456 protein-coding genes, 11 tRNA genes, 1 other RNA gene and 1 pseudogene (1 of these 469 only partly in view) are annotated in these 461,373 nt (G+C 38.5%); 165 read left to right on the top strand and 304 right to left on the bottom strand.

Translation table 11 applies throughout. The annotated features are described in order from the left end of the window. The 4 genes in view from W908_RS02320 to mrdA are tightly spaced (at most 25 nt apart) and all read left to right on the top strand, a layout consistent with a single transcriptional unit that may run on beyond the window. Window positions 1-295: the final stretch of a rod shape-determining protein gene (locus W908_RS02320; RefSeq protein ID WP_020024554.1), read on the top strand. 737 nt of this gene lie to the left of the window's left edge; only the last 295 of its 1,032 coding nucleotides appear in the window; its start codon lies beyond the left edge, outside the window; it ends in the stop codon at window positions 293-295. A 25-nt stretch (window positions 296-320) separates the two neighbouring features. Beyond that, on the top strand, window positions 321-1,124 hold the full coding sequence (gene mreC / locus W908_RS02315) for a rod shape-determining protein MreC (protein WP_053819753.1): 804 nt from the start codon (window positions 321-323) through the stop codon (window positions 1,122-1,124). After that, window positions 1,117-1,584: a rod shape-determining protein MreD gene (gene mreD / locus W908_RS02310; RefSeq protein ID WP_053819752.1), complete on the top strand. Its 468-nt coding sequence runs from the start codon at window positions 1,117-1,119 to the stop codon at window positions 1,582-1,584. Before mreC ends, mreD begins: the two co-directional genes overlap by 8 nt. 13 nt (window positions 1,585-1,597) lie before the next feature. After that, window positions 1,598-3,448, top strand: a complete 1,851-nt coding sequence (mrdA, locus tag W908_RS02305) for a penicillin-binding protein 2 (RefSeq protein WP_053819751.1) — start codon at window positions 1,598-1,600, stop codon at window positions 3,446-3,448. A gap of 8 nt (window positions 3,449-3,456) precedes the next feature. Here the strand turns inward: mrdA and tgt are convergent, their stop codons facing one another. The 3 genes from tgt to recA are packed head-to-tail and all read right to left on the bottom strand — an operon-like array spanning window position 3,457 to window position 6,007. Further along, window positions 3,457-4,569, bottom strand: coding sequence for a tRNA guanosine(34) transglycosylase Tgt (tgt, locus tag W908_RS02300; protein ID WP_200908881.1), 1,113 nt, complete (start codon window positions 4,567-4,569; stop codon window positions 3,457-3,459). Window positions 4,570-4,587: 18 nt separating this feature from the next. Further along, a complete protein-coding gene (locus W908_RS02295) occupies window positions 4,588-5,013 on the bottom strand; it encodes a regulatory protein RecX (RefSeq protein WP_053819749.1) in 426 nt (141 codons plus the stop codon). Then, window positions 4,988-6,007 (bottom strand): recombinase RecA, encoded by a 1,020-nt coding sequence (gene recA, locus W908_RS02290; RefSeq protein WP_053819748.1) that lies wholly within the window; start codon window positions 6,005-6,007, stop codon window positions 4,988-4,990. Before recA ends, W908_RS02295 begins: the two co-directional genes overlap by 26 nt. A gap of 48 nt (window positions 6,008-6,055) precedes the next feature. Between recA and ribD the strand changes: the two genes are divergently transcribed. Both ribD and coaBC read left to right on the top strand, forming a co-directional pair. After that, window positions 6,056-7,099, top strand: a complete 1,044-nt coding sequence (gene ribD, locus W908_RS02285) for a bifunctional diaminohydroxyphosphoribosylaminopyrimidine deaminase/5-amino-6-(5-phosphoribosylamino)uracil reductase RibD (RefSeq protein WP_053819747.1) — start codon at window positions 6,056-6,058, stop codon at window positions 7,097-7,099. Further along, the gene (gene coaBC / locus W908_RS02280) at window positions 7,096-8,226 is read left to right on the top strand and encodes a bifunctional phosphopantothenoylcysteine decarboxylase/phosphopantothenate--cysteine ligase CoaBC (protein WP_144417900.1); all 1,131 of its coding nucleotides are present in this window, start codon (window positions 7,096-7,098) and stop codon (window positions 8,224-8,226) included. Before ribD ends, coaBC begins: the two co-directional genes overlap by 4 nt. 518 nt (window positions 8,227-8,744) lie before the next feature. On the opposite strand, the gene dnaE is transcribed toward coaBC, so the two are convergent. The 22 genes from dnaE to W908_RS02170 form a co-directional block, all read right to left on the bottom strand. Continuing rightward, window positions 8,745-12,155, bottom strand: a complete 3,411-nt coding sequence (dnaE, locus tag W908_RS02275; RefSeq protein ID WP_053819746.1) for a DNA polymerase III subunit alpha — start codon at window positions 12,153-12,155, stop codon at window positions 8,745-8,747. A 114-nt stretch (window positions 12,156-12,269) separates the two neighbouring features. After that, window positions 12,270-13,724: an anthranilate synthase component I gene (gene trpE / locus W908_RS02270; RefSeq protein ID WP_053819745.1), complete on the bottom strand. Its 1,455-nt coding sequence runs from the start codon at window positions 13,722-13,724 to the stop codon at window positions 12,270-12,272. 131 nt (window positions 13,725-13,855) lie between these two features. After that, window positions 13,856-18,043, bottom strand: coding sequence for a DNA-directed RNA polymerase subunit beta' (gene rpoC, locus W908_RS02265; RefSeq protein ID WP_053819744.1), 4,188 nt, complete (start codon window positions 18,041-18,043; stop codon window positions 13,856-13,858). Window positions 18,044-18,057: 14 nt separating this feature from the next. Continuing rightward, window positions 18,058-22,140 (bottom strand): DNA-directed RNA polymerase subunit beta, encoded by a 4,083-nt coding sequence (gene rpoB / locus W908_RS02260; protein ID WP_053819743.1) that lies wholly within the window; start codon window positions 22,138-22,140, stop codon window positions 18,058-18,060. Between the two features lie 99 nt (window positions 22,141-22,239). Continuing rightward, the gene (gene rplL, locus W908_RS02255; RefSeq protein WP_053819742.1) at window positions 22,240-22,620 is read right to left on the bottom strand and encodes a 50S ribosomal protein L7/L12; all 381 of its coding nucleotides are present in this window, start codon (window positions 22,618-22,620) and stop codon (window positions 22,240-22,242) included. A gap of 24 nt (window positions 22,621-22,644) precedes the next feature. Then, a complete protein-coding gene (gene rplJ, locus W908_RS02250) occupies window positions 22,645-23,166 on the bottom strand; it encodes a 50S ribosomal protein L10 (protein ID WP_053819741.1) in 522 nt (173 codons plus the stop codon). Window positions 23,167-23,382: 216 nt separating this feature from the next. Then, on the bottom strand, window positions 23,383-24,078 hold the full coding sequence (rplA, locus tag W908_RS02245) for a 50S ribosomal protein L1 (protein WP_053820771.1): 696 nt from the start codon (window positions 24,076-24,078) through the stop codon (window positions 23,383-23,385). Window positions 24,079-24,080: 2 nt separating this feature from the next. Further along, a complete protein-coding gene (rplK, locus tag W908_RS02240) occupies window positions 24,081-24,509 on the bottom strand; it encodes a 50S ribosomal protein L11 (protein WP_020024538.1) in 429 nt (142 codons plus the stop codon). Window positions 24,510-24,574: 65 nt separating this feature from the next. Next, on the bottom strand, window positions 24,575-25,108 hold the full coding sequence (gene nusG, locus W908_RS02235) for a transcription termination/antitermination protein NusG (RefSeq protein WP_053819740.1): 534 nt from the start codon (window positions 25,106-25,108) through the stop codon (window positions 24,575-24,577). A gap of 13 nt (window positions 25,109-25,121) precedes the next feature. After that, window positions 25,122-25,505 carry a preprotein translocase subunit SecE gene (secE, locus tag W908_RS02230; protein WP_053819739.1) on the bottom strand — a complete coding sequence of 128 codons (384 nt, stop codon included), beginning with the start codon at window positions 25,503-25,505 and terminating at the stop codon, window positions 25,122-25,124. Window positions 25,506-25,520: 15 nt separating this feature from the next. Continuing rightward, window positions 25,521-25,596 (bottom strand) — tRNA-Trp (locus W908_RS02225). A gap of 56 nt (window positions 25,597-25,652) precedes the next feature. Continuing rightward, entirely contained in the window at window positions 25,653-26,843 is a 1,191-nt protein-coding gene (gene tuf, locus W908_RS02220; protein ID WP_020026356.1) for an elongation factor Tu, read from the bottom strand. Between the two features lie 31 nt (window positions 26,844-26,874). Continuing rightward, window positions 26,875-26,950: transfer RNA gene (locus W908_RS02215), tRNA-Thr, on the bottom strand. 15 nt (window positions 26,951-26,965) lie between these two features. Next, window positions 26,966-27,039 (bottom strand) — tRNA-Gly (locus W908_RS02210). 21 nt (window positions 27,040-27,060) lie between these two features. Beyond that, window positions 27,061-27,145: transfer RNA gene (locus W908_RS02205), tRNA-Tyr, on the bottom strand. Window positions 27,146-27,225: 80 nt separating this feature from the next. Continuing rightward, a complete protein-coding gene (locus W908_RS02200) occupies window positions 27,226-28,452 on the bottom strand; it encodes a malic enzyme-like NAD(P)-binding protein (RefSeq protein WP_053819738.1) in 1,227 nt (408 codons plus the stop codon). A 26-nt stretch (window positions 28,453-28,478) separates the two neighbouring features. Then, a complete protein-coding gene (gene mdh / locus W908_RS02195) occupies window positions 28,479-29,414 on the bottom strand; it encodes a malate dehydrogenase (protein ID WP_053819737.1) in 936 nt (311 codons plus the stop codon). Between the two features lie 23 nt (window positions 29,415-29,437). After that, window positions 29,438-30,160, bottom strand: coding sequence for a succinate dehydrogenase/fumarate reductase iron-sulfur subunit (locus tag W908_RS02190; protein ID WP_053819736.1), 723 nt, complete (start codon window positions 30,158-30,160; stop codon window positions 29,438-29,440). After that, window positions 30,157-32,085: a fumarate reductase/succinate dehydrogenase flavoprotein subunit gene (locus W908_RS02185; RefSeq protein WP_053819735.1), complete on the bottom strand. Its 1,929-nt coding sequence runs from the start codon at window positions 32,083-32,085 to the stop codon at window positions 30,157-30,159. The genes W908_RS02190 and W908_RS02185 overlap by 4 nt, the downstream gene beginning before the upstream one ends. Beyond that, window positions 32,072-32,677, bottom strand: a complete 606-nt coding sequence (locus W908_RS02180; RefSeq protein ID WP_053819734.1) for a succinate dehydrogenase/fumarate reductase transmembrane subunit — start codon at window positions 32,675-32,677, stop codon at window positions 32,072-32,074. The genes W908_RS02185 and W908_RS02180 overlap by 14 nt, the downstream gene beginning before the upstream one ends. Beyond that, window positions 32,664-33,155 (bottom strand): hypothetical protein, encoded by a 492-nt coding sequence (locus W908_RS02175; RefSeq protein ID WP_053819733.1) that lies wholly within the window; start codon window positions 33,153-33,155, stop codon window positions 32,664-32,666. Before W908_RS02175 ends, W908_RS02180 begins: the two co-directional genes overlap by 14 nt. Before the next feature lie 140 nt (window positions 33,156-33,295). Next, window positions 33,296-34,636, bottom strand: coding sequence for a trimethylamine monooxygenase (locus W908_RS02170; RefSeq protein WP_053819732.1), 1,341 nt, complete (start codon window positions 34,634-34,636; stop codon window positions 33,296-33,298). Between the two features lie 197 nt (window positions 34,637-34,833). Here W908_RS02170 and mraZ point away from each other — a divergent pair, with 197 nt between their 5' ends. The 4 genes from mraZ to W908_RS02150 all read left to right on the top strand — a co-directional run bounded on the left by mraZ (window position 34,834) and on the right by W908_RS02150 (window position 38,345). Then, window positions 34,834-35,286, top strand: coding sequence for a division/cell wall cluster transcriptional repressor MraZ (mraZ, locus tag W908_RS02165; RefSeq protein ID WP_053819731.1), 453 nt, complete (start codon window positions 34,834-34,836; stop codon window positions 35,284-35,286). Between the two features lie 4 nt (window positions 35,287-35,290). Next, window positions 35,291-36,244 (top strand): 16S rRNA (cytosine(1402)-N(4))-methyltransferase RsmH, encoded by a 954-nt coding sequence (gene rsmH / locus W908_RS02160; RefSeq protein ID WP_053819730.1) that lies wholly within the window; start codon window positions 35,291-35,293, stop codon window positions 36,242-36,244. 89 nt (window positions 36,245-36,333) lie between these two features. Then, window positions 36,334-36,519 carry a hypothetical protein gene (locus W908_RS02155; RefSeq protein ID WP_236849158.1) on the top strand — a complete coding sequence of 62 codons (186 nt, stop codon included), beginning with the start codon at window positions 36,334-36,336 and terminating at the stop codon, window positions 36,517-36,519. After that, entirely contained in the window at window positions 36,516-38,345 is a 1,830-nt protein-coding gene (locus tag W908_RS02150; protein ID WP_236849157.1) for a peptidoglycan D,D-transpeptidase FtsI family protein, read from the top strand. Before W908_RS02155 ends, W908_RS02150 begins: the two co-directional genes overlap by 4 nt. Before the next feature lie 16 nt (window positions 38,346-38,361). Here the strand turns inward: W908_RS02150 and dnaG are convergent, their stop codons facing one another. Next, window positions 38,362-40,188 carry a DNA primase gene (gene dnaG / locus W908_RS02145; RefSeq protein WP_053819729.1) on the bottom strand — a complete coding sequence of 609 codons (1,827 nt, stop codon included), beginning with the start codon at window positions 40,186-40,188 and terminating at the stop codon, window positions 38,362-38,364. Between the two features lie 41 nt (window positions 40,189-40,229). Between dnaG and W908_RS02140 the strand changes: the two genes are divergently transcribed. The 5 genes from W908_RS02140 (at window position 40,230) to W908_RS02120 (ending at window position 43,400) form a co-directional block, all read left to right on the top strand. Continuing rightward, window positions 40,230-41,135 carry an LpxL/LpxP family acyltransferase gene (locus tag W908_RS02140; RefSeq protein WP_053819728.1) on the top strand — a complete coding sequence of 302 codons (906 nt, stop codon included), beginning with the start codon at window positions 40,230-40,232 and terminating at the stop codon, window positions 41,133-41,135. An 82-nt stretch (window positions 41,136-41,217) separates the two neighbouring features. Continuing rightward, the gene (rpsO, locus tag W908_RS02135; RefSeq protein ID WP_020024043.1) at window positions 41,218-41,478 is read left to right on the top strand and encodes a 30S ribosomal protein S15; all 261 of its coding nucleotides are present in this window, start codon (window positions 41,218-41,220) and stop codon (window positions 41,476-41,478) included. Between the two features lie 72 nt (window positions 41,479-41,550). Continuing rightward, window positions 41,551-42,645, top strand: coding sequence for a peptide chain release factor 2 (gene prfB, locus W908_RS02130; protein ID WP_020024042.1), 1,095 nt, complete (start codon window positions 41,551-41,553; stop codon window positions 42,643-42,645). A 64-nt stretch (window positions 42,646-42,709) separates the two neighbouring features. Next, window positions 42,710-43,090, top strand: coding sequence for a phosphoribosyl-AMP cyclohydrolase (gene hisI / locus W908_RS02125; protein WP_053819727.1), 381 nt, complete (start codon window positions 42,710-42,712; stop codon window positions 43,088-43,090). Further along, complete coding sequence (locus tag W908_RS02120; RefSeq protein WP_020024040.1) at window positions 43,083-43,400, top strand: phosphoribosyl-ATP diphosphatase; 318 nt, start codon at window positions 43,083-43,085, stop codon at window positions 43,398-43,400. Before hisI ends, W908_RS02120 begins: the two co-directional genes overlap by 8 nt. A 10-nt stretch (window positions 43,401-43,410) precedes the next feature. Here the strand turns inward: W908_RS02120 and W908_RS02115 are convergent, their stop codons facing one another. The 10 genes from W908_RS02115 to W908_RS02070 form a co-directional block, all read right to left on the bottom strand. Further along, complete coding sequence (locus tag W908_RS02115; RefSeq protein ID WP_020024039.1) at window positions 43,411-44,013, bottom strand: ANTAR domain-containing response regulator; 603 nt, start codon at window positions 44,011-44,013, stop codon at window positions 43,411-43,413. Between the two features lie 145 nt (window positions 44,014-44,158). After that, window positions 44,159-45,373: an ammonium transporter AmtB gene (locus W908_RS02110; RefSeq protein WP_020024038.1), complete on the bottom strand. Its 1,215-nt coding sequence runs from the start codon at window positions 45,371-45,373 to the stop codon at window positions 44,159-44,161. 9 nt (window positions 45,374-45,382) lie between these two features. Continuing rightward, window positions 45,383-45,727 (bottom strand): P-II family nitrogen regulator, encoded by a 345-nt coding sequence (locus W908_RS02105; RefSeq protein WP_020024037.1) that lies wholly within the window; start codon window positions 45,725-45,727, stop codon window positions 45,383-45,385. Between the two features lie 191 nt (window positions 45,728-45,918). After that, a complete protein-coding gene (locus W908_RS02100; RefSeq protein ID WP_053819726.1) occupies window positions 45,919-47,817 on the bottom strand; it encodes a BRCT domain-containing protein in 1,899 nt (632 codons plus the stop codon). A 33-nt stretch (window positions 47,818-47,850) separates the two neighbouring features. Then, complete coding sequence (gene bamC, locus W908_RS02095) at window positions 47,851-48,912, bottom strand: NlpB/DapX family lipoprotein (protein WP_053819725.1); 1,062 nt, start codon at window positions 48,910-48,912, stop codon at window positions 47,851-47,853. After that, the gene (gene dapA, locus W908_RS02090) at window positions 48,909-49,799 is read right to left on the bottom strand and encodes a 4-hydroxy-tetrahydrodipicolinate synthase (RefSeq protein WP_053819724.1); all 891 of its coding nucleotides are present in this window, start codon (window positions 49,797-49,799) and stop codon (window positions 48,909-48,911) included. The genes bamC and dapA overlap by 4 nt, the downstream gene beginning before the upstream one ends. 84 nt (window positions 49,800-49,883) lie before the next feature. Continuing rightward, window positions 49,884-50,558 carry a tRNA (guanosine(37)-N1)-methyltransferase TrmD gene (gene trmD, locus W908_RS02085; RefSeq protein WP_053819723.1) on the bottom strand — a complete coding sequence of 225 codons (675 nt, stop codon included), beginning with the start codon at window positions 50,556-50,558 and terminating at the stop codon, window positions 49,884-49,886. A gap of 12 nt (window positions 50,559-50,570) precedes the next feature. After that, window positions 50,571-51,698: a succinyl-diaminopimelate desuccinylase gene (gene dapE, locus W908_RS02080; RefSeq protein WP_053819722.1), complete on the bottom strand. Its 1,128-nt coding sequence runs from the start codon at window positions 51,696-51,698 to the stop codon at window positions 50,571-50,573. 5 nt (window positions 51,699-51,703) lie between these two features. Continuing rightward, window positions 51,704-52,486: a c-type cytochrome biogenesis protein CcmI gene (gene ccmI / locus W908_RS02075; protein WP_053820770.1), complete on the bottom strand. Its 783-nt coding sequence runs from the start codon at window positions 52,484-52,486 to the stop codon at window positions 51,704-51,706. A 23-nt stretch (window positions 52,487-52,509) separates the two neighbouring features. Further along, a complete protein-coding gene (locus W908_RS02070) occupies window positions 52,510-54,417 on the bottom strand; it encodes a heme lyase CcmF/NrfE family subunit (RefSeq protein WP_053819721.1) in 1,908 nt (635 codons plus the stop codon). A gap of 173 nt (window positions 54,418-54,590) precedes the next feature. Between W908_RS02070 and W908_RS02065 the strand changes: the two genes are divergently transcribed. Genes W908_RS02065 through W908_RS02055 form a run of 3 tightly spaced genes read left to right on the top strand, consistent with a single transcriptional unit; the run spans window position 54,591 to window position 57,225 of the window. Further along, window positions 54,591-55,736, top strand: a complete 1,146-nt coding sequence (locus W908_RS02065) for an MBL fold metallo-hydrolase (protein ID WP_053819720.1) — start codon at window positions 54,591-54,593, stop codon at window positions 55,734-55,736. 23 nt (window positions 55,737-55,759) lie between these two features. Next, window positions 55,760-56,662 carry an oxidoreductase gene (locus W908_RS02060; protein ID WP_053819719.1) on the top strand — a complete coding sequence of 301 codons (903 nt, stop codon included), beginning with the start codon at window positions 55,760-55,762 and terminating at the stop codon, window positions 56,660-56,662. Further along, the gene (locus W908_RS02055; protein ID WP_236849156.1) at window positions 56,662-57,225 is read left to right on the top strand and encodes a TetR/AcrR family transcriptional regulator; all 564 of its coding nucleotides are present in this window, start codon (window positions 56,662-56,664) and stop codon (window positions 57,223-57,225) included. Before W908_RS02060 ends, W908_RS02055 begins: the two co-directional genes overlap by 1 nt. A gap of 24 nt (window positions 57,226-57,249) precedes the next feature. Here W908_RS02055 and W908_RS02050 read toward each other — a convergent pair. From W908_RS02050 to W908_RS02035, 4 genes are all read right to left on the bottom strand, one after another. Beyond that, a tRNA-Leu gene (locus W908_RS02050) sits at window positions 57,250-57,334 on the bottom strand. A gap of 63 nt (window positions 57,335-57,397) precedes the next feature. Further along, window positions 57,398-58,780: a siroheme synthase CysG gene (gene cysG, locus W908_RS02045; RefSeq protein WP_053819718.1), complete on the bottom strand. Its 1,383-nt coding sequence runs from the start codon at window positions 58,778-58,780 to the stop codon at window positions 57,398-57,400. Between the two features lie 141 nt (window positions 58,781-58,921). After that, window positions 58,922-59,599 (bottom strand): HdaA/DnaA family protein, encoded by a 678-nt coding sequence (locus W908_RS02040; protein WP_053819717.1) that lies wholly within the window; start codon window positions 59,597-59,599, stop codon window positions 58,922-58,924. Beyond that, entirely contained in the window at window positions 59,596-60,144 is a 549-nt protein-coding gene (locus W908_RS02035) for a CDP-alcohol phosphatidyltransferase family protein (RefSeq protein WP_082344998.1), read from the bottom strand. The genes W908_RS02040 and W908_RS02035 overlap by 4 nt, the downstream gene beginning before the upstream one ends. A 66-nt stretch (window positions 60,145-60,210) precedes the next feature. On the opposite strand from W908_RS02035, the gene purM reads away from it, so the two are divergent. The 3 genes from purM to W908_RS02020 are packed head-to-tail and all read left to right on the top strand — an operon-like array spanning window position 60,211 to window position 62,512. Continuing rightward, window positions 60,211-61,212, top strand: coding sequence for a phosphoribosylformylglycinamidine cyclo-ligase (purM, locus tag W908_RS02030; protein ID WP_053819715.1), 1,002 nt, complete (start codon window positions 60,211-60,213; stop codon window positions 61,210-61,212). A 5-nt stretch (window positions 61,213-61,217) separates the two neighbouring features. Next, entirely contained in the window at window positions 61,218-61,826 is a 609-nt protein-coding gene (purN, locus tag W908_RS02025) for a phosphoribosylglycinamide formyltransferase (RefSeq protein ID WP_053819714.1), read from the top strand. Then, complete coding sequence (locus W908_RS02020) at window positions 61,823-62,512, top strand: DUF3108 domain-containing protein (protein ID WP_053819713.1); 690 nt, start codon at window positions 61,823-61,825, stop codon at window positions 62,510-62,512. The genes purN and W908_RS02020 overlap by 4 nt, the downstream gene beginning before the upstream one ends. Before the next feature lie 3 nt (window positions 62,513-62,515). Here the strand turns inward: W908_RS02020 and uvrA are convergent, their stop codons facing one another. Further along, the gene (gene uvrA / locus W908_RS02015; RefSeq protein WP_053819712.1) at window positions 62,516-65,332 is read right to left on the bottom strand and encodes an excinuclease ABC subunit UvrA; all 2,817 of its coding nucleotides are present in this window, start codon (window positions 65,330-65,332) and stop codon (window positions 62,516-62,518) included. Window positions 65,333-65,417: 85 nt separating this feature from the next. On the opposite strand from uvrA, the gene pyrH reads away from it, so the two are divergent. Together pyrH and frr are read left to right on the top strand one after the other, a co-directional pair. Then, window positions 65,418-66,140, top strand: a complete 723-nt coding sequence (gene pyrH, locus W908_RS02010; protein WP_053819711.1) for a UMP kinase — start codon at window positions 65,418-65,420, stop codon at window positions 66,138-66,140. A 2-nt stretch (window positions 66,141-66,142) separates the two neighbouring features. Next, window positions 66,143-66,700: a ribosome recycling factor gene (frr, locus tag W908_RS02005; protein ID WP_053819710.1), complete on the top strand. Its 558-nt coding sequence runs from the start codon at window positions 66,143-66,145 to the stop codon at window positions 66,698-66,700. Between the two features lie 21 nt (window positions 66,701-66,721). On the opposite strand, the gene W908_RS02000 is transcribed toward frr, so the two are convergent. Further along, complete coding sequence (locus W908_RS02000) at window positions 66,722-67,885, bottom strand: hypothetical protein (protein WP_053819709.1); 1,164 nt, start codon at window positions 67,883-67,885, stop codon at window positions 66,722-66,724. A 99-nt stretch (window positions 67,886-67,984) separates the two neighbouring features. Beyond that, a complete protein-coding gene (locus W908_RS01995; RefSeq protein WP_053819708.1) occupies window positions 67,985-69,013 on the bottom strand; it encodes a coiled-coil domain-containing protein in 1,029 nt (342 codons plus the stop codon). An 88-nt stretch (window positions 69,014-69,101) separates the two neighbouring features. Between W908_RS01995 and cmoB the strand changes: the two genes are divergently transcribed. From cmoB to bioC, 3 genes are all read left to right on the top strand, one after another. Next, on the top strand, window positions 69,102-70,067 hold the full coding sequence (cmoB, locus tag W908_RS01990; RefSeq protein ID WP_053819707.1) for a tRNA 5-methoxyuridine(34)/uridine 5-oxyacetic acid(34) synthase CmoB: 966 nt from the start codon (window positions 69,102-69,104) through the stop codon (window positions 70,065-70,067). A gap of 65 nt (window positions 70,068-70,132) precedes the next feature. After that, window positions 70,133-71,035, top strand: a complete 903-nt coding sequence (locus W908_RS01985) for a zinc ABC transporter substrate-binding protein (RefSeq protein WP_053819706.1) — start codon at window positions 70,133-70,135, stop codon at window positions 71,033-71,035. Next, window positions 71,023-71,808, top strand: a complete 786-nt coding sequence (gene bioC, locus W908_RS01980) for a malonyl-ACP O-methyltransferase BioC (protein WP_020024013.1) — start codon at window positions 71,023-71,025, stop codon at window positions 71,806-71,808. The genes W908_RS01985 and bioC overlap by 13 nt, the downstream gene beginning before the upstream one ends. 20 nt (window positions 71,809-71,828) lie before the next feature. Here bioC and W908_RS01975 read toward each other — a convergent pair whose 3' ends face one another. From W908_RS01975 to W908_RS01905, 15 genes are all read right to left on the bottom strand, one after another. Further along, complete coding sequence (locus tag W908_RS01975; protein ID WP_053819705.1) at window positions 71,829-72,668, bottom strand: MOSC domain-containing protein; 840 nt, start codon at window positions 72,666-72,668, stop codon at window positions 71,829-71,831. Between the two features lie 14 nt (window positions 72,669-72,682). After that, a complete protein-coding gene (locus W908_RS01970) occupies window positions 72,683-73,444 on the bottom strand; it encodes an ABC transporter permease (RefSeq protein ID WP_053819704.1) in 762 nt (253 codons plus the stop codon). Next, entirely contained in the window at window positions 73,441-74,367 is a 927-nt protein-coding gene (locus tag W908_RS01965; protein WP_053819703.1) for an ABC transporter ATP-binding protein, read from the bottom strand. Before W908_RS01965 ends, W908_RS01970 begins: the two co-directional genes overlap by 4 nt. A gap of 125 nt (window positions 74,368-74,492) precedes the next feature. Then, entirely contained in the window at window positions 74,493-75,413 is a 921-nt protein-coding gene (locus W908_RS01960) for a carbohydrate kinase family protein (RefSeq protein WP_020026194.1), read from the bottom strand. 100 nt (window positions 75,414-75,513) lie between these two features. Continuing rightward, on the bottom strand, window positions 75,514-75,861 hold the full coding sequence (locus W908_RS01955; protein WP_020026195.1) for a tRNA-binding protein: 348 nt from the start codon (window positions 75,859-75,861) through the stop codon (window positions 75,514-75,516). Further along, window positions 75,861-76,874 (bottom strand): alpha/beta fold hydrolase, encoded by a 1,014-nt coding sequence (locus W908_RS01950; protein WP_020026196.1) that lies wholly within the window; start codon window positions 76,872-76,874, stop codon window positions 75,861-75,863. The genes W908_RS01955 and W908_RS01950 overlap by 1 nt, the downstream gene beginning before the upstream one ends. 36 nt (window positions 76,875-76,910) lie before the next feature. Continuing rightward, window positions 76,911-78,224 (bottom strand): type III glutamate--ammonia ligase, encoded by a 1,314-nt coding sequence (gene glnT / locus W908_RS01945; RefSeq protein ID WP_020023993.1) that lies wholly within the window; start codon window positions 78,222-78,224, stop codon window positions 76,911-76,913. A gap of 42 nt (window positions 78,225-78,266) precedes the next feature. Beyond that, entirely contained in the window at window positions 78,267-79,589 is a 1,323-nt protein-coding gene (locus tag W908_RS01940; protein WP_020023992.1) for an FMN-binding glutamate synthase family protein, read from the bottom strand. 12 nt (window positions 79,590-79,601) lie between these two features. Further along, window positions 79,602-80,276, bottom strand: coding sequence for a GltB/FmdC/FwdC-like GXGXG domain-containing protein (locus W908_RS01935; protein WP_053819702.1), 675 nt, complete (start codon window positions 80,274-80,276; stop codon window positions 79,602-79,604). 2 nt (window positions 80,277-80,278) lie between these two features. Continuing rightward, entirely contained in the window at window positions 80,279-81,172 is an 894-nt protein-coding gene (locus tag W908_RS01930) for a class II glutamine amidotransferase (protein WP_020026199.1), read from the bottom strand. A 100-nt stretch (window positions 81,173-81,272) separates the two neighbouring features. After that, window positions 81,273-82,691: a glutamine synthetase family protein gene (locus tag W908_RS01925; protein ID WP_020028353.1), complete on the bottom strand. Its 1,419-nt coding sequence runs from the start codon at window positions 82,689-82,691 to the stop codon at window positions 81,273-81,275. 31 nt (window positions 82,692-82,722) lie between these two features. After that, window positions 82,723-83,271, bottom strand: coding sequence for an Lrp/AsnC family transcriptional regulator (locus W908_RS01920; protein ID WP_020023988.1), 549 nt, complete (start codon window positions 83,269-83,271; stop codon window positions 82,723-82,725). Window positions 83,272-83,280: 9 nt separating this feature from the next. Then, complete coding sequence (locus W908_RS01915; protein ID WP_020023987.1) at window positions 83,281-83,682, bottom strand: cupin domain-containing protein; 402 nt, start codon at window positions 83,680-83,682, stop codon at window positions 83,281-83,283. Between the two features lie 9 nt (window positions 83,683-83,691). After that, window positions 83,692-84,117, bottom strand: coding sequence for a lactoylglutathione lyase (gene gloA, locus W908_RS01910; RefSeq protein ID WP_020026201.1), 426 nt, complete (start codon window positions 84,115-84,117; stop codon window positions 83,692-83,694). A 22-nt stretch (window positions 84,118-84,139) separates the two neighbouring features. After that, entirely contained in the window at window positions 84,140-85,240 is a 1,101-nt protein-coding gene (locus W908_RS01905; RefSeq protein ID WP_020026202.1) for an aromatic ring-hydroxylating oxygenase subunit alpha, read from the bottom strand. A gap of 143 nt (window positions 85,241-85,383) precedes the next feature. Between W908_RS01905 and W908_RS01900 the strand changes: the two genes are divergently transcribed. Both W908_RS01900 and W908_RS01895 read left to right on the top strand, forming a co-directional pair. Further along, entirely contained in the window at window positions 85,384-86,775 is a 1,392-nt protein-coding gene (locus tag W908_RS01900; RefSeq protein ID WP_020026203.1) for an aromatic ring-hydroxylating dioxygenase subunit alpha, read from the top strand. 18 nt (window positions 86,776-86,793) lie between these two features. Beyond that, the gene (locus W908_RS01895) at window positions 86,794-87,822 is read left to right on the top strand and encodes a D-2-hydroxyacid dehydrogenase (protein WP_053819701.1); all 1,029 of its coding nucleotides are present in this window, start codon (window positions 86,794-86,796) and stop codon (window positions 87,820-87,822) included. Here the strand turns inward: W908_RS01895 and W908_RS01890 are convergent. The 20 genes and pseudogenes from W908_RS01890 to W908_RS01795 form a co-directional block, all read right to left on the bottom strand. Then, window positions 87,811-88,947 carry a glycerate kinase gene (locus tag W908_RS01890; protein WP_053819700.1) on the bottom strand — a complete coding sequence of 379 codons (1,137 nt, stop codon included), beginning with the start codon at window positions 88,945-88,947 and terminating at the stop codon, window positions 87,811-87,813. The genes W908_RS01895 and W908_RS01890 overlap by 12 nt on opposite strands. A gap of 23 nt (window positions 88,948-88,970) precedes the next feature. After that, on the bottom strand, window positions 88,971-90,932 hold the full coding sequence (locus tag W908_RS01885) for an acetoacetate--CoA ligase (protein ID WP_053819699.1): 1,962 nt from the start codon (window positions 90,930-90,932) through the stop codon (window positions 88,971-88,973). Window positions 90,933-90,946: 14 nt separating this feature from the next. Next, complete coding sequence (locus W908_RS01880) at window positions 90,947-91,813, bottom strand: DMT family transporter (protein WP_082344996.1); 867 nt, start codon at window positions 91,811-91,813, stop codon at window positions 90,947-90,949. 78 nt (window positions 91,814-91,891) lie between these two features. After that, complete coding sequence (locus tag W908_RS01875) at window positions 91,892-92,602, bottom strand: glycerophosphodiester phosphodiesterase (RefSeq protein WP_020028358.1); 711 nt, start codon at window positions 92,600-92,602, stop codon at window positions 91,892-91,894. Window positions 92,603-92,642: 40 nt separating this feature from the next. Continuing rightward, window positions 92,643-94,088: an NADH-quinone oxidoreductase subunit NuoN gene (gene nuoN, locus W908_RS01870; protein ID WP_053819698.1), complete on the bottom strand. Its 1,446-nt coding sequence runs from the start codon at window positions 94,086-94,088 to the stop codon at window positions 92,643-92,645. Next, window positions 94,088-95,635: an NADH-quinone oxidoreductase subunit M gene (locus tag W908_RS01865; RefSeq protein WP_053819697.1), complete on the bottom strand. Its 1,548-nt coding sequence runs from the start codon at window positions 95,633-95,635 to the stop codon at window positions 94,088-94,090. The genes nuoN and W908_RS01865 overlap by 1 nt, the downstream gene beginning before the upstream one ends. Before the next feature lie 9 nt (window positions 95,636-95,644). After that, a complete protein-coding gene (nuoL, locus tag W908_RS01860; RefSeq protein WP_020026210.1) occupies window positions 95,645-97,606 on the bottom strand; it encodes an NADH-quinone oxidoreductase subunit L in 1,962 nt (653 codons plus the stop codon). A gap of 2 nt (window positions 97,607-97,608) precedes the next feature. Then, window positions 97,609-97,914: an NADH-quinone oxidoreductase subunit NuoK gene (nuoK, locus tag W908_RS01855; protein WP_020023975.1), complete on the bottom strand. Its 306-nt coding sequence runs from the start codon at window positions 97,912-97,914 to the stop codon at window positions 97,609-97,611. Continuing rightward, window positions 97,911-98,525, bottom strand: coding sequence for an NADH-quinone oxidoreductase subunit J (locus tag W908_RS01850; protein ID WP_020028361.1), 615 nt, complete (start codon window positions 98,523-98,525; stop codon window positions 97,911-97,913). The genes nuoK and W908_RS01850 overlap by 4 nt, the downstream gene beginning before the upstream one ends. Before the next feature lie 8 nt (window positions 98,526-98,533). Further along, window positions 98,534-99,025, bottom strand: coding sequence for an NADH-quinone oxidoreductase subunit NuoI (gene nuoI, locus W908_RS01845; protein WP_020023973.1), 492 nt, complete (start codon window positions 99,023-99,025; stop codon window positions 98,534-98,536). Window positions 99,026-99,037: 12 nt separating this feature from the next. After that, entirely contained in the window at window positions 99,038-100,105 is a 1,068-nt protein-coding gene (gene nuoH / locus W908_RS01840) for an NADH-quinone oxidoreductase subunit NuoH (protein WP_020028362.1), read from the bottom strand. A 12-nt stretch (window positions 100,106-100,117) separates the two neighbouring features. Continuing rightward, window positions 100,118-102,358 (bottom strand): NADH-quinone oxidoreductase subunit NuoG, encoded by a 2,241-nt coding sequence (nuoG, locus tag W908_RS01835; protein WP_053819696.1) that lies wholly within the window; start codon window positions 102,356-102,358, stop codon window positions 100,118-100,120. Next, window positions 102,351-103,652, bottom strand: a complete 1,302-nt coding sequence (gene nuoF / locus W908_RS01830) for an NADH-quinone oxidoreductase subunit NuoF (protein ID WP_053819695.1) — start codon at window positions 103,650-103,652, stop codon at window positions 102,351-102,353. The genes nuoG and nuoF overlap by 8 nt, the downstream gene beginning before the upstream one ends. Further along, on the bottom strand, window positions 103,649-104,122 hold the full coding sequence (gene nuoE, locus W908_RS01825; protein WP_020023969.1) for an NADH-quinone oxidoreductase subunit NuoE: 474 nt from the start codon (window positions 104,120-104,122) through the stop codon (window positions 103,649-103,651). The genes nuoF and nuoE overlap by 4 nt, the downstream gene beginning before the upstream one ends. Then, window positions 104,119-105,373 (bottom strand): annotated as a pseudogene (locus W908_RS01820) (NADH-quinone oxidoreductase subunit D). The gene nuoE and the pseudogene W908_RS01820 overlap by 4 nt, the downstream one beginning before the upstream one ends. Before the next feature lie 2 nt (window positions 105,374-105,375). Continuing rightward, entirely contained in the window at window positions 105,376-105,990 is a 615-nt protein-coding gene (locus W908_RS01815; protein ID WP_020026216.1) for an NADH-quinone oxidoreductase subunit C, read from the bottom strand. 3 nt (window positions 105,991-105,993) lie between these two features. Next, window positions 105,994-106,473, bottom strand: a complete 480-nt coding sequence (locus tag W908_RS01810) for a NuoB/complex I 20 kDa subunit family protein (protein WP_020023966.1) — start codon at window positions 106,471-106,473, stop codon at window positions 105,994-105,996. A 12-nt stretch (window positions 106,474-106,485) separates the two neighbouring features. Next, entirely contained in the window at window positions 106,486-106,842 is a 357-nt protein-coding gene (locus tag W908_RS01805; protein WP_020023965.1) for an NADH-quinone oxidoreductase subunit A, read from the bottom strand. 93 nt (window positions 106,843-106,935) lie between these two features. Next, window positions 106,936-108,354, bottom strand: a complete 1,419-nt coding sequence (gene tldD, locus W908_RS01800) for a metalloprotease TldD (RefSeq protein WP_053819694.1) — start codon at window positions 108,352-108,354, stop codon at window positions 106,936-106,938. Next, entirely contained in the window at window positions 108,351-110,870 is a 2,520-nt protein-coding gene (locus W908_RS01795) for a YhdP family protein (protein WP_053819693.1), read from the bottom strand. Before W908_RS01795 ends, tldD begins: the two co-directional genes overlap by 4 nt. A gap of 81 nt (window positions 110,871-110,951) precedes the next feature. On the opposite strand from W908_RS01795, the gene W908_RS01790 reads away from it, so the two are divergent. After that, entirely contained in the window at window positions 110,952-111,413 is a 462-nt protein-coding gene (locus W908_RS01790) for a c-type cytochrome (protein ID WP_053819692.1), read from the top strand. 9 nt (window positions 111,414-111,422) lie between these two features. Here the strand turns inward: W908_RS01790 and W908_RS01785 are convergent, their stop codons facing one another. From W908_RS01785 to rdgB, 6 genes are all read right to left on the bottom strand, one after another. Next, window positions 111,423-111,911, bottom strand: a complete 489-nt coding sequence (locus W908_RS01785; protein WP_020023961.1) for an asparaginase domain-containing protein — start codon at window positions 111,909-111,911, stop codon at window positions 111,423-111,425. A 34-nt stretch (window positions 111,912-111,945) separates the two neighbouring features. Further along, window positions 111,946-112,608, bottom strand: a complete 663-nt coding sequence (locus tag W908_RS01780; protein ID WP_020026220.1) for a YggS family pyridoxal phosphate-dependent enzyme — start codon at window positions 112,606-112,608, stop codon at window positions 111,946-111,948. Beyond that, window positions 112,577-113,449: a dihydroorotate dehydrogenase electron transfer subunit gene (locus W908_RS01775; RefSeq protein ID WP_020023959.1), complete on the bottom strand. Its 873-nt coding sequence runs from the start codon at window positions 113,447-113,449 to the stop codon at window positions 112,577-112,579. Before W908_RS01775 ends, W908_RS01780 begins: the two co-directional genes overlap by 32 nt. After that, on the bottom strand, window positions 113,442-114,314 hold the full coding sequence (gene argB, locus W908_RS01770) for an acetylglutamate kinase (RefSeq protein WP_053819691.1): 873 nt from the start codon (window positions 114,312-114,314) through the stop codon (window positions 113,442-113,444). The genes W908_RS01775 and argB overlap by 8 nt, the downstream gene beginning before the upstream one ends. 66 nt (window positions 114,315-114,380) lie before the next feature. Then, window positions 114,381-115,505 (bottom strand): radical SAM family heme chaperone HemW, encoded by a 1,125-nt coding sequence (hemW, locus tag W908_RS01765; RefSeq protein WP_020023957.1) that lies wholly within the window; start codon window positions 115,503-115,505, stop codon window positions 114,381-114,383. A gap of 1 nt (window position 115,506) precedes the next feature. Beyond that, window positions 115,507-116,094: an RdgB/HAM1 family non-canonical purine NTP pyrophosphatase gene (gene rdgB, locus W908_RS01760; protein WP_026371151.1), complete on the bottom strand. Its 588-nt coding sequence runs from the start codon at window positions 116,092-116,094 to the stop codon at window positions 115,507-115,509. Window positions 116,095-116,131: 37 nt separating this feature from the next. Between rdgB and rpiA the strand changes: the two genes are divergently transcribed. The 6 genes from rpiA (at window position 116,132) to W908_RS01730 (ending at window position 119,039) form a co-directional block, all read left to right on the top strand. Then, window positions 116,132-116,794 carry a ribose-5-phosphate isomerase RpiA gene (gene rpiA / locus W908_RS01755; protein WP_053819690.1) on the top strand — a complete coding sequence of 221 codons (663 nt, stop codon included), beginning with the start codon at window positions 116,132-116,134 and terminating at the stop codon, window positions 116,792-116,794. A gap of 118 nt (window positions 116,795-116,912) precedes the next feature. Then, window positions 116,913-117,329 (top strand): hypothetical protein, encoded by a 417-nt coding sequence (locus tag W908_RS01750; protein WP_053819689.1) that lies wholly within the window; start codon window positions 116,913-116,915, stop codon window positions 117,327-117,329. Window positions 117,330-117,402: 73 nt separating this feature from the next. Continuing rightward, window positions 117,403-117,834 carry a YeeE/YedE family protein gene (locus tag W908_RS01745; protein ID WP_020023953.1) on the top strand — a complete coding sequence of 144 codons (432 nt, stop codon included), beginning with the start codon at window positions 117,403-117,405 and terminating at the stop codon, window positions 117,832-117,834. Then, window positions 117,831-118,241, top strand: a complete 411-nt coding sequence (locus W908_RS01740; RefSeq protein ID WP_020023952.1) for a DUF6691 family protein — start codon at window positions 117,831-117,833, stop codon at window positions 118,239-118,241. Before W908_RS01745 ends, W908_RS01740 begins: the two co-directional genes overlap by 4 nt. 49 nt (window positions 118,242-118,290) lie before the next feature. Beyond that, the gene (locus tag W908_RS01735) at window positions 118,291-118,515 is read left to right on the top strand and encodes a sulfurtransferase TusA family protein (RefSeq protein ID WP_020023951.1); all 225 of its coding nucleotides are present in this window, start codon (window positions 118,291-118,293) and stop codon (window positions 118,513-118,515) included. 5 nt (window positions 118,516-118,520) lie between these two features. Continuing rightward, complete coding sequence (locus tag W908_RS01730) at window positions 118,521-119,039, top strand: DsrE/DsrF/DrsH-like family protein (protein WP_053819688.1); 519 nt, start codon at window positions 118,521-118,523, stop codon at window positions 119,037-119,039. A gap of 1 nt (window position 119,040) precedes the next feature. Here W908_RS01730 and W908_RS01725 read toward each other — a convergent pair whose 3' ends face one another. The 9 genes from W908_RS01725 to W908_RS01685 are packed head-to-tail and all read right to left on the bottom strand — an operon-like array spanning window position 119,041 to window position 126,849. After that, entirely contained in the window at window positions 119,041-119,697 is a 657-nt protein-coding gene (locus tag W908_RS01725) for a histidinol-phosphatase (protein ID WP_053819687.1), read from the bottom strand. Beyond that, window positions 119,688-120,290, bottom strand: a complete 603-nt coding sequence (locus W908_RS01720; protein WP_053819686.1) for an LOG family protein — start codon at window positions 120,288-120,290, stop codon at window positions 119,688-119,690. The genes W908_RS01725 and W908_RS01720 overlap by 10 nt, the downstream gene beginning before the upstream one ends. Continuing rightward, entirely contained in the window at window positions 120,287-121,570 is a 1,284-nt protein-coding gene (gene hemL, locus W908_RS01715; RefSeq protein WP_053819685.1) for a glutamate-1-semialdehyde 2,1-aminomutase, read from the bottom strand. The genes W908_RS01720 and hemL overlap by 4 nt, the downstream gene beginning before the upstream one ends. Further along, window positions 121,570-122,610: a DNA polymerase III delta subunit-related protein gene (locus tag W908_RS01710; RefSeq protein WP_053819684.1), complete on the bottom strand. Its 1,041-nt coding sequence runs from the start codon at window positions 122,608-122,610 to the stop codon at window positions 121,570-121,572. The genes hemL and W908_RS01710 overlap by 1 nt, the downstream gene beginning before the upstream one ends. Continuing rightward, the gene (gene tmk, locus W908_RS01705) at window positions 122,607-123,224 is read right to left on the bottom strand and encodes a dTMP kinase (RefSeq protein WP_053819683.1); all 618 of its coding nucleotides are present in this window, start codon (window positions 123,222-123,224) and stop codon (window positions 122,607-122,609) included. Before tmk ends, W908_RS01710 begins: the two co-directional genes overlap by 4 nt. 16 nt (window positions 123,225-123,240) lie before the next feature. Beyond that, entirely contained in the window at window positions 123,241-124,224 is a 984-nt protein-coding gene (gene mltG, locus W908_RS01700) for an endolytic transglycosylase MltG (RefSeq protein WP_053819682.1), read from the bottom strand. Further along, entirely contained in the window at window positions 124,215-125,048 is an 834-nt protein-coding gene (gene pabC / locus W908_RS01695) for an aminodeoxychorismate lyase (RefSeq protein ID WP_053819681.1), read from the bottom strand. Before pabC ends, mltG begins: the two co-directional genes overlap by 10 nt. A gap of 52 nt (window positions 125,049-125,100) precedes the next feature. After that, complete coding sequence (gene ppnP / locus W908_RS01690) at window positions 125,101-125,412, bottom strand: pyrimidine/purine nucleoside phosphorylase (RefSeq protein ID WP_053819680.1); 312 nt, start codon at window positions 125,410-125,412, stop codon at window positions 125,101-125,103. A gap of 9 nt (window positions 125,413-125,421) precedes the next feature. After that, complete coding sequence (locus W908_RS01685) at window positions 125,422-126,849, bottom strand: leucyl aminopeptidase (RefSeq protein ID WP_020023941.1); 1,428 nt, start codon at window positions 126,847-126,849, stop codon at window positions 125,422-125,424. 80 nt (window positions 126,850-126,929) lie between these two features. Between W908_RS01685 and W908_RS01680 the strand changes: the two genes are divergently transcribed. Both W908_RS01680 and rsmB read left to right on the top strand, forming a co-directional pair. Continuing rightward, window positions 126,930-127,649: a thioredoxin fold domain-containing protein gene (locus W908_RS01680; RefSeq protein ID WP_053819679.1), complete on the top strand. Its 720-nt coding sequence runs from the start codon at window positions 126,930-126,932 to the stop codon at window positions 127,647-127,649. Next, window positions 127,639-128,916 carry a 16S rRNA (cytosine(967)-C(5))-methyltransferase RsmB gene (gene rsmB / locus W908_RS01675; protein WP_053819678.1) on the top strand — a complete coding sequence of 426 codons (1,278 nt, stop codon included), beginning with the start codon at window positions 127,639-127,641 and terminating at the stop codon, window positions 128,914-128,916. Before W908_RS01680 ends, rsmB begins: the two co-directional genes overlap by 11 nt. A gap of 2 nt (window positions 128,917-128,918) precedes the next feature. Here rsmB and lon read toward each other — a convergent pair whose 3' ends face one another. The 7 genes from lon to W908_RS01640 form a co-directional block, all read right to left on the bottom strand. After that, window positions 128,919-131,255, bottom strand: coding sequence for an endopeptidase La (gene lon, locus W908_RS01670; protein ID WP_020028389.1), 2,337 nt, complete (start codon window positions 131,253-131,255; stop codon window positions 128,919-128,921). Beyond that, entirely contained in the window at window positions 131,219-132,550 is a 1,332-nt protein-coding gene (gene hflX, locus W908_RS01665) for a ribosome rescue GTPase HflX (protein ID WP_053819677.1), read from the bottom strand. Before hflX ends, lon begins: the two co-directional genes overlap by 37 nt. A gap of 33 nt (window positions 132,551-132,583) precedes the next feature. After that, the gene (gene clpX, locus W908_RS01660; protein ID WP_020028391.1) at window positions 132,584-133,849 is read right to left on the bottom strand and encodes an ATP-dependent Clp protease ATP-binding subunit ClpX; all 1,266 of its coding nucleotides are present in this window, start codon (window positions 133,847-133,849) and stop codon (window positions 132,584-132,586) included. Window positions 133,850-133,863: 14 nt separating this feature from the next. After that, entirely contained in the window at window positions 133,864-134,460 is a 597-nt protein-coding gene (gene clpP / locus W908_RS01655) for an ATP-dependent Clp endopeptidase proteolytic subunit ClpP (RefSeq protein WP_020023935.1), read from the bottom strand. Window position 134,461: 1 nt separating this feature from the next. Next, window positions 134,462-135,760: a trigger factor gene (gene tig, locus W908_RS01650; RefSeq protein ID WP_053819676.1), complete on the bottom strand. Its 1,299-nt coding sequence runs from the start codon at window positions 135,758-135,760 to the stop codon at window positions 134,462-134,464. Between the two features lie 92 nt (window positions 135,761-135,852). Next, a complete protein-coding gene (locus W908_RS01645) occupies window positions 135,853-136,962 on the bottom strand; it encodes a mandelate racemase/muconate lactonizing enzyme family protein (RefSeq protein WP_053819675.1) in 1,110 nt (369 codons plus the stop codon). Window positions 136,963-136,974: 12 nt separating this feature from the next. Continuing rightward, window positions 136,975-138,594: a GMC family oxidoreductase gene (locus W908_RS01640; protein ID WP_053819674.1), complete on the bottom strand. Its 1,620-nt coding sequence runs from the start codon at window positions 138,592-138,594 to the stop codon at window positions 136,975-136,977. Window positions 138,595-138,694: 100 nt separating this feature from the next. On the opposite strand from W908_RS01640, the gene W908_RS01635 reads away from it, so the two are divergent. From W908_RS01635 to W908_RS01615, 5 genes are all read left to right on the top strand, one after another. Then, window positions 138,695-139,432, top strand: coding sequence for a sulfite exporter TauE/SafE family protein (locus W908_RS01635; RefSeq protein WP_053819673.1), 738 nt, complete (start codon window positions 138,695-138,697; stop codon window positions 139,430-139,432). Between the two features lie 147 nt (window positions 139,433-139,579). After that, window positions 139,580-140,596, top strand: coding sequence for a glycine betaine ABC transporter substrate-binding protein (locus W908_RS01630; protein ID WP_053819672.1), 1,017 nt, complete (start codon window positions 139,580-139,582; stop codon window positions 140,594-140,596). Window positions 140,597-140,756: 160 nt separating this feature from the next. Then, a complete protein-coding gene (locus W908_RS01625; protein WP_020023912.1) occupies window positions 140,757-141,659 on the top strand; it encodes an ABC transporter permease in 903 nt (300 codons plus the stop codon). Between the two features lie 9 nt (window positions 141,660-141,668). After that, window positions 141,669-142,703 (top strand): quaternary amine ABC transporter ATP-binding protein, encoded by a 1,035-nt coding sequence (locus tag W908_RS01620; protein ID WP_053819671.1) that lies wholly within the window; start codon window positions 141,669-141,671, stop codon window positions 142,701-142,703. Window positions 142,704-142,714: 11 nt separating this feature from the next. Continuing rightward, window positions 142,715-143,482, top strand: a complete 768-nt coding sequence (locus W908_RS01615; protein WP_053819670.1) for an SDR family oxidoreductase — start codon at window positions 142,715-142,717, stop codon at window positions 143,480-143,482. 29 nt (window positions 143,483-143,511) lie between these two features. Here the strand turns inward: W908_RS01615 and W908_RS01610 are convergent, their stop codons facing one another. The 6 genes from W908_RS01610 to W908_RS01585 form a co-directional block, all read right to left on the bottom strand. Further along, entirely contained in the window at window positions 143,512-144,150 is a 639-nt protein-coding gene (locus W908_RS01610; RefSeq protein WP_020023909.1) for a c-type cytochrome, read from the bottom strand. Between the two features lie 88 nt (window positions 144,151-144,238). Next, complete coding sequence (locus W908_RS01605; protein ID WP_053819669.1) at window positions 144,239-144,550, bottom strand: c-type cytochrome; 312 nt, start codon at window positions 144,548-144,550, stop codon at window positions 144,239-144,241. 54 nt (window positions 144,551-144,604) lie between these two features. Next, window positions 144,605-145,390: a carnitinyl-CoA dehydratase gene (locus tag W908_RS01600; protein WP_020023907.1), complete on the bottom strand. Its 786-nt coding sequence runs from the start codon at window positions 145,388-145,390 to the stop codon at window positions 144,605-144,607. Between the two features lie 21 nt (window positions 145,391-145,411). Then, a complete protein-coding gene (locus W908_RS01595; protein ID WP_053819668.1) occupies window positions 145,412-147,469 on the bottom strand; it encodes an acetate--CoA ligase family protein in 2,058 nt (685 codons plus the stop codon). A gap of 6 nt (window positions 147,470-147,475) precedes the next feature. Beyond that, complete coding sequence (locus tag W908_RS01590) at window positions 147,476-148,633, bottom strand: acyl-CoA dehydrogenase family protein (RefSeq protein ID WP_053819667.1); 1,158 nt, start codon at window positions 148,631-148,633, stop codon at window positions 147,476-147,478. Between the two features lie 28 nt (window positions 148,634-148,661). Beyond that, window positions 148,662-149,189, bottom strand: coding sequence for a thioesterase family protein (locus W908_RS01585; protein ID WP_053819666.1), 528 nt, complete (start codon window positions 149,187-149,189; stop codon window positions 148,662-148,664). 93 nt (window positions 149,190-149,282) lie between these two features. Between W908_RS01585 and yihA the strand changes: the two genes are divergently transcribed. Next, complete coding sequence (gene yihA, locus W908_RS01580; RefSeq protein WP_053819665.1) at window positions 149,283-149,888, top strand: ribosome biogenesis GTP-binding protein YihA/YsxC; 606 nt, start codon at window positions 149,283-149,285, stop codon at window positions 149,886-149,888. Continuing rightward, window positions 149,878-152,382, top strand: a complete 2,505-nt coding sequence (locus tag W908_RS01575) for a PD-(D/E)XK nuclease family protein (protein ID WP_053819664.1) — start codon at window positions 149,878-149,880, stop codon at window positions 152,380-152,382. The genes yihA and W908_RS01575 overlap by 11 nt, the downstream gene beginning before the upstream one ends. Here W908_RS01575 and W908_RS01570 read toward each other — a convergent pair. Further along, window positions 152,347-153,426 carry a tRNA nucleotidyltransferase/poly(A) polymerase-related protein gene (locus tag W908_RS01570; protein WP_053819663.1) on the bottom strand — a complete coding sequence of 360 codons (1,080 nt, stop codon included), beginning with the start codon at window positions 153,424-153,426 and terminating at the stop codon, window positions 152,347-152,349. The genes W908_RS01575 and W908_RS01570 overlap by 36 nt on opposite strands. Window positions 153,427-153,480: 54 nt before the next feature. Between W908_RS01570 and msrB the strand changes: the two genes are divergently transcribed. Further along, window positions 153,481-153,855, top strand: coding sequence for a peptide-methionine (R)-S-oxide reductase MsrB (gene msrB / locus W908_RS01565; RefSeq protein WP_020023900.1), 375 nt, complete (start codon window positions 153,481-153,483; stop codon window positions 153,853-153,855). A gap of 24 nt (window positions 153,856-153,879) precedes the next feature. Here the strand turns inward: msrB and W908_RS01560 are convergent, their stop codons facing one another. The 9 genes from W908_RS01560 to W908_RS01520 form a co-directional block, all read right to left on the bottom strand. Next, window positions 153,880-154,665: a sulfite exporter TauE/SafE family protein gene (locus tag W908_RS01560; RefSeq protein ID WP_020026308.1), complete on the bottom strand. Its 786-nt coding sequence runs from the start codon at window positions 154,663-154,665 to the stop codon at window positions 153,880-153,882. A gap of 24 nt (window positions 154,666-154,689) precedes the next feature. After that, window positions 154,690-155,271 carry a thymidine kinase gene (locus W908_RS01555; protein WP_053819662.1) on the bottom strand — a complete coding sequence of 194 codons (582 nt, stop codon included), beginning with the start codon at window positions 155,269-155,271 and terminating at the stop codon, window positions 154,690-154,692. Window positions 155,272-155,370: 99 nt separating this feature from the next. Beyond that, window positions 155,371-156,768, bottom strand: coding sequence for an aspartate ammonia-lyase (locus W908_RS01550; RefSeq protein WP_053819661.1), 1,398 nt, complete (start codon window positions 156,766-156,768; stop codon window positions 155,371-155,373). A 33-nt stretch (window positions 156,769-156,801) separates the two neighbouring features. Further along, window positions 156,802-158,448, bottom strand: coding sequence for a long-chain-fatty-acid--CoA ligase (locus W908_RS01545; RefSeq protein WP_053819660.1), 1,647 nt, complete (start codon window positions 158,446-158,448; stop codon window positions 156,802-156,804). Window positions 158,449-158,467: 19 nt separating this feature from the next. Further along, complete coding sequence (locus tag W908_RS01540) at window positions 158,468-159,037, bottom strand: DUF2889 domain-containing protein (RefSeq protein WP_053819659.1); 570 nt, start codon at window positions 159,035-159,037, stop codon at window positions 158,468-158,470. Window positions 159,038-159,047: 10 nt separating this feature from the next. Continuing rightward, window positions 159,048-160,028, bottom strand: a complete 981-nt coding sequence (locus tag W908_RS01535) for an NAD(P)H-dependent flavin oxidoreductase (protein WP_053819658.1) — start codon at window positions 160,026-160,028, stop codon at window positions 159,048-159,050. A 7-nt stretch (window positions 160,029-160,035) separates the two neighbouring features. Beyond that, a complete protein-coding gene (locus tag W908_RS01530) occupies window positions 160,036-161,223 on the bottom strand; it encodes an acetyl-CoA C-acyltransferase (RefSeq protein WP_053819657.1) in 1,188 nt (395 codons plus the stop codon). Window positions 161,224-161,235: 12 nt separating this feature from the next. Further along, window positions 161,236-163,674 (bottom strand): 3-hydroxyacyl-CoA dehydrogenase/enoyl-CoA hydratase family protein, encoded by a 2,439-nt coding sequence (locus W908_RS01525; RefSeq protein ID WP_053819656.1) that lies wholly within the window; start codon window positions 163,672-163,674, stop codon window positions 161,236-161,238. 15 nt (window positions 163,675-163,689) lie between these two features. Further along, entirely contained in the window at window positions 163,690-166,146 is a 2,457-nt protein-coding gene (locus tag W908_RS01520; protein ID WP_053819655.1) for an acyl-CoA dehydrogenase, read from the bottom strand. Between the two features lie 165 nt (window positions 166,147-166,311). On the opposite strand from W908_RS01520, the gene W908_RS01515 reads away from it, so the two are divergent. Further along, window positions 166,312-167,343: a helix-turn-helix domain-containing protein gene (locus W908_RS01515; RefSeq protein ID WP_053819654.1), complete on the top strand. Its 1,032-nt coding sequence runs from the start codon at window positions 166,312-166,314 to the stop codon at window positions 167,341-167,343. Here W908_RS01515 and putA read toward each other — a convergent pair. Further along, window positions 167,303-170,935, bottom strand: a complete 3,633-nt coding sequence (putA, locus tag W908_RS01510) for a bifunctional proline dehydrogenase/L-glutamate gamma-semialdehyde dehydrogenase PutA (RefSeq protein ID WP_053819653.1) — start codon at window positions 170,933-170,935, stop codon at window positions 167,303-167,305. The genes W908_RS01515 and putA overlap by 41 nt on opposite strands. Window positions 170,936-171,082: 147 nt before the next feature. Between putA and W908_RS01505 the strand changes: the two genes are divergently transcribed. Beyond that, window positions 171,083-171,529 carry an Lrp/AsnC family transcriptional regulator gene (locus tag W908_RS01505; RefSeq protein ID WP_053819652.1) on the top strand — a complete coding sequence of 149 codons (447 nt, stop codon included), beginning with the start codon at window positions 171,083-171,085 and terminating at the stop codon, window positions 171,527-171,529. Window positions 171,530-171,538: 9 nt separating this feature from the next. Here W908_RS01505 and W908_RS01500 read toward each other — a convergent pair whose 3' ends face one another. The 35 genes from W908_RS01500 to W908_RS01335 all read right to left on the bottom strand — a co-directional run bounded on the left by W908_RS01500 (window position 171,539) and on the right by W908_RS01335 (window position 190,824). Then, window positions 171,539-171,985 carry a GatB/YqeY domain-containing protein gene (locus W908_RS01500; protein ID WP_053819651.1) on the bottom strand — a complete coding sequence of 149 codons (447 nt, stop codon included), beginning with the start codon at window positions 171,983-171,985 and terminating at the stop codon, window positions 171,539-171,541. Between the two features lie 34 nt (window positions 171,986-172,019). Beyond that, on the bottom strand, window positions 172,020-172,235 hold the full coding sequence (gene rpsU, locus W908_RS01495) for a 30S ribosomal protein S21 (RefSeq protein ID WP_020025165.1): 216 nt from the start codon (window positions 172,233-172,235) through the stop codon (window positions 172,020-172,022). A 12-nt stretch (window positions 172,236-172,247) separates the two neighbouring features. Then, window positions 172,248-172,697 carry a 50S ribosomal protein L17 gene (gene rplQ / locus W908_RS01490; protein WP_053819650.1) on the bottom strand — a complete coding sequence of 150 codons (450 nt, stop codon included), beginning with the start codon at window positions 172,695-172,697 and terminating at the stop codon, window positions 172,248-172,250. 9 nt (window positions 172,698-172,706) lie between these two features. Beyond that, window positions 172,707-173,687 carry a DNA-directed RNA polymerase subunit alpha gene (locus W908_RS01485; RefSeq protein WP_020025163.1) on the bottom strand — a complete coding sequence of 327 codons (981 nt, stop codon included), beginning with the start codon at window positions 173,685-173,687 and terminating at the stop codon, window positions 172,707-172,709. Window positions 173,688-173,696: 9 nt separating this feature from the next. After that, the gene (gene rpsD / locus W908_RS01480) at window positions 173,697-174,323 is read right to left on the bottom strand and encodes a 30S ribosomal protein S4 (RefSeq protein WP_020025162.1); all 627 of its coding nucleotides are present in this window, start codon (window positions 174,321-174,323) and stop codon (window positions 173,697-173,699) included. A 9-nt stretch (window positions 174,324-174,332) separates the two neighbouring features. Then, complete coding sequence (gene rpsK / locus W908_RS01475; protein WP_020025161.1) at window positions 174,333-174,719, bottom strand: 30S ribosomal protein S11; 387 nt, start codon at window positions 174,717-174,719, stop codon at window positions 174,333-174,335. A gap of 17 nt (window positions 174,720-174,736) precedes the next feature. After that, window positions 174,737-175,090 carry a 30S ribosomal protein S13 gene (gene rpsM / locus W908_RS01470; RefSeq protein ID WP_020025160.1) on the bottom strand — a complete coding sequence of 118 codons (354 nt, stop codon included), beginning with the start codon at window positions 175,088-175,090 and terminating at the stop codon, window positions 174,737-174,739. Between the two features lie 113 nt (window positions 175,091-175,203). Further along, a complete protein-coding gene (gene rpmJ / locus W908_RS08685; protein WP_020026342.1) occupies window positions 175,204-175,317 on the bottom strand; it encodes a 50S ribosomal protein L36 in 114 nt (37 codons plus the stop codon). Window positions 175,318-175,326: 9 nt separating this feature from the next. Beyond that, a complete protein-coding gene (gene secY / locus W908_RS01465; protein ID WP_020025159.1) occupies window positions 175,327-176,607 on the bottom strand; it encodes a preprotein translocase subunit SecY in 1,281 nt (426 codons plus the stop codon). Window positions 176,608-176,610: 3 nt separating this feature from the next. Beyond that, window positions 176,611-177,045, bottom strand: a complete 435-nt coding sequence (gene rplO, locus W908_RS01460) for a 50S ribosomal protein L15 (RefSeq protein WP_020025158.1) — start codon at window positions 177,043-177,045, stop codon at window positions 176,611-176,613. Between the two features lie 3 nt (window positions 177,046-177,048). Beyond that, on the bottom strand, window positions 177,049-177,363 hold the full coding sequence (rpmD, locus tag W908_RS08845; protein WP_082344995.1) for a 50S ribosomal protein L30: 315 nt from the start codon (window positions 177,361-177,363) through the stop codon (window positions 177,049-177,051). Further along, window positions 177,363-177,881, bottom strand: coding sequence for a 30S ribosomal protein S5 (gene rpsE / locus W908_RS01450; protein WP_020025156.1), 519 nt, complete (start codon window positions 177,879-177,881; stop codon window positions 177,363-177,365). Before rpsE ends, rpmD begins: the two co-directional genes overlap by 1 nt. 24 nt (window positions 177,882-177,905) lie before the next feature. After that, window positions 177,906-178,253: a 50S ribosomal protein L18 gene (gene rplR / locus W908_RS01445; protein ID WP_020025155.1), complete on the bottom strand. Its 348-nt coding sequence runs from the start codon at window positions 178,251-178,253 to the stop codon at window positions 177,906-177,908. An 18-nt stretch (window positions 178,254-178,271) separates the two neighbouring features. Continuing rightward, the gene (gene rplF / locus W908_RS01440) at window positions 178,272-178,817 is read right to left on the bottom strand and encodes a 50S ribosomal protein L6 (protein ID WP_020025154.1); all 546 of its coding nucleotides are present in this window, start codon (window positions 178,815-178,817) and stop codon (window positions 178,272-178,274) included. Between the two features lie 15 nt (window positions 178,818-178,832). Then, on the bottom strand, window positions 178,833-179,231 hold the full coding sequence (gene rpsH, locus W908_RS01435) for a 30S ribosomal protein S8 (RefSeq protein ID WP_020025153.1): 399 nt from the start codon (window positions 179,229-179,231) through the stop codon (window positions 178,833-178,835). A gap of 9 nt (window positions 179,232-179,240) precedes the next feature. Continuing rightward, a complete protein-coding gene (rpsN, locus tag W908_RS01430) occupies window positions 179,241-179,546 on the bottom strand; it encodes a 30S ribosomal protein S14 (RefSeq protein ID WP_020025152.1) in 306 nt (101 codons plus the stop codon). Next, on the bottom strand, window positions 179,539-180,090 hold the full coding sequence (rplE, locus tag W908_RS01425) for a 50S ribosomal protein L5 (protein WP_020025151.1): 552 nt from the start codon (window positions 180,088-180,090) through the stop codon (window positions 179,539-179,541). Before rplE ends, rpsN begins: the two co-directional genes overlap by 8 nt. Before the next feature lie 23 nt (window positions 180,091-180,113). Further along, window positions 180,114-180,425 carry a 50S ribosomal protein L24 gene (gene rplX / locus W908_RS01420; RefSeq protein WP_053819649.1) on the bottom strand — a complete coding sequence of 104 codons (312 nt, stop codon included), beginning with the start codon at window positions 180,423-180,425 and terminating at the stop codon, window positions 180,114-180,116. After that, window positions 180,425-180,793: a 50S ribosomal protein L14 gene (rplN, locus tag W908_RS01415; protein WP_020025149.1), complete on the bottom strand. Its 369-nt coding sequence runs from the start codon at window positions 180,791-180,793 to the stop codon at window positions 180,425-180,427. The genes rplX and rplN overlap by 1 nt, the downstream gene beginning before the upstream one ends. A 26-nt stretch (window positions 180,794-180,819) precedes the next feature. Then, window positions 180,820-181,089: a 30S ribosomal protein S17 gene (gene rpsQ / locus W908_RS01410; RefSeq protein WP_020025148.1), complete on the bottom strand. Its 270-nt coding sequence runs from the start codon at window positions 181,087-181,089 to the stop codon at window positions 180,820-180,822. Further along, a complete protein-coding gene (gene rpmC / locus W908_RS01405; RefSeq protein ID WP_020026349.1) occupies window positions 181,086-181,274 on the bottom strand; it encodes a 50S ribosomal protein L29 in 189 nt (62 codons plus the stop codon). The genes rpsQ and rpmC overlap by 4 nt, the downstream gene beginning before the upstream one ends. Beyond that, a complete protein-coding gene (rplP, locus tag W908_RS01400) occupies window positions 181,274-181,684 on the bottom strand; it encodes a 50S ribosomal protein L16 (RefSeq protein ID WP_053819648.1) in 411 nt (136 codons plus the stop codon). Before rplP ends, rpmC begins: the two co-directional genes overlap by 1 nt. A gap of 12 nt (window positions 181,685-181,696) precedes the next feature. Then, window positions 181,697-182,389: a 30S ribosomal protein S3 gene (gene rpsC / locus W908_RS01395; protein WP_020025145.1), complete on the bottom strand. Its 693-nt coding sequence runs from the start codon at window positions 182,387-182,389 to the stop codon at window positions 181,697-181,699. Between the two features lie 6 nt (window positions 182,390-182,395). Further along, window positions 182,396-182,728 carry a 50S ribosomal protein L22 gene (rplV, locus tag W908_RS01390; RefSeq protein ID WP_020025144.1) on the bottom strand — a complete coding sequence of 111 codons (333 nt, stop codon included), beginning with the start codon at window positions 182,726-182,728 and terminating at the stop codon, window positions 182,396-182,398. A 21-nt stretch (window positions 182,729-182,749) separates the two neighbouring features. Beyond that, window positions 182,750-183,016 carry a 30S ribosomal protein S19 gene (rpsS, locus tag W908_RS01385; RefSeq protein ID WP_020025143.1) on the bottom strand — a complete coding sequence of 89 codons (267 nt, stop codon included), beginning with the start codon at window positions 183,014-183,016 and terminating at the stop codon, window positions 182,750-182,752. A gap of 9 nt (window positions 183,017-183,025) precedes the next feature. Beyond that, complete coding sequence (rplB, locus tag W908_RS01380) at window positions 183,026-183,850, bottom strand: 50S ribosomal protein L2 (protein WP_053819647.1); 825 nt, start codon at window positions 183,848-183,850, stop codon at window positions 183,026-183,028. 10 nt (window positions 183,851-183,860) lie between these two features. Further along, complete coding sequence (gene rplW / locus W908_RS01375) at window positions 183,861-184,151, bottom strand: 50S ribosomal protein L23 (protein WP_020025141.1); 291 nt, start codon at window positions 184,149-184,151, stop codon at window positions 183,861-183,863. Beyond that, complete coding sequence (gene rplD, locus W908_RS01370; RefSeq protein ID WP_020025140.1) at window positions 184,148-184,762, bottom strand: 50S ribosomal protein L4; 615 nt, start codon at window positions 184,760-184,762, stop codon at window positions 184,148-184,150. The genes rplW and rplD overlap by 4 nt, the downstream gene beginning before the upstream one ends. Window positions 184,763-184,789: 27 nt before the next feature. After that, window positions 184,790-185,659, bottom strand: coding sequence for a 50S ribosomal protein L3 (rplC, locus tag W908_RS01365; RefSeq protein WP_053819646.1), 870 nt, complete (start codon window positions 185,657-185,659; stop codon window positions 184,790-184,792). Between the two features lie 23 nt (window positions 185,660-185,682). Next, window positions 185,683-185,994: a 30S ribosomal protein S10 gene (gene rpsJ, locus W908_RS01360; RefSeq protein WP_020026353.1), complete on the bottom strand. Its 312-nt coding sequence runs from the start codon at window positions 185,992-185,994 to the stop codon at window positions 185,683-185,685. Window positions 185,995-186,069: 75 nt separating this feature from the next. Then, window positions 186,070-187,260, bottom strand: coding sequence for an elongation factor Tu (gene tuf, locus W908_RS01355; RefSeq protein WP_020026356.1), 1,191 nt, complete (start codon window positions 187,258-187,260; stop codon window positions 186,070-186,072). A 13-nt stretch (window positions 187,261-187,273) separates the two neighbouring features. Continuing rightward, window positions 187,274-189,376 (bottom strand): elongation factor G, encoded by a 2,103-nt coding sequence (gene fusA, locus W908_RS01350; protein ID WP_053819645.1) that lies wholly within the window; start codon window positions 189,374-189,376, stop codon window positions 187,274-187,276. Between the two features lie 15 nt (window positions 189,377-189,391). Continuing rightward, window positions 189,392-189,859 carry a 30S ribosomal protein S7 gene (gene rpsG, locus W908_RS01345; protein ID WP_020025196.1) on the bottom strand — a complete coding sequence of 156 codons (468 nt, stop codon included), beginning with the start codon at window positions 189,857-189,859 and terminating at the stop codon, window positions 189,392-189,394. A gap of 19 nt (window positions 189,860-189,878) precedes the next feature. Then, a complete protein-coding gene (rpsL, locus tag W908_RS01340) occupies window positions 189,879-190,253 on the bottom strand; it encodes a 30S ribosomal protein S12 (protein WP_020025197.1) in 375 nt (124 codons plus the stop codon). Window positions 190,254-190,341: 88 nt separating this feature from the next. After that, window positions 190,342-190,824, bottom strand: a complete 483-nt coding sequence (locus W908_RS01335) for a low molecular weight protein-tyrosine-phosphatase (protein WP_053819644.1) — start codon at window positions 190,822-190,824, stop codon at window positions 190,342-190,344. A 242-nt stretch (window positions 190,825-191,066) separates the two neighbouring features. Here W908_RS01335 and W908_RS01330 point away from each other — a divergent pair, with 242 nt between their 5' ends. The 7 genes from W908_RS01330 (at window position 191,067) to W908_RS01300 (ending at window position 195,664) form a co-directional block, all read left to right on the top strand. Next, entirely contained in the window at window positions 191,067-191,909 is an 843-nt protein-coding gene (locus W908_RS01330) for a KpsF/GutQ family sugar-phosphate isomerase (RefSeq protein WP_417903551.1), read from the top strand. Between the two features lie 34 nt (window positions 191,910-191,943). Further along, window positions 191,944-193,332 (top strand): UDP-N-acetylmuramoyl-L-alanyl-D-glutamate--2,6-diaminopimelate ligase, encoded by a 1,389-nt coding sequence (locus W908_RS01325; RefSeq protein WP_053819642.1) that lies wholly within the window; start codon window positions 191,944-191,946, stop codon window positions 193,330-193,332. Next, the gene (locus W908_RS01320) at window positions 193,319-194,647 is read left to right on the top strand and encodes a UDP-N-acetylmuramoyl-tripeptide--D-alanyl-D-alanine ligase (RefSeq protein ID WP_053819641.1); all 1,329 of its coding nucleotides are present in this window, start codon (window positions 193,319-193,321) and stop codon (window positions 194,645-194,647) included. The genes W908_RS01325 and W908_RS01320 overlap by 14 nt, the downstream gene beginning before the upstream one ends. A gap of 34 nt (window positions 194,648-194,681) precedes the next feature. Beyond that, window positions 194,682-194,758: transfer RNA gene (locus W908_RS01315), tRNA-Arg, on the top strand. A 54-nt stretch (window positions 194,759-194,812) separates the two neighbouring features. Next, on the top strand, window positions 194,813-195,427 hold the full coding sequence (gene pgsA / locus W908_RS01310; protein WP_236849172.1) for a CDP-diacylglycerol--glycerol-3-phosphate 3-phosphatidyltransferase: 615 nt from the start codon (window positions 194,813-194,815) through the stop codon (window positions 195,425-195,427). A 29-nt stretch (window positions 195,428-195,456) separates the two neighbouring features. After that, window positions 195,457-195,532: transfer RNA gene (locus W908_RS01305), tRNA-Gly, on the top strand. Window positions 195,533-195,590: 58 nt separating this feature from the next. Further along, window positions 195,591-195,664: transfer RNA gene (locus W908_RS01300), tRNA-Cys, on the top strand. Between the two features lie 14 nt (window positions 195,665-195,678). Here W908_RS01300 and W908_RS01295 read toward each other — a convergent pair. From W908_RS01295 to W908_RS01285, 3 genes are all read right to left on the bottom strand, one after another. Beyond that, a complete protein-coding gene (locus W908_RS01295; RefSeq protein ID WP_020023499.1) occupies window positions 195,679-197,412 on the bottom strand; it encodes a SulP family inorganic anion transporter in 1,734 nt (577 codons plus the stop codon). Window positions 197,413-197,517: 105 nt separating this feature from the next. Continuing rightward, window positions 197,518-197,835, bottom strand: coding sequence for a branched-chain amino acid transporter permease (locus W908_RS01290; RefSeq protein ID WP_053819639.1), 318 nt, complete (start codon window positions 197,833-197,835; stop codon window positions 197,518-197,520). After that, complete coding sequence (locus tag W908_RS01285; RefSeq protein ID WP_053819638.1) at window positions 197,828-198,502, bottom strand: AzlC family ABC transporter permease; 675 nt, start codon at window positions 198,500-198,502, stop codon at window positions 197,828-197,830. Before W908_RS01285 ends, W908_RS01290 begins: the two co-directional genes overlap by 8 nt. Window positions 198,503-198,748: 246 nt before the next feature. Here W908_RS01285 and sat point away from each other — a divergent pair, with 246 nt between their 5' ends. From sat to W908_RS01255, 6 genes are all read left to right on the top strand, one after another. Beyond that, a complete protein-coding gene (gene sat / locus W908_RS01280) occupies window positions 198,749-199,954 on the top strand; it encodes a sulfate adenylyltransferase (RefSeq protein ID WP_053819637.1) in 1,206 nt (401 codons plus the stop codon). A 170-nt stretch (window positions 199,955-200,124) separates the two neighbouring features. After that, on the top strand, window positions 200,125-200,919 hold the full coding sequence (locus W908_RS01275) for a hypothetical protein (RefSeq protein ID WP_053819636.1): 795 nt from the start codon (window positions 200,125-200,127) through the stop codon (window positions 200,917-200,919). 25 nt (window positions 200,920-200,944) lie between these two features. Next, complete coding sequence (gene aprB, locus W908_RS01270; protein ID WP_020023504.1) at window positions 200,945-201,415, top strand: adenylyl-sulfate reductase subunit beta; 471 nt, start codon at window positions 200,945-200,947, stop codon at window positions 201,413-201,415. Continuing rightward, window positions 201,415-203,250, top strand: coding sequence for an adenylyl-sulfate reductase subunit alpha (gene aprA / locus W908_RS01265; RefSeq protein WP_053819635.1), 1,836 nt, complete (start codon window positions 201,415-201,417; stop codon window positions 203,248-203,250). The genes aprB and aprA overlap by 1 nt, the downstream gene beginning before the upstream one ends. A 72-nt stretch (window positions 203,251-203,322) precedes the next feature. Next, complete coding sequence (locus W908_RS01260) at window positions 203,323-203,673, top strand: hypothetical protein (protein ID WP_053819634.1); 351 nt, start codon at window positions 203,323-203,325, stop codon at window positions 203,671-203,673. A gap of 17 nt (window positions 203,674-203,690) precedes the next feature. After that, complete coding sequence (locus W908_RS01255) at window positions 203,691-204,161, top strand: FKBP-type peptidyl-prolyl cis-trans isomerase (protein WP_053819633.1); 471 nt, start codon at window positions 203,691-203,693, stop codon at window positions 204,159-204,161. A 14-nt stretch (window positions 204,162-204,175) separates the two neighbouring features. On the opposite strand, the gene W908_RS01250 is transcribed toward W908_RS01255, so the two are convergent. Genes W908_RS01250 through efp form a run of 6 tightly spaced genes read right to left on the bottom strand, consistent with a single transcriptional unit; the run spans window position 204,176 to window position 208,200 of the window. Then, on the bottom strand, window positions 204,176-204,661 hold the full coding sequence (locus W908_RS01250; protein ID WP_053819632.1) for a metallophosphoesterase family protein: 486 nt from the start codon (window positions 204,659-204,661) through the stop codon (window positions 204,176-204,178). Continuing rightward, window positions 204,661-205,857 (bottom strand): argininosuccinate synthase, encoded by a 1,197-nt coding sequence (locus W908_RS01245; protein WP_020023509.1) that lies wholly within the window; start codon window positions 205,855-205,857, stop codon window positions 204,661-204,663. The genes W908_RS01250 and W908_RS01245 overlap by 1 nt, the downstream gene beginning before the upstream one ends. After that, entirely contained in the window at window positions 205,857-206,249 is a 393-nt protein-coding gene (locus tag W908_RS01240) for a DUF2914 domain-containing protein (protein ID WP_053819631.1), read from the bottom strand. The genes W908_RS01245 and W908_RS01240 overlap by 1 nt, the downstream gene beginning before the upstream one ends. Then, window positions 206,250-206,699 (bottom strand): YcgN family cysteine cluster protein, encoded by a 450-nt coding sequence (locus tag W908_RS01235; RefSeq protein ID WP_053819630.1) that lies wholly within the window; start codon window positions 206,697-206,699, stop codon window positions 206,250-206,252. It abuts the gene before it with no gap. 41 nt (window positions 206,700-206,740) lie between these two features. Next, complete coding sequence (gene epmA / locus W908_RS01230) at window positions 206,741-207,628, bottom strand: EF-P lysine aminoacylase EpmA (protein ID WP_053819629.1); 888 nt, start codon at window positions 207,626-207,628, stop codon at window positions 206,741-206,743. Between the two features lie 11 nt (window positions 207,629-207,639). Continuing rightward, window positions 207,640-208,200: an elongation factor P gene (efp, locus tag W908_RS01225; RefSeq protein WP_020023513.1), complete on the bottom strand. Its 561-nt coding sequence runs from the start codon at window positions 208,198-208,200 to the stop codon at window positions 207,640-207,642. Between the two features lie 178 nt (window positions 208,201-208,378). Here efp and sucC point away from each other — a divergent pair, with 178 nt between their 5' ends. The 3 genes from sucC to W908_RS01210 are packed head-to-tail and all read left to right on the top strand — an operon-like array spanning window position 208,379 to window position 211,580. Beyond that, a complete protein-coding gene (gene sucC, locus W908_RS01220) occupies window positions 208,379-209,539 on the top strand; it encodes an ADP-forming succinate--CoA ligase subunit beta (protein WP_053819628.1) in 1,161 nt (386 codons plus the stop codon). Next, window positions 209,536-210,402: a succinate--CoA ligase subunit alpha gene (sucD, locus tag W908_RS01215; RefSeq protein ID WP_053819627.1), complete on the top strand. Its 867-nt coding sequence runs from the start codon at window positions 209,536-209,538 to the stop codon at window positions 210,400-210,402. Before sucC ends, sucD begins: the two co-directional genes overlap by 4 nt. 29 nt (window positions 210,403-210,431) lie before the next feature. Further along, window positions 210,432-211,580 carry an MFS transporter gene (locus tag W908_RS01210; protein WP_053819626.1) on the top strand — a complete coding sequence of 383 codons (1,149 nt, stop codon included), beginning with the start codon at window positions 210,432-210,434 and terminating at the stop codon, window positions 211,578-211,580. Here W908_RS01210 and queA read toward each other — a convergent pair. From queA to W908_RS01185, 5 genes are all read right to left on the bottom strand, one after another. Beyond that, the gene (gene queA / locus W908_RS01205) at window positions 211,577-212,590 is read right to left on the bottom strand and encodes a tRNA preQ1(34) S-adenosylmethionine ribosyltransferase-isomerase QueA (protein ID WP_053819625.1); all 1,014 of its coding nucleotides are present in this window, start codon (window positions 212,588-212,590) and stop codon (window positions 211,577-211,579) included. The genes W908_RS01210 and queA overlap by 4 nt on opposite strands. Continuing rightward, on the bottom strand, window positions 212,577-213,302 hold the full coding sequence (locus W908_RS01200; RefSeq protein ID WP_053819624.1) for an RnfABCDGE type electron transport complex subunit B: 726 nt from the start codon (window positions 213,300-213,302) through the stop codon (window positions 212,577-212,579). The genes queA and W908_RS01200 overlap by 14 nt, the downstream gene beginning before the upstream one ends. A gap of 129 nt (window positions 213,303-213,431) precedes the next feature. After that, entirely contained in the window at window positions 213,432-214,202 is a 771-nt protein-coding gene (locus W908_RS01195; protein WP_053819623.1) for a ferredoxin--NADP reductase, read from the bottom strand. A 62-nt stretch (window positions 214,203-214,264) separates the two neighbouring features. After that, window positions 214,265-214,705 (bottom strand): DUF934 domain-containing protein, encoded by a 441-nt coding sequence (locus W908_RS01190; RefSeq protein WP_053819622.1) that lies wholly within the window; start codon window positions 214,703-214,705, stop codon window positions 214,265-214,267. Continuing rightward, window positions 214,698-216,335 (bottom strand): nitrite/sulfite reductase, encoded by a 1,638-nt coding sequence (locus tag W908_RS01185; RefSeq protein WP_053819621.1) that lies wholly within the window; start codon window positions 216,333-216,335, stop codon window positions 214,698-214,700. Before W908_RS01185 ends, W908_RS01190 begins: the two co-directional genes overlap by 8 nt. A gap of 144 nt (window positions 216,336-216,479) precedes the next feature. On the opposite strand from W908_RS01185, the gene W908_RS01180 reads away from it, so the two are divergent. After that, window positions 216,480-216,941 (top strand): Lrp/AsnC family transcriptional regulator, encoded by a 462-nt coding sequence (locus W908_RS01180; RefSeq protein WP_053819620.1) that lies wholly within the window; start codon window positions 216,480-216,482, stop codon window positions 216,939-216,941. 19 nt (window positions 216,942-216,960) lie between these two features. Here the strand turns inward: W908_RS01180 and W908_RS01175 are convergent, their stop codons facing one another. Genes W908_RS01175 through ftsH form a run of 4 tightly spaced genes read right to left on the bottom strand, consistent with a single transcriptional unit; the run spans window position 216,961 to window position 221,817 of the window. Then, entirely contained in the window at window positions 216,961-217,695 is a 735-nt protein-coding gene (locus W908_RS01175; protein ID WP_053819619.1) for a sulfite exporter TauE/SafE family protein, read from the bottom strand. A 43-nt stretch (window positions 217,696-217,738) separates the two neighbouring features. Next, entirely contained in the window at window positions 217,739-219,067 is a 1,329-nt protein-coding gene (gene glmM, locus W908_RS01170; RefSeq protein ID WP_053819618.1) for a phosphoglucosamine mutase, read from the bottom strand. A gap of 2 nt (window positions 219,068-219,069) precedes the next feature. Then, window positions 219,070-219,879: a dihydropteroate synthase gene (folP, locus tag W908_RS01165; RefSeq protein WP_053819617.1), complete on the bottom strand. Its 810-nt coding sequence runs from the start codon at window positions 219,877-219,879 to the stop codon at window positions 219,070-219,072. A gap of 12 nt (window positions 219,880-219,891) precedes the next feature. Next, window positions 219,892-221,817, bottom strand: a complete 1,926-nt coding sequence (gene ftsH / locus W908_RS01160) for an ATP-dependent zinc metalloprotease FtsH (protein WP_053819616.1) — start codon at window positions 221,815-221,817, stop codon at window positions 219,892-219,894. A gap of 173 nt (window positions 221,818-221,990) precedes the next feature. Between ftsH and holA the strand changes: the two genes are divergently transcribed. The 8 genes from holA (at window position 221,991) to W908_RS01125 (ending at window position 229,171) form a co-directional block, all read left to right on the top strand. After that, window positions 221,991-223,013, top strand: coding sequence for a DNA polymerase III subunit delta (holA, locus tag W908_RS01155; RefSeq protein ID WP_053819615.1), 1,023 nt, complete (start codon window positions 221,991-221,993; stop codon window positions 223,011-223,013). Then, window positions 222,997-224,256, top strand: a complete 1,260-nt coding sequence (locus W908_RS01150) for a glutamate-5-semialdehyde dehydrogenase (RefSeq protein WP_053819614.1) — start codon at window positions 222,997-222,999, stop codon at window positions 224,254-224,256. The genes holA and W908_RS01150 overlap by 17 nt, the downstream gene beginning before the upstream one ends. 12 nt (window positions 224,257-224,268) lie before the next feature. Next, complete coding sequence (gene tyrS, locus W908_RS01145; RefSeq protein ID WP_053819613.1) at window positions 224,269-225,453, top strand: tyrosine--tRNA ligase; 1,185 nt, start codon at window positions 224,269-224,271, stop codon at window positions 225,451-225,453. A 33-nt stretch (window positions 225,454-225,486) separates the two neighbouring features. Continuing rightward, window positions 225,487-225,836, top strand: a transfer-messenger RNA (tmRNA) gene (gene ssrA, locus W908_RS08675). A 116-nt stretch (window positions 225,837-225,952) separates the two neighbouring features. Beyond that, window positions 225,953-226,609 carry an HAD family hydrolase gene (locus W908_RS01140; protein ID WP_053819612.1) on the top strand — a complete coding sequence of 219 codons (657 nt, stop codon included), beginning with the start codon at window positions 225,953-225,955 and terminating at the stop codon, window positions 226,607-226,609. A gap of 11 nt (window positions 226,610-226,620) precedes the next feature. After that, complete coding sequence (locus W908_RS01135; protein WP_053819611.1) at window positions 226,621-227,628, top strand: YeiH family protein; 1,008 nt, start codon at window positions 226,621-226,623, stop codon at window positions 227,626-227,628. Between the two features lie 11 nt (window positions 227,629-227,639). Beyond that, window positions 227,640-227,861 carry a hypothetical protein gene (locus W908_RS01130; RefSeq protein ID WP_020023546.1) on the top strand — a complete coding sequence of 74 codons (222 nt, stop codon included), beginning with the start codon at window positions 227,640-227,642 and terminating at the stop codon, window positions 227,859-227,861. 41 nt (window positions 227,862-227,902) lie between these two features. Further along, on the top strand, window positions 227,903-229,171 hold the full coding sequence (locus W908_RS01125; RefSeq protein WP_053819610.1) for a BaiN/RdsA family NAD(P)/FAD-dependent oxidoreductase: 1,269 nt from the start codon (window positions 227,903-227,905) through the stop codon (window positions 229,169-229,171). Here W908_RS01125 and W908_RS01120 read toward each other — a convergent pair. From W908_RS01120 to W908_RS01100, 4 genes are all read right to left on the bottom strand, one after another. Further along, a complete protein-coding gene (locus W908_RS01120; protein ID WP_053819609.1) occupies window positions 229,165-230,364 on the bottom strand; it encodes a DegT/DnrJ/EryC1/StrS family aminotransferase in 1,200 nt (399 codons plus the stop codon). The genes W908_RS01125 and W908_RS01120 overlap by 7 nt on opposite strands. 179 nt (window positions 230,365-230,543) lie before the next feature. Then, window positions 230,544-232,085 (bottom strand): phosphoenolpyruvate carboxykinase, encoded by a 1,542-nt coding sequence (locus tag W908_RS01115; protein ID WP_053819608.1) that lies wholly within the window; start codon window positions 232,083-232,085, stop codon window positions 230,544-230,546. A 281-nt stretch (window positions 232,086-232,366) separates the two neighbouring features. After that, on the bottom strand, window positions 232,367-232,840 hold the full coding sequence (locus W908_RS01105; protein WP_053819606.1) for a PaaI family thioesterase: 474 nt from the start codon (window positions 232,838-232,840) through the stop codon (window positions 232,367-232,369). Window positions 232,841-232,873: 33 nt separating this feature from the next. Continuing rightward, entirely contained in the window at window positions 232,874-233,263 is a 390-nt protein-coding gene (locus W908_RS01100) for a hypothetical protein (RefSeq protein WP_053819605.1), read from the bottom strand. A 226-nt stretch (window positions 233,264-233,489) separates the two neighbouring features. Between W908_RS01100 and W908_RS01095 the strand changes: the two genes are divergently transcribed. From W908_RS01095 to W908_RS01070, 6 genes are read left to right on the top strand one after another with little or no spacing between them, the layout of a single operon-like run. Then, a complete protein-coding gene (locus W908_RS01095; RefSeq protein ID WP_020023553.1) occupies window positions 233,490-233,771 on the top strand; it encodes a UxaA family hydrolase in 282 nt (93 codons plus the stop codon). Next, window positions 233,771-234,940 carry a UxaA family hydrolase gene (locus W908_RS01090; protein WP_020023554.1) on the top strand — a complete coding sequence of 390 codons (1,170 nt, stop codon included), beginning with the start codon at window positions 233,771-233,773 and terminating at the stop codon, window positions 234,938-234,940. The genes W908_RS01095 and W908_RS01090 overlap by 1 nt, the downstream gene beginning before the upstream one ends. Before the next feature lie 28 nt (window positions 234,941-234,968). Next, window positions 234,969-236,273 (top strand): histidinol dehydrogenase, encoded by a 1,305-nt coding sequence (gene hisD, locus W908_RS01085; protein ID WP_020023555.1) that lies wholly within the window; start codon window positions 234,969-234,971, stop codon window positions 236,271-236,273. 3 nt (window positions 236,274-236,276) lie between these two features. Next, window positions 236,277-237,038, top strand: a complete 762-nt coding sequence (locus W908_RS01080) for an SDR family NAD(P)-dependent oxidoreductase (protein WP_020026571.1) — start codon at window positions 236,277-236,279, stop codon at window positions 237,036-237,038. Continuing rightward, complete coding sequence (locus W908_RS01075; RefSeq protein ID WP_053819604.1) at window positions 237,035-238,045, top strand: alcohol dehydrogenase catalytic domain-containing protein; 1,011 nt, start codon at window positions 237,035-237,037, stop codon at window positions 238,043-238,045. The genes W908_RS01080 and W908_RS01075 overlap by 4 nt, the downstream gene beginning before the upstream one ends. Window positions 238,046-238,066: 21 nt before the next feature. Next, window positions 238,067-238,840: a GntR family transcriptional regulator gene (locus W908_RS01070; RefSeq protein ID WP_053819603.1), complete on the top strand. Its 774-nt coding sequence runs from the start codon at window positions 238,067-238,069 to the stop codon at window positions 238,838-238,840. Between the two features lie 64 nt (window positions 238,841-238,904). Here the strand turns inward: W908_RS01070 and W908_RS01065 are convergent, their stop codons facing one another. From W908_RS01065 to W908_RS01055, 3 genes are all read right to left on the bottom strand, one after another. Next, window positions 238,905-240,221, bottom strand: coding sequence for a TRAP transporter large permease (locus W908_RS01065; protein WP_053819602.1), 1,317 nt, complete (start codon window positions 240,219-240,221; stop codon window positions 238,905-238,907). Further along, window positions 240,218-240,826 (bottom strand): TRAP transporter small permease subunit, encoded by a 609-nt coding sequence (locus W908_RS01060; RefSeq protein ID WP_020026573.1) that lies wholly within the window; start codon window positions 240,824-240,826, stop codon window positions 240,218-240,220. The genes W908_RS01065 and W908_RS01060 overlap by 4 nt, the downstream gene beginning before the upstream one ends. A 206-nt stretch (window positions 240,827-241,032) precedes the next feature. Further along, complete coding sequence (locus tag W908_RS01055) at window positions 241,033-242,127, bottom strand: TRAP transporter substrate-binding protein (protein WP_020023561.1); 1,095 nt, start codon at window positions 242,125-242,127, stop codon at window positions 241,033-241,035. A gap of 251 nt (window positions 242,128-242,378) precedes the next feature. Between W908_RS01055 and W908_RS01050 the strand changes: the two genes are divergently transcribed. Together W908_RS01050 and W908_RS01045 are read left to right on the top strand one after the other, a co-directional pair. Then, window positions 242,379-243,998: a GMC family oxidoreductase gene (locus tag W908_RS01050; protein WP_053819601.1), complete on the top strand. Its 1,620-nt coding sequence runs from the start codon at window positions 242,379-242,381 to the stop codon at window positions 243,996-243,998. 40 nt (window positions 243,999-244,038) lie between these two features. Next, complete coding sequence (locus W908_RS01045) at window positions 244,039-245,133, top strand: YhgE/Pip domain-containing protein (protein WP_053819600.1); 1,095 nt, start codon at window positions 244,039-244,041, stop codon at window positions 245,131-245,133. Between the two features lie 4 nt (window positions 245,134-245,137). Here the strand turns inward: W908_RS01045 and W908_RS01040 are convergent, their stop codons facing one another. Continuing rightward, on the bottom strand, window positions 245,138-245,971 hold the full coding sequence (locus W908_RS01040) for a DUF6279 family lipoprotein (protein ID WP_053820768.1): 834 nt from the start codon (window positions 245,969-245,971) through the stop codon (window positions 245,138-245,140). A gap of 75 nt (window positions 245,972-246,046) precedes the next feature. Here W908_RS01040 and W908_RS01035 point away from each other — a divergent pair, with 75 nt between their 5' ends. Then, on the top strand, window positions 246,047-247,093 hold the full coding sequence (locus W908_RS01035; RefSeq protein ID WP_053819599.1) for a 3-deoxy-7-phosphoheptulonate synthase: 1,047 nt from the start codon (window positions 246,047-246,049) through the stop codon (window positions 247,091-247,093). A gap of 19 nt (window positions 247,094-247,112) precedes the next feature. Here the strand turns inward: W908_RS01035 and W908_RS01030 are convergent, their stop codons facing one another. The 14 genes from W908_RS01030 to W908_RS00965 all read right to left on the bottom strand — a co-directional run bounded on the left by W908_RS01030 (window position 247,113) and on the right by W908_RS00965 (window position 262,357). After that, window positions 247,113-247,943, bottom strand: coding sequence for a class II fructose-bisphosphate aldolase (locus W908_RS01030; RefSeq protein ID WP_053819598.1), 831 nt, complete (start codon window positions 247,941-247,943; stop codon window positions 247,113-247,115). Beyond that, on the bottom strand, window positions 247,943-248,782 hold the full coding sequence (locus W908_RS01025; RefSeq protein ID WP_053819597.1) for a 5-deoxy-glucuronate isomerase: 840 nt from the start codon (window positions 248,780-248,782) through the stop codon (window positions 247,943-247,945). The genes W908_RS01030 and W908_RS01025 overlap by 1 nt, the downstream gene beginning before the upstream one ends. A gap of 2 nt (window positions 248,783-248,784) precedes the next feature. Beyond that, the gene (locus W908_RS01020) at window positions 248,785-249,783 is read right to left on the bottom strand and encodes a PfkB family carbohydrate kinase (protein ID WP_053819596.1); all 999 of its coding nucleotides are present in this window, start codon (window positions 249,781-249,783) and stop codon (window positions 248,785-248,787) included. Further along, window positions 249,776-250,900, bottom strand: coding sequence for a Gfo/Idh/MocA family protein (locus tag W908_RS01015; protein ID WP_053819595.1), 1,125 nt, complete (start codon window positions 250,898-250,900; stop codon window positions 249,776-249,778). The genes W908_RS01020 and W908_RS01015 overlap by 8 nt, the downstream gene beginning before the upstream one ends. Further along, entirely contained in the window at window positions 250,897-251,802 is a 906-nt protein-coding gene (gene iolE / locus W908_RS01010; protein ID WP_053819594.1) for a myo-inosose-2 dehydratase, read from the bottom strand. Before iolE ends, W908_RS01015 begins: the two co-directional genes overlap by 4 nt. A gap of 30 nt (window positions 251,803-251,832) precedes the next feature. Next, window positions 251,833-253,011 (bottom strand): phytanoyl-CoA dioxygenase family protein, encoded by a 1,179-nt coding sequence (locus W908_RS01005; RefSeq protein WP_053819593.1) that lies wholly within the window; start codon window positions 253,009-253,011, stop codon window positions 251,833-251,835. A gap of 2 nt (window positions 253,012-253,013) precedes the next feature. Next, window positions 253,014-254,870: a 3D-(3,5/4)-trihydroxycyclohexane-1,2-dione acylhydrolase (decyclizing) gene (gene iolD, locus W908_RS01000; protein WP_053819592.1), complete on the bottom strand. Its 1,857-nt coding sequence runs from the start codon at window positions 254,868-254,870 to the stop codon at window positions 253,014-253,016. 2 nt (window positions 254,871-254,872) lie between these two features. Further along, a complete protein-coding gene (locus tag W908_RS00995) occupies window positions 254,873-256,783 on the bottom strand; it encodes a bifunctional 5-dehydro-2-deoxygluconokinase/5-dehydro-2-deoxyphosphogluconate aldolase (protein WP_053819591.1) in 1,911 nt (636 codons plus the stop codon). Beyond that, the gene (gene iolB / locus W908_RS00990; protein WP_053819590.1) at window positions 256,783-257,580 is read right to left on the bottom strand and encodes a 5-deoxy-glucuronate isomerase; all 798 of its coding nucleotides are present in this window, start codon (window positions 257,578-257,580) and stop codon (window positions 256,783-256,785) included. Before iolB ends, W908_RS00995 begins: the two co-directional genes overlap by 1 nt. Next, entirely contained in the window at window positions 257,581-258,402 is an 822-nt protein-coding gene (locus tag W908_RS00985) for a MurR/RpiR family transcriptional regulator (protein WP_053819589.1), read from the bottom strand. A 10-nt stretch (window positions 258,403-258,412) separates the two neighbouring features. Further along, on the bottom strand, window positions 258,413-259,393 hold the full coding sequence (gene iolG, locus W908_RS00980; protein WP_053819588.1) for an inositol 2-dehydrogenase: 981 nt from the start codon (window positions 259,391-259,393) through the stop codon (window positions 258,413-258,415). A gap of 9 nt (window positions 259,394-259,402) precedes the next feature. Continuing rightward, window positions 259,403-260,167 (bottom strand): ATP-binding cassette domain-containing protein, encoded by a 765-nt coding sequence (locus tag W908_RS00975; protein ID WP_053819587.1) that lies wholly within the window; start codon window positions 260,165-260,167, stop codon window positions 259,403-259,405. Further along, window positions 260,167-261,273 carry an ABC transporter permease gene (locus W908_RS00970; RefSeq protein ID WP_053819586.1) on the bottom strand — a complete coding sequence of 369 codons (1,107 nt, stop codon included), beginning with the start codon at window positions 261,271-261,273 and terminating at the stop codon, window positions 260,167-260,169. The genes W908_RS00975 and W908_RS00970 overlap by 1 nt, the downstream gene beginning before the upstream one ends. 124 nt (window positions 261,274-261,397) lie before the next feature. Continuing rightward, a complete protein-coding gene (locus tag W908_RS00965) occupies window positions 261,398-262,357 on the bottom strand; it encodes a sugar ABC transporter substrate-binding protein (protein ID WP_197503580.1) in 960 nt (319 codons plus the stop codon). Between the two features lie 260 nt (window positions 262,358-262,617). On the opposite strand from W908_RS00965, the gene W908_RS00960 reads away from it, so the two are divergent. The 4 genes from W908_RS00960 (at window position 262,618) to W908_RS00945 (ending at window position 268,473) form a co-directional block, all read left to right on the top strand. Then, window positions 262,618-264,117, top strand: coding sequence for a CoA-acylating methylmalonate-semialdehyde dehydrogenase (locus W908_RS00960; RefSeq protein WP_053819585.1), 1,500 nt, complete (start codon window positions 262,618-262,620; stop codon window positions 264,115-264,117). Between the two features lie 126 nt (window positions 264,118-264,243). Beyond that, entirely contained in the window at window positions 264,244-265,800 is a 1,557-nt protein-coding gene (locus W908_RS00955; protein ID WP_020028622.1) for a trimethylamine methyltransferase family protein, read from the top strand. Between the two features lie 14 nt (window positions 265,801-265,814). Next, complete coding sequence (locus W908_RS00950) at window positions 265,815-268,232, top strand: GcvT family protein (protein WP_053819584.1); 2,418 nt, start codon at window positions 265,815-265,817, stop codon at window positions 268,230-268,232. 40 nt (window positions 268,233-268,272) lie between these two features. Beyond that, entirely contained in the window at window positions 268,273-268,473 is a 201-nt protein-coding gene (locus W908_RS00945; protein WP_053819583.1) for a DUF1289 domain-containing protein, read from the top strand. Between the two features lie 6 nt (window positions 268,474-268,479). Here W908_RS00945 and W908_RS00940 read toward each other — a convergent pair whose 3' ends face one another. From W908_RS00940 to W908_RS00875, 14 genes are all read right to left on the bottom strand, one after another. Continuing rightward, window positions 268,480-269,397 carry a hydroxymethylglutaryl-CoA lyase gene (locus W908_RS00940; RefSeq protein ID WP_053819582.1) on the bottom strand — a complete coding sequence of 306 codons (918 nt, stop codon included), beginning with the start codon at window positions 269,395-269,397 and terminating at the stop codon, window positions 268,480-268,482. Then, window positions 269,394-270,590 (bottom strand): CaiB/BaiF CoA transferase family protein, encoded by a 1,197-nt coding sequence (locus W908_RS00935; RefSeq protein ID WP_053819581.1) that lies wholly within the window; start codon window positions 270,588-270,590, stop codon window positions 269,394-269,396. Before W908_RS00935 ends, W908_RS00940 begins: the two co-directional genes overlap by 4 nt. Beyond that, window positions 270,587-272,080, bottom strand: a complete 1,494-nt coding sequence (locus W908_RS00930) for an aldehyde dehydrogenase family protein (RefSeq protein WP_082344993.1) — start codon at window positions 272,078-272,080, stop codon at window positions 270,587-270,589. Before W908_RS00930 ends, W908_RS00935 begins: the two co-directional genes overlap by 4 nt. Next, window positions 272,077-272,787: a hypothetical protein gene (locus W908_RS00925; RefSeq protein ID WP_053819580.1), complete on the bottom strand. Its 711-nt coding sequence runs from the start codon at window positions 272,785-272,787 to the stop codon at window positions 272,077-272,079. The genes W908_RS00930 and W908_RS00925 overlap by 4 nt, the downstream gene beginning before the upstream one ends. A gap of 8 nt (window positions 272,788-272,795) precedes the next feature. After that, entirely contained in the window at window positions 272,796-273,782 is a 987-nt protein-coding gene (locus W908_RS00920; RefSeq protein ID WP_053819579.1) for an agmatinase family protein, read from the bottom strand. Between the two features lie 22 nt (window positions 273,783-273,804). Next, on the bottom strand, window positions 273,805-274,800 hold the full coding sequence (locus W908_RS00915; protein WP_053819578.1) for an arginase family protein: 996 nt from the start codon (window positions 274,798-274,800) through the stop codon (window positions 273,805-273,807). After that, complete coding sequence (locus W908_RS00910) at window positions 274,791-275,726, bottom strand: arginase family protein (RefSeq protein WP_053819577.1); 936 nt, start codon at window positions 275,724-275,726, stop codon at window positions 274,791-274,793. The genes W908_RS00915 and W908_RS00910 overlap by 10 nt, the downstream gene beginning before the upstream one ends. Window positions 275,727-275,728: 2 nt before the next feature. After that, window positions 275,729-276,688, bottom strand: a complete 960-nt coding sequence (locus W908_RS00905) for an arginase family protein (RefSeq protein ID WP_053819576.1) — start codon at window positions 276,686-276,688, stop codon at window positions 275,729-275,731. 57 nt (window positions 276,689-276,745) lie between these two features. Then, window positions 276,746-277,561, bottom strand: coding sequence for an ABC transporter permease (locus W908_RS00900; protein ID WP_053819575.1), 816 nt, complete (start codon window positions 277,559-277,561; stop codon window positions 276,746-276,748). A gap of 5 nt (window positions 277,562-277,566) precedes the next feature. Next, window positions 277,567-278,463 carry an ABC transporter permease gene (locus tag W908_RS00895; RefSeq protein ID WP_053819574.1) on the bottom strand — a complete coding sequence of 299 codons (897 nt, stop codon included), beginning with the start codon at window positions 278,461-278,463 and terminating at the stop codon, window positions 277,567-277,569. Continuing rightward, window positions 278,460-279,560: an ABC transporter ATP-binding protein gene (locus tag W908_RS00890; protein WP_053819573.1), complete on the bottom strand. Its 1,101-nt coding sequence runs from the start codon at window positions 279,558-279,560 to the stop codon at window positions 278,460-278,462. Before W908_RS00890 ends, W908_RS00895 begins: the two co-directional genes overlap by 4 nt. Window positions 279,561-279,654: 94 nt before the next feature. Continuing rightward, window positions 279,655-280,713: an ABC transporter substrate-binding protein gene (locus W908_RS00885; RefSeq protein WP_053819572.1), complete on the bottom strand. Its 1,059-nt coding sequence runs from the start codon at window positions 280,711-280,713 to the stop codon at window positions 279,655-279,657. A gap of 173 nt (window positions 280,714-280,886) precedes the next feature. Continuing rightward, window positions 280,887-281,615, bottom strand: a complete 729-nt coding sequence (locus tag W908_RS00880; protein WP_053819571.1) for an alpha/beta fold hydrolase — start codon at window positions 281,613-281,615, stop codon at window positions 280,887-280,889. Window positions 281,616-281,688: 73 nt separating this feature from the next. After that, window positions 281,689-282,747 (bottom strand): ABC transporter substrate-binding protein, encoded by a 1,059-nt coding sequence (locus W908_RS00875; protein ID WP_053819570.1) that lies wholly within the window; start codon window positions 282,745-282,747, stop codon window positions 281,689-281,691. A 265-nt stretch (window positions 282,748-283,012) separates the two neighbouring features. On the opposite strand from W908_RS00875, the gene W908_RS00870 reads away from it, so the two are divergent. Then, window positions 283,013-283,723: an IclR family transcriptional regulator gene (locus W908_RS00870; RefSeq protein ID WP_053819569.1), complete on the top strand. Its 711-nt coding sequence runs from the start codon at window positions 283,013-283,015 to the stop codon at window positions 283,721-283,723. A gap of 80 nt (window positions 283,724-283,803) precedes the next feature. On the opposite strand, the gene W908_RS00865 is transcribed toward W908_RS00870, so the two are convergent. The 3 genes from W908_RS00865 to W908_RS00855 are packed head-to-tail and all read right to left on the bottom strand — an operon-like array spanning window position 283,804 to window position 285,956. Further along, window positions 283,804-284,412 (bottom strand): LysE family translocator, encoded by a 609-nt coding sequence (locus W908_RS00865; protein WP_053819568.1) that lies wholly within the window; start codon window positions 284,410-284,412, stop codon window positions 283,804-283,806. Between the two features lie 19 nt (window positions 284,413-284,431). Then, a complete protein-coding gene (locus tag W908_RS00860) occupies window positions 284,432-285,331 on the bottom strand; it encodes a DMT family transporter (RefSeq protein WP_053819567.1) in 900 nt (299 codons plus the stop codon). Window positions 285,332-285,347: 16 nt separating this feature from the next. Next, window positions 285,348-285,956 carry a LysE family translocator gene (locus W908_RS00855; protein ID WP_053819566.1) on the bottom strand — a complete coding sequence of 203 codons (609 nt, stop codon included), beginning with the start codon at window positions 285,954-285,956 and terminating at the stop codon, window positions 285,348-285,350. A 67-nt stretch (window positions 285,957-286,023) separates the two neighbouring features. Between W908_RS00855 and W908_RS00850 the strand changes: the two genes are divergently transcribed. Beyond that, window positions 286,024-286,974 carry an acetyl-CoA carboxylase carboxyltransferase subunit alpha gene (locus tag W908_RS00850; RefSeq protein WP_053819565.1) on the top strand — a complete coding sequence of 317 codons (951 nt, stop codon included), beginning with the start codon at window positions 286,024-286,026 and terminating at the stop codon, window positions 286,972-286,974. After that, window positions 286,955-288,124, top strand: coding sequence for a tRNA lysidine(34) synthetase TilS (gene tilS, locus W908_RS00845; protein ID WP_053819564.1), 1,170 nt, complete (start codon window positions 286,955-286,957; stop codon window positions 288,122-288,124). Before W908_RS00850 ends, tilS begins: the two co-directional genes overlap by 20 nt. A 10-nt stretch (window positions 288,125-288,134) precedes the next feature. Here tilS and W908_RS00840 read toward each other — a convergent pair whose 3' ends face one another. Genes W908_RS00840 through W908_RS00830 form a run of 3 tightly spaced genes read right to left on the bottom strand, consistent with a single transcriptional unit; the run spans window position 288,135 to window position 290,517 of the window. Then, window positions 288,135-288,713, bottom strand: a complete 579-nt coding sequence (locus W908_RS00840; RefSeq protein WP_020023573.1) for a DUF3501 family protein — start codon at window positions 288,711-288,713, stop codon at window positions 288,135-288,137. A gap of 21 nt (window positions 288,714-288,734) precedes the next feature. Continuing rightward, the gene (locus W908_RS00835; RefSeq protein ID WP_053819563.1) at window positions 288,735-290,039 is read right to left on the bottom strand and encodes a (Fe-S)-binding protein; all 1,305 of its coding nucleotides are present in this window, start codon (window positions 290,037-290,039) and stop codon (window positions 288,735-288,737) included. A gap of 58 nt (window positions 290,040-290,097) precedes the next feature. Continuing rightward, a complete protein-coding gene (locus W908_RS00830) occupies window positions 290,098-290,517 on the bottom strand; it encodes a rubrerythrin family protein (protein WP_020023575.1) in 420 nt (139 codons plus the stop codon). Between the two features lie 104 nt (window positions 290,518-290,621). Here W908_RS00830 and W908_RS00825 point away from each other — a divergent pair, with 104 nt between their 5' ends. Continuing rightward, window positions 290,622-291,479, top strand: coding sequence for a LysR substrate-binding domain-containing protein (locus tag W908_RS00825; protein WP_053819562.1), 858 nt, complete (start codon window positions 290,622-290,624; stop codon window positions 291,477-291,479). A 7-nt stretch (window positions 291,480-291,486) separates the two neighbouring features. On the opposite strand, the gene ybeY is transcribed toward W908_RS00825, so the two are convergent. After that, window positions 291,487-291,927, bottom strand: a complete 441-nt coding sequence (gene ybeY / locus W908_RS00820) for an rRNA maturation RNase YbeY (RefSeq protein ID WP_053819561.1) — start codon at window positions 291,925-291,927, stop codon at window positions 291,487-291,489. A 53-nt stretch (window positions 291,928-291,980) separates the two neighbouring features. Between ybeY and priA the strand changes: the two genes are divergently transcribed. After that, window positions 291,981-293,942, top strand: a complete 1,962-nt coding sequence (gene priA, locus W908_RS00815) for a replication restart helicase PriA (protein ID WP_053819560.1) — start codon at window positions 291,981-291,983, stop codon at window positions 293,940-293,942. Window positions 293,943-293,947: 5 nt separating this feature from the next. Here priA and bioA read toward each other — a convergent pair whose 3' ends face one another. Next, window positions 293,948-295,189, bottom strand: coding sequence for an adenosylmethionine--8-amino-7-oxononanoate transaminase (gene bioA, locus W908_RS00810; protein WP_082344992.1), 1,242 nt, complete (start codon window positions 295,187-295,189; stop codon window positions 293,948-293,950). Further along, a complete protein-coding gene (locus tag W908_RS00805) occupies window positions 295,189-295,857 on the bottom strand; it encodes a phosphoglycolate phosphatase (RefSeq protein ID WP_053819558.1) in 669 nt (222 codons plus the stop codon). Before W908_RS00805 ends, bioA begins: the two co-directional genes overlap by 1 nt. A 66-nt stretch (window positions 295,858-295,923) precedes the next feature. Between W908_RS00805 and proC the strand changes: the two genes are divergently transcribed. Then, window positions 295,924-296,754, top strand: a complete 831-nt coding sequence (gene proC, locus W908_RS00800; protein ID WP_020023581.1) for a pyrroline-5-carboxylate reductase — start codon at window positions 295,924-295,926, stop codon at window positions 296,752-296,754. A gap of 18 nt (window positions 296,755-296,772) precedes the next feature. Here proC and W908_RS00795 read toward each other — a convergent pair whose 3' ends face one another. Beyond that, window positions 296,773-297,489, bottom strand: coding sequence for a 16S rRNA (uracil(1498)-N(3))-methyltransferase (locus W908_RS00795; protein ID WP_053819557.1), 717 nt, complete (start codon window positions 297,487-297,489; stop codon window positions 296,773-296,775). Window positions 297,490-297,536: 47 nt separating this feature from the next. On the opposite strand from W908_RS00795, the gene W908_RS00790 reads away from it, so the two are divergent. From W908_RS00790 to W908_RS00755, 9 genes are all read left to right on the top strand, one after another. Beyond that, a complete protein-coding gene (locus tag W908_RS00790; protein WP_053819556.1) occupies window positions 297,537-298,787 on the top strand; it encodes an aminopeptidase P N-terminal domain-containing protein in 1,251 nt (416 codons plus the stop codon). A gap of 2 nt (window positions 298,788-298,789) precedes the next feature. Further along, on the top strand, window positions 298,790-299,806 hold the full coding sequence (gene trpD, locus W908_RS00785; RefSeq protein ID WP_053819555.1) for an anthranilate phosphoribosyltransferase: 1,017 nt from the start codon (window positions 298,790-298,792) through the stop codon (window positions 299,804-299,806). A 2-nt stretch (window positions 299,807-299,808) separates the two neighbouring features. Then, entirely contained in the window at window positions 299,809-300,351 is a 543-nt protein-coding gene (gene orn, locus W908_RS00780; RefSeq protein ID WP_053819554.1) for an oligoribonuclease, read from the top strand. 1 nt (window position 300,352) lies between these two features. After that, window positions 300,353-301,204: a 4-(cytidine 5'-diphospho)-2-C-methyl-D-erythritol kinase gene (ispE, locus tag W908_RS08670; RefSeq protein WP_082344991.1), complete on the top strand. Its 852-nt coding sequence runs from the start codon at window positions 300,353-300,355 to the stop codon at window positions 301,202-301,204. After that, window positions 301,184-301,258: transfer RNA gene (locus tag W908_RS00775), tRNA-Gln, on the top strand. Before ispE ends, W908_RS00775 begins: the two co-directional genes overlap by 21 nt. Before the next feature lie 104 nt (window positions 301,259-301,362). Then, the gene (locus tag W908_RS00770; protein ID WP_053819553.1) at window positions 301,363-301,836 is read left to right on the top strand and encodes a glutathione peroxidase; all 474 of its coding nucleotides are present in this window, start codon (window positions 301,363-301,365) and stop codon (window positions 301,834-301,836) included. An 85-nt stretch (window positions 301,837-301,921) separates the two neighbouring features. Continuing rightward, on the top strand, window positions 301,922-302,884 hold the full coding sequence (locus tag W908_RS00765; RefSeq protein WP_020023587.1) for a ribose-phosphate pyrophosphokinase: 963 nt from the start codon (window positions 301,922-301,924) through the stop codon (window positions 302,882-302,884). An 88-nt stretch (window positions 302,885-302,972) separates the two neighbouring features. Next, entirely contained in the window at window positions 302,973-304,841 is a 1,869-nt protein-coding gene (gene rpoD, locus W908_RS00760; protein WP_053819552.1) for an RNA polymerase sigma factor RpoD, read from the top strand. A 10-nt stretch (window positions 304,842-304,851) separates the two neighbouring features. Then, a tRNA-Ile gene (locus W908_RS00755) sits at window positions 304,852-304,928 on the top strand. Between the two features lie 56 nt (window positions 304,929-304,984). On the opposite strand, the gene W908_RS00750 is transcribed toward W908_RS00755, so the two are convergent. Beyond that, window positions 304,985-305,680: a Type 1 glutamine amidotransferase-like domain-containing protein gene (locus W908_RS00750; protein WP_053819551.1), complete on the bottom strand. Its 696-nt coding sequence runs from the start codon at window positions 305,678-305,680 to the stop codon at window positions 304,985-304,987. Between the two features lie 95 nt (window positions 305,681-305,775). On the opposite strand from W908_RS00750, the gene cysQ (W908_RS00745) reads away from it, so the two are divergent. After that, window positions 305,776-306,531 (top strand): 3'(2'),5'-bisphosphate nucleotidase CysQ, encoded by a 756-nt coding sequence (gene cysQ, locus W908_RS00745; RefSeq protein ID WP_236849154.1) that lies wholly within the window; start codon window positions 305,776-305,778, stop codon window positions 306,529-306,531. Here the strand turns inward: cysQ (W908_RS00745) and nadC are convergent. Genes nadC through W908_RS00705 form a run of 9 tightly spaced genes read right to left on the bottom strand, consistent with a single transcriptional unit; the run spans window position 306,528 to window position 313,168 of the window. After that, complete coding sequence (gene nadC, locus W908_RS00740) at window positions 306,528-307,352, bottom strand: carboxylating nicotinate-nucleotide diphosphorylase (protein WP_053819549.1); 825 nt, start codon at window positions 307,350-307,352, stop codon at window positions 306,528-306,530. The two genes, cysQ (W908_RS00745) and nadC, sit on opposite strands and share 4 nt — an antisense overlap. Next, window positions 307,342-308,430: a lipid-A-disaccharide synthase gene (lpxB, locus tag W908_RS00735; protein ID WP_053819548.1), complete on the bottom strand. Its 1,089-nt coding sequence runs from the start codon at window positions 308,428-308,430 to the stop codon at window positions 307,342-307,344. Before lpxB ends, nadC begins: the two co-directional genes overlap by 11 nt. A 44-nt stretch (window positions 308,431-308,474) precedes the next feature. After that, on the bottom strand, window positions 308,475-308,774 hold the full coding sequence (gene yhbY, locus W908_RS00730; protein ID WP_020023593.1) for a ribosome assembly RNA-binding protein YhbY: 300 nt from the start codon (window positions 308,772-308,774) through the stop codon (window positions 308,475-308,477). After that, the gene (gene lysA / locus W908_RS00725) at window positions 308,761-310,014 is read right to left on the bottom strand and encodes a diaminopimelate decarboxylase (protein ID WP_082344990.1); all 1,254 of its coding nucleotides are present in this window, start codon (window positions 310,012-310,014) and stop codon (window positions 308,761-308,763) included. The genes yhbY and lysA overlap by 14 nt, the downstream gene beginning before the upstream one ends. A gap of 11 nt (window positions 310,015-310,025) precedes the next feature. Next, a complete protein-coding gene (gene lptM / locus W908_RS08840) occupies window positions 310,026-310,148 on the bottom strand; it encodes an LPS translocon maturation chaperone LptM (protein WP_236849153.1) in 123 nt (40 codons plus the stop codon). Window positions 310,149-310,181: 33 nt separating this feature from the next. Beyond that, window positions 310,182-310,841, bottom strand: a complete 660-nt coding sequence (gene aat, locus W908_RS00720; protein ID WP_053819546.1) for a leucyl/phenylalanyl-tRNA--protein transferase — start codon at window positions 310,839-310,841, stop codon at window positions 310,182-310,184. Then, the gene (gene nudE / locus W908_RS00715) at window positions 310,838-311,389 is read right to left on the bottom strand and encodes an ADP compounds hydrolase NudE (protein ID WP_053819545.1); all 552 of its coding nucleotides are present in this window, start codon (window positions 311,387-311,389) and stop codon (window positions 310,838-310,840) included. Before nudE ends, aat begins: the two co-directional genes overlap by 4 nt. Before the next feature lie 57 nt (window positions 311,390-311,446). Then, a complete protein-coding gene (locus W908_RS00710; RefSeq protein WP_053819544.1) occupies window positions 311,447-312,268 on the bottom strand; it encodes a phytanoyl-CoA dioxygenase family protein in 822 nt (273 codons plus the stop codon). Window positions 312,269-312,283: 15 nt separating this feature from the next. After that, on the bottom strand, window positions 312,284-313,168 hold the full coding sequence (locus W908_RS00705) for an NAD(P)-dependent oxidoreductase (protein WP_053819543.1): 885 nt from the start codon (window positions 313,166-313,168) through the stop codon (window positions 312,284-312,286). 128 nt (window positions 313,169-313,296) lie between these two features. Between W908_RS00705 and W908_RS00700 the strand changes: the two genes are divergently transcribed. Further along, window positions 313,297-313,920, top strand: coding sequence for a DNA-3-methyladenine glycosylase family protein (locus tag W908_RS00700; RefSeq protein ID WP_053819542.1), 624 nt, complete (start codon window positions 313,297-313,299; stop codon window positions 313,918-313,920). On the opposite strand, the gene leuB is transcribed toward W908_RS00700, so the two are convergent. Then, window positions 313,917-314,993, bottom strand: a complete 1,077-nt coding sequence (gene leuB / locus W908_RS00695) for a 3-isopropylmalate dehydrogenase (protein ID WP_197503609.1) — start codon at window positions 314,991-314,993, stop codon at window positions 313,917-313,919. The two genes, W908_RS00700 and leuB, sit on opposite strands and share 4 nt — an antisense overlap. Before the next feature lie 60 nt (window positions 314,994-315,053). Next, on the bottom strand, window positions 315,054-315,218 hold the full coding sequence (locus W908_RS00690; protein WP_020023601.1) for a rubredoxin: 165 nt from the start codon (window positions 315,216-315,218) through the stop codon (window positions 315,054-315,056). A gap of 176 nt (window positions 315,219-315,394) precedes the next feature. Between W908_RS00690 and cysS the strand changes: the two genes are divergently transcribed. From cysS to adk, 5 genes are all read left to right on the top strand, one after another. Next, on the top strand, window positions 315,395-316,774 hold the full coding sequence (cysS, locus tag W908_RS00685) for a cysteine--tRNA ligase (protein ID WP_053819540.1): 1,380 nt from the start codon (window positions 315,395-315,397) through the stop codon (window positions 316,772-316,774). Then, window positions 316,749-317,432 (top strand): GMP/IMP nucleotidase, encoded by a 684-nt coding sequence (yrfG, locus tag W908_RS00680; RefSeq protein ID WP_053819539.1) that lies wholly within the window; start codon window positions 316,749-316,751, stop codon window positions 317,430-317,432. The genes cysS and yrfG overlap by 26 nt, the downstream gene beginning before the upstream one ends. 163 nt (window positions 317,433-317,595) lie before the next feature. Then, window positions 317,596-318,480 (top strand): NAD(P)-dependent oxidoreductase, encoded by an 885-nt coding sequence (locus tag W908_RS00675; RefSeq protein WP_053819538.1) that lies wholly within the window; start codon window positions 317,596-317,598, stop codon window positions 318,478-318,480. 311 nt (window positions 318,481-318,791) lie between these two features. After that, window positions 318,792-320,036 (top strand): 6-phosphofructokinase, encoded by a 1,245-nt coding sequence (locus W908_RS00670; protein WP_053819537.1) that lies wholly within the window; start codon window positions 318,792-318,794, stop codon window positions 320,034-320,036. Between the two features lie 15 nt (window positions 320,037-320,051). Then, a complete protein-coding gene (gene adk / locus W908_RS00665) occupies window positions 320,052-320,705 on the top strand; it encodes an adenylate kinase (protein ID WP_053819536.1) in 654 nt (217 codons plus the stop codon). 3 nt (window positions 320,706-320,708) lie between these two features. Here adk and lptA read toward each other — a convergent pair whose 3' ends face one another. Together lptA and lptC are read right to left on the bottom strand one after the other, a co-directional pair. Then, a complete protein-coding gene (gene lptA, locus W908_RS00660; RefSeq protein WP_053819535.1) occupies window positions 320,709-321,194 on the bottom strand; it encodes a lipopolysaccharide transport periplasmic protein LptA in 486 nt (161 codons plus the stop codon). Next, window positions 321,187-322,137 carry an LPS export ABC transporter periplasmic protein LptC gene (gene lptC / locus W908_RS00655; RefSeq protein WP_053819534.1) on the bottom strand — a complete coding sequence of 317 codons (951 nt, stop codon included), beginning with the start codon at window positions 322,135-322,137 and terminating at the stop codon, window positions 321,187-321,189. Before lptC ends, lptA begins: the two co-directional genes overlap by 8 nt. A 3-nt stretch (window positions 322,138-322,140) precedes the next feature. Here lptC and thiE point away from each other — a divergent pair, with 3 nt between their 5' ends. Beyond that, a complete protein-coding gene (gene thiE / locus W908_RS00650) occupies window positions 322,141-322,713 on the top strand; it encodes a thiamine phosphate synthase (protein ID WP_053819533.1) in 573 nt (190 codons plus the stop codon). Here the strand turns inward: thiE and cfa are convergent. The 9 genes from cfa to W908_RS00605 form a co-directional block, all read right to left on the bottom strand. Next, complete coding sequence (gene cfa / locus W908_RS00645; protein ID WP_053819532.1) at window positions 322,685-323,839, bottom strand: cyclopropane fatty acyl phospholipid synthase; 1,155 nt, start codon at window positions 323,837-323,839, stop codon at window positions 322,685-322,687. The genes thiE and cfa overlap by 29 nt on opposite strands. Before the next feature lie 76 nt (window positions 323,840-323,915). Further along, window positions 323,916-324,428, bottom strand: a complete 513-nt coding sequence (locus tag W908_RS00640) for a disulfide bond formation protein B (RefSeq protein ID WP_053819531.1) — start codon at window positions 324,426-324,428, stop codon at window positions 323,916-323,918. A 15-nt stretch (window positions 324,429-324,443) separates the two neighbouring features. Next, on the bottom strand, window positions 324,444-325,028 hold the full coding sequence (locus W908_RS00635; RefSeq protein ID WP_053819530.1) for an HD domain-containing protein: 585 nt from the start codon (window positions 325,026-325,028) through the stop codon (window positions 324,444-324,446). Between the two features lie 28 nt (window positions 325,029-325,056). Next, complete coding sequence (locus W908_RS00630; RefSeq protein WP_053820765.1) at window positions 325,057-325,641, bottom strand: sarcosine oxidase subunit gamma; 585 nt, start codon at window positions 325,639-325,641, stop codon at window positions 325,057-325,059. After that, window positions 325,634-328,672, bottom strand: a complete 3,039-nt coding sequence (locus W908_RS00625; RefSeq protein ID WP_053819529.1) for a glycine cleavage T C-terminal barrel domain-containing protein — start codon at window positions 328,670-328,672, stop codon at window positions 325,634-325,636. Before W908_RS00625 ends, W908_RS00630 begins: the two co-directional genes overlap by 8 nt. Beyond that, entirely contained in the window at window positions 328,669-328,953 is a 285-nt protein-coding gene (locus W908_RS00620; RefSeq protein ID WP_053819528.1) for a sarcosine oxidase subunit delta, read from the bottom strand. Before W908_RS00620 ends, W908_RS00625 begins: the two co-directional genes overlap by 4 nt. 19 nt (window positions 328,954-328,972) lie before the next feature. After that, complete coding sequence (locus W908_RS00615) at window positions 328,973-330,223, bottom strand: sarcosine oxidase subunit beta family protein (RefSeq protein ID WP_053819527.1); 1,251 nt, start codon at window positions 330,221-330,223, stop codon at window positions 328,973-328,975. A gap of 22 nt (window positions 330,224-330,245) precedes the next feature. Further along, a complete protein-coding gene (locus W908_RS00610) occupies window positions 330,246-331,352 on the bottom strand; it encodes an FAD-binding oxidoreductase (RefSeq protein ID WP_053819526.1) in 1,107 nt (368 codons plus the stop codon). 228 nt (window positions 331,353-331,580) lie between these two features. Then, on the bottom strand, window positions 331,581-332,477 hold the full coding sequence (locus W908_RS00605; RefSeq protein ID WP_020023617.1) for a DMT family transporter: 897 nt from the start codon (window positions 332,475-332,477) through the stop codon (window positions 331,581-331,583). 166 nt (window positions 332,478-332,643) lie between these two features. Here W908_RS00605 and W908_RS00600 point away from each other — a divergent pair, with 166 nt between their 5' ends. The 5 genes from W908_RS00600 (at window position 332,644) to cysQ (W908_RS00580) (ending at window position 340,195) form a co-directional block, all read left to right on the top strand. Beyond that, a complete protein-coding gene (locus W908_RS00600; protein ID WP_053819525.1) occupies window positions 332,644-336,267 on the top strand; it encodes a hydantoinase B/oxoprolinase family protein in 3,624 nt (1,207 codons plus the stop codon). A 41-nt stretch (window positions 336,268-336,308) separates the two neighbouring features. Continuing rightward, window positions 336,309-337,172, top strand: coding sequence for an urea carboxylase-associated family protein (locus W908_RS00595; protein ID WP_053819524.1), 864 nt, complete (start codon window positions 336,309-336,311; stop codon window positions 337,170-337,172). A gap of 30 nt (window positions 337,173-337,202) precedes the next feature. Next, window positions 337,203-338,069, top strand: coding sequence for a DMT family transporter (locus W908_RS00590; RefSeq protein WP_020028683.1), 867 nt, complete (start codon window positions 337,203-337,205; stop codon window positions 338,067-338,069). Window positions 338,070-338,201: 132 nt separating this feature from the next. Beyond that, on the top strand, window positions 338,202-339,407 hold the full coding sequence (locus W908_RS00585; protein WP_020023621.1) for a M24 family metallopeptidase: 1,206 nt from the start codon (window positions 338,202-338,204) through the stop codon (window positions 339,405-339,407). Between the two features lie 17 nt (window positions 339,408-339,424). Next, a complete protein-coding gene (gene cysQ / locus W908_RS00580) occupies window positions 339,425-340,195 on the top strand; it encodes a 3'(2'),5'-bisphosphate nucleotidase CysQ (protein WP_053819523.1) in 771 nt (256 codons plus the stop codon). Window positions 340,196-340,201: 6 nt separating this feature from the next. On the opposite strand, the gene W908_RS00575 is transcribed toward cysQ (W908_RS00580), so the two are convergent. The 6 genes from W908_RS00575 to cysC form a co-directional block, all read right to left on the bottom strand. After that, a complete protein-coding gene (locus W908_RS00575) occupies window positions 340,202-340,720 on the bottom strand; it encodes a glycine cleavage system transcriptional repressor (RefSeq protein WP_020023623.1) in 519 nt (172 codons plus the stop codon). Window positions 340,721-340,726: 6 nt separating this feature from the next. Then, entirely contained in the window at window positions 340,727-343,579 is a 2,853-nt protein-coding gene (gene gcvP / locus W908_RS00570; protein WP_053819522.1) for an aminomethyl-transferring glycine dehydrogenase, read from the bottom strand. Window positions 343,580-343,593: 14 nt separating this feature from the next. Beyond that, complete coding sequence (gcvH, locus tag W908_RS00565; RefSeq protein WP_020023625.1) at window positions 343,594-343,965, bottom strand: glycine cleavage system protein GcvH; 372 nt, start codon at window positions 343,963-343,965, stop codon at window positions 343,594-343,596. Window positions 343,966-343,984: 19 nt separating this feature from the next. Then, complete coding sequence (gcvT, locus tag W908_RS00560; protein ID WP_053819521.1) at window positions 343,985-345,109, bottom strand: glycine cleavage system aminomethyltransferase GcvT; 1,125 nt, start codon at window positions 345,107-345,109, stop codon at window positions 343,985-343,987. A gap of 162 nt (window positions 345,110-345,271) precedes the next feature. Further along, entirely contained in the window at window positions 345,272-346,210 is a 939-nt protein-coding gene (locus tag W908_RS00555) for a 2-hydroxyacid dehydrogenase (protein ID WP_236849152.1), read from the bottom strand. A 46-nt stretch (window positions 346,211-346,256) separates the two neighbouring features. Continuing rightward, window positions 346,257-347,267, bottom strand: a complete 1,011-nt coding sequence (gene cysC / locus W908_RS00550) for an adenylyl-sulfate kinase (RefSeq protein ID WP_053819519.1) — start codon at window positions 347,265-347,267, stop codon at window positions 346,257-346,259. Window positions 347,268-347,403: 136 nt separating this feature from the next. Between cysC and W908_RS00545 the strand changes: the two genes are divergently transcribed. Beyond that, complete coding sequence (locus W908_RS00545; RefSeq protein ID WP_020028676.1) at window positions 347,404-348,783, top strand: L-serine ammonia-lyase; 1,380 nt, start codon at window positions 347,404-347,406, stop codon at window positions 348,781-348,783. Window position 348,784: 1 nt separating this feature from the next. Here W908_RS00545 and W908_RS00540 read toward each other — a convergent pair whose 3' ends face one another. From W908_RS00540 to W908_RS00525, 4 genes are read right to left on the bottom strand one after another with little or no spacing between them, the layout of a single operon-like run. Continuing rightward, entirely contained in the window at window positions 348,785-349,519 is a 735-nt protein-coding gene (locus W908_RS00540) for a hypothetical protein (RefSeq protein ID WP_053819518.1), read from the bottom strand. Further along, window positions 349,501-351,243, bottom strand: coding sequence for a hypothetical protein (locus W908_RS00535; protein WP_053819517.1), 1,743 nt, complete (start codon window positions 351,241-351,243; stop codon window positions 349,501-349,503). Before W908_RS00535 ends, W908_RS00540 begins: the two co-directional genes overlap by 19 nt. A gap of 8 nt (window positions 351,244-351,251) precedes the next feature. After that, a complete protein-coding gene (locus W908_RS00530) occupies window positions 351,252-352,238 on the bottom strand; it encodes a membrane dipeptidase (protein WP_053819516.1) in 987 nt (328 codons plus the stop codon). After that, on the bottom strand, window positions 352,238-353,686 hold the full coding sequence (locus W908_RS00525) for an aldehyde dehydrogenase family protein (RefSeq protein WP_053819515.1): 1,449 nt from the start codon (window positions 353,684-353,686) through the stop codon (window positions 352,238-352,240). The genes W908_RS00530 and W908_RS00525 overlap by 1 nt, the downstream gene beginning before the upstream one ends. A gap of 167 nt (window positions 353,687-353,853) precedes the next feature. Between W908_RS00525 and W908_RS00520 the strand changes: the two genes are divergently transcribed. From W908_RS00520 to W908_RS00495, 6 genes are read left to right on the top strand one after another with little or no spacing between them, the layout of a single operon-like run. After that, on the top strand, window positions 353,854-355,395 hold the full coding sequence (locus W908_RS00520; protein WP_053819514.1) for a trimethylamine methyltransferase family protein: 1,542 nt from the start codon (window positions 353,854-353,856) through the stop codon (window positions 355,393-355,395). 3 nt (window positions 355,396-355,398) lie between these two features. Further along, the gene (locus tag W908_RS00515; protein ID WP_053819513.1) at window positions 355,399-356,166 is read left to right on the top strand and encodes an SDR family NAD(P)-dependent oxidoreductase; all 768 of its coding nucleotides are present in this window, start codon (window positions 355,399-355,401) and stop codon (window positions 356,164-356,166) included. Then, complete coding sequence (locus tag W908_RS00510; RefSeq protein WP_053819512.1) at window positions 356,144-356,890, top strand: SDR family NAD(P)-dependent oxidoreductase; 747 nt, start codon at window positions 356,144-356,146, stop codon at window positions 356,888-356,890. Before W908_RS00515 ends, W908_RS00510 begins: the two co-directional genes overlap by 23 nt. An 8-nt stretch (window positions 356,891-356,898) precedes the next feature. After that, window positions 356,899-357,807: a dihydrodipicolinate synthase family protein gene (locus tag W908_RS00505; protein WP_053819511.1), complete on the top strand. Its 909-nt coding sequence runs from the start codon at window positions 356,899-356,901 to the stop codon at window positions 357,805-357,807. Then, window positions 357,808-359,310 carry an aldehyde dehydrogenase gene (locus tag W908_RS00500; protein ID WP_053819510.1) on the top strand — a complete coding sequence of 501 codons (1,503 nt, stop codon included), beginning with the start codon at window positions 357,808-357,810 and terminating at the stop codon, window positions 359,308-359,310. A 5-nt stretch (window positions 359,311-359,315) separates the two neighbouring features. Next, window positions 359,316-360,668: an NAD(P)/FAD-dependent oxidoreductase gene (locus W908_RS00495; RefSeq protein WP_053819509.1), complete on the top strand. Its 1,353-nt coding sequence runs from the start codon at window positions 359,316-359,318 to the stop codon at window positions 360,666-360,668. A 1-nt stretch (window position 360,669) separates the two neighbouring features. Here the strand turns inward: W908_RS00495 and W908_RS00490 are convergent, their stop codons facing one another. Further along, entirely contained in the window at window positions 360,670-360,876 is a 207-nt protein-coding gene (locus W908_RS00490; protein WP_053819508.1) for a hypothetical protein, read from the bottom strand. 65 nt (window positions 360,877-360,941) lie between these two features. On the opposite strand from W908_RS00490, the gene W908_RS08955 reads away from it, so the two are divergent. Then, the gene (locus tag W908_RS08955; protein WP_144417914.1) at window positions 360,942-361,043 is read left to right on the top strand and encodes a helix-turn-helix domain-containing protein; all 102 of its coding nucleotides are present in this window, start codon (window positions 360,942-360,944) and stop codon (window positions 361,041-361,043) included. 38 nt (window positions 361,044-361,081) lie between these two features. On the opposite strand, the gene W908_RS00485 is transcribed toward W908_RS08955, so the two are convergent. From W908_RS00485 to W908_RS00380, 22 genes are all read right to left on the bottom strand, one after another. After that, on the bottom strand, window positions 361,082-362,140 hold the full coding sequence (locus W908_RS00485) for an alcohol dehydrogenase family protein (protein ID WP_053819507.1): 1,059 nt from the start codon (window positions 362,138-362,140) through the stop codon (window positions 361,082-361,084). A gap of 25 nt (window positions 362,141-362,165) precedes the next feature. Continuing rightward, window positions 362,166-363,215 carry an aldose epimerase family protein gene (locus W908_RS00480; RefSeq protein WP_053819506.1) on the bottom strand — a complete coding sequence of 350 codons (1,050 nt, stop codon included), beginning with the start codon at window positions 363,213-363,215 and terminating at the stop codon, window positions 362,166-362,168. A 34-nt stretch (window positions 363,216-363,249) separates the two neighbouring features. Then, window positions 363,250-364,566: a M24 family metallopeptidase gene (locus W908_RS00475; protein WP_053819505.1), complete on the bottom strand. Its 1,317-nt coding sequence runs from the start codon at window positions 364,564-364,566 to the stop codon at window positions 363,250-363,252. A gap of 17 nt (window positions 364,567-364,583) precedes the next feature. Continuing rightward, the gene (locus W908_RS00470) at window positions 364,584-366,998 is read right to left on the bottom strand and encodes a GcvT family protein (protein WP_053819504.1); all 2,415 of its coding nucleotides are present in this window, start codon (window positions 366,996-366,998) and stop codon (window positions 364,584-364,586) included. Between the two features lie 81 nt (window positions 366,999-367,079). Further along, window positions 367,080-368,600 carry a trimethylamine methyltransferase family protein gene (locus W908_RS00465; protein ID WP_053819503.1) on the bottom strand — a complete coding sequence of 507 codons (1,521 nt, stop codon included), beginning with the start codon at window positions 368,598-368,600 and terminating at the stop codon, window positions 367,080-367,082. 115 nt (window positions 368,601-368,715) lie between these two features. Further along, on the bottom strand, window positions 368,716-369,729 hold the full coding sequence (locus tag W908_RS00460) for an ester cyclase (RefSeq protein ID WP_053819502.1): 1,014 nt from the start codon (window positions 369,727-369,729) through the stop codon (window positions 368,716-368,718). A gap of 2 nt (window positions 369,730-369,731) precedes the next feature. Further along, window positions 369,732-371,336 (bottom strand): GMC family oxidoreductase, encoded by a 1,605-nt coding sequence (locus tag W908_RS00455; protein WP_053819501.1) that lies wholly within the window; start codon window positions 371,334-371,336, stop codon window positions 369,732-369,734. 3 nt (window positions 371,337-371,339) lie between these two features. Beyond that, window positions 371,340-372,221: a carbohydrate ABC transporter permease gene (locus tag W908_RS00450; protein WP_053819500.1), complete on the bottom strand. Its 882-nt coding sequence runs from the start codon at window positions 372,219-372,221 to the stop codon at window positions 371,340-371,342. 1 nt (window position 372,222) lies between these two features. Further along, entirely contained in the window at window positions 372,223-373,248 is a 1,026-nt protein-coding gene (locus W908_RS00445) for a carbohydrate ABC transporter permease (protein ID WP_020028696.1), read from the bottom strand. A 99-nt stretch (window positions 373,249-373,347) separates the two neighbouring features. Then, the gene (locus W908_RS00440; RefSeq protein ID WP_053819499.1) at window positions 373,348-374,577 is read right to left on the bottom strand and encodes an ABC transporter substrate-binding protein; all 1,230 of its coding nucleotides are present in this window, start codon (window positions 374,575-374,577) and stop codon (window positions 373,348-373,350) included. Window positions 374,578-374,795: 218 nt separating this feature from the next. Then, complete coding sequence (locus tag W908_RS00435; RefSeq protein WP_053819498.1) at window positions 374,796-375,776, bottom strand: nuclear transport factor 2 family protein; 981 nt, start codon at window positions 375,774-375,776, stop codon at window positions 374,796-374,798. Between the two features lie 59 nt (window positions 375,777-375,835). Next, entirely contained in the window at window positions 375,836-376,540 is a 705-nt protein-coding gene (locus W908_RS00430) for an RraA family protein (protein ID WP_053819497.1), read from the bottom strand. Beyond that, window positions 376,528-377,217: an alpha/beta fold hydrolase gene (locus W908_RS00425; RefSeq protein ID WP_053819496.1), complete on the bottom strand. Its 690-nt coding sequence runs from the start codon at window positions 377,215-377,217 to the stop codon at window positions 376,528-376,530. The genes W908_RS00430 and W908_RS00425 overlap by 13 nt, the downstream gene beginning before the upstream one ends. Then, a complete protein-coding gene (locus W908_RS00420; RefSeq protein ID WP_053819495.1) occupies window positions 377,217-378,347 on the bottom strand; it encodes a cobalamin-independent methionine synthase II family protein in 1,131 nt (376 codons plus the stop codon). Before W908_RS00420 ends, W908_RS00425 begins: the two co-directional genes overlap by 1 nt. Before the next feature lie 23 nt (window positions 378,348-378,370). Beyond that, window positions 378,371-379,336, bottom strand: a complete 966-nt coding sequence (locus tag W908_RS00415; RefSeq protein ID WP_053819494.1) for a cupin domain-containing protein — start codon at window positions 379,334-379,336, stop codon at window positions 378,371-378,373. Between the two features lie 3 nt (window positions 379,337-379,339). Then, window positions 379,340-380,308 (bottom strand): nuclear transport factor 2 family protein, encoded by a 969-nt coding sequence (locus W908_RS00410; protein WP_053819493.1) that lies wholly within the window; start codon window positions 380,306-380,308, stop codon window positions 379,340-379,342. 11 nt (window positions 380,309-380,319) lie between these two features. Beyond that, entirely contained in the window at window positions 380,320-381,333 is a 1,014-nt protein-coding gene (locus W908_RS00405) for a LacI family DNA-binding transcriptional regulator (protein WP_053819492.1), read from the bottom strand. Next, complete coding sequence (locus W908_RS00400; RefSeq protein WP_053819491.1) at window positions 381,333-382,103, bottom strand: SDR family NAD(P)-dependent oxidoreductase; 771 nt, start codon at window positions 382,101-382,103, stop codon at window positions 381,333-381,335. The genes W908_RS00405 and W908_RS00400 overlap by 1 nt, the downstream gene beginning before the upstream one ends. Then, window positions 382,100-383,104, bottom strand: coding sequence for an ester cyclase (locus W908_RS00395; RefSeq protein WP_053819490.1), 1,005 nt, complete (start codon window positions 383,102-383,104; stop codon window positions 382,100-382,102). Before W908_RS00395 ends, W908_RS00400 begins: the two co-directional genes overlap by 4 nt. Window positions 383,105-383,154: 50 nt before the next feature. Beyond that, a complete protein-coding gene (gene hisD, locus W908_RS00390) occupies window positions 383,155-384,465 on the bottom strand; it encodes a histidinol dehydrogenase (RefSeq protein WP_020026423.1) in 1,311 nt (436 codons plus the stop codon). Window positions 384,466-384,476: 11 nt separating this feature from the next. Continuing rightward, on the bottom strand, window positions 384,477-384,980 hold the full coding sequence (locus W908_RS00385; RefSeq protein WP_053819489.1) for an ester cyclase: 504 nt from the start codon (window positions 384,978-384,980) through the stop codon (window positions 384,477-384,479). Continuing rightward, window positions 384,970-386,028 (bottom strand): ABC transporter ATP-binding protein, encoded by a 1,059-nt coding sequence (locus W908_RS00380; protein ID WP_020023662.1) that lies wholly within the window; start codon window positions 386,026-386,028, stop codon window positions 384,970-384,972. Before W908_RS00380 ends, W908_RS00385 begins: the two co-directional genes overlap by 11 nt. A 195-nt stretch (window positions 386,029-386,223) precedes the next feature. Between W908_RS00380 and W908_RS00375 the strand changes: the two genes are divergently transcribed. Both W908_RS00375 and W908_RS00370 read left to right on the top strand, forming a co-directional pair. Further along, window positions 386,224-387,135: a beta-keto acid cleavage family enzyme gene (locus W908_RS00375; protein ID WP_053819488.1), complete on the top strand. Its 912-nt coding sequence runs from the start codon at window positions 386,224-386,226 to the stop codon at window positions 387,133-387,135. 2 nt (window positions 387,136-387,137) lie between these two features. Continuing rightward, window positions 387,138-388,610, top strand: coding sequence for a carnitine 3-dehydrogenase (locus tag W908_RS00370; RefSeq protein ID WP_053819487.1), 1,473 nt, complete (start codon window positions 387,138-387,140; stop codon window positions 388,608-388,610). On the opposite strand, the gene W908_RS00365 is transcribed toward W908_RS00370, so the two are convergent. The 8 genes from W908_RS00365 to W908_RS00330 form a co-directional block, all read right to left on the bottom strand. Further along, entirely contained in the window at window positions 388,607-390,148 is a 1,542-nt protein-coding gene (locus W908_RS00365; RefSeq protein ID WP_020026419.1) for a trimethylamine methyltransferase family protein, read from the bottom strand. The two genes, W908_RS00370 and W908_RS00365, sit on opposite strands and share 4 nt — an antisense overlap. A gap of 132 nt (window positions 390,149-390,280) precedes the next feature. Further along, entirely contained in the window at window positions 390,281-390,892 is a 612-nt protein-coding gene (locus tag W908_RS00360; protein WP_020023666.1) for a short chain dehydrogenase, read from the bottom strand. Between the two features lie 39 nt (window positions 390,893-390,931). After that, window positions 390,932-391,513: a 1-acyl-sn-glycerol-3-phosphate acyltransferase gene (locus W908_RS00355; protein WP_053819486.1), complete on the bottom strand. Its 582-nt coding sequence runs from the start codon at window positions 391,511-391,513 to the stop codon at window positions 390,932-390,934. Window positions 391,514-391,515: 2 nt separating this feature from the next. Continuing rightward, window positions 391,516-392,814, bottom strand: a complete 1,299-nt coding sequence (locus W908_RS00350) for an MFS transporter (protein ID WP_053819485.1) — start codon at window positions 392,812-392,814, stop codon at window positions 391,516-391,518. A 76-nt stretch (window positions 392,815-392,890) separates the two neighbouring features. Further along, window positions 392,891-394,093 (bottom strand): tryptophan synthase subunit beta, encoded by a 1,203-nt coding sequence (trpB, locus tag W908_RS00345; RefSeq protein WP_020023669.1) that lies wholly within the window; start codon window positions 394,091-394,093, stop codon window positions 392,891-392,893. Beyond that, complete coding sequence (locus W908_RS00340) at window positions 394,090-394,701, bottom strand: phosphoribosylanthranilate isomerase (protein WP_053819484.1); 612 nt, start codon at window positions 394,699-394,701, stop codon at window positions 394,090-394,092. The genes trpB and W908_RS00340 overlap by 4 nt, the downstream gene beginning before the upstream one ends. Before the next feature lie 82 nt (window positions 394,702-394,783). Next, window positions 394,784-397,138 carry a type I DNA topoisomerase gene (gene topA, locus W908_RS00335; protein ID WP_053819483.1) on the bottom strand — a complete coding sequence of 785 codons (2,355 nt, stop codon included), beginning with the start codon at window positions 397,136-397,138 and terminating at the stop codon, window positions 394,784-394,786. Between the two features lie 8 nt (window positions 397,139-397,146). Beyond that, window positions 397,147-397,635: a Smg family protein gene (locus W908_RS00330; RefSeq protein WP_020023672.1), complete on the bottom strand. Its 489-nt coding sequence runs from the start codon at window positions 397,633-397,635 to the stop codon at window positions 397,147-397,149. Between the two features lie 304 nt (window positions 397,636-397,939). Between W908_RS00330 and rpmH the strand changes: the two genes are divergently transcribed. From rpmH to W908_RS00305, 6 genes are read left to right on the top strand one after another with little or no spacing between them, the layout of a single operon-like run. Next, window positions 397,940-398,074 (top strand): 50S ribosomal protein L34, encoded by a 135-nt coding sequence (gene rpmH, locus W908_RS08665; RefSeq protein WP_082344989.1) that lies wholly within the window; start codon window positions 397,940-397,942, stop codon window positions 398,072-398,074. Between the two features lie 4 nt (window positions 398,075-398,078). Next, window positions 398,079-398,432 carry a ribonuclease P protein component gene (gene rnpA / locus W908_RS00325; protein ID WP_020026413.1) on the top strand — a complete coding sequence of 118 codons (354 nt, stop codon included), beginning with the start codon at window positions 398,079-398,081 and terminating at the stop codon, window positions 398,430-398,432. Further along, window positions 398,429-398,644 (top strand): membrane protein insertion efficiency factor YidD, encoded by a 216-nt coding sequence (yidD, locus tag W908_RS00320; protein WP_020023674.1) that lies wholly within the window; start codon window positions 398,429-398,431, stop codon window positions 398,642-398,644. Before rnpA ends, yidD begins: the two co-directional genes overlap by 4 nt. Before the next feature lie 20 nt (window positions 398,645-398,664). After that, window positions 398,665-400,308, top strand: a complete 1,644-nt coding sequence (gene yidC / locus W908_RS00315; protein ID WP_053819482.1) for a membrane protein insertase YidC — start codon at window positions 398,665-398,667, stop codon at window positions 400,306-400,308. Window positions 400,309-400,318: 10 nt separating this feature from the next. Beyond that, window positions 400,319-400,852: a KdsC family phosphatase gene (locus W908_RS00310; RefSeq protein ID WP_020023676.1), complete on the top strand. Its 534-nt coding sequence runs from the start codon at window positions 400,319-400,321 to the stop codon at window positions 400,850-400,852. Beyond that, the gene (locus W908_RS00305) at window positions 400,849-401,154 is read left to right on the top strand and encodes an MGMT family protein (protein WP_053819481.1); all 306 of its coding nucleotides are present in this window, start codon (window positions 400,849-400,851) and stop codon (window positions 401,152-401,154) included. Before W908_RS00310 ends, W908_RS00305 begins: the two co-directional genes overlap by 4 nt. Here the strand turns inward: W908_RS00305 and W908_RS00300 are convergent. The 11 genes from W908_RS00300 to W908_RS00250 form a co-directional block, all read right to left on the bottom strand. After that, entirely contained in the window at window positions 401,151-401,567 is a 417-nt protein-coding gene (locus tag W908_RS00300; RefSeq protein ID WP_020023678.1) for a F0F1 ATP synthase subunit epsilon, read from the bottom strand. The two genes, W908_RS00305 and W908_RS00300, sit on opposite strands and share 4 nt — an antisense overlap. Then, window positions 401,568-402,947, bottom strand: a complete 1,380-nt coding sequence (gene atpD, locus W908_RS00295; protein WP_020023679.1) for a F0F1 ATP synthase subunit beta — start codon at window positions 402,945-402,947, stop codon at window positions 401,568-401,570. A gap of 23 nt (window positions 402,948-402,970) precedes the next feature. Continuing rightward, the gene (atpG, locus tag W908_RS00290) at window positions 402,971-403,834 is read right to left on the bottom strand and encodes a F0F1 ATP synthase subunit gamma (protein WP_020023680.1); all 864 of its coding nucleotides are present in this window, start codon (window positions 403,832-403,834) and stop codon (window positions 402,971-402,973) included. Window positions 403,835-403,840: 6 nt separating this feature from the next. Then, window positions 403,841-405,382, bottom strand: a complete 1,542-nt coding sequence (gene atpA, locus W908_RS00285; RefSeq protein WP_053819480.1) for a F0F1 ATP synthase subunit alpha — start codon at window positions 405,380-405,382, stop codon at window positions 403,841-403,843. Between the two features lie 21 nt (window positions 405,383-405,403). Next, the gene (locus W908_RS00280) at window positions 405,404-405,952 is read right to left on the bottom strand and encodes a F0F1 ATP synthase subunit delta (protein WP_053819479.1); all 549 of its coding nucleotides are present in this window, start codon (window positions 405,950-405,952) and stop codon (window positions 405,404-405,406) included. Between the two features lie 9 nt (window positions 405,953-405,961). Further along, a complete protein-coding gene (locus W908_RS00275) occupies window positions 405,962-406,432 on the bottom strand; it encodes a F0F1 ATP synthase subunit B (RefSeq protein ID WP_020023683.1) in 471 nt (156 codons plus the stop codon). Between the two features lie 35 nt (window positions 406,433-406,467). Next, complete coding sequence (gene atpE, locus W908_RS00270) at window positions 406,468-406,701, bottom strand: F0F1 ATP synthase subunit C (protein WP_020023684.1); 234 nt, start codon at window positions 406,699-406,701, stop codon at window positions 406,468-406,470. Between the two features lie 37 nt (window positions 406,702-406,738). Further along, window positions 406,739-407,563 carry a F0F1 ATP synthase subunit A gene (gene atpB, locus W908_RS00265; RefSeq protein WP_020023685.1) on the bottom strand — a complete coding sequence of 275 codons (825 nt, stop codon included), beginning with the start codon at window positions 407,561-407,563 and terminating at the stop codon, window positions 406,739-406,741. After that, window positions 407,563-407,904, bottom strand: a complete 342-nt coding sequence (locus tag W908_RS00260) for an ATP synthase subunit I (RefSeq protein WP_236849151.1) — start codon at window positions 407,902-407,904, stop codon at window positions 407,563-407,565. Before W908_RS00260 ends, atpB begins: the two co-directional genes overlap by 1 nt. Window positions 407,905-408,054: 150 nt before the next feature. Beyond that, window positions 408,055-409,716, bottom strand: coding sequence for a DNA repair protein RecN (gene recN, locus W908_RS00255; RefSeq protein WP_053819477.1), 1,662 nt, complete (start codon window positions 409,714-409,716; stop codon window positions 408,055-408,057). A 12-nt stretch (window positions 409,717-409,728) separates the two neighbouring features. Next, window positions 409,729-410,547 carry an NAD(+)/NADH kinase gene (locus tag W908_RS00250; protein ID WP_020023688.1) on the bottom strand — a complete coding sequence of 273 codons (819 nt, stop codon included), beginning with the start codon at window positions 410,545-410,547 and terminating at the stop codon, window positions 409,729-409,731. Window positions 410,548-410,612: 65 nt separating this feature from the next. Between W908_RS00250 and grpE the strand changes: the two genes are divergently transcribed. The 8 genes from grpE to W908_RS00210 all read left to right on the top strand — a co-directional run bounded on the left by grpE (window position 410,613) and on the right by W908_RS00210 (window position 417,139). Then, complete coding sequence (gene grpE / locus W908_RS00245; protein ID WP_053819476.1) at window positions 410,613-411,155, top strand: nucleotide exchange factor GrpE; 543 nt, start codon at window positions 410,613-410,615, stop codon at window positions 411,153-411,155. A 102-nt stretch (window positions 411,156-411,257) separates the two neighbouring features. After that, window positions 411,258-411,683 (top strand): plastocyanin/azurin family copper-binding protein, encoded by a 426-nt coding sequence (locus W908_RS00240; protein WP_053819475.1) that lies wholly within the window; start codon window positions 411,258-411,260, stop codon window positions 411,681-411,683. 72 nt (window positions 411,684-411,755) lie between these two features. Then, on the top strand, window positions 411,756-412,103 hold the full coding sequence (locus W908_RS00235) for a hypothetical protein (protein WP_020023691.1): 348 nt from the start codon (window positions 411,756-411,758) through the stop codon (window positions 412,101-412,103). A 312-nt stretch (window positions 412,104-412,415) separates the two neighbouring features. Continuing rightward, window positions 412,416-413,243 (top strand): alpha/beta fold hydrolase, encoded by an 828-nt coding sequence (locus W908_RS00230; protein WP_053819474.1) that lies wholly within the window; start codon window positions 412,416-412,418, stop codon window positions 413,241-413,243. Next, on the top strand, window positions 413,236-414,177 hold the full coding sequence (locus W908_RS00225) for a flavin reductase family protein (protein WP_053819473.1): 942 nt from the start codon (window positions 413,236-413,238) through the stop codon (window positions 414,175-414,177). The genes W908_RS00230 and W908_RS00225 overlap by 8 nt, the downstream gene beginning before the upstream one ends. A 20-nt stretch (window positions 414,178-414,197) precedes the next feature. Next, on the top strand, window positions 414,198-415,235 hold the full coding sequence (locus tag W908_RS00220; protein WP_053819472.1) for an LLM class flavin-dependent oxidoreductase: 1,038 nt from the start codon (window positions 414,198-414,200) through the stop codon (window positions 415,233-415,235). A gap of 12 nt (window positions 415,236-415,247) precedes the next feature. Beyond that, a complete protein-coding gene (locus tag W908_RS00215) occupies window positions 415,248-416,717 on the top strand; it encodes an aldehyde dehydrogenase (RefSeq protein ID WP_053819471.1) in 1,470 nt (489 codons plus the stop codon). 35 nt (window positions 416,718-416,752) lie between these two features. Beyond that, window positions 416,753-417,139 carry a carboxymuconolactone decarboxylase family protein gene (locus tag W908_RS00210; protein ID WP_053819470.1) on the top strand — a complete coding sequence of 129 codons (387 nt, stop codon included), beginning with the start codon at window positions 416,753-416,755 and terminating at the stop codon, window positions 417,137-417,139. Window positions 417,140-417,148: 9 nt separating this feature from the next. Here the strand turns inward: W908_RS00210 and W908_RS00205 are convergent, their stop codons facing one another. After that, entirely contained in the window at window positions 417,149-418,048 is a 900-nt protein-coding gene (locus tag W908_RS00205) for a DMT family transporter (protein ID WP_053819469.1), read from the bottom strand. A gap of 165 nt (window positions 418,049-418,213) precedes the next feature. On the opposite strand from W908_RS00205, the gene dsbD reads away from it, so the two are divergent. From dsbD to W908_RS00085, 24 genes are all read left to right on the top strand, one after another. Further along, on the top strand, window positions 418,214-420,061 hold the full coding sequence (gene dsbD, locus W908_RS00200) for a protein-disulfide reductase DsbD (protein WP_053819468.1): 1,848 nt from the start codon (window positions 418,214-418,216) through the stop codon (window positions 420,059-420,061). A 212-nt stretch (window positions 420,062-420,273) separates the two neighbouring features. Further along, window positions 420,274-420,729 carry an acetyl-CoA carboxylase biotin carboxyl carrier protein gene (accB, locus tag W908_RS00195; protein ID WP_053819467.1) on the top strand — a complete coding sequence of 152 codons (456 nt, stop codon included), beginning with the start codon at window positions 420,274-420,276 and terminating at the stop codon, window positions 420,727-420,729. Beyond that, a complete protein-coding gene (gene accC / locus W908_RS00190) occupies window positions 420,726-422,078 on the top strand; it encodes an acetyl-CoA carboxylase biotin carboxylase subunit (RefSeq protein WP_053819466.1) in 1,353 nt (450 codons plus the stop codon). Before accB ends, accC begins: the two co-directional genes overlap by 4 nt. Then, entirely contained in the window at window positions 422,075-423,109 is a 1,035-nt protein-coding gene (gene argC, locus W908_RS00185) for an N-acetyl-gamma-glutamyl-phosphate reductase (RefSeq protein ID WP_020023701.1), read from the top strand. The genes accC and argC overlap by 4 nt, the downstream gene beginning before the upstream one ends. 34 nt (window positions 423,110-423,143) lie before the next feature. Further along, complete coding sequence (gene erpA, locus W908_RS00180) at window positions 423,144-423,497, top strand: iron-sulfur cluster insertion protein ErpA (protein WP_020026599.1); 354 nt, start codon at window positions 423,144-423,146, stop codon at window positions 423,495-423,497. 11 nt (window positions 423,498-423,508) lie between these two features. Continuing rightward, window positions 423,509-424,645: a citrate synthase gene (locus W908_RS00175; protein WP_053819465.1), complete on the top strand. Its 1,137-nt coding sequence runs from the start codon at window positions 423,509-423,511 to the stop codon at window positions 424,643-424,645. A gap of 2 nt (window positions 424,646-424,647) precedes the next feature. Further along, window positions 424,648-425,388 carry a bifunctional demethylmenaquinone methyltransferase/2-methoxy-6-polyprenyl-1,4-benzoquinol methylase UbiE gene (gene ubiE, locus W908_RS00170; RefSeq protein WP_053819464.1) on the top strand — a complete coding sequence of 247 codons (741 nt, stop codon included), beginning with the start codon at window positions 424,648-424,650 and terminating at the stop codon, window positions 425,386-425,388. 5 nt (window positions 425,389-425,393) lie between these two features. Then, complete coding sequence (locus W908_RS00165; protein ID WP_053819463.1) at window positions 425,394-425,912, top strand: SCP2 sterol-binding domain-containing protein; 519 nt, start codon at window positions 425,394-425,396, stop codon at window positions 425,910-425,912. Beyond that, the gene (gene ubiB / locus W908_RS00160; protein WP_053819462.1) at window positions 425,913-427,517 is read left to right on the top strand and encodes a ubiquinone biosynthesis regulatory protein kinase UbiB; all 1,605 of its coding nucleotides are present in this window, start codon (window positions 425,913-425,915) and stop codon (window positions 427,515-427,517) included. It begins immediately after the preceding gene. Between the two features lie 122 nt (window positions 427,518-427,639). Then, a complete protein-coding gene (locus W908_RS00155) occupies window positions 427,640-428,332 on the top strand; it encodes a 50S ribosomal protein L25/general stress protein Ctc (RefSeq protein WP_053819461.1) in 693 nt (230 codons plus the stop codon). A 48-nt stretch (window positions 428,333-428,380) separates the two neighbouring features. Beyond that, window positions 428,381-428,947, top strand: a complete 567-nt coding sequence (pth, locus tag W908_RS00150) for an aminoacyl-tRNA hydrolase (protein WP_053819460.1) — start codon at window positions 428,381-428,383, stop codon at window positions 428,945-428,947. Between the two features lie 15 nt (window positions 428,948-428,962). Next, window positions 428,963-430,054, top strand: a complete 1,092-nt coding sequence (ychF, locus tag W908_RS00145) for a redox-regulated ATPase YchF (protein ID WP_053819459.1) — start codon at window positions 428,963-428,965, stop codon at window positions 430,052-430,054. A 12-nt stretch (window positions 430,055-430,066) separates the two neighbouring features. After that, window positions 430,067-431,593, top strand: coding sequence for a 2,3-bisphosphoglycerate-independent phosphoglycerate mutase (gpmI, locus tag W908_RS00140; protein ID WP_053820764.1), 1,527 nt, complete (start codon window positions 430,067-430,069; stop codon window positions 431,591-431,593). Between the two features lie 11 nt (window positions 431,594-431,604). Next, entirely contained in the window at window positions 431,605-432,279 is a 675-nt protein-coding gene (gene rpe / locus W908_RS00135) for a ribulose-phosphate 3-epimerase (protein ID WP_020023711.1), read from the top strand. Window positions 432,280-432,390: 111 nt separating this feature from the next. Then, on the top strand, window positions 432,391-433,692 hold the full coding sequence (locus tag W908_RS00130; protein ID WP_053819458.1) for an O-acetylhomoserine aminocarboxypropyltransferase/cysteine synthase family protein: 1,302 nt from the start codon (window positions 432,391-432,393) through the stop codon (window positions 433,690-433,692). Beyond that, window positions 433,692-434,483 (top strand): alpha/beta fold hydrolase, encoded by a 792-nt coding sequence (locus tag W908_RS00125; protein ID WP_053819457.1) that lies wholly within the window; start codon window positions 433,692-433,694, stop codon window positions 434,481-434,483. The genes W908_RS00130 and W908_RS00125 overlap by 1 nt, the downstream gene beginning before the upstream one ends. Beyond that, window positions 434,480-436,774 carry a 3-hydroxyacyl-CoA dehydrogenase/enoyl-CoA hydratase family protein gene (locus W908_RS00120; protein ID WP_053819456.1) on the top strand — a complete coding sequence of 765 codons (2,295 nt, stop codon included), beginning with the start codon at window positions 434,480-434,482 and terminating at the stop codon, window positions 436,772-436,774. The genes W908_RS00125 and W908_RS00120 overlap by 4 nt, the downstream gene beginning before the upstream one ends. An 11-nt stretch (window positions 436,775-436,785) precedes the next feature. Then, complete coding sequence (locus W908_RS00115; protein ID WP_053819455.1) at window positions 436,786-438,399, top strand: long-chain-fatty-acid--CoA ligase; 1,614 nt, start codon at window positions 436,786-436,788, stop codon at window positions 438,397-438,399. Further along, window positions 438,399-440,153: an acyl-CoA dehydrogenase family protein gene (locus W908_RS00110; protein WP_053819454.1), complete on the top strand. Its 1,755-nt coding sequence runs from the start codon at window positions 438,399-438,401 to the stop codon at window positions 440,151-440,153. Before W908_RS00115 ends, W908_RS00110 begins: the two co-directional genes overlap by 1 nt. 75 nt (window positions 440,154-440,228) lie before the next feature. Then, complete coding sequence (locus tag W908_RS00105) at window positions 440,229-440,780, top strand: ZrgA family zinc uptake protein (protein WP_053819453.1); 552 nt, start codon at window positions 440,229-440,231, stop codon at window positions 440,778-440,780. Window positions 440,781-440,791: 11 nt separating this feature from the next. Continuing rightward, window positions 440,792-441,451 carry an ATP-binding cassette domain-containing protein gene (locus W908_RS00100; protein ID WP_020023718.1) on the top strand — a complete coding sequence of 220 codons (660 nt, stop codon included), beginning with the start codon at window positions 440,792-440,794 and terminating at the stop codon, window positions 441,449-441,451. Beyond that, window positions 441,444-442,691: an ABC transporter permease gene (locus W908_RS00095; protein WP_020026560.1), complete on the top strand. Its 1,248-nt coding sequence runs from the start codon at window positions 441,444-441,446 to the stop codon at window positions 442,689-442,691. Before W908_RS00100 ends, W908_RS00095 begins: the two co-directional genes overlap by 8 nt. Continuing rightward, window positions 442,692-443,252 carry a DUF3299 domain-containing protein gene (locus W908_RS00090; RefSeq protein ID WP_053819452.1) on the top strand — a complete coding sequence of 187 codons (561 nt, stop codon included), beginning with the start codon at window positions 442,692-442,694 and terminating at the stop codon, window positions 443,250-443,252. It abuts the gene before it with no gap. Further along, entirely contained in the window at window positions 443,245-443,661 is a 417-nt protein-coding gene (locus W908_RS00085) for a Fur family transcriptional regulator (RefSeq protein ID WP_020023721.1), read from the top strand. The genes W908_RS00090 and W908_RS00085 overlap by 8 nt, the downstream gene beginning before the upstream one ends. Before the next feature lie 86 nt (window positions 443,662-443,747). Here W908_RS00085 and W908_RS00080 read toward each other — a convergent pair whose 3' ends face one another. From W908_RS00080 to W908_RS00055, 6 genes are read right to left on the bottom strand one after another with little or no spacing between them, the layout of a single operon-like run. Then, a complete protein-coding gene (locus tag W908_RS00080) occupies window positions 443,748-444,269 on the bottom strand; it encodes an SOUL family heme-binding protein (RefSeq protein ID WP_053819451.1) in 522 nt (173 codons plus the stop codon). 14 nt (window positions 444,270-444,283) lie between these two features. After that, entirely contained in the window at window positions 444,284-445,162 is an 879-nt protein-coding gene (locus tag W908_RS00075) for a DUF1295 domain-containing protein (protein ID WP_053819450.1), read from the bottom strand. Then, entirely contained in the window at window positions 445,159-446,196 is a 1,038-nt protein-coding gene (locus W908_RS00070; protein WP_053819449.1) for an SAM-dependent methyltransferase, read from the bottom strand. The genes W908_RS00075 and W908_RS00070 overlap by 4 nt, the downstream gene beginning before the upstream one ends. Before the next feature lie 3 nt (window positions 446,197-446,199). Next, window positions 446,200-447,489, bottom strand: coding sequence for an SAM-dependent methyltransferase (locus W908_RS00065; RefSeq protein ID WP_053819448.1), 1,290 nt, complete (start codon window positions 447,487-447,489; stop codon window positions 446,200-446,202). Then, window positions 447,486-448,274, bottom strand: coding sequence for a DUF1365 domain-containing protein (locus W908_RS00060; RefSeq protein WP_236849150.1), 789 nt, complete (start codon window positions 448,272-448,274; stop codon window positions 447,486-447,488). Before W908_RS00060 ends, W908_RS00065 begins: the two co-directional genes overlap by 4 nt. Continuing rightward, the gene (locus tag W908_RS00055) at window positions 448,247-449,494 is read right to left on the bottom strand and encodes an NAD(P)/FAD-dependent oxidoreductase (protein WP_053819446.1); all 1,248 of its coding nucleotides are present in this window, start codon (window positions 449,492-449,494) and stop codon (window positions 448,247-448,249) included. The genes W908_RS00060 and W908_RS00055 overlap by 28 nt, the downstream gene beginning before the upstream one ends. 380 nt (window positions 449,495-449,874) lie before the next feature. On the opposite strand from W908_RS00055, the gene rpsB reads away from it, so the two are divergent. Further along, on the top strand, window positions 449,875-450,912 hold the full coding sequence (gene rpsB, locus W908_RS00050) for a 30S ribosomal protein S2 (RefSeq protein ID WP_335334133.1): 1,038 nt from the start codon (window positions 449,875-449,877) through the stop codon (window positions 450,910-450,912). 32 nt (window positions 450,913-450,944) lie between these two features. Further along, window positions 450,945-451,823: a translation elongation factor Ts gene (gene tsf / locus W908_RS00045; protein ID WP_053819444.1), complete on the top strand. Its 879-nt coding sequence runs from the start codon at window positions 450,945-450,947 to the stop codon at window positions 451,821-451,823. Between the two features lie 66 nt (window positions 451,824-451,889). On the opposite strand, the gene W908_RS00040 is transcribed toward tsf, so the two are convergent. The 6 genes from W908_RS00040 to W908_RS00015 all read right to left on the bottom strand — a co-directional run bounded on the left by W908_RS00040 (window position 451,890) and on the right by W908_RS00015 (window position 458,784). Further along, on the bottom strand, window positions 451,890-454,325 hold the full coding sequence (locus W908_RS00040) for an efflux RND transporter permease subunit (RefSeq protein WP_053819443.1): 2,436 nt from the start codon (window positions 454,323-454,325) through the stop codon (window positions 451,890-451,892). 148 nt (window positions 454,326-454,473) lie between these two features. Next, the gene (locus tag W908_RS00035; RefSeq protein ID WP_053819442.1) at window positions 454,474-455,382 is read right to left on the bottom strand and encodes a DMT family transporter; all 909 of its coding nucleotides are present in this window, start codon (window positions 455,380-455,382) and stop codon (window positions 454,474-454,476) included. Between the two features lie 68 nt (window positions 455,383-455,450). Beyond that, window positions 455,451-455,535: transfer RNA gene (locus tag W908_RS00030), tRNA-Leu, on the bottom strand. Between the two features lie 8 nt (window positions 455,536-455,543). Further along, window positions 455,544-455,873 carry a preprotein translocase subunit SecG gene (gene secG, locus W908_RS00025; RefSeq protein WP_053819441.1) on the bottom strand — a complete coding sequence of 110 codons (330 nt, stop codon included), beginning with the start codon at window positions 455,871-455,873 and terminating at the stop codon, window positions 455,544-455,546. A gap of 1 nt (window position 455,874) precedes the next feature. Further along, window positions 455,875-456,636 carry a triose-phosphate isomerase gene (tpiA, locus tag W908_RS00020; protein WP_053819440.1) on the bottom strand — a complete coding sequence of 254 codons (762 nt, stop codon included), beginning with the start codon at window positions 456,634-456,636 and terminating at the stop codon, window positions 455,875-455,877. 72 nt (window positions 456,637-456,708) lie between these two features. Then, window positions 456,709-458,784, bottom strand: coding sequence for an oxidoreductase (locus W908_RS00015; protein ID WP_082344987.1), 2,076 nt, complete (start codon window positions 458,782-458,784; stop codon window positions 456,709-456,711). A 262-nt stretch (window positions 458,785-459,046) separates the two neighbouring features. Here W908_RS00015 and W908_RS00010 point away from each other — a divergent pair, with 262 nt between their 5' ends. Next, complete coding sequence (locus W908_RS00010; RefSeq protein ID WP_144417899.1) at window positions 459,047-459,952, top strand: hypothetical protein; 906 nt, start codon at window positions 459,047-459,049, stop codon at window positions 459,950-459,952. A 6-nt stretch (window positions 459,953-459,958) separates the two neighbouring features. After that, window positions 459,959-461,272, top strand: a complete 1,314-nt coding sequence (gene dnaA / locus W908_RS00005) for a chromosomal replication initiator protein DnaA (protein WP_053819438.1) — start codon at window positions 459,959-459,961, stop codon at window positions 461,270-461,272. Window positions 461,273-461,373: the final 101 nt, after the last annotated feature.

Below are 461,373 nucleotides of genomic sequence, written 5' to 3'. Positions count from 1 at the left end.
AGTCACAAACTCTGAAATCCTAGAGGCTCTTAGCGAACCTTTGGGAATGATTATTGCAGCTTTAAGGACAGCGTTAGAACAAACGCCGCCTGAATTATCATCTGATATTGCTCAAAATGGATTAGTTATTACGGGTGGAGGTGCCCTTCTTGAGGGACTTGATAAACTCATTCACAGTCAAACAAATTTACCGGTCACTATTGCAGATGATCCTCTCACTTGTGTTGCTAGAGGTGGTGGAATAGCCCTAGAAATGATTAATCAACATGATATGGGGTTCTTGGCAGCAGAGTGATTCAACATAAGTCGAGATCTTAATAATGCGACTTTTAAAACTTTTTGTTCCTGTATTGCTCTCTATAATTCTTATCTTTCTGGATGCTAGATTCTCATATCTAGATAACTTTAAGCGTTTTACACTTACACTTCTCAGTCCAATTTATGTCATTGTTGACTTACCCGGCCATGTTATTGATTGGGTCAATGACAAAGGCACAGAAAATGAATTGCTTGTCTCCCAAAATGACTATCTTGAAGGGCAACTGATTGAACTTAAAGCTAAGCTTCAGACCTACAATAATTTAGCTTTAGAAAATCAAAAAATATCTAAACTTCTTGAATCAAGCTACTTGATTCCTGATCATAACGTCATGCTAGCAAGAATTAAATCAGTCACTCAGTCAAGACTCTCAAAGCAAATCATCATTAATAAAGGTCTCAATGATGCTGTTACTCTCTCAGACCTGGTTATCGGCTCTGATGGAGTTGTCGGTCAGGTTACAGAAGTTACGGCTTTATTTGCGACCGTAAAACTCTTATCTGACCCAACCCTTCATATACCTGTAAAAAACTCAAGAACAGGTGCGCGGGGTATCACGAAAGGCTTGGCCTCAAATGAAAAGGGTATGGTCGTTGAATTTATTCCTCTAGAGTCTGATATTAAGATTGGAGATATATTTGTAACCAGTGGTATTGGAAATTCTTATCCGTCTGGCTATTCCGTTGGAAGAGTGAAATCAGTTGATGAATCTCCTAACTCATCGTTTATGAGGGTTTCTATTGACCCCACTCAAAATATGAATCAATTAGAATTAGTTCTTATCGTTAAGGATAAAAATGATTAATCAAACACAGCTCCTTCTCTTACTAAAAGTAACGATTCTGGCTTTTATTTTAGGATCTATATCTCTGCCTATTATTCTTGAGTTGATTTCACCATTTTGGTTATTAATGTTTTTTATTTACTGGCTGATTTACTCTGATAGTAATGGAATCTTCAGTGCGGCGTTGATACTTGGTTTACTCTTAGATGTTCTTCAAGGAGCTATCTTGGGACAGAATGCACTTGCGCTTATCGTTAGTTCTGCATTCATATTAAGTGTAAAGAAGTCTTTTTTTGTATCCAATTTGACAACCCAGCAGGTCTATGTGTTTATTGCTTCACTCATTTATCTCGTATTATTTTTAATGACGCATCTAGTCGTTCAAGGTCTTCAAATCCAATGGCTCATCTTATTTGTACCATTTACAGGCGCCTTGATGTGGCCAGTTGTTCGCTTTTTGTTGGCAAAACTAAAGCAATAATTGAGTTTTTGCTATGGATAAAATTGGGAATTTAAAGCGCGAAAAAAAAGTATTCAGATCTAGAGTTATTTTCTCTGTAGTCATTATGCTTTCAATGACTTTAATTTTGACACTGAGGCTCTTTAATCTTCAAATAACAAAGCATGATTTTTATGTTGAAGAAGCACTCGGAAACCAAATGCAAAATCTTCCTATTACGCCTATAAGGGGTGATATCTTAGATCGTAATGGAAAGGTTTTAGCGACGAATGAATTTGGTTATAGATTGACCATAACTCCTGAGAAAGTCACTAATTTAAATGACACTCTTGTTGAACTAGAAATCAATGATTACATTGATGCAATTGATATTGAAAAGTTTAATAAAAATTTAAATCGCTTTAAAAAATTTCATAACATTCCAATCAAGTTTAATCTTCCTGAATCTGAAGCCTCATCATTTCTGGTTAATAACCAAATGCCAGGTGTTGAAATTGAGCCCTACTTTCATCGCGTTTATCCCTATGGCGCCTCTAGCTCACACCTTATTGGTTATGTTGCTGCTATGAGTAAGGAAGATAAAAGTAAATATGACAAGAAAAATTATGCTGGTACAAGTTTTGTAGGGAAGATTGGTATTGAAAGGCAATATGAAAACTTACTTCATGGAAGATCAGGTATTAAACAGATTGAAAGAAATGTTGCAGGAAGAGTTGTAGACTCAAAAGTCATTGATCCTTCTATCCCTGGTCAAGACATCTATCTGAATATTGATATCGATTTACAAATAAAAGCAGAATCCCTTTTAGGCGACACTAGAGGTGTTATTGCGCTTATTGATGTTACAGATGGCTCAGTGATTAGCTTAGTTAGCACCCCCTCTTTTGATCCTAATTGGTTTGTCGATGGAATATCAGTTAAGCAGTATGATGAGCTTAAAAATAATGAAGATCTGCCTCTTTTTGATAGGAGTACTAAGGGGCTATATCCTCCTGGGTCAACCATTAAACCAATGGTAGCGCTTGCAGGACTTGAACAAAAAAATATAACCATAAAGCATACAACTTTTTGCCCAGGTTTTTATAAGCTCTCTAATTATTCTAGAAAATTTAATGATTGGAAGCGAACTGGTCATGGCAGTGTTGACACTATTGAGGCAATTGCTCAATCTTGTGATGTCTTTTTTTATGACTTGGCTTATAAAATGGGAATTGACCAAATTCATGAGAGCCTTTCTCTCTTTCAATTCGGCAAGAAAACAGGTATTGATATTCCAGGTGAGTTAGGTGGTATTCTACCATCAAGAGAATGGAAAAAAATCAACAAAGATGAGCCATGGTATAGGGGTGAGACCCTCATCACCGGAATAGGTCAAGGATTTATGACTGCAAGTCCAATGCAGTTAGCATTGGCAACAGGGGCAATAGCAAACAAGGGGCAGCTTTATACGCCAAGAGTTCTCATGCATACTCAATCTAAAAATGGAGAGTCTTACCTTGAATCACAGGTCCAATCAAAGCAGATACCTATCAAAGATATAAGCAACTGGGATTTAATTGAAAAGGCGATGAGACAGACCGTTTATGGCAAACTAGGAACAGCAAAGAGATTAAACAATAAACTAAGCTACACCCTGGCTGGAAAAACAGGAACAGCACAAGTCTTTGGCCTAGACCCTGAGGAAAAATATATTGCCGATAATATTGATGAAAAATTAAGAGATCATGCTCTATTTACTGGCTACGCGCCAATAGAAAACCCAAAAGTGGCGATAGCAATTATTGTTGAAAATGCTGGCAGTGGTAGCTCAAAAGCTGCACCATTAGCCAGGGCGCTTCTAGATGAATATTTTATAAGGAATCCTGTTGACTCTGAAAAGCTTTAGCAAGCTAGTTAAGTTTCTTGAGAGGCTAAGAAACTTTTCCTAAAGGTAGAGAATGTATTTGCTTGAATTGCACTCCTTATGGATTGCATTAATTCTTGATAATAAAAAAGGTTGTGAAGTGTATTTAAGCGGGAACCTAAAATTTCATTAGTTTTTTGGAGGTGATGAAGATATGACCTAGAGTAATTGCTACAAGTCGAACAAGTGCAATTTGGATCTAGTGGGCCAGTATCTTTTTTGTATTTTGCATTACGAATTTTTACGACGCCCTCAGAGGTAAATAGGTATCCGTTTCTAGCATTGCGAGATGGCATGACGCAGTCAAACATATCCACACCTGACGCTACTCCTTCTACTAAGTCTAGTGGGGTGCCAACCCCCATTAGATATCTAGGTTTATCTTTAGGCATATGATCTGGAAGATAACTCAGGACCTCCATCATTTCTTCTTTGGGCTCTCCAACTGAAAGACCACCTATGGCGTAACCATTAAAGTCCATTTCAATTAAAGACTCTGCAGAATGAATTCGAAGCTCTCTATGCATTCCACCTTGGACAATCCCAAAAAGAGCATTTTTATTATCTAATCTTTTGTGTTCGTTCAATGAGCGCTTTGCCCATCTTAAAGAGAGCTGCATAGACTGATCAACAACTTTTTTCTCTGCCGGGTAAGCAGTACAGTCATCAAATATCATGACAATATCTGAGCCAAGCTTATGCTGTATTTGCATTGACTCTTCTGGCCCCATAAAAATTGATGACCCATCCTTAGGTGAGCGAAATGCAACACCCTCTTCAGTTATTTTTCGCATTTTCCCTAAACTAAAAACCTGAAAACCGCCTGAATCAGTTAATATTGGACCTTGCCAATTCATAAAATTATGAAGATCCCCGTGAGCCTCGATGACCTCTGTTGAAGGGGTAATAGACAAATGAAAAGTATTACCTAGTATAATTTCAGCGCCTAGTCCCCTCACTTCCTCAACTGTCATCGCCTTAACTGCTCCATAAGTACCTACGGGCATGAAAGTAGGGGTATTGACTTCACCTCGATCAAAAGTAAGCCTTCCAAGGCGCGCCTTGTCATTTGTATTTATGAGTTCAAATTTCATTGATGGAATTAGTCTATTATTAGATTTTTAAAATGATTGATTTATTTGGTCGAGGTTAAAACCTCTTGATTGCAGAAATCGCTTTTGTTTTGCCTGCTCTTTAAAGTCTAAGGAGACGATATCTCCAAATTTTTTTTTCCTTATCTCTTTAGCAGATTTAAACCAATCAAAATCAGAAAGATTAAAACTACTGATGCCCCTTAATTTTAGCTCTGAGGCAATTCTGACTGGCCCCTTGCCCTGGTTAAAGCGCATCAGAATAAAGGCTTCAGCAAAACGTTCATCACTCTGGTAATTTTGTTCAACTAATTGAGTAATAGCACTATCAATGATTTCATCATCATAGCCCTTAAGTTGAAGTTTATTAAATAATTCTAATTTAGAGTGCTCACGCCTCATCAACATTTTTAATGCAGCAGAGTAGCATCTAATCTGATGATTCGGAGTCGTCATGATCGCTACTCATCAATTTTTCACGAATTTTTATTTCAAGCCCTTGACTCATATCTGTATGTTCTTTGAGGTACTCACGAGCATTGTCTTTACCCTGGCCAATTCTCTCACCATCGACGCTATACCACGCACCTGCTTTCTCAACAAATCCAAGTTCTACTCCTAAATCAATAATCTCACTTTCTCGAGATATTCCTTGATTATATAAAATTTGAAATTCTGCCTTCTTAAAAGGAGGGGCAACTTTATTTTTGAGAACCTTGACTCGGGTTTCATTACCAAGGATTTCATCACCTTTCTTTATGGCTCCAATTCTTCGAATATCCAACCTCACTGAAGCGTAAAACTTGAGCGCGTTTCCACCAGTAGTGGTCTCAGGATTGCCAAACATGACTCCAATTTTCATGCGAAGCTGATTAATAAAGATCACCATCGTGTTAGTTCTTTTAATGTTTGATGTCAGTTTTCTTAATGCCTGTGACATCAGCCTTGCTTGCAAACCCATATGAGAGGCTCCCATTTCACCCTCAATTTCAGCCTTAGGTGTCAATGCAGCAACTGAATCAACAACTACAATGTCTACACTACCTGACCTGACAAGCATATCCGTAATTTCTAGAGCCTGCTCCCCAGTATCAGGCTGAGAAATGAGAAGATCATCAGTGTTAACACCCAGTTTCCTCGCATATGAAGGATCTAAAGCATGTTCTGCATCAATAAATGCTGCTGTTCCCCCCAGTTTTTGCATTTCTGCAATAACATGTAATGTCATTGTTGTTTTTCCGGACGACTCTGGACCATAAATCTCTACAACCCGACCTCTAGGGAGGCCACCGATTCCAAGCGCTATATCAAGACTTAAACTTCCAGTTGATACAGCCTCAATATCAGTTCTAGCTTCCTCATCGCCAAGAAACATAACTGAGCCCTTACCAAACTGTTTTTCAATTTGACCAAGGGCAACTTTTAGTGCTTGTTTTTTCTGTTCATCCACTCCGCTCTCCCGCGTAAAATGTTAATAAATTTATATGTAATTATTATAATGGCTTTCAATCAACAAGATACAGAATGTATGGCTCTTGCACTCAAACTTTCCAAGCTTGGTCGAGGAAGTGTGGGAGCGAACCCTATGGTTGGTTGTGTCATTACTCGAGATGATAATATCATTGCTCAAGACTATCATCGGCACTATGGTGAGAGTCATGCGGAAGTCAATGCACTAGATCAAATCAATCATAAAGCTCATAATTGCAACGTTTATGTCACTCTTGAGCCATGCTCCCACCAAGGTAAAACGCCGCCTTGCGTTAAGGCGCTCATAAATGCCAATGTATCTAAAGTATTTGTTGCAACGCTTGATTCTAACCCAAAAGTCTCTGGAAGTGGAGTAAGACTTCTGAGAGAAAATGGCATTGAAGTAGAAGTTGGCTTACTTGAGAATGCGGCTCTAGAGGTAAATCGAGGTTTTTTCAAAAGAATGAAGACTGGACTCCCCTTTGTAACTTCAAAAATTGCTATGAGTCTGGATGGGAGGATAGCTATGAAAAATGGTCAAAGTAAATGGATCACCTCTGACGCTTCCAGGAATGATGTGCAAAAACTGAGAAGCCAAAATCAAGCTATACTGACTGGTTCAGGAACAGTCTTAAATGACAACCCTATGCTGACAGTCAGAATCCAGGAATTAAATTCAAATCCGCTTCGAGTTGTAATAGACAGCAATAATCAAATTACAGATAAGTCTCTCAACATATTTTCGAATGATTCAGAGACTCTCATACTCAATGAAAGTAATACAAAAATATTAGAAAATGGTAAACTTAATCTCGAATCTGCACTAGAGACAATTGGATCACTTGGCATTAATAATATTCTGCTAGAAGCTGGAAGCGGCTTAAATGGCGCAATGATGGACGCAGGCCTCATAGATGAATTTGTTATTTACACGGCGCCTATAATTCTTGGAAGTGATGCCAAGCCCATGATGCAAATTCCATTAAAGGAAATGTCAGAGAAAATTTCTCTTAAGATCATTGAACTTACTCAAGTTGCAGATGACATCAAAATAAGAGCAGTGCCTCTATGAATACCTTAACCAACAAACGCGTTCTGTTAGGTGTAAGTGGCTCAATTGCTGCATACAAATCGCCTGATATTGTTCGTAGACTTCAAGATTTAGGTGCTGAAGTGAGAGTCATTGTAACTGATGGTGGCAAAAAATTTGTAAGTGAGAGATCCCTTCAAACAATATCAAAGAATAAAGTTTATAGCAACCTATGGGATAAAGAAGCTGAGCTTGCTATGAGCCATATCGAGCTAGCAAAGTGGTCAGATATTGTTATTATAGCTCCAGCCTCAGCCAATACAATAGCAAAACTCTGTCATGGTAGGGCAGATGATTTATTGTCAACAGTTATCTTGGCGACTGACGCCAAAGTCATGTTAGCGCCATCCATGAATCAGCAAATGTTTGCATCAAAAGCCATCAAAGATAATTTAAAAATTCTACTAAAACGAGGCATTGTTTTGATTGAACCAGGCTTTGGAGAGCAGGCTTGCGGAGATATCGGTGAGGGAAGACTAGCTGAACCATTAGAGATTGCAAAACAAGCAGCAGATCTTTTTACCTCAAGCTCACTCAGTGGAAAAAAAGTTTTAATCACCTTAGGTGGCACAATTGAGGCAATTGATCCTGTGAGATACATCTCAAATCATAGTAGCGGAAAAATGGGAATGGCACTTGCCCATGAATGCATTCAAGCAGGTGCAAAGACAACATTAATTATTGGCTCGATATCTATAGATATTGAAACAAGGGCTGAGGTCATTCGTATTGTCAGTGCGGAGGATATGTACAAAGCTGTAATGCAAAGAATTGAGTCTCAAGATTTATTTATAAGCTGTGCTGCAGTTGCAGATTTTAGGCCAAAAAATATTAGCAATAACAAGATTAAAAAAAATAATAATTCGGTGACTATCGAACTTATCAAAAATAAAGATATTCTAGCCAGTGTATGCCAGCTCAACAAAAAACCAATTTGTATTGGTTTTGCGGCTGAAACTGAAAATTTAATAGATAATGCAAGAGCGAAACTTGCAAGCAAGCAGTGTGAAGCTATCATACTCAATGATGTGTCTCAGAGTGAAATTGGTCTTAATTCAGATGAAAATGAAGTTCACTTCATTACTAAAGAAGAGATTGTGAAAAAATAGAAAAAAATAGCAAGCACATTATTGCAGAGAAAGTAATTCAAAAAATCATACATTATTATTTCTAATCTTCACAAATGCTTATAAATCAAGGCTTAATAGACTTACCCACAAAACTGTGGATAACTCTGGTGATATCTTCATATTTAGAGGTAAATAAAGCCCTACACTGGTAATTTCTACGGTTTTGGTTAATAAATAATCATATCTAATTTTTATATATAAATCAACAAGTTATATTTTTTTTAAATATCAATCTAATTCAACTTTATTTAGAAAGTCTGTAAATTAACGAATCGCGGATAACTTTTGAAGTTTAGCCCTTTAATATAGGGGCTTAGAGGATATTTCAATCCACTCTTATTAAAAATTATAAGTAACCAATATTTTATTTTTTGACTGAATTTTGCCCTCAATATAATAGTATTGAATTGGTATTAAATAGTGTAATAATTCGATTAATATTAAGACTTTAAGGGTCATCTCAAGGGTTAAAAAACTATTATGTCTGATAGTTACTTTTAATAGTTAATCTTGTATTTCCCGTGCCCTAATTTTTTTTCAATTGAATCTAGCAATTCTCGATCCAGTGATACATCAAACTCCTCTGATAATGGTATTCTTCCTGAAGATTGTTCTGATTCGTACTCTATAATCACTGGGCAAGATCCATGATATTCTTTTAGCAAACTACATAACTCTATATAGTCATTTTTATTTTTTTGACTCAGATGAATTTTTAAATATTTTGCAAATTTTAATTGAACTTTATCTACTGAATCTACTCTGTCTACAACAACTTGCCACTGTTCTCTAAAATCTTTATTGACTTTTCCAGAAATGACCACCACCTCGTCTAAAACTAATTTTTCACTAGTTTGCGCTAACTTTTGAGAAAAAATTGCTGCATTTATCTTTCTTTCTGAATCTTCAATAGTTATGCTAGCCATCTGTCCTTTTCTTGTATTTCTGTAAACAATGTCAGATATAAGAGATAGTATTCTTACATCTCGATTATTTCTAAACACAATGTCTTTTGGTAACGTGCAAACAATTGACTTTAAGTCTGCTTTATACCAGTCAGTAGGATGTCGATCTAAATAGTAACCCATGACCTTTTTTTCATACATCATAATATTTTTAAAAGATAAAAAATCACCTTTTATGTATTTCTTTTCATACTCAATATGACTATCAACATCAGAAAAAAGACTACTTTGGCCTTTTGATAGATCACTTTGTCTTTGCTCTGCTTGTCTGACCGCACTTGGATAAGTTGATATTAAAGTAGCTCTTTTAATATCAAAGATATCAAATGCACCAGCATAAATAAGCGCTTCAATAGCCCTGCGGTTTAAATATTTTTTCTGTATTCGAAAGCAAAAATCAAAAATATCTAAATAGTCACCATTTTGTTCTCTTTCAAGGACAATTTCATTTACCAGCGCCTCACCAACCCCTTTGATTGCTCCAAGACCATAAACAATTGTTTTATTATCATTTATACTAAATTCATACTCTGATTGATTGATATCTGGAGAAATAACTTTAACTCCTTTTTTCTTTGACTCTCCAACTGTAAAAGCAACTCGATCAGTATCATCCATAACGCCGGACAAAACAGCGGCCATAAATGGCGCTGGAAAGTGAGCCTTAAGCCATGCCGTCTGATATGAAATATAGGCGTAGGCTACCGAATGGGATTTATTGAACCCATAACCAGAGAACTTATCAATAAGATCAAATATTTCATTTGCTTTTTTCTCATCAATATTTTTCTTAGAGGCGCCGTTTACAAATACTTCACGCTGCTGAGCCATCTCCTCAACCTTCTTTTTACCCATTGCACGTCTTAAGATATCTGCACCACCTAAAGAGTATCCAGCCATAATTTGAGCAGATTTCATAACCTGCTCTTGATATAAAAATACACCATTAGTTGGCTTTAGAATTTCTTCAAGCATTTGGTGTGGGTACCTCACCTTTGCACCATGCTTTACTTGAATATAATCATCAACCATACCCGCATCAAGAGGCCCAGGCCTATATAACGCTAACATGGCTACAATATCTTCAAAACAGTCCGCCTTAAGTTTTTTTAAATAACCACGCATTCCTTCAGACTCTAGCTGAAAAACACCTGTTGTATCACAATCTTGAAGAAGCTTAAATACTTTAGGATCATCCAGTTTCAGTTTATCAATATCAATTAATTCCTTACTAAGGCCTTTTTTGGCTATGATCTTTACTGCCTTATCCATGACAGTTAAATTTGATAGACCTAGAAAGTCAAACTTGACTAATCCTACAGCCTCAACATCATCTTTATCAAATTGTGAGACCACTACATCTGATTCATCAGAACCTTTATAGATTGGACAGAAGTCACTAATCTTACTTGGCGCAATAACCACGCCTCCAGCATGAGTCCCAACATTTCTAATAATTCCTTCAAGGTCTTGTGACAAGTCTATCAAGGTTGATACACTTTCTTCTGAATCATATCTAGATTTTAGTTCTACGGAATCCACGAGGGCTTTATCCAAGGTCATTTTTAACTCATTTGGAATCATTTTTGATATTTGATCGCTAAATCCATAAGGATGGCCAAGCACTCTTCCAACATCCCTAACAACTCCTTTTGCAGCCATAGTTCCATAAGTAATTATTTGAGAAACTTTTTCAGATCCATATTTTTCAGCAACGTACGCAATAACTTCATCACGCCTATCTGTACAAAAATCTATATCAAAATCTGGCATAGAAATACGCTCAGGATTTAAAAAACGTTCGAATAAAAGATCATGCTCAATTGGATCAACATTTGTAATTGAAAGGGCCCATGCAACAAGAGATCCAGCTCCAGAGCCTCGCCCCGGACCCACAGGAATGCCATTTTCTTTTGCCCATCTGATGAAATCAGAAACAATTAAAAAATAACCTGGAAAGTCCATTTCTAATATTACTGAAAGTTCAAAATTTAATCTTTCAATATAAAATTTTTTATTCACTTCAAGGTCTTTAAGTCTAACTTCAAGACCTTTTTTTGACTCTTGACTAAAAAAATCAGCAATTGACATACCCTCTGGTGTTGGAAAAAGTGGAAGATAGTTCTTCTCAAAAAGTTCAAAATGAAGATTACAACGCTTTGCAATTTCAGAGCTATTTTTAATAACTTGAGGGTAATCCTCAAACAACAACAACATTTCTTCAGAAGTTTTCAAATATTGGTGGTTACTAAAGTTTTTAGATCTTCTTGCATCATCTAATAATCCACCTTCCGCAATACAAATTCTAGCTTCGTGAGCTTCGAAGTCATTTTGATCTATAAACTGGACATCATTAGTCGCTACAATTGGAACCTCTACTTCTAATCCTAAATCAATTATTAGGTTAAGTAAGCTTTCATCCAATGGCCTTTCAGTTCTCTGAACTGACATGTAGTAGCGATCCTTAAAAACAGACTTCCACTTCAAAGCTGTTTTTTTTGCAATCTCAAAATTATTAGATAACAGATATTTTGAAATGTCTGAAGAGGCAGGAGATGCAATCATTAATAAGCCTTTCTGATGAGTTATCAGTTGCTCTTCTGTAACACTTACAATAGAAATGCCTTGTTCATTCAAATAGGCTTTTGAAATAAGCTCAGAAAGGTTCAAGTATCCTTCATGATTCTGGCAAAGCAAAAGAACATCATAATGACCCTCTTCATAAGACAATGAAATCTTTGCTCCAATGATTGGCTTTATTCCAGCATTAATAGCTTTTTGATAAAATTTAATTGCTGAAAAAAGACTCATATCATCTGTAAGTGCGACACTTTTCATACCTAAATCTTTCACACTATCAATCAGATTTGATATGCGAACTAAACTATTCTTTACAGAATATTCGCTTTGGCATTGAAGATGAACAAAATCCACAGAATTCATTTAAAAAAAATATGGTAATTAAAATCATATTTTACAAACAATTTTATATTTCGCCTTTGGCTTTTTATAAAATTATTTAAATTAGACTATATAGAGGAAAATACTTAAGTAAACCTATATATTTTGTGCAGCCTTTATTAGGGCTTGAGCCTTATCCATTGTTTCTTGCCATTCCATCTCAGGTATTGAGTCATAAACAATTCCTGCGCCAGCTTGGACATAAAGAACCTCATCCTTAATTACAGCTGTTCTAATGGCAATGGCAAGATCCATACCACCATGCCAAGAAAGATTTCCTATGGCACCAGAATAGATATTTCTTTTTAAGGTCTCTACTTCATCAATTATCTCCATCGCCCTAACCTTTGGAGCACCACTTAGAGTGCCTGCTGGAAAAGTAGCCTTTAAGACATCAATTGAACTCATATCTTCTTTTAACTCGCACTCAACATTTGAGACTATATGCATGACGTGAGAATAGCGCTCAATGAACATTTTATCCGTCAAATTCACACTCCCAGTTTTGGCAATTCGCCCTAAATCATTCCGGCCTAAATCAATCAGCATTAAGTGCTCAGCAATTTCTTTATCATCCGACAAGAGATCTTTTTCATTTTCAAGATCTTCTTTAATATTCTTACCTCTTGAGCGAGTTCCAGCTATTGGTCTTATTGTTGCAACATTATTATTATCAACTCGTGTTAGAATTTCAGGAGATGATCCAACTATAGCAAAACCATCTAGATTCAGAAAGTACATATAAGGAGAAGGATTTAGTATTCTAAGTTGACGATATAGCTCTATAGGGTCTGACTTAAATGAACAACTTAATCTTTGAGATGGAACAACCTGCATAACATCTCCTGCAGTTATATATTTCTGAACTTTTTCAACTGCATTAATAAAGCCCTCTTTACCAAAACTGGAAACAAAATCCTCAGACTCAATCTTTTCAGTGGATGTTGATTCAAAATTAAATAGCTCTCTAATATTTTTTTCAATTATATTTAGTTTTGACAGTCCATCCTCAAATGACTCTTTCTCAGGATTAATGTGAGTAATGATATGAACCTTACTGGTTAAATTATCGACAACCAACAAATCGTTTGAAACCATCAATAGAATATCTGGAACATTAAGCTCATCTTTCTTTTTTATGTTTTTGAGTTTTGGCTCAATATATTTAATAATTTCATAGCCAAAATATCCAACAAATCCCCCATTGAAATCTGGCAGTTCATCTAATTGTGGAACCTTAAATTTACTTTGATAATCTTCAATCCATGTAAGAGGGTCTTCTACTTTATATTGCTTATTCAGCTTCCCTTTTTTTTCGATTGAAACATCGTAATCATTCACCTTAATAACTGTCTCTGCAGCTAGCCCAACAAATGAGTAACGCCCCCATTTTTCACCTCCCTGTACTGATTCTAAAAAATAGCTATAGGGATTATTTGCTAATTTAAGATACAAAGCGAGAGGCGTATCAGTATCTACTAAAACCTCTCTTGAGAGAGGAATGTGATTAAAGCCTTTTTCAATAAGACTATTGAATTGAGATTTTTCCATAAATGTATTTTATCATTACCAAGTTTATGAAAACTTTAGAATACCCCCCTGAAAATAATCTTAAGAAAAGGGAATAAAAAAAAGGGGATTTCATTTAATAAATGAAATCCCCTTCATCGCTTTAAGCTTAATTATTCTTCAGCTTCTGCTTCGACTTCACTTAGCTGCTCTGACAGCTCTTGCTCCGCTTCACTAGTTTGCATAAAAGAATCAGCTACACGCTTTTTCCTCTTCTCTTGATGATGCTTAAAACCTGTACCAGCAGGAATAAGCCTACCTACAATTACATTCTCTTTAAGGCCTCTAAGGTCATCGACTCTTCCTGTAATCGAAGCCTCAGTAAGAACTCTTGTTGTTTCTTGGAATGAAGCGGCAGAGATAAACGACTCAGTAGATAATGAAGCTTTAGTAATTCCCATTAATAATCTCTGGAAAACAATTTCCTTCTTATTCTGGGCCTTTAATTGCTTATTTTTCTCAACAACATGAGCATGTTCAGCAGTTTCACCATTCACATAGTTTGAATCACCGTTATCAAGAATTTCAACTTTTCTAAGCATTTGCTTTACGACAACTTCAATATGCTTGTCAGAAATCTTAACGCCCTGAAGTCGATAAACATTTTGAACTTCTTTTACAATGTAGTTAGCCAAAGCCTCAACACCCAATAATCTAAGAATATCATGAGGATTTGAAGGGCCATCAGAAATCACATCACCCTTCTCAACGGTTTCACCATCAAATACATTGATTGCTCTCCAATGATGAATCATCATTTCAGTAACGTCACCCTCTTCATTGGTAATCAGCATACGTACTTTAGATTTAGTTGGGCTTCCGAAACTAACAACACCCGCATTCTCAGCAAGAATAGCATGATCCTTTGCTTTTCTAGCCTCAAATAAATCTGCAACGCGTGGCAAACCACCTGTAATATCACTCGTTTTTGAAACAGCTTTAGGAATCTTTGCAAGTATTTCACCTGCAGCAATAAGCTGTCCATCTTCAAGATTAATTTTGACACCTGAAGGCAAGTAGTGAGTAGATAGAATAGATTTCTTATCTTTTTTATCAACCAGCTTGATCATTGGCTTCATATCTTTAGCTGCTGAAGTCCTCTCTGTTTCTTCAATCATCTCAAAGAAAGTGAGTCCTGTAAGGGGATCAGAGCTCTTTACAACAGTTTTACCCTCAACAAAGTCAATAAAAGAAACTCTTCCAGAGTTTTCAGCAATGATTGGATGAGTATGAGGATCCCAGTCAGCAATCTTATCTTTTACCTTAACTTTACCACCATCTTTAAAATGAACTACAGCACCATAAGGAAGTTTATATCTTTCCTTTACTTGTCCTAAATCATTTCTTATAGAGGCTTCTGAAGATCTTGAAACAACAACTAAATCTCCATTTGCATTGGTAATTGATTTCATATTCTCATAGTGCACTATACCGCTGGCGCCAATATTAATACTATTGACAGCAGTTGATGAACTAGCAGCACCACCAATGTGGAAAGTACGCATTGTGAGCTGTGTCCCTGGCTCACCAATCGATTGAGCAGCAATCACTCCAACTGCTTCACCGACTCCAATCTTATGTCCTCTTGCCATATCATTACCATAACAAGACGCGCACACACCATATGATATTTCGCAAGTAATGGCAGACCTTACTTTAATAAATTCAATCCCTAACTCATTGATACGGTCAGAATCGGATAAGGTTATTAAATGGTCTTTTTCTAAAAATACTTTATTACTATTTGGCATTAAAACATCTTCAGAGACAATTCTACCAAGAACGGCAGAACCCAATGTTTGAACCACATTGCCACCATCAATAACAGCCTTCATAACGAGACCATTTTCAGTGCCACAATCTTCTTCAGTGACCACTAGGTCTTGTCCAACATCCACTAGTCGTCTAGTCAAATAACCAGAGTTAGCAGTTTTTAAAGCCGTATCTGCTAGACCCTTTCGGGCTCCGTGTGTTGAAATAAAGTACTGCATGTTATTAAGACCTTCACGGAAGTTACTTGTAATTGGAGTCTCAATAATTGAACCATCTGGCTTGGCCATCAGACCACGCATTCCAGCTAACTGCCTGATTTGTGCAGGAGAACCTCGAGCACCAGAGTCTGCCATCATATAGATTGAATTAAAAGATGGTTTCTTTTCAGTCTTTCCTTCAGAATCTGTTATGTCTTCATAGCCAACTTTGTCCATCATCGCCTTTGCAACTTCCTCAGAAGTTCTAGACCAAATATCAATGACTTTATTATAGCGCTCACCATTTGTTACAACTCCAGATGCAAATTGCTGCTGGACATCTTTGATTTGATTATTCGCTTTGTCAATCATTTCAGATTTTTCACTTGGAATAATCATATCATTCGAGCAAAATGAAATACCAGATTTAGTTGAATACTCAAAACCCATGTACATCATTTGATCTGCAAAGATAACTGTTTCTTTGAGTTCTTGAGTTCTATAACAAACATGAATTAAGTTTGATACTACCTTTTTTGTCAAAGCTTCGTTAATTAAGTCAAATGACAAACCTTTGGGTAGAATTCTAGAGAAAATCGCTCTTCCAATAGTTGTATCAACTATTCGAGTCGTGCTAGGAACAAAGCCAGAATCTGTCTTTTCATAATCCTGAACCCTAAGCTTAATCATAGAGTGAAGACTGACTAGTTTAGAATCGTAAGCTGCAAGAGCTTCATTGGTATTTGCAAAAACCATACCTTCGCCCTTTTGATTGACCATCTCTCGAGTCATATAATAAAGCCCAAGAATAACATCTTGTGAAGGAATAATAATTGGATCACCACTTGCAAGGTGAAGTATATTATTAGAGGCCAACATGAGTGTTCTTGCTTCTAACTGAGCTTCTTCTGAAAGTGGGACATGGACAGCCATTTGATCACCATCAAAGTCAGCATTAAAAGCTGTACAAACAAGTGGATGAAGCTGAATAGCCTTGCCTTCAATTAGTAAAGGTTCAAAAGCTTGAATTCCAAGTCTATGAAGTGTTGGTGCACGATTTAAAAGAACTGGATGCTGATGAACAACACGCTCAAGAATATCCCAAACCTCAGGGATTTCGCTTTCAACCATTTTTTTAGCAGCCTTAATTGTTGAAGCAAGTCCATTGGCCTGAAGGCGGTTGTAGATGAATGGTTTAAATAGCTCTAATGCCATCTTCTTCGGAAGACCGCATTGGTGGAGTTTTAGGTATGGACCACAAACAATAACTGAGCGTCCAGAATAATCAACTCTCTTTCCAAGCAAGTTTTGACGGAATCGACCTTGCTTTCCTTTAATCATATCTGCAATCGACTTGAGAGGACGCCTGTTATTACCCATAACAGCACGACCACGTCTACCGTTATCAATTAATGAATCGACAGCTTCTTGGAGCATACGCTTCTCATTTCTGACAATTATTTCAGGTGCATCTAACTCCAAAAGCCTACCAAGACGATTGTTTCTGTTAATTACTCGACGATAAAGATCATTCAAGTCAGATGTTGCAAATCGACCACCGTCCAGTGGAACAAGCGGTCTTAAATCAGGTGGTAAAATTGGGAGCACATTAAGAACCATCCACTCAGGTTTATTTCCAGATTTAATTAATGAGTCGACAAGCTTAAGTCTTTTATTAATTTTCTTAAGTTTAGTTTGAGATTTTGTATTTAGTGCATCTTCACGTAAATTAGCCGCTTCTTTTTCAAGCTGCATTTCAGAAAGAACATCTTGCATAGCTTCAGCGCCCATCTTAGCAACAAACTCATCATCACCATACTGATCAAGTGCGTCAAAATACATCTCTTCAGTAAGAAGTTGTTTCTTAATTAATGGAGTACTACCTGGATCAGTTACCAAAAAAGCTTCAAAATACAATACTCTTTCAATATCTTTAAGCGTCATATCCATAAGAAGACCTAATCTAGATGGCAATGACTTTAAGTACCAGATATGGGCTACTGGAGCTGCAAGCTCTATATGCCCCATTCTCTCTCTTCTTACTTTAGAAAGCGTAACCTCAACACCGCATTTTTCGCAAACAACATTTCTAAACTTCATACGTTTGTATTTACCGCACAAGCACTCAAAGTCTTTCATTGGACCAAAAATCTTAGCACAAAATAAACCTTCTCTTTCTGGCTTAAAGGTTCTATAGTTTATTGTTTCTGGCTTTTTAACTTCACCAAAAGACCAAGAACGAATCTTTTCAGGAGAAGCTAAACCAACTCTAATTGCATCAAAATCTTGTTCTTTATTTTGCTGTTTTAAAATTTGTAATAAATCTTTCAAAGGATTCTCCTAATTTAATTTTGTTCAAGTTCAGTATCAATACCTAGAGATCGAATTTCTTTTACTAGAACATTAAAAGACTCAGGCATGACTGACTCTGTACGATTTTCACCATCAACGATATTCTTATACATCTTAGCTCTACCACTAACATCATCAGATTTGACTGTTAACATTTCTCTTAGAGTATAAGCGGCTCCATATGCTTCAAGAGCCCATACTTCCATCTCACCAAATCTTTGGCCACCAAATTGAGCTTTTCCACTCAATGGTTGCTGAGTGACTAACGAGTATGGTCCAGTCGAACGAGCATGCATCTTATCGTCTACTAAATGATTTAACTTTAACATGTGCATGTAACCAACGGTCACATTACGATCAAATGCATCTCCTGTTCTGCCATCAAATAATTGAATTTGACCACTCTCAGGTAAATCAGCCATCTTAAGTAATGATTTAATATCTTCCTCTTTGATCCCATCAAAAACTGGAGTTGCCATTGGCACACCACTTCTCAAATTATTAGCTAATTCTAATATCTCATCGTCACTAAATGACTTCAAATCTTCGGCCTTTCCATAACTATTGTAAATAGAATCAAGCATTGAGCGGATTTGCTTAATGGTATCTTTGCGATGCTCATCCAAAAGATTTCCAATCTTATACCCAAGACCTTTAGCAGCCCATCCTAGGTGAACTTCTAAAACTTGTCCAACATTCATACGAGATGGAACACCAAGCGGATTTAATACAACATCAACAGGAGTACCGTCAGCTAAATGAGGCATATCCTCTACTGGAGAAACCCTAGAGATTACGCCTTTATTTCCATGACGGCCAGCCATCTTGTCGCCAACTTGTAGAGTTTTACGAGTTGCCACGTAAACTTTAACCATCTTCTGGACTCCAGGTGGTAATTCAGCACCCTCTTTAATTTTGGCACTTTCTTGCTCAAAAAATACATCAAACTCTTCTTGTTTGGCTTTAGATTGTTTTACCAATGCAGCTACTTCTTTATTCACTGCAGCATCTTTAACTTTTATTTTTGCAATCTCACTGTTCTCTAGAGACTTCAAGTCTTTTGCAGCAATCTTATCGCCACTCTTAATAGTGCCAACGTTACTAGTTGAAACATTGCCAGATATTTTTAAACGGATTCTTCGGAAAATATCTCCATCAATAATTCCAAACTCATCATCAATATCTTTTTTAATATTCTCTAATCGCTCTTCATCAATTACTAATGCACGGGAATCTTTGGCAACCCGATCTTTAGTGAAGATTTGAACGTCGATGACAACACCAGACTTTGAAGCACCCATTCTCAATGAAGTATCTTTTACGTTATTGGCCTTTTCTCCAAAGATAGCACGTAATAATTTTTCTTCTGGTGATAAGACAGTCTCACTTTTTGGTGTAACTTTACCTACTAGTATGTCACCACCTTTTACTCTTGCTCCGACATATACAATACCCACATCATCAAGCTTTGAAAGGGCAGATTCACTGACGTTCGGAATATCTGCAGTAACTTCCTCAGCACCAAGTTTCGTATCCCTTGCGTAAGCTGTCAGCTCTTCGATATGAATCGAAGTGTAACGATCTTCCTGAACAACCTTCTCAGAAATTAGAATAGAATCTTCAAAGTTGTAACCATTCCAAGGCATAAACGCAATCATCATGTTTTGACCTAATGCAAGCTCTCCTAAATCTGTAGAAGGGCCATCTGCCAAAACATCACCAGTAGCCACCTTATCACCAGGCTGCACAAGTGGTTTCTGGTTAATACAAGTATTCTGGTTTGAACGAGAATATTTAATTAAACTATAAATATCAACACCTAGTTCACCGGCTTTAGCTTGTTTAGAATCAACTCGAATTACGATTCTAGATGCGTCTACTGTTTCTACTACTCCATCATGATCAGCAACAACACAAACTCTAGAGTCAGTTGCAACAACGCGCTCAATTCCTGTTCCAACTAATGGCTTTTCAGCGCGAAGCACAGGAACAGCTTGACGCTGCATATTTGAACCCATTAGTGCACGGTTCGCATCATCATGCTCAAGAAAAGGAATTAACGAAGCAGCAACCGATGAAATTTGTTTAGAGTCAATATCTATAAGAGTCACTTCAGACTTATCTACTAAAACAAATTCATTTTTATGTCTTCCAGAGACTAAATCATCTTGAAGCTTTCCTTTTGCATCTACTTTAGAATTAGCCTGAGCAATCGTATGATCAATCTCATCAATTGCAGAAACGTAAACTATTTCTTTCGTAACTTGACCATTCTTAACAACTTGATAAGGAGTCTCTAAAAAACCATATGAATTTGTTTTGGCATAGACTGCTAATGTATTAATTAGTCCAATATTTGGGCCCTCGGGAGTTTCAATCGGGCACAATCTTCCATAATGAGATGGATGAACATCTCTCACTTCAAAGCCTGCACGCTCCCTTGTTAGACCTCCAGGTCCAAGAGCAGAAATACGGCGCTTATGAGTAACACCTGATAGCGGATTAACCTGATCCATAAATTGAGATAATTGTGAAGAACCAAAAAACTCTCTAACAGCAGCAGAAACTGGCTTAGAATTAATCAAGTCTTGAGGAGTTAACTCATCAGTTTCAGCAAGATTTAACCCTTCTTTGACTGCTTTTTCAACACGGATTAGACCAATTCTAAACTGGTTTTCAATCATTTCGCCAATAGCCCTTACACGTCTATTAGCTAGTGTGTCGACGTCATCTACAACATCATGTCCATTTTTAATGTCAATGAGTTTTTTGATTACATTAATAATGTCATCATGTGTTAGAACGTGCTCACCAGTTTCACTTTCGATTCCTAGGCGTCTATTTAATTTCATACGACCCACTTTTGAGAGGTCATATCGATCATTATTAAAGAATAAATTTGAAAAAAGTGCATTGACTGCATCTTCTGTCGCAGGCTCACCAGGTCTCATTACATGGTAAATGGACATGCGGGCTTCAATCTCTGTTTGAAGCTCATCAAGACGTAATGTATCTGAAATGTAAATACCATTTTCAGCATCATTAATATAGATAATGTTAATTTTCTTAATTTTAGTTGCAGTTAAAACCTCAATTGATTCCTCTGATATTAAGGTATTGGCAGCCAATAAGATTTCACCGGTATCAGTATCAACTATATCTGAAGAGATAACTTTCCCGGTCAGGTACTCTAATGGTGCATTAATTGAGTCAACTTTTGCAGTTTGCATCATCTTAACATGCTTAGCAGTAATTCTACGGCCTTGCTCAACTACAACATCCTTACCAATTTTGATATCAAATTCAGCAATAATTCCTCTTAAAAGTTCAGGCTTGATAACTAAATCACATGATTTAGTTTTCATCTTCACAGAAATATGATCAAAGAAAGTGTCAATAATTTCATTAGTTGACTGCCCCATAGCACGGAGCAGAGTCGTAACAGGTAACTTTCTTCTTCTGTCAATTCGAACAAATAAATGTTCGTGATGATCAAATTCAAAATCTAACCATGAGCCGCGATATGGAATCACACGCGAAGAAAATAATATTTTTCCTGAAGAGTGTGTCTTTCCCTTATCATGCTCAAAAATAACACCTGGTGAACGATGAAGCTGAGAGACAACAACACGTTCTGTACCATTAATAACAAAAGTACCTGTGTCAGTCATGAGTGGAAGTTGGCCAAGATAGACACTTTCCTCAATAACTTGCTTAACGCGACGCTTTTTCTTTAAATTGGATCCATTCTTATCAAATAGAACTAGATTGAGTTTTACCTGCAGTGTTGCAGCATAAGTCACGCCTCTAAGTTTACATTCTTTGACATTATATTTTGGTTCTTGAAGCTCGTAATCCAAGTACTCAATTTCTGCATATCCGTTCAGGGCTGTAATTGGAAATACAGATTGAAAAACTGAGTGAAGGCCGATGTTTTCTTTTTCGACCGCTCCCTCTTGAATGAAGCTATTAAATGAATTAATTTGAATAGACAATAGATCTGGCTCTTTAAGAATTGATTCTCTAGTTCCAAAATTATTTCTGATACGTTTTTTTTCTGTAAATGAATATGTCATGAATGCCCCGTATTAATCACCAAATTGTTTTCAAAATTACTTTTGAATAAAAACACCAAAATCCCCTTTTGGGGATTTTGGTTTTTTGCATTGAACAAATTACTTAAGTTCTACGCTAGCGCCAGCTTCTTCAAGCTGCTTTTGGATATCATCAGCTTCCGCTTTTGATACACCTTCTTTAACTGCTGCTGGAGCGCTTTCAACAAGATCCTTTGCTTCTTTAAGACCTAGTGCTGTAATTCCACGTACGGCTTTGATGACAGCAACTTTCTTGTCTCCAAAGCTTGTTAGCATTACATCAAATTCAGTCTTTTCTTCAGCTGCTGAACCAGCTTCTGCTGGGGCCGCTACTGGTGCTGCTGCAACTGCTGCTGCAGAAACGCCAAATTTTTCTTCCATTGCTGAAACCAACTCAACAACGTCCATTACAGACATATCTGCAATTGCGCCTAAAATATCTTCGTTACTTAATTTCGCCATGATATTTACTCCTCTATATAATTATTATTGTTTTTGATCACGCACTGCCGCCACAACGCGAGTTAACTTTGTTGGAACTTCATTTAAAGTTCTAACTAGTTTCTCTGTTGGTGCAAGCATTAACGCCATCAACATACTGATTGCTTGATCTTTAGTTGGAAGACTCGCGATTCGCTTGAGTTGATCTGCATCAACAAACTCTCCGGATACTCCCAAACCTTTAACGACTAAGTCTTTATTCTCTTTAATAAAGTCACGAAAAACGCGCGCAACAGCGCCCGGATCTTCTTGAGAAAAACCCAAAATAACCGGTCCACTTAAGACAGGTAAAATACATTCACACCCTGTCTCTGCTAACGCTCTCTTTGCTAGTGTATTTTTAACTACACGCAAAGAAACATCTGCTTCAATAGCAGCGCTTCGTAAGTTAGTCATTTGTTCAACATTCAATCCGCGATACTCAGCAGCACCAACAGATACAGCGCCTATAGCGACTGCATTGACCTGTTCGACAACTGCTTTTTTTGCTTCAAAATTAAGAGCCATAGTCTCTCCTGAACAATTAAAAAAAGAAAGCTATAAAATTACAACTTTCGCCACAAGGTATTTCCATACCCTCTACATAGGCAAATTGAAGGATCAATTTATTAAGTAATTAACTGCTAGCAGCTCATCACACCTATGGTCTTTGAGGCTAAACAAGTAACCTTGTCGCCCAAAGAATTCATAACTGATAAATTAATTATCAGTAGTTAAATCTATTTAAATATCTAAGCTTGCTCCATCAACACTCAAGCCTGGGCCCATTGTTGAAGAAACACTAATTTTTTTAAAGTACACGCCTTTCGCTGAACTTGGTTTTGCTTTCTTAATAGCGTCTATTAAAGCAGTTACATTCTCTTCTAGTGCTTTAACATCGAAAGAAGCTTTACCAATACCTGCATGAACAATACCGGACTTATCTGCACGATAGCGCACCTGTCCAGCTTTTGCATTTTTTACGGCTGTTGCAACATCAGGAGTAACAGTTCCTACTTTAGGGTTAGGCATCAAACCTCGAGGCCCTAGAACTTGTCCCAATCTTCCAACAACACCCATTGCATCTGGAGAGGCTATAACAACGTCATAGTTTAAATCTCCATCTTGCATAGTTTTCATTAGATCGTCCATACCCACGATGTCTGCCCCTGCATCAGTAGCCTTTTGAACATTATCACCTTGAGTAAATACTGCAACACGAACAACCTTACCAGTTCCATTCGGAAGAACAACAGCTCCCCGAACAGTTTGATCAGATTTTTTAGTGTCAATTCCCAAATTGATACTTACGTCAACCGACTCATCAAATTTTGCAGTTGCACATTCTTTCACTAGCGCTATAGCATCAGAAATTTTATACTTTTCACCTTCTTTAATTTTTGATATATTCGCTTTTTGATTTTTCGTTAGACTAGCCATCATTAACCCTCCACCACAAGGCCCATAGAACGGGCAGTTCCGGCAACGATTTGGACAGCAGCATCTAAATCATTCGCATTTAAATCTTTCATTTTAATATTTGCAACTTCCTCAAGTTGGGCACGAGTAACTGTACCAACTTTATTAATATGAGGCTCACCACTTCCTTTTGCAATGCCCGTCACTTTTCGGAGAAGGACAGCTGCAGGAGGTGTTTTCGTTACAAATGTGAAACTTCTATCATTGTAAACAGTAATAATTACTGGAACAGGCATGCCCTTATCAAGCTCTTGTGTTTGGGCATTGAATGCCTTACAAAAGTCCATGATATTTACACCATGCTGACCTAAAGCTGGCCCAACAGGTGGCGAAGGGTTAGCTTCTGCCGCTGGGACCTGTAGTTTAATATACGACTCAATTTTTTTTGCCATTTTATCTCCTATGGGTACAAACGCCTATCAAGCTCCCCGTTAACAAATTAACCCAATGGGCTATGTTATGTTTTCTCTACTTGAGAAAACTCTAGTTCAACTGCAGTAGTTCGACCAAAAATTAAAACCTCTACTGTCAGTATACTTTTTTCATAATTCACACTTTCAACAGTTCCATTAAACTCATTAAATGGACCATCAATAACAAGAACTTCTTCACCAGGTTGAAATGCAACCTTTGGTTTAGGTTTGTCTGCTCCCTCTTGAACACGAGCAAAAATTCTATCCACCTCTCTTTGTGTAATCGGAGAGGGCTTTCCTGAAGATCCACCAATAAAACCAATAACATTATTTGTATTCTTTACCAACAGCCAGCTTGGCTCAGTTAGTTCCATCTTAATAAGCATATACCCTGGGAAAAATTTTCTCTCAGTTTCTTTTTTCTTTCCACCTTTAAGTTCAACAACCTGCTCAGTAGGAATTAATATCTCACCAACCAAGTCCTCTATTCCTTCCCTAGCAACAGCTTCCTCAATGGCTAACTTTACTTTCGCTTCATAGCCGCTTCTTGCGTGGATTACAAACCAATTCTTAGACATGAAAATCCTTTACTTAAAATATGTTAATTGAAGAAATTGACTGAACACCCCATGTAAAGAATGCATCCACAATCCAAAGGAAAATTGCCACCACGATCACTGCAATCATAATGATTCCAGTTGTTTTCAATGTCTCTTCTCTTGTAGGCCAAACTACCTTTCTAAGCTCTATACGTGTCTCTTTCAAGAAATGTACAAAGGTATCACCTTGGCTAGATTTAGTAAATATTCCACCTGCAGCAATAAAAAACGCAAGAGTGACAAGCACCTTAGTCAGAGAATTGAAATTGAGAGGGTTTACATAATACAAAGCAAGTGTAGCAATAACTACAACAACTGCCAGGATAGTCTTCCATTGATCAGAACCACTCTTTAAATTGTCTATTTGTTTAGCCACATATATCCTTTAATTTGGCAGGCAAGGAGGGACTCGAACCCCCAACCAATGGTTTTGGAGACCACTACTCTACCAATTGAGCCACTTGCCTATATATCAAATCCTAAAAGTGGCCACTCAAGAGTAGCCACCTACTTTAAATACTTTTTAACTCGTAATCTTCGAGACGACTCCAGCACCTACCGTGCGTCCGCCTTCTCTAATTGCAAATCTTAAACCCTCTTCCATTGCAATTGGAGCAAGTAACTCAACTGTCATCTTCACATTGTCGCCTGGCATCACCATTTCAGTACCTGATGGTAATTCACATGCGCCAGTTACGTCTGTTGTTCTGAAGTAGAACTGTGGACGATAGTTGTTGAAGAATGGCGTATGACGGCCACCTTCTTCTTTGCTTAAGATATAGACTTCAGCTTCAAACTTAGTGTGCGGGTTGATCGTACCTTTCTTAGCGAGTACTTGACCACGCTCAACTTCTTCACGCTTGGTACCACGAAGAAGAACACCGACGTTATCACCTGCTTCACCTGAGTCAAGCAACTTTCTAAACATTTCAACACCTGTACAAGTTGTCAACTGAGTGTCTTTAATACCTACGATTTCGATTTCATCACCCACGTTTACAACGCCGCGCTCGATACGACCAGTAACAACCGTTCCACGACCTGAGATTGAGAACACGTCCTCAATTGGCATAAGGAATGTCTTATCTGTATCACGCTCTGGTGTTGGGATATAAGTGTCTAACGCTTCAACCAACTTCAGGATTGAAGGAACACCGATATCTGATGTGTCACCCTCGAGTGCTTTTAGTGCTGAACCAAAAACAACCGGCGTGTCATCACCTGGGAATTCATATTCTGTTAGAAGCTCACGGATTTCCATTTCAACAAGTTCAACGAGTTCTTCATCGTCAACCATATCCGCTTTATTCATGTAAACAACAATATATGGAACACCGACCTGACGAGACAATAGAATGTGCTCACGTGTTTGAGCCATTGGTCCATCAGTAGCAGCGATTACAATAATAGCGCCGTCCATCTGTGCAGCGCCTGTAATCATGTTCTTTACATAGTCAGCGTGTCCTGGACAGTCAACGTGTGCGTAGTGACGAGCTTCTGACTCATACTCTACGTGTGCTGTTGAGATAGTGATACCACGCTCTCTTTCTTCAGGAGCATTATCAATATCTGCGTAATCCTTGAACTCACCGCCACGGGCTTCAGCCATCACCTTAGTAAGGGCTGCAGTTAAAGTCGTTTTACCATGGTCAACGTGACCAATTGTTCCCACATTTACGTGTGGTTTGGTTCTTTCAAATTTTTCTTTTGCCATTTTTAATCCTCTGTATACATTCAAATTAAAGTGGAGCTCACCACCGGATTTGAACCGGCGACCTCTTCCTTACCAAGGAAGTGCTCTACCGACTGAGCTAGGTGAGCACAGTCCTAACCACTTGGAGCGGGTGATGGGAATCGAACCCACCTCATTAGCTTGGAAGGCTAAGGTAATACCAATATACGACACCCGCAATTTCCTTTTCTTTTTTCTCTGGTGGAGGGAGTTGGATTCGAACCAACGTACTCAGAGAGAACGGATTTACAGTCCGTCGCCTTTAACCACTCGGCCACCCCTCCAAAAAAACAATCGGACATTATCCCATAACTAATTCTGCTTAGCAAGGATTAAATAAGCTAATTATGAGGTATAAAAATGATTATTTTAAGCGTGAAACTCCACTCTTTACTGCGGCATCAAATATAGCTTTTGGAATCAGGTCAATGAGTCTAGGATCAAAAGGTTTTGGAATGAAATAATCTTTACCAAAACTGAGCTCTTCAACTTGATAAATTTCTAATAGAGATTGAGGGGCAGGTAGCTTTGCGAGATCCTTAATAGCATGCACAGCTGCAACTTTCATTTCAGTATTGATAATCTTGGAATTAGCATCTAACGCTCCTCTAAAAATATAAGGAAAACCAATCACATTATTAACCTGATTTGGAAAATCACTTCTGCCAGTTGCCATCAATGCATCATCTCTACAAGCAAAAACATCCTCAACTGAAATTTCAGGATCAGGATTAGATAAAGCAAAGATAATTGGCTTTTTGGCCATCGATTTAATCATAGCTTGAGTAACAAGATTACCTCTTGCAACGCCAATCAAGACATCGGCTCCATCAATTGCATCACCCAAAGTTTTTTTACTCGTATTCACCGCAAAAGCTGCTTTATACTTATTAACGATGCTTATTTGTTCTTTAGAAACAACGCCCCTTCGGTCAACCAGAATCATATTTTCTTTTTTAAATCCAAGATTTACTAATAAATCTAGAGTTGCTATGCCAGCAGAACCGCCACCTGCAACAACAATCTTAGCAGAAGTAACTGATTTTCCTTGAATTTCAAGAGCATTTAAAAGTCCAGCTGCAACAATAATGGCAGTACCGTGTTGATCATCATGAAATACAGGAATATCTAGCTCTTTAATTAATCGCTCTTCAATTTCAAAGCAGCGTGGGGCAGAAATATCTTCCAAATTGATTCCGCCAAAAGTAGGTGCAATATTCTTAACCGTATTAACTATTTCATCAACATTTTGAGTATCAAGCTCAATATTAAAAACATTGATGCCTGCAAAGTGTTTGAATAAAACTGCTTTTCCTTCCATAACTGGCTTTGCTGCTAAAGGACCAACATTTCCAAGACCTAAAACCGCTGAACCGTCAGTGATAACCGCTACCAAATTACCCTTAATTGTGTATTGGTATACATTACTCTGATCTTTAGCAATCTCCCTTACCGGCGCAGCAACGCCAGGGCTGTATGCCAAACTGAGATCTTGATCATTATCAAGTTTTTTATGGGAGGTTACATCAAGCTTCCCAGGTCCACCTTCTTTGTGATAAGCTAGAGCTCTATCATGCAAACTTTTTGACATTCTGACCCTTAAATTTTGTTAATTAACTAATACTTTACAAACTCTTCGCCGATTTTTATATCAGATCTGAGCGTGTCAAGGGCGTCATCTAGGGTAGTCTGTTCAAAATCTGAAAGAGTGCCATAATTGAGTATTTTTTCGACACCATTCTTACCCAATAGCACTGGCTGAGCAAAAAATCTAGCCAACTCTCCAGATCCTTCAACGTAGGTGCACTCTATGACGTCTTTTTCACCATTTAGGGCTCTTACTAGAGATAAGCCAAATTTAGCGGCTGCCTGTCCCATTGACAATGTGGCCGAGCCACCCCCTGCTTTAGCATCGACAACTTCTGTACCTGCATTTTGAATCCGTTTAGTCATTGCGGCTGCATCATCGTCACTGAATTCGAAGCCAGATTGAGAGAGAAGGGGAAGAATAGTGATTCCAGAATGTCCCCCAATAACTGGCACTTTAACATCCATTGGATCTTTATTGAAGACTTCAGCAACAAATGTACTTGAGCGAATCACATCAAGAGTGGTGACTCCAAATAACTTTGCGGGATCATAAACACCCTTATTTTTTAAAACTTCAGCCGCAATTGCAACAGTTGTGTTAACTGGATTAGTAATTATACCAATAAGGGCTTTGGGGCAATTATCAGCACAAGAAGAAACGAGATTTTTTACAATTCCAGCATTAATATTAAACAAATCTGAACGATCCATGCCAGGCTTACGAGCCACACCAGCAGAGATCAATACAATATCAGCATTTAATAAAGCAGGAGAGGGATCTTCACCCGAATAACCTTCCACTTTAACTGGAGTTGGGATGTGACTTAAATCAGCTGCAACCCCGGGCGTTACTGGAGCAATATCATACAAAGACAATTCTGTTCCGCTGGGAAGCTCTGTTTTAAGAAGCAAGGCAAGAGCCTGACCAATTCCACCTGCAGCACCTAATATTACAACTTTCATCACATCTCCTAAATTAATTATTTTTATAGTAAATTATTCATGGCAGCAATATTGCTAACCGAAATTTCTTTTGGACAAACCGTTTCGCAATGTCGATGATTTGAACAACTTCCAAACCCTTCCTCTTCCATCTGATTAATCATCCTCTCTGCCCGCTTTTTGCTTTCAATTTTTCCCTGAGGTAAGCGTTCAAAATGGTTGATTTTTGCGGCTACAAATAATGAAGCTGAAGCATTTGGACAAACTGCAACGCATGCACCACAGCCAATACAAGTTGCTGAATCAAATGCACAATCAGCATCATCTTTATTGACTAATTGTGAGTTGGCCTCTGGAGCAGAGCCAACTGACACAGAAATAAATCCACCAGATTGAATGATTCGGTCGAATGCCTCTCGCTTGACTGCAAGATCCTTGACTATTGGAAAGCTTTTTGCCCTCCAAGGCTCAATCCATAATTCCCTTTTATTTGCGTAATCCCTCATATATAGCTGACAAGTTGTAGTGGCCTTTTTTTCACCATGAGGATGCCCATTTATTACCAATGAACAAGTACCACAAATACCCTCTCGGCAATCATAATCAAAAACAACACAGTCCTCCCCTTTTTCTATAAGCTCTTCATTTAGCTGATCGAGCATCTCAAGAAAAGAAGTGTCACTGTCAATATCGCTTATCTTGTAGGTGACAAAACTTCCACCACTTTGCGTATTTTTTTGTCGCCAGATATGTAATGTAAAATTCATTTGTAGTCCCTATATGTTGGCTTGATAAACTCGAAATCAAGTTGCTCTTTATGAAGTACAGGTTTGTCATCACTGAACTCCCAAGCAGCCACATATCCAAAATTTTCATCATCCCTCATCGCGTCTCCACTTTCAGCCAAATACTCAAGGCGCGCATGCGCACCGCATGATTCATCTCGATCCAAAGCATCAACACACATTAAATATCCAAGTTCAATAAAATCTGCAACCCTTCCAGCCTTTTCAAGTGTCTGATTAAAATCTTTGTCAACACCAGTCACTTTAATTTTTTGCCAAAAATCTGACTTGAGTTTCTCAATTGAAGCGATTGCATCTTTGAGCGAATCCTTATCTCTTGCCATTCCACATGACGTCCACAAAATACTTCCTATCTTTCTATGGAAGTAATCTGGAGAATGCTGAGGATCAGGAGCATTCATTAAACTATCAATGCGACTTTTAACTGAATCAACGGCTGCCAATACCTCAGGATGGTCATCATTAACCTCCTCAAATTTTCCTCGTGCTAGATAGTTAGCTACTGTCTGTGGAGCAACAAAATATCCATCTGCAAGGCCTTGCATCAAAGCAGAAGCTCCAAGGCGATTAGCGCCATGGTCTGAAAAATTAGACTCTCCGCAAGCAAACAAACCATCTATTGTTGTCATCAAATTGTAATCAACCCATAAGCCACCCATTGTGTAATGAGGAGCTGGATAAATTTTCATTGGAACTTCATAAGGGTTTTCACCGGTAATACTCTTATACATATCGAATAAATTTCCGTATTTCTCTTTAACCTTTTCAGTCCCCATTTTTTGAATCACCGAGGAAAAATCAAGATAAACCCCAAGGCGCTGATTATTTACAACTGAACCAATTCCTCTTCCTTCATCACATATACCCTTAAGAGCTCTGGAAGCAATATCTCTTGGAACAAGATTAGCAAAGGCTGGATACATTCTCTCTAAAAAGTAATCACGATCTTCTTCTGCAATATCATTTGGACTCTTATCGCAATCTTCTTTATTTTTTGGAGCCCATATGCGGCCATCATTTCTCAGTGACTCACTCATCAATGTGAGCTTTGACTGGCTGTCGCCAGTTGGTGGGACACATGTGGGGTGGATTTGAGTAAAGCTTGGATTTGCAAAGTAAGCTCCATTCTTATGGGCTCTCCATGTTGCAGAGGTGTTACAGCCTTTTGCATTTGTTGACAGATAGTAAGCATTACTATAGCCCCCCGTGCACATTACAACACAATCAGCTGTATGAGATGAAATTTCACCAGTCGTTAGGTCTCTTACAACAATACCCCTGGCCTTTCCATCAATAAGTATGACTTCTAACATTTCACATCTTGACTTATGTTTAACTCTCCCTGAGGCGATTTCTTTACTCATAGAACTATATGCGCCTAAAAGGAGTTGCTGGCCGGTTTGACCTCTAGCATAGAAAGTTCGGGACACTTGGGTGCCACCAAAAGATCTATTTGCCAAATAACCACTGTATTCTCTGGCAAAAGGAACGCCCTGGGATACGGCTTGATCAATAATGTTACAACTCAATTGAGCTAAACGATAAATATTGGACTCTCTCGCTCTAAAATCTCCACCCTTGATAGTGTCGTAAAAAAGTCTCCAGGTACTATCTCCATCATTTTGATAATTTTTACTAGCATTGACTCCGCCTTGAGCTGCAATTGAATGGGCTCTTCTGGGACTATCATTGTAACAAAAAGACTGGACATTGTATCCTGCCTCACCTAAGGTGGCACATAATGATGCACCTGCCAGACCAGTCCCAATGACTATTACATTGTATTTTTTCCTATTTTGGGGCGCTATAAGAGCAAGCTCAAATTTATGCTTCTCCCAACGATTCTCTAGAGGCCCTGTTGGAACATTTGAATTAAACTTTTGCATACAAAATACCTAATGGAATTGAGGCATAACCTGCCATGATAAGAAGAACAATCAAGAGAGCAATACCCTTATGTTGTTTGCTTGAAACGCCCAAAGTCTGAAGTACATTTGAAAGTCCATGATGTAAGTGTGTTGAAATGGCAATCATTCCAAGCCCATATATGGCCCACATTACTGGCCTTTGAAAAATATTGGTAATTTCCGAATATAAATCAACAGTATTAATAGACAACATTTGAACGGTGTGCGTAATGATAAAAATAAGAATAATAGACGCACCTGACCATGCCACTATTCGGGGGACAGCCTTTGGATAAGGTTTTTTATATCGATCACCACTACTTATATTATTTGAAAGTTGCCTCGTAACAGCAACAACTACATGGAAAGCTAGTGTCGCTATTAATAAAGTGGCTAAAACAGGATAAAAAATTGAGCCATTAAACCAGACATAAAATGCAGTAAAGGCCTCTTCACCAGAGTGAAAGGTTAGAGCTCCCAATAGATAGAATATTAGGAAAAAAAACCAAAATAATCCAGCCATTGCCATCATTTTTTTGAGACTGACTGTTCGGTTATTAGTATAGTTCATCGAATTCTTGACGTGGTTGAAGGTTCTCTTTTTTTATTGTTCTTAGACAACTGTTGTATCGCAAAATTGGGTCAGCGCAATGTTCAGGAGCCATTTTTTCTGCGATCTCAAATTCTGCAATTGCTTCAATAAATCCATCATATGCAAAAGATCGAGACATGGAGTGCTTTAGTAAGCTTCTTGCTTGCCTCTCTAGGAAAATTCCCGAGTAATAATGACGTAAAAATTCTGAATTAAGTTTTTTGATACTATCTGTAATTTTATTACGGTGGACCTTAGATTCACTCTGAGATAGCTGATCGGTTAATGCAAGAATATATATGACTAAAGCGTCTTGATTATTGTTATCAACAGCAAAAATATCTAGGCAAATGCTAATTGCCATTTCGGGCTGAAGCAAAGAACGATATTGTCTCGCACGCTCTAGAACGTCTTCAATTGAAGAGTTTTCAATTTTATGATAGACCTTATTGTTCACCGAATAACAATTTAACCTTTAGTAAGCTGCATATTATATTTTATAAGCCGGTGAATTTTAGTCTTTAATTGTGTTTTTTATATGAAGAATTCATTTTGTTCAATGAAAAATTCATATGTTGAAACAGCGCTCCAGTTAAATTAAATATCAAGATAGCTTTCTAAAGAATCATCTAAAGCATCAAGCCATGGCGTATGGTGAGGTGGAGACTCGGTTCCAGTCATGAGTGAGGCATGTGACTTATCTCTAAAAGTCATAATTCCATCCTTCTTATTATGTTTCCAGTCCATAAAAGTTCTGTTAACTCCCTCAATATCAAAATTAGGATAATCCGTCTCATCAATCAGCATCTGAGTATAAGCCCCTTGAAAGTCAATCGCGTATGCAACATCGTCTTGTGCTGTTTCTTTTTCATGCCATTCAAGTGTATGTGCTTGCATTTCACTAAAAGATGGAAGACTGATCTTCTTTAGAATGATATCTCTTGCGTACCAAGCTTGCGCATCAAACATATTAAATGTGTACCATTGATCTTGCATTCCTAGATACATAAGTCTTGGGTTCTTCTCCCAGACGACGCCCTTATATAAGTCAAGAGGATAAAGGATATTATTAGTTTTTAATCTTAAACTATCTGGTAAGAAGGGGAAATGATGAATGTAACCTGTGCACAGAATGATCGAATCTACTTCTTTTGAAGTCCCATCGGCAAAGAAAGCCGTATTGCCATCCACCTTAACTAGCGCTGGCTTTTCTTCCCAATTTTCAGGCCAGCCAAAACCCATTGGCGCCGTTCTGTAGCTACTAGTGATTGATTTAGCGCCATACTTATAGCACTGTGAACCAATATCTTCAGCAGAATAACTACTGCCTATGACCAAAATATCTTGGTCTTTAAATTCCATAGCGTCTCTGAAATCATGGGCATGTAATATCCTGCCATTAAAATGGCTAAAGCCATCATAATTTGGAACATTGGGGGTTGAAAAGTGTCCACTCGCGACAATGACATAATCAAATTTTTCAGAGTAAGTTTCATCGTCAACAAGATTACTCACTGTGACTGAAAATAGTTCACTTTCTTCATCGTATTCAACATTTCGAACTGCAGTATTAAATCGAATCATATTCCTAACCTTAGCTTTTTCTACTCTACCTTGAATATAGTCAAACAAAACTTCCCTTGGAGGGAATGAGGCAATTGGGTGGCCAAAATGTTCCTCAAAATAATAGTCAGCAAATTCAAGGCATTCTTTTGGCCCATTAGACCAAAGGTAACGATACATACTGCTGTGCGCAATCTCACCATGCTGATCAAGCCCAGTTCTCCAGCTATAATTCCAAAGCCCTCCCCAATTGTCTTGTTTTTCAAAACAGACTATTTCTGGCAACTCTTCTCCTTTTTCTTCAGCAGACTTAAAAGCCCTTAACTGTGCCAGTCCACTTGGGCCTGCGCCTATGATTCCAACTCTTTGTCTCATCCTCTCTCCTTCAAAATATAGACTTTTTTTATTCCCATTAGTATTGTAGGGATATTTTTGATTTTATATAATCATTTACTCTTGGAATATATTAATTTATCTAAATTATGAGTTTAAAAAAAATATTAAAGGTAAGAGCCATTTTCTAAAAAATTATTTGTGGCAATAAATGGTAAATAATGGTATAAAATGGATTTATGTTTCGTGGAATTCACCTCTTAGCAATGGATGCAAAAGGTAGGATTAAAATTCCTACTCGTCATTTAGGGCAAGTCACTAAAATTTGTTCTGGACAGATGGTCATGAGCATCCATCCTGATGATCCTTGTCTCGTTCTCTATCCTTTAAAAGATTGGCAGCAACTAGAACTCAAAATTGGAGAACTTCCATCTCTTAATATTCATACCAAAAAATTATCAAGAAAACTTATTGGTCATGCCATTGATTGTGAATTAGACAAAATTGGTAGGATTCTTATTCCTAGCTCTCATAAGAATTACGCTAATTTAAATAATAAAGTTATACTGAGTGGACAAGGTAAAAGTTTTGAAATCTGGGATGAAAGGGCATGGAAAGATCAAATTGAAAAAATTGAAAGACTAAGCAATCAAACTGAAGTACCTCAGGAAATTTCAAAACTTTCTCTTTAGTTAAATGTCATTAAGTAAGAATAATGCGTCCACTAAAGAATCTAACTATCATGACTCTGTTCTCTTTAATGAGGTTTTAAAAGGTCTAAACATAAAATCAGGTGGCATCTATGTTGATGCCACTTTGGGCCGATGTGGTCATACTCAAGGAATACTAAATCATTTAGATAGCTTGGGAAGGGTTATAGGATTTGATCAAGATATTGATGCAATTAAATATGCAGAGATTAATTTCTCTGACCCACAGCTAGAGCTGATTCATAGTAATTTTTCAAACTTAAATGATGAGCTTAATAAAATTAATTTGATTGGTAAAGTTGATGGAGTCTTAATGGATTTAGGAATCTCCTCTCCTCAAATAGACAATGCCGATAGGGGATTTAGCTTTAATAAAGATGGTTTACTTGATATGAGGATGGATCAATCTCAAAGACTCACTGCTACAGAATGGCTTAAAGAGACAAGTGAAAAAGAAATCGCTGATACGCTCTATCAATATGGAGAAGAAAAAAGAAGTCGTATTATTGCTTCAACTATAAAGGAATATCAAAAAAATAGTGAAATCAAGACAACTCTTGAGTTAGCAAATCTCATTTCGACCGTCGTCAAACCAGGCAAAAATAAGCACCCTGCAACGCGCTCTTTTCAGGCCATAAGGATAGCCATTAATGATGAGCTAATAATGCTCTCTGAAGCATTAAACCAAACGATTGATGCTTTAGATAAAGGAGGAAGGCTTGCTGTTATCTCGTTTCACTCAATTGAGGATAGAATTGTTAAACAATTTATCCAAAAACACTCTCGGCCTAAGCAGATTCCAAAAGGCTTACCTATCATGATGAATGATACTCAACCTTGCCTCCTTAAGGATCTAGGGAAAGTGAAGCCTTCAAATGAAGAGATAAAAATAAACAGAAGATCAAGAAGTGCAATTTTAAGGATAGCTGAGAAGTGTTAGCGATTTTTCAAAAAAGGATTGTAATTAATTTTAGTTTAGTAATTTCAATAATACTTTTATCAATATTAAGCATCCATTGGCATCATGAAATGTATTTACTGCATAAAACAGAGAAAACACTCAAAAATGAGAATGAAAAAATTAATGCCTTGAATAGGCAGTTAATGATGGAATATTCTGAAATTCAAAGTGGAGTAACTGTCTATCAAAAATCACAAGATGAATTATTAATGATTGCTCCTCTTGAGTCTGAAATGGAAGAGGTGACCATATGAAAATAGCTCGCGTTCAAGGTTATAGAAATAGGCAGTCACTTGTCAAAATTTGCTTTATTGCAATTGTCATCATTTTTATCTATCGCGCCTTTAGTGTAACCGATATTAAAGCAAACGATATTCCTCTTAAAGCCAAAGCCTCTAAAAATTCAGAGTTTTCACTTGTAGAAAAATCAATTAGAGGAAACATCTTAGATAGAAATAATAATCTGCTTGCAATCAATCTGATACATAAAAAAATTAATCTAGATCCTATGATTATTCAAGAAGAATATATTGATCTCTTGGCAGATGCATTAGAGATGCCCAGAATGGATTTCAGGGAGCAAATTATTGAAAAAAAAATAAATAAAAGAAAATACTTTATTGTTAAAGAAAAACTCAAGGTAAATGATCCTATTTTAAAAAATATTGCTGAACTTCAAAAGAAAAGGTCTAAGGTGTGTTTTAAGACATCTAAAAATCCTACCATCACTCTTATCGATAAGGCTAAAAAGATTATTGGGATGAAGCCATCTGCCAAAGAAATGATTGAGGTAAACAAATGTGCTAGACAACGAATAGCTGGCGTAGCTATTGAATCAGGCGGCTTTCGTTATTATCCAAAAAAAGACTCTATCGCGCCTTTGATTGGAAAAACTAATTCAGAAAATATTGGGGTATTTGGAATTGAGTCTGAATATGATCAATATTTAGCTGGAATCAATGGAGTAAAAAGGCTAGCAGACAATAAAGATAATTCAAATATCTATTATGATGCTGAAATAATTAAAAAATTTAAGCAAGGAGAAGACTTAAAGCTGACGATTGATTCAGACATTCAGTTTCATGTTTTCAATGCAATAAAAGAACAGGCAGAATTCCATGAGGCAGATTCGGCTGCAGCAATCGTTCTGTCTCCAAATGGTGAAATATTAGCGCTAGCCAATTACCCATCAACAAATCCAAATAATCATCAAAGTTATAGTGCAGATGATTATAGAAATCGTGTTTTTTCTGATAAAACCGAGCCAGGATCGACAATGAAACCTTTCACGATGCTTCTTGCCTTAGACAAAGGAGTCATAACTGCCACTGATGATGAGTTAATAGATGTTAAAAATCGTGTTGGAAATATACCTCCTGATAAAAAGTATTTTGAAATGACAATTCAACAAATACTCGAAAAATCACATAATTTAGGTACGGTAATGGTAGCTGAAAATATTGAAAATGAAGAGTTCTATGACACATGGGAAAAACTGGGTTTTGGAAGATCCCTGGGGGTGATGCCTGGGACAGAAAACTCAGGAGTCTTGAGACATTTTAGTAATTGGGGCTTGGCTGATAAAAGATCTCTCTCTTTTGGCCATGGACCTATGAATACCAATCTTGCTCAGCTTGCAAGAGCCTATCTAGTCTTTGCAAATGATGGGGCTCTCCCTTCACTTAAGCTTCTAAAAGATGATAATAAAAATGAAAGTATTACACAAGTATTTACTCCAGAGTCAACACAAAGAATCTCTCAGATTTTAGATTCTGTAGCTTCAGATAATGGCTCTGGTTACCGTGCAGTTATTGATGGATATTCAGTAGCTGGCAAAACTGGAACTGCTGAAATGGTTATAGATGGTCAATACAATAAAGACGGCGCCAAGAGAACTTATTTTGTTGGTTACTCTCCTGCGGATAAACCTAAATACATTATGGCTGTCAGGCTTGATTATCCAAAAAAATGCTTTGTATCATGGGATCCAACCATGAGAAACCGATGTGAAGGATCCAATTCTGCTTCCATGGCTTTTAAAAAGCCATGGAAAGAATACTCATTAATGATCCTGAAGTAATTTCTTTACTCGAGGGTTAAGATTTTTTTTGGCGGGTTGCGCTCACCTTGCTTTTCATAATATCTTGCATCACAGCTTTTTCTTCATCATGAGTTTTAGCGGAGAGAATTGAGGCCTTTGTAGATTTTCTTTCATAGAATTTTTCAGCTGCAGTGAGGGTATACCCAAACTCCTCTTTAGCTTCATACTCACTCAAAAAGGGCTCCATTACGCTTAGTTCCTTAAGTCGGTTATAAACTCTTTCTTTAGATTTATAAGGTAATAATAATGCCTCCTTTGAAAGGTCAGACTCAACTTGAGCATGCCTTATTAGTTCAACCAAAACATCAGATTTTGGTAACTTCCTAGCCCTCTCTTCGATCACACTCGATGTCTCTGGATCATTAACAAGTGATGGATAATTAATGACGCAGGATATCATTCTAGACATAAGACTTTTTATACTTGAAGGTGAGGTTCTTTTGGGCTTTGTTTGAAACGATTGATTGACTATCTCTGCTTGCTCAAGCGCATTGGCATAATAGTGCTGGGTATTATTTGCAATGTTTTGCTCAATTGCTTTTTCTACTTGAGTTATATTTTGTCCAATGGTTTGAGCAATTCCCTCTATTAATTGTTGTTGATAGATTGGATAGCTTACTAGATTCACTAATGCTGCTGATTTTTCTAAAAATAATGTCTTGCCTTCAATCGTATTAAAAGGCACTTCAGCCTTTATATGTTCAAATAGAAAGTTAGAAAGTGTTTGCGCTTCATCTACCCTTTTATTGAATGCTTTAGCTGATTCACTATTAATCAATGTGTCAGGATCTTCCCCTTCAGGTAATAGTAAAAATTTAATAACTAAGCCTGCAGTGATAGCAGGTAATGACGTTTGTAATGCTTTCCAAGCTGCATCTCTTCCTGCCTTATCGCCATCAAAGCAAAAAACAATGGTCTCAGCTGTACGGGATAAAACCTGTAAATGTGACGAAGTAGTGGCCGTTCCTAATGTAGCAACAACATTAGTGATTCCTTGTTGATGAAGTGCGATAACATCCATATAGCCTTCAACAACTATGATTGCATCTATTTTCCTGGAATATTTTCTACAATGGTAAAGGCCATATAATTCTTTTGATTTAGAGAACAAAGGGGTTTCGGGTGAATTCAAATACTTGGGGTTATCTTTGCTCGATAAGACTCTGCCTCCAAAGCCAATAACTGATCCCTTTGTATTGTGAATAGGAAACATAAGTCGATCTCGAAAACGATCATAATAGTCGTCTTTTTTATCTTTTTTGGGGACAATCATTCCCATTTTCAATAGGTCTTGTGTGGATTCTTCACTATCTTTATATGCATCAAAAAGATTAGTCCAGCCTGGCGGCGCAAAGCCTAGTTCAAATCGTTTCGCAATCGATCCACTTACTCCACGATTTTTAGCATAATCCACTACTTTCTTTTTTGCAGCTGAAGTTTTGAGTTGTTCCTGATAAAAGCTGCTCAACTCTTCCATTAATTTGTTATATCTCTTAAAGCGCATATCCACAGGCTTAGCAGTTTGATCATAGACAACTGAAATTCCAGACTCGCCTGCCACAGTCTCTATTGCCTCCACAAAAGCCAAATGATCATATTTCATAATAAAATCAATGATGCCGCCGCTTTCACCACAACCAAAACAATGGTATATCTGCTTAGTTGGGACTACAGTGAAGGAAGGTGTTTTTTCTTCATGAAAAGGACAGCATGCCTTATAATCTTTACCAGCCTTTTTTAAAGCAACACGCTTATTGATTAAACCAACAATATCTACTCTATTGGGTAAATCATTGATAAAATCTCTGTCAACAAATGGCATAATTTACAGCTTATTTTTTAGTTTCATTTAATTTTATTTTAATGTTAAACGTCGAATTTATTCACCCTAAATTTTTACTTACTTGGATTCTAATACTCTTTATGCGTATTGGCGTCTTTATTCCATTCAAAGCTCAAGTGGTTGCTGGAAAAGCCATTGGAAGAATGATGTATCCATTTATGAATAAGTTGAGATCAACAGCTTACTCAAACATTTCACATTGTTTTCCTGAAAAAAAACAACCTCAAGTTGAGAGACTAGTCAAGAGACACTTTGAGGCAATTGGAGTCAGTTTTTTTGAGACTGCGAATGCTTATTATGGAACTGATAATAAAATTAAAAAATTGTTAAACATAAAGAATGAACATTTTTTTAAAGATGCCCTGAAAGAAGAAGGAGGGATTATTCTTCTTTGCTCACATTTTATGCCGCTCATGTTAGGCAGCCGTGCGCTATTAATTAAGCACACCATTGCAAATATTTACCGGCCTCAAAATAACACACTATTTGATAGTGCTATGGTCAAAGGATATAAAAAAAATGGCGCTGTTATGATTAAAAGTACTGACACTAGATCCATTATTAAAGCGATTAATAATAGCCTTCCGATATGGTATGCTCCTGATCAAGATTTGGGTAAAAATAATAGTGTTTTTGCTCCATTTTTTGGCATTCAAACTGCCACTGCATCAGCAACTGCAAGGCTTGCCAAAAACAACAACACTAGAGTCATTCCATATAGTTTTATTAGAACCAGTAATGGATATCTAATGTCATTTGAAAAACCAATTTCCAACTATCCATCAAATGATCCTATTCATGATGCAACGGTTATTAATCAAATTTTAGAGAAACAAATTAATCACTCACCTGAGCAGTATTTGTGGATTCATCGTCGCTTTAAAACAAGGCCAAATGATGAAAAAAACTTTTACAAATTTAATTAATAATATTTGATTAGAAATACAACATTTAAAAAAAATAGCGTATAATTCTCAACTTAAATTTTTGTTACATGAACTATAAATTATGTCAATTGATACACAAGCTATTATTAAAGAATACCAAAAAGACCCTTCAGATACTGGTTCTGTAGATGTTCAAGTTGCTCTCCTAACTGCTAGAATTAGCCACTTAACTGAGCACTTTAAAACTCACAAAAAAGACCATCATTCAAGAAGAGGGCTTTTACGTCTTGTTTCACAGCGCAAAAAATTACTTGCGTATGTTAAAAATAATGATCTTACTACTTATGCAAATTTAATCTCAAGGTTAGGCTTAAGAAAATAAGAAATTTTCACCAGACAAATAAAAGCCCCTATTTTGGGGCTTTTTTATTACTTGACGCATTAAAATAGAGTCATGGAACTATCAGCTTATTATCAAAAAATTTCAGAACTTATTGATCGACTGGATATATTATCAAAGCATCTTAAGCTTGATGAAAAACAAGATCGACTTGAGGAAGTTAAATTAGAACTAGAAAATCCAGATATTTGGTCTAATCCTGATAAAGCTCAGGCCCTGGGTAAAGAAAAAGTTCAACTTGATAATCTGTGTGAAACATTTTCAAACTCATCAAACATCTTAAATGATGCTAAAGAACTCTTAGAAATGGCAGAGACTGAAAATGATAGTGACACAGTTAATGGAATCATTTCCGATTTAAGTGAAACAGAGAACTCTATTGCCACTTATGAATTTGAGAGAATGTTCAGTGGTGAGATGGATCGAAACTCTGCCTACTTAGATATACAGTCTGGATCTGGTGGAACTGAAGCTCAAGACTGGGCTGAAATGATTTTAAGGATGTATTTGAGATGGGGTGACAAGCACAATTTTAAAGTGAAGCTTATGGAGGTTTCAGCTGGTGAAGTTGCCGGCATTAAATCAGCCACCATACACTTTGATGGTGACTATGCGTTTGGCTGGCTTAGAAGTGAGATAGGGATTCATAGACTCGTTAGAAAATCCCCATATAATGCAAATGGAAAAAGACATACTTCATTTTCTTCAGTTTTTGTATCGCCTGAGATTGATGATGATATTGAAATTGTGATTGATCCATCTGAACTTAGAATTGATACCTATCGAGCTTCAGGAGCTGGTGGTCAACATGTTAATAAAACTGAATCAGCGGTCAGGATTACTCATTTACCAACCTCAACAGTGGTTCAGTGCCAGGATGGACGTTCACAGCATGCTAATAAAGATCAAGCAATGAAACAGTTAAAATCAAAGCTTTATGAACTAGAAATGCAAAAGCGTAATGCTGATAAGCAAGATGTTGAGGATTTAAAGTCAGATATTGGTTGGGGACATCAGATTCGTTCATACGTGCTTGATCAGTCAAGAATTAAAGATTTAAGAACAGGTGTTGAAAGTAGCAATACCCAAGATGTTCTTGATGGAAATTTAGATCAATTTATTGTTGCCAGCCTTAAGGCTGGCCTCTAATAAATAAATCTTAATTGTTTTAGGATGCATTGGTACAATTATTACTAAATATTAATACTTCAACATGAAAGCTATAGATACTATACAGTTTAATGAGAAAGGCCTTGTTCCGGTTATCACTCAAGATTATTCAACAAATCAAATTTTGATGATGGCCTGGATGAATGAGGAAGCATTTGCTTTAACTTTAAAAACAAATAAAGCAGTCTATTTTTCAAGGTCGCGCAAAAAACTATGGTTCAAGGGTGAAAAATCTGGAAACTACCAAGATATAGTCGAAATATTTACTGATTGTGACCAAGATGTTGTCTTGCTCAAAGTCAATCAAAAAGGTGGCATTGCCTGTCATACTGGACGTGCTAATTGTTTTTTCAATAAACTTGAAAATGATCAATGGAAATGCGTCTCTAAGGTAATTAAAGACCCCAAAGAAATCTATGGATAACATTCTAAATACCCTAGAAAAAATTCTGGAAGAACGAAAATCTTCATCTGAAGATAAATCTTACGTCTCTTCTTTGTATAGCAAAGGAGTGAATTCGATTTTAGAAAAAGTCAGTGAAGAGTCTGAAGAAGTTATTCAAGCAGTGAAAGAAGAAGGTAGAGATGAAGTTATCCATGAAGTAGCTGATTTATGGTTCCACATCATGGTCCTTCTGCGCCATGAGGATATTAGTATTGAAGAGATTGAGTTAGAATTAGCTAGACGTTTTGGCGTTTCAGGTCATGAAGAAAAGGCATCAAGAAAAAAGTAGCTATAGCCTACTAACCTAAAAGCTCAATAGCACTGATAACGCCATCGGCAACCTCTGAAATTCTTTTATTTTTATCCATTGCCATCTTTCTGAGAGATTGATAAGCTTCATCCTCAGTTATTTTTTTGTGCTTCATTAATAAACCCTTGGCCTTTTCTATTGACTTTCGTTCAGCAAGCTGACTTCTAGTTGCATCTAACTCATCTTTTAAAGCTTGGAATTCTCTAAAACGAGCGATGGCTACATCAATAATTGGCTGCACTCTTTTCTCTTCAAGGCCGTCAACAATATAAGCATTAACGCCCGATTTAATTGCTGTTCCAGCCATATGTTCCTCAGAGCTCTCTGTAAACATTACAATCGGCTTTGGCTTAGTTTTGTTGACATCCCTAAGGTTAGCAAAAACAGCCTCATCTGGTATGTCTGCATTAACAATGACAACGTCAGCATGAGTAATTTCATTACTATTGACAAGGTTTTCACTTTCCTCTAAACGACTAATTACCTCATGACCTTTATCCTGAAGAGCACGTCTAAGGATTGCTGATCGGCCCATATTTTCATCGACTAAAATAATTTTAAGGGCAGTCTGATTCATTGTATTTTTTTTCATAATTCTAAGTTTTTATAACCATCAATAATATACCTCATTAGCACAAAGGTTATAAATGGATTAAAGTTTTATTATTAGGCCCTCCACTAAAGAATATATATTCTTTAGTGGAGGATTTTAAGTTTGAGTTTATATATTAAATTAGTTACTTAACGACAAACTCTGGATATGCCTCGAGTCCACATTCTGAGATATCCACTCCATCTTCCTCTTCTTCCTTGGATACGCGAATACCAATCAATGCTTTAAGAGTCAGCCAAAGTAAGAATGATGTCACAAAAACCCAAATAAATATTGTTGTAGCACCAATAATTTGACCTGAAAATGGAACTTCACTATTTGTTAAGGGTACTGCTAAAAGACCCCAAAGACCAACAACACCATGAACTGAAATTGCACCAACTGGATCATCGATCTTGAGTTTACGATCAAGCATTACAATTGAAATCACTACAATCACACCACCGACTGCTCCGATTAAACTTGCAACTAGAGCACTTGGCGTATCTGGTCCAGCAGTAATGGCAACTAGGCCTGCTAGAGCTCCATTAAGTGTCATCGTTAAATCTGCTTTACCAAACCATAGTTTCGCAAATATAAGTGCTGCAATAACACCTCCTGCAGCCGCTGCATTGGTATTAACAAAAACCATTGCCACTGCATCTGCACTCTCCTTACTTGCCATTGCTAACACTGATCCCCCATTAAAACCAAACCATCCTAGCCATAAGATAAAAGTACCTAAAGTCGCCAAAGGGAGATTTGCACCTAGAATTGGCTTTGAATTCCCATCCTTATCATATTTCCCTTTTCTGGGACCAAGTACTATTACCCCAGCAATTGCTGCTGCTGCTCCAGCCATATGCACAATGCCTGATCCTGCAAAGTCATAGAAGCCAAAATCACCTAAGTTATATAGACCAAAAACATCATTTCCACCCCACGTCCATGAGCCTTCCAATGGGTAAATGATAGTAGTAAAAATTATTGCAAAAGCAAAGAATGTAAATAGCTTCATTCTTTCTGCTACAGCACCAGAAACAATTGACATCGCTGTCGCTACAAAGACTACTTGAAAGTAAAAGTCAGATGCATTTGAGTATGTTTCGCCCTGTCCACTAATTCCAGAAAGAAAAGCACCACCGCCATACATTAAGTCATAGCCATAGACCATATACATAGTACATGCAATTGCAAAAAGACCAATATTTTTAGTTAATATTTCTGCGGTATTTTTACTCCTCACAAGGCCAGCTTCTAGCATTGAAAAGCCAGCTGCCATCCACATGACAAGGGCGCCCATTACTAAGAAATAAAAGGTATCAATTGCATATTGTAATTCTAATATTTGATTTTCCATTTTCCTCTCCTATAGTGCTTCTGGACCAGACTCATTCGTACGAATACGAACGACCTGTTCCAGATTTGTAACAAAAATCTTTCCATCACCAATTTTGCCGCCGTTAATCTTACAAGCAGTGCTAATGGTCTCAATGACCTCCTCAACCTGCTCATCAGTAATTGCAATCTCTAACTTTACTTTTGGAAGAAATTCAACCACATACTCAGCACCGCGATAAAGTTCTGTATGGCCTTTTTGCCTTCCAAAACCCTTAACTTCGGTTACTGAAACCCCATTTATATCTATATCTGAGAGAACTTGTCTCACACTATCCAGTCTTTTTGGCTGAATATAAGCTGTAATCATTTTCATATCATTGCTCCAATCTCAAAAACAAAAAAGCCCACTACCTTCGAGAAAGTAGTGGGCTTCTATACCATTTCAGCTCATCTTTAAACTGACGAAAAAAAACGCTTATTAAGGCAAGTGCCCAAATAAACGTCTATGTCTTTTCTTGATACCAACATTGGCTTCAAGTTGGACTAATTATATAGAAAATATTTTTATATATTTAGTTTTTTTAGATATTCAGATTCTGAAAGGATTTCAACACCATTATTTTTGGCCTTATTCATTTTTGACTGACCCACATTTTCTCCAATAATGAGAAAATCAGTTTTTGAGCTGACAGATTTTGATACTTTAATGCCTAATGACTTTGCTTGTTTCTCAAGATCAGATCGAGGCTGATTCATAGTGCCTGTAAACACAATTTTTTTGCTATAAAACGGATTTGAGCTTGTATCTTCATCAGTAATCAAAATGGTTTTTTCTAGTTCAAAACCGCCAGATACTAATACTTCATATTGGGATTTAATAGACAACAATCCATCAAAAATGACCTCTGCAGTGAGCTCTGCAAAACCATCTATCTCTGCAATGCTAGCTATTGAAAGGCTAAAGACTTCATCAATTGAATAATTTTTTAATAAATTTTCACAATTACCCATTCCAAGTCTATGAACACCAAAAGCGGCCAAGAAACGCCAATCTTCAATACTTTCTTGACGTGATCTTTGAAGTTGATTAATAAGGTTTTGAGAGGTTTTTTCACCAAAACCCATAGAAACTAATTCATCTATATTAAGAAGATAAATATCACTTACTTGGCGTATTCCTTCATCATATAATTTTTGAATCGTTGCATGTCCGAACCCATCATTGTTGCCCAAGATTCGAAAAAAATAGATCATCTTGCCAACCACCTGATCTGGGCAATCATTGTCATTGGAACACATCAAAAAATCTGAGTCCCATATTAATAGAGAATTGCAGCTCGGACAGTTCAAAGGTATATCAACTTCTGCAGTTTTAAGAACCTTATTTATTTTAGGAATGACCATCCCACTTCGAGTTAACTCAATAATACTTCCAGCGCCTAAACCTTGTTCTTTGACAAGCCCGTAGTGATGACCAGTTGCCCTATAAATAGTCGCGCCGCTTAATTGAGTTGGCTCCAACTCTGCAACAGGGGTTATCTTTCCGGTCCTTCCTACTTGAGCCGTCACTGAAATAACTTTAACTTGTGCTTTTTCCTTATTTTCTTTGTAAGCAATCTGCCAGCGATGGAACTTACGATTTGAACCCATAAATTCTTTTAATTCAGGATTGACAATTTCAAAGACTACCCCATCAATATCAAAATCAACACCCCCCTCAAGCTTAATTACTATATCTAAGAATTGATTTTTGAACTCATCAATATTCCCCTTCCAAAATGGAAGTTGCTTAAAAGGAACAAATAAAGCAGCCTTTGCATCAATTGCATCTCTAGCAAACTTATCTAATTCTTTTTCCTTAATGAGACTTGCTTGAAAATTTCTTGGGTACTCAAAATCATTACTTAAATGGTCTTCAAAGTAACTCCTCTTAACAACAATCTCTCCGGGGCCTTGGCCTCTTTCACTATCATTTAAAATACCAAGACCTCTTTGAAACACTCTGCTAATATCACTTCCCTTATTACCATCACCACGAGTGTAAAGCCTCTTTCCATCGTCATAACCGGCAAATCCGTCTAATTTTGCAGTCCCTTTAATTTGAATTTCAGATAGTTGAACATTTATTTCTTCAGAAAATTTTGATATTCTTTCAAGCCACTTCTCGATCTCTCCCCAAGTATAAGCCTTGTCCGTTGATAGCATTTTTTCTGGGAGCTTAATTTTTTCATCTGAAAATCCCTCACTTTCAGATTCAATCTTTTGAAGAAAGGGATGTTTGGGCATTCTTTTTTGAAGCTCAGGAATAAAGATGAAATCATAATTTTCATCGGTAACTATTGGGCTTCCACTTCGATAACTATCATTAGCTAGAACACAAAACTCAAGTAAATCTGAATCAGAAAGGTGATTTGCCAATGTAGTTTCATTAGCAATGTTTTGAATCTGTTTTTTTGTCAGCATGATTTATTAAAATCTAGCTTAATTTGAAAAAAGTTAAAACTTGGAAGCGATTTGATCAAATAATTCTTCACTATAACTAATTATTTTTTCATCATTTTCTTCACTAAGATCTACAAAAATAACATTTGTTTGCGAGCTGGTATCTTCTTTTAAAATTAACTGGTACGTTTTAGTTATTGAGGCTGTAGTTAATAGTTTTGAGAAAAAACCCTTATTAGGAGTTACATTGATAAAGTAGCTCCCTTCAAGTGAGTCGCTATCCTCAATATCAACTCCAGACTCATCTAGCGCCCAGCCTAATAGTTTCCATGATTCATTTTTATCGAATGGAAAAACTAAAGAAGCATAACCTGTATCTGATATGACAACTGACACAGCAGTTTTTTGCTCTTCAACGTTTGATTGAATCTTTGAAATGGAATCACCCCTATCATTGCCTAAAAAAACCATTAACTGAAGAAGCATTTCTGTCTCAAGCTCAACATCTTTCTCTCTAGGCTGCCAGACTCTTGTTGCACCACTCACAACTTCGCCAATTGAACTTAATGTCAAGTAAACTTCAGACTCCATTGAATTAGCTGTTGGCTCAATTCGAATTCTATACTTGTCAGCAATTGGAAGGCCATACTGGGTTTTTAATGCTTTTGCCAAGGCGGCGCGAATAGTCCCTAAAGATTTATCTGGAACTTTCGTTTCAATTTCCAAGAAATCAGTTTCTAAAAGGCCAATCTTTTGATTTTCTTTCTCAATTTGAAAGCCATATGAGCGAAAAAATTCTTTTGATAATGCCCAAACTTCTGCAGGTGGAAGGTCAACTAGGAGCCATCGTCGATATTTATCCCTCTTCACTTCAACATTTTGGACTCTTTTTAAAACGTCACTGCCGTCACTAACTTTAATCACTTCAGTAAATGCGCCTTGAGAGCTCGGTGCTGTTAGGTCTGGAGGAATGATAAGCGAATCAACATTCTCATCTACCTCATAATTTACCGCTCTACTTCCTAAGCCAATTTTTTTTACTGGATCAGCAACTTTAGAGCAGCTAGCAACTAACAGACTAATTAACGCTAATATTAAAAAATTCGTAATTTTCATATTAATTTTAATTCCTTTAAATCATTTTCAAGAACTGTTTTACATTCATTTGATAACTCAAGCAATGGCAATCTTATACCATTATCGCACTTACCCATTTTATGAAGAGCCCATTTCACAGGTATTGGATTGGACTCAATAAATAGATTTTTATGAAGACCTGAGAGCGCTTCATTTAACTGATTAGCAAGCTCAACATTTCCAGCAATAGCTGCTAGATATGCTTTTTGAAGCTCATTGGGAGTAACGTTAGCAGTGACTGAAATACCGCCATGTCCACCCAAAAGAAGAAAATCGATCGCTGTAGCATCATCCCCCGTAAGCAATAAAAAATCTTCAGGACAATTTGCAACAAGCTCTTTGATAACTGATAGATCTCCCGTAGCATCTTTAATTCCAATAATATTTGAAATTTCTGAAAGTCTTGAAGTGGTATCAACCGACATGTCGACTGCCGTTCTTCCAGGAACATTGTAAAGGATTTGATCAATGCTAACACTTTCAGCAATCAATTTAAAGTGTTGAAACAATCCCTCTTGAGTCGGTTTATTGTAATAAGGCGTCACAAGCAAACAGGCGTCAGCACCGAAATTTTTAGCCTCCTGCGTGAGCTCGATAGCCTCAGAAGTCGAGTTTGCCCCAGTCCCAGCAATAATTGGAATCCTTCTAGCGGCGTATTTGATCGTATGATCTAATATCTTAAGATGTTCTTTAACACCGACAGTCGCCGATTCACCAGTCGTTCCAACCGAAACTATTGAGCTTGTTCCAGCATCAATATGGAACTCGATAAGGTTATTTAGCGATTCATAATCAACACTCCCATCGTCAAGCATTGGCGTTATGAGTGCGACATTTGAGCCTACAAAGGAGTGATTCTTATTCATAAATTGATTTATTCAAAATGTAGCTAAAATTATATACGATTGGCCTTCTAATAACAATTCAAGGGCCTACTTTAATACAAGACTTTAATTCGATAAAAGATCAGGTCTTTTTTGTCTTGTCTTGTGTTTAGCCTGCTCTAATCGCCAAGCATCAATCTTAGCTTGATTTCCACTCAATAACACCTCAGGTACAATATCTCCATCAATACTTTCTGGCCTTGTATAGTGCGGGTAATCAAGTAAATTATTGACAAAAGAGTCATTCAATGAGTCTTTATTACCCAAGACATTTGGCAAGCGCCTACTAACTGAATCTATTAATACCATTGCAGCCAACTCACCGCCACTGATAACATAATCACCAATTGATACTTCTAAATCAACATCATTCTTAATGATTCTCTCATCAACACCCTCGTATCGCCCACAAAGAAGAGTTAATGACTCGAATGATGATAATTTTTCAACCAAATTTTGATTTAAAGGGTCACCCTGTGGAGATAGATAGATAACTTTAGTTTCTGGCTCTTGCTCCTTTATTTTTTTGATGCAATCCCTGATTGGCTTGACCTGCATAACCATTCCAGCTCCGCCCCCATAGGCTTTATCATCAACATTTTTGTACTTATTCTCACTAAAATCTCGAAGCTGCCATTCATTAATCGATATGATTGACTTCTTAATAGCTCTCGCAATAACCCCTTCCTCTTTGATTGCCGAGAACATTTCAGGAAAAAGAGTGATGATATCAAATCTCATACGAAATAAGAATTAAGAGAATATATTTCTGAGCACTTGGTAATAAATCTCACTTAAGTCATCAAGGTCTTGAACTAAAACTGATTCATTAATCTGATGAATCGTAGCGTTGACAGGCCCAAGCTCTACGACCTGAGTTCCCTCTTGAGCAATAAATCTTCCATCCGAAGTCCCACCTGAGGTTGACAGCTCAGTATCAATACCCTTAGTTTTTTTAATCGCCTCGACGCAAGCACTAACTAGTGCACCTTTTGGCGTTAAAAATGGGTAGCCAGAATGAGACCACTCTATGGAGTAATCAAGGTTGTGTATATCAAGAATTTCATGGACTTTTTTTTGTAAATTCTCTTTATTGGTTTCTGTAGAGTAACGAAAATTAAATTTAACCTGAGCATCACCAGGAATAACGTTTGTTACGCCATCTCCTGAATGCATATTTGAAATTTGAAAAGAGGTTGCTGGAAAATAGTCATTGCCATTATCCCATTCTTGATTACAGAGATCATCAAGCGCAGGAGAAACAAGATGTATAGGGTTTTTAGCTAAATGAGGGTATGCAACATGGCCCTGCTTTCCATTAATCTTTAAAACACCATTTAATGACCCTCTTCTTCCATTTTTAATAACATCCCCTGTAGAAGAAGTCGAAGAAGGCTCCCCTAACAAACAGTAATCAATATTTTGTTCATTTGCTTTGAGATAATCCATAACCTTTAATGTTCCATTGACTGCAACGCCCTCTTCGTCAGAAGTGATTAAAAAGGCAATTCTGCCTTTATGATTTGGATTTTCTTTTATAAATTTTTCAGTTGCGGTAACCATTGAAGCAAGCCCACCTTTCATATCTGCTGCACCTCTACCATAAAGATATCCATCTTTTATCGTCGGCTCAAATGGCTTAGTATTCCACGCATTTTCATCACCTGCAGGGACAACATCCGTATGCCCCGCAAAGGCAAATAAAGGTCCGCTATCTCCATGCACTGCCCAGAAATTATCAACATCCCCAAATTTAAGTGGATGTATTTCAAAGCCAATTTTATTAAGTCTATCAATCATTATCGCCTGACAACCATGATCATCAGGGGTGATTGAAGGTTTACTTATAAGCGATTTTGCTAATTCTAATGTATTACTCATGATGACTATTTTACTTGTAAATTTAATACTGTACCCAGAGCCTCTTCGATTATATTTCTATCCGGATGATCATTAGACATAAGGTAAAGTGCTTTCTCCCAAAACTTAATAGCACCATCAAGATCAGCTCCATGGGCCGCAACGATGCCTGAAAAATATAAAACTTGAATTGACTGTGGATCAAGGCTCAACGCTTCGTCGATCAAAACTTTAGACTTACCATCAAATTGCCCATCTTGACTTGCAGCTATAGCGCTTGCAAATTGGAGCAACAAGTCAATATCTTTCGAATTTATTAAGTATGCCCTCTCGAATGCTTCGATTGATTCATTAATATTGCCGATACCGATTTGAGCTAAGCCCAACATTTTTAATGCTTGAAAATCACCTGGATTCTTCTCTATAAAACTCTGAAGCCTCTCGATGCTATCACTCATACTCAATGGCTCTGGAAGAGAATTCCCAGATGGAATCATTTTTGGTGCTAATTGTGAATATATTCCTAGAGATAGAATGCCAAAAATTAAAATAATTGCGAGTGTCCATGGTAACGGCTTAATTGCTATGCTTTTCTTTGTATCAGGCCTTAATTCAGTCGCTAAAGTATTAACGATTTCAGATTCAGCAGCCTGGTATTGGTCATCCGCAATAAGGCCTTGGTTTATATCTGAAATAAGCTCATCCTGTCTTTGCTGATTAATAGCGATGTTGGACTCGTCACCACTAATATTCTGACTGATTGGCCTAAATAGAAACCAGGCAAAAAACGCACATGACAATGCGATCATTATTATAAATTGCCAAGCTAGAATCACGATTTAACTCTCAAAAAGTAACGTCTATCGATGGCAGCAAAAAGAGCCCCAAGTGCAATCATTAGACCGCCTAACCATATCCAACGAACAAGCGGCTTATAATATATTCTGACACTCCAGGCCCCGTCTCCCAAGCCCTCACCGAGTGCAACGTAAAGGTCTCTTGTGATTGAGGGATCAATAGATGCTTCAGTCATTGGCATCCCTGTTTGGTAATAACGTTTTTCAGGGCTAAGCTGAGCCACTTTTTTTGTATTTTTAAAGACAGTAATATCCCCAATAAAGCCAGAGTAGTTCTCTCTTGAATGAGGGCTCACGCCATTAAAAACAAAGTCATGTCCAGCTATCGTTTGAGTTTCTCCAATATTCATCTTGATATCTTTTTCAATGCCAAGTTGAGTTGTCACTGTGGCCCCGAGGACAAAAACAGCAATTCCAAGATGTGCAAGAATCATTCCAATGAATGACATAGAAAGCTTTGCTTTAGATCGCAGTCTTTTTATGAATAAAACCAAGACATGGTTAACGACCCATATGAATAGACCAACTGCAACTAGAACAAAAATATTGTCCGTGATGAAAACCCAGGATAGGAAAGTTAATAGAACAACACAGATCCATTCAAACTTTAATAAATTAAAAACCCTTGATAATGAATCTTTCTTCCAACGCATATAAGGGAATACTGCTAGTGCAATTACTCCAGGAATCATAATGGGCACAAAAACTGCATTGAAATAGGGCGCTCCAACTGAAATTTTTCCGAGGTTGAGAGTATCAAGAATGAGGGGATAAAGCGTACCCAAAAGGACACTTAACATTGCAGTTACAAGTAAAATGTTATTAATAAGAAGTCCCGTCTCCCTTGATAGCAATGAAAATGGGTTACTCTGCTGTAATAAGCTAGAGCGCCATGTATAGAGAATCAATGATCCTCCAATTACTATAAATAAAAAGATGAGGATAAACAAACCTCTTGTTGGGTCGGTTGCAAAAGCATGTACCGATGTTAGAACCCCAGAGCGAACAAGAAATGTTCCTAGCAGGCTTAAAGAAAAGCCTCCAATAGCTAAAAGCACAGTCCACTGTTTAAAAGCGCCACGCTTCTCACTCACACTTAGAGAGTGGACAAGCGCCGTTGCAACAAGCCAAGGCATAAATGATGCATTTTCCACGGGATCCCAAAACCACCATCCTCCCCAACCAAGCTCATAATAAGCCCACCAACTTCCAAGCGTTATTCCAACGGTTAAAAAAGACCAAGAAACTAAGGCCCACGGACGAGTCCATCTAATCCATGTGCTATCAAGCTGTCCTCGAATGAGTGCAGACAATACAAAAGCAAATGGAATAGCTAGCCCTACATAACCCATATAGAGCATAGGAGGATGAACCGCCAGACCAAAGTCTTGAAGAAGAGGGTTAAGCTCTCGACCCTCAAGTGGCGGCATCATTAAGCGCTCAAAAGGGTTAGATGTAAAGAGAAGAAAAAGTAAAAAACCAAAACTTATTGCGCCCAGAACCACAAGGGTTTGATTAATTAAGTCTGACGGAATTTTTTTTGAAAAAATTGATACAGCAACTGTCCATAGAGACAGAACGAATACCCATAAAAGTAAAGACCCCTCATGCGAGCCCCAAACAGCTGATGCTTTAAATAGTATTGGAAGTTGCGTATTTGAATTATCAGCAACATATTTAACTGAAAAATCATTACTCAGAAATGCACCCACCAAAACAAAGAAAGCTAATGCAATCCAAAAACCTTGAGCCCATACTAAAGGCCTTGCAAGCTGAGCAAGCGAAGTCTTATTCTGATAGAGCCCAATCGAAGGAACTACTATCAAGAGCACTGAAATAATTAGCGCAAGAACAAGTGCAAAATGTCCAACCTCAATCAACATATAGCCATACTTTTATTGTGTTTTTTAGAGCTAATATTTTACAGGATTTCTTAAGTTTAATCTCAATACCCGAGGTTAAACTTATGAGTAATATATAAGGAAAAAATTAATATGACTGACTACTCACTCATAATGAGATATAATATAATTAAAACCGCATTAGGGAGATAAAATTGGAAATTATTTTTACAATACTTAATATCATAAAATATCTGATTTATATTCTATTAGCACTAGCTATTGTTGTATTTACTTTTCTCACAGTATCGCCAGCTTTCGGTGGAACTCCAGACAAGGAAACTCAAAAAAATATTGAAGATTCTCAAAATTTTGTTGAAGGAAAATTCCGAAATATTAAAACAAACTATACTAATTTTCGAGCTTCAGAAAAAAAAGCAACTTTCAAGGATTGGTTTTCACCCCCTAAAGATAAAAACCCTCTAAAACCGCTGCCAACAATAAAATTTAATAACAAAGATTTAACAGAGGGTAAATTTTCATGGTTTGGGCACTCTACTCTCATTATGAAAACTGAAGGTTTAGTCGTTATGACTGACCCTGTTTTTAACAGAGCCTCTCCTTTACCATCATTCAACTCTAACAGTAAAAGTAGCTTCTTTAATGGAAAGCCATTTGAATTTGAAAATCCGATATTAATTGATGATCTTCCAAAGGTCGATGTTGTCATTATTTCTCATGATCACTACGACCATCTTGACTCAAAAGCCATTAAGGACTTATCAAACCTAGTAGATCATTTTATTGTGCCCTTAGGTGTTGGAGCTCATCTTGAAAGATGGGGGGTAATTAAAAATAAAATTACTGAGCTTGACTGGTATGAAAGTAAGAACTTTAAAGATGTTGACTTTACCTTTACGCCTGCGCTTCACTTTAGTGGCCGAGGAGTGTTCAATGGTAACTCGACGTTATGGGGCTCTTGGGTTGTTAGATCAAAATCATTAAGCGCTTATTTCAGCGGAGATGGTGGATACTCAGAGACGTTTAAAAAATTAGGTGAGGAGTATGGACCTTTCGACATTGCCTTTATTGAGAACGGTGCATACAACGTTGACTGGTCGAACGTTCACATGTATCCAGATGAGGCAGTTCAAGCTAGTATCGACTTAAAAGCAGAGATCCTTTTCCCAATCCATTGGTCAAAATTTGATTTATCAATTCATCCCTGGGATGAGCCAATTATTCGTATCACTAAAGAAGCTGCAAAAAAGAATGTCAATCTTGCAACGCCAATGATTGGAGAAATATTTGAGTTAAATGCTATACCCAAAAAACCTTGGTGGAAAAAACTAAGAAATTAAACTTGCATTATTAAAGGAAAAAAATGAAAAAAGAAAATTGGAATGAATCAAATATTCCTGATCAATCAGGCAAAATTTTTATTGTGACTGGACCAACGAGCGGCCTTGGTGAGGAAACAACTAGAGTTCTTTCTCGAAAAAATGCTACCGTTATTATGGCTGCTAGAAATATTAAAAAAGCTGAGTCTGTAGCAAACGAAATTCTTGCTGAAAATAAAAATGCAAAGATAGATATTGAAGAACTAGATTTAACAAGTCTTGAATCGATCAAAAATTTCTCTCATCAAATTTTTAAAAAATACAAGAATTTAGACTGTCTTATCAATAACGCTGGCATTATGGCTTGCCCTTATTCAAAAACGAAAGATGGGTTTGAGATCCAGATGGGCACTAATCATTTGGGTCACTTTGCTTTGACAGGTCAGTTGATTTCTCTTCTAAAAAAGACATCTAACTCTAGAGTTATAAATGTATCTAGTATTGCTCATCTCTCTGGAAATATTGATTTTGATGACCTTAATTGGGAAAAAAGAAAATACAGAACTTGGAGCGCCTACAGTGACAGCAAGCTTGCTAATTTATACTTTACTTATGAACTCTCACGCAAACTAAAGCAAACTAAAGGTAATCCTCAAGTAGTTGCATCACATCCTGGATACACTGATACTAAGCTTCAACGTTACTCAACAATATGGAAAATTTTAAATAAAATAGCTGCACAAAAAGCCTCAATTGGAGCCTTAGGAGGGATTCGCGCTGCTACAGACCTAACTGCAGAATCAGGTGATTATTTTGGCTCTCCATCCATGGGTGGTATGAGAGGTTACCCAGTCTTAGTTAAGTCAAACGAACTATCGTATAATATAGATAACGCAAAAAAACTTTGGAAACTATCTGAAGAATTAACTGGAGTAATCTATGACTAATGACAATGCTCTCAACCAAAGATAAAATTTTTCAGAGTGCCCTGGAGCTATTTGCTAGTCAAGGCATTCAAGCAACTTCAACTGCTCAAATCAGTAAAAAAGCGGGAGTTGCCTCTGGAACGCTTTTTGTTCACTTCAAGTCAAAGCAAGAGCTTATTGACACAATATACATAAGTATTAAAAAAAATGCTTTTTCTGACTTAAATGAAAATATTCCTAATGATTCAAGTGTTGAACTTCAAATCAAAAATGGTTCAAGAAAAATTATTGAGTACTTTTTAACTAACTACAATGAGTTTATTTTTTTAGGTTTAGTGGATATCGACCCCATGGTCTCTGAAGAGGCAAGGGCAATAGGCTTTAAAAATTTTGAAAAGTCGATGGCTGATTTGAAGCAATGGTTTATAGAGGGGCATTTTAAAGAGATAGATTTTGATCTTCTCATGCAGATAAATTGGTCCACTACAGAGACCATCATTAAGAACCTCAAGTTCAGAAATCTTATCAAGCCTAGTGAGAGTGAACTTAATATAATCTGGGATATTATGAAAAAGAGCTCCTAAGAGCTCTTTAAATTGATTGGTTTTTGGTGCGGAAGGAGAGACTCGAACTCTCACGTCTTGCGACACTGGAACCTAAATCCAGCGTGTCTACCAATTCCACCACTCCCGCGAAGAATTCTGAATTATACCCAAATATATTAAAGTTTTTTTATTAAGAAATAGATTTAATTATTTAATTGCCATACCAATTCAACTTTTCATTGAGCTTGACAACCTCACCCACAATCATCAGGGTTGGTGCATGAATATCTTCTCTTTCTAATAAAGCTGGTAATTCAATCAGCGATGAAATATAAACCTTTTGCTCAGGCATCGTTCCTTTTTCAATAATAGCAATAGGCATGTCCTTATCCATCCCATGTTCCATGAGTTTTTCACAGATATATTTAGCGCCACTCAAAGCCATATAGAAAACAATAGTTTGCTGATCAATGATGAACTCTTCCCATGGGAGGTTGGTTGTGCCATTCTTTAGATGCGCAGTTACAAATCTACAGGACTGAGAATAGTCTCTATGGGTGAGGGGAATACCTGCATAGGAAGAGCAACCGGACGCGGCAGTAATACCTGGGACCACCTGAAAAGGTATCCCATGCTCAGATAGAGATTCTATCTCTTCACCACCTCTTCCAAAAATAAAAGGGTCGCCGCCTTTTAAACGGCAAACCCTCTTACCTGTCTTTGCAAGCTCAACCAGTTGATCATTAATGTCAACCTGCTTAGTTGATTTGTCACTGCCGCCCTTTTTACCAACATAGATAAGCTCAGAGTCTCTTCGAACCAGCTCCATTACCCCTTTAGAAACTAGGCGATCATAAAGAACAACATCAGCCTGCTGAATTAATCTCAAAGCCTTAAAGGTGAGTAAATCAGGATCTCCTGGTCCAGCTCCAACCAAATAGACCTCACCTAAATCCATCTCTACTGAATCATCAAGCTGCCTTTGTATGTCTTCCTTTGCTTCATTAATTCGACCTGAAAAAACCTTTTCAGCAATAACACCGGAAAATACAGCTTCCCAAAAAGCTCTTCTGTCCTTGATTGTTGAAAAACGATCTTTAACTTTCTGTCTGTATTCACCTGCAATATCAGCCAATATGCCATAGGCACTTGGAATGATTGTCTCTAATTTTGCCCTAATAATTCTAGCTAAAACAGGAGCCTTGCCAGATGAGGACACTGCAATAATTAAGGGAGATCGATCAACAATTGAGGGCATTATGAAGCTTGATAACTCTGGTGAGTCAACAACGTTGACTGGAATTTTTTTATCTTGTGCGATTGAAGAAATCAATGAATTAACTGATTTGTCATCTGTTGCTGCGATAATGATTGAGTAATCCTTAATATCTGCTTGTTCAAAACTTTTGTTAATTAAGGTTATATGCCCATCCATAGAAAGATTTTTTATATCCTTGCAAAATAATGGTGATATACAGTCAACCTTGGCCTGCGCTTTTAATAGTAGATTAATTTTTCTGAGAGCAATATCTCCACCTCCTATTACTATGCAAGGCTTTTTTCTTATGTTGATAAAAATAGGAAGGTGATCCATAAAAATTAATACGTGTCAGGCGATACTGTTAAATTAGTTGATTTGTGGATTATAGTAAAATATTCTATAAATTAATATTTTCTATATTAAAAGATATTTATATTTCTTAAATAGAGATAATTTTAGCAAAATATTTTATATTTAGTGATTATGTAAGTTCAAGAATTTTCTAACAAAGGGTATTGAAATAGCTTTTTTAGCTTGTAGAGACGCTTTATCTAAATCATTCAATGTTGCTAGTAGTAACTTTAAATCTCGTGAATAGTTTTTAAATAAGTATTCATAAACGCCTGAGTTAATAGATAAGTTTCTCTGACTCATCTGACTATCAATTACTCTCATTATTAACTCGTCATTAAGCTCTTCAAGCTTATAAACAGCAGCTAAACTAAGTCGTGTTTTGATATCCTTCATCACTTCCAAGTCAGATGGCAGGCTCTCTGCACTAGTCAGGATTACAATTTGACTCTGTCTCGCTTGATTATATAAATCAAAAAATATCTCTTGATTCTTTCTAGAAATTAAATGGACATTATCAAAGCTAATAAAATGTACTTGATCAATAAAGTCCAAAATATGCTCAGGAAATGACTCATTGCAGTCAATATAAATAGCATTTTTATCTATCTCCAAAGCCTTCAATACTGCTCCTTGAAGGATATGAGTCTTGCCTTGACCTGACGCTCCATAAATAAAGACCTCTGAAGAATTTTCATCAAGAAATAGTTGATTTATTAACCTTAAGAGCTCTTTATTTGCAATAAAACTTTCCAGAAGCATGGATGTGTTGAGACTAATTGGCAAGCCAAGTTGATTCATTTTTTTGTCTCTTGCAAGATGAATTTCTTAACCCAGAGGAGGCCATAATCTGCCCCACTTAGGGCTGTTGATGTTGCCACTATGACAAAGACTATCTCTTGCATGCCATCTATTCCAATGTACAGCTCAATGAGCAGTAAGTATAAAACTAGAGTAATTTGTAACACAGTATTTACTTTACTAATGAGGCTTGGTTCTAACAAGTCAGTATCAGCACTCTCCTCTCCAAGAAAATAACCCAATGCGCCAGCAATGATAATAACATCACGAACAAAAATAATCATGAGTAGCCATAATGGTAAAACTTCGACCCAATAAAGAGTTATAAAGGTGCAAGTTAGCAGGATCTTATCAGCAACCGGATCTATAATCGAACCCAGTCTTGACTGCATATAAAACTGTTTTGCAATCCAGCCATCTAAAGCATCAGTAATACCTGCAACTAAAAATAACAGCATTGTCAGAAGATACTGCTCTTTTAGCAGCGCTATAACTATGGGAACTGTTAAAATAATGCGTATTATTGAAAGCGCATTGGGTAGCATCGAAAAGCTCATTATTTTGCTTGATTTAATCCATTTTTTAAGACCTTAATTATACGGAAAAACAACATGTCATCATTGACTTATAAGGACTCGGGAGTTGATATCACCAAAGGTAATCAGCTCATTGATAAGATTAAACCCATTGCAAAATCAACTTTGAGACCTGGCGTTTTATCTAGCCTAGGCGGCTTTGGCGCAATGTTTGAAATTCCTTTAGATAGATACAAAAGCCCAGTTTTAATTTCAGGTACGGATGGTGTTGGAACAAAGCTTATGGTTGCAGAGATGCTTAAAAAACATGATACGATTGGTATTGATTTAGTAGCAATGTGCGTTAATGACTTGATTGTTCAAGGTGCAGAGCCTTTGTTCTTTTTAGATTATTATGCTACAGGTTCTCTGAATACCAAGATAGCTACTTCTGTTATTGAGGGAATTGGTGAGGGATGTCGCCTCTCTGGCTGTTCGCTCATTGGCGGTGAAACTGCTGAAATGCCTGGCATGTATAATGGTGAAGAATATGATTTGGCTGGATTTTGTGTAGGAATTGTTGAAAAAGATCATATCATTGATGGCTCAAAGGTCAATTTAGGTGATCATATTGTTGCAATTGGCTCTTCTGGGCCTCACTCTAATGGATATTCATTAATCAGAAAGGTTTTGGAAAAGACGAAGCCAACTCAAGAGCAACTCAATTTATTAATTGAGCCTACCAAAATCTATGTTAAATCAATTCTTTCGCTTATTCAAAGTTTGCCAGTTCATGCAATATCTCATATAACGGGTGGTGGCCTTCTTGAAAATATACCGAGAGTGCTTCCTGATCATTTAGCAGCAAAACTCGATTCAAATTCATGGAATATGCCAGAAATCTTTAACTGGCTTAAAAATGAGGGAAATATAGATATTAACGAAATGTATCGAGTGCTTAACTGTGGTGTTGGAATGGTTGTCATTATCCCAAAAGAATCATCTGATGATGCTATTAGACTTTTAAATGCATCTGGTGAAAATGCCTGGCTTATTGGAGAGGTGATCAACTCGACAGGTCAACAGGTCTTTATCTAGCTGCAATGAGGGCTGTCATTTTAATCTCAGGTAATGGCTCTAACCTTCAATCTCTCATTGATAATGCTAGAAAGATTGACCTCAAAATATGCTCAGTCATTAGTAACAAAGAAGATGCTTTTGGTCTAAAGCGAGCAGAACGTGCTAGTATTAGGACGCATTTTGTTGATCCTAATCTATACGAATCTAGAGAAGGCTTTGATAAACAGCTTATCACAATGATTGATGAACTTGATATTAGTCTCATAATTCTAGCTGGTTATATGAGGATTCTTTCTTCTGAATTTATTAATCATTTTGCTGGAAAAATTCTTAATATACATCCCTCGCTACTACCAAAATTTCCAGGACTTAATACCCATCGAAAGGCGATTGATGCCAAAGAGAAATACCACGGTGCAACTGTTCATTTTGTAACAGAAGAGCTAGATGGTGGCCCAATAATTAGCCAAGAAATTGTTGAAATTGACTTTATAGATACAGAATACTCTCTCTCTCAAAAAGTTCTAAAAAAGGAGCATATTCTTTATCCAAGAGTGATTCATTGGTATACTCAAAATAGACTAAAACTTTTAAATACAGAATGTATAACGCTGGACGGAAAAATCTTATGAAAAAAATTGCGCTCCTATTTTTAAGCCTTATATTTACGAATTCTCTAGCACTTTCTCCCTATATTGGAAGTTACCAGCTCTATGCAGACACCAAAATGGGAAACCTGCAAATTGGATCAGCCGTTCTAAATCTAGAAATGAATGATAGTGAGTTTACATTTACAACTGAAGCTAAAACGGAGTCTCTTTGGAAGGCTCTTTATGACTACTCAAGGTCTGAAAAAAGTACTGGCAATGAGACTGATGGCCAGGTTATCAATAAGTATTTTAGTGTTGTTGAAAAACTAAAGGATGAAGTAAAAAAGGATTACGAAATAACAATTGTTACTGATAAAAATTACGCATTATCAAGCACTGGTGAGGAATTTGAAATCAAACCGGGTCTCCTCGTTGATCCTCTTAGTGTTTATCTTGCTCTTTCAAATGATATGCTCAATAATCCAAGTCAACCAGAATTTACTTACCAGGTAGTTGATCAAGATGGCGTCAAGTATCTAAAATTTATTGTTGATGGACAAGAAACTGTCACTATTAATAATCGTGACATTGAAACAGTTCGTGTCAATTGTGAGGAATTAGAGCTAACTCTAAATTTATCAGTTGAAGACAACTTTCAACCTGTTCGAATATACAAGGTCAATGGCAAAACTGAATTTACAATGCTATTAATTGAGTTCATGAGCTAATTACTATAGGTGCTCTTTTAAAAATTGGCCCGTAAATGAACTTTTATTGATTGCAAGCTCTTCAGGAGTTCCATAGGCAATTATTTCACCACCTTTATTACCTCCTTCAGGTCCCAAATCGACAATCCAGTCGGCCGTTTTAATGACATCAAGATTGTGCTCAATAATCACGATAGTATTGTTTCGTTCTCTCAGTCTAAAAATAACAGAGAGTAGCTGCTTAATATCATGAAAATGAAGCCCACTAGTTGGCTCATCAAGGATGTAGAGTGTTTGACCAGTGTCTGATTTAGATAGCTCTTTGGCTAGCTTTATACGCTGAGCTTCACCGCCAGAGAGTGTAGTCGCATTTTGGCCAAGCGTTATGTATGAAAGGCCGACATCCATTAGTGTCTGAATTTTTTGATTAATCTTGGGTATTGCCTGAAAAAATTCTAGAGCATCTTCAACTGTCATCTCTAAAACTTCAGCAATTGACTTGCCTTTGTATTTAATTTCTAAGGTTTCTCTATTGTATCTATGTCCACTGCATATATCACATGAAACATAAACGTCAGGCAGAAAGTGCATTTCAACTTTAATCAGTCCATCGCCCTTGCAGGCTTCGCATCTTCCACCCTTAACATTAAAACTAAATCGTCCGGACTTGTATCCTCTGGATCTTGACTCCAATGTAAGCGCGAATAAATCGCGTATTAAAGTAAATACGCCTGTGTAGGTCGCAGGGTTAGATCTTGGTGTTCTTCCGATAGGACTCTGATTAATGTTTACCACCTTGTCAAAAAGCTCCATTCCCTTTACCTCTTTAAATGGTGCGATATCAGTTTGAGCACCATTTAAAGTATGAGCTGCCAGTTCATATAGTGTGTTATTGATTAGTGTTGATTTTCCCGAACCCGAAACGCCAGTAATACAAGTCAGCACACCCACTGGAATCCTTAAATCTACATTTTTCAAATTATTACCACTTGCTCCAGTAATCTCAAGCCAGCCATTTGATTTTTTTCGATTCTTAGGAATGCTAATTTCTAATCGTCCACTTAAATAATCACCAGTCAGTGATTTAGTGTTTGCAATGACGTCATCAGGAGAGCCACTTGCAACAATTTCCCCACCATGAATACCGGCACCTGGTCCAATATCCACAACATAGTCAGCCTGTCTGATAGCATCTTCATCATGCTCTACAACAATAACAGTATTACCTAGATCTCTGAGATAAGTTAAAGTGTCTAATAATTTTTGGTTATCTCTTTGATGAAGACCAATCGATGGCTCATCGAGAACATATAGAACGCCTATTAAACCCGCACCTATCTGAGATGCCAGTCTAATCCTTTGGGCTTCACCCCCTGAAAGGGAGTTAGCTTTTCGCTCAAGATTTAGATAGTCTAAACCGACATTAATTAAGAAGTTTAATCGTTGAGAAATCTCGTTAAGAATTTTGCTTGCAATTTCACCACGTTGGCCATCGAGCTCTAACGTCTCAAAAAATTCAAATACCTGGTCAATTGTTAATTTGGTCAAATCAGAAATGTTTTTTTCATCAATAAACACATTCCTTGCTGATGCATTTAATCGATCACCATGGCAACTTGCACAAGGCTTGCTGATTACGTACCTTGAAAGATCCTCTCTAACTGAACGAATCTCGCTATCAGCATATCGGCGCATCATCCTTGGAATAATTCCTTCAAAGGGCTTCTTTCTACTAGACCAACCTCGCCTTCCTTTTATCTTTGAAAAGTCAATTGATTGACTTCCACTCCCATAAAGAATAATTTGCTTATGCTCGTCAGACAATTCATTGAAGGGGGTAGCCACGCTAAAATTATAAAAGTTACCAACCAATGTGAGCATTTGATAGAAGAAGGCATTACTTTTACTCCACCCATAAACCGCACCATCTTCTAGGCTTAATTCAGGATTAGCTACCACTCTCTCCTCATCAAACACATCTTTTACACCCAAACCGTCACAAGTTTCACAGGCTCCAACTGGGTTATTGAATGAGAAGAGTCTAGGCTCCAATTCATTTAAAGAGTAGCCGCAATGAACACATGAAAATTTTGCTGAAAATGTTAGCTCCTTCCAATCATTAAACGATTCCATAGGGCTCACAATTACGATGCCAGAGCTCATATTGAGAGCTGTTTCTAATGACTCTGACAACCTTGACGATATGTCCTGCCTTACTTTTAATCGATCAACTACAATCTCAATAGTGTGGTTTTTGTTTCCATCGAGCTCAGAAGTCTCTTCAAGAAACTCAACCACTCCATCGATGCGAGCCCTTAGGAAACCTTCGTGAGAAAGCTCTTGGAGGAGCTTGAGATGACTGCCTTTTCTATTTCTTACAATAGGGGCTAGAATCATAATTTTTGAATCTTCTGGGAGCTCTAAAATAGAGTCAACCATCTGAGAAATAGTTTGTGCTTGAAGCTCATCGCCATGAACTGGACATCTTGGAGAGCCCACTCTGGCAAACAAAAGTCTAAGGTAGTCATAAATTTCTGTAATGGTTCCAACAGTCGATCGAGGATTGTGTGATGTAGCCTTTTGTTCGATAGATATAGCTGGCGAGAGACCTTCAATGTGATCCACATCAGGCTTTTCCATGAGTGATAAAAACTGTCTTGCGTATGCAGATAGTGACTCAACATATCTCCTCTGACCCTCAGCATAAATAGTATCAAAGGCCAGTGAAGATTTACCAGATCCAGAGAGTCCAGTTATTACAACAAGCTTGTTTCTAGGCAGGCTAACATCTATATTTTTTAAGTTATGGACCTTGGCTCCACGGATACTAATTGAATCCATATTCTCAATAATTTTATGATGGACAAAGGGTTCATTATACTCATGCCTTGTGTAAAATCACAATTTTGTATTGAATTCTTAGCACATGGTTTCCTATCGTCGAATCTTACTAAAACTGAGTGGTGAAGCGCTTTCAGGTAATAGTCAAAATATAGACACTGAGATGCTTAAAACGGTTGTCAAAATTGTACAATCTGCCCTTGATCTTGGTGTTGAAGTTGCTATTGTTGTTGGTGGTGGAAATTTATATAGAGGTGCTACCCTAGCAGAAGAAGGAATGAATAAAATCACTGGTGATCATATTGGGATGCTTGCTACAGTTATGAATGCTCTAGCCCTTTCAGATGCCTTTGATAGAAACAAAATACCTTCAATGGTCATGTCAGGCTTTCCAATTGGTGGCGGAGTATGTGAGCCGTTTAATCATACTAAAGCCAAAGAGGAGCTTTCCAGTGGTAAGGTAATTATTTTCTCAGCTGGAACTGGAAGTCCATGTTTTACAACGGATACTGCTGCTGCGTTAAGAGCAGTTGAAATTGGTGCTGATATTGTCTTTAAGGCTACAAAAGTTGATGGGATATATACAAGCGACCCCCTCAAAGATTCATCAGCTATTAAATTTGACTCACTCAGCTTTGACTCAGCTATTGAGCAAAATATTCAAGTAATGGATACTGCTGCTTTTGCGCTCTGCAGAGATAACAATATCAGAATTTGTGTCTTTAGTATGCTAGAGGATAATTATGCTCTTGCTAATATAATTAATGGTCAGTCAATTGGGACGATGGTCAGTCAAAATGGAGAATAAAGATGGTTAATGAAATTCATAGTGATGCTAATAGTCGAATGGATAAATCTTTATCTTCTCTCGAAAATGACTTTAGTAAAATACGCGCCGGAAGGGCTCATCCATCTTTATTGGAACAAATCACAGTCGAATATTATGGTGCATTGGTTCCACTATCTCAAGTGTCGAACATAAGCGCTGAAGATTCAAGAACGCTTAAGGTTTCACCTTGGGAGAAAGATATGGTTGGCCCTATTGAGAAAGCAATTATGACCTCTGACCTAGGCCTGAACCCTAATACACAAGGACAAGTATTGAGGATTCCTCTCCCGCCTCTAACTGAAGAAAGAAGAAAAGAGCTCGTAAGAGTTGTAAGAGATGAAGCTGAAAGTGCAAGAGTAGCAGTAAGAAATATAAGAAGAGATGCAATCTCTGACTTTAGAGAGCTACTAAAAGAAAAGGAAATCTCTGAAGATGAAGCCCATAGAGCAGAAGATAATGTCCAAAAAATTACTGATCAACATATCGGATCAATTGATAAAGCTCTTAGTGATAAAGAAAGCTCATTGCTAGAGATTTAAATAGCCTATCCCAAGTTTGCTCTATCTTTTAGAGCCAACACAGTCTATATATTTTTGCCACCTGTTGGCTGTGAACTCTGTTCCATAGTTACTCTGTGGGCCAACATTACCCAAATACCCGCCCGCTAAAGCTTTTTTGAAAAGCTCAATGTTGCTTTCAGACAACCCTAAGTTTACTTTACAGAAGTCATGAATAGCCTCTGTTACTATTTCTCCTGAAATAGTTCCAACAAATGCTTCCTCCTCTAGCTTTATGGTTGCTTCCTTTATCAGTTCATCAGAAATTGTTGACTTATATTCTCCTGATAAATTAAAGTCCTCCAATTCAACTAATAGGTCGTCCATAATCTTTGTCACTCTCTTTTCATAAGCTAACTTGGCCTGGTAGGCTGCAGTAGAGGATGCGGCGGCAGCCTTTTCTTCCTTGAGTTTCAGAAGGAAGGCATCTAGTGCGGCTTGTCTTGCCATTTCTTCTTCGATTTCTGCCATCATTTCAGCAGCAGCTTCTTCAGCAGCAACTTGGGCTTCAAATGCAGCAAGTTCAGCCTCGAGAAGAGCATCTCTGTATGCTGCAGTTGCAGCGGCTGCAGCAGCTTTGTCTGCTGCGAGTTTGTCTTGGAAGGCTTTAAGGGCAGCGGCTCTTGCCATTTCAGCTTCAATCTCAGCCATCATTTCAGCGGCGGCTAATTTAGCTTTTATTGCAGCTTCAGAGTCAGCAAAGATAAAAATCATTTGTCCAGGATCTTCTTCGATTGAGACAATCAGATCTGAACATGGCACTACAAAATCTAAGACCAATTCTTCAATCGTTAAGACATTTGAACCCTTTCCGACTAACTTCTCACCAATTGAAAAAGATCTAAAACCAGTTTTGGCAGTTTGATAGTAAGTTAATTGATTCGTTTTTGGATCATAAGATTCAACAATCGCCTTTACATTGCTTGAACTCATAATTTCATCACCCTGATTGAAGGCGCCTAATCCAGAAAGCTTTATAACTGAAGTGATATTACTATCATCATTAATATCACCCTCAAGCTGATCAAAACATGGGTTCAATTCCTCCATCAAAACCATATCAAGCTCTTCTTGAAGAGCTGAAGTATCATCACCACCAGCGAAGCCAACGCTAGAGAAAAATAATAGCAAAAACAGGATAGAAAAAGAATTAAAAACTTTAGTCATAGTCATTGATTATAAATAAAAAAACCCAGAGCAAGCTCTGGGTTTTATTTTCTGTCTTGGTTAGTCTCTATTATAAGCTAGTAGAGAGGTTACTCAAAATTAGAACGGGTTCACATAGTTAGTTACGCAGTTAGCATATGCATCCCATCTTGAGGCTCCAAACTCTGTTCCATTTGCACTTTGAGGCCCCTTATTAAATAAAGTTCCATCGGCTAGTGCACTCTCGAAAAGAGCTATGTTAGCATCTGTTAGACCTAAGGCATGCTTACAAGCTTCATGAGCTGCCTCAGTTACCACTATGACCTCATCTTCAACGACTAGCTCTCCAATAACTTCGTCTTCAAGAGAAGCTCTGTAGGCAGCAGTTGCAGCGGATGCAGCGGCTTTATCAGCTGCAAGTTTGTCTTGGAAGGCTTTAAGGGCAGCGGCTCTTGCCATTTCTTCTTCGATTTCTGCCATCATTTCAGCAGCAGCTTCTTCAGCAGCAACTTGGGCTTCAAATGCAGCAAGTTCAGCCTCGAGAAGAGCATCTCTGTATGCTGCAGTTGCAGCGGCTGCAGCAGCTTTGTCTGCTGCGAGTTTGTCTTGGAAGGCTTTAAGGGCAGCGGCTCTTGCCATTTCAGCTTCAATCTCAGCCATCATTTCAGCGGCGGCCTGTTCAGCAGCGAGTTTTGCTTCAAATGTTGCCAATTCTTGTTCTATCGCAAGCTCTTCCATTCGAGCAGCCATCTCAGCATCTCTGGCAAGCTTAGATTGATAAGCGGCGGTTGATTTAGCAGCGGCAGCTTTATCTGCTGCGAGTTTGTCTTGGAATGCTTTAAGGGCAGCGGCTCTTGCCATTTCAGCTTCAATCTCAGCCATCATTTCCTGAGCAGCAAGATCAGCTTCTAATTTCGCTTCGAAGGCAGCCAATTCATCTTCAATTTGTTGCTCCGCAAGAGCAGCTTCTAACTCTGCTTTGAAGGCATCAATTTCTGCCTGAGCAAGGTCTTCAGCTAGTTGAGCTTCAAAAGCAGCTAGCTCCTCATCAAGGTTTTCATAATAAACTTGATCTCTGTCATCACCACCTGCATAGACATTGAGAGTCAAAAAAAGTAGTGCAATAAATTTAATTGATTTGTTAATCACGTTAATCTCCAAAAAGAGTAAAAAGTAACATATATATGTATCTACAACTTATTTTATACTAGATATATTTTTGGAACTGATTTAATTTATGAAATTATTCGAAGAAAGATTTAATCTGTTTTTCAATGATTTAGTCCTTCAAAAGTACATCGATGAGTGCCTTGCAAAAAGCATTAAAGCTCTCAAAGTTAAAAATGGAAATACTCCAAAATGGAATGAGGCACTCAATGAACTTAATGCCTTATCTAAAGGTCATTTAGGCCTAAATGAACCTTATTTATCCATTAATAATATGGATGCTTTATCCGAAATTATTGAATCAAAATTACGAAAATTCTTGCCATGGAGAAAAGGCCCTTTTATCCTTAATGATTTAATACTGGACAGTGAATGGCAGGGCGACATGAAGTGGCAACGTCTCAAAAATGATATCACCCCATTAAAAAATAGAAGAGTTCTTGATGTTGGAGCTGGTAACGGATATTTCACTCTTAGGATGGCTCTTGAAGGAGCTAAAAAGGCTCTAGGAATTGAGCCTTTTCTCCTTTTTAATTATCAATATGCTGCAATTAATGCTTTACACAAGCAAGATTCAAAATCAATGTTGCTTCCATTAAGACTTGAAGAAATGCCCTCTATGCCAATATTTGAGAGCGTATTTTCTATGGGAGTACTTTATCATCAGAGAGACCATATGCTTCACTTATCTAATCTTAAAGAAATGATGGCTTCTGACTCAGAGTTGATCCTTGAAACACTAATCGTTGATGGTGATAAAGGTTATTCACTTATTCCAGAGGGACGATATGCGAATATGCGAAACGTTCATTGCCTGCCTTCGATTGAGACACTTAAATCTTGGCTAATTGATTCTGGATATAGAAATATAAGAGTGATAGATATATCTCAAACAACGCCCAACGAACAAAGAAAAACACAATGGATTGGTGATAATCCTGCATCATTAGAGGATTTTCTTGATCCTTCCAACGCTTCCCTAACAGTCGAAGGCCATCCTGCTCCAACTCGCGCCATTATTATTTGTAATAACTAAGCTTTAAGTGAATTATTTGATTAGCGTATAATTTTCTAGTCACTTTTTTTATTTTTGGATGGGCTATGAACCTTCGTTTTATAATCAGTTTAATACTTTTGATAAGCTTGGGAAGTGCCTATGGGCAAACATCTCCAGTTGTTGTCACCAGTATTAAGCCAATTCATAGTATTGTCTCCTCTCTGATGAGCGGTATAGCTGAGCCAGAGTTACTTCTAAAGTCTAATAATTCTGCTCACACATTCCACTTGAAACCGTCACAGATTCGCTTAATCTCAGATGCGGATCTCGTGATTACTGTTGATGAAAGTTTTGAAATTGGCTTAAAGAAAGCCCTAACAAATATAAATTCCGACTCTTTAATGTTTGTCAGTGATACTGATAACTTAAAAATCTATAGTACTAGAGAATCTATTTTCGAAAAAGATGAAGAACACGAAGAGCAAGATCATAGCATCCTCGATTATCATTTATGGCTGAGCACAGAAAACGTTCAGTTGATTGCAAATACTATAGCGAGTCGCTTGAAAGTATTAGACCCGTCTAATGAACAGACTTACGTTACGAATTTGGAAAAATTTAATTTAAAAATAGATAAGCTTAATCTTGATTTAGTTTCTAAACTCAAGTCAATTAAGTCAAAAAGAATCGCTGTCATTGATGACACGCTCCAATATTTTGAGAAAGATCAAAATTTGAAGAGGCCCGTCATTGTGACGCCTTACCACGGAGCTCGTTTAAGTGTCAAAAGAACACTAGAGTCAAAAAGAATGATCAAAAATTTGAAGATATCTTGTTTAGTTTATGGCATTGATAATAACCCTAGCCAAGTCAAAGCTCTGTCTGAGGGTTTAGCTTTAAAGGCATCAAAAATTGATATTTTGGGAAGTGAATTTTCTCCTGGTCCAGATCTATACTTCAATATAATGAATCAAATTTCAAGCCAAATCAGATCATGTCTAGAGTAAGAAGAACATTTAATAGTGCCTCTGATAAATATAACGATAATGCCTTTCTTCAAAATGAAATAGCTAAAAGACTGTCTGAAAAGTTAAAGGTTATTTCAATTAATCCTGAAAATATTATCGATTTAGGTTCTGGTACGGGATTCCTGAGTGACAAGACAGCTGATATATTTCCGAATGCGAGTTTATTTTGTGTCGATTTCGCTCAACAGTCCTTAAAAAATAATTCGCAAAATCTAAAAGTTTGTGCGGATGCCTATGAACTCCCATTTGCCTCCAATAGTGTTGATTTTGTTGTATCAAATTTAATGATTCAGTGGTGCCCTGACCTCAAAACACTTTTTAATGAGTGCTTTAGGGTTCTTAAGCCACACGGATTGATCTTGTTTACGACCTTTGGCCCTGAGACACTTCAGGAACTGAAAAGAAGCTGGTCAGTAGTTGACAACGAGGCGCATGTTAACGATTTTATAGATATGCATGATATTGGCGATCAGATGATCCAATCTGGATTTCAGAGCCCTATCATGGAAATGGAAAAATTAACCTTAACCTATGAAAAAGTTTTAGATTTAATGCATGACCTTAAGGGAATTGGCGCCCAGACAGTTGAGAATAGATCCAAGTCGCTCACTGGCAAAACAAAGTTTAAAAAGATGCTAGAAATGTATGAAAGTTATCGTGACAATGGCAAGATTCCTGCAACCTATGAAGTCATTTATGGGCATGCTTGGAAAAATGAGATCAAGCTTGGGGCCATCTCTCTAGAAAATTGATTGCCAGTCTTTTCTAATATTTAAGAAATGAGTTTGAGTTCATCACCTACCCTGATTACACAATCTTCAGAGAGTAAAATTGCATTTTGACCAAAAAATGCTCCCTTTATAGCATCACTAAATTTTAATTTTACAAGTGTCGCTAAAGGCTCTTTAGGCTCCATAATCTCACCATTTTCTTGGTTAATAGTAACAATCTTGCAGCGCTTGCATGGCTTTCTTAGACCGAATCTGTAGTCACCCTCATCACAGGATAAATCACTATCAGTCATTTTCTCCAAATCATCCAGGCCTTGAACGACAATATTAGGCCTGAAGCGGTTCATTGACACCTCTTTAGAATGATTATCATGAAGCCCCTGATTCAGCCTTCCAAGAGACTCCCAAGAGGTAATCAAATAAGGGAACTGATCAGAGAAAGCACTTTGCGCTCTCATGCCATTTAAATACTCTTCTGGAACAGACCTCTCGCCATCAGCAGAGAACCTCACAAGTCGAAGCGAGCTCCCTTTATATTCTCCAAGCTGTTGAGTCAGCCAGTTCGACACCTCATCACCCTCATCATAAGCATCACAGGTATCATCCCAAACAGTTGCCCTAACTTTATTTAATTTTTCTGAATGAAGAGAGACGCTAAACTGATTGGCATTTGAGCAAAGTATCAGTGAAGTAGTATCAATCTCTGTCTTGAATGTAGCCATTGACTCAATTTCACGCTGAGAAATGAAGTGATACTTACTGTCCGTAATCATCCACTCTCGATCATATTGAAAGCCCCTCAAACCAGTATGGACCTCTTTAAGAGCAATCCCTTTAAGCGACTTTACAGGGTATATATACAGATCAGTAATTTGAGCCATACCCCTCCTCAATATTACTGCTTAAGCTTGTAACCTGTTCTAAACATCCAGGCAACTATAGCAATACAAATAGCTAAAAATAAAAAGACCATTAATAAGCTGATCCCTACACTCACATCAGAGACTTCAAAAAAGCTCCACCTAAAACCGCTCACAAGGTAAAGAACTGGATTGAATAGAGTTACCTTTTGCCATAGCTCAGGAAGCATACTAATTGAATAAAAGCTGCCTCCAAGAAAAACCAAAGGCGTAATAATGAGCAAAGGAATAATTTGTAGCTTCTCAAAGTTATCGGCCCAAAGTCCAATAATGAATCCAAAAAGGCTAAAGGCTACGCACGTTAGCACTAAGAAGCTGAGCATCCAAAAAGGGTGCGCGATATTCAAGTCAACAAAAAGGTTAGCGGTTACTAGAATGATTGTGGCCAAAATCAGTGACTTTGTTGCCGCAGCACCAACATAACCAATGAGGGTCTCATAAAAGGATACTGGAGCTGAAAGTAATTCATATATAGTTCCCGTAAATTTAGGAAAGAATATTCCAAATGATGCATTGGAGATACTCTGGGTAAGTACCGATAACATAGTCAACCCAGGAACAATAAATAAGCCATACGAAACACCTTCAATATTCTCCATCCTTGATCCAATTGCTGAGCCAAAGACTACAAAATATAGAGCAGTAGAAATCACTGGTGAGGCAACACTCTGAAAAAGAGTGTTCCAAAAGCGCATCATTTCATTGAAATAAATGACCTTAATGGCAGTAAAGTTCATGACTCCTCCTTAACTAAGTCAACAAAAATATCCTCTAACGAGCTCTGCTCAACCTTAAGATCTTTAAGAAGCAATCCCGAATTTGTAATCTCATGAAGGACCTCAGATACATCAACCTCCTCGTCTTTGACAACGTAGGTATATGAAATCTGCATACCATCCTCACTCAATTCAATATTGTAATTCTTGAGCGAACTTGGAATCTTTTTAACGGGCTCTTTTAAATCAATAATGAGTTGTTTTTTACCAAGACTCTCCATTAGCTCATCTTTTTTCTCAACCAGTAAAAGTTCACCATTACTAATTACACCAACCCTCTCGGCAATTTCTTCAGCTTCCTCAATATAGTGTGTTGTTAAGATAATAGTGACGCCTTGTTTACTGAGTTTATGAACAATCTTCCACATTTCCTTTCTGAGCTCAACATCAACGCCAGCAGTAGGCTCATCTAAGAATAACACCTCAGGTTGATGAGAGAGCGCTTTAGCGATGAGCACCCTTCTTTTCATGCCTCCTGATAAAGCCCTAATTTCAGAGTCTTTCTTATCAAAAAGTGACAAATCCTTAAGAAGCTGCTCAAGGTAAGCGTCATCTCTTTTAGAGCCAAACAAACCTCTACTAAATCTGACTGTACTCCAAACCGTATCAAATGAGCCTAAAGTCAATTCTTGTGGAACAAGGCCTATCATTGCTCTCGTTTTCCGAAAATCACTAATAATATCAAAACCATCAACAGTGACTGATCCTGATGAAGGAGAAATAATGCCACAAATAGTTGAAATTAAAGTTGTTTTACCTGCTCCATTCGGACCTAAAAGAGCAAGTATCTCACCTCTTTTAATTTCTAAATTGACAGCTTTAAGAGCTTCAAAACCCGAATTATAGGTTTTGGATAAGTCTTTAATTGAAATAATTGAATCCATTATCTTGCTAATTTGTATGATACGAAGAAAGGGTAGATTTTACTTACTATCTTCTTCTGTGAATGACTATATAGGGTTTAAAAGTTTTCTTTTAAAGTGCCCTCAAACAAAATAGTTTTTTGTATTTAGAGCTCTTCGAGCCATGGCGGATTTGCGCCTTTTTTTGTAACTGTAATGCTAGCTACTTTATTAGCAAAAGTAAGTGCAGTTTTAAGCTGGGTCTTACCTATAGAATTAAGGCTTTCCCTATCGAGCAAACCCTGTTTATCAAGACTCAATAAAAATCCTGCATTAAAAGTATCCCCGGCTGCAATAGTATCTAAAACATCAACCTTATTACTCTGTACAGAAACTTCATGGTCACTATATAAAACTTTTGCCCCATCTGATCCCAATGTCAGGATAACCAACTTAACCCCATTATTAAGCCAACCTTTACTGGTCTCACTGAAGTCTTGAGCTCCATAAAGATAGCGATAGTCTTCATCTGATATTTTAATAATATCAACTTTAGAAGTTAGCTCAATAAAGCGATCAAAAAAACTTTGTTTATCTTCAATAAAATCAGGACGAATATTAGCATCAAAATAAATTGGCAGATGACCCGAAACCTCGCCTATAAGCCACTGCCAACTTGACCCACAAGGCTCTGCTTGAAGACTTATCCCTCCAACCAATAATGCCTTTGCCTTTTTCAATCCAACTAGAAAAGGTTTGAGGCTCGATTGATCTAATAATCTTCCAGCTGAATGTTCGTCAACAAAGGTGTACTCTGCAATGCCTTCGATGACATCAGCATAGGCAAGTGTTGTTGGACGGTTTGTCTTAATGACAAAGTCCTCTTTAACTTTAGAATGTCGCAAAGTATTCTCAATGAGCTCTCCATAACTATCATTGGATATGGCGCCAAAATAATAGCTATCAGCCCCCAAACGTCCAAGCGCAATCGATGAGTTGAAATTACTTCCTCCAACATGAGGTGTATATTCAGCCTCCCCACGAAAAGAGACCATATCTATCAAAGATTCGCCCGCACAAATGATCATTTAAAGTTTTAAAACTTATGTTGAAATATCAAATCTTAATTTTACAATACAGGCTCTTAATCATTCAGTTATTGGATGAGCAATTACTAAAGACTAAAATCTATAGTAGACGAGAGCCATTATTTATAGGTAAATCATTAGTGGCTAACACCACTGAATTGTCTTTACGGTAAAACCCTAAAACCAAACACTCACTCATAATTGGTCCAACTTGCTTGGGAGCAAAGTTAACAACTGCCATAACTTGCTTATCTTGAAGTTGCTGAATGTTATAAAGATCTGTAATTTGCGAGCTAGATTTTTTGATTCCTATTTCAGATCCAAAATCAACATGCAGAATGTAGGCTGGCTTTCTGGCCTCAGGAAAATCTTCAACCTTAGTAATAGTCCCAACTCTGATATCTACTTTTTCAAAATCTTGCCATGTAATTGTCATATCACTACCCATTATTTCTCTCCAAGTAGTTGTCTTAACCCATCCTCTAGTGCCGAAGTAAAGCCTTTATCATTTCCCGGATTAGCAGCGCAATGGCCAAATGGAGAATCAAAGGGTCGAAATTCAACATTAGTCATATGACTTGCCTCAATAGCGTTATCCTCAGGAGGAAAGTACAAATCCTGAGTGCAGGCCATTAAGATAGATTTAGCCTTAATTGATTTCAGTGCCATCATAAAATTGCCTTGATAAGTTGGGCCAAGACTTATATCGCTAGTCTGCCAAGTTCTTAGCTTACAGAGAAGATTGTTAGCATCCCAATTTTCAGCATGATCTTCCTCCCAGTCCACCAATAAATCCTCAATTGATTCGTAGCCAATTGTTTTATAGAGTGAGTCTCGATAAAAAGTTTGTGAGAATGCCCATCCCGCATAGACCCTCGCAAATGCTTTGAGTCCATCAATAGGAGGAGAGGTGTATTCACCATTATTCCAATTTTGATCTGCACAAAGTGCAGCCCTAATTCCTTCAAGAAACACATAGTTGTGTGGTGAAGTTTTAGCTGAAGCGCAAAATGGTAAGATGGCATCAACAAAATCAGGGTACTGCGCAGCCCACTGATAGGCCTGGCAACCAGCCATTGACCATCCTGTAACGAGTGCAATCCTCTTAACTCCTAATGCCTCAGTGATAAGCCGATACTGGCATGCAACATTATCCCAGAGAGAGACATGAGGGAACCTTGGACCATCCTGAGGTGACTCTGTGTTGCTTGGTGAGGAAGAGAATCCGTTACCAAACATGTCAATTGAAACTACGAAGTGCTTATCTGGATCTATCGCTCTTCCTGGACCAAAGAATCCCTCATTTCTTTGGTGAGAGCCAGTATAAAAAGTAGGCAAAACGACAACATTACTTTTGTTGGCATCCAATGTACCATAGGTTTTATAAGCTAAGAATGCTGATCTTAATGCCTCTCCAGATAGAAGAGTAACATCGCCTAATTCAAATTTTTCGTAGTCCATTTCAGCATATTACTTGTTTAAACACTTTTTGTATAATTAACAGTCTAGAGTATTATCTCTCTCCCACTGGCTTAAGTGGGCTGAATAATCATTCCATTGACTATGCTTTAGCTTGATATAAGCATCAATCAAGTTATCGCCAAGTCTCTCTCTTAAAACATCACTGCCCTCAAGAAGTCTTAGGGCATCGAGTAAGTTTTTAGGAAGCTGTTTATATCCCTCAATATCTTTTCCAAGTTCATACATATTTATATCAAGCGGATCACCCGGATCTCTGTTAGCAGCAATACCATCTAAACCACAAGCAAGAATAGCAGCTTGCATCAGATAAGCATTGGCAGCGCCATCCATCAATCTTAATTCAAATCTCCCAGAGTCTGGTACTCTAATCATGTGAGTTCGGTTATTGCCTCCATACGTAATTGAACTTGGAGACCATGTTGCCCCAGACAAAGTCCTTGGAGCATTAATTCGCTTATAGCTATTGACAGTTGGATTGAATATTGCTGTTAAACGATCTGCGCTATGCATAATGCCACCTAAAAATTGATAGGCTAAAGAAGATAACCCCAAGCCTCTTTTATCATTGTCCCCATTAAAAAGGTTTTTAGTTCCATCAAGGCTCCAGATAGACAAGTGGGAATGACAGCCGTTTCCAGTCAGGTGAGTAAAGGGCTTAGGCATAAATGTTGCCCGCATCCCATGAATTTCAGCAATTGATTTGACCATAAACTTAAAAAATACCTGACGATCTGCTGTAGTTAATGCATCATCAAAGTCCCAGTTCATCTCAAATTGGCCATTGGCATCTTCGTGATCATTCTGATAGGGACCCCATCCAAGCTCAATCATACTGTCACAAATTTGCTTTATAGCTGGATATTGGCGCATTAGTGCTTGCTGATCATAGCAAGGCTTACTTTGGGTATCTTTCTCATCGGCAATATCAGTTCCATCATCATTAATTAAATGGTACTCACACTCAACACCCGTTTTCATTCTAAAGCCTTGCTTCTCAGCCTCGGCTAACTGTCGCTTTAAAGCAACGCGGGGAGATGCCTCTACTGGTTTTCCATCCATCCATAGATCTGAGGCAAGCCATGCCACTTCTGGCTTCCATGGTAATTGAATTAAACTATCTGGATCAGGGATAGCAAACATGTCAGGATGGGCAGGTGTCATGTCAAGCCAGGCAGCAAATCCTGCGAAACCAGCGCCATCTTTTTGCATATCATCAATAGCCCTTGCTGGAACTAATTTAGAGCGAAGACTGCCAAATAAATCCACAAAGCTAATCAAAAAGTATTCAATCCCTCTCTCTTTAGCGACCTTACTAAGTTTAATAGCCATAAATTCTCCTATCTGTCATGTTTTATAAATAATTTAAGTAGTTTACATCCCATTTTTTCCAGGAATCCAACTTGTACCTGCTAACGGGACTCCAGCCATAGCTGCAGCTTCCATTGTTAATGCTACCATATCCTCTGGCTCCAAATTATGGACATGGCTTTTGCCACAGGCGCGAGCCAAAGTTTGTAACTCGAGTGTCAAAACATTGATATAGTTTGCCAATCTTCGACCCCCTAATATTGGGTCCAATCTTTTTGCAAGTTCGGGATCTTGAGTCGTAATTCCGGCTGGATCATTTCCCGCCTGATAATCATCCCAAAAGCCAGCAGCTGAACCAATCGCCTTATACTCATCATCAAACTCTGGACTTTGGTCACCCAAAGCGATGAGCGCAGCAGTACCTATAGAGACTGCATCAGCGCCGAGTGCTAAGGCTTTTGCAACGTCAGCACCACTCCTGATGCCGCCAGAAACTATTAACTGCACCTTGCGATGCATATCCATCTCCTGCAAAGCTTCAACAGCCATTCTTACTGCTGGCAGTGTTGGGATTCCTACATGCTCAATAAAGACATCTTGAGTTGCTGCTGTTCCGCCTTGCATGCCATCAACAACGACAACATCTGCCCCAGCTTTAACTGCTAGAGTAACGTCATAAAAAACACGGGTGGCGCCAACCTTTACATAAATAGGCTTCTCCCAATTAGTGATTTCACGAAGCTCTTGAATCTTAATTTCAAGATCATCTGGTCCTGTCCAATCTGGGTGACGACACGCTGAACGTTGATCTATTCCCTCGGGAAGATTTCTCATTTCTGCAACTCGTGGTGAAATTTTTTGACCCAAAAGCATGCCACCTCCGCCTGGCTTAGCGCCCTGACCAAGAACAATTTCAATGGCATCAGCACGCCTTAAGTCATCAGGATTCATACCATATCTTGATGGCAAGTACTGGTATACGAGTGTTTTAGAGTGCCCTCTCTCTTCAGGCGTCATACCGCCATCACCTGTTGTAGTGCTTGTACCAGCAAGTGTAGCACCCCTTCCCAGGGACTCTTTTGCCTGGGCTGAAAGAGATCCAAAACTCATACCAGCAATAGTGACTGGTGTTTTCAAATGGATTGGATTTTTTGCAAATCGATTTCCCAAGACAACTTCAGTGGTACATTTTTCCCTGTAGCCCTCTAAAGGGTAGCGGGAAGTTGACGCCCCAAGAAAAACTAAGTCATCAAAAGTAGGGATATCTCTTTTTGCACCAAAGCCACGGATATCATAAATACCTGTTTTAGCTGCTCGCTGAATTTCAGCAATAACATGCCTTGGAAAAGTGGACGATTCTATTAATGTTGGATTATCTTTACTCATAATCTAGTCTCCTTAGTATTCATCAACTTGGTCAATGTCAAAATTATATAATTTTCGTGCAGAACCGTAGCGTCTAAAATCTTCGACCTTATGGTTCATATTTGATTGTTTTAGTAATTCTTTAAGCTCTTTTTTGTGCTCATCACGCATTTCTTTTTCAATACAATCTGTACCCAAACTTTTGACTTCACCGCGAACATAAATTTTGGCCTCGTAAACAGAGTCCCCTAAAGCATCTCCAGCATCACCACAAACTACAAGACAACCCGACTGTGCCATGAATGCGCTCATGTGTCCGATATTACCGCCCACTACAATATTGACTCCCTTCATTGAAATGCCGCAACGCGAACTCGCATCGCCCTCAATAATAAGTAAACCACCATGGGCAGTTGCAGCTGCATATTGGGATGCATTTCCTGTGACGCGCACCTCACCAGACATCATGTTTTCAGCAAGACCAGGTCCAGCATTACCATTGATTACAATATTTGCCTGTTGGTTCATACCCGCGCAATAATAGCCGACATGGCCATTAATCTCGACATTAATCTCTGAGATCAGTCCCACAGAAAGTGCGTGCTTACCAACCGTATTATTGACAGAGAACTGATCTCCTGAAGAGCCGCTCTGCAATTTTTCATTGAGCTCTCTGACACTGCTTTCATTTAAATTAATTGCCGTCATATTTAACTCCTTTTCCAACTGTAAATTTGTGTTGGTTCAGGCTCCCATATGCGTGCATTTTCAGCACCCGGAAGGGTTGCAATTGCCCTATATTCTGAAGACATAGCAGCCCAATCATCTGTCTCAGCCATGATGGCTGGTTTACATCCAATTGGATCTCTCATCACAGCAAATCCATCCTTAGTTCCAATGGCAAAAGTATAAAAGCCATCGAGGTCCTCAATGGCATGATTAAGCGCCTCATCAAGATCATCACCCTCACTCAAGCGCCAACTCAAATATCCTGCAGCAACCTCACTGTCATTGTCGGTTTTGAATTGAACACCTGCTCGCTTTAACGTTTCACGAAGACGGTTATGATTTGACAATGAGCCGTTGTGTACCAGGCATAAATCTTGCCCCGTAGAAAAGGGGTGAGAGTGCTCAGTCGTAATAGCACTTTCAGTCGCCATTCTTGTATGCCCAAGTGCGTGCGTTCCGGTCATATTTTTAATGTCAAACTGTTTGATAAAATCTGCAGGGTTGCCCTTGCCCTTGAAAATTTCGATATTAGTTCCTGCGCTTGTGACACTAAGGTCGGTCCAATTTGAAGCAAGCCAATGCTCGACTTCACTCAACGAATTATCCAGAGAGAGAACTGCATGATTTTGAGTCACAGTGAATTTGTTGAGAGAAAAATGAGAGTTAACTGCTTTTTCAAATGAAGCCCAGTCAAAATCTAATTTTTGAGAAAGCACAGTCACCTTACACCCTTTGTCATTTGGATCTCGATAGACAGCCATACCAGCGCTATCAGGACCTCGTTCTGTCATCTCACTTAACATAGGCGCAACTAGTGCCCCTAGTTCAGACTCAAGGGCAGGATTTTTAATAAAAAGTCCAACAATTCCACACATATTTACTCCCAATAATCAACACAATCTTTGAATTAAAATTAACTCAAAAAAAGATAGTTTAAATTAAAAACGTACTAATTTTTTAGTAATGATTTAATATCTAGTAGAGTCTTAAAAACTCCTGAACTTCCCAATCAGTTACTGCCTGATGATATCGATCCCATTCGTCTTTCTTATAAGAGAAAAATTGAAGAAGCATCGAATCTCCTAGCACTTCTCTAGCAAAGTCATCTTCATTTAAGGACTCAATAGCCTCAAGAAGATTGCGAGGCAATGATTTGATGTTAGATGCCTCCATTTCTTCAGGAGTCAAGGTATACAGATTCAGATTTAATGGCTTGCCTGGATCAATTTTATTTTTAATACCGTCTAAAGCAGAAGCTGTTGTCATGGCTAGAGAAAGGTATGGGTTCATGCACATATCCGCTGCACGATTTTCAATACAGAAACGATTCTGAGGAAGTCTAATCATACAAGAGCGATTATTGTCGCCATATGCCATTGTCGTAGGAGCCCAAGTATAAACGCCGCCCTCAAAACCGCCTACAATTGGAACTAGCCCATTGTATGAATTGACAGTAGAACAGGCTATCGCAGTAATTGAAGTACCATGCTTAATTAAGCCACCAACAGCGTGATAAGCCACATCAGAAAACTTACCATCTTTTCCTTCAAAGATATTCTTATTGTCTGTTTTGCTTGTCATGCTAAAGTTAATATGGGCGCCAGATCTCCAGTCACCAATCGTTGGCTTCGGCATAAAGGTGATAAACATTCCATACTTTTTGGCAACTTCTTTAAGAAGCACTCTCAAGAAGACTAATCGGTCTGCCATCTGTAGAATATTTGTATAAGTAAAGTCTAACTCAAATTGAGAGTAGGCACCTTCGCAGACCACGTCCTTCATCTCCCAGCCCAGATCATTAACAATATCGATTAATTCTTTCAGAAACTCCATCGAGTCAATTGAGTACTCAACATCATATCCAAAGGCCTGCCTTCTTGGTCTCAGGCCTTCACCTGGAAGTGGGTCATCATCAATCGCCTTGACTGGCTGACCATCTTCATAACGCATTGCAATAAATTCTGGCTCAATGCCACAGAAAGCTTTATAACCAGCATCATCTGCATTTTGAACAGCTCTTTTGAGTGTCTGTCGAGGGCATAAGTTATAAGGTTCATCCTCCCACCACAAGTCAGAAAAAACCCATACGCAGGTTTTATCCCATGGGCAAATAACGAGACTATCTAGATCTGGAACTGGAATTTGATCCGAATCATTAGGCCCCAATTCTGGAACAAATGAGACTGAATGTACAGCAAATTGTGGCCCTTTTCCTGCACACAATGCTTCAAATTCTGCAAAAGGTATTGGCTTAGTTTTAGGTAGCCCAAGCATATCAATCCAACATGACAAGATATACTTAATGCCGGCTTTTTCAAGTCGCGCTTTTTCTTCAGCCACTCGCTTTTTTGAGGGCAGCGCATCCGCCATCTTTGTGTGGTAAATTTTAGTCATATTTTTCTCCTTCTATTTTTTGTATTCATTATCAAAGCTTCTCTTGAGACTTTAACAAGAACTGATTTTTAAATGTTGATAATCCCTTCATAACCTCAACATCTTTTATATCGTCGTTGTTAAAGCAATGTTCTTCTAGAAATTTACTTAGCGTGTCGTCACTTTCTGATGCAATCTCCACTAGTAAGTCATATCGCCCAGTAACCCACATAATAAAAACAATTTCATTACAATTTTCAAGTCTTTTAGCTACGAGGCTTGGACTTGAGCTAGATGCAACTTTGATCCCTAACATGGAATCAGTTGAATAATTGATAGCCGAGCGGTCGACAAGAGCTTTGATTTGCAAAACGCCGGCATCCTTCATTCGGTTAACTCGATTTCTAACCGTGCCTTCAGAAATATTCAGACTATTAGCGATCTCTTTAAAAGGTAATCGCCCATCTAATTCAAGTAAATCAATAATTTGTTGATTTAATTTATCCTTAAGGGTGTCTCGTGTCGGCAGCTGTGAACTTAAATCACTTGCTTTATCATTAACTTGATTTAAATTAATTAAACGACTACTCGAGTTACTCATCTTAATAGCCTAATTTTGTGGCATATCTTCTGGATCTATTCCAGGAACAAACGTTATGCCAGCTTGCTGCTTCCAATCATGAGGATAGGCCGCATAAAAAATGACGCACTTCTCATCACACTCATAGGCAATCGAATTATCTTTTGGTACATATAGCACATCACCAGGACTGCATTCATAAGCTACGCCATCACAAGTCAACCTAAATGTACCTTCCATGCAGTAAATAATCTCATCACACGTCAGCTCCCAAGGAACAGATACTTCGTTTAAAAAATTTAGACCGCCACACATCGTGTCACTTACAGCGCTTGTAACAAATGGTTTGATATAACTTTTACCTGGCTCTAAGGTGTGCAGGCGGTGCTCAATTTCACTAAATTTGTATAATTGTGGTTTATTCTCTTTCATTATTTTTCCTTATTCAGTTAGTTCAAGTTTTTCATTTAATTCGACAACGTATCCATCTGGATCCTCAATGAATGCGAGTATTCGAGTGCCAGCATTCATCGGCTTTGCTGGACTCAGTATTTTGGCTCCACTGGCTTCTAAATCCTCAACAGCCTTATAAACGTCTGGCGTTTCAATGCAGATATGACCCCATCCATTTCCTTTGTCATAGTGAGCCTCTTGATCCCAGTTATGAGTGAGCTCCAGTGCTGGAAATTCTATCTCTGGCCCGTACCCTACAAACGCATTAGTGTATCGCCCTCCCGGGTAGTCCGTTTTTCTGAGAACATTCATTCCCAGTATGTCGCAATAAAAGTGGATTGATTTATCTAAATCCAGTACCCGCATCATCGTGTGTGCTAATCTATAGTCACTATTAAAATTTTCATCTGCCATCATTACTCCTCATTAATAATATTTATTTGGTTACAGCATCAGCAATCATTTGCTGAAAGGCTCTGACACTATCCTCCCAGAAGGGAGAAAGTAAACCGCCATTCTTTGAAGCTGGGGACAATCTTCCGAGCTGCATTTTTTCACAAATCGCATGATCTTCTTTATGAACATCCCACCACAACTTCTTAATCTCCTCTACACTTTTATCCGAAATAGCTTTCCCATCTGTTGTGTAGATAACTCTTTTTTGAAGGGTGTGTCCAGAATCAGTTGGTACATTTAAATAAACCCCAATCTGATCAGGGAAATATCGCCCAATTATAAAATTTGGAAATAGGGTGAGGTATCTTGAGCTGACAGACAAACTTCCCTCAACTTTATCATTTTCATCCAGATCAATTGCACTTCCAACACAGACACCATCGACAATTGTGTAGTGATCTTCAAGTGGCTGATTCGTTGTGGTTCTATGAACAAACTGAACATGGTAAGGCTCTATGAAATTTTCCATTAAAAATTTCCAGTTTGTCTCTATCTCACCAAAATCAAGAGTTGCAACAGGATTCATTTTTTTAAAGTCTATGTCTTGAAAGTTATTAATTAATGGCTTAGCGTATTCCTCAAAATCTTGAGATTCACTATTCAAATTAACAAATATCCAATCATGCCAGATTGCAATTTTGACAGAATGAAGTCCATGCTCTGTCATATTAAATCCTTCAGGTTGGTGCTCTCTCCCTCCAAAAAAAGGAGTGGCGCAAAGATCACCGTCTAGATTATAGGTCCATGAATGATATGGGCAAGATAGCATTGAACCAACATTGCATGCCTCATCAACAATTTTAAGGCAACGATGTGAACAGGAATTATGAAATGCATTGATACTTCCGTTAACGTTCTTAATCAGAAGCACTGGCTGACCAGCAACATTTACTGGAACTGCATCGCCAGGTTCATTAAATTCATGAGCAAAGCCAACAAATACCCAATTATTTGAGAAGACAGTTTGACATTCAGTTTTATAAAATTCTTCACTGGTATAAGCCATGCTTGGTAAACCATGCTTTAGGGCACCTTCTTTATTAAAAGAAGAAAGGTTATCTGTAATGAATGATGAATCCATATTTAGAATTTGATTATTAAGTATCAAGATTATAAACCCAATTATTGCATATTAAGTAATTACTTGATAATTAGTTGGCAATATGGTCATTATTTAATTAAAAATTGATTAATATGTAAATATGTTTGGTATTATTTGAATGAATGAAGTCAGATAAATTATTGGGGAATAGAGGTTTGAGCATCAAAAAAAATAGCACAGATATTAATCTAAAAGGTTTTTCAGGCTATGAATTAAAACATTCTAAAGAGATAGATGATGAAATCGCACGGATTGGTCCAGGAACTAAAGCAGGTGAATACTTCAGAAGATACTGGCATCCAATTTTTATTTCATCAGAACTTGGAGACCTTCCTGTAGCAATAAAAATCCTAGGTGAGGAGTTAGTTTTATTCCGAGACCAGAGTTTACAGTTAGGCTTAGTTCACAAGCATTGCCCACATCGACAAGCGTCACTTGAATTTGGAATTTGTCAAAAAACAGGTATTAGCTGCTGCTATCATGGGTGGCATTTTGATGTTGATGGTTCCATTTTAGAGGTGCCAGGACAGCCAGAGCATACTCAAGACTTTATAAAGCAAAAGGTAAGACTTGGTGCTTATCCAACTCATGAATTCAAAGGTCTTATTTTTGCCTATCTAGGGCCAATAGAAAAAAAGCCTGAGTTTCCTAACTACGACAGTCTAGATTTTGATGGCATGGAAATGGTTCCATACAAGGCTCCATTTGATTGCAATTGGCTTCAAGTACTTGATGCAATAGTTGACCCAATACATACATCATTTCTTCACTCTAATATGAGTCGTCAACAGTTCTCTGAAGGTTTTGGTGAAGTAGGCCAAATTGATTTTTTTGAACGTGATAATTGGATTCTTGGATGCAACACAAGAAGGGTGGGGGACAATGTCTGGTTTAGAGTTAATGAGGTTGTTCTGCCAAACTTTACGCAAGCCGGCGCAGCATTTGCGGCTGATGGAACCAGGCAAATACTTTATGGGCGCAGCTCATTCACAAGATGGGTTGTCCCAGTTGATGATGAAACTACCATTTGCTATGCATGGGCAAATTTTGGTGAACGGGGTGACCCTCAAGAATACAATACTCCAGAGGGTCCAGAACTTATTGAGCAAGGTGAGATATTCGATCGTCCTTATGAGCAGCGCCAAAGATTTCCAGCAGATAGAGAGGCATGCGAGGGCATGGGTCCAATCAATATTCATAAAAATGAAAACTTACTGGCTAGTGATCAGGGCGTTGCAATGATGCGCCAAAAAATTAGGGAACAAATCAGAAGTCTAGATGCAGGCAAAGAGCCATTAAAAGTAACCGAATTAAAAGACTCGCCTATACCAACCTACGGGGGAGATTCAGTAATTAATATTCCAAGCAGTGTTCAAGATGAAAATGACTTCTTCAGCAAACTTGCTCATGAATTCATTAAAATTCAGTTTGAAGTAGATGGAAAATCTGAAAAAGAGAGAGTTGAAATCGTCACAAATAAATTAAAAGAAATTCAGTCAAGAGAAAATCCTTAAACTCATGCAAAACAAGCTATGAAGAGTGATAAAAAAATAAGAGTTCATTTTAAGAGTAATCATGCCAATCCTGATTCATTCCCTCCAACTATAGAGGGAGAGAATGTTTTTGCAATGACTAAAGAGCGGTTCGATAAAGCAATTACAAATTACCCTGACCTCATCCATAAGATTGAACCTATTTTTGACTGGGATCTTGATAACTTTTATGAGTCCATGAAGACAGCTGAAGTCCTTGTTTGCTGGGATTTTCCGACTGAAAATCTATCGGAAATTGCTCCTAATTTAAAGTGGATACATATCATTGGTGCTGGGGTTGAGCATTTATGTCCGATGGATTGGGTTCCTGAAAATGTCTCTGTTGTAAATAATAGAGGTGTTCATTCTGCTAAGGCTGGAGAGTTTGGACTGATGAGCGTTCTAATGCTGCACACTCATATTCCTGAAATAGTCAGAAATCAACAGAGTAATCATTGGGAGTCTCTATACTCTTCTCCCATCGTCGGAAAAACTTTACTTGTTATTGGAGTTGGAAACATTGGTTATGCGGCTGCTCAAAAGTGTAAGCTTCTTGGAATGAATGTGATTGGTGCGAGTCGTCACGGAAAAGATCTAGATGATATTGACCAAATGGTCACTCAAGATGAGCTCGATGAAGTACTTCCCCTTGCTGACTATATATTTATGTCAACGCCAAACACAAAGGAGACTTATAACCTTTTGGATAAAAGACGTCAATCGTTAATGAAGCCTGGAGTAGGAATCATTAATGTTGGTAGAGCGGCAACAATGGACTATGACGCGCTTGTTGATAACTTAAACTCTGGCCACATTAAGGCAGCAATCATTGACGTGTTTGACCCTGAACCTCTTCCATCAGATTCTAAGCTGTGGACTACACCTAACCTTATGGTTATGCCTCACATCTCAGCCGATGATGGTGACACCTATATCCCACTGACGCTCGATTTGGTGATGATGAATATGCGCAGATATATTGCACATGAGGGCCTTAATAATCTCGTTAACCCTGAATTAGGTTACTAAAACTTTGAAATCCTCTGCAGCTTTTTGAGAGACACTTTTAAGGCACCCATAAGGGTCCTCAAAAGCCTTTTCAATTGAAAACTTTGCATTAACAATGCCGTACGAGTTAGTTACATTGAACTTTTGATTAAAAGTTTTTGGATCATCAACTGAGCCTGCAATGACAATAACTTTGCAGTTCAACTGATTTGCATATTTAATAACGCCAATTGGAGCCTTGCCTCTTTTGCTTTGACTATCAATCCGGCCCTCCCCAGTAATCACTAGATCTGCATCCAATAAATATTGATTAAAGTTGAGCGCCTCGAGGACAATGTTAATTCCGCTCTTAAGTTCTGAATTTATGAAAGCTGAAATGCCAAAACCTAGCCCGCCAGCAGCACCGAACCCAGGCCGATCATTTAACTGACTGCCTAACTGACTTGAGATGATCTCATAATAGTTAGTCATGATTGACTCTAGCTCTTCAATCATTTTATTGCTCGCGCCCTTTTGCGCTGCAAAAACTTTAGAGGCGCCTTTTTCTCCTAAAAGCGGGTTATCTACATCACAGGCTATCTCGATAGATGTGTTCTTTATTCGTGTATCTATATGATTGAAATTAATATCAGATAACAAGCTTAGAGTTTCAAAATGACCATTCAATTCATTGCCTTCAGAGTCCAAAAACTGAACACCGATTGCCCTTAAAAATCCATATCCTCCATCATTAGTAGCGCTTCCTCCAAGACCAATAATGATTTTTTTTGCTCCTTTATCTAGCGCGGCGACTACAAGCTGTCCGACTCCAAAACTGGAAGCAGTCATTGGGTTTCTTTTGTTTGCTTGAACTAAATGCAAGCCACATGCTTCTGCAATCTCAATCACAGCTGTTTTTGAGTTTCCAAGCATCCCCCACTTAGCACTTGTGATATTACCCATTGGCCCTTCGACCTCTGAGAACTCAAAACTTCCATCAGTTGCTCTTACCATTGCCTCGACTGTGCCTTCACCACCATCAGCGATTGGAATCTTAATGATTTCAGCCTCTGGAAAAACATTTTGAAAGCTTGACTCAATAGTACTGGCAACCTCAAATGCTGAGAGTGTTTCTTTAAAAGAATCAGGAGCTATGACTATTTTCATAATATGTAATTAGTTTAGATAGCTCAAATTGATAGGAGCTCTACACGGTTTTTAAAAAACTCTAAAGCCTCAGGGTTTGCAAGCGACTCCTTGTTTTTAATCTCACGCCCGTGCACTATATCACGAACCGAAATCTCTACGATTTTTCCGGATTTTGTTCTAGGAATATCACCAACTTCTAATATCTTTGCTGGAACATGTCTCGGTGTGCACTCTGTGCGGATAGTTGACTTAATCCCCTTAATGAGAACATCTGTAAGCTCCTGCCCTTCGCGCATCTTCACAAAAAGCACAACACGTACATCATTTTTCCATTCCTGCCCAATCACGATGCTCTCAAGTACCGCCTCAACTTTATCTACTTGACGGTAAATCTCTGCAGTACCAATGCGAACACCTCCAGGATTAAGGACCGCATCCGAACGCCCATAAATCACAACGCCGCCATGCTCTGTGATTTCCGCAAAATCACCATGGGCCCAAACATTTTCAAAATTTTCATAGTAGGCAGAATGATATTTCTTATCTCCCTCATCACTCCAAAAGAACACCGGGCGAGATGGGAATGATTGTGCACAAATAAGCTCACCACGCTCTTGATGAACAGATTCACCTTCATCAGTCCAAACTTGCACATCCATGCCAAGCCCAGGCGCTTGTATTTCACCCCGATAAACCGGCAGGATCGGCACGCCCAAAACAAAGCATGAGACAATATCTGTACCTCCAGAGATCGATGCGAGATGCAGATCATCTTTAATCTCAGAATACACAAAATCATAACCTTCTGCAGAAAGCGGTGATCCGGTTGAAGCCATGCCACGAAGCGCCTCAAGATTGTGTTCAGATTTCGGAGAGAAGCCCACTTTTTGTAACGCCTCAACATACTTAGCTGAAGTGCCAAATAACGTAAATTTTTCAGCCTCTGCAAAATCCCAAAGTGTTCTCGGTCCTGGATAAAATGGTGAGCCATCATATAGCATTACCGTTGCCTTACTAGCTAAAGCTGAAACCAACCAGTTCCACATCATCCAAGAACAAGTTGTGAAATAAAATACTCGATCATCTTCGCGAACATCGGCATGTAGCTGAAGCTCTTTAAGATGCTGTAAAAGTGTGCCTCCGTGGCCATGGACTATGCACTTAGGCGCGCCCGTCGTGCCTGAAGAATAGAGTATACAAAGTGGATGATCAAAAGGGACATGCGTAAACACGACTTCATTCTCTGGTTGGTTTGATAACACCTCCAAAAGAGTTGAACAGCTCTCTATATCGCCCTGATATGTTTGAATATATTCAACCATTATGATATTTTCGATTGAAGGTAAATTATCTAAAAATCCCTTAACTCTCTCAATTGTGTCATGCGCTTTTCCATTGTAATAATAGCCATCAACAACAAAAATCAACTTGGGCTCAATCTGCCCAAAACGATCCAAAACACCTTGCTTACCAAAATCAGGCGAGCAGCTAGACCAAATCGCTCCAATTGAACTTGTAGCGAGCATACCAATAATAGCCGCAGGATGATTTGGGAGAAAGGCTGCAACTCGATCTCCTGGGCCAACACCACAAGCCTTCATATGTGCTTGAACTTTGGCAACTTGCTCATAGAGATCATTAAAAGAAAGGCGTAATTCGACCTTGTTCTCACCTCGAAAAACGATCGCATCTGCTTTGTCGCGACGTGCCAGCATAGTTTCAGAAAAATTTAAGGACGCTTCAGGAAACCATTTGGTATCAATCATCGACTCGCCCACTCGCACAGGGCCTGAAAAATCACCTATAGCACCGCAATAATCCGCAACCAATCGCCAAAACTTATCAGAGTGATCAATAGAATACTGATGCAAATCCCAATAATTTGAAAAGTCTAGACCTGCTTTCTGGTTCGCATGACTTAAGAGCTTTGTGATATTCGCGTTACGAATTTGAGACTCATTTGGTTTCCAGATCGGTGAATCCACTGATTCCTCCTCAAACAATACCGATAATTGTTTTAATTATACTTTTTACCCCATCGTTCTAGAGAAATGGTTGCAATAAAAATGATAAACATACCGACCCACTGACTCATCCCAAGGGCATCTTGCAAAAGCATCACACCTAAAAGTATTGTAAATACTGGCTCTAGATACATTACGTTAGATGTCCTAACAGGCCCAATGAGAGAGATTGATTTAAAGAAAAAATAGAAGCCTCCACTCATTCCCATTGCGGAGAGAATACTCCACATGAGCATTTCAGATGAGACCGATGCAATTGGATCCGAATTCAGGATAAAGTATATGGATACAAATATTAATGAAGGCAAGACTGTTATGTATTTAACGAGTCCCCAACCAGACTCAACGCTATCGTGCCTGGATAGAATGTTGACTGTGACTTGAGCGCAGGAGGCAACCAATCCCCAAAATATGCCCCACAAATTCCAATCACTTGAGTCGCCCTGAACCAAAACCCAAATACCAAATAGCGAAACTAATAGAGCGGCAACTGATAAAAGATCAATGGATCTACTTTTGATAAGAGAATTTACAAAAAAGGTAATGATAGGGAACGTGTAAATCACGACTACAGCAAGGCTCAGCGGAATTAACTTGATTGAATACATGTAAGAAGAAATAAAGAGGGCCTGGAACAGACTTATTAAGATGAGTCTAGTATGAGCTGATCTACTTTTAGCTTTCTTAGGTGACTTATTTAGAATGCTTGCAAATATAAAGGTGCTGACATAGCGTACCGAGAGAAGAAGGAATACAGTTCCTCCGACTCCATAAAAATACGGGACTACTGTAGCAGCAAGAGAGAAAAAGAATGCCGCTAATATTGCCGTGATAACGCTTGCCGATAGATTATTGGACACAGTAAGTTAAGAATCACAAATGATAAGAGCCTGCATTTTAAGTCTCTTGAAGATAGAACGTCAAGGAATAAATTTAATTTAGCCCTTAATCCTTTTCATTATTGATTCAGGATCGTTGGTGGTAATTGAACTTGCTCCCCACTCGATTAACTTTAATGCGATATCTGCATCATCTATCGTCCAAGAGTGATACTCTAAGCCAGCATCAATCACTTTATCCACAAATAATTTTGAAGATTCATTGTCAGTTGAGATTCCATTCGCATTTATCTCTAAAGCCTCATCAATTAATCTATCAAAATCTCGGCCATCCTCACAAGAATAAAGAAAAAATCCTTTGTAAACTGGATTTAATGCCTTTAACTCTTTTATCACATCAGAATGAAATGAAATAACCACTATATCATCTGGACTCATTTCAGAATTGGAAAGCTGATTCAAAAGCGGAGAGAGAATTTCAGGGCCACACTTGATTTCAATGAAAATTTTCTTTCCTTTTGGAGCGCTCTGGATTACCTCAGACAATGTCGGAATTTTTAGATTGAGATTAGAGTCTCCTTTAGAACTTAGTTCTAATTCTTTTAAATCTTTAAGAGTTGAGTTGTGGATCACCGCCTTAGTGTTGCAGACTCTCTCAGTGTCATCATCATGGATACAAATAATTTCACCATCTTTAGTTAAATGGAAGTCGCCTTCGATTCCATCAACACCGAGCTCCCAAGATGCCTCAAAGGCTGGCAGAGAGTTTTCAGGGAATGTAAATGAGACTCCACGATGCGCAATAATCATAAAGCCATTCTACAGAAAATCTAATAAAAACTTGGGTCAGTTAGAAGAGTGAAACAGATAGATTCATCCAAAAACTCGGCATTAAGCCAATGATTAATATCAGGATACCATTTAAGGACAGAACAACCTTTAGATCAATTGGAGCGGAGACAATAATTTCTTTATCTGACTCGTCAAAGTACATGGTTTTAATGACTTGTAAATAATAATAAGCACTGATGACTGCAAAAATAACTGCTACGACTGCCAGAATGACGTAACCCTCAGATATCACCTGTTGAAGGATAAATAGCTTAGAATAAAACCCAATAAAAGGAGGAACTCCTGCCATTGACAGCATTACCACAAGCATAATTAGAGCAAACCATGGAGAGTGCTTACTAAGGCCTTTAAAGTCTGAAACTTGGTCAGCTTCAAAACCATTTCTATTCAGCGCTATGATGGACCCAAAAGCTGCTAGACTCATTAGAATATAAGCCAATACATAAAATACAGCTGAACCATAACCCTCTAAAACTCCTGTCATAAAGCCCAGGAGTACAAACCCTACATGCGATATAGTTGAATAAGCGAGCATTCTTTTAATATTCACTTGAGTCAATGCAACTAGCGATCCGATAGCAATGGAAAGGACAGCTAGGATCATAAATAAATCAGCCCAATACTGCTGAAAATTACCCAAACCATCAATAAGCAGTCGAACTAATAAGGCAACTGCCGCAATCTTTGGAACCGTTGATAGAAACATTGTGACTGAAGTAGGTGAGCCTTGATAGACATCTGGCACCCACATATGAAAAGGAACTGCACCAAGTTTGAAAGCAACACCGATTACAAGAAAAACTAGACCAAAATTAAGAATCAATGTTTCTTGAGATTCTAGTGTGGATGAACTTGCAAAATTTGATATCTGGGCAATATCTAAGCCACCAGTTATGCCATAGATCATCGACATTCCATACAGCAGCAAGCCTGAAGCAATAGCACCTAAAACAAAATACTTTAATGCTGCCTCAATCGCAAAGGCTCTATCCCTTGCAGTTGCTATAAGTGCATAAAGTGAGAGTGACATTATTTCCAATCCCAAATACAAAGTAAGGAGGCTATGTCCAGATATCATAATCATCATTCCAAGGATGGACATTAGCGCAAGAATGAAATATTCGTTCCTTAATAGCTCATGGACTATAAGGTATTGACGAGAGTAAACAAGCGCAATCACTGAAAACCCAAGAACAAATACTTTAAAGGTTGAGCCTAAATTATCCAGCACGAATGTCCCAGAGAAAATAGTTGCGCTCTCACCAATTAGATTAAACGCAAGAAAACCTGTAATTATTAGCGCCAATTGAGACAAATGATAAGAATATTTTTTGTATTTCTCACTAACAAATAAATCAAATAATAAAATAAAAGAAATTGCGCTTAGGAGAAAAAGCTCCGGCAAAATAAAGATTAGTTCTGAAACATTAAAGTTAAAATTCATCATAATATAGCTGGTATTTTAGTCGTAAGGGACTGCTCTAAAAGGTTTGCGATAGAAATATGCATTACCTCAATTACGGGCTGAGGATAAATACCCATCCACAATACCGCCACCGCAAGAATTGAAAGGACACCAAATTCTCTGGCGTTAACATCACTCAGCGTTTTTACATCTGGATTGACAATTGGTCCCCAAAATACCCGTTTAACCATCCATAGTGTATATGCCGCACCAACTATCAGAGTCATAGCAGCTAAAAATGCGTACCAAAAATTTGCTTGAAGCGCACCTAGGATGACCATAAATTCTCCAACAAAACCGGAGGTACCTGGGAGTCCAGCATTTGCCATTGCAAACAAAACAGCAAAACCTGTAAATTTTGGCATTGAATTGACAACACCACCGTAAGTAGAAATTTCCCTGGAATGAAGACGATCATATAGCACGCCAACTACCAAGAACATAGCGGCAGATATGAAGCCATGAGAAACCATTTGAATCATTGCTCCCTCTAGCCCAAGGTATGCACTTTCAATACTTGCTCCAGCAATCGATATAAGTTCACCATTTGAGTCCATTTTCATAATTGAGAATAAAGCGAAGACACCTAAAGTAACGAACCCCATATGAGAGATTGAGGAGTAAGCAATTAATTTCTTCATGTCTTTTTGAACTAAAGCAACGAAGCCAATATAGACAATGGCAATTAATGAGAGCACGATGACAACAAAAGAAAAATAGGATGATGCATCTGGCGTTATAGGTAGTGAGAATCTAAAGAATCCATAACCACCCATTTTCAACATAATAGCAGCTAGAATTACTGAGCCCCCTGTTGGTGCCTGAACGTGGGCATCAGGAAGCCATGTATGAACTGGAAACATTGGAACTTTGACCGCAAATGCAAGGAAAAATGCCCAAAAAATCCAGCTCTGCTGACTCAATGTTAATGGCAAAGAATGCATATCAGAAATAGCAAATGAACCACCAAGGTTGTACATATAAATGAGTGAAACAAGCATAAATACCGAACCTAGGAATGTGTACAAAAAGAACTTAATTGCGGCATAAACACGATTTTGACCACCCCAAACTCCTATGATTAGAAGCATTGGTATTAATGAAGCTTCCCAAAAAACATAGTAAAGCATTGAGTCCATTGCTGAGAAGACACCAATAATGATCCCCTCCATCATTAAAAATGCAGCCATGTAATCAGCCACCCTATTTTTAATAACCTCCCACCCAGCAATGATGACCAATATTGTAGAAAAAGTAGTCAAGATAATCAAAGGCATTGAAATTCCATCTATTCCCAGATGATAAAAAATATTAAACTGAGAAATCCAGCTCATTTTTTCAACAAACTGCATCGATGATGTATTTGTATCAAAGTCTAAAAACAAATTTATAGATAAAAGAAAGACGAGTATTGATATGCCAGCGCTGACCCATCTTGCAAGTTGGCTTCTATTATTTCCAATCAACAGTACTGCACCAGCTCCAAAAATAGGCAACCAAATCAAAATACTTAGCAATGAATCCATACTTCTACCTTAACTTAAAAATGAATAATCTGAAGCGATTAACACCCAACCCAAAACAAGCATCAAACTTACTATCATAAAGAATGCATAGTGGTAGACATAGCCAGTCTGAACAGGTCTTATGAAGGCGCCCAAATAACGTGTAAATTTCGCACTCCCATTGACAAGTAGCTTGTCAATTAAAGCCATATCTGAGACCTTCCAAAGGAGATTACCAATCTTAAGTGCACCCTTCACAAAGATAATTTCATTTAACTTATCAAAGCCATAAAGAGAGTTCAGCACATAGTTGGTTCTCTTGAGTTTAGACTGAATCATCTCTGCCCAATCAGTTCGATACAAACAAAACACCCACGCTGTAATACCGCCGCCAATCATCATCCAGAATGGAAGTGTAACTACAGAATGAGTTATGAGTGCGAATGCAGAGTGGAAATGACTTTTAAGTTTGTCTAAAGCATGGTGCGATGAATCGATAGTAATTGCATTTTCTAGCCATCCGCCAAATAACATGGGCTCAATAGTAAAGTAACCTATTACAACTGAGGGTATTGCAAGGAGAACTAGGGGTACCGTTATTGATGGAGCAGTCTCATGAAGGTGCTCCTCAGTATGGCTATCAACTCTAGATTCACCATGAAAAACTAAGAACAATAATCTCAAACTATAAAAGGCAGTTATAAATACGCCCAGCACAACAGCGAAGTAGGCCCATCCTGCAAAAGGCAAATCAGAATAATGTACGGCTTCAATAATCATATCTTTTGAATAGAAGCCTGCAAATCCAGGGAATCCGATTAAAGCCAACGTACCTAGAAGCGAGGTCATATAAGTGATAGGCATTTTCTTTCTGAGGCCACCCATTTTTCTGATATCTTGTTCGTGGTGCAGAGCGACAATGACAGAACCAGCTGCCAAAAAAAGTAACGCTTTAAAAAAGGCATGCGTCATGAGGTGAAATATCGCAACAGAGTAGGCGCTGACTCCAAGTGCAACAGTCATATAGCCAAGCTGAGAGAGGGTTGAATAAGCAACGACTTTTTTAATGTCATTTTGAACAATTCCAAGCAATCCCATAAATAATGCAGTGATTGCACCGATAACCATAACAACTGTCAATGCTACATCACTTAATTCAAATAGAGGTGACATACGAGACACCATGAATATACCTGCAGTAACCATCGTTGCAGCGTGAATCAACGCTGAGATTGGCGTTGGGCCTTCCATTGATCCTGGCAGCCAAACGTGGAGTGGGACCTGGGCCGACTTGCCCATTGCTCCAACAAAGAGTAGAAGACATACAACCGTTATAGCAGAAAAATCACCAAATAATGTTTGCCCTACAATGAGCTCTTTTTGACTGAATGTTTCAGCATAGTCAAGCGTTCCAAAAAACATTAGAACGAAGGCAATTCCTAAAAGGAAGCCAAAGTCTCCAACACGGTTCACAAGGAAAGCTTTAAGATTTGCTTCAATCGCTGATTCTTTGTGATGCCAAAATCCAATCAAAAGATAAGACACCAATCCAACAGCCTCCCATCCAAAGAAGAGCTGCATGAAATTGTTTGAGATTACAAGGGTAAACATTGCAAAAGTAAAAAGGGATATGTAACTAAAAAATTTAGTGTAGCCCTTATCATCATGCATGTAGCCAATGGTGTATATATGGACCATTAGAGAAACAAATGAAACAACGACCAGCATCACCGCGGTAAGATTATCGACTAGAAACCCTACACTAATATTGAGGCTTCCAATTTGCATCCATGTGTATATATTTTGGTTAAAAATATCAGCATCATTTAAAACGTGGTGATTGAATACATATAGAGATAGAACAGTAGAAATAGCAACGCCCAGAATGGTAATAGAATGAGATAACTTTCTGCCTAATTGATTGCCTGCAAGTCCTACAATCAGAGAGCCAATCAAGGGTGCTAGAACAATGGTCAAGTAAATATTAAGCATCACTACCCCTTCAAAGTATTAGTGACATCAATATCTATCGAGCCACGATTTCTGTACATCAATGTCAAAATCGCAAGGCCAATAGCAACCTCTGCTGCAGCCACTGTCAAAATAAAGAATACAAATATTTGTCCAGACAGATCTGAGCCATAAAAAGAAAAGGCAATAAAGTTTGTATTAACTGCCGCCAAAATTAACTCAACACACATCAATATCATGATGATGTTTGTTCTATTGATAAATATTCCAGCAAGACCAATACAAAAAACAATTGAGCTGAGAATCAGGTAGTCAGAAAGTGCTATCATTTTGACTCCTTAACTTTATCTTTATTGATAGTAGCAAACTTCATCCTATCTTTTGCTTGAACGTTGATTTGCTCTGAAATAATTTGTTTCTTACTATTAATCTGATTCCTGTGAACTAGGGTTATTGCTGCAATAATTGCAATCAATAGAAGTATCGCTGCGAGTTCAAATGGATAGACATAGATTGTATAAAGCTGCTCAGCAATAGCAGTAATATTGCTATAAGATGAACCATGTTTTTCTGGCATTCCTACTACCTCAAGATCGAAAGGACCAGCGTTCAAAACTAGGGCCATTTGAACAATGACTACAATGGATACAAAAATACCCAGAGGAAGATAACGCGTAAACTGAGCTCTAAGTGTTGACTGCTCTGTGTCCAGCATCTTGATTACAAACATGAAAAGAACCATAACAGCACCCACATAAATCAATATGAGTGTGATAGCCAAAAACTCTGCTTCAAGAAGTAGCCAGAGACTTGCTGCACTGAAAAAAGTCAGGATGAGCCAGAGTGCTGCTTTTGCAGTATTTCTAGAGGTAATCATCACAAATGAGCTCACGACAAAGAAAAACGAGAACACATAAAATAAGATTGATGTAAATTCCATAACAGCCCTTACCTATATTTGGAGTCTTCTAATCTAGCCTTATTAATGGCCTCTTCATTTTCATCGCCAATAGCTAATAGGCTTTTTTTATCAATAATACTTCCCTCTCTTGACTCGAATGCATAATCAAAGATATGCGTCTCAACAATTGCATCAACTGGGCATGCTTCTTCACAAAAACCACAAAAAATACACTTAAATAAATCAATATCATATTGGGTTGTTCTTCTCGTTCCATCTTCTCTCATTTCTGAGTCAATTGTGATTGCATTTGCTGGGCAGACTGCTTCACACAGTTTGCATGCTATACATCTCTCTTCACCATTTGGATAACGACGCAAGGCATGAAGGCCCCTAAATCTAGGAGAAATCGGTGTTCGCTCCTCAGGGAATTGGACAGTGATTTTTTTATTAACAAGCTCTTTACTTGTGACCTTGAGGCCAGTTCGTAGCTCACCAAGGCTAAAGTCATTCACTAATTTTTTAACTTTATTGATCATTTCTCATTCTCCTTAAAACCAAGGTCCAATATTTAATTGAGTCATCAATGCCACGACAAATATCCAAACAATTGTCAATGGCAAGAAAACCTTCCAACATAATCGCATAATTTGGTCATACCTAAATCTAGGGAATGAGGCACGTATCCAAAAATACAAGAATAAAAAGAAACTCATCTTAGCCAAAAGCCAAATTAAATCCGGAACAAATGCAAACCAACTCTCAAGATATGGAATGCCATCAAATGGGGAATGCCAACCACCAAAGAATAACAAAACCGCAAGCATAGCCATGAATATCATGTTGAAGTATTCAGCCATAAAAAATAATGCAAAAGGCATTCCAGAATACTCTACATGCGTTCCTCCAACAATTTCTGACTCACCCTCTACAACATCAAAAGGCGCTCTATTCGTCTCAACTAATGCACCAATCCAGAATACGATCATCATTGGAAATAATGGAATCCAATACCAATTCAATATACCGCCAGATTGACTTTCAACCACAGTATTCAGGTTGACTGAACTCGCAATCATGACTACCGTTACTAAAACAAAACCTATAACAAGCTCATAAGAGATAAGAAGCGCTGTACTTCTTAGCGCTCCTAAAAGAGGATATTTTGAATTAGAGGCCCAGCCTGCGAGAACAATACCGTATACACCCACTGATCCAATTGCCATCACATAAAGCAGACTTATATCTAGGTTGGCAATATAAAAATCCTCACCAAAAGGAACTACTGCCCAAACTGCGACTGCTGGCACAAATGCTAAAACAGGTGCCAATAAAAATAGGTAAATGTTTGACTTTGAGGGAAAAATAATTTCTTTAAATAGCATCTTAAAGACATCTGCAAATGGCTGCAGAAGGCCAAATGGGCCAACACGATTAGGCCCAATTCTTAGCTGCATAAAACCAATCACTTTTCTTTCTGCATAGGTCATATACGCCATCGCAATAATTAAAGGAAAGATCAATGCTAAACCTTTAATTACAATAATTATTACGTCTGCTAAGCCGCCATTAAACCAAGGTATTAAGTGGTGAATAAGCTCGACGAATGATTGCCACATAACCGATTCCCCCTAAACCCTTCTGGCCTGACTAGTGTGAACAAAAACACAATCTTCTGCGACATCATCTGAGATTGAGACTGGCACTCCTAGGTAAAGATCATCTTGGCTAAGACTTAATTTCTTTGCTGTTGACTTTGCAATATATGCACTATTAATCTTTCCTATGTTTGACTCCTGAAGAGCTTTTGCTCTTCGAGTCACATTATCAATTGCGTAAGGAGCATACTGCCATAGCGTTGTAATATCTGAGTCTTCAAAACTCTCTGTAAAGGAGCCATTAATTTGGGTCTGCACCTTTGAGGATAATAGCGCTTCTTCTGCTACCTGTGATGAATCTACAAAGCTGAAGCCTTCTAGCTCAAGCAAATCTGCCATTACTTTGATAATTTTCCATCCAGGCTTAGAGTCTCCAGGACTTTTAACAGAGGCACTAAATGACTGAGCTATTCCATCAAAGTTGATATGAGTTCCAGATGTTTCATAAAAAGAAGCCATAGGGAGAATAACATCAGCACTTAAAAGGGTTGATTGATCTTCAAAACTTGTTAGTGAAACAACAAAGACGTCATCCTTGTTAAATAAACCCATTGCTAGCTTTGGATTAAAAAAGTCATACTGACTGTCTACATCCATTAATAAGAATGCTTTGCAACTCTCAGTGAGCATAGAGGAGGCATTCATTCCCTGATTAGTTGGAATAAAGCCAACTTTTTCAGCAGAATGAGCATTACCTGAAAGCGTCAAATTAGCAATTTTTGAATTTGAAATTTGTGCAATTTGAGAGACAGTATTAATAATTACTGAGTTACTAGGATTACTCTTTAGATGTTCTCCTAAAACAATTACTCCATTTTCAGAAGCAATTAAATCATTGGCAATCTTGTCATGCTCATCACTGGAGTTAACCTTTGATAGCTGTTCAGGCAAATCAGCCTTTGTCTTTAGATAGAGAGACTTAAGAATAGACTGAAGAGCTGGTAATAATGCTTGCGGAGCGCTCAAAAGGTCTATTTTTGTCTTAAAGTTAAAATCAAATTTCTTGCTATTAATTGTGTTGACCGTTGCGCCATTAATAACTGCCTTCCTAATACGATGGTTAATCATAGGCTGCTCTAAACGTGTATATGAACTCAAGATTAATGCATGATCTACTGACTCAATTTCAGATAGAGTAATACTTGAATCCATCGAACTTCCAGGACTCAAATTAGCATGATCTAATCGAAAATCAATATTTTCTGTTCCAAAGCTGCGAGCTAATTTTTGCATCAAATAGTATTCTTCGAGCGAAGCATTTTTTGAGGCCAAGACACCTAACTGCTCTGGTCTCTCTGCATTATTTTTGATCCCTTCAATTGCAAAGGCAAGTGCTTCTTGCCAGTCAACTTCCAGCCATTCACCATTTTTTTTGACTTTAGGTTTAAGTGAGCGACTCTCATGATTTAAACCCTCATATGAGAAGCGGTCTCTATCAGAAATCCATGTTTCATTTACCGAGTCATTGTCTCTAGCAACGACTCTCTTCACTTTGCCTCTGTATGATTGCGTAAAGATATTAGAGCCAACCAAATCATGTCGAGCAACACTCTGAACTGCGTTCATTTGCCAAGTTCTTGCTTCATACCTGAAAGGCTTTGAAGTGAGAGCGCCCACTGGACAAACGTCAATCATATTACCTGAAAGCTCTGACTGAATACCTTCCGTCAAAAAAGGTTCAATTTTTACACCTTCGCCTCTGCCGGTTCCACCCATCTCCACAATACCAGCGACTTCAGCACCAAATCTTACGCAGCGGGTGCAGTGTATGCATCTTGTCATATCTGTTTGAATGAGAGCGCCAATGCCTTTATCTGGAACGATTCTTTTTCCTTCATTAAATTTCGAAACATCCGAGCCATATTCCATTGCAACATCTTGAAGTTCGCATTCTCCGCCCTGATCACAGATAGGACAATCTAAAGGGTGGTTAATCAATAAAAACTCCATGACTGCTTTTTGAGCAAACTTGGCTTTATCATTTTTTGTATGAATTTTCATACCACTCGCAGCAGGAGTTGAGCAAGCTGGTTGAGCCTTGGGCACTCCCTCAATATCGACTAGACACATCCTACAATTTGCCGCAACTGACAACTTTTTGTGATAACAAAAGCGAGGAACTTCTATTCCTTCTCTATCCGCAATAGTAATAATGGAGTCGCCTTGATTAGCGCTCAATAGCTGGCCATCAATTTCAATTTCAATTTCAGACACTTGCCACTTCCTCAATTAAATTATGTTCCACTTCAACCATGCTTCTGCCATGTTCAATATAGTACTCAAATTCTTCTCTAAAGTGTTTAATGAAGCTTTCAACAGGAGTTGCAGCTGCGTCTCCAAGAGCACAGATTGTATTTCCCATAATTTTTTCTCCAACTGACAACAGTAAATCAAGATCTTCTTTTTTGCCATTTCCGTCAAGAATTCTTTGAAGCATTCTATATAGCCAGCCTGTCCCTTCTCTGCAAGGGGTGCACTGACCACATGACTCGTCATAGTAAAAGTGTGCTAAACGTGTCAAAGTTTTAACCATGCATGTTGTGTCGTCCATAACAATGACTGAACCCGCGCCAAGCATTGATCCAGCATTTGCGATGCTATCGTAATCCATGGTCATTTGCATAGCAGTATCTGCTGTTAAAATCGGTGTTGATGAGCCCCCTGGAATAACCGCTTTAAGTTTTCTACCTTCTTTTAGTCCACCAGCCAATTCTAGTAATTTAGAAAATGGTGTACCCATTGGTACTTCAAAGTTAGCTGGCTTTTTAACATTGCCAGTCACGGAGAAACATTTCGTTCCTCCAGAATTTTCCACACCTAAGTCAGCAAACCACTGTCCACCTCTTGAAAGGATTTCAGGTACTGAAGCAAAAGTTTCAGTATTGTTAATGGTAGTTGGTTTTCCATAAAGTCCAACGTTGGCTGGAAAAGGAGGTTTAAATCTTGGCTGCCCTTTTTTGCCCTCGAGGGACTCAAGTAAAGCTGTCTCCTCTCCACAAATGTATGCACCAGCCCCAAGATGAGTATATAAATCAAAAGACACAGATCCGCCTTTAAGGTTCTTTCCAAGTAAGCCAGCCTCATAGGCATCTTTTAAGCCCTCTTCAAAGCGATAATAAGGCTCCATAAATTCACCTCGAATATAGTTGTAGCCAACTGATGCATTCATTACAAATCCAGCAATCGCCATACCCTCAATCACAGAGTGAGGATTGTATCTAAGAATATCTCGGTCATGACAAGTGCCTGGCTCACCCTCATCTGAGTTACAAACGACATATTTCTGACCCTCTTGGTTTCGAGGCATAAAACTCCACTTCAAACCGGTTGGGAAGCCAGCGCCACCTCGCCCTCTGAGTCCTGAGGTTTTTAATTCTGCAATAATTTCATCTGGTGTCATTTCACCATTAAGAATTTTGCGCCAAACTTTGTAGCCACCATGTGCTTCATAAGTTGCAAGACTTGCTGGATTCTCTTTATCTATATTCTTAAAGCAAACTTCATTCATTTTAAATCTTCCAAAATTTTATCTAGTTTATTAGTTGTTAGATGCTCATGGTATTGGTCACCAATCTGGCACATTGGGCCGCCGACACAAGCGCCCAGACATTCAACCTTCTTGACACTAACTAAACCATCTTTGCTGACCTGTCCTGTTTTAACTTCGAGCTTATCTTCTAAGTAGGAAATCAGCTCATCTGATCCATTGAGCATGCAAGAAATGTTGTGACAGAATCGAATAACATGTTTTCCAACTGGCTTATGGTTATAGTTTTCATAAAATGTTGCAACTTCTTGGACACTAATTGCTGGCATGTCTAAGTAGTCAGCAACAGCTTGCATCAAGTCACCATTTAAGCTTCCACCATTCTCTTTTTGAACAATTGTTAAAGCTTGCATGACTGCGGAACTACCGCGACCTTCTGGATATTTAGAAACCCAAAGATCAATCTCTTTTTTTGCTTGCTCAGAAATCATCGATCTACCTCACCAAAAACAATATCTTGAGAGCCAATTATAGTAACAACATCAGATAGCATATGACCTCTAGACATCTCGTCCATTGCTGCTAAATGTGCAAACCCCGGCGCTCTAATTTTAACTCTGTAAGGCTTATTTGCTCCATCTGAAACCATATAAACACCAAATTCACCTTTTGGCGCTTCTACTGCTGTATAGGCTTCTCCCTCAGGTAAGCAGTAACCTTCAGTAAATAATTTGAAGTGATGAATCAGTGACTCCATATCATCCTTCATGTCTTCTCTGTTTGGCGGCGTTACTTTGTGATCATCAGACATCACCGGTCCAGGATTAGCTTTAAGCCAAGCAACACACTGATTAATAATGTTCGTTGATTGGCGCATCTCTTCCATTCTGACTAGATATCGATCATAGCAATCACCTGTCACACCAACAGGAACTTCAAAATCTAATTTATCATAAACTGAATAAGGTTCGTTTTTACGAATGTCCCATTCAACTCCTGAGCCTCTCAACATAGCACCAGTAAAACCAAGCTGCATTGCTCTCTCTGGGGAGACTATTGCTATATTGACGAGTCTTTGTTTCCAAATCCTGTTATCAGTTAAAAGATCAGAATATTGCTGAATACTTTTTGGAAAATTCTTTGCAAAGTCCTCAATAAAGTCAAGCAGTGAGCCTTGACGGTTTTCGTTAATCTCTTTGAGTTTTTCTTCAGACCTTAATTTTGAGTCTAGATATTGAGGCATGGTATCAGGCAAGTCTCTGTAAACTCCACCTGGCCTATAATAAGTCGCATGCATCCTTGATCCACTGACAGCTTCATAGCAATCAATCAATGTTTCACGCTCACGAAAGGCATATAAAAATACGCTCATCGCGCCAACATCTAAAAGCATGAGTTCCAATCCACATCAGGTGATTCATTATTCGAGTAATTTCATCAAACATCACTCTAATGTATTCAGCACGCTCGGGGACCTTGAGTCCAAGCATTTTTTCTATACTCATCACGTATGCATGCTCATTACACATCATCGATACATAATCGAGGCGATCCATATAACCAATGGATTGGTTATATGGCTTAGATTCAGCTAATTTTTCAGTGCCGCGATGCAAAAGTCCAATGTGCGGATCTGCCCTCTCTACAACCTCACCATCCAGCTCTAGAATAAGCCTAAGGACTCCATGCGCAGCGGGGTGCTGAGGACCAAAGTTAAGCGTGTAATTTTTCATTTCTGACATACTTACTTCCTTATCACTCTTGGAACATTAACATTAGGCTCAATACTCACAGGCTCATAAACCACTCTTCCAAGCTGGTCATCGTATCTCATTTCAACTTCACCAATCATTGGGAAATCTTTTCTAAGAGGGTGGCCCACAAAACCGTAATCAGTCAGAATCCTTCTGAGGTCATTATGATTCTCAAATAAAATTCCAAACAAATCAAAAGCCTCCCTTTCGAACCAGTCTGCACAGTTCCAGATTTTAGTCACAGATTGAATCATTAAATTATCAGTAGAAAGAAGAGCCTTGACTCTAAGTCTCTGATTACTTGACACTGATAAAAGATGGTAAATAACACCAAAGCGCTGGTCTTTTTGATTGGTTGATTTTTGCGCTTGTCGAGCCCTGCCAAATCCAGATGAACTTGCATTTCCATTCCAGTCAGATTCACCATAGGTTAAGTAGTCAACTCCACAAAGATCTATCAAAATTTCAAATTTAAATTCATCTTTAAGCTTATGACATACCTCAACAACGTTGTCACTATTAATAACGAGGGTAAGTTCATCATAGGCTTCAGTCACATTTTTTTTACCAAAGGCTTTGGATAATTTTTGCTTTAATTCTTTCATAACTTAGGTTCGAGCAATCGTGTTGGTTCTTCGGATTTTGTCTTGTAACTGAAGAATTCCATATAAAAGTGCTTCTGCTGTTGGAGGGCATCCGGGAACATAGACATCAACAGGAACAATTCGATCACATCCTCTAACTACAGCATAAGAGTAATGATAGTAACCACCTCCATTTGCACATGAGCCCATTGATAAAACATATTTGGGTTCTGGCATTTGATCATAAACCTTCCTTAATGCAGGAGCCATCTTATTTGTGAGTGTTCCAGCCACGATCATTAAATCTGACTGGCGAGGGGTTGGCCTAAAAACGATTCCAAAACGATCCAAGTCGTAACGCGATGAACCTGCCTCCATCATCTCGACAGCACAACAAGCAAGGCCAAATGTCATTGGCCATAGCGATCCAGTCCTTGCCCAGTTAATAACTTTGTCAAGTGAAGTGGTAACAAAGCCTTCTTTCATTAAGCCTTCAATAGCCATATTTAATCCTCATTATTCCCACTCTAGAGCCCCTTTTTTCCACTCAAAGATAAAGCCAACTACCAGAAGCAATAAAAATATAGACATTGCAACAAAACCAAACCAGCCTAACTTAGCCTGAACCACAGCCCAGGGGATGAAAAAAGCCACCTCGAGATCAAAAAGCACAAACAAAATAGCTACCAGATAGTATCGAATATTGAAGTGCATGCGTGAGTCATCAAAAGCTGGAAATCCACACTCAAACTGTGAGTTTTTTTCTTCGCTAGGATTACTTGGACCTAAAAGATAGCCCACGACTGTGAGGCCTACTCCAAAGGCAATTCCTAGGAAAATAAATACGATAATTGGTAAATAATTTTCGAGCATTGTTTATCCTCAACTAAACAGCGAAATATTATATCAAATTAATCGTAAAACAGCCAGTTAAAAAGCGTTTAATTAACCGGATAAGATATTAAATTAAAGCTGCGTACCACCCACAGTGAGCATGTCAACTTTGAGGCTAGGCTGCCCAACTCCAACTGGAACACTTTGCCCGTCTTTCCCGCATACACCAATGCCAGGATCTAATTGAAGATCATCTCCCACCATGGAGATTTGGTGGAGCACTTCATCACCGGCACCAATTAGGGTAGCACCCTTGATGGGTGTTGTAATTTTCCCATTTTTGATTAGGTAAGCTTCGTTTGCAGAAAAAACAAATTTTCCTGAAGTAATATCAACTTGACCACCATCAAAGTTCTTAGCATAAATTCCATCTTCTACTGACATCACCATATCGTCAAACTTGTCTTCGCCATTTAGCATATAAGTATTCGTCATTCTAGGCATTGGGATGTGTGCATAGGATTCACGCCTTCCATTTCCTGTGCTTGGCTTATTCATCAAGCGGCCATTCATTTTGTCCATCATGTAGCCTTTAAGAACCCCTTTTTCAATTAGAGTAGTCTCTTGAGTTGGCGTACCCTCGTCATCAATCGTTAAGCTGCCTCTTCTATTTTGAATAGTTCCGTTATCAACAATAGTGCATTTTTCACTAGCCACTTTTTCACCAATTTTTCCACTAAACACAGAACTGCCCTTACGATTAAAGTCGCCTTCTAAGCCATGTCCAATTGCCTCATGTAACAAAACTCCAGGCCAACCAGATCCCAGGATGACAGGCATCTTTCCTGCTGGAGCATCATTAGAATCTAATGCTACAAGAGCCAAACGGATTGCCTCTTTCGTATAAACTTCGGCCAATGAGTTTTCAGCAAAATAGCTGTAATCATATCGTCCACCACCGCCACTTGAAGACTGCTCAACCCTTCCATTATGCTCTACAATAACTGAAACGCTTACTCTTACCATTGGTCTGCAGTCAATCTCGTAAACACCATCAGTGGAGGCTATTAAAACTTCAGTATAGGCTCCAGAAAGTGAAGCACTAACCTGGACCACTTTAGGTTCTTTTCTTGCTATAGTATTGATTTGTCTCAATAGGTCAACTTTTTGCTCAGAAGTCAAACTATCAAGGGGACTAATGGCAGAATATTTAGAGGGATAATTAGTGCTCTTTAGAAGTTTAGGTGATGAATGAGGCTTACTACTGGATATGCCTTTTGCAAAATCTACTGCGCCTTGAATGGCCTTCAAGTTTAGATCATCTGAATAAGAAAATCCCGTTTTATCACCTGATACACATCTTGCTCCAACACCATGACTGATATTATAGGAGCCATCCTTGACTATCCCTTCGTCAAGAACCCAGGATTCTGCAACAGAATGCTGAAAATATAAATCAGAGTAATCTGAACCAGTGCCTGACAGAGAACTCAGTAGATTGTATATTTCAACCTCATTAATTTTGTGATCATTTAATAGTTGATTAATCATAAAACTTTAACTCCATCTAATTTTTCAATAATTGGCTCAGACCATGGACCTGAAATAACAAAAGTTATCTCAACAGTGTTATCTAGAAGTCCACTCATTACTTCACCACCAAAAAGCATCTTATCTGCAGCCCAAACCCCAAAACCAGCAAGACCTCCTCCAGCTAAATAAGTGGCTAAAGGGATCGTGTTAGCAATTGCTGGCTGAACGTTTGCTGCTAAATTATAGTCTCTTTTAATTAAATCAACTGAACCAGTTAACTCAATATCACTCTCTTCACTCTCTACAAGGAAGTAGTCCACTTTTGCAACTCCGTCATTAAATAATAATTTAGCGTTGATCTGGTCATAAACATAGCCCGCCTCTCTTAATTCACTTCTAGTTAACCTAAAACGATTTGCAATGGTCTCTAAATTAATAAATGAAATCAATTTAAAAAGATTGGGATCTTGGTTCGTAAAAACCCCCTCTGCAACCTCTGCTTGCATATAGCCAGTTACATTCTTTGGAGCAACTTGCCATGGCTCACAATCACAATATAACCGTAAATCGACACTAAAACCACCACCAATAACAGGCTCATTAACCCCAAATTTATTCAAAAAACTTGACAAATTTTGACTTGAAGCTTTAGCTCTTAAAGCTGTTTTTCCGTTTAACCAGCTTCCATTAAAAACTAAATCTTCTTCACTGAGGCCAATATTTTCAAAAACCAGGTTTTTGATTTCCATCACATAATCATGATTGATGAGATCAGCCTCAAAATTGGGAACTATTTTATTATTAACCTTGGAGTCTTTAAGAGACAGATGTAAGCTTGGAAAAATTTTAGGTGATAGTTTCCAATCATTTATATTATCAAGGCTTGAAATATTGAGATCCTTAAGGTTAAGAATATATTTGCCATCATTATCTATCAATAAAGTCAGATCAGCATATAAATCTTCTGATTTCATAATACTGCTCCATTCAACAGACGAGCGCTTGCTAATAAAAGCATCAATCGAACTACTCAAATGAGTCAACTTAACTTTTAAAGCCGAATTGTCCTCATTAATCCAATCTTTAGGATTTAATGACATTTGAAAAAGCTCGCCTCCAATTAACCCTTTACCTTTTGTTCTAATGAGACCGTCTTTAAAAGAGATTTGAGAATTAAATCCATCAACATTAATTTCTCCATCAAAAAGACTGAGTGAATTCTCAGATGCAAACATATCAAAAGTTAACTCTGGCTTTTGATCAGTATTTTTTTGAAGTGGAGCAACTAGGTTAATATTTCCCCAAAGCTTTCCAATCAGCTCAAACTCATTGAGATAAGCTTTAATCTTATCTGATACTGAAGTTTCTCTAATAAACTGTTCAACTTTTTGACTGTTTGAATCAAATCGCGCATTGAGAGATAATTTTGCATCTGGCTGATTAAAATCTCTAGTAGTTATGCTTAGGTAACTTAAATCGATGCCCTCAACTCTAGCTTGATTTCCTACAATCTTTAAATAATCATTTGAAAAAGTCACTTTTGCATTTATATCTTCAATAGATGGCCAATTGGGATTTGCATTTATAGTTGCCTTCGAAAGATTGGCAGAAAATTTAGTATTTGGAGCCTCTATCTCTCCCGACATGTTAAATCGAGTTGTCAACATAATGTCTGTCAAAAATCCATCTTTTAAAACTTCGTCTATCCATCGAGCTCCCTCTGAAGAAGAGAGCGACTCTGGGATATTCTGATTAATTTTTGATACCTCTATCTGATCAATATAACTCTCAAATTCAAGATAAACTTGATCTTGTTGATTAAAAATTTTAACTTGTGCTGAAAGATTAAAATCTTCATTTTGAAGGGAAAAAGGAATCACGGCAACACGCTCTTCTCTTGCTTTTGCAACATCAATACTTGTATTAATGTTGACCATGCTGCCAAGCTTTGGAACTTGCGAAGTACTAAAAATCGACTGATCTCTCATAGAAAGGCTAATCTTTTGTTTATTTCTCTTTAATTCAATTGGTGCAAGGTCAAGTGACTGCTGACCTATGAGCTTAGTTCTATTAATAGAAAGAGATTGAAGAGCTAATAAACCAGATACGCCAATGTTAGATAACACTGACTCTGCATTCATTATTCCAACATAATCATCGATATTTGAAGTGTCAATTAACAACTCATTAACATCAATATGACCAGGTATCTCGATGCCTTTATAGAGGGCCATAAGATCAACATTCCATCGTAAAACATCAACCTTAGCAATTGGCTTCAAGCTATCTGAACTAATTTGTAGCTCTTTGACTGCTAAAAAAAGTTCATTTTCCTGAAATTCAAGAGAAATTTTTTCAATACGAACATCCAGACCACTAATTTCAGAAAGACGACTTTCAATCTGACCCTTGATGGTCTGAGGAAACATAATCAGAAAAGCAACGACTGCCAATACAGCTAGGGCCATGAATGCTGTCACCCAAGTACTAATCTTTAGAATATTAAGGCTTCTTAGGAGGGTTTTTTTTAGCATATTTTTGTTGCATTCAACTCCAAGATATTATAACCAAATGTATAATATCGCGGAATTTAATCTAATCTAAGGGAAGACGCAATGAATCAAGGTACTTCGGGTTCGACAAAACTAATGCTAATCGTTTGGGCAATTGCCATGATTTTTATTGGCTTTAAAGCACTTAACTCGACGAGTGGTGATTCATCCAATAGTGAAACTATGGTGGAAAATAGCGTTTTAGAGAGAATCAAACCAGTAGGTGAAGTTCGCATCGATACTAGCACTCAAGTTGCATCAGCAGAAATCGTTGAAACTGCAGTGCGCTCTGGAGAAGAAATTTATAACAGCAAATGTGCTGGCTGTCATACATCCGGAGTAATGGGTTCACCTAAGTTTGCCTCATTAGAAGACTGGGCACCAAGAATAGACCTTGGACTAGAAAAACTCACCTTATCAGCAATAGCTGGAAAGGGCGGAATGCCAGCTAAGGGAACTTGTATGGATTGCAGTGATAACGACATAAAGATAACAGTTCAGTATATGCTCGACAGCCTTGAATAAAGAAAATAATTACTTTAGATTCTGAAAGACTCCTAAGCTTCTATTTTTTTCAACATCGCTCCACGGTAAAACTCTTCCATTCATAGCAATATAGACACCAGAACCTAAAAGCTGAACAGATCCTAATGCACAGCCAAAATTGAATAGTGCGTCAGAATTATTAACTGCATAAGGCACCATAGAGCCAAATAGGACAATAGTCTTCTTCATGTCCCGCTCTCCCAATAGCTTTGCAGTGTCACACATCGTATCAGTGCCATGGGTAATTAATATAAATTGCTCATCGCATTTCTCACAGCTCTCTAAAATTAAATTTCGATCGGAATCAACCATATCTAAACTGTCAATCAGGGTCAGCTCCTGAGGAATGATATTGACCTCTATTCTGGACCTTTTTATCATTTCAGGGAAATGAGTCTTATCAAACTCAAGCTCACCATTTGATTGATTGTAAACTTTATCAATCGTCCCACCCGTAATCATTAATCTGACTTGCATGTATACACCTTTAAAAAAAAATGAATAAGTATGTTTAATTATAGCTTCTTTGCCCAAAAATATCTGTCCCAACTCTAACCAGATTTGCCCCATTCTTTATTGCAACCTCAAGGTCGGCAGACATACCCATTGATAGAGTATCAAGTGAAGGGTAATTGGATATTAAATCTTTCATTTTTGAAAAACTATCGCTTGAGTTTTCAGCTTTAGGTATACACATGAAGCCTCTTAAACAAATATAAGGCAATGAAATAATCTCTGAAACTATCTCATCAACTTGCTCAATAAATACTCCTGATTTTGTTTTCTCTTTATCTATATTTACTTGGACAAGAATATTCAATTTGCCTAAATTTGGATTTCTTTGATCACTCAGCCTTTTGGCAATTTTGAATCGATCAACACTATGAACCCAATCAAAGTTTTCTGATATTAATGCAGTTTTATTGGATTGAATTGGGCCTATAAAATGCCACACTAACCCAGAGTCTTTAAAGTAGTTGACTTTTTCTAAGGATTCTTGGAGGTAGTTTTCTCCAAAATGGATTTGGCCTGCATTAAAAGCCTCTTGAATCTCTAAAACTGATCTTGTTTTACTGACAGCAATAAGCTCTACATCTTGATCAGATTGAATAGACTCTATTCTAGAATTGACTAGCTTTAGGTTATCTGAAATCATTAAAAACTGTTTTTGCATCAAAAACAGGCCCATCAACACAGACCCTTTTCATAGCTGGTCCATTCTCGGTTGCAACTTCAACAACACACCCAGCACAGCCTCCAACTGCGCACGCCATGTACTCTTCTAAGGAAGCCTGACAGGGCAGGTTATATTCATTAGAGAGCTTAGAAACGGCTTCAAGCATAGGATTAGGGCCACATGTAAAGACCTCTACTTCTTTAAGGTCACTCGAAGAAAGGCTATCCAAATACTCCCTAGCAAGATCAGTAACATAACCCTTATAAACTCCCTCATAATCTTGAAGACTTGCCAAACCACAAGGCACCCGCCATTCCTCTAAAAGAGGCATAGTATAGAATTTGGATGAGTTAAATCCGTTCAAACTACTTTGACTTGCTTCAAAGGGAAAAGGCACTTCAGAGCCCAATATGACATAGGGATTATAATAGGCATTATCTTTGATTTTTTGGGCGATTGCTATCATTGGAGGCATTCCAACGCCACCTCCAATGAGGAGGGGGATTTTACGATCTGTGAGCTCAAAGCCATTTCCAATGGGTCCAATAACTGATAGTACATCACCAATTTTTCTATCTGCAAGTTGTTTAGTACCCTCACCTACAATCTTATAAAGCAAATCAAAAGTTCCATTATCAGCGTCAACAGACATGACTGAAATTGGCCTTCTCATGGCCAACATTCCAGAAACCGATAAATGAACAAATTGCCCAGGACGGGTTGAGTCAGCAATTTCTTTTGACTCTAAAGTAATAATATATTGATCAGCCTCAAATTGATAATGTGCCAATACTTGACAGTCATTAACACTAATGGTGTCTCTGTGCGTTTTAACCATTTGTTGTGATTAGTGTACCAACTCCTGAATCAGTAAAGACCTCTAGAAGAACTGCATGAGAAACTCTACCATCAATAATATGACTCGTTTTAACGCCGTTTTCAACGGCTGACAGGGCACAACTTATTTTAGGAAGCATGCCGCCATGAATAGTCCCATTATCAATTAGTTCTTTGACTGTTGATGAGCTCATTCCAGTCATAAGCTCTCCATTTGAATCCAAAAGACCGGCTGTGTTAGTGAGAAGAATTAATTTTTCAGCATTGAGGGATTCAGCAATTGCACCAGCAACCAGGTCAGCATTGATATTGTAGGAGAAGCCATCTTTTCCAACACCTATTGGAGCTATAACGGGAATAAAATCACCTTGCAGCAGCAAGTTGATTACCGACACGTCAATCTGATCAACCTGTCCAACATGTCCTAAATCAATAATTTCAGACGTTGGCTCCATCTCTGTTTTAAGTTTTTTTGCGGTGATGAGTCTTCCATCCTTACCAGTAAGGCCAATTGAATTTCCACCGTGCTGATGAATTAGATTAACTATCTCCTTATTTACCAACCCTCCAAGGACCATTTCAACAACATCCATGGTCTCACTGTCTGTTACTCGCATACCATCCACAAACTCACTATTTTTTCCTAGCCTTTCGAGAGTGCTTCCAATCTGTGGTCCGCCACCATGAACAACAATAGGGTTCATTCCTACAGACTTCATGAGGACTATGTCTCTAGCAAAACTTGATTTTAGATTTTCATCAACCATAGCATTTCCGCCATATTTGATGACTATTGTCTTTCCTTTAAACCTTTGAATATAAGGCAAAGACTCAGTAAGAACATCTGCTATTTTATGAGAGGTCATATCACTTAAACTTTTAAAAAACTAGAAAGGATTTTACCAGTCACAGGCTCTAATGACAGGCTTTACCTACAAAAATATTTCCTGAAGCTCATTCAGGAAGCTATATCCTTTCTTTGTTGGTTTGATCCAATTATCACTTATATTTAACAAATTGAGCTTTTCAGCTTCTTTAATTTGAGAGCGAACTGATTCAATTGACAATCCTGTTCTAGATTCAAACAATCCAGAATCAAAACCATCAATTAATCTTAGGCTATTCAACATAAACTCAAAAGATAAGCTATCTACTATTTTTTTCCTTGAGATCATTTTCTTTTGTTTAATAGATAACAAATATTCATTCGGTGACTTTGGTTTTAAAGTTCTTGATATTTGATGCGAACTCATATCTGTTATTTTTCCATGAGCACCAGCACCAATTCCAATGTAATCTCCAAATGTCCAGTAATTTAGGTTGTGTAGGGATGGATTAGAGCTATAAGCAGAAACTTCATACTGTCTAAAGCCTTTTTTATTCAACAGTTTTGCGCCCTTTTCACCCATTTCCCAGATAATCTCATCAGATGGAAGGCGGGGAGGGAATTTGGAAAATAACGTATTGGGCTCAAGAGTTAACTGATAAAAAGATATATGAGTAGGACTTAGCTCAATTGCTTTATTTAAGTCCTCAATACACATCTCTACACTCTGGCCATTAAGGCCATACATGAGATCAATATTTATATTTGTGAAGCCGGCTCTTTGCGCTTCTATAATAGCATTGACTGCCTCATTACTACTGTGAACTCTTCCTAGAAATTTGAGCTGGCTATCTTCGAATGATTGAACGCCAACAGATAGACGATTAATACCAATACTTCGAAATTCAGTAAACTTTTCTGCTTCAAATGTACCTGGATTTACCTCCATAGTAATCTCAACATTATCTGAAAAATTCAACCTATCTTTCAGTCCATTTAATAGATAGCTAGCATCTTCAGCACTCATTAAGCTTGGCGTTCCGCCACCAATAAAAATTGATTCTATTGCTCTGTTTTGAACATACTGTAAATCACCGTCTAAATCTTTAATCAAAGCGCTAATGTAGTCAGATTGAATTTCTCCCTCATGAGAGTTAAAGTCACAATATGGACATTTTTTTAAACACCATGGATAATGAATGTATAGGGAGAGGGGTGGAATTTGAAGCAAGTTATTCAGCTCTAAGTAGTTGACTTAATAAATCATCTAAAGCTTGTCCACGATGCGATATTTTATTTTTAATATCTGGCTCAAGTTGAGCAGAGCTGCAACTATAGTCCTTCAAATAAAAGATCGGGTCATAGCCAAAACCATTTGTTCCAATGGGCTCTCTAAGAATTTCTCCCTCCCATCGTCTCTCGATAATAATAGGTTTTGTATCTTTTTCATCATTTATATAGACCATTGCGCAACAAAAATGGGCTTTACGATTATTATGGCCCTCCATTTTCAACAAAAGCTTTTTTACATTTTCCTCATCTGTTGCGCCTTCTCTAGCATATCTAGCTGAGTAAATACCTGGCTCACCATCCAGCACTTCGACCTCAAGGCCTGAATCATCAGCCAAAGCGGGTAGTTTAGTTTGAAGCGATGCATTTCTTGCTTTTAATAATGCATTCTCAATAAAAGAACTGCCAGTCTCGGGGATTTCCTTAACCTGTAAATCTTTTTGAGAGACAACACTATAATGCCCATTTAGCATGGCGTTTAATTCTCTTACCTTTCCAGGATTTCCTGTTGCAAGGATAATTTTTTTCATCGTGTATAATAATTTTGAACTAAAAGATGGAGGCAACATGACCCAAGATGAATTGAAAAATGAGGTTGCTAAGGCTGCACTTAAGTATGTTGTTCCTGAAACTATTATAGGCGTTGGCACAGGCTCAACAGCAAATTTTTTTATTGATCAACTAGCGACAATTAAGGATTCCATAAGGGGTGCTGTTGCAAGCTCAATTGAAACAGCAAATCGACTTAAAAGTCATGGTATTCATGTTTTTGACCTAAATGAGGTCAGCGAAATTTCAGTTTATATCGATGGTACTGATGAGTCAAACCATGACCTTAACCTTATCAAGGGTGGAGGAGGTGCATTGACTCGTGAAAAAATTGTAGCCACGACCTCTAAACAATTTGTTTGTATAGCTGATGATTCAAAGCTTGTTGATATTTTGGGTAAATTTCCTTTACCAATTGAAGTGATTCCTATGGCCTCAAACTATGTAAAGCGTGAAGTTGTCAAATCAATTGGCGGCAATCCAATATTGAGAGAAGAATTTACTACGGACAATGGAAATCTAATACTTGATATTCACGATCTTAATATTGATAGCCCAAAAGCCCTTGAGAGTCAACTTAATAATATTGTGGGAGTGGTGACAAATGGACTGTTTGCATGTCGGAGTGCCGACATACTTCTACTCGCCTCTCAAGAAGGGGTTGACATTATTGAGCCTTAATAGTTACAATAGAAAAAATTATAGGTCGGTCACTAGCCCTATTCAAAAAAAGGCCATTAGAAAATAATTCCATTTAATAATATTAAATGGATTTTTTAATGAGCTTAATTGAGTGACTATGAATAAATTCTTAAAATTTTTTGCAAAAACTCTCATTGCACTTCTTGGACTATGGTGCGTGGTCGCATCTGTTCTAGCTATTTATGACGTTTCACTCTATTTTCCCTTTTATATTTCTGAGGGAGAAGAGATGCCTTATCATAGAATGGTCGCTTTAAGAGTGACCATTTTACTTACCTTTGCTTTTTACTCATTAAAATACTTGATATCTGAATCTAGGCAGTTATATCCTATTCAATTTTTAGATACAATTTTAAAGACTTATTTCTTTAGTGCTTTAGTTATTGGAATGAGATTTGATGTTGCAAAAAGTGAATACATTGTATTACTTCTTTTTTTGCTTATGGCTATCTTTTCACATATTGTCTCAAGGCCTAAATTGAGAAGATATTATTATTCTAAGTTCTCCGATTAACTATATAGACTTTACCTCTTTAAAACTTCGAATTCTGTTATTATTGAATTGAATAATTTCGATTTAATTAGAAATGCATAACTTTACGCCCATTAGCGCTTTAATTGGAGGCATCATTATTGGCCTTTCTGTCGTTTTATATTTTTATGCCACAGGGCGACTAGCAGGAATTAGTGGAATCTTTGAAAATGCTATTACGCAAACGTCTCAAAGAGTTTCAAATACTTTGTTTTTAATTGGGCTGGTAGTAGGCCCATTAATTATCTACAATATAGTCTTACCAAATAATCCAATCGCTTTTGAAATAACCCATTCATACCTTTTAATTATTCCTGGTGGATTTTTGGTTGGTTTTGGGACTAGGTTAGGAGGTGGCTGTACCTCTGGTCATGGAATATGTGGTATTGGTAGATTATCAGTCAACTCTATGGTTGCAACTGCAACATTTGTTGCAATAGGAGTCTTAACAGTATTCACCCTTCAGCAGTTTGGGATCTATCTATGAGTGACAAAATTATCTCCCTTGTCTCAGGTATTATCTTTGGAATCGGTCTAGTTATTTCAGGAATGACTAATCCTGAAAAAGTAATTGGGTTTTTGAGCATCACTCATAACTGGGATGCCTCTCTTATTTTTGTCATGGGTGGCGGTATTATTACTGCTGGACCATTCTTTTATCTTATGAGAAATAGACAAACATCTTCCCTGGGTAATCAAATTGATTTACCGAAGAAACAAAAGCTTGATAAAAAGATTATTATTGGTGCATCGCTTTTTGGAGTAGGTTGGGGGCTTGTTGGCCTTTGCCCTGGTCCAGCTATCGCTGCAATAGCAACTTTTGACCCAATAATCATAGTGTTCCTGCTTTCAATGGCTGCAGGGGTTTTAGTTAAAAAAAATATAATCAAATAACAGTCATAACCTACTAAAATATTCTTACTTAACTTTTGAGGTGATTTCTATGGCTGATCATACTCTAGACATGTGTGGATTTGCATGTCCAATGCCAATTTTAAAAACTAAGCAAGCACTAGCTTCAATGGAATCAAAAGAGATTATTGAGGTCATTTGTACTGATCAAGGATCAAAAAAGGATTTTGTTGCCTTTTGTAACCAGCTTGGCCACAAGTTAATCTCTCAAAAAGATGATGGCAATAAAATCATCTTTAATATTGAAAAGAATTAGACTCTATGACATCTGACTCTAACGAAATGACGCTCATTGCCTCAAAAGGAACACTCGACTGGGCTTATCCTCCCTTTATTTTGGCTTCAACTGGCATTGCTATGGGTAAGGAGGTAACTGTTTTTTGTACTTTCTATGGGTTAAACCTTCTACTCAAAGACTTGTCGCATCTGAGAATTTCGCCCCAGGGTAATCCTGATATGCCAATGAAAATGCCTTTTGGGCCAAAGTGGTTTCAGTCAATAGATTTTGGTCCAAAAATTCCCAATATTATTTGGAATATCCCTGGCTTTGAGCTTTTCGCCACAAAAATGATGAAAAAAACATTTCAAAACAATGGCATGGCAACTATCGAGGAGCTCAGAAGTATTTGTGTTGAAATGGGTGTTAAATTTATAGCCTGTGAGATGACTATGGGGATGTTTGGCTTCTCAAGAGATGAATTTATTGAAGGAATAGAGTTTGCTGGTGCTGCAACTTATCTGGATGTCGCTCAAAAATCTAGTCAAGATTTATTTATTTAGTTTATCGCCAGTCAAGATTTGGCCAACCATTCTTATTTGCCGTACTAGTCAATCTTGGATCGCCATTAATAGCTACAGGATTATCCACAAGCTCAAGAAGTGGGAGGTCATTGTGAGAGTCAGAGTAGAAATAAGAGCCCTTCAAATTCTTATTATGTTTTTCAATCCAAGGCATCAAATTATCAATTTTCCCTGACTGAAAACATGGAACTCCTGAAACTTTACCTGTAAAACGTCCATCTTTAAATTCAGGCTCTGTGGCAAGTAGATGATTTATTCCATACATCTCAGCTATTGGAGCAGTTATAAATGTATTGGATGCAGTAATCACAAGAACAGTATCGCCATTTTCTTTATGCTGATTAATGCAGCTTTGAGCTTTATCAAGAAAAATAGGCTCAATTTTTTGGTGAATAAAATTCTGACGAAGATCATTAAGCTCATCTATAGAATATTCAGTTAGAACTTTAAAACTAAATTCTGCCCAGGCATAAATATCTAACTTACCAACTTCATATTGCTGATAAAAATATTCATTCATCTTTTGAAAAGAGGCCGTGTCTTCAATTATTCCTTTTTCGCATAAAAACTCACCCCACAGATAATCACTGTCTCCACCAATAAGCGTATTATCAAGGTCAAACATTGCTAAAGACATACTTCTGACTCCACGATAGTCATTATTTCTTCAATAGAATCAACAACCTTAATTAATTCAAAATGCTCCCGATTGACATATGATTTATCAACAGTTTGCTCGATCCAGGATAGGAGCGAACTCCAAAATTTAGAATCATACAATATGATTGGAACTTTGTTCATTTTACGAGTCTGCATCAATGTTAAAACTTCCATTAACTCATCAGCAGTGCCGTACCCACCAGGAAAATAAATACAGGCACTTGAGTACTTAACAAGCATGACTTTTCTAGAAAAGAAATAGTTAAAAGTAATATTTTCATCTAAATAGGGATTACTAGATTGTTCATTTGGTAACTCAATATTAAGACCTATACTCTTAGATTTTCCTTCATAAGAGCCCTTATTGGAAGCACTCATAATCCCAGGACCGCCGCCTGTAAAAACATTATATCCAGCATTTGATAATTCTTTTCCTAGCCGATAGGCATCTGTATAGATCGGATCAGATTCCTGAATTCGAGCCGACCCAAAAATGGTCACATTATTTTTGAAGTTTTGAAGTCGTTCCTTTGCTGACAATAATTCAGCACCAACTGTAACTAAGCTCATAGTGAAGAAAAGACAGAAGAGGCTGTCTCTATTGTTTTAGTAATGTCTTCATCTGAGTGTGCTATTGATAGAAAACCAGCCTCATAGGCTGAAGGTGCAAGATAGATACCTTTTTTCAGCATGGCATTATAGAATTTTTTAAATAGTTCAATATCACAACTAGATGCCTGAGAGAAATTACTTACTTTTTCTTCTGAACTAAAAAATAAACCAAACATACCACCAACATAATTAGATGTCATAGGGATATTATGAGATTTAGCTGCCGATACAATACCATCAACTAAATTAGAGGCTCTTAGACCCAGGTTTTGATAAAAAGATTTATCAGATTCCAGAGCGCTAAGCATAGCGATACCTGATGCCATAGAAAGTGGATTACCTGAAAGTGTACCTGCTTGATAAACAGGGCCTAGAGGGGCTATTTGACTCATGATTTCTCTCTTCCCCCCAAAGGCAGCAACTGGAAGCCCACCTCCAATTACCTTTCCTAATGCCGTAAGGTCAGGTACAACATCATAAACTTCTTGCGCACCCCCTAAAGCTACTCTAAATCCTGTCATCACCTCATCAAAAATCAGAACAGCGCCATACTCATCACAAATCTTGCGTAAGCCCTGCAAAAAACCTTCTTTAGGAGGTATACAATTCATATTGCCTGCAATGGGTTCAACAATTATGCATCCAATCTCCTCACCCATCTTAGAAAATAAATCCTCGACAAGCTCCAGATTATTGAACTCAAGAGTCAGAGTATGTTTTGCAAGATCACCAGGAACGCCGGGGGATGTTGGAACCCCTAGCGTTAGAGCACCTGACCCTGCCTTAACTAACAAAGAATCAGAATGGCCGTGATAGCAGCCCTCAAATTTCAAAATTTTATCTCGGTTTGTATAGCCCCTTGCTAATCGAATTGCACTCATAGTTGCCTCAGTTCCAGAACTGACCATTCGAACTAGCTCAATGGATGGCATGATCTGACAAACTTTTTTTGCAAGTGAAGTTTCAATCTGAGTTGGCGCCCCAAAGCCCAAACCTTTATCTAAAACTGACTTAACTGCATCAATGATAACTGGATTAGAATGGCCTAAGATCATGGGCCCCCAAGAGCCTACATAATCAATATAAGAATTTCCATCTACGTCAAAAAGATAAGCACCCTCACCTCTATCAAAAAAAACTGGATCTCCCCCCACACCATTAAAGGCCCTAACTGGAGAGTTCACTCCTCCGGGTATATATTCTTTAGCCTCTTTAAATAAAATTGAAGATTGGTTCATTAATACTCCTGAATATTAGTAATCGCTGGGTACTTTTTTAAATTGGTTATGTGTGACCAGACAACCAACACATTATCCAATAATAATTTAATATTTATAGTTGTTTGTGCCATTGATATAGCACGATTTGTATCATCAAGCAGTTTGAATAGATTATTGAATGATGTTTTTTCAACAACTTGATTAAGCTCTAGATTTGCTCCTTCATGATCTAACACTTTAATTTTAATAGCTTCATTCAAAAGATGCTGTAAACATTTAAGAACTTCAAGTTCATGATCAACAAATATATCAGTATTTGATATTTTGGTTGGACTTAGCACAATCTCAAGCAATAAATTCTGCCAACTCTGATATTTAAGAAAATAATCACCTTTAAGATCATCGAGTGCTTTTTGAGGAACCCCGTGGGAACTCTCTAGAAGTTGCATAGAATCAAAATCATCTCTTGTGTTTTCAGTAATTTGATTTGAAAGCCAATCCGCGCTCTCCTGATCATAAGTGGGATTAATATGAATAGTTTGACATCGAGACAGTATAGTCTTTGGGAGAAGGTTTATATTATGTGCTAACAAAATAATAAGTGTATTTTTTCTAGGCTCTTCTAACGTTTTTAATAGGCTATTAGCTGCATTATTGTTCATTTGATCTGCATAAAAAATGACGCCAATCTGAAGAGAGTCAGCCGTTTTACTCAATACCTCACAAAAAGCACGAATTTGATCAACCCGAATTTCTTTTGACATTGAGCCTGAATCATTAAGCTCAGTTCTACAGTAGATTAAATTTGGGTAATGAGAGCGCCGAATTAAAACACTGTGACCCAGCTCTTCCTCTGGCTGATCTTTTTGAAGAGATTGACAAAACTCGCATGTGCCACAGGAAGAGCTAGGACAAAGAAGTTTTTGAATAAAGTTTTGAGTCAAATTGAGTTTACCAATTTTATCAACTCCAGTAATAAGCAATGCATGAGGTAAATGATTCTGCTGAACCATTTTATCGAGCTTGTCACTGGCACTCTTTTGCCAAGGAGGAATCATATTGAGTCTACGAGTAATCTAATTTTTTCATGAATATCATTAATTGTTCCACTTGCATCAATTAACTTAATTCTTTTAGGAAAGGCCTCAGACCTACTAATGAATACAGATCTTACACGTTCAAAAAAAGCTCTCTCCTCAAGCTCAATTCTGTCTTTTGCAGCACGAGCCTCAATTCTGGTCATGCCTATCTCAACGCTGATATCAAGTAATAGAGTTAGATCAGGCTGAAAGTCACCTAAGACCCATTCTTCTAATTTAGCAATTCGATCTAAATTAAGCATCCTCCCACCACCTTGATAAGCAAAAGAAGCATCAGTAAAACGATCACTGACAACCCAAGAACCGTTATTCAGAGCTGGGATAATTTTATTTTGTATGAGCTCGTTTCTAGAACTAAACATTAATAATAACTCTGTATCACTGTGCATTTCTTGGTTGTCAACGTCAAGCAATACGGAGCGAATTTTTTCTCCAACATCAGTACCACCTGGTTCACGAGTTCTCACAACTTTAATACCTTTTCGCTGCAAATAGCTACAAATAAGATCTATTTGTGTACTTTTACCAGCACCCTCAACACCATCAATTGTGATAAACCTTCCTTTATTCATAGCATACAATTTTAAACTAGTTATTATTTAAGTACTTCTTGATATTCTCTTTATGTTTTTCATAATTTGGAGCAAATGCATGGCTTCCATCCTTCTTTGAAACAAAATACAAGTCATTTTCCTTTGCAGGGTGAAGAGCTGCATACAATGAAGCTTGCCCAGCTGAAGATATAGCTCCTGGAGGCAAACCTTTATTACGGTATGTATTATATGGATGATCAATCTTTAAATCGCTTCGAGTTAATGGAGATGAGTAGGCATCTCCCAATGCGTATATCACTGTTGGGTCTGTCTGAAGTCGCATATTTAAATTCAGTCTTGCTATAAAAACACTTGAAATTAATGGTTTTTCATAATCTAAGGCAGTTTCATTTTCTATTAAAGAGGCAAGGATTATGGCCTGATATGGCGAAGTAAGCGGAATACTCCTATCTCTTTTTTCCCACATCTCTGATATCTTTATTTTCATTGCCAAATGCGATCTTTTCAAAACATTTTCAACACTCTCACCATAATTAAAGATATATGTTTCAGGATAAAACCAGCCATCATATGGCTCCTTGACTCCAATTGAGTTCATAACTTGATCAAATGAGCCTATTTTTGTGAGCGATGGATCATTTTTTAACTGATTAAAATAGTATTTAATTGTTTTTCCTTCAACTAAAGTAATTTTAGTTTTGAGTACATCTCCTCTTGAAATTTTCTCTATAAATTCAAATACAGAGGTGTTAGGCTTTAATTCATAGTAGCCAGACTTTAATTTTTTATTAGCACTAAGTAGCCTGCTTAGTGTTGTAAAAAATAATTTTGACTTAATTAGTTTTTTTTCGCTTAAATCTTGCGCAACGACTCCCATTGAAGCGCCAGATTTAACTTGAATAATTTGTGTTTGGACAGAAGTTATATCCTTAGATACAAGAATCCAAGCCATAAATAGAAGCAAAAAAATAGATGCAACAAGTCTTGAAAAGAATTTATTCTTATTATTTACAAGCATGTCCAAGATTTAATATCTTGAGTAATAGACGAATATGCAGCACTAATTTTCTCAGTTATTGGGTTATTAGTTAGGTAATAATCGCCAATTGAAGTGACTGGCTGAATACCAATCAGGCTATTTGAAACGAATACTTCATTAGCTTTCTCTAGCTGCTTAATTGAAATATCTTCCTCTATCACCTCTAAGTTGATTAATCTTGATAGTTCTAAAATTATCGATCTTCTGCTGCCAATCACACCGCACCTCTCTAGTTTAGGGGTAATCAACTTATTACCAAATATTAAATAGATGTTGCCTTGAGTTACTGAAACTACCGATTGATTCTCATCAAGCATAATAGCTTCATCAGCCAACATGTTTGTTCGAGCCAAAATTTGTTCGAGCCTATTACAATGCTTAATGCCTGCTAAATTTGGGTTTGAGTGAAACCCACTAATTGCAAATTCTAGTGAGTAAGTTTCTTTAGTTTTATACTCATTCATTTGAGATACAATTACAACTCTAACTGGCTCAATATCCTTGCTATAGCTATAGCCTCTGAGTGAATTACCACGTGACAATATTAATTTAACAATGCAATTTTTTTCTGAAGATAGACTGAGTGCTTTTTTTATATCTTCTAGCCAAACTGAATTCGCTATTTTTTTGATATTTAACCTATCACACCCATTATTTAGTCGCGCAAAGTGGTTATCCCAAAATAAAACTTTATTGTCTTTTGCAACACAGGTTTCAAATAAGCCGTCACCATACTGCATATTACGATTAAAGATACTAACATTGGACTTCACCTCGCCATTTATGATTACTAAAGGTTCCATGTCGTATTTTTTAATCTATAGCAATTTTAATTGATCAGTCAATAATAGTTAATTATGAGTATGAACAGCAATAATCAACGACAGTTTTAACTTCTAACTTGAACACACTTTGTGAAGGCACTTCAAAAGACTCTCCTGATTTGATAGTTTGCCAAGCATTATTTCCAGGGAGCAAAACATTAAGCTCTCCTGCCATAATCTCCATTAATTCATGTTTTTCAGTCGAGAATTCAAATGACCCAGGCATCATTATTCCAAGCGTTTTTGTGGTTCCATCATTGAAGTTTATAACACGACTTGTGACTTTACCATCAAAGTAAATATTTGCCTCTTTAATAATTTCAACGTCTTCAAATGTTGGCATAATCTGTTCCTATACTTGATCCATAATATACTGAGTTAATAGAGGAACGGGTCTTCCAGTTGCGCCTTTCTTAGAACCTCCCAGCCATGCAGTTCCTGCAATATCAATATGAGCCCAAGAATAATTTTTTGCATAGCGAGCTAGAAAACATGCTGCGGTTACTGTCCCTGCTTCTCTTCCTCCAATGTTTGCCATATCTGCAAAATTTGATTTCAGCAAATCATCATACTCCTCATCAAGAGGCAACTGCCAAACGGTATCAAGTGATGACAGTCCTGATGACTTAAGGGCATCTGCAAGCTTTTGATCATTAGACATGACACCAGAATGATGCTTACCCAGAGCTATAATAACTGCACCTGTAAGAGTAGCAATATCAATAACTGCCTTAGGCTTAAACTTCTCACAATAAGTCAAAGCGTCACACAAAATTAAACGACCTTCAGCATCTGTATTTAAAATTTCAATAGTTTGACCAGACATACTTTTAACAACATCGCCTGGTTTTGAGGCATTATGTGCCGGCATATTTTCTACCGTTGGTACAACAACAGTCAAATTTACTTTAAGATTCATTTCAGCAATAGCGCTCATTGCTCCAAGCACAGAAGCAGCGCCACACATATCGTATTTCATCTCATCCATGCCTTGACCAGGCTTTAAAGAAATACCGCCACTATCAAAAGTCACACCTTTACCGACCAAAACGATTGGAGCTTCATTGCCGGCATTAGAATAACTTAGACTGATAAGCTTTCCAGGCTCTATAGAGCCTTTTGAAACAGAGAGCAAAGAATTCATTCCTAGAGACTCCATATCTGACTCTTCAAGGATTTCGCATTCAAGATTATAAGTTTCCGCAAGAGACTTGGCTGTCTCAGCGATGTAAGTTGGGGTGCAGATATTTGGAGGCAAGTCACCTAGCTCTCTTGTAAGCGCCATACCATTTGCAATAGCAACGCCTTTTTGAATTTCTGATGCCCCATTGTTTTGAGAATATATATTGACTGCCTCAAGCACAATGTCACTAATCTCTTCCTTGACACCTACTTTCTTTACCTTATAACTTTCATTTTTTAGAACTCTGGCTGTTGTAATTTGAAGCCAAGCCTCATCGGCATCCTCAACTTCAATACTTGGAATGACAACATTTTTAACCTTTGATACACTCATTGCTGAAGAAAGTGATTTCAGCGCCTTTATATAATTTTTTTGACTGAGTGGCGACTCACCTAAACCAACAACTAGAACCCTTTTTGACTTATAGCCCTCGACTTTTCCAAGCATCAAGGTGCTTGCTAATTTTGGCTCAAATCGATGTAGATCTAGATAATTTTGAATAATTCTATTTTCATTTGATTTGCCCTTGAGAACAAAGGCAACTGAACAGTCTCCACTATAATGGTCAACCGCTTGGTGAGTAACAAAAAACTCCATATCAATTTCCGGGAAATTATAATCTCGGTATATTCTACCAAAAAACTGTAAAATTTACCTCTTTAATCATTAGTTTTCACATGAAAAAGTTTCTTACTATCGCGTTAATCTTTATCACTAATATTGTTTTTGCAGATGTTGGCATGATTGTAAATAAATTAAAGCCTTATTTTCCAGAAATTAAGACTGAAAATATTAGCACTTCTCAGCTTGATGGATACTATGAAGTAGTTCTTACAAATCCTAGCATTGATGTACTTTACATTTCTATGGATGGAAGATATGTGCTTCAAGGCGCAGTCACTGATCTAGAATTAATGACAAATATTTCCACTAATCGTGTTAACGCAATCAAACAAAATATGCTTGACAGCATTAGCGATAATGAAAAGATAATCTTTAAATCCGAAAATGAGAAATATGTTGTTCATGTTTTTACAGATGTTGATTGCCCCTATTGCGCTAAACTTCATGCAAATATGAATGAAATGAATGCTCTTGGAATTACTGTGAAATATTTGGCCTCACCTCTGGAGCAACTTCATCCAAATGCTCAAAGCGCTATGGAAAAAATATGGTGTGCTGAAGATAAGGCGATTGCCATTCACAATTATAAAACTAAGCGATTCTTGCCAAATAGCCCAGATTGTATTAATCCAGTTGCAGAGCAGCTAGCAATTTCCAAACAATTGGGCGTCAATGGAACGCCATCAATTTTTTTTGAAAATGGATTAAATATTCCTGGCTATTTAGAGCCCGAAGAGCTTTTAAATAGATTTTTGAATACCCTTGCTCAATAACAATAATTCAAGAGTCATTGCTCATAATGCTATTTGTCTTGTAGCACTTGAAAAATATACGCTTTCTGAATCGTTATTTCCTAGTGAAACCTCAGAATCTTCATTTGCAAAGTCACTCACTTACGGCTCACTCAGGTTCTATCATCATCTTAATGATGTTATAACTCCTCGGCTAAAAAAAACCTTAGACAAAAAAAATCTTGATATTCACATTCTTATAATTATGGGGGCATATCAACTAATTTATACTGATGTGTCAACTCATGCTGCCATCAATGAAACAGTCGAGGTGGCAGAAAAAATTAAAAAGCAATGGGCTAAAGGCCTTATCAATGCAATACTTAGAGGGATTGATAGGGACCGAGATGATATTCTTAATACTCCTCACTATTCTCATCCAAGTTGGCTTGTAAAAAAAATTATGAAGGAATATCCTGATAATTTTCATAAGATATTTACTGAAAATAATAAACAAGCCCCAATGTCTCTTCGAGTCCATCCATCAATTAATATCAAGTCATATCAAGATAAACTTTTAGAGGGGGGTATAGAATCTAAGACCTCAAAAATTGCACCTCAGTCTTTGACCCTTAATAAAGCAGTAAATGTAGAAAAATTACCAGATTTTAGAGATGGCTCTTGCTATGTTCAAGATACTTCTGCGCAACTAGCAGGTCAGCTCATTGCTCCAAAAAATGGTGAATTAATATTAGATGCCTGTTGCGCACCTGGGGGTAAAACAACTCATCTTGCTGAGCTTTGTCCTAATTCAGAGATCTTGGCATTAGACGCTGATGAGAAAAGGCTTATCAAAGTCAATGATAATATTAAAAGACTTAAGAATAAAAATGTTAAAGTCATTTTAGGAGACGCAACAAACGGCGACTGGTGGAATCAAAGACTTTTTGATAAGATTTTAGTAGATGCTCCATGCACTGGAACAGGGGTGATAAGAAGGCATCCAGATATTAAACTTATAAGAAAACCTAGGGACCTTTCCCATATCGTCGAGGTTCAAGCTTCTATTCTTAAGAACTTATGGTTAATGCTAAAACCTGGAGGCATACTTGTATATGCTACATGTTCGATTTTAAAAGATGAAAATGAAAATCAAATAAGTAAATTTATTAACCTCAATATGGATAGTAGTATTGAGGAAATCAAAGTTCCTTGGGGCAAAGGCCCTATAGGAAACCAACAATTACCTAATGATATATTCGATGGATTCTATTATGCTCAGCTAAGAAAAAAAAGTAAGTCCAAATAAGACTATTTCTCTAATGCAATATCTAAAACCTGGTCAATCCATTTAACTTTAACAATTTCTAGCTTACTTTTTATTTTTTCAGGCACCTCAGATAACTCACGCTCATTATCTTCGGGAATAATGACAGTTTTAATACCTCCTCTCATTGCGGCAAGAAGTTTTTCTTTCAAACCACCGATTGGGGTTATTTCACCCCTCAGAGTAATTTCACCAGTCATTGCAACTGCAGCCTTAACTTTTCGACCAGTTAAAACTGAAACAAGAGCTGTACACATTGCTGCTCCAGCGCTCGGCCCATCTTTCGGTGTTGAGCCATCTGGAACATGGATATGAATGTCCAGTTTTTCATGGAAATCATCTGAAATTCCTAAAGAATCGGCACGTAAACGAGTTACTGACATTGCCGCTTGTATTGATTCTTTCATAACGTCACCAAGTTGGCCCGTATAGTTTAATTTTCCCTTACCTTTGTATGAGGATGCTTCAATTGTAAGTAAGTCACCACCAACTGAAGTCCATGCTAATCCTGTTACCTCGCCGATTTGATTATGTTCTTCAGCTAAACCAAATCGATACTTCTTCATTCCTAAAAATTTTGGCAAACTTTTAGAGTTAATAATTGCTCTAGCTTTTCGTTTTTTTAGCGTTACGTCCTTAATGACTTTTCTACATATGCTGCCAATTTCACGATCAAGATTTCGAACACCTGCTTCTCTAGTGTAGTAACGAATAATATCCATAATTGCAGAATCTTTAAAGACTATTTCCGAACTATTAACACCATTATTTTTCATTTGCTTCGCTATTAAGTGTCTCTTAGCAATTTCGAGTTTTTCATCTTCTGTATAACCAGACAAATGGATGATTTCCATTCTGTCAACTAATGCTTCTGGGAGGTTTAAGGAATTTGCAGTGGCAACAAACATAACTTGAGAGAGATCATAGTCAACCTCTAGGTAGTGATCATTGAAAGTATGATTTTGCTCAGGATCCAAAACCTCGAGCATAGCAGAGCTTGGGTCGCCTCTAAAATCAGAGGCCATTTTGTCTATTTCATCTAGGAGAAATAATGGGTTTTTGACATTAACTTTTTGCATTTTCTGAACGATAGATCCAGGCATAGCCCCTATATAAGTTCTTCTATGTCCACGAATTTCTGCCTCATCTCTTACACCGCCAAGAGCCATGCGAACATATTTTCGATTCACAGATTTTGCAATTGATTCACCCAGTGAGGTCTTTCCTACTCCAGGAGGTCCAACTAAACAAAGTATATTGGCCTTATTATGCGTAACACGACTTTGCACAGCAAGGTGCTCCATAATTCTTTCTTTTACTTTATCCAGCCCATAATGATCAGAGTCAAGAATCTTTTGCGCCTTGACTAAATCTTTATTAGTTTTAGTTTTTTTACTCCAAGGCACTGAACACAAATTTTCTATATAGGTTCTAATGATGGATGCGTCAGAAGACTGGGATGACATTCTTTGAAGTTTATTAAGTTCACTTTGAGCTTTTTTCTTAGCCTCCTTAGGCATTTTGGCTTTGTTGATACTATTTTGTAAATCTTCAATTTCATTTTCATCATCAAGGGTGCCGAGCTCTTTTTGAATGGACTTCATTTGTTCATTCAAGTAATAGTCTCTTTGATTAGACTCCATTTGCTTACGGACTCTATTCTGAATTTTTTGCTCTGCACCAAGAACATCTAACTCACCTTCAAGGATGGACAAAATTGCCTCTAGTCTATCTTGTGCTTGGCCACTTTCAAGAAGACTCTGTTTTTCACTCACTTTGAGACTTAAGTTTGCAATAATTACATCACTAAATCTTTCAACATCGGTAATTTCTTTAAGAACCTTATAAACCTCTTCAGGGATTTTTTTACTAAGCTTAATATATTTTTCAAAATTTTCTAATGCAAGACGCATCATTGCTTTAATTTCTGTATCGTTATCAAAACTTAAACTACAATCACTTAATACGACTTCAGTGTGCTCACCTAAATCTACAAACTCTTCAATTTTTGCGCGTTTAACTCCTTCAACTAGAACTTTTATAGTCCCATCGGGCAATTTTAAAAGCTGAAGAATCGTTGCCAAAGTTCCAACTTTGTGAAGATCGTCATTATTTGGCTCCTCAATTGCTTCATCTTTTTGCGTAGCTAAAAAAACATTTTTATCTGCTTCCATAGCTTGGGTGATTGCTTTAACAGAGGATTTCCTTCCAATAAATAGTGGAATAACGGTATGAGGAAAAACAACTACATCTCTTAATGGTAGAAGGGGGGTTGACTGCTTCTCTAAGCTGTTTGACTCTGTTGTGATTTCTGCTTCCATAATAATGAAACACCTTGCTTATCTAGTAATCTTTCTAGATAGTGACTAGTTACATTAATTTCAAGTAGCCATTGACCAAATTCGTTCATTATTTCTTTTTTAATAAATCCAACTTTATGTATTTCACTTCTTATATATGCCGACTGAACATCTAACTTGATACGTGCAGAAGTCATCATTCCACTAAGACTTTCAGATAAGGCCTCATAAAGAAGATCAACCCCTTCTCCAGTTTCAGCAGAAAGCCAAACACGAGAAATATTTCCTTCTGAGTCTTTATCGATTCTTGGTTTGAAGTTGACTAGGCCATCAATCTTATTCATTACTAGAATTCTTGGTATTTTTTGAGCACCTATTTGCTCAATAATATCTTCGACCTGGTCAATTTTATCTCTGTTATTTGGATCAGATGCATCAACAATGTGAAGAAGTACATTTGCCTGACGAGTTTCCTCTAATGTTGATTTAAATGCCTCAACAAGTTCATGCGGCAAGTCCTGAATAAAACCAACTGTATCCGCGATGACTGCCTCACCAGATGCTGGCAACATAACTCTTCTAATAGTAGAATCAAGAGTTGCAAATAACTTATCATCTGCATACACTTCAGCATTTGTTAATAGATTGAAGAGTGTCGACTTGCCAGCATTTGTGTAACCGGCAAGAGATATCATTGGAAGCTGATTTTTTACACGAGATTTTCTGCCTAGATCATGTTGTTTATGAACTTTTGCAAGTCGCTTATTAATATTTTTAATTCGAATTGAAACAAGTCTTTTATCTGTTTCTAACTGAGTTTCACCAGGACCTCTTAAACCTATACCTCCTTTTTGCCTCTCCAGGTGAGTCCAACCTCTTACTAATCTGGTTGAAAGATGTTTTAATTGAGCAAGTTCTACTTGCAGCTTTCCTTCAAAAGAGCTCGCTCTTAATGCAAAAATATCCAATATTAAGCCTGTTCGATCCATAACTTGGCACTTCAATGCTTTTTCTAAGTTACGTTCTTGAGATGGTGATAACTGGTGCGAAAATATAACTAGTTCAATTTCATTGTCACTTACACTTAATGCAAGTTCATCAACTTTACCAGTTCCAATAAAAAACTGCGCCTTAGTAAAACTTCTTTTTACTAAAACTGTTTCAATAATATTCAGTCCAGAAGAGACAGCAAGCTGTTTAAATTCATTGACACTATCTGGTGATTGACTAATAGAAGTGAGCTCAATATGGACTAGGATAGTTCTTTCGCCTTGACCAACCGCATCCTTTTGACGATCAAACAACTCCATAGACATTATTGAGTTTTTAGCATACAGAATTTAATTTCATTAGCTTGCCTTGCGAATAGTTCTTTTCTTATTATCAGATTGATGAACTATTACTGGTTGTTTCAAACCCTCTACAACTGCTTTATCTATCACAACCTCTTTCACACTTGGGTTAGATGGAATTTCATACATTGTATCTAACAACAAGTCCTCTAAGATTGCCCTCAAACCTCTTGCTCCTGTTTTTCTCTTAAGCGCTAATTTGGCAATAGCTACAAGAGCATTCTTCCTGATTGTTAGCTTTACTCCTTCAATAGCAAAAAATTGTTGAAACTGTTTCACTACTGAATTTTTTGGCTTCGTGAGAATTTCGATTAAAGCATCCTCATCAAGCTCATCCAACGATGTATGAACTGCTAAGCGTCCTACTAACTCAGGAATTAGTCCAAATTTAATTAGATCATCTGGCTCTAAAAACTTGTATAGCTCAGTCAAGGTTTTTTTATGACTTTTTTCTTTGACATTGGCCGCAAAACCAATTCCAGCTGCTTTCTCAATTCGTCTATCTATAACCTTCCCAAGCCCATCAAAAGCGCCTCCACATATAAATAATATTTTTGAGGTATCAACATCAATCGTTTCTTGATTAGGATGTTTCCTTCCTCCTTGAGGTGGAACTGAGGCAATAGTGCCCTCAATTAGCTTCAACATTGCTTGCTGAACACCCTCCCCAGAAACATCTCTGGTGATCGAAGGAGAGTCTGAGCGGCGTGAAATTTTATCTATTTCATCTATAAATATAATTCCTTGCTCAGCTCTTTTTGGATCAAAATCACATTTTGCAAGAAGGCTCTTGATGACATTTTCTACATCGTCGCCAACATATCCAGCCTCAGTTAATGTTGTGGCATCTGCCACTGCAAATGGAACATCCAAGAAACGAGCCATTGATTGAGCCAAAAGCGTTTTTCCACTCCCAGTAGGTCCAATCAAAAGTATATTTGACTTATCAAGCTCAACATCATTGGAAATATAGTCAGCTTTGAGGCGCTTATAATGATTATAAACGGCCACAGAGAGAACTTTTTTTGCATGGGATTGACCAATGACATATTCATTTAGCGAGCTAAATAAATCTTTGGGAGTGTAATTCCAATCCTGGTATTGATCTTTTTTATCCTTGATAGTTTGTTCTTGTATCAAGTTGTAACAAGAGTCTATGCACTCGTCACATATATACACGCCCGGACCGGCGATTAGACGAGTAACCTCATCTTTATTTTTTGAACAAAATGAACAACTTAGATCTTCAGTATTTTGATCCATTGGCAAACTTCAATTTATCGTTTATTAATGACTTTATCAATAAGTCCATATTTAGCAGACTCACTTGCAGACATGAAATTATCGCGATCAGTATCTTTTTGAATATTTTTCATACTTTGACCGGTATGCTCTTTAAGGATTGAATTTAAATTATCTCTCACCTTCAGAATCTCTTGAGCATGAATATCTATATCACTTGCTTGACCAGAGAACCCTCCTAATGGCTGATGAATCATACATCTAGCATGAGGAAGAGCAAACCTTTTGCCCTTAGCTCCAGCAGTCAAAAGAAGCGCACCCATACTTGCAGCTTGTCCGATACAAAGCGTTGAAATATCAGGCTTAATAAATTGCATTGTATCGTAAATTGCTAGGCCTGCAGTGACCGAACCACCCGGTGAATTAATGTATAAATGAATATCTTTATCAGGGTTTTCAGACTCCAAAAAAAGGAGCTGCGCAACCACAACATTAGCGGTGTAATCCTCAACAGGACCAACCATAAAAACAACACGCTCTTTTAAAAGTCTTGAATAGATATCATAAGCTCTCTCTCCACGACCTGAGCTCTCTATAACCATTGGGATTTGATTTAAATTTTGAATTGTCATATTAGTTTTGGGTATTCATTATTTCTAAAAATGTTTTGTCTGTAGTAGTTACCTTTGCTTTTTCAGCAACATGTTTGGCAACCAAATCCTCAACAACAATTGACTCGATATTAGCCAGCCTTGAAGGGTCTGTGTTATACCAATCAATCATTTGCTGTGCGCTCTCACCATATTGTAGCGACATTTCATTAAGTTTAGCATCAACCAAATCTTTTTCAGCTGTTATTTCGGAATCCGTTGCAATTTTATTAATTAACAAGCCTAATTTAACTCTTCTTGCAGCCTCTTCATTGAACATCTCAGCAGGTAGCTTACCTTTTGATGGCATACCTTGCTGCTCCATGCGAGACTCCATGTCTTGTTGAAGTTTTTCTGCCTCAGAGGAAATACTCCCCTCAGGAACTTCGAAATCATTAGCTTCTAGAAGCGCTGAAAACGCAGTATCTTTGTTCTGCTGAACGAGCCTTGAATCAAGCTCAAGCTTCATTTGGTTAGTCATTCTTGACTTCATCGTTTCAAAATCTTTTTCACCATACTTCTTTGCGAATTCATCATCTCTTTTCAGCTCAATTGGTGATCCAATTTCATTAACTTTAACCTTGAATACGGCCTCTCTTCCGGCCAAGTTCTCCACATGATAATCCTCTGGGAATGTTGCGTTCACCTCGACAGTTTTTCCAGATGCAACGTCAATAAGCCCTTTCTCGAATCCCTCAATCATTGTTCCTTTTCCAAGAACAATTTCAAAGCCTTCAGCAGCGCCACCTTCAAATGACTCACCATCGAGAAGCCCCTCAAAGTCAATAATTAAGCGGTCACCATCCTTCGATTTGCGCTTGACCGTCTTATACTCAGTCGAGCGGTCTTGAAGGTCTTGCAGAGCTCTCTCTTCATCTTCCTCAGTCACCTGTGAGCTGACCTGATCAATCGTTAGTTTAGACAGAGCATTGACTTTAATTTCAGGGTAGACTTCAAACTCAAGCGTATAAATTAAGCTGTCAGCATTCTCTGTATCGATATTTGTTAGGGAAGGTTGAGTCGCTGGAGAGACATCTGCATCCGTTAATGCATCAGCCAAGGTTTCACCGACAATCTCAGTTGCAGCGTCAGATTTAGCGCTTCCACCGAATCTTTGTTTTAATACGGCAGGCGGAATCTTTCCCTTTCTAAAGCCATCAACACGTACTTTACCTGCAAGGCCTTTGATAATTTTTTCTGTTCTTTCATTGAAAATGTCTACCGGTAATTCAACCGTAAGCGACCTTTTAAGTCCCTCAAGAGTGGTGAGTGAAGTCTTCATCTAATTCTAAATCCGTAACTTATTAAAAAAAGGCAAATTATACAGTATTTTTTAACGTAAAAAAAAGGGCGCTTAGGTCATACAAAATAGATTTAAAAGCGAGACCCAGTATAGCTTACTTGATAATTGGCCAACGACAACCACTCTTGATTTATCTCAGCACCCCAACCAGGTTTATGAGGTAACTCTAGATGTCCATCCACAATTTTAAAATCAGGGCTAAAAATATTATCTTGCCAAGGGTAGTAATCAAGCCCTTCGATTGAAAACTCCAAGTATTTTCCCGGGTTTTTGATTGAGCCCATTAAGTGGGCTGAAAAAAGCGTTACTAGGGACAAATTAGCAGCATGAAGAGTAACCGGAATGCCTTTTTTTTCAGCCAATTTAGCAACCTCAAGTGTCCGAGTAATGCCTCCCATGTAACAAATATCGGGCTGAACAATATCAACGACTCTGGTATCGATCATGTGCCTCCAAACTCTCATATCGTTATCCTGCTCTCCACCACTCACATCGATATCAAGCGCCTCTGAAACCTGTCGAGTCCAATCTGGCTCCCAGTAAGGACAGGGCTCTTCGAAATGACTGACGCCATAATCCTCAAGCATATGGCCAACCTCGATCGCTTTTTTAGGACTGTAGGCGCTATTGGCATCAACGAGAAGTGACACCTCGTCACCCAAAGTCTTCCTCACTTCTTTAATGATGGATTCAGTTCGCCCAGGCCACTGATCGATGTCGTGTCCACATTCCCTTCCGATTCTAAACTTAAAGGCAAAGTAGCCATCCGCCTCCTTGAGCATTAAAAGCCTCTCTGCTTCGGCCTCAGGCGAGATCTCTCTTTGCATACTTGAGGCATAAACAGGAACTGAGCTTGGGCTCCCACCGAGCAATTGGCAGACACTTTTATTTGCTCTTTTAGCCTTAATATCCCAGAGCGCTGTATCTACCCCGCACAAAGCTCTGTAAAGATAGGTACCAGGAAACTTGTGCTCCCTCTCCAAGACTTCCCTGTTGACCTCACTGATATCTAAAGCGCTCATACCGAGGACATGAGGAGCGATCTGAAGGTGGACAACTTGTGCAGTGATTTCACTGTTATAGGTCGAGGTTTGACCCCAGCCCTCATCACCCTCATCCGTTCTCAAGCGGACCAGTCCGACATACTCATTTGTAAAAGTTTCAACGCTAATTATTTTCATAGTATGAGAGATTTAAACATGAACTTGATCCTGCAAAATAAGATCGGACGCCTTTTCACCCACCATAATAGTGGCGGCGTTAATATTACCACAGACTAGCTTAGGAAATATTGAGGCATCAGCCACCCTTAGAGACTCGATTCCATAAACCTTGAGATGACTATCAACAACATCTTTGTTGGGGTCTGGGCCCATTCGGCAGGTACTAGAGGGATGAAAAACTGTCCACACAGTTTCTTTGATATGCTGAATCATTTGTTTATCACTCTGGCATTCTGGGCCGGGCCTAAACTCTTCCCCAATCACGCCGCTAAAGCTATCTGTTTGTGCTATCTTTCTGAGCACCTTAACGCCCTCCAATAAGTCTCTAACATCGTCCCTGTGAGAGAGGTAATTAGGCTCAATGACGGGCGCCTCTGAAGGATCACTACTCTTTAATTGAACGCGCCCTCTTGAACGGGGACTGCAATTCGAAATTCCTAGGAGCATCGCTGAAAAGGGGTCTGGACTCATCATCGCTCTTTTGTTGGGTGACTCCAATGAATAACTAACGGGTGAAAAATAAAGCTGAATGTTTGGCTTCTCTAGCTCATCGCGTGTCCTTATAAATCCGCCTGACTGGTTAACACTTAAGCTGAGCGGACCTCTCCTTGTAAAAATATATCGAAGTCCCTGGTAGATTTTTCCAAGGACAGGCCTCAACTGATCATTCAAGGTGGGCACTTTGCTTTTATAAAAATAGCTCACTCCGACATGGTCCTGAAGATTTTCTCCTACACCAGGACTGTCATGCACTAAGGGGACTGAGGCCTTTCTCAAGGCGGCTTTTGGACCAATCCCTGAAAGCTGAAGAAGGTGAGGAGTGTTGATCGACCCTGCACTTAAAATAACCTCACACTTGGCGATGGCCTGATGCATCTTGCCTGACTTTTTATACTCAATGCCGAACGCCTTTTTGTCTTGAGTAAGGATCTTTGTCGCCTGAGCATTCTTAATGATAGTCAGATTAGTGCGGCCTTTTATGGGCCACAAGTAAGCCCTCGAAGAAGACATTCGCTGCCCTTTATGAGTGGTTATTTGATAGTTACCAACCCCTTCCTGTGTTGCACCATTCATATCCTTATTAAGAACAATTCCAATCTCCTGGGCTGCAGACAAAAAGTTCTGACAGAGTGGGTGAAGCTGCCTTGATACCTCTGAGACATTCAAAGGTCCATCACCGCCTCGATAATCATCAGGACCGTTCTGCCATGACTCCATTTTTTTAAAATAAGGCAAAACATCACTGTAAGACCAGCCTGGGTTTCCTGCCTCAGACCACTGATCAAAGTCTCTAGAGTTTCCTCTCACATATACCATCGCATTGATAGAGCTAGAACCGCCCATGACTTTCCCTCTTGGCCAATAACTCGGCTTATTGTCTGCATCTGGACTTGGCTCAGTCATATACATCCAGTTAACCGCTTTCTGGTGATAAGTGACTCCATATCCTATTGGCATTTGAATGAAGAAGCGGCGATCTGAACCGCCAGCCTCAATTAGCAATACCTGAGTTGAGGGGTCCTCACTGAGGCGGTTTGCAATAACGCAACCAGCAGAACCTGCACCCACAATAATATAGTCGTATTTCATTTGATGAATATTAAAGCTTTTATGTATTAATTTGTAGAATTCAAAAAAATAATACCAAAATAATCTATAAACTTGAGCTCATCCATTAAACTAATTTTCAATGCTCATTTCAGATCCAGTCATTTTTCAGTCATTATTGCTTTTTGGCGCCTTCTTTGCTGGTCTTGTCCAAGGCGCAACGGGTTTTGGAAGTGGGATTGTACTCAATGCTTTTTGGCTTCATATTCTTGAACCTTCAGCTGCAATTTCATTAAATATTGTCTCCTGTTTGTTTGTCTCCGCTCTTCCAATCTACAAGCTACGTAAAACTCTAGACTTCTCTAAACTCAAGTCATTTGTTTTTTTTGGTGTCATTGGAATACCGACCGGGCTCCTCATATTAACGATGACCGATCCGAGTATCTTTAAAACTACTGTTGGATTTATATTAGTGATTTTCTCAATCTGGAAATTCAAAAGCAAAGATATTTTAATCAACTTTAAAAGTAATCCCACTCTTGACAAGTTCATCGGTTTTATCAGTGGAATACTGGGAGGTTTTGCAGCACTGGGCGGAATACTCCCAACAATCTGGGTTAATCTTCAAAGGCTTCCAAAAAACACTCAGCGCGGCACATACGAACCATTCATATTTATAACCAGCATTGCCGCTGTTATCAGTTTTTATTTTGCTGGATTTTTGACTTTAGATATTTTTTATAACTTTCTGAAAGCATTTCCTGCGCTGATGCTTGGCTCTTGGATCGGCATCAAGATTTATGCACTCATCAATGAGGCCCTTTTCAGACACGTTATTCTTGGACTTATTTTTCTGGCAGGGTTGGTATTATTATTTTAATCAATCAAATCACTACAATTAGCTACATAAAGTATATAAAAAACACTATTTTCTTAAAAATAGTATTTCAATCACACATGAATTAAGTTAAACTTGATTTAATCCACTTTTTTTCAGTGGATTTATTTTTCAAATTAAGGAGAGAAAATGAAACTAATAAATAAATTATTAGCTGTAACAGCTTTTTCTGTTGCTCTAGTGCCAGGAGTTGTGAGCGCTGACTGCGGAAAGGCAAGACTAGCTGATTTTGACTGGAGTAGTGCCAACATTCATACGGCAATTGCTGGCTTTATCTTAGAGCACGGCTATGGTTGCGATGTTTCTGTAACAAAAGGAAGCACAACACCTATTATGGCTGCACACTATGATGGACAGCTTGATGTTGTGACTGAGCTTTGGTATGACAACATTAAAGATACTTATGATGGTCACGAAGCAGCAGGAACAGTAAGAAACCTAGGAATTAATACGCCTGACTCTCAGCAAGCATTCTATGTTGATAGAGCGACTGCTGATAAGTACAACCTTACTAATGTTTTAGATATGAATAACCCTGAAGTTGCTGCGTTATTCAGTGATCCAGAAAACCCTTCAATGGGAAGAATGACAAGTTGTATTGGTGGCTGGACTTGCTACACGATTAACCTTGTTAAACAAAAAGCTTACGGATTAGATAAATACTACACTAACTTTGATCCAGGTTCAGGTGGTGCACTTGATGCAGCAATCGCAGGTGCGTTTGCTAAAAAGCAGCCAATCTTTACTTACTATTGGGCGCCAACAGGTCTGATGGGCAAAGTTGATTTAGTAAGACTAGCCGAGCCACCATTTAACGCCGAGTGCTGGGCATCAATGCAAGTTGTTGTGGAAGATATCAAGGCTAATGGAACAGATGCATGGAAGCCAACTTGTGGAGTGGAGTACAGAGACATGTCATTAGACAAGTCAGTTCTTGCTGCATGGGCTGATTCTCATCCTGATGAGACTGCATTCATCGAAGCATATAGCATACCAACTGCACAAGTTAATAGACTGCTTGCATTCTATGAAGACGAGTCAGATGGTGATATGGAGCTAACTGCAATGGAGTACTTAGCGAACGATGACACATGGAAAGCTTGGGTACCAGCAGACGTAGCTGCTAAAGTATCTGCAGCTCTATAAGTTAGATAAAATCTAAAAAAGAGCCCACTTGTGGGCTCTTTTTTTAAATAGAATAAGCATCATGATAAGAAAATTTCTCACGTACTTTACTTTTCCCATAATCTTTGTTTGGCTTTTAGTTGTAAGCTACAACTCATCTAAAAGGAAGCCCGACAGTGTAATGGAGCTCTTAACTGATCCCAGTTGGCTTTATGATTGGCCAAAATGGCTAGATATTCCATTAATGAAATGGATTAATGATGGCTTCAAGGTCTTCAACGAAAAGTATGGAATTTACTTTGAAGTAATCAATGACTTTCTTCTTGGTGCGATTCTATCACTCAAAAAATTCTTAATTGTTTTGCCTTGGCCTGTGGTCATCGCACTCGTTGTTGCAATTGTGTTCTTTTCTAGTGGAAGAAAAGTTGGAACAACTGTTTTCGTAGGAATCTGTACATTTTTTATAGGCTTCCTTCATCCCAAGTTTTGGGATAAAGCCATAGAAACAACCTCAATCATGATTATTGGAATTCTCATATGTATTGTTATTGGTATTCCTCTAGGTATTGCAATGGCAAGAAACAACAAACTTCGTAATGCAATACTACCCGTTCTAGATTTAATGCAAACCATTCCTAGCTTTTGTTACCTCATTCCTGGCATTATGCTTTTTGGATTAGGTGCAGTTCCAGCAATTATTGCAACCGTTATTTATGCTGTACCGCCTCTAGTTCGTTTAACTGACCTAGGAATTACCTTAGTTGACACGGAAGTCATTGAGGCTGCTGAGGCCTTTGGTGCAAGCAAAAGACAGAAACTACTGGGCGTCCAGCTACCACTTGCCCTTCCAAATATTATGCAGGGCATTAATCAGTGCACGATGATGGCATTAGCCATGGTTGTAATTGCATCCATGATTGGAACGAGGGGACTTGGTGACGAAGTTCTACTTGGACTCCAACAGTTAAACGTTGGTAAAGCAACTGAAGCCGGACTTGCAATTGTTCTCCTAGCGATCGTGCTAGATAGAATTACCCAGGCTTATGGTAAAAAAATTCAAGACAGAAACCAACCACCAAAATAGACCCCTATTATGTCAAAAATCAAAATAAATAATATTTATAAAATATTTGGCCCTAACCCTCAGCAAGTAATGCCAATGGTTAAAGATGGCGCCTCTAAAGAGCAAGTGATGGAGGATACGGGTCATACTGTTGGCCTTGATAATGTCTCTCTGTCTATTGAGGAGGGTGAAATATTTGTATGCATGGGGCTTTCTGGCTCAGGAAAATCAACCCTCATTAGGCACATTAATAGGCTTATTGATCCTACCGCGGGTGAAGTTTTAGTCAATAACGTTGATGTATGCACTTTGGATGAAAAAGAAATCCTAGAGTTCAGAAAAAAAACCATGAGTATGGTTTTTCAGCGCTTTGGGCTTTTCCCTCACAAAACCATTATTGAGAATGTGGCCTATGGCCTCGAGATTCAAGAGGTGCCAGAGGACCAGAGACGCGAAATTGCTCAAGGTCAAATCAGTGCAGTTGGGCTTGATGGATTTGAACATCAATATCCTGCGCAACTCTCTGGAGGCATGCAGCAGAGGGTGGGACTTGCAAGAGCCCTTGCAACTGACCCAGAAATTCTTTTAATGGATGAGGCTTTTAGTGCATTAGACCCTCTCATCAGAAGCGAAATGCAAAACCAATTGGTTGACCTTCAAGCTAAACTCAAAAAAACAATTGTATTCATCACTCATGATCTGGACGAATCCCTGAAACTGGGTGATCACATTGGAATACTGAACGGTGGAAGGCTAGTTCAGGTGGGCAGGCCAGAGGACATTATCTTAAATCCTGCAGACGACTATGTGAAAGCATTCGTCAAAGATGTCAATCGCTCAAAAGTTCTCAGAGCTAAAACAATCATGACAAAGCTTGATAAATTTGACAAATCCTCAACAAAACCATCTTCAACTTACAAATATGATGAGGATACTTTTATTGAAGATCTAGTCCCTAAGGTATTAAAGGACAGGTCAACAATCGAGGTCGTTGATAAAAAAGGAACAACGAAAGGCTATATCACCTCAGATGAGCTCTCTGTAGCACTCACAAAAACACATTAGACTGTGGCGCTGTGAGCAAAAATGTAGTTATATCAGCAGCGGCAGATGGGATTGGCTGGTGCATTGCGAACACATTGCTAGAGAAGGGATACACCGTCTATGCCTCTGACATCAATCAAAAAAAAATTGACGAGCTCAACAAGCACCCACTCATCAATAAAAGATTATTCATAGAAAATATCAATGCGAGTGACCCTGAATCAGTTGCCCAATACTTTGAATCTCTCTCAAATAAAGTATCCAGTATTAGCGCTTTAATTAATAATGTTGGTATAGCTGGGCCAACTGGAATGATGGAAGATGTCTCAGTTGATGACTGGAAAAACACAATCGATACCAATTTAAATAGTCATTTCTATTTTACAAAAGATGCAATCCCTCTCCTAAAGAGGAGTGGCGGCTCAATTGTCAACCTGTCTTCTACAGCAGGAATTTTTGGATTCCCTTTAAGGACCCCTTATGCGGCCTCTAAGTGGGCCATTATTGGAGTGACAAAATCCTTGGCCATGGAGCTTGGCGAGTTCAATATTCGAGTCAATGCGATTTGCCCTGGATCAGTTTCAGGGGATCGAATTGACCGAGTCATAAAAGCAAAGTCAGAATCTCTCAGCGTTGATGAAAAGGAGCTCAGAGAGGATTTTGAGAGTATGGTCTCACTTAAAACATTTGTTGACAAAGAGGATATTGCCAATATGGTTGTCTTTCTTCTGTCCGAAGAAGCCAAGAGAGTTTCAGGTCAAATAATGACAGTAGATGGAAATACAGAGAGGATGGACTAAATAAAATTTAGCCCAACAACTCTCAAGTGTTAATGGAGTCCAGCGATATACTGAGACAATGCGTCAATCTCTTCGTTTGTTAAGCCCATCGCAACATTGTTCATCATCGCATTGACTCTTTCAACGCCCTCAGAACCGGTCTGTACGTTAATAGAATACTGACGGAAAGCCTTTAGTTGAGAGGCTGTATAGTCTGCATGCTGAGCCGCTACAGCCGGGAAACCAGCTGTTGGAATTCCTTTTCCTTTGGCTCCATGGCAAGCGATACATGCTGTCGTTTGAGTGTCCATCTTGCCACCCACATAAATTTTTCTACCAAGCTCAATCATTTCCTCTGAGCCCTTAGCAGAATTTTCACTAATCGTTTGAATTGAATAGTAGGCTGCAATATCTTCCATGTCCTGATCAGAAAGCATTGAAGCGACACCCGCCATCATTGCATTCTCTCTTTCACCTGACTTGAAATATTGTAGCTGCTTTAAAATGTAAGTTTCACCCTGGCCAGCTAATTTAGGAAAGTTTGGAATCGTACTGTTTCCTGCAAGACCATGACAACCCATACAAGTAGCAGTTTTTGCTTGGCCTGCTTCAGCATCTCCTGCCGCTATGATCGGATTACTCAAAGAGGTGATAAGTAAAGAAGCTAAAATAATAATGATTTTTTTCATTCTCAATCTCCAAAAAATTCAGTGAAATTATACGTTATAAATTGAGGATAAGAAACCCTCTAATGATGCAAAATTTAAAAGAAAAGATTTATTTTTGAGGGTCTTGAATTGAGAGATATTCTGCTATCGATCTCTCAAAGCCTTCAGCCATTGGAGCCATCGCATTCATGTACGCATTTTGTCTTTCGCCAGATTGAAAATACTCAAGTTGTTGAACAATCCAATCAACATCTTTGCCTGCTAGAGAAGGGATAGAGTCGTCACTAGAGCGGCCATTTGCACCATGGCAACTGGCACATCCCAATGCACTATACATTGCCTCTCCTTCACTATTAGCAAGTGAGCTCACAGAGAAAGTAGCAAAAATAAAAGTGATAAATATAGATGAAATCTTCTTCATTTAATAAACGCCCTATCAAAAACAGACCAATTGATTATACCAATTTCTAATTTGTTATTTTCCTTTCCATTTTGGGGATCGTTTTTCTGAAAAAGCGAGAGTCCCCTCTTTAGCATCTTCTGAACGAAGCATCTTCTGGTAAGCTTCAATCTCTCCAGATCGCATACACTCATATGCACTTTCTAAATCCATAGTCTCAGTTTCTCGAATAACTGACTTTATTGCAGCCAATGATAGTGGGGCAGACTGAGCAATCTGATGAGCCCAATCAAGTGCCTCATTTATTAAATGCTCCGGGTCGCAACTTCGATTAACAAGACCAAAATGTTTGGCTTCATCAACATTCATTCTTCGCCCAGTCATTAACATGTCCATAGCCACTGCCCTTGGAAGTCTGCGAGGGAGCCTTAAGACGCCGCCACTATCTGGAATGATCCCCAGGGTAGCCTCAGGAACAAAAAACTCTGCATGACTGGATGCAATAATCAGGTCTGCTGCAAGCGCCAACTCAAAGCCGCCGCCAACCGCTAGTCCATTGACAGCGGCAATGACTGGCTTATCTAAATCCCATAGTTCAGTAAGTCCTGCAAAGCCTCCAGGCCCAAAATCTGCATCAACAGCCTCTCCCTCTGATGCCGCTTTTAAGTCCCAACCTCCACAAAAAAAACGATCTTCAGCGCCAGTAATGATAGCAACTCGTAGGCTGTCATCATCCCTAAAACGAATGAAAACCTCCCCAAGCATATGGCTCGTTTTGGCGTCAATCGCATTCGCTTTTGGACGGTCCAAAGTGATGAGCATCACTTCATCATACAACTCAAAATTTACAGCATTATTCATAATTCTCTCAATATAAAGTTCCTAGTCTGAATTTAACCTGATAAGTACGTCAGCTGCAACAGCACCTTTTTTCTCTTCCAAAACAATCAGTGGATTGATGTCCAACTCTAAAACATCATTTTTTTGAATTAACGCAATGATTGAGATAACCGCATCGACAACGGATTCTATATCCCCCTTTGGACTCCCTCTGTAACCCTCAAGCAAGGCATACACTTTGAGTTTTGAGAGTGCCAATAGAACATCACTCCTTGATGCAGGTAATAGCAATACTGAGCTATCTTTTAGTATTTCAACAAAAATACCGCCGCCGCCAATAATGACGTACTTTCCAAATGTAGGATCATAGTCAACTCCAATGATTAGTTCGCACACAGAATCATTAATCATTCTTTCAATTAATAAAGAAGGGCCCATTTTGAACAAATCATGGCAAGCTTTCTCCAGCATTCCAGAGTCTTGAATATTTAGCCTGACAGCTCCAAGCTCAGTCTTATGGGACACGTCAGTATCAGAAATTTTAAGTGTAACTGGATAAGTGATTTCTTCAGCAGCCTTTAAAGCCTCAGATACATTAGTTATGATCCCTCCCTTAGGAATTGAAACGCCATAATCCTGAATCAGTTGCTTACCCTCATATTCAGTTAGTTGCTTAGTGTTTTTATTTTCTATTTGAGTTTCAAGTATGTTTATTTCTGGGACTTCATTTTTCTTAAAAGCGCAGCCAATTTTGTAAGAATGATTGAGCGCCTTAAGGCAAGTATCTAAGCCAACCATTGGTGTAATTCCAAAGTTTAGGCATTCATCTATAATTCGTTTCGGCATGCAGTCTGCCATCGATGCAAGCACGATTGCTTTTTCACTTGTTCCAGTGATTGCATCAGAAAGGGCCAAAAGCGTTGTGTCCCAATCTTTCTGTTCAGATTCTGGCGTTTTTGGCCAATCTAAAAGCAACATAGTGGCAGCAAAACTTCCATTAATCATTTGTTTAAAACACTCTGATGTTTTTTTTCGATCACCCCAAACAAATGTATGATAATCCAGTGGATTATCTACCTCAACATATTCATTCAGTGTTTGTTTGACTTTATTTTTGTGAGAATCAGTGAGGCTTGGAAATGTAATCTCCATGCCATCAATTAGATCGGCCATCATCCCCGCCTCACCCCCTGAGCAGCTCATAGAGGCAACTCCATGATGGTCAATCACTCCTAAAACACTGAGCAGCTTCAGAGTTTCAAGAAACTCAGGAACTGAATTGACTCGGGCGATACCGAGTCTTTCAAAAAAGAAACTAAACAATTCATCTGACCCTGTCAATGAGCTTGTATGACTGAGCGCAATCTTTGCAGAAGCTAAAGTTTTTCCTGATTTAATTGCAATGATTGGCACCTTCATTTTAATTGCTCTTCTGGCAGCATTATCAAATGATGCTATATCATTAATGCCCTCAATATGAAGCCCAATGGCATTAACTCTTGAGTCATCTAACATTGCATGAATAATATCTGCAATATTTGTGTTTGATTGATTACCTAGCGTAAACATGTAGGCGATTGGAAGTCCAGAAGACTGCATAGTCATATTTAGGCCAATATTACCGCTTTGAGTAATAATTGCAACACCCTCTTTGACAGGCTCACATCCATGAACATCAGGCCAAAGTGCAAATCTATCCAAGCTATTAATGAATCCGTAACAGTTTGGGCCAATGAGCGGCATTCCATCTGCCGCCTCGACTAATCTCTGATTTCGTTTAACGCCCTCATCACCAACCTCTGCAAATCCGGAGGCATATAAAACTGCTCCGCCGCCGCCCATTGACTTGAGATCAGAAACGATTTCGATAGCTGACTCTGCATTAACAGCGATAAACGTTGCATCAGGAGCCTCTGGCAAATCTTTAATGTCACGATAACATTGAATACCTTCAAGACTATCCAATGTTGGATGCACAGACCATATTTGATGATTAAAACCTAACTTCTTAGACTCTTTAATAGCAAAATCAGCACCTCGATTTCCAACTACAGCAATTGATTTTGGAGATATTAATCGATGCAAGTCACTTCTGCTCATAACAAACTACTCAAATGGCCTTAGAAGTGATCTAGAAATAATGTGTCTTTGAATTTCGCTAGTACCATCCCAGATTCTTTCAACTCGATGATCGCGCCATATCCTCTCCAAAGGTAGTTCATCCATCAAGCCCATCCCACCTAATATTTGAATGGCCTCATCTGAAATCATTGCGAGTGTTTCAGTAGCCTTCAGTTTTGCCATAGCAGCATCACTATTAGTCATTTCTCCTTGAGTATCTTTCCAAGCAGCCTTAAGCGTTAAGAGTTCAGCAGCCTGAAGTTCCATTGACATATCGGCAAGCTTAAAAGAGACACCTTGAAATTTCCCAATACGTTGACCAAATTGTTCTCGTGTCGCAGCCCACTCTGTGGCAATCTGTAAAGCTCTTTCAGCCCTACCAAGACACATAGCAGCAACAGATAACCGAGTAGCACCTAACCACTCATTAGCTACATCAAAACCATGATCAACATCTCCCAGGACTTGAGATTCGTGGACGCGGCAGTTATCAAAATTCAATATAAAATTATGATAGCCTCTATGAGAGACACTGTTATATCCAGGCTCAACAGAAAAACCAGGAGTACCCATATCAACTAAAAAACTAGTAATCTTTTTTTTCTCACCCCTTGAAGTTTGTTCAACCCCTGAAGCTGCAAATAAAATTACGAAGTCAGCCATATCAGCATGACTTATAAAATGCTTAGACCCATTAATTACAAAATCCTCACCATCTCGCTCAGCTTTACACTTCATAGAACGGACATCTGAACCAGCATTAGGCTCTGTCATTGCAAGACAGTCAACCTTTTCTCCTCGAATAGTGGGTAGAAGGTAATTATCTACTTGAGACCCTTTACAAGCCAATAAAATATTACTTGGCCTCGCGACAATGTACTGAAGTCCAAAATTAGCTTTTCCCAATTCTTTCTCTAAAAGACATAATGTTAATGTATCAAGTCCACCTCCACCATGAATTTCAGGCATATTGCATGCATAAATACCACTTTCAATAGCTTTTTGCTTTATTTTCTCTACAACTGAATCTTTGATCTTATTGCTCTTTTCAACTTCATCTTCATGGGGATAGAGCTCCTTTTCAACAAAACTTTTGACAGAATCAATAATCATTTGTTGCTCATTTGACAGTCCAAAATCCATTTTTTATCCTTAGATTAAATTAATTTATTTATTTATTAACGCTCATTACACGCCCCTTTTGCTTGGGTAACGTTAATTTTTGGTGAGATTCCCATATTTTTTCAAGAATTGCAAACACAGAAGGGCTAATCTCGCTTGCTTTTGCTTTCTTCATATCTACATGGATTAACATTTGTTCTGTGGTAGCTAATAGGCTTCCAGTGACTCCATGGAACATCTGATGAAAAATGTGAAGCCTTTTCGAATCTAGTCCTAATATTTGTGTTGCAAAGGTTAAGGGTTCTTTCTCAGAAGCCTCCAAATAGTAATTAATGTGAGTTTCAACTGTATAGAAGGATTGTCCAGCCAGCCTATAGTTATTATCAATCCCTATATATTGAAATAAAGCATCAGACGCATCACCAAATGCATAGAGGTAAAAGGATTCACTCATATGACCATTGTAATCAATCCAGTCTCGATGCACTTTAGCATTGTATATAGCTAAAGGTTCATTTAAATTATCGTCTTCAGAAAAATGCTTATATTTTCTTTTTAGATATATTTCGTTATCCATATGTCGTCAAAATTACTTATAAGATTAGAATGTAATGAGAACTCAATAAATAAAGATTATATAATGGATTAAAAGCCTCGCAATACTTGAATTATGCATAATTCCTACCGTCAAGCTAAATTTCTCTTATCGTGTCCTTCTCTTAAAGGCTGTCCTAATGATAGTGGCTATGAGGTGATTTTTGCAGGCCGCTCTAATGCAGGAAAATCCAGTGCAATCAACACACTCACTGAACAAAAGAAATTGGCTAAAGTCAGCAGGACACCGGGCAGAACTCAGCACCTTGTTTTCTTTGAGCTTGATAATGAACGAAGACTTGTTGACCTGCCAGGTTATGGCTACGCCAAAGTTCCGGATTCAGTTAAGCGGGATTGGCATCAAAATATGAGTCAATACTTTGATAATCGTAAATGTATCAAGGCCGCTATACTGGTAATGGATTGTCGCCATCCTCTTAAGCCTTTCGACCAAATGATGTTGGAATGGTGTATCAACAGTAAAGTCTCAGTAAACATCTTATTAACTAAATCTGATAAATTAAAAAAGGGTGCTGCAAGTTCCGCTAGACTCTCAGTTATGAAAGCGGTCAAAGATTTTCCTTCAGTTAATGTCCAGCTTTTCTCATCTTTAAAAAAGGAAGGTGTTCCTGAACTCTGTATGTATTTAGACAAGGTATTTGAAATGAATAATGAGAGTTAATATAGATCTCTCAGCTATTCAGTCAAAAGATACGATTATTGCTGCGAATAATCGTCAAGCCCTTGCTATTAAGCAATCAATGGCGCTTATAAGTGGCACTTCCAAAATGCCAAAAATATTCTCTTATCAATCTTGGGTTGAAAAGTTCTGGAGATCTAATCATCCAACAAAAGAATATCGCCTACTAAGCCAACTTGAGTTAAGGTTCATGTTAAAAAAATTTTGCAAAGATAGTTCTGTTAAAAATCCTGACACTTTTATTGATGAATTAATTAAATGCTACAGACTCTCTAAGAGCTATGGCATTTCAGTTGCTGAAATAAAAACTTTTCCATCCATTACATCTAAGCTTTACGTTGAATTAATCGATAGATATGAAAAATTTAAAGACAACAATCTTTGCATAGATCAAACTGATATTTTTAACTTGTCTTTGGGCAATTTTAAGAGCACACTAGACAGTGAAGGGCAATATTATCAATATGGTTTCAATGAGCCAACACCCGAGCAAAGACTGCTCTTCAAAGCTCTTAATTGCTTACCACTCTCAAGTCGTAAAATAATGAATCATTCACAGAATTATTCATTCACTGATCAAGAGTCTGAATTAAAAACAATAGCAAAATGGGCCAGAGAAATCAATCTCAATAATCCAGAAAAAAAAATTGGTATTGTCATCCCTAATTTAAATGACTTGCAACATCTAGTGAAATCATCCTTTGATCTTGAGTTCTCATCTCACCTCATTGAAACTCATCAAAAGCCCTACAACATATCTTTGGGAATTCCGCTTGGCAATTATCCTCTAATTAAAAATCTTTTTTCCATAACGAAGTTATCTTCTCAACTTATTAATGGTGTTGTCGAACATGAATTGTTAATTCAGGTAATTACATCACCATATATCAAAGGCGCACGAAGTGAGCAAAATAATCGCGCACTGCTTGTGAATAAAATTCTAAAAATTGACTCTAAAAAAAGTAAATCAAAAAAAGTTATTGAGTTGTGTACTGACTCTTCATTGCTCAAAGAGATTTTTATTTCAATCAGCACACTTGAATTTGCGAATAAATTAGCTTTAGAGGATTCATTAGAGGCAGTCAACTCAATACTACTTCTTTGCGGCTTTGTTTCAGATCGAACACTTTCAAGTAGTGAGTATCAAATTTTTGAAAAGTATCAAGTGGAAAGCTTGATCCTTAATAAGATGTCAACATTTTACAAAAAATCATCTCTTGAAGATGTGATAGAAATTTTAACTGCCCATATGAATGCAGTTATATTCCAGCCTCAAAGTGGTCCTGCTAATATTTACATATTAGGTTCATTGGAAGCTGAAGGATTATTCTTTGATTATGCTTGGATCTCCAGTATGACTAGCGACTTCCTTCCAGGAAAAATACAAATGCCCCTATTCATTCCTCCTAAAACTTCTATTGAATATTGTTTGCCAAAGACAAGCTTCACACTCATCAGTAAAGAAAGTGAGGTAACTCTTGACAACTTATTAAACCTTAGTAGCAGTCTAATAATTAGCTATTCCAAAACCTCTAATAATCGCGATGAGCTCCCATCACCTTATATAGATTTTGAGGATTATCCTAATGTTATAGTTCATGAAACGCTACCAAAAGAAATGGAATTAGTAGATGATTTTATTGCGCCAGAGATAGATAATTTTGAAATTAAAAGAGGTGTCAGCACCCTCCAAGATCAAATAAGTTGTAGCTTCAAAGGGTTTGTTAGTAGACTAAATATTCAAGAATTTAATGAACCTCAGATTGGTCTCAGTAGAATTGAGCAGGGCAGCCTTGTTCATAAAATATTAGAGAATTTTTTCAATGCAATACCATCTAGTTCCGATTTAAAAAACTTACCTGAAGACAAACTTCAGGAAGAAATTAACAAACATATTAATTCAGCCATTCATTTAATTTCTCAATCAAACTTTAAATCAATTGAAAAGGAAAGGCTTACAAAAATTATTAATGAATATATTAAGCTTGAGAAAAATCGAGAATACTTTAAAGTCATCAAGACAGAGTCAGAGTCCAAAGTTGATGTTAATGGTCTTCAATTTTCTACTCGAATAGATCGAATGGATCAAATGAAAGATGGTACAAATCTCATCATTGATTATAAAACAGGTCAGAACGTCAATTTAAGTCAGCTAACTGGCGATCCTTTAGATCAGGCTCAACTTCCAATCTACGCCATTACTAATCCAGTAGCTGGGATCGCCTTTGCAACTGTTAACTCAAAAGATTGTCAATTTAAGGCAATAACAAAAAATAAATTTGATCTACCATTAAGTCAACAAGCGATTAGAAGAATGCCAGAGTGGAATGAACAGCTTTCTGAGTGGGAGCTAGAACTCAATTCAGCAAGTCAAAAATTTCAAGAAGGGGTTGCTGAAGTTTTACCCACATCCAATGCCTGTGATTACTGTGATTATGACCTACTTTGCAGATTTGAGAAATCTAGTAATAACTGATAACCTTTCTTCTAATAGCTCTTGAGCAATATTCAGATTTTTTAAATCTGAAATCTTTATTGAATTAAGTAGAACTTGTAATTGAACAATTTGGTCTGTATTTATCCCAAGATTATCAAAAACGGTAAGAATAATTTCAAACCTCTTTTGTCGCCTTAACCCATCACTTTTAAGAAAGAAATTTAATACGTCTTGAGGACTATGATTTAGGAATTCAGATGCAAATTGATGCCATGTCGATACAAGCTCAGCAATTTGCTGAAAATCTTTTGGGCACTTAAGGTGCTCGCAGAGCAAATCAATATTAGTACTGCTTTGATTAGATAGCCAGAGAGCGAAGTTTACTTCAGGATTCTGATCTGGCACATCTAGCATCTGAAAATTTTGATTTTGAACAACTTCCAGCATTGGAAACAATCTTTGGTAGGCGCCTGACTCCATTAAAAGTTCAAAGAAAACTGAAGGTGACTTTGACTCCATCGAAAGAGATATCTCCTTAAAAACTCGCTCTGGAGTAAGCGCATCTACCTCACCTGAAGTGACCATCTTTCTCATTAAGTCAAGAGTTTTAGGATCTACTGTAAAACCAAGATAATCAAATCGTGATGCAAATCTTGCCGTCCTAAGAACCCTCACTGGATCCTCGGTAAATGCATCAGATACATGGCGAAGTTTCTTCTGCTTTAAATCCTCAATTCCATCAAAGGGATCGATATATTCTCCAGTTCCATCCTTATTTTGAGCTATGGCGTTAATGGTAAGATCTCTTCTAGAGAGATCCTGCTCTAAAGTCACAGAGTTTGCTGTATCAAAAGCAAAACCCTTATAACCCCTACCAATCTTTCGTTCTATACGAGCCAGAGCATACTCATCCTTCGTTTCAGGATGAAGGAATACTGGAAACTCTTTCCCAACCTGACGAAATCCTAATGAACTCATCTCTTCTGGAGACGACCCAACTACAACAAAGTCTTTTTCTGTTGACTCGTTAGCGATACCAAGAATTCTATCCCGTATTGCACCACCGACTAAAAATTCTTTCATAAATATTAACTTTAGATATTGATGTTGATCTTAAATTTCTCTTATAATACACGAATGGACAAAAAGAATAATTTATCACCCGAAGCCTATCATATCACTCAAGAATGTGGAACAGAGCCACCGTTCTCTGGTGAGTACTATAACCATAGTGAAACTGGTCACTATCACTGCATCTGTTGCGACGCACTTTTATTCGAATCTAGCACTAAATTTGACTCAGGAAGTGGCTGGCCAAGCTTTTATGAACTCGCCAACAGTGAATGTGTAAAGCAGCTAGAAGATGATTCACTAGGTCATATGAGAATTGAAGTAAGATGCTCCTCATGTGATGCTCATTTAGGCCATGTTTTTCCCGATGGACCTCAGCCCACTGGAAAGCGTTACTGTATAAACTCAGTTGCTTTAAATTTTGCTGGTGATGAGTCATAACTCATTTCAAAAGAAAATCTTTATTTAAAATAAAATAACCATTGCTGCAAGAAAGGCCAAGAAAATTGAGAACCCTTTTTTGAGTTTATTGCTATCTATGAGGTGCGTCACTTTTGCTCCTAATGGAGCAAAAAAAACACTTGAAGCAGCGATTGTAATTAACGCTTCAAAGTTTACAAAACCAATACCGCCAGTTTGAAGAACTTGAGATGAACCAGCTACCATAAAACCAATGCTTCCAGCAATAGCAATAGGCATTCCTACCGCTGCAGAAGTAGCAATTGCATTTTTTATTTGAATATTGTTATACACCAAGAATGGGGTAGTCATTGTTCCTCCACCAATCCCAACCATGGCTGAAATCAAACCTATAACGTACCCCGCGAATGACCAAACCCACCTTGACAACTTATCAGCATGGCCGGATGCGCTAATGCCGAACCACATAATTAAAGCAACACAAATTTCAAATAAGGCAAAGAACACCCTTAGAAAATCAAAGCTTAAATATTTAGCCAAAATAGCACCACTATAAGAGCCCACTAAAATTGTTGGAGTAAGCTTAACAAAGTTTCTCCAAAGAATAGCCCCATGACGATGGTGCGCATAAAGACTTGAGATAGATGTAAAGACAATGACCGCTAGTGCAGTACCAATTGAAGTATGCATTAAGATTGATTGATCAATTGATGGTGCTAATAAATACAGGAGTATTGGCACAATTATTAGGCCACCACCAATACCAAGCAGACCTGCTACAAAACCTGAAAAAGAGCCTAGCAATAAAAAGAGGATAGTTAGCTCACTCATAGCATATAGTCTGTTTACTAGCGATCAGCTTTTCCAAATATGTTCGGCAAAGTGCTTTCTGCACATCGACTGGTATCGATCATTACCACCAATAACCACCTGATCTCCATCCTCAATAACGTTTCCATTTTCATCAATACGAACCACCATCGTTGCCTTACTTCCACAGTGACAAATGGTCTTCAATTCAATGAGATTATCGGCCCATGCAAGGAGATGTTGACTGCCAGGAAAAAGCTCTCCACGAAAGTCTGTGCGAATTCCATAACACAAAACTGGAACATCAAAGCTATCAACAGCTTTTGCCAATTGCATGACTTGCTCTCTACTAAGGAATTGACTTTCATCAATCAAAACACAATCAATAGGCTCTTTAAGATTTTGTTCAGAAAGAATTTTGAATAAGTCATCATTTTTATGAAAGAGATGCGCCTCTGCTTCAAGACCAATTCTTGAAGTAACTTTTCCTACACTATAACGATTGTCAATTGCTGCAGAAAGAATAAGAGGAGTCATGCCCCTCTCTTTATAGTTGTATGCTGACTGAAGAAGGGAAGTTGATTTACCAGCATTCATTGCAGAATAATAAAAGTATAGCTTAGCCAAAATATTGCCTCTAATTATTGAAAATAACTCTTACTGTACTTATTCCAAACTAAGAATAAATACATTTGAAATTATAATACTCGTTATACGATAACGAAATTATTGAATATTGGGTTTTGTGAGGTTGTCAACATGCAAAACTTCATTCACCTGTTCTTCAGTCATCAAGCCTTCTTTAATGATGATTTCTCTCACAGTAACTCCATCTGCAAGTGATTTCTTAGCGATACGTGCTGACTCTTTGTAACCTAAATGCGGTGTAAAGAAAGTCGCTATACCTGGACTCTGTTCAACATATTTTGCGCAGACTTCAACATTCGCAGTAATTCCATTGACACATTTTGTTCTTAGCATGACCATTGCATTAGTCATGTAGCGCAATGAACGAAGAATATTAACAGCTAAGACAGGTTCAAATGCATTGAGCTGCATTTGGCCAGCTTCTGCTGCTAATGTAATGACCAAATCATTTCCAATAACCTGAAAAGCGGTTTGATTGACTGCCTCTGGAATTACCGGATTAACTTTTCCAGGCATAATTGAAGATCCTGCTTGAACTGCTGGAAGATTGATTTCATTAAAACCAGCAATTGGGCCGGAAGAGAGTAATCTTAAATCATTAGAGATTTTTGAAAGCTTTATGGCCACTCGCTTAAGAACAGAAGAGAATGACACAAAAGCACTGGTATCAGATGTTGCAGCAATTGGATTTGGAGCAAGAACCAAAGGGAGTCCAGATAAATCTGCCAAGGCTTCTACCGCTATTTTTGGATAATCTAGATGACTATTAATACCTGTTCCAATAGCTGTGGCACCTAAATTGACCTCCAAAAATAGTTGAGACATCTCATTAAGTCTTTTAATATCATCTAGCAATGTATTACCGAAAGCAGTAAATTCCTGTCCAAGACTCATTGGAACAGCATCTTGGAGTTGTGTTCGTCCCATTTTAATGACGTCGGCAAATTCGACGCCTTTTGCATGAAAAGACTCAGAGAGAGATTTGATTGCCTCCAATAGAGGGTCATACTCTTTCAAAAATCCAACCAATAAAGCTGTCGGATAGGTGTCATTCGTTGACTGTGACATATTGACATGATTAAGCGGTGATATTGTTTCATAGTCACCCTTTTCTTTCCCAATTAACTCGAGTGCAACATTAGCAATAACTTCATTAGCATTCATATTGGTTGAGGTTCCCGCACCACCCTGGATTATTTCAACAATAAACTGATCATGGAACTCGCCATTGATAATCCTCTCACAAGCAGCGACTATTGGATGGTAGATATCATTATCTAATAATCCTAGCTGGTTATTGGCACGAGCACAAGCCAGTTTAACCATGGCATAAGCTATTACAATATTTGGGTAAACTGAAATTGCAACGTCAGCTATTGGAAAATTATCTACTGCTCGCATGGTATGAATACCGTAATAAGCATTACTAGGTATTTTCATTTCACCCAAGAAATCTGATTCAATTCTGTATTTCATAGATTGAAATAACTATTAATTTAATTGGGCCTATTAATTTTCTTTCAGCTCTCTTCTTAGAACTTTACCAACATTTGTTTTTGGAATCTCTTTGATAAATTCTATATGCTTTGGAACTTTATAAGCAGTTAACTTTTCCCTACAAAAACTGATAATTTCATCCTCAGTTGCAGTTTGTCCATCATGAAGAACAATAAAAACTTTCACGAGTTCTTGAGAATTCTCACCTTCTACTCCAACACAGCCGCATTCAAGAACAGCAGGGTGTTCATTAACCACTGCCTCAACTTCATTTGGAAAGACGTTAAAGCCTGAGACAATAATCATGTCTTTCTTTCTATCGACAATAAAAATATTACCAGTTTCATCAATTCGAGCAATATCGCCGGTCATAAACCAGTTATTCTCGTCAAGACCTGAGACTTCGGACTTCCAATATCCGCTCATAACCTGTGGACCTCTGACGCATAGCTCTCCAACAGCATTCGTTTCTGAAAGAGCATTACCACTCTCGTCCCTAATCTCAATTTCAGTATAGGCAGCAGGCAAACCCACAGAGCCTGTAAATTCAGTCTGCTTGTAGTCATTAACACTTACTAAAGGAGATGTTTCAGTTAATCCATACGCCTGCCAGATTACAGATTTTGTGACCTCAGCCCATCTCTTTGCGGTTGTATCTAATGCAGCCATACCACCACTCAAAGACATGAGCAAATTACTAAAATCTAGCTCCTTAAAGGCATCATAATTTAATAGCGCCTCATAAAGCGTGTTCACACCTGAAATCATATGAAATTTATGTTTTTTCATTATTGAGACGAAAGTTTTTAGATCCCTAGGATTAGTAATCAGGACACTTCTTCCACCAATATGGAACAACATGAAGTTATGCACAGTTAATGCAAAAATATGATACAAAGGGAGTGGGCAAATAGCGATTCTTTGCTCATTTCTTGAATCATCATACATTTTGGGATCAATTGTAAAGAAGGCTTGAATGATATTTGCAAGAATATTTCTGTGCGTCAGAACAGCACCTTTCGAAACACCTGTTGTTCCTCCAGTATATTGAAGAAAAGCTGTACTTTCAATTGAAATATCTAATGATTCAGGACTAGAGCCTTCATTGCTATTCAAAACATCAAGAAACATTGTTGCACCATCAATGTGATATTTGGGGACTAACTTTTTTACTTTTCTAGTGACTAAATTAATAATTTTGCCCTTGAAACCAAGAAGATCTCCAACAGTTGTTACCAATACTTTTTCTACATTAGCGAGATCTGATTTTGCTGCTACGTTGGCAACGCCCTCCCATACCAACAGTAATTTTGCCTCACTATCTCTTAGTACGTGTTCAAGTTCCCTTTGGGTATAAAGAGGATTAATATTGACAACAACAATACCTGCCTTTAAGGCACCATAAACTATAAGAGGATAAACCAGCATATTAGGCATCATGACTGCAACTCTATCACCCACTTGAAAGTTAGCGCTGAGCCATGAGGCAAAAGCGTCAACTTTTTCTGACAGGTCTTCATAGGTCAATTCAACACCGAAACTCTCAAAAGCTGTTTTACCTTTGTGCTCTCTACAACAGTTATCAAAGAACTCTACTAAATTTCCATGCTCTTTAAAAAACTCTGTTTCTTCAAGTTTATTTGGTATCTTTGTTTCCATTTTTTCTCCTTAATCAGTATTAACTGTTTTCAAGTTTGCCTATTAATATTTCCTTGTATTGATTATAAACCTCTCCATCCTTTTTGAATGCAAAACATGAGTTTGCAAACTTCTTTTCAATTGATTTAGCTTCTTCTTCAGTAATAGTCTTAGCTTCACCGCCAGTTTTTTCTTTCCAAAGCGTTTGGTAAGCAATTGTTCCTGCATATGCTAAAAGATCGGTAATGTGTCTACAGCCCTTCTCTCCACCCATCGTTTTTATAACTTTTCGATTGAATCCAGCAATTAAGTGCTCCCCTTTCAATTTTTGACAGTTTTCAACCGCTTGTGGACAAATATTATAAGGAGAGGCATTAATTACTGCCTCAATATCAATAATTTTTCTTTCATCATTGAGAGTCAATCTAACCGCCATATCATGAAGAGGCTCTCCTGAACTGATATAGCCTCGATGCATATTTTCAAAAGAGTAGGTTTTACTGTCAATCAGAAAGACCTCTATATCCCACAACCCATCCTCTCTTTTATAGCCTTTGCCTTTGATTGTTCTATTATGTTTTAGATCTCTCTTGGCCGGCTTAGATAGCATCTATTTATCCCTATATGATTCGACTTTTTGATTTAGTATACTGCTGTTCTAATTCTATCACTAAATCCTCAACACTTGGTACATTGGAAATAGATCCAACGCCTTGGCCAGCAGAAAAAATGTCCTTCCATCTCTTGGCAGTGGCTTTGCTGACATCAAAGTCCACCTTTAGTTTCTGCTTTATAAGAGGCATAAGCATTTTCTTAAAATCGGCAATGGTTGATTTAATTCCACCAGCATTTGGAGAGATTCCAGCATTTTGAAGGGATTCCTCAAGCCAGTTTCCATTAACGCCTGTAATTTTATTAGACTTGATAATATCACTCGCTGAGGCATTTAAAATCATTTGCTTGTAGTCTTCTGTCGCATCACTCTCTTCGGTAGCAATAAAGCGCGTTCCCATGTAAGCTAAATCTGCACCTAACGCCTGAATCGCTAGAATTGATTCGCCAGAGCTTATACTTCCACCAACTATAATGGTTCCATCAAATATATTTCTTACCTCGGATACAAAAGCAAATGGAGACAAGTCTCCAGTATGACCGCCTGCACCGTTGCAAACCAGAATAAGGCCGTCTACTCCTGCGCTAATTGCCTTTTTTGAGTGGTACAAATTAATAACATCTGAATATACTAGGCCGCCATATTCATGAACTTTTTGGACAACATCTTTAGGGTTTCCAAGTGAGGTAATGACGATAGGCGGCTTATGCTTAAGAATTAAGTCAATGTCATCATTACTCCTGGCATACATTTTACTGACAATGATATTTACTGCCCATGGAAGTGCATCCTTGCCAGAGCCTAGAGCTTGATTTATATTAGTAAATTCTTGATCTAAAGCTTCTAAAGTTCGGCAATTTGCGGTCGGAAAAGAGCCAACAATGCCTGCCTTTGATGAGGCGATTACAAGCCTTGCGTTTGAGACAATAAACATGGGTGACTGAATAATTGGCAGTCTAAGTCGGTCAATGTAGTTTTGATTTGTCATAAACTATTTAGCATCTTTTAATAATCCCTGCTGCACCCATTCCGGTTCCAATACACATGGTCACCATACCATAATCAATCTTTTCTCTTTGCATAGCTGAGATCAGCGTCGCAACTCTAATTGCGCCCGTTGCTCCAAGAGGGTGCCCAAGTGCTATTGCTCCACCAAGCGGATTGACTTTTTCAGGGTCAAGGTTCAATTCCTTAATGACAGCCAAGGATTGGGCAGCAAAAGCCTCATTAAGCTCTATCCAACCAATGTCATCAAGACTAAGATTCAAAGAATTAAGAACCTTTGGAACTGCCTTGACTGGACCAATACCCATAATTTCTGCCGGAACACCTGCTACAGAAAAGCCCATAAATTCAGCCTTAGGGGTTAGATTATACTTTTCAACAGCTTCTTCACTGGCAACAAGAACAGCTGCGGCTGCATCTGACATTTGCGAACTGTTTCCTGCCGTAACTGAACCATCTTGTGCAAATACGGTTCTAAGTTTTGCTAGAATTTCTAGACTTGTATCTTTTCTGGGCCCTTCATCTTTAGAAACAAGATTGGTATTTTTTATATACTCATTAGATTTAACTGAATAGCTATCCTCGACAGTTGATATTGGAGCAATTTCATTCTCAAATAAGCCGTTATTATTTGCATGAATAGCTTTTTGGTGACTCTCATAAGCAAATTGGTCTTGGGCTTCTCTAGTGATACCATATTTCTGAACTACCTTCTCAGCTGTCAGCCCCATACCATAAGCAATAGAAATATTCTCATCAGACAAAATTTTAGGGTTCATTGAAGGCTTAAAGCCTGTCATCGGAACACTACTCATGCTTTCGACGCCAGCAGCAATGACCAGATCAGATGATCCAGATTTTACTAGGTCAGCAGCATTAGATACGGATTGAAGCCCGGACGAGCAAAATCTATTTAATGTATAAGCAGGAGTCGAATCTGGCAGACCAGCAAGTAGTGTAGCAATTCGAGCAATATTTAATCCTTGGGGGCCCTCTGGCATGGCACAGCCAACAATAATATCGTCAATACTTTTGTTGATTTCTTCACTTGAATCTGATGCTTTAAGCACACTTTGTATGGCATGAACCAATAAGTCATCTGCTCTAGTTTTGGATAGTAATCCTCTGGCTTTTCCTACTGGAGTTCTTTTTGCATCAATAATATAAGCTTTTCTCATCATATTCTCCAGTTAATTGCGTAGGGGTTTACTATTTCGAAGCATAAACTCAATTCTGTCTTGAGTTTTCTGCGTGCCCAAAAGCTCAACAAAGTATTTTCTTTCAAGATCTAATAGCATTTTTGAATTCACTACAGTGTTCTCCTCAACTAGCGAGCCTGTCATCACTTTGGCTAATGAAGAAATGCAATATTTATCATGTTTGGACATAAAGTTTCCCTCAAAGAGGTTGGCAACTTGAGCCATGATGTTTGCATAACCAGCCTTACCAACTACTTTGAATGTGTCATCCAATGGAGATCTGAAGCCTGACTCTAGCATTGCTAAAGCTTGATTTTTTGCAACGTAAAGTAATTCATTTGGATTAGCAATAATGACATCTTCAGTCTTCAGGTATCCCATTTCCTTTGCTTCCAGAGCACTAGCAGAGACTTTTGCCATTGCAATCTGCTCAAAATGTTTAGATAACAGAGGAAATATATCATCAGACTCTTTATTTAAATATGCCCTTAGCGCCATCTCCTTGCTACCACAACCAGCAGGAATTCCTCCAATACCAACTTCCACTAGACCGATATAAGAGTTCATTGAGGCAACTACTCTATTGCAGTGAAGTAAAAGCTCACAGCCCCCTCCGAGAGCCAACCCATCTACCGCAGCTATGGTTAATATTTTGCCATGTTTAAGACGCATCAACAAATCTTGCAACATGCGGACCGTTTTTTTAATTGAGTATAGTTTTCCAAGTTTTGGGAGCTCAGGATGCATGACCTCAAAAGCCTTCTTTTTTGCATTAGATGACAGTCCAGGGTCCTTTTCAAGCAGACCAAGCTTAATTGCCGAAATAACCTCATAGAGGTTAGCGCCAGCACAAAAATGTTCTTGTTCCTGTTTAAAAATAAGGGCGTGAAAGCCATTGTTTTCCAGATAATCAAGGCATTCAGGTAATTCAGTTAATACACTGGAACTTAAAACATTCATTTTTGTCTTAAAAGAAACGCTAGCAACACCGTCTCCTATGTCAATTAATTTAGTCGATTCACCATCTATCAAGATATCTAGATGGCCTTTCTTTTCTCCATTAAGGAGTGCCTTATTTAATTGCCTTTCATAGACCGGATGAGAAGACCTCGGAATAAACTGATTCTTGTTTGGATTAAATGCACCCTCGTCAGAATAGACAAAAGCTTGATCCATGACCCATACTGGCAAGGTTTGATTTGAAAGCGTTTTTCCATCCTGAATGTCTTGATTCAGTAACTCTCTTACCTCAGACCAACCAGTCACCTGAACTTGTTCAAAGATTCCTTTTTGCCAGGCAAATCCTGACTTCAATGCTAAATCAACACATCTTGCAGTTTCAGCAACATGCTCAAGATGATAGGCAGTGTAATGAAATACATCTCGATGAACTGACCACAAGAATTGAGCTTGTGGATCATCACATTTAGAGAGCTCCAGAAGAGCATTTTCTATGGTTCTACTATCTTTTATTATTTTCTTAACTTTGGGACTAATCGTTTTGTCAGAGAGCCTATATTCTCCGCCCTTAGGGTCAAAGACAAATATATCTTTACCAACTTTTTCATAGATTCCCTTTCGGGTTTTACTTCCTAACGAGCCTTTCTCAATTAAAGCCTCGATCCAATCTGGAAGTTGAAATAACTCAATCCAGGGATCATCTTTCGCATTTTCATATATATTTTTGACTACGTTAGCCATGACATCAAGGCCAACAACATCCAGGGTCCTAAAGGTAGCACTAGCAGGCCTTCCAATTCTCTTTCCAGTCAACGCATCTACTGTGTCAGCAGAAAGGTTAAAGTTTTCTGCGTGCCTCAGAACTGCCATAAATGAGAAAACACCAATCCTATTGGCAACAAACGCAGGACTATCTTTTGCATAAACAACCTCCTTACCAAGTGCTGAAGTAATAAAACCCTCAGCCTTTATTAAAAGACTCTCGTCGCTATATGAGGTTCTAATGAGTTCAACCAGCGGCAAATATCTAGGAGGATTAAAGAAATGCACGCCAAAAATTCGACTCCTTAAACTATCGGGTGCTGACTCAGCTATTTTTTGAATTGACAAACCAGATGTATTCGTTACTAGAATGGCATTCTCATTAACATGTGGTGAAATTTGTTTAAAAAGCTTTTTTTTGATATCTAGATTTTCTACAATAGACTCTATGATGAAGTCACAACTTGATAATGCATCTAAATTTTCATAGGTTGATGTCTTAAGTAAGCCTGGAACTGAGGGACTTGCAAATGGCGTAGGCTTTAATTTCTTCATCATTGCTATAGATTTTGATAGCGCTTCCTCACTGGTATCAAACATCAGAGTTTCAAAACCTAAATTGGCAAAGTGGGCAGCAATTTGTCCACCCATTGTTCCAGAGCCTAATACAGCAATCTTAGTAAAGGCTTTATCAAAAAATTCTTTCATAGTTACCCCAAATCTTTATTTATCCAAACTCTCATAGTCATCAACTTTTAATGCCTCGAGAACTAAATCATTTAACCTTAACCAATTCTCTCGATCTTCTATTGTTAGGGTTTTATTATCAACAAGTCCTTGAAGCCAAAACTCCAATGTAATGCTGGGCTGGTATTTGTACCCTGCTTTTTTTGCCTTATCTCTTAAAACTTTTAATTCTTTTCCAGCCTCAAAGCCCTTGAAAAGAATGTTAAAAGGGTGATCAGGCTTGTCTTTAAGGTTAGCGCAAATGCATGTTGATAGGTTTTTTTCTATCCACTCAGTATCAAGAACAGCTCTTGAAGTATTGATAATCAGCTTGTCGTCAATTTTAGAAGCGGTAACTGAAAATGGAAAAAACAAAAGCCTCAACAACCATTTAGCCACTCTGTTGATTGGCATGCTTTCAATATTTAGAAGCATTGAAGTGTCTGCCTCTTGAATGAGTCTAAGAATTGAAAGCTTAAGTATGGTCTTTGCGTGATCATCATTCAGAAACTTCTCTTCATAAAGTTTTAAGCAAGAACTAATTTCGTACATTGCTGAAATTGAATCTGCAAACCTTCCCGATATCATTTCTTTTCTTTTAAGTGAGCCACCTAAGAGCAGAGAGGCGATATCAGTTAAACAGGCAAACTTGGCTGACAATACAGAAAGATTACGATAATAGACCTTGGTAGTGTGGTCCCCATAAGGTTTAGCTAGTCGTCCACGAGACCATGAAAACAAAATTGCTCTGGCAATATTATTAACAAAACTGCCAACATGAATGACTAGTGCTTTGTCAAACCTTTTGATAGAGTCTTTGCTTTCATCATGAAGTGCTCTCAACTCATCAAGCATTGTTTTATGACATCTAATTAGGCCTTGGCCAAAAATCATCAAGCTTCTTGTTAGAATGTTGGCCCCCTCAACTGTAATGGCAACGGGTGCACCTGAATAAACATTCGATACATAATTTCTCTTGCCCTCCATGACCGCTCTTCCGCCATGGACATCCATTGCATCGATTGAAGAGCTTTGAAGTAGTTGTGTATTTCTATATTTTACAATCGCAGAAATAATGGAAGGTCTGTGGCCTGCATCAAGAGCCCAAGTAGAGAGGTTTATATTTGCGGTAGCCCTAAATGCATTTGTTGCAAGATTTGAAAGCTTCTCCTGGATTCCCTCCATTTTTGCAATCGGTATTCCAAATTGCTCGCGCGTTTGTGAATATGTGCTTGTTGTTAAAAGCATTGCTTGCGTAGCAGATGCACCTGTTACTGGAAGAGAAATTCCTCTGCCAACGCTGAGACACTCCATAAGCATTCTCCAACCATGGCCAATCATCTTGTCACCACCAATGACCCAGTCCATTGGAATAAAGACATCCTTACCGAAGATGGGGCCGTTTTGAAATGGCTCTCCTATTGGTTTATGTCGGGTTCCTATACTTAGACCGTCCGTATTTCGTGGAATCAATGCGCAAGTAATCCCTAAGTCATTTTTTTTGTAAAGAGGGTGGTCCTCTGCAAGCAAGTTATCAGGGTCATAGGCCTTAAAGGCCAAACCAATGACAGTAGCAATTGGGGCAAGAGTGATGTAGCGTTTTTCCCAATTCAGCCTTAATCCTAGTACTTTTTTTCCATCAAACTGGCCATAGCAAACGATTCCATTATCAACTAAAGATCCAGCATCAGAACCTGCCACTGTTGATGTTAATCCAAAGCATGGGATCTCTTTGCCTTTTGCAAGGCGGGGCAAGTAGTGTTGTTTTTGCTCTTCAGTACCATATTTTAAAAGCAGTTCACCCGGTCCAAGAGAATTTGGAACCATGGCTGCAATTCCTAAAAATTGTGAGGCCGAAGAGAGCTTACCAACAATAATAGCATGGGCAAAGTGAGAGAAGCCTTTTCCATTGAACTCTTGAGGAATAATTAAACCTAAAAATCCTTTGTCAAAAATGAACTTCCAGACTTCCTTAGGGAGATCGTGTGTTGATTGAATTTCATGAGAGTCGACCATCGCGCACAATGTCTCAACCTCATTATCAATAAAGCTTTGCTCCTCATCTGTCAACTGCGTAGCCTCTAGATCAGTTAATTCTTTCCAATTTGGATCACCTTGAAAGAGTTCTGCATCCCACCAAACGCTGCCAGCCTCGAGGGCAATACTTTCTGTGACACCGATTGGCGGTAAAGATTTACGCATTACTTTGAAGAGGGGCTTGGTAAATAATATCATCCTAATGTTTGGTACGATAAGTAGACCAATGACAAAAAGAATAAGGAGGATGAATTGTGCTCCAAAGTGATTTGCAATGACGGCGCCTGGGTAAGTCAATCCTAAGGCCAGAAGCCATAGCTGCCACATCTTTATATTTGTCTTAACAAGAACCAACAGCATTAAGACTATGGATAAAAGAAAAGAGAGTAGTGAGTATTCAAATATTGTTTCAAGCATAAAAATTCCTGGTCAGCATGGATTAACTAACAACGCTACTAAGCATTTAGTGAGTTTATTAGTATAGATATAAATATCAAATTATAGTTATCATATTATTATATAATATTAACACTTTATTATAATTGATGCGTATTACTGTAACTTTATGTATTATCTACAATAATGAATACTTTCAGCGGAGTCTGGAGGTGTATCCAAAGACTTCATCAAATTCACCCTTATGAGGTGGAGACAATATTTCAAAGGGTTGGAATAGCAAAGAGTTTATTAACCAATCAAAATGTCTCAATACCTGTCGAAATACTCCTAAACTTTGTCATTGATGCCCAGACCGTTTTTAAAGATGAGCTAGTGTCAATTAATTTTGGACGGATGGCGCAAGTAAGGCCTAACTATGGAGAAGCATTTGGGTTAGTATTTGTGTACTCAAAAAATCTCCAACAAGGTTTAAAGCTTTTGCAATCCTTCATTAATACAGAATTAGAGGGTCTAAACTTTCTAATCATTGAAGAGAAAAACCACATTAAAATTCAATCTGTTGTTGACCCAAAAATAAAAAATCCGTCAATTTATGAAAACCTTGGACTATCTATTCTTGCATCATTTATAAGGTCAAAACGATTTCAGATCAAACAAATTAATACTAAAACAGTCACTCAGATAGACGATATTAAAGAAAAATCTGTATTTAACTGTCCGGTTTTTACATCCTGTGAAGAAACATCACTTCTAATTAGTAAAAAAAATTATCTTAAAAAAAATAGCCTCTCAAATCCTAATCTGGTTAATTATCTGAGTACTATTCTGGAGGCAAAAGCAAATAACATGACTTCAAAGATTAGTCTAACTGAGAAGGTTGAGAGGCTCATGAATAATTATGAAAATCATTTCAACTTAATAAATATTCAGGATGTATCAATCCATCTTGGATTAAGTAAAAATTCTCTTCGCAATCAATTACTAAAGGAAAATACAACTTTTCGTAAGGTGCTTAATAACTTTAAGCTTAGTAAATCAAAAAATCTATTAAATGAAGGGCTCTCTGTAAAAGTGATTTCATATCAGCTAGGATATGCTGATCCTTCATCCTTTGTCAGATGGTTTATCGGTCAAACGGATTTAACTCCATCTGCTTATAAGTTGTTATTTAAGGTTAAAGTGCTAGCAGATTTGCATTACCGCCAGAAGCAGTAGTGTCTATTGTAATAACCTTCTCCTTGATTAACTCCCATGCCTCATAGATCGAACTTACCACTGGAATGAGTTCATTTCGAGAAGTAACAATCAGCTTATTAACTGAATTGTCATCACCAAAGTAAAGCACCGCGTTATAAGCATTACTTTCTATTAGACTTAAGCTGGGAGAATCATTCAGTTGGGATATATTTTCTGTTTTGAAGCCTATTTCGACTAAGGACTCATATTCCTGCTTACTAATTTGGCTTATGACACAGTTGCCTAGGAAAAGTGATAAAAGTGTCTGCATTAATGTGTCCTTGTGTTTAGGGCCTATACATAAAACGGTTCCTTTTGGTTTATAGATGAGTTGGTTTGATTCTCCTGTAGGTCCTGGTAGTTTAATGTCATGGCTATATCTAGAAACCACTTGATCTAAAAATTCAAGGAATTCAGCTGTTAGACTTGGGAACTTAGCTCTTAATAGTGAAAGAATATCTTTACTTAACTGAAGAGTCGGATTGATAAGATTCTGAATCTCAAAGTGTTCTCGAGTAAAAGTCATTTTATGTTTAGATTGTTCACTACGCAACATGTTACTGCTATAACCATGCAAAGAGTTTGGCCCTCCTGCTTTTGGACCGGTCCCAGATAAACCTTCGCCTCCAAAGGGTTGAGAGCCAACTACAGCTCCAATTTGATTTCGATTGATGTAGACATTACCTACATTTACTCTGGATGAAATCTCTTTGACCTTCTTATCTATTCTTGAGTGAATGCCAAAAGTTAGCCCATATCCTTTAGCATTGAGTTGGTCAATGATTGTTTCTAAGTCATCATTCTTATAAGAAATCACGTGCAGAATTGGACCAAAGAGCTCTTCATGAATATCCTCAATTGAATTAAGGTGAATCAAGGTAGGTGCAACAAAATGGCCGTTTTGAGGTTCAAAAACAAGCTCTTCAATAACCTGATTGTTTTGTCTTGCTTTTGTGATGTATTTTTTGAGTTTAATTTGAGCAGCTGAATTGATGATTGGTCCGCAGTCTACATCAAGGTTTTTAGGGTTTCCAATACTAAGCTCCTTCATCGCTCCTACGATCATATTGATAGTATTTTCATAGCAGTCATCTTGAAGCAGTAGAATTCTCAGCGCTGAGCAGCGCTGACCAGCGCTCTTGAATGCACCATCAATAACGTCTCTTGTGACCTGTTCACATAATGCAGTAGAGTCAACGACCATGGCATTCAAACCTCCCGTTTCAGCAATGACTCTTGCCTCTGAGTTTCCATTATCAATTAAGCTAATTTTGATTTCTTTCGCTACTTCGGTTGAGCCTGTGAAAGCAACTCCATCAATTAAATTGCTGCTTGATAGATAAGCGCCAGTCTGAGAACCTTTACCTAAACATAGCTGAAATCGTCCAATCGGAATGCCAGCCTCAATCAATAACTCACTTGCCCTATAGGCAATAAGGGAAGTACTCTCTGCTGGCTTAGCAATGACAGAGTTTCCTGCAGAGAGTGCTGCAGCTATTTGTCCAGTAAAAATTGCTAATGGAAAATTCCATGGGCTAATGCAAACAAAAACTCCCCTGGCTTGTCTTTGGCTAGGCATCACTATTCTTGATAAATTTGCATAGTAACGTAAAAAATCAACTGCTTCTCTCACTTCATCTGTTGCATCTTGATAAGTTTTTCCAGCTTCTCGCATTGCAAGGGTCATTAATTCGTATTGATTTTCCTCATAGAGGTTAGCCGCTCTCTCTAAGCCCTGAAGGATCATTTCATGCTCGATCATATTTGACTCGAATGCATTTCTTGCAGATTCGAGTGATTGAGTTAGTTGGCCCTCATTCGCAAAAAGAACATGTCCAACAACGTCGTCCTTATCAGCTGGATTAGTTACCTCTTGATTCAAACCATCATTAATCTTCATTCCAGCAATGATTGATTTGGCTTTCCATTGTTTGCCAAGCCAAGGGCTTTGATTTTGGTACAGCTGATTAACCTCATCCTGTTCAGTTAGAATAACGCTACGTGAATTTTGACGATTATTTTTAAAGATGTCCTTTGGGAGTTGAATCTTGGAATGAGATTTCTCGGAATCCTCTTCTACAATTGTAAAGACATCACTGGCTAAACTCTCAGGACTAATACTCTCATCAAACAAGTGATTAATGAACGAACTATTAGCTCCATTTTCCAGCAAGCGTCTCATTAAATAAGCCAGCAACTCTTTATGACTCCCTATAGGAGCATATACTCTTGAAGGAACTCCATATTTATTTGAAATGGAATGATGCAAAGACTCACCCATTCCATGAAGCCTCTGAACCTCAAAGCCTTCATTATTACCTGCCATTTCGCATACACTGACCAGTGAGTGTGCATTATGACTGGCAAATTGAGGGAAAATATTCGCTCTCATTTCTAGTAGTTTTTGAGAGCAGACCAAGAAAGAATAATCAGTATTTGTTTTTTTAGTGAATACAGGAAAGTCAACCTCGCCCAGAATTTGAGACTTCTTAATTTCACTATCCCAGTATGCCCCTTTCACAAGCCTTACCATTATTTTTAAGTTATGCTTATCACAATTATCATTAAGCCAATCAATTACGAATGAAGCCCTTTTTTGGTATGACTGAACAACAACTCCAAACCCTTCCCAAGAGGAATTTGCAATTATTTTCATGATGCTCTCAATCACATCTAATGAAATATCTAGACGATCAGCCTCTTCTGCATCAATATTGATTCCTATATTGTAATGTTTAGCAATTTCAACCAACTCAAGGACCTTGGGTAGTAATTCTGATATGACTCGCTGTTGGTGCATAAAGTCATACTTTGGGTGGAGTGCAGAGAGTTTGACTGAAATACCATTTGCATCAGTCACCGTTTTTGATGTGTTGCGCTTCCCAATTTCAATCAATGCATTTCTGTAGGCTTGAAAGTACTTATCAGCATCCTTCATTGTCCAAGCAGCTTCACCAAGCATATCAAATGAATACAAAGTATTTTTTACATTACGACTTTTAACAGCACTATGAATAGACTCTGCAAATACAAATTGCTTAGCAAAAAACTGCATGACATTATTTGCACTGAATCTAATACCAGGCCTTGAGAGAATCTCCAAAGCTTTTCTGATTCTGTTTTTTATTTCTTTATTGCTTCCATGTGCAATCATTTTGTCAGCAATATTTAATGCCAGGGTTGCAATATTAACCATAGAAGATTTACTAGTTCCAATATGCTGAGACCAACCCTTCATTGCAACTTTATCAATAAATAATTTATCTCTTGTCTTATTATCGGGAACTCTTAAAAAAGCTTCAACAAGAGTCATTAAAGAGAGGCCTTCGTCACTTGTCAAATTATACTCAGATACAAATAATGACAAGAGGTCAGGCTGGCTTGAGGAGCGCAGTTGCTGAATTAAGTGGGATGTATTTTTTTGGAATTCAATCCGTTGATCTGTATTGGTGTAATCAAACAAATGGAGATGATCTAATGAATCCTCTTCACTCATAACTCTTGCTTTGCGGAGTTTGCTCCTTATATTAGAGCTGTCTACTTCAAATTTGAAGTCTGCAAGAGATTTCATTGCCCAAAAAATTTCTTAATATTTTAAAATTTTAATTTAAAAGTAATAGTTATAATGACTATAAAATAAATTATTTAAAGTTATTTATTATATAATTTATGTAATATAATTTATATATTAACTAATATATTATAAATAATAGGACTTATGACTACTTTAGATAATTTTGATCATAGAATACTTGAGCTTTTACAGAGCGATGGACGAATGACTATTACTGATCTATCTGATCAAATTGGACTATCCAAAACGCCCTGCTTGAAACGTGTTCAAAAGTTAGAGACTGCTGGATATATTAAGGGATATCAAGCAATCATTAACCATGCCTTAATCGATAATAATCATATTGCCTTTGTTCAAATTAAACTTAATGATACGAAGACAATGGCACTCAATGCTTTCAATAAAGCCATTAAAGAAGTTCCTGAAGTTGAGCAATGTCATATGATTGCCTCAAATTTTGATTATTTATTAAAGGTGCGAACTGAAAATATGGAGAGCTATAGACAAGTGCTTGGTGAGAAAATTTCAGCACTCCCCCACGTTCAAAACAGTTCTACTTTTGTTGTGATGGAGGAGGTCGTTACCAGTTGATACGCTTAATTAAGAGAGTTTTGACTTAATGAGTTGAGAGACTTGACCCATATCAGCCTTTCCATCTAGCTGACCTTTTAGAATGCCCATGAGTTTTCCCATATCTTTCATAGAGTCAGCTCCTGTGTCAGAAATTGCCTTGACCACTGCTGCCTCAATTTCATCATCACTTAGCTGCGTAGGCATATAATTATTAATGATTAATAACTCTGCTTCTTCAACTTCTACTAGATCGGTTCTGCCTGCATCTGAGAATTGAGAGATTGAATCTTTGCGCTGCTTCACCATTTTCTGAATGACAGACATGACTTGGTTGTCATCCAAATCAATACGTTCATCTATCTCTTTTTGTTTGATAGCCCCTAGGATCATACGAATCGCTTTGAGAGCAGGTTTGTCTTGGGCCTTCATAGCCAACTTCATGTCATCAGTAATGAGTTGTTTGAGCTTAGACATATTGTTTTTCTTGCTTTAGTCGTAAAAACAAGTTTTAGTACATGCGTTTACGATGAATTCTATTCTTTGACATTTCCTTGTGAGTTCTTTTAACTGCAGCGGCTTTTTTACGCTTGTTAACCCACGTAGGCTTTTCGAAAAACTCTTTCTTTCTTACATCTGTTATAACGCCTGCTCTGTCACATAGACGTCTAAAACGACGAAGTGCAATATCAAATGGTTCGTTCTCTCTTACTTTAATTGCTGGCATAAGATAATTCCTTTAAGATTCTTTTTTTGCTGCTTTAGCTTCTTTCTTTGGCGCTGCTGCTTTAGCTTCTTTCTTTGGCGCTTCTACTACAACTTCTTCTTCACCTTCAAAGTCAACAAGCTGAACTAAAGCCATTGGCGCTTTATCACCGGTACGAAAGCCTGCCTTCAAAATGCGGACATAACCACCAGGACGGTCCTTATAAAAAGGCCCCAATTGCGTAAATAACTTAGCAACCATTGCATCATCTCTTAGCTTTGAGAAAATGTGACGGCGGTTTGCAACACTGTCTGCCTTTGCTCTTGTAATTAAAGGCTCAATTACTCTTCTAAGCTCTTTAGCTTTTGGCAAAGTTGTTTTGATTGTTTCATGCAATATCAAAGAATTAGCCATATTTTTAAACATAGCTTTCCTGTGCGATGAATTTCTATTTAGTTGTCTTCCTGACTTTCTGTGTCTCATTGTTTGTCCTTATTCACTCATTAAGTCAACTGGTGGCCAGTTTTCAATTTCAGTACCTAGCTCTAAGTTCTTTTCAGTTAAAACTTCTTTAATTTCATTAAGCGACTTACGGCCTAAGTTAGGTGTTCTCAATAAGTCTTGCTCTGATTTTTGAATTAAATCACCAATGTAATAGATTTGCTCTGCCTTTAAGCAGTTTGCAGAACGAACTGTCAACTCTAACTCATCAACTGCAGACAAATACATCGGTGGGAAATCATCTGATGTTGGTTGAGGCTCTTCTTCAATAACTGGCTCAAGCTCAACAAATGATGACAATTGATCTTGCAAAATAGTAGCAGCTCTTTTAACTGCTTCTTCTGCATCAACAGAACCATTAGTCTCGATAACAATGTTAAGTCTGTCAAGGTTAACTTTTTGCTCAACCCTGGCCGCTTCAACAGTAAAACTAACTCTTTTGATTGGAGAAAAACTAGCATCCAACTGAATACTGCCGATGGTTTCAGAGTCAACATTCCTTGCAACTGCGACGTCATAGCCAACACCAGTACCGACTCCAAGAGTCATTCTGATTTTTCCACCTTCATTAACCGTTGCAATCACTTTTTCAGGGTTAAATACTGAAACGTCAGTTCCATTTGCCTCAATGTCAGCAACAGTTAGCTCGCATGGACCTTCTTTCTCAATGATTACTGTAGCGCTCTCACTTGCATTAAGACCGATTGATGCTTCTTTTAAGTTAAGAAGGATATCTAGAACATCTTCCTGCACGCCTTCAATTGTTGAAAACTCATGCATAACACCATCAATAGCAACTTCTGTAATAGCAGAGCCAACCATTGAGGACAATAAAGTTCTTCTTATTGAGTTTCCTAATGTATGGCCAAATCCACGCTCAAAAGGTTCTAGAACAACACGATATTCATTCTTAGATAATTCAACAGAATCGACTAGTTTTGGTTTTAAAAAATCTCTTGCACTTCCTTGCATATTTAATTCCTATTTAGAATATAGTTCAACGATTAATTGCTCTGAAATATCAGAAGATAATTCATCACGTGCTGGCACGCTCTTGAAGACACCCTTTAGTGCTTTGTTATCAACATCTACCCATTCAGCTAATCCACTTTGGCCAGAAATCTCAACAGCGAGTTGGATACGGCTTTGTTTTTTTGCTTTTTCTCTTACAGCGATTTCATCATTTGCGCTGACCTGGTAAGAAGGTATATTTACAACTTTTCCATTCACTACAATAGACTTATGAGAAACCAATTGCCTCGCTTCGGCTCGCGTTGAAGCGAAACCCATTCTGTAGACAACGTTATCAAGGCGACACTCTAGAAGCGACAAAAGGTTTTCACCAGTTGGCCCTTTCTTTGAGCTTGCTTTTTTATAGTAGAGACTAAATTGCTTCTCAAGAACACCATAAATACGTCTAACTTTCTGCTTTTCTCTTAGCTGAAGACCGTATTCACTTCCCTTTTGGCGACGTGCATTTGCTCCATGAACACCAGGGAGCTGTGTTAGTTTGCATTTAGAGTCAATCGATCTAATGCCACTCTTAAGTTCTAAGTCAACACCCTCACGGCGTGCTAATTTACATGTAGGACCTGTATATCTTGCCATAATTTATCCTTATACTCTACGTTTCTTCGAAGGACGGCAACCGTTATGAGGTATTGGCGTCACATCTGTTATTGATTGAATTTTTAAACCCTGTGCATTAAGGCCACGAATCGCAGAATCACGGCCTGGACCTGGACCCTTTACTCTAACTTCAAGATTCTTCATGCCAAAAGCTTGAGCTTTTTCACCACAATTACCAGCTGCTACTTGAGCTGCAAAAGGTGTTGACTTTCTTGAACCTCTGAAACCAGCTCCGCCAGAAGTTGCCCAACAAAGGGTATTTCCGTGACGGTCAGTAATCATTACAATGGTATTATTAAAAGTCGCATGAATATGCGCAATACCGTCTGAGACGATCTTCTTTGATTTCTTCTTAGATGCTTGCTCTTTTGCCATAGTATCTTGTACCTATATTATTTAATTAAACGACGCGGACCCTTTCGAGTTCTTGCGTTTGTTTTAGTTCTTTGTCCACGTAGCGGTAATCCCTTTCTGTGACGAATTCCGCGATAACAACCTAAATCTCTAAGGCGCTTGATGCTCATGGCAACTTCACGTCTCAAGTCTCCTTCAACTTCATACTGAGCGACTGCTGTACGAATCGACTCTAACTGATCTTCAGTCAGCGCTGATACCTTCGTACTTGGGTCTAACTTTAATGCTTCACATATTTGCTTTGATCTCGTTTCACCAATACCAAAAATGGATTGTAAGCCAATCACAATATGCTTATTTGTTGGAATGTTTATTCCTGCAATACGTGCCATATACTTTACCTATACCTCAAATAAATAATATTTTTGAATGGTCATTCCACTCAAAATTTTAAAGTTGAAAAATCGTGCAATTTTACTTTGTAAATTCAGCTCTGTCAATGTAATCAGCCCTGTCTTTGCTTATGACGTGGCTCTTTACAGATAACACGAATGACTCCGTGTCTCTTAATAATTTTGCAATCTTTACAAATTTTTTTAACTGATGCTCTTACTTTCATAACTTACCCTTACTTTAAATTAGCTTTACGCATTAAGCCATCATATTGATTCGACATCATATGAGATTGCGCTTGAGCTATAAAATCCATTACAACAACAACAATAATCAGAAGACTCGTACCGCCAAAGTAGAAAGGTACATTCCAATATAAAATTAAAAACTCAGGCAGTAAACACACCGCCGTAATATAGATAGCACCGACCGCTGTCAATCTTGAAGTAACGGCATCGATATAATCAGCCGAATGCTGTCCTGGTCTAATACCTGGTATAAATCCACCCGATTTACGTAAATTATCTGCCGTATCTTTTGCGTTAAATGTAAGCGCAGTATAGAAGAACGTAAAGAAGACAATAGCAGCACCATAAAACAGAATATACAAAGGCTGTCCTGGTGAAATGCTCGATGTAATATCTGCTAACCATCCCATTCCCTCTGACTGAGAAAACCAACCACCAAGAGTTGCTGGAAAAAGAATGATGCTCGATGCAAAGATTGGCGGAATAACGCCTGCCATGTTAATTTTGAGAGGTAAGTATGAAGTTTGACCACCAACCATTTTTCTGCCTTGTTGTCTTTTAGCATAGTTGACGGCAATTCGTCTTTGACCACGCTCCATGAAGACTACGAAAGCCATGACAAGAACAACCATTGCAAGCATCAGAACGACTGTAAATACGCTTAACTCTCCTGTACCAACCATGCTCAGCGTGTTACCGAATGATGCTGGCAAACCAGCCACAATGCCTGCAAAGATGATCATTGAAATTCCATTACCAATACCTTTTTCACTGATTTGCTCACCAAGCCACATCAAAAACAAGGTTCCAGTTGTGAGCGTCACTACTGTTACAAAACTAAACGTTAGTCCAGGGTTTGTAACCAATGCAACACCGCCGCCTGACTGAGATTGTAGTGCAATCGAGACACCATATGACTGGAAAACAGCCAAAAATACAGTTCCCATGCGGGTGTACTGCGTGATTACTCTTCTGCCACGCTCTCCCTCTTTCTTGAGCTGTTCGAATCTTGGAACAACTGAAGTCATTAGGTTCATAATAATCGAAGAGGAGATGTAAGGCATAATTCCTAAGGTGAATATAGAGAGCCTCTCTAATGCTCCGCCAGAGAACATGTTCATCATTCCTAGAATACCCGTCCTATTATCTTCAACCAGAGATGCAAGCGCAGTCTGAGATATGAAAGGAATCACAATATGTGTTCCTAATCTGAAAACTATTAGGGCACCGACTAGATAGAGGATGCGTTTTAGTAGATCTTCGCTCATCAATTACTCGCTTATCGTTCCTTTCGCAGCTTCAATAGCTGCTCTAGCACCCTTCGTTGGCTTAATTCCAACCAGGTTGATTGCTCTGTTAATTTCGCCTGAAAGCATGACCTTGACTCTTAAAATATTTTTAGTAACGAGGTTATGTTTTTTGAGGACGTCAATATTGATATCAGTTTCTGTTAGCTTGTCGAGTTGTGACAAGGTAACCTGAGAAGTAATGATAGATACTCTTGAACTAAAACCAACCTTAGGTAATCTCCTTTGAAGGGGCATTTGACCACCCTCAAAACCAATCTTAGTAAATCCACCTGAACGAGATTTTTGTCCTTTGTGACCTCTACCAGAGGTTTTACCCATGCCAGAACCCATACCTCTACCGACACGCTTTCTGTTAGTTTTTTCACCCAATGCAGGCTTTAATGTATTTAAATTCATTCTTTAACCCTCAACTTTTAGTAGGTAAGAAACCTTATTAATCATGCCTCTTACTTCTGGCGTATCTTCAAGAACCACCGTATGGTTAATTCTTTTTAAACCCAGGCCAGTAACCGTTGCACGATGCTTTGGTAATCGACCATAGAAACTTTTAACCAAAGTAACACTAACTGTTGGCTTTTTAGATACAGCCTTTTTTTCAGGTGCTTTCTTTGTCTCAGCTGGCTTAGTAGCCTCAGCCTTAGGAGCTACTGCTTTCTTAGGAGCTGCTGCTTTCTTAGGAGCTGCTGCTTTCTTTTCTACCTTTTCCTCAGCCATCAGACTTCTCCAGTAATTTGTTCAACAGTTTTGCCGCGCTTTGCAGCAACGATCTGTGGTGATGACATTTTAGTAAGACCTTCAACTGTAGCTCTGACAACACTAATAGGATTTCGAGTTCCATTGCATTTTGCTAATATATTGTGAACACCGACTGCCTCTAAAACACTTCTCATTGGACCACCAGCAATTACGCCAGTACCTTCAGATGCAGGCTGTAAATAAACCTTAGCAGCACCAACCGATGAAGTAATAGGGTAGTGAAGCGTACCATTAACTAGTGGGACTGGCTTCATTGCTCTTTTTGCCTTGTCCATTGCTTTTTGAATAGCTAAAGGAACCTCTCGCGCTTTACCGGTACCATAACCAACCTTGCCGTTACCGTCACCGACAACAACTAAAGCTGAAAAGCCAAAAATTCTACCGCCCTTAACAACTTTAACGACGCGTCGAATGTTTACCAGCTTTTCGATAAATTCACTTTCTTCTTTGTAATTATTTCTTTTATTTTCAGCCATTCTCTAAACCTTAAGTTCTCTTAATTAAAAATCTAATCCGCCTTCCCTTGCTGCATCAGCAAGTGCTTTCACGCGACCGTGGTATTTGAAACCTGAACGATCAAATGCGACCTTAGAAACTTTAGCTTTTTTAGCAGCTTTTGCTATTAAATCTCCGACCTTAGATGCCGCATCCACATTACCGCCATTTTTCATCTTGGACGAAACGCTTGATGCAGAAGCTAATGTCTTCGTTCCACAACTACTGATAATTTGCGCATAAATATGCTGCGAAGATTTATAAACGCACAAACGCTCTAGATCTCTTTCAGCATGTTTAGCTCTAAATTTTGTTGCTCTTCTTATGCGAGCATCTTTTTTTGATAATTTCATTTAACTACCTTCTATCAATTATTTTTTCTTAGCAGCTTTGCGAACAACCTGCTCATCTGAATAACGAACACCCTTACCTTTGTATGGCTCTGGTGGACGAAATGCTCTTATTTCTGCAGCAGCTTGACCCACTTTCTGCTTATCAATTCCTTTCACAACGACTTCAGTTTGCGTAGGCGTCTCAACAGAGATTCCTTCTGGTAACTGATAATTAACGGGATGCGAAAAACCAAGAGTCAAGTTCAAAACTTTACCTTGCGCTTTAGCACGATAACCAACTCCAATTAAAGTGAGTTTTTTCTCCCAACCATCTGTAACACCTTTGATCAAGTTAGCTGTATTTGCTCTCACTGTTCCCGCTTGAGCCCATGCACTTTTTTCTAATTTTTTACTGACCTGGTTTGGCTCAAAAGTTAGCACATTATCATTATTAGATACTTGAACGAGAGAATTGACATGCATTGTCATTTCACCAAGCTTCCCTTTAACGGACATTACACCATCAGCATGAGTAATATTCACGCCTTCTGGGATTGTAATTGGTGCTTTTGCAATTCTAGACATTATTAATCTCCAATATTATGAAACGCTACACAAGACTTCACCACCAATATTTTGAGCTTTGGCAGCTTGGCCTGTCATAACACCTTTAGGGGTAGAAACAATGACAATACCAAGTCCATTCATAATGCTTGGCATATCATCTTTACTCGCATAGTGTCTTAAGCTTGGCTTTGAAATTCTATCAAGCGTCTCGATAACCGGCTGGTTATCAAAGTACTTCAACTTGATAACTAAAGTTTTGTTAGCCGCCTTATCACCCTCAATTGCAAAAGAAGTAATGTAACCTTCGTCCTGCATAACGCTAGCAATAGCAGACTTTAAATTTGAAGCCGGGATGCTTACTTGCTCTTTATTTACTGATTGTGCGTTTCTAATTCTAGTCAACATATCAGCTATTGGATCAGACATACTCATATTAACCTCCTACCAGCTAGCTTTAGATAAACCAGGAACTTCACCATTCATGGTGCGCTCTCTGAGTTGTGATTTGGCTAAACCAAACTTTCTATAAAAACCATGTGGACGCCCAGATAGACCGCAACGATTACGTTGACGAACTGGAGAAGCATCTCTAGGAAGGGATTGTAATTTGATCACTGCCTGAAAACGATCTTCATCAGAAGTATGAATACTCTTGATTATCTTTTTTAATTCAAGACGTTTCTCTTTATATTTTTCGACCAACTTAGCTCGCTTTACATCTCTATGTATCATAGACTTTTTAGCCATTATTTCCTCCTTTAAATGGGAAATTAAACATCGCCAATAGTTTCTTAGCATCTTCATCATTTTGCGCATTCGTAGTAATAGCTATATCCATTCCGCGCACTTTTGTTACCTTTTCAAACTCAATTTCAGGAAATACGATCTGCTCTGTAATTCCCATGTTGTAGTTACCGCGACCATCAAAAGACTTATCATTTAGACCACGGAAATCTCTAATACGAGGTATAGCAACATTAACTAAGCGATCTAGAAATTCATACATTCTCTCTTTTCTTAGTGTCACTTTACATCCAATTGCGTTGCCTTCTCTTAACTTGAAACTTGCTACTGATTTTCTAGCAAGACAAGTGACAGGCTTTTGTGAAGAAATCAAACCTAACTCTTCCAGTGCACTCTCTAATACTTTCTTATCTCCTAATGCACTTCCTAGTCCCATATTGATTGTAATTTTTTCAATCTTGGGAACTGACATTGAATTAGAAACACCTAACTCCTTCTTAAGTTTAGGAAGAATTTCTTTTTTATATTGTTCTTGTAATCTAGACACTTATCACCTATTTATTTGTTATATCAAATTACGGCTTCGCCGCTTGATTTAAAAAATCTCTCTTTAACGCCTTTATCATTAACCCTAACACCAATGCGATCTGCTTTTTTGGTTGTTGGGTTGTAGATTGCAACGTTTGAAATACTCAAAGGCATTTCTTTCTCTTCGATCCCACCCTGGATACCTTCTTGAGGGTTAGCACGAACATGTTTTTTTGCTAAATTAAAACCTTCAACAATAACTTTTGGTCCTAGGACTTTTGTCACTGTCCCAATAGATCCTTTATCTTTTCCAGCAATAACTATAACTTCATCATTTTGTTTAATTTTCATCATCACAAAACCTCTGGTGCAAGTGAAACAATTTTCATAAACTGAGCGCCTCTTAATTCTCGCGTAACAGGGCCAAATATACGAGTACCGATTGGCTCTAATTTTGGATTAAGCAGAACAACTGCGTTGCTATCAAAACGAATACGCGATCCATCTTTACGGCGAACACCCTGAGCAGTTCTAACGACTACTGCATCATAGACATCACCCTTCTTCACTTTGCCGCGAGGCGAAGCTTCTTTGATGCTGACCTTAATGACGTCACCTATATTTGCATAGCGGCGCTTTGAACCACCCAATACTTTAATACACATAGCTTTAACACCACCACTGTTATCAGCTATATTTAACCTTGTTTGCATTTGAATCATATTCTTTCTCTCTTTAGCGCGACTATTTAATCAATACTCACTGATTTTTCAACAACTTCTACCAAGGCCCAGTTCTTTGTTTTTGAGAACGGCTTTGATTCAGAAACTCTAACGACATCACCAAGACCACACTCATTCTTTTCATCATGAGCATGAACTTTAGTACTGCGTTTAATATACTTTTTATAAATTGGATGACGCACCTTACGCTCAACTAAAACAGCGATTGTTTTGTCGCGACTATTACTTACAACCTTTCCTGTAAGAATTCTTTCTACTGCATTAGTTTCACTCATGAGCTTTTCTCGTTAATAATTGTTTTAATTTGGGCAATCGCTTTTTTTGTTTTGCTAAGCTTTGATAAATCAGTTAACTGAGAAGTGCTTTTTTGCATACGAAGTTCGAAGTGCTCCTTTAACAAGGTGATAAGCTGCTCATTTAACTGAGTTACGTCTTGATCTCTTAATTCTTTAACATCCATTACATTATTGTCCGTTTAATTACCACTGTTTTGACAGGTAGTTTCGCTGCAGCAAGCTCAAAAGCTTCCCTAGCAACAACCTCATCAACACCCTGCATTTCAAATAACATTTGTCCAGGCTTAACCTGTGCGACCCAATACTCAACACTACCCTTACCTTTACCCATTCGAACTTCCAATGGCTTCTTAGTGATAGGCTTGTCAGGGAAAACACGAATCCAGATCTTTCCTTGACGCTTCACATGTCTCGTCATTGCACGACGCGCAGCTTCAATTTGTCTCGCAGTCATTCGGCATCTTCCAGTGGCCTGAAGGCCAATTTCACCGAAGCTGACGTTGTGACCAGCTGCCAAACCGCGATTGCGGCTTTTCATGGTCTTTCTATATTTTGTACGTTTAGGTTGCAACATTGCTATATTCCTTTACTTCTTTCCAATTTGTTTTGTAGCACCACGTTTTGAAACTTCTTCAATAGTGCCTTTGTTATGATCAAGAATTTCGCCCTTGAAAATCCAAACCTTAATACCAATAACGCCATATTGCGTGTTCGCTCTGAAACTACTGTAGTCGACGTCTGCTCTAAATGTATGAAGAGGGACGCGTCCTTCACGGTACCACTCTGAACGAGCAATTTCTGCACCATTTAATCGACCACTAACCATCACCTTAATTCCAAGTGCTCCAAGTCTAGTAGCGTTACCCAGTACTCTTTTGACAGCACGTCTATACATGACTCGCTTTTCAAGCTGCTGTGCAATATTTTCAGCAACTAATCGAGCATCAAGCTCAGGCTGCTTAACTTCTTCAATACTGATATGGACAGGTACGCCCATTTTTTCAGAGACTATATTTTTAAGTCTTTCAATATCAGCGCCTTTCTTTCCAATAACGATTCCAGGTCTAGCTGTATGAATTATGACCTTAGCAGTATTAGACAATCTTTCGATTGAAATTCGACTTACAGAAGCTGAAGTCAACTCCTTGAATAAAAAGTCTCTTACTGCGATATCAGATAACAAATACTCAGAATAGTTTTTACTGCTGGCATACCACTTGGAATCCCAATCCTTAACAATTCCTAATCTAATACCTATTGGATTTACTTTTTGACCCATAATTATTTACTCGCTTACGCCAACACTAATGTGGCTTGTTCGTTTAAGAATTCGATTCGCTCTTCCTTTTGCTCTTGGACGAATTCGCTTCATTGTAGAGCCCTCGTTTACGAAAACACTACTCACTTTTAACTCATCAATATCTAGACCATCATTATGCTCAGCGTTAGAAATTGCAGAACTTAAAACCTTCTTGACTAAGACTGCTGCTTTTTTATTGCTAAATGTCAAAATATTCAAAGCCTCTTCAACAGGCTTGTTTCTGATCTGATCAGCAATTAATCTCACCTTGAAGGCAGAGATTTTTGCATACTTATGAATTGCTTTAACTTCTTTCATTTTTATAACCCTTTGCTAAAACTACTTTCTATCACCTGAGTGACTTTTAAATGTTCTTGTTGTGGCAAATTCGCCTAACTTATGTCCAATCATATTCTCGTTAATCGAAACAGGAACATGAACTCGGCCATTATGAATAGCTATTGTAAGACCAATCATCTCAGGCACGATTACTGAACGGCGTGACCATGTTTTAATTGGTTTTCTATCATTACTATCTTGAGCCTTTAAAACTTTTTGAATTAAATGCTCATCTACAAATGGACCTTTTCTAAGTGATCTTGCCATAATTACCCTTTATTTTCTTCTACGGACAATAAGCTTGTCAGTACGTTTATTAGTTCTTGTTTTGTAACCTTTCGTTGGTGTACCCCATGGAGAAACTGGGTGTCTTCCACCACTTGTCTTACCTTCACCACCACCATGTGGGTGATCGACAGGGTTCATAACAACACCACGAACTGTAGGCCTAACTCCTCTCCAACGAGTGGCACCAGCTTTTCCAAGTTTTCTTAAGCTATGCTCTGATTTAGATACTTCACCAAGAGTCGCACGACACTCAGCCAAAACTTTTCTAACCTCACCAGAACGTAATCTGATTGTTACGTAATTACCTTCCTTCGCAACCAATTGAACTGAAGTACCAGCACTTCTAGCAATCTGTGCACCTTTCTTAGGCTTTAACTCGACGCAATGAATAACACTACCTAGAGGTATGTTGCTCAAAGGAAGACTGTTACCCTTTTGGATTGCAACTGAATTTCCAGAGACGATCTTGTCTCCTGACTTGACGCCTTTCGGCGCAATAATATAACGTCTCTCACCATCAGCGTATAAGACTAGAGCGATGTTTGCACTACGATTTGGATCGTACTCAATTCTTTCAACTGCTGCTTCAATATCATCCTTATTGCGCTTAAAGTCAATAATACGATATCTTTGCTTATGGCCTCCACCTCTATGCCTTACAGTAATCTTTCCGCGGTTATTACGGCCATTAATTCTATTTTTACTTTCTGTTAATGCAGCAAAAGGCTTACCTTTATGCAAGTCATTATCAACAACACTTACAACAAATCGTCTGCCTGGTGAAGTTGGTTTTCTTTTAATAACTGTTGCCATAATAAATTCTCTATGATGCAGTAGCGTCGATCATCTGACCTTCAGATACCCTAACGACTGCTTTTTTCCAATTAACACGCTGTCCAGTTTTACCTCTGTAAATTTTCTTTTTTCCTTTTACATTTGAAGTCGTAACGCCTTCAACAGTAACACCAAACAATTCCTCGACTGCTGCACTTATTTCTCTTTTATTGCTATCAGTTCTAACTTTAAAAACGTACTGATTGTTAGCCGTAGCTAGAGTAGTTTTTTCAGAAACGATTGGCCCAAGGAGGACGCTCAATACTTTTTCTTGATTCATAACATTGCCTCAACTTTCTTTAACGCAGCTTTAGTTAAAACTACATTCTCATAACCAATTAAACTGACTGGATCGATGCTTTGTGTATCACAAACGCCGACATGGTACAAATTACGTGAAGACAAGTATAAGTTCTCATCTAACTCGTCTGTCATCAAAAGAGCATCCTTTAAATCTAAGGATTTCATAAGTGATGTAATATTTTTTGTTTTAGGCTCTTTAATTTCAAGATCTGAAACAACTTTCAAACGGTCATTGCGAAGGAGCTCAGAAAAAATAACGCTGATTGCACCCTTGTACATTTTTTTATTTACTTTTTGAGAATAGTTGCGTGGCTGTGCTGCAAAAGTTACTCCACCACTTCTCCAAATCGGTCCTCTTGAAGTTCCCGCTCTTGCACGGCCAGTACCTTTTTGTTTCCAAGGTTTTTTACCACCACCACTCACTGCTGAGCGATTTTTTTGCGCCTTCGTTCCACTTCTTCCACCTGCCATATAAGCAGTCGTAATTTGATGTACTAGTGACTCATTGTAGTCACGGCCAAAAATATCTTCAGAAACTTCTTGTGAAGTAGATTTGTTTGTTTTTAGATTCAATACTTTTACTTTCATCACTAGACCTATATATATTCTATTTTTTTAAGCTTCAGCTTCTTTATCTTTGCCCTCGTCAGCTTCATCAGCTGACTCTGCTTTTGGCGACTCTACTGGAGCCGCTTCTTCTGCTGGAGCCATTTCTTCAACTGGAGCTTCTGCTGCAGCTTTTGCTGCCTCAACCTCTGCTTTTGCTGCTTCAGCTTCTGCGGCTTCATTAGCTAACTTATCTGAAAGCTCTTTGGTTACTTTAGAATTAGCAGTATTTTTCTTGTCTGACAAAAACACTCTCACAAAGCCATTTTTTGACCCTGGAATCGCGCCCTTAACTAATAACAAGTTACGATCACTATCAACTCTTAAAATCTCAAGGCACTCTTCAGTCACCTGAGCGTTACCCATTTGACCCGCCATTTTTTTACCTTTAAATACACGGCCAGGCTCTTGGCACTGACCAGTAGATCCAATAGCACGGTGAGATATAGAGTTACCGTGTGTTGCATCCTGCATACTAAAGTTATGGCGCTTTACACCACCTTGAAAACCTTTACCTTTAGATTGGCCGGTAACATTAACGAAGTGTCCTGCACCAAAAAATGAAATATCAAGATTAGGCATTGCTGAGATTTCAGTATCGCTTACTCTCATCTCCCATAGGCCATGGCCTATTTCTTGAGATGCCTTAGCGTAGTGACCCTTAAGAGAACTACTGACGCGTCCAATTTTGGCTTCACCTTTCTTGTTCATCTTCCTACCAGTAGTCACTTGCACTGCATTGTAACCATCAGTATCAACTGACTTAGTCTGCACTATGCGATTAGGTTCTATTTTTATAACACTTACAGATGCTGCTGAACCATCATCAGCCATAAGTCGCGTCATTCCTACTTTTTGTCCTACTAATGCAATTGCCATTTTCTTAATCCTATCTATATCTATTAGTTAAGTTGAATTTTTACGTCAACTCCCGCAGCCAGATCTAATTTCATCAAAGCGTCTACGGTTTTATCAGTTGGACTGATTACATCCATCAACCTAACATATGTTTTTAACTCGTACTGATCTCTAGCATCTTTGTTAACATGCGGAGAAGTCAATACAGTAAAGCGTTCTTTCTTTGTAGGCAAAGGGATTGGGCCCCTTACACTAGCACCTGTGCGCTTAGCTGTCTCTACAATCTCTACGGCTGATTTATCGATTAAACGATGATCAAATGCCTTTAATTTAATTCTAATATTTTGATTGCTCATTTGCCTATTTGCCTTATCTAACTTCCGAAACGAAAAAACCGTCGATTATACAATAATTCGACGGTCTTAATTTAACTAACTTGTTATCTTCGAGACGACTCCAGCACCTACCGTGCGTCCGCCTTCTCTAATTGCAAATCTTAAACCCTCTTCCATTGCAATTGGAGCAAGTAACTCAACTGTCATCTTCACATTGTCGCCTGGCATCACCATTTCAGTACCTGATGGTAATTCACATGCGCCAGTTACGTCTGTTGTTCTGAAGTAGAACTGTGGACGATAGTTGTTGAAGAATGGCGTATGACGGCCACCTTCTTCTTTGCTTAAGATATAGACTTCAGCTTCAAACTTAGTGTGCGGGTTGATCGTACCTTTCTTAGCGAGTACTTGACCACGCTCAACTTCTTCACGCTTGGTACCACGAAGAAGAACACCGACGTTATCACCTGCTTCACCTGAGTCAAGCAACTTTCTAAACATTTCAACACCTGTACAAGTTGTCAACTGAGTGTCTTTAATACCTACGATTTCGATTTCATCACCCACGTTTACAACGCCGCGCTCGATACGACCAGTAACAACCGTTCCACGACCTGAGATTGAGAACACGTCCTCAATTGGCATAAGGAATGTCTTATCTGTATCACGCTCTGGTGTTGGGATATAAGTGTCTAACGCTTCAACCAACTTCAGGATTGAAGGAACACCGATATCTGATGTGTCACCCTCGAGTGCTTTTAGTGCTGAACCAAAAACAACCGGCGTGTCATCACCTGGGAATTCATATTCTGTTAGAAGCTCACGGATTTCCATTTCAACAAGTTCAACGAGTTCTTCATCGTCAACCATATCCGCTTTATTCATGTAAACAACAATATATGGAACACCGACCTGACGAGACAATAGAATGTGCTCACGTGTTTGAGCCATTGGTCCATCAGTAGCAGCGATTACAATAATAGCGCCGTCCATCTGTGCAGCGCCTGTAATCATGTTCTTTACATAGTCAGCGTGTCCTGGACAGTCAACGTGTGCGTAGTGACGAGCTTCTGACTCATACTCTACGTGTGCTGTTGAGATAGTGATACCACGCTCTCTTTCTTCAGGAGCATTATCAATATCTGCGTAATCCTTGAACTCACCGCCACGGGCTTCAGCCATCACCTTAGTAAGGGCTGCAGTTAAAGTCGTTTTACCATGGTCAACGTGACCAATTGTTCCCACATTTACGTGTGGTTTGGTTCTTTCAAATTTTTCTTTTGCCATTTTTAATCCCCGATTAAGAATTTAATTTTTCAATAACATCTTCTGCAACATTTCTTGGAGCCGCAGTATATTTAGCAAACTCCATTGAATAGTTTGCACGTCCTTGTGACATAGAACGAAGGTCTGTCGCATAGCCAAACATTTCAGCTAAAGGTACTTCAGCTCTAATTTGCTTTCCAGCAGGCGTATCATCCATCGCACTTACAATACCTCTGCGACGGTTGAGATCACCCATCACATCACCCATGTAATCTTCAGGTGTTGAAACTTCAACTTTCATCATAGGCTCAAGCAGTTGAGGATTAGCAAGTTTCACACCCTCTCTGATACACATTGAAGCAGCAATTTTAAATGCCATTTCATTAGAGTCAACATCATGGTATGAGCCGTCATAGACTGTTACCTTAACGTCAACTAATGGGAAGCCAGCAATAACACCATTCTGCATCTGCTCCTGAACACCTTTGTTGACCGCTGGAACATATTCCTTAGGAATAACACCACCTTTAATTTCATCAACAAACTCATAGCCAGTTCCTGGCTCTTGAGGCTCTATTCGCAGATAGACATGTCCGTACTGACCACGACCACCAGACTGTTTAGCAAACTTATGTTCGTGCTCGACTAGAGTCGTAATTGTTTCACGGTATGCCACTTGAGGCGCACCAACATTACACTCAACATCAAACTCACGCATCATACGATCAACGATGATGTCTAAGTGAAGTTCGCCCATACCAGCAATAATAGTTTGGCCAGACTCTTCATCTGATGAAACTCTGAACGATGGATCTTCGTTAGCGAGCTTACCTAGAGCAATACCCATCTTCTCTTGGTCAACCTTAGTTTTAGGTTCAACAGCAACAGCAATAACCGGCTCAGGAAATTCCATTCTTTCAAGAACAATTTTGTCCTTCATGTCACACAATGTATCACCAGTAGTCACATCTTTAAGACCAATCGCAGCTGCGATGTCTCCGGCTCTTACTTCCTTAATCTCTTCACGGTCATTAGAGTGCATTTGTACAATACGACCGATGCGCTCTTTCTTGTCTTTCGATGAGTTGTATACAAAATCACCTGACTTCAAGACACCTGAGTAAACTCTGAAGAAAGTTAAGTTGCCCACGAACGGGTCAGTCGCAATTTTGAAAGCTAATGCAGCAAACGGCTCAGTATCTGTTGGAATTCTTGGCGCAACAGTTTCAGCTGCATCATCTAAGATTCCACTAATTGGCTCAACATCTAACGGAGAAGGCATATACATAATCATTGCGTCTAGAACAGCCTGAACGCCTTTGTTTTTAAATGCAGTACCACAAAACATAGGAATGATTTCATTCGCAATTGTTTGTAAACGGATACCTTCTTTAATTTCGTCATCAGTCAGAGTACCTTCTTCAAGATAACTTTCCATTAATTCTTCTGTTGCCTCAGCCGCAGATTCAATCATGAATTCACGCTTCTCATCGGCTAGGTCCTGAAGCTCAGCAGGTACATCCTTTACTTCATAGGTAGCTCCTTGGTCTGCTTCATTCCAATAAATTGCTTTCATTCTAATAAGGTCAACAACACCCTCGAAAGCATCCTCTGCACCAATAGCAATTTGCATTGGAACAGGGTTAGCACCTAATCTAGTTTTAACTTGTTCAACAACTCTCAAGAAATCTGCACCTGCTCGGTCCATCTTATTAACAAAGCCGATTCTTGGAACGTTATATTTGTTAGCTTGTCTCCAAACTGTTTCTGATTGAGGCTCTACTCCGCCAACCGCACAAACAACGGCGCAAGCGCCGTCTAATACTTTAAGTGACCTTTCGACTTCAATCGTAAAGTCCACGTGTCCTGGGGTATCAATAATATTGACACGATGATCATCAAATTGACCATCCATACCATTCCAGAAACATGTTGTTGCAGCTGAAGTAATTGTAATCCCTCTTTCTTGCTCCTGCTCCATCCAGTCCATTGTTGCACTTCCGTCGTGAACCTCACCAATTTTGTGAGTACGACCTGTATATAAAAGAATACGTTCAGTTGTAGTTGTCTTTCCGGCATCAATATGTGCCATGATTCCGACATTACGATAACGATTAATAGGTGTGATTCTTGCCATGATTGATTCCTTAAATTACCAGCGGAAATGAGCAAAAGCTTTGTTTGCTTCTGCCATTCTATGAGTGTCTTCTTTCTTCTTGAATGCAGTACCACGATTCTGAACTGCATCAAGAACCTCTCCAGCTAATCTAAGCTTCATACCTTTTTCACCACGTTTTCTTGAGGCTTCTATAATCCAGCGCATTGCCAAAGCGACCTTACGATCTGATCTAACTTCGACTGGAACTTGATAAGTTGAACCACCAACACGGCGAGACTTGATTTCAACTTGAGGACCAATATTGTCTAATGCCTTTTTAAATGTTTCGATTGGCTCAGCGTTACCTTTAGATTCGATTGTATCCAATGCATCATAAACAATCTTTTCTGCAACTGATTTCTTACCATCAAGCATCAGAATGTTTACAAATTTAGCTAGTACGAGATCGCCGTACTTAGGATCTGGTAATATTTGTCTTTTTGGTGCGGCTCTTCTTCTCATATTAGTATTCTCTTAAAAATTATTTTTTAGGTCTCTTAGTACCGTATTTTGAACGGCCTTGCATTCTTCCATCAACACCTGTTGTATCTAGTGCACCACGAACAGTGTGGTAACGAACACCAGGTAAATCCTTTACACGACCACCACGGATAAGAATCACAGAGTGCTCTTGAAGATTGTGACCTTCACCACCGATGTAAGTAGTAACTTCAGCAGAGTTAGTCAGTCTTACACGAGCAACCTTTCTAAGAGCAGAGTTTGGTTTTTTTGGAGTTGTAGTATAGACTCGAGTGCATACCCCACGCTTTTGCGGGCAGCTGTCTAATGCAGGAACACCAGTTTTAACTATCTTCTTACTTCTCGGCTTTCGTACCAATTGGTTAATCGTTGACATAAAGGTTTATACTCCAATGTATATTTAGTTTTTCGCCCACTTTGGGGTGAATAAAGCCGGCAATTATACTTTGGTGGTATCTACGATGTCAATGAATATTGGTCTTTTTTTCGATACTTTCATAAAAAGACAAACAGGCTGAGTGGACCATTTTGAAGACTTCATCAAATTTCCCTTCATAGTAGGGGTCAGGAACACTAGCGCCAGGGTAATCATTAGAATAATCTAACATTAATTTAATCTTTGAATAACTATCCTTAGGGCAGATTGATTTCAATCTCCCAAGGTTGTCAGAATCCATGGCAATAATAAAGTCATAGTAATAAAAGTCACTCTCATGAACTTGACGTGCTCTCTGGCTTGACAAATCAATACCATTTTTAATCGCAGCTTGTTGGGATCTTTGATCAGGTGAATTACCTATATGATATGCATGCGTCCCAGCTGAGTCTATTTCAAAATATTGTGACTTAGTATTTTTTTCAACAATTGATCTAAAAGCACCCTCTGCTGTAGGTGAGCGACAAATATTACCCATGCAAACAAATAGAACTTTATTTTTTAATTCCACTAACTTAGCTCAGACAATATAAATAATAAAAAATTTTCCATATCGAGATTATATAACCCATTCTTGTTAAATAATATTTATAATCTATATACATAACAAAGACCAATTCTACTGAGCCTGTGGGTAAATCATTAATCGATATTGCTAAAGAAGTCATTCAAACTGAGTCTGACTCTGTTTTACTTTTAAAGGACAGAATTGATCAAAATTTTATCGACGTTTGTCATACTCTCAAAAGCTGTATGGGGAAAGTTGTTCTGATTGGAATGGGTAAGTCTGGCCATATTGCTAAAAAAATCTCTTCAACCTTGGCATCTACAGGGACTCCTGCTTTCTACTTACACCCAGGAGAAGCTGGTCACGGTGATCTTGGGATGGTGAGTCATGACGATGTTGTTATTATGATTTCTTATTCTGGGGAGTCAGATGAGATTATTGCACTGCTCCCAGGCATCAAAAGAATGAATGTACCTATTATCAGTATGACAGGGAATGCTAACTCTTCAATCGCCTCATCAAGTGATTTTCATTTGGATGTCAGCGTTGATAAGGAAGCGTGCCCTCACAATTTAGCGCCAACTTCGAGCACGACAGTTGCCTTGGTGATGGGGGATGCCATTGCTGTATCGCTTATCTCTTCAAACAATTTCACATCAGAAGATTTTGCCATGTCTCATCCTTCAGGATCTCTAGGCAGAAGACTCCTTACCCTTGTTTCCAGCATTATGAAATCAGGGAAAGATATTCCAATGGTCTCTAAAGAGACGCTCCTTATTGATAGCCTTTTAGTGATGAGTGAAAAGGCGCTTGGAATGGTTCTCATTTCTGAAAATGAAAAGCTTATAGGGATCTTTACAGATGGTGACTTAAGAAGGGCGTTGGAGTCCAATGTCGATTTTCAGAAGGTAGCCATTGGAGATGTCATGACCATAGATTGCAAGTCCATTGAGCCACAAGAACCTGCATTAATCGCAATGAAGTTGATGGAGAAATACAGCTTAAACTCATTGCCAGTTGTTGACTCAAGTAACAATATAGTTGGCGCAATCAACATGCATACTTTGATTCAAGCAAAATTATTTTAATAAGTATAAATTACCTTAATAGGTTTTAATAACAATGGACATTAAAACCCTTTTATCTAGCATTCATCAAACAGCTGAAATATTCGACGTTTCTGGGATTTCGCTTAATTCGAATACACTTTCTAAAGGTGATTTATTTATTGCGCTTCAAGGTGAGAATAGTCATGGTGTAGAGTATATCGACAGCGCCATTGAGAATGGCTGCGTAGCAGTTTTAATAGAGGGAAAAGACTTTGAATGTGATGTTCCCACTATACGCATTGATAACCTCAAGACGCACCTATCTAAGCTTGCTCAAAATTTTTACACACAAGCAAAGAATGTTGATCTCATTGCAGTTACTGGAACAAATGGCAAGACCTCTGTCAGTCATTACATTTCGCAGTTACTAGATTTCTTAGAGGTTGATAATGGCGTCATCGGAACTCTGGGAATCAGCAAGGTGGATAAGAAGAGTGTTAATACAACGCCAGACATCTTCTCAATATACAGTTCACTTGAAGAATACTGGAATCAGGGAATAAAGCTAGCCATCATTGAGGCCTCTTCTCATGCGCTCATACAAGATCGACTTGAGGGGCTTTCATTTATTCAGGGCATTTTTACTAACCTGACTCAAGATCATCTTGATTACCATGAGACAATGGACAATTATCGAGAGGCCAAAGTCAAACTATTTAAGAATGGCTTCTCAAAAAAAGCTATTATTAATCGGGATGATGAAAGCCATCAATACTTTTTAGATAATGCCTCGGACAAGAATCCAATAACGTTTGGGCTTGATGATTTAGAATTCTTTAAGAATAGTGAGAATGGTTTTATTTGTCAGCTCAATAATTACGTCTTTGAGTTGCCCTTAGTTGGAGAGTTTAATCTTTCGAATGCGATGGCTGCTTATCAAAGTGTCAAATGCTTGGGATACAGTGACGATCAAATTATTCCTTTTCTGGCAGAGCTTTCACCGCCGCCCGGAAGAATGCAGCAGCTAGAAAACTCTCACATTTGGGTAGACTATGCCCATACGCCAGATGCACTCGATAATGCCCTTTCTACACTTAAGACACACTACCCAGAATTCAAAATTAGGGTCCTATTTGGCTGTGGTGGTGATAGAGATAAAGGCAAAAGACAGATTATGGGCAAGATAGCGAGTGAGACTGCTGACAGCATTATCTTAACTAATGACAATCCTAGGAGTGAGGACCCTCAGTCAATCGTGAATGATATTCTGGCAGGAACAAAAGTTGAAAATGATGTTCAGGTCATCTTAGATCGGGGTGATGCAATCAAATCAGCCGTCCAGACACTTGGTGAAGAAGAGGCACTGCTGGTAGCCGGTAAAGGTCATGAAACGACTCAAGTTATAGGGTCCAAAACTCTTCAGTTTAGTGACATTGAGGAAGTATTGAATGCTCTCAACTAATATCCAAAAAATTGCTGAGGTTGTAAATGGCAAGTTAAATAGTAACGAAGCTAGAGAGTTTAATGGGGTCTGTACTGATACCAGGGCAGATATCAATGGGAAACTTTTCATCGCACTGGAGGGTCCAAATTTTGATGCCCATACCTTTGCACAAAACGCAGAAGAGTTAGGCGCAATTGCAATCATTGCTCATAAGAAAATTCATTCAAACTTACCTGTGATCCAAGTCAAAAATACTGAGAAGGCTTACCAAGATATTGCGGCCTGGCATCGCCAATCTCACTCCCCCATTGTCATTGCAATCACGGGAAGTAATGGCAAAACTTCGACTAAGAATATGCTCAACTCTATTTTGTCGATTGCTGCGCCTACTCTATCAACAAAAGGCAATCTTAACAATCACCTTGGTGTTCCAAAAACACTCCTTGAGCTGGAAGAGAGGCACAAGTACTGCATTATTGAGATGGGTGCAAATCATCAACATGAAATCTCACTATTATGCTCCATTGCGAGTCCAAATATTTCAATCATTACCAATGCGAATAACGCTCATTTAGGTGAATTTGGAAGCGAAGAAAACCTAGTAAAAGCTAAAGGAGAAATATTAGAATCATTAACTAAAGATGGTGTAGCCCTAATAAATATTGCCTCTCCGCACAAAGAAACCTGGCATGAAATGTCTAACACCCAGAGTCTCACCTTTTTTGGTAAGGGTAGCGGGATATATCCAAGTGAAATCACTGGATCCAAATCTCGCATCAACTTCAATCTTAACCATAGTAATGCTTCTTTGAATGTAAATCTTTCTATGATTGGACTGCATCAGGTTGACAATGCATTGGCTGCTGCTGCTTGTGCCATTGCACTTGGAATTGAGCCAGATGTTATTAAAAAAGGCCTTGAAAATACCCTGCCAGAAAAAGGCCGACTAGAGTTGATTGAACTTGAGAATTTTAAGATACTTGACGATAGCTATAACGCAAACCCAGAGTCAATGAAGGCTGCAATAGATTGTATTGGTAATTTTTCTGGGGAGAAAGTTTTGGTGCTTGGATCTATGGGTGAACTCGGTATAGATTCACAAAAATTGCATCAAGAAATCGGTAACTATGTTCGTCAATCCAAGATTGATCATCTGTTAACAATTGGAGAAGACGCTAAAGAATATCAGGGCCAACAGTTTGAAGATATAAACTCTATTTTTAAGTCAATTCAAACTAATCATCAAGGCTCCACAATACTAATTAAAGGATCAAGGATGATGCGGCTAAATGAATTAGTTGATAATTTAGTAAATAGCGAAAACTCTTCTTGACCTTTAGATGAAACATGGCGATAATTACGCAGCTGCGCTCGTAGCTCAACTGGATAGAGTACTCGGCTACGAACCGAGCGGTTGCAGGTTCGACTCCTGCCGAGCGCGCCAACCTTATAAAGTTTATTCTAAACGCAATGAGTCTTTGATAGAATTAACATTATGATGACTCTCCCAAACCTAATCACCCTATCAAGAATCTGCTTAATTCCAGTTTTCATTGGTTTATTTTACTTACAACCGGACTATGTAGAAGGTAGGCCGGGTGAAATTCTAGAGTCGCTATCCGAAAATAGTCTTAGCTGGGTTCATTACTCAATTGTTTCAATATTCGTGCTTATAAGTGCAACCGATTTTATAGATGGTTTTTTAGCAAGAAGGCTTAATCAGGTCTCTAAACTTGGAGCATTTCTCGATCCGGTTGCAGACAAATTATTAGTTTGTACAGCGCTTATTCTTTTAGTCGACTATTATCACACGTGGTTTGTAACAATACCTTCAGTCATTATTATCTCTAGAGAAATTCTTGTTTCTGCCTTAAGAGAATGGATGAGCGAGATTGGCCAAAGGGCCAATGTTGCAGTATCTTGGATTGGTAAATCTAAAACCCTTGTTCAAATGGTGGCGATAATTTTTCTGCTGATTCATCAACCACTCTTCACTTTTTCAGAAGAAGAGATAAATATAATGGGTTTTGTACTGTTGTTTTTTGCTACATTTCTCACTTTATGGTCTGGTATAAAATATCTTGTTGCCGGCATAAAAACATTTGACAGTTAGAAAAAAAACACTATAATTTCTCACCTTGTGCGGGAATAGCTCAGCTGGTAGAGCATCACGTTGCCAACGTGAATGTCGCGAGTTCGAATCTCGTTTCCCGCTCCAAATTCTAACTGCGTTTTTGGCCTGTAGAAAACAGGCTTTTTTTAGTTAAAGCTAAAATGGCTGGGTAGCAAAGCGGTTATGCAGGGGCCTGCAAAGCCTTTTAGACCGGTTCGACTCCGGTCCCAGCCTCCAATTATCTTTGCATCTTAGTGACATTCATTAAAAACAAGCGCTTGACATTTTTCGCACTTGCTCTTATCAAGCCTATCATAAAGAACCTTAATTGCTTCCGATTTAGTGTCAAAGAAGTTCTCACGTCCTATCTCATTGACAAAGTTAACCTTCTCCATAAACTCGAAGGCAGTCGACTTAACGGCAACAAAATATAGACTTCCATTTTGAGCTTTAAGACGCTTGTTCTCATTCAAAAGTGCCTCAATTCCAGCAAGGTCAATAAAGTTAACTCCACTTGCTACAATCAAAATATGATAGATTCTTTGGTTGTCAACAATTCTGCTGAGCTGTTTTTGAATATGATTTATGGATCCAAAATAGATTGACATATCAATTCGAATGATTTTGAGTTGTGGACACTGTACTAAAGGCGCTTTTCGAATGCTTTGCAGTCTCCTATCACCCTCACCAGGCGGCGTAGCAAATGCAAGTGTATGAACATCTGGGGTTGAAGTTTTGGCAATAAAGAGCATTAAAGATAATAGCACTCCTAAATAGATTGCAAACTCTAACTCAAACAATAAAGTAGCAAGAAATGTAGCTGTAAAGATCACACTTTCCGACTTGCTATACTTAAAGGTTTTTCTGATATTTTTAAAGTCAACAAGATTGTAGGCAACTAGCAAAATAATTCCTGCCATTGCTGCAAGTGGCAAATAGGCAATTAAGGGAGCCACCAGAAGAACAATTACCATTAAAAAAAGTGCTGCCAGGATAGCAGATAGTGGCGTTCTTGCCCCAGCTTCAAAGTTTACACCTGACCTGGTAAAGGAGCCAGAGGATGCATAGCTGGAAAGAAAACTTCCAACAATATTAGAAGCGCCTTGACCAACAAACTCCTGATTAGCATCAATTCTTTGGTTTGATTTTGTTGCTATTGACCTTCCAATAGATGATGCCTCAATAAGCCCCAATAGTGCTATAGCAAATGCTTCAGGAGCAAGCTCCTTTAATGAATTTAATGAAAAGTCTGGTGTTGATAATGGTGGAAAATAAGCAGGCATCGCTCCAACAGTTTTTATCGTGTCGGTCAGTCCACTTAAATAAAATGCAAGAACACCACCAACAAGCATACCGATTAAAAGGTTGGGATACTTTGGCCTTAAAATTTTAACCAAAATTGCACTCATTAATGTTCCTAGCCCAACAATTAATAAATATATATTGAACTCACCAACACCCCAATATATATCAAACCAAGTGTGTATAAAATCTTCCCCTCTAGCTATGTCAATTCCGACAATATATGGAATTTGACTACTTGCAATTAGTAATGCAGCTCCTGCTGTAAATCCAATTACTACGTTATGAGAAACAAAGTTTATCAAAAGACCAAATTTAGCCAAACCGAATACAAGTTGATAGACACCTGCTAAAAAAGTAAGCGTCAAAGCCAATGAAACAAACTCTTCAGTGCCTGGCTCAGCATACTTACTGACTGCTGCAAAAACAACGATTGAGATTGCTGTTGTTGGGCCAGAGACAAGATGAAAAGACGACCCAAAAAGTGCAGCAATAATCGGGACCACCATTGCAGTATATAGACCATATTCTGGGGGCATTCCAGCAATTGTTGCAAACGCAACACTTTGGGGAAGAACAATAATCGCACCAGTCAAACCTGCGAAAAAATCAGCCTTAATTGTCTCCAAAGTGGTCAGCCTAAACCAAACTATAAATGGAAAAATTTTTGCTAATTGAATCATAAATGTTACGGCTTAAAAAGTGTTGATATTCGGTGGGTGGTAGATTATATAGTAATTCCTATGAGCTTATAGTTCTGAAGATATATTAATTCATTATGGTCCATATTACATTTGAACAAAAAACATATAAACAATAGTCCCAGAAACAATACTTAATAATGCGTTTCTCTTTAAAATTTGAAGACCTACAGTAACAGCAAGAGCAAATAAAGTATAAAAAATTTCAGTCGATAGGTAATCAACCTCTTTCAACATATAAATGACAAGAATCATCATTACCATTGGTGGAGTATTTTTTGCTACAAAATTGAGCTTAGCATTCTCTTTTCCAGGGGTAAACATCAAGAAGGGAGTAAGCCTTGTGAGATAGGTTGAGATTGCCATCACCAACATCACAGCCAAAAGATATTCTATTTCATTCATAATGAGATTTGTTTACTAGTCGAAATATAAGGATTGATCCAATTGAGATAATAATCGCCACAATAAGCATGTGATCGATAAAAAACATTAGTGCGATAAAAGAGGCTATAAAGCCAATCATAAAAGGCAATAATCTTTTAACCATGATCCATTGTTCGATAAGCAAAACTACAAATAAGGCCGTAGCTGCAAACTCCATACCTTCAGTATTGAAAGATAAAATCTCTGAAGATAATGCGCCAATAGTGCAGCCTAAAACCCAGTAAATTTGGGCAAATAAAGTAATGAAAAAGAAATACTTTTTTTTATTAAAACCTTTAGGAACATTGATAGAAGTCATGAGTGCATATGTTTCATCTGTAAGTCCAAAAATCATATATAACTTTCTTAAGTTCCAATTACCAAAGCTTTCAAGAAAAGCGATCCCATAAAACATATGTCTAGAGTTAAGTAAGAAAGTTGACATTGCCATTTCAAACAGACCAACACCAGCAGCTAAAAGCCCAATAGCCATAAACTGTGCAGCACCAGCATAAACAACAATTCCCATGAGGGATGCAAAATACCAAGGGTAGTTTAATTCTTGAAATAAAAGCCCAAACGCTATTCCCAGAGGGACAAAGCCAAACAGGATTGGTAGAGATGTTTTTAGAGCAGTTTTTATCATTTTTAGATTTCTTATAAACCTTTATTTTTTTAATATATAAGTCATAATGAGTGTTGCAATCACAATAAAAAAGATTAAAACATATATATTAATTCATGTATACTTTTTTTGGTAGAAAAATAGTACTTTTTAGATCAAGATTTAATTGACTTATTCTATCAATTAAACCTATGATAACATATCGTTAACTCATGTATATGAGTATAGAAAAATCTAAAAAATTTATTAAAACTTAAAAAAAATTATATGTCCAAACTTGTTCCACCTCATGGAAGTAATGAACTCAAAATCCTCGCCCTAGAAGGTGATGACTTAGAAATCGAACAAAAAAAATCAAGCTCATTAACTCAGGTTATTTGCTCGTCTAGAGAATTTGGTGATGTCATCATGTTTGGTATAGGAGGATTTACTCCCCTTGAAGGCTTTATGAATCAGGCGGATTGGTTAAGTGTTTGCCACAACATGGCACTAGAAAATGGCACTTTTTGGCCTATCCCTATAACCCTGTCTTCAGATGATGAGGATATTAAAGTAGGACAAGAAGTTGCGATTGTATATGAAAAAACTAATGAGATTATTGCGACCATGCTCATCTCAGAAAAATATACAATCGATAAAGAACTTGAATGTAAGAAAGTTTTCAAGACAAATGATACCGACCATCCTGGTGTGGCAATTGTCATGGCTCAGGGTAAATACAATCTAGCTGGCTCAGTAAAAGTCTTGTCTGATGGCGGTTTTCCTGAGCAATACGGTGAACTTTACATGACCCCTTCAGAAACCCGCTCTTATTTTGATGAAAAAGGTTGGTCAAGCATTGCTGCATTCCAAACTCGAAATCCTATGCATCGGTCTCATGAATACTTGGCAAAGATTGCGATAGAAATATGTGATGGTGTCATGATTCATTCTACATTGGGAGAACTTAAGCCTGGAGATATTCCTGCTGATGTTCGATCAAAGGCTATATCAACATTGATTGAAAACTACTTTGTCAAAAATACCGTTCTTCAGTCAGGCTACCCATTAGATATGAGATATGCTGGACCTAGGGAGGCACTATTACACGCCTTATTTAGACAAAATTATGGCTGCTCTCACTTAATTGTTGGCAGAGATCATGCTGGTGTTGGTGATTATTATGGTCCGTTTGATGCTCACAATATATTTGATGATATTGGTGCTGATTTAGTGACTAAACCATTAAAAATTGATTGGACCTTCTGGTGCAACAAATGTGCTGGAATGTCCAGCATGAAAACTTGCCCTCACAGTCACGAAGACAGACTCCTTCTCTCAGGATCAAAATTAAGACATCTCCTTAGCGAAAACGAAGATGTCCCGGAAAACTTTTCAAGGCCAGAGGTTCTTAAAATTCTCCAAAAATATTACTCTGAAATTAAGGATAGTGACAAAGTTAAAGTGGAACTTAAGGGGCACTCTGCGAAGTAGGCAATGATAACAATACATAATATCGACTGGTCCATTAGTTATGAGTTTTCTGGTTCTATAAAATTCACACTTCTAGAGCCTATTTCACCTACAATTGCACGCTCGGAAATATAGTGCATTTAGTTTGAAAAAGTAGTTCGTAATGCAATTAATTAAAGGAAAAATATAACATGATCTCTATAAACCCATTTTCTGAAATATCAGCCTTCATTCCATCACTTGTGATGCAAACCTATGTTGTTGTGATGTTTCTTCTTGTGATTGGTGCAACTCTTTTTGACGTTGTACATAAGAAAAGTGCTAAATACTTTTTTAATAATTCAGTTAAGGCAAAAAAATCTGCCACAAGAGAAGTTAGCTCAGGAGAGAAAGTTTCAATTGCTTTCAAAACTGCTACTAACGAAGTCTTAACCTCCTCAGAGTTTTGCAGCACTAGAAGAAGACTCGCTCATCTTCTTACAATGTATGGATTTGTGCTGTTTGTCATAGCGACTGCAGTCATGATATTCTCATACTCCACTCCAAGCTCTATAACTCCATCACTATGGCCATTATTATGGCATTTAGGTGCTGCAATGTTATGTGTTGGTGGCTACTGGTTTTGGTTCTTCATTAGAGTTGATGTCGCCGCAGAGGGAAATAAGTGGTACAGGGTAATGAGAGCAGATCTATTTGTTCTGTCGCTTATTGCGATGGCAACTTTTGCACTAATTTGGTCCTATTTTCAAGCTAATGGTGTAGCAATTTGGCAGACTCTATTCTTTGGTCTTTTTATAATTGCAAGCACTGTTCTTTTTGGTGGCGTTTTGTGGTCAAAATTTGCACACATGTTTTATAAGCCAGCTGCAGCTTTTCAAAAAAGAGTTACCAAGGCAGATGGATCAAGAGAAAACCTTCCAGAGCCCGCAGATATGCCAGAGAAATTTGGCCTTGGAATCAAACGTGAAGCACCACGTCACTATTAATAATTAATTTTTCGGAGAAAATATTATGCCAACTTTTGTATACATGACAAGATGCGATGGATGTGGACACTGTGTTGATATCTGTCCATCAGATATCATGCACATCGACAAAACTATTCGTCGCGCAGTTAACATTGAACCAAATATGTGTTGGGAGTGCTACTCTTGTGTGAAAGCATGCCCTCAAAATGCAATTGACGTAAGAGGTTATGCCGACTTTGCTCCTCTTGGTCATAGCGTGAGAGTTCTTCGTGAAGAAGAGAAAGGAACTATCTCATGGAAAATTAAGTTTAGAGATGGTCGTGAGAAAAATTTTGTATCACCTATCACTACTCAACCATGGGGAGAGAAGATCCCTAAGCTTGGTGATCTAGAAGTTCCTGATCAGGCAGCCCTTGATTCACAACTATTGTGTTTTGAGCCTGACGCACTTAATGTTGAAAAAGGTTTACCTGTCATCAGTAAGGACAAGCTTAAAGAGGGAGTATATTACTAATGGCAAAAAGAAAAACTGTTTGGGAAGACTGTGACATTCTAGTTGTTGGTGGTGGAATGGCTGGAACTGGTGCCGCCTATGAGGCGAGATACTGGGGCCGTGATATGAGAATTATTTGTGCAGAAAAAGCAAACATTGATCGAAGTGGTGCGGTTGCTCAAGGCTTATATGCTATCAACTGCTACATGGGAATGCAATGGGATGAGAACCAACCTGAGGACCATGTAAGGTATGCAAGAAATGACTTAATGGGACTAGTTCGTGAAGATCTTGCTTTTGATATGGCTCGACATGTTGACTCAGCTGTTCATAAATTTGAAGAATGGGGCCTGCCCATTATGAGAAATGAAGAGACTGGTCGCTATCAGCGTGAAGGAAAATGGCAGATTATGATCCATGGAGAGAGCTATAAGCCAATCGTTGCAGAAGCTGCACGTAAGTCAGTGGATAAAATTTATAACCGAATAATGATTACCCATCTATTGATGGATGAAGCTAAAGAAAACCGCGTAGGTGGTGCAGTTGGATTTAATTGTAGAACCGGTGATTACCATGTGTTTAAAGCTAAAGCAGTTATTGTTGGTGCTGGTGGCGCTTCTCATATTTTCAAGCCTCGCTCAGTTGGTGAAGGCATGGGTAGAACTTGGTACGCTCCATGGAGTAGTGGTTCTGCATATGCACTTCCTATTCAAGTTGGCGCTAAGATGACGCAAATGGAAAACCGTATTGTATTAACTCGATTTAAAGATGGATATGGACCGGTTGGTGCTTATTTCCTTCATCTTAAGACTTATACTCAAAATACTTATGGTGAGGAATATGAGTCAAAGTGGTATGAGCATACCAAAGCTATGGTGGGTGAGTACATTGACCATACACCAACACCAACTTGCTTAAGAAATCATGCATTTATTGAAGAGGTTAAGGCTGGAAGAGGACCAATTCATATGGTTACAATGGAAGCCTTCCAAGACCCTCACCTTGAGGTTATTGGCTGGGAGAACTTTCTAGGTATGACTGTTGGTCAAGCTGTAGTTTGGGCGTCACAGAATATTGATCCTAAATATACAAATCCTGAGCTTACCACCTCTGAGCCTTACGTTATGGGCTCTCATGCGACCTGTTCAGGTGCATGGGTAAGTGGTCCTGAAGATATTTCTCCCCCTGAATATTTCTGGGGATACAATAGAATGCTCACTGTAGATGGGCTTTTTGGAGCAGGTGATACAGTTGGTGGGACTGCTCATAAATTCTCATCAGGCTCATTTACGGAAGGAAGGATAGCAGCTAAAGCTGCTGTTAAGTACATCCAAGATATGGGTGATGATAAAATCCAAGTTAGTAACAAGCAGTGTGATGATCTTAAAGAAATAATTTTTAAACCTCTTGAGAACTATACTGTTGGTCGCAACGAAATTACTGCTGGTACAGTTTCCCCTAGCTATTTATTACCAATTCAAGGCCTTCAAAGACTTGAAAAAATTATGGATGAATATGTTGGTGGTATTAGTGTGAATTATATGACTAATGGTAATCTTCTTACTCGTGGTATTGAGTTGCTTGGTATCCTTCAAGAAGATCTTGAACATATTGGTGCAGAGGACTTGCACCAACTGATGCGTGGATGGGAATTAAAACACAGAACAATAACTTCTGAGTGCGTTGCTCAGCACACTCTGTTTCGTGAAGAAACACGCTGGCCAGGATATTATTATCGAGGCGATCATATGAAACTTGATGATGATAATTGGCACTGTCTTACTGTCTCTAGACGTGATCCAAAGACTGGTGAATGGGCAATGGAAAAAGCACCTCTTTATCATATAGTTGATTAGTCAATAAAAAATAAATAGTGAATTGAGGCCTCATACTTGGGGCCTCAATAATTTTAACTACTGGATGAATAAATGAACCTTCTTGAAAAAACTAATGATGAAATTCTAGAAATAGCAGAACCACTATGGGATGATTTAGTTGTATCATCAAATAAACGAGACTACCTCGGCTTTATTAAGCATTTTTCAAAAGAAATGCTAATGGGTGCCAATGAAATTGAGATTGGCAAACAATGGACAAAAAATAAAATGCTATCTAGTCTTGCAGTTGAGAGAGAGTTTTTAGGTTGTCTTAGGCGAGGTGATTACATAACAGTTCTATACAAGCAGACAAGTGATGAGGTTCCTGGAGAATTCTTAGGTCGACTTGTTTTGGGTATTGAAGAGGGTGAAGTTAAAATATTTGGCGCAACAATTTTCTAATTTTTTTAGTTGAAGATATGAGCAATACTATTACAACGAATAAATTTGTTGAACTAACCTATAGAATCATCGACCAAACTAATGGTGAAGTTATAGAGCAAGTTGAAGAGCCTTTGGGTTACGTTCAAGGTGATAATACGCTGCTGTTCAATCAAGTTACCAAAGAATTAGAAGGCAAATCTGTTGGCGATGAGGTAGAGATTCTTCTTAAGGCTGAAGATGCTTTTGGTGCAAAATTGGAAGAGTTGATTTTTACTGATGAAATTAATAATGTACCCTTAGAGTATCGATTTATTGGTGCAGCTGTAACCATGCAAAATGATAAAGGTGGCACTAAAGATTTTATTGTATCAAGCATTGAAGATGGCAAATTGACCATTGATGGAAATCATCCTCTTGCAGGAAAAGATATTATTTTTTATGTTGAAGTCTTGTCGGTTCGAGATGCAACCGCTGATGAAATCATTGAAGGTGGATCAATCGATTAAGGCTAATTGATTACTTAGAAAACATCATCAAAAATTTGTGGCTCAATATCCCATTCATTATTATTTTTAATAGTGAGCTGTAGGCATTTTGCTGCGCCATAGTTCCTAGTCTTTCCAGCTGAACCTGGATTGACCACCCAAGTAGGTCCTTCTTTGTCAATGACCTGTTTATGTGTGTGCCCATATACAACTATTTTGGCGTTGGGGTAAGTATCCCTTAAAGAATCATGACTTGGCTGAATATGGCCATGCATATGGCCATGCTCTACCGCTATATTGCCGCCAGGAAGGTCAAGCATCTCTACCTCTCCAAGAGAACTGATATGCAAATCATTATTGCCCTTAACAGCAATTATTTTTTGTTTTGGCCTTAACACTCTTAGAGAATCTTCATCGACTATATCGCCTGCATGAATCACAAAATCACAGTCGTTCATGAGCTTAATAATTTCAGGATGAATTACTCCATGAGTATCAGAAAGGATGCCGACTTTTATCACTATTGGAGGGATTTCAATCTAAGTCTTAGTGCATTAAGCTTGATAAAGCCCTCCGCATCTTTTTGGTTGTATGCGCCTCCGTCATCCTCAAATGTTGCAATTTTCTCGCTAAACAAACTGTTGTCAGATTTTCTTCCAACAACTGAAGTATTACCCTTGTATAGCTTAACTCTGACAACACCACTCACATTTTCCTGAGAAGCATCAATAGCTGCCTGCATCATTTCACGCTCTGGTGCAAACCAAAAACCATTGTAAATAAGTTTGGCATATTTGGGCATTAGCTCATCTTTTAGATGAGCCGCTTCACGATCCAAGGTTAATGACTCTATCGCACGATGCGCTTTAAGCATAATAGTACCAGCTGGAGTTTCGTAACAGCCTCGTGACTTCATTCCAACAAAACGATTTTCAACAATATCAAGACGTCCTATGCCATGCGCTCCAGCAAGCTGATTCAATGTCTCCATTACTTTTGCTGGTGACATAGGCGAGCCATTAATTGCTGTAATGTCACCTTTTTCATAAGTTAGCTCAATATATTCAGGCTTATCAGGAGCGTTCTCAGGTGACACTGTCCAGCGCCACATTTCATCTTCAGCTTCTTGCCATGGGTCTTCTAAAAGATCGCCCTCATAAGATATGTGGAGCAGATTTGCATCCATAGAGTATGGAGATTTTTTTGATTGTTTCTTATAATCAACCTCAATATTATGCTTTTCTGCATAGTCCATTAAGCTTTCACGAGATGATAAATCCCACTCACGCCATGGAGCTATAATCTGAATTTCAGAGTTAATAGCATAAGCATTTAATTCAAACCTTACCTGATCATTTCCTTTTCCAGTTGCTCCATGAGAAATCGCATCAGCGCCAACCTCTTTAGCAATCTCCACAAGTCTTTTAGAAATTAAAGGTCGAGCGATAGAGGTGCCTAAAAGATACTCGCCCTCATAGATTGCATTTGCTCTAAACATTGGAAAAACAAAATCACGTGCAAACTCTTCTCTCAAGTCTTCAATATAAATTTCTTTGATTCCCATTGCCTCAGCCTTCAATCGGGCTGGCTCAACTTCTTCGCCTTGACCGATATCAGCCGTGAAGGTAACGACCTCACAACTATATGTATCTTGGAGCCACTTAGCAATGATGCTAGTGTCTAAACCGCCTGAATATGCCAATACAACTTTTTTCATTATTTATTTATGTAGTTAAATTCTTTTTGATAAAGTACTTCACCATCCGCACTGAGTACTTCAACGCTCCATAGCCCAATCCAAGTTGGCCACAAATTTTTAGAAGACCAGACTCTCCATCTTGGTCCGCCAACATCAAACACAACATCTGCCATTACTTTGTTATTGTATATCCAGCGATGCGTAACTCGCTGACCTTGAAGGTTGCGGATATTTGTAAAAAAATAGATTTTACCCAAAGAATTGTCAAGCTCTTCAATAATATTGATAGGTGCCCTATCTTTAATGTCTAGAGCAAAGACTGCTTTTGAAATGTTTTGATGTGGCCAATCGTTAGCCAAAACATTGAAAGTGATGAGCAAGCTGAATATTAATGTGATTAATTTTTTCATCTATTCCACCCATTTAATAACATGTTCGAATAATTGATCTTCGTTAATTTCGTTATCCCTATAAGTTCTTCCTCTGACTGAAATTCCCGCTAAATGAACGCTATTTTTGTCTCCACTGATAAGTGGGTGCCACTCATGAAGGGCTTTTCCTTCATATAGTAACCGATATGCGCAGGTAGTTGGCAGCCAATTGAACTTTTCACCCCAACCTGGATTAATAGTTAAGCAATCTGGGACATACTTTTGACGATCTAAATAATGTGGACAAGAGCAGCTCTCTTCATCAAGATAATGGCATGCAACATCTGTAAAGTAAACCTTCCCCGAACTATCATCTTCTAGCTTATGTAGACAGCATCGCCCACATCCATCGCAGAGTGACTCCCACTCCTCAACGCTCATTTCTTGAAGCGACTTAGTCTGCCAAAAAGGTGCGTTTGAATTTTCCAAAGTTATTTAGAGGCCCTCTTTAATGTTTAGTTCACTTTCAATTATAGACTCAATAATGAATATAGTCTCTCAATCCCAATGGCTACTCCAGAGCATTTAGGGATGCCTTCTTCAAGGTCCTCCAGGAAGCCATGATCAAGGAACTCAAAAGGCTTAGATAAGGCCTTCCTTTTATTGAGTTCAGTATTAAAGCGGTCTCGGTAATCATTCGCAAACTGTATTTCTTGGTAGCCATTGGCAATCTCAGTGCCATTCATGTACATTTCAAATCGATGTGCTATAGGGCCATGAATTTCGGCAAGGGCAGCCTGCTGTTTTGGAAAATCATAGATTAAGCATATGGGGATCTCTTTGAGCTTTGGTTCAATTAAATGAACAAAAAGCAGCATTTGGATATCTTCAATCCACTCGTAATCAGAATTTAAACCCAATGAATTCGTTATCTCTTTGAGATCATGAATGTCACTATTGAGTATATCGATTTCTGAATACTCAAAAAATACTTGGGCATATGACAGCTTCTTTGTGGGTGCACTTGAACCTAGAGCAGCCAATAGCTCTATGATTTCATCCATCAGTTGATGTATGTTAAATTTAATACGGTAAAACTCAAGCATTGTGAACTCATTAGAGTTGATTCGTCCATGCTCGTTGTCTCTAAAAACCTGACAAATTTGAAAAATATCACCACTCCCTTTAGATAACAGTCGCTTCATTTCAAGTTCTGGTGAAGTGTGCAGGTAAAACTTGGATGATTTTGCGAGGGCCTGATTAACCAAGACTTCAATGCTATCAATGTAAACGTCGGTTGATGGCGCTTGCAATAGAGAAGGGGTTACTACCTCGATGACTTGACGTGAATAAAAGAAATCTCGAATTGTTCGAGTAAAGTCTTGATACTCCCTGAGATTTTTTTTAACTTTAGACATGAAGACGTCAATTAAGCACGCCCTGAGTATTCATTCGTTCTTGTATCAACTTTAACTTTATCGCCTATACTTACAAATAAAGGAACTTGAACAACAACACCTGTATTTAATGTGGCTGGCTTTCCACCAGTACCTGCTGTATCACCCTTGAGTCCAGGATCTGTATCAGTAACTTCCAAAATAACATGATTAGGTGGGTTGACTGATATTGGATTATTATTCCAAAGCGTTACAATACAAGTGTCTTGCTCTACGAGATAGTTTAAGGCGCTACCCATTGACTCCTGACCTAAATCAAATTGTTCAAATGATGCAGGATCCATAAAATGCCACTTTTCTCCATCACTATACAAATACTGCATTTCCAATTCCATGACATCTGCGGCCTCAAGTGACTCACCTGATTTAAAAGTTTTCTCTAAGGTTTTTCCAGTAATTAAGTCTTTAAATTTAACTCGATTAAAAGCTTGTCCCTTTCCAGGCTTTACAATTTCGTTATTAACAATTGAGCATGGGTTGCCTTCAAGCATTAATTTCATACCATTTTTAAACTGGCTGGTGTTGTAGTTCATAATTTATTGATCCTAAAATTTTTTGAAATAGTATGTGGTGAAATTTAAATTGATATTTTAATAAGATAGATTAGAGAGGTTTTCATAATTCGAATAAATAGCCTAATAAAATATAGTCAGCAATCGAAGAATGATAAAATACTCTCCCTGATATTTTAACCCTAATTCTTTTAATTATATGCATATACATGAACACCAGGCTAAAGACTTATTTAAGAAAAATGGTATTAAAGTGCCAAACTTTATCGTCGTTTCAAATGCGACAGATACTGAATCTGCTTGTATAAAACTAGGTGGCTCCATATGGGTTGTAAAAGCCCAAGTTCATGCTGGTGGTAGAGGCAAGGGTGGTGGCGTCATTGTGTGCAAAAATATCAAAGATGCGATTGAAGCGAGTGAGAGTCTTCTGGGAACTAATCTGATAACTCCTCAGACTGATGCAAATGGACAACCTGTTAATGAAGTCATCATTGAAGCTGGCCAAGATATTGCTAAAGAATTATATTTAGGTCTACTAGTTGATCGGGCCTCAGAAAGAATTACTGTTTTAGCCTCTACAGAAGGAGGAATGGACATTGAAAAGGTTGCCTCTGATACTCCTGATAAGATTATCAAGATGAAAACCAATCCGCTCAGCAAACTATCTTTAGACGAGTGCAGCGAAGTTTCAGTGAAGCTGGGCTTGGACGAATCACTTCATGATGAGTTCTCTCAAACTCTCATGGGGCTATATGAAATTTTTACAACGAATGATGCAAATCTAATTGAAATTAACCCACTCATTATTACCGGTGATAATCAAATTATGGCACTCGATGGCAAAATTGACTTTGATGATAATGCTCTCTATAGAAATGAATCAATTTTGGCCCTAAGAGATGTTGCTCAAGAGGATGAGAAAGAGAGAAGTGCGAGTGAATATGAGTTAAATTATATTTCACTAGATGGAACAGTAGGATGTATGGTCAATGGTGCTGGACTGGCAATGGCGACCATGGATTTAATTGAATACCATGGTGGTTCACCTGCTAATTTCTTAGATGTTGGCGGCGGCACTACATCTGAAAGAGTTGCGAAGGCTTTTGAAATAATTCAAAGTGGGGAAAACGTTAAGGCAATTTTAGTCAATATCTTTGGAGGTATTGTTCGTTGTGACCTCATTGCTAACGGCATACTTCAAGCAATAGAAAAAGTAGGTCTAGCACTTCCAATTGTGGTTCGACTTGAGGGAACAAATGCTAAAGAGGGATTAGACATTTTAAATGCTAGTAACTTTAACATTATTACTGAGGCTGACTTAACTCAAGCCGCTAAACAAGTTGTGGAGATGGCCAAATGAGCGTATTAATCAATAAACAAACAAAAGTAATTTGTCAGGGTTTTACTGGCAAGCAGGGTACTTTTCACTCTGAACAATCTATTGCCTATGGCACTGACTTTGTAGGTGGTGTTACTCCAGGAAAAGGTGGTCAAACTCACTTAGAGAAACCGGTATTTAATTCTGTCAAAGATGCAATGAGTGAGACCGGTGCTAGCGCCACTATGATTTATGTTCCACCTCGATTTGCATATGCCTCCATAGTTGAGGCAATTGAGGCTGAAATGCCTGTAATTGCCTGCATTACTGAGGGCATACCTGTTCAAGATATGATTAAGGTTAAAGCGATTATAGCTGACAGTAAATCAAGACTTATTGGTCCCAACTGCCCTGGTGTGATAACTCCAGATGAATGCAAACTTGGTATTATGCCTGGCAACATTCATAAGAGTGGTACTGTAGGTATTGTGTCTAGATCTGGAACCTTGACCTATGAAGCGGTCCACCAAACAACACTCGCCGGACTCGGTCAAAGTACATGCATCGGTATCGGTGGTGATCCAGTTCAAGGAATGAACTTTATCGATTGCCTCAAATTATTTGAAGCGGATGAAGATACCCATTCAATTGTAATGGTTGGAGAGATTGGTGGGAGCGCTGAAGAAGAGGCAGCTGAATACATTAAATCCAATATTACAAAACCTGTCATTTCTTACATTGCTGGACTCACAGCGCCAAAAGGAAAAAGAATGGGGCATGCAGGTGCAGTTATAAGTGGCGGCTCGGGAGATGCAAAAAGTAAAATTCAAGCGCTCAATAATGCGGGTGTAAGCGTTTCACCAACCCCAGCTTTAATGGGGCAAACATTGCTTGAAGCTTTATAATAGTGATTCAATCTATTAAATAAAGTTGCATGAAATTCGTTAGAAATAGCAGATTTGCAGTTTCAGTAATTTTTGCGATCAATGGAGTTGTCTTTGGTACATGGGCATCTCGCATTCCTGAAATCTCAGATCTCCATAACTTATCGCCAGGCGCACTGGGCTTATTAATCTTTCTTCTTGGCTTTTCCGCTGTTATAGCGTTTTCAGTTTTTGGAAGGGCTGCAGATCGTTATGGAGCCTCAACGGTTACCAAGAGGACCACCTGCATCTTTATTCCTCTAACTCTGATATTTATAGCTCTTGCTAATTCAATATGGGCTCTAGCTGCCGCTATCATTTTCTTTGGTGTCATTCATGGCGGCGATGACGTCGCGATGAATGCTTGGGCTGCAGAAGTTGAGCGAAAGGACGAGCGTCCACTCATGTCCTCTTTTCATGCAATGTGGAGCCTTGGAGCAGGGATTGGTGCTGGGACAGGTGTCATCACCTCTTTCTATAAAGTTACTATGCCAATGCACTTTACCATTACCTCCATTGTCATTTTTTTGGCCATGCTTCCCATTATTACTATCCCTTTCAAATCAGAGAAGAAACAAAACAGCAATAAAGAGCCATTTATTTCGTTCCCAAAAGGAGCATTGCTTCCCGTTGCTTTAATCACATTTTTTGCATCACTCGGAGAGGGCATCGTTGCAGATTGGAGCGCCATTTTTCTGAGAAGTGTTGCAGAACTCAATAATAGCAGTGCAGCCCTTGGGTTCACCGTTTTTTCTGTTTGCATGTTTACCATGAGGCTCATGGGTGACAAGATAGCACTCAAGTTTGGCGCTCATATGACGGCGCGCTACTCTGGATTAATTGCCTTGCTGGGCTCTATCATCGTATTAACATTTAATTCTCTTGTACCATTGGTTATCGGCTTTGGCTTTATAGGCATTGGCATTGCTGTCATAATTCCGCTAGCCTTTTCGCGTGCAGGTAAAGACAAAGAAATTTCCCAAGGGTCAGCTATTGCGAGCATTGCAACCCTTGGATATGGCGGCATGCTGCTTGGCCCCCTATTTATAGGCCTTATTGCTGAATTCACTTCAATTAAAACGAGCTTTTTGCTTTTACCAATATTAGCCTTCCTAATTTTTCTGCTTTCAAAGCACCTTTCAACAAACCCAAGAGTCTAGCTTTTTTCTAAAAGCATAGCATCGCCGTAACTAAAGAAACGGTACTCTTTACTGATAGCGTGCTGATACGTTTGATGCATCTCTTCAAAACCTATAAAGGCGCTAACCAGCATAAGTAATGATGATTTTGGTAAGTGGAAGTTTGTGATCATTGCGTCAACCACTTGAAACTTAAAGCCCGGATAAATAAATATCTCGGTATCACTTTTTTGGCTTCTAAGGTTGCCGCCCAAAGATGCAGACTCTAACGTTCTTACAGCAGTTGTACCTACCGCTATTACACGACCTCCCTCTACCTTGGCTCTCTCTATCTTGTCTACGGTGTCCTGATTAATTTCGTACTGCTCACTATGCATTTTGTGAGCTTTAATATTTTCAACTTTGACAGGCTGAAAAGTTCCAGCTCCAACATGAAGGGTTACGAAAGCATGATCAACGCCCTGCTCCTTCAGATTAGCTAGTAGTTCATCATCAAAGTGAAGTCCTGCCGTAGGAGCTGCAACGGCGCCATCATTTTTTGCATAGACTGTCTGATACCTTTTGGCATCCTCATTTGAGTCATCTCTAACAATATAAGGTGGCAATGGCATATGTCCAATTTCATTGAGCGTTTCAAGGATAGAGCCTGTATCAAAGTAGATGTTATATATTCCATCATTCTTTGAGGTCACCTGAAACTGGCAGTCATTTTCTAGAATGATGTAACTTCCCAACTTAGGAGACCTGCTTGATTTAATCATCGCCCTGGCCTCCCTTTCATTAATTAATCTTTCTATTAACACCTCAACTTTTCCACCTGACTCTTTGTGACCAAATAATCTTGCTGGAATAACTCTTGTATCATTAAGAATAAGTAAATCTTTTGGCTTAAGAAATAGGCCTAAGTCAGCAAAATGACTGTCAACTAAATCATGACCCCTCACCAGAAGGCGTGAGTCAGTTCTTTTGTGGCTTGGGTGTTGAGCAATTAATGATTCAGGCAACTCGAAATCAAAGTCACTTAGTTTCATTTTTTTCCTTTGCATTTTTGATTCGCAGCATTGCTGCATTAATTTTTTCTTTTTGAGCCTTATCCTTTGCCATTTTTTCTTTTAAGGCAATCATTTTTGATTTTAATAGCTCATCTCTTTCGCGCTTGTTTCTCTCTATACGAGATTGATGAAACTCAAATCTGTTTCTCCAATTGTCTCGGATTGCCCTCTCTTGATCTTGCCTAATGTTTAAAGTTTCATTCTGCAGTATATTATTTCCACGTTCAATTGGGTTAGACTCAATCATATCTATACAGTCAACTGGGCAAACGGGCAAGCATAAATCGCAGCCAGTACATTCTTCTGCAATCACCTGCGTCATAACCTTTGAAGAGCCTACAAAAGCATCTACTGGACAAGCCTGTATACAGAGAGTACATCCTATACAGACTTTTTCATCAACCACAGCTATTCGCCTCGGTTTTGTTTCTCCATGAGCTTTATTTAATGGCAGCGTTTCTCGCCCTAGAAGTTCTGCAAGAGCGTTAATTCCATCCTGACCCCCAGGTGGGCACTGATTTATTTCAGCTTCTCCCGCTGCAATTGCTTCAGCATACGGCTTACATCCATCAAAGTCGCACTGGGTACATTGCGTCTGAGGTAAGACTGCATCTATTTGCCCTACTAAGGATTTTCCTTCAGCTTTTGCGGTATTTCCTAAGCCTAAAAGAACTAAAAAATTCTCATTCATATACTTAGTAATTTTAAACTAAATATAGTTAACTTTCTTCTTTCACTATGAATGAAAAGCCACAACTGGCTTTGCCATAAGAGACATTTAGTAATTGCGAGTGAAAAAGACTGAAAGACTAATTAAAATCTAGGATTCTACAAAAGCACGCTCAATAACAAAGTGCCCTGGATTGATATTGCGCGCCTCAATAAAACCCTTGGACTCTAAAATGGCAACTAAATCTTTAAGCATACTTGGACTACCACACATCATAAAGCGATCATCTTCCAATGTAGGATGTGGCTGATCCAAATCTAAAAATAACTTGCCACACTCCATAAGCGTTGTCAGACGTCCATTATTCTTGTATGGCTCACGCGTTACAGTTGGATAATAAACGAGTTTGTCACGCACCATTTCTCCCAAGTATTCATCATTGGGAAGAACATTTTCAATATAGTCAGAATAAGCTAGCTCTGAAACCTCACGAACACCATGAGCCAAAATAATGCGTTCAAATTGATCATAAATTTCGGGGTCCTTAATGATGCTCATAAAGGGAGCCAGCCCAGTGCCAGTAGCTAACAAATAAAGGAAGCGTCCAGGCAGCATATTATCCGGAACTAAGGTTCCTGTTGAGCGCTTTCCAACCAGAACCTCGTCACCTACCTGAAGGTTTTGTAGCTTTGAGGTGAGCGCTCCATCCTGAACCTTAATACTGAAGAATTCCAGCTCTTCCTCATGATTAGAACTTGTAATGCTGTAAGCCCTCATTAAAGGGCGATCATCTGATGGAAGTCCAATCATTGTGAAATGACCGTTTTTAAATCTATAGCCTGGATCTCTAGTGGTTCGAAAACTAAATAAGTTATCATTCCAGTGGTGTACATGGGTTACTTTTTCGGTCATTACTGACATAAATTCTTTCCTTAATTTATCAACATTTTTTGTTAAAAAAACGGTTTTATTATACTCTTAAATTAATACTTTAAATTGAGGCCATTGTTGTTTGCTGCAGCCTGGTAGCAAATACTGAATCCGTTAGAGTAATCTTCCTCATTAAAACCCTTGTAAGACTCGAGTAACTGATAACTCGTAATGCCAGACCTGATCATAAACTGAAGTTGATCAAGGTGGGCATTGATACCAACAATCTCACCTTTAAACTTCCACCTTTTGCTCAAAAAGTAAGCTTGAGAGTAGCCTCTTCCATCATCAAAGTTTCTAAAATCTAAAGCAATTAATTCAATAGAGTCGAGGCTTTCTTTTATTAATCCAACATCGTTCGAGGGATCTAATATTAGGCCAACACCAAGCCTCGATAATTTGTCGCTGTCTTCGAGCCACTCTTCAAATGTAACAAGGTTTATCGTTTCATAATCTTTATTAATGAGACTGATTGGATTTTTTATTTCATCCATAGACCTTCTCCTTAAAGGGTGTTATACCAATCCGCTTAAATACATCAGTAAATTTTTCTTCCTGCTGACGGTTGTCTATGTATACATTGACGATGTCTTCAACGGCATCAACTATTGTTTCCCCGCTTACAGAGGGGCCTAACTTTTTACCAATGTTAGTCTCATGAAGTGTCTCTCCTGCCAGGGTAATTTGATAGTACTCTTCACCATTTTTTTGCATACCCAAAAGACCAATATCAGCGATATGGTGGTGGGCACATGAATTCTCACAGCCAGAAATATTAATCTTTAAATCTCCAATATCAAGTAACCTATTCATATCATTGAATCGCTCTTGAACCCTTGTAGCTATTGGGATAGAGACCGCCTTTGCTAAATCACAATAATCCCTTCCTGGGCAGGCAACAATCTGAGCCAGTGTCCCTTGGTGAGGACTTGAGAGGTCATACTGCTCTAATGATTTCCATAGGTCAAATACTTGATCTTTTCGAACAAAAGGAAACACAATCGTTTGCCTTTTGGTTGTTCTAATCTCTCCCGAACTGAACTCATCAGCGAGTTTTGCAAGAATTCTCATCTGCGCTGATGTTGCATCTCCCGGGGCAGTTCCCAGCTTGGTAAGAGAGATATTGACAATGCTGTAGCCAGAAACTTTATGGCTTCGGACATTGTTTTTCTTCCAAATACTGTAATTGAAGTCGACTTTGTCCTTAAAACCATCAAGATCAATAGGCTTAATTGGTAAAGCGAAATCTTTCTTTAGGCTCTCTAATTCGTTTAAATTTAATTTCAAATCAGGATCATCTTTAGTTTGTTGCCAATCTTCATCAACCAATTTTGAAAACTCAGTTGCACCTAATTCTCGAACAAGGAACTTAATGCGCAGTTTCTTTTGATGGTCTCTGCGACCCTTTAAATTGTATATTCTCAGTGATGATTCTAGGTAGCTTAGTATGTCAACAACTGGAACAAAGGATGCTGTTTCAGCGGCGATCATAGCTGCTGCCCCTAAACCACCTCCCACGAAAACGCTAAAGCCTAGATCTCCATTTTCATTTCGAACCAATCTTAAGCCTAGGTCATGGATTCTTAATGCAGTTTCATCAAGCTTTGCGCCATTAATAGCAATTTTAAATTTACCAGGAAGCCATGAGAATTCTGGATGCAGGTTAAACCATCGCCTAATCAGCTCACAATATGGCCTCGCATCTTCAATCTCTCCTTCAGTTAAGCCCGATAAAGGGTCTGCAGTGATATTCCTTGTGGCTTTACCGCTGGTTTGGATTGCATGGAGTCCGGAATCTGTTAAATCACGAAGTAAATTGGCAATCTCAGGGAGCTGTATCCAATTGAACTGAATATTTTGCCGCGTTGTAAAGTGTCCAAAACCACGGTCATACTTGTCAGCAACATCTGCAAGCGCTCTGAGCTGATCTGAAGCCAAGATACCATAAGGAATTGCAATTCTTAGCATGTGCGCGTGAAGCTCCATGTAGAGACCATTCCTAAGCCTTAAGCTTCTGAATTTATCTTCATCTAGTTCACCAGACAAGTGCCGCTTTAATTGCTTTTCAAATTGATCGACTCGCTCAACTAAAAACTGCTTATCCTCTACGCTGTATTGATACATCTTTTTGAATAATTAATATATTACGCAGAATTATAGTAAAATATTCTATTTTCAATTATAAAAAGAAATAAAAAAGGAATTTTTTCTTAGAAATATATCATATAAAGAATAATATTATATTTTGTACCTTTTTTAGATAACATTATGGACGCAATCGATATTAAACTATTAAAACTACTACAGCATAACGCTGAACTCACAATCCAAGATCTTTCCTCTGAGGTACATTTATCAACAACACCCTGCTGGAAGAGAATCAACCAGCTTAAAAATAATGGCTATATAAATAAAACGGTTGCTCTGGTTAATCGAAAGAGGGTTGGCTCCAATGTCACTGCGATGGTTGGTGTCACTGTAACTAATCATAACCAAGAAAGAATTAGTGTTTTTGCTGATACCGTTAAAGAGATCCCTGAAGTCATTGAATGTTATCGTATGAGCGGTGAAACAGACTACCTTCTTAAAGTGGTTGTGAGCGACATAGAGAGCTATGACAATTTTTATAAAAACTTAATTGAAAAAGTTAAATTTCTAAAGGTGACTTCTAATTTTGCTATTGAAGAAATTAAAAGCACAACCGAAATACCTATCAACACAATGGATTAGCTCGTTATAAGTAATGCCATTAAAAGATTACTTTTGATAGACCTACTATACATATAACAATTAGCGCACTACCTATCCATCTTTTGAACTGGATATCGTTATTAATGATTTGATCATGTACTTTGAGTCCAACAAAGTGTCCAAGTCCTGCGACTGGAATTAACATCAAAGAAAACTGCCAGTTAATGTATACGTCAACCATCAAAAATGCCCCCATCTTTATTGTAACTAATAAAAACCATAGAACAAACAAAGTATTTCTAAGCCTTTTGAGATCAATATTTTGCATGTAGACAGCGACTAATAATGGCGCACCATTGAGTGATGTTCCAGAAATGTAACCACCAAGCATAAGCAGCAATCGACTTCCCCAGCCCCTACGAGATGCAATTTGAAAGTTCATGATCCATGTCAATGCATAAAAAGATGTTATCAAATAAACTATGACTGTCATTAAGGTTGGTGGAAGACTGATTAGACCTATAACACCAATAATTTTTGCAGGCAGAATCCATGGCAGTGACTGCTTTAAATAACCCCAATCGACTATTTTTAGTGATCTTGCGAGCGCAATTCCTGAAAAAAATAGTAAATGTATCCCAATAATGGGGAGCCAATCAATTGGAGACCCTCCAACCAACATTAATAGTGGAAGACCTAAGACTGCGCCGCCAAAACCAAGGCCTGTTCTTACAAAACCAATCCAAATAAAGATGAGTGAAATGATGATTATGTCAACTGGAGTGAAAACCATAATCTTAAATTATGCTAAATATAATATAGTAATTACTTTGTAATTACATTGACTGAATTGCTTCTGATATTTGTTTTGCAGATTCAGTAGCCAGGGCATTATCCACACATTCAACCATAACGCGAACCAGAGGCTCAGTTCCAGATTCTCTAACTAAAAGTCGACCTTTGTCAGAGAGCTTTGACTCAACAGTACCAATTAACTCTAATAGTTTTGAGTCATTTAGGTTGACCTTACTCTCAGTTTTAATATTAATTAGAACTTGAGGGTATTTAGTCATTTCGCTTTTGAGATCGAAAAGAGATTGCCCAGCTTTTACAACAATCTCCAAAACCTGAAGGGCTGCTATGATAGCGTCTCCAGAGGTAGACTTATTTAAGCAGATAATATGTCCAGAGCCTTCCCCGCCCAAAATAGCTTTGTTTTTAATTAAGTGATTCATGACATGTCTGTCTCCGACGTCAGCCTCAATGAACTTCATTCCATTGTCTGTTAATGCGTTGCGAATTCCTAAATTTGTCATCTTAGTGCCGACAACGGTGTTGGATTTTAGTTCACCTCTTTTTTGCCAGGCATTCGCAATAATAAAGACTAACTCATCACCATCTACTTTTTCACCTTTATGATCAACCATAATCAGCCTATCTCCATCGCCATCGAAAGCGATTCCCAGATCAGCACTGTTTTCTATCACCTCGTGCTGGAGATGAAGCGTATCAGTTGCCCCGCACTCACGGTTTATATTGTAACCGTCTGGCGTATTATTAATCATTGTGACTGAGGCGCCGAGCTCAGTAAAAACGTCTTCAGCAATATGGTAAGTTGCGCCATTGGCACAATCAATAACAATCTTTAAGTTGGATAAGTCGCACGATTTATCAAATGTTGACTTACAAAACTCGATATATCTACCAACTGCTTGCCCATAGCGCTTTGCTTTTCCAATGGTAGCTGAATTAACGCTGACCATTGGCATTGAAAGCTTCTTTTCAATTGCTTTTTGAATATCGTCACTCAGCTTGACGCCTTTAGATGAAAAAAACTTTACTCCATTATCATGGTATGGGTTGTGAGATGCACTGATAACGACGCCCGCTGTTGCTCCGAATGCTTGCGTCAGGTACGCAATAGCAGGAGAGGGCATCGGCCCAAGCATGCCAACGTTGACGCCAGCAGATAGGAATCCAGCTTCGAGCGCTGACTCAAATAGATAGCCTGAAACTCGGGTATCCTTTCCAATAATGACGCTAGCACTTCCACTCTCTCTTAAAACAGAGCCTACGGCCCAACCCACTTTTAGTAAAAAGTCGGCTGTGATCGGCGCCTTACCAACTTCGCCACGAATCCCATCAGTCCCAAAAAAATTACTCAAAATTACCCCCTAAAATTCTTAATTTGTTGCCAGACTCTGAGTGCATCACTCGTCTCTGCAACATCGTGGACTCTTATAATATCAGCCCCATTTTCGACAGCAATTAATGCTGCTGTCACGCTCCCAATCATTCTTGAGTCAACGTCTTTGTCTCCCAAAAGGGTTCCAATCATTGATTTTCTAGAGAGTCCCGCAAGAATGGATACGCCAAATTCATGAAACTCTGAGAGATTCTTTAACAAAGCTATATTATGACCTAAGTTCTTTCCAAAGCCAAATCCAGGATCTAATGAGATTGAACTGAGCTCTATACCCGCTAGTTTGCAAGCATTAATTCTTTCCTTAAAGAATACTTTTATATCCCTGACTACATCTTCATAAGTAGGATTATTCTGCATCGTTCTTGGACTTCCCTGCATATGCATGAGGCATATATCAGTTTTAAGTTTTGCAGCCATATCCAAGGCACCATCAGCGCGAAGTGCATTGACATCATTGATAATACTGGCGCCGGCTCCAACAGCTCTCTCCATAACCTCTGGCTTAGAGGTATCAATCGAGATTGGGACATTAATTTTTCCTTTTAGAGCTTCGATAACGGGAATGACGCGGTTAAGCTCATCTTGGACACTGACAGCTTTAGCACCAGGTCTTGTCGACTCACCACCAATATCAATAATGCCAGCACCTTCCTGGACCATTGATGAAGCCTGATCAATAGCTGAGTTAGCATCAAAAAACTTTCCGCCATCAGAAAAGGAGTCGGGTGTTACATTGAGAACACCCATAATGATTGGCTCAGAGACAATCATAGCGAGGATAAATTATGCAAACTGCTCAGTACCACCATCTGCATCAGTCTTAGTATCTAATGAAGATTTAGAGCTTTTTGAATCTTTACCTCCTGTCCCAAGTTCCGAAGAAACCTCTTCAGAATCAACAACATCTGCAGGCTCCCTCATAGGAACTCTTGCCATTAAATCATCTATTTGACTCGTATCAATCGTTTCAAACTCAACAAGCGCTGCAGCCATTGCGTCCAATATATCTCTGTTGTCCTCAATAATCTTATAGGCTGTTGAGTAGTTCCTATCGATAATCTTTCGTATTTCACTATCTACCTTGGTAAACGTTTCATCTGAAATATGTTTATGCTTTGTAACCTGGCGTCCCAAAAAGACTTCACCCTCATCTTCACCGTAAGCCATTGGTCCCATAACACTGGACATACCCCAAAGCTTAACCATCTTGTGAGCTATTTCAGTAGCACGCTCAATATCGTTACTTGCACCTGTAGTGACAGCATCCTCACCATACACAACCTCTTCAGCAATTCGTCCACCAAACAAAGAGGCCACCTGTGAATTAAGTTTGCGTTTTGAAATACTGTAGCTGTCTTTTTCAGGAAGAAACATCGTAACACCAAGTGCCCTTCCTCTTGGAATGATACTTACCTTATAAACAGGATCATGCTCTGGCATTAAACGGCCCACAATAGCGTGGCCAGCCTCATGGTATGCAGTCATTTCTTTTTCAGAGGCATCCATCACCATGCCTTTTCGCTCAGCGCCCATCATAATTTTATCTTTAGCCTTTTCAAATTCTCTCATACCAACAAGCTTTTTACTAAATCGAGCAGCAATGAGTGCTGCTTCATTCGCTAGATTAGCAAGGTCTGCACCAGAAAAACCAGGAGTCCCTCTAGCAATATCCATCGACTTGACATTTTTTGCAATCGGCAGTTTTCTCATGTGAACTTTCAAGATGGCATCGCGTCCATTAATGTCAGGAAGACCAACAGTCACCGTTCTGTCAAATCTACCAGGTCTTAAAAGTGCAGGATCAAGAACGTCAGGTCGGTTAGTTGCAGCAACCACAATGATGCCTTCTGAACCCTCAAATCCATCCATTTCAACTAGCATTTGATTAAGTGTCTGCTCACGTTCATCATGACCACCGCCCATTCCAGCGCCTCGCTGACGACCTACAGCATCAATCTCATCAATAAATATAATGCAAGGAGCATTTTTCTTTGCTTGATCAAACATATCTCTTACTCGAGAAGCACCAACACCTACAAACATTTCTACAAAATCTGATCCAGAAATGAAAAAGAATGGGACATCTGCCTCACCGGCAACTGCTTTTGCCAAAAGTGTTTTACCTGTACCTGGAGGACCGACCATAAGAACGCCCTTAGGAATCTTACCACCCACTTTAGTGAACTTACTAGGGTCCGATAGAAAGTCGACGAGCTCTCCAACCTCTTCTTTAGCTTCATCTACACCAGCAACATCATCAAAAGTGACGTGAGACTCATCCTTTGTGATTAAACGCGCTTTTGATTTACCAAATGACATTGGGTTTTTACCGCCCATTGATCCTCCAGCACCTCTCATCGTATACATGATGACTCCAATAAGAAGCAGTATAGGTGCCAAGGAAATAATTAGCTGTTTTACAAAGCTTTCTTTGGCAGGAGGCGTCGCCTCAACTGAAACGCCGTTGTTTAATAAGTCACCCATCAGCCCAAGATCGCCAGGGCTATAGGTTTCAAACCTTTCACCAAGAGCGGTTACACCGCTAATATTACTACCTGCAATCTTAACGCTTGAGACACTTCCTTGCTTAACACTTTGAATGAATTGAGAGTAACTAATCTCATTCTTTTCATCAGCTACATTAAATTGCCCAAAAAGCGATGCAAGCACACTTCCAAGGACCAACCATAGTAAAATATTCTTATACATAAACTTAAATTTATCCTAAATTAGAAAGGTAAATATACCCTATTGTTTTTTATATATAGTGTTTGATGGCATTTTTCAAGGTTTAATCAATATTTTTTATAACTATGACATAATGAATGAGGGCATACTTAATTTACTTCTGTATAAGAAGCCAGAGTAACTATAGATACTAAATGAATATTAAACCTGAACAACTTCAAAATAATCTTTCAAATCAACTCGCTTCAATTTATTTCGTATTTGGAGCAGAAATACTCCTCGTGGAGCAGTCTTTATCTTTAATCAAGGATTCAGCAAAGACAAATGGATACAGTGAGCGATTTAGGTTTGACATTGATGGCAACTTTTCTTGGGATTCAATATTTAGTCTAATTTCAAGTCCATCTTTGTTTGCTGAAAAAAGGATTATTGAGTGCCGCCTAACAACTGGAAAAATTGGAGTGAAAGGGTCTAAAGCACTCACAGAGCTCGCTGAAAGTTTGCCAGATGATATTTTGCTATTAATTTCCTCTGGAAAATTAGATATGGCTCAGCAAAAAAGTAAATGGTTTAAGTCACTTAATAGTAATGGAATTGTCATACAGCATTGGGAAGTTCAAAGCAATCAACTTGTGGGCTGGATTTCAACTAACATGTCGCAACTCGGTTTAAATTCTAATCATGATGTTGCCAACGCTATAGCTTACTGCACTGAAGGAAATCTTTTAGCCACTATGCAGGAGATCCAAAAACTTAAAATTGCCTACCCTGATGGCAATATCAATCTACAGGAATACTTGAATCAGATTGATCAGCAATCTCAGTATTCAGTTTTTGGAATGATCGACTCAGCCCTTCAAGGTGACAGCGAAAAAGTAAACAAAATTTTTAAATCACTTGTCGAAGATGCGACCCCACCCATCATTCTGATCTCATCGCTCTACCGAGAAATTAAAAACCTAGTGACGATGGCTATTGAACTCAAAACCAACCAGACCATTGAAAGTGTTCTTAGTAATCACAGGGTCTGGCAAAAAAGAAAGCCTTTAATATCGAATGCGCTCAAAAAGCATAGCTACCAGTCGCTTCAAAAACTCCTCCTAACCCTGGGTCGTATTGACCGCTCTCTCAAAGGTATGGATAATCTAAACGTTTATGACGAACTACAAGGCGTAGTTACTTCTTTATCAGGAAAAAGCAATGGGCTCAATAGCTGAATTAATTAAAATAATTGGCCAGAAGGCTAGGTTAGCCTCTGAAACTTTAAGAATTGCCAGCACTGATCAAAAGAATAATGCATTAATCAATATTGCCAGTCAAATCCAACAGAACAAACAATTTATCTTAGATGCCAATGACTTAGACTTAAAAGCTGCTAGAGAAAATAGTATTGATGATGCGCTTTTAGATCGACTAATGCTTAATGATGAGAGACTCGATAGCGTTGTTGAAGGACTTCATCAAATCTCAACCTTGGTTGATCCGATAGGACAAATCTCTGACTTTAAGGAAAGACCAAGTGGCATCAAAATTGGAAAAATGATGGTTCCTTTGGGCGTCATAGGGATGATTTATGAGTCTCGTCCAAACGTCACAGTTGACGCTGCAGGACTGTGCATTAAATCTGGCAATGCCATCATACTAAGAGGTGGCTCTGAGGCTATCAACTCAAACATAGCCTTTTATTCTTGCATCGAGAGAGGTCTCGAAGAGGCAAGACTTGATCCGAACTCAGTGCAACTGATTAAGGTTACTGATCGCGAAGCAGTCACTGAACTCGTTAGTGCAAGTGATTATGTCGATGCAATCATTCCAAGAGGCGGCAAAGGTCTCATCAAAAATATTAGTATGAATGCCAGAATGCCAGTTATCAAACATCTGGATGGAGTCTGTCACACTTATTTAGACAAAGATGCAGACCCTCAAAAAGGAGTTGATATTGCCTTCAATGGTAAGACTAGAAGATACGGAGTTTGTAACGCTACTGAAACCCTTCTCGTTCATAAAGATTTTGACTCCGAAGCCCTATCAAAATTAATCGAGCTTTTCATTAAAAAAGAAGTTGAAATTAGGGGCTGTGAAAAATCTCAGATGCTATCAAATGTTATTAAAAAAGCAACTGAGGATGACTGGAGTGAAGAGTACTTAGCGCCGATTCTTTCGATGAAGATTGTTGATTCAGTCGACGAGGCCATATCTCACATTAATACATATGGGTCTGCCCATACCGATGCAATTGTGACTGAGAATAATGTCAATTCAAAAAAATTCCTATCCGAAGTTGACTCATCCTCTGTTATGGTCAACGCTTCTACAGGTTTTGCAGATGGATTTGAGTATGGTTTTGGCGCTGAAATTGGAATCAGTACAGGTAAATTCCATGTCAGAGGTCCAGTAGGGCTAGAGGGACTTACATCACAAAAATACATCGTCATGGGTGACGGACAAATAAGACCATAGAGAGCATTTAAAATGACAATAGACGAAACACTAGCAATTATTCAAAGAGGAGCAGATGAAATACTACCTCTTGAAGAGCTTAAGAAGAAACTTGAAAAAAACAAACCCTTAAGAGTCAAGCTGGGAATGGATCCAACTGCACCAGATCTTCATCTGGGGCACACTGTCGTCATCAATAAAATGAAGCAGCTTCAAGATCTGGGTCACGAAATTATTTTCTTGATTGGTGACTTTACAGGCATGATAGGAGATCCTACCGGAAAAAATGTAACCCGCAAACCGCTCACAAAAGCAGACGTCCTTGAAAATGCCAAAAGCTATGAAGATCAAGTCTTTAAGATCTTGGATAAGGATAAAACTAGGATTGCCTTTAACTCTGAGTGGATGGGCAAAATGAGCTCTGCAGAAATGATATCACTGGCATCAAGACAGACCGTTGCAAGAATGCTTGAGCGTGATGACTTTTCCAAACGCTACAAAGGCGGCCAAGCAATTTCGATTCATGAATTTTTATATCCTCTCGTTCAGGGTTATGACTCTGTTGCACTGAGAGCTGATATCGAGCTAGGAGGCTCTGATCAAAAATTTAATCTTTTGGTTGGCAGAGAGCTTCAAAAGCAGACCAATATGGAGCCTCAAGTCATCCTGACAATGCCTATTTTAGAAGGCCTTGATGGCGTTCAGAAAATGAGCAAGTCACTCGGCAACTATATTGGTATTGATGAAGATCCTGATAGCATGTTTGGCAAAATCATGTCGATTTCAGATGATCTTATGTGGCGCTATCTTGAACTGTTAAGCTTTGAATCACTTGAAACCATTGAATCCTGGAAAAAAGAAGTAGAGGATGGTGAAAACCCAAGAAACGTTAAGTTTCGATTAGCGGAAGAGATAATTACGCGATTCCATGACAAAGATCAAGCACTCAAAGCGCAGCAAAACTTTATAGATAGGTTCGCAAAAAACCAAATTCCAGATGAAATGGATGAATTCACCTTTTCTAAGGGAATTAAGGTAGCAAACCTTCTAAAAGACTCTAATCTTGTTAGTTCAACCTCAGAGGCATTTCGAATGATTAAGCAGGGCGCCGTAAAAGTTGATGGTGAAAAGCTTACTGATAAAGACTTGGCACTTGACGAAGGCACGCTCGTATTTCAAGTAGGCAAAAGAAAATTTGCTAGAGTGACAATTAGCTAAATTCAATTAATCAAGAGTATAATATACCCATCTGGGGATGACATGGCTTCGACGAGGAGTTGGATTTCAAGGATGCATGTCGAGGACAAAGATTGCTCGTAAAAACGTTCTTTAAATAATAGTTGCAAACGAAGACAACTACGCTTTAGCAGCATAATGCTAACCGTTACTTAGGAGTTGTCTGTACTTTTAGGATAACGGTCGCTAACAGACTCGCCACTATTATTATTTTAGGATAATAGGGTTAAAACCTAAACTAAAATCGCTTTCTACATCCCTGTGGGTCGGGTGGTAAAAAGTTAACTCAATAGACCTTTACTAAGCATGTAGACTTCTTGACTGAAAGTTTTCGGACGGGGGTTCAATTCCCCCCATCTCCACCATTTATGTCTTGCGATAATAAGCATTTTTAATTAAAATGCTGCACTTTTGTGTATCTAAAAAGTAGATACGTGAATACTTCACTATAGAACTATTACAACTTTTTAAGGGCAAAACAATGAATTACAAAGCAATCCTATTTGGATCAATTGGAACACTTATTGAAACTTCAGAGCTTCAACGAAATGCATTCAATCAAGCGTTTTCTGAAAATGGACTAGACTGGAATTGGAGTCCAGCGCAATATCAAGATTTACTAAAAAAATCTGGTGGTCGTCAAAGAATTGAAGACTTTGCGGCTCATCAAGGCATTGAGGTGGATGCAAGCAAACTGCATGAGGAAAAAACTAAAATCTTTGATGGCCTTATGGCTAGTGGAGATGTCTTGCTTCGACCTGGCGTTGCTAACTTTATAGATCAAGCGCTTGAAAATGGGATAAAGCTAGCATTTGTGACTAGCACCTCCAAAGACAATGTAGATGCCGTCTTTCAAGCGCTTAAGAATCAACTTCATAGAAGCAATTTCAACTTCATTGGCAACGACAAAATGGTTTCAAATACAAAACCAAGTCCTGACATCTATCTAAAAGCCCTTTCAGAGCTTAATTTAAAAGCAGAGGACTGTGTTGCTATTGAAGATACTGAAGTCAGTATGCAATCTGCATTAGCAGCCTCAATTAAGTGTATTGGCTTTCCGGGAGCGTTTGCGAAGGATAATGATTTCAGCAGTGCTATACTTGTGACAGATATCCTATCTTTTAATGATCTGCCATAGCGTCTGATAATATGAAATCAGCATTACTCAACATACAGAACCGACTTAATATTCTTTCACCAGGTCTAATTGTTGTTGGAACCATTGCGGCCGCGGCTGGATTTCTGAGTCTTCATTACAAAGCACCAGTCATGTTGTTTGCTCTTCTCATTGGAATAGCGTTTAACTTTCTCTCAAGTGATGAACGTTGTGCTCCAGGCATTGAATTTTCAAGTAAAAAGATTTTGCGTTTTGGTGTTGCATTATTAGGCTTCAGAGTCACACTTGATCAAATTTTAGGGCTTGGAACAAACGCTCTTTTGTTTGTTCCTATTCTAGTTCTCTTATCTATTGGCGTCAGCTGGCTTATTGCAAGGTTGATGGGAAGACGACATCTGTTTGCACTTTTAACTGCCAGTGCTGTTGCAATTTGTGGTGCTGCTGCTGCACTCGCTGTTGCCTCAGTCTTTCCAAACTGGAAAGACAGGCATCGTGACACCTTGTTTGTTGTTGTCTGTGTGACCTCTTTATCAACGATCGCAATGATTATCTATCCCATCCTTTTCTCAATGGCTGAGTTTAGTGAGGTTGAAATTGGAATTCTAATCGGCTCAACGATTCATGATGTTGCTCAAGTTGTTGGTGCTGGTTATGCTGTATCCAATGAGACAGGGGATATAGCCACATTTATTAAACTGCTTCGGATCTCAATGCTCCCTATCATTGTGATTGTGATAGCCATTTTATTGAAAAGAGGCGATGCAACCAGCAATATCAGCCCTAAAGCCTTCCCTTGGTTTGCACTTGCATTTGCAATGTGCTTAGTGATCAATAGTAGTGGTTTTATACCCTCAATTCTCTCTGAATTCCTTGCCGGTGTTTCACAGTGGTCCTTAGTATTCGCGATTGCAGGTCTCGGGGTAACAACTTCCCTAAAATCAATGATGGAATTGGGTGGTAAATCAATCGCACTGCTAGTTCTGCAAACACTTGCTCTTTTGGCTATTGCAGTTATAGCTGTCTCAACTGAATTAATCTAGAAGGCGTTATTATGAAAAGTAAAGTTTTTGAATGGTTTGGAGTGATTACAGCAATTTTGTATTCGATGATGGTGGCGTTGAATGTTGGCGTTGAATTTGCTGGCTTTCTTTTACTTCTTATATCAGCCATCTCCATAGGCTATTGGGCATATCTGGGTCAACATAAAGGAATTCTCTTTCTTCAATTCTTTTATGCGACAGCAGGAATTATAGGTATGGTAAGGTGGTACTGAATTAATCACATCCGGGATCATCAAATTAATATTCAATTACAATGAGCCCAACAAAAAAGAAAACCATCGCAATCATTGGAGGAGGTGCAAGTGGAATTTTTGCCTCGATTCGCTGCGCTGAAATTGCCAAAGAAAAAGATATTGATGTTAATATTTGCGTCTTTGAAGCAACCACAAGTTTTTTAAGAAAGGTTAGAATTTCAGGTGGTGGTCGCTGCAATGTAACTCATCATCTTTTTGATATCAAAGATTTCAGCCTAAAATATCCACGTGGACAGAAAGAACTCCTCTCTCCCTTACAAAAATTTCATGCATCCAATACCATTGAGTGGTTTGAAAATCGTGGAGTTGCCCTTAAGCATGAAAGTGACGGGCGCATGTTTCCAGTAACAGATAACTCAGAAACCATTATTGACTGCTTTCTCAAAGAAACTCATAAACACAAAGTTAAATTAAAAAATAAAACGAATGTTACTGCTATAAATAAACTTCAGAATGGAAAAATAGCTTTATCTATAAATAAGGATGAGTCATTCATAGCTGATTCAGTTTTAATTGCTACTGGTAGCAAGCCATTAGGATACGATCTTGCAAAATCTCTTGGCCACTCAATAACAGAAATTGCTCCATCTCTTTTCACGTTCAAAATTGCCGATCCCGTCTTAGAAAACTTATCCGGCACCTCTTTTACTAATGCAACACTAACCCTTAACATTGAAAACGCAAAGCCCTTTGCTGAAACTGGCGCTCTGCTAATCACCCACTGGGGCTTGAGTGGTCCTGCCCTCTTAAAGCTATCAGCCTGGGCTGCACGTGAAATGATGCATGCTGACTACAAAGCTAAAATTATTGTGAATTGGCTAAGCATTGAAAATTTGAGTGATGCTGAAAACCTTCTAAAAGATATTAAAAATAGCAACACTAAAACCTCAATTGGTAATGCCTATCCAAAAGCCCTAACCAAAAGATTTTGGCTGCAGCTTCTTGTTAAATGCTCAATTTCAAAAGAAAAAAATTGGTCTGAAATTAGCAAAAATGAATTAAATCAAATTATAGAAAATTTGATTCACTGTGAACTCAGTATTCTTGGAAAAAGTCGATTCAAAGAAGAGTTTGTCGAATGCGGCGGAGTCGACCTCAAAGAAATTAATCTAAAAACGATGGAAAGCAAAATTTGCTCGGGATTATTTTTTTCTGGTGAAGTTATGGATATTGATGGTATCACTGGAGGATTCAACTTTCAAAGCGCATGGACCTCTGGATGGATTGCTGGAGGCAATATGGCTCTTCAAGAAAGCGGTAACTACTGATCAAGAAGCTGACCCGCGCATTCAATAATAACCTCTGACAAATGAGAACAGTCAACAAGAGTAAACGTTAACGGCAACCTTAAGTCAAATAAACAAGACAAGATTTCATCTGATTTTTTGAGCTCTTGGGAGCTCACATATTTCCAGCTCTTATGATTACTTGTAAACCCATTTGGGTCATCATTTCCAAACCATTTCAGCTCAACACCTAGTTTCTTATTACTCTCAATAAACGTTTTGGCTTCAGAGTTTGAAATTCCTGGAATTCTAAACTGGATTGAGCTTCCAACGTATCTCTCTTCTTTAAAGCGAACTGGAACCTCAATTCCTTTGACTTGTCTTAACTTACTCTCAACTAACTGGTAGCGCTCATTCCAACGCTCAACATTATTATCTAGATTACCTAGTTGCGGCCTAAGAATGGAGGCCCTGAGATTGTCCATGCGCCCTGAATAGTTTGGGGTTTCAAGCCTAATATTTTCAAATACCTCTGCCTTTGGAGAGGCCCCATGCCTTTCATAAAGCATATAGGACCCAGAATATATTATTGCACGGGCCATAAACTCCTCATCATTTGATGTCAAGAGTCCGCCCTCACCAGAATTCAAATGCTTATAGGTTTGAGTACTAAAGCAACCAGCAAGCCCAAAATTACCGCTCTTTTGTTTACCCCATTGGGCACCCATAGTATGAGCACAATCCTCAATAAGTATTAAATTATTTTCATTGACAATTTTCATTAACTGATCCATATCAACGAGGTGACCACGCATATGAGAGATCAGTAAAAAACGTGCACCACTTGAATTGGCTTTCTTAGATAAATCATCTAGATCTAAGACAAGGTCTTTTGTAATCTCTATGAAAATTGGTTTTCCGCCCGCATTAGAAATTGAGCCAGGAACAGGCGCAAGAGTAAAGGTATTTGTGAGAACACTCTCCCCAGGCTGAAGGCCCGCAGCTCTAAGGGCAACACTCATAGCATAACCACCTGACGCACATGCTAAACAGTATTTTGATCCTTGATAATTAGCATATTCTTGCTCCAAAAGGGAAACCTCTGAAAGCTCATCTTCAACGGTATTATATCGATGAAGTCTGCCAGACTTAAGGACCTCCACTGCAGCATCAATGGCCTCTTGGCTAATTGACTCTTGCTGTGTGAAAGGACGTGAAAACGCTTTGATTGCCATTATGACTTCGAATATTAAATGATTTAAGCCATAAAATAATATAGAAAATCTTTGGCTAAAAGGTGTTATTTACATGAAAAAGTACAGAAAGAATATTTATAATTCATTTATGAAAAACACCCCACCAGTCGTCATTGCTGCCATTATCATCGCAGTTGTGGTTTTACTTATACAGAATTTTATTTACTAACTTCTATAGGTCCTGCAGCAATAATTGACTCATCAACATTAAACTGTTTAAAGTTTTCAGAAAACAACTTTGCAAGTTTTGATGACTCATTATCATAGTCCAACTTATTCTCCCAGGTATCACGCGGGTTGAGATAAGTATCATCTACTCCTGGTATTGACAACGGAATATCCAGATTTAAATCGTCAAGATGCCTGACCTTTGAATTAAGTAAATCACCGCTCTGACATGCTGAGACTATTGCCCGAGTGACCGGGATTGGGAATCTCGATCCAGATCCTCCAGGAGCACCCGAGCCCCCAGTCCAACCAGTATTCACCAGGTAAACTTGAGTATCAAACTCTGCAAGTCGTTTAATAAGCAGATTGGCATAGCTTCCTGGCGATCTTGGCATAAACGGCGCTCCAAAGCATGACGAGAAGGCTGGATTTATGCCAGCTTGAGCGCCTAGCTCTGTTGAGCCTACTCGCGCAGTGTACCCTGAAAGAAAATGATAAGCTGCCGCCTCTTTACTCAGAATTGAGACAGGTGGAAGTACTCCAGATACATCACAGGTTAAGAAAATAACAACCCTTGGTTCGCCTGCTGAGTTTTCTTTAACACGTTTTTTAACATGCTCTAATGGATACGAACACCGACCATTCTCAGAAATAGTCGTATCGTCATAATCAGCTAGACCATTGTGATCAACTTTTACATTTTCAACAATGGCGCCATGATGGATAGCATCCCAAATAATAGGTTCATTTTTTTGGGAAAGGTTAATGGTTTTTGCATAACAACCTCCCTCGATGTTAAACACTGAACCTGTGGACCAGCCATGCTCATCGTCTCCAATCAAATAACGCTCAGGGTCAGCTGATAGGGTCGTCTTTCCAGTTCCTGATAGACCAAAAAATAAAGCTGTATCACCATTTTCTCCAACATTTGCAGAGCAATGCATTGGTAAAACGTCTTTTTCAGGGAGTAAAAAGTTTTGTACTGAAAACATTGCTTTTTTCATCTCACCTGCGTATCTCATTCCAGCAAGTAAGACCTTCTTTTGAGCAAAATTAATAATAACAACGCCATCGGAATTTGTGCCGTCTGTTTGAGGATCACAGACATAGGATGCAACATTCAGAATAGACCATAGCTCTTTACCTTTTGGGTTAAAGGTATCAGGCTTTATAAACATATTTCGTCCAAACAAGCCCTGCCAAGCAGTCTCCGTATTGACCTCAACTGGAAGGTAATGTTCAGAGTGAGCACCTACATGAAGGTGTGATCTGAAGGAGTCATTTTTGGACAAATGATTCTCAACTTTAGTCCACAAAGCGTTGAAATTTTCTTCAGAAAAAGGTCTATTGACCTCACTCCATTCAATAAATTCTGATGTCGAAGGCTCATCAACAATGAAACGATCGTTTGGGCTTCTGCCAGATCGGTTTCCAGTCTCAACTAATAAAGCGCCCGTATTTGTGAGGGAACCCTCACTTCGATTCAATGACTCACTAATAAGCTCCGTGGGAGCTAAATCAATATAAACCATTAACTTTACCCTATAGTTTCAAAAGTGAATTATCACAGATAAACCCTATCAAAAATAAGGATTTTATAAATTTTTTATATTGCGAATCTAGACTACATGCACTCCCACAACATGGGCGATGAAAATAACAAAAATTTCATTAGATTTGGCTGAATAATTAGAAAAAATAATACACAAAGAATGGTGATTATGAGCGCAAGTTTAAATTGAGATAACTCAAGCAACGCTGGCTTGATATTAGCATTTTGAGGGTCATTATTGATAGGATTTTGATGCATACTTTAAGTTTTGTCTTTCAAGGAAAGTGTAAGCTCAAACCTTGCGACTACATCAGAGGAGATAGATGGTACTATAGCTTCAATACTCAATGTATAGTTATGCCTTTCAGTGGAATGCGCAACTTGATTAACCAACTCTTTTATTGCCAGTCCATCTTTACATATGAAATGAACATCACCCTCAGGTCTTTTAAGAAAGTCGGCCTTAAAGTCTTTAAAGATTAAAGCAATATTACGCCCACTCTCTTGGATTGGATTCATAGCAAGAAACCCACCAGTAATGTCTGCACCAACTGCCAGGACGCCAAAGTACATGCTTCCTAAATGATTTTTTGTTCTTCTTTTAAGAGGCATTCTAATTTCAATCTTTTCATCATTATGCTCAATGACCCTTGGGCGACAATACCAAATCATGGGGACCTTAGTCAAACCAAATAACCTAACAAGTCGATTTGTTTTTACAGCTCTTGAAATCATAATTTCAAATATAAACGGGTTAATAGTTGTTGACTATACAGAATAATCATCTACAACAGCGCATTCTGCACTTAGCATTGTTGCTGTAAGTTTGTTTATACCCGCTGATGGCCGCCTAAAAACATCAGCAAAATAAAAACTTCCATACGAATATTCAAAATTTTCTCCGTAAAACTCTTCTCCATTAGATGCAAATTCGAGCACCTTGAGCTCAAGACCACTAAAGTAATTTGCCTCTTGTCCAAACTCTATTAAATCACTTTTGATAATTCTAAATTTAAATTTTTGGGGAATATAATTAATCAGCTTACCCTCTTTTATTTCAACTGCCTGAGTCATCTCACAGTAATAGAGATCTCCCACTTCAGATAAAACTGATAAAGGAGCCAAGCTCAACAAAATAATTAAGAAAAAATTTTTCATTTTTAACCTCTATTGATTAAATTATTACTTTAGAAATCTAATTCTATTACTTTGAATTTTATGCCGAGATATTTCAGAATAAAACTAAATTTTATATCGATAATTTACAATTTTTTTCAATATCTCAGTAAAAAAAATTCATATATATGATATAATATACTTCTCATTAAATTTTATTGCAAAATTTAATCACAGATTTTTTTTAATTATTTAGAAAGGAGTAGGCATGATTCAATTTATAGTTCATGACGAAGACGATTCCGTCGGCGTTGTTACAGTTGAAGGTCTAAAAGCAAATGACACTATAACGGGGTGGATAATGGATCAAGATGTCTTAATAGACATTAAGATCAATCAAGATATTCCTATTGGTCATAAACTTGCGATCAAAGACCTTAATGAAGATGATACAGTCATCAAATATGGTGTAGATATTGGCAGAACAATTGCAAAAATTGCAGTTGGTGACCATCTACATGTTCATAACGTTAAAACAAAGAGGTGGTAATGATAAATTTAGATCAAAAAATCTACGGCTATAGACGTGACAATAATAGAGTTGGAATACGCAACTATGTAGTAATCCTCCCTGTTGACGATATTTCAAATGCTGCTTGTGAAGCTGTTAGTAATAATATTAAAGGGACGATTGCACTGCCTCATCCATATGGTAGGCTGCAATTTGGTGAGGATTTAGACCTCCATTTCAGAACCATGATTGGAACAGGTGCTAACCCAAATGTTGCTGCAGTTGTTGTCATAGGAATTGAGCCAGGCTGGACTCAAAAAATTGTTGATGGTATTGCTGCAACGGGTAAGCCAGTTCAAGGCTTCTCTATTGAAAAGAAAGGTGATATCCAAACAATTGCTGATGCTTCTAAAGCTGCGTATGACATGGTTCATTACGCTTCAGGACTTCAAAGAGAGCCTTGTGATATCAGTGAAATATGGGTATCAACAAAATGTGGTGAGTCAGATACAACCTCAGGCTTTGGAGCAAATCCAACAGTTGGAAATGCATTTGACAAGCTTTATGAAAAACAAAGCACCCTGCTTTTTGGTGAAACATCAGAGATTACAGGTGGTGAGCATTTAGTTAAAGCAAGATGTGCAAATGATGCTGTTGCCGATCAATTTATGTTTATGTTTAATCGCTATCAAGATATGATTGAGCGTTTTAAAACAGATGACTTGTCAGACTCACAGCCGACTAAAGGTAATATTGAAGGGGGCCTAACAACAATTGAAGAAAAGGCACTTGGAAATATTCAAAAAATTGGTAAAAAATGTGTCGTTGATGGTGTTTTAGATAAGGCTGAAATGCCTACCAGTAAAGGCTTGTGGTTTATGGATTCTTCTTCTGCTGCTGCAGAGATGGTAACCCTATGTGCTGCCTCTGGCTATGTCGCTCATTTATTCCCTACAGGTCAAGGAAACATTATTGGAAACCCAATCTTGCCTGTTATTAAAGTTTGCGCAAATCCAAGGACAGTAAGAACAATGTCAGAGCATGTTGATGTTGATGTAACTGCTTTATTAAAGCGTGATATCAATATGGATCAAGCTGGTGATATGCTTCTTGAATCTCTTATCCATACTTCAAATGGAAGAATGACTGCAGCAGAAATCCTGGGTCATCAAGAGTTTGTATTAACGCGCCTGTACGAAAGCGCATAAATTAAATTTAATTGGATTAAAAAATTATATGAAATACTTAAAGAAAGCTGATAAGTCTGCAGAATCAAATGTACTCGAAGCACAAAAGGTTGTCCATGATATGCTCGCTAACATTGATAAAAATGGTGAGCAAGCTGTCAGAGATTATGCTGAAAAATTAGATTCCTGGACAGGTGATATTTTACTATCTGCTGCTGAAATTGACGAAATTACAGCTGACGTTCCACAAGACGTCAAGGATGATATTGATTTTGCTTGTCAGCAGGTTTACACGTTTGCAAAAGCTCAGCGTGACTCAATAGAAGAGTTCCATACTAAAAATAACGGCGTTGAAGCTGGCCAAAGATTACTTCCAGTTAACGTAGCAGGCTGCTATGTTCCAACTGGAAGGTATGCCCATATTGCATCTGCGTATATGAGTATTGCCACTGCAAAGGCTGCCGGAGTTCCTTGCATTATTGCTTGCTCTACGCCATACAAAGGCAAGAGTATTCATCCATATGTCCTCTATGCAATGAAAACTGCTGGAGCAGATCATGTGATGACGCTTGGCGGTGTTCAGGCGATTGCAAGTATGGCTTATGGTCTATTTACTGGGAAGAAAGCAGATATTATTGTTGGGCCTGGAAACAAGTTTGTAGCAGAAGCGAAGAGAACTTTATTTGGTGAAGTTGGAATCGATGTTTTTGCTGGGCCATCAGAAGTCGCAGTCATTGCAGATGAAGATGCTGATGCAGATGTTGTTGCTATTGATCTAGTTGGTCAGATGGAGCATGGTCATGAGTCTCCTGGTTGGCTATTCACTACCTCAGAGGCTCTTGCTGAAAAAGTAATGGATCTGATACCAGAGTATATTGAAAAACTACCTCCAACAGCTCAAGATGCAGCCTTCTGTGCTTGGAGAGATTATGGAGAAGTGATTGTTTGTGACTCTGATGAAGAAGTAGTTAAAATTTCTGATGAGTATGCTGCAGAACATCTTGAAGTTCAATGCAAGGACCTTGACTGGTGGCTTGAAAACTTGACTTGCTACGGCTCATTATTCCTTGGAGAAGAGACTACAGTTACCTTTGGTGATAAAGCTTCAGGTCCAAACCACATTCTTCCAACGAAGGCAGCAGGTCGATACTCAGGTGGGCTTTCAGCACACAAATTCTTGAAGGTATTAACATGGCAGCGTATGGATCGTGAATCAACCCGTCAGGTTGCACAGGCATCTTCGAGAATTTCCAGACTGGAAGGGATGGAGGGTCATGCAAGAGCCTCTGATATCAGACTTAGTAAATACTTCCCTGAAGAGACTTTTGATCTTGGCGCTCCAGTATTAGAGTAAAGCATGAGCTTGTCAGACTTTTCTCTTGAGAATAAAGTTGCTCTGATAACTGGTGGTACTAGCGGATTAGGAAAAATGATGGCACTTGCGCTTGCAAAAGCAGGCGCATTTGTCTGGATTGCGAGTAGTCGAGATAATGCAGATGAAACGCTCAAAGAATTAAAAGATCAGGGCACTGAGGGGCGATTCATTCAACTGGATGTCACTTCCAGTGAAGCCCTTGAAAATGTTGTCTCCCTGATCCATCAAGAGTCCAACCGAATAGACATTTTAGTGAATGCAGCAGGAATTAATCTGCGAACTTCAGCTGAGGATCTTACGCTTGATGAATGGCAAAAAACAATCGATATTAACTTAACAGCACCCTTCCATTTAAGTCAACTTGTTGCAGACTCAATGAGAGAAAATAATTGGGGTAGAATTATAAATATCGCCTCACTTCAATCTCTTAGGGCTTTTGATAATAGCATTCCATATGGCGCAAGTAAAGGTGGAATTATGCAACTAACACGCGCTTTAGCGCAAGCTTACTCTAAAGATGGTGTGCTAGTGAATGCCATAGCTCCAGGGTTTTTTAGAACCAACTTAACGGAATCATTATTCCAAGACCCGGGTAAATTACAAACTTTAGCTGATAAAACGATGATGGGTCGTAACGGCGAAGAAAAGGATATATTTGGAATAAGCGTCTTTTTGTGTAGTGATGCTAACTCATATGTCACGGGTCAAACTATATTTCTTGATGGAGGATTTTCAGCAGCATGATAGATAAAATGGAAGCAGTGGTATATACCGCACCTAACGAAATGACCTTTATAAATGATTATCACTCTACCCAAATTGACCGCGATGATGATGTTCTTCTGCGCATTGAGTCGGTTGGTATTTGTGGCTCTGATATGCACGCATTCCATGGAAAGGATCCAAGAAGAAATCCTGGATTAATTTTGGGACATGAGTTCTGTGGTGAGATTGTTGAGGGTACCCATAAAGGACAAAAGGTAACAGGTAATCCACTTATTACGTGTGGAAAATGTGAATACTGCCTCCAGGGTAGAGATAACTTATGTAGCGATAGAGATATGATAGGAATGAGCAGACAAGGTGCTTTTGCTCAATACATGACGATACCCAATCAATGCCTTGTTCATGCGCCCAATACCATGAACTCAAACCATGTAGCGCTGACTGAGCCTGCAGCCACAGTAGTCCACGCTGTCAATCTTGCCATAGAGAGCTCCTTCAAACCAATCAGCGAGTGTAATGTGCTTGTTGTCGGTGCGGGTGCTATTGGTCTTCTAGCTGCACTTTTACTGAAGTCTCATGGCGTCACAATGACTGTCCTTGAAACGAATGAGGCTCGTCATTCTTGTGTTAAAGATCATGTTGGTGTTAACCCTGTTAACCCAATTACTGACTCAGTCAAGGAAGACACATATGATGTCGTGATTGATTGCGTGGGAAGTGAGAAAACAAATGCGCTATCCGTTTCCTCTGTCAGAGCTGGAGGCGTAGTGGTTAATGTTGGACTGCTTAGCTGGAGTAGCAACATTGATATTCGAAAAATAACCCTCCAAGAAATAAAGCTTGTGGGATGTTATACCTACAACATGGAGGACTTTAGATCTGCATTAAAGTCAATTGAAAATGGAGATTTTGGAGATTTATCCTGGATTGAAGAGATGCCATTATCAGAAACGAATTTAGCTTTTCAAAGTTTACACAATGGTACAATGGCGTCAGCCAAGGTGATCTTAAAGCCTTCTTTTTAAATGATTTTTATTAATTAATCTATGAGCATTACTGATCTCAAATTTGATATCGATAGAGACAGTAAAACGCCTCTTTGGCTACAAATTCGCAATGAACTATTCAATTGCCTTTACAGAGATGAACTCAGACCTGGGCAACTCATTCCAAATGAAAAGACACTCGTTGAACTTTTTCAGGTATCTATTGGCACAATCAGGAAAGCGGTAGGCGTTCTAGAAAAGGAAGGCTTTCTTATTCGCAAGCAAGGTCTCGGGACCTTTGTCTTTCAGCACGATAATAGCAGTTTCCTTTTTGAGTATTTTCACTTTGCTTTAAATGGAACTGAAAAACAAGAAAGTCCAACTGTCGAATTTATCTCTTTTGAGACTAAGAAGGCATCTAAAGCTGAAGCTGAATCTTTAAATATTCCTACTGGAAGTGCTATTTATAGAATTTATAACAAGCTAGGCCTGAATAAGAAATTCTATATCGTTGATAAAATTATTATCTCTCAGGATAAATTTCCTGGACTTAATGAAGAGATTTTTAAAAATAGAGCAAATACAATTTACAATCTATATCAGAATAAATTTAATATCTTTATCACTAACTGTTCAGAAAAACTAAAAGCGATCACTTCTAATGAGAAAATCTCTAAGCTGCTGAATATTGAGTTAGGTTCACCTATTCTTAAAATAGATCGGATTGGTCAAACCTATCACAATGAAACTATTGAGATTCGAACATCATACGTTCATACGAGTGATATCGAGTACATTCACTCTCAAAATAGTACATTCGGTGAATCATTGTAATTCAATTTTTCAGTAATTAATTCTTAATTACTTTTCAACCAAACCTTTTTGAACCGCACTCTTTTTATCCATAGAGGTAAGTTGGTAACCAAAGTACAATTTGCGGAAAGATAATGATCAGTGCAAGTCCAACAACCTGAATCGCCATAAACTGCATCATCCCTTTATAGATATCTGCCAAATCCCACTCTGGGACCACTCCCTTGAGGAAGTAGGCGGATAAGGCAACAGGAGGTGACAGCCATGCCGTCTGGAGATTAACAGCGACCAGTATTCCAAACCAAGTAAGATTAAATCCTAGTTGTTCAATAAGAGGCAAGACAATTGGAATAATGATGAGCACAATTGGAACCCATTCTAATGGCCAGGCTAACAAGAAAATAAAGGCCATTATGATTAACAGAATCGCAGTTGGCGGAAGATCAAGCAGCATCAAATATTCTGTGATCATTGTTGGCGTACCCAGTCTTGAAAATACTGATCCAAAGAAGTTAGAAGCACACACCAAAACCATAATTAAAGTAGTGATCTCTAAAGTTTTTAGAAGAGAGCTTTTAAAAGACTCAAAAGTAAGCTTACGGTAGGCTAGAGTTAGTAATATTGAACCAACAGCTCCCATCGCAGCACCTTCAGTTGGTGTTGCCCAACCAGCCAATATACTTCCTAGAGATGACCCGACTAAAAGAACGGGTGGCACCAAGCCTTTAAAGAACTCCACCCAAACCTCTTTCATAGAATCTGGAATCAAGTCCTCTGGAACGACTGGGCCTAAATTAGGGTTTAGGTGACATCTAATCAGCGTGTAACCTGTATAAAGGACAGCCAACATAAGGCCAGGCATAATTGCTGCTGCAAACAAATCTGTTACTGGAACGTTGAGTATTGGGCCCATAACAACAAGCATAATACTCGGCGGAATTAATATACCCAGCGTACCGCCAGCCGTAATCGTTCCTGCTGCTAAACGCACGTCATAACCCGATCTATTCATTGTCTTCGCAGACATAATTCCAAGAATAGTAACCGAAGCACCTACAATTCCTGTTGCCGCTCCAAAGATTGTTGCAACAAAAAGAACAGCGACAAATAATGAACCTTTGGTTCTTGCAAGAGCCATTTGAACGGATGTGAACAACCTCTCCATGAGGTTGGCCTTCTCCATGAGAATACCCATAAAGGTGAACAATGGAATTGCTGCAAGGGTTTGCTCAAGCATACTCCCAGAAAACTGGAAGGTCATTAAATAAAAAACAAGATCCCCAAAACCTATGTAGCCAAAGAAGACCCCTAAGAAAATTAATGTAAATGAGATTGGAAAGCCAATAAATATGGCAAACAACATGGTTAATATTAGGACAATGCCTAGAACTTCTGGACTCACGGCCATCTCCTATTTTTTATTGCATACACGCACTTAAGCACCTCTGAAACACCTTGAATTAATAGGAAAATAAATCCAATAAATAGGGCAAACTTAATTGGATACATGTAAGGCATCCAGGCAGTATCCATTCCTCTTTCCATGATCGACCAAGATTTATAGGCATACTTGTAGCACGCCCATGCTGCACCAATAATCCCAGGAAAATAAAATAATAAGTAGAGCGTTAAATCAATGATTGCTTGAGTCTTGACCGACCAATCTCGATACATAAAGTCTGCTCGTATATGAACGCCTTTGGATAAAGCATAACCAGCACCGAGCATAAACATTGCTCCCGCACCCATTCTGCTAATATCATATGCCCACATTGTTGGAGAGCCAAAGAAGTGTCTTCCCACAACCTCAATAAACATGGCAGTGAATACTGGAACGGTCAACCAGCATGCAATCTGACCAACCCTGAGACTAAAGAGATCAATACTGAGAATCGTTTTTGCCATTAACTTAGGCATATCATCCGGCATGACACCGGTATATGATCTGCCCTCAGCGATCATTTCATCTGTAATGTCTAATTCACCAATATCTTCTTTTTCTGACATAAATGCACCTAATTATAAAACTAAAAAACACTACAGCTATTGTAACAAATTTTAGGATTCATTAAATAAAACCCTTCTATTAATATGGCTTTTCTAACTTCAGGATAAAGGAGAACCTGAAGTTAGAAAAAACATATTTAGATAAAAAAAAGTTGCCAACAGTTTTCACTATTGGCAACTTAGTTTTTAAGTTTTACGAAAAATCTTTACTGTAAAGTTTTCGCAAAAGCTAAACCTAACTTAGCGTTAGAAGACTGAGCTCCTGACCAGAAAGGTACCGCTTTTTCAGCGAAATCTCTCTGTGATGCCCATACTTCAGCAAAGAATGCATTTTCATCAGCGTTCTTTTGAAGTGTTGCATTCGCAGCAGCCATAAACTCTACGAAGTAGTCATCAGGCGTATCCATTAGCTGAACGCCTTGCTCTAGCAAGTCTGCCATTGCAATACCGTTTGCATAGATACGATTTGACATAGAGTCAAGTCTTGCAGCTCTTGCAGCAACATGGATCGCTCTTTGGTCACGTGGAGAAATTTCATTCCATCTGTCACCGTTGATATACATATCAGCATTCACAACGTTCTGGTGAAGTCCTTGTAGGTAATAGTACTTAAGAACTTTCTGGAAACCAAAGTCTCTGTCCGGCTCTGGGCAGCACCATTCTGCTGCGTCAATTACGCCTTTCTCAAGTGCTGGAAGAATATCACCACCACCCATAGCTACAGCTGCAACACCAATATCTTTATATGTTTGACCTGGGATTCCTGGAGGTGCACGGAATCTTAGCTTACGGAAGTCATCCATACTATTGATTGGCTCTTTAAACCAACCTAGCGCTTCAGGACCAACTGGTTGAAGCATCAAACCAACAACGTTTAGGTCCATCTCGTCCCATAATTGATCGTATAACTCTTTACCACCCGCACTGTGGAACCAAGAAAGCCATGCGATATTATCAATACCAAGGCCAGCTCCAGCGATTGGTGAGCCAAACAGCATTGCTGCTGGGTGCTTACCAGACCAGTAGTGAGTCCATGCAAATCCGCCATCAATTAGACCAGCGTCTACAGCATCAATAAGGTCAGAGTTAGGTACAACAGAACCTCCAGGGAGGACTTCCATCGTTACTCTGCCATCAGTCAATGCAGCAACATCTTCTGCAAAATCTCTAACATAGCCAACTTCACTACCAGTAGAGTTTAATACAGATTGTATTTTTAAATGGATATGACCATCAGCCATAGCGCTTGAACTAAACGCAACGACAGCAGCGGCCAATAAACCAACTTTACTTTTAAACATAAAATCTCCTAATAATTTATATATAAGTAGTTAAACACACAATATAATATGCATTTAGCTAACAACCAGTATACATCAATTGATATATATGTTTCAATCTATTTATAAAAAAAACGTAAGTCAATCTATTTTTTTATTCATAACTAGATGCTTTAAAGTTTTACCTATAATTGAAGTCCAGTAAGTCTAATCTTTATTAAAAAAATAAAACTACATTTAATAGGTAGTGATAATAAATACCACATATAAAAATGCTTAAGGAATACGATTACATTGTTATTGGTGCAGGCTCAGCAGGATGCTTGCTCGCCAACCGACTCTCTCTAAACCCAGAAAACAAGGTTCTATTGATTGAGGCTGGTCGAAGAGACAATAACATCTGGCTTCATGTCCCAGTTGGGTATTTCAAAACCATGAATAATCCCAAATTTGATTGGATGTATAAGCTTGAAAAGGACAAAGGTTTAAATAACAGAAGGATTGATTGGCCAAGAGGAAAAGTACTTGGAGGCTCCAGTGCCCTTAACGGACTTCTCTATATCCGAGGCGATAGACATGACTATGATAACTGGGAGAAGCTGGGAAATAAAGGCTGGTCATATAAAGATGTTCTTCCTTATTTTAAAAAGTTTGAGTGTCAAGAAAATGGTGCAAATGAATTCCATGGTATTGATGGAGAACTTAAAGTTTCTAATCTCCGACTTCGAAGAGAAATAGCTGACCTTTTTATCCAAGCCTCTGAAGAAGTAGGGATTCCTTTCAACTCAGATTGCAATGGAGAGAAGCAAGAAGGGGTTGGCTATTTTCAACAAACAACACATAAAGGCTTCAGAAGAAGCTCATACCGTTCATTTTTAAACAGAAAAATTAGATCTAGAAAAAATTTGACCATTGTTACCAATACACAACTGGGAAAAGTAATTTTTGAAGGGTCAAAGGCGATTGGTGTTGAATGTTCTCAAAATAAAGGACAATCTAATCAGATAATTCATGCAAATAAAGAAGTTATTCTGTCTGCAGGAGCAATTAGTTCACCACAAATATTACAACTTTCTGGAATCGGGGATGATAAACACTTAAGTGAACTGGGTATCAAAACAATTCATAACAATCCTTCAGTTGGAAAAAACTTGCAGGACCATCTCCAGGTTAGGATGGTTTATAAAACTAACACAAGAACCTTGAATGATGAACTCAACACATGGTGGAAGAAAGGGCTGATTGGTCTTCAGTATATGCTTTTTAGAACGGGTCCATTAACACTGAGCGCAAGTCAAGTCTTTGCCTTTACCAATACCTCCCTGGACGGCTCAAGGCCTAATATACAATTTCATATGCAGCCATTAAGTGCTGATAAACCTGGAGATGGTGTTCATCCATTTTCTGCATTTACAATGTCTATTTGTAACTTAAGGCCGGAAAGTAGAGGAGAAGTTTCAATTAAATCTTCAAATCCAAACGATCTCCCAACAATCATTCCAAACTATCTGTCGACAGAATCTGATAGACAAATTGCAATTGACTCTATTAAAGTTGCAAGAAAAATTGCGAAGGCTAATTCGATTAAAAATAATATTCTTGATGAATATGTTCCCGGCTATTCCTTTGAATCGGATGAGGAGTTATTAGAAGTGGCTAAAAATCATAGTCAAAGTATTTATCATCCTGTCGGCACCTGTAAGATGGGACATGATGAAGAAAGTGTAGTTGATGATCGTCTCAGGGTTCATGGAGTCTCTGGATTAAGAGTTGTTGATGCCTCAATCATGCCTGAACTTGTATCTGGCAATACGAACGCACCAACCATGATGATTGCAGAGAAAGCAGCTGAAATGATTCTTGAAGACAACCATTCCAGTTTGACTAAATAGGCGAGTTTATGTATTGTTTAATTTATTTTGGTTCAGTTTAATGCCCTCCTCACTTAATGATTTTCGTCGTAGCAAATTATTTAGGGCAGCGGTTATTGTCCCAATCCTTATCTCATTAATCTTTTCTTTATTCAATCTGACAGCTCCGAACGATCCCGAAAAAATTGCATCGAACTTTAAACTCGGGATAGTAAACCTAGATACAAGTATAACGATTCCTCGAATTTCAACTCAGGCAATAAAATCATTGTCTAGATCATTACCCTTCAGAGTGGGTTTATTTAAGACTGCGGATGAGGCGAAAGAAGCACTGTCTAAAGGTAGTATTTCTTCAGTCATTATTTTTCCAGAAAATTTTTCAGAACTAGCATTAAGTGATCGCAGCATAGCTGTCAAAGTTATCAGTACAGAACACTTAACTGTCTCTGAAACTCAGATTGCGAAGCAGCTCCCATCAATGTTCCAGATGGGACTCTCTACTTTTGTTTCAAACCTTCGTTTATCAAAAATTAAAAATGAGCAGTCCAGCCTTGAGATTCCGATCATGATTGAAAATGAAACTTTGTATAAAGCTCAAAGCCTTGCCTCTATGCCGTCGCCCTTTGTCATGAATTTTGTGACCTGGCTGACTGCGATGGTTGGATCCGTTCTGCTTTTTCTTGCCACTAATCAAATGACTCTTCTGAATAGAGCCTATGTAAGAACTGTTATTCCAATAATGACAATGGGAGCTTCCAGCTTGGTTTTAGCAATCGTTGTGACAACTTCTACTCTGCAATGGGGGTCATTCATCATGCTTTGGCTAGCGCCTTGGCTGATTAGTGTCTGTTTGAGTTGGCTTTTCCTTGGAATTTTTACTATTATCGGACTTTCCGCGATGGTTTTAATTCTTCCAATTGTCTTTTATCAATCAGTGCTGAGTGGAACTATGATTCCTTTGAGCGCAGCGCCAGAGTGGTTAGAGCTCATTGGGACCTGGATTCCTTTTGATTCAATTGGAAGCGCTTATAGAGCAATAATATTCAAATCTAATGGTAGCCTTCCTTATCTATGGCTTGCAGGCGCAGCCCTCCTTGGGCTTCTTCTTAACTGGGGATCAGATATCTTTAGAGGGAGAATGAAAAGACGCTGGTAATCTATTATTGCTTAATCAAATTATTAATATCAGTTTTATATCTTGAAAGTTGCGTGCGTAGTTTCAGATCTTGTTTATCAGTGCGTGAATTTAATATTTCAATAAGAAGGTTTTGGTTTACTGAAATGTTGTGCGCATAAGTTTTACGATAATTCTGAGCTACTAAATCGTCCCTGTGAGTTATATTTTCAAGAGCCAGTTCCCAGCCATCACCTCTCTTAAGAATGACCTTAAGTTTTTCAATGAGAGCCTTTCGGTTATCAATCCATTGGCTATCTACTCTAATCATTTTTTTACTTGCGGTCGCAATCAGGTCAAGCTGATCTTTATTGAGCCCCCCCATAAAGCGCCTTAAGTTTTTTCTTAAACGCTTATAGTTATCATTCTGATAGGTTAGCAAATTACGACTTAAGTATTCATTTTCCCGCTGCTCGGTTTTAGTTTCCATAGTTTGAATAAACCCATCTATTTGTTTTTCAGACAGATCTCTCGTCATAGGTATTGCCCACAAAAGCATTCTATCTTCCAGTCTGAACCAAGATTCTTCAACATCATTAGTTATTTCAGAGATACTCTCAAACGCCAATGAAGAATCAAGAGTCAACTCTAAGTCCTCAATAATAGCTACATAACTTGGTAATTCTTCCTCCCTATGCCATTTAAAAAATGGAATTAATAACTCCTTTAAATCTTGTTTTTGCTCTCGGTTAAGGTCCACATAACTTTCAAGATACCAAGGTAATAAAAAATCAATCCGGTTATACACAAAAGTCGTTGAACTACAACCAACAAGAAAAATAAGTGAAAATAACAGCAATTTTTTAATTAATAACTTCATAGGTAGCACAAACTTTATAAAACAAACTTTAGATTTATGTTTAAATCTCTGGTCACAGTAATAAAATAGACTTACATGACTAATCAAATTCACAATAAAAATATTGAAACCGAAACGGTTATTACCTCACCGATTGAGTTGAGACAACAAATCTCTGTCAGCGAGCAAGGCAAAGAGAACATTTTATCGAGTCGAAATACTGTTGAAGACATTTTTTTAGGAAATGATGACAGATTAATTGTAATTGTTGGGCCATGTTCAATTCATGATATTAATGCTGCCAAAGAGTATGCTCTAAAATTACTGACCCTTCAAAGAGAGGTTGAAAAATCAATTTTCATCGTTATGAGAGTTTATTTTGAAAAGCCAAGAACGACTGTTGGCTGGAAGGGCTTAATTAGTGACCCAGATATGGACAACTCGCTAGATGTAGAAAAGGGTCTTCGCCAGGGGCGTGAGCTTTTAGCATGGCTTGCAGAAAAAAATATTCCCACTGGGACTGAGGCACTTAACCCGATCACACCTCAGTACTTAGCTGACTTGATTTCATGGTGTGCGATTGGGGCAAGAACAACTGAATCACAAACGCATCGAGAAATGTCAAGTGGACTCTCGATGCCAGTTGGTTTTAAAAATGGTACCGATGGAAATTTAACTATGGCTATTAATGCCATTAAAGCCTGCTCTTCAAAACAAAGTTTTCTAGGGATTAATGATCAAGGCCAGATATCAACATTTAAAGCTAAAGGAAATAAGTCTTCTCATATAATCCTTAGAGGCGGAGCCAAGCCTAATTATGATGGAGAAGCTGTCAAAAATTGTGAAAAACTTCTCAAAGAAAACGGTTTAGCTGAAAGAATCATGATTGACTGCTCTCATGATAACTCAAATCAAGACTATAGAAATCAAGGTAGAGTTATTGAAGACATTAAAAGTCAAATACTTTTAGGTAATAAATCAATTTTTGGTGTAATGCTTGAAAGCAACTTATTCTCGGGCAAACAAAAAATATTAGATAATAAAGATGACATGCAATATGGCGTATCAGTCACTGATGGATGCATTGATTGGCAAGAGACAGAAGAAGTCATTAGAAGTCTTTCAAAAGCAATGTCTAAGTAGGAGATGATTAATCCTGGTTTTATTGGCCAAGCAGATCAATAACCTTTGTTGCTGTATCTTTTAAATCGGGAATCACTTGTTGCATGATTGTGATTCTATCAAATAGCTCCGGATTAGAGTTCAGTGTAGCTCTTAATGAACTTCCAAAACTTTTTCTCAAAACTGTTCCAACATTAAATTTAGTGACGTGACGCTTTGATAATATTTTAATATCTTTATCATCTAAACCACTTGTTCCATGAATAACTAAGGGAATGCTTAGTACCTTTTCAAGTTCATTAAAACGCTTCATATCAATTTCTACAGATCCGCTCTCTAGGCGATGGACATTGCCAATTGAAATTGCCAGTGCATCAGGACTGCCCTGTTGTTCCATAGCTAAAGCATCTGAAACCTCAGTTAATGCTGACTTGATATGATCTCTTCCTGATGCATATGGAACAGAACCTACCTCAGCCTCAACCGATACACCTTTTGGATAGGCATAAGAAACCACATCACGTATATGAGCGATATTTTCAGCAATTGGTAATTGAGAGCCATCAAACATTACTGAGGTAAACCCGGCATCTATTGCTTGCTTCACCACCTCAACTTCATACGTATGATCAAGGTGAATACAAACGGGCGCTTTTGAGCTCTCAGCCATAGGTCTTAGCATTCCAATAATTTGCTCCATAGACATAAACTGACGCATATCAAGATTGATTGAAAGAATGACAGATGCATTTCTAGCTTCAGCAGCATCTACAACTGCCTTTGAGTCCTCAAAGCCAAAAACATTAAAGCATGCGACTGCGTAACCTTGGTTACTGGCTGGTAAAAGAATATCTTTAAGATTTGAAATCATTATTTAAATTTATTAAGCATGTCTTGCATGCCAGGAATGGTTTCAAGCTGATAAGCATATTCTTTTTGATAGTTCATATGTAACGGCCTTTGAGTCTCACCAGCTAGAATAGTAAAGTAATACATTTCAAAGCCAGGTGCCGCAACGCAGGGATGATAACCCTTGTCAAAGAAAAATGTAGACCCGTCTCGTACGTGATAGATAGGCCCAAAATCCTCTCCATCAGGCGTTAAAAATTGAGCACCAAAACCATTTGAAGGATTAAATCTAAAGTTATAAACTTCATTATGCCGACTCTCATCTGGCAGCATATCTGTCTCATGTTTATGAGGTGGAAAGCCAGACCAGCCTCCTTCTCCAACAGTGAATAATTCACTTACTAATAACTTTCCAACCTTTCCAGCTGGATCTTTTCCTAATATATGTTTGATTTTACGATGGGTTTTAGTGTCATCAGATCCATACTGAACTTTGTCAATATCTTTTTGCCTAATGACAAAAGCATCATGAGTTTGATCATGCTTAGCGCCTGAAATAAAAACTTCAACCTCATCACTGATGCAGACTAATTTAGCTTCACAACCGACTGGAACATAGACACCTTCAGGGTCAGCTTCCCAAATATGGTTTCGTTTTCCAACTGCTTTAAAAGTTTGACCTTGAACTTGTACATCAACACTTCCTGTTGCAGGAACAATACACGTCTCATAATCAGAGAGCTGATAAGTGAAAGATTCTCCAACACTCAGCTTTACAATATTGAAATAGCATAGAGGCACTATTTCATTATTGCAGTCTACGATTGCCTTGTTGTTGTTGTTATGATGGGGGATATGCATATTTAACTCCAAATTGTTTTTGGTTTAATGGTTGTGTTTTTTTGTAATAGTTCAATTTCTTCTATTTTTGGCATTGCACTTGAGCATCCTTGTTTTGACACTACTAAAGCTGCAGCAGCACTTCCAGCTTCTATTGCCAATTGCCAGTCCTCAGAAGACATATAATTCATTATGACATTGCCCAGAAAGGCATCACCTGAACCATAGGGTTTAAGAGCTGGTAAGCTATAAATTCCTGTATCAAGTCGATCTTCACCAAAAAAAAGACTGCAGCCATCCTTGCCTCGTTTAAGAATCATGAGTTGATTTTTTGAGCCACTCTGGCTGATTTGTAAATTAATATCTTCTTGAAGAATTTTAAATTCTTCTTCATTGCCAACCAATACATTTGCAAGCAGTGCAGCCTCTTGATAAACCAAACGCGTCGTTTCTTGATCTGGCCAATTCCATTTTCGATAATCTAAATCTAACCAAACTTTGCATTTATTTTTATACGCATGCGCCATCATTTTTAAAGTTTGTTTTCGTGAATCAGCCTCAATCAAGCTCGTACCAGTTACAACTAGATTACTGCTCTGATCAATGGCAAGTGATATATTGTCATCAAAGACGACTCTGAGGTCTGCAGGGTTATTACGATATATTACTACTTCGCAGTCCTCTTGACGCACTTCAGCAATTGCCAAACTAGTTCGCTCATCCCCAAAGGTAGTTTGCATAAACTGAAGTTCGACACCTTCCAAATCAAGCCTCTTTCTAACAAACTCTCCAACAGGATCATCAGATATCGCTGAAATAAGTCCCACTTTCCCTCCTACACGCCTCATAGCAATAGCTATATTTGCTCCAGACCCACCTACATCACTTGCAAAGTATTCTGCATCTCGAGTCTTGCTTCCTGCAGGCTGAGGATAAAGATCAAGCCCAGCTCGCCCTACCACTAGCGCATCATAGTATCGTTTTTCTGAGTAGTGCATATTGAGCGGTTTGGATTTAGACATCAAGCCACTGTCCAGTCATTGCGGAGCGGTCTATTGCATCCATCACTCTTTCAATTTTTAAACCATCTTCAAAGTTTGGCCATACTGGCTTGCCAGTTTCAATTGAGTCTAGTAAATGTTTAAGTTCACATACCTTGACATCGATAAAGCCTAGACTGTGTCCTGCATTCGGTAAAAAAGCATCATAAGGTGGCTGAGCAGGGCCACTCAAAATCGTTTTGAAGCCTTCTTGCCTCGGATCATCGCTTCTAGTGTAAAGCTTAATTTCATTCAAACGCTCTTGATCATGACAGATCATCCCCTGTGACCCATGTATTTCCCAACTTAATCCGCACTTTCTTCCCCAGGCCACTCTGCTTACTCTCAAAGTTCCTTTAATGCCACTCTCAAAGTGAGCCAATGCAGTACAAACATCATCATTATCAACAGGTAATGTTTGGCTTGGATTTTGAGGATCAGTTCGCTCTTTGTGAACAGTATCGTAATCTCCCACTAGCCTAGTTATTGAGCTACCAGTCATATAATGAGCCATACTAACCAAATGACACATAACGTCAGCATTTGCACCAGAACCAGAGGCTTCTCTATTCATGCGCCAAGAATGAGGGCGATCTGGATCAGCCTCATTATCAACATCATATATCCCATGAAATCCAATTACTCGGCCTATAGCTCCTTCTTCAATAAGCTCTCTAGCACTTTGAACTGCAGGGTTTTGAGTATAGTTGTAGCCTAGAATAGTTTGAGCCTTACTGGCTTGAGCAGCAGCCAACATAGCTTCAGAATCAGCTAAATTAGTAGACATTGGTTTTTCACACCAAACATGCTTACCAAGCTTGAGTGCAGCCACAGAAATTTCTTTATGAAGCGAATTGGGAACACAGACTGAAATCAACTGTACTTCAGGGTCATTCACAACATCCATCCAATTACTAGTGCACCGAGAGAAACCCATTTCAGTTCTCATTACTTCGGCTCTTTCAGGATTGTAATCACAAATAATCTCTAGTCTAGGTCTTAAGGCATCTCCAAAAACACTTCCTGCAGCTGCATAAGCAATAGAATGGGCTTTGCCCATAAAAGCGGTACCAATAACTCCTACACCAATAGTTTTCATTCTTTTTCCTCTATTTGAATTCCAAATTTATCACAATAACTTTTAATATTTTCATAGCCCATTGTGACATAGGTTAGTGGATGTGCTTTTGCTGGGTCTTGTTCAGCCTCTACAACCACCCATCCATTAAAATTGTTATCACTCACCATTTTAAATAGCTCAGGAAAATTAAAATCACCATCGCCAGGGACTGTATATACCCCATTCAAAACTGAATTTAAAAAACTTGAGTCAGTTTCTAGTGAACGATTTAATATCTCACTTCGAACATCTTTGCAGTGAATATGCATAACCCTTCCACTATGTTTTTTATAAACCTCTAAAGGGTCAGCGCCTGCATAAATTAAATGACCAGTATCAAATACCAATCCAAGATCATGGGTCGTCATAGCCATTAACTTGTCTACTTCTTCCTCGACTTGAACTACTGTTCCCATATGATGATGATAAGCAAGCTTCAATCCATGTGACAACGTATATTTAGCCAACTGACTCAACTTATCAGTCCACTCTTCCCATTGTTCATTATCAAGGACAGGGCGTTTTGAAAGCGGCGAACTAATATCTCCATGAACACAAGAGTCCATTTCACAATAAACAATTACCTCGGTCCCCATATCTTTAAGAAGATTCATATGTGGGGTTATTCTCTCTATTTCACCTTCTAAAGAGTCCGCTAATAAGCCTCCACAAAACCAACTAGAAACTACGTCCATGTCATATTTATCAAATAACGGTGTTAATATTGCTGAGTCCTTAGGCCATTTTCCTCCTAATTCAAATCCACTAAAACCAGCTTGCTTTCCTTCTTTAAGGCAATGCTCTACGGTAGTATCTTTACCCAGTTCAGGCATATCATCGTTAGTCCATGAAATCGGACTAACACCAAGTTTTACACTCATCTTAATTCTCCAAATTATTGTTAATATTGTTTAATTAGTAAATCTAATTTTTTGATGCTCCAAAAGCTTTAAGCTAAAGTTTTCTAGATTAACCAAATCTAGAAGTGATTGCTTAGTTAGTTCAAACATAGTCATTCCCTGCAACTTAGAATTTGAATTTTTATCATTATCAAGATTTGTAGGGAACGCATAACCGTCTGTTGCACACACAAGGACATTCTCAATTAGTTTTTCTGAAAGAGTTTTATTAATTGAATGCTCCAGCAATAAAGGATAAATTCGGTTAATGATTTTTAAATAATCTATTCTCTCCATAGTCTTTCCAAAAGGCGATGAAATTTGCAAAAGGTTACCAATTCTATGAAAGTCTTTTGTAGTGTTTGACCCTGCTCCATGTAATAAAGCAGGATTAAAAAAAATGCCGTCGCCTTTATTCATTTGATTTTGAACTGCATTGTCATTAAAAAAGTCAGTACATGCATTATCTCTCCAGGCAAGGTAGCCCAGTTCATATTGCTGTGAATATGGCAAAACCATGGTTGGTCCGGACGCTAATGGCATATCAGTATGAGCGACCCCGCCTTGAAGAGTTAAGTAATTTGAAAGGCGATGAGCTGAAATAGGAAAGAGTTCAACAATTTGGTTTTCTTGAAAGCCTAAATGATAATCACGATGTGGTTTTTGCATTTCACCACCAGGCCTTACAATGTTAACTTGAGCAGTCATTTGAGAATTTGGCCCACACCAGGATTCTGCAACTAACTTTAAGAGGTTGTTTGAATAATAACTAATAAATGCGTTAGGATCCTCTAAAGCAACTTTTTGAAAGGCATTCCAGATTCTTGTATTTGTTCCAGAGGCAAAATGATCATTACTAGTATTACCTTCGCTTTCAACGATTTTTTCAAAGATATTATTACTCTGGTCAATTGCATCATGCCTATAAAGATTTCGAATAACAAAAACCCCAGGGCCTCCTTCCAAAACCTGATGCAGCTCTGTTTTTAATCTTAATTCATTTTCTGAATCGCCAATAAATGTCTCAAGGTAATTTGCATCATAAATAACAACATTATTTGAAACTGAATCAGCAAAGGGATAATCCTCTTGAAGAGTTTTTTGAGAACAGATTTTAGCTAAATCATCATAATCGATATCAGATTGACTGAAGTAAACTTGTTGATTTGTTTTTACTACTTCTTCTTTCATTTCTAGTATGGCTGTTTTGTTTTAGATTCCTTATATGAACTAAGAATTTGTTCACTTTTTTCATTTGAAGATACCTCAGGTACAGCTACTTCCCACCAACATCCGCCCTCAGGACTAATTTTATGAGAGTCAGTAACCAAACTAATAACATAAGATTTAGTTGATGATCTAGCGCGATTAAGTGCAGCAGCTAATTCATCAATATTTTCAACATGCTCTGAGTTTGCTCCGAGAGACTGTGCATGCATTGCAAAATTAATTTCTGGATGCCCATCATCGATACTCTTACAATCCTTCAATAAATTATTAAATGAGGTATTTCCAGTTGCATTTTGCAGTCGATTGATACATGAAAAACCTCTATTATCAAGGATGACAGCAATAATTTTGTGGCCCAACATGATGCTGGTTGCTAGCTCTGAATTAAGCATTAAATATGATCCATCACCCACAAGTACAATGACTTCACGATCTGGCTCTGCCATTTTTACGCCCAGTCCTCCAGCTATCTCATACCCCATACAGGAAAATCCGTATTCAGAGTGGTACCCTCCAGTTTGTTCAGTTCTCCAAAGCTTGTGAAGCTCTCCAGGCAAACTCCCAGCCGCACAAACCACAATGTCACTTGCTTCACCATTTCGCTTAACTTCGCCAAGTACTTGTGCATCTGTTGGTAAACTGCCCTCGGCAGCGGAAGAGCTATTAATTGCTGTAATGTCATCATAATAGTTATTCCAATTTGAGGCTTCTGCTTCTGCTTCTTTAAACCAGTTGTCAGACACCTTCCATTCATTAAGACATTCATCTAAATTACTGATTCCTAACTTTGCATCCCCCCACAAAGAAAAAGCATTGTGCTTGATCGTATCAAATCTAGCAACATTAAGTTGTATAAGTGTTTTATCAGAAAATAACGCCCTTGAACCCGATATAAAATCATTGAGTCTTGTGCCTATAGCTAAGACCGTATCGGCTTCTCTTGCTAAATTATTAGCTGCACTTGATCCAGTCACACCAATTGCACCAACATAACCTGGGTGGTCCCATGTCACTGCGCCTTTCCCTGCAGATGTCTCTGCAACTGGAATTTGATATTTTTTAGAAAATGCTTTGAGCACATCACAAGCTTTAGCATAATGAACTCCACCACCAGCAATGATTAGAGGCTTTTTTGAGTTTTTTAAAATGTCAACTGCACGATTTAACTCATCATCATCAACTTTTATCTTGCGAATCTTATGTGTTCGCTTTTTGAAAAAAGCTTCAGGATAGTCAAACGCTTCTGCCTGAACATCTTGAGGCAATGAGAGTGTAACTGGGCCACAATTTTCAGGATCTAGTAATGTTTGAATTGCAACAGGTAGGCTGTTAATTATTTGCTCAGGCCTCATGATTCGGTCAAAGTATCTGCTGACTGGCCTAAAACAGTCATTCACGCTTACTGTGGGGTCAGAAAAATCTTCTAACTGCTGAAGGACAGGGTCTGGCGTTCTACTTGCAAAGTAATCTCCTGGCAAAAGTAAAACAGGCAATCGATTAACGTGAGCGAGTGCAGCTGCTGTAACCATGTTAGTTGCCCCAGGGCCGATTGAGCTTGTACACGCCATCATTCTTTGACGGTTATTAGCCTTAGCATAGGCAATTGCAGAATGGACCATACCTTGCTCACTATGTCCTCGATATGTTGGCAGCTTGTCTTGACATTCATTAAGGGCTTGCCCAATTCCTGCTACATTTCCATGCCCAAAAATAGCAAACACACCGGCAAATATTGGCTGAATACCTTCCTCTGTTTCAATAAATTGGGACGATAAGTATTTAACTATAGCCTGAGTCATTGTTAGTCTAATAGTTTTCATTTTTATATTTCCTCTTTATATTTTTTCCAAGATTGAATCAATTCATTGTAATTAGTTGAAACAAAATCAACTAACTCTTGATCACTTATTTTATGTTGCATCCAAAGCTTAGCTGGCTCATAAAAAATAGTTCGGCCCACTGTAAAGCCCTTACAAATATTATATTTTGCCGCCACACTAAATGATTCTCTAACAGTATCGATTGGCGCAGAGAGACCTAATAATAATACACCTTGGCAATGAGAATCATATGAATTTATAACATCACTTACCTGAACCCAAGATTTATCCTTAAGAGCTGGCAATTTCCACCAGTCAGGCTTAATTTCTAGGTCATAAAATTGCTTTAAAACAGTTGGAATTATTTCTTCATCCATTTCGTATTCTGAAGGAGGAATAACCTCAAGTAACAATTGATGTCCACTTTGAATACAAGCAAAATAGAGCTCTTTAACTTTTTGTTCTTGCTTAATTTTGAGCTCATCTGAGTCATCTGGGTGGTAATAAAATAAGCACTTAACAACGTGTGATAGAGGCCATGACTGCAACTTTGAGCCAATAGACTGCTGGCCTTCAAACTTTAAAGGTCGTGATCCTGGCAGCTCTACAGGTCTTCCAATCCACCATGCTTTTTCAGCAATTGAATTCAGGGCATCTTCACCATAAGTATCGTCAATTAATACACCAATATTTTTTTCTGGAATATTTAATTTTTCTATAGTGTTTTCAACTGATCTAATAAATAGTTTTTTAAGTTCTGTAATTCTGCTTAAACCCTCTCCATAAATTTCTGCAAGATCAGCAAGTTGTTTTCGATGATCAAAAGCAAATCCAAAAATTTCTTGCTCTTCTTTGCTTCTAAAACTCACTCTGTGGAGATGATTTAAGGTTATGTCTGATGTTGGGTCTGGAATATTGGCTGCATTTTCAATGTAGTAAAGTAACTCATTTTCTCCAGGAATTGCTGGAGCGCAGCCGTGACGTGACACAACTAATGCGCCAGACGCGTTAGCATAATTAGCACTCTTTTCGAGACTCTCACCTCGAAGATATCCTCGTAAAAAGCCTGACATGAATGCATCACCCGCACCCAAAACATTAAGAATATCGACAGGGTTCCCTTTGACAACATTGAAATCATTGATGCTATTTGGAATGTCACTAGTTATAACAGTACATCCCAATGGGCCAAGTTTAAGAACAATAATTGAATTACTAAGCTCACGTATCTTGCTCAATGCAGCAATGGTATCTTCACTACCTCCAGCAATGTGAATCTCTTCTTCAGTTCCAACAATCACATCACAATATGGAAGAATCGTTTGTAAATGGAGACTGACATCATTACTCGCAACAAATCGAGACTCTCCATCTCCCAATTCAGTAAGCCCCCAAAGAACAGGTCGATAATCAATATCAACAATGACCTGGGTATCAGATTCTTTTGCATACTCGATTGCTTTCATGCTTGTTTTATAAGTTTTATCAGATGAAAAGTGAGTTCCTGTAATGAGTAATGCTCTACTGCTCGCAATAAACTCTTTTGTAAAGTCATCTTCACTGATAGCCATATCAGCACAGTCTTTACGATAGAAAATTAGTGGGAAAGTTTCTTTGTCTTGAATGCCAAGGACAACTAATCCAGTTAATCGCTCTCTATCTGTAATGACATGGGACGTATCTACGCCAACACTTTCAAGTTCGTTGCGCACAAAACGACCCATATGCTCATTACCCACTCGAGTAAGCATTGCTGAACTTAAGCCCAGTTTAGAGCAGCCATAAGCAATGTTTGCAGAAGAGCCGCCCAGATATTTGGCAAAACTCCCCATATTTTCTAATGAGGATCCAATCTGTTGACCGTAAAAATCAACAGCAGCTCTCCCTAAACAAATAATGTCAATTGATTTCATTATTTATTTAGCATCCATTCATGATCAGGATGGTTTTTAAAAATCCATTGTCTTTTAGGACCTGCCATGACATTCAAATAATATGAATCATATCCATGAGGAACCCCAACTGGATGGTAGCCTTTTGGAACAAGAACAACACACTTATCTTCAACTGCCATCGTTTCATCAATTGAAAGGTCATCTGTATAAACCCTCTGGAAAGCAAACCCTTGGGGTGGGTTAATCCGATGATAGTATGTTTCTTCTAGATATGTTTCGACTGGAATGTTATCTGAATCATGTTTGTGAGGTGGATAGCTTGACCAATTTCCTGAAGGGGTTTTGACCTCAACAACAAGAAGACTGTCAGCCTTTTCTTTCTCAGGAAGTATGTTACATATAAATCTAGTGTTGCTTCCCTCACCACGAACCTCACTATCCATGTCATCAGGCTTAATATGTCGAGCTGGAAAATTACCAAATCCAGGTGCAACTGCTATTGCTAATTCCAATTTAGTTAAAGCGGTGACTTTAATTTGTTTGTTGTTAGGAACATATATAGCATGAGGGTTTAAGTCATCAAAAACGCTCATTCTCTCGCCAATGTTCAAGAACTCTTCATCATCAACAATGATGTTTGCCAGTCCAGACAGAATGACCAAGCATGATTCATTTTTCTGATCCTTCCAATCAAGAATCTCCATCTCATTTAGGTCATGAGCCTCAAAACCAACATAATCCCAATTTGCTGATTTTGGTGTAATTTTTTGATAACAACTATCTTTAATATGTTTTGGTCGACTTAATAATGACATTTAGTTTCCTTGTTGATGGTATCCAATAGAAATACATATAGCCTGAACGAGACACATCGTTGCGCCTAGTGACCTGAAAGTATGGATTTCAGCCTCATGAATACTAAATAAAAAATCTGCCAAATGAGCTATTGGATTGAGTTCTGTATCTGTAAGCAAAATTACCTTTGCATTAGCTTGCTTTGCTTCCTTAACAGCTTCAGTTGTTAGATTATTGTAGGGATTATAGGTAATAGCAATAAATACTGTTTTATCATCAAGCCAGCTTGATAAGTTCTCAACTTCATTGGTATTATTTGCAATACGGCACCTAATTCCAAGATTATTTAACATGTAGTAAAAATAATTGGCTACAGGCTGAGCTCTGTTTGTTCCGCAAAGAATCACTTCATTAGCATTACATAAAGCTTGAACCGATTCCTCAATTACTTCTCTATCAATATTTTCAGAAAGCAGCTCAGTCGCAGCAATATTTCGCCTAGTGATTTCATTAAATATATTTGAGCTGTCGGGCACAACATTGTTCTCAGTGACTTTCTTAACATCAGTAATACGTTGCCGATAATTGATGGCAGATTGTGAGATTTTGACTTTAAATAGATCCTGTAATTCAGCAAAACCGCTAAAACCAAAGTGTTTAGCAAAACGAACTAAAGTTGAAGGATAAACGCCAATCTCTGATGCAATAACTGCTAACGTATTTATGGCAAGGTTTTGGGGCTGGTCAATGATATAAAAAGCAATTAACTTCATTTTTTTGCTTAGTTCTGGATAACTTTCTTGAAGCAAGCTATTCAAATCATTAATATTTTCTGGTGGCATTTATTTAAGTTTATAAGTTAATTGAATTTCCACTTAGCAGTGACTCTTTGGCGGCTTCTGCAATTTTTAGAGCAAGAACTCCATCTGAAATGTTCACACTTGGTTGAACGCCTGACTGAAAAGAATCCATAAAATGCACAAGTTCGTTGTGGAACGCTTTTCCATACCTTTCTAAAAAAAAGTGTTGGTTTTTAGCCTGCCTAATTCCAGATGAATTACTTAAAACAACGTTATCCTCAAGGGCATTTTTTACTTGTAACATGCCTGTCTCACCAAAAGCTTCAACTCTTTGATCATATCCAAAGGAAGCCTGTCTACCATTCATAATCGTAACAATTGCACCCTTTTTCATATTCATGATTACACTTGCTGTATCCACATCACCCTGGCCTGCAATAGCATCATTTACAGCATTTGCTGCAACATAAATACTGCTGGGTGAATCATCTAAAATCCAACAAGCCATGTCAAAATCGTGAATCATCATGTCGAGAAATAAACCGCCAGAACCTGCGATATACTCCATCGAAGGTGGCTCAGGGTCATGAGAGGTTATCACTAAAGACTGAACTGAACCAATTGCATTTGCATCAACTTGGCTTTTCAAACTTGCCATATGAGGATCAAAACGTCTATTAAACCCTAGCATACATACGATGCCACTCTCTTCAACTGCCTTAGCGCATGATAGTGCCCTATCAAGGCTCAAATCTATAGGCTTTTCACAAAAAACTGGTTTACCTACCTTGGCACATTTTTCAATAAGATCGGCATGAGTAGAGGTACTACTAGCAATAATAAAGGCGTCTATTTCATTGTTTTCAAATGCCTCATCCATTGAAAGAGTGATGGCATTGTATTTATTCGCAAGCTTCTCAGCGGACTCTTGATGAAAATCGACAACAGAGTGGAGATTAGCATTTTCGTCACTGGCTATCGCGATAGCATGAACTGCTCCTATGCGACCTGCGCCGATTAGACATATTTTCATAATTAACCTCTATTTTTTTAATACTGATAATTCTTTATTACCAGACATCATGGCTTGTAATTCTTGGAAATCAATTTCACCTGCTTTCGCAGTACCTAGCGTCTCACCTCGAGATAAAACCGTAAACTTATCCCCCACTGCTAAAGCATGGGAAACATTATGAGAAATAAAGATTACTGCAACACCTTTTTCTCGAACCCTTTCAATAGTTTTTAGCACATTTGAGGTTTGATAAACTCCCAGTGCTGAAGTTGGCTCATCAAGTATCAGTATTTTGGCGCCAAACAGCACAGCACGGGCGATAGCAACCGTTTGCCTTTCGCCACCAGACAGAGTCCCAATTGATTGAGTGGGATCACGCAATTGAATTCCCATTTTGTCCATTTCAGTCATCAAAATTGAGTTGCATTTCTCAAAATCCATGACAGTGATTGGGCCCACTTTTTTTGTCAATTCTCTTCCGAGCCAAAAATTACGAGACACTGACATCAAAGGAATTAAGGCTAAGTCTTGATAAACTGTAGCAATTCCAACATCAATTGCTTCGCGAGGGTTATTTATTTCAGTATCTTGTCCATTAATACTTATCTGTCCACTTGTTGGCTGATGCACACCAGACATGATTTTAATAAATGTCGATTTACCTGCTCCGTTATCACCCAGCAAACAATGACATTCTCCAGCTTTAATAGAGATTGAAACACCTTTAAGAGCATCTACATTTCCGAAGCTCTTATGGATATCTTTAAGTTCCATTAACGGTAAGTCACTCATCATTTTGCTCCTGTAATTAATTTACGAACATGTGTATTAAGGATCACTGCTAACAATAGAAGAACGCCTAAGAACACTCTAAACAAAGAACTCTCTACTCCAATAAAGAATAAGCCTTGTTGAACCACTCCAAATATAACTGCACCTAGAGCAGCTCCAATAACTGAGCCGTAACCACCCGTTAATAAAGCGCCACCTATAACAACTGAAATGATCGCCTCAAACTCTTTAAGAATTCCTCTATCCGCTGAAGCTGAACCAAACTCAATTACCTGAGTAGTTGCAAATACAGTCGCACAAAAGGCAGTAAAAACAAACATCAATATTTTAACTCTATTAACTGGAACTCCGATGTGACGAGCAGCTTGCGCATCACCGCCTGAGGCATAGATCCAGTTACCAAAACGCGTCTTTGTTAATAAAAAATGTGCAAAAATAACGAGTCCTATAGCCCAAACCATCATCATTGGGATGCCTGATACAACTGGCTGACCAGCCTTTGTACCAGCGACAAAGGTTTGAATGATGCCTTGCTCAGCAAGCCAGTCAAATACGCCTGTAAATATCTCGCCACCAAAAATTGGCGCTAACCAGTCATTTTCAGCTACCTCTGTAACTCCACCAATAATGGTTTTTTTCGTACTTATGATTGCAATAAAGATTGTCATGCCTCGCAGGATATATAAAAATGCAAGACTCACAATAAAAGAAGGTAAATTTGTTTTGACTGTAATGTAGCCAATTAATGCGCCTATAGCCATCGAAACAACGAACGCTGTAATGATACTGAGCCATACTGGCCAACCCCAAACTACTGAGGTCACTGCTATAACAATTCCGGCAAAACCGATCATTGATCCAACTGATAGATCAAATTCTCCAGCTATCATGAGAAGGCAAGCGCCAACAGCAATAATAATAAACTGTGAAGACACGATTCCCCAATTCATAGAACCCTCTAATGAGAACATGCCAGTATCTCGTGCTACTAAAAAGAAGAATAGAAAAACTAATACAACGCCAACAATGGCTCCTAAGTCAGGACGAAGTAATGCGACACTAAATTTGGAACGCAATGATGAAATTTTTTTTTCAGTTGTAGACATGATTAGATCCTATTGATTAATCTAAAAGAATTAAATTGAATTTTAAATCTGATGAAGATAAAAAAAATGCTACCCACCATTTTGAAATTATGATGGGTAGCACGTTAATAAACTAAATTAACTATTAACGGTAAACGCCTGCATATTTTTCAACTAAGCTAATGTTACTCTTAGTGATAAATCCAGGACCAGAGTTAATTGCACCAGAAGGCCATACTCCATATCTTGACATGTTAGTCAAGAAAACAACTGGAAGGTAACCTTGGAGGTACGGCTGTTGATCAATCGCGAAAGAAATAACGCCTGATTTAACAGCAGCGGCAATTTCACCTGACAGATCAAAAGTTCCAAAGTACATATCTCCCGAACGCCCCATATCATCAAGAGCTGAAAGCGTTGGATGAGCAGAAGTTGGACCTAAAGTAAGAATTGCATCTGTATCAGGGTGTGATCTAAGATGAGCCATGACCTTGTTTTTAATTTCAGTTGGATCTTGGCCTGAATCAATCATTTGATCGCCTAGATCTACACCAAGTGCATCTGCATATCCCTGGCAACGATCAACTGATACCGGGTTTGTGAAGAAGTGATTTACACATAAAAACTTAGTTACTCCAGCAGCTTTTGCTCTCTTACCAGCACCAAAACCAGCATCATACTCAGGCTGACCAATGTGTGCTAAAGCACCTAGCATTTCAGATTGCTCACGAGTACCAGAGTTAATTGTTACAACTGGGATTCCTTTTGCTATAGCTGAAGTAATTGGTCCTTTTAGGACGTCATAATCAGCAATCGTAACAATAATGCCGTCAGGGTTACTTGCAGCAGCTTGCTCAACGATACGAGCCATATCAGCAAGATCTCCTGTAGTTGGGTTACGGTAATCAACATCGACTCCCATTTGTTCACCGGCAATTCCAATTGCATTTTTAATTGTATTCCACCATGAATCAGAGTCTGGTGCATGGCTAATTAATACAAACTTTTCTCCATCTGCCATCGCAGCCGTACTTCCTACAGTCGTTCCAAAAAGAACAAAAACTGAAAGAAATAGACTTGAGACATATTTATTAATTTTCAACATAATTTTGTATCTCCTTTCTATAAGTTTTTTTGAGATCAAAATTGATCCCAATATTGAAGGGTTTTAAAAACTTCAATAAATTTAGTATACATGAAGAGATATATATGTTTTCTATTATTTAAAAAATAGAACATATGTTATAATCTTATTTGTTTTCTAGTTTTATAAAAAGCCCTTTAAAAGACTTCCTGCAAGTGAATTAATATCAAAATAAATCAAGTTCTTGGTATAGTGTGCTCAAATAATTAATAATCAATATTATGTCTAATCATCTTTTAAAACATTTCATTAATGGAGAAAAAGTTTCAGGATCATCAGGTCGAACACTAAGTGTTTTTAATCCTGCCACTGGCAAAGTCACAAAAACCATTGAAGCTGCTAGCGCAAAAGATACTGCCAAGGCCATTCAAGTAGCCAGTGATGCCTTTGAAGAATGGAGTCAAGTTCCTCCCTCTAAACGGGCTCAAATCATGTTTACCTATCGCGAGCTTATTATTAAGCACACCGATGAGCTTGCAGAATTAGTTTCACAGGAACACGGAAAAACATTTGCAGATGCACAAGGTGAAGTGGGAAGAGGTCTTGAGATTGTGGAGTACTGCACGGCAATTAACAATCACCTAAAGTCTGACTTTAGTGCGGATGTCTCCAGAGGCATTGATAGCCATAATCTGCGTCAAGCGCTTGGGGTCTGTGCGGGTATTGTTCCGTTTAACTTCCCTGCGATGGTGCCGATGTGGATGTACCCAGTAGCGATTGCTTGCGGCAACACGTTCGTATTAAAGCTCTCAGAGAAAGTCCCGTCATGTGGGTTAAGACTGACCGAACTGATGCATGAAGCAGGACTACCTAATGGCGTATTAAATACAATCGTTGGCGATAAAGAAGCAGTCGATGAGATCCTAACCAACCCTCAAGTCAGAGCAGTGAGCTTTGTTGGCTCTACCGGTGTGGGCGAGTATATCTATCAAGAAGGATCAAAAAATAATAAACGCGTTCAGGCATTATGCGGCGCTAAAAATCACATGATAGTGATGCCCGATGCTGATTTAGATCAAAGTAGTGACGCAATCATCGGGGCAGCCTATGGCTCTGCAGGTGAGAGGTGTATGGCGATTTCTGTCGTTGTTGCTGTTGGTGATGAGACAGCAGACACCCTTATTGAGTCACTTACACCTAAAGTTAAGTCACTAAAAATTGGCTCTTACAATGAGCCTGGTGTTGAGATGGGTCCAGTGGTCTCTAAAGAAAGTCAGGAAAAAATTGTCTCCTATATTGATGCTGGAATAAATGCTGGTGCAGATCTTAAGGTTGATGGCAGGTCTGAGACTGAAAGAGATGGCTTCTTTGTTGGAGGGTGTCTTTTTGATCATGTCACCTCTGACATGTCAATCTACACTGATGAAATCTTTGGCCCAGTTCTCTCTGTTGTAAGAGTATCAACTTATGATGAAGCACTTAAGCTAGTCAATGACCATGAGTATGGTAACGGCACAGCGATATTTACAAGAGATGGTGATACGGCTCGTCACTTTACAACGAATGTCAAAGTAGGCATGGTTGGCGTTAACATACCCATCCCAGTTCCTGTTGCAATGCATAGTTTTGGCGGCTGGAAGAGATCCCTTTTTGGCGGTTCATCCATTCATGGGATGGAAGGCGTAAGGTTTTACACGCAACTTAAAACGATTACCTCGAGATGGCCATCTGGCATTAGAAAAGGTGCTCAGTTCAATTTTGAGAGCGGGAAAGACGTTTAATTTTTAATCCATATCTCTCTAAATTTTGCTAAAGTTTTTCTCTAGAAAATAACTGTTAAAAAAACAATTGACAGTAGTTAAATTTCGTATCAAAATGATGTCATATTACAAACTCATGTTTCAGTTATGTCTAGAAGAAAATCGGGTGGAAGAGAAGCCAGGATCGCATTAAGAAATGCGCCTCTAACAGAAGAAGAAAAACCGGTCAAAGCTGGAGAAATAGGCGGCAGATACAAGCCACTTAGTGAAAAGCAAGTTACAGCAATCGAAGCCAACATTTATCGCATTCTTGAGGAGATTGGGTTTGGAGATGCAACACCCCACTGCATAGAAAAGTGTGTCGAGTTTGGCGCCACTTTAGGTGATGATGGCAGATTGAGAATGTCAAGAGAGATTGTTGATAAGGCGATCAATCTATCACAAAGAAACCTAACTCTTTTTGGCCAATCACCAAAACATGACCTTGATCTGAGCGGCTCAAGAGTTCATTTTTCAACTGCTGGCGCAGCCGTACTCATTGCAGATCCTGAAAATAACGAATACAGAGAATCTGAAAGTCAAGACTTGTATGATATGGCAAGGATAGCTGACCAATGTGAGCATATTCATATGTTTCAGCGTACCTGCGTTCTTAGGGATATTGCCAGTCCTCGTGAGATGGATCAAAACTCAGTCTACTGCGTAGCAATGGGAACTGAAAAACACGCTGGCGTTAGTTTTACTGAATCTAAGCATGTGACTGATGCCCTCGAAATGCTTCATATTATTGCTGGAAGTGAAGAGAAATGGAGGGAGAGACCCTTTGTAAGCATGAGCAACTGTCACGTAGTACCGCCAATGAAATTTGCAGAAGAGTCATTAGAATGTGTCCGCGTTGGAGTTGAGGGTGGTATGCCAATATTACTTCTGTCTGCTGGCCAGGCTGGTGCTACAGCGCCGCCATTACTTCCAGGAGTAGTATCTCAAGCCTGGGCTGAATGCCTCGGAGGACTCGTTTATGTGAATGCAATTAAGCCGGGCGCTCCAGCTATTTTAGGTACTTGGCCGTTTGTCTCCGATCTAAGAACTGGCTCAATGTGTGGCGGCTCTCCAGAGCAAGGATTAATTTCTGCTGCATGCGCGCAAATGGGCAATCACTTTAATCTGCCAACGGGAACGCCAGCAGGAATGACAGACTCAAAATTTCCTGACTTTCAGGCCGGTTCTGAGAGGGCTTCAACGCATGCAGTGACTGCAATCGCTGGTGCGAATATTGTTTATGAATCTGCAGGTATGTATGCGAGCCTCCTTGGAACATGTCCAGAAAGTTTGCTTTTAGACAATGATTTACTGGGCGCCTCTATGAGAATGACCAAAGGATTTAGTGACGACAGTGAAGAGTCGCTTTGCTTTGAAACTATTAAAGATGTTTGTTTGAATGACAAAGCTCACTATCTTGGCTCAGATCAAACTATTGATGTTATGCAAAGTGAATACATCTACCCCGAGCTCAGCGATAGAGACAGCCCAAATGATTGGGCAGATATGGGAAAACCCATTATTTTAGAAAAAGCAATTCAGCAAAAAAAAGAAATATTGTCAGAATATTTTCCAGGTCATGTCAGTGATGCTGTGGATAAAAAAATACGCGACAAGTTCAATATTAAATTAACTAGAAAAGAGATTGGTCGCAAGCCTCTATAGAAAAGGTCATTAATATGAAGTCACATGCACAAGTTGTAATCATTGGTGGTGGGTCATTAGGAGTTAACCTAATGTATCACCTAGGTCTAGAGGGATGGACAGATGTTGTTTTAATTGAAAAAGGTGAACTCACAAGTGGCTCTACCTGGCACGCTGCCGGTTTATGTCCAAACTTTAACGGAAACCATACGCTCTCTAATATTCATGAGTACACCATCAAGTTGTATGATGAAATTCTGCCTGAAAAAACAGGGCTCCCTTCATCATTCCATAAAACAGGATCCCTACGAGTGGGTCATACTGAGGTTGAGGAGCAGTGGTTTAATAATATAATCAGTCGCGCAAACCATATTGGCTGTGAAATGCATTTTGTTTCAAAAGAAGAAGCATCAATCATCAATCCAATGATGGATTTTAGCAGTGCGAGAAACATCTTATACACCCCAAATGATGGTCATGTAGATCCCACAACAGTTGTCACTCAACTAGCTCAACTGGCTAAAAAGGCTGGGGCAGAGGTGAGCAACTTTAACAGGGTTACTGATATCAATATTCTTCCTTCTGGAGAATACGAAGTTATAACAGAGCAAGGAAATATCATTGCCCAGCACGTCGTCAATGCTGGTGGTTGTTTTTCACCTCAAGTTGGAGCGATGGTTGGATCATATGTGCCTTTAGTCAATCTTCAGCATCAGTACTTAATAACTGATAGCCATCCAGAAATTGCCGCACTCACTAAAGAACTTCCGGTGACTCGAGATTCAATTGCAGCCTCCTATATTAGGCAAGAAGGGAGTGGCTTCTTAATTGGTCCTTACGAAACCAGAGGCTCTAAGCCATGGGCTCTGGAAGGCGTCGACTGGTCATTTGACAGGGAGCTCTTTGAAGGAGACTTAGAAAGACTGATGCCTTGGCTGGAAAGATGCATGGATATTTTTCCTCTCTTCAAGGAGGTAGGAATTAGTACAGTGATCAATGGCCTCATTACTCACACACCTGATGATAATCTTCTTGTTGGACCCGCGAAAGGTCTCAAAAACTTTTGGAATCTTTGTGGTGCTAGTATTGGTATTGCTCAAGGCGGGATAGGAAAGTATTTAGCGCAGTGGATGGTTCATGGTCAAACAGAGCTCAATATGTCCTCTCTTGATAGTCGAAGATTTGACACGTGGGCAGATAAAAATTACTGCACAACGAGAGCCATTGAGTCCTATGAACGCATGTATGCCTACGCGGCGCCCAATGATAATCGCCCACATGGCAGGCCTATCAGGGTGAGCCCTCTGCACACAGTCTTAGTCCAAAAAGGTGCAATTCATACAGTCAATACAGGCTTTGAAAAGCCATCTTGGTTTGCAACAGATGAGATCAGGGGTGAAACCTTATCCTGGGCTCACACTGAAGCACATGAAGCCATCAAAGAGGAGTGCAAAGCAGTTCAAGACTCTTGCGGCGTTACCGACATTAGTGGCACAGCAAAATTTAGAATCACTGGTAAAGATGCCTTTGATTTTCTTGACAAATTGTCTTGCAACAAACTGCCTGCAAAGGATGGAAGAATTGGTTTGACACTTTTTCATGCTCCGAATGGAGGTATAAGGGCGGAGCAAACGATTAGTCGTATTAGTCAAGAAGAATTTCTATTAATGGGCGCCATTGGATCTGAAGTCAAAGATTATCAGTGGCTTGAATGGCACGTCGGTGAACTCGATGTAACGATTGAAAACTTAACTGAGGAATGGGGCGGACTTTTATTGACTGGCCCTGAAGCCAGAAATGTTTTAAGCCAATGTACTCAGGAAGATCTTAGCAATACTGGGTTTTCTTGGCTAAGCTGTAAAACCATTAAAATCGACTCAGCAGACGTTTTTGCAATGCGCGTTTCTTATGCTGGAGAGCTGGGGTGGGAGCTCCATATGCCAAGCTGGCAGTTAATCTCCATCTATGAATCTTTATTTGAAATGGGCTCCCCTTTCGGGATAAGAGATTTTGGTGGTCAAGCTTTTAACAGCATGAGACTTGAGAAAATGTATAGAGCATATGGCGCTGAGTTTACCGAAGAGATATCTGCGCTCGAAGCAGGAATGGACAGGTTCTTAGATCTGAGTCGTAATTTTATTGGCTCTGATAATATTAAAGAACGCCAATCAAAAGGGGTAGAAACTCAGCTAGCCTATCTGATCTTTGATGATGAGATTCCAGCCGAGTGTTTTGGAAATGAGGCTGTGTTTGATGGTGATGAACTATCTGGAATCATTACCAGTGGAGCTTATGGCTATAGAGTTAGCCATAGTGTCGCATTTGCCTACCTCAATCCGAGTCACTGCTCTGAAGGAAAGACTCTCAGAGTAGAAACCTCTTTAGGAAGTCGAAAATGCCATGTCTCTATGAATGCTGCATACGACAACGACAATGAAAAACTTCGCTCGTAAATGAAAACTCAACTAAAATGCATTTCAAAAAAAATAAGCTATGAGTGAACAAGCTAGACTAAAACAAATCAAAAGTCCTTGTGTTAGTATTTGTAAATACAATAAAAACAACTTCTGCGTTGGTTGCAAACGTCACATGAATGAAATTTTTGATTGGTTTGATTATACTGATGAAATGAGAACAGCAATCATGACAGATTTATTGTCTCGTGATATAGATGCTGATACCCAATTAGTTTAAGGTGTATTAGCTAAGAGGTAAACCAGCATCCGGTGTAAAACCATACAATTCAACATCTGGTAGCGCTGTTGCAACGACATTTCTAGCGGCCATGAGCTTATCAAAATCAATACCTGTTTTTAGCCCCATTGCCTCTAATAAGAAAACCAAATCCTCAGTAACAATATTACCGCTGGCACCTGGTGCTGCTGGGCATCCACCAATACCTCCCATAGATGAGTCAATGGTGGTTAGTCCTACTTCCACAGCAGCTAAAACATTCGCCAATCCTTGTCCACGTGTATTGTGCAAATGAATCCCTGTAAGATGCTCGCGCCCAATGGCAGTCCAGACTTTCCCTATCAAACGCTTAACTTGCACGGGATTTGCGTATCCGGTAGTATCCGAAAGACCTACCTCATCACATCCAGCCTCCATTAACGCTTCTGCTAACTCCACTACTCGATCTTCTGGAACACTGCCCTCTATTGTGCAACCGAAAGCAGTTGAAAGCGCACCTTCAATAACAGGTCTTTCATCGACAGGTAGCTGTCTAATTAGGTTAACTATACTTTTCACTTCGTCCAACATCTGTTCATGCGTTCGATTGACATTTCGCAGACTATGAGTCTCACTAACTGACATGGGAATTGTAAGCTTATGGACATCTGCCTTTATCGCATTCTCAGCTCCCTTCAAGTTTGGAACTAAAACAGCCACTTTGAGTCCTTCAATAGTTCTTGCATACTGAGCGACTTCCATCATGTCAGCAAACTGTGGGAATATCCGTACTGGAACAAATGAACCGACCTCTATCTCGGGAATGCCTGCTAAAGCCAAAGCTTTAATCCAGAGCTTTTTAGCCTCAGTGGGCATAATTTGACTGATACTTTGCAACCCATCTCTTGGTCCAACTTCACTCACTTCAATGTCAATTTTATTCATATTGCTTTTTGTTCTTTTAGCGTTTTTATTTCAGTTTCGGTCAAACCAAGTTCACCAAGAATCTCATCAGTATGTTCACCAAGCATTGGAGGTGGGTTATCTACAGTTGGAGCATTTCCATCAAGCTTGATACCGGTTCGCGTAATTTTAATATCACGACCTACTCCTGGAACATCATTATAAGTTCCAACCATACCTCGATCTGCAATCTGAGGTTGAGCTAGAGCCTCTGGAACAGTCAAAATTGGACCACAAGGGACTCCTTTATCATTTAATAGTTCAGTCCACTCATCCGTAGATCGAGTCATAAGTGTTAGGTTGAGAATATCAGATAGTTCTGAGCGATTTTCAAGACGCGCCTCTCTAGTAGCAAATTTAGGATTTTCAAGTAACTCATTAAGCCCTAGGACTTGACATGTGGCTTCAAACTGTTCCTGTTTATTTGCTGCAATGTTGATCTGTCCAGAGCTAGTTTTAAAAGTCCCAGATGGGCTACTCGTAAAATTCTCATTACCCATCGCTTGAGGTTCTTGATATGCATTAAAGTAGTTTGAAATCTGAAAACCCATCGTACACATTACAGACTCCAACATTGAAACATCTATAAAGGTACCACGGTTGCCACCTTGTTTTGCAAGTGCTGCTGAAATCGCGAAGGCAGCTGTCAATCCGCCAATTGTATCAGCTATGGGATAACCAACCCTCAAAGGGGCTGAATCTTTATCACCTGTAATATTCATAGTGCCTGACATACCCTGGATAATTTGATCATATGCTGGTCGACTCTTCAGAGCACCTTCCTGACCAAATCCTGATATTGCACAATAAATTAGATCTGGATTCAAATCTCGAAGCACTTCATAGCCAACCCCAAGACGATTCATGACTCCTGGCCTGAAATTTTCAACTACTACATCAGCAGTTTCTACAAGGCGTTTAAATAAATTAATTCCTTCTGAAGATTTGAGATTAATAGTAATTGAGCGCTTGCCTGAATTTTGAGCAAGAAAAGTAGCTCCCATAAGTTTTTGATTCAGCTCAATATCCAAACCCAATTGCCTTGCTAAGTCACCCCTTACAGGCAATTCAATTTTTATTACCTCTGCTCCAAGATGTGCAAGTTGACAGGCACAGAATGGACCAGAAAGGACATTTGAAAGATCAAGTACACGATAGCCCTCTAAAGATTTCATGAGCCCTCCCTTTTAGAATTTAAGCGTTTACCATAATTTGCATGGATTACCTTAGTGTTGGTAAAAAACTCTCGGCAATAACTACTCTTTTCAGGAGGTCCAAATGATGAATTTTTTCGACCAGTTATTGGTGCATGAAAATCCATACCAGCAGTTGGAAGATTAATTTGTACCATTCCAGCTTGAATATTATCTATGAAGTGGTCAATTATCAAGCGGTCATTTGAAACTATACCTGCCGATAGGCCAAATTCAGAGTCATTAGCTACAGAGAGTGCTTCGTCATAATCGCTCACAGAAATTACAGCAGCGATTGGTCCAAATATTTCCTCACGACAAATTTTCATTTCGCTCTTAGCATTAATAAAAAGTGCTGGTGATAAATACCATCCAGGTGTTGTCTGTTCAACCTGGTCTCCACCCATTAAGTGCTTAGCACCATCGTTCAAACCAATGCGAAGGTATTCAAGGTTTTTCTTAAGCTGAGCCTCACTCACAACAGGACCAATATCAGTTTTTGGGTTTCGGGCATCACCAATCCTAAGAAGCTCCATACGCTTTGACATTGCATCAATAAAAGAATCATGAATATTCTCAGTTACTATGAGACGAGATGATGCGGTACATCTTTGTCCAGCAGAAAAGAATGCACCATTAATTGCAAACTCAACAGCTTTTTCTAGGTCAGCATCATCAAGCACGATGAGTGGATTCTTGCCACCCATTTCTAGTTGCATCTTGCCACCTCGGGCAAATACACTAGCTCCAATCTTGCGTCCAACAACTGAAGATCCAGTAAAAGAAACGCCTGCAACATTTGGATGTTCCACTAATGCTGCACCAGTTTCTGTTCCTTGTCCCATTAGAAGATTAAACACTCCATCTGGCAAACCTGCCCGGGAAATAATCTCAGCAAGAGCCCAAGCAGAACCGCAGACTAGTTCGGAAGGTTTGAAAACAACAGTATTACCATAAGCAAGTGCTGGCGCAATTTTCCAGGCAGGAATCGCCAATGGAAAGTTCCAGGGTGTTATTGCTGCAACTACACCGATTGGTTCACGCTGAATCTCAAGTGATATACCCTCACGAAGAGAACGATAACCCTCTGACTCTGAACGATATACCTCTGCTGCAAAAAACTTAAAAAGACTACCCGCACGATGAGCCTCTGCCACGGCCTCTTTCAGTGTCTTTCCCTCTTCACGTGCAAGAAGATCGCCTAGTTCACCTTTGCGCTGAATAATCTCAGAACCGATTGCATCGAGAATGTCAAACCTCTCCCCAGATGTACTGGATGACCAAAGTGGCAGTGCAGAGACTGCCGCTGAAACAGCATCCTGAACATCATTGCTAGTTGCAGTTGCGTATGTAGCGATTACATCATTAGTATCCGATGGATTAATGTTTTGCATATATTCTGAGCTAGAACGCCACTCACCTGCAATGAAGTTATGTTTTATGTCTTGTTCATTGGTAATTTGGTTACTCATAGTAATTCCTCTAAAATAGGTCGCCAACCGATATCCTCATGCCGATGATCATAGGTGTTTAAATAAAAAAATTGGCCAGCCTGATAACCACGACAACAGCGAGCAGTATCTCGATTTACATATGGTGTGGAAGTCCAGCTAACAGCACCAACCCAATTCCAGAATTGATTATGAGGTGATTGTAGCACCTCATCACTTAAGACTCCAGTCTTATCAATGGAAGTCAATGATGGAAGTCCCTTAATTTTTTCTCGACCTGAGACAAAACGATCCCACTCATTATCAGCTGGATGTCCGCCACTGAGGCCATCATTATCTAAATGAAAATCACTCCCTCCAGACATCAAACGACATTTGAAAGTTTTCCCATCAATCACCAGCTTAATTCCATCAACATACCCCGCATCAAATAAATCTTGCCAACTAACTCGGACAAGAATCATGCGATCACAAATATATAGTCGCCTAATAGTGTCTTTAAGGACAACCCAGTTTAAGGTATTTTTAGGGTTGCTTGATGTATCTCCTAACCACCATCGACTCCAATCTGGTGCGGGTTCAAACTCTGAAATATTGCCAGGCTCCATGCCCACAAAAGGTTTTTGTAGTATTGAGAAATCAACAATCCATGGGCGAGATGGAAGAGGTTGAGGCTCATTGTCATGATATAACGCCCCAAAAGATTTAATACCTTCAAATATATGCATAATTAGTTTTATTCACTAATTTCAAACATATGCCTGCGAAGAGTTCGCAAGAGAAGGTGTCCCGCAATTTGTTCTGTGCGTCCAGATGGGTCTAGTGGGGGGCAAGTTTCTACAATGTCCAAACCATCAAACGGCGCTTCTGAGAGGATATCAAGCATTTGGCAATACTGTCTTGGCGTAATTCCACTATGGACAACAGAACCTGTTCCAGGTAAATAGCCAGCATCCATCGCATCAATGCAAAGAGAAACATAAAGGCTTTCGCACCCTCTTGTTGCATGTTTAATGGCAAGCTCCATAACCTTGGAAGCGCCTAGGCGATGAACATCCTGAGAAGAGAAAACCTTTCCACCCATGCTTTTAATCAGCTCATATTCGCCCCCATCGATCCAACCTGATATACCAATCCATACCATGTTGGGTTGAATAATATTAGAAAATTCAGAAATGCGTCGTCCATTAGTGGCATGATTATGAGTACCCCATGCTCCAAGACGATTTGTAAAATCTAAGTGCCCATCAATCTGAATGTAGCCAAACTTTCGATTTGGATCACGATTTAAAAGGCCTCGCGAATATCCAAGACATGCCGGATAACCATTATAATGATCACCGCCTAATGCAAGAGGTATTCCCCCGGCAGCTGTAATAGCTTGTGTCATTGAGGCAATAGACTCAGTCGTATCTTCCACACAATCTGGAAAAATATCAGCATCACCACAATCAATAATCCATTTATCTTGACGGTTTCGAAGCACATTTTTCAAAATAGGATCGAAAAATTCAGTTTGTTCATTTGACATCAATTTAGATATTTCTGTAGTTGCTGCCCTCAGTGCATCTGGACCAAAGCGAGTTCCAACACGGCTTGAGTGTGTCCAGTCAGATGGCATTCCCACAACCCCAAGTGTTCCAGACTGAATCTCTTCTGGAGATCCAAGTGGTGCGCTAAAAAGAGAGCGAGCAACGGGATTCATTTTTGGATAATTTGACATAAGTTAGAGTTTGCTCCTTTTTTTAATTTTCATTTGAGTTGAAATCATTCATAAGTCCAAGACGTGAACAGAGGTATCCAACTAGTGCAGTAACAATTAGGCGCTGGCCAGTTTTGACAACGCTTAGTCCATTTATTGTAGGGTTATGACCCGTCAAAATTAAGGTAGCTATTGGTGCACTAGCGAGTGCGACTAGCACTTGCCTTAACAACTTTAGGCTCATTCCATTAAATATTGGCTGTTCAGACATACCATGAAGCTCTGAAGATACCGATGATAGATCCAGATTAACGATTACTGGTAACTCACGGTTCGATAATGTTAGGCTTAAATCGGCAATCTCCTTAGAGTTCATATCTTTAAGTTGGCTTGATGAAAATATTTTTGCCCCAACGCCTGATAGCTCCTTCAAAAATTCTACAGATGGATTCTCAGCTGGGGCTAGAATACATGTATCTTCCAGCTTGACTTCACCACTTGCCAAGAGAGAACAAAGAGGCGCAGAAGATTGATGATCAAGCTTTATATTCGAAGTGCCTGGTGTCTTCCCTCCAATTTGAATATATGCAGCAGACTTTCCATTTGCAATACCTCTGCAAACAGGAGAAATAATGCTACTATCCCCACCAAGGACAATACTTGTTGCATTACGATTATATATTTGTGCAATAGAATGATTAATAAGCTCTTCAGCTTTTAATTTAGTTTGCCCTAAAATTGGAATATCTCCAAGATCAAATAATCGCTCGTTGATTGATGATGTATCAAATACCTCATGCTCATCAATGTTGATTGGATTACTAAATTGTGGGTTCGCATACCAACCAAAATAGACTGAAGTTTCTCTTATCGATAAGGGAGAAAAACGTGCACCAGATTTAAGATTTTTACTACCTTCCATTGGAACACCAATGACTGCTAACGTTCCTGATGATAAGTCTTCAACCTTTGCCCTTACTGATCTCATAAATGATAAATGGCCAGCCATACGAGGTAATGGAGCAGTTCTCAACGGCATAGGACGCTCTCCTGAGACATTGCTTCAATAACACTTCTAATAATTTCAACAACAGTGACACTAGCTGCACTCCCAGAAATATCTAGATCTGGTATGTATCCGGTTACATCGGCACCAATAATGGGCAGTTTTCCTAATTCAAGAATGAGTGAAGTCAACTGCTTTGGTGTCAGCCCAGTTCCAAGGTATGGAGAGTTAGAGCGAATAGAGGGAATTGAAAGAACATCGACATCTACACTAAGATAGAAACTAATATTTTTGCCTGGCAAGCCATCAAGTATTTGCTCTGTTAGCCCAGCTAAAGATGAAGAAAGTTGTTGCGCAGAACGAACAAAACTATCAACTAAATATTCATACTCCTCCAAGGAGCTTGAATCGCTAACCCCTAAAAGAGCAATTGATTTTGATCCACCGCAGTAGTCACCAAGCTGTCTTGTTGCACATGAACGATTAAGTGGTTTTTGTTGAGGATTTGAGATTTCTACTGTATCCAAATTACGTGAAATTCTAATAATCTTTAAATCACTATCAGGCCTTGCCTTTAACTGGCCAGAAACTAAAGCAGGAATAAGGCTATAGTCTCCACCAAGTGCGAGAAGTTTAGCTCCTGTTTGGTGAATTCTAAAACTCTGTTCTTTAAGAATTGATTGCGTTTTCATTGGCTCAATAGGAAAAACATTGAGTTCGCCAATATCAATAATATTATTAGATGGAGAAATATTTTGACCATGTATTAGCAGAGGTAAAGATGCATACCTTAATTGCCGAGCTGCATATCTTGCGCCAGGCTCACCACCCGAAAAATGATCACAAAAAAGCCCAGTAAGAGCTATTTTTTCTTCAGAAAGATCTTCTATATCTCCAATAGGAGCACCAAAAAAGGAGGGCACTGATTGCATTGAAAGAATTGAATCTACTGAACTCATCTTCAAATTTCCTCAAAAAGTCGCTCACCCATTACTGCTAAAAGTGCCTCAGCTACAGCATATTGAGTATGGCCTCGAGCATCAAGCAAAGGTGCAACATTTGATACACAAATGCCAACTAACTTTGAAGCTATATTAGCTTTAGATAGAATCTCTATTAGCTGCAATGGAGTCAAACCGCCTACATTAAGGCCAGGAGTTCCAGCTGCGAATCCAGTATCTAAAACTCCAGCATCTATTACGCATAAAATTTGATTATTCTTAAGAGAGAATTGCTGAATCGCATTTAAAGCAATCTCTTCTCCTTGATCATGAATATCTTCAGCTGAAATAATGTTTCCATGAACCTTTTTTATTTCTTTCCAGTTTTCATGAGGCTGAATGCCATTAGTACCTATAGTAAGGATAGGATAGTTGTCAGATTTAGAACTAATTGAGAGCAGTGATGAAAGGGTTTTAGAGGTCAAACCATTTGCTTTTGGAATATCGAGTCGGTTTGATATCACGAGAAGCCCTAATTCACTAGAGGAGCTTTGCAGTCCAGTAGTCATTCCCTCTAGAATTCGTCCATCCCCTCCCAAGAGAACTGGCAATCCACCCTGATCATGCACTCCAGCAGTTAACTGATCAATTTGTTTCAAAGTCTCTGTTGTTACTTCAATGCAGTCAGAAAGATCACCCAGATCAATACCAATCACTTCACTCTTAAAACGCCTGGTCTTTCCTGTGTCAAGTGAGACCACTGTTTTTGATGGTGAGTTAAAATAACTGGTCAGAGCATTCATAGTCGCTTGACGAATTGCTTTAGGCCCATTTGAAGATCCACTTCGTCTAGGCAAAGTGGAATCAGCAGGTGCGCCAAAAACAACAATACTTCCTTTAGTAACTTCTTCTAGATTTTTCTCAGAAAATCCAGCATAAGTAGCACTAGCAGTTGTAGATTCACCAAAATTTTTACTCATAAGATTTCAACCTAAAATTAAATAGCTGCAAAAATATTATTGATATGCTCTGAGTAATCATGATTGATCCTTATTTTGATTTCTATTAAAAATAATTACAGTAACTAAAGCGCTGACAGAGACAAAAATCAGACAAGTTGATATTGCAGCAATTGTTGGGTCCACTTGGTCTCTCAAAGAATTAAACATACGACGAGTGATTGTCGCATTTTCTCCACCCGAAACAAACATCGAAACAACTACCTCATCGAGTGAGGTTATAAAAGCAAGCAATGCGCCCGTCTGGATTGAAAACTTAACTTGTGGAAGTGTAATCGTTAATAGAGCTCTTGGACGAGATGCGCCAAGGCTTCGAGCAGCAAGTTCTTGATTAAAATCATAATTTTTTAACCCAGCAAGTACAGTAATGATAACAAATGGAACTGCTAATGAAGTATGGGCAATAACGATTCCAGTGATTGTGTAATTTAGACCCAGTTTTGCATAAAGATGAAATACACCAATCGCAATAAGTATAACTGGCACCAGGATTGGAATGACGACAAGAAGCTGAGAAGCATTCCTTACTCTTGCAGAAGTAAATGTTAAACCGTATGCTGCCAAAGAACCTAATGGAGTTGCAATAAGTGTAGTCAAAAAGGCTACGAGCAAGGACGTTTTTGTAGATCTCATCCACTCACTCGATCCAAAATAAGACTCATACCAACGAAACGACCAAGACTCAGGAGGAAATTCTAGATAAGAGGCTCCAGAAAAAGACATCGGAATTACGATTAACGTGGGAAGTGAAAGAAAAAAAAGTATGCAAACTCCAGCAACTCCCAGCCAGAGATTATTATATTTTCTTTTACCTACCATTTCGATTGCAGCCATTCTTCCTACCTCATAAATAATTTATCAATGCCAAAGGCACGATTGAAAATCCAGATAGTGGCAAACGCCAAAATCAGAAGAACTACACCTAGAGCACTTGCTGCGCCCCAGTTCGAATACAGCATAATAGTTGAATCTATTCGTTGAGCAAGCATCTGTATTTTTCCACCGCCAAGCAATGCGGGGGTTACATAAGTACCCAATGCGAGAACAAATACCAGAACTGTGCCAGCAAAAAAACCAGGCAAAGACATTTTAAAGAAAACTCGCCAGAATGCTCCACGAGGAGTTGACCCTAGACTAATTGCAGCTCTAATGAAATTAGTATCAATTGAACGCATCGAAGCGAATAGTGGAAGGATAAAAAATGGTAATAAAATATGAACCATACCAATAATACTTCCGGTTAAATTATGCGCTAATTGAAGGGGTTCATCAATCCAGCCGATTGAAATAAGGGTGTCGTTAATAATTCCATTGCGTTGAAGAATAACCAGCCAGGCATATGTTCGAACAAGAATTGAAGTCCAAAATGGTAACAAAACAAAAACCATAAGAATTCCTGCCAATCGGTCAGGAAGTTGCGATAACCAGTAACATAGTGGATACCCGAGAAGTATACAAAAGAACAGAGTAATAAAACTAATTTTGAGGGTAACTATGAATGTTTTGATATAGAGTTGGCTTTGAAAAATTCGATCATAATTTTCCCAAGAGAAAACACCAGCACGGTCAAAAAATGAGAGAGATGAAAGCCAGAATACTGGAATAAATACAACAATCAAAATGGTGATAAGAGATGGAAGTGATAGATTAAAAAATAACCTGCCCTCTTTTCGACGTGCTTTTGCAAGAGCCTTGCTATTAACTCCTTCTAAATGATTATTGGCAACTATATTCATTCAACAGTTCCCTCAACGATAATGACATCTTCAGCATGAAGGCCAAGTTGAATTGGCTTACCTACTTCAGGAATATTGTTGCTACTTTGTGACTTGCTGGCAGGCAATCTGACACTAATTTTAGTATCCTTACCTAGGTCTACCAATACCAGTACACTTTCTCCTTGATAGACTGATGCACTGACTATTCCTGAAAGATCGTTCACTGTATCAGCCTTTGAATTGGACATAACTAAAAGCTCTGGACGAATAACAAGACAGTATGGATCAACTCCTTTCGGCTGAGGGTTATTCATCTTTAAAGGCTGGCCTCTTAAAATAAGGCCATCTTTTGAATTCTCTAGTTGAAGAAGAACTGATTCTCCAATGAAGTCAGCAACAAATAGGTCTTTAGGATTATCATAAAGTGCCTTTGGAGCATCAACCTGAACAAGACGCCCATTATTAATAACTGCAATACGATCTGACATAGTCAATGCTTCTCGCTGGTCATGAGTTACATAAACAATAGTTGCTTCAAGTTTTTGATGAAGTGCCTTAAGTTCTATTTGCATATGCTCTCGTAACTTTTTGTCTAAGGCGGATAGAGGCTCATCCATCAAAATAATCTTAGGCTCAAAGACCATTGCACGAGCGAGAGCTACGCGCTGCTTTTGACCACCAGAAAGCTGATGGATTCTTCGCTCACCATATCCTTCCAGTTGAACCATTTCAAGAGCTGCGTCAATTTTCTTTTTTTGATCAGTCTCAGACATTCCACGAACACGAAGTGGATAACCAACATTTTCAGCAACCGACATAAATGGAAATAGAGCGTAATTCTGGAATACCATCCCCAATCCTCTCATATGAGGGGGTGTCATAGTCATCTCTTGCTGGCCAAAGTAAATACTGCCTTGATCTGGACTAACAAAACCTGCTATAGTCATCAGTAAAGTTGTTTTTCCTGATCCAGATGGACCAAGTAGTGTGATAAATTCACCAGCTTTAATGTCTAATGAAACATCCTCTAGTGCGTAGACATCACCATAGGATTTGCTTAAACTTTTGATGCCAATAGGCAAAGATTTTTGATTTTCATGATCGGTATTTGACATACTCATTATCCTAGGTTAAATCCTAAAAAAAATTAAAAATTAAACAGATATATTGGGTGCAGAAACTTTACTACACCCTAATATTTTATCCTTTCTATTGCTGGATTAGTGTATCAAAGCGCTCTGTTAGAACATCTAGTTGACCAATATAGAAATTTGGATCAACTAACAATTGCTTGTCATAATTATCTGGATGAGTATTAACATTTTTTGCTTGTTCAATGCTTAGTACACCTGCATCAAATGCATACTTGTTTACAGGGCCAAGAGGCATTGTTTTAGCTAATGTAGCTTGAGATGAAGCTGATAATACAGAGTTTATAAGCTTCATTGCATTAGAATAATTTGGCGCACCTTTTGGAACGAGAAGACAATCAACATCCATCGTGCCATCTTGGAAAGTATAAGCTACATCAACGCCAGAGTTTGCAACACTCTCAACTCGATTATGACCCATATGGACTACATCAACTTCACCATCGCGAAGAATCTGCGCTGATTGAGAACCACCACGATACCATACTGTCACATGTGGAACAATTTCAGCAAGTTTAGCCCAAGCACGCTCCTGACCTTTCTTAGTAGAAAGAACATTATAAATTTCACTCTTAGGCACACCATCAGCCATAAGAGCAGCTTCTAAGTTGTAGTTAACTTTTCCATGCATACCACGCTTTCCTGGGAATTTTTCAACATCCCAAAAATCTGCCCAGCTTTGTGGTCCATTATCACCAAACTTATCTTTTCTGTAGGCAATGACTTTAGTGAAGTTAATAAAGCCAATATAGTTATCTTGTCGCAAATCAGATGGGATTCCTGAAGCATCCACCATTTTGTAGTCGATAGGCTCTAACATACCATCTCTTGAAAGTGTTTCACAAGCAGATAATTCCATTTCCGCTACATCCCAGGCAACAGCATTAGCTGAAATCTGAGCACGGACATCTTGAATACCATTGGTTGTATCTTCTTTAACTTCAATACCTAAATCTTGGGCAGCGGGAGCTAGCATTGAAGATCTAAGCGCATCTTGAAAAGATCCACCCCATGAAGCAAACATGACAGAATGTCCGTCGGCTTTAGCGATATTACTAAGGCCAAATCCCATTCCCATTAATAGTGTTAAGCACACTATTTTTAAATACTTATTCATTTGAAATCTCCTTTAGTTATTTTCCAAATTAAAAATTTAGTTTGGATATTGTCTCATAATATAAAACTAAAAGTTTCATTATACGAAACGTAGTTTCATTTTGATGTATAGTGAATAAAAAGTCAAGTAAAAATTTAAGTTTTTCTTATTAAAAAATTTTGCTATATGATTTATTAAGATAGGCTTTTCTCAGCCTTTACAAGGAATTTTTTTATTGCATTTGTCGTTCTGATGGGGCTCTCAATCGTTGGCAAATGTCCACAGTTTGGCAAAATTAAAATTTCGCTGTAAATTACTTTTACTGATATTTCCTTAAGTCCATTTAAGAAAAATTCTGAATCATCACTACCTCCAATCAATAAGAGTGGACATTTAATGTCTTTTAGGTTTTTTTGGAAATCTGGTCTCATTGCACAGGCGCTCATTTGTCGACTAATCGTGTCGATTGAATGGGCGTTGACCATCTCATGAAAACGTTCTCTTGCATTATTCAGCTTACCTTTGCCAGATATACAATCATCTACTATTTCGTCAACAAAATCTTCATACTGACCAGATTCTATTCTATCTATCCATCGTTTTCGCTCTTCAGCCTGATCTGGCATTTCAGCTCTCGCCGAAGTGGAGATTAGCACCACTCCCCAAACTCTATCAGGTGCAATACGTAGAACTTCCAATACTACATAGCCGCCCATACTTATTCCAACTAGGGAAAAATTATCTGGGGCTTGCGCCAAAATGGTATTTGCCATTTCAGTTATCGTTTTGGTCTGCCTAGTATCTATCAAGACTGCATTGAAAGGTGGACTGATACCTGAGATTTGATCAGCGAAGATTTCATCGCTGCAAAGCGCACCAGGGATAAAAACAACCGATTTATTAATGTTGACTTCTGATGACATTATTAACCCTAGTGTAACAGAATAATGGGCGTGCTGGAATAACCAACGCGCCCAAGGAGAACAACATTGATTATTACTGCTGGATCAACATATCAAATCTTTCAGTTAACTCACTGAGCTGTCCGATATAAAAGCTTGGATCAATGACTAGTTGCTGAGCATAGTTATCAGGGTATGTAGGCAGTTTAGTTGCTTCATCTTCTGTTAGAATGCCAACACTATAGGCTCCACTATTCGCAGTTCCAAAAGGCATAATCTTGACCAGTCTTGCCTGTGCTTCTGCGCTAACCATTTCATTAATTAAACGCATCGCATTATCTTTGTTGGGTGCTCCTTTTGGTACAAGAAGACAATCAACATCCATCGTTCCACCATCAAAGGTGAAATTCACTCCGATACCAGATTCATTAATATATCCCACATGATTTTGTCCCATATGAATCATATCAACCTCACCATCACGCATAAGTTGTGCAGACTGAGCTCCACCACGATACCATACTGTCACATGTGGAACAATTTCAGCAAGTTTAGCCCAAGCACGCTCCTGACCTTTCTTAGTAGAAAGAACATTATAAATTTCACTCTTAGGCACACCATCAGCCATAAGAGCAGCTTCTAAGTTGTAGTTAACTTTTCCATGCATACCACGCTTTCCTGGGAATTTTTCAACATCCCAAAAATCTGCCCAGCTTTGTGGTCCATTATCACCAAACTTATCTTGCCTATATGATATTACCTTTGTAAATGCAAGCAAGCCCACATAGTGACTGTTGACAAGCTCTGGAGGAATGCCTGCAGAATTAATAAGACTATAATCCAGTGGCTCAAGTGAGTCTTCCTGTTTTAGTGTCTCACAAACTGACAGCTCTTGTTCAGTAACATCCCAAGAGACTGCGCCAGCACTAATTTGACTGCGTACGTCTTGTATGCCGTTTGTCGTATCCTCTTCAACCTCAATACCTAATTTTTCTGCTGCTGGTGTAAGCATAGTTGTTCTAAGTGCATCTTGAAAAGATCCACCCCATGAAGCAAACATGACAGAATGTCCGTCGGCTTTAGCGATATTACTAAGGCCAAATCCCATTCCCATTAATAGTGTTAAGCACACTATTTTTAAATACTTATTCATTTGAAATCTCCTTTAGTTATTTTCCAAATTAAAAATTTAGTTTGGATATTGTCTCATAATTTAAAACTAAAAGTTTCATTCTACGAAACATTGTTTCATTTTGCTGTATAATCAAAAAGAAGTCAAGTAAAAATTTATAAAATAATTTGGTTTTGACTTAGTATTTCTGAAATTATGTTAAGCTTATTATTAATTTTTACTTATACAATTCTTTCAAATTTTCTAGTAACATTTTTTATATCCTGTCCAAATAAATAATATATAAATGACAAATTCAAAAGAAAAATCTAGGCCTATTAAAAGTGGTGTTGAGTCGGTTGAAAGAGCTCTGAGTCTTCTGGAGGCATTTAATATGGGTGACAATGGTCTAGCACTTAAAGAGCTTGCCCAAAGAACTGGTCTAAATAAAGCCACAATATTGCGACTTAGTGCTTCACTTGAAAAATTTGGTTATCTTACTCGTGATTATGATGGTATTTTTCACCTTGGTGCGTCTCTTTGGCATCGAAGTTCGGTTTACCGTGACAACCTTCAACTAGGAGATATTATTCGTCCAGCTTTAACAGAACTTGTTAAAAAAACAGAAGAGACTGCTGCATTTCATGTCTTGCGAGGAAATTCAAGTGTAGTTCTTTATTGTGAAAATTCTAAAAGAAGGATGCGATATCATATCGATGAAGGAGAAATAAATCCCCTTAATCTTGGTTCTTCTGGAAAGGTGCTAGAAGCGTTTGTAAATCCTAAAACATCTCAGTCTAAAATTATAAAAGATCAGGGATACTATATTAGTCATGGAGAGCGTGACCCGGATATTGCAGGTATTACAGTTCCTATTTTGGGGCGCGATGGAGAGCTGATTGGAGTAATCTCCTTGTCAGGGCTTACAACTCGATTCACTGACGATAATATTGAAAGTTATTTAAAAGCCTTAATATCTATCTCTAAAAAAGTTTGCTTAGCTTTTGGAAGTAAGTAATTTAATTTAAAGTAGCATTAGTTTGATATCTGTGAGCGAGAGCTTTTAACTATATTTATGAGAAATGAAGGGCCCAGTCTTTAGAAATAAAAAAGGCTAAACCCAACACCAATCATTATTACTCCAAAAATCCTGTTTACTCTCAAGGCCATTTTGTCACTACTTATTAGTTGCCTTAATTTTTTTCCTAGAATACCAATAAATAGTAAGCCAAACAATAGTGAAATAGCAACAGTGGCTACAATTTTGAGTCCATAAGATAAACTCACCTGATTGAGATCAATTAGAGATGGAAGGACAGATAAATAAAAAATCATCACCTTTGGATTAGTTCCAGCTAAGAGGAAGCCCATCAGAAGTTCTTTCAAATGAGATTGAGCTGAAATGTCATTGTCCATACTGAATTTTCCAGCCCTCCACTGAGAGTAACCCAAATAAAATAAATAGCATGCACCGAAATATTGGACCGCATTTGTAACAGGTGTAATCAAATCAGCAAGAGCATTTAAAGAAAAAATAACAATGGTTAAATAAGACAAATCACCCAGCGTCATTCCAATTGAAAAGAATATTGCCGAGGCTAGACCTCTCGAAGTAGAAATAGAGAGAAGTGCTAAAGTCCCAGGACCAGGGGTCACTGCAAAAATGAAAAGAGTAAAGCCAAGGACTAAAAAAATATTTATTTCCATAATTTATTGCTACCCATAATTATCGAAAAGGAATTAGATTTTTAATCTTCAGATCGTTAAGAACAGCGAGAGCCGAAACGGCCATTAGAATTCCAATAGCATTTTTTATAGTAATCATTTCTTCAAAGAAAATTGCGCCCAATGCGATTGCAAAGAATGGAGTTAATATACTAAAAGCAGAACTCTTTTTGGAGCCAATAATTCTAATGCCCATATAGTAGAGTGCTGTTATTGCAGTTCCAGCAATAAATGACACGAAAAAAATATTAACCCAAAATATATAATCCATGGCTCCTAAAGTGAACAGATGATTGCTATCATAAGATAAGTTCCAATCGATTAAGAAGCCTATAAGACAAACATAAAAGTTAATAGTCAAGACATGAATATTTCTCATATAAGACGCAGCTACCGTGAATAAGGCATAGGTTAGACCAGCTAATACAAAATAGATATTGCCCCCACTTATGAGTTTTTCGAGATTCATTTGTTCTATATCAAGCATTAAAGCGACACCTATTGCTCCAATTGTCAATGCAAGCCAATCTTTTAAAACAGGTTTAGATTTTTTAGAAAAAATCATCATAACATAGACAAAAATTGGAATCAAAACGGTTACTAGAGCCGCGCCTAAACCAACTGCGCCTCTCTGCATCCCCATAAAGTAGGTTCTATAGTTTCCGATCAGAAAAAAAGCCAAAAGAATGCAAATGACAAAGTTTTTTAAACTAATTTTTATAGGAATTTTCATCCATACAAGCAGAGGAAAGGTCGATAAGGCTGATAGAAAAAAACGATACACAACGACTTCATCTTCGCTGATATAAAAAGATAAGTATTTTACAGAGACGCCTGATAAGGCCCATACCAATGGAACAAGAAGCATCACTAGTGTCATTGTTTTTTCAGATTGGAACATCTACATCCTTTTATATTCAATACAGTGCGACAAAAACACCAACAAGAATCATAGTCACGCCAGTCACTTGATTTATCTTCCTGATGCTATCGGGATTTTCAATATAACGTCTAAGTCTAACACCTAAAATATTTGCCAAACTTAAAACAAAAAAAACAGTCAATCCAATTGATACTATCACCTGAACTTCTGTATTTAAAGTCAGATTATTTAAGTCTATAAAGATTGGAAGGAAGGACAGGTAGAAGATAATTGTTTTTGGGTTGGTTACTCCAACAACAAACCCAGCTATTAAAAGCTTTATGACTGAGCTCTTTTTACTTGAAGGTTCAAAACTAATCCCTTTTGAACGGAATTGTTGATAGCCAATAAAGATTAAATATGATGCTCCAAGAATTTTCACATAGAGCATACTCTCATTAATCACCTCAGCTAAGGCATTGAGAGCTAGCATTGCAAGAGCTACATAAATAATATCACCAACTGTGTGGCCTATGGAAACCCAAATTGCAGGGATTGGGCCAAATCGAGTAGAAATCGCCAACACTGCAAATAAACCAGGGCCGGGTGAAATTGCATAAACGAAAGTAGCAATCATCAGAGAAAGTAGGGTAAGCAAATCCATTGCAAGATTATAAACATTGCATCTGCTATAATTATCATTAAATTTCCTTTCACAATAAGTGCATTAAATGAACTTAAACTATTTAGACTTTGAACAGCCAATCGCAGAGCTGGAAGACAAAATTGATGCCCTTGAAAGCATTAAGGATGATGTCGATATTTCCAAAGAGATGGATTCACTTAAATCAAAAAGTGAACTCTTAACAAAGAAAATTTTTTCGTCACTTACTGATTGGCAAATCTCTCAATTAGCTAGGCACCCTCAAAGACTTTATACCTTGGACTACATTGATAATATTTTTGATGAGTTTACAGAGCTATGTGGAGATCGAGCCTATGCAAATGACCATTCTTTGATAGGCGGTATTGCAAAAATAGATGACCTAACATTTATGTTTCTTGGTCAACAAAAAGGCCGATCTACAAAAGAAAAAATTTACCATAATTTTGGAATGACTAGGCCTGAGGGCTACCGAAAGGCACTTAGACTTATGAAGATGGCTGAGAAATTTGGCTTGCCTGTCATTACTTTTATAGATACTCCAGGCGCTTATCCTGGTATTGGCGCAGAGGAGCGCGGACAGAGTGAAGCAATCGCAAAAAACTTATTCGAAATGTCAACTTTAAAAACGCCAATTCTATCGGTTGTGATTGGTGAAGGTGGCTCGGGCGGTGCGCTTGCTATTGGACTTTGTGACACGATGATGATGTTTGAGTATAGCATTTACTCAGTCATCTCTCCTGAAGGCTGCGCATCTATACTATATAAAGATGCATCTAAAGCTCCCATTGCTGCAGAGTCTCTTAAGCTTACTAGTAAGCATTTGAAAAAAAATAAGTTAATTGAAAAGGTGATCCCTGAACCATTGGGCGGAATTCATAGAGACCCTGAAAAAGCCTCTAAATTTCTAAAAAAAGCACTCATCAAAGAGCTTAAAAATCTAGCTGATTTACCTATTGAAAAACTTTTAGAAGATAGGCACGAAAAATTACTTAGCTTTGGAAGATTTAGCGAATAAAGATCCTTTCCTTATAGACAAAAATATTGTCATTGCCTTAAGTGGAGGGATCGACTCAGTGGTCCTGCTCCATTTCTTAAACTCTCATTACCCTGGCAATATAAGAGCAGTCCATATCAATCATAACCTTTCGAAGCACAGCAAAGACTGGTCTTTATTCTGTAAAGAACAATGCCACAAACAAGGGGTTGAGTTTAAAAGCATAGACATTAATATTAAAACTTCGTCTAACATCGAAGAAAATGCTCGTAAAAAACGCTATAATTCACTAAAATCAGAATTATCTAAAAATGAAGTTCTGTGTACTGCGCATCATCAGGAGGATCAATCTGAGACTTTTTTACTTCAACTATTTAGAGGAAGTGGGGTAGCGGGCTTGGCATCCATGCCAAAAATAAAGAGCTTTGCTGACGCATTCTTATACCGTCCCTTCTTAAACATTTCTAAGCAATTAATTGTTGACTATGCAACAAAATATAATCTCGACTGGGTAGAAGATGATAGCAATATTAATTTAAATTTCAAAAGAAATCTCCTAAGATTAGAGTTTATTCCAAAACTTGATTCCAGTTTTAAAGGAGTAATAAAAAATATTTCTAGAAGCGCTTATCACCAGTCTGAGGCATTAAAACTAATAAACGATCTTGCTGAAATTGATATCGAAAAGTTCAATCTTGTCATTAATCATAAAATTCAAGTGCTGCCTTTAACTGAGCTCCCAGAAAGAAGAGTTGCTAATATATTAAGATATTACATTGCACAAAGGGGCTTCTTGATGCCATCCAATAAAGTGCTAACTGAACTCATTTCTGTTTTAAGGGCGAAGGATGATGCCAAAGTGATTTTAAAATGGCATCTTTATGAAGTCAGAAGATATGACAATGAGTTATATTTTTTTGATGGTGAGCCTGATAGATCCAATGAAGATTGCCCTCTCTTTAATAAACTAAAGGATCAAGCTAATTTTACAATTCGATTTCGTCAGGACGGTCAAAGAGTCAGACTCAAGGATAAAAAGCACTCAAGCTCTCTAAAAAAAGTACTTCAGAGTGCAAACATTCCGCCTTGGGAAAGAGACAAATTGAGGATGTATTACATCAATGAAACTCTTGTTGGCATGGAGTCAATAGGCGAAATGTCTGAGGCTTAAATTATAATTTTTAGCTAGTAAAATCACCACTTAAAACTTTCTGTGATTCTGTGTCTAGGGTCATTTCATAATCATAGTTTGGATGCGTAGACCCTACCTTTATAGTTGACCCTGCAATGAAATCATCAATCATCTCCTGGGTAAACTCGAATCTCATAAAGTGGACCGCTGAAGTTTTAACGTCGGTCTCTCTCTCCAAATCTTCATTACAAATCGGGAAGGCTTTTTCATGGTTGCCTACTTGGAAATAAATACTTTTTTCAACGCCAATGAGCTCTGTTAGAGCAACAATGCGCTCTGCAACATCTGAATACTCAATCATCATTGTTGCTTTTAGATTGGCGCCATTGGGTACAAGTGCATTGTATACATCCAGCTCATCTTGAATCTCACTTGATTCAAAAATTTTCTCGATTCGAAGCATTTCTTGAACTTGGTATTGAACAGTTTGCTTGTTTTCAAATATCATCCTAATATGCTCACCCAAGTGAACTTCTCTAAGCTTTTTAACCTGGATTGTTTCCTGGCGAATCGATGAACGCTTTTCTGCATACTCTTCAAGAGTTAATAGGTCTTGTCTTTCTAACATAATTATTTCCTCAAATTGTGTTTATAAATCATAAGCCAACTTCACTAGGCTAATCGGATGAATAGATTCTATATCTTGTGTAGCAATATGTGCAACATGGTTACCTGCCATAACGCAATCACTAACAACAAGGTCGGTAGTGTCGGTAATTTTTTTGGCAACTGGCATTCCAATTTTGACTGAGTAAGTATGTGTCTCTTTTCTCACACCATAGGTACCATCATGTCCTGAACATCTTTCTGCAATATTGACGTCTAAATCAGGAATTAAACCTAGGATTTTTTTTGTATGCGCTCCAATATTTTGAACTCTTTGATGGCATGCCATGGGATAAAGAATCTCTTTATCAATGGCCTTAAATTTGTCATCAAAATGATTGTTTTCTATTAGCAATGAAAGGTACTCAAAGGGGTCATAGAATGCATCAGAAATAGCTTTTATATCTTCATTTTCATTCAATATCATTGGTAGTTCATTCTTAAACATTAAGACGCAAGAGGGTATAGGCGCAATAAGCTTGTAGCCATCTTTGACTAGCTCCATTAATGGCTCAATATTTTCATTGGCATACTTCTCGACTGAGTCAAGATCTCCAAGCTCCATTTTGGGCATTCCGCAACACTGAGTTTTTTTGATTAGCTTCACCTCAACATTGTTATGTCTTAATACATCGACTAGGTCAATGACTGTTTTTGGATCATTGTATTCTCCATAACAGGTTCCAAAAATTGCTACCTTGAATTGACTATCAGAGCTCTCTTCAACAAAGACCTTAGATAAACTCTTAGAGTGGTAAGTTGGCACAACCGCATTCTCATGAACGCCGAGTACCTTTTGAGTAACCTTTCTGAGAGTTTTATTTTTATTTGACCAGTTAACCACAGGCGATATAACTGGCTTCGATGCAATAGCACCAACCTTTTGAGGCGATGTTAAGATTTTATGTGATAACTTAGTTTCGCCCTTTTTAAATTGAATGGCTTTCGCTCTAAGCATAAGATGCGGAAAATCAACATTAAAGTCGTGTGGCGGCACATATGGACATTTAGCTATATAGCACAAATCGCACAAATAACATTGATCCACAACTTTTTTATAATCAGCCTTATCGACACCATCTACCTCAAAAGTTTTAGACTCATCGATCAAGTCAAATAGTGTAGGAAAAGACTTACATAAACTTACACATCGTCTGCAGCCGTGACAGATATCAAATACCCTCTCAAGCTCATTGTTGAGAGAATCTTCATCATAAAAATCTTTATCTTTCCAATTTAGAGGGTGACGTGTTGGAGCCTCTAAATTGCCTTCTTTGAATTTAGACATATTTATTAGGTTTTAAGGGTTATTACTACCACAGACTAGATCTGTGGTAGTAGTGACTTTAGATACTATCTAAAGCTTTTTGATAACGGTTAGCATGAGAACGCTCAGCTTTCGCTAAGGTTTCAAACCAATCAGCAATTTCATCAAATCCCTCTTCTCTGGCTGTTTTAGCCATTCCTGGATACATGTCAGTGTACTCATGAGTTTCTCCATGAACTGCACTAGCAAGCATATCTTTGACTTCTTTAGCTGGCATATCAGTACCTGGATCACCAACTCCACCCTCAATTAAGTGCTCCATGTGTCCGTGCGCATGACCCGTTTCACCTTCAGCAGTTGATCTGAAAAGAGCAGCCATATCTGGCTCTCCTAAAACGTCACATTGATTTGCAAAATATAAATAGCGTCTATTTGCTTGAGATTCTCCAGCAAATGCATCCTTTAAAGATTGTTCTGTTTTACTTCCACTTAAATTCATTTTTTAGCTCCGATAGTTTAAATGAGCCACAATCATACCATTCATTTATATAAAATTAAATTGAATAATACTGTATATAATATTCGGTAAAAACGAATATAAAAATGACACCCTCAATTAAAAATTTACAGTATCTAGTTGCATTGAAAAAAACGAATCACTTTTCAAATGCTGCCAAGGAATGTTTTGTCAGTGCCTCAACCTTTAGCGCTGGGATTTCAAAACTTGAAAATGACCTTCAGGTCAAGTTAGTTGAGCGAGACAACAAGAATGTTCGCTTTACATCGGCCGGAAATCGTATCACTAAACAAGCAATGTCAGTTTTGGCAGAAATGAACGTTTTGGTAAGCACTTCAAATTTAGATTTTTTTGAATCTGAAATCACGATCGGAGTTATTCCAACAATATCGACTTATATTCTTCCAAATTTTCTATCCAATTTAACCCATTCTCACCCAAAACTTAAAGTTTCATTTAAGGAAGACACAAGTGAGAACTTAGTAAAACATCTCGATCAAGCTAAAATCGATTTTGCAATCTTTGCGTTTCCCTATGAGCTGCCTGATTTTATTGAAAGTTTTCAAGTTTTTGCTGATCCTATTTATTTTATTCAACACAAAAATCGAAAGTCGAAAGTAATCGATAACGGCTCCTTATTGATGCTGGAACAAGGCCATTGCCTTCGTTCACACATTTTACAAAATAACGAGATTTCAACTAAACACATATCAAACTTCTCGTGTACCAGCATTTCTACACTTGTTGCTATGGTAGATACTAATATTGGGGTGAGCTTCCTGCCAAGGATGGCAATTGACTTTGGAATACTGAGTCACTATCCAAATATCAATATAGACCTAGAATCAACGAAAGCAAAAAGAGATATTGGCGTTATTTATAGAAAAAACAATCCACAAGAAGAAAACATCAAAAAACTGGCTGCGCTCTTGAACACAGACTAGTTTGGCACTAGTTGTAAGGGTTGCTAATACCAAGATTACCTAAAAAATTAATCTCTATTGACTCCATCTTATTAGCTGAAGAGACATCTTCATGATCATGTCCAATCAAGTGAAGGATGCCATGAATCGCCATATGAGTTAAGTGGTCTGTAAATTTTTTGTCGCCGATTAGCGCCTCTTCTCTAACAACATCAACACAAATAACAACATCACCAAGGATTGACTCTTCGACTTCCTCTGGAATGTCGCTCTGGAAAGAGAGCACATTGGTGACCTGATTCTTATCTCTATACTCTTTATTAAGGACTTGAATCTCAACAGGAGAAACAAGACGAATTAATAACTCAGATTCCTCTAAAGCATTTTCATTTAAAAAATCCTGACAAACCTGACTAAGGTTCTCTTCGTCAACATTTGAATCGTTAATGATATTTTGAATAACTACCATGGCAAGTTAATATTGCTAAAATACTTATTTTATCCCTAAAACTTTTTTAATTGATGCAAATCACAGAAGTTGCAATTCCGGTCCCATTACACAATACGTTTGATTACCTGTGTAAAGATAAAGTCGGCATTGGCTCAAGAGTAAAAGTTCCCTTTGGAAATAAAAAAGTGACAGGCATTGTCCTCTCTCACAAAGACAAGAGCAGCTTTACAAAGCTTAGAGAAGTTGAAGAAGTGATAGATCACGAAGTACTCTTATCGAAAGAGATTCTTACATTTTTATCTTGGTCTGCTAACTATTACCACCACCCAATTGGAGAAGTGCTTTCCAATGCGATTCCAAAAAATCTAAGAAATGGTAAGCCAGCTGTCATTAAAAAGCCGGGTGAAGTGCATGACAAAGTCTTATCAAGCGGCTTTGAACTGACTAATGAGCAGACCTTTGCTATCTCTGAGGTGATCAAGAATTCCTCAGAGTTTAATGGCTTTTTGCTTCATGGCGTCACTGGCAGTGGCAAGACAGAGGTCTACCTCAGTATCACTGAGCAGCTTTTAAAAAAAGGAAAACAAGTTCTTGTTTTAGTGCCAGAGATTGGATTAACCCCTCAAATGATTTCCCGTTTTGAACAGAGAATAGAAGGTCGAGTTGTTGCAGTTCATTCTCAGCTCAATGACACTCAAAAACAAGACGCCTATCTGATGGCAAAGGATGGCGATGCAAAAGTGATTCTTGGAACTCGATCTGCTATTTTTACACCCATCCCTAATCTTGGACTAGTTATTGTGGATGAGGAACACGACAACTCCTTTAAGCAGCAATCTAACTTTCGCTACTCCGCAAGAGATCTAAGTTTTATGAGAGCTAAATTTGCCAATGTTCCACTTATACTTGGAACTGCAACACCCTCATTAGAAACCTTGAAAAATGTTATCGAAAAAAAACTTATTCGTCTTACTCTGACCTCTCGCCCCGGCGAGGCAATCATGCCAAGTGTTGATCTGATTGATATGAGAAGTCAGCCCTCAGAGCCATTATCAAAGCCGCTCATCGCAAGAATCAAGCATCACCTTTCAGAAGGCAAACAGGTCATGCTATTTATCAACCGAAGAGGTTATGCGCCTATATATTACTGCACAGAGTGCGATTGGCAGTCAGAATGTACCAGTTGTGATTCTAAGCTGGTATACCACCGAAGCATTAATCGACTTAAGTGCCATCACTGTGGACTAGAAAAACCACCCGAATCCTCTTGTCCATATTGCAGTAGCCATGAGCTCAAAATTCTTGGTTATGGAACAGAGAGGCTAGAAGAAAATCTAGAATCATTCTTTCCAAATGCAGAGGTCATTAGAATTGACAGAGACACCACGCGAAAGAAAAAAGCTTTTGCAACTCACTTAAAAAAAATCAACTCAGGAGAGCCCTGCATCATTGTAGGAACTCAAATGCTCGCCAAGGGTCATGACTTTTCTAATCTAGCATTTGTTGGTATTTTAGATGTCGATGTTGGGCTGATGTCAACTGACTTTCGGGCAACAGAACATTTAGCTCAACTGCTTGTTCAAGTCTCAGGAAGATGTGGCAGAGGAAAATATAAGGGAGAGGTCAATATCCAGACGCGTTATCCGAACCATCCTATATTCAACTATGTGAAAGATTCGCGTTACATTGAGTATGCTAAAACCCTCTTATCAGAACGCAAAGATACGAAACTGCCTCCTTTTGCCCATCAAGCGTTGATTTGTGCAAATGCTAAAAATAAAAATTTAGCTGAGAATTTTTTGACCGAAGTCGCCCAATTAACGAATAGCATTGAGATTGATTCAGTCGAAATTTGGGGTCCAGTTCCTGGAGTAATTGAGCGTAAATCAGACTACTACTACTTTAATCTTTACTTGCAATCAGAAGACAGGGGACAACTTAGAAGACTAATTCAAACCTTTTACCAGCATGTTGAAACCATTAAGGTGAGCTCATCAGTTCGATGGTTTGTTGATATTGACCCTATCGAATAGAAAATTTATTTGATTGAGTCGTCAACAATCTCGGCCATAGCCTGAGTAATGACTAACAACTCGTTATCGGATATTACAAAGGGTGGCATGGTGTATAGTAACCTGCCATAAGGCCTCAGCCAAACACCAGACTCAATCAACTTTTCCTGAGTTTTTTTCATGTCCAATTCTTCATTGAACTCTACCACCCCAATTGCACCAAGAACCCTGACATCAAATATAGATTGATGACTCTGAAGAGGCATCAATTGATCTCTCAAAATAGTTTCAATTTCACTTACTCTTTTTTTCCAGTTACTTTCTACAAGAAGATCAATACTTGCAATCGCTGCAGAACAGGCCAGAGGGTTAGCCATAAAGGTTGGTCCATGCATCAGTACGCCCACTGTTTCAGAAACCTTTTGATTGGTGATGGCGGCGGCCATTGTCATATATCCACCAGTCAAAGCTTTTCCAATACACATAATGTCAGGCTCAATATTGGCATGATTGCAGCCAAATAGTTCACCCGTTCGCCCAAAACCAGTGGCTATCTCATCCACAATCATAAGAACGTTGTACTTGTCACATAACGCTCTAGCGCCTTTTAGATAATCCATCTCATAGATGTTCATTCCTCCAGCGCCCTGAACAATTGGCTCAAGAATCATGGCTGCGATTTTTTTATGGCTCTTACTTAGCCTCGACTCCAAATCAGAAAGTGCTTCATCAGTGTTATCATGTTTAGGTTGATTAACGAAGTAATGCTTTGGCAAAACCTCACTAAAAAGGTGATGCATTCCCTTATTTGGATCACAAACACTCATAGCACCGAAAGTATCACCATGGTAACCACCCCTTGGCGTTACAAAATATGACTTTTCTTTTTGCCCCTTATTTTGCCAGTACTGGATGGCCATTTTTAAAGACACCTCAACTGAGACAGAGCCCGAATCAGCAAAAAACACCTTATCTAAGCCTTTGGGCGTCAAATTGATGAGTTTTTCACATAAATCAATGGCTGGTTGATGAGTCAGACCCCCAAACATTACGTGCGACACTTTATCAATCTGAGACTTGACAGCATCATTAATATAGGAATTATTATAGCCATGTATCATGCACCACCAAGAACTCATACCGTCAATGATGCGTGCTCCATTTTTGAAGTTAAGGTACACTCCTTCGGCGCTTTCTACGTGGTATGTTGGCACCTTGTTTGGGATATTGGCATAAGGATGCCAGATATGATTTTCGTCAATATTCACTATAGGTAGTCTCGCAATTGCGCCATAGAATCAATCACGAGATCAGGGTTTTCATCAGCAATATTATTTCCATGGTTATAGCCGTAAGACATACAAATGATCTGAAAGCTTGCTGCCCTAGCCGCCTTGACGTCACTCACCGAATCCCCAAGCATAAGGCACTCATTGGGCTTAATATTAAAAAAGTTAGCGCCATGAATCAGAGGGAGTGGGTCTGGCTTTTTCTTTTCTAAAGTATCGCCAGAAATAACGATCCCAAAATAATCAATAATTCCTAAAGATTGAAGTAATGGAAGCGTAAACTGCTCCGCTTTATTTGTAACGCAGCCTAAAAGGTAATCTTTAGATTTTAAATAATCTAAGCCCTCCATTACGCCCTCGTAGAGAGTAGACCTGACCGATGAATTTTGGGCATACAAATCTAAAAAAATGGGATACGCTTTGTCAAAAGCCTCTTTACTTGGAGAGCCATCCAATTCACCAGTCAAAGCTCTTTCAACTAGCCTAGGGACTCCGTTTCCAACCCAATGCCTTACTGTCTCTTCTCCTCTGACTGGCATATCCAGACTGAGCATCATTTGATCAACGCAATACGCTAAATCAGGAACGCTATCGACCAAAGTTCCATCAACATCGATCATTACTAGTTTTGGCTGAAATATTGTCATTAATGTTCTTTATTTATTGCAAGTTTGGTAGAATTGAATTAAGCATTCAATACAAAGATATTTTATATGGAAAACAAAACAGTCATTGGATTTATTGGCGCTGGCAATATGGCATATGCTCTTATTAAAGGGCTTTTGAGTGATGGATTTGAAGCCAAAAATATTAATGTTAGTGATGCAAACCTTGAGCTTCTTGAAAAACGTAGCTCTGAACTGGGTGTGACTACTTACTCTGATAATGTCTCACTTCTCACCAATAGTGATATTGTCGTTTTTGCTGTTAAGCCTCAAGTACTCTCAGTTGTTTGTCATGAGCTCAAAAATAAGGCTTCATCAGATCAGCTCTTTGTCTCCATTGTAGCTGGTATTAAAAGTAAAGATATTAATCGTTGGCTTGGCGGTGACTTTGCACTCGTAAGGACAATGCCTAATACGCCCGCTCTTTTTCAATCTGGAGTGACAGGTCTTTTTGCAAATGAACTCGTTAATGACACTCAAAAAGAGTCAGTAAACTTGTTGCTATCGGCTGTAGGTGAGTGTTTTTGGGTCAATGAGGAAAACCTTTTGGATGCAATTACAGCGATATCAGGTAGTGGGCCCGCTTATTTTTTCTTAATGATGCAGTCCATGAAACAGGCTGCTATGGCCTTGGGGCTGGATGAAGAAACAGCTGACGCTTTGAGTATCAAGACCAGTCTTGGTGCAAGCATAATGGCCACGAACTCTGGCAAAGACTCTCGCACGCTTCGTGCAGAAGTCACATCGCCAAATGGAACCACGCAGTCAGCGATTGAAACCTTTCAAGATCAGAACTTTGAGGGAATCGTTGCAGCTGCAACCAGAGCTGCCTATGACCGGGCTAGAGAGCTGAGTCAAGAATTAGGCAACATTGACTAGGGTTTCCTTTATTACCTATTAACTTCCCCATAGCAATTGCATATTAGCAATTGCTGCTAGAGAAGCAGTTTCTGTTCTTAAAACCCTCTTTCCAATAAGGATTGACTGATATCCAGCGACCTCAGAATCACTAACTTCTTTTTCAGTCAGGCCCCCTTCAGGACCAATAAGTATTGTTGCTTTTGACGTTTCCTTAAGCTGACTCAGGCTAATTTTTGCACGATGATGCAAAACAAAGCCATTATGATTCGTCTCCTCTAATAACTCTTCGAGTGAGAGTGGGTCAGACAGACTGACAATGACTGAACGGCCTGATTGTTCACAGGCATGGTTAGCAATTTTTTGCCAGTGATCAATTTTTTTTTGAACTTTTTCATCGCTCAGCCTGACAACACACCGCTCTAATTTCATTGGGATTATTCTAGTCACTCCCAACTCAACCGCTTTTTGAATCAAAAAATCCATTTTTTCGCCCTTTGCAATTCCTTGGGCGAGTGTTAAATCTAATTTTGATTCTGTATTATTTCGTGCCTTAGAAATGACTTTAAGACTGGTTGTTTTTTTCGCGTCTTGAACTAACGCTGTGTAATCAAAACCATCACCATTAAACACGGTAATATTTTTGCCAACTGGAAAACGTAAAACCTTATTTAAATGGTGACTATTGTCACTATCTAATTCAGCAGTTTTACCTTCGGTAAAAGGTGTATTTTGATAAAGTCGTATCGTTTTCATGGTATCTTTCTTGCGTTATATATCTAAGAATTAATACACCAAACAAAATGATACATCAAAAAAGAAGAGAGGAGTTGTTAAGCATGCTGGGTCGAGACGCAGTAGTCATTGTGTCGACCAATAGTGAACAAAAAAGAAACAGTGATGTGACTTATCCATTTCGCCCCGATAGTAATTTTTGGTATCTTACTGGTTTTACAGAGCCCGATGCAATAGCGGTATTTAGTAAAGAAAGCTATGTGATGTTTTTGAGACCGAAGGATGAAACTAAAGAGATCTGGAATGGAATCAGACTTGGTGTTGCACTTGCTCCTGAAACTTTATTAGTGGATCAAGCTTATGATATTGATACTTTCTTTGATAATATTGACTCTTTCACTCAGAAAAGATCTGTCATATATTTTGATGCCCCAGGAAGTGGTGGTTGGAAAGACAATTCAAGCACAAATATTCATAATCAACGCATTCATTCTCTTTTTGAAAGCAGTTTAAAGCCCTTAAATCCTTGTATTTCAGAAATGCGATTAATAAAAGATAAGGAAGAAGTAAAAAATATGCAGGATGCTGCTGATTTAGCATCTGAAGCTCATATGAGTGCCATGAGAGTGGCCTCACCTGGACTATATGAACATAATGTTGCTTCTGTGTTTGATTCACAATTTACAAACGGCAACTCTGAGCACTCCTATCCTCCAATCGTTGCAAGTGGAGAGAATGCATGCATTTTGCATTACAATGAGAACAACCAAGAACTTCAAGATGGGGATCTACTGCTTATTGATGCAGGTTGTGAAATCAATGGTTATGCTTCAGATATTACAAGGACTTTTCCAATTAATGGAAAGTTTAGTGAGGCCCAAAAAGAGATATATGGCATTGTTTTAAGTGCACAAAAATCTGCTATTGATTCTATTAAACCTGGAGTAAGCTGCAACAAGCCGCATGAGACTGCTTGTCAAATCATAACAGATGGCCTTATAAAGCTAGGCATTATGAAATCCCCTGAAGATTTGACCAAGTTTTATATGCATGGAACGGGGCATTGGCTTGGGCTCGATGTCCATGATGTGGGTGTTAAACTAATCAATGATGAGTTCCGTGAGTTTAAAAGTGGTATGGTAACAACTGTTGAGCCTGGAATTTATATTCGCAGGGATGATAAAATTGAATCTAAGTACTGGGGCATTGGAGTCAGAATAGAAGATGATGTCCTAGTGACTGAAGCAGGAAATCATGTCCTCTCCAAAAAAGCAGTTAAAGATATTGATGAAATTGAATATTTAATGAGCCAGCGATAATTATGAATATTAGCGAAGCTATCAAGGCAGTTATTTCTAAACAAAATTTAAATGAAGGTGAAATGCATGATGTCATGAATAGCATCATGACTGGCCAAACGACCGATGCACAGATTGGTGCGTTTCTAGTTGGGCTGTCAATGAAGGGTGAGACAATTGAGGAAATTACTGCCAGTGCTAAAGTAATGCGTGCTCTTGCTACATCAGTAGAATTAAGTAGTAATGATTACCTAGTTGATACCTGTGGAACTGGAGGAGATGGCCTTGGTCTATTCAACATCTCAACAGCTTCAGCCTTTGTAGTCGCAGCGGCCGGTGGAAAAGTTGCAAAACATGGTAATCGCTCGATATCTTCAAAATCTGGAAGTGCAGATGTATTGGAAGCGGCTGGTATTAACCTCAATATAAGTCCAGAATTAATCAGTCACTGTATCGAGGAAATTGGTTTAGGGTTTATGTTTGCACCGGCTCATCATAGTGCTATGAAACATGCAATTGGTCCTCGCAAAGAGCTGGCAGTCAGAACGATATTTAATGTGTTGGGCCCTTTGACTAATCCAGCCAAAGCGCCAAATCAAATTATGGGAGTTTATAATAAAAGCTTGGTTGAGCCAATTGCCAATGTTTTAAAAGGTCTCAATTCACGACACGTAATGGTCGTGCATTCCGAAGATGGTCTTGATGAGTTCTCCATTGCTAACACGACTTATGTTGCAGAATTAAAAGATAATAATATTTCGACTTATACTGTTCACCCTTGTGATTTTGGGCTTGAGGAAGGAAACCTAAATTCAATTAAAGCTGAAAATGCTGAGCAATCTCTCGCTTTAATCAATGAAGCGTTTTCTGGGAGGAAGGGTGTCGCTAGAGATATCATTGCATTAAATGCAGGCGCTGCGATTTATGTGAGTGGCCTTGTGAATTCATTCGATGAAGGCGTCACAAAAGCTAACCAAATTTTGTCAGATGGATCTGCGCAAGATAAGCTTGATGCTTACACTCTTGCAAGTAATAGTTAATAATGAATAAAAAAACAAATCTAATCTGGATCGATCTTGAAATGACAGGGTTAATTCCTGAAAGTGATGTGATCATTGAAATTGCAACAGTTGTAACGGATGCTAATCTTAATGTTATTGATGAAGGCCCATCTTTAGCTATCAATCAAAAGACTGAATTATTAGATGGCATGGATGAATGGAACACCAATCAACACAACCGCTCTGGATTAGTTCAAAGGGTTAAGGATAGTTCAATATCAGTCGCCGAAGCGGAATCCCAAACCCTTGATTTTCTCTCTCAATATGTTGATTCGGGTGCTTCTCCCATGTGTGGTAATTCAATTTGTCAAGACAGAAGATTTTTGTATAACTATATGCCTGACCTTGAAAAGTTTTTTCATTATCGGCATATTGATGTCTCAACACTAAAAGAACTAGCTGTACGCTGGAAACCAGACATCATTTCTAGCTCATTCAAAAAATCTAGGCACTTAGCTTTGTCAGATATCTATGACTCCATCGATGAATTGAAATACTACAGAGAGCACTTTATCAAACCTTAAATTGACTTACCTATCACCCGCAAAAATCAATTTGTTCCTACACATCAACTCAAAAAGAGATGATGGTTATCACAATCTACAGACCATTTTTCAACTCTTGGGTTTTTATGATGAGATAAATTTTAGTGTAAGAGAGGATGGAAAAATTAACCGTACCCTTGGTAACGAAGATATTCCTCTGGCCAATGACTTAATGATCAAGAGTGCTAAAAAGTTACAAAAATTGAGTGGGGTCAATTTGGGTGTTGATATTCGAATAAAAAAGAAGATTCCTTCGGGCGGAGGGCTCGGAGGGGGGAGTTCAAATGCAGCGACCGCACTCATGGCATTGAATCATCTTTGGGGTCTTGAGTTAACAAAACAAAAGCTCATAGATATAGGTAAGGGTATTGGAGCAGATGTTCCAGTATTTATAGAAGGTCAAAGCTCTTGGGCAGAGGGAATTGGTGAAATTCTCTACCCTCTGAATTTACCAAAATACTTCTATTTAGTTGTTTCAATCAATAAACACGTCTCCACTCAAGAAATATTCAGCCATAAAGCATTGACAATGACACCAGTACAAAGGAAAATGTCTGATTTTTCATTAGTCTCAAATCCACATAATGACTGTCTGGATGCTGCAATTGACTTGGAAGGTGGCATTAAAGATGCTCTAAGGCATCTAGATTCCACTCAAAATCATATTGATATTGCTAGGATGACAGGAAGCGGTTCATGTGTTTTTGTTGCTTTTGAAAATGAAAGTGATGCATTGATAGCAAAAGAAGAATTGCCATCAAAGTGGGTTGGTTTTGTCGCGAAAGCGATTGATAAATCACCACTATACAATTGGGATGTCGCCAAGCGGTAAGGCAACGGGTTTTGATCCCGTCATTCGCAGGTTCGAATCCTGCCATCCCAGCCAAATTTTTTGTTACCCATCAATAGTTCATCTTCATCAACTCAACACATCAGATTCATTTGAAGTGAGTACAATTTAATTTTTTTTACTAAAAAGGATAGCTAAAGATGAGCATACATCAATTTAATTTTAAGAATATCGTCGGAAAAGAGGTTTCATTTAAAAGCTTTGAGGGAAAAGTTGTTTTAATTGTAAATACTGCAAGTAATTGTGGTTTAACTTATCACTACAAGGGCTTAGAAGACCTATATCAAGAATATAAGGACGCCGGTCTTGAAATTATTGGATTCCCTTGTAATCAATTTGGAAAACAAGAACCAGGGACTTCTGAGGAAATACAAAGTTTTTGTGACCTTAATTATGGAGTTACTTTCCCCTTATCCGAAAAAATCGAGGTAAATGGCTCCAATGCGCACCCAGTATATAAATATTTAAAATCTGAACTAAAAGGCAAACTTAATGACAGCATTAAGTGGAATTTCACTAAATTTCTCATTGATCGTGATGGTACGCCTTATAAGCGCTTCAGCGCAACAGTGGAACCTGAAGATATCAAGCCCTATATTAGTGAACTCCTATAAAACTTTTGTTTTCTAGAAAAACTATTATCTTTAGTCATATGATTTCTTTGTATAATTACCACCTTAAACAATAAGAATCTATTAGATGTCTTTAGAAAGAATTAAAATCTTCAGTGGTAATGCAAACCCTGATCTTTCGTCCGAAATTATTGCAAATCTAAACATAAATCAAAGCAAGGCTTTTGTAGGTCAATTTAGTGATGGTGAGTCTCAGGTAGAAATTCTTGACAATGTCCGTGGCTGTGACGTTTTTGTGATTCAGCCTACTTGTGGACCTTCATCGGCAGAAACTTTAATGGAACTATTGATAATGGTTGATGCCCTCAAACGCTCTTCAGCAGGAAGAATTACAGCCGTTGTTCCCTACCTTGGATATTCTAGACAAGACAGACGTTCGCGCCTCACCAGAGTCCCAATTACCGCAAAACTTGTAGCACAGATGATAGAAACATCGGGTGTTGATCGCATACTAACAATGGACCTCCATGCAGACCAGATCCAGGGCTTTTTTAACATACCCATAGACAATATTTATGCGCAGCCCGTCCTTGTCCAGGATATATTAGATCAAAACTATGAGGATGTGGTCGTGGTGTCGCCTGATGTAGGTGGAGTAGCAAGAGCAAGAGCTGCAGCTAAGAGAATTAATGATGCTGATCTTGCCATTATTGATAAAAGACGCCCAGAGCCAAACTTGGTCAAAGTAATGAACGTTATTGGTGATGTCTCTGGAAGGACCTGCATCATGATCGATGATATGGTTGATACTGCAGGTACGCTCTGCCAAGCTGCTGAAATACTAAAAGAAAAGGGCGCCAAAAAAGTTGTTGCGTATGCGACACACGCAGTCCTATCTGGCGGTGCAATAGATAATATCTCTAACTCAAAGTTGGATGAATTAGTTATTACAAATACGATCCCATTAAATGGTAACGCTAACAAATGTAGCAAGGTAAGACAACTATCCATTGCAACAACACTTGCTGATGTCATTCGTAGAATCAGTGATGAGCAGTCAATCAGTACAATTTTTGCTGAATCAAACTAACTAAACGCTGTTATATCAATAAATTAATGGTTAAAAAACCTTATACGATTTAGGTATAATTCCCCCTCTGTTTTTAAAAAACAATGCTATGAAAACAACTACCGAAGCTCATAAAATTGCACTTAATAGTCTCATAACGATAGGAAAAGAACAAGGCTATCTGACTTATTCTGAAATAAACGATCTCCTTCCAGAAGACTTATTAACCCCTGAACAAGTTGAACCAATTGTAACTATTCTGGAGGAGCTTGATATTGTAGTCGCTGATGAAGCGCCAGATGCAGATACCCTCGTGATGCAGGAAGGTGGAAAGGCAGAGGCAAATTCAGCAGAGGTTGCTGTTGCAGCTCTTGCAGCTTTAGACTCTGAGTTTGGTAGAACCACAGATCCTGTCAGAATGTATATGAGAGAGATGGGCGTTGTTGAGCTTTTAGAGCAAAGTGATGAAGTAAGAATTGCTAAGGAAATTGAGGCGGGTGTCTATCAAATTATGCAGGCGATTTCTCTTTACCCTGAAATATCTGATTATTTCTTTAAGGCATACACAAGACTTGAAGAAGGTAAGTGTAAGATGACTGATGTGGTTATAGGGTATCAAGGTGATGCCGAAGAATTCGAAGAAAAGCAAGCTCTCATTGTTGAAAAGCAAGCCCTTCTTGATGAAAAACAAGCGAAATTAGATGCAATGGACCTTGATGAAGATCCTGAAGAGCTAGAGGATGAGGAAGATGAGTTCGACGAGCTAGAGTACACTGGACCAGACGAAGGAGAAGTCTATGAGCGCTTCGATAAAGTTCAAAAATCTCACAACAGTTACGTTAAGTCTTGTGAAAAAAATGGCTACCTTGATGCAAAGACTGTTAAAGCCAGGCACAAATTTTCAAGCTGTATTTCTGAATTAAGACTTGCACCAAAACTTGTAAGCACGATGATGGAGCTCGTTTCAACAAGAGTTGCACAAGTTAAAAAAGAAGAGAATTTAATTCGCAATGCTTGCCTTGATGCTGGAATGACCACCGAAGTTTTTTATAAGTCATTTCCTGGCAATGAAACTAACTTCGATTGGCTCAAAACTGCTGGAATTGATAAAGCAACATTAAAGTCACTAGAAAAAAATAAGAATGAGATTTACTATTCTCAAAAAAGTCTCTTAGAAAACGAAGAAGCAATGCAACTGACTATTGCTGAGCTTAAGGAAATAAATAAAAAGCTTCGCCAGGGCGATAGAAAAGCTAAAAATGCTAAGAGTCAGATGATTGAAGCTAATTTAAGGTTAGTGATCTCGATTGCAAAAAAATATGCTAACCGTGGCTTACAGTTTTTAGATCTTATCCAGGAAGGTAATGTTGGCCTCATGAAGGCTGTTGATAAATTTGAATATCGCAGAGGTTACAAATTTTCAACGTATGCAACTTGGTGGATTCGTCAAGCTATTACAAGGTCAATTGCCGATCAAGCGCGCACGATTAGGATACCAGTCCATATGATTGAGACAATTAATAAGCTCAACCGTGTAAGACGCCAACTTCTTCAAAGATTTGGAAGAGAGGCTACACCTGAAGAGCTTTCAGTAGAAATGGAACTTCCTGAATATAAAATTAATAAAATTCTTAAAATTGCTAAAGAGCCGTTATCTATGGAAAACCCGGTAGGTGATGACGAAGACTCAACAATTGGTGATTTTATTGAAGACGAAAAACTTTCTTCACCTGTTGAAGTAACTACTCGTGAAAGTTTGAAAGAAACTACTGGTGATCTATTAGCGAACTTATCACCTCGTGAAGCAAAAGTACTTAAAATGCGATTTGGAATCGACATGAGTACTGATCACACTCTAGAGGAAGTTGGAAGACAATTTGATGTGACACGTGAAAGAATCCGTCAAATTGAAGCAAAAGCACTCAGAAAATTGCGCCATCCTTCTCGTGCTCATAAGCTTCAAAGCTTTTTGGAGTAGCTCTTTACCCGGGCCTATAGCTCAGTTGGTTAGAGCAGTCGACTCATAATCGATTGGTCCTTGGTTCAAGTCCAAGTAGGCCCACCAAAATAAAAAAACCTAGTTTTAACTAGGTTTTTTAATGCCAAAATTAATTTAAATCCCTACAAGTATTTTGGCTCAATAATGGATTCATTAATTTTTCCATTCTCTGCACTAACATTGTAAGCCTTTGCATTGGGAAGGGATGAAACGCAACGTTTGAGTTTTCCATCAACAAAATGTGCAGCCACTCCATCATCACAAGCAATACCTTCCATCATTGATCCATTTAAAATGGCTTTGTGGTATTCAGGTCTCCTTTGTGACTCACTATCAAAATGCGGGCAGTTGCTGTTTGGTAAAAAACCTAAACAATCTAATGGTAAGAGCTTTCCCGTTACTGAGTCAGTCAATCCTTTTTCAAACCAGCAAATTGAGCCTGCACTGAGACCTGCCATAATCGCTCCATTGTCCCAGGCCTCGTATAAATATTTATCAAGACTCCACTCTTTCCATAGAACCATCAGATTGCGAGTATTTCCACCACCAACATAAAAGATATCTTTATCTAAAACAAATTCTCTTAAATCTCCCTCAGGAGGCCAATAGAGTGACAAATGGCTTGTCTCACAGTTTAGTTTTTTATAAGAAGAATAAAATCTTCTTCTATAGCTCTCATCATCTCCACTTGCAGTAGGAATAAAGCACACTTTTGGATTTTTTTTATTGGATAAAGATAGGAGATATTCATCTAACTTTAGATTTTCAGGTTTCGAGGTAAATCCACCACCTCCCATTGCTAGTACATGCTTTTTCATATTCAAATTTGATAAATAATTATAGAGGAATAAATTTTACTTAAGATCGAAGCTGAGAATAAATAATTACGACTCTCGATGATATAATGAAAACAATGAACTCTAAAATTCTTTCACAGCTCATCAATTTAACTGCTCAAGCCGGTGAAATTATTATGGACCTTAGAGCTAATTCCAGTGATTACTCTATCAAAGCTGATAACACGCCTGTGACCCTAGCAGACAAAGCCTCCCATGAATTGATAGTTAACACATTACAAAAATTAACACCTCACACTCCAATCCTCTCAGAAGAATCATCGCACATTCCCTTTTCAACTAGAAAATCATGGGATGAATATTGGTTGATTGATCCTCTAGATGGAACTAGAGATTTTATTGATGGCTCTCCTGATTTTTGCATTATTATTGCCCTTATTCGAGATAATTATCCTGTTTTTGGACTAATTTATTCACCCTTCAATAAAGTGCACTATTATCGATTTGAAAATAATGCTTCTGTTAAGCTAGTCAATAAAACAACTTCTACAATACTTACATCAAAGCCAAAAAGGTGGGAAAAAATTGTTGTTGGTAGATACTCAAATAACAATAAAGGGCTAAAAGAGCATCTCAAATATAAAACAAATTTTGAAACTTTTAAGCTGGGTAGTGCGCTCAAGTTTTGTCTTATTGCAGAAGGAATTTATCATTACTATCCAAAATTTGGTCGGTGCTCTGAATGGGATACTGCTGCAGGAGTTTGGATACTTGAAGGGGCAGGAGGCAAAGTAACTGACCTCAATGATAACGCCTTACAATACAATTCTACAAAAGACATTATTAGCCCAGCATTTAGAGCAATAGCCTAGGAACTAAACCTTAAAGACAAATCAATTGACTTTATATCTTTTGTAATTGAGCCAATTGAAATATAGTCCACGCCTGTATTTGCATAGTCCAAAATATTAATCTCAGTAATGCCGCCCGATGCCTCTAAAGGGCAAATTCCTTCTGAAATTTTCACAGCTTCTCGAAGATCTTGAAGACTAAAATTATCGCACAGAATTCGCTTTATACCTTTCATAAGGAGCGCTGATTGAAGTTCTTCAAGAGACTCCACTTCAACAATAATAGGTGTTTTTGGAAATTGATTGATTGCATTTTTAATCAATTGCTCTAAAGAGCCAATTGATAATATATGATTCTCTTTTAGCATGATACAGTCATACAAACCCATCCTATGATTCACCCCACCACCACACTTAACCGCATATTTTTGCGCCTTTCTAAGCCCAGGTATTGTTTTTCTTGTATCAAGTAATTTTGCATTCGTACTATTTATGAGACTGACAAGGTAGCTAGTTTGTGTTGCAGTAGCACTTAATATTTGCAAAAAGTTAAGTGCGGCTCTTTCGGCAGTTACTATCGTTTTTGTATTGCCTTTAAGGCCGCATATTTTGTCACCTGACTTGACCCTTGAGCCATCTTCAACCTTCCAATGTATTTGAATTTTTGGATCAATTGATAAAAAACATAAATTAAAGAATTCAACTCCACAAATTATTGCATCATCTCTGCAAATTATTTCAGCCTCGATAATCTTATTATCAATTAAAACTGATGAGACATCTCCTTCACCAATATCTTCAGATAGTGCAAGTTCAACGATTTTTTCAATGTCATTTTTCATTAATAAACTCAATTATTGCCTCAGCAGATTTGGAGCTAGAATCATGATTTAATAGAACATGAATCTTTTCTAATTCGCTAACAAGCTTGCTATTATCAGACCCTAGTAATGTCATAGCATGATCAGAAATATTTTGACCGTTCGCATCATTTTGAATTAATTCAGGTACAACTCTTTTTCCTAAAATCTTATTGGGAAGTGAAACTTCTTTGGTATTAAGTAGACGCTTTACTATTTGATAACTTAAATAGGAGAGCTTATAAATAACAACCATTGGAACTGCTAGTAAGGCCACCTCAAGTGCTGCAGTGCCAGATGCAACTAGAACTAGATCAGAATCAATAATTTTTTTGTGAGCATCACCAATGCTGATTTTTATAGATAAACCCTCTATACTTTTCTCAACCCAATCTCTATGATTAGCATTGGCAAGAGATAGATTAAAAGTTAGTTCGGAGTCTCTAGACTGCATTACCCTTACAGCCTCAATCAATTCTGGCAAAAGCGTTTTAATTTCTGACTCTCTTGAGCCTGGCATTAATAAAACGCTTTTGTTTGGTTTATATTTCTTCCTTGGTTTTAAGGTTTCAGCTAGTGGATGACCAACAAAAATAGCTTTTTGATTATGCTGTGTGAAGAAATCCACTTCAAAAGGGAAAAGACATAATACTAGGTCAGTTGAAGCTTTAATTTTTTTAATTCGTTTAGAACGCCAAGCCCAAACTGAGGGGCTAATAAAATGAATTGTTTTAACGCCTTCTTTCTTTAATGAATGCTCAATCCTGAAGTTGAAGTCTGGTGAATCAACACCAATAAATACATCGGGCTTATTAGAAATGTAGTGATTAGTGACTTTAGTTCTTAACTTTAAGACGGATGGCAGCTTCTTCAACACCTCACTGAGACCCATCACATTTACTTCATCAGTATGCCACAAACTATTGCAACCTGCTTCAATCATCTTGTCGCCGGCCAGTCCGTCTATTTCACAATGGTGATCATTGTTTTTTAAAGCAACGACCAAAGATGAAGCAATCAGATCGCCTGAAGTTTCTGCAGCACTGAGGGCAATTTTCATTTCAATTAAGTATTATAAGAATACAATAAGCTCTGTTAAATTTATTATGATCTAGGTAAGATAATATCAGGGTTGTCTTCAAAAGGCCTATAAATAACTATTACGCCCCCAATAACTTGGACTAATTCAGCTTCAGAAAACTTAATAATCTTGTTGATTATCCCTTGCTTTTCATCACGATCGCTTACCCTTAGTTTGATTTTAATGAGTTCATGTTTAAGCATAGTTGACTCAATCTCAGCAATAACTGACTCACTTAATCCATGCTGACCAATCATTACAAATGGCTTTAAATCATGCGCCAAAGATCTTAAGTACTTTTTTTGATTATTAGTTAACTTCATCTTTAAATATAGTTTCATTCTCAAATAGTGATTCGATAGTTTCTCTTTTTCGCACCAAACTATGGCTCTTTTCACTCACCATAACTTCAGGCACTCTGGGTCTCGAGTTATAATTTGAACTCAAAACAAAACCATACGCACCTGCAGTTAAAATTGCAATATAGTCTCCTTTTTCTAAAGTTAGTTCTCTATCCTTAGCCAAGAAATCTGAAGTTTCACAAACTGGTCCGACGATATCCCATGAGTCAGTAACGCCCTTTGATTTTTCTTGTATTGAAACCGCCTCATGATATGAACTATAAAGAGCAGGCCTAATCAGATCATTCATTGCACCATCTACAATTGCAAATGACTTAATATCATTTTGCTTCAAGTATTCAACTTTTGTTACAAAAATACCTGCATTTCCAACAATTGATCGCCCAGGTTCAGCCAAAATTTTCATACTTCCAACTTTGCTGATTACCCTATTGATGTAATCCTCAATACTGATTATTTTTTCTTGATCATAGGTTATACCTACTCCACCTCCAATATCAATGTGGTCTAAATCTATGTTTTCTGATTTGAGCTCTTCAATCAGATCTAATGCTTTTTCAAGAGCCTCGATAAATGGAGATTGATCTGTAATTTGAGAGCCAATATGGTAATCAAGTCCGCAGACATCAAGATAATCAGAAAGGCTTGCTTTTTTATACATAGACAAAGCCACTTCAGCACTCACACCAAACTTATTTTCAGTCAGACCTGTTGAAATATATGGATGAGTCTTTGCATCTACATCTGGATTGACTCGGATTGAAATTGAGGCACGAACATTCAAAGAGGATGCCACTGATTCAATCTGTTCTAGTTCTCCCTCAGACTCTACATTGAAACAGTAAATTCCATACTCAAGTGCTTTTCGTATTGAGTTTTCAGTTTTTGCAACACCTGAAAAAACGCATTTAGCTGGATCTCCACCTGAAGCAATAACTCTCTCTAGCTCTCCAAGGGAAACAATATCGAAACCAGATCCTAGATTAGCAAGAATATTTAATACTGCAAGATTAGAATTAGCCTTTACAGCATAACAAATAAGATGAGGATGGGCTCCAAATGAATTTTCAAAAACCTTCCAATTGAATTCTATTTGACTTTTTGAATAAATATAAAGTGGCGAGCCGTACAAGTTCATTAAGTCTGAAACGGGCACAGACTCAGCATAAAGATTTTTATTTTGGAAATTGAATGCGTTCAATGGATTTTTCGCTAGTAAGTACTAGTAGTTGATTCAACTGTATCTTTTATTGGGACTAGATCACCCATTCTGCCACATGCTGCTAACGTAATAACAAGTGAGACCAGTAAAACGAATTTAATATGGTTTGTCATAGCGTAATAATCCCTAATTTAATGGAGTATATTTTACACAAAGGCCTTAAGCTGTTGCATAAACAAATCTCTTGGGATATTGTAGGCACCCAAACTTTCTAAATGTCGATTCTCCACTTGACAATCTATTAATTGATAATGGCTATTTTGCAATAAAAATGCGAATGCTACTTTTGAAGCATTGCTTACCAATGAAAACATGGACTCACCAAAAAAAACCCCTCCTAATGCAACCCCATATAACCCACCCACAAGCTCTCCATTCTCAAACACTTCGTATGAGTGCGCATAGCCTTCCTTGTACAAATTTGTATAAGCTTTGACCATCTCATCATCGATCCATGTTCCTGACTGACCAAACCTAGGAGCCTCTTGACATTGTCTAATTATATTATTGAATGATGTATCAACTAAAACATCAAATCTTGATGAATTAATTGTTTTTTTTAAACTTTTTGATAGGTGAAATGAGTTCGGCGTAATAATCATTCTGGGATCTGGAGAATACCAGAGTATAGGTTCATCTTTACCATACCAAGGGAATATACCTCTGGAGTAAGCCTCCAAGAGTCTATTTAATGATAAATCACCGCCTATAGCGATTAATCCATTTGGCTCTTTGAGCGCTAACTCTATTTCAGGGAATTTTAATTGATCTTCATCCAGCCAAAATGACTGCGGTATATCTATCACACTGATCGATTATTAATGATATCTCTTACCATATAAAGAGCTAGAATGCTCCTTGCTTCAGTTAAGTCTTCGTTATAGGTTAGTTCCTCTAACTCAGAAAGTTTTTTAGGGACGATTTCTAGAGGTTCAGGCTCATCTCCCTCTGCAGTTTCCTCAAACAGATCTTCAGCGAGCACGATGTGCGTCTCACTTGACTGATACCCAGGCGCAAGTGTGATTGTTTTGAGAAAGGTTAGCTTATTTGCGCCAAACCCGATTTCTTCTTTTAGCTCTCTACCCGCAGCCTCAATTGGAGTTTCACCCTTATCTATTTTCCCTTTGGTAAGTCCTAATTCATAGCGCTCAGTGCCTCCAGAAAACTCATAAATCATGAGGACAGTATCATCATCAAGCATTGGGATAACTAGAACTGCTCCATTTCCTCGAGACATAAGCCTCTCATAGACACGAGTTGCGCCATTAGAAAATTCGACATCAAGTGACTCAAGATTGAAGATTCGACTCTGAGCAACAGTATGAATATTTGTTAATTTTGGCTTTTTTCTCATATCCAATATTATGCCATTTCTTTTAAAAAATTTTGATGCAAAGAATAAATAAACTCTTTAATTTTCCTGCCACAAGGGAGGAAAAAAACTATCAGGTAACTCATCACTTTCATTCAATTTATATTTTTTATAAATTTTTCCAGTTCCCCCACAATTAGTTGGATGAAATTTAGCATCAATTGGGACGCAATGTGCGACTATTGCTCTTCGATGGCTATTTGACTTGTTTGGCCCTGAACCATGCCAAGTATGGCCATGGTGAAATGAAGCACCCCCGGCAGGAACTTGAACTGAATCAATATAAAGAGTTTTATCATTTTTATTTAAATAATTATGGAGCTCTTTTTTATAATCATTTGGGGCATGAAAGTCCTCAGATGGTGGACATAGATCCCATTTGTGTGATCCCCTTGCAAACTCTAGTGTTCCATTTTCTGCAAAGGTATCATCTAAAGGCATCCAGCAAGTCACCATAGTTTGTGGAATTATCCAGTCATCATATGCAGCATCCTGATGAAAATTTAAAGCTTTTCCTTGCGGTGGCTTCCATAAAACGTTATCTTGAACAAGTCTTGCTCCCTTCCAGCTCATTAATTTCGAAACGCTCTCTCCAATAATTGAGCTACAAACTAAACGCTTTATAAGACTATCGGATTTCCAAGCATTACAAATTTGTCGTGTAACATCGCTTGGGTCTCTTTCTTGCCTCCAATTCCACTCATCTGGCTCAATACCAGTTTCAAAGTTTCCTTTAAAGAGAAGATTGATTCTTGTTTTAAGGTCTTCTAAATACTGCAATTCTATGAAATTATCAACTGTTAGAAATCCATTATTATTAAAATCAATCAATTGCTTTTCAGTGAGTGAAGCTTTAATCATTACTTGGTTTGTTACCTATTTATTCAACTCATCAAACATCATTAAAGCAGAGGTATCACTATAGGTATGGCCTTTATCCATTAAATTAGTATAACGGTCATAGACCTCTTGAGTAAAAGTTAGTTTTGTATTGTTTCCATCTGCTTGATCTAAACAGTAGCCTAAATCCTTCACCATCCACTTAATAGCAAAACCAAAATCAAACTCTCTTTGATGCATTGTTTTGCCTCTATTCACCATTTGCCAAGACTGAGCTGCGCCTCCTGAAATAGCAGACAGCAACTTATCCATATTCAAGTTCTCAGATTCAGCAAAAAGCAATCCCTCGGATAATCCTTGTAACAAACCCGCTATACAAATTTGGTTAACCATTTTTGCTAATTGGCCAGACCCAGAATCTCCCATCAGTGTGATACTTTTAGAATATGTTTTAATGATTGAGTCACATGCATCCAATATGTGAGCGTCACCGCCGGCCATAACGCTTAAAACTCCATTAATAGCTCCAGCTTCTCCTCCACTAACTGGAGCATCAATAAATGATATATTCTTATCTTTTAGTGATTCATTTAGGTGTTTTGCTAGCTTAAAGGATGTTGTAGTATGATCAATAAAAATGGAGCCCTTTTTAAGGTATGGCATCATTCCATCATCTGAAAAAACGATTTCCATCATATCTTCATCTCTTCCAGTGCATGTAATAACCACATCTGCATCTTTTACGGCGTCTTCAATAGTTAATGCAACCCTTCCTTCATATGCTTCTCCCCATTGGGCAGATTTTTCTGAGGTTCGATTAAAAACACTTACATTAAATAACTCAGACCTTGATAAATGTCCAGCCATAGGATAGCCCATCGTTCCTAGACCAACAAAAGTCACATTTCTTTTTTTACTCATAGTGTTCCCTGTCTTATATGTTGTTAAAAATTAGTATAAATTATACGACAATGTCATCTATACTACATTCTCAGTTAAAGAAAACAACTAACTTTATCCTCTTATCAAAACACTTTTTAAATTTATAAATGTCTCTCCCAGCTTATTGGCAGCAATCTAAAGAATTCTTAACACACACTGACCCTAAGTTAGCAAAGTTAATTCTCGAACATCAGCAATACAGTATTTCTTCTCGTGGTGAGGCTTTAGAAACTCTACTTCGATCAATAGTTGGGCAACAAATCTCAGTTCAAGCTGCTGCAAGTGTATGGGGAAAGTTAGAAAAAAAAATTGGCAAAATAAAACCAGAAAATGTAATTTTGATGAGCTTCGAAGAACTTAAGTCTTGTGGATTATCAAAACAAAAAGTTCAATACATAATCAATATTTGCAATCATTTTATAAACTTCTCAATTAAAGACCACTTATATTGGGAAAATCGCTCATTCGAAAGTATTTATGATGAATTAATCACTATCAAGGGAGTTGGCCCTTGGACTGCAGAAATGTTTGGAATGTTTTACCTATTGGAAAAAGATATATTTCCTATTAAGGATATTGGAATAATAAGAGCAATGAATCAGATTTATGGAGAAGGAAAACCCCTCAGCTTAGAAAAAATAATTGCAATTTCAGAAACATGGAGGCCATATAGAAGCGTAGCCTGCTGGTTTTTATGGCGCTCTATTGACAGTGAGGAAGTTCTTTACTAAGTCTCAAGCTCTTCAATGACTAGATCACCCATCTGCTCTGTCCCAACCACTTTGTCCCCATCAGAAGCAATATCCTTTGTTCTGTAGCCTTTATCTAAAACTTTGCTTACCGCTGAGTTAATTTTGTCAGCCAATTCTCCTTGATTAAGTGAATACCTAAGCATCATCGAAACAGACAATATCGTGGCAAGAGGGTTTGCTATATCCTTCCCTGAAATATCAGGTGCTGAGCCATGGATAGGCTCATACATTCCAAAGTTATTTTGATCTAATGAAGCGGATGGAAGCATTCCAATTGAACCTGTTAGCATTGCTGCACAATCCGACAATACATCGCCAAAAAGATTACTCGTTACCATTACATCAAATTGTTTGGGATCTCTAACGAGTTGCATAGCAGCGTTATCAACATACATATGAGAAAGCGAAACATCAGGATAGTCCTTAGAAACTTCCTCCATTACCTCTCTCCATAGTTCGCATACTTCCAGAACATTCGCCTTATCGACTGAACATACACGCTTTCCTCTTTTTTGAGCAATTTGAAAAGCAGAATGTCCAATTCGTGCAATTTCAGATTCATAATATGTTGCAGAGTTTATTCCAAAACGTTCACCATCTTTTATTTCAACACCCCTTGGCTCACCAAAATAAATCCCTCCTACAAGTTCACGGACAATCATTAAGTCTAAGCCAGATACAATTTCAGTCTTAAGGCTTGAAGCATTTGCTAACTGAGGATATAAAATAGCAGGTCTCAAATTTGAAAATAATTCGAGCTCTGAACGTATGCCTAACAACCCTCGCTCTGGCCTCAAAGCCCTCTCTAAAGGCTCCCACTTTGGTCCTCCAACAGCACCTAAAAGTATGGAGTCACACTCTTTTGCAACTTTTATAGTCTCATCAGGAAGAGGTGTTCCAGTCTCATCATAGGCAATACCTCCTATAAGCCCATCTTCAAGAGTCATTCCCATTGAATGATTCGAGTTTAATGAATCTATGACTTTGACAGCTTGAGCAACAATTTCAGTTCCAATGCCGTCACCAGGCAAAATTAGTACTTTTGACATTATTTATTCCTTATTTCATTTTCGCAAACAGAAACCTCATCTTAGGTTTCGAACCCTCAATACCTAAATTTCTACCATTTCAAAGTCTTCCTTTCCAGAACCACAAACTGGACAAGTCCAGTCTTCAGGTATATCAGCCCAAGCTGTGCCAGGAATGATCCCTTCATCTGGAATTCCTTTCGCTTCATCATAAACCCATCCACACATTTTGCATTGAAGTTTTTTCATAATATGCTGACCTTGTACAAAGTATTTTGCATACTTTCTTTAAATTACTATTGAGAAAAATAATTATACATTTTGTAAGTGATTAATTGATAATCAAAATTAAAACTGTTGGCCATATGAGAACTAATATAACGGGTATTAATATTAACCCAGGAAATCCAGTATAAAATATCGCAATGCTCAAAATTTATAACACACTCACCAACCAAAAAGAAGAGTTCCAGCCTATTGACACAAATAATATTGGGATTTATGTTTGTGGAATGACAGTTTATGACTTTTGTCATATGGGTCATGCCAGAGTATTAGTTATGTTTGACGTGATTACTCGGCACCTAAGGCGGAATTTTTTAAGCGTTAAGTATGTAAGAAATATTACAGATATTGATGACAAAATTATTGCGAGGGCTGCCGAAAATAATGAAGATATCTACTCACTAACAAATAGATTCATTGATGCAATGCATGAGGACGAAAGGGCGCTAGGTGTTTTGAGTCCGGACATAGAACCACGTGCTACTGAATCTATCGATAAGATGATAGAAATGATTGAATCTCTTTCAAAACAGGGATTAGCTTATCAAGGTAAAAATGGTGACGTATTTTATTCGGTCAGAAAATTTAAGGATTATGGCAAGCTCTCTGGTAAAAATTTAGATGATCTTGTAGCGGGTGCAAGGGTAGACGTTGAGAGTGATAAAGATGACCCACTTGACTTTGTTCTTTGGAAAAAAGCAAAGTCTGATGAGCCCAGTTGGCCTTCACCTTGGGGAGATGGAAGACCTGGGTGGCATATTGAATGCTCAGCGATGTCAAATCACTTTATTTCAAACCATTTTGATATTCATGGCGGTGGAATGGACTTAACGTTCCCTCATCATGAAAATGAAATCGCTCAATCTGAGGGCTCAAATAACTGTAAATTTGTGAATACCTGGATGCACGTTGGATTTGTCAATATTGACGACGAAAAGATGAGCAAATCTCTAAATAATTTTTTTACTATTCGTGATGTTTTAGAAAAGTATGATGGTGAAACGCTCCGGTATTTTCTTATAAGTAGTCATTATCGCTCGCCTTTAAATTTTAGTGACACCAATATTGAAAGCGCCAAATCTGGACTAAAAAGACTATACAACGCTACAAAAGGTCTATCTACAACTGCAGATGACATTGGCCCTGAAGCAGATTATGAAGCACGCTTCAACGCTGCACTAAATGATGATTTCAATACCCCTATTGCACTGAGTATACTTTTCGAAATTGCAAAACAAATCAATATTGAGAAAGCCATAAACCATGAAAAAGCATATGGTTTAGCCAAACAACTAATTAAGCTTGGTAACTCTCTAGGTATTCTTGAATACAATGCTGAAGATTACTTAAAACAGGGCTCTGAATTATCAGAAGATGAAATTTCAAACAAAATTTTACAAAGAGAATCCGCAAGAGCATCAAAAGACTTTGCGTTGTCAGATCAAATTCGTGATGAGCTTCTAGAACTTGGGATTATTCTTGAGGATAGTGTAAATGGAACAACATGGCGCAGAAAGTAATCTAAACATAGACTGGAATCTGATTGATACTGTCTTGCTTGATCTTGATGGAACGCTTTTAGACTTAAATTTTGATCTTGAATTTTGGCTTGAATATATTCCAGAAATTTACTCAAAAAAACATAACATCAAAATAGATGAAGCTAAAGAAGTAATCATATCTATGATTAATTCACAAGAAGGAAAGCTGACTTGGTATTGTCTCGATTACTGGGAAGAGACACTTAACTTAGATATTATGAAACTAAAGGGTGATATTTCTCATTTAATTCAAGTTCATGATCACGCTTTGAATTTCCTTCAAACTGTAAAAAAGCATAATAAGCGCATATACCTTGTTACCAATGCTCATAGAAAAGGAATAAAGCTTAAGATGCAAAAATCTGGACTTCATGATTATTTTGATGAAATCATCTCTTCGCATGACTATGGAGTTCCAAAACAAGAGCAAAAATTTTGGGAAGAATTAAGTAATCAAATTAACTTTAACAAAGAGAGGTCAGTATTTTTTGACGACTCTTTAGATGTCCTTGAATCTGCTTCAAGATATAATATTAAAAATGTAATTGCAATCAGTAGGCCCAGCACTAAAATTCCAAAAAAGCATGTTCCTGGATTTATCAATATAGTAAATTTCATGGAGGTCACTCCAAAATAAGACCTTATACATACTCTTAAGCATTGAGAGGCAGCCTAACTCAATAGCATAAATATTTATATACCCCTCACATACCAAATAAAATTTGAACTTCTATTTGAACTGTAATTTTAGTAATTAAAATATAGCACTTAACTTAAGTACTTCATTAAATAGGTAATCTATGATCAAAAAAAACAATCGAGTTGCATTAGTTGGTATAGGCGCTATGGGAACTGCATTAGCTCAAACCCTTCTTGAAAATGAAATAGAGATTCATGTTTGGAATAGAACCCCAGAAAAGATTGAAACATTAGCTCAAAAAGGAGCTATAACTTATACTCAACCGCACAAGGCAATTGAATCATGCGATATAGTCATTGTGTGCTTGTCAGATTATGACGCATGGAAAGAGATTATTGACTATGAAAATGTACGCTCCAGCTTAAAAAGCTCCATTCTAATCCAATTGTCAACTGGAAGTATGGCTGAAGTTGAAGCAAACTCTTTAATTATGAAAGATCTTGATGTGGAGCTAATAGAGGGTTCTATTTTATGTTTTCCAGAACAAATTGGCACAGAGCTTGCGTCAATTATTCTTGCTGGCAAATCAGATGTGATTGAGTCATGTGACTCAATTTTAAGACTAATGTCTCCAAAGATTAGTTACCTTGGTGAGAGTCTTTCCGCTCCTGTAGTCTTAGGTAATGCAATTATGTCTAGTGTATTGGGTTTTTCAGCTGGCCTAATAAATGGTGCTGCCTTATGTTTAAAGGGCGATGTCCCTTTAAAATCGTATAGAGAACAAACTGTTCATAATTTTGCACGCATGCAAACAGAGCCGCTGCGTATTTTGGATGCTATAGCCAACCAGGATACTGAAAATACACAGGCATCCGTTTCAACTTGGTATGACGCACATTTAAAATTATTGAAAATCTCAGATAAACTTGGGGTGGATACAAGATTCCATCAAGGATTAAGTTTGATGTTTAAAGAGACAATTGATCAAAACATAGGAGGGCATGATTTATCTGCTATGGTCAAGGTGTTTTCAAACAAGAATTGAAGTACTCCAAGAAATATAACTGATAAAGAGCTTCAGAAGTTTGGGCTTTTAAAATGAAAGACCTTTGACACAAGACTCTTTAATATATTTACTTACTACAGGTGGTGAAACAAATTGACACATTCATATTGTTTGTGGACTTTAAAATCTCTAATTAATAGAATTAAACTCTAGTTTAGAATTATTCAGAGCCACATTTATATCAAATGATATACTCATATGTTTAACATAAAAATCTATAAGTTTTGTATATGACTTCTATACTAAATCCAATTCTTAATCTTTTTAACTATTAAAAATATCGGAATATTATGAAAAATGCCTTTTATGCACAATCTGGCGGAGTAACAGCCGTAATTAATGCTTCAGCTAGTGGTGTAATTGAAACAGCCCGAAAACATTCAGATAAAATTGGCACTGTCTACGCCGGAGAGAATGGCATCATAGGGGCACTAACAGAAAATCTCATTGATACATCTGCTGAATCAGATGCAGATATCGCTGCTTTAAATCATACGCCCTCAGGTGGCTTTGGGTCTTGTCGCTACAAGATGAAATCACTGGAAGCAAATAAAGCTGAATACGAGCGCTTAATTAAAGTTTTTAAGGCACACAATATTGGTTATTTTTTCTATAACGGTGGTGGTGATTCAGCTGATACCTGCCTGAAAGTCTCTCAACTATCTGAAAGTATGGGCTTTCCAATTCAAGCTATTCACATTCCTAAAACTGTAGATAATGATCTGCCGGTGACTGACAATTGTCCAGGTTTTGGGTCGGTCGCGAAGTATATTGCGGTCTCTACTATGGAGGCAAGCTTTGATGTTGCATCAATGGCTGCCACTTCTACTAAAATCTTTGTCCTTGAAGTGATGGGTCGCCATGCCGGATGGATAGCAGCAGCGGGAGGACTTGTTGACTCTTCGATACCTGTAGTTATTCTGTTCCCTGAAGTTGACTTCAATGAAGAAAAGTTTCTGGCTAAAGTTGATCAAAATGTTAAAGAGTATGGGTATTGCACCATTGTTGTTTCAGAGGGAACTAAGTGGCCTGATGGAACATTCCTTGCTGAACAGGGTACTAGAGATGATTTTGGTCATGCGCAGCTGGGTGGCGCGGCTCCAGTTGTTGCTAACATAATCAAAAAAGCTTTAGGCTATAAATTTCATTGGGCTGTAGCAGATTACCTTCAGCGTGCAGCTAGGCATCTAGCTTCAAACTCTGATGTTGAGCAAGCGTATGCTCTTGGAAAGGCGGCAGTTGAAATGGCTCTTGATGGCAAAAATTCAATCATGCCCTCAATAGTTAGAAAATCAAACAACCCTTATCAGTGGGAAATTGGATATGGAGAATTAAAAGATATTGCAAATGTAGAGAAAATGATGCCAGAAAGCTATATCTCCGAAGATGGATTTTCTATAACAAATGCATGTCGTGAATATTTACTTCCGCTTATTGAAGGTGAGAATTATCCACCGTATAATAACGGATTGCCAGACTACGTTGTAATGAAAAAAATTAAAGTTGGGAAAAAGTTACCACCCTTTGAAGTTTAAATAAAAGGCGCTCAAATGAATGTTATTTTATTAGGCCCGCCAGGTGCAGGAAAAGGCACTCAAGCGGCACATATTTGTGAAAAATTTAATATTCCTCAGATTTCAACTGGGGATATGCTGCGCGCTGCTGTAAATTCTGGATCACCTGTTGGGGTAGAGGCTAAAAAAACTATAGACGCAGGAAATCTTGTTCCTGATGATCTAATCATAGCACTTGTTAAAGACAGAATACAGTTGCCTGACTGTCATAATGGTTATTTATTAGATGGGTTTCCTAGAACTATAAATCAGGCAAATGCACTCAAATTGGAAGGAATAAGGATTGATTACTGTGTTGAGGTCAAGGTCCCAGATGATGATATTGTTGTCAGAATGTCGGGACGTCGTGTTCACCTTTCCTCTGGCAGAACATACCATGTTAAATTTAATCCCCCTCAAGAGTCTGGTAAAGATGACATTACTGGAGGAGAACTCATTCAAAGGGTCGATGATAAAGAAGATATTGTAAGAGGCCGGCTAAAGATTTACCATAAGCAAACTGAGCCCTTAGTTAAATATTATCAAAATGATTCAGAAAAACCTGAAACAGGCACAAAGTTCATAGCAATAAATGGCGTTGGCACACTTGAAGAAGTTAAAGAAAGAATTTCAACTGCATTGGTCAGCTAATTCTTAAAGGTCAATTTTAAACTTTACTCTTTTGGTTCCATCTTCTGAACCCTTTACAAGGACCTTGTCGTTGTTAATATCGTATGTCAGAGAGTCTCCACTAAATGAATCAAAGCCCTGAACTAAATAGGCATCACCAACTAAAAAAATCATTCCTTCATTCACGTCATAAGTTATAAGAGTCGCAGTTGCCTCGATAAAGCGCGCCTGATTTTCTTGACTTTGAATATACTTAGCAGGCTGTTCCAGCGTTCCTTTTGCCTTCATTGTTTCAACCCCATCAGCATTAGTTTGGACCTGAATGATTTCAGCAGTCATCACTAGAGAGCCTTGCTTGACTTCTGCATTGCCAATAAACTCGTTGAACCCAGACGTTTCATCGACCATTACTGAATCAGCTTCAATCTCTATAGGCTGCTGCGCATCCTCAGTCAAAGCGAATGTATAGGTTGATAAAAATAAAGCAATCATTAGAGCCAATTTATTCATAAGTCGCTTTAACCTCATCCGTTAATTTAAGTTTTTTTGCAATAGCATCATAATGCATTTTTTTTGCCTTTATGTCAACCGCATTTGATTGAAAACGTGTAGGCGAATTGGACTTAAAAATCTCACCATCGTTTGATTGATCAATGATGAGATCATAACTAGTAAGTGAGCTCCCAAAACCATTAACAACTGTTACATCCCCAAGCAGTTTAGTTTGCTCTGTTTTCATATTAATATCAACACCCCTATCTGTATTCACAATATTTTCATTCGATTTATAAATAGTCTTTTCATTACTTTCATATCTTTTTTCACCTGAGCGATGACTAATTAATAAGTTTTTTGTAGTTAAGGTTGCACCACTATCTTGGAGGATCTCAACATCTCCATTTAAATTCACTAAGTCACTTTTAGTATTCATATCCAGTCCTTGTGCTTTGATTTTTGCATTCTCTCCTAGATAAAAAACGTCTCTATTACTTTTAATTTGATCTCCTTTAACAACTAAGAGTTCAGTATCAATTTCATGAGAAATACCGCTGAGCGTTTTTATTTCTACCTCTCCAATAAAATGGATCGATCCTGACTTAAATATGACTGCTCGATTAGAGGTTAGAGTTAAGGTTTCATTTTGCTTCTCATCAAAAGTTGTCACTGTTACAATTTCTAATTGAACTGGTGAGTCTTTAAAGCTTTTGTATACATCAGCCTCAATAGTATGCAACAGAACTTGGTCACTAGAATATTCCTTGATAATAAAGTTGTCAATTTTTTCAAGGTAAGGAGTATCTTTAATCTGCTCTTCACTCAACTCAGATACTTCAGTGGTTTTTTTAAATACAGAAATATTTAATATATTATCTTGAAATATCCAAAGAATAGCTGCCAAGACTATAATGAAAACAATAAATGATTGAATTTTCTTAGTTTGAAATATTGCCATAATATGCTAAATCAAAGAATACAAGGATTGTACGCAATTACTCCAGATAAAGGTTTTGATATCACCCTTATTGAGAATGCAATTAAAAAACATAAAGTTAATATTCTCCAATACCGCCGCAAGAATCTGGACATAAAAAATAAGCTAGATGAAGCCAATAAATTGCTTGAGTTATGTAAACAATATAATACTTTATTTATTATCAACGATGATATTAACCTTTGCCAGAAAGTAGGTGCAGATGGCATTCATATTGGTCAGAATGATATTAATGCTAGATTAGCGAGAGAGATTCTAGGCAAGAAGTATATCATTGGGGTAACCTGTCATGATAGTAATGAGCTTGCGATCGATGCTGAAAATAATAGTGCTGACTATGTCGCTCTGGGAGCAATATTTAAATCAACCAATAAGCCAAAAGCGATTCATTGTCCCCTTTCTAAAATCACAAATATAAAAAAAGATATCAATATACCTATTGTTGGTATTGGTGGTATTAATTTTGAAAATCAAGGCTTGGCTTATGATGCTGGTTGTAATGCAGTGGCTATGATTGATGGTCTTTTTGGCTATTAAATCGGGCATGATTCTTGTAATCGTAACCGCCTTTTATGCCATTTTTAGACATCACTAGTTGCCATAATTGGTTTCTCCTGGAGCGAAAGGTGCCAGCACACATTAACAGGTAATACTCCCACATTCGCTTAAATCTATCGTCATATTTTTCTTTTAAATGATCATAGTTAACTTGAAAATTTTCATTCCATGCCGTTAAGGTTTTATCATAATCCTGCCCAAAGTTATGCCAGTCCTCAATAACAAAAATGCCCTGCGCAGCCCCACTAATCTGAGCCGGAGAGGGAACCATTCCATTAGGGAAAATATATTTATTTGTCCATGGGTCAGTGGATCGTGATGGTGTATTACGTCCAATTGTATGTAGCAAAAATAACCCTTTGTCACTGAGGCATCTATGAACAACTTCCATATAATCTCGATAATTTTTATACCCCACATGCTCAAACATTCCTATTGAAACGATTGCATCATATTTTGTATTTAACGCCCTATAATCTTTTAATTCAAAGGTAACATCTAGCCCTTCACAAGATTTTTGAGCATAATTCATTTGCTCTTTTGATACAGTGATTCCATGCACACTAATGCCGTAATTTTCTGTCGCATATTTTGCGAAAGCGCCCCAACCACAGCCAATTTCAAGCACGCGCATACCAGACTTCAGATGAAGTTTTCTGCAAGCTAAATCTAATTTATTGACTTGAGATTGTTCTAAGTTAACGGCATTTTTCCAATAGCCACATGAATAATTCATTCTTTGATCAAGCATCAATTTAAATAAATCATTTCCAGTGTCGTAGTGCTCCTCACCAACGATATAGGCGCGATTTATGTTTTGAGCATTGAATAGATAGGCTTTTAAAGCATGCATTAGGAAAGAAGGATTTGTGACCTTGACTTGTTTATCAATTCTGCCGCGAAGTAATCGACAACTAAACTCATCTAATGCTTCGCAATCCCACCATCCATCCATATAGCTTTCGCCAAGCGCGAGTGAACCGCCACTTAAAACGCGTGAATAGAAAAGTTCATTATGAATTTGAGGGTCACACAGACGAGAGCCATTGACTTGAATATCAACTGATTCAAATAGCTTAGTTACTGTTTCTTTAAAATCAGCCAAATCTTAAAAATAAGTTACCCCGTTGCCTATAAATCTTACCATATTACGATTTAATATGGAAATTTGCAGATTTTTACTATGAAGCAGGCTTTGAATTAAAAATCGCGGTTAAACTTAAAATCAAAATGACAAGGAACCAAACAAAAGACCAGCCGGCCATGCTCAAACCCAAGAATTGCCAAGGTATCTCAGCGCAATTACCGTCTCCCATAAATAGTGCGTTAATTACGTCAGCAAAAGGGAACACATCAATAATATATTCGAGTGGTGGGCCGCATAAAGGAACCTCATCTTCAGGAAGACCTTGAAGCCATATCTGGCGACCAGAAATCCACATCCCAGCTAATGCAAAAAGTGATAAAAAGATTGAATATAATTTACTAAAGTTAATTTTTGGGTTATGAAGGAAGGCTACGAATGAGCTAATGCCAATTAAGCAATAAAAGAACTGCTGAGTAAGACATAGTGTGCAAGGCTCCAGGCCTAGAATTTTCATACTGTACGCAGCATAACCAAGCAGTGAGCCAACAATCAAAAAAATGATTAAGTGAATCTGGCGTGGAGAAAAATTATTGAAAAAATAACTCATTACAGTTTCCTTATATTATCTATTTCCATGTCTTGCAAGTTGCTCAGAGTCATCTAATCTTGGACTAGAAAAAAACCCATTGATCATAGGTATAAAAAATTCTAACGGCTTTGATTTATAGTCAGGATCAAAACAGTTTTGGTCATAATGATGACAAAATCTTACGGTATCGTCATACCAAGGACTATCAATGAAAGCCTCTCTGGCATTTCTATCGCCGCCAGAGTGGTGCGCATAATAATACATTTGAAAAACACCATGATGCTTAACAATCCAATAGATTTTATCTGAGACAAATGGTCGAAGAATCGCAGCAGCCATTTCAGAGTGAGAGTGGGGTGCTAGAGAGTCACCAATATCATGAAACAAAACAGCCATAACCATTTCTAGATCTTCCTCAGCTAAAAAAGCTCGTGTTGCTCCTTGCAAAGAGTGTTCGAGTCGACTAACTTGATAACCTGATAAACTAAAATCTAATGCTTTTAAAGCCTCAATGAGTCGAGAGGGGAGATCTTTTAAATATTGATTTTCGAGATTATCTAGAAAGGCATACTCCTCAGCAGTGCCATTTTCCATGCTTATAAAATCAACCTTATTCATAGCTCACATCTTACAGCAATATAACTGCTTATAACCTTTTTGCGCTATCCTTTAGTAACCCCGCTACATAATGTGAAAAGGAGTGTCTCACCATCATAAATAAACTTTTTTTATCACGATAAACAAACACAGGGGCCTGGCCAAAAGTAGTTGAAACAGCCTTTCCATCCTTAAGAGAGCCTTCAATATCATAGCTCATCCATCTAGCTAATAGATTGTTAGTTTGATCTCCAAGAAACTCAATTATTCCATAAGCTCCAGAATTATCACTTATTGAAATACCCTTAGGAAGTGATGATAACTTTTCTTCTATTTCTATCTTATGGTTTCGCGATAACAAAATCCAAAATTCATCGGGGCTAACCCAAAAACATTTTGAATCATTATCGCCAGAAGTTATCTCAAGCGTTCCAGGAAGCTTAAGATTAAAGATATCTTTTGCCGCCTTAGTATTATTTTTTGAACTTGCAGATGTTCTTAGAACAATCAAAGAGTGTCCAGTTACTTCCAGAGAGATAAGATTTTTCTGATTAATTAGAAAGCCATCAGCATCTGTAACAGGATCAAAAGTGGATCTAAATATGGGTTCAATTTTGTTTTTAGAATCACTCATTTCCATCCACCTTTTCACCTTTAGCATCATAAAAGACGCTACTAGAAACTTCGCAAGGTATCTCTTTCAATCCTTGCTTCTCTTGAACAATTTTCACCAAAACTGTTTCAGTTATCTTAGAAAGCCCGCCCTTCAGTTGAGCAAGCGCAATAGACCTTCCTAAAGCTGAACTATAATAACTTGAGGTTACATAACCGATAGAGACCCCTTTATTACTAATAATATGAGACCCTTCAGGTAACACGACCTGGGCATCCTTTGTTAATAGCCCTACTAATTGAAGCCTATCATTTGAATTCAATGCAGCAATACTAAAAGAGCGTTGACCAATATATGAAAATGACTTATCTTTTGCAAGAATCCAGCTCATATTAACATCCATAGGTGTCATTGAACCATCTGTATCTTGACCAACAATAATATAGCCTTTTTCTGCACGAAGCACATGCATTGATTCAGTACCATAAGGCGTTATATTCCAAGGCTTCCCTGCTAGCGCAACTTGATCCCAAATGAAGCGACCATAGTTGGCTTCAATATTGATTTCATAAGCCAGTTCCCCTGAAAAACTAATTCTCATAATTCTTGCGTTGACTCCGCATACGGTTCCAGGACGCCACTGCATGAACTTAAAACTTTCTTTATTAAAGTCAACATCTTCACACAATACTTCCATTAATTTGCGAGCATTTGGCCCCACTACTGCGACCGTTGAAAATTGATCTGTGACACTATTGAGATGAACATCCAAGTCACTCCATTCAGTTTGAAGCCACATTTCTAGAGTGGAGTAAACACTTGCTGCACCGCCTGTTGTCGTGGTCATAATAAAATGATTATCATTAATACAAGCTGATACACCGTCATCAATAATCATTCCTTTTTCATTACACATTAAGCCATAACGACAACTTCCAGGGGCAAGCTTCATCCAGGCATTGGTATACACTCTCGATAAAAATTCTCTTGCATCTTTTCCTTGGACATCAATTTTTCCAAGCGTTGATGCGTCCATCATGCCTAGAGAGTTTCGAACAGATCTACACTCTCGATTGACAGCTTGATGCATATCTTCCCCTTCCATTGGATAGAACCAAGGTCGGAACCATTGACCAACTAATTCAAACTCAGCGCCACTCTCCACGTGGGAGTTGTGAATCGTTGTATATCTTTGTGGGTCAAAAAAATCACCTACTTCTCGGCCTGCCATCGCACCAAAATCAACTCCAGTGTATGCTGGTCTAAATGTCGTAGTTCCAACATCTGACATTGGAACATCTAAGAATTCAGCTGCTACAGCAATTCCATTAATATTTCCAGTTTTACCTTGGTCAGTACCAAAACCCATTGCTGTATAACGCTTGATGTGCTCGATAGACTGATAGCCCTCTCTAATTGCAAGCGCAACATCCAAAGTAGTGACGTCATTTTGCATATCAATAAACACTTTCGGCTTATTAAGGATTTCACTTGGAGTAAAGAATCGATCAACCTTGTAATAGTTTGAACACTCCTTAGTAAGTGGTTGAATACTGGCCTTTTTAACTTCACCCATAGACTCCAGGGACTGTTGCGCTTTATTTTTAGCATCCAAAATGGCATCCTTCCAAAACCCAACAGAATTTACAGCGCCGCAAACTTTTCTACTTTTTCTCTTTTTTTGAGGCAAGAATGATTGAGAATACTCATCAAAATAAGTCTTACCACCACAATGACAGTCCAAGTGCACAACAGGATTAAACCCACCTGACGTAGCTAATAAGTCACATTCTAGTGTTTGTGTATCTTTGGTAAGCCTCCATTGGGATTGCCAATGAGGCGGCTTAGATTGTAATTCAACTTTTGAAATTTCAACCCCTTTAATGCTGCTTGCTCCATTCGCTTTTCTAATTGCATAGCCTTGAATAATGTCGATACCTGAATTCTTAGCCTTGATAACAATTTCACTTTCACCACCAGGAGCTCTTACATCAATAACTTTACAATCAATATTATTATTATTTAGACTGATTGCAGTGCTATAAATACTGTCATTGTTTCCATACAAAATAACCTTTCTACCTGAGACCACACCAAACTCTTCAATGTATCGTCTAACAGACTGACTTAGCATAATATTGGCCAAGTCGTTGGTTTCAAAAAGCATTGGCCTCTCATGGGCTCCGGTAGCTAAAATAACCTCTTTTGCTCTAACCTTATGTAGAACTTTTCTTGCTGATCGAACACCATCTCTTAGAGTAGATTGACCCGTAGCATTGGTTTGAAGAACTTCAATATAGTTATGATCATACCAAGCATAAGCAGTCGCTGATGTGAGGATTTTAAGACGACTATTATCTTCATTCTTAAACTTCGATAGACTATTAATGCTTTCTTCATGCCAGTCGTATGATGATTCATCAGTTGAAAACTCACTCAGCAATTCTCCGCCCAAACACTCTCTTTCGTCAACCAGAATCACCCTAGCATTTTTTGAGTGATTGAGGATCTCTAATGCTGCCGTTATGCCAGATACTCCGCCGCCAACGACAAGAAACTCGGTATGCTGAAATACATGATCGTACACATCCTCATCTACTTCAGTAGGAGCTTTAGAAAACCCAGATAAGGATCTCAAGCTATCTTCTACCAAAGACCAAACTCTTTGTTTAATAAATGTCTTGTAGTAAAAGCCCGCTGGCATAAAACGATGCAGCGGCTTAATCATAGCGCGAAAATCAAATGAATTTGGATTGCTGGAACTAACAGCACTCAAACCATTATAAAGCATCACCTCAGTAGCCTTCATATTGGGAGTATATCTTCCCCCTATCTCGAGAGAAACTAAGGCATTTGGCTCTTCAACTCCTGCCCCCATCAATCCACGTTTTCGGCCATACTTAAAGCTTCTTGCATAGAAGAGGACGTTGTTTGCAATAAGCGCTGAAGCTAGCGTATCTCCATGAAAACCCTTGTAGGATTTATTATTAAATATAAAACTCAGTGGCTTTGAATAATCTATGAGGCTGCTTTTGTGATTATCTAGTCTCATGATATGTTCTCACTGTTAATCTCTCCAAAAGTCGACACCTGGATGACTTCATGACTAATGGTTGATCTTTTGACTAATAGGTATTTTCGACAACCAGCGGTATGAACCCATTGCTCCCAGTGGTCACCCTTATGGTTTGTTCGATAAAATACATAATCAGCCCACTCTTCATCAGTCAATGCCTCAGGGTTTTGAGGTCTTGCAATGAAAGCTTCCCCTGCAGGCGAAAATTCATTCTGATCTCTTAATTCTTTACAGTATGGACAATCTATCAAAAACATAATATTACCTTTTACTAAACTAGTGGGCTACGCCTGCGGCGCCATGCTCATCTATAAGAGCACCAGTTGTGAAGCGATCAATGTGAAATGGAACTGCCAATTCATGTTGCTTGTCTTGTGCAATAGTATGCGCAAAAACATTACCTGAACCAGGTGTCGCCTTAAAGCCGCCCGTTCCCCAGCCACAATTAAAGTAGAGACCTTCAACTTTAGTTGGGCTAATCACTGGACAGGCATCAGGACAGACATCAACTATACCGCCCCATTGTCGATTCATGCGAACGCGAGAAAAAATTGGAAACAACTCCAGTATTGCCGCTGCACAGTGCTCTACTATTTTGGCGCTACCTCTCTGAGCATAAGAGTTATAGCCATCTATTCCAGCACCAATAACTAAATCTCCCTTATCACTCTGACTGACATATCCATGAACAGCGTTGGACATTACAACCGTATGGAGAATAGGCTTCATTGCCTCAGATACAAACGCTTGCAAAGGATGACTCTCAACTGGCAGTCTTAATCCGGCCATTTTTGCTATCACTGAAGAGTGTCCTGCGCTGACGCATCCAATTTGATCTGCAAAAATATCTCCTTGCGTGGTTTTTACACCTTTCACTCTACCCTCTTCAACTTCAATATCAATGACTTCACAATTTTGAATAATATCGACACCTAAGTTTGAGGCTGCTCGAGCAAAACCCCATGCTACGCCATCATGTCGAGCCACACCAGCACGCGCCTGGAATGAAGCACCCATAATTGGATACCTGACATTTTTGGAGGTATTGATAATCGGAATTTGTTCTTTAATCTCTTTATGGTCAACAACGACAGCATCGACTCCATTAAGTACATTGGCATTTACTCTTCGTTCAATATCCCTCATGTCCTGAAGGGTGTGTCCAAGATTGTAGACTCCTCTCTGACTGAACATGACATTGAAATTTAAATCTTCACTTAGCCCTTCCCATAGCCTCATTGAGTGCTCATACAGACTAGACGCTTCATCTCTGAGATAGTTTGACCTAATAATTGTAGTATTTCTACCGGTATTTCCACCGCCAATATATCCCTTTTCAACAACTGCAACATTAGTAATCCCGCATTCCTTTGCTAAATAGTAAGCTGTAGCAAGACCATGACCTCCTCCACCAATAATAATGACGTCATACTTCGGCTTTGGCTTACATAGTGGAATTGCTTTATCCCACTCTTGGTTTGACAAGCCTGCTTTCAACAAGGAATACCACGAATATTTTTTTTGCATAACTTTAACTCAACTAATAAATCTATAAATCCAGAACAATATCACTGGTTGGGTAAGAGCAACAAGTCAGTATGTATCCTTCTTTTTCATGTGACTTTAAGAGCCCACCTTGAGCATCCATCTCAACTGTCCCATCAAGCATTTTAGTTCTGCATGTTCCGCACAAACCCTGAGAGCATGCAAATGGGACTGTAATTCCCTGTTTTTGGATTGAAACCAAAATACTTGTATTACTTCCACATTGCAAAACTTCACCACTCTTTGACAGGGTGACATTATATTCATTTATTTCACTTTCTGAAACTTTATGCTCGGGCAAATCTGCATCAATAGCCATGTTATTTTGAGCAGTTGAACTCTCAATATCAAAACTTTCTTGATGGTATAGACTCATATCATAATCACAAGAGTTGAGAATTTTCTTAACGTTTTGCATATAAGGTTCTGGTCCACAACAATAGATTTCTCGTTCTGTGAAATCAGGCACCAGATCAACCATCATCTCTTCACTAAGATAGCCACTCGCACCATCCCAACTTTCACTGGCGACATCGCATACATAGTGCCTCTTAAAATTATCCTGAGTTGAATCATAATAATCGAGCTCTGCTTTGGCAATCAAATCGTTTTCAGATTGAGCGTTATGAATAAAAACCAAATCAAGATTCATTGAAAGGTCAAAAAAGTATCTCGACATAGAAAGCATCGGCGTAATTCCACTTCCACCTGATAAAAGTAAAATTTTTGGCTTTGGTTGATCAAGGGCTACACTAAATGACCCGCCAATATCAAGTGCCTCAACGCAATCACCTACTTTAAGGCTGTCATGCATCCAGTTTGTCACCACACCATCTTGCATTCTTTTATTGGTGATAGTAATTGTATTTGGCCTTGTAGGGCTTGATGCAATCGTATAAGTGCGCATGACATCCTTACCATCAATATTCAAAAAAAGAGTTGTATGTTGTCCAGGAAAAAACTGAAACCAAGCGTCTTTCTTTGATTTGAAAGTAAAGCTTTTTACATTATGCGTCTCATCTTTAATAAGAATACACTCGAGTGGTGAAACGTCACCAGTCCAACGCTCAAGGTTATCAAAATTAATATCAGGAAATACTAGCTCTTTCATTTAATTTAATTTAATTTAATTTAATTGTAAGAAATCAATTGTAGCATTAGAGTTGATAAATAAATAAATTAACAAAGATAATGATAGGTAATTATTTATTACAAAAAATGAAACTATATCTAATCTAACGAGTCAGTGCTGATTTGCTAAAAAGGAGGAATTTTAGCAATAAAGATTGGCTAAAGCAATCTTTCAAATAAAACAAAAAAATAAATATATTACAAGAGCTTATGGCATTGGAATAACGTGCTTTTTTCTGGCATAAATCCCTTGAAGAATAATGGCTAAGATAATTGCCATTCCCCCTATTAAGGTATTTCTAGTTGGAACTTCATTGATGCCTATAACTGGAAGCCAAGCCCAAAAAATACCCAGCACCACCTCAAGGAGTGAAAGCATTACTAATTCACCACTAGGTAGGTATTTTGCACCAAGTCCATAGAGTATTAATCCACAGCCGACTACTAATCCATGGGACATACTGATTCCAATATTGATAGTTGGCATCTCAAAACCGCCACCATTAATGAGAATTAGGATAGTTGCCCATAGCATGCACCAAAAGCCAGCAAGAGCGGGTGTCAATAACTTTGGTACTTCGGGATTTTTTCTTAGTGTTATTGTGTAAATAGCAAAACCTAAAGCTACAAAGAATCCATAAATAGCTCCAATGATAGTGGTTGATTTATCAGAATCCCAAACCATAATTGTGATTCCAGCAGCCACTATTAACATATTTAAAAAGGTGATACGACTTAGTCTCTCTCCTAGAATAACAAACCCCAAAAATGCTGACAAAACTGGTGACAATGCAAGCATTAATAAAGTGATTGCAACTGTAGTAGTAGTTAATGCATAAATCCAACCAAAGAAAGTGACCGACATGACGAGACTACCCACTAAGCTCCATGAATCAATCCGTTTAAATGTTTGAAAAAAGTGTCGACCCTCTCTGAGCAAAACGAATATGAGTATGACTGAGGTAATGGCCAGACCCCTGTAAAGCAAATACTGAAGCCTAAAGCTCTCAGCGTCTTCAAGTAATCTTACTAGTGGTGCTCCAAAGCTCCAAATTATGCCGCTAATAACGACCAAGCTAAAGCCAAGTAAATAATTGTTGTTCATCCTATTGCCCCCTTGAAATATTGAAATATCTGGATAGAACTTTTTTGCATTTTGTTCCTAAAACTACCTCGTGTCAATCATTTTTTTAAGCGCTCTAGTCATGCTAACTTATATGTATTTATTTGCATATATAATTTAGTTCAGACTTATAAGTAAATAAATTTTGATGATAACTAATGGAAGACCTAAATGGCAGTTCTGGATTGATAGAGGGGGAACCTTTACAGACATTATTGGTAGAAGTCCAGAGGGTCAAATTTCAACGCGCAAACTACTTTCTGAAAATTCAGCTCAATACAAGGATGCAGCGATACAAGGCATCAGAAACCTATTAAACCTAAAAGATGCAGATAGCGTTCCAATTGATCAGATTGACTCAATAAAAATGGGGACAACAGTTGCAACTAATGCTCTGTTAGAGAGAGAAGGTGAGAAAACTCTATTAGCGATCACTTCAGGCTTTTCAGATATCTTAAGGATTGGTTATCAACAAAGGCCCCAATTATTTTCACTAGATATCCAGCTTCCTGACATGCTCTATTCGGAGATTGTTGAGATTGAAGAAAGAGTCGATATCAACGGAAAAATAATTAAAAAACTTGATCTAATTAATACAAAAAAATTACTAAAAATTGCCTTTGATCAAGGATTTAATTCGATAGCAATTGTTTTGATGCATGGTTATAGACACCAAGGCCATGAACAACAAGTTGCTGAAATTGCTAAAAAAATTGGGTTTGTGCAGATCTCAGTTAGCCACAAAGTCAGCCCACTCATGAAAATGATTCCAAGAGGAGACACGACAGTCGTTGATGCATACTTATCGCCAATTTTGCGTCGCTACGTCAATCAGGTCAAAGATGCACTTGGCCCAACTCAAAGCGACTATGGAAAATTAATGTTTATGCAGTCCAATGGAGGTTTGACGGATGCAAACTATTTTCAAGGCAAGGATGCCATACTCTCAGGACCAGCTGGTGGAGTCGTTGGCATGGTTAAAACTGGTGAGAAGATTGGTCTCAATAAGCTCATCGGTTTTGATATGGGTGGAACATCCACAGATGTTTGTCACTTTAATGGTGAATATGAAAGAACTCTTGAGACTGAAGTAGCAGGCGTAAGGCTTCGCTCACCAATGATGTTAATAAATACAGTAGCTGCAGGTGGAGGATCAATTCTTCATTTTGATGGCTCAAGATATCGAGTAGGACCTGATTCTGCAGGAGCATTTCCCGGCCCAGCTTGTTATCGCAATGGAGGTCCTCTTACCGTTACAGATTGCAATGTGATGCTAGGAAAATTAAATCCAGAATTTTTTCCTAAAGTCTTTGGACCCAAAGCCAATCAAAAACTTGACTTCAGTATTGTTGATAAAAAATTTACAGAACTTGCTAAAGAAATCTCCTTAAAAACTAAAAAAACAGTCCATCCATCTTCTGTTGCAGAAGGATTTTTATCAATCGCTGTTGAGAGCATGTCCAACGCTATAAAAAAAATATCAGTACAACGAGGGTATGATGTCAGCGACTATGCCTTATCTTGTTTTGGTGGTGCTGGTGGACAACACGCATGCTTAGTTGCAGATAGATTAGGTATAAAACAAATCCATCTTCATCCTTATGCAGGCGTTTTGTCTGCTTACGGTATTGGACTTGCCGATAGTCGAACTATCTATGATCTAACTGTTGAATTGCCTCTTGGAAATAGTGAAATTGATGACCTTTCAAAGAATTTCAAAAGGCTTCATGTTAAGGGTAAGAAAGATTTAATCTCACAAAACCTCAATAAAAACTTATTTCAGTATACTGATCGAGTCTATCTCCGCTATAAGGATTCTGACACGTCATTAGCTGTTCCATTTGAAGATGTTGAGGGAATGAAACTTTGTTTCGAGAGAACACATAGTGCAAGGTTTGGCTTTATTTCACCCGAAAAGATTGTCATCATTGAATCAATCCAGTCAGAGGTTTCATGTCAAAGTGAGCAATTTGAGTCAACTAAAATTATCTCTGATAAGCTAAAAACTAAACCTCTTAAAACCCAAGATGTATTTATCAATGGAAAACTTGAAAAGACTATTTTTTATCATCGGGACAACATTAAACCGAATGAAAAACTGTCTGGTCCAGCCATAATCATTGAACCAACATCAACTATCGTAGTTGAGCCAGGATGGGATGCAACTCTTAAAGATAGCAATGATTTACTTTTAACTCGAACTCAAAAAATCATAAGGTCAAGTGCTATTGGAACAAGTGTAGACCCCATCATGTTGGAAATATTTAACAATTTATTTATGAGTGTTGCAGAACAAATGGGTATGGTTCTTGAGAATACAGCTTCATCTGTTAATATTAAGGAGCGTCTAGATTTCTCATGTGCATTATTCTCCCCCACCGGAGATCTTGTAGCAAATGCACCCCATGTTCCAGTTCATTTAGGCTCAATGAGTGAATCCATTAAGACGATCATTAGAGAGAATTCTGCCACGATGAATCCAGGTGATGCTTTTCTTATTAACGCCCCATATAATGGGGGCACACATTTGCCAGATATTACACTTATAAAGCCAGTATTTGATGACAATAATGAGAACGTAATTTTCTATGTTGCTACAAGAGGTCACCATGCAGATATTGGTGGAACAGTTCCTGGCTCTGCTCCAGCAAACTCGACCCATATTAAAGAGGAGGGGGTACTAATTGATAACTTCACCATAGTCGCTAAGGGTGTATTTCTTGAAAAGGAAATATTCAAATTATTAAGCTTAGGTGAACACCCTGCTAGAAATATTAAACAAAATATTGCTGATTTAAAAGCTCAAGTTGCAGCTGCAGAAAAAGGGTCTCAAGAACTAATGAAAATAATCAAGCACTATGGCCTGGAAGTTGTTCACGCATACATGAGCCATGTTCAAGATAACGCTGAGGAATCTGTTCGAAGAGTTTTAGATGTATTAAGTGATTCAAGCTTTACATATAAGATGGATGATGGTCATCAAGTCACAGTCTCAATAAGCGTCAACAAAGTAAATCGTACTGCAACCATTGACTTCACTGGCACAAGTGGTCAACACCCAGGAAATTATAACGCCCCAAGTTCAATTTGTTACGCTGCAGTCTTATATGTTTTCCGTTGCCTAGTTGATGACGATATCCCTCTTAATGCTGGATGCCTAAAACCTTTAAATTTAATCATACCCAAACATTCAATGATCAACCCCCAATACCCAGCAGCTGTATTTTCTGGGAATGTTGAGACTTCGCAATACATTGTTGATGCTTTGCTCGGAGCTCTAGGAGAATTTGCAGCATCACAAGGGACGATGAATAATTATATTTGGGGTAACAATAAAGTCCAAAACTATGAAACCATTTGTGGTGGTTCTGGAGCCAGTTCAAATCAGCCTGGTTGCAGTGCGGTTCATACCCACATGACAAATTCAAGGCTAACTGATCCAGAGGTTTTAGAGTGGCGCTTCCCAGTCAAACTTGAGTCATTTAGCATCAGAAAAAATTCTGGTGGAAAAGGTCTTAATAGAGGGGGAGATGGAGTGGATAGAAGGATGCGGTTCCTGGAGCCAATGACAGTGAATATTATTGCGGGCCATAGGAAAATTCCGCCCTACGGAGTGTCTGGAGGTGAGTCAGGTGCCGTTGGAGAAAATTACGTTATTCACTCAGATGAAAGTATCACAAAATTGGGCACTAAAGGTCAGATAGAGGTTCGGAAAAATGATCTTTTTGTTCTAAAAACACCAGGTGGTGGTGGATTTGGAAAAGCACTCTAAAATCAACATAATGGTTATGGTTTTATCAATAGGAGACAACTATGAAAATAATTAATCAAAGTCCAGAGCCAGATGATGCAAAAAGTCGTCGTGGCATTAAACCAGTCATATCTTATCCCATTGACAATCTCCCAGCTTATAACGCAAATATTTATCAATCAGCCAGAGAAAATATGCATCTAATAGAGTCAATTATAATTCCTCCAAGAGATGCTAAAACTTTTGAAGTTCCTGCGGGTTGTTTTTTCAGAATTATCAGTGTTGAAGGGCCACAAGTAGGAGATTTAAATTTATGGAACAAACATAATATTAGTGAACGTTTTTTTAGTGGCAAAACGCGTGCACTCTATGGGACGCATGTGAGTACTGGGGATAGACTTTATTCGAATCTTCCTTTTTTAAGGCCGATGGCTACCATTACCCATGACACTCTAGACTGGTATGGCTATGATGAGGATGGTGGAAGCGTTCATGATGTAATTGGAACAAGGTGTGACCCCTATACACACGTCGCTTTAAATAACAAAGAGTATCACTACTGTTGTCACTCAAACCTATGCAGAGCACTCTCAAATCAGCAACAAAAGCCAATTTCTCAAATAGAGGATAACGTTCATGACGTATTAAATGTTTTTATGTGCACCGGATTTACAAAAAATACTCACCAGTACTTCATGAAAGCAAGCCCTGTAAGGCCAGATGATTTCATAGAATTCTTTGCTGAAATTGATCTTTTGGGAGGATTGTCAGCTTGTCCTGGTGGCGATTGTAGTTCCAGCCATTCAAGCGATGAGGCGAATTGCTATCCTCTAAAGGTGGAGATTTTCAAACCATCAGCTGACTCCTTGAAACAATGGACTCCTCCCAAAATAAATAATTACTCAAGAGGGCATGGCTACAGTTAAAATTCAACTTTAATATCTGGTTCAACAAAAATGGATAACTTAAAGGGCATCCTATTTATGATTCTCGCGATGGCAGGTTTTGCATTTGAGGATCTTTTTATTAAAATGCTCTCAACTTATTTTCCAATATCAGAAGTAATAATAATCCTTGGGTTTACTGGGACAGTTGTATTCCTAATTATTGCACTTCTGCAGCGTGCGCCAATTATTCATAAAGATCTATTAAACAAACATGTAATAATTCGAACAATTTGTGAGCTTTTAGGAGCAGTTTTTTTTGTTACAGCAATTGCTTTAACGCCTCTTTCATCTGCCACAGCAATTCTACAAATAGCGCCATTATTAGTAACAATTGGTGCTGTAATATTTTTTAAAGAAAAAGTAGGTTGGAGACGCTGGACGGCAGTATTTATTGGCTTTATAGGTGTATTATTGATTGTCCGTCCTGGCTTTGAAGGGTTTATGCCAGCATCAATATTTGCATTACTTGGATCCGTATTTTTAGCAGCTCGTGATCTAGCAACTCGCGCTATGCAAGTTAAACTTCCTTCAGTAACAATTGCATTGTATGCCTTCATAGCTTTTGGAATTTCAGGTATTCTAATTATTCCATTTAACTCACCAATGGTAATTCCTACATCTAATCAAATTCTATATTTTATTGGCGCATCTGCCTTTGGTGTAATTGCTTATTACTCACTTGTTATCTCTTCAAGAATTGGTGAAATGTCAGTTATATCTCCGTTTAGATATTCAAGAATAGTTTTTGCTATGTTGCTTGCAATTATCATTCTTGAGGAGAATCCAGATAGCTTAACCATAATTGGAGCTTCAATTGTAGTAGTCTCAGGACTTTATACATTCGTGCGTGAAACTGTTTTAAAAAAATCACAATAAATTAGAATGTTTTAAAAAATATAAGGCATATCTTCATTTATAAAAACTTAAAATATTTTGTTTGAAAAAAGCTTGCTATACTTATCAATATTGTCTAACATCCGCTCAAATTAAATATATCCAGGATTTACTATGAACATGCCCAGAACGATTCTTATTCCAAATGGTGATAATATCACCCATACATTTAGTGATCAAGAATACCTAGATAGGCAAAAAAAACTAAAAGATCATATGGCTCAAAGCAATATTGATACTATTATATTTACCTCTATCCATGGCATTAATTACTATAGTGATTTCCTTTACTGTTCATTTGGCAGGCCTTATGCACTTGTAGTTACGCAAGACAAAGTGACATCTGTTACTGCCAATATTGATGGTGGTCAACCTTTTAGACGTACCTTTGGTGAAAATCTGGTCTACACCGATTGGCAAAAAGACAGCTTCTTTCATGCCCTACAGAAGCTTGTCAAAAATGCTGGAAAAATTGGTCTTGAATATGACCATATAACTAAAGAGCGTCTGGATAAACTTAGTGCAGCATTTGACAAAGCAGACTTTGTTGATATTTCCGTTGACTGTATGAAGATGCGTTCAATTAAATCTGATGAGGAAATCGCACACATCATCCAGGGAGCAAATGTTTGTGATATTGGAGGTGCTGCATTAGTTGAAGCAATTAGAGAAGGAGCTCCTGAGCATGAAGTTGCACTTCACTCCACACAAGCCATGGTTAGAGAAATTGCAAAGCGCTATCCGCATTCAGAGCTAATGGATACTTGGACTTGGTTTCAATCTGGAATCAATACTGATGGTGCACATAATCCTGTCACTACAAGACAAGTTCAGAAAGGAGATATCTTAAGTCTTAACTGTTTTTCAATGATCGCCGGCTATTATGTTGCGCTAGAAAGAACCTTGTTTTATGATCATGTGGATGATGCATCTTTAAAGCTATGGGAAATAAATGTCAAAGTTCATGAAGAAGGCATGAAACTAATTAAGCCCGGAGTAGCATGCAAGGATATTGCGCTTGAACTGAATAAAATTTTTGAGGAATACGGTTTACTCGAAAGTAGGACTTTTGGTTATGGACACTCGTTTGGAGTCCTGTCTCATTACTATGGCCGTGAGGCTGGCGTTGAATTAAGAGAGGACATTGATACTGTTTTACAAAAAAATATGGTAGTTTCTATGGAGCCAATGATTATGATTCCAGAGGGTAAGCCAGGAGCAGGAGGTTACAGAGAGCATGACGTAATGGTTCTGACTGAAGATAGTGCTTATGACATTACAAAATTCCCATTTGGCCCAGAGCACAACATTATCACTTAAGCTAAGTGCCTAATCAAATGATACAGATAGATTATTCGCAATTACTAGAAGAGTTGCGAGAAGTTGCTCGAGATGCTGGTCGTGAGATCATGAGAATCTATGAAAGCTCAATCGAGGTCAACTTTAAAGATGATGGGTCTCCAGTTACTCTTGCTGATGAGGCTGCGGAGAATGTCATTCTAGGGAAGTTGAAAGAAATAATTCCTGATATCCCAATCATTTCAGAGGAAAACTCAAGTAGCCATCAAGCAGAGGTTACAGAACAATTTTTCCTAATTGATCCACTGGATGGAACTAAAGAATTCCTTAAAAAGGATGGGCTTGGATCATTTACAGTCAACATTGGTCTAATAGAAAATAGAATTCCTACTTTAGGAGTTGTCTATGCACCAGCTTTGGATCGGATGTTTTTTGCTTCAAGCGCTACAGGAGCTTTTGAAGAATCAAAAAAAGGTATTCAGAAAATTACAATAAGACCTGTCCCAAATTCTGGCCCTATAGCTGTTGCAAGTGTCTCTCACCGAGATGAGTCGACGAATAATTGGCTTAATAGCAATCATATTAAAGATACAATTTCTATTGGATCTTCATTAAAATTTTGTTTAGTTGCCTGCGGTGAGGCTGATGTTTATCCTCGATTTGGACCAACTATGGAGTGGGATACAGCTGCTGGAGATGCAGTATTAAGGTCAGCAGGTGGGAAAGTCTTACTACCAAGTGGTGAGCTCTTTAGCTACGGAAAGTCAAACTACAGAAACAGCGCTTTCATTGCCCATGGTAGTTTCTGATTAATTCTAACTTTCGTAAGAGTATATTTCGACCATCATCTCATCAGCAATTTGCTCTAGCTTATCTCTGATTAGATTTTCATCAAGCGAGTTGGGCAGGTGAAGATTAATTTGGGCTTTAAAGAGCTGCTCTCCAGACATTGAAGCATCAATTATCTCAGTCTTTAGCTCTTCAACATTAGCCTCCAACTCATCAGCTAAAACATGAGAAAGCTTATTTATAATTCCTACATGGTTTTGGCCTATCAGTTCAATGTTATAACTCATAACGTTGTTAAGTTCATCAACTGGTTTAGTTTCCTCACATGCAATTTGAAGACCTAAAGTGGAAGAGGTCAGTTCTTTTTTTAGTTTTGCAGCATTACTTGAGGGCACATTAACTTTAAGAATGCCTGCAAACTTTCCTTCAAAACTCGACATATTACTTTCAATCCAATCACCATTATTTGCAACAATGATTTTGGAAAGGCCGTCAACAAGCCCAGACTTATCGTCTCCTAAAACACTAATCAAAAATGATTTCATATAAATCTACTTATAATCTTCTACACTTGGACAAGAACAAACCAAATTCTTATCTCCATAGACATTATCCACTCTCGAAACTGGCGGCCAATACTTAACTCGCCTCAGACTTTCGACGGGATAAGCCGCCTCTTCTCTGGAATATGAAAAATCCCATTGAGACGATGTTACCATTTCTAAAGTGTGGGGCGAATTAATTAACGGATTATCTTCAGTAGAATATTCACCTGACTCAACCTTTTTAATCTCTTTTCTGATTTGAATCATTGCATCACAGAATCGATCAAGTTCATCTAATGATTCTGACTCAGTTGGCTCAATCATTAACGTTCCAGCAACTGGGAAAGACATTGTTGGAGCATGAAATCCAAAATCAATAAGACGCTTAGCAACATCATCAACACTAATACCTACTGAATCTTTAATAGGTCTGATATCAATAATACACTCATGAGCGATTCTTCCATTTTCATCACTGTAAAGTATTGGATAGTGCTCCTCAAGCTTTTTAGCTATGTAGTTTGCATTGAGTATGGCATTACATGTTGCCTCATAGAGTCCATCTTTTCCAAGCATTGCAATATACATCCAACTAATTGGCAAAATACTGCCAGATCCCCATGGAGCACCAGAAATACTTCCAACATCGGTATTATTTAAAGGTGTTCTTGGTAAAAAGTCGATGAGGTGTTCTTTTACACCTATGGGACCAACGCCTGGACCGCCTCCACCATGGGGTATCGCAAATGTCTTGTGAAGGTTCAGATGTGATACATCACCTCCAAACTCTCCTGGAGCAGAAACTCCAACCATCGCATTCATATTTGCACCATCAATATAGACCTGACCGCCCGCGTTATGAACAATGTCACACACTTCTCTAACATCTTTTTCAAAAACACCGTGCGTCGAAGGGTATGTAATCATTATTGCTGCTAAATTTTCTTCGTGCTCTTTAGTTTTTGCTCTTAAATCCTCAAGATCTATATTGCCATCAGAGGCACTTTCAATCACGATAACCTTCATTCCCGCCATTTGAGCGGAAGCAGGGTTAGTTCCATGAGCCGATGATGGAATGAGACAAATATTTCGATTTTCATCGCCTCTACTTCGGTGATATCCCCTTATGGCAATTAAACCAGCATACTCGCCCTGAGCTCCAGAATTAGGTTGCAGTGAAATGGCTGAGTAACCTGTGGCTTCACAAAGCATTTCCTCAAGCTCACTTATCATTTGCTGATAGCCAATTACCTGGTTCATTGGAACTGCAGGATGAATTTGTGAAAATTCTGGCCAACTCACTGGTATCAACTCAGCTGCAGCGTTAAGTTTCATAGTGCATGACCCTAAGGGAATCATTGAGCGATCTAAAGCAATATCTTTATCCCCTAAATAACGAATATATCTCATCATATTTGTTTCAGAACGATAAGTATTAAAGACTTTATGCGTTAGAAATTTAGAATTTCTTTGTAAGTTCTCTTGAATTTTTGATTTATTTTTTTCAAACAACGACTGTGCACTAAGATCTGACTCAGTATTGAAGATCCTCCATAAGTACTCAATATCTTCAGGCGTGCTAAGTTCATCAAAAGATACTGAGACAAGTGTTTTACTAAACACATTAACATTGTATCCATTTTTTTCAGCTTGCATAACAATAGCATCTGAGTTTTTAACCTCAATCGTTAACGTATCAAAATATGAATCATTAAGTACTTTAAATCCCATTTGCTTCATGCCATCTGCAAAGACACTGGCATATTGAAAAATACGACCAGCAATGTTTTTTAAACCCTCTGGACCATGATATACCGCATACATGCTGGCCATGATTGCCAAGAGAGCCTGTGCAGTACAAATGTTACTAGTTGCTTTCTCACGGCGAATATGTTGCTCCCGAGTCTGGAGTGCTAAACGATATGCTAGCCTTCCCTTTGTATCAACAGATGCACCAATAATTCGCCCTGGCATTGATCGTTTGTACTTATCACTAATTGACATGTAAGCAGCATGAGGACCGCCATATCCTATTGGAACACCAAATCTTTGGGTATTTCCTACTACTATATCTGCTCCCATTTCACCAGGTGGTTTTAAGAGCGTCAAAGCTAGTAGATCGGCACTAACACTAACAAGTGCTTTCTTTTCGTGAATGGCTTCGATTAATTTAGAATAGTCACTAAAAGCACCATAAGTATTTGGATACTGCAGAAGAACACCAAAACAATCGAGGTCTTTTAAGTCAATCAGAGGATCACCAACAACAACCTCAATATTTAGAGGCTCAGCTCTAGTTTTAATAACTTCAAGATTTTGAGCATAACAATCATTTGCCACAAAAAAAGTATTACTCTTTGATTTACTAACGCGATGACACAGAGTCATGGCTTCTGCACACGCAGTTGCCTCATCAAGCATCGATGCATTCGCTAAATCCATGCCTGTCAAATCTGAGACCATGGTCTGAAAATTCATCAAAGCTTCTAGTCGGCCTTGGGATATCTCGGGTTGATAAGGAGTATAAGCTGTGTACCAGGCTGGATTTTCCTCGACATTTCTCTGAATAACTGGAGGCGTGATGGAATTGTAATAGCCCTGACCGATGAAAGACTTATATCGAATATTCATTCTTGCTAGATTTCTTAGCTGTTTAAGTGCTGCAAGTTCTGACATACCATCTGCAATATTCATCGGTTCTTTTCGACGAATAACATCTGGAACTATTTCATCAATTAATTTATCAAGGTTATCAAAACCAAGATAGTTAAGCATTTGATGCTTTTGTTCGCTTGAAGAGCCAATATGTCTATTGGTAAAAGCGTCATTATTCAATAAATCTTCAATCTTATTTGCCATTAAAGTCTCTCTTGTTATTCCTCAATAAAGGTGTTGTATGCGTCCTCATCCATAAGGTCGTTTAACTCTTCAGGATTTGATAGTTTCACCTTGATGAACCAACCCTCACCCATCGAGTCCTCGGTGACAATCTCTGGCTCATCTTCTAGTCGAGAGTTTACCTCTATAATTGAACCTGAGACTGGCGCAACTAGGTCAGAAGCAGCTTTGACAGACTCTATAACTGAAATGTTTTCGCCACGAGAACACTCATCACCAACCTCTGGCAACTCAACATAAACTAAATCCCCAAGCTGCTCCTGGGCAAAATCAGTTATCCCAATAACCACTAAATCATCTTCCTTCTCATCAACCCACTCATGATCTTCAGAATACTTAATACTCATTTCTTCTCCTTATTAATTTTCAACCTCTGTAATAATTGTGTTTAACAAACGGCAGATTGACAACCTCAACTGCTATTCTTTTTCCCCTTACCAGTGCAAACAGTTTTGACTGGTTCATAGTATATTTTATTTTTAGTCTCGCAATCGCTATCGGTTTATTCAAAGTTGGGCCAAAACCTCCACTGGTCACCTCACCAACCTGAACTCCGTCTTCATTTTCAATCAGGGCGCCATCTCTCACAGGCATTTTGCCCTCAGGAAGTATTCCAACAATCCTTGCTTTAGGGCCATCACTTAGGTGACTTAAAACTATATTGTCCCCCAAATAGCCGCCCTCACGCTGGCCTCCTGTCCTTCTGACTTTAGAGAGTGCCCAATTTAAAGATGACTCAACCGGACTATGATTATCATCAAGCTCATGTCCATAGAGCGATAAGCCAGCCTCTAATCGAAGTGAGTCTCTTGCACCTAAACCTACCCACTCAACCTCATCACTAGAAAGAAGAAGAGCAGCAAATTTTTCAGCATCACTTGATGGCATTGATATTTCAAAACCATCCTCGCCAGTGTATCCAGAACGAGTCACAAAGCAATCAATATCTTTTATTGTTAAATGCTTAGCAGTCATAAAGGTCATGTCTGTGACAGAGGGAGCAATTTCTCCCAACACTTCTATAGCCTTGGGCCCCTGTAATGCCAACAAAGCTAAATTTTGACATAGTTCAACTTTACAACTAAGACCAATTGACTGGTTTAAATGCTCCAAATCAGAATCTTTACAAGCTGCATTCACTACTAGAAACAAGCAATTATCACCAAGATTGGTAACCATTAAATCGTCTGATACGCCGCCATTGCTATTTGTAAAAAGGGCATAGCGCGACTTCATTAAGGGTAAATCTATAATATCTACGGGTACCAAAGACTCAAGAGCACTCATTGCTTCTGCACCTGTTATTTTAATTTGGCCCATATGTGAAACATCAAATAGGCCTGCCTTTTCTCGAGTTTGTGTGTGTTCTTTTTTGATGCCAAGAGGGTAGCTAACTGGCATTTCATATCCAGCAAATGGAACCATTTTTGCACCTGCATTAATATGCATTTGATGCAAAGGGGTAGTTCTAATTTCGCTTCCTGCAGACATTATATTTTGTCCAAAAAAAGGTTATTATATAAGATTAGTCTTTTTAGTTGAATTCAATTGGTCATGAATTCACATAAATAACACTCGTCTATCACTTGGTGCATGATTTCTATTGATTTCTAAACAATTCTTTATATCTCGATTAAGAAAAATAAAACTTAATTAATACCCACTATCAAGGCTATATATAGGATATGGAGCTTCACCATTTTGAATTAGACGGATATTTTCTGCAATAGTTTTAGCTGCTGAGAGAGGATTGCTTTGACCCGCAATGTGAGGGGTTATATAAACTGAAGGGTGTATCCAAAGTGAATTATTTTCTGGAAGAGGCTCCTGTTCAAAAACATCTAAAGCTGCTGCTTTAATATGCCCACTGTCCAGAAAATTGATGAGATCATTCTCATTAATTATGCCGCCTCTGCCAATATTTATAATAAAGGAACCCTGAGGCAAAAACGTAAGTTCATTTTTTGTTAGTATATTTTTAGTATTGTCAGTTAGTGGTAAGACATTTATCAGGATATGAGTTTGACTCAGAAAATCTGCAAGCTGTTCATGGCCACAATAGTATTCTATGCTCCCGAGTGACTCCTTAGGGCGAGCACCCCAACCAATAACTTTAAAATCTAAGTTAACCAGCGAATTACCAATAGCCTTACCAATATTTCCTAACCCCATGATTCCAATTGTACGATCTTCAGATTGAATTGAGCTTTGCTGAATCCATTCGCTGCTTTGTTGCTGAATTCTATAGAGGTACTGATCACTATGAAAATGTAATACCCAGTGCAGCGAGTGAAGGATCATTTCATGCGTTAACTTTTTATCAACTAAACGGACTATGGGGAGACCTAAAGGCAAATCAGGATCGCTAATCACGTGGTCTACTCCAGCACCTAAAGATAGAATTGCTTTTAAATTTGGATATTTTTTAAGAATACCCCTAGGATGCTTCCAGACTACTGCATACTCTACATCATTAACATCTTTTTCATCAGGATATACGTTAATATCCATCTCTGGCATCGCCTCTTCAAGGCCACTACGCCAAACCTCCATGTCCTCCCAGAAATCAGTAGAAGCTAATAATATTGACATTGTTATAAATGAAAATTTGTAATGAAGATGAAGTAAATTTTGGTCATTATATCTTTGAGTGTGCGCTTAAATAATCTAAAATTTGATTCACAAGATCATCTATTTTTGCATCACTGTTCTGAAGGACAATTTCTGACATCTCAGGCTCCTCATAATCAGAGTCAATTCCGGTGAAGTTTTTTAATTTTCCAGCCCTTGCTTTCTTATAAAGCCCTTTAGAGTCCCTGGCTTCACAAACCTCAATAGGGGTATCTATATAAACCTCAATGAACTCTCCATCATTAAATAAATTCCGAGCCATTACACGTTCAGCTCGGAAAGGGGAGATAAAAGAAACTATGGTAATCAATCCTGAAGAAACCATCAGCTTTGAAACCTCAGCAATTCTCCTTATATTTTCAACCCTGTCTTGATCTGTAAATCCTAAATCTCTATTAAGCCCATGACGAACATTGTCACCATCAAGCAGCATAGTATGCTTTCCAAGCTCATATAGTTTTTTCTCAAGATCATCGGCTATGGTTGATTTTCCAGAACCGGAAAGCCCAGTAAACCAAAGCACACATGGCTTTTGTTTTTTATTAATGGAGCGAACTTCTTGGTTAATATTTGTTTCATGCCAGCTAATATTTTGAGCACGCCTGAGTGCAAAATCAATTAAACCGATACCAACTATAGAATTATTTAATGAATCAAAAATTTCAAAAGAGCCTTTTATTTGACTTTCACTGTAGGCATCAAAAGATACTTTCTGACCTAAGGACAATTTACAGTAACCATACTCATTTTGAAAGAGCTTTTTGGCTGCAAGTTGACTATGTGTCTTAGCATCGATTTTGAAGCTAAGGTCAGTTACCTGAACAGTTGTGCTTTGAGTATCAAGAAGAATACTGTAAGTTCGCTCTGGGATTAATGGATCGACATCAAGCCATAAAATATAAGCAGCTAGTTGATCTGATACTTTTGGTATATCTTCAGTCTTACTGGGGCTCTCATGACCGTCATGAACCTTTTCAAGGAGTTCGTAGAGTCGATCAAAGTGCTCGTTCTTTGGCATAGCTTATTTATGAATAAAATTATGGATTGGTAGGGATATTATAATTAATTAGTCAATTCAACTTTTAGTGAATTTTTTAATAGCTAGAATTACTTTCATAATGTAGAATGTCAGTTTTATAATCTTCAAAATTACCATGTTTATCAGTGTTTTAGACTTATTTAAAGTTGGTATTGGGCCGTCCAGTTCTCATACTATGGGACCTATGGTTGCGGCTAGCGCTTTTCTGCAAGATATACGTCATTATATTGATTCAAATTCAGATACAAAAAACTATCATGTCAGGTGCACTTTAAAAGACTCCTTGGCCTACACTGGAGTTGGTCATGCCACGGATAAAGCTGTAACTTTAGGTCTTCATGGGTATTTACCTAACACAATAATTAATGAAAATATGGATGAGGTTCATGATAGAACCTGGAACTCAAAAACTATCAATATAAGTGATGATATTTCAGCATCTTTCTTTTCGGAAGAAGATATTATTTTTGATACTCGAAACTCGCTCAAACAGCATCCAAATGGTCTTGTTTTTGAACTATTAGATGACTCTGGTGGATTATTATTATCTAGCACCTTCTTTTCGATTGGTGGTGGCTTTATATCTACCTTAGCAGAAATCGATAGCGTCGAGGCCCCAATAGCCGCTGAACCAAGTTCAGCCTACCCATATCCATTTGACAACTCAGACCAAATGCTGGACATGTCAAAGAAGAATAAAAAGACGATCTGGGAGATGAAGCTAGCAAACGAATTAGAAAATCTTCCTGAGGAAATACTCAATTTAGAGCTAGACAAAATTTGGAATGCAATGAAAACTTGTGTTGAAAAAGGCCTAACTACTGAAGGTATTTTACCAGGTGGATTGAACACTAAAAGACGAGCAAAACAATTGAACGAAAGTCTCGAAAATGATAAGGAGAATGCAGGCTCTAGTGATTGGCTATGCGCATACGCTATGGCGGTTAATGAAGAAAATGCTGCTGGACATATGGTCGTTACAGCGCCTACCAATGGTGCAGCAGGTGTTGTACCAGCAACACTCTACTACTACTATAAACATAAGGCTGCTTCACAAGAACAAATTCGACAATTTCTTTTGTCAGCTGCTGCAATTGGTGGATTAATTAAACATAACAGCTCAATCTCTGGCGCGGAAGTTGGATGTCAAGGAGAGGTTGGCTCTGCATCTTCAATGGCAGCTGCAGGGCTATGTGCAGCAAGGGGTGGAACAAGTGAACAAATCGAAAATGCTGCAGAGATGGCTCTTGAGCATCACATTGGAATGACTTGTGACCCGGTTAAAGGCCTAGTTCAAGTTCCATGTATTGAGAGAAACGGCTTCGGAGCCGTTAAAGCATATACTGCAAGTTCACTCTCACTCAGAGAGAGTGGAGAACACTTAATATCTCTAGATCAATGCATCGCCGCTATGAAGAGAACTGGACTAGATATGTCAACTAAGTATAAAGAGACCTCACTTGGTGGCTTAGCGGTCAGTTTTATTGAGTGCTAAATTAATCTGTATCTACTAAACCAGCGCCCGCACCTGAAGCTCTCGATTCAGCGCTAGATTTCACTAAGCAACGAGAGAAATATTCATAGATTTCAGGCCACTTATCACCCACATTAACGCCATTATTAAGCGTTTTCAGCCTTTCTTCAGCAATATTAAGTGTCTTTAGTTTGCCATTACTTATTGAAGTTTTATTATTAACATCAAAAGCAGAAATGTGAATATCAGCATAGTTGCTAAGCTCAATGGGAGCCTCTGATGAGCTAATAATTTCCCACTCAATATCATCTTTTAGATTAACCTCATAATGATTATTGCTTTTGTCTGTCCATGACGCTTGAATACCAGTGCATTGGTTTGCACCAAGGGCAGAAACAACTAATAATGGGGAGTCTACATTAGTTAATTTTAAGTCTCCATCAAGGCCATTAAACTCGAGCCAATCTACGCAGCTTACAGAAGCCTCAATTGCTGACAAAACTTTGTCTTCAGGGCAAAAAAGGTGACTTCCATCGCTGGTCTTTTCGAACTGAATAGAGAGGCTACTGGTTTGGCTATCTAAATTATCAAGTGCCAGAAGGCTGCACTCTGAGGGATCAAAACCATTTTGTGCAATCCAAATATTGCTTCTGGCAAAGTCTTCTGAAACTCCGATGGATGCATTAACACCAAACCCAGCACGAGTAAAATAAAAAAGAACTTCGTTTAAGGAAATCGTTAAACCGTTTTTCGACATGTGCAATTTATACACGGATAAGACTGTGGTTTTCCAGCTATAGGAAATGACCAACAATCATGGTTTGGCTCCGACAACTGGTCGGGCATTGGTGCTCCTTGGTACATTGAAATTCGAGTCCATAAATCTGACTTTGGATCAAACTTTGACGCTCCAAAGAATGCTAATTTGAATCGTAATAAATCAAGAGGCCTCATAGATTCACTTAGTAAATTATCTTGAACTTCTGAGTAAGGCCTTTCAAAAGTATTTTGAACCCTTCGAATAATATGCCTAAACTGAGGGTGCATCATTGCAAATTCTCCAATAGACATATCATCGTCAATGCCTTGCAATACCTCATTCAAATCATGAACATCGCGCCCAATAGCTAGTGGCATTTCTTGATCAACCCCATCATCGACTCCTTTAGAACCGAATCTGGGCTCTAATTTATCTTCAGAATAGTACCAAAAATGGTGCTGGGATTCTTCTAATGAGAAGTCAATAGTTGTCGCCCACTTATATGCATCAGCAACAACTTCTTTCAAGTGAGATAAAGTCATATCAGCCTGAAATTTAGGGATTACAGTTGAAGACATTGTATCTGCAAGGTCATCAACAAGTGTTCCATGTGGCTCAATAATTAAGGAGACAATCATTTCTTGGCATTCCAAAGAAAAGTTATCCTCGACATACTGATAGATTCCATTCCATGGATATGGTCTATATATATTTGATTCATTTTCACACCACATTCTCAGAGCTTGAATTTCATCTGTTAAACGAGAAATTCTTGCAGACTGAACTTCATCTGCAACATTCCATTCATCGACATGCTGGCTAACCTGAAGAAGTGACTTTAAGAAAACCTCAAGAGTTCCAACAATTGGAGTTTCAATGGACCTGACTCTTGCCAATGCTGTTTCTTTTGCGACAACCCAGTTATGAATTAATGCTGGGTGCTTAAGTAAAAATGGAGCCATACCCAAACCCGTTGCATTTCCAACTCCAATGAATTGACGAGTAGTCTGATCAAATTTAACAGCTTTTTTTCCACCCTTTTCTTTTGCAAGCTCTTCAACTGAGTCAATCGTAAACCAACGTATTAAGTAAACAGTGAGTAACTCTATTTGAAATGGTGCTTTGCATTCTTCTCGATCAGCAATTTTAGCTCTATCTGCACACCCAAACTTACCGCTTCCATAAACTGCTGAAGTTCTCATTAAATAACCTACAGAAGTTAATAAATCTAGATCTGGTTGTTGACCTTTTGATAATGAATCAACAGCATTTTTAAATACTCTTAAGCTTTTATTGGCCCTTGCCAAAGCAAGTTCGCTTGGTCTGTAACGACCGCCTTCTTGCTTAGGTGTATTTTGTGCCAAATAATCTATATCCTCTTGTGTTGGCACACCATCAAAAAGGTTAAAGGTTGCATCCCAAACTTCTGCGATAACTCTATCCGTTCTCATGTCAGCTGGTATTTCTTGTGTAAAACCAACCAATGAGTAGGTTCTATTTGGAGTAGTAACCGAATAAACGCTTAAGCCATATCCATCCTTATCAACTTCACGGCGCGTTCTCTCAAATTTCCAATTCTCCCGTGACATTCGCCTAATCAAAGTTCGCATAAAGCTCAACCGGGTAGGAAAAGATGAGCCCATTCTATCGAGACGCATAACCGTTTCAGGTGATCTCATAAAATCAGATTCATTCTCTATTAATACAGTTTCGCTAGACATAATAAATATTATAAAGATTCAAAAGATGCGTCGAAAAAATTTAACCAGTTTTTACCCATGACCAATTCAACGTCATTTTCAGAAAAACCTATGGACTTTAAACCATTTGAAATGTTTACAAAATCACGATTATCTCGAAACCACTCGGGCTGATCTGGAAATCCTGCAAAACTGGCCGAACCTTCACCGAAGTCACGATCATTAGTCCATGTGCCATTTCGCATCCACTCTACAACGCTATCAGGTTGATTTTGACATAGGTCAGTTCCAATACCGATATTATTCATCCCCATAATTTCTGCAGTATCGGCAATCATATTACAAAAACTTTCTAATGTGCAGTCTGAACCATCCTTAAGGTGGTGTGGGTAGACAGAAAAACCAAGCATACTATTACTTTCTCCAAGCGCCTTTAGAACTTCGTTTGACTTATTTCTCAGCGCAGGATGCCAGAACGTTGGATTTGCATGCGTGATTGCAATAGGACGCTCTGATATTTCTATAGCTTCTAGGGTAGATTTCTCTGAGGAATGACTCATATCGACCACTAGTCCAACCCTATTCATTTCTTTAATAACCTGTTTACCCATTCTCGTAATTCCTGGGTCGTTTTCTTCATAACAGCCAGTTCCTAAAAGACTTTGATTGTTATAGGTTAACTGCATAAACCTTGCACCTAGTTGATGACATACTTCAACGAGGCCAATATTATCTTCGATAGGGGAGCAGTTTTGATAGCCAAAAAAGATTGCTGTTCTTCCTTCTTTTTGAGCCTTTCTGACATCAGCTGCAGTTCGGCCAAGAAAAATTAAATTTGAGTAGTCCTCAAAACGACGGTTCCAGTCAATAACATTTTGGACCATCTCCTGAAAGTCTTCGTGATAACAAATTGTAACGTGAACAGCACTCAAACCGCCTTGGTTAATTTGCTTAAATATCTCCTCACTCCAATTATTGTATTGAAGTGCATCAATAAATAGTGAAGGGTGCGCCATTATGGATTTCCGCTAGAAATATAAGAAGTCTTAACTTGAGTATAAAGCTCTTTGGCATAAGTTCCTTGCTCTCTAGGGCCAAAGCTTGAATTTTTTCTACCTCCAAATGGGACATGATAGTCCGTACCTGCTGTCGGTAAGTTCACCATAACGCAGCCACTTTCTGCATTCCTTCTAAAGTGACTTGCTCTTGAGAGAGACTGAGTAATAATTCCTGAAACAAGTCCAAATTCTGTGTCATTTGCAACCGATAATGCCTCTTCATAATCTGCAACTTTGATGACGCAAGCCATCGGTGCAAAAAGCTCCTCACGATTAACTCTCATAGAGTTGTTTCCCCCAATTAATAATGCTGGCTGCATATAAAAACCAGGATTATCAAGCTCAAGCTTGTTACCTCCACAGACCACTTCACAGCCCTCTTCTTTTGCTAAAGCCATATATTTGAGGTTGGAATCAAGTTGCTGTTGACTTGCGGCTGGACCAATTTGAGTGCCTTCTTGAAGCGCGTCACCGACCTTAAGAGCTGAAGTGGATTGGCTCATGCGTTCTACAAACTCATCATGAATGGAGGCATGAACAACTAGTCTAGAAGACGCGGTACATTTTTGACCAGTACTACCAAAAGCACCTCCAGTAGCAGCCGCAACAGCGACATCCATATCAGCATCATCCATTACCACAAGTGGGTTTTTAGAGCCTAACTCTAACTGAAACTTTGTTAAATTTTTAGCGGCTGCGCCTGCAATCTGACGACCCACATCATAAGATCCAGTAAAACTGATTGCATGCACTTTTGGACTTTCAGCCAACGACTGTCCAATTGATGAACCTGAGCCCATTACTAAATTAAACAAACCCTTTGGAATATCTTGCTTGGAAATGATTTCAGTTAATGCTACTGCACTTGCTGGTGTTAAGTTCGCAGGCTTCCAAATAACAGCATTACCAAATGCTAGTGCTGGAGCAATTTTCCAGCTCGCTGTTGCTGTTGGAAAGTTCCATGGCGAGATGATTGCGACTGTTCCCATTGGCTCTCTGCGAACATCAATTTCAATATTAGGTCTGACTGAATCCGCAGTATCACCACCCTGCCTTAGGACCTCTGCTGCATAGTAAGTAAAAAATTGACCTGCCCTATATACTTCTCCTTTGCCTTCAGCAACTGGCTTACCTTCCTCTCTGGATAGCAGCTCCCCAAGTTCAGCGCTTCGCGCCATCATCTCTTCACCAATCTTCATCAATACAGCTTGACGCTGCTCAAGGCCTGTTGCAGCCCATTGTCTTTGGGCAACCTGAGCCGAATTGAGAGCATCCTCTAATTGTGAGTTACTGGCTTGAGCAAATTCTCCAATAACATCGTTTGTATTCGATGGATTGATATTAGAAATTGAACTTGCGCCTTTTACCCAGTCGCCCGCAATGTAGTTGTTAGAAAGATTAGACATGATTTTATTTGATTTTTCAAAAATTTAAATTTTACTCTTTATTATTGATTTATCAAGAATATAAGCACATATCTAAATATAGTATTTTTCAAGTTTCCATGAAAAAAAATGTTGCATTAAGTAATTAATTAATCTAGGATACTTTCATTAAATAGAAAGAAGTTAATATGCCCAATTCTACTGAAAGACTTGGAAGAGCGGCTCGAAGAAGTGACCGCCTAAAAGTCAAAATTGAAATGCTGCCGACTTTACGTCGAAATATCCCTCTTACAGAGCCAATGAATGAAGAGCAGATTGAGAAAATGGATGACGCTTCGCTGTCTATTCTGGAGGAAGTTGGCGTAGAATTTCATGATCCTATTGCACTAGAACACTGGAAGGAAGCTGGAGCCAGTGTAGAGGGGGAGAGGGTGCGCTTTGATAGAGGTCTAATTCGAGAACTCATCAAATCAATTCCAGAGAGCATCACAATGCATGCCCGAGATCCAGAGAAGTCACTTGAAATTGGTGGAAATAACTCTATTTTTGTTCCAATGACAGGTGCTCCGTTTCTGACTGATCTTGAAAATAAAAGGCGCATGCCTACCCTGGATGATCTTGCTAACTTTCATAAGCTGTCTCATATGCTCCCTGCCATTCATTCGAGTGCCCATCACATCGTAGAACCCATGGATCATGCAATTTCTCATAGACATTTGAGGATAACTTATTCATCAATGAAGCACTCCGATAAGACCTTTATGGGTATGACCAGTAGTGGTAAGAATGCTGAGGATGTAATTGAGATGTGTAAGATTCTCTTTGGTGAAAAATTCATTGATACGCACCCAGTAGTCACCGGCAACATTAATGGAAACTCCCCACTAGTTTGGGATCAAACCATGCTCTCAGCTTTAAGGGTTTTTTCAGCACACAATCAACCTGTTCTCTGCTCTCCTTTCGTTCTTGGTGGCGCCAACACTCCCGCAAGTGTTGCACCAACGGTAGCTCAGGTCAATGCAGAAGCTCTATCTGCTCTCGCCTATACTCAAGTCATACGCAAAGGAGCGCCAGCAATTTATGGCCATTACTTAGCTACGGTATCAATGCAATCTGGGGCACCTATGGCTGGAACGCCTGAAATTTCTCTCATGAATTTTATGATTGGACAAATGGCAAGACACTATAAAGTCCCTTGGAGAAGCTCTAATACGCTTGGTGGATCAAAAGTTTTTGATGCACAATCAGGCTATGAAAGTGCATCAACAATGATGGCTGTCCTGTTATCTGGCGCTAACTATATATGGCATTCTGCGGGATGGAATGAGGCTGGAATGCATTGCTCAATGGCAAAATTTGTGGTTGATGCTGAGCAATGCGAAATGGGCTATAGAATGGCTGAAGGAGTGAGATGGGATGATTTTGAAGAGGGGCTGGCTGCCATTAGAGATGTGGGTCCTGGTGGTCATTACCTTGGCCATCAACACACCATGGAAAATTTTCAGAGGGCCTTTTTTATGCCTAAACTATTTGACAATAATTCTGTTGAGCAATGGCAGGCTGATGGAAGTAAAGATACAATTCAAAGAGGACTTGAAGGGGCAAAAAAACTACTTGAAGATTATCAAGAGCCTAAGCTGGATCAAGCTAAAGATGAAGAACTCTTGGATTACATCGCTAAAAGGGAAACTACAATTCCCAAAATGGAAGCACTTAATCAGGAGCATTAAACTATGGTCAAAGATAAATCAAATGTTGTTCTTGTGACTGGTGCCACTGGTGGTATTGGAAAGTCCATAGTAAATAAATATTCACGGCAAGGTTTAACTCTAGCCATTGCTGATAAGGACGAAGAACAGGCTAACAAACTTGTTCATGAAATCAATCACGGCAATGGAAAGGCAATGGCATTTCCTGGAGACCTGTTGGATCAAAATTATTGTGATCGTCTTGCAAATGAGGTTCAAAAAAAACTTGGAAGCATTGATATTCTCATCAACAATGCTGGTCTTATGCGTCGTGGTGACATCACACAGACCTCTGATGAGGATTATGATCTATCAATGAAGATCAATGTTGAAGCGCCGTTTAGACTCATTAGAGCTGCGATCCCCTTGATGGCAGAAGCTGGAGGTGGATCCATTGTCAACGTATCATCCTGTTGGGGCATTAATCCAGGACCAAATCATCTGATCTACTGCACTACCAAGGCAGCATTAGCAGCAATGACGAAGTGCCTAGGCAGAGATCATGCTCATCAAAATATTCGAATCAATGCAGTATGTCCTAACGAAGTTAATACACCAATGCTCAGAACAGGTTTTGAAATAAGAGGTTTAAATCCAGATGATGCTATTGAAGAATTGAATCAATCTGTCCCGATAGGTCATATAGCTGAGCCAGAGGAGATTGCTAATGTGGTGTCTTTTTTAAGTTCAGATGAGGCGCGTTATATTTGTGGATCACTAGTGGAGATTAATGGTGGAAAAGCGGTTTACTAATAAAATTGTTGTTGTTACTGGAGCCACTCAAGGCATTGGACTTGCTTGCGCTGAGCGTCTTCATGAAGAGGGAGCAACCGTTTGCGCCATTCAAAGAGGACAATCAAACTTATTTGACTCTTTTAAGTTTGATCTAAGCAAAGAACAAGACTGCTCTAAAAGTATTGATGTCATTGTCAAAAAGTATGGTCGCATTGACGTATTAGTTAATAATGCTGGCATCATGAAAGAATCTTCGTTGATGGACACTTCACTTGAGGATTGGAATCAAACAATATCGGTTAATCTCACTGCCCCTTTCTTATTGAGTAAATTTGCTATGCCTTTTTTGATTGAATCTGAAGGCTGTATTGTTAATATCGGCTCAATTGAGGGGATAGGAGCTAATCCAAATCATGCGGCATATTGTTCTAGCAAGGCTGGGCTTCATGGACTAACACGCTCCATCGCAGTCGATCATGGAAAGGATGGGGTAAGGTGTAATGCTGTCGCTCCAGGATGGATAGATACAGAGCTAAATGAGGACTTTATAAACTCAATGCCTGATTCAGACCATTTTAGAAAAAATATTGGTAGTATCCACCCACTTAATAGAACAGGTAAAACAGAAGAAGTTGCCTCATTAGTTTCATGGCTTGCATCTTCAGAATCAAGTTTTGTAACTGGACAGGTATATACTATTGATGGGGGAAGGATGGCAAAAATTAGCTTGCCAAACCTCTAGGAGAACATATGAAGTTTGAAGGAATTTATACGCCAGTACTTACACCGTATGATGACAATCATGCAATAAACTTTGACGCCATCGAGCCTATGATTGAGGATCTCATTAACAGTGGTGTTCATGGGATTGTCGTTGCTGGAACAACTGGCGAGTACTATACTCAGGATACTAAAGAGCGCCTTCAGGTAATGAAGATAAGTAAGGATATCATTAATAATAGAGTTCCCTGCATTGTTGGTACTGGTGCCATTCGAACTGAAGAGTCAGTTTTCTTTGCAGAGGAGGCAGCCAAAATTGGAGCAGACGGAATATTAATAGCAACACCTCCCTATGCGCTCCCTACAGAGAGAGAAAATGCGCTTCATGCACTAGCAATTGACCGAGCAGCTGATCTTCCAATTATGCTCTACAACTATCCTGGAAGGATGGGCTCTAAGATGGGTGAGGAATATCTTGACAGGGTGGGTAGGTCATCAAACTTTTGCGCCATCAAAGAAAGCAGTGGAGATATAAATAGACTTCACCTATTAGCAAGAGATTATCCTCATATCCAGCTTTGCTGCGGAATGGATGATCAAGCCTTAGAGTTCTTTGCTTGGGGAGCCAGTGGTTGGGTCTGTGCTGGATCTAATTTCGCTCCTGAAGCTCATGTTGCTCTATACGAGGCTTGTAGAGTTGAGGGAGACTTCGATAAAGGGAGGCGAATCATGTCAGCAATGATGCCGTTGATGAGAGTTCTTGAGCAAGGTGGAAAATTTATCCAATGTATCAAGCACGGATCAATTATGAGAGGACTTCCAGTAGGACCTCCAAGAAAACCACTTCAAAAATTGAATAAAGACGATAAGCGCCAATTAGAGCAAGTCATACGAGTCATGAATCAAACTGTCAATCAAATCAAACAGGAGGGGAGTTAAATGTCAAATCTTCTAACCCATGAGGAATATAGTGCAATTGCAAATTCACTTAGCTTTCCAACCAATGCGTTCATTAATGGACAATTCCAATCTTCAAAATCAGGAAAAACATTTGAAACTATAAACCCTGCAACTGGAAATGTTATTGCCAAAGTTGCTGCATGTAATGCAGATGATGTAGACCACGCTGTTATAAAAGCAAGGGAGGCATTTGATCAAGGTCACTGGTCAAAACTTCATCCAAGTGAGAGAAAAAAGGTGCTCATTAAATTCTCTAAACTGATACAAAGAAATCTTAATGAGCTGGCCGTTATGGAGAGTGTTGACTCAGGTAAACCAGTTCGTGATTGTGCAACGATTGACCTTCCAGAAACGATTGAATGTTTACTTTGGCATGCAGAAGCCATTGACAAGGTTTATGATCAAACTGCGCCAGCAGGAGAAGATGCCTTATCCGTTATCGTTCGTGAACCGGTTGGCGTTGTTGGCTGCGTTCTGCCATGGAACTTTCCGCTTCTCATGATGGCCTGGAAAATAGCGCCCGCACTTGCTACAGGGAACTCTGTGATTGTTAAACCCGCAGAACAAACCAGCTTAACCGCGCTTAGACTGGCCGAATTGGCCATCGATGCAGGACTCCCAAGAGGCGTCCTCAATGTCATACCAGGGATGGGGCCAGATGTTGGTGAGCCGATTGGCCTTCATGCTGATATCGATATGGTTTCATTTACTGGATCAACAGAGACCGGTAGACGTTTTCTGCGCTATTCAGCAGACTCAAATCTTAAAAAGATTGTGCTTGAGTGTGGCGGTAAAAATCCAGCAATTGTTTTGGATGATGCTGAAGATTTAGACCTAGTTGCAGAGCATATTGTGAACGCCTCTTTTTGGAACATGGGAGAGAACTGTTCAGCAAACTCAAGGCTCATTGTTCAAGAAAATATTAAAGAGGCTTTACTTGAAAAGATTCTTGCACACCTCAGAGATTGGAAGACGGGTGATCCCCTTGATCCATCAAATTATCTTGGCTCTTTAGTGGATGATGAACACTTTAAAAAGGTTTGTAGCTACCTCAAGCAAGACAACATTTTAGTTGGCGGAACAACTGAAAAACCAAACTATGTTCTTCCTACTATTGTTGACCAGGTTGATCCTGACTCCAAAATAGCACAAGAGGAAATTTTTGGTCCAATCCTCTCCGTAATTACCGTGAAGTCATTTGATGAGGCGATTGCTGTTGCAAACAATACAGAATATGGATTAGCTGCCAGCGTCTTTACCTCAAATGGAAAGAAAGCAATCCGAGCTGCACGAGCCATTAAGGCGGGCACAGTGACTGTTAATTGTTATGGTGAAGGAGATATGAGTACGCCATTTGGTGGGTACAAGCATTCAGGTTTTGGCGGAAGGGATAACTCCATTCATGCCCATGACCAATATACAGAGCTCAAGACAATATGGATTGATCTCTCAGATCGGGCTCCAGAAGAGTCAGTAGATTAAAATAAATGAATCAGATCAAGCTACCCAAAAATCCTGGTGATACAGGCTGGAAAGAAATCCTTCCTGAGCGGAAGGTTAATCCAAAGCTTTCAGATCATCTCAACGCAGACTACTTGATTATTGGCGGAGGCTTTGCGGGCCTCTCTGCGGCTAGGCGTTTAATTCAAATCGATAATAAAGCAAAAATTGCTGTACTTGAAGCCTGTGAAATTGGTGAAGGCCCCGCAGGAAGAAACTCAGGCTTTATGATTGATCTTCCTCACAACTTAGCTTCAGATGATTACGTAGGAAGCCTCGATAAAGATCGTGAACAAACCCTGATTAATCGCTCTGCAATTGAATTTGCCAAGAGTGCTTCAAAAGAATATGAAATGCCAGCTGAAGCGATACAACTTGTTGGCAAAACGAATGCAGCAGCAACCCCAAAAGGAGTGAATTTCAATACAGAGTATGCAAAGCACCTAGACAAGACTAGTGAAAGCTATAAGATGCTTGATGCTAAAGAAATGAAAGACCTGACCGGAATAGATTACTACCTAAATGGCCTATGGACTCCAGGTACAGCGATGCTACAACCTGCCCTTTACATCCAGTCACTAGCAGATGGTGTCTCTAAGAGTCCCAATACAACGATTTATGAAAACTCTCCGGTCATTTCTCTTGAAGAGGAAGGAATGCATGATGGACAAAAAGTATGGAAGGCTAAAACTAGTCTTGGATCAATATCAAGTCCAAAAGTTATATTAGCAGTCAACGGATTGGTTGAAAAATTTGGATACTTTCAGAATAGGCTAATGACTATTTTTACCTACTCATCCCTATCAAGAGAGTTAACTTCTGAAGAGTCTAATATGCTGGGCGGCACTCAAGATTGGGGATTAACTTCAGCTGACGCTATGGGCTCTTCAGTAAGGCGCATTTCTGGAATGGGTGGCAATAGGATTCTGGTTCGAAACAGATGGTCTTATAATCCAAGCATGGAAGCCTCAGATTCATTTATGAATTCTGCTGCAAATAGTCATAATGAATCATTTAAAGCTCGCTTTCCAATGCTTGATAAAGTATCTATGGATTACTCATGGGGAGGTCGTCTTTGTCTGAGTCTTAACAACGTCTTTGCTCAGGGAGAGGTTGATGAAGGCGTCTACTCTGCGTGCTGTCAAAATGGCCTTGGAACTGCCAAAGGAACTGCGATTGGTATCATTACGGCTGAAAAAATTACTGGAACTATCAATAGCCTAGTGCCAGACTTTGTTGACGAGGAAGTACCTAAAAAACTGATGCCGAAACCATTCATGTGGTTTGGTGTTAATAGCTATATGCGCTGGAAAGAACTGATGGCAGGGAAAGAAAAATAACTTATTCTACTAGCTCTTCATTATTATAAATACAGCAGTGCTTTGATGGAATTTCTAGCAAAATTTTATCTTCAGGAATGATGCTTTCTCTCTTTACTTTTACTTTAATTTGAATATTATCATTAGTTGCAGAAATGAGCTTATAGTTACCAAAATCTTCAACTAAATTTATATTAGCTTCAACTGTATTTTCTGATTTCTTATTCACTACATTGATATACTCAGAGCGTATGCCAAGCTTTAAATTACTTTTTTGAGAGTCTCTGTCTTGAAATCAGAACAACCTTTCAAAACTGTAATTACAATGTTGCTTTAACGGCTCGTCAGCTTGGCCTGTCAAGAAATACGATATATTTGCATACTAAGAATTCCTAACTATTCAAGGAATTAGAAAAAATAAATTTGGTTAAACTTTATTTGGGCAAAAGAACCAACTTACCCACATACTTCTTTGATACAAAGTCTTTTTGAGCAGTAATAATATCTTTTAAAGGATAGGTCTTCGAAACGAGAGGAGTTATTTCGTTTCTTTCAATATATCCAATTAAATTTTCAAAAACTTTTCGATCTTGAAAAGTACATCCTATTAAAACCAAGTCTTTTAGGTAAAGTGTTCTAACATCAAGTTCAACAAGTGGTCCTGCGATAGCTCCAGCTGCTGCATACCTCCCACCTTTTTTTAATACATCCAGCAAGTCTCCCCAGCGCTCCCCTGCAACCAGATCAATTACCACATCAATACTCTCATTTTCTATAGAGTCTGTTAATTTATCCTCTCTATTAACAACTGTATTTGCACCAATCTCTTTAACTAAATCTAACTTTGATTTACTTGAAATTGCAACAACGCTAGCACCTCGTCTCTTAGCTAGCTGAATAGCAGCTGATCCAACACCTCCAGAAGCTCCAGTTATAAGAACAATTTCACCCTGTTTAACACCTGAACGTTCCAGTAGGTTTTCTGCTGTCGAGTATGCACAGGGAATGGATGCCAGTTCTGCGTTCGACCAATTACTTTCAATCTTGAAACTTTCATCACTAAAAGCGACCATATACTGAGCAAAAGCCCCATCGCACTCTGAGCCCATTGTCCAGCACTCATAGGGCCTATAATCTACTGCATACTGCTGCATTGTTCTAACTAATACTCGCTCACCAATTCGACCAGCATCAATATTATCTCCAACAGCAACGATTTCTCCATAGCAGTCTGCGCCCTGTATGATTGGAAATTCTAAAGGCTCACCAGACCAACTTCCATCGCCATCTTCCCCTTGGGAATTACTAGCATTGGTTTCGCCTTTGACTGACTTTGAATACCAAGCAGTTCGGGTGTTAATATCGGTATTATTGATACCTGCCCCTAAAACCTTAATCAAAACTTGATCTGAATTAGGGATGGGGACTTCAATGTCATTTCGGTACTCAAGCACCTCATAACCACCATGGCCAGTTGTCAAAACTGCGCTCATTGTTTTTGGGATTATGCTCATGCTTCTAATAATTATTTGAAAGTTTAATTATAGTATTTGAAGTGTAGGTTTCGCCCACTTTTAAAATTGGGCTCTCAAAATTATCCTGATTGATTGCATCAGGAAAAAATTGAGTTTCCATACAAAGACCATAATTTTTTCCATAAGTTCTATGATTCTTCCCTTGGTACTCCGGATGCATGTTGCCACCCGTATAAAACTGAAGTCCAGGCTGGTCACTAGAGTACTGAACTCCCATCCCTGTTAGATTACTCCACACTCTTGCCACTGGCTTCATTTCTTTTTCGTTATTTACAACATAGTTAATATCAATACCGCCTTGATCTATGAGCTCTTTCGAAATAGGGTTGCTTTCTATGAAATCATATTTGGTATTAGCAACATTTAAGAGATTGCCATTCGGTATCAAATCAGAATCTACCTCGCAAACCTGATTTCCATAAATCTGAGCACTATGATCAAGAATTTTTCCATAATAATCATTGTGACCATGAAAGTTCCAATAGTTATGATTTGTAATGTTGACAATAGTGTCTTCATCTGTCGTTGCTGAATAACAAATTGAAAATTCGTTCTTGCTATTGAACTTATATTGAGTAGTACAGGATAAATTACCAGGATATTTTTCTTCTAGATGTGAAGATAGATAGGACATTGATACGATGACTTCGTCTTTATTCTCATCAATTGAATCTATCGTCCAAAGCCTCTTATTAAAGCCAGTGCTTCCTCCATGAAGATGATTATTTCCATTGTTATTATTTAATTTATATTTTTTATTGTTAAGTGTAAATTCAGCATCCTTCATTCGATTGCAGACTCTTCCAGTAATTACATTGAAAAAGCTTCTATCCGTTATGCAACCCAAAGGATCTTCATAGCCAAGAATTACATCCTCAGTTAATTCTGGATTATTTTCATAAGGGATTAAAACTTGATGGATATAGCCGCCGAAATTTGAAAATGTAACACTGAAATTATTATCATTTGTAATACTAACAAGATAAATATTCTGACCTTCAGCACTAGAAATTAATTCTTTAGTTATTTTCATAAGGACTCTATGTAGAAATTAATCTTTTTATAGTCTAGATTAACAATTCCGTTTCAAATGGATAATTTGTTAACAATTCATGGCCACCTTCAGTCACTAATACTTGTTCTTCGAGTTTAACGCCAGGCCCTCCACTAAATCTACCGACATAGGTTTCTACGCACAGCACCATCCCCGGTTGAAGAACCCCATCAAAACTATTCTCATTTAGCTCCCAGCTAAAAGGTATAGCAGGGAACTCATCACACAAACCTACGCCGTGGAAAAGGACCGAGTAATGTCGAAACTCCTGCTTCGAGTACTCCTTAGCATTAAGTGTTAACTCTTTAAAGGTTACGCCTGGTTTTAACAACTTCATATTATTTTGAATTTGTTCATAGCCCATGGTGTAGATTTCTTTTTGTTCATCAGTCGCCTTCTCATCGCCGCACAACCATGTCCTAGACATATCAGTACAGTATCCATAAGAGCCAACCAGGTCCGTATCAAAACCCATTAACTCACCGCTTAGTATGGGTCGTGATGAGCACTCCTGATACCATGGATTTGCTCTGGGACCTGAGGCAAGTAGTCTCGTTTCAATCCACTCTGCTCCCCTGGAAACGGCCTCCATTTGGAAGCGACTCCAGAGCTCTTGCTCAGTTATGCCTGGCTTAAAGTGATTGCGCATCAGCTCCATTGATTTTTCACATGAAAAGATAGATCGCCTCATCGCCTTCATCTCATCATCAGACTTAATAAGCCTTGCGAGCTCCATAACCTCTTCACCATTAGCAAGCTCAAGTCCATTTGACTGAAGTTCATGAATTCCCTCTGGCGCACAATGATCAAGCGCTAGTTTTTTGTTTCCTTTACCGTATTCTCTAACTATATCAACAATTTCAGACGCCCATATCTTGGCTCTCTCTTTACTCTTGTCTCCAGCCGTAAAGTATAAATAGGTGACTGCATGTCTGACTTCAGTAATTAAAGGATTGTGGTTTGATAGAAAATCATGGGCATCAAACTCAAAAATAATGACAGGACCATCCGTCATTACAAGCGCGTAACGAGCAGCGTTATGGGAGGTCCACAAAGACATATTTGTACTGTCTGTTGCGTAACGAATATTTAATGGATCGTAGAGAAGAATACCGGCACAGTCAAATTCAACGAGTTTTTCTCGAACTCTTTTGAGTCGATATTCCCTAATTTTTGTCATATCTGGGTTTGCCAAACCAGCCTCTAGCCATTCAGACTCAGCAAGCTCTCCGGGGCCTAATGCATGTTTATTTAGACTATAGATATCCTCTTCACCTTTTAGGTGAGAGCCTATTTTTGCATGGTGTCTTTTAGCTGATGTAAAACTCATTTAATAATCCTCAATGGTCATCTCATTTTAGATCCAGACGGATCATAAAGGGGCTCCATGACAATGGATGCCTCTTTGAACTCTCCCAATATCTCTACTTCAAGTTTTGCATTGGAGTCAATTAATTCAACTGGAAGATAGGTCATCGCAAGTGATTTTTTAACCGAATGTCCATAGCCCCCTGAAGTAATATAGGAAACACACTCCCCATTATGCATCACTGCCTCGTCACCACTGACATCAGTTTCAGTATCGATATGTATTACTGAAAGCTTTTTGCTTGGTCCATTCTTTTTCTCAATTAATGCTGCTTTTTTTCCTATAAAGTCCTTGTCCCAGTCCACGAAGAAATCAAGACCTGACTCCATTATTGTAAAGTCTGGCCTGAAGTCCATGGTCCATGCTCCCCAACTTTTCTCAAGCCTCATAGACATCAAGGCTCTGCCTCCAAACCACTTGAGATTAAGATCTGCCCCTGCCTCTTCTATAGCCTCAAAGAGTTTCAGTTGGTACTGAGGAGCCACATAAATCTCATAGCCAAGCTCTCCAGTAAATGAAATCCTAACGCAGAGGGCTGGCACACCACCTATGAACGTATCTTTTATATCTCTGAATTTAAATGCCTCTGAACTGACATCTTCCCGAGTAAGCCTTGATAACAATTCTCGAGAGTTTGGACCCGATATCGCAATACCATGAAAATCATCTGTCATGTTCTGATAGACAACGTCTTGAAGACCCTCAAGATGCATCTCAAACCAGCGAAGGTGCATATTTTGTGCAACACTGGAGCCAAACAAGTAGTAAGTTTCATCGTCAATGCAGGACACAGTCAGGTCTCCATTGAGCTTACCGCTCTCCAAAAGCATAGGTGTCAGATTCACTCTTCCAGGCCTTGGAATCCGGCCTGCAAGCACCTTTTTTAAAAATGCTTTAGCGCCCTTGCCAGTGAACTTGTGATTAGCAAAATTAGCGACTTCACTTGCACCAACAGACGCCCTCACAGCTTCGACTTCCTTAGCTACGTACTCATGAGATCTTGACCTGTGAAATGTTGGCTCTTCGTAAGCATCCTCCGGGGAGTTGGCAAACCAGAGCACGTTTTCAAGACCAAAAGAATCTTGCCATACTGCACCTTTCTGGGTTAGACGGTCATAGATTGATGTTGTTTTCTGACGCCTTCCTTTAGGCAGCGTTTCGTTAGGAAAGGTCATCACAAAACGTCGTTCATAATTTTCAGATGACTTAATAACCCCCCATTCAGGAGTCGCAAAATCTCCAAAACGTGCAATATCCATCGCCCAAACATCAATCGATGGCTCTCCTTCAATCATCCATTCTGCTAGGGTCTTTCCTACCCCACCAGCCTGACAAAATCCAGCCATGACGCCAACTGCTGTCCAGTAATTCTTCATTCCAGGGACTGGACCAATCATGGGATTGCCATCTGGAGAAAAAACGAATGGTCCATTTATTGTGTCCTTGATGCCAGCATTCTGAAGTGATGGGATACGCTCAAAAGCCAAAGCCAATCGATCGGCGATTCGGTCTAAATCTGGCTCGAGCAAATCATGTCCAAACGTTTGCGGAGTCCCATCTAAAGACCAGGGCGTTGACTGAGGCTCATAGGTTCCTAGTAGAAGGCCTGAGCGCTCTTGTCTGAAATAGATATTTGCTTCATAATCAATACATGCAGGCAATCTCTGACCCTCTGGAAGTGAAGTAATCTTATCGATCTCTTCGGTAATTAAGTAATGGTGCTCCATGGGTACAACTGGTAAATGGATACCAGACATGCGTCCCAATTCTCGGGCCCATAGCCCTCCAGCATTGACAATATGTTCAGCATGAATATTTCCTTTCTCAGTCACCACATCCCAAGAGCCATCAGGTCTTTGATTCGTTTCAATAACAGGTGTATGCGTATAAAACTCAGCTCCATGAACTCGTGCTGATTTTGCATAAGCATAAGTCACACCTGACGGATCTATATCACCATCAAGTGGGTCCCATAAAGCTGCAACATAATTTTCAGGATTAATAAGAGGATGCTTTTCAACAACCTCATCTAAAGAAACAAACTCTTGATCAAGACCCATTGACCTTGCCTTGGATCTTTCCCTTTTAAGATAGTCATGCCAGCTCTGGTTAGAGGCCAAATAATATCCTCCAGTGCTATGCATTCCTACAGAGTGTCCTGAGGTCTCCTCAATCTCTTTATAAAGGTTAATTGTGTAATCTTGAAGTCTGGAAATATTTGGATCAGAACTAATCGTATGAATTTGTCCTGCTGCATGCCAACTAGAGCCAGAAGTTAACTCATTTCTTTCAAGTAAGACAACATCCTTCCATCCCATTTTTGCAAGGTGAAAAAGGATTGAGCAACCAACAACGCCGCCTCCAATTACAACCACTCTTGCCTGATCTTTCATAATAAATCCATTAATAAACTTTAAATGTTAATTCAAAAAAGAATGAAACTCAAGTTAAAAAATATTGAAAAAATTTAGCACTTACAGTGGCGCTGCCCCGCCTTCAGAAACTCTTCTATCTACAAATCCTGAAAGCTCCTCCTCGACCTCAGGAGCAAGCTTAGGCTCTTTATAATCGTCTAGAAGCTGCTTCCATATTTTATTAGCCCTTTGGGAAGCCGTTTCGGATCCTGCATCTCTCCATGATTCAAAGTTACGCCAGTCTGATAGCATTGGATTATAGTGCTCAGTTTCATAACGATCTAGGGTTTGCTGGGCTGCAAAAAAATGAGAGGCAGGGCCAACTTCCGCAATAGCCTCAACCCCAAGAGTGTCATTATTAACCAGCGATGGCATAAGAAATGCCTCCATCATTTGATTCATCTCTGCATCTAAGATGACCTTCTCATATGACGCACAGAGCCCACCCTCTATCCATCCGTGCCCATGCAAAATAAAATTAACTTGTCCAAGCATGCATGCCCACAAAGACATCTGAGATTCATAAACGGATTGCTCATCGGGCGCATTGGAGGCGTTTGCATTTGAGGCGCGAAGAGGGATTTTATATTTTCTGGCGAGTTGGCCACTTGCTATTGTCGCCTTAGTATATTCAGGTGTGCCAAATGCGGGGGAGCCGGACTTCATATCCACGTTTGATGTGAAGCTGCCATAGATCGCTGGAGCTCCTGGGTTGACACATTGATGAAAAGCAAGGCCAGCAAGTGACTCTGCATTTTGCTGAACGAGTGCTCCTGCAACAGTAATTGGGGCCATAGCCCCTGCTAAAGTGAAGGGGGTATAGATAACAGGCTGATTATGTTCGGCCATTTCAATGGCTCCCTCCAAGAGTGCCTTGTCGTAAACCAATGGAGAATTCGCATTGACGACTGTCGTAATTGATGGCTCTTTTAAAAGCGTTTCTCTGTCAATACCTCTTCCAATTCTAACAATTTCGATGGCATCTAACATTCTCTCGCTGCCGATAGCGTATCCAAATAATGGCTTTGTAGATAAACGAGCTGCTGCTGATACTGCATGCAAATGACGCTCACTAACATCTAAATCACAAGGCTCAACGGGGTATCCTCCTAATGCATGAACCGTATTCAATATCTCTCCGAGCTTAATTAAGTTTGAATAATCTTCAAAGTTACCTAAGATCCGGCCTCTATCCAGATCGGAGACATTGGGAGCACTCGATACTAGAGTATTGATGACTGATTGGCCACCAACATGAACGTGTCTGCCTTTGTGTCTTCCATGAAGAGTAAATTCGCTAGGGGTTGTAGAAATTTTTTCCATCACAAAGTCAGGATCAAACCTAACGCGCCGGCCATCACTACCAATCATTGCGCCTTCTCTCTTGAGAATTTCGACAGCGCGCGGTGACTGGATATCCATTCCAGTATCACACAATACCTTTAATGATGCCTGATGGATTGCTTCTATCTCATCCTCAGAAAAAATAGACATCGGCTGAAAGGGGTTCTTTTTTTGGCCATAGGGAGCCTGCTGAAAGTTAGTAACCTCTCTAACGCTTTTACTTCGACCTCTTCTCATATTTTGAGATTTAAATTTGCTTCAATATAACTGATGTTAATTTAAAAAAGTATCAAACTCAAGTTAAAAAAATTAAGTAAAAATAGTGAGCTGTGTTCAGCTCACTGATAAGTTTTTAAGTTCTTGGAGTCTTTTTGATTCGATCTAAAATATCAACACCCTGTTGATTCCAAAAATGCAAGAGATCAATGAAAATCCAATTTTCAGAGAGTTTATCTCCTTCACGACGATACATATCTATGACCCTCATATCTCCAGGTTTTTCCGAAGCAGGCATTCCCATAAAACCACCTGTAGGAGTTAGAGTAAGGTTAGGCCATCCAAAAAAACCTCCAAAATTTCCTTCCGCAAGTTTACAAAGATGGCCATTAGAGATTCGATCCTTAAAACTAGCCCTAAATGGACCAGAGTGCTGCTCAGCATACCTTTCAATTGTATAACTTGAGCCAATACCAGCAGGACCCCACCAAATCATATTTTCGTTCCAGCTAGCTCTAAGCTCATCAACTAATGATATTTTTCCTGTGTGCTTCCAACCTTTAATATCTTCAATCATAAAGTTTATTGAAGCTAGTGTCTTTTCACCTTCTTCCATATTTTGCTCTTCGTACAACAAACCCTCATGAGTCATCGGTCCTGGCTGAACAAGATGGGCACCTGTTTGAGGTGGAAAGGGGTTTAATCCAACCTGCAGCATGACATGTGGAATATCAAAAAACATTGCAGTTTCAGTAATTTTTCCATTTTCAACTCTATTAAACTCACAGTAACGAAGGAAGGCCATTTTTCTCGAGGGCTGAATTCCAAGCCATTCATTATCAAATAGACCCATAAGATTTCCCATAGAAATTACCCAGACAGATTCAAATCCGTCAATTTGATTTTTTCCTGCAATGAAAATATCCATACGTCTTTGAATATTTTTAAATGCATGACGAAATGGCTGCCAGAAAATTTCAGAAACCTCCTTGGCATCCGAAATCTCATTAAAAGGATGGAAACCTCTCCAAATATAATCCTCACTAATATAGTTTTGTAAAACTTTTGTAATATCATTACCATTCGCAGAATCTAGTGCTTTGTAATAATCACGAATTAAGTTTTTTTCGTTTTGAAAATTTGTAGTCATATTTATTCCTTTTCTAATATCATTCTAGCTCCTCGCTCAGCAATCATCATCGTTGGGGCAGAGGTATTACCACTAACAATGCTTGGCATGACTGAGGCGTCAATCACTCTAAGGTTACTCATACCTTTTACTTTTAAATCACCTGGTGAAACGACTGATAGATCGTCAGTACCCATTTTGCAGGTCCCTACAGGATGATAGACGGTAACTGCAGTCTTACGAATATATGCCAATAGATCCTCATCAGATTGGATAGATTTTCCTGGAGCCATCTCCTCTCCTCGAACCTCGTCAAACTCTTCAGATGATAAAACCTCTCTCGCTTTTTTAATTGCCTCAACAATGGTTACCTCATCCCTGGTATCAGATAAAAAATTGTGGTCAATCAGCGCTTTGTGCATGTCTCCATCCTTCTTAATTTTTAATGATCCTCTACTGTGGGGTCTTAATAAACATGTAAAGAGTGAGTATCCATGCCCAAACTCAAACTTTCTGCCTCGATGACTCCGGTATATAGGCGTGAAGTGAAACTGAACGTCGGGATAATCAGGTTGGCCAAGTTTTGTGTTTGCAAAACCTCCAACTTCAACATAATTACTCGTCCACCAGCCCATCCTCCTCAGAAGAAAATTGAATGGAGAGGTAATGACTTTTGGCAACAGAGACCTCCAAGAAATCCCAATTGACTCTGCTTTTTTTGATCGAACTGTGACCATAGTGTCGAGGTGATCTTGAAGATTCTCACCAACTCCTGGAACATTGTGTTGACATCTAATCCCTTCGGCTTCAAGCTCCTTCTTATTCCCTATCCCTGAGGATAAAAGTATCCTTGGTGACTCAATGGCACCAGCAGACAGCACAATCTCTTTATTGCAATGTAATTCTTTATCAACACCATTCACTTGAATCTTCAAAGATTTAGCAGTATCACCTTCAATCTCAATTGATTGGGCTCTGGCGTGAGTCATTATGGTTAGATTGGTCCTCGAAACAATAGGCTTAATAAAGGCTCTATACGAGTTCACTCGAGTGCCTTTATCCTGAGTAACCTTGTAATCACCCAGACCTAACTGAGAGGCACCATTAAAGTCTGTGTTATATGCAAGTCCTATATGATTTCCCGAATGGATAAAGCGTTGGGCCGTTTTATTGATCTCTTGTTGAATAACAACTGGCCACTCTCCATCCATCGAATGGTAAGTAGGGTCTCCCCCTGTTTGATCGTTCTCAAGTTTTTTAAAGATTGGCAAAACATCATTATAAGACCAGCCCTTGCATCCTAGTCTCTCCCAATTGTCATAATCATTCTTATTGCCACGGATATAGATCATGCCATTAATGGAGCTCGATCCTCCAAGACACCTACCTCGATTGACCTTTATTAATCGGTCATTCAAATGTTTTTGGGGAGTGGTCTTATAGTTATAATCAAGTTTTTTATGGTCAATGGCCATGGAAAGACCGGCTGGGATTTTGACCCATGGACTCTTGTCACTGCCACCGCCCTCAATAAGACAAACAGTATTTTCAGGGTTCTCACTCAGACGATTGGCTAATACGCATCCAGCAGAACCTGCACCAATGATAATATAATCAAACGTGGACAATGACTAGCCCTTCACTGCACCAGCTGTTAGTCCACTAACAAGCTGTCTTTGAAAAAACATAACCAGAATAAACAATGGAATTATGGAGGATACAACTGCTGCAACCGCAAACATAATATTACCTTCTGTTTGAGTAGTGCCCATAAAGCTGGCAATTTTAGGGACCATGGTTTGGTTTTCTTGAGATAGCAGTATCCCTGTAACAGCAAAATCATTATATGCCAAAAGAAATGAGAAGAGACCAGCAGTAATAACTCCTGGCCACATCACTGGAATAATGACATGTCGAAATGCTTGGAACTGACTACAGCCATCTACCTTTGCACTCTCATCAAGCTCTTTCGGAATTGTTTGAAAAAATGAGTGCAGCATCCACAATGTAAATGGCTGGTTTATAGCCACTAAAACAATAATAGTGGTCGGAAGTGTTCCCCAAACATTCCAGTCATAGAAGGGTTGTAGATACCCTGAAACAAGAGTGATTGGGGGCAATGCACGAAAAACAAGTGCAATTATTAATAGCCAAAATGAATAACGAAAACCAGACCTTGAAAGGGCATAGCCACCTAAAGTTGCAAGCGTTAATGATGTGAGTACCGTACAAAAACAAACTATCGCTGTATTAAGAAAAGCGCGCCAAAACTCTTCTTGGATCCACGCCCCATCATAACCTGCGCCTGTAAAAGACTTTCCATGTACTACTTGCGTTCTTACCCCAGAAAAAACATTAGTCCAGTCTAACTTAGAGAAAAAATCCAGCTCTACTTTGAATGAACCCCACATAGTCCACATAAATGGAAAAGCTGCCAGAATAAACCAGAACAATACAAAGCCATATATTAATATCTGGAGTGCTAGTGGTCTTTTTATTTGATTTGAAGTCATATTATTTCTGAGGATTGAATTCACGCCATGTTCTAATCAAAACTGGCATTAGAAGTATGATGACACCAATTATTGTCAACACTGATGTTGTGGCAGCGGATGACATAAGCCTGATTTCTTGACCAATATCATTCCATATAATCCATGAAAGAGAGGTCGCATGTGCCGAGGCACTAAAACCAACTATTGGCTCAAATACTCGGAAATTATCCATCAGTTGAATTAAAGCAACAAAAGCTACTAATGGAGATAAATGGGGCACAACGACATGATAAGTTTGCTGTAAACGAGAGGCTCCATCAATCATTGCTGCTTCTATAGTTTCTTGCGGAACAGTCTGGAGTCCAGCATAAAAAACTATGAAGGCAAAGGGGGCAGAATGCCAAACACCATATACAATGAGTGTTATCCAAGTTAGGCCAGTTGATGCCTTTAATGACAGATTAGGATCTGCAAATAATTCTTGGAGTCCTGAACCAATAATACCTCGTGAATCAATCATCCAAAACAGAATCAACGAACCAACTAGAGGAGTTACAATCATTGGTAGCAATGAAAAGAAAACCATAAGCCCTTTAAGATGTCGATGCAGCGAGTTGACTGCCAGTGCAATTATCAATCCAAATAATATAACTAATGGTGTTACCACTAAGACAAAAGTTATCGTAAATCCCATTGCTCTATAGAATGGAAGATTATTAAGACCTGACACAAAATCAATTAAGTTTGTCTTATTCTCCCAAAGCTCACCGACCTCTTTAAAGGCTAGATGGTTTCTATCAGTATAGATTTGAAATCCAACCCACTTGCCTTTTGGCTGCTCCTCTTTGATTTGTTTACTCGCCTCATGATCAATCGTTGTTTCAGATTTACAACCAAATGGATCACACGATTCAACAACAACCAGAACCGCATCATGAGGAGTATGAAGTGATTGACTTACAATCGAAGTTAAGGGCAGGGCAATGAACAAAAACATTGCTAAGGCTGTAGGTAAAAAGAACCAGAAAAAAGTCTTATGCTTCATATGGAAATAACAAGATTAGATCAACTCAATTATACAAAAAAAGAAAAGGGCATGTATAACACACGCCCTAATCTTAGGAGATAAACAACTTATAAAAGCTTATAAATAACCTTTTTCTTTCGCAGCTGTTGTGTATGCGGCTTCTAAACCAGCTAAAGCTTGCTCAGCAGTTTCTTTGCCTTGCATGAAGTCAACTAATTCAGAACCTGCAGCTGAATGCATTAGGCCTGCATATGGCAACATTGGATAAGGCTTAGTTCCCATTGCAGCAGCAGCAAATACACCTGCAGCAGCTGGAGTAGGCTCATAACCATCAATTAGCCAAACAGCTTGTGGTGCAGTCGTTTCGTTCAACATTTCTGGACGAATTGCATGCATCAAAGCCATAAAAGTAGCCTCTGCATCTGCATCTGAAATGTTCTTGGCTACAGTAAATCCATCCCACCAAAGGGTTGAAGCTGCAGTTGAACCACCACCAACTGTCATAGGGCCAGCAGTAGCTGTTGCAGCGACTACAGCGGCATCTACCTCGTCACCTTTAAGAGCGCCGATACGTGATCCCCACATATTCATAAGTGCAACATTACCAGCTTTCCATTCAGCACTTGTTGCGTTTGAGTCATGCGTTAGGTAGTCTGGGTTCATGAAGTGAGATAACTGCTTCATCATGTTAAGTGTGTCATAACCATGCTGGTTGTTAACAGCAATTTCAGCTGTTCCTGGCTTAAAGAACTCACCGCCATGGCCAATGTACATATTGACGAATTCTTCAGCTAAGTTCCAACCCGCTGCATAAGCACCGCCAACTGGATTCTTCATCAAACCACTCGAACGAATCCTTCCAGCAGCTTCTAACATTTCTTCATAGGTAGTTGGAGCCGCAATTCCTAACTGATCCAAAATATCTGATCTATATGTAAGGTGTTGAGCGTTCGCCATAAAGGCAATACCCATAATATTTCCATCAATTGTAACTAACTGGCTTTTCTGAAGACCTTGTCCATGTTTTTCAACAAGATCATTCAAAGGTCTAATCACATCATTGTTCATTAGTGCAACAATAGACGAGTTTGCAACAATCGCTGATGTAAATTCAGCTGGATTACCAGTCATACCAGGAAGATTAATTTTTTGATGATCAGCTGTTAAGTTTGTTTCAACTGTAACGCCATCACCAGCACATTCCATTGCTCCCGCTCCAATAGTTTGGATCGCTGGGAACTCATTACCAACAATACTTACTCTTCCTTCAGAAATCCCGCAACCTGCCCAGGCACTTGAAGCTAGAGTAGTAAGAGCTACAACTGTAGCTACCTTTTTTAAAAACATAATATCACTCCTTTTTTTCAATTAAATACTCATTAATAATACATCATATGAAACCTTAAAACTTTTTTTGCATACGATTGCAAATTATTATAACACAGTAAAATATCTTTGAGCTATCATTTTGCATTCGTATTCAGTAAATAGTATATCTTAATAACTTAAATCCTAACAATAAATAGTAATGCCTAAGTACCTAAAAATTATTTTTTAAAGCCACTCTACTTCTGCCAATTCGGGAGTGGGTCATATCCCAACTGCAATAAAAGATTTGGTACATCGACAAACACCCAATTTTCCACTAAAAGCTCATTTTCACGCCGCCACCAATCACAGACACGCATAAAAACTCGCTCGTTGCTTGGGCCTTGTCCTAGGAAGGGTTTGACGTTGATACCGGTCAAGGATGGCCAGCCCCCTGAACAGGTGTAATTACCCTCGCCAAATCTTGTAAAGTGTTTTGTAAAGCCATTATTTTTTGTTCCACCTGACCATCCTTCAAACTGAGATTCAAATGGAACCTGAAATGAAGCGAACTCGTCAACGCCAATAAAAGAGCCAAACGCACCCGGCCCATACCACATCATATTCTTATGCCAATAGGGACGCCACGCCTCATCCTTTGTCGCTAATTTGTCAAGCATATCAGTCACAATTTGATAGCTTTGCTGGCCTTCGACAGGGTCAGAATAACTTTTGAGGACGCCATCTCGTGATGCAGGCCCTTGAATTAGCCCGGTGTATCCTCGCGAATGCCCTGGCCCCATATCCAAAGGCCACTGATTACAGGCAATCATCAGTTCTGGAATGTCTAGATAGATATAGCTTTCAACAGCTTGGCCTTTCTCAATACGGTGGAATTCACCATAGCGAATAAAACTAAGCGTTTTCGTGGCTTGAAGGCCAATCCAATCTCTTACAAATTGCCCTACATAATAACCAGTTGAACTGATCCAATTTTGTCCCTCAAATTCTCCAGCCATGAAGATGTCATCTCGCCGATAAAGGCCTTTAAATGAGTGTTGAAGTGGCAATAAAAATTCATTGAGGTAGGCATCTGCACCAGCCAGCTGATTAAAAGGGTGGACAACATTAATGTCAGCATCCTCACTGTAAAAACTCGCAATGTTCGAAGAGAAGTCTCCCGGATGGCTCAATGCCTTTGCATATTTGAAATAGAGTGAACGGTCATTTATTGACATAATTTTTTCTTTTAAATTAGATAATCTTTAGATCAACTTGGTGCATAAATGTTTTAAAACTAGGTGCGGGATTTTTCAAAATCCTCCCATGCTTTTTGAAAATCATCAAAACTAAATTCTGTTTTTTCTGCAGGATCTAATATGAGTCTCTCAGATGCAAACAACTTGTGAATTGAATCTTTCAAAATAGGTATAACTTCAGAAGGAATTACAACAGCTCCATGACGATCAGCATGAATTAAGTCGCCTGGTGCCACAGTCATACCAAAGATATTTACAGGGGTATCTATCTCACGCACATGGACAAAACCATGACTAGGACCAACCGATCCTGCAACAACTGGAAAGGCTTCAGCAAGATCCCCTAAGTCTCTCATTACTCCATTTGTTAGAGTTCCTGATAGTCCAAACCCTTTGTGAACTTTTGTATTAATCTCACCCCAATAAGCACCAATACAATCAGGATAGTCAACATCCTCAATTACAGTGACCATTGGCCCATCAACCTCGGACATATATCGGTAGTAATTCATTCTGCGCTCTTTAATAATATCTTGATTTTCGGTCGGTGGATCAAGTGCAGCAATTTTTGCAGTCTTGGCAAAACCAACTATAGACCCACCTTCAGGATCTGAGCAAATCATTGTGCCTCGTGTAAACTTTGAAAAACCCCTTTTACATTGAGCAACTTCGATAGCGTTACAGACCGTTGGCGTATCAACTGAGCGAAGGAGTGTGAGTAATTCTGGATCTAATTTAGCCATTTTTTTAATACCTCGGTTGTCTCTTTTGGTTGCTCTAATGAAGGCATATGGCCAGCATTATTAATAATTTTTAACTCTGAATCATTGATTATACTATGCATCAACTCATGCCTTTCTACTGGACATAATATATCGTTGGAGCCACATATCACCAATACTGGAACCGCAATTAAGCGCAATGTGCTTTGTTGGTCTACTCTTGTTTGCAAGGCCTTTGATTGATTTATAAATACTTCTGGGCCCATCGATTTAGCCATATCCATACAGGTATGGAGGATACTCTCTCGATTATCACTAGCATCTAAATAGTTAGGCTTCATCTCATCACGCATGACATCAACAAGCTTGCCTTCCTTTGCGGCCTTCATTTGAGGGTCTCTCATTGCTTTAACCTCTTCAAGCTCCGCTTTATGATTGGTATCCATAAGCACCAACTTTTCAATTCGATTGGGCTCCTGGGCGTACATCTCCATAGCGACAATACCTCCCATAGAATGACCTAAGAGATGAAACTTGGGTGGTGATTTTTTCAGTACTTCAGCTGCTAAGTCCTGAACAGTTGAATGTCCAGAAATATCTGCGACAATAATCCTTATTGAATCGCTAAGTCCTTCAATTTGTGGTGCAAAAATACGTTCATCACACATCATTCCAGGAATCATAACAAGAGTCTTCACTATTGATTGCTCGCAATCTTAGCACCCTCGGATAGTGACTCTAGCTTAGCAAATGCAATGTCTGGATCCACTGCACCAAAACCTGCAAAAGTACCAAAACCGCAGTCTGAACCCGCAATGACTCTCTCTTTTCCGACTATATTGACAAATTTATTAATTCGTTCAGCCACCAACTCAGGATGCTCAATAAAGTTAGTTGTTGTGTCTACAACACCTGGAACAAGTATTTTAGTATCAGGTATTTCACTTTTACGATCTCGAAAAACTGTCCATTCATGCGCGTGTCTAGGGTTTGATGTCTCAAATAAAGTATATCGAGCCTTTGCTTTCATCAATGTTCCAAAAACTTTATTCATATCAATATCACAGCAATGAGGTCCCTCATAATTACCCCAACAAATATGAATTCTTACTTTTTCTTCTGGAACATTCGATAAGGCATGATTCAGTGCCTCCATATGTGATTCTGCAATCTTTATGAATTCAGAGTCAGATAGACCACTGAAAAGCATATGCCGAGATAAAGCAAGATCAGGGCAATCAAGCTGCAAGTCTAAGCCCGATGCGACAATTGTTTCATACTCATCTTTCATTGCATCAGCCAGTGCTGCTAAATATGAATCTCGAGTTGGATAGTAATCATTCTGCAAAAATAAAGAAATGACGCCAGGTGACGCCGCATTCATAAAGCCTCTTTGAACGTCATTTACAGACATTGCTTTTTTTAAGTTTAAAATATCTTTTTGAAGTTCCCCCTGTCCTTTTGATTTAACTTCACCTGTGCACATCGGCCTAGCATATTGAGGCGTTCCACCATCATCAGAAAGTCTTTTTAAAAATCCTGGGAAGAGCTTCAGATCTTCTGGAGCATTTCTAGGGCTATCTCCAGAAAATCCCGTATATCTGTCTTTAACATAAGTTGCGTATGATATTTTTGAGGTTTCTCCATCACTCACAATATCAATGCCCGCTTTTTTTTGCTTTTCAACTGTAGTCAAAACGTTGTTTTGCATGCATGCATCAAAACTTTTTTCATCATATTCTTGATTATTTTCTCTTGCAAAAATATAATCTACAACCTCTTGACCTCTTGGCAATGAACCTACATGGCTCGTTAAAATTCTACTCAATTAATTCTCCTTTATAAATTAAACTATTCTCTCCAAGTTGACCCTGCTGGGTCGTTTGTTTTTGTAACTTTAAATAAGCTCGCTTCATCTAAACCAATAGGGGTCATCTTGTAGGATAAGTCGGGGCGAATTAAGCAAGTATCTCCAGCAGAAATGCGAGTTGAATTTCCGTCCCACTCGAGAGTCCATTCGCCTCTCATAACCATGTTGACTTCGTATTGGCTGGGCGAGTGCATTTCGTCAACAAAGGTCTCATTCGAAATGAAATCCACCTCAAACCCTGGCTTATCTTTCAAAAGACCATTAGCTCCTATGACCTTAAGTGGTGTGTCTTTAGAGTGGTGAGATAAGTCTGATGCACTTACAAAAAAATTACTCATAAACGCTTCTGTCGAAACCTTTGGGAAGTTTCTAAGCTCTTCATCAGTTAATAATTGCATGGGCGCAATATGCTCTGGGAGCAACTCTCCTTTTTTTGTATCATATAAGACTCCATTATCTCCAAGCAGAAGCCCAAAATCCTTAGCGTCATTAATCACCTCAGGGGCCCACGTCACACCACCCCCTGCATCATCGCCACCAAGAATGGCCATTAACATTCCATAGCCATCTCCAACATTTTCAAAGGCTCTAAATATCCCTGTTGGTATATTCACCAAGTCGCCTTCATTTGCAAACAATTCTCCATCTTCACCATAGCGTCCCCAGAAAAAACGCCAGCTTCCCTTGAGCACATAAAAGACTTCAGCAGTTGTGTGAGTATGCAAAGAGTTCTTGCAACCAGGTGGTTGTCCAGCCGCACCTATATTAAAACCTGGAGTTTCATTAATATGTACATGCTGGTCTCGACTTTCTGAAACGCCACCACCTATAATAGTAAAGTTTTCTTTTTGATCAGATCCTGGTGTATGGGCATCAATGAAAGCGGTCTTGCAAGGCTTCAAGTCTGAATACCGAACAATAAATTTTTCCATTTCTTCTAGGGTCATTTTTTAACCTGTCTTAATGATGATTTGTTTCCAGATTGCTGTTTCATCGAAGAGTGTATATTCTCTCCTAAGCCCCCAAGGTCCAAATTCTGCATGTGAAACGCCCATTACATATAAGTCAGCACCAGTAGGTTCACCAAAAATACCCCAACCATCATGCTTGCCTTTAAGGTTCCATCTCACTGCAGCTCTGGGAGAGAGGTGACTATCTTCACGTCCAATTTGATGTTCGACTGTTAAAACTGCGCTTGGCATAGAAGAGCGTAGCCCTCTCCAAAACTCTTCAGCATCCACATACGAATGACCACATACCCCTCCTGGGTATTCTAGATGACATCCACGATCATATTCAGATCTATAAACCGAAGCGTCATCGTTCATAATACGATTAAGTATATCGACATACTTTTCACCCCACGCATTCGTATTCCCATTGCCGATGTAGGGGCCTTTCTTGTCCATAGAATCATTAAATGGATGGTTGCATTTTTCTATGCCGCCTTCGAGATTTATTTGATCTCTTGCAAAATCCTTTGGCATCATTCCAAGCTGGCGAACAATAGCGCCCTGATCTCGAATTAACCATTCATCATTTACTTGATTGTTAATAGCATGACAGTCTGCGATTGTTCTAAAAACAACCTTCTTACCTGTTGCCTTCCCAAATGAGCCATCTCCCAGATGAGAAGCTGTAGAAATAATTCTATGTGAGGACAACATACCGGTCTCCGGTGTCCCTGACCAAATTACATCTTCTCCTAATAACTTACGATCAGGAAATTCTGATAATGTTGCTTTTGTTGCATCAATAACCGTCTTATTTCCAATCACAAGGGAGGGTGGGGCCCTTAAAATAATATCATCTGAGTACAAGTAAAGGAGCTTATCAATACCCCTTTCTTCCCAAATTTCATGAGTAATGCCATTAATCCAGTCAGGAAAATTAGCATATTGTGAATCAAACCCTTTCATTCTATTCTCTCCTATTTATCAGAAATTTTTGCAGAACCCCTAACCATTAGTGGTCCATCAATTTCAACTCTTCTAGCAGTTGTTGTTTTATTTTCAATGCTCTCAATAAGAATTGAAACCGTTTCAGCTACCATTCGATTGGCTGGCTGTCGAACTGTTGTTAGATCATAAGCAGGCCATGAGGAAATAGGCACATCATCATAACCAACGACAGAAACTTGTTCAGGGACTTGTAATCCTAGCTCAAACCTAATAACATCGATTACTGCAATTGCCATAGCATCATTAGCAACGAATACTGCATCTGGAAAATTTTGTTTAGAAAACATTGTTCGCGCCGCTTGTTTGGCTTCATCAGAATTAAAGTTACCCACTTCTCTTGCATATAATTCCTGTCCATTTCTAACTAGTTCTTCAGTGAAGCCTTTTTCTCGGTCTCGTTGAGTCGATGCCCCCTCCCAACCAGCAATATATCCAATACGCTTATGCCCACCTGCCAAAAGAAATCTAGCAACTTTCTGACCACCTTGAAAATTATCAGAGGTTACCGCCGATAGCCTATCATCATCTTGAGTTCGATTAAATAAAACAACTGGAACACCTGCAGAGGTGCATCTCTTAGCAAGGTCTGAGGACATAGAAACCGAAGCAGCTATAATGCCATCAACTTGATAATCTAAAATTTCATCTACCGCATCAGCAATGTCACCCTCTTTGTTTCCAGACATAAAAATTAAAACGTGATAACCTTTCTTTTGAAGAGCACTTGAGAGTAACTCCAAAGCCTCTGGATAAAAGTAGTTATCCAAATATGCCACTACGAGCCCAATCATTCGAGACTTTCCTGTGATTAATGAACGCGCTAAAACATTGGGCCTATATCCTAATTCTGCTGCTGCTTTACGAACTAGCTCGTTTGTTTTCTTAGAGGATGAAGCACCAGGTGTGAAGACCCTTGAAACAGCAGACTGGCTTACACCAGCTAATTTTGCTACCTCCATTGATGTAATTTTTTGAGTGCTCATTAGTCCGCTGTCCAGCCCCCATCAATCATCAATGCTGAACCTGTAATCATGCCAGATGCCTCTGAGGCTAGAAATACCACTGCCCCCATAATATCTTCAACTTCACCTGCACGTCCAAGTTTTATTTTTTCTTCAATCCACTTTTTGCGTTCAGGATTATCAAATGTAGATTGTGTTAACGCCGTTCGGATAAATGTTGGACAAATTGTGTTGACCCTAATTTGATGGCCTCCCCATTCAATTGCCATGGCCTTTGTAAAGCCCTCTACAGCATGCTTTGAAGCAGAATATACCGCTCGGTCTACTCCGCCAACATGTCCCATTTGAGAAGAAATATTAATTAGTGAGCCTGGTTTTTTTGCCTTTATCAGCCCTCTTGCTACTGCTTGTGTCAAAAAGTAAGCACCCCTGAGATTGACATCCATGACCTCATCAAAATCCTCAGTAGAGGTTTCTAATGAAGGTGAATGACGACCCATGCCAGCACTATTTACAAGGATATCAAAGGGCTTTTGATTTTTGAAAAAAAGCTCGATTGCGTCTGTATCAGCAATATCCAGCTGAACAGCCTCAACACTATTGCCCTTTAATTGTATTGCATCAGAAGCTTTTTGAAGAGCTTCAATATTTCTTGATGCCAAGACGACCTCAGCGCCTGCATCCGCAAGTGCTACAGCACAAGCCAGACCAATGCCAGATGAAGCTCCCGCAATAAGGGCAGTTTTATTATCTAATCTAAAAGATGGTGTAGTTGGAAGTTTCAAAATCAATTACCGTTTATGTTTTTAGCTTTGTTAAATTCTCTTAATCTACCGAGAACATCAACACCAATTTGATTATAGATATCCAGAATATCTATCATGACCCAGTTTTCCCTTATTTTTCCTTCTTCCAACCTCCAAAAATCAAGTGACCGAAGAAAAACCTCTTTATTACTTGGGGCGATACCCATCCAGCCATCATGAGTGAGTGTTTGTTTCATATTTGGCCAGCCAGTTACAGCTGCATATTCTCCATCTCCAAAAAAGTGATATCCAATTTGATCCCCCCAACCATCTCTCTTACTATAAGTTGTATCTTTTCCTCTGTCTGGCATAGCATTCAAAAATGGTATTTGATGCCAGTTTCTAAAACCTTCAATGCCTCTTCCACTTCCTATTCCAGAGGGACCATACCAATTCATTTTGGGATGCCAATAGTAATCCATTTTCATGACCTCAGGACCGCCCTCAGAGGGATGCTTCTTCATAGCATTAGCCATTCCTAGAATATGCTCCATTGAGGCATCACTTTTTTCAGGGTCATATGGACTATCTGAAATCCCATCCATTGTTGCTGGGCCTGGGACGCACCATTCTCTTCCAAGAGTTGGGGCCATTGGCCAAGAGTCAGACTGCATCATAAGTTCAGGTATGTCCCACAACGCCTGAACTTCAATTATTTTGTCCTCCTGAAAGCAATAAAATTCATGGAATCGCATATGTGCAATATGTCCAGTTGGAGGGATATCTAAAAATGACTTTAAAAAAGTACCATTGTAAAAGCCAGCACATCCAACCCAATGCAAATCCTTTTCAGTTTTCCCCGCAATAACGATATAGTCTCGTCTTTCAAGATCAGGCATTGATTCAAACAGTGGTTTAAGTGCTTGATTATAAAAACTAGTTGGACCTAGAATATCTCCAAAAGGGTGGGATAGATGAATAATCGCCTCCTCATCAAATAGAGACTCGAGGCTACTTCGAACTCCATCCTCCGTAAAACTATACATACTCAATCTTAGAGGCTTTATTAGCTCTTTAAGATGGTTGGCTCTATGCACTACTGGGCCGCCTTCCCATATGGTACGTCTTCACCACCATAGCGCCTAACCCTTATATTGGCTTGCTCTGCATGACCAACAAAAGACTCTAGCATGCAAAGTCGAGAGCAGTATCTTCCAATCTTTACGGCTGCCTCATCCGTTGTTATTTTTTGATAACTATGCGTTTTGAGATACTTTCCTACCCAGAGACCGCCTGTATAACGCCCCGCTTTTTTAGTTGGCAAAGTATGGTTAGTTCCAATCACTTTATCACCATTCGATACGTTTGTTCTTGGACCCAAGAATAGTGCTCCATAAGAATGCATATGATCTAAAAACCAGTCATCACGGTCAGTCATAACCTGAACATGTTCTGAGGCAATATCATTGGCAACTTCTAGCATTTCATCATAAGTATCACAAACAACAACCTCGCCATACTCTGCCCAGCTGACACCCGCCGTATCTGCTGTCGGAAGAATCGTTAGTATTCTATCAATCTCTACTTGTGTTTCTTCGGCAAGTTTTTGACTGTTCGTAACCAAAACCGCTGGTGAGTTATAGCCGTGTTCGGCTTGACCTAAAAGGTCAGTTGCACATAGTTCAGCATCAACTGTCTCATCAGCAATAACCATCGTTTCTGTAGGTCCAGCGAATAAGTCAATACCAACTCTACCAAAGAGTTGTCTTTTAGCCTCAGCCACAAATGCATTACCGGGGCCAACGAGCATATCTACTGGATTAATCGACTCAGTTCCAAGAGCCATAGCTCCAACAGCTTGTATACCTCCAATCACATAAATTTCATGAGCGCCGCCAAGATGCATTGCAGCAATTACGGCTGCGTTTGGCGCACCTTGATATGGCGGAGTGCAGGCTACAATTCTAGGAACTTTTGCAACACTAGCAGTCACAACTGACATATGTGCCGAAGCGACCATAGGAAACTTTCCTGCTGGTACGTAGCAACCTACTGACTGTACAGGAATATTTTTGTGTCCAAGAATAACACCTGGCATTGTTTCAACTTCGATATCTTGCATTGAGTCTCTTTGGGCCTGGGCAAAATTCCTGACCTGTTCCTGTGCAAACTTGATATCTTTCATATCTCTATCAGACACATTTGCAATAAGGCCATCAATCTCAGCTGAACTTAACTTGTATGATTTTGGTGAGTAATTGTCAAACTTTTCTGAGAACTCTCTAACAGCAGAATCACCTTTTTCTTCAATTACTTTTAAAGTATTTTTGACAACTTCACTAACCTCAGCATCATCAATTGCTTTGTCAGCAGCTGTCTTTCCTTTTTTTAAATATTTAATAGCCATAATAATTCCAATTAATTAGGTTTTGGTGGTTGGACTTCACCTCGATCAAACGTTTCCCAACCCATTCCATTGAAAACATCAATTCCGAGTTGAGACAATATGCTTGGAAAATCAACATTAACCCAATTATCAATAATGAGGCCATCTCTGACTTCCCAAAAATCTGTGTAATGAATTTTCACACGCTGATTCGTTGGCTTAATACCCATGAATTCACCACTATGAAGCGCATCGATGTGTCCAAAACAGGAAGCCCATTCACCATCCACAAGAAACTTGTCCGTCTTATATATCCGATCTGTAAAGGCTGCCCTTAATGGCAGCTGCCAGTTATTTCTAAACTCCTCAAGGTTGTTTTTTATGCCGCAGCCCTGGTTGCCCATCCAGCGAAACTCTTTATGAAAATATTGATCCATGTCATTTGAGTTAGCTCCCAAAGCATCTTCCATTGCCTTTACAATTTCAAGAGTTTTTTGAGATTTTGAATCATAACTCATAGGAAGCTCAACACTCATTTTCTAACATTTGACCAGTTTCACTGTCAAACAATAAACACAAGTTAGCAGAAATATTGGCCATCACATTAGAGCCAATATCAACATGATAATTCTTATCCGACTTCATCGAAATAAGTTCGTCGCCAGGCCTAACTGAAACCATAGTCATATCACCAAGTAGCTCCATTGAGAATGCTGGCGCTGAAATATCACCCTTGGATTTGACGATTACAGCGTCCTCCGCACGGAAACCCAGGGTTATACTTCCATTATGCTTTTTACTCAACCCTTTAATCTTAACTCCCTCACTCGTAAAGACGCCATCGCTTATTGATCCTTTTAATAGGTTCATCGCAGGTGATCCAATAAAGCTTGCTACAAAACTATTAGCCGGTTTATTGTATATTTCTTGAGGTGTTCCAACCTGTTGTACAATTCCAGCATTCATTACTACAACTCGATCTGCAAGCGTCATGGCTTCAACCTGGTCATGGGTCACGTATATTGTGGTAACTTTTAAATTATGCTGTAGATTTTTAATTTGCGCCCTTGTGGAAACACGTAACTTGGCATCTAAATTTGATAACGGTTCATCCATCAAGAAAACTGTCGGCTCCCTCACAATTGCCCTAGCTAGTGCTACTCTTTGTCTCTGTCCTCCAGATAGCTCGGCAGGTTTTCGATGCAAAAAGTCATTCAATTCGACCATCTCCGAAGCGTTCATTACTTTTTCATCATGAAGCGCTTTATCAATCTTCCTAACCTTAAGTGGAAAACGAATATTTTCATAGACTGTCATGTTGGGATAGAGCGCATAGGATTGAAAAACCATTGCTACGTCGCGATCCTTTGGCTCTAGAGTATTGACTACTTTACCCTTAATGAGTACTTCTCCACTGGTGATGGTTTCTAAACCAGCTATCATTCTCATTGTCGTAGTCTTACCACAGCCAGAAGGGCCCAACAATACTAAAAACTCTTCGTCAGCTATTGTAAGGTTAAAGTTATCAACTCCTACAAAACTACCCCATCTTTTTGTTAGATTTTTTAATTCAATTTCTGCCATAATATTTGTATGTAAACTAATTCCTAAAACTTAAGTATTGCAAGCAAAATGCATACGATTGCAAAATATTATAGCACATGGTTTTTTCTTATAAAGATAATGTTGCAATCCTATGCAAAAAATAAATTTATTTTTATTTCAAATTTACAAGTTTTGCAAATAAAATAACTAATGTTCAGATAAAGGGGAAATGACATGACAAACCTTCAACCATCAAGAGAAGTCTTTATTACCTGCGCCGTCACTGGCTCTGGTGATACAACTGGTAGATCAGAAAAAGTACCAATTACACCTCAACAAATTGCAGACTCATGTATCGAGGCAGCTGAAGCAGGCGCTGCAATTGTGCATATTCATGTTCGTGATCCAGAAACTGGCACTCCAGCTCGTGATCCTAGACTATACAGCCAAGTTGTTAATATCATCAAAGAGTCAAAAGTTGATATGGTCATCAACTTTACTGCTGGAATGGGTGGTGACATTGTTTTTGGGTCAGCTGAAAAGCCTTTCCCACTCGATGAAGCTGGTACCGACATGGTTGGAGCAACAGAGCGGCTTGAACATGTCCGTAATCTACTTCCAGAGATATGCACCATCGATTGCGGCACTATGAATTTTGGTCATGGCGATTATGTAATGACCAATACCTCCTCAGTTCTGCAAGAAATGGCACGCCAGGTTCAAGCGCTTGGGGTCAGGCCAGAGATTGAGTGTTTTGATACTGGACATTTACAATTAGCTATCTGGTTAAAAAATCAAGGACTTATTGATGACCCAGTGATGATCCAGCTATGCATGGGCATTCCTTGGGGAGCGCCAGATGATATGCATACATTCTTAGCAATGACCTCCAGTATTCCAAAGGACTGGACTTTTTCAGCCTTCTCTATAAGTAGGAATCAGCTTCCATTTGTAGCAATGTCAATCCTAGCAGGGGGTAATATTCGTGTAGGACTTGAGGATAATATTTATCTTAAAAAAGGAGTTCTTGCGACAAATGGCGACCTTGTTAAACAGGCAGTTAAGACTGCTGAAGGAATGGGTTGCACAATCATAGGACCAGAGCAAGTTCGTAAAAATTTAAAGCTTGAAAAGCGCTGGGGATAGTTATGAAAAGCATTAAGTCTGCAGGTGTAATTGGAGCGGGCGTTATTGGAAGTGGTTGGATTGCAAGACTAATACTCAATGGAATTGATGTCTGTGTTTTTGATCCTTCAAAGGATGCTCCAAAGAGTGTTGAAAAAGTCATTAATAATGCAGAGAGAGCTTATAAAAATTTACTCAGGTCCCCACTTCCAAAAAAAGGAGTGTTATCATTTCTTGATACCGTTTCAGAAGTTGCAAAATCTTCAGAAATAATTATCGAAGCTGTCCCAGAAAGGCTTTCTGCAAAGCAATCTGTTTATAAAGAAATTGAGTTAAATGCTTCTAACGAATTAATCATTACCTCATCTACCTCAGGAATTCTTCCATCTGATTTGCAGTCAGAAATGAAAAATCCAGAAAGATTAACTGTTGCCCATCCATTCAATCCAGTTTATCTTCTGCCTTTAGTTGAGGTCGTTGGTGGATCCAAAACTTCACAAAAAGTAATCGACGAAACGTGTAGTATTTTTTCTAATATTGGGATGTTTCCTCTTTATATTAAAAAGGAGATACCCGCATTTATCGCTGACAGGTTACTTGAGTCTGTCTGGCGAGAAGCATTATGGCTAGTCAATGATGATATTGCAACGACAGAAGAGATTGATGATGCAATTCGTTATGGTTTTGGGCTTCGCTGGGCACAAATGGGGCTGTTTGAGACATATAGACTAGCTGGAGGTGAGGCAGGGATGCGTCACTTTATTTCACAATTTGGGCCCTGCCTAGAATGGCCATGGACTCACTTGATGGATGTACCTGAATTTACAGAAGAGCTTGTAGACAAAGTGTCAAATCAATCAGATGACCAATCTGGAAAGCACAGTATTGACGAACTTATGCAAAAGCGAGACGACAATTTAGTTGACTTCTTAAAGGTTTTAAAAGAAAACCGATGGGGCGCTGGCAATACCTTAAAAGAATTTGATGATAGCCTAGGTAACTCTAGGATAGACTTTTCTGAATTAGATGTATCTAAACCCTTAAAAACCTTTTCAACTCATATTCCTAAAGATTGGGCTGATTATAATGGTCACATGACAGAGGCACGCTACCTAGATTGTTTTTCAGAAGCAACTACTGAGCTGATGGCCATCATTGGCGCTGATGAAGAATATATTGCGAATATAGGCTCCTACTTTACTGTTGAAACGCATATTCGTCACCTAGATGAAGTACTTATTGGTGAGGGTATTTATTCTAAAACTCAAGTAATATATGGTGAAAATAAAAAACTACATCTCTTTCACTGGCTCCATCATAATGACGGAAGGCTTTTAGCTACAGCAGAGCATATGCTCATTCATGTAGACTTAAAAACACGGGGCGCGAGTATGCCAGGAGATTCAGTCATTGAGAAAATGGAGCGCATATACAGCGCACATAAAAATTTGCCTAAACCTGAGGGCTTAAGTCGAGCTGTTGGAGACAAAGTTTAATACCATTCATCTTCCATACTCTCTTTCTTTTTAGCAATAAAATCAACTAATTCTTCGTCTATAGACTGATCGAGAGATGGCTCGACATAGTTATCAAGCATTTCATTCCAGCGCTCATAAGCTCTTTGCTGAGAATCCTTTGAGCCATCTTCTTCCCACTGCTCAAAAGAGTTGTTGTCGGGCAGTTCAGCACGATAATTTGCAGTTTCAAAATTTTCTGCAGTATGCTGAGTACCAAGAAAATTTTCACCAGGAGAATTTTCTAAATAAGCAGTTGTAGCTAATGAATTGTCATCAATAGTAAGCCCTTCAAACATTCTATGAAGCATTCCTAGACGGTCTACATCAAGCATAAATTTTTCATAGCCAACTACCAATCCGCCCTCCAGCCAACCAGCTGCTTGATGAATAAAGTTTGCCCCAGCTAAAATTGCTGGATAAATTGAATCAACCGACTCTTGCATAGCCTGAGCATCAGCAACCTTTGAGGCAGTGTAGTGACCACCCGCCCTAAATGGAAGGCCTACCCTTCTGGCCATCTGCCCAACTGCATAGGTAGCTAAACTTGATTCAGCAGTTCCAAAGGTCGGTGCGCCTGACTTAAGGTCCATCGTTGTCAAAAAGTTTCCATATACTGCAGAAGAACCTGGTCTAATTAATTGCGTTAGCGCAACACCGACAAGGGTTTCAGCATGAGCCTGAGCGATGGCTGCTGGCATGGTCACAGGAGACATTGCCCCGCCAAGAATAAAAGGAGTGATTACGACTCCTTGATTTGCCCTAGCATAACCTTTTAGAGCATCGGTCATGGTCTTGTCATACACAAGGGGTGAGTTCACATTTATATTTCCTTGTATAACGCAATTTTTATCAACGATATCCTTACCAAAAACAATACGCGCCATTTCAATTGAATCCTCTACTCTGTCAAGTGCCGTTACAGATCCCATAAATGGCTTATCTGAATATTTTAAATGTGAATAAACCATATCCAGATGACGCTTGTTCACTGGAACATCAACTGGTTCACAATTAGTGCCACTGGTATGATGAAGCCATGGGGTCATATGCGAAAGTTTTATCAAATTATTAAAGTCTTGCATATTGCCTTGACGTCTCCCCCCCTTTAGATCGTAGACAAAAGGAGATCCATAAGCTGGACCTAGTACTAGCTTATTACCCCCAAATATGGTTGATCTTTTAGGGTTTCTTGCGAGCATTTCAAACTCACTGGGAGCAGTTTTACAAAGGCTTTGGATAAGACCTTTATCAAACTTTACAAGGGTTCCTTTAACGGTTGCACCTGCTTCTTTAAATAAGTTTAATGACTCTTCGTCATCCCAAAACTCAAGGCCAACCTCTTTAAGAATCCAGTCAACATGATCATCAATCTTTGACAGCTCTTCTTCACTGAGCATGTCGTAACACTTGATATTTCGTGTTAAATACCTAGGAGGTTCAATTTGTTCAGCTTTTTTTCGATCAGCAATTTTTGCTGACCGTCCACCCACTCTCCTTCTGTGCTGATGATCTGACATATAAATCTTATGATAAATTTAGAATTTAAAAGAAATCTAAATTCATGTTAACTAAGAGCAAGTCAAAACTCAAGTTAAAAAAATTAGAGAGATTTGTTGAATTATTTTAATTAATATAAATATATTAGTTGTTTAGAGTGAGCGTGTTTGACAAAGCACCCTTCCACTTATAGGTGCAGAAATAGTTCTCCTATATGCCTCAATAATACGTTTTTCAGATGTCGGCTCAAAGCCATCAAAGACCATTCCATAGTCCTCAACTGAGTTCTCAATAATAGAAGGCGAAACAATATTTATTCGAAGTCTACCTGCATACTCTGCAGCCAATGTTGATACACACATGTTTAATGCCCCATTAGCAGCAGCTGCACACGAGCCTGACAAAATTGGCTCGTCACCAATGATGCCACTGGTTAGAGTGATTGATCCATTTTCAGTTAAAAAAGGAATTGCTGCCTTTGCTAAATTAAGTTGGCTGAAGCACTTATTAGATAACCCTAAAGCAAAGTCTTCCATAGTCAATTCCTCAAATGTTTTGAAAGGGGCTCGAACACCAGCACATGAAATTAGAGCATCAAAAGATCCGATCGAAGCAAATACATCAGACACGCTTTCAAAGTCCAAAGCATCAATTTTTAAGTCTGGTCCAGAGCGGCCAGCACGAATGACCTCATAATCTTTAAGTCCTCCAACTACAAGTCTTCCAAGTCTTCCAGTTGCACCAACTACAATAATTTTTTTCATAATACCTCTTCCAGTTTAAATAATAAAATAATGATATCACTAATTAAGCAAACTACCGATTTGCTTTTTAACTTCCTCTTTGGTCGTATTTGAATTCAAACCAGTTCCAATTTTGACATTGACTTCGCGACGAAGCCTAAACTTTATTCTCTTTTTAACTGGCCTGGGTGCTTTTGAAAAAAAACTCCCCCACATATTTTTGATAGCAAAAGGAACAACGATGACAGCTTCTTTTGATTGAGATAAAACTTTTTCAAAGCCTCTTTTTAAGTCACTTAACTCTCCACTAGTTGAAACATGACCCTCAGGAAATAAACAAACAGCACAGTCATCGTTTAATAAATTTATAATGTTTTGCATGGCATTTCTGCTATTCTCAGGTCTTATTGAAACTGCTCCAACTCCTCTAAGAATCCAATTAAAGATTGGCTTACTGTAATAATCATCATGCACTACAAATCTTATTGTCCTTGGTGTCGCCCACTGAATTAATGCAAAATCAATATAACTAATGTGATTACCTAGAAGCAATACAGGCCCATCTTTAGGAATGTTATCTATGCCGCTCACCTTTAATCGATAACGCCATCCAAACAATAGGAGGCCAGCCAGTTGACGCATAGCTAGAGAATAGCTTTGAGTTTTTTCAGAACAATGCTAAAACCTGCGACCGCAATGAATGCATTAAAGTAGAGAATAAATTCACTACCAAAACTAAGGTTAGCTAGAATAACTGTAAAAATTAAAAGACTGATCATAGCTATATTTTGAAGCCAGTTCTTGCCTGCAAGCATACTGCCTAAACCATCTTCTGGCGAGTGGGCTTGCATCAAAGCATTAAGTGGAACAATCATCATTCCTGCACCAACGCCAAATAATAGTATGACTGAGGTCACCAAAATAAGTGCGGTCGAGTTGGGAATAAATGTAAGGCTAGAAATGACAGGAACCAAAATTGCACAAACTGTAATCAGAATCGAACCTGTATATATATTATTAATACGAATAAAATTCAAACTCTTTCTTCCAGAAAGGAATGCACCAATCATTATTCCAATGACTGAAGATGCCAACATTGCATTTACAACTAGTGGACTTTCAACACCGAAATTGACTTTTGCATGAGCAGGAATAACGGCAACTAAATTTTGGGACATTCCCCAAAATATTGCTGTACCCAAAATAGAATACCAAACAATTTCATTGGACCTCATTGCTTTAAAGTTTGATGCTAAATATTTAAAAGAAATCAGCTTAGGGATTGAAAACTGGGCACTGATTAACTTAGTTGGATAAAAACGAGTCCCAAGGGTAGCCAAAAATTCTACCGTTGATAGGCCAACTAAAACCCAACCAACAGGAGCAATTTTCATCAATATCTCTTCAGGACTAGAAGCTTGCATAGTCCCAAGAAATGCTTCAAATAAATAGGAGAAGAAAACGGTTCCTAATAGAATAGCAATCAATACAACAGAAGAGTGTAAAGCGTTCCCTCTACTTAAGCCAGCCTTACTCAGACATTCTTTAATATAACCCATTTTTGCAGGAGAATATATTGCGCTTTGCGTAGCAAGAAGTAGAGTGAAACCAAATGCAGTTTTATATAAACCATTGTAATAACAGTATGTAATGCCTAAGGTAATTATGACAGCTGAAAAGGCGCTAAAACGCATTACACTTGTCTTGGCGAATTTATCAGAAAGATGGCCTGACAAAGTAAAGAGAAGAATAAAAGGAACTAGAATCATGGCATTAACGATGGCAGTCAAAATAATTTGCTGCTGCTCACCATAAATCATAAAGATGGTATTCTGAATGATTATTTTGTGACCTAAATCTACAAATGCATTAAGAAAAACAGCAACTAGGTAGATCGAAAATATGACTGATCGTTCTCTACTAATTTGTTGACTCTCTTCCATGACTCCCCCAACACTAACTTTAAAGTAAACAGTATAAGAGAATTAGAGATTCGTTATTAGTAAATATTAAATTTGTCTAAAATTCAATGCCTTCAACTTCAGCAATGGTTTGCATATCCTTATCACCTCTTCCTGAGAGGTTAATGATAATAGATTTATCACTAGACCACTCTTTGGCGAGTTTTACAGCATATGCAATTGCATGTGATGGCTCAAGAGCAGGAATAATACCTTCCACCTCAGTCAATAAATGAAATGCTTCTAATGCCTCTTTATCAGTAATAGCAACATACTCTGCTCTTCCAATATCTTTAAGGTAGGCATGCTCAGGACCAACTCCTGGATAATCAAGACCCGCTGAAATTGAGTGTCCCTCAATAATTTGACCATCATCATTTTCCATCAAGTATGTTCTGTTTCCATGCAAAACACCTACGCTTCCTGCAGTCAATGGAGCCGCATGTGCATCAGGTCCTAAGTCAATTCCACGACCACCAGCCTCAACGCCGATAATTTTCACTGAGGTATCCTCAATAAATGGATAGAACAGGCCTATTGCATTTGAACCACCGCCAACACAGGCAATAACAGCATCTGGAAGACCGCCAACCTGATCATCAAATTGCTCTTTAGCTTCTTTACCAATGACGCTCTGAAAGTCCCTTACTAACATAGGATAGGGGTGTGGTCCAGCTACCGTTCCAATAATATAGTAAGTGTCATCAATGTTAGTTACCCAGTCTCGCATTGCCTCATTCAAAGCATCTTTAAGAGTCTTTGATCCTGAGGATACAGGAACGACAGTCGCACCAAGGAGCTTCATACGATATACATTCTGGACTTGTCTAACAACATCAACTTCGCCCATATATACAACACACTCAAGACCCAGTCTGGCTGCAATAGTTGCCGAAGCTACGCCATGCTGACCAGCACCTGTCTCAGCAATAATTCTAGTTTTACCCATGCGCTTGGCAAGAAGCGCTTGTCCAATTGTATTATTAATTTTATGAGCACCAGTATGATTTAAGTCCTCACGCTTCAGATAAATTTTTGCACCACCAATCTTTTTAGTCAGGTTTTCTGCGAAGTAGAGTGGCGTTTTACGTCCAACATAGTGTTTAAGGTCATCCTCAAACTCTTTAAGGAAGTCTGGATCATCTTTAAATTTCTCATAGGCCTCTTTTAACTCTGTGACTGCTGTCATCAGAGTTTCGGCAACAAAGATTCCACCGTATTGATCAAAATGACCTTTTTCGTCAGGAAGGTTATAGCTCATGAATTGGTATGTCTGATAAAAGCTTCTATTTTATCAATATCCTTAACTCCTGGTGCACTTTCCACGCCACTTGAAGCATCAACTGCATATGGATTTACTTGTTTAATTGCATCGGCTACATTGTCAACAGTTAAGCCACCAGCCAAAATAATTGGCAATGATATTTTGACACGCGCCAATGACCAATCAAAAGACTCACCGGTTCCTCCATAACTTGAAGGACTGAAAGAATCTAAAAGGAGTGCGCTAGCTGATGAAAAATTTTCAGCTATTTCTTTAACATTAGTGTCTGGTTTTACGCGTAAAGACTTGATAAATGGCATTTGATATTGGGCACAATCAAGAACACTTTCATCACCATGAAACTGAAGAGTATCAAGAGGCACCTCACAAAGAATCTCATCAATAAAGCTGGGGTTAGCATTAACAAATAAACCCACTCTATTTATGAAAGGAGGAAGCGCTTCAATTATTTTTTGAGCAGAATGGATATCTACATTTCGTGGAGATTTATCATAAAAAACCAGGCCGATTGCATCAACGCCGGCTAAGGCAGCATCTCTGGCATTATTAGGCTCAGTAAATCCACAAATTTTTACCTTAGTCATTAACTAAATCAATTTCTTTAAAAGAATGATTTTCTCATAGCCTCGCTATGTAATGAATACAATTAAAGAATGAACTTAAAATTTAACTAGAAGCTTTTTTTTTGGCAGGCGCTTTCTTTTTGGATTTTTTTGCTTTAGCTTTTTTGGCTTTAATTTTTCCCTCTATAGCTTTTTTGCACTCCTCAAGGGATAAGTCTGCTGGCTCTTTGTCACCAAAAACTTTTTGAACAGTGACATTTTTTTGACCTTTACCTCGCTTTTTACCATTCCAAATATATGGACCAAAACGACCATTCAAAACCTGAATTTCAGAGTCTTCAAATACCTTTATTATTCTTTCAGCATCGAATTTTTCTTTTGCAGCAATAAGCTCTAATGCAGTCTCTAAAGAAACCTCTTCTGGTGAGACCTCTTTCAAAGAGACATACTTTTTTCCATATTGAATATATGGACCAAAACGTCCATAATTAGCCTTAATTACTTCACCACCATCTGTCTCTCCAACAGTTCGAGGCATTTTGAAAAGCTCTATTGCTTCATCAAGTGATATATTTTCAATGTCTTGCCCTGTTCTAAGTGAAGCAAAAGTTGGTTTTTCCTCATCATCTTGAGTGCCAATCTGAGCATAAGCACCATATCGACCGAATCGCACACTTACTGGCTTACCAGAAACTGGATCTTCTCCTAAGTCCCTCTTTCCATGGGTTTCATCTCGCGAAATATCCTTAGCAAGCTCTATTTGCTCATGAAAGGGTTCATAAAAATTTCGAATTACGCCTGCCCATGGCTTGGATTCTTCAGCAATAAGGTCAAAGTCACTTTCAAGATTAGCTGTAAACTCATACCCAATAATATTTCTAAAGTTTTTAACCAAAAAATCAACTAAGAGGTAGGCTACATTTGTTGGGAATAACTTATTTTTTTCAGCTCCAGTATTCTCAGTTTGCGTCAATTGTGAGATAACACCATCTGCAATTTCTATCATTTGGTACTCTCGTTGAGCACCTTCTCTAGTATCTTTGACAACATAATTTCTATCTTGAACTGTTGTAATCATTGTTGCAAATGTAGACGGTCTTCCAATCCCCATTTGCTCAATCTCTTTAACTAATGAGGCTTCAGTGTATCTTGGTTTTGCTCTAGAGAATGACTCTCTAGAACTCATATCCATGAGAGTGAGCTCATCACCCTTAGACACCTCAGGCAACAATTTATCTTCAGCAGCAATGTAATCATAAACCTCAAGAAATCCAGCAAAAGAGAGAATCTCACCATCTGCAATAAAGTTTTCACTTCTTTCCGAGATACTAATATTGATTTTAGTTTTTTGTAACTGGGCATCACTCATTTGAGACGCCAATGTCCGTTTATAAATTAAAGAATACAATTTTGCTGACTGATCATCTAAACCCAAAATAGTTGGCTTAGTTAGATCCGTTGGTCTGATTGCTTCATGCGCCTCTTGAGCACCAGTGGAACTTGTCTTATATCTTCTGGCCTGATGAAAATCCTTGCCATATTTAGAAATAATTTCATCTTGGGCCGCTGAAATTGCCACTTCAGATAAATTTAACGAGTCAGTTCTCATGTATGTGATTGCGCCTTCACGATATAAGTTTTGCGCAATTGACATAGTTTGCTTGACAGAAAATCCAAGCTTTTGAGATGCCTCTTGTTGTAATGTAGAAGTAATAAATGGCGCTTTAGGTGACCTTTTAGAAGGCTTAGTATCAATAGACTCAACAATTAACGTTGACTTCAAAAGAGCCTCTGCAAAAGCAAGCGCCTCTTCTCTGGAGTCAAAGTCTTTGCCTAGCTTTACCTCAAGGCTTTGACTAGTCTTGTTTACAAGGTTTGCTTTAACTTTATAAGTGCTAACAGGAGAGTGTGCAGAGATTTCACGTTCACGCTCAACCACCAATCTCACAACTGGAGACTGAACTCTGCCAGCAGAGCGTGCTCCAGAAATTTTACGCCATAGCACTGGTGAGATTTCAAAGCCAACAAGTCTGTCAATAATGCGCCTGGCTTGCTGCGCATTAACAAGATCAGTATTTATTGTCCTTGGGTTGCTAATTGCATCGGTAATAGCACCCTTGGTTATCTCATGAAAAACAATCCTTGGAGTATCCTCAGCTAAGGAAAGCGCTTGTTGCAAATGCCATGCAATGGCCTCTCCCTCTCTGTCCTCATCAGTTGCAAGATAAATTTTCTCAGCAGTCTTAGCGGATTTTTTAAGATCAGCAACTACTTTTTTCTTATCCGCACTGATAGCGTAGGTTGGCTGGAAGTCATTCTCTATATTGACACCCATATCTTTCTTTGGCATGTCTCGAATATGACCTATGCTTGACTTAACAACATAGTCTGCGCCTAAGAACTTTTCAATTGTTTTTGCTTTCGCCGGTGATTCGACAATAACAAGATTTTTTGACATAAGAAGACCTACTGAAGGGTAGGGTTATCATCATAAAACACAATAGATTCAATCCATTGTGACGGAACAGCAGATTCAGCACTATTTCCGATAACCATCATAACCACCCATTTCAAGTCATCAATACTTAATTTGGAGTCCTCTAGGGACATTACTTGATCAATAACTATTTCTCTTTGGCTCGCATTGAGTTGGCCCATATTTTCCATAAACATTATGAATCCTCTGGCTCTAGAATCTAGTTTTGTTTTTTCTAGATCATTGTAGATTCTCATGGAATTATGCACTGTATTGAAACTTGCAATTTTTCCATCTTGAAGTGCGGCAATATTCTCAAGCCAAACTAAAGCTTTTTCAATTCGATCCGAATCAAATCCTGCCTCAGAAAGATGAGTTTTTAATAGATCATCATCCAACTCTTGCGTCGAGTCTTGCTCAGCCGACTCAAACAAAAAATCAAACATAAAGGTGAGCACATCAAGAATATTATTAGTCATAAGGCCTCATCGAATTTACAGATATTTACTTAATAATTATTTTAAGACCCAATATTAGAAACTTAAAGGTGTCTTTCTTTTGGTATTACTTGTGGGCAACAATCCCTTTTTTCAACCTCTATACAAGTTATAAAGTGTATACAAAATTTAAGTAACTAATTATTTGTTACCTTTCATTATCCACATCTTTACAAAGAGTGGGCTTAATCTAGCTATGAATAGCAAAGAAACTCTTATTTATCAGGCTTACTGAATCAAATCAAGTATGGTAAAATTGCAAACTTTTTGTTGGCATACATAGATTATGAAAAGAACTTTCCAACCCAGCGTACTAAAACGCAAACGTAATCATGGCTTTAGAGCCAGAATGAAAACTCGATCAGGCCGTGCCATATTAAGTGCACGAAGAAAAAAAGGGCGTAAGCGCTTAGCAGCATAAATAAATGTCCAGCTCGCTCGCTCATAGTGTGCGTATTACAAATGCAAAAGAGTTCGCTCACGTTTTCAAAAAAGGCTTTCACTCCCAAAGTAAGTTCTGGAAAATAGTTGCTAATGACTCTGGTAATGGTTTCTCAAGACTGGGCCTTGCCATATCCAAAAAAGAATATAAAAGGGCTGTTGACAGAAACCTATTTAAACGTCTTGCTCGTGAAACTTTTAGAAAAAATCAAGATAATTTAGACCACCTAGACTTTGTTGTAATGGCTAAAAAATCTAAGTCTAAAAACAATAGTGAATTAACCTTAGATTTGATTACTCTTATGAAAAATGCTAAAACGAAGGCAAAAACTCAATGAAATATTTGCTTCTACCTCTTATTAAGATTTATCAATGGCTAGTTAGTCCTATTCTAGGAAATAATTGTCGTCATATTCCAACATGCTCTGAATATACGTTTGATGCTATCAAATATCATGGTGCGATAAAAGGTGTGGCTCTTGGAGCAAAAAGAATAAGTAAATGCCATCCATGGTCTGAAGCTAGCTTTGACCCAGTCCCAAAAAAATAATTTAAAAAATTTAATACTCTATGAATACTCAAAAACTCTTTCTCTTTATAGCAATTTTTTTAACAGTCTTTCTTCTTTGGGACAAGTGGGAGCTCACTCAATCGACTGATGCAAATGGTAATGTAATATCCCAAACTCAACTGATTGATAATAGCTCATTAAGCGAAAAGACTGATATTCCTCTTGCAAGTGACGTTCCTGTTGCTGAGGTTTCAATATCTGATGACTCAACTCCATCAGTAAGCGAGTCAAATATTAATAGTGCGTATACAACTGTTGTTACAGATCTTTTAACAGTTCAAATTTCTCATAAGGGTGGAACAATAATTAGTGCCTACCTAAATGAATATCCAAACTCTCTAAACTCAGAAGACAAATTTCAGTTGCTTAGCAACTCTCCAGACAATATTTTTCATGCGCAGAGTGGATTAATTCCAGCAGAGCAAATGCCTACTCATCAAGATGAATATTTCTCTGAAAGGCAAGATTATTTCTTACAAGGCGGCAATGAATTAGTTGTCCCGCTAAAGTGGACAGGAAGCAATGGTCTTAGTGTTACTAAAAACTTCCGCTTCAAACCAAACAGCTACATTATTGAAGTAGACTATGAGATTAGTAATAATAGTTCTTCTGATCAAGTAGTAAGTAGCTATACACAACTAGCTCATGGTACTCCTCAAAAATCTGGTAATTTCATGATGGGCATGCAAAACTTTAATGGTGGTGCAGTCTACAACGATGAGGAAATTTTTGAAAAAATTGACTTTGAGGACTTTGATTCTACCCCTAAAATGGTATCAGTTGGTGGATGGGCTGCTATGATTCAGCACTACTTTTTTACTGCCTGGATTCCCAATGAAAAAGAAAAGCATACCTTCTCAACCAAATCAAGCAGAAATAACTATTTACTAACAACAGTAAACCCAGGTGTAAGTATTGCAGCAGGCACTACTACCAATATTGGGAAAAACCAACTCTATATCGGCCCTAAAGAACATGTTCGACTTGAACAGTTAGCTCCAGGCCTTGACAAGACTGTTGACTATGGCTTTCTATTTATAGTTGCTAAGCCTTTATCAGTTTTCTTGCACTGGATCTATAGTTTTGTTCAAAACTGGGCTATTTCAATAATTCTAGTTACTTTAGCTATAAAACTTGCTTTCTATAAGCTTTCGGAGAAATCATTTCGCTCGATGGCAGGAATGAAAAAACTTGCGCCAAGACTTCAAAAAATCAAAGAAACATATGAGGGTGATAAACAGAAAATTGGCAAAAAGACAATGGAGCTATACAGAACAGAAAAAATCAATCCTGCTGCGGGTTGTCTACCAATCCTAGTTCAAATCCCTGTATTTATATCAATTTACTGGGTCCTTATTGAAATGGTGGAGCTCCGCCAAACACCATTCTTGTACTTGCCAGATTTAGCGGCTAAAGATCCTTTCTTTATCTTGCCACTTATTATGGGCGCATCAATGTGGTTCCAGCAAAGGCTTAATCCGCCTCCTGCAGATCCAATCCAGGCAAGAATAATGCAGATGCTTCCGGTTGTATTTACTGTTTTCTTCCTTTGGTTCCCTTCAGGACTAGTATTATATTGGGTTACCAATAACGTGCTGTCAATTGCACAACAAGTATATATCAATAAAAAAATTAATGGATAACTACTAATTTATGAATGGTAATAAAAAAGCTAGCAGTATTGCCAAGAACATCAAACTATTAATCTTAGATGTAGATGGGGTTCTAACTGATGGGGGGATATATTTTGATGACAATGGCACTGAACATAAAAAATTTGATTCACAAGATGGTTGTGGGATCAAGTTATTAGAATTATCTGGCGTTGAAGTTGCAATCATTACTGCAAGAAGTACCAAGTCTGTTGCTCATAGGCTAAACACCCTTGGTATCAAAAATTATTATCATGGGATTAAAGATAAAGGCGTTGCTTTAAAAGAACTATCAGACAAACTATCTATCGATCTCAATGAGTCAGCCTTTGTAGGAGATGATGTCATCGACCTGCCAGCTATGTCAAAAGTTGCTTTACCTATTGCTGTTGCAAATGCTCACTCTTTTGTAAAAGAAAATGCATTGATGGTCACAGAAAAGGCTGGAGGCTCTGGAGCTGTTAGAGAGGTTTGTGATTTTTTATTAAAATCACAAAATAAATATGATGACCTAATGCAGTCATTTTTAAAATGACTCCATTTCAATCAGAATGTTATAAAGCACTCGAAAAAGTTCCGCCTGGTAAAGTGATTTCATACGCTGGTCTTGCGGAGATGATAGGAAGGCCAAAAGCTCATCGAGCTGTTGGAAGCGCCATGAATAAAAACCCTTTTGCGCCTAAAGTACCTTGTCACAGAGTGGTGAAGTCGAATGGAGAAATAGGTGGTTTTGCAGATGATATTAACGTGAAAATAAAACGCCTTCATAAAGAAGGCGTTGAAGTACTAGATAATAAGATTGTTAACTTTAAGTCTATTTTATTTAGCGAGTCTTAACGCTTTTTACTTCTCATCTTAGTGATCATTTGAAGCTGAGCCATTGCATCTGCCAATGCAGCTTGAGTAGTTGTTACATCCTGATCGCCTTGAGAATTAGACATAGCTTCTTCAGCTCTTTGTTTTGCCTCAAGTGCTTTGGACTCATCTAAATCATTTGCACGAATAGCAGTGTCAGAGAAGATTGTAACCGTACCAGGCTGAACCTCAATAATCCCTCCTGAGACAAAGATTGACTCCATGCCACTCTCTGTTTCAACCCTCACCTCACCAGGTTTGAGCGTGCTAATTAGTGGAACATGCATTGGATAAACACCAATCTCGCCCATTGAAGCTGGCGCAAAAACACACTTCGCCTCTCCTGAGTATATTTCCTCAGTTGCACTAACTACATCAACATGTATTACTGACATTTATGCTGTCTCCGATGCCTTTTCTTTAACTTCTTGAATAGAGCCTGTCATATAAAAAGCTTGCTCAGGAATAGCATCATGCTCTCCATCTAAGATAGCTTTAAATCCAGAAATCGTATCCTTTAATGAAACATACTTACCCGGTGAACCGGTAAAGACTTCTGCAACAAAGAAAGGCTGTGAAAGGAATTTTTGAATCTTACGGGCACGAGATACAGTCTGCTTATCTTCTTCAGATAACTCATCCATACCAAGGATAGCAATAATATCTTTCAGCTCCTTGTAACGCTGAAGAACACCTTGCACTCCACGCGCAACATCATAGTGCTCTTGCCCAACAATTAAGGGGTCAAGTTGACGTGAAGTTGAATCAAGAGGATCTACCGCTGGATAAATACCTAGCTCTGCGACTTGACGAGATAGAACTACCGTGGCATCCAAGTGAGCAAATGTTGTAGCTGGAGATGGATCTGTTAAGTCATCCGCAGGAACATATACTGCTTGAATAGAGGTAATAGAGCCTGTTTTTGTAGAAGTAATCCTTTCTTGAAGGGCACCCATTTCTGAAGCAAGTGTTGGCTGATAACCAACCGCAGAAGGCATACGTCCTAATAGGGCTGAAACTTCAGTTCCTGCAAGAGTATAACGATAAATATTATCAATAAATAGTAAAACGTCGCGACCTTCATCACGAAAATATTCAGCCATCGTGAGGCCAGTTAAAGCAACACGAAGTCTATTTCCTGGAGGCTCATTCATCTGACCGTAGACTAACGATACTTTATCTAGTACGTTTGAATCTTTCATCTCATGATAGAAATCATTACCTTCACGCGTTCGCTCACCAACGCCAGCAAATACAGAATATCCTGAGTGCTCAATCGCAATGTTACGAATAAGCTCCATCATGTTAACTGTTTTACCTACACCAGCACCGCCAAACAATCCAACCTTTCCACCTTTTGCAAAAGGGCAAACTAAATCAATCACTTTAATACCTGTTTCTAGTAATTCAGTAGCAGGTGCTAATTCATCATATGCAGGGGCTGAGCGGTGAATTTCCCAATCTGCTTCTTGACCAATTTCACCAGCATTATCAATTGGCTCACCAAGTACATTCATAATACGACCAAGAGTTTTTGTACCAACAGGGACGGTAATAGCTTTACCAGTATTAGTCACTTCTAAACCTCGCTGGAGTCCTTCAGAACCTCCCATTGCAATAGCTCTAACGACATTATCGCCAAGCTGTTGCTGAACCTCTAAAGTAAGGTTCGCTTTAGTAACATGAAGTGCGTTATATACCTTAGGTATTGCGTCAGATGGAAATTCGACATCGATAACAGCGCCAATAATTTGTGTAATTTTGCCTATACTCATTTGCTTTTCCTTATTTTAAATCTTTAAACAGCCGCAGCACCCGCTACAATCTCAGAAATTTCCTGAGTAATAGCAGCCTGTCTTGCCTTGTTATAAATCAATTGAAGATCGTTAATCATATCTCCAGCATTTTCTGTAGCACTGTGCATTGCTATCATCCTTGAAGATTGCTCACAAGCAATATTTTCTACAATTCCTTGATAAACTAACGCTTCAATATAACGAACCAATAATGCGCTTAGCGCACTCTCTGCATCTGGCTCATAAATATAGTCCCAGTAGTGGTCCATACTTTCTTCTTCAGTAACCTCCATTGGAACAATTTGCTTAACAGTCGGGACTTGTGACATAGTGCTTGCAAATCTATTGTAAGCAATCATAATCTGGTCAATCTCACCAGCATCATAGCGGTCCAACATTACCTTAATTGCACCTAAAAGGTCATCAAAATGAGGCGTATCCCCTAAATCCGTGAGTACAGAGTTGATTGTTAATCCAGTGTTCTTGAAGAATGAGGTAGCTTTTTTACCAATTGTACAAAGCTCAACATCAACCTTATCTGATTGCCAAGCCGCGATATCTTTTAGAAGACTTCTAAATAGATTTGTATTAAGGCCTCCACACAAACCTCTATCACTTGAAATTATAATAATTCCAACACGCTTATTTTCTTCAGAAGCAGTCATGTAAGGGTGCTTGAACTCTGAATTTGCATGGGTTAAGTGACCAATAACATTAAGGATTTTTTCAGAGTATGGTCTAGATGCAAGCATTCTATCTTGTGCCTTCTTCATCTTAGATGCTGCAACCATTTCCATAGCCGAAGTAATCTTCTGAGTATTTTTAATACTCGCTATTTGGGTCCTAATTTCCTTGCCTACTGCCATCTCTGTCTACCAAGTATTATTAGCTTTAAAGTCATCAATCGCTGCCTGAAGTTTTTCCGCAATATCATCATTGTAGTCACCAGACTCGTTAATAGAATCCATCAAATCTTTCTGACTTGTATTCATATATGCCAAAAGTGCCGCCTCGAATGCCACGACTTTATTTGCCTCAACATCATCAAGTGCTCCTGAGTTAGCAGCAAAAAGTGAAGTTGCAGTTTCAGCAACATTTAATGGTGAGTATTGCGCTTGCTTCATTAGCTCTGTTACACGGATTCCTCGATCGATCTGAGCTTTAGTCTCAGCATCTAGATCAGATGCAAACTGAGCAAAAGCGGCCAATTCACGATACTGTGCTAGGTCAAGACGAATACTACCTCCTAGCTTCTTAACAGCTTTAGTTTGTGCTGCACCGCCCACTCTTGATACTGAAAGACCGGCATTAATCGCAGGACGAATACCTGAGTTAAATAAATCTGTCTCTAAGAAGATTTGACCATCAGTAATTGAAATTACATTTGTTGGAACAAAAGCTGATACGTCACCAGCTTGAGTTTCAATGATAGGAAGAGCAGTCAAAGAACCCGTCTTACCCTTAACCTCTCCATTTGTTACCTTTTCAACATAATCAGCGTTAACTCTTGAAGCTCTCTCGAGTAAACGTGAGTGTAGATAGAATACATCACCTGGATATGCTTCACGCCCTGGTGGTCTCTTCAGAAGAAGTGAAACCTGACGATAAGCCCAGGCCTGCTTTGTTAAGTCATCATAAACAATTAACGCATCCTCTCCACGTTCCATGAAATATTCACCCATCGCACAACCAGCGTAAGGGGCAATATACTGAAGCGCTGCAGAGTCAGAAGCTGAAGCAGATACAATAATTGTATGGGCTAAAGCGCCATGCTCTTCAAGCTTACGAACAACAGCAGCAATTGATGATGCTTTTTGTCCAATCGCAACATAAATACACTTAACACCTGTATCTTTTTGATTGATAATCGCGTCAATAGCTACAGCAGTTTTTCCAGTTTGACGGTCACCAATAATTAGTTCACGCTGACCACGCCCAATTGGCACCATTGCATCAATAGCTTTAATACCAGTTTGGATAGGCTGATCAACTGACTGCCTGTCAATTACTCCAGGAGCAACAACCTCAATTGGTCGGCTTGCACTAGCTTTAATTTCACCCTTGCCCTCTAAATCTTCTCCAAGAGGATTAACAACTCGTCCAAGAAGTTCATTTCCCACTGGGACTTCCATGATACGGTTTGTACACTTCACAGTGTCGCCTTCTGAAATATGAAGATAGTCACCTAGTATAACTGCACCAACTGAATCTTGCTCTAAGTTAAGCGCTAAACCAAAAGTATTTCCAGGGAACTCTAGCATCTCTCCAAACTGAGCATCGGCTAAGCCATGAATACGAACAATTCCATCACTCACACTAATTACTGTGCCCTCTGTTCGAGCTTCTGCTGAAAAATCAAAGCCCTCTATTTCTTTTTTAATTAAATCACTGATTTCAGAAGCGTTTAATTGCATACCAAACCTCTCTTTATAAAATTAATTTACAGACAAAGAGACGCTTAGAGCATCTACTTTTGCCTTAACTGAAGTATCAATTACCTTATCACCTTCCTTGATAATGACACCACCTTTAAGGGTCAAATCAATTTCAGTTTCAACTGATACGGTTGTTTTGTGTTTATTTGTCAAATCTTCTAATATTGCATTTTGTTCTGCTTCACTTAACTCAAAAGCACTAATTACTTTGAAATTTTTGCTCTTGTTAGAATTAGATACAGCAGCCTCAAAAGCATTCGATATACTACTAATTGCAGCTGAACGATCATTATTAAGAATCAAATTAATAAAGGCAGTTTCTTGCTTGCTGAGATCCTTTGAAGTTACTCTTCCAACTAAAGTAGAAATCAAATCAAATTTTTGATCCTTACTTTTACTAGGAGATGCAATAAAAGCTTTTGTATTAGCATCGGCCATGACCAAAGTGGTAGCTGACAAAAGCTGACTCCATTCTGTGACAGAATTATTTTGCACAGCAATTTCAAAAATCGCTTGAGCGTATGGCTTTGCAATTGTTGATAATTCCATCTTACCTACCTATAGTGATTGAGAAAGCTTTGAAAGCATATCTTTGTGCGTTTTAGAGTCAACTTCTTTATCCAAGACTGAATTTACACCTTGCATAACCAAAGTTGAAACTTGGTCTTTAAGCTCATTACGTGCTTTCACAACCTCTTGGTCAAGTTCAGATTTAGCATGTGCCTTAATCTTATCAGCCTCTTCAGATGCTGTACCCTTAGCGTTATCTATCATCACACTAGCTTGCTTGTCAGCATTTGCAATAATTTCAGCTGCCTGAGTTTTCGAGCTTTCGATTAAATCTTCTGCATTTTTCTGGGCTAAAGCATGCTCTTCTTTTCCAAGCTCTGCTGCCTTAAGTCCATCTTCGATCGCTTTTTTTCGAGCTGCCATAGCCTCAACTAATGGAGGCCAAACAAACTTCATGCAAAACCAGACAAACATGGCAAACATAATTGTTTGCCCAATTAGCGTAAGGTTAATATTCATAACTTAATACCCTTGTTCATTGAAAAGAATACGATTTATCCTGCAACCGCAAACAAGATATACATTGATATACCAACTGCGATCATTGGTACCGCATCAACAAGCCCCATTACGATAAACATTTGAGTTCTTAGCATTGGAATTAATTCCGGCTGACGTGCAGCACCTTCGATAAATCTAGCACCAAGAATACCAATACCGACAGCAGCGCCAAGTGCGCCAAGACCCATAAGAATAGATCCTGCTAAAAATAATATACTTTGTTCCATTTTTTGCTCCTACTTATTAAAACTATTTAAAAAAAAATTAATGCTCTTTTTGGTGTGCCATATCCATATATACAATTACTAGGGTCATGAAAATAAACGCCTGAAGTAATACAATTAAGATATGAAAAATAGCCCACGGTAAAGACAGGCTCCACTGAATCCAGAATGGCAACAGTGCAATTAGAATAAAGATCATCTCGCCTGCATACATGTTTCCAAATAAACGCAATGCAAGTGAGACTGGCTTTGCCAGCAAATTCACTCCTTCTAAAAATAAGTTAGCAGGCAACATCCATTTTCCAAAAGGATGAAGTGTTAGCTCGCCCACAAATCCGCCTAATCCTTTCTCTTTAACACTGTAATAAAGGATTAATATAAATATGCCAATTGACATTCCAAATGTAGCATTAGGGTCTGTTGTTGGAACCACCTTCAAATAATCAACGCCCATTGCATGGAATAGTGACGGCAACCAATCAACAGGAACTAGGTCCATTGTGTTCATTAAGACAATCCATACAAATGTAGTCAGCGCAAGTGGCGCAACCATAGGATTTTTACCGTTGAAAGAGCCACGAACATTTTCGTCAATGAAGTCGACGATACTTTCAACAAAATTTTGAAACCCACTGGGTGCATCAATAGATGCTTTTTTTGCAGCTCTAGCAAAAAAGAATAAAAAAAGCGCTCCTAAAATAAAAGAAACACCAAGGGTATCAACATGAACAGCCATGAAGCCCATTTCTTTAGCTTCTGCAGCACTATGAGCAAAACCCCAATGACCATCAGGGAATTTTCCGTAAGTTAAATTTTGAAGATGGTGCTTAATATAAGCGCCAGATGTTAATTCACCACTTGCCATTATTTTTGCCTTAACCTATCTAATATAAAACCTACTTGACCAACTACCATACTCAAACAAAGAGCAGCAGGATCAAGCTCTAAAAAACCAAGCCCCACTATAGCTAAAAGAATTAAAGAGAGCGCCCTAACAACACTACTATTTATTGCCATCCTAAAGCTTTTTTGCGCATCTGCGTCAACTAACGCTTCTTGTTTATCTGTATACCAATTAAAAATTAAAGTATTGCTTAAACTAATTGCGGCTCCATAAAAAGCAGCAAAAGCAAATCCATTAATGGCATAAAAAATAACAACTAAAGCGAGGAGAAAGTACTGAATAAGTGAGTTTGCTGATTTCACTTGCTTCTGACCACCCTGACTGTGCACAAACGCAATATTATACAATTTAATGTTTAATAGTCAAGCATTCAAAATGGAAAAAATCTAGCGTGAAGTTAAAAAAAAATTCAACTTAATAAGAAGTATGATTCAATAATATTAAGAATGTGTTCAGGAGCCAGTGTCAATCATTTCCTCTGCGGCTATTCTGGTTTTGTTGCTAATTTTAATCCCGCCAAGTATTCGGGCAACCTCATCAGCTCTTTCTTTCCTGCTGAGGCTCTTCACACTTGTAAATGTGAGTCCATCTTTTTGAGTTTTCTCAACCTTCATATGATCTTCGCCTTGAGCTGCAACCTGGGCTAGATGTGTTACACATATAATTTGATATTTTTTTGAGAGTTTTTTTAGCATTTGACCGACAATTTCAGCAACTGAACCACTAATTCCAACATCAACCTCATCAAAAACTACGCATGGTATCAAAACAGTGTTGGTGCCCGAAACTGAGAGTGCTAAGGAGATCCTTGATAGTTCGCCTCCTGAGGCAACCTTATTGAGTGGCTTAAAATCTTGTCCTGCATTAGTTTTAACTTGAATAACCACTTCGTCAACACCGTTCAGCTTAACTTCTGCAACAGGCGGTCCAACCTCAAAGATAATTTCACTTCCAGGCATTCCAAGATTTTGCATAAGAAGAGTGACCTCTTTAGAAAGAATTTTGCTAGCCTTTTTTCTCTCTTGTGTAAGTATTTTTGACCTGACGAAATATTCTTTTTCAAATGCTTCTTGTTGTTGATACAGTTTGTCCAAAGCTTCATAAGATGAGCTTAATTCATTAACTTTTTCTTGAAGAGTTTTCTGAACATCAACTAACTCAGTAATCTGACAATTATGCTTTCTCCCAAGGCCATGAAGTAGCGTAATTCTCTCACTTAAGTGTGTTAAATTATCCTCCTGGTTACTAATTTTACTTAGATAGTCGTTTAAGTCATAAACGCTCTCCTGAACCTGTACCTGGGCACTTGAGATTAATTCTCTTATTCCATTAAGACGAGAATCAAGCTCTTTTGATTGTTCCAATTCACTCTCACTTTCAATAAGAATGTTATTAACACCACGATCATCATTTAATAAATTTAAAATCTTTGATATTTTTTCTACAAGCTCGCTTGAATTTACTGACGCTTTGTACTCGTCTTCAATATTATTTAGCTCTTCTAAATTAATTTCAGCCTGATTAAGTTCATCAAGTTGATGCATTAGTAGCTCTTTTTGAGAAGAAAGAAGAGCGCTTTCAGCACTTAAGGTTTCAAGTTTACTTTTGACATCATGGTAGTTTACATAAGCCTTATTTACCTCATCACAAAGAACCTGAGACCCTGAAAAGTCATCCAACAAAATTCGATGGTGGTTGGTTCGCAATAAAAGTTGATGTTCGTTTTGACCGTGCATATCGATCAGATAACTTCCTATATTACTGAGCACTGACAATGGCACTTTTCTGCCATTAACGTATGAACGCGACTTGCCATCTGAAACAATTATTCTTCTTAAAATACATTCCGAATCACTATCTAAATCTTGGCTCTCAAGATAGGACTTGAGCTTTAGATTTGAATGGATATTAAAAGAAGCAGTAATTTCTGCCTTAGCTGCACCATTTCTCACTAAAGATGCATCAGAACGGCCACCAGAAACTATACTTAACGCTTGAACAAGTATTGACTTTCCAGCCCCTGTTTCTCCTGTAATAACTGTCATACCAAGATTAAAATCTATATTTAACTCTTCTACAACAACAAGGTTTTTAATATTCAGGTACTCAAGCATACTTTTAGTTATTTAAACTTTTTGACCCCAGTGAAGTTTTGAACGAATAATTTCAAAATAATCATAGCCCTTAGGATGAATAAGGTGGACAAAATTACTGTGTCTTTTAATTCTCAATGCAACTCCCTCAGAAGCAGATAAAGAAGACTGAGCATCAAAACTGATTGTCGCCCTCTCATCACAATCTAAAAGGTTGATCAATACTTCACTTTCTCCATGAAGTATAAATGGCCTGTGGCTCATTGTGTGTGGGCTAATTGAAACCAGACAAATTGCATTGGTGCTTGGATGCATAATTGGCCCTCCGCTTGACAAAGCATAAGCAGTTGAACCTGTCGGAGTTGTGATGATAATTCCATCAGCTCTTTGGTTATTAACAAAGTCATCATCAACATACAGCTCAAACTCAATCATTCTCGGTGTTGCGTTTCGATGAATAACCACCTCATTAAAGGCTAGATGTTGAGATAGAACCTCATCATTTTTCTCGACCTGGCAGCTTAAAAGTGCCCTTTGCTCTTTTATATATTCTCCATTAAGAATTTCACTCACCACTGTAGCCATTGAATCAACCGAAACATCCGCCAAAAAGCCTAATCGCCCTAAATTCACCCCAAGAATAGGGATATTAAAATCAACATAGGTTCTTGCAGTATTTAAAATAGTACCGTCGCCGCCAACAACGATTATTAAATCCGCTTCACTTTCAAACTTCTCTTGGTCCTGTAAAAAATTAACGCCAAGATCCTTAAGAAGGACTCCAAGCTCCAAAGCAGTTTTTTGACTGGTAAAATCATTAGGTTTACAGATAACGCCGACAGAATTAAACATAGGCCTTGAAATATTTTAAAGAGTAACTAAATAACACATTAAATATACATTAGTTTGATAAGACAATGACAAAAAAGAAGGAACAAAAAACTCAAAAGAATGCCTCTGATAAAGTAAATGAAGAGATATCTGATAGCTCAAAAATTGAAGACTTGACATCTCAACTTGAAGAGGCGCAACAGTCTACCAAGGATAATTGGGATAAACTTTTGCGTTCCCAAGCTGAAATGGAAAATCTCAAAAGAAGAACCTCAAAAGACTTAGAGAATGCCCATAAATTTGCCCTTGACGGATTTGTTAAAGCACTGCTTGAGGTCAGTGATTCACTCTCAATGGGTCTAAAATCGGCAACAGATGAAAAAGCTACCTTAGAAAATACTGTTGAAGGACTGGAACTTACAAACAAAGTCTTCAGCTCAACACTTGAAAAATTTGGCGTAGAAACAGTAAATCCCGTTGGGGAAAAATTTAACCCAGACCTTCATGAAGCGGTAACAATGATTCCAATGCCTGACAAAACATCTAATACTGTGCTGGAGGTTATTCAAACAGGATTTACACTTAATGGCCGTCTAGTTCGACCAGCGCTAGTCATAGTCGTTCAGTAAAAAATAAACATAAAGTGATTTAAAACTTAATTGAAATAATTAGCTAAACTTAATCATCAAAATTATTTTGTTAGTGTTAAGTGATTCTGAATGAGAACTTTTATGCGAATTATATTTACATTATTATTTTTTCTAAATTTAGTAATAATTTCAAAAGTTGCTCTAGCAGAAACTATTCAAATTGAGTTTACTGAAAATGACTCATATAGCCTTGAAATAGCATATATTGATGCTGGAGATACTATAGAGTGGTTGCCAAAAAATGAGGGGCATAATGTTGAGTTTATTGCGGGCCCCAAAATGGATGAACTTCCTAATAATTCCAAAATTAATGAGTCTCACTCTGTTCTTTTTAAAACTCCAGGGATTTATTTGTATGGTTGCACACCGCATCTAAATATGGGTATGTTAGGTCTAATTATCGTCGGTAATGATTTTCATAATCTAAATGAAGTCAATAAAATTGAATTGTCATATGTTGCGAATTCAGTTTTAAATCGATTAATAAGAACTGCTCAATCGAATTAATATCGGTTAGAAATTAAACGATATAAATATAGGAAATAAAAATTACTCGGCCACTAAAGAACAAATTAAAAATTGAATTCAAAATATTTTGAAGACTCTCCATTACTGGAAGAATTAAGCAAATTAACAGTCAAAAATGGTCAAACTGATTGGACTTACGAACAGTGGACTGAAGTTTGTCTTGACAATGGCTGGGTAGAAATCTCTAATCAGTCTGATATTTGGGTTGAAAGTATCCAAGACGCAACTAAACGAGACTTAATAATTGCCTACAATAAACTTAATCAAGACCTTAAATGGAATACTAAAAAGAAAGAGAAAATGCTCTTTAGAAAAGGAGATTTAGTGATCTCATATGAAAAAGACTTAGCCAATTGGTGGGAATATCAAGCCTTATTAAATAAAAATAAATCGATATAAGTCATATTAATCATCAATTTTCTATTAAATATGTCATTTTTATTAAAAAATTAATTAAAAATGTATGCTTTTTGAATAAAAACCATTTTTTTAAGCATTTTTTTGCAATTTTGATAAAAAACCCCTATATTTGATTGAAAAAAACTAAAAATATACATTTATTCGTTATTTATAAGCAAAATAGTCGATGTATCATAACTTGACATACAAGGTTTAATACACTATATTTCTTCATACTCAAGTCGGCAGGCAGTGAGACAAAAAGGTGTGTGCCATGAAGGTTAGTATACTATTACTAGAGAAAGTGACCTTATGAGCAACTTGAGAAAAGACAATCTAAATAAATCAACCAATCTTTTGGATAAAGATAGCACTGCCTATAGTGTTTTTGGTGAGAGTGGCCCATACTTAATTTTTGTTCATGGAGTTGGTATGTCTGGTGAAATTTGGACACCCCAAGTGAAACATTTTTTTTCTAACTATAGAGTTATAACATATGACTTTCTTGGGCATGGCCAGAGTCCAATCCCAAAAAAACCCCCTTCCATTGAGGACTATGTTGAACAACTCAACTCACTTGTAGAAACAATTAATATCTCTAATTTCAGTCTAGTTGGCCACTCCATGGGTGCTCTAATAAGTGTTGCTTTTGGCCTAAAGTATCCAGAAAAAATTACCGCATTAATATCTCTAAATATGGTTTATAAAAGAAGTATAAATGCTCAAAGTGATGTAATCGAACGTGCAAATTTAATTTTAAAACAAGGTGAAATAAATAATATAGACCAAACCTTGGATAGATGGTTTAAAAATAAAACAGAATATCACCAAATTCAGCAAATAAAGAAAGTGCATCAACTTTTAACTGATGTAAATCCGCAGGGTTATGGATACGCATATAAATTATTTGCAGAGTCTGATCGTCACTTTGAAAATAAACTTTCAGAACTTAGCGTACCTGTTTTATACTTAACTGGGAGTGACGATCCAAACTCAACCCCAGATATGTCAAGCGAAATGGCTCATGAATCTCCTCAAGGCAGTTTTATCAGTATTGCAAATGAAGCACATATGATGGCGTATATTGCCCCAGAAAAGATAAATCCAGTAATTGAAAAATTTATAAAAATGAATGAATAAAAAAGACAAAACTAGAGAATTAAGACAAGCATTAGGATCATTTCCTACAGGAGTAACTGTTGTAACTTGTCTCGACTCAAACAATAACCCGCTGGGATTTACTGCCAACTCATTTACATCTGTCTCTCTAGAGCCGCAACTAATCTCAATATGTATTGATAAAGACTCCTTTAATATTGAATCCTTTTCAATAGTTGGGCACTTTGCAGTGAGCGTTCTTTCTGAAGATCAACAGGCTATCTCAACAACATTTGCAACTCCAAATGAAGATCGTTTTTTGGATATTGAGTGGAATTCAAAAAATACTGGAAGTCCAATTATTAAAGGCGCTGTAGCCTGGTTTGATTGTGATACTGAACAGGTTATTAGTGCTGGAGATCATCTGATTCTAATTGGGAAGGTTATTGCCTTTGACAGCACCCCTAAGACACCGCTTATGTATCTTAGGGGTAATTATGTTAATCTTGGTCTCGAGCAAAAAATGAGACTAGCAATGGAGAATGAAAATACAATAATAGTTGTGGGTGCATTAATTGAATGGCAAAAAAAAGTGCTCCTGCTAAAAGACAAAACAAGCGGCAAACTTTATTTTCCTTCTGCCTCCAGGCTTGGGCATATTGATGATGAACAAAGTCTTCTTGGAGTTCTAAACAAGCTAAGTATTTCAATTAGCGAACACTATCTTTTTTCAGTCTTTGAAAAGCCTCTGGATAAAACAAGCCTCATTTATTATCGTGCTCAGGCTAAAGAAGGATCAATTGAATCTCAAAATAACTTTTATGACTTTGATGCAATTCCGTTTGACAAACTTAATGATGAAGCGAGTAGAATAATGCTCAAGCGTTATATTAAAGAGAGAGATTTGAATGCTTTTGGGATTTTTGTTGGAAAAGAAAGTGAAGGTAAAATTGAGGCAATCAGTACAACTAATTAAAATTTATAGGAACTTTTAAAATGGATTTTTCTTTATTTGCTCATATGGAAAGAATAGACGAAGGTCAGTCTCAAAAAAGACTCTATGAAGAGTTTGTTGAACTTTGTCAAATAGCCGACAGGTCTGGCTTTAAAACAATATGGAATGGAGAGCATCACGGCATGAACTTTACGATTGCTCCAAACCCATTTGTGAATCTTGTTGATTTGGCTAACAAGACTGAAAATGTTAGACTCGGCACCGGTACTATTATTGCACCTTTTTGGCACCCTATAAAACTTGCTGAAGAGGCTGCAATGACTGATATTATTTCCGGGGGAAGACTTGAACTAGGGATTGCAAGAGGGGCATATTCTTTTGAGTACGATCGACTAGCTGATGGAATTGATCCGTTTTCTGCTGGAAACGCTTTAAGAGAAATTGTTCCAGCAATCAAAGCACTGTGGAAAGGCGACTATACTGGTGAAGGTGAACACTGGTCATTTCCAAAAACTACTAGCTCGCCCAAACCTCAACAAACTCCTAATCCACCAATTTGGATTGCGGCCAGGGATCAAAACTCACATGATTTTGCCTTAAAAGAAGGGTGTAATGTCCAAGTAACACCTCTTTGGTTTGGTGATGAAGAAGTCATTTCGCTAATGGAAAAATTTAACATAGCATGTGAAACACATAAAGAAATTAAGCGACCAAAAATAATGGTTTTACGCCATACATTTGTTGCAGAAACTGAAGAAGAAATTTCTCAAGGCGCTAAAGATATTTCACGCTTTTATTGTTATTTTGGCGCTTGGTTTAAAAATGAAAGGCCTGTTGAGCAAGGACTAATTGAGAGGCTCACAGATGAAGAGATGGCGAAACTTGAAATGTATTCTCCAGAAAATATGCGCAAAAATAGCATTATAGGCACACCAGAAGAGGTCATTAATCGCATCAAACTATGTGAAGAACTCGGATATGATGAATACAGTTATTGGATTGACAGCAGCATGGACTTTGAAACAAAAAAGAAATCACTACAGCTTTTTATTGATAAAGTTATGCCTGCATTTAACTAGATAGGACAAATGATGGAGTATTTTAAACACTACATTAATGGCAAATTCAGTGATGGATTAGAACAATTTGAAACACTGAACCCTGCAAATGGCAAGCCTTGGGCTTCTTTTCCTGCTGCATCAGAACAAGAATCAAACTCTGCAATTGAGTCTGCACACTCAGCCTTATATGATGGCCCATGGTCAAAACTAAACGCAACACAAAGAGGCAAGTTAATTCACAAGCTTGGAGATTTAATTGCTAAGCATGCGTCAGAGCTTGGCGATCTTGAAACTCAAGATAGTGGAAAGCTAGCAGTTGAGACTCGAGCTCAATCTAGTTATGTAGCTGACTATTACTATTACTATGCTGGCTTAGCAGATAAAATCCAAGGCGAGGTTCTCCCAATTGATAAACCTGACATGCAAGTATTTACAACTCGTGAGCCTATTGGTGTTGTTGTTGCTATTGTTCCATGGAATGCTCAGCTTTTTCTAGCAGCTACTAAGATAGCGCCTGCCTTAGCTGCAGGCAATACTGTTGTAGTAAAAGCTTCTGAACAAGCACCTGCAGCACTATTTAAATTTGCTGAGTTGGTTGACGAAAGCGGATTTCCTCCAGGAGTAATTAACATAATCACTGGCTTTCCTGAGCCTTGTGGCAGGGTTTTAACCACCCATCCAAAGGTTGCAAGAATTGCTTTTACTGGGGGAACTGAAGTGGCTCGACATATTATAAGAAATAGTGCAGAAAATTTTGCTCATGTTAGCCTCGAGCTAGGGGGAAAGTCACCGATGATAATATTTGAAGACTGTAATATTGAAGGTGCTGTTAATGGAATTATAGCTGGGAATTTTGGAGCGTCTGGACAAAGTTGTGTTGCTGGATCGCGTGTATTCATTCATAGGTCGATTCACTCAAAAATAATTGCATTAGTTACAGAGCGTGCAAAGAGCATCGTTGTAGGTGACCCATTAGACAGCAAAACTCAGGTTGGCCCCCTTGCAACAGAAAATCAAGTTGAAAGAGCTTCCAAAGTTGTCCAGAATTCTATTACTCAGGGAGCCAGTTTAGTTTTTGGTGGAAAAAAGCCGAGTCAACATAAAGAAGGATGGTATTTTGAACCTACACTTCTAGATTGCCCTGATCAAGAATTTGATTGTGTCAAGACAGAGCTTTTTGCACCTGTTATTAGTGTTATTGCATTTGATACTGAAGAAGAGGCAATAGCTATGGCCAATGACTCAGACTATGGACTTGGATCTGGAGTTTTTACTGAAAATTTAGCGAGAGCTCATCGTGTCAGTTCAAAAATACATTCAGGAATTGTTTGGATAAATACGTATCGTGCAATCTCACCTATATCTCCTTTTGGTGGCTTTAAACAAAGTGGTGGTAGCCGCGAAGCTGGAATTGATGCGATTCATGAATACACTCGGACTAAAACAACATGGATAAATACCTCGTCAGAACCCATGAGCAACCCCTTTATAATGAGGTAGTGAAATTAATAATATTGACGCAAGTGGAGTAAAAAATGGATAAAAAATTATTTGAATTAGGCTTATCTAAAAGAAAGGCAACACTGGGGAAAGAATATGTTCAAAAAAACTTAGATGCTGCTGATGACTTTAATGAGGACTTTCAGAAACAAATGACTGAATGGTGCTGGGGATTTGGCTGGGGGGATGAAACTATTGACAAAAAAACAAGGTCAATGATGAACCTTACTATGCTTGCTGCACTTGGAAAAATGGATGAGTGGGAAATACATCTTAAAGGTGCCTTAACAAATGGTGTAAGTAAAAACGAGATCAAATCAATTCTGCATGTGATTGCAATATACTGCGGCGTTCCTCAAGGAGTAGAGTGTTTTAAAGTTGCAAGAGGAGTTTTAGAGGAGGCAGGTGAAATCCAACCTTAGGGTTATGCTTTAGTTTTTCAACTTTTTTGAGGAGGTTATTGCTACGCCAAAAGATATAAGAACAACGCCAGCTATTGAAATAAAACTTATAGTTTCTTCAAACAAAAACCAAGCCTGAATCGCCACTAGCGGTGCCACTAAATAGAAATAACTTCCTACACTTGCAGTCGCCCCTTGTTTAATCATTGTCATTAATAAAAAAATTGCACCAACAGAAAGAGCTAATACCTGCCACGCCAAAGTGAGTATGAAAGGCCCTGTCCAGCTCACTTCACCAGTTTCAAACAATAGCACAATCAAGGTACAGAGGACTACTGCACTAAAATATTGAACCCATGTCCCACTTATTAAGTCCATGTCACTGCAAAAACGCTTCTGATAAACCGCTCCGATAGAAATTCCAAATAGCGATGCTATGACAGCAAATACAGCCCAAATCGAGAATCCATCAAAAGCAAATTCACTACTCAAATCAAGCCTTTCAAACAATACTAGATATAAGCCCAATAAACCAATTATTAAACCCAGCCATTGCCTTTTTGAAACGTGTTCTTTCAAAATAATGCCGGCCATGAGTGCCATGCCAAGAGGCTGTAAGCCAATAATCATAGCACTGAGTCCAGCTGGCATTCCCCATTTAATAGCTTGAAAAACCCCGCCCAGGTAAACGCCATGGATTAAAGCTCCCACTACCATCAAATGCAAAAACGCTATTTTAGATTTAGGCCAGGGGCTTTTTTTAAATCTTATAACAATGAGCAAAAATAAGAGCGTAAAAATAAAACGATATAGCAATAGAGTGAAGGGTTCTGCATATGGCAATCCAAATTTAGCTGCCAAAAATCCAGTACTCCAAATCCACACAAAAATCCATGGAATAACTTTAGGGCTTATCGTTAAAATACTCATTTCTTATATAAAGGTAACATCTCTTTTGTGTGGCTTAATCTCTAATTAGTTTTACAGTTTTTCCATAGTAATTTTATACAGAAAAATTCTAGCTATAAACAAACCCAGCTTGAGAGAAAGCATCATTAGACTATAATCAATAGTAATAACCAAAATTTATATTTTATGAAAAAAATTCGTTTCGTTTTTCTTTTATTATTTCTAAATATCGTTTCTCAATTATCAGCAGAAACAGAGATAGTTTTAAATGATACAAGCAAAGCGACTAATGCAATTTCATCATCGTTAATTCTTGATAATGATGGCTCATCGGACTTGGGTCGGCCTGTTCCAGTTAATGAAGCTTTTGAGTTAAGCGCTATCTTAACTGGATCTCATTCACTTTCAGTTAAATGGAACATAAAAAAGAACTACTATCTTTACCAAGACAAAATCTCATTTGCAGTTGAAGAAGCAACAATTAAAGACGTTCTATACCCTGAGGCAACAATTAAAAACGATGAATTTTTTGGAGAAGTCAGCGTTTATACCTCTCCTTTAGAGATTCAAATTGAAGTTGAGGATGAGCTAAGCCCTTACGTAATATTGGCAGTTGAACATCAAGGGTGCTGGGAGGGTGGAGTATGCTACCCACCTCAAGTTGACAGACTCAAAGTTAGCACCATAGGTGCAGAAAGGATAACAGGTTCTGACAGACCAACAGCAACCGAGTCAGAAAAAATCACCTCTAAAAAATTCGAGCAAGGAGGCATTACTCTATTTTTAGCAGCCTTTCTAGCCGGTCTCGCCTTGTCTTGGACTCCTTGTGTATATCCAATGGTTCCAATCTTATCTGGAATTATTATTGGACAGAAAGAGGCCCCTAGCAATCTAAATGCAATCTTAATGTCGGTCACATTTGTTTTTTCAATGTCCCTCGCTTATGGTTTAATCGGAGCTTCTGCTGGCTACTTTGGAGCTGGAATAAACCTACAAGCTGTGATGCAAACCCCCTGGATCTTATTTGTTTCCAGCTTAATCTTTATTGCTCTAGCCCTCTCCATGTTTGGGCTTTATGATATTCAGCTGCCCTCAAAAATTCAAACTAAGCTCACAAACCTAAGCAATGCACAATCTGGTGGAAGCTTTGTTGGCGTTAGCATAATGGGCTTTCTTTCTGCTTTAATTGTTGGGCCTTGTGTGACGCCATTTCTTGCAACCGCCTTAAGTTATGTGATTGCTGGTGGAAGTGCCGCTAAAGGCGGTGCAAGTCTTTTTGCCATGGGTCTTGGCATGGGTGTGCCACTAATAATAATTTGCGGCTGGGGCGTCAATACACTTCCAAAAGCAGGGGCATGGATGGAAAACGTCAAACGAGTCTTTGGGTTTGCAATGATAGCTGTTGCCCTTTACCTTTTAGATCGAATCTTATATCCTTTTTTATCACTTATTCTTTGGGCATTATTATTTTCAGTGGCACCAGTTATGCTTGGTGTTTTCAAAAATTTAAATAAATCAATTTCTCCTCTAAACATCCTATTCAAGCTACTTTCTCTGGCCGTTCTAGCTTATGGATTTATGTTATGGTTTCTTGTTGCAAAGGGAAATGGAGATGTTCAGCAACCACTAGATTCAATCATATATGGTGATAAGATTGATATATCAAATAGCATCAAATTTCAAATAATTAATGATGAAGAGCGTCTCGATAATTTAATTTTAAGCACTAATGAAAACAACAAAATGCTTGTTATTAAATTCTATGCCGAATGGTGTATAGCTTGCAACAAGATGGAAAGGGTAGTTTTTACAGACACTCTTGTCAGTCAATCACTTAGAGGCTCTCAAGCCTATACAGTTGATGTCACTGATAATAACACCTTTAGTCAGTCAATATTATCAAGGTTCTCTCTCTTTGGACCACCCGCAATCTTATTTTTCAAGAATGGAAAAGAATTGAGGGATCAGAGAATTATTGGTGAAGTGAATGCAGCAGAGCTTACAAAACACATAAATAACATAAATTCGTTGTAAGCCCATTTTCCTCTAAATGCCTCTAAATGTGGCTATTTTTTCCTATATAGCTGGTAAAATACTGAAACGTAATACTTAATAAAGAATCACATCTTTAGGCTTATATTTAATATTTCTAAGCCAAAACATGTACTTATAACATTTATAGCTTGCAAGCTAGTTTGATATATTTAAGTTTTAAATAACAGTTAATAAAATAAAAAGGAGTGTCAATGGATATTCGAAAAGTTAAAAAATTAATGGAGCTTCTGGAAGAATCTGGAATGTCAGAGATTGAAATTAAGGAGGGTGAAGAGTCCGTAAAAATCTCAAGATATGGCAACTCCCCAGCTCCTGCCCAGCATCCAATCCAATCTTTTGTTCAGCAGCAAGCTCCAGTTAGCTCCGCTCCCACCTCTCAAACAGCAAGCCCAAATGAACAGCCTCAAGAAACTGGCCAATCTGTAACGTCTCCAATGGTTGGAACATTCTATTCTGCCCCATCTCCAACGGCAAAACCATTTGTGTCAATTGGACAAAAAATCAATCAGGGAGATACAGTTGGAATTATTGAGGCAATGAAAATAATGAATCAAATAGAGTCTGACCAATCTGGGACAGTGATTGAGATTCTTGTTAAAGATGGTGAAGCAGTTGAATTTGGACAATCACTAATAGTTGTAGAATGAGCTCAATTAAAAAAGTTTTAATCGCAAATCGTGGCGAAATTGCTCTGCGTATTCTTAGGGCTTGTAAGGAGCTTGGCATTCAAACAGTTGCTGTTTATTCAACTGCAGATAAAGACTTAAAGCATGTTAGGCTAGCTGATGAAGCTGTATGTATTGGTCCCCACCCATCAATCAAAAGCTACTTAAACATTCCAGCAATTATTAGTGCTGCTGAGCTGACCCACTCTGATGCAATTCATCCTGGCTATGGCTTTCTTTCAGAGAATGCTGATTTTGCAGATCAAGTTGAACAAAGTGGCTTTATATTTATTGGTCCTAGAGCTGAAAACATAAGGGTTATGGGTGACAAAGTTGCTGCTATTGAAGCAATGAAAAGTTCAGGTGTTCCTTGTGTGCCAGGTTCTGATGGTGCACTTGATGACAATGAAAAAAGAAGCGTTAAAATTGCAAAAGAAATTGGTCTACCAATAATTATTAAAGCTTCGGGCGGTGGTGGTGGTCGAGGCATGAGAGTCGTTGAAGAAGAAAAAGATTTGGCTGACTCAATTCAACTTACAAAGTCTGAAGCATTAAGCTTTTTTGGAAATGGTGAAGTCTATATGGAAAAATTTCTGACAACACCTCGCCATGTTGAGATACAAGTCCTTGCTGACCAGTATGGCAACGCTATTCATCTTGGTGAGAGAGATTGCTCTATGCAAAGGAGGCATCAGAAAGTAGTTGAAGAAGCTCCAGCTCCTGGAATCTCTTCAGAACTTAGAAATAAGATTGGCAATATTTGTGCTGAAGCATGTAAAAAAATTAATTACCGTGGTGCGGGTACCTTTGAGTTTCTTTTTGATAATGATGAGTTTTACTTTATTGAAATGAACACTAGGGTTCAAGTTGAACACCCCGTAACAGAAATGATTACGGGCGTTGATATTGTTCGAGAACAAATTTTAATCGCTGGTGGGGACAAATTGTCTTATGAGCAGAGTGATATAAAAATCCGTGGCCATGCAATTGAATGCAGAATTAATGCAGAAGACCCCGAGAGCTTTATGCCTTCTCCTGGAAAAATTACCCAGTATCATGCTGCAGGTGGTCTCGGGGTTAGGATAGACTCTCATATCTACAACGGATATAATGTGCCGCCCCACTATGATTCAATGATTGGGAAGGTGATTACATATGGCGATAATAGAATTAATGCGATTATAAAAATGCAAAATGCGCTTGATGAGATGGTGATAGATGGCATCAAAACCAATATTCCTCTTCAAAGAAAAATTATGGTTGACAAGGTTTTTCAAAAAGGTGGGATGAATATACACTATCTTGAAAAGATGCTTGGAGATGAAAAATGAAAATCAAAGTTGGAATAATTGGGGGCTCAGGTTACACTGGCATTGAGCTTTTACGAATCATACATCAACATCCCAACGCAGAGGTTCATGCAATTACCTCAAGAGCGCTTGAGGGCAGAAAGATCTCTGAAGTTTTTCCTAATATGCATGGAATATCTGAGCTAACTTATCTTCTTCCTGATGATAATAGGCTATTTGAATGCGACATTGTATTTTTTGCTACACCACATGGCGTTGCAATGAACAATGCAGCACTTTTTTTGGAAAAAAATATTAAAGTTGTTGACCTGGGAGCAGACTTCAGGATCACCAATGCAACTACCTGGTCTGACTGGTACAAGATGGAACATACCCAAGAATCTCTTCTTAAAGAAGCCGTTTATGGTCAACCAGAAATGAAAAGAGATGCCATTAAAGATGCTCGGCTAGTTGCAAATCCAGGCTGCTATCCAACAGCAGTTCTTTTAGCATTAAAACCACTCCTTCAAAATAACCTAATAGATACGTCAAATATAATTGCGGACTGCAAGTCAGGTACAAGTGGTGCTGGCCGGATTGCAAACCAAGCTACTCTTTTTTGTGAAATTACTGAAAGCTTTAAGCCTTATGGGGTTAGTGGACATAGGCATTTTCCTGAAATCAAACAAGAAATAGAGTCAATGACTGAATCACCAGTTGGCCTGACATTTACCCCTCATTTGCTTCCAATGAGTCGTGGGATTGAAGCTACAATTTATGTTGACTTAATAGACTCAGATATCGATATATTGGCATGCTTCGAAAATGCCTATGAAAACGAAGAATTTGTTAAAATACTGCCTGAAGGTGTCTACCCTGAAACCCGTTCAGTTAAATCTTCTAACTATTGCCAGATCTCAGTTCAGTATGTTGAACATAGCAATAAGCTTGTTATTATGTCTGTAATCGACAATTTAGGTAAGGGAGCAGCTGGACAAGCAATTCAAAATATGAATTTAATGTTTGGACTAAACGAACAGGAAGGACTCAAACAAATCGGACTTTTGCCGTAATTATTTGACTAATAGATTTACTCGGAGATAACCCATGGTTGCCACTGAAATACAAGACGAAGCTGACATAGTTTTTAGTGATAGTGCTGCTAATCGAGTTGCACAGCTAATCAAAGAAGAGAAGAATCCTTCTTTGCGACTGCGTGTCTATATTACTGGTGGAGGCTGTTCTGGTTTCTCTTATGGATTTACCTTTGATGAAAACCTCAAAGAGGGAGATAGTGGAGTTAACAAACAAGGCGTTGAGCTAGTAATTGACCCAATGAGCTATCAATATCTGATGGGCTCAACAGTAGATTACTTAGAGGACCTTCAAGGCGCAAGGTTTATTGTAAGCAACCCAAATGCCAAAACCACTTGTGGTTGTGGCTCTTCTTTTTCAATTTAAAAACTAATTATATGACTGACTACATTCCAGGCCTAGCAGGCGTTCCAGCAACCAAATCATCCATTTCTTCAATTGATGGAGAAAAGGGAATACTTGCCTACAGAGGCTACTCAATACAAGACCTTGTTGAGCACTCCTCATTTGAAGAAACTGCACTTTTATTAATGAATGGAGAACTTCCATCTCCGCAAGAGCTGACAAACTTTAAAAATACCCTAAACAAACGCAATGAAGTAAAACGCAAAATTCGCCATTTGCTTTGGTCGCTTCCTTCAACTGGACACTCAATGGACGTGCTTCAAACTGCTATCGCATCTATGGCCACTTTCTATCCTGATGCTGGAGCTTCTGAACCAGATTCGTCTTACACTCAAAACGCTCTAATCAAAATAATATCCAATATGAGCACCTTAGTTGCTATGTGGACTCGAATCAGTAGAGGTTATGATCCAATTCCGCCAAGTAAAACAATGACTTATGCGGAAAACTTTATGTACATGTGTTTTGGAGAGGAGTCTGACCCAGAAATTGTAAACCTATTAGATGCCTCATTAATTTTGCACGCTGAACACACAATCAATGCCTCAACTTTTTCTACTATGGTGACGGCGTCCTCACTTGCCAACCCTTTTGCCTCAATTGCTGCAGGAGTTGGAACGCTTGCGGGGCCTTTACATGGAAATGCAAATGAAAATGTACTTATTATGCTCGATGAAATTGGCTCTCCAAAGAATGCTCGTAAATGGATTGAAGATAGGCTCAAAAATAAACAAGTCATCTGGGGAATGGGTCATCGCGAATATAAAACTAAAGATCCTAGGGCAACAATTCTTGAGAAAATGATTAAGACTTATATCAAGAAAAATGGCCTCAAACTCTCTAACCGCTTTGAAACAGCGCTTGAGGTTGAAAGCATCTGCAACGAGCTTCTATCTCAAAAGGGGGTTTACCCTAACGTAGACTTTTACTCGGGAATCCTGTATTCAGAGATTTTTAATTTTACTAAAGAGCACTTTACTTCTATTTTTGCTATGGCGCGCTCTGCAGGGTGGGTGGCTCATTGGCATGAACAAGTGAGCGACAATAGAATATTTAGGCCAACTCAAATATATATTGGGGCTGATTTTAGGGATTACCCCGCACAATAGAAATGGAAAAAACCACCCACTTTGGCTATAAACAAGTCGACGTTGAAAAAAAACAAGGCCTTGTAAAAGAGGTCTTTGACTCAGTTGCAGGTAAATATGATCTCATGAATGATGTGATGTCAATGGGTACTCATCGACTCTGGAAAAACTACACTATTTCCAGTAGCAATGTTAAAGAGGGGGATCATGTTCTTGATATTGCTGGAGGAACTGGCGATCTGGCCATTAAGTTTAGAAAAAAAGTTGGCCCTTCTGGCAAAGTAATCCTTTCAGATATTAACGAATCTATGCTTCATGAGGGAAGAAAAAACCTTATCAATCATGGCATCATTGACGTCGAGTTCGTTCAAGCCAATGCTGAATCGCTGCCTTTTGAAGACAATACTTTTGACTGTGTAAGCATTGCCTTTGGACTCAGAAATGTTACCGACAAGGATGCTGCCTTAAAACAAATGCACCGTGTTTTAAAAAAAGGTGGAACTCTTTTAATCCTGGAATTTTCCAAGGTTGAAAATCAAATGCTAGAAAAAGCTTATGACTTCTATTCATTTAATCTTATTCCTAAATTTGGAGAATATTTTGCAAATGATGAAGATAGCTATCAGTATCTTGCAGAGTCTATTAGAAAACACCCTGACCAAGAAACCCTAAAAGCTATGGTTCTTGATGCTGGATTTGAGTTTTGTGAATTCCACAACCTAACCGGTGGAATCGTTGCACTTCATAAAGCAGTAAAGACTTAAACAAAATGTTTCGTCTTGCCATTGAAAAAGCGCTCAACCATATGATCAATGCTAATAGCGTTGACATATCTCTCATTGATAATAAGATTATCAGCCTAAATGTTGATGAGATTGACTTGAGTTTATTTTTTTTGTGTCTAAATGCTCGCATCTTTGTTATAAACAATACTCAAAACAAAAAAACTGATGTTGAAATAAGAATGAATAAAGAATCGTTTTTGTCCTTATTTAAAGGTGTCACTTTAAAAGATTTAATCGAAAAAGAAGACATAGAAATCAATGGAAGTATTAAAACAGCACAACAACTTGCAGACCTTCTGGCCTCATCGTCAATTGACATAGAAGAACTGATTTCACAATATACTGGTGACATTATTGCACACCAGGTTGGTCAATCATTTAAGCAGATTAAAAACATGTCATTAAAAAATGATGGTTCAATCATTGACACTTTAAAAGAAGAGCTAACCACCCTTTTAATAGCGCCCAGTCGATCAACAATTTTTAAAGGCAGGTCATCATAAATGAAGAGTTTGTTTCGATTTTTAAGTATTTTAAGAACACTAATTCGTTACAGGTTAGACCACTTAATACTCTCTACTTCTTTTCTAAAAAGCCTAAAGCCTTTAATCTATTTGACTCCGTGGCATTATTTTCCTAGCAAAAAGTTTTCAAGGGGCGAGCGGATTCGTTTGGCGCTTGAAGAGCTAGGGCCGATATTTATTAAGTTCGGCCAAACTTTATCTACGCGTAGAGATCTTTTGCCTGATGACATTGGCATTGAACTAGCCAAACTTCAAGATAAGTGTCCTCCTTTTCCTGCTGATGAGTCAAAAGCAATTATTGAAGATGCGCTTGGTGGCGAAGTTTCCAAACTTTTTTCTTCCTTCGATGACACCCCCCTTGCTTCAGCCTCCATAGCACAAGTTCATACTGCTATAACTCAAAAAGGCGAAGAGATCATTGTTAAGGTGGTTCGCCCAGGAATTGAAAAACAAATTAAAAGAGATATTAGACTTTTATATACTTTGGCCAGCCTAGCTGAAAGACATCAAGATGGAAAAAGGCTTAGGCCAAAAGAAGCTGTTGCTGAATTTGAGAGCATTATTTACAACGAATTGAACATGATGGTTGAGGCAGCTAATGCATCACTTTTAGGTAAAAATTTCAGCAACTCTAGCCTCTTGTATGTTCCTAAAGTTCACTGGGACCTTTGTCGTTCAAATGTCTTAGTTACTGAACGAATTTATGGAACTCCAGTAAATGACATAGAGGCCTTAAAAAAGAAAAATGTTGACTTTAAGTCCCTTGCAGAAGATGGTGTAATCATATTTTTTACTCAAGTATTCGACCATAACTTTTTCCACGCAGATATGCACCCTGGTAACATTTTTGTAGGTGAGAATAATCAATATACTGGTGTTGATTTTGGAATCATGGGCACGCTCACTGAAGCTGATCAGTATTATTTAGCTCAAAACTTTTTAGCTTTTTTCAACCAAGACTACAAAAAAGTATCCCAAGTTCACTTAGAGTCTGGATGGATTCCTGAGGGAACCAATGTAATGGAATTTGAAAATGCCATAAGAAGCGTTTGTGAGCCAATTTTTGAAAAACCTCTCAGTGAAATTTCTTTTGGTCAAGTTTTATTGAGCCTGCTAAAGGAAGCAAAGCGTTTTGACATGGAGGTGCAACCTCAGCTACTTCTGCTATATAAGACATTGCTTAATATCGAGGGCTTAGGACGTTCTCTTTATCCTGATCTTGACCTTTGGGCCACAGCAAAACCTTATCTAGAAAAGCTTGCTAAAGAAAAGTTTAGCCTCAAAAGCACTCTAAGGAAAATGTCTGATCAGATGCCTCAGCTCATTTCAGAGCTACCTGAAATACCAATGCTGTTAATTAATGCTCTTAAAGAAATTGAAAGCGGTTCATTTAAGAGAGAAAACTCAAAAAAACAAACTGAAGCCATCGTGACTCAACTTAAGGAGAATGCAACTAAACAGCGATCGGCAATTTTTGCTCTAGTGTTCATAATAAGCGCAGGATTACTTGCCAACCAATCAGCCTGGGTTTTGACTATTGCCAGCTCAACTTTCGGTATTATATTTTGGCTAAAGTCACGATAGAGAAATTTAGTTATTGGAAAAAGATTTCAGGTAAAATGTTCCCCCAGTCTATCTGGTCGCAAGATAGACAAATTGGTTGCACCGCATGATGTGGTGTTTTTTCATTTAATGGAGAACTCAAAATGAGCATTACAGTAAACGCCATAGAGCGTAAAGACCAGGGGAAAGGTGCGAGCCGCCGCCTGAGAAAAGAAGAGAAAGTTCCTAGCATTATTTATGGTGGTAAAGCTGCCCCAAAAATGATTTCGCTTAGCATTCACGAAATCACTCACTTACTAGAGGATGAAAATACATTTACATCTGTATTAGACTTGGTTGTGGGAAAAGAGACAGATTCTGTCGTTCTAAAAGACATACAGCGCCATCCCGCAAAAAATGTTGTTACTCACATTGACTTTTTACGAGTAGATGCCAAACAAACTCTGGTTACAACTACACCACTTCACTTTATTGGTGTGGAAGAGAATGAGGCGTTAAGACTAGGCAATATGCTTAATCAGTTTGTTGTTTCTGTTGAAATCTCTTGTCTACCAAAGGATCTTCCTCATGGTATTGACGTAGATGTAACTAAGCTTGAAATTGGTGATCATCTCTCATTAACGGATCTAGTATTGCCTGAAGGTGTTGTTATTACCTCACTTCAACATGAGGATATTGAAGCACATGACCAAACAGTATGCTCTGTCTCAGAACCTAAGATTATTGAAGAGGAAGAGGAAGAAGTTATTGAGGGTGAAGAAGGCTCTGAAGATGGTGACGCAGACCAAGCTGATGAATCTGAAGGCTCAAATAATGATGGTGACGATACAGAATAAAGTATCGTCAGCCTTGTTGTCTCAACAAGCGTAAAATGAAGCGTTGTAATGATTAAACTAATTGTTGGACTGGGAAACCCCGGAAAAAATTATCAGGAACATCGTCACAACGCTGGCTTTTGGTTTGTTGAGTCTCTAGCTTCTATTAAAGACTCTAAATTTACAAGTCAGTCGAAGTTTTTAGGAGAAACTACGAGCGTTGCCTTTGGCTCAACCAAGGTTTTTCTTCTTAAGCCCCAAACCTTTATGAACAACTCTGGCGGATCTATTAAAAGCTTCCTAAGCTATTATGATATTTCACCAGAAGAGACTTTGGTTGTGCATGATGAGCTTGACTTGCCTATTGGTGCTGTCAAAATAAAGCTTGCTGGTGGTCATGGCGGTCATAATGGACTGAGAGATACCATAAAAGCGCTTAACTCAAAGGACTTTTACCGCCTTAGAATTGGAATCGCTCATCCAGGCTCTAAAGATGATGTAGTAGATTATGTTCTTAATGCTCCCGGTAAATCTGAATTAAGCAGCATAGAACAGGGGATGTCAAATGCAATGAGCATTATTAATCTCTTAGTGAATGGAAATTTTGAAGACGCTATGAAAGCTCTTCACACATAGTATTGGAGAAAGATAATGGGTTTTAAATGTGGCATTGTTGGATTGCCAAATGTTGGAAAGTCGACGCTATTTAATGCCCTGACTAAAGCTGGAATAGACTCAGAAAACTATCCTTTTTGTACAATTGAGCCCAATATTGGAATCGTTCCAGTAAATGACTCCCGATTACAAAGCCTTGCAAACATTGTAAGCCCTGAAAAAATCCTGCCAACAACTATGGAATTTGTTGACATAGCTGGACTTGTTGAAGGCGCATCAAAAGGAGAGGGCTTGGGGAACCAATTTCTCTCAAATATTCGTGAGACAGATGCCATTCTTCATGTTGTAAGGTGTTTTGAAAATGACGATATTATCCATGTTTCAGGAAAAGTCAACCCACTTGATGACATAGAAACGATTAATACAGAACTTGCTTTAGCAGACCTTTTTAGCGTTGAAAAAGCTTACCAAAAGGCTATAAAAAATACCAAAGCTGGTCAAAAAGAAGGCTTACCTTTAAAAAACCTGCTTGAAAAAATTCTGCCAATACTTGAAGAGGGTTTAGCTGTTAGATCACTAGATCTCAATGAAGATGAAGACAAGCTTGCAAAAGGACTTCAGCTTCTCACGTTCAAACCTGTCCTGTATGTTGCTAATGTCAATGAGGATGGATTTGAAAATAATGCACATCTAACAGCTTTGACTAATTATGCGTCCAAAGAGAGAAGCCAAGTTGTATCGGTGTGTGCAGATATTGAGGCTGAAATTGCAGAACTTGAAGAGGAAGACAAACAAGGTTTTTTAGACGAAATGGGACAGACTGAGTCTGGACTCGATCGCTTAATCAAAGCGGGCTATAAGCTCCTTGGACTGCACACATATTTTACAGCTGGGCCCAAAGAAGTTAGGGCCTGGACAATTAATATTGGAGATTCTGCGCCAGCGGCCGCAGGTAAAATACATGGAGACTTTGAAAAGGGCTTTATTCGCGCTGAAACAATCTCTTACAATGACTTTATAGAAAATCAGGGCGAAAAAGGAGCTAAAGACGCTGGCAAGTTACGCTCTGAAGGAAAAGAATATGTTGTTAAAGATGGAGATGTTGTTCACTTCTTATTTAATGTTTAAGTGTCCTCACAAATGAAAAATACAAAATTACTTCTAATTCTTGACGGATGGGGCTATTCAAGTAATTCTGCAAATAATGCTATTGCTCTAGCAAAAACGCCAAACTGGGATCTCTTTATAAAAAACTATCCTAATACACTTATTGGAACTTCCGGAGAAAGCGTTGGTCTGCCTATAGGTCAAATGGGAAACTCTGAAGTAGGTCACCTAACAATTGGATCTGGAAGAATTATTGAACAAGACTTTACTAGAATTGACAATGACATCGACTCTGGTGAATTTTTTAACAATAAAACTCTTTGTAAAGCTCTAGAGCTGGCGTCTCAAAACAATAAAGCTGTCCACATTCTTGGCTTATTATCGGATGGCGGCGTTCACTCTCATCAAAATCATATTTTTGCAGCACTTGAGCTTGCCAAACAAAAAAACTGTAACCAAGTTTATTTTCATGTCTTTACCGATGGTCGTGATACCCCGCCAAACAGCGCCTCAAAATATATCGAACAACTAGAATCTAAAATTTCAGAAACAAATGTTGGAAGAATCGTCTCAGTAGTTGGCCGCTTTTATGCAATGGATAGAGATAACAGATGGGAGAGGGTTGCTCAGGCTTATGATTTAATTTCTGGAGAGAAGGCTGAGCGCTCTTCAGAGAGCGCAATAGAGGCCATTCAACAGGCATATAAATTAGGTGAAAATGATGAGTTTATAGCTCCAACATCAATTGGTGAGGCCGTTAAAATCAATCAAGATGACCTTGTAATCTTTATGAATTACCGAGCAGACAGAGCAAGAGAAATAACGCTTGCTCTTACCTCTAGAGCATTTGATGAGTTTAGCCGAAAACATTTTGTGAAGTGCAATTTTATTTGTCTAACAGAATATAAAAAAGACCTTAATCTAGAGTGTGCTTATCCGCCAATTTCAGTTAAAAATACCCTTGGTGACTGTGTCTCTAGCTCTGGATTCAATCAACTAAGGATTGCTGAAACAGAAAAATATGCTCATGTTACTTTTTTCTTTAATGGTGGCGAGGAAGAAATCCTGCCTGGAGAAGATAGAAGGCTCATTCAATCGCCCAATGTCAAAACATATGACCTTCAGCCAGAAATGAGCGTATATGAGCTTACCGATAATCTTATTTCTGCGCTAGAAGAAAACAAATATAAGCTAATTGTATGTAACTTTGCCAATACTGATATGGTTGGCCATACTGGTAATCTAGATGCTGCTATTAAAGCTGTAGAAGCGGTTGACAATTGTCTCGGCAAAATATACAAAGTGGCCTCAGAGAATGCTACTGAGATTTTGATCACTGCTGACCATGGAAATGCAGAGCAGATGGTTGACTCTAATACTCAGAAGAGCCATACTGCTCACACCACAAATCCAGTGCCATTAATTTATATTGGAAAAAAGAAAGCCTCACTACTGGGGCCACATCTTGGTACACTTGCAGACTTGGCACCAACACTTTTAGCCCTCATGGACATTAAACAACCCGCTGAGATGTCTGGCCAAAACCTTTTAATTGAGTAACGGAGATAATCATGAAACAAGACAATTTTATTGCGCCTTCAATTCTCTCTGCAGATTTTGCCAAACTTGGCGAAGAGGTTGATAACGTTTTAGTTGCGGGTGCTGATATAGTGCATTTTGATGTGATGGACAATCATTATGTACCCAATCTAACAATTGGCCCTTTAGTTTGTGAAGCGTTAAGAAGCCATGGTGTAACTGCACCAATTGACGTCCATCTCATGGTCAAACCTGTGGACAGAATCATCCCTGACTTTGCTAGTGCTGGCGCCTCGTATATCACCTTTCATCCTGAAGCTTCAGATCATGTTGACCGTACGATTGGCCTGATTAAAGAAAGCGGCTGTAAAGCTGGACTAGTTTTTAATCCAGCCACACCTCTTCACTATCTAGAGCATACAATTGAACAACTCGATATGGTGCTGCTAATGTCCGTTAATCCAGGCTTTGGAGGACAATCTTTTATCCCTCATACTCTAGAAAAATTAAAAGCTGTCAGAAAACTAATTGACTCTCATGGCCTGGCAACAAGGCTTGAGATTGATGGCGGAGTTAAGATTGACAACATTAAAGAAATAGCCTCTGCCGGTGCTGATACATTTGTTGCAGGGTCTGCTATTTTTAATACTGAAAACTACAAAGCGACAATTGATGAAATGCGCTCAGAGCTGGCTTTAGCAAAGTAGCTTTTTATTCGCTTAAAGCTTTCAATTTTCGAAAGTAAATTCGCGTAATTTCAAAACAACTCTACAATTAGTTGTGAGAAAATATTGGTTTGTTTTCTAAAACTATTGCTTATGGGTAAGTCTTCCTTTTTTGGGCCTGAAACTATTTCGCTTCACACTGGGTATCAACCAGACCCTTCGTTTGGTAGTCGCGCCGTCCCGGTTTACCAAACAACATCTTATGTCTTCGAAACTGTAGATGATGCCGCTGCACTCTTTAACATAGAAAAAGGTGGTCACATATATAGCCGTATGACTAATCCAACAGTGGCTGTTTTAGAACAGAGAATTGCTGCACTTGAAGGGGGCGTTGGAGCAATCTGTACGGCTTCTGGAATGAGCGCCCTGTTTGTAACATTTGTAAGCTTATGTTCAGCTGGTGATCATATTGTAAGCGCCTCACAAATTTATGGGTCAACAGCGACCCTTCTTAAACACACACTTAAACGGTTTAACATTGATTGCACTTTTGTTTCTATTAATGATGAAAAAGCTCTTAAATCTGCCATTCAAGAAAATACAAAACTTATTTTTTGTGAATCGATTGGCAACCCTGGGCTTGAGGTTTCAGATCTTCCAAAAATTTCAAAAATAGCTCATCAAAATAGCTTGCCGCTCATAGTTGATGCAACTTTTTCAACGCCTATCCTTTGTAAACCTTTTGATCATGGCGTTGATGTTGTAGTTCACTCTGTGACTAAGTGGATGGGGGGTCATGGTGTTGCCGTTGGAGGAGTCATTGTTGATGGCGGAGCTTTTGACTGGGGCTCCTCTAAGAAACACCCTGTCCTCACTACTCCATACGAGCCATTTCATGGAATAAACTTCTGGGAGGAGTTTGGACCGTCAGCTCTTTCAATGAAAATTAGAGCTGAGTCTATGCGTGACTTTGGCCCTGCAATGAGTCCTCATAGTGCGTTCTTACTTCTCCAAGGAATTGAAACCCTTAGTCTGCGAATGAATCAACATGTAAAAAATGCGCTAAAACTTGCAAAATGGCTTCTTGAGCAATCCGCAGTTATGTGGGTTAATCATCCTGACTTGCCCGAAAATCCTACCTATGAAATTGCAAAAGCACTTTTCCCTAATGGTGCTGGATCAATGCTATGCTTCGGTGTTAAAGGAGGAAGAGAGGGTGGAGCAGCATTCATTAATGCTCTTAAATTATCTTCAAATTTAGCAAATGTTGGTGATTCTAGAACTTTGGTTTTGCATCCAGCTAGCACAACTCACTCTCGCCTTGATGATGAAGCGATGAAGGCTTCAGGCACTAGTCCTGACTTAATTCGAGTTTCAGTTGGAATAGAGTCTGTTTCAGATATTATTAATGATTTTAAAATCGGCCTTAAGGCAGTAGAAAAGACAACTTCATAATGAACATTGTTGTTGAGGGAGTAAATATATTTGCAGCAACTGGAGGATGTGCTTTTGACCCAAAAAAACCGACAGTGGTTTTTGTTCATGGAAGTGGGCTAGATCATAGATCATGGGCTCTTCAGTCAAGATGGTTTGCCTTTCATGGTTACTCAGTATTTGCGCCTGACTTTCCAGGTCACAGCCTGTCAGAAGGAGAGCCCCTAAAGTCAATAGAGAGCATGGGTAAATGGCTTGTGAAAGCTATCAATCATTCTGGTGCAGAATCTGTACATCTTGTAGGTCACTCTCAGGGCTTTCTTGTTGCTTTAGAAGCTGCAACGTTACTGGGAGAAAAGATAAAATCCCTAACAGCAGTTGCTAGCGCCTCGGCAATTCCTGTTAACGAGTCTCTAGTCGAAACTGCCAAAAAAAATACGGAAGAAGCTGCTGAGATGCTTTTGAAATGGGGCTTTGGATCTCTATCTCATTCAGGCAGTAGTGCCATTCCTGGAATGCAGCCGATAGGTATTGGACGACAAATCATGTCAAAGAATCCATTAGCTGAAGACCTCTTGGCTTGCAATAACTACAAAAATGGAGCTAACTGTGCAAAAGCAATTAAAGTGCCCTCAAATGTAATTCTGGCAACTGAAGATAAAAATACTCCTTACAAATTTGGACTAGAGTTAGCAGAGCTGCTGGGTGCAAAGACAACAACCATTTCTGGTGCTGGACATATGCTCCCTATAGAGTCGCCAAAGAGTACTTTAGATGCTATTAAAACATTCATTTTAAAAACAAGCTCATGAATAAAATTAAAAAAGTTGGCGTCATTGGCGCCGGAACAATGGGGGCTGGTATTGCTGGCCAAGTAGCAAACGCTGGCATAGAGGTGTGGCTTCTTGATCTTCCTTCTGATAGCGATAATGTTAACAGCTTGGCGGAGAGAGGCCTTCAAAGGCTCAAAGACCCAGATATGCCAGGGATTATGAGCAAAGAGGCCGAACAGCTTATTAATCTTGGAAACACCAGAGATCATTTTGATGAACTCAAAAATTGTGACTGGATTGCTGAAGCTGTTGTAGAAAGGCTTGATATAAAACAAGCGCTCTATCGGCAGCTTAATGAAAGCTGTAAAGACTCTACTATAATCACTTCTAATACCTCTACTATTCCGATTAGTCTTCTGACTGAAGGCATGCCAAAAAGCTTTTGTGAGCGTTTTGCAATTACTCATTTTTTTAATCCAGTTCGCTTCATGAGACTTCTAGAACTAGTTCGAGGTGAGCAAACTAGACAAGACGTTATGGACACACTTGATGTATTTTGTGAAACGATGCTTGGAAAGGGGGTTGTCCCTTGTCTCGATACGCCTGGCTTTCTTGCAAATCGAGTTGGTGTTTTTGCAATTCAGTGCGCCCTTCATAAGGCATTTAAATATAATCTCTCCCCAATAGAAGCGGATGCTTTTTTTGGAAGGCCCCTTGGTTTACCCAAAACTGGAGTATTTGGACTTTATGACTTGATTGGCATCGACCTTATGGCTGATGTTGCAAAAAGCCTGGAAAATATCTTGCCCGAAAACGATGCTTTTCATAAATTCGCATCGCCAATAGAGTTCGTCTCTAACATGATTGCTAATGGCCAAACTGGGAATAAAAATGAACAGGGTTTTTATAAGCAGGCTGGAGATGAAAAAAAGGTTATCGACTTTTTAAGTGGAGACTATGTTGATCATGAGAGACTGAAAACACCTTTGTTGGAAAAGGCGGAAAAAGTTGGTGTAACTGCAATTATCAGCGATGAAAGTAAATACGGCCTCTTCATTTGGGAGGTTCTCTCTGAGACTTTATGCTATGCAGCCTCATTAGTGCCAGAAGTTACTGAAGATCTTGCCCAAATTGATGATGCTATGAAGCTTGGCTATAACTGGGTTAAAGGGCCATTTGAACTTATTGATGAGATAGGTATCGATTACTTGGTCAACAGGCTTAAAAAAAGCGGCAAAGATGTACCTGACTTCCTTTTAAGTAGCTTAAACAATAAGTTTTATAATACTACCAATTCAGTCTTAAGTGTTCTATCTCCATCTGGAAAGCTTAGCCCAATTGTTAGGCCAAAAGGTGTTCTTAGGTTCTCTGAAGCAAGACAAACACTAGTGCCCATCAATGTTAATGAGTCTGCTAGTTGGTTTGAATATGAGGGTGCGGCCATAGTCGAGTTTCATTCAAAAGCAAATGCACTTGACAGTCAAAGCTTAGATATGATTTCTGAAGCAGTTACTTACTCAGAGAAAAAAGGACTTAGAGGTGTAATAGTACACAATGACTTTCAGCATTTTTCTTGTGGTGTTAGCCTTTGGAGTGTTAGAGAATGCTTTGAAAAAAATGATTTCGATGGGCTTGATGCCTTTCTTACCTATTTTCAAAATACAATGCTTCAAATGAGAGACTCGAAACTTCCTGTTATTGCTGCGCCAGTGGGTATGTCTATCGGAGGTGGATTTGAAGTTGTGTTGCATGCTGACCATGTAGTAAGCCACGCCAACTCTGTGATGGGCCTAGTTGAGTCTTTTGTTGGAGTTGTGCCAGCAGGAGGTGGGTGTAAAGAAATGCTTTATCGATGGACTGAAAAATTAAACGATACGCAAAAAGGGGCTTGGAAATCATTTATGAATATAGGCCTGGGTAGAAAAGCTAACTCGCCTCAAGAGGCTGATGCATTAGCTATGCGAAGGGCTGATGATGTATTTCAGATGAATCGTGATCGAATTTTAAATATTGCCCTTTCAAAACTTGACGACACAAAAAAAGCTAGCCAAAGGAGCCCACTTGCCTTATCAGGCGCTGAGCACTTCAAAGAAATGCTAGAATGGCTTGAGGTTAACAACAAAAAAGGAATGCTTACACCGCATGATGTCACTGTTGGAACCGAGATTGGCCGAATAATGTCTGGAGGTGACTGCCCAGCAGGCACTGTTTTTTCTGAACAGGAAATTTTAGATGCTGAGCGCTCTTCTTTTATCACTCTTGCGCAAACTCAAGAAACTCAAGCAAGAATTGTGTCCATGCTAGATAATGGCGTTACTCTAAGAAATTAACAGTTAAGGCTATGAATAAAAATCCTGCTAATTTTGTACCCCTTACTCCTATCTCTTTTTTACATAGAACTGCAGATATCTACGGAGAGCATCAGTCTGTTCTCTATGAAAATAGGTCTTATACCTGGAGAGAATCTAGAGAGAGGTGTGTTCGAATTGCCTCCAGTCTAAATGGTCATGGTGTCATGCCAGGAGACACCGTTTCAGTGCTCGCATTCAATACACCAGAAATGTTTGAGTCACATTTTTCAATTCCTATGGCGGGTGCAATTCTAAACACGATAAATATCAGGCTTGACGCTCCAACTATCGCTTATATTTTTGATGATAGCAATGCAAAAATGCTCTTTGTTGATAGAGAGCTTTATAGTGTTGCCTCAGAGGCACTAGCTATAGCCTCAGTTAGTCCAAAGATAGTTGTAATAAATGATTCTTTTGCCAGCTCACAGCCGGACGTCTCCAGTGAAGCAATAGACTATGAATCTCTTGTTAAAAATGGAGACCCTCTTTATAGCTGGACAATGCCCAGCGATGAGTGGAGCCCGCTCTCACTTAGCTACACCTCTGGAACAACAGGTAAGCCCAAGGGCGTGGTTTATCATCACCGTGGTTCGTATTTAATGAGCATGGGCACTGTTGTTGGCTGGAACCTTCCTAATCATCCTGTTTACTTATATTCTGTTCCATTATTTCATTGCAATGGTTGGGGACATGCCTGGACAATGGCCGCTCTTGCTGGGACCATAGTTTGCCTCAGGTCTTTTGATCCTGAAAAAGTATTTAGTTTGCTTGATGAGCACCGAGTCACTCATTTTGGCGGGGCTCCAATAATGCTTAATATGCTTGCCAACGCCTCTAAAGAGATAAAAAAATCATTTAAAAGAGAAATCAAGGTAATGACTGCTGGCGCCCCGCCTCCCGCGAAAGTTTTAGAAAGCATGATGTCGTTAGGATTTAACGTTATGCATGTCTATGGGCTGACAGAAACATATGGACATATTCTTCAAGCAGCTCCTCAGGCATCATGGCTCAATGAAAGTCCAGCAGAGCTTGCCAAACTAAGCTCCAGGCAGGGTGTTAGGTTTCCGATGACTGAAGATGTTAGTGTAATCGATCAAGAGACTGGTGAGCGCGTTCCTCACAACGGTGAAGCTATTGGTGAAATTGTGATTCGCTGCAATACTTGCATGATGGGCTACTGGAATAATCTTAAAGCCACAGAGGAGGCGTTTGCTAACGGCTGGTTTCATAGTGGTGACTTGGCAGTAATTCATAATGATGGCTATATCCAAATCAAGGATAGGTCAAAAGATATTATCATTTCGGGTGGCGAAAATATTTCCTCAGTAGAGGTCGAAAATGTTCTTTACCAGCACCCCTCAGTTGGAGAGGCTGCAGTTGTTGCAATGTCAGATGAAAAATGGGGAGAAGTGCCCTGTGCTTTTGTCGAGCTTAAGCCCAATGAAGAGGCATCTGAAGACGAGTTAATTGCTTTTTGCAAAGATAACATGGCTAAATTTAAAAGGCCAAAAAAAGTTGTTTTTGGCTCGCTTCCAAAAACTGCAACGGGCAAAATTCAGAAGCACGAATTAAGGGCGGCTATTAAAAAACTAGGAGAAGAGTGATGTCAAACTATACTGCTCCCGTTGAAGATATGGGCTTTGTTTTAAAAGAGGTTGTTGAAATTGAAAAGCTTTGTAATGAAACTGGGCTTGATAGCTCAACAGTTGAAATAATTGATACTGTTTTAGATGCTGCTGGTAAGCTTGCCAAAGAAGAAATAGAGCCCATCAATAAGTCTGGTGACTCAGAAGGCCTAAAGATAGATGACTCAGGAAAAGTCACAACTGCAGCGGGCTTTAAGGAGGCCTACCGACACTTTGTTGAAGGAGGCTGGGGATCACTGCAATTCTCCCCTGAATATGGGGGCCAAGGCGTCCCGTTTGTTGTTGCTGCAAGTGTTCAAGAAATGTGGCATTCTGCTAATATGTCATGGGGCCTATGTCCTCTTCTTACACAAGGAGCAGTTGAGGCTATCACACTCAATGCGACTGAAGATCTCAAACAACGCTACCTTCCAAAACTAATCTCTGGAGAATGGAGCGGCACAATGAACCTTACGGAGGGTGATGCTGGAACTGATGTTGGCTCACTTAAAACGCGTGCAACTCAGAATGGAGAGCACTATTTAATCCGTGGTCAAAAAATTTATATCACCTGGGGTGAGCATGATATGTCTGAAAATATCATTCATTTGGTCTTAGCCCGACTACCAAATGCTCCCGATGGAATTAAAGGCATTTCACTATTTTTAGTGCCAAAAATATTGGTTAATGATGATGGCACTCTTGGAAAGCCAAACGACTTAAAGGCATTGTCAATTGAACATAAAATTGGCATTCATGCATGCCCTACATGTGTCATGAGCTATGGCGAAATAGATGGGGCAGTTGGCTACCTGGTGGGTGAAGAGAATAAAGGAATACAGTGCATGTTCACAATGATGAACAACGCAAGACTTACTGTAGGCCTTCAAGGAGTTTCAATTTCAGAACGCGCATACCAGCAAGCACTTAGTTTTTGCAATGAGCGTGTTCAAGGCGTTGCCCCTGGCTTCAAAGATATTGGCCCTATTATTAGGCATCCAGATGTTCAAAGAATGTTAGCAAATATGAAGTCAATCACACAGGGCTCTCGTGTATTAACATATGCAGCTTGTGCCGAGGTAGACTACTCTTTAAGCAAGCTTCCACTCGAGAACCTAGAAAAACACGAAAGGAGGCTTGGACTGTTGACCCCAATAGTTAAGGGCTGGTGCACAGAGACTGCTCAGGAGGTTGCCTCTTTAAGTCTCCAGTGCCATGGAGGAATGGGCTATGTTGAGGAAACGGGTATTGCTCAAATCCTAAGAGATGCGCGAATTTTGCCAATTTATGAGGGGACAAATGGCATTCAAGCGATGGATCTTGTGGGCAGAAAGATTATTAGTGATGGTGGATTGGGCGCCCGAGAGCTAATTTCAGAGATGAAAGAATGTACTAAAAATCCAGCAATTGCGGAGTTAGTTTCTGTCTCTCAGTTAAAACGCTTTTCAAAATCTATTGATGACCTAGACAGCACTATTACAATTATTCTAAATCACTCAGACAATAAAGAGCTAGTTGGAAAAATTGCCTTTGATACGCTCATGATGGCTGGCACAATTACAGCGTCTTGGCAGATGCTATTAAGTCTTGATAGAGCATCAAATGCCGTGAATAATCATAAATCTTCAGCTGAGTTTTTAAAAGAGAAGGCTGACACTGTAAAGCATTTTATTGACTTTATCTTGCCTCGATATCTCTCGAGCTTTACAACGATATCCGCGAGCGCCGAGTAATTATTAACAACAAAGTTGTTGCAATACTATTGCGTTTACGTTATATTATTCTGTTTTAATCAAGCAGGGACTCATATGTTTAAACTTAGCTTTCTATCTTTACTGTTAGTTTCTTCCTTCGCAAGTGCTGAAGAGGCAAGACGTGCTAACGCGCATGTCCACGGACTAAACAACTTATCAATGGTTATCAGTCAAAACCAAGTTGCTATTACCTATGAAATGCCAATAGTCCAATTATTTGATGAACATGATGAACATGATGAACATGACGAGCATGATGAACATGACGAGCATGATGAACATGATGAACATGACGAGCCAACCTTATCAGATGAATCATTAGCTGAATTTCAAAATTATTCGCAATTATTTGCACTTCCTGAAAGCGCTAATTGTGACTTAGTTTCTTTTGAGTCTGGACTTCATAACGTTTCAACAGAAGGAGACCACAAAGATGTTGAATTAGCCTATGAATTTTCTTGCAATGAGCCAAGCCAATTAAAAAGCATTACAATTAATGCATTTAATCGCTTTAGCGAACTAGAAACTTTAAACTTCGAGGCAGTAATAAATAATAAAGCTATAACAAAAAGCCTAAAATCAGATGTCAATAAAGTAATATTTTAAATGAGGATCTGATGCTAGAAACGCTAGGTCTGGAATACCATTATCAACAAGGTAAAAAAATTGTATTTCCAGACATAGGGCTTAAAAGGGGACAGCGATTATTGATTAGTGGCTTTTCAGGCTGTGGCAAGACTACCCTGCTCAGCCTGATTGCTGGAGCCTTAAAGCTTCAAGCGGGTGATATTAAGTTTGATGGCATTAACTACTCTACAATGTCCTCTCTGCTTTTAGATCAATTTAGGGCTGATCACATTGGCTATATTTTTCAAACGCTAAACCTAATTCCATTTTTAAGTGTTTCAGAAAATATCGCTTTGGGTGTTAGATTCTCTCAATCTAGAAAATCTAAGGTTAGCAACTTAAACCAAGAAGTTGTAAGACTAGTTAGCTCCTTGGGGCTTGAAAGAGAAGCATTAAAAATACCAGTAAGTCGCTTAAGTGTTGGACAGCAGCAACGAGTTGCGGCTGCTAGAGCTTTAATTGGCAAGCCAGATTTAATTCTTGCTGACGAGCCAACATCTGCCCTTGACTCTGACACAACTAAAAAATTTTTAAACGAAGTCATGGAGACTTTCGATTCAAATAAACAAGCAATTATTATGGTAAGTCATGACGCCTCAATTGCACCTTACTTTGACACTGTCATAGATTTTAATAAACACTATGCTTAGTCTTTTACTTAAATCTATGCGCTCAAGAATTATTCCAACATCGCTTGTAACGATATCCTTGATGGCTTCAATGGTTCTGCTTTTAAGCATAGAACGAATTCAACAAGGCACAGAAGAGGGCTTTAATCAAAGCATTTCAGGAGTTGATGCAATTATTGGGCCTAGGTCTAGCTCACTTGAATTAGTTTTATATACTGTTTTTCATCTTGGCCGGCCAACAAACAACATCACAACAAAGACTATCAATGAAGTCAAGCTTAGAAGTGATATAAGCTGGCTAGTTCCAATTGCATTAGGAGATAGCCATAGGGGGTTTAGGGTTGTGGCAACTCAACCAAATTACTTTGAGCACATTAAATACGGAAATAGCCAATCATTGACTTTTATGAATGGAGTGGCATTTTCTGAATTATCAGAGGCAGTCTTAGGATCTGATGTTGCTGAAAGACTTAATTATAAAGTTGGCTCGGAAATTCAAGTCACCCATGGCTCAGTTGAGTCAATAGGTAGCAAGCATGATGACTTTTCATTCACAGTTACTGGGGTTCTTAACAAAACAGGAACTCCAATTGATCAAGCTATTTTTTTAGATCTTAAAGGCTATGAGCTGCTTCACCTTGGATGGATGAGTGGGAAAAAAATATTCAGCCTTGATGATATTGACTTGTCTTCTCTTCCAGCTGATGCTTTAGAACCAAAAACTGTTACAGCTGCATTTGTGGGCCTCAAGTCAAAGATAACTTTATTTAACTTCAGCAAGAGTATTAGAGAATATCCAAAAGAGGCGATATCTGCTGTAATACCTGGAATAGCATTGTCAGAGCTTTGGTCAATTGTTAGACTAGTTGATAAAGGATTTCAGCTTTTAAGTTGGATTATTATTACAATCAGTCTCATTGCAATGGTCACTTTAATTATTGCTAGTTTAGATAACCGTAAACAGGAAATGACAATTTATAGAGCCAATGGGGCATCACCAAAATTTTTAGCCATAATGGTAATATGTGAGTCTCTTGTAATTGGGCTGATAGCAATTATTGGTGCAATTATTCTTGTAACAATTGTCACTTATTTTGCAGCCGCCCAGTTAAACCTGGCTTTGGGCGTTTCACCTTCTTTTAGGTGGATTAGCATAGATGAAATTAAAGTTTTTAGCTTTATTTTATTAGCTGGAGCCTTAAGCAGCTTGATTCCAGCAATCATGGTTTTTAGAAAAAATTTACATCAAACATTAAGCTAAATGATAAAAAAAATAATAATTACCGCTTTACTTTTTTTCTCAATAAGCTCTTATGCCGTAGTTGTAACTGATGAGCAACTGACTACTATAGAAGACAACTGGTTGAGCCTTGAGCCAGCAGATGCTTATGATTTTATTCCTGAAGACTTAACCTATGAAACATATAGCAGCCCTGAATTTCAAGCCAAATTAGAAGCGGCTGGGACAAAGCTTAAAGAATCTTTAGAGGGAGTGGATATTGTCCTTGCTGGCTTCATGGTCCCAGTTGAATATGTTGGGACTTATGTCAGCAAGTTTTTACTTGTTCCAGAGGCTGGTCAATGTATTCACGTACCCCCGCCGCCCTTAAACCAAACAATTCTCGTAGATGTTTCAAGTGAGCCAACAAAATTTCGTGATTTATACATGCCAATAATCGTTTATGGGAGAATATCTGTAGGATCACAAAGCTTTGATATTGCTGATAGTGGATATACTGTTAGCGATGCAATGGTTGATACCTTGTATTTTAGTGAAGACGACGAGGAATATATCTATAACCTTGAGGATGCTCATGATTAGCAAAACCCAGTTAATATCTAGATGCTTAGAGTCGGGAAGAAGTGCTACGCCTCAAAGAATGTCAATAATTGACGAGCTAGGCTCTGCAAGTAAAAATCTATCTGCGTATGAGCTTCGAGACTTGCTAAATGATAAAGGCTATTCATTTAACATTAGTACAATTTATAGAGTCTTAGACTTTTGGATTGATATCGGGGTTGTGCATAAAATGGATTCAAGCAATACTTATCTCGTTTGTAATGATAGTCACACTCACCATTTCCATGTGTTACTTCACTGCACCAGCTGCAAATCCGTACAAGAGTCTTGTCAGCTCTCAGAACAGCTCTCATTGCCTAATAGCAACAAGTTTGCAGTTAATGATTCTCAGGCTGTTGAGATTAATGGTGTCTGCAATAAATGCCAATAAAAGTCATGGGCCTTTATTTGCTTTACTGATCCAATTATGGTTAGTTTTTGGGAAGAAAAGACAAGAATATGATACTAAAAAATTACTTATCTCTTAATTCTTACCATTAGCTCGTTTTTGCGAAACATGGAAATTACATAAGGGGCATTAAACTGGGCAACCATAAAGCCACCGCATGTTTCAATGTTGTTCTGCTGGAGAAGCGTTGCAAATTTTTTTTGATAGCTCTTGCTTCTAGACTCTGTCGCCCAACCCCCAAAAGCATATACTGCAATCTCGCCCAAAGTTTCTTTTTGAATTGAAACATTTTCTGTGTTGGACTTAGGAAGATCTGTTAATGAGTGCTCTCTGGGCATAACAAAAGAAATATTATAGGCCTCTAACCCCTCTGAAGGACAGTCAGCAATTACAGGAGCTGTCATTGCAATTTTCATTTCCTTATCGTTGCCGCCAAAAATATAATTAGCTATTCTTCTAAAACCAGACGATGTAGAGCCTCTGTAATCTGAGCGAACTGATGTCGTGGCAATTATCATTTCACTGTAACAGCGGACTTCAAACCCATCATGTTTAGAGGTTACTTCGTATTGTGGAGTTTCAAGAGCCATATAGTGTCAATTTGTTAGTGTCTTTTTCCAAAAAAAGGAATTAGTATTGGTGTTTTATTTTTGTATTCGACATAGGCTTTGTCTTTTCCCCATTTTTTTTCAGCCTTCTCTTCTAAAAAAGGAAGTCCACTTATTTTTGTCAAAAGGAGGAACACAAATAGAGGGGAGACAAGGCTCACAAACTGCCAACTTGATAGAAATGGCAACGAGATGATTGCAATGCCTGTCCACAAGATAATTTCTCCAAAATAGTTTGGGTGTCTAGAAACAGACCAAAGGCCATGACTGATAAACCTATCTATATTTTCAGGCTGTTCACTGAAGTGCTTTTTTTGTCTGTCAGCAACCACTTCAAAGCCAAAGCCTAAAAGCCAAAGCACTGTTCCCAGAACAAAAAATACGCCAACTGGCTCAAGTGGGTTCAGTGCGATTATAGTAATAGCATTTACAGTAGTTAAGAAGACCCACAGGGCTGACAAAGTCCAGGTCATTAAAAATTTTGGAAGTGACTTTTTAATATCTCTAAACCTTCTGTCTTCTCCAGCTTTCACTATTCTTTTATAAAGAAATATTCCCAGCCTTAATGTCCATACAGACACAAAAGTAGCAACGACCACCGCACGAATTGAGGCTTCTTCTCCAGAACTCAAGAGCGCAAATATTGAGGCTGAAACAACAAGAAGCGTTGCAATCATTCCCGTAAAGTCAAAATATTTTTCTGAACTTGTAATTAATGAAGGCACCGCAATAATCCAATGCGTCACAAAACTTACAACAGCGCAAAAAAGAATTACAGGAAGCCCATAAAAAATTACCCCCTCAACTGAAGCCGCTATAGCAATAACATACGCCGTTAAAATGCATAAGGCAATGGCGCCATAATCTTTAATCATTGTGGCTTCTCAAAAAGATAATGAGAGACTCCCCATTCAGAGCCGCGGTTAAAGCCAAAAAGAACCTCACACGACATGAAAAAAATTCGCCATCTTTGGAACCATGAGTTGGCGTCACTTTCGCCATAAGTTTTCTTAAAGAGCTCTAAAACTTCAGCTTTATTTTTGTCCATTTTTTGAAGCCAAGCAAGAGAGGTTTTTTCATAGTGCGTTCCGCTCACCCTCCAGTCTTTTTCTATTTTCATTTGACCTGGAAAGCTCATTAATAGCCTATGGGAAGGCATTTGGCCTCCGCTAAAAAACTCTCTCGCCATCCAATCAGCATCGTCATTATCTTCAAATGGATAGGCAATTTTCTGATGGGAGAAAATATGTACAAACAGCTTCCCCTTGTTTTTAAGCCAAACGTTCACCCTTCCTAGCAATTTTTCATAGTTGCGCATATGCTCAAACATTTCAATGGAGATGACTCGGTCGAATAGCTTTGTCGTCTCAAAGTCATTCATATCTGCTGTGATTATCTCAACGTTTTTTAAATTGCGCTCTTCGCATCTTGCCTCAATAAATTGCCTCTGGTCATTTGAGTTGCTGACTGCAGTAATTTTAGATTTTGGAAAACACTCTGCCATGTAAAGAGTCAAAGACCCCCATCCACAGCCCAACTCTAAAACATCTTGGCCATCTACTAAGCCCGCCCTGTCAGTTGTTAGCTTGAGCATAGCAACTTCAGACTCGTCTAACGAAGAGACGCCCTCAGGCCATAGGCCCGAGCTGTACTTTAACCTATCTCCCAACACTAGCTCAAAAAGCCTTGGCGGAACCTCATAATGCTGTTCGTTTGCTTTTTCTGGCACAAGTGCAATTGGACTCTCTTTCAAAACATCAATCCAGGCAGCATGCTCTTGCTCCATTAGCGTCTCATTAATATTTGAAGCATCAACTAAGCGTTGCCTGCAAAGTCGCCTGATACCCAGTCTAATTATCGCGTCTGGCAATAGTCCTTTTTCTGCAAGTAGTATTAATAAAGTAATCATAAGTTAGTATGTAATTTGGATGTTTTTTGAATCTGGCTTGGCAAAAACAAACTGAAAGTCTCCAATTAAGTTTTCAAGAAATCCTGCTTCACAATAGACTAAGTAAAAATTCCATATCCTTGTGAATGGCTCCGAAAACCCAAGCTCTTTAATCTGTGGCAAAACTTTTTGAAAGTCTTCTCGCCAAATTTCAAGCGTTCTAGCATAGTGCTGGGTTATGTCTTCAGAGTCCACCATAACCATATCCGTTTTTTCCTTAATGGCATTAAGTATTTGTGGCATCGCAACTAGACACGATCCTGGAAATATATATTTCCTTATAAAGTCTACTGAGTTTTTGTAAGCATCAAAATCAGGATCGTTGTAAGTTATTCCTTGAAGCGCCATTAGTCCATTTGTTTTCAAAAGTGAGGAGGCCTTTTCAAAAAAACCAGGAACATATTCTGCCCCAACAGCCTCAATCATTTCGATTGATACCACCTTGTCAAAAGTTCCTTCAAGCTCGCGATAGTCTTTACTGAGAAGCGTTATCTTATCTTTAAGTCCCTCTTTAGAAATGAGCTCAGAAGCGTATTGAAACTGATTGTCAGAAATAGTCGTGGTGGTGACTTTACACCCATAGTTTTTCACAGCGTGAACTGCAAAACTACCCCAACCTGTTCCAATTTCCAAAACATGGTCTTTACTTGAAAGATTAAGTTTTCTGCAAACTCTATCAAGTTTCTCTACTGAAGCCTCTTGCATGCTTGCGTCTTTTTTTGAAAAGACTCCACTTGAATATGTCATTGTTGGATCAAGCCATAGCTTATAAAAATCATTACTCAAATCATAATGCGCCAGGATATTATTCTTGCTGCCTTGAAGTGTGTTTTGTCTTTGTTTATGAATAAATTTTGTTATTGGATTGGCAAGCCTTGCCATTCCCGACTCTAGGCCCATCATAGTATCTTTGTTTTTTATGATGAGTTGAATTAAGCCTACAAGATTATTAGAGCCCCAATATCCAGCGGTGTATGCTTCTGCAGCACCATTCGTTCCTCCACTGCCCAAAAACACATAAAATTCTTGCGAGAACACTTCAAGCTCAGCTTTAAACTTGGAACTTGAATTCCCAAAAGTATGCTTGTTGTTGCCATCAATAATCGTAAGCTCTCCACTGCTGATGCCCCTTAGTTTTCTAAATAATACGCTTTTAAAAAAAGAAGTCATTCGAGAGCCCTTCTGTTTTTTTTGAATACTGTTAGCTAAACTATCAACAGAGAGCTTATCTTTATTTTGTTTTTCTATAGTCATAATTTATCTGGGTGAGTGAAAAAAGGCGCCCTTCTAATCAAAAGCATAAGGGCCTGCCAATGTATTCTGTAAACCACTACAAGGGTTGCAAGAGGGAATCTAAGAACAGCCTTGATTAAGCCCTTACTATTAAAGGCTTTTCTTTTGAGGCTGAGCGCAACATTGAAAACCTTTTCTCCATCTTTATAGTTTTTCATGATTACGTTTAAGCCCTCCTCTGGATTAGAGAAAAACCACTCATAATCATGGTCCATTCCCCAAAAAGGGCTTACATGGAACTGTTTTTTTGGTGTCGCAGTAAAGCTCATCTTTTTATCTGTTTCTGATTTTTCGTGTATGACATAAGTGTGTCTCTCTTTCCATGGTGTATTTGTAACTTCTGCCATTATAGCCTCCACTTTTTTGTCCTTATCGTCGAAACAATAATAGAAGCTTACAGGATTAAAACAATGACCAAAATATCTTAAATGCGTTAGAAGTCTTATTGGGCCATTAAATTGTTTTCCAGTTTTTTCAAAAAGGGTTTTTCTTACTGCGCTTTCAAGCCCTATTGAGGGATCGCCATGATAGTCCTTTCTTTTGAATGAGACAATCGCAGGCTTATTAATGTTCCATAGTAAAGATGTCTTCATTATTGAAGCTAAACTTGAAATATCAACATATGCCATAAAAATGGGGTAGCTGAAAAAACGATTAAATGGGGTATGTCGATGATGACTGATGGTGCCCCAATATAGATGATGCGTTTTGGAGAGGCTCACAACAACACCCCAAAGTCTTTGCAAACCTCAAGAGCACTATTAACACCGTCTTCATGAAAGCCATTGCCCCAGTATGCGCCGCAATAAAATGTATTGTTAGCGCCACTAATCTCTGTTTTTCTCTTCTGCGCCTTTACACCGTCAACTGTAAAGAGGGGGTGGTGATATTCAATCTTTTTAATTATTTTAGTTGGATCAATCTCACTGCTACTATTAAGCGTTACCAGGAAGTCTGGCTGAGCATCAAGTGACTGCAAGATATTCATATTATAGGTAAGCGTAACTGGCTTGCCTGGATCGCTGCTTAACAAGTAATTCCAGCTTGACCATGTTGTTTTAATTTTTGGCATTAGAGAGTTGTCAGTATGCAATATTGCTATGTTTTTTTGATAGGGCAGTGCACTCAAAATTGATAACTCATTGTCACTTGGGTCTTTCAGCAAAGCCAGGGCCTGGTCACTATGGGTAGCAAAAATAACTTTATCAAATTTTATAGGGTCCTTATCTTTATCATGATAAATCATAACACCGTCAGGAGTCCTAACAACTCCTTTAACTGCCGAAGAAAGCAAAATATTTTCTTTAAAGCCTGCAATTATCTTTTTAACATATGACTTTGAGCCGCCCTTAATTACGAACCATTGAGGACGATTAAATACTTGGAGCAAACCATGATTCTTAAAAAAACGAATATAAAAAGCAGCAGGCATTTCTGTTGTTTTTTCAGCAGCTGTGGACCAAATTGCAGCTCCCATTGGAATAATATAGTTCTCAATAAAATGACTACTAAAGTTATGTCTCTTAAGAAAATCGCTGATTGTTGTTGACTGGTCAACTGTTAAAAGCTCTTTAACTGCAATGCGGTTAAAACGAAGAATGTCTTTAAGCATAATCAAGAACGAAGGCTTTAATAAGTTTCTTCTTTGGGCAAAAATAGTATTTAAAGAGTCGCCTGAATATTCAAGATTCTTAGATGGAGATTTAACACTGAAGCCCATTGAAGTTTTTTGAACCTCAACTTTTAATTTATGCAAAAGACTTATAAAGTTTGGATAGGTTTTTTCGTTATAAACAATAAAACCTGAATCTACGCTCCAGAGCTTATCATTTTGTTTGATTTCATGTGTATGCGTGTGGCCACCGATATAATCGTTAGCCTCAAAAACAGTAATATCGTGTTCTTTGTGAAGCAGATACGCCGCAGTCAAGCCGGATATTCCGCTTCCAATAATAGCAACCTTCATAGCATAAAATCAAATATGTAATATAGCCTCCCCTTTATTTAGGCCTAACTACCATCATAACCAATATTTGGTAATAATTTTTGTAAAAGACATCATTATAAAGTGTGTTTTTTTATAGTGTTCAGTTTATGTGCATAAGCTGAACGCCAGTGCCCAAGAGCAAAAGACAGGCAAATAGTCTTTGCTTATTTCAAAAAAATATGGGATAATCATCGCCTTTCAGCAATTTGGCTGGAAGCGGTCTGGTCTTATAATAACAAGACTGGTAATTTAACGTATCACACAGAGCCCCAATATTAGCCAGGGTGCCCTTTAAAAGGGGTTGGCTAATAGGCAATGTGGAAGTCTTAACCCAGGAGAAATGTATGGCGAAAGCGTCAATGAAAAAAATGTTAGAGGCCGGTGTTCACTTCGGCCATAGGTCTCGTTTTTGGCACCCAAAAATGGAGCCTTATATCTACGGAACACGAAATGGTGTTCACATAATTAATCTTGAAAAAACATTACCACAATTTAATGATGTCCTGAATTTTGCAAGCAAAACTGCTTCGCAGGGTGGGTCTATTCTTTTTGTTGGAACAAAGAGAGCGGCAAGCAATATTATCAAAGAAGAGGCAATCCGATGTGGAATGCCCTACGTTAATCACCGCTGGCTAGGCGGAATGATGACAAACTATAAAACTATTAAGGCCTCGATAAAACGCCTTAAGGACTTAGAGTTTCTTGCTGAAGAAAACTTCGCACAATTTACAAAAAAAGAAGCCCTAGTAATGACAAGAGAGATGGAAAAGCTAGAGAGAAGTCTTGGGGGAATTAAGGATCTTGGAAGCATTCCTGATGTTGTTTTTGTTGTTGACATTGGTCACGAAAAAAATGCTGTCAGAGAAGCGCGAACTCTTCGCTTGCCTATCATTGGTGTTGTTGACTCTAATCATAACCCTGAAGGCATTGATTACGTCATAGCAGGAAATGACGACTCAATTCGGGCGATTAGTTATTATGCAAGAAAGATTGCAGATGCAGTTCTTGAAGCTAAAGCTTCTATTGTAGAAACTAAGCCAGCTGTTGAGCCAGTTACTGAAGCTGCTGCTGAAGAAAAGAAGCCAGCTACTGAAGCTGCTGCTGAAGAAAAGAAGCCAGCTACTGAAGCTGCTGCTGAAGAAAAGAAGCCAGCTACTGAAGCTGCTGCTGAAGAAAAGAAGCCAGCTACTGAAGCTGCTGCTGAAGAAAAGAAGCCAGCTACTGAAGCTGCTGCTGAAGAAAAGAAGCCTGCTGTTAAGAAGCCAGCTGCTAAGAAGCCAGCTGCTAAGAAGCCAGCTGCTAAGAAGCCAGCTGCTAAGAAGCCAGCTGCTAAGAAGCCAGCTGCTAAGAAGCCAGCTGCTAAGAAGCCAGCTGCTACAAAAGCTGAAACAGATTAACAATCAAGCACAGTATTCAAAGGAGATGAATTATGGCAATTACAGCCGCTTTAGTTAAAGAATTAAGAGACAGAACAGGCGCAGGAATGATGGACTGCAAAAAAGCATTGGTTGAAACCAATGCGGATCTTGAGGCAGCAATTGACTTGATGCGTGCATCTGGTGCAGCAAAAGCTGCTAAAAAAGCAGGTCGTGTTGCATCTGAAGGGCTTGTTAACGTTACAATTAGTGACGACAACAAACAAGCTGCTATTCTTGAAGTCAACTCAGAAACAGACTTTGTCACAAAAGGCTCAGCTTTTATTGATTTTGTTGACTCGCTTGGTCGTTTAGCTCTTAAGAACAAGCCGGAGTCAGTAGAAAGTTTTTTGGGTCAAAAGCTTGATTCTGGGGAAACTGTTGATGAAGCAAGAGAAAACATTATTGCAAAGATAGGCGAAAATATTTCTGTGAGAAGGGTACAAATTATAAGCACTAAAACAGGTATTTTAGGTGCTTATAAACATGGCGATCGTATCGCGGTTCTAACAGTTCTAGCATCTCAAGACTCAGCCTTAGCAAAAGATGTGGCTATGCATATTGCCGCCTCAAGGCCTGAATGTATCAGCGAAGATCAACTCTCTGAAGAACTCCTTGAAAGAGAAAAGGCAATTTTTATTGAACAAGCTAGAGAAAGTGGAAAGCCAGAGAACATTATTGAAAAAATGATAGTTGGAAGGATGAAAAAGTTTGTTAATGAGGTTACCCTTTATGGTCAATCCTTTGTAAAAGATCCAGATGTCACTGTAGGAGAGCTTGTTAAATCTAATAACTCCGAAGTTGAGTCTTTTGTCAGATACGAGGTTGGAGAGGGAATAGAAAAGAAAGAAGATAACTTTGTTGAAGAGGTTATGGCTCAGGCACAAGCTTAAAGTCAAATAAATAAAATTTCAAAGGGCGCGTTAGCGCCCTTTTCTATGGCTCTAGCATTATGTTATTTATAAACTAGCTCTGTCTTTAATGATTAACTTCATTATTGCAGGCATCAGGAAAAAATCAGCCAAAAGAGCCACCAAAATTGCACTTGCTGTAAGCACGCCAAAATCAAACATGTTGTTCATTTGTGAAAAAGTAAGCACCAAAAATCCGAGCGCTAGAACGATTGAAGTTAAAGTTATAGCCCTTCCAGTACCCATCAAGGTTAATCGGACAGCCTTATCCACATCATTGTATTGAAGCTCATACCTTCTAAAGTTGTGCATAAAATGCACGGTATCATCAACAGCCAAGCCCAGCGCAATTGCTCCAATCAACAAAGTGAACATATCTAGTGGCATTTTAAAAATAACCATAATTGTTGATAGAATGACAATCGGCAGCAGGTTGGGTATCATGCTGATTAGCCCAATTTTTAAGTTGCCTATTAATAGCACCATGAGAATTGTGATAAGTGAAAAAGCTAAAATATAGCTCACTGCGCTGCTATAAATTGCCTCTTCAAAAGTCACTGTCATCAAGGTTCCTATACCAGTAAAGGTCACCTTTGCCAATGAGCCAAATTTTTGGTCTAAATAAATTTGAGCATTATCAATAAAAGTGTTTGCCTCAAGAGAATCAATAAAAGGTGTTTTTAATGTTAGCCTTGCCTTCGAATAGTTTGCATCAACAAGGCTTGCAAGGTCATTATTGCCACTGCTTTCAAAAAGCAAAAATTCTTGGGCTATAAGATCGGAATCATCAGGAATAGCATAGTACTCATCCCTGTTTTCGTTAAGTGCTCTGTTGGTCTCTTTAATGACATCAATATAGCTTATAACCTTTCCTACAAACATGTTCCCCGTAGATATAGAGTTTATATTTTTAGATACATCATCAATCACTCTTAGTAGTTCAGGATTGTAAAGTCCATTTGTCTTTTCAGTATCAATAATGACCTCAAGCGTGAGTGAGCCTTTTAAATTTTCATCGACAGCCTCTGTTGCCACTCGAGCAAAATTGTCTTCTGGAAGCCATTGAAGAGGAAAATGAGAAAACCTCAACTGGGCTGCAATAATGGCCGCACAAATTATTAGCACCGTACTAACAGAAATAATTAATTTTGGCCTAGTAGTGGCAAAGACACTAATTCCAATAAGTGCTCTATCCATTAGAGAGTGTTCATCCTCACTAGACTTTTGTTTAACAACCTTAAAGTTAGTTACTGAAACTAGTGCAGGCAAAAAAACAAGCGTGAAAACTAGCCCAACCATAACGCCGCTGCTCGCAAACACCCCAAGATCTGCTACAGGCGCAACACCTGAGAAAGAAAAAGACCAGAGTCCAACTGCCGTAGTTACCGATGTCATAATAATTGCTAACCCTGAATGTCCCATCGCATACCTAAGGGATTTCTTTTTGTCATTTGTTTTAGCAAAGTCTTTATAGAATACAGCTAAGAGATGAATTGAAGCACTCGTAACAACCGCCAACAAGAAAGTTGGCATGATTTGGGTCGCCATAGTAAACGGAGCTGAAAAAATAGACATCAATGAAACAGTCATTATCAGCGTAAGAGAAACGCATGAAAGAGGAAGAATGACGCCTGAAATTCTTCTGAACAAAACAAACAGGACAATCATAATAACAATCATCATTAAGCTTATAAAAATAACAGAATCGTTCATTAGTGCTTGCTTGAATATTCCTGCAATTGCTGCAGAACCTGACAAGTATATTTCAAAATTATCATCATTAAAGCGCTGCATTATTTGTTGGGTTTGAGAAATAATTTCATCATTTTCAGCATCAGTTAAATATAGCCTCTGCCCGCCAATTGAGTCATCATCAAATTCAAGGCTGTCGTCAAATTCAAGGCTGTCGTCAAATTCAAGATTAGTAGCATCTTGGGAAGCGCCATTGTTGGAGTAAGTTTCTGTGTCAATTGTGACCGTAGTCATCCTAAAATCTTCACTGTAAAGTGAGTTTTTATAAAGACTATTGTTAGTAACTGTTTCCTTAAGACTAATCAAATCTTCATTATTTTGGGGAAGGTTATCAATTAAAGGCTCAACAATTAGCTCTCCCTCAATCCCATAGGTGTTTCTGGCATTGATCAGGGAATCTACTCCTTTAATATTTGGAAGCTCGTCTTCTAGGGCATGATGAAAGCGATCGAGTTTTTCTAAAAAATCTAAATCAAAAATATTTTGAGTTTTAACTGCAATCATTAACTTTTCGTCTCGACCAAACTGGTCTCTAAACTCATCGTACTGAACTCGCATTGGGTCTGATTTATGCAAAAAACCCTCTGTGGTAGTATCAATTTTTAATGATGGAAGTTGAGATGCAATCCCAGCAACAAGGACAAAAATAACTACAATTGTTATCTTTGCATTTTCAAAAAGCCAATCAGAAAAGAGCTCAATTTTTGATTCTGTTTTTGTTCGCCAGTTCATAAAGATATTTATTTATTTGAATTGTTAGATATATAAGGACATTATTAAAAAAATAAACCTCAAATATTATATTGGATCGATTAAATCTTGTGTCTTCAATAGGTCAATACTTTCTTAATAAAAATAGGTGATAATTAGCCTTAAGAGCTTATAGTGGCTCTATAAGTTTTTCTTTATCTTGATCATCTCCTTGATTGTTTTTCATTACGTGCCAAGATACATATAAACCGCTTCCAATAATTACAAACAAACCCAGTATCGCTTGAAAATTTGGGACATAGCCAAACACAATGTAACTAAGTGAGATGGCACCTACAATTTCAAAGTAATTAAAAGGACTTAGTTCAGAGGCACTTGCAAATTCAAACGCTTTAATAATCATAAAATGTGAGGCGGCTGCAAAAAAGCCCATAGCAGCCCCTAACAAAAAACCCCTTAAATCTGGCGCAGACCAAGAAGCAAAAGCAAGAGGTGACATTATTAAAATCCCTACAAGGGCAGAATAAAAAAGAGTAAGTACGGGCGGCGCCTTAAAAGATAGTTTTTTTGTAAAAATAATATAAAGCGCGTAGCAGATGCCTGCAACGACAGCCAACAAAAGGCTTGGCTTAAAATCATCTCCTGTTGGCTGCAGAACGATTACCACCCCAAAAAACCCAACTAAAACCCCAACACCAATAAATAGATCGAAGCGCTCACCTAGAAGCATTGGAGACAGCACTGCAACAACCAAAGGTGATATAAAAAGTAGTGTAAGCGCACTAGGAATAGGGTTTGATTTTATTGCCGCAAAAAAGAATAGGGTAGCCATAGTAAGCATCAGCCCCCTTAAAAATTGAAGGCCAAGACTATCAGGAACCCTTTTCCAATTAACTTTTTGCCAAAAAATAATTGGGAGCAGCCAAAATGCATGAAAAAAGAATCGTGTCCATGTCACCTGCATCACAGAATAATCTTCGCTTAGAAGTTTGGCAAAAATATCTAAAAAGGGGACTGTGCTCATGCCCAAAAGCATCAGACCAATTCCTTTAAGAACGGTTTTGTTAATGAATTTCATAGGTCAGCCGTTAAGAAACTATAGCGATTGTACAATATCATGCATGCAGGTCATGCTTTAATTGAGGATGGTGCCGTCGGACGGAGTCGAACCGTCACAGCTTGCGCTACAGCCCCCTCAAGGCTGCGTGTCTACCAATTTCACCACGACGGCTAGAGTAATTAATTACTAGGTATTTCGCTAGTGTCTTCGTTGGAAGCGTCATCAACCACAACGCTCTGTGACATGATGCTTTGATCTGAATCAGAAGCGGTTCTTTCATTCGAGGCAAAGTAAGCAAGACTAATACTTGTTACAAAAAAACCAATAGCTAAAATTGCAGTTAACTTGTACAAAAAAGAGTGTGCCCCTCTTGCACCAAAAACTGAACCCGCCGCTCCAGAGCCGAACGCAGCGCCCGCATCAGCGCCTTTACCATGTTGTATTAAAATTAGCCCAACTAGCCCTAAAGCCAACAATACATGAACCACTAAAATTATTTGAAATGTCATATTAACCTGCCTTACAAATTTGTAAAAAATCTTCCGCTTTTAACGCAGCGCCGCCAATTAAGCCGCCGTCTATATCAGCACAAGAGATAAGCTCTACTGCATTACTCGCATTCATGCTGCCTCCATAAAGTATGGCTGTTTTATCAGCAATATCTTGACTGCTACTAGCAAGAAGATCACGAATAAACTTATGAACTGCTTGTGCTTGTTCTGGAGTGGCTGTCATTCCAGTTCCAATTGCCCAGACAGGCTCGTATGCAACAATAATATTATTAAACGCCTCTATTCCAACCATCTTTATAACTTTATTAAGCTGTTCTGAAACTACCGACTCAGTTTTTCCAGACTCTCTTTGATCAAGTGACTCACCAAGACAAAGAATTGGCGTCAAGCCAGAATCAATTGCAGCTTTAGTTTTTTCTGCAACAATTTCACTCGTTTCGCCATACAAACTTCTTCTTTCAGAGTGACCAACAATAACGTGATTGGCGCCAAAGTCTTTAATCATCTCTGCACTCACCTCACCCGTAAATGCTCCTGAAGCATTCACATTAAGGTTTTGAGCGCCAAGCATCAAACTGGATCCTTCAATTAAAACCTCAACCTGCGAGAGGTATGGAAATGGTGCGCAAACTATGATTTCAGCACTAACATCACTTGCTCCTAACAAAATATCAGTCACAAGACTCTCAACTGAATCTTTGCTAGCGTTCATTTTCCAGTTTCCAGCAACAATCGTTTTACGCATTTTTTTGGCGTTCATAAAAAGAGGGCAATGTTACTCTAAAACACACAGAAAATCAATTAGGAACTAGCCTCAACAGCCTATTTAAAATTAATCATTTAGGCTAGGCATCTCCCTCATAAACAATGCCTTTTCAATGTCAGTCTCTGTAGCCTCAAAGTCTTGGGCAGCTAAATGCCCTGAAAACACTGCATCAGCTATTAGTCCTGGGGCTTCAGCATCTCCAATCAGTCGAATATTTTGATCAATTGAACGAGGTTTATTGCTTACTTTTTGTTCATTTAGTTGATCATAAAGCGAGGTGTTTGCTATCCTCTCAGTTACCATAACCACAGACTTACAAGATAGTTCTGTGATGGCCCCTGTAAAAACACACTCAAGGTGGGCTGTCTGATTTTCAATTTTCTCTATCAATGAATTACAAACAATCTTAACACCAGCGCTGATAAGCGATTTTTGTACTCTTTTTTGTTCTAAAGTAGACTCTGTCCAGGGAGAAACAACACTAGCAGGCGTAACAAATGTTACATCAATGCCTTTTGAGCTTAAATGGTCAGCCAAAACGCCAGCTAAATACCCCTGCTCATCATCATAAATAATCACTGGGTCTTTGATGTTTTGCTCTTCCTGAATAATCTCTTCTGGTGTAAAAACTTTAACGCTTTCAATACCTTTAATTGGAGATCTTCGACTTCTACCCACCCCGTCTTTACGCCATTTAGAGCCTGTAGCTATGAAAATGTTTTTTATCTCAAGTTCGTTGATATGGGCCGAAGTAAGCTTACTTTCTTTATATATTTCAATATTGTTTTTTTGAAGAATCTCATGCACCCTGTTGTCAACAACTCGCTTCCAGGCTGCAAGACCCTTTAGGCCTGACTCAAACAAAACCCTGCCCCCCAATTGACTTTTTGATTCAGCTAAAGTTACTTGGTATCCTCTTCTTGCAAGTTGCAAGCTGCACTCCAAACCTGCTGGCCCAGATCCAACAACAAGTGCCTGTTGGTCTGACAATTTTGGTTTTATATGCTCTGGATCCCAACCCCTTCTCCACTCTTCACCCATGGTTGGGTTTTGCGTACATCGAATTGGAACTGAAAAATTATCACTTGAAACGCAAATATTACAGCCGATACATTCTTTAATTTGATCTGTGTTTTCTGTTTTTATTTTATTTGGCAAGTAAGGGTCTGCAATAGATGGTCTGGCTGCACCAATTAGATCTAAGGCGCCCCTATCAATAAGCTTTACCATTAAATCTGGTGACGTAAGCCTACCAACCCCAACGACTGGCTTCGTAGTTAGGCTTTTTACAAACTCAACATAAGGCATTTGATATCCCTCATTTGGCTCAAAGCGTGAAGTTTGTGAGTCATTAGACCAATCAGAAACATTAACATCCCATAGATCTGGGTGTTCGGATAACAGCTCAACAACAGCCCGCCCTTCTTCCTTAAATTGCATGCCATCTTTGCCTTTAAGCTCGTCTACTGCAAAACGAAAAGCAACTCCACAACTATCTCCAATCGCCTCTTGGGTTTCCTCCAGCAGTTCTCTGGTGAGTCGCAAACGGTTTTCTAGACTACCGCCATATTCGTCAGTTCTATTGTTCATGTCTGGCAATATAAACTGTTGTGCTACCGACATGCCATGGCCTGCATATACATAAACTATATCAAAGCCCGCTTCTTTTGCATTCAAAGCGGCTCTTTTATGCCAAACCCTAAAGTTTGAAATATCCTTTTTTGACATACGTCTTGATTGTTTTGGATATAAAAAATTAACAGGCTGAGCATTGGGTGACATAGCAGGAATTCTAGAAAAAAGGTTTGTAGAATTATGCCCACTATGTGTTAATTCTATTGCAGCCAGAGCGCCATGCTTGTGAACCGCCTCAGTCATTAAGCGCAATGCTGGTATGTCTCTTTTATCCCAAATTCTTTGCTCAACATAGGGGGCTAAATCGGAGCTTGGATGTATCTCTGCCTCCTCTGTGCTTACAACGCCCCAACCACCTTTTGCTTTGGTTTCTCTCATGGCCGCGTGTGCTTTTGGCCTCAAGTGTCCCATACCGCAACAATGTGGCACCTGATAGAAGCGGTTTTTTGTTACAACTGGGCCTATTTTGACTGGCTCAAAAAGCCTACTATAAGGATTATTATTCATTGACTAGTTATACAATATTAACAAGACTAAAATCAAACTATTGCTCCAAATGCTTAGATCATTTTTATCAACATTACGGGTATCATAAACACTCCTAATTTTATTTTAAAACTGAATATCGCTTAAGTAATTTTTTTGACTTTGACTATATTTAACATAGGCGCTTCAGCAACAAAAAACAAGGCTTGTTATCGTGAAAATAGCTACAATTTATCATTATTATGAGTTAAACGAGACGTATAAAGACAATTTTATCTATTTCTTGAATACCTCACTTTTTGATGAGATTGAATATTTTTTCTATATTTCTGGCTCTTGTAGTGTCGAGCTTCCTAAGCTTAAAAATGTTCAATATACATATATAGAAAATAAAAATAATGACTTCGGCGCAGTAGTTGAGTTCAGCAGAGACAAGAGATCGCTTAGTTTCGATGCATACATTTTTATCAACTCAAGCGTGAGAGGGCCATTTATGCCCTCTTATTACTCATTTAATTGGCACGAGATATTTACATCGCGACTATCCAGCAAAATTGCGATGGTGGGTAGTTCAATTAATCTACTCCCAGAGGGCTCTTTAATTTCAAACTATTTTAAGGAAAGGTTCAGTTTTGATCCGCCTTATATTCACGTTCAAACTACCGCTTATGCCTTATCTTCAGATGGTTATTGCCTGTTGTTAAAGGAAAGGTTTTTTGATGTAAATGAAAACCTAAAAAAGAATGATGTAATTTCACGATATGAAATACTTTTATCTCAAATACTTTTAAACAATAACTTCTCTATAGCATCAATACTTCCAACTCACGAAGAGTTTTCTGTTTCAAAAAGAGGTGTTAATTTTAAAGGGACTACTAAAAATGGAGATCCTCTAAATTTAGCTGCCTTTTATGGAAGAACTATACCGCCGCTTGAAAGTGTCTTTATTAAAACAAATAGAAACCTAGTTTCAGAAAAGGAGCTTGCATCTTATACATTTACTTCTCTTGTACTAAAGGATTTAAATTCTTCTTTAACCAAAGATGGTCTAACCTTATTTCAAAAGTCATTAGAAAAACTTCATGCAAAAGAATCTTTTACAATTACAATGGAGCAATTAAAACTAGTTTTAAACAATGTTAAAAATAATAGCCCTGAACTTGCGAAACAGTTGCGCGCTCTTTTGTAGAATATAATGTCGCAGTCCTGGGAAAAATGCTTAGCCTCTTTAAAAGACTCTCTACCTATAGGAGAATATAGTGTATGGGTTAAGCCACTTAAGGCAAGCGAAAGGAACGAAACTCTTTATCTAAATGCGCCCAGTGCTTCTGCTCTTAAGTACATAAACAAACACAAAAGCTTGGAGGCAGCAATTGTTTTGGCAGTCTCTGAATGTGACCAAAAACTTAAGGTAAGGTTTGGAGTTGTGGAGTCTAGTAAAAAAGCAGCAAACACCCACAAACATCACACCACCCCCCTATTTCCAGAATATACCTTTGATAATTTGGTTTTAGGAAGTGCAAATCAAGTCGCTGCTCTTGCAAGCAGGCAGATAGCTGAAAAAATAGGATCATCTCCCTACAACCCATTTATTATTTATGGAGAATCTGGACTTGGAAAAACACATTTAATGCAGGCTGCTGGCCACCTTGCTCTAAAAAAAACCCCAAGCTTAAAAATTATCTATGTTCCTCTTATGGATTTTGTTAGAAATATCACAACAAGCCTTCGACACAATACAATAGAAAACGTAAAGCTTTTTTATCAGTCTGCTGACCTATTATTAGTTGATGATATTCACTTAATTGCTGGGAAAGATAAATCACAGGAAGAGTTTTTTCATATTTTTAATTTTTTGTTTAGTACAAAAAAACAAATTATTTTTACTTGTGACCAACCTCCTAAAAATATTAAAGACCTTGAAAACAGGCTAAAAACACGATTTTCACAAGGGCTTAATTTACAGCTTTCTCCACCAGAGCTTGAAATGAGAGCCGCTATTCTCCTTAAAAAATCTCAAAATCCACAAATATCTCTTAATCTTTCAGAAGATGTTGCCTTATTTATTGCAAGTCACGTAATATCAAATGTTAGAGACCTGGAGGGGGCTTTGCTGAAACTAAAGGCTTTTGTGGATTTCTCTCAAATTGATCATTCGCTAATTACCAAAGACGTTGTAGAAGGTGCGTTAGGTGACCTTATAAGGCCAAAGAAACTTTTCATTGAGATTAACGAGGTTCAAAAAACTGTGAGCAAGTATTATGGTATTACGGTCTCAGACTTAGTATCAAATTCTCGCAAACAACACCTGGTTAAAGCAAGACAGATGGCTATCTATTTGTGTCATGAGCTAACGTCGTTGTCTTTAGCTAAAATAGGTCAAAACTTTGGAAATAGAGACCACTCTACAGTGCTCTATTCTTGTGAAAAATTGAAGGGTCTTATTTCAACGAATGAAGAAATTAAAAATGACATTGAAAACATAAAAATCAAAATTACTAACTTATAAACAAATTAATTATTACTTGGGTTGTTAGTAAATAACAAAACATCTTATAATTAGAAAACTAATTAACATCTTTAATAATAAATAATACAGTTATTAACAAC

It is taken from the genome of Candidatus Pseudothioglobus singularis PS1 (assembly GCF_001281385.1).
GTDB lineage: Bacteria > Pseudomonadota > Gammaproteobacteria > PS1 > Pseudothioglobaceae > Pseudothioglobus > Pseudothioglobus singularis.
Note: the sequence above shows the minus strand (reverse complement) of the source record. Positions and strands in the feature narration are given on the sequence as shown.

Coding starts and splice junctions, on each gene's coding strand:
- rplR (WP_020025155.1), bottom strand. CDS start 178,253: ATGAAATTATCAAAAAAAGATGCTCGCATAAGAAGAGCAACAAAATTT.
- W908_RS01750 (WP_053819689.1), top strand. CDS start 116,913: ATGAATAAATTCTTAAAATTTTTTGCAAAAACTCTCATTGCACTTCTT.
- dsbD (WP_053819468.1), top strand. CDS start 418,214: ATGAAAAAAATTCGTTTCGTTTTTCTTTTATTATTTCTAAATATCGTT.
- gloA (WP_020026201.1), bottom strand. CDS start 84,117: ATGGCAGATGAAAATTTTAATAGTGACTATAGATTAGCACACACGATG.
- W908_RS01960 (WP_020026194.1), bottom strand. CDS start 75,413: ATGATCATTTGTGCGGGCGAATCTTTGATAGATATGGTCTCTTTTCGT.
- W908_RS00410 (WP_053819493.1), bottom strand. CDS start 380,308: ATGAAAGGGTTTGATTCACAATATGCTAATTTTCCTGACTGGATTAAT.
- W908_RS02185 (WP_053819735.1), bottom strand. CDS start 32,085: ATGCAAAAGTTTAATTCAAATGTTCCAACAGGGCCTCTAGAGAATCGT.
- fusA (WP_053819645.1), bottom strand. CDS start 189,376: ATGGCAAGAATCACACCTATTAATCGTTATCGTAATGTCGGAATCATG.
- trpE (WP_053819745.1), bottom strand. CDS start 13,724: ATGGAAAAATCTCAATTCAATAGTCTTATTGAAAAAGGCTTTAATCAC.
- W908_RS00355 (WP_053819486.1), bottom strand. CDS start 391,513: ATGCGTCAACTGGCTGGCCTCCTATTGTTTGGATGGCGTTATCGATTA.
- W908_RS01920 (WP_020023988.1), bottom strand. CDS start 83,271: ATGAGTAACTCGAGTAGTCGTTTAATTAATTTAAATCAAGTTAATGAT.
- W908_RS01575 (WP_053819664.1), top strand. CDS start 149,878: ATGAGAGTTAATATAGATCTCTCAGCTATTCAGTCAAAAGATACGATT.
- lptC (WP_053819534.1), bottom strand. CDS start 322,137: ATGGCAATATTTCAAACTAAGAAAATTCAATCATTTATTGTTTTCATT.
- W908_RS01035 (WP_053819599.1), top strand. CDS start 246,047: ATGACTAATCAAATTCACAATAAAAATATTGAAACCGAAACGGTTATT.
- W908_RS00040 (WP_053819443.1), bottom strand. CDS start 454,325: ATGAACTGGCGAACAAAAACAGAATCAAAAATTGAGCTCTTTTCTGAT.
- nuoL (WP_020026210.1), bottom strand. CDS start 97,606: ATGCTTAATATTTACTTGACCATTGTTCTAGCACCCTTGATTGGCTCT.
- uvrA (WP_053819712.1), bottom strand. CDS start 65,332: ATGGATTCAATTAGTATCCGTGGAGCCAAGGTCCATAACTTAAAAAAT.
- W908_RS01140 (WP_053819612.1), top strand. CDS start 225,953: ATGAATTACAAAGCAATCCTATTTGGATCAATTGGAACACTTATTGAA.
- W908_RS01135 (WP_053819611.1), top strand. CDS start 226,621: ATGAAATCAGCATTACTCAACATACAGAACCGACTTAATATTCTTTCA.
- ubiB (WP_053819462.1), top strand. CDS start 425,913: ATGAAGAGTTTGTTTCGATTTTTAAGTATTTTAAGAACACTAATTCGT.
- W908_RS00070 (WP_053819449.1), bottom strand. CDS start 446,196: ATGATTACTTTATTAATACTACTTGCAGAAAAAGGACTATTGCCAGAC.
- rplW (WP_020025141.1), bottom strand. CDS start 184,151: ATGAATCAAGAAAAAGTATTGAGCGTCCTCCTTGGGCCAATCGTTTCT.
- mltG (WP_053819682.1), bottom strand. CDS start 124,224: ATGCTTGTAAATAATAAGAATAAATTCTTTTCAAGACTTGTTGCATCT.
- atpB (WP_020023685.1), bottom strand. CDS start 407,563: ATGGCAAGTGGTGAATTAACATCTGGCGCTTATATTAAGCACCATCTT.
- rpsO (WP_020024043.1), top strand. CDS start 41,218: ATGTCAATTGATACACAAGCTATTATTAAAGAATACCAAAAAGACCCT.
- W908_RS00225 (WP_053819473.1), top strand. CDS start 413,236: ATGAATAAAAAAGACAAAACTAGAGAATTAAGACAAGCATTAGGATCA.
- rpsJ (WP_020026353.1), bottom strand. CDS start 185,994: ATGAGCAATCAAAATATTAGAATTAAATTAAAGGCATTTGATCATCGT.
- iolD (WP_053819592.1), bottom strand. CDS start 254,870: ATGAAAACTATTAGACTAACAATGACTCAGGCTATAGTTAAATACTTA.
- lpxB (WP_053819548.1), bottom strand. CDS start 308,430: ATGAAAATTGCCCTCAGTGCTGCAGAAACTTCAGGCGATCTGATTGCT.
- W908_RS00080 (WP_053819451.1), bottom strand. CDS start 444,269: ATGGCTCTTGAAACTCCACAATACGAAGTAACCTCTAAACATGATGGG.
- W908_RS01020 (WP_053819596.1), bottom strand. CDS start 249,783: ATGTCTAAATCCAAACCGCTCAATATGCACTACTCAGAAAAACGATAC.
- W908_RS01740 (WP_020023952.1), top strand. CDS start 117,831: ATGAGTGACAAAATTATCTCCCTTGTCTCAGGTATTATCTTTGGAATC.
- aprB (WP_020023504.1), top strand. CDS start 200,945: ATGCCAACTTTTGTATACATGACAAGATGCGATGGATGTGGACACTGT.
- W908_RS00605 (WP_020023617.1), bottom strand. CDS start 332,477: ATGAACAACAATTATTTACTTGGCTTTAGCTTGGTCGTTATTAGCGGC.
- W908_RS00625 (WP_053819529.1), bottom strand. CDS start 328,672: ATGAGACTAGATAATCACAAAAGCAGCCTCATAGATTATTCAAAGCCA.
- holA (WP_053819615.1), top strand. CDS start 221,991: ATGAATATTAAACCTGAACAACTTCAAAATAATCTTTCAAATCAACTC.
- W908_RS02035 (WP_082344998.1), bottom strand. CDS start 60,144: ATGCTACCCAATGCGCTTTCAATAATACGCATTATTTTAACAGTTCCC.
- atpD (WP_020023679.1), bottom strand. CDS start 402,947: ATGAGTATAGGCAAAATTACACAAATTATTGGCGCTGTTATCGATGTC.
- dnaG (WP_053819729.1), bottom strand. CDS start 40,188: ATGCCATTTGTTGACAGAGATTTTATCAATGATTTACCCAATAGAGTA.
- W908_RS01930 (WP_020026199.1), bottom strand. CDS start 81,172: ATGTGTGGAATTGTTGGACTTTTTATTAAAAATCCTGCCCTTGAGTCT.
- W908_RS01895 (WP_053819701.1), top strand. CDS start 86,794: ATGAAGAGTGATAAAAAAATAAGAGTTCATTTTAAGAGTAATCATGCC.
- W908_RS01320 (WP_053819641.1), top strand. CDS start 193,319: ATGCTCTCAACTAATATCCAAAAAATTGCTGAGGTTGTAAATGGCAAG.
- W908_RS00305 (WP_053819481.1), top strand. CDS start 400,849: ATGACTCCATTTCAATCAGAATGTTATAAAGCACTCGAAAAAGTTCCG.
- W908_RS00595 (WP_053819524.1), top strand. CDS start 336,309: ATGAAAATAATTAATCAAAGTCCAGAGCCAGATGATGCAAAAAGTCGT.
- W908_RS00860 (WP_053819567.1), bottom strand. CDS start 285,331: ATGTTCCAATCTGAAAAAACAATGACACTAGTGATGCTTCTTGTTCCA.
- W908_RS01515 (WP_053819654.1), top strand. CDS start 166,312: ATGAATACTTTCAGCGGAGTCTGGAGGTGTATCCAAAGACTTCATCAA.
- W908_RS01710 (WP_053819684.1), bottom strand. CDS start 122,610: ATGATTCCTCCTTGGCAAAAGAGTGCCAGTGACAAGCTCGATAAAATG.
- W908_RS01120 (WP_053819609.1), bottom strand. CDS start 230,364: ATGGCAATCAAAGCGTTTTCACGTCCTTTCACACAGCAAGAGTCAATT.
- W908_RS00515 (WP_053819513.1), top strand. CDS start 355,399: ATGGTCAAAGATAAATCAAATGTTGTTCTTGTGACTGGTGCCACTGGT.
- rplX (WP_053819649.1), bottom strand. CDS start 180,425: ATGATGAAAATTAAACAAAATGATGAAGTTATAGTTATTGCTGGAAAA.
- W908_RS00925 (WP_053819580.1), bottom strand. CDS start 272,787: ATGCATATATTTGAAGGTATTAAATCTTTTGGGGCGTTATATCATGAC.
- W908_RS00610 (WP_053819526.1), bottom strand. CDS start 331,352: ATGAAAGAGCTAGTATTTCCTGATATTAATTTTGATAACCTTGAGCGT.
- W908_RS00470 (WP_053819504.1), bottom strand. CDS start 366,998: ATGAAAGATCAGGCAAGAGTGGTTGTAATTGGAGGCGGCGTTGTTGGT.
- W908_RS01620 (WP_053819671.1), top strand. CDS start 141,669: ATGTCAAAAATCAAAATAAATAATATTTATAAAATATTTGGCCCTAAC.
- W908_RS00220 (WP_053819472.1), top strand. CDS start 414,198: ATGGATTTTTCTTTATTTGCTCATATGGAAAGAATAGACGAAGGTCAG.
- W908_RS00615 (WP_053819527.1), bottom strand. CDS start 330,223: ATGCAAAAAAAATATTCGTGGTATTCCTTGTTGAAAGCAGGCTTGTCA.
- W908_RS01105 (WP_053819606.1), bottom strand. CDS start 232,840: ATGATTTCAAGAGCTGTAAAAACAAATCGACTTGTTAGGTTATTTGGT.
- W908_RS01815 (WP_020026216.1), bottom strand. CDS start 105,990: ATGAAAGAATTAAAGCAAAAATTATCCAAAGCCTTTGGTAAAAAAAAT.
- rplQ (WP_053819650.1), bottom strand. CDS start 172,697: ATGAGACACAGAAAGTCAGGAAGACAACTAAATAGAAATTCATCGCAC.
- W908_RS01645 (WP_053819675.1), bottom strand. CDS start 136,962: ATGAAAATAATTAGCGTTGAAACTTTTACAAATGAGTATGTCGGACTG.
- rplF (WP_020025154.1), bottom strand. CDS start 178,817: ATGTCTAGAATTGCAAAAGCACCAATTACAATCCCAGAAGGCGTGAAT.
- W908_RS00920 (WP_053819579.1), bottom strand. CDS start 273,782: ATGTCAAATTATCCAAAAATGAATCCCGTTGCTCGCTCTCTTTTTAGC.
- dapA (WP_053819724.1), bottom strand. CDS start 49,799: ATGAATAAGAATCACTCCTTTGTAGGCTCAAATGTCGCACTCATAACG.
- W908_RS00970 (WP_053819586.1), bottom strand. CDS start 261,273: ATGTCTACAACTGAAAAAAAAATTTCATCATTGCGTTCCAAATTTAGT.
- W908_RS00830 (WP_020023575.1), bottom strand. CDS start 290,517: ATGAATTTAAGTGGAAGTAAAACAGAACAATCTTTAAAGGATGCATTT.
- W908_RS00205 (WP_053819469.1), bottom strand. CDS start 418,048: ATGAGTATTTTAACGATAAGCCCTAAAGTTATTCCATGGATTTTTGTG.
- W908_RS00975 (WP_053819587.1), bottom strand. CDS start 260,167: ATGAGTGACTTACCGTTAATGGAACTTAAAGATATCCATAAGAGCTTC.
- W908_RS00985 (WP_053819589.1), bottom strand. CDS start 258,402: ATGCCACCAGAAAATATTAATGATTTGAATAGCTTGCTTCAAGAAAGT.
- W908_RS01195 (WP_053819623.1), bottom strand. CDS start 214,202: ATGTCAGTAATGACCGAAAAAGTAACCCATGTACACCACTGGAATGAT.
- W908_RS01605 (WP_053819669.1), bottom strand. CDS start 144,550: ATGAAGAAGATTTCATCTATATTTATCACTTTTATTTTTGCTACTTTC.
- nuoK (WP_020023975.1), bottom strand. CDS start 97,914: ATGATAGCACTTTCTGACTACCTGATTCTCAGCTCAATTGTTTTTTGT.
- W908_RS01935 (WP_053819702.1), bottom strand. CDS start 80,276: ATGACGGCAATTAATTTAAATGAAAGCAGTGTCAGAGAGCTCAATGAA.
- W908_RS01970 (WP_053819704.1), bottom strand. CDS start 73,444: ATGAACTTTACTGCCATTAAGGTCATTTATTTCAATGAAATGATGCGC.
- W908_RS00130 (WP_053819458.1), top strand. CDS start 432,391: ATGGGTAAGTCTTCCTTTTTTGGGCCTGAAACTATTTCGCTTCACACT.
- W908_RS00895 (WP_053819574.1), bottom strand. CDS start 278,463: ATGAATATAGTTGCCAATAATCATTTAGAAGGAGTTAATAGCAAGGCT.
- W908_RS00750 (WP_053819551.1), bottom strand. CDS start 305,680: ATGAAAAAGCATGTACTAGCAATGGGAGGTGGTGGATTTACCTCGAAA.
- W908_RS01640 (WP_053819674.1), bottom strand. CDS start 138,594: ATGAAATACGACTATATTATTGTGGGTGCAGGTTCTGCTGGTTGCGTT.
- W908_RS01175 (WP_053819619.1), bottom strand. CDS start 217,695: ATGGTTTTCACTCCAGTTGACATAATCATCATTTCACTCATCTTTATT.
- purM (WP_053819715.1), top strand. CDS start 60,211: ATGTCATCATTGACTTATAAGGACTCGGGAGTTGATATCACCAAAGGT.
- W908_RS02040 (WP_053819717.1), bottom strand. CDS start 59,599: ATGAATCAACTTGGCTTGCCAATTAGTCTCAACACATCCATGCTTCTG.
- atpE (WP_020023684.1), bottom strand. CDS start 406,701: ATGGAACAAAGTATATTATTTTTAGCAGGATCTATTCTTATGGGTCTT.
- prfB (WP_020024042.1), top strand. CDS start 41,551: ATGGAACTATCAGCTTATTATCAAAAAATTTCAGAACTTATTGATCGA.
- W908_RS00705 (WP_053819543.1), bottom strand. CDS start 313,168: ATGAGTAAAAAAAGAAATGTGACTTTTGTTGGTCTAGGAACGATGGGC.
- W908_RS02120 (WP_020024040.1), top strand. CDS start 43,083: ATGGATAACATTCTAAATACCCTAGAAAAAATTCTGGAAGAACGAAAA.
- mreC (WP_053819753.1), top strand. CDS start 321: ATGCGACTTTTAAAACTTTTTGTTCCTGTATTGCTCTCTATAATTCTT.
- frr (WP_053819710.1), top strand. CDS start 66,143: ATGGTTAATGAAATTCATAGTGATGCTAATAGTCGAATGGATAAATCT.
- W908_RS00435 (WP_053819498.1), bottom strand. CDS start 375,776: ATGTCAATAAATGACCGTTCACTCTATTTCAAATATGCAAAGGCATTG.
- W908_RS00210 (WP_053819470.1), top strand. CDS start 416,753: ATGGATAAAAAATTATTTGAATTAGGCTTATCTAAAAGAAAGGCAACA.
- bamC (WP_053819725.1), bottom strand. CDS start 48,912: ATGAAAATTACGAATTTTTTAATATTAGCGTTAATTAGTCTGTTAGTT.
- W908_RS01290 (WP_053819639.1), bottom strand. CDS start 197,835: ATGAATGAAATAGAATATCTTTTGGCTGTGATGTTGGTGATGGCAATC.
- W908_RS01210 (WP_053819626.1), top strand. CDS start 210,432: ATGAAATTCGTTAGAAATAGCAGATTTGCAGTTTCAGTAATTTTTGCG.
- W908_RS01060 (WP_020026573.1), bottom strand. CDS start 240,826: ATGTCAGAAAAAGAAGATATTGGTGAATTAGACATTACAGATGAAATG.
- W908_RS02190 (WP_053819736.1), bottom strand. CDS start 30,160: ATGAATTTTACATTACATATCTGGCGACAAAAAAATACGCAAAGTGGT.
- W908_RS00055 (WP_053819446.1), bottom strand. CDS start 449,494: ATGAAGGTTGCTATTATTGGAAGCGGAATATCCGGCTTGACTGCGGCG.
- W908_RS01050 (WP_053819601.1), top strand. CDS start 242,379: ATGCTTAAGGAATACGATTACATTGTTATTGGTGCAGGCTCAGCAGGA.
- W908_RS01045 (WP_053819600.1), top strand. CDS start 244,039: ATGCCCTCCTCACTTAATGATTTTCGTCGTAGCAAATTATTTAGGGCA.
- W908_RS01625 (WP_020023912.1), top strand. CDS start 140,757: ATGGAGCTCTTAACTGATCCCAGTTGGCTTTATGATTGGCCAAAATGG.
- nuoE (WP_020023969.1), bottom strand. CDS start 104,122: ATGATTTCTGAGCAAGCAAAAAAAGAGATTGATCTTTGGGTTTCTAAA.
- W908_RS00330 (WP_020023672.1), bottom strand. CDS start 397,635: ATGACTAATAATATTCTTGATGTGCTCACCTTTATGTTTGATTTTTTG.
- W908_RS00585 (WP_020023621.1), top strand. CDS start 338,202: ATGAACATGCCCAGAACGATTCTTATTCCAAATGGTGATAATATCACC.
- W908_RS01790 (WP_053819692.1), top strand. CDS start 110,952: ATGAATCAAGGTACTTCGGGTTCGACAAAACTAATGCTAATCGTTTGG.
- yidC (WP_053819482.1), top strand. CDS start 398,665: ATGAATACTCAAAAACTCTTTCTCTTTATAGCAATTTTTTTAACAGTC.
- rpoD (WP_053819552.1), top strand. CDS start 302,973: ATGAAAACAACTACCGAAGCTCATAAAATTGCACTTAATAGTCTCATA.
- W908_RS00795 (WP_053819557.1), bottom strand. CDS start 297,489: ATGAAAACGATACGACTTTATCAAAATACACCTTTTACCGAAGGTAAA.
- W908_RS00640 (WP_053819531.1), bottom strand. CDS start 324,428: ATGAGTTATTTTTTCAATAATTTTTCTCCACGCCAGATTCACTTAATC.
- recN (WP_053819477.1), bottom strand. CDS start 409,716: ATGCTTGAGTACCTGAATATTAAAAACCTTGTTGTTGTAGAAGAGTTA.
- efp (WP_020023513.1), bottom strand. CDS start 208,200: ATGAACTACAACACCAGCCAGTTTAAAAATGGTATGAAATTAATGCTT.
- W908_RS00440 (WP_053819499.1), bottom strand. CDS start 374,577: ATGTTTTTAAAAAAGGTAGCTACAGTTGTAGCTCTTACTACTCTAGCT.
- W908_RS01735 (WP_020023951.1), top strand. CDS start 118,291: ATGGCTGATCATACTCTAGACATGTGTGGATTTGCATGTCCAATGCCA.
- W908_RS01985 (WP_053819706.1), top strand. CDS start 70,133: ATGAACCTTCGTTTTATAATCAGTTTAATACTTTTGATAAGCTTGGGA.
- W908_RS00525 (WP_053819515.1), bottom strand. CDS start 353,686: ATGTCTAATCTTTCTAACAACTACATTGCGGGCGACTGGGTAAAAGGC.
- putA (WP_053819653.1), bottom strand. CDS start 170,935: ATGAAATCTCTTGCAGACTTCAAATTTGAAGTAGACAGCTCTAATATA.
- W908_RS01545 (WP_053819660.1), bottom strand. CDS start 158,448: ATGGAAACAAAGATACCAAATAAACTTGAAGAAACAGAGTTTTTTAAA.
- mraZ (WP_053819731.1), top strand. CDS start 34,834: ATGTTTCGTGGAATTCACCTCTTAGCAATGGATGCAAAAGGTAGGATT.
- rnpA (WP_020026413.1), top strand. CDS start 398,079: ATGTCCAGCTCGCTCGCTCATAGTGTGCGTATTACAAATGCAAAAGAG.
- W908_RS00485 (WP_053819507.1), bottom strand. CDS start 362,140: ATGAGCGCAGTTTTGACAACTGGCCATGGTGGTTATGAGGTGCTTGAG.
- W908_RS00175 (WP_053819465.1), top strand. CDS start 423,509: ATGACTGACTACATTCCAGGCCTAGCAGGCGTTCCAGCAACCAAATCA.
- rplL (WP_053819742.1), bottom strand. CDS start 22,620: ATGGCGAAATTAAGTAACGAAGATATTTTAGGCGCAATTGCAGATATG.
- W908_RS01015 (WP_053819595.1), bottom strand. CDS start 250,900: ATGAAAACTATTGGTGTAGGAGTTATTGGTACCGCTTTTATGGGCAAA.
- W908_RS00300 (WP_020023678.1), bottom strand. CDS start 401,567: ATGTCAGTAATACATGTTGATGTAGTTAGTGCAACTGAGGAAATATAC.
- W908_RS00905 (WP_053819576.1), bottom strand. CDS start 276,688: ATGAGTAAAAATTTTGGTGAATCTACAACTGCTAGTGCTACTTATGCT.
- W908_RS00545 (WP_020028676.1), top strand. CDS start 347,404: ATGTTTATCAGTGTTTTAGACTTATTTAAAGTTGGTATTGGGCCGTCC.
- W908_RS01745 (WP_020023953.1), top strand. CDS start 117,403: ATGCATAACTTTACGCCCATTAGCGCTTTAATTGGAGGCATCATTATT.
- purN (WP_053819714.1), top strand. CDS start 61,218: ATGAGGGCTGTCATTTTAATCTCAGGTAATGGCTCTAACCTTCAATCT.
- W908_RS02115 (WP_020024039.1), bottom strand. CDS start 44,013: ATGAAAAAAAATACAATGAATCAGACTGCCCTTAAAATTATTTTAGTC.
- rpsK (WP_020025161.1), bottom strand. CDS start 174,719: ATGGCAAAAGAGCAAGCATCTAAGAAGAAATCAAAGAAGATCGTCTCA.
- W908_RS01680 (WP_053819679.1), top strand. CDS start 126,930: ATGAAAAAGTTTCTTACTATCGCGTTAATCTTTATCACTAATATTGTT.
- W908_RS02200 (WP_053819738.1), bottom strand. CDS start 28,452: ATGTCAAAAAGTTTGCATGATAGAGCTCTAGCTTATCACAAAGAAGGT.
- mrdA (WP_053819751.1), top strand. CDS start 1,598: ATGGATAAAATTGGGAATTTAAAGCGCGAAAAAAAAGTATTCAGATCT.
- W908_RS00450 (WP_053819500.1), bottom strand. CDS start 372,221: ATGACTTCAAATCAAATAAAAAGACCACTAGCACTCCAGATATTAATA.
- gpmI (WP_053820764.1), top strand. CDS start 430,067: ATGAAAAATACAAAATTACTTCTAATTCTTGACGGATGGGGCTATTCA.
- W908_RS01325 (WP_053819642.1), top strand. CDS start 191,944: ATGGACATTAAAACCCTTTTATCTAGCATTCATCAAACAGCTGAAATA.
- W908_RS02295 (WP_053819749.1), bottom strand. CDS start 5,013: ATGACGACTCCGAATCATCAGATTAGATGCTACTCTGCTGCATTAAAA.
- W908_RS00880 (WP_053819571.1), bottom strand. CDS start 281,615: ATGTCATCAGAAGTCAACATTAATAAATCGGTTGTTTTTATCCCTGGT.
- W908_RS01485 (WP_020025163.1), bottom strand. CDS start 173,687: ATGCAAGGAAGTGCAAGAGATTTTTTAAAACCAAAACTAGTCGATTCT.
- hflX (WP_053819677.1), bottom strand. CDS start 132,550: ATGTCTATGGAGTTGTTTGATCGTCAAAAGGATGCGGTTGGTCAAGGC.
- W908_RS00910 (WP_053819577.1), bottom strand. CDS start 275,726: ATGAGTTCAGTAGATTCAATTCTTTCAATGCAATCAGTGCCCTCCTTT.
- W908_RS01185 (WP_053819621.1), bottom strand. CDS start 216,335: ATGTATCAATACAGCGTAGAGGATAAGCAGTTTTTAGTTGAGCGAGTC.
- W908_RS00115 (WP_053819455.1), top strand. CDS start 436,786: ATGAATAAAAATCCTGCTAATTTTGTACCCCTTACTCCTATCTCTTTT.
- W908_RS02000 (WP_053819709.1), bottom strand. CDS start 67,885: ATGACTAAAGTTTTTAATTCTTTTTCTATCCTGTTTTTGCTATTATTT.
- trpB (WP_020023669.1), bottom strand. CDS start 394,093: ATGAGCTATAACCTTCCTGACGAAAAAGGTCATTTTGATCAATACGGT.
- W908_RS01925 (WP_020028353.1), bottom strand. CDS start 82,691: ATGACTAAAATTTACCACACAAAGATGGCGGATGCGCTGCCCTCAAAA.
- W908_RS00505 (WP_053819511.1), top strand. CDS start 356,899: ATGAAGTTTGAAGGAATTTATACGCCAGTACTTACACCGTATGATGAC.
- W908_RS00090 (WP_053819452.1), top strand. CDS start 442,692: ATGATAAAAAAAATAATAATTACCGCTTTACTTTTTTTCTCAATAAGC.
- W908_RS00915 (WP_053819578.1), bottom strand. CDS start 274,800: ATGCCGTTGAGAACTGCTCCATTACCTCGTATGGCTGGCCATTTATCA.
- W908_RS00405 (WP_053819492.1), bottom strand. CDS start 381,333: ATGAGCACTCAAAAAATTACATCAATGGAGGTAGCAAAATTAGCTGGT.
- tuf (WP_020026356.1), bottom strand. CDS start 187,260: ATGGCAAAAGAAAAATTTGAAAGAACCAAACCACACGTAAATGTGGGA.
- W908_RS00480 (WP_053819506.1), bottom strand. CDS start 363,215: ATGAAAATAACTAAAGAATTAATTTCTAGTGCTGAAGGTCAGAATATT.
- W908_RS01865 (WP_053819697.1), bottom strand. CDS start 95,635: ATGGATTCATTGCTAAGTATTTTGATTTGGTTGCCTATTTTTGGAGCT.
- W908_RS02180 (WP_053819734.1), bottom strand. CDS start 32,677: ATGAACTATACTAATAACCGAACAGTCAGTCTCAAAAAAATGATGGCA.
- W908_RS00230 (WP_053819474.1), top strand. CDS start 412,416: ATGAGCAACTTGAGAAAAGACAATCTAAATAAATCAACCAATCTTTTG.
- W908_RS01095 (WP_020023553.1), top strand. CDS start 233,490: ATGATTCAATTTATAGTTCATGACGAAGACGATTCCGTCGGCGTTGTT.
- W908_RS02100 (WP_053819726.1), bottom strand. CDS start 47,817: ATGCTGACAAAAAAACAGATTCAAAACATTGCTAATGAAACTACATTG.
- gcvH (WP_020023625.1), bottom strand. CDS start 343,965: ATGAGTATTAAGTATTCTGAAGATCATGAGTGGGTTGATGAGAAGGAA.
- W908_RS00600 (WP_053819525.1), top strand. CDS start 332,644: ATGATAACTAATGGAAGACCTAAATGGCAGTTCTGGATTGATAGAGGG.
- W908_RS00120 (WP_053819456.1), top strand. CDS start 434,480: ATGAATAAAATTAAAAAAGTTGGCGTCATTGGCGCCGGAACAATGGGG.
- lptA (WP_053819535.1), bottom strand. CDS start 321,194: ATGAATAAATTGGCTCTAATGATTGCTTTATTTTTATCAACCTATACA.
- W908_RS00075 (WP_053819450.1), bottom strand. CDS start 445,162: ATGATTAAAGATTATGGCGCCATTGCCTTATGCATTTTAACGGCGTAT.
- hisD (WP_020023555.1), top strand. CDS start 234,969: ATGAAATACTTAAAGAAAGCTGATAAGTCTGCAGAATCAAATGTACTC.
- W908_RS00520 (WP_053819514.1), top strand. CDS start 353,854: ATGCCCAATTCTACTGAAAGACTTGGAAGAGCGGCTCGAAGAAGTGAC.
- W908_RS00510 (WP_053819512.1), top strand. CDS start 356,144: ATGGTGGAAAAGCGGTTTACTAATAAAATTGTTGTTGTTACTGGAGCC.
- rpsB (WP_335334133.1), top strand. CDS start 449,875: ATGAAAAAAATGTTAGAGGCCGGTGTTCACTTCGGCCATAGGTCTCGT.
- hisI (WP_053819727.1), top strand. CDS start 42,710: ATGAAAGCTATAGATACTATACAGTTTAATGAGAAAGGCCTTGTTCCG.
- W908_RS01125 (WP_053819610.1), top strand. CDS start 227,903: ATGAGCCCAACAAAAAAGAAAACCATCGCAATCATTGGAGGAGGTGCA.
- W908_RS01530 (WP_053819657.1), bottom strand. CDS start 161,223: ATGAGAAAAGCTTATATTATTGATGCAAAAAGAACTCCAGTAGGAAAA.
- rsmH (WP_053819730.1), top strand. CDS start 35,291: ATGTCATTAAGTAAGAATAATGCGTCCACTAAAGAATCTAACTATCAT.
- W908_RS02060 (WP_053819719.1), top strand. CDS start 55,760: ATGAAAAAAGAAAATTGGAATGAATCAAATATTCCTGATCAATCAGGC.
- W908_RS02140 (WP_053819728.1), top strand. CDS start 40,230: ATGTTAAACGTCGAATTTATTCACCCTAAATTTTTACTTACTTGGATT.
- rpsM (WP_020025160.1), bottom strand. CDS start 175,090: ATGGCACGTATTGCAGGAATAAACATTCCAACAAATAAGCATATTGTG.
- W908_RS00965 (WP_197503580.1), bottom strand. CDS start 262,357: ATGTTGAAAATTAATAAATATGTCTCAAGTCTATTTCTTTCAGTTTTT.
- rpe (WP_020023711.1), top strand. CDS start 431,605: ATGAAACAAGACAATTTTATTGCGCCTTCAATTCTCTCTGCAGATTTT.
- cysS (WP_053819540.1), top strand. CDS start 315,395: ATGCTCAAAATTTATAACACACTCACCAACCAAAAAGAAGAGTTCCAG.
- rpsH (WP_020025153.1), bottom strand. CDS start 179,231: ATGAGTATGTCTGATCCAATAGCTGATATGTTGACTAGAATTAGAAAC.
- W908_RS01040 (WP_053820768.1), bottom strand. CDS start 245,971: ATGAAGTTATTAATTAAAAAATTGCTGTTATTTTCACTTATTTTTCTT.
- nudE (WP_053819545.1), bottom strand. CDS start 311,389: ATGAGAAAAAAGCCAAAATTAACAAATATTCATACTGTTGCTCAGAGT.
- W908_RS00540 (WP_053819518.1), bottom strand. CDS start 349,519: ATGTCGAAAAACGGTTTAACGATTTCCTTAAACGAAGTTCTTTTTTAT.
- W908_RS00365 (WP_020026419.1), bottom strand. CDS start 390,148: ATGTCAGATCATCAGCACAGAAGGAGAGTGGGTGGACGGTCAGCAAAA.
- folP (WP_053819617.1), bottom strand. CDS start 219,879: ATGATTGTCTCTGAGCCAATCATTATGGGTGTTCTCAATGTAACACCC.
- W908_RS00155 (WP_053819461.1), top strand. CDS start 427,640: ATGAGCATTACAGTAAACGCCATAGAGCGTAAAGACCAGGGGAAAGGT.
- W908_RS00385 (WP_053819489.1), bottom strand. CDS start 384,980: ATGAGTGTTGAGCTTCCTATGAGTTATGATTCAAAATCTCAAAAAACT.
- ubiE (WP_053819464.1), top strand. CDS start 424,648: ATGGAAAAAACCACCCACTTTGGCTATAAACAAGTCGACGTTGAAAAA.
- W908_RS01525 (WP_053819656.1), bottom strand. CDS start 163,674: ATGAAAGAATTTTTTGATAAAGCCTTTACTAAGATTGCTGTATTAGGC.
- mdh (WP_053819737.1), bottom strand. CDS start 29,414: ATGAAAGTTGTAATATTAGGTGCTGCAGGTGGAATTGGTCAGGCTCTT.
- cmoB (WP_053819707.1), top strand. CDS start 69,102: ATGAAATTATTCGAAGAAAGATTTAATCTGTTTTTCAATGATTTAGTC.
- glnT (WP_020023993.1), bottom strand. CDS start 78,224: ATGGCTATTAAACTTAGTAAGGTCGCTAAAGAGAGAGGGATTGAATAC.
- W908_RS00575 (WP_020023623.1), bottom strand. CDS start 340,720: ATGAAATCATTTTTGATTAGTGTTTTAGGAGACGATAAGTCTGGGCTT.
- W908_RS01780 (WP_020026220.1), bottom strand. CDS start 112,608: ATGCAAAAACAGTTTTTAATGATTTCAGATAACCTAAAGCTAGTCAAT.
- W908_RS01940 (WP_020023992.1), bottom strand. CDS start 79,589: ATGAGTAAAGATAATCCAACATTAATAGAATCGTCCACTTTTCCAAGG.
- W908_RS00250 (WP_020023688.1), bottom strand. CDS start 410,547: ATGTTTAATTCTGTCGGCGTTATCTGTAAACCTAATGATTTTACCAGT.
- rpsN (WP_020025152.1), bottom strand. CDS start 179,546: ATGGCTAAAAAGTCTATGATACATAGAGATGTAAAGCGAGCTAAGTTG.
- hisD (WP_020026423.1), bottom strand. CDS start 384,465: ATGGCTATTAAATATTTAAAAAAAGGAAAGACAGCTGCTGACAAAGCA.
- sat (WP_053819637.1), top strand. CDS start 198,749: ATGTCCAAACTTGTTCCACCTCATGGAAGTAATGAACTCAAAATCCTC.
- W908_RS01725 (WP_053819687.1), bottom strand. CDS start 119,697: ATGTCTTTAGCAATGTTTGACCTTGATAATACGCTTATTGGTGGAGAC.
- W908_RS01535 (WP_053819658.1), bottom strand. CDS start 160,028: ATGACAAATCAAAACTACATTGACCGACTTAGACTGCCAATTATTCAG.
- W908_RS00380 (WP_020023662.1), bottom strand. CDS start 386,028: ATGGCAGAAATTGAATTAAAAAATCTAACAAAAAGATGGGGTAGTTTT.
- ribD (WP_053819747.1), top strand. CDS start 6,056: ATGGCTTTCAATCAACAAGATACAGAATGTATGGCTCTTGCACTCAAA.
- tig (WP_053819676.1), bottom strand. CDS start 135,760: ATGAAGACTTCACTCACCACTCTTGAGGGACTTAAAAGGTCGCTTACG.
- rpiA (WP_053819690.1), top strand. CDS start 116,132: ATGACCCAAGATGAATTGAAAAATGAGGTTGCTAAGGCTGCACTTAAG.
- lptM (WP_236849153.1), bottom strand. CDS start 310,148: ATGACAAACCATATTAAATTCGTTTTACTGGTCTCACTTGTTATTACG.
- W908_RS01630 (WP_053819672.1), top strand. CDS start 139,580: ATGAAACTAATAAATAAATTATTAGCTGTAACAGCTTTTTCTGTTGCT.
- iolE (WP_053819594.1), bottom strand. CDS start 251,802: ATGAGTGTAAAACTTGGTGTTAGTCCGATTTCATGGACTAACGATGAT.
- W908_RS01030 (WP_053819598.1), bottom strand. CDS start 247,943: ATGATTTCAAATCTTAAAGATATTCTTTTACCAGCCAGTAACCAAGGT.
- W908_RS00955 (WP_020028622.1), top strand. CDS start 264,244: ATGTCTAGAAGAAAATCGGGTGGAAGAGAAGCCAGGATCGCATTAAGA.
- W908_RS01295 (WP_020023499.1), bottom strand. CDS start 197,412: ATGATTCAATTAGCAAAAATTTTTCCATTTATAGTTTGGTTTAGGCTG.
- W908_RS01025 (WP_053819597.1), bottom strand. CDS start 248,782: ATGCATATCCCCCATCATAACAACAACAACAAGGCAATCGTAGACTGC.
- dnaA (WP_053819438.1), top strand. CDS start 459,959: ATGTCGCAGTCCTGGGAAAAATGCTTAGCCTCTTTAAAAGACTCTCTA.
- rpsS (WP_020025143.1), bottom strand. CDS start 183,016: ATGGCAAGATCACTTAGAAAAGGTCCATTTGTAGATGAGCATTTAATT.
- W908_RS01900 (WP_020026203.1), top strand. CDS start 85,384: ATGAAGTCAGATAAATTATTGGGGAATAGAGGTTTGAGCATCAAAAAA.
- W908_RS01080 (WP_020026571.1), top strand. CDS start 236,277: ATGAGCTTGTCAGACTTTTCTCTTGAGAATAAAGTTGCTCTGATAACT.
- tsf (WP_053819444.1), top strand. CDS start 450,945: ATGGCAATTACAGCCGCTTTAGTTAAAGAATTAAGAGACAGAACAGGC.
- msrB (WP_020023900.1), top strand. CDS start 153,481: ATGGACAAAAAGAATAATTTATCACCCGAAGCCTATCATATCACTCAA.
- rplB (WP_053819647.1), bottom strand. CDS start 183,850: ATGGCAACAGTTATTAAAAGAAAACCAACTTCACCAGGCAGACGATTT.
- yihA (WP_053819665.1), top strand. CDS start 149,283: ATGCATAATTCCTACCGTCAAGCTAAATTTCTCTTATCGTGTCCTTCT.
- W908_RS02105 (WP_020024037.1), bottom strand. CDS start 45,727: ATGAAAATGATTACAGCTTATATTCAGCCAAAAAGACTGGATAGTGTG.
- W908_RS01720 (WP_053819686.1), bottom strand. CDS start 120,290: ATGAGCTTAGTTACAGTTGGTGCTGAATTATTGTCAGCAAAGGAACGA.
- iolB (WP_053819590.1), bottom strand. CDS start 257,580: ATGTCATTATTAAGTCGACCAAAACATATTAAAGATAGTTGTTATCAA.
- rpsD (WP_020025162.1), bottom strand. CDS start 174,323: ATGGCAAGATATACAGGTCCTACATGTAAATTAGCACGCCGTGAGGGT.
- W908_RS00495 (WP_053819509.1), top strand. CDS start 359,316: ATGAATCAGATCAAGCTACCCAAAAATCCTGGTGATACAGGCTGGAAA.
- W908_RS00635 (WP_053819530.1), bottom strand. CDS start 325,028: ATGAATAAGGTTGATTTTATAAGCATGGAAAATGGCACTGCTGAGGAG.
- W908_RS00675 (WP_053819538.1), top strand. CDS start 317,596: ATGATCAAAAAAAACAATCGAGTTGCATTAGTTGGTATAGGCGCTATG.
- yidD (WP_020023674.1), top strand. CDS start 398,429: ATGAAATATTTGCTTCTACCTCTTATTAAGATTTATCAATGGCTAGTT.
- W908_RS01560 (WP_020026308.1), bottom strand. CDS start 154,665: ATGAGTGAGCTAACTATCCTCTTTTTATTGCTAGGCTCTTTTTCAGGT.
- W908_RS00110 (WP_053819454.1), top strand. CDS start 438,399: ATGTCAAACTATACTGCTCCCGTTGAAGATATGGGCTTTGTTTTAAAA.
- W908_RS00770 (WP_053819553.1), top strand. CDS start 301,363: ATGAGCATACATCAATTTAATTTTAAGAATATCGTCGGAAAAGAGGTT.
- W908_RS02020 (WP_053819713.1), top strand. CDS start 61,823: ATGAAAAAAATTGCGCTCCTATTTTTAAGCCTTATATTTACGAATTCT.
- W908_RS01775 (WP_020023959.1), bottom strand. CDS start 113,449: ATGGTTAAAACGCACAGAGACACCATTAGTGTTAATGACTGTCAAGTA.
- W908_RS00105 (WP_053819453.1), top strand. CDS start 440,229: ATGTTTAAACTTAGCTTTCTATCTTTACTGTTAGTTTCTTCCTTCGCA.
- rplP (WP_053819648.1), bottom strand. CDS start 181,684: ATGTTGCAACCTAAACGTACAAAATATAGAAAGACCATGAAAAGCCGC.
- rplN (WP_020025149.1), bottom strand. CDS start 180,793: ATGATTCAAATGCAAACAAGGTTAAATATAGCTGATAACAGTGGTGGT.
- W908_RS01275 (WP_053819636.1), top strand. CDS start 200,125: ATGATCTCTATAAACCCATTTTCTGAAATATCAGCCTTCATTCCATCA.
- W908_RS00375 (WP_053819488.1), top strand. CDS start 386,224: ATGACAAACCTTCAACCATCAAGAGAAGTCTTTATTACCTGCGCCGTC.
- W908_RS01965 (WP_053819703.1), bottom strand. CDS start 74,367: ATGGATTCAATTATTTCAATTAAAGACTTATCCAAAACCTATAATTCG.
- gcvT (WP_053819521.1), bottom strand. CDS start 345,109: ATGTCTGCAGGAAGCGAAATTAGAACTACCCCTTTGCATCAAATGCAT.
- W908_RS01785 (WP_020023961.1), bottom strand. CDS start 111,911: ATGCAAGTCAGATTAATGATTACGGGTGGGACGATTGATAAAGTTTAC.
- accC (WP_053819466.1), top strand. CDS start 420,726: ATGAGCTCAATTAAAAAAGTTTTAATCGCAAATCGTGGCGAAATTGCT.
- secG (WP_053819441.1), bottom strand. CDS start 455,873: ATGACATTTCAAATAATTTTAGTGGTTCATGTATTGTTGGCTTTAGGG.
- grpE (WP_053819476.1), top strand. CDS start 410,613: ATGACAAAAAAGAAGGAACAAAAAACTCAAAAGAATGCCTCTGATAAA.
- W908_RS01635 (WP_053819673.1), top strand. CDS start 138,695: ATGCTCATTTCAGATCCAGTCATTTTTCAGTCATTATTGCTTTTTGGC.
- W908_RS00445 (WP_020028696.1), bottom strand. CDS start 373,248: ATGAAGCATAAGACTTTTTTCTGGTTCTTTTTACCTACAGCCTTAGCA.
- pgsA (WP_236849172.1), top strand. CDS start 194,813: ATGACTCTCCCAAACCTAATCACCCTATCAAGAATCTGCTTAATTCCA.
- W908_RS01115 (WP_053819608.1), bottom strand. CDS start 232,085: ATGGTTTATATTGATTTAGCTCCCACGGAGCTTATTAGTGAGTCATTG.
- W908_RS01795 (WP_053819693.1), bottom strand. CDS start 110,870: ATGCTAAAAAAAACCCTCCTAAGAAGCCTTAATATTCTAAAGATTAGT.
- erpA (WP_020026599.1), top strand. CDS start 423,144: ATGGTTGCCACTGAAATACAAGACGAAGCTGACATAGTTTTTAGTGAT.
- cysQ (WP_053819523.1), top strand. CDS start 339,425: ATGATACAGATAGATTATTCGCAATTACTAGAAGAGTTGCGAGAAGTT.
- W908_RS00765 (WP_020023587.1), top strand. CDS start 301,922: ATGTCTTTAGAAAGAATTAAAATCTTCAGTGGTAATGCAAACCCTGAT.
- W908_RS00890 (WP_053819573.1), bottom strand. CDS start 279,560: ATGTCAAATACCGATCATGAAAATCAAAAATCTTTGCCTATTGGCATC.
- W908_RS01500 (WP_053819651.1), bottom strand. CDS start 171,985: ATGTCTAAGCTCAAACAACTCATTACTGATGACATGAAGTTGGCTATG.
- W908_RS01540 (WP_053819659.1), bottom strand. CDS start 159,037: ATGCTATCTAAGCCGGCCAAGAGAGATCTAAAACATAATAGAACAATC.
- W908_RS01285 (WP_053819638.1), bottom strand. CDS start 198,502: ATGATAAAAACTGCTCTAAAAACATCTCTACCAATCCTGTTTGGCTTT.
- W908_RS00370 (WP_053819487.1), top strand. CDS start 387,138: ATGAAAAGCATTAAGTCTGCAGGTGTAATTGGAGCGGGCGTTATTGGA.
- cysC (WP_053819519.1), bottom strand. CDS start 347,267: ATGCCAAAGAACGAGCACTTTGATCGACTCTACGAACTCCTTGAAAAG.
- nadC (WP_053819549.1), bottom strand. CDS start 307,352: ATGAAAAATGACATTGAAAAAATCGTTGAACTTGCACTATCTGAAGAT.
- W908_RS00870 (WP_053819569.1), top strand. CDS start 283,013: ATGACAAATTCAAAAGAAAAATCTAGGCCTATTAAAAGTGGTGTTGAG.
- ppnP (WP_053819680.1), bottom strand. CDS start 125,412: ATGCCAACATTTGAAGACGTTGAAATTATTAAAGAGGCAAATATTTAC.
- W908_RS00825 (WP_053819562.1), top strand. CDS start 290,622: ATGACACCCTCAATTAAAAATTTACAGTATCTAGTTGCATTGAAAAAA.
- rpsL (WP_020025197.1), bottom strand. CDS start 190,253: ATGTCAACGATTAACCAATTGGTACGAAAGCCGAGAAGTAAGAAGATA.
- W908_RS00015 (WP_082344987.1), bottom strand. CDS start 458,784: ATGAATAATAATCCTTATAGTAGGCTTTTTGAGCCAGTCAAAATAGGC.
- proC (WP_020023581.1), top strand. CDS start 295,924: ATGGAAAACAAAACAGTCATTGGATTTATTGGCGCTGGCAATATGGCA.
- W908_RS02155 (WP_236849158.1), top strand. CDS start 36,334: ATGTATTTACTGCATAAAACAGAGAAAACACTCAAAAATGAGAATGAA.
- W908_RS01890 (WP_053819700.1), bottom strand. CDS start 88,947: ATGAAAATAGTCATAGCTCCTGATTCTTTTAAAGAAACACTCTCAGCA.
- W908_RS00280 (WP_053819479.1), bottom strand. CDS start 405,952: ATGGAATTATCAACAATTGCAAAGCCATACGCTCAAGCGATTTTTGAA.
- adk (WP_053819536.1), top strand. CDS start 320,052: ATGAATGTTATTTTATTAGGCCCGCCAGGTGCAGGAAAAGGCACTCAA.
- W908_RS00360 (WP_020023666.1), bottom strand. CDS start 390,892: ATGAAAAAAATTATTGTAGTTGGTGCAACTGGAAGACTTGGAAGACTT.
- W908_RS01005 (WP_053819593.1), bottom strand. CDS start 253,011: ATGAAAGAAGAAGTAGTAAAAACAAATCAACAAGTTTACTTCAGTCAA.
- atpG (WP_020023680.1), bottom strand. CDS start 403,834: ATGGCAGTAGGCAAGGAAATTAGGACCCAAATAGCGAGTATTAAAAAT.
- cysQ (WP_236849154.1), top strand. CDS start 305,776: ATGAACTCTAAAATTCTTTCACAGCTCATCAATTTAACTGCTCAAGCC.
- W908_RS00620 (WP_053819528.1), bottom strand. CDS start 328,953: ATGTTTTTGATAGATTGTCCATACTGTAAAGAATTAAGAGATCAGAAT.
- W908_RS00095 (WP_020026560.1), top strand. CDS start 441,444: ATGCTTAGTCTTTTACTTAAATCTATGCGCTCAAGAATTATTCCAACA.
- tpiA (WP_053819440.1), bottom strand. CDS start 456,636: ATGAACGCCAAAAAAATGCGTAAAACGATTGTTGCTGGAAACTGGAAA.
- sucD (WP_053819627.1), top strand. CDS start 209,536: ATGAGCGTATTAATCAATAAACAAACAAAAGTAATTTGTCAGGGTTTT.
- W908_RS01330 (WP_417903551.1), top strand. CDS start 191,067: ATGGGGAAAGTTGTTCTGATTGGAATGGGTAAGTCTGGCCATATTGCT.
- W908_RS00275 (WP_020023683.1), bottom strand. CDS start 406,432: ATGAATATTAACCTTACGCTAATTGGGCAAACAATTATGTTTGCCATG.
- W908_RS01260 (WP_053819634.1), top strand. CDS start 203,323: ATGAACCTTCTTGAAAAAACTAATGATGAAATTCTAGAAATAGCAGAA.
- W908_RS00945 (WP_053819583.1), top strand. CDS start 268,273: ATGAGTGAACAAGCTAGACTAAAACAAATCAAAAGTCCTTGTGTTAGT.
- lon (WP_020028389.1), bottom strand. CDS start 131,255: ATGGAAGCAGAAATCACAACAGAGTCAAACAGCTTAGAGAAGCAGTCA.
- W908_RS00125 (WP_053819457.1), top strand. CDS start 433,692: ATGAACATTGTTGTTGAGGGAGTAAATATATTTGCAGCAACTGGAGGA.
- rplC (WP_053819646.1), bottom strand. CDS start 185,659: ATGGCAATTGCATTAGTAGGACAAAAAGTAGGAATGACGCGACTTATG.
- rpsC (WP_020025145.1), bottom strand. CDS start 182,389: ATGGGTCAAAAAGTAAATCCAATAGGTATTAGATTAGGAATTGTTAAG.
- thiE (WP_053819533.1), top strand. CDS start 322,141: ATGCTAAATCAAAGAATACAAGGATTGTACGCAATTACTCCAGATAAA.
- yrfG (WP_053819539.1), top strand. CDS start 316,749: ATGGAACAACATGGCGCAGAAAGTAATCTAAACATAGACTGGAATCTG.
- W908_RS00840 (WP_020023573.1), bottom strand. CDS start 288,713: ATGTTAGAAAGACAAGACCTATTAACTCTTGAAGAGTATGCAGAAAAG.
- W908_RS00850 (WP_053819565.1), top strand. CDS start 286,024: ATGAACTTAAACTATTTAGACTTTGAACAGCCAATCGCAGAGCTGGAA.
- rpmH (WP_082344989.1), top strand. CDS start 397,940: ATGAAAAGAACTTTCCAACCCAGCGTACTAAAACGCAAACGTAATCAT.
- rplD (WP_020025140.1), bottom strand. CDS start 184,762: ATGAAAGTAAAAGTATTGAATCTAAAAACAAACAAATCTACTTCACAA.
- W908_RS02110 (WP_020024038.1), bottom strand. CDS start 45,373: ATGGAAAATCAAATATTAGAATTACAATATGCAATTGATACCTTTTAT.
- W908_RS00240 (WP_053819475.1), top strand. CDS start 411,258: ATGCGAATTATATTTACATTATTATTTTTTCTAAATTTAGTAATAATT.
- priA (WP_053819560.1), top strand. CDS start 291,981: ATGCAAATCACAGAAGTTGCAATTCCGGTCCCATTACACAATACGTTT.
- W908_RS01950 (WP_020026196.1), bottom strand. CDS start 76,874: ATGGACTACGAAAAATTTGAATTAGGCGATGTTACTCTTCTATCTGGA.
- W908_RS02170 (WP_053819732.1), bottom strand. CDS start 34,636: ATGAGACAAAGAGTTGGAATCATAGGCGCAGGCCCAAGTGGACTGGCA.
- W908_RS00065 (WP_053819448.1), bottom strand. CDS start 447,489: ATGACTATAGAAAAACAAAATAAAGATAAGCTCTCTGTTGATAGTTTA.
- W908_RS00215 (WP_053819471.1), top strand. CDS start 415,248: ATGGAGTATTTTAAACACTACATTAATGGCAAATTCAGTGATGGATTA.
- epmA (WP_053819629.1), bottom strand. CDS start 207,628: ATGTCTAAAGTTAAAAAAAATCTCAGGGAGTATCAAGACTTTACTCGA.
- rplV (WP_020025144.1), bottom strand. CDS start 182,728: ATGAAAGAAGTTAAAGCAATTCATAAGTATGCAAAAATCTCTGCCTTC.
- W908_RS01240 (WP_053819631.1), bottom strand. CDS start 206,249: ATGAAAAAATTAATCACATTAATATTCAGCTTGCTCATCACTTTCAAT.
- W908_RS02055 (WP_236849156.1), top strand. CDS start 56,662: ATGACAATGCTCTCAACCAAAGATAAAATTTTTCAGAGTGCCCTGGAG.
- W908_RS00805 (WP_053819558.1), bottom strand. CDS start 295,857: ATGACAATATTTCAGCCAAAACTAGTAATGATCGATGTTGATGGAACT.
- ftsH (WP_053819616.1), bottom strand. CDS start 221,817: ATGTATAAGAATATTTTACTATGGTTGGTCCTTGGAAGTGTGCTTGCA.
- W908_RS00930 (WP_082344993.1), bottom strand. CDS start 272,080: ATGAGTAACCAAATTACCAATGAACAAGACATAAAACATAACTTCATT.
- W908_RS00700 (WP_053819542.1), top strand. CDS start 313,297: ATGTCTCTCCCAGCTTATTGGCAGCAATCTAAAGAATTCTTAACACAC.
- W908_RS00935 (WP_053819581.1), bottom strand. CDS start 270,590: ATGAAATCTTTAGAGGGCTATCGTGTACTTGATCTTTCAAATGTCCTT.
- pth (WP_053819460.1), top strand. CDS start 428,381: ATGATTAAACTAATTGTTGGACTGGGAAACCCCGGAAAAAATTATCAG.
- W908_RS01805 (WP_020023965.1), bottom strand. CDS start 106,842: ATGCTCGAAAATTATTTACCAATTATCGTATTTATTTTCCTAGGAATT.
- rpmC (WP_020026349.1), bottom strand. CDS start 181,274: ATGGATGTTAAAGAATTAAGAGATCAAGACGTAACTCAGTTAAATGAG.
- W908_RS01875 (WP_020028358.1), bottom strand. CDS start 92,602: ATGATTATTGCGCATCGTGGAGTCTCATTTACATTCCCTGAAAACTCT.
- W908_RS00350 (WP_053819485.1), bottom strand. CDS start 392,814: ATGGAAGAGAGTCAACAAATTAGTAGAGAACGATCAGTCATATTTTCG.
- W908_RS00475 (WP_053819505.1), bottom strand. CDS start 364,566: ATGAGTTTTACATCAGCTAAAAGACACCATGCAAAAATAGGCTCTCAC.
- rpsE (WP_020025156.1), bottom strand. CDS start 177,881: ATGGCTGAAAATAAAAGAAATAATTACAAAGAAGAAAGTGAATTTATC.
- rpsQ (WP_020025148.1), bottom strand. CDS start 181,089: ATGAGTGAAACTAATGCAGTAGAAAGAATTCTTACAGGAAAGGTTGTA.
- W908_RS00555 (WP_236849152.1), bottom strand. CDS start 346,210: ATGTCAATATTATTAGCTTCTACTGATTTCTGGGAGGACATGGAGGTT.
- W908_RS01190 (WP_053819622.1), bottom strand. CDS start 214,705: ATGGATGAAATAAAAAATCCAATCAGTCTCATTAATAAAGATTATGAA.
- queA (WP_053819625.1), bottom strand. CDS start 212,590: ATGAAACTAAGTGACTTTGATTTCGAGTTGCCTGAATCATTAATTGCT.
- W908_RS00865 (WP_053819568.1), bottom strand. CDS start 284,412: ATGGAAATAAATATTTTTTTAGTCCTTGGCTTTACTCTTTTCATTTTT.
- W908_RS01550 (WP_053819661.1), bottom strand. CDS start 156,768: ATGAAATACAGAATTGAATCAGATTTCTTGGGTGAAATGAAAATACCT.
- W908_RS00590 (WP_020028683.1), top strand. CDS start 337,203: ATGGATAACTTAAAGGGCATCCTATTTATGATTCTCGCGATGGCAGGT.
- ccmI (WP_053820770.1), bottom strand. CDS start 52,486: ATGATCGCATTGTCATGTGCGTTTTTTGCCTGGTTTCTATTTAGGCCA.
- W908_RS01975 (WP_053819705.1), bottom strand. CDS start 72,668: ATGGCTCAAATTACTGATCTGTATATATACCCTGTAAAGTCGCTTAAA.
- sucC (WP_053819628.1), top strand. CDS start 208,379: ATGCATATACATGAACACCAGGCTAAAGACTTATTTAAGAAAAATGGT.
- W908_RS00035 (WP_053819442.1), bottom strand. CDS start 455,382: ATGAAATTCATTAACAAAACCGTTCTTAAAGGAATTGGTCTGATGCTT.
- pabC (WP_053819681.1), bottom strand. CDS start 125,048: ATGGAACCTTTAGTAATCATAAATGGCGAGGTGAAGTCCAATGTTAGT.
- trmD (WP_053819723.1), bottom strand. CDS start 50,558: ATGAGATTTGATATCATCACTCTTTTTCCTGAAATGTTCTCGGCAATC.
- W908_RS00100 (WP_020023718.1), top strand. CDS start 440,792: ATGCTAGAAACGCTAGGTCTGGAATACCATTATCAACAAGGTAAAAAA.
- W908_RS01955 (WP_020026195.1), bottom strand. CDS start 75,861: ATGGGTAGTGATATGACAATTACATGGCAAGATTTTGAAAAAGTAGAT.
- W908_RS01590 (WP_053819667.1), bottom strand. CDS start 148,633: ATGGATTTTGGACTGTCAAATGAGCAACAAATGATTATTGATTCTGTC.
- W908_RS00085 (WP_020023721.1), top strand. CDS start 443,245: ATGATTAGCAAAACCCAGTTAATATCTAGATGCTTAGAGTCGGGAAGA.
- W908_RS00430 (WP_053819497.1), bottom strand. CDS start 376,540: ATGGCTAAATTAGATCCAGAATTACTCACACTCCTTCGCTCAGTTGAT.
- W908_RS01150 (WP_053819614.1), top strand. CDS start 222,997: ATGGGCTCAATAGCTGAATTAATTAAAATAATTGGCCAGAAGGCTAGG.
- argC (WP_020023701.1), top strand. CDS start 422,075: ATGAAAATCAAAGTTGGAATAATTGGGGGCTCAGGTTACACTGGCATT.
- gcvP (WP_053819522.1), bottom strand. CDS start 343,579: ATGGCAAATAAGATTGAAGATTTATTGAATAATGACGCTTTTACCAAT.
- W908_RS01100 (WP_053819605.1), bottom strand. CDS start 233,263: ATGAAAAATTTTTTCTTAATTATTTTGTTGAGCTTGGCTCCTTTATCA.
- yhbY (WP_020023593.1), bottom strand. CDS start 308,774: ATGAAGTTAACTAATAATCAAAAAAAGTACTTAAGATCTTTGGCGCAT.
- accB (WP_053819467.1), top strand. CDS start 420,274: ATGGATATTCGAAAAGTTAAAAAATTAATGGAGCTTCTGGAAGAATCT.
- ybeY (WP_053819561.1), bottom strand. CDS start 291,927: ATGGTAGTTATTCAAAATATCATTAACGATTCAAATGTTGACGAAGAG.
- tuf (WP_020026356.1), bottom strand. CDS start 26,843: ATGGCAAAAGAAAAATTTGAAAGAACCAAACCACACGTAAATGTGGGA.
- W908_RS01570 (WP_053819663.1), bottom strand. CDS start 153,426: ATGAAAGAATTTTTAGTCGGTGGTGCAATACGGGATAGAATTCTTGGT.
- W908_RS01255 (WP_053819633.1), top strand. CDS start 203,691: ATGAGCAATACTATTACAACGAATAAATTTGTTGAACTAACCTATAGA.
- mreD (WP_053819752.1), top strand. CDS start 1,117: ATGATTAATCAAACACAGCTCCTTCTCTTACTAAAAGTAACGATTCTG.
- W908_RS00875 (WP_053819570.1), bottom strand. CDS start 282,747: ATGAATAAGTATTTAAAAATAGTGTGCTTAACACTATTAATGGGAATG.
- W908_RS00310 (WP_020023676.1), top strand. CDS start 400,319: ATGAATGGTAATAAAAAAGCTAGCAGTATTGCCAAGAACATCAAACTA.
- coaBC (WP_144417900.1), top strand. CDS start 7,096: ATGAATACCTTAACCAACAAACGCGTTCTGTTAGGTGTAAGTGGCTCA.
- hemL (WP_053819685.1), bottom strand. CDS start 121,570: ATGAACCAATCTTCAATTTTATTTAAAGAGGCTAAAGAATATATACCC.
- W908_RS00790 (WP_053819556.1), top strand. CDS start 297,537: ATGATACATCAAAAAAGAAGAGAGGAGTTGTTAAGCATGCTGGGTCGA.
- W908_RS01200 (WP_053819624.1), bottom strand. CDS start 213,302: ATGAATGAGAATTTTTTAGTTCTTTTAGGCTTAGGAAATACCGCAAAA.
- W908_RS00530 (WP_053819516.1), bottom strand. CDS start 352,238: ATGGCGCACCCTTCACTATTTATTGATGCACTTCAATACAATAATTGG.
- W908_RS00995 (WP_053819591.1), bottom strand. CDS start 256,783: ATGAAATCAATTGACATTATTTGTTTAGGGAGAGCTGCTGTTGATTTT.
- W908_RS00950 (WP_053819584.1), top strand. CDS start 265,815: ATGAAGTCACATGCACAAGTTGTAATCATTGGTGGTGGGTCATTAGGA.
- W908_RS01090 (WP_020023554.1), top strand. CDS start 233,771: ATGATAAATTTAGATCAAAAAATCTACGGCTATAGACGTGACAATAAT.
- argB (WP_053819691.1), bottom strand. CDS start 114,314: ATGACCTCTCATAAAATAGCAGATGTTCTTACTGAGTCTTTGCCTTAT.
- bioC (WP_020024013.1), top strand. CDS start 71,023: ATGTCTAGAGTAAGAAGAACATTTAATAGTGCCTCTGATAAATATAAC.
- W908_RS00885 (WP_053819572.1), bottom strand. CDS start 280,713: ATGAATAAGTATTTAAAAATAGTGTGCTTAACACTATTAATGGGAATG.
- tyrS (WP_053819613.1), top strand. CDS start 224,269: ATGACAATAGACGAAACACTAGCAATTATTCAAAGAGGAGCAGATGAA.
- W908_RS01600 (WP_020023907.1), bottom strand. CDS start 145,390: ATGAATAATGCTGTAAATTTTGAGTTGTATGATGAAGTGATGCTCATC.
- W908_RS00690 (WP_020023601.1), bottom strand. CDS start 315,218: ATGAAAAAACTTCAATGCAAAATGTGTGGATGGGTTTATGATGAAGCG.
- W908_RS00500 (WP_053819510.1), top strand. CDS start 357,808: ATGTCAAATCTTCTAACCCATGAGGAATATAGTGCAATTGCAAATTCA.
- W908_RS01055 (WP_020023561.1), bottom strand. CDS start 242,127: ATGTTTAAAAGTAAAGTTGGTTTATTGGCCGCTGCTGTCGTTGCGTTT.
- nuoF (WP_053819695.1), bottom strand. CDS start 103,652: ATGAATGAAGTTTGCTTTAAGAATATAGATAAAGAGAATCCAGCAAGT.
- W908_RS01595 (WP_053819668.1), bottom strand. CDS start 147,469: ATGAGCAGAAGTGACTTGCATCGATTAATATCTCCAAAATCAATTGCT.
- W908_RS01070 (WP_053819603.1), top strand. CDS start 238,067: ATGAGCATTACTGATCTCAAATTTGATATCGATAGAGACAGTAAAACG.
- nuoH (WP_020028362.1), bottom strand. CDS start 100,105: ATGTGGCAATCATTCGTCGAGCTTATTCACCACTTAATACCTTGGTTT.
- nuoN (WP_053819698.1), bottom strand. CDS start 94,088: ATGAATTTTAACTTTAATGTTTCAGAACTAATCTTTATTTTGCCGGAG.
- W908_RS01915 (WP_020023987.1), bottom strand. CDS start 83,682: ATGAAAGAGAATAAACCACAATTATACAAATTTAGTGAAATTGAGCAC.
- tmk (WP_053819683.1), bottom strand. CDS start 123,224: ATGAATAAAGGAAGGTTTATCACAATTGATGGTGTTGAGGGTGCTGGT.
- rpoB (WP_053819743.1), bottom strand. CDS start 22,140: ATGACATATTCATTTACAGAAAAAAAACGTATCAGAAATAATTTTGGA.
- rplO (WP_020025158.1), bottom strand. CDS start 177,045: ATGAATTTAAATACATTAAAGCCTGCATTGGGTGAAAAAACTAACAGA.
- aprA (WP_053819635.1), top strand. CDS start 201,415: ATGGCAAAAAGAAAAACTGTTTGGGAAGACTGTGACATTCTAGTTGTT.
- tldD (WP_053819694.1), bottom strand. CDS start 108,354: ATGATTAATCAACTATTAAATGATCACAAAATTAATGAGGTTGAAATA.
- W908_RS01585 (WP_053819666.1), bottom strand. CDS start 149,189: ATGGATAACGAAATATATCTAAAAAGAAAATATAAGCATTTTTCTGAA.
- secY (WP_020025159.1), bottom strand. CDS start 176,607: ATGAGCGAAGATCTACTAAAACGCATCCTCTATCTAGTCGGTGCCCTA.
- W908_RS01075 (WP_053819604.1), top strand. CDS start 237,035: ATGATAGATAAAATGGAAGCAGTGGTATATACCGCACCTAACGAAATG.
- W908_RS00835 (WP_053819563.1), bottom strand. CDS start 290,039: ATGTCTAAATTCAAAGAAGGCAATTTAGAGGCTCCAACACGTCACCCT.
- W908_RS02150 (WP_236849157.1), top strand. CDS start 36,516: ATGAAAATAGCTCGCGTTCAAGGTTATAGAAATAGGCAGTCACTTGTC.
- dapE (WP_053819722.1), bottom strand. CDS start 51,698: ATGAGTAATACATTAGAATTAGCAAAATCGCTTATAAGTAAACCTTCA.
- W908_RS01130 (WP_020023546.1), top strand. CDS start 227,640: ATGAAAAGTAAAGTTTTTGAATGGTTTGGAGTGATTACAGCAATTTTG.
- W908_RS01850 (WP_020028361.1), bottom strand. CDS start 98,525: ATGGAATTTACATCAATCTTATTTTATGTGTTCTCGTTTTTCTTTGTC.
- clpX (WP_020028391.1), bottom strand. CDS start 133,849: ATGGATCAAAATACTGAAGATCTAAGTTGTTCATTTTGTTCAAAAAAT.
- cysG (WP_053819718.1), bottom strand. CDS start 58,780: ATGGATCACCTTCCTATTTTTATCAACATAAGAAAAAAGCCTTGCATA.
- W908_RS01685 (WP_020023941.1), bottom strand. CDS start 126,849: ATGGAGTTTTTTGTTACTCACCAAGCGGTTGACCATTATAGTGGAGAC.
- W908_RS00460 (WP_053819502.1), bottom strand. CDS start 369,729: ATGACTACAAATTTTCAAAACGAAAAAAACTTAATTCGTGATTATTAC.
- W908_RS00940 (WP_053819582.1), bottom strand. CDS start 269,397: ATGAATAAAATTGACATTGAAGTGAGTGAAGTTGGACCAAGAGATGGG.
- W908_RS01905 (WP_020026202.1), bottom strand. CDS start 85,240: ATGGATTCATCATTCATTACAGATAACCTTTCTTCTTTTAATAAAGAA.
- clpP (WP_020023935.1), bottom strand. CDS start 134,460: ATGACAATTCAAAATTTAAATCAAATCCCAATGGTTATAGAGAGCTCA.
- W908_RS00900 (WP_053819575.1), bottom strand. CDS start 277,561: ATGGCTGCAATCGAAATGGTAGGTAAAAGAAAATATAATAATCTCTGG.
- W908_RS00855 (WP_053819566.1), bottom strand. CDS start 285,956: ATGGATTTGCTTACCCTACTTTCTCTGATGATTGCTACTTTCGTTTAT.
- ychF (WP_053819459.1), top strand. CDS start 428,963: ATGGGTTTTAAATGTGGCATTGTTGGATTGCCAAATGTTGGAAAGTCG.
- W908_RS00415 (WP_053819494.1), bottom strand. CDS start 379,336: ATGACCCTAGAAGAAATGGAAAAATTTATTGTTCGGTATTCAGACTTG.
- iolG (WP_053819588.1), bottom strand. CDS start 259,393: ATGAAAATATGTCTAATCGGCGCAGGTCGCATAGGAGCAGTTCATGCT.
- trpD (WP_053819555.1), top strand. CDS start 298,790: ATGAATATTAGCGAAGCTATCAAGGCAGTTATTTCTAAACAAAATTTA.
- W908_RS00465 (WP_053819503.1), bottom strand. CDS start 368,600: ATGAGAAGAGGTCGAAGTAAAAGCGTTAGAGAGGTTACTAACTTTCAG.
- rpmJ (WP_020026342.1), bottom strand. CDS start 175,317: ATGAAAGTAAGAGCATCAGTTAAAAAAATTTGTAAAGATTGCAAAATT.
- W908_RS00630 (WP_053820765.1), bottom strand. CDS start 325,641: ATGAGTGATTCTAAAAACAAAATTGAACCCATATTTAGATCCACTTTT.
- W908_RS01730 (WP_053819688.1), top strand. CDS start 118,521: ATGACATCTGACTCTAACGAAATGACGCTCATTGCCTCAAAAGGAACA.
- W908_RS01810 (WP_020023966.1), bottom strand. CDS start 106,473: ATGGCTATTGAAGGCTTAATGAAAGAAGGCTTTGTTACCACTTCACTT.
- atpA (WP_053819480.1), bottom strand. CDS start 405,382: ATGCAATTAAACGCTTCTGAAATCAGTGATTTAATTAAAAAAGAAATA.
- W908_RS00960 (WP_053819585.1), top strand. CDS start 262,618: ATGTCTAATCATCTTTTAAAACATTTCATTAATGGAGAAAAAGTTTCA.
- W908_RS00535 (WP_053819517.1), bottom strand. CDS start 351,243: ATGTCTAGCGAAACTGTATTAATAGAGAATGAATCTGATTTTATGAGA.
- W908_RS01180 (WP_053819620.1), top strand. CDS start 216,480: ATGGACGCAATCGATATTAAACTATTAAAACTACTACAGCATAACGCT.
- W908_RS00165 (WP_053819463.1), top strand. CDS start 425,394: ATGTTTCGTCTTGCCATTGAAAAAGCGCTCAACCATATGATCAATGCT.
- rpsU (WP_020025165.1), bottom strand. CDS start 172,235: ATGCCAGCAATTAAAGTAAGAGAGAACGAACCATTTGATATTGCACTT.
- W908_RS01610 (WP_020023909.1), bottom strand. CDS start 144,150: ATGAAAAAAATCATTATTATTTTAGCTTCTTTACTTATCACCTCTTTG.
- W908_RS01520 (WP_053819655.1), bottom strand. CDS start 166,146: ATGCTTGAAACAATATTTGAATACTCACTACTCTCTTTTCTTTTATCC.
- orn (WP_053819554.1), top strand. CDS start 299,809: ATGAATAAAAAAACAAATCTAATCTGGATCGATCTTGAAATGACAGGG.
- W908_RS02070 (WP_053819721.1), bottom strand. CDS start 54,417: ATGTTGATTGAGGTTGGACATTTTGCACTTGTTCTTGCGCTAATTATT.
- pyrH (WP_053819711.1), top strand. CDS start 65,418: ATGGTTTCCTATCGTCGAATCTTACTAAAACTGAGTGGTGAAGCGCTT.
- rdgB (WP_026371151.1), bottom strand. CDS start 116,094: ATGAAAAAAATTATCCTTGCAACAGGAAATCCTGGAAAGGTAAGAGAA.
- rplA (WP_053820771.1), bottom strand. CDS start 24,078: ATGGCTAGTCTAACGAAAAATCAAAAAGCGAATATATCAAAAATTAAA.
- W908_RS01505 (WP_053819652.1), top strand. CDS start 171,083: ATGACTACTTTAGATAATTTTGATCATAGAATACTTGAGCTTTTACAG.
- topA (WP_053819483.1), bottom strand. CDS start 397,138: ATGTCAAAAAATCTTGTTATTGTCGAATCACCGGCGAAAGCAAAAACA.
- W908_RS00340 (WP_053819484.1), bottom strand. CDS start 394,701: ATGACTAAGGTAAAAATTTGTGGATTTACTGAGCCTAATAATGCCAGA.
- W908_RS00395 (WP_053819490.1), bottom strand. CDS start 383,104: ATGTATAGTTTTACGGAGGATGGAGTTCGAAGTAGCCTCGAGTCTCTA.
- W908_RS00710 (WP_053819544.1), bottom strand. CDS start 312,268: ATGATTAAAGCTTCACTCACTGAAAAGCAATTGATTGATTTTAATAAT.
- W908_RS01245 (WP_020023509.1), bottom strand. CDS start 205,857: ATGAAAAAAGTTGTATTGGCATATTCAGGCGGTTTAGACACTAGCATC.
- W908_RS00670 (WP_053819537.1), top strand. CDS start 318,792: ATGAAAAATGCCTTTTATGCACAATCTGGCGGAGTAACAGCCGTAATT.
- rplK (WP_020024538.1), bottom strand. CDS start 24,509: ATGGCAAAAAAAATTGAGTCGTATATTAAACTACAGGTCCCAGCGGCA.
- nusG (WP_053819740.1), bottom strand. CDS start 25,108: ATGTCTAAGAATTGGTTTGTAATCCACGCAAGAAGCGGCTATGAAGCG.
- rpmD (WP_082344995.1), bottom strand. CDS start 177,363: ATGGCTGAGGAAAAGGTAGAAAAGAAAGCAGCAGCTCCTAAGAAAGCA.
- rpsG (WP_020025196.1), bottom strand. CDS start 189,859: ATGAGAAGAAGAGCCGCACCAAAAAGACAAATATTACCAGATCCTAAG.
- nuoI (WP_020023973.1), bottom strand. CDS start 99,025: ATGATCAATAAAGTTAAAAAATTAGTGAATGACTTTAGCCTTGGTGAG.
- rplJ (WP_053819741.1), bottom strand. CDS start 23,166: ATGGCTCTTAATTTTGAAGCAAAAAAAGCAGTTGTCGAACAGGTCAAT.
- dnaE (WP_053819746.1), bottom strand. CDS start 12,155: ATGAATTCTGTGGATTTTGTTCATCTTCAATGCCAAAGCGAATATTCT.